Annotated in this window: 403 protein-coding genes, 5 tRNA genes, 16 pseudogenes and 2 riboswitches (1 of these 426 only partly in view); of the genes and pseudogenes, 257 read left to right on the forward strand and 167 right to left on the reverse strand. The window is 70.9% G+C overall.

All coding sequences use genetic code 11. The features are described from left to right. The first annotated feature begins 19 nt into the window (after positions 1–19). Positions 20–1,849: an acyltransferase family protein gene (locus ACQEVC_RS11930; RefSeq protein ID WP_432876257.1), complete on the forward strand. Its 1,830-nt coding sequence runs from the start codon at positions 20–22 to the stop codon at positions 1,847–1,849. A gap of 37 nt (positions 1,850–1,886) precedes the next feature. Here the strand turns inward: ACQEVC_RS11930 and ACQEVC_RS11935 are convergent, their stop codons facing one another. Then, entirely contained in the window at positions 1,887–2,714 is an 828-nt protein-coding gene (locus tag ACQEVC_RS11935; RefSeq protein WP_432876259.1) for an FkbM family methyltransferase, read from the reverse strand. A 620-nt stretch (positions 2,715–3,334) separates the two neighbouring features. Between ACQEVC_RS11935 and ACQEVC_RS11940 the strand changes: the two genes are divergently transcribed. Beyond that, complete coding sequence (locus ACQEVC_RS11940; protein ID WP_432876261.1) at positions 3,335–4,306, forward strand: quinone oxidoreductase family protein; 972 nt, start codon at positions 3,335–3,337, stop codon at positions 4,304–4,306. 119 nt (positions 4,307–4,425) lie between these two features. Next, entirely contained in the window at positions 4,426–5,205 is a 780-nt protein-coding gene (locus tag ACQEVC_RS11945) for a methylenetetrahydrofolate reductase (RefSeq protein ID WP_432876263.1), read from the forward strand. Between the two features lie 3 nt (positions 5,206–5,208). Here ACQEVC_RS11945 and ACQEVC_RS11950 read toward each other — a convergent pair whose 3' ends face one another. The 3 genes and pseudogenes from ACQEVC_RS11950 to ACQEVC_RS11960 all read right to left on the reverse strand — a co-directional run bounded on the left by ACQEVC_RS11950 (position 5,209) and on the right by ACQEVC_RS11960 (position 7,419). After that, the gene (locus ACQEVC_RS11950) at positions 5,209–5,580 is read right to left on the reverse strand and encodes an Mth938-like domain-containing protein (RefSeq protein ID WP_432891326.1); all 372 of its coding nucleotides are present in this window, start codon (positions 5,578–5,580) and stop codon (positions 5,209–5,211) included. Next, a pseudogene (locus ACQEVC_RS11955) lies at positions 5,557–6,213 on the reverse strand (HAD family hydrolase); the annotation flags it as partial. The pseudogene ACQEVC_RS11955 and the gene ACQEVC_RS11950, both read right to left, overlap by 24 nt. Before the next feature lie 69 nt (positions 6,214–6,282). Further along, positions 6,283–7,419 carry a glutathione-independent formaldehyde dehydrogenase gene (locus tag ACQEVC_RS11960; RefSeq protein ID WP_432876265.1) on the reverse strand — a complete coding sequence of 379 codons (1,137 nt, stop codon included), beginning with the start codon at positions 7,417–7,419 and terminating at the stop codon, positions 6,283–6,285. Positions 7,420–7,862: 443 nt separating this feature from the next. On the opposite strand from ACQEVC_RS11960, the gene ACQEVC_RS11965 reads away from it, so the two are divergent. Continuing rightward, entirely contained in the window at positions 7,863–8,795 is a 933-nt protein-coding gene (locus ACQEVC_RS11965) for a DUF5995 family protein (protein WP_432876267.1), read from the forward strand. Positions 8,796–8,927: 132 nt separating this feature from the next. Beyond that, positions 8,928–9,962, forward strand: coding sequence for a mechanosensitive ion channel family protein (locus ACQEVC_RS11970; RefSeq protein ID WP_432876269.1), 1,035 nt, complete (start codon positions 8,928–8,930; stop codon positions 9,960–9,962). Positions 9,963–9,983: 21 nt separating this feature from the next. Here ACQEVC_RS11970 and ACQEVC_RS11975 read toward each other — a convergent pair whose 3' ends face one another. Further along, on the reverse strand, positions 9,984–11,006 hold the full coding sequence (locus tag ACQEVC_RS11975) for a Ku protein (protein ID WP_432876271.1): 1,023 nt from the start codon (positions 11,004–11,006) through the stop codon (positions 9,984–9,986). Between the two features lie 165 nt (positions 11,007–11,171). Between ACQEVC_RS11975 and ligD (ACQEVC_RS11980) the strand changes: the two genes are divergently transcribed. From ligD (ACQEVC_RS11980) to ACQEVC_RS12015, 8 genes are all read left to right on the forward strand, one after another. Continuing rightward, positions 11,172–12,125 carry a non-homologous end-joining DNA ligase gene (gene ligD, locus ACQEVC_RS11980; RefSeq protein ID WP_432876273.1) on the forward strand — a complete coding sequence of 318 codons (954 nt, stop codon included), beginning with the start codon at positions 11,172–11,174 and terminating at the stop codon, positions 12,123–12,125. Further along, positions 12,115–13,032, forward strand: a complete 918-nt coding sequence (ligD, locus tag ACQEVC_RS11985; RefSeq protein ID WP_432876275.1) for a non-homologous end-joining DNA ligase — start codon at positions 12,115–12,117, stop codon at positions 13,030–13,032. The genes ligD (ACQEVC_RS11980) and ligD (ACQEVC_RS11985) overlap by 11 nt, the downstream gene beginning before the upstream one ends. A 92-nt stretch (positions 13,033–13,124) precedes the next feature. Continuing rightward, positions 13,125–13,427 (forward strand): type VII secretion target, encoded by a 303-nt coding sequence (locus ACQEVC_RS11990; RefSeq protein ID WP_432876277.1) that lies wholly within the window; start codon positions 13,125–13,127, stop codon positions 13,425–13,427. 29 nt (positions 13,428–13,456) lie between these two features. Then, positions 13,457–14,212: a WXG100 family type VII secretion target gene (locus ACQEVC_RS11995; protein WP_432876279.1), complete on the forward strand. Its 756-nt coding sequence runs from the start codon at positions 13,457–13,459 to the stop codon at positions 14,210–14,212. A 13-nt stretch (positions 14,213–14,225) separates the two neighbouring features. After that, positions 14,226–14,594 carry a hypothetical protein gene (locus ACQEVC_RS12000; protein ID WP_432876281.1) on the forward strand — a complete coding sequence of 123 codons (369 nt, stop codon included), beginning with the start codon at positions 14,226–14,228 and terminating at the stop codon, positions 14,592–14,594. A gap of 920 nt (positions 14,595–15,514) precedes the next feature. Continuing rightward, positions 15,515–16,300 carry a helix-turn-helix domain-containing protein gene (locus tag ACQEVC_RS12005; protein ID WP_432876283.1) on the forward strand — a complete coding sequence of 262 codons (786 nt, stop codon included), beginning with the start codon at positions 15,515–15,517 and terminating at the stop codon, positions 16,298–16,300. Beyond that, positions 16,297–16,482 (forward strand): DUF397 domain-containing protein, encoded by a 186-nt coding sequence (locus tag ACQEVC_RS12010; protein ID WP_432876284.1) that lies wholly within the window; start codon positions 16,297–16,299, stop codon positions 16,480–16,482. The genes ACQEVC_RS12005 and ACQEVC_RS12010 overlap by 4 nt, the downstream gene beginning before the upstream one ends. Positions 16,483–16,651: 169 nt before the next feature. Beyond that, entirely contained in the window at positions 16,652–16,873 is a 222-nt protein-coding gene (locus tag ACQEVC_RS12015) for a hypothetical protein (protein ID WP_432876286.1), read from the forward strand. A gap of 751 nt (positions 16,874–17,624) precedes the next feature. Here the strand turns inward: ACQEVC_RS12015 and ACQEVC_RS12020 are convergent. Next, positions 17,625–17,993 carry a hypothetical protein gene (locus ACQEVC_RS12020; RefSeq protein WP_432876288.1) on the reverse strand — a complete coding sequence of 123 codons (369 nt, stop codon included), beginning with the start codon at positions 17,991–17,993 and terminating at the stop codon, positions 17,625–17,627. A 227-nt stretch (positions 17,994–18,220) separates the two neighbouring features. After that, positions 18,221–19,900, reverse strand: coding sequence for a DNA repair helicase XPB (locus ACQEVC_RS12025; RefSeq protein ID WP_432876290.1), 1,680 nt, complete (start codon positions 19,898–19,900; stop codon positions 18,221–18,223). Positions 19,901–20,050: 150 nt separating this feature from the next. On the opposite strand from ACQEVC_RS12025, the gene ACQEVC_RS12030 reads away from it, so the two are divergent. Beyond that, positions 20,051–20,932, forward strand: coding sequence for a L,D-transpeptidase family protein (locus tag ACQEVC_RS12030; RefSeq protein ID WP_432876292.1), 882 nt, complete (start codon positions 20,051–20,053; stop codon positions 20,930–20,932). 88 nt (positions 20,933–21,020) lie between these two features. Further along, positions 21,021–21,278 carry a hypothetical protein gene (locus ACQEVC_RS12035; protein WP_432876294.1) on the forward strand — a complete coding sequence of 86 codons (258 nt, stop codon included), beginning with the start codon at positions 21,021–21,023 and terminating at the stop codon, positions 21,276–21,278. Positions 21,279–21,293: 15 nt separating this feature from the next. Here the strand turns inward: ACQEVC_RS12035 and ACQEVC_RS12040 are convergent, their stop codons facing one another. Continuing rightward, the gene (locus ACQEVC_RS12040) at positions 21,294–23,753 is read right to left on the reverse strand and encodes a helicase-associated domain-containing protein (protein ID WP_432876296.1); all 2,460 of its coding nucleotides are present in this window, start codon (positions 23,751–23,753) and stop codon (positions 21,294–21,296) included. Between the two features lie 128 nt (positions 23,754–23,881). On the opposite strand from ACQEVC_RS12040, the gene ACQEVC_RS12045 reads away from it, so the two are divergent. Together ACQEVC_RS12045 and ACQEVC_RS12050 are read left to right on the forward strand one after the other, a co-directional pair. Next, on the forward strand, positions 23,882–24,466 hold the full coding sequence (locus ACQEVC_RS12045; protein ID WP_432891329.1) for an HAD family hydrolase: 585 nt from the start codon (positions 23,882–23,884) through the stop codon (positions 24,464–24,466). 36 nt (positions 24,467–24,502) lie between these two features. Further along, positions 24,503–24,889, forward strand: a complete 387-nt coding sequence (locus tag ACQEVC_RS12050; protein WP_101368382.1) for a cold-shock protein — start codon at positions 24,503–24,505, stop codon at positions 24,887–24,889. On the opposite strand, the gene ACQEVC_RS12055 is transcribed toward ACQEVC_RS12050, so the two are convergent. Continuing rightward, positions 24,850–25,689 carry a 1,4-dihydroxy-6-naphthoate synthase gene (locus ACQEVC_RS12055; RefSeq protein ID WP_432876298.1) on the reverse strand — a complete coding sequence of 280 codons (840 nt, stop codon included), beginning with the start codon at positions 25,687–25,689 and terminating at the stop codon, positions 24,850–24,852. The two genes, ACQEVC_RS12050 and ACQEVC_RS12055, sit on opposite strands and share 40 nt — an antisense overlap. A 572-nt stretch (positions 25,690–26,261) precedes the next feature. Here ACQEVC_RS12055 and ACQEVC_RS12060 point away from each other — a divergent pair. After that, positions 26,262–27,065 carry a GNAT family N-acetyltransferase gene (locus ACQEVC_RS12060; protein WP_432876300.1) on the forward strand — a complete coding sequence of 268 codons (804 nt, stop codon included), beginning with the start codon at positions 26,262–26,264 and terminating at the stop codon, positions 27,063–27,065. 43 nt (positions 27,066–27,108) lie between these two features. On the opposite strand, the gene ACQEVC_RS12065 is transcribed toward ACQEVC_RS12060, so the two are convergent. Then, a complete protein-coding gene (locus tag ACQEVC_RS12065; protein WP_432876303.1) occupies positions 27,109–27,753 on the reverse strand; it encodes a futalosine hydrolase in 645 nt (214 codons plus the stop codon). Next, positions 27,753–29,399, reverse strand: coding sequence for an MFS transporter (locus ACQEVC_RS12070; protein WP_432876305.1), 1,647 nt, complete (start codon positions 29,397–29,399; stop codon positions 27,753–27,755). Before ACQEVC_RS12070 ends, ACQEVC_RS12065 begins: the two co-directional genes overlap by 1 nt. Before the next feature lie 118 nt (positions 29,400–29,517). On the opposite strand from ACQEVC_RS12070, the gene ACQEVC_RS12075 reads away from it, so the two are divergent. Continuing rightward, on the forward strand, positions 29,518–30,339 hold the full coding sequence (locus ACQEVC_RS12075) for a DUF3027 domain-containing protein (RefSeq protein WP_432876307.1): 822 nt from the start codon (positions 29,518–29,520) through the stop codon (positions 30,337–30,339). A gap of 27 nt (positions 30,340–30,366) precedes the next feature. On the opposite strand, the gene ACQEVC_RS12080 is transcribed toward ACQEVC_RS12075, so the two are convergent. After that, positions 30,367–30,570 carry a DUF2530 domain-containing protein gene (locus ACQEVC_RS12080; RefSeq protein ID WP_432891332.1) on the reverse strand — a complete coding sequence of 68 codons (204 nt, stop codon included), beginning with the start codon at positions 30,568–30,570 and terminating at the stop codon, positions 30,367–30,369. A 171-nt stretch (positions 30,571–30,741) separates the two neighbouring features. Between ACQEVC_RS12080 and ACQEVC_RS12085 the strand changes: the two genes are divergently transcribed. The 6 genes from ACQEVC_RS12085 (at position 30,742) to ACQEVC_RS12110 (ending at position 36,472) form a co-directional block, all read left to right on the forward strand. Next, positions 30,742–32,211, forward strand: coding sequence for an NCS2 family permease (locus tag ACQEVC_RS12085; protein ID WP_432891334.1), 1,470 nt, complete (start codon positions 30,742–30,744; stop codon positions 32,209–32,211). Between the two features lie 86 nt (positions 32,212–32,297). Then, complete coding sequence (locus ACQEVC_RS12090; protein WP_318398805.1) at positions 32,298–32,747, forward strand: MarR family winged helix-turn-helix transcriptional regulator; 450 nt, start codon at positions 32,298–32,300, stop codon at positions 32,745–32,747. Between the two features lie 104 nt (positions 32,748–32,851). Further along, on the forward strand, positions 32,852–34,138 hold the full coding sequence (locus ACQEVC_RS12095) for an MFS transporter (RefSeq protein ID WP_432876309.1): 1,287 nt from the start codon (positions 32,852–32,854) through the stop codon (positions 34,136–34,138). A 105-nt stretch (positions 34,139–34,243) separates the two neighbouring features. Continuing rightward, a complete protein-coding gene (locus ACQEVC_RS12100; protein WP_432876311.1) occupies positions 34,244–35,116 on the forward strand; it encodes a maleylpyruvate isomerase N-terminal domain-containing protein in 873 nt (290 codons plus the stop codon). A gap of 180 nt (positions 35,117–35,296) precedes the next feature. After that, entirely contained in the window at positions 35,297–35,806 is a 510-nt protein-coding gene (locus ACQEVC_RS12105) for a hypothetical protein (RefSeq protein ID WP_432876313.1), read from the forward strand. A 39-nt stretch (positions 35,807–35,845) separates the two neighbouring features. Next, entirely contained in the window at positions 35,846–36,472 is a 627-nt protein-coding gene (locus ACQEVC_RS12110) for a 2'-5' RNA ligase family protein (protein WP_432876315.1), read from the forward strand. 98 nt (positions 36,473–36,570) lie between these two features. On the opposite strand, the gene sepH is transcribed toward ACQEVC_RS12110, so the two are convergent. From sepH to ACQEVC_RS12125, 3 genes are all read right to left on the reverse strand, one after another. Further along, positions 36,571–37,644 carry a septation protein SepH gene (sepH, locus tag ACQEVC_RS12115; RefSeq protein WP_432876317.1) on the reverse strand — a complete coding sequence of 358 codons (1,074 nt, stop codon included), beginning with the start codon at positions 37,642–37,644 and terminating at the stop codon, positions 36,571–36,573. 189 nt (positions 37,645–37,833) lie between these two features. Further along, positions 37,834–38,961 (reverse strand): phosphoserine transaminase, encoded by a 1,128-nt coding sequence (gene serC, locus ACQEVC_RS12120; protein ID WP_432876319.1) that lies wholly within the window; start codon positions 38,959–38,961, stop codon positions 37,834–37,836. A 224-nt stretch (positions 38,962–39,185) separates the two neighbouring features. Beyond that, on the reverse strand, positions 39,186–40,292 hold the full coding sequence (locus tag ACQEVC_RS12125) for a citrate synthase 2 (RefSeq protein ID WP_318398798.1): 1,107 nt from the start codon (positions 40,290–40,292) through the stop codon (positions 39,186–39,188). Between the two features lie 245 nt (positions 40,293–40,537). Here ACQEVC_RS12125 and pdxH point away from each other — a divergent pair, with 245 nt between their 5' ends. From pdxH to ACQEVC_RS12155, 6 genes and pseudogenes are all read left to right on the forward strand, one after another. Further along, complete coding sequence (gene pdxH, locus ACQEVC_RS12130) at positions 40,538–41,191, forward strand: pyridoxamine 5'-phosphate oxidase (RefSeq protein WP_432876321.1); 654 nt, start codon at positions 40,538–40,540, stop codon at positions 41,189–41,191. Between the two features lie 152 nt (positions 41,192–41,343). After that, positions 41,344–42,588, forward strand: a pseudogene (locus tag ACQEVC_RS12135) (MFS transporter); the annotation flags it as partial. 127 nt (positions 42,589–42,715) lie between these two features. Beyond that, positions 42,716–43,654, forward strand: a complete 939-nt coding sequence (locus tag ACQEVC_RS12140; protein ID WP_432876323.1) for an aldose 1-epimerase family protein — start codon at positions 42,716–42,718, stop codon at positions 43,652–43,654. A gap of 30 nt (positions 43,655–43,684) precedes the next feature. After that, positions 43,685–44,308 (forward strand): nitroreductase family protein, encoded by a 624-nt coding sequence (locus tag ACQEVC_RS12145; protein WP_432876325.1) that lies wholly within the window; start codon positions 43,685–43,687, stop codon positions 44,306–44,308. 193 nt (positions 44,309–44,501) lie between these two features. Further along, positions 44,502–44,801 (forward strand): type II toxin-antitoxin system VapB family antitoxin, encoded by a 300-nt coding sequence (locus tag ACQEVC_RS12150; RefSeq protein ID WP_130461735.1) that lies wholly within the window; start codon positions 44,502–44,504, stop codon positions 44,799–44,801. A 40-nt stretch (positions 44,802–44,841) separates the two neighbouring features. Then, positions 44,842–46,032: an acyl-CoA dehydrogenase family protein gene (locus ACQEVC_RS12155; RefSeq protein WP_432876327.1), complete on the forward strand. Its 1,191-nt coding sequence runs from the start codon at positions 44,842–44,844 to the stop codon at positions 46,030–46,032. Between the two features lie 17 nt (positions 46,033–46,049). Here the strand turns inward: ACQEVC_RS12155 and ACQEVC_RS12160 are convergent, their stop codons facing one another. Further along, positions 46,050–47,069, reverse strand: a complete 1,020-nt coding sequence (locus ACQEVC_RS12160) for an ABC transporter substrate-binding protein (RefSeq protein ID WP_432876329.1) — start codon at positions 47,067–47,069, stop codon at positions 46,050–46,052. 177 nt (positions 47,070–47,246) lie between these two features. Between ACQEVC_RS12160 and ACQEVC_RS12165 the strand changes: the two genes are divergently transcribed. Genes ACQEVC_RS12165 through ACQEVC_RS12185 form a run of 5 tightly spaced genes read left to right on the forward strand, consistent with a single transcriptional unit; the run spans position 47,247 to position 51,368 of the window. Then, on the forward strand, positions 47,247–49,046 hold the full coding sequence (locus ACQEVC_RS12165; RefSeq protein ID WP_432876331.1) for a glycoside hydrolase family 15 protein: 1,800 nt from the start codon (positions 47,247–47,249) through the stop codon (positions 49,044–49,046). Then, the gene (locus ACQEVC_RS12170) at positions 49,046–49,825 is read left to right on the forward strand and encodes a glucose 1-dehydrogenase (RefSeq protein ID WP_432876333.1); all 780 of its coding nucleotides are present in this window, start codon (positions 49,046–49,048) and stop codon (positions 49,823–49,825) included. Before ACQEVC_RS12165 ends, ACQEVC_RS12170 begins: the two co-directional genes overlap by 1 nt. Before the next feature lie 28 nt (positions 49,826–49,853). Beyond that, positions 49,854–50,624, forward strand: coding sequence for a DUF427 domain-containing protein (locus ACQEVC_RS12175; RefSeq protein WP_432876335.1), 771 nt, complete (start codon positions 49,854–49,856; stop codon positions 50,622–50,624). Between the two features lie 13 nt (positions 50,625–50,637). Next, entirely contained in the window at positions 50,638–51,036 is a 399-nt protein-coding gene (locus tag ACQEVC_RS12180) for a DUF1622 domain-containing protein (RefSeq protein WP_432876337.1), read from the forward strand. Further along, on the forward strand, positions 51,033–51,368 hold the full coding sequence (locus ACQEVC_RS12185) for a hypothetical protein (RefSeq protein WP_432876339.1): 336 nt from the start codon (positions 51,033–51,035) through the stop codon (positions 51,366–51,368). The genes ACQEVC_RS12180 and ACQEVC_RS12185 overlap by 4 nt, the downstream gene beginning before the upstream one ends. Here ACQEVC_RS12185 and ACQEVC_RS12190 read toward each other — a convergent pair. From ACQEVC_RS12190 to ACQEVC_RS12205, 4 genes are all read right to left on the reverse strand, one after another. After that, positions 51,365–52,525: an endo-1,4-beta-xylanase gene (locus ACQEVC_RS12190; RefSeq protein ID WP_432876341.1), complete on the reverse strand. Its 1,161-nt coding sequence runs from the start codon at positions 52,523–52,525 to the stop codon at positions 51,365–51,367. The two genes, ACQEVC_RS12185 and ACQEVC_RS12190, sit on opposite strands and share 4 nt — an antisense overlap. Positions 52,526–52,767: 242 nt before the next feature. Beyond that, a complete protein-coding gene (locus tag ACQEVC_RS12195; RefSeq protein WP_432876343.1) occupies positions 52,768–54,213 on the reverse strand; it encodes an extracellular solute-binding protein in 1,446 nt (481 codons plus the stop codon). Beyond that, entirely contained in the window at positions 54,206–54,709 is a 504-nt protein-coding gene (locus tag ACQEVC_RS12200) for an RNA polymerase sigma factor (protein ID WP_432876345.1), read from the reverse strand. Before ACQEVC_RS12200 ends, ACQEVC_RS12195 begins: the two co-directional genes overlap by 8 nt. A gap of 57 nt (positions 54,710–54,766) precedes the next feature. Further along, the gene (locus ACQEVC_RS12205) at positions 54,767–55,690 is read right to left on the reverse strand and encodes a bifunctional 5,10-methylenetetrahydrofolate dehydrogenase/5,10-methenyltetrahydrofolate cyclohydrolase (RefSeq protein ID WP_432876347.1); all 924 of its coding nucleotides are present in this window, start codon (positions 55,688–55,690) and stop codon (positions 54,767–54,769) included. Positions 55,691–55,716: 26 nt separating this feature from the next. Next, positions 55,717–55,804, reverse strand: a riboswitch (ZMP/ZTP riboswitch). 157 nt (positions 55,805–55,961) lie between these two features. Here ACQEVC_RS12205 and ACQEVC_RS12210 point away from each other — a divergent pair. After that, positions 55,962–56,780, forward strand: coding sequence for a DUF4230 domain-containing protein (locus tag ACQEVC_RS12210; RefSeq protein ID WP_432876349.1), 819 nt, complete (start codon positions 55,962–55,964; stop codon positions 56,778–56,780). Further along, positions 56,777–57,670, forward strand: coding sequence for a hypothetical protein (locus ACQEVC_RS12215; RefSeq protein ID WP_432876351.1), 894 nt, complete (start codon positions 56,777–56,779; stop codon positions 57,668–57,670). Before ACQEVC_RS12210 ends, ACQEVC_RS12215 begins: the two co-directional genes overlap by 4 nt. Positions 57,671–57,720: 50 nt before the next feature. Here ACQEVC_RS12215 and ACQEVC_RS12220 read toward each other — a convergent pair whose 3' ends face one another. Continuing rightward, entirely contained in the window at positions 57,721–57,927 is a 207-nt protein-coding gene (locus tag ACQEVC_RS12220) for a PspC domain-containing protein (protein ID WP_318398782.1), read from the reverse strand. A gap of 363 nt (positions 57,928–58,290) precedes the next feature. On the opposite strand from ACQEVC_RS12220, the gene ACQEVC_RS12225 reads away from it, so the two are divergent. The 5 genes from ACQEVC_RS12225 to ACQEVC_RS12245 all read left to right on the forward strand — a co-directional run bounded on the left by ACQEVC_RS12225 (position 58,291) and on the right by ACQEVC_RS12245 (position 65,959). Then, entirely contained in the window at positions 58,291–59,661 is a 1,371-nt protein-coding gene (locus ACQEVC_RS12225; protein WP_318398781.1) for an L-serine ammonia-lyase, read from the forward strand. A 225-nt stretch (positions 59,662–59,886) separates the two neighbouring features. Beyond that, a complete protein-coding gene (locus tag ACQEVC_RS12230) occupies positions 59,887–60,714 on the forward strand; it encodes an ABC transporter permease (RefSeq protein ID WP_432876354.1) in 828 nt (275 codons plus the stop codon). Between the two features lie 80 nt (positions 60,715–60,794). Further along, positions 60,795–61,460 carry an ABC transporter ATP-binding protein gene (locus tag ACQEVC_RS12235; protein WP_432891337.1) on the forward strand — a complete coding sequence of 222 codons (666 nt, stop codon included), beginning with the start codon at positions 60,795–60,797 and terminating at the stop codon, positions 61,458–61,460. Next, positions 61,460–63,571: a DUF5941 domain-containing protein gene (locus ACQEVC_RS12240; RefSeq protein ID WP_432891339.1), complete on the forward strand. Its 2,112-nt coding sequence runs from the start codon at positions 61,460–61,462 to the stop codon at positions 63,569–63,571. Before ACQEVC_RS12235 ends, ACQEVC_RS12240 begins: the two co-directional genes overlap by 1 nt. Before the next feature lie 84 nt (positions 63,572–63,655). Further along, the gene (locus ACQEVC_RS12245; RefSeq protein WP_432876356.1) at positions 63,656–65,959 is read left to right on the forward strand and encodes a bifunctional glycosyltransferase/CDP-glycerol:glycerophosphate glycerophosphotransferase; all 2,304 of its coding nucleotides are present in this window, start codon (positions 63,656–63,658) and stop codon (positions 65,957–65,959) included. A 16-nt stretch (positions 65,960–65,975) separates the two neighbouring features. On the opposite strand, the gene ACQEVC_RS12250 is transcribed toward ACQEVC_RS12245, so the two are convergent. Further along, the gene (locus tag ACQEVC_RS12250; protein ID WP_432876358.1) at positions 65,976–66,341 is read right to left on the reverse strand and encodes a winged helix-turn-helix transcriptional regulator; all 366 of its coding nucleotides are present in this window, start codon (positions 66,339–66,341) and stop codon (positions 65,976–65,978) included. An 87-nt stretch (positions 66,342–66,428) separates the two neighbouring features. On the opposite strand from ACQEVC_RS12250, the gene ACQEVC_RS12255 reads away from it, so the two are divergent. Continuing rightward, positions 66,429–67,532: an NAD(P)/FAD-dependent oxidoreductase gene (locus tag ACQEVC_RS12255; protein ID WP_432876360.1), complete on the forward strand. Its 1,104-nt coding sequence runs from the start codon at positions 66,429–66,431 to the stop codon at positions 67,530–67,532. A gap of 69 nt (positions 67,533–67,601) precedes the next feature. Here ACQEVC_RS12255 and ACQEVC_RS12260 read toward each other — a convergent pair whose 3' ends face one another. Then, complete coding sequence (locus tag ACQEVC_RS12260; RefSeq protein WP_432876362.1) at positions 67,602–69,257, reverse strand: glycosyltransferase; 1,656 nt, start codon at positions 69,255–69,257, stop codon at positions 67,602–67,604. A gap of 155 nt (positions 69,258–69,412) precedes the next feature. Here ACQEVC_RS12260 and ACQEVC_RS12265 point away from each other — a divergent pair, with 155 nt between their 5' ends. The 7 genes from ACQEVC_RS12265 to ACQEVC_RS12295 all read left to right on the forward strand — a co-directional run bounded on the left by ACQEVC_RS12265 (position 69,413) and on the right by ACQEVC_RS12295 (position 79,633). Next, complete coding sequence (locus ACQEVC_RS12265; protein ID WP_432876364.1) at positions 69,413–71,431, forward strand: glycosyltransferase; 2,019 nt, start codon at positions 69,413–69,415, stop codon at positions 71,429–71,431. Positions 71,432–71,537: 106 nt separating this feature from the next. Continuing rightward, the gene (locus ACQEVC_RS12270; protein WP_432876366.1) at positions 71,538–72,854 is read left to right on the forward strand and encodes an ABC transporter ATP-binding protein; all 1,317 of its coding nucleotides are present in this window, start codon (positions 71,538–71,540) and stop codon (positions 72,852–72,854) included. A 66-nt stretch (positions 72,855–72,920) separates the two neighbouring features. Beyond that, the gene (locus ACQEVC_RS12275) at positions 72,921–74,024 is read left to right on the forward strand and encodes a hypothetical protein (protein WP_432876368.1); all 1,104 of its coding nucleotides are present in this window, start codon (positions 72,921–72,923) and stop codon (positions 74,022–74,024) included. Between the two features lie 50 nt (positions 74,025–74,074). Next, positions 74,075–74,539, forward strand: coding sequence for a DUF4442 domain-containing protein (locus ACQEVC_RS12280; RefSeq protein ID WP_432876370.1), 465 nt, complete (start codon positions 74,075–74,077; stop codon positions 74,537–74,539). Positions 74,540–74,734: 195 nt separating this feature from the next. Beyond that, a complete protein-coding gene (locus ACQEVC_RS12285) occupies positions 74,735–76,270 on the forward strand; it encodes a multicopper oxidase family protein (RefSeq protein WP_432876372.1) in 1,536 nt (511 codons plus the stop codon). Positions 76,271–76,413: 143 nt separating this feature from the next. Then, on the forward strand, positions 76,414–77,241 hold the full coding sequence (locus ACQEVC_RS12290) for an HAD family hydrolase (protein WP_432876374.1): 828 nt from the start codon (positions 76,414–76,416) through the stop codon (positions 77,239–77,241). 16 nt (positions 77,242–77,257) lie between these two features. Continuing rightward, positions 77,258–79,633 (forward strand): glycoside hydrolase family 65 protein, encoded by a 2,376-nt coding sequence (locus tag ACQEVC_RS12295; RefSeq protein ID WP_432876376.1) that lies wholly within the window; start codon positions 77,258–77,260, stop codon positions 79,631–79,633. Positions 79,634–79,713: 80 nt separating this feature from the next. Here the strand turns inward: ACQEVC_RS12295 and ACQEVC_RS12300 are convergent, their stop codons facing one another. After that, the gene (locus tag ACQEVC_RS12300) at positions 79,714–80,742 is read right to left on the reverse strand and encodes a coiled-coil domain-containing protein (protein ID WP_432876379.1); all 1,029 of its coding nucleotides are present in this window, start codon (positions 80,740–80,742) and stop codon (positions 79,714–79,716) included. 3 nt (positions 80,743–80,745) lie between these two features. Continuing rightward, a riboswitch (cyclic di-AMP (ydaO/yuaA leader) is annotated at positions 80,746–80,877 on the reverse strand. Between the two features lie 140 nt (positions 80,878–81,017). Continuing rightward, positions 81,018–81,221: a hypothetical protein gene (locus ACQEVC_RS12305; RefSeq protein ID WP_432876381.1), complete on the reverse strand. Its 204-nt coding sequence runs from the start codon at positions 81,219–81,221 to the stop codon at positions 81,018–81,020. A gap of 213 nt (positions 81,222–81,434) precedes the next feature. On the opposite strand from ACQEVC_RS12305, the gene ACQEVC_RS12310 reads away from it, so the two are divergent. Together ACQEVC_RS12310 and ACQEVC_RS12315 are read left to right on the forward strand one after the other, a co-directional pair. Beyond that, positions 81,435–82,088: a dienelactone hydrolase family protein gene (locus tag ACQEVC_RS12310; RefSeq protein WP_432876382.1), complete on the forward strand. Its 654-nt coding sequence runs from the start codon at positions 81,435–81,437 to the stop codon at positions 82,086–82,088. A gap of 60 nt (positions 82,089–82,148) precedes the next feature. Further along, positions 82,149–82,877, forward strand: a pseudogene (locus tag ACQEVC_RS12315) (TIGR04222 domain-containing membrane protein); the annotation flags it as partial. An 11-nt stretch (positions 82,878–82,888) separates the two neighbouring features. On the opposite strand, the gene ACQEVC_RS12320 reads toward ACQEVC_RS12315, so the two are convergent. The 4 genes from ACQEVC_RS12320 to ACQEVC_RS12335 all read right to left on the reverse strand — a co-directional run bounded on the left by ACQEVC_RS12320 (position 82,889) and on the right by ACQEVC_RS12335 (position 86,935). Continuing rightward, positions 82,889–83,716, reverse strand: a complete 828-nt coding sequence (locus ACQEVC_RS12320) for an FAD:protein FMN transferase (RefSeq protein ID WP_432876384.1) — start codon at positions 83,714–83,716, stop codon at positions 82,889–82,891. A 5-nt stretch (positions 83,717–83,721) separates the two neighbouring features. Then, positions 83,722–84,228, reverse strand: coding sequence for an FMN-binding protein (locus ACQEVC_RS12325; RefSeq protein ID WP_346257193.1), 507 nt, complete (start codon positions 84,226–84,228; stop codon positions 83,722–83,724). Positions 84,229–84,263: 35 nt separating this feature from the next. After that, complete coding sequence (locus ACQEVC_RS12330) at positions 84,264–85,907, reverse strand: ferredoxin reductase family protein (RefSeq protein WP_432876387.1); 1,644 nt, start codon at positions 85,905–85,907, stop codon at positions 84,264–84,266. Positions 85,908–86,161: 254 nt separating this feature from the next. Beyond that, on the reverse strand, positions 86,162–86,935 hold the full coding sequence (locus ACQEVC_RS12335) for an LppU/SCO3897 family protein (protein WP_432876389.1): 774 nt from the start codon (positions 86,933–86,935) through the stop codon (positions 86,162–86,164). 402 nt (positions 86,936–87,337) lie between these two features. On the opposite strand from ACQEVC_RS12335, the gene ACQEVC_RS12340 reads away from it, so the two are divergent. The 4 genes from ACQEVC_RS12340 to ACQEVC_RS12355 all read left to right on the forward strand — a co-directional run bounded on the left by ACQEVC_RS12340 (position 87,338) and on the right by ACQEVC_RS12355 (position 92,685). After that, on the forward strand, positions 87,338–90,457 hold the full coding sequence (locus ACQEVC_RS12340; protein ID WP_432876391.1) for a BTAD domain-containing putative transcriptional regulator: 3,120 nt from the start codon (positions 87,338–87,340) through the stop codon (positions 90,455–90,457). Positions 90,458–90,550: 93 nt separating this feature from the next. After that, on the forward strand, positions 90,551–91,306 hold the full coding sequence (locus ACQEVC_RS12345; protein WP_432876394.1) for a helix-turn-helix transcriptional regulator: 756 nt from the start codon (positions 90,551–90,553) through the stop codon (positions 91,304–91,306). 95 nt (positions 91,307–91,401) lie between these two features. Next, positions 91,402–91,857 carry a nuclear transport factor 2 family protein gene (locus tag ACQEVC_RS12350; protein ID WP_432876396.1) on the forward strand — a complete coding sequence of 152 codons (456 nt, stop codon included), beginning with the start codon at positions 91,402–91,404 and terminating at the stop codon, positions 91,855–91,857. A gap of 201 nt (positions 91,858–92,058) precedes the next feature. Then, positions 92,059–92,685, forward strand: a complete 627-nt coding sequence (locus ACQEVC_RS12355) for an NADPH-dependent F420 reductase (protein WP_432876398.1) — start codon at positions 92,059–92,061, stop codon at positions 92,683–92,685. Between the two features lie 67 nt (positions 92,686–92,752). Here the strand turns inward: ACQEVC_RS12355 and ACQEVC_RS12360 are convergent, their stop codons facing one another. The 6 genes from ACQEVC_RS12360 to ACQEVC_RS12385 all read right to left on the reverse strand — a co-directional run bounded on the left by ACQEVC_RS12360 (position 92,753) and on the right by ACQEVC_RS12385 (position 99,661). After that, a complete protein-coding gene (locus ACQEVC_RS12360; protein WP_432876400.1) occupies positions 92,753–93,931 on the reverse strand; it encodes an AI-2E family transporter in 1,179 nt (392 codons plus the stop codon). Between the two features lie 115 nt (positions 93,932–94,046). Then, positions 94,047–94,979, reverse strand: coding sequence for a hypothetical protein (locus ACQEVC_RS12365; RefSeq protein ID WP_432876402.1), 933 nt, complete (start codon positions 94,977–94,979; stop codon positions 94,047–94,049). 318 nt (positions 94,980–95,297) lie between these two features. Then, entirely contained in the window at positions 95,298–95,984 is a 687-nt protein-coding gene (locus tag ACQEVC_RS12370; protein WP_318398755.1) for a response regulator transcription factor, read from the reverse strand. Further along, on the reverse strand, positions 95,954–97,108 hold the full coding sequence (locus tag ACQEVC_RS12375) for a hypothetical protein (protein ID WP_432876405.1): 1,155 nt from the start codon (positions 97,106–97,108) through the stop codon (positions 95,954–95,956). The genes ACQEVC_RS12370 and ACQEVC_RS12375 overlap by 31 nt, the downstream gene beginning before the upstream one ends. Beyond that, entirely contained in the window at positions 97,098–98,330 is a 1,233-nt protein-coding gene (locus ACQEVC_RS12380) for a sensor histidine kinase (RefSeq protein WP_432876407.1), read from the reverse strand. The genes ACQEVC_RS12375 and ACQEVC_RS12380 overlap by 11 nt, the downstream gene beginning before the upstream one ends. A 284-nt stretch (positions 98,331–98,614) precedes the next feature. Next, positions 98,615–99,661, reverse strand: coding sequence for an SMP-30/gluconolactonase/LRE family protein (locus ACQEVC_RS12385; protein WP_432876409.1), 1,047 nt, complete (start codon positions 99,659–99,661; stop codon positions 98,615–98,617). A gap of 358 nt (positions 99,662–100,019) precedes the next feature. Here ACQEVC_RS12385 and ACQEVC_RS12390 point away from each other — a divergent pair, with 358 nt between their 5' ends. Then, positions 100,020–100,643: a DedA family protein gene (locus tag ACQEVC_RS12390; RefSeq protein ID WP_432876411.1), complete on the forward strand. Its 624-nt coding sequence runs from the start codon at positions 100,020–100,022 to the stop codon at positions 100,641–100,643. Positions 100,644–100,663: 20 nt separating this feature from the next. Here the strand turns inward: ACQEVC_RS12390 and ACQEVC_RS12395 are convergent, their stop codons facing one another. The 6 genes from ACQEVC_RS12395 to ACQEVC_RS12420 form a co-directional block, all read right to left on the reverse strand. Further along, on the reverse strand, positions 100,664–100,891 hold the full coding sequence (locus tag ACQEVC_RS12395) for a hypothetical protein (RefSeq protein ID WP_318398750.1): 228 nt from the start codon (positions 100,889–100,891) through the stop codon (positions 100,664–100,666). 84 nt (positions 100,892–100,975) lie between these two features. Beyond that, on the reverse strand, positions 100,976–101,437 hold the full coding sequence (locus ACQEVC_RS12400; RefSeq protein WP_432876414.1) for a hypothetical protein: 462 nt from the start codon (positions 101,435–101,437) through the stop codon (positions 100,976–100,978). A 115-nt stretch (positions 101,438–101,552) separates the two neighbouring features. Beyond that, on the reverse strand, positions 101,553–102,182 hold the full coding sequence (locus ACQEVC_RS12405; RefSeq protein ID WP_432876416.1) for a LysE family translocator: 630 nt from the start codon (positions 102,180–102,182) through the stop codon (positions 101,553–101,555). A 226-nt stretch (positions 102,183–102,408) separates the two neighbouring features. Then, on the reverse strand, positions 102,409–102,930 hold the full coding sequence (locus ACQEVC_RS12410) for a GNAT family N-acetyltransferase (protein WP_432876418.1): 522 nt from the start codon (positions 102,928–102,930) through the stop codon (positions 102,409–102,411). Between the two features lie 9 nt (positions 102,931–102,939). Beyond that, positions 102,940–103,170 carry a hypothetical protein gene (locus tag ACQEVC_RS12415; RefSeq protein ID WP_432876420.1) on the reverse strand — a complete coding sequence of 77 codons (231 nt, stop codon included), beginning with the start codon at positions 103,168–103,170 and terminating at the stop codon, positions 102,940–102,942. Between the two features lie 2 nt (positions 103,171–103,172). After that, positions 103,173–103,793 (reverse strand): GntR family transcriptional regulator, encoded by a 621-nt coding sequence (locus ACQEVC_RS12420; RefSeq protein WP_432891342.1) that lies wholly within the window; start codon positions 103,791–103,793, stop codon positions 103,173–103,175. Positions 103,794–104,226: 433 nt separating this feature from the next. Between ACQEVC_RS12420 and ACQEVC_RS12425 the strand changes: the two genes are divergently transcribed. From ACQEVC_RS12425 to ACQEVC_RS12435, 3 genes are read left to right on the forward strand one after another with little or no spacing between them, the layout of a single operon-like run. Then, positions 104,227–104,358, forward strand: coding sequence for a hypothetical protein (locus ACQEVC_RS12425; RefSeq protein WP_432876422.1), 132 nt, complete (start codon positions 104,227–104,229; stop codon positions 104,356–104,358). After that, positions 104,355–104,597, forward strand: a complete 243-nt coding sequence (locus ACQEVC_RS12430) for a hypothetical protein (RefSeq protein ID WP_432876424.1) — start codon at positions 104,355–104,357, stop codon at positions 104,595–104,597. The genes ACQEVC_RS12425 and ACQEVC_RS12430 overlap by 4 nt, the downstream gene beginning before the upstream one ends. After that, positions 104,594–104,815, forward strand: coding sequence for a hypothetical protein (locus ACQEVC_RS12435; RefSeq protein ID WP_432876426.1), 222 nt, complete (start codon positions 104,594–104,596; stop codon positions 104,813–104,815). Before ACQEVC_RS12430 ends, ACQEVC_RS12435 begins: the two co-directional genes overlap by 4 nt. Before the next feature lie 179 nt (positions 104,816–104,994). On the opposite strand, the gene ACQEVC_RS12440 is transcribed toward ACQEVC_RS12435, so the two are convergent. The 4 genes from ACQEVC_RS12440 to ACQEVC_RS12455 all read right to left on the reverse strand — a co-directional run bounded on the left by ACQEVC_RS12440 (position 104,995) and on the right by ACQEVC_RS12455 (position 109,447). Continuing rightward, positions 104,995–106,416: an endo-1,4-beta-xylanase gene (locus tag ACQEVC_RS12440; protein WP_432876428.1), complete on the reverse strand. Its 1,422-nt coding sequence runs from the start codon at positions 106,414–106,416 to the stop codon at positions 104,995–104,997. 718 nt (positions 106,417–107,134) lie between these two features. Further along, on the reverse strand, positions 107,135–107,689 hold the full coding sequence (locus tag ACQEVC_RS12445; protein WP_432876430.1) for a GNAT family N-acetyltransferase: 555 nt from the start codon (positions 107,687–107,689) through the stop codon (positions 107,135–107,137). 41 nt (positions 107,690–107,730) lie between these two features. Beyond that, a complete protein-coding gene (locus tag ACQEVC_RS12450; RefSeq protein WP_432876432.1) occupies positions 107,731–109,035 on the reverse strand; it encodes an RNA polymerase sigma factor in 1,305 nt (434 codons plus the stop codon). Between the two features lie 55 nt (positions 109,036–109,090). Then, positions 109,091–109,447 (reverse strand): YciI family protein, encoded by a 357-nt coding sequence (locus ACQEVC_RS12455; protein WP_432876434.1) that lies wholly within the window; start codon positions 109,445–109,447, stop codon positions 109,091–109,093. A 272-nt stretch (positions 109,448–109,719) separates the two neighbouring features. On the opposite strand from ACQEVC_RS12455, the gene ACQEVC_RS12460 reads away from it, so the two are divergent. The 7 genes from ACQEVC_RS12460 (at position 109,720) to ACQEVC_RS12490 (ending at position 116,191) form a co-directional block, all read left to right on the forward strand. Then, positions 109,720–110,550, forward strand: coding sequence for an NAD-dependent epimerase/dehydratase family protein (locus tag ACQEVC_RS12460; protein ID WP_432876436.1), 831 nt, complete (start codon positions 109,720–109,722; stop codon positions 110,548–110,550). Between the two features lie 96 nt (positions 110,551–110,646). Continuing rightward, the gene (locus ACQEVC_RS12465) at positions 110,647–111,255 is read left to right on the forward strand and encodes an ArsR/SmtB family transcription factor (protein ID WP_432876439.1); all 609 of its coding nucleotides are present in this window, start codon (positions 110,647–110,649) and stop codon (positions 111,253–111,255) included. 215 nt (positions 111,256–111,470) lie between these two features. Continuing rightward, positions 111,471–112,229: an SRPBCC family protein gene (locus ACQEVC_RS12470; RefSeq protein ID WP_432876441.1), complete on the forward strand. Its 759-nt coding sequence runs from the start codon at positions 111,471–111,473 to the stop codon at positions 112,227–112,229. 145 nt (positions 112,230–112,374) lie between these two features. Further along, positions 112,375–112,581, forward strand: coding sequence for a hypothetical protein (locus ACQEVC_RS12475; RefSeq protein ID WP_432876443.1), 207 nt, complete (start codon positions 112,375–112,377; stop codon positions 112,579–112,581). After that, entirely contained in the window at positions 112,578–114,158 is a 1,581-nt protein-coding gene (locus ACQEVC_RS12480) for a multicopper oxidase family protein (protein WP_432876445.1), read from the forward strand. The genes ACQEVC_RS12475 and ACQEVC_RS12480 overlap by 4 nt, the downstream gene beginning before the upstream one ends. A gap of 6 nt (positions 114,159–114,164) precedes the next feature. Next, complete coding sequence (locus ACQEVC_RS12485; RefSeq protein WP_432876447.1) at positions 114,165–115,520, forward strand: sensor histidine kinase; 1,356 nt, start codon at positions 114,165–114,167, stop codon at positions 115,518–115,520. Next, on the forward strand, positions 115,517–116,191 hold the full coding sequence (locus tag ACQEVC_RS12490) for a response regulator (protein ID WP_432876450.1): 675 nt from the start codon (positions 115,517–115,519) through the stop codon (positions 116,189–116,191). The genes ACQEVC_RS12485 and ACQEVC_RS12490 overlap by 4 nt, the downstream gene beginning before the upstream one ends. Before the next feature lie 42 nt (positions 116,192–116,233). On the opposite strand, the gene ACQEVC_RS12495 is transcribed toward ACQEVC_RS12490, so the two are convergent. Next, positions 116,234–116,692: a MerR family transcriptional regulator gene (locus tag ACQEVC_RS12495; protein ID WP_432876452.1), complete on the reverse strand. Its 459-nt coding sequence runs from the start codon at positions 116,690–116,692 to the stop codon at positions 116,234–116,236. Between the two features lie 56 nt (positions 116,693–116,748). Between ACQEVC_RS12495 and ACQEVC_RS12500 the strand changes: the two genes are divergently transcribed. Continuing rightward, positions 116,749–117,726 (forward strand): SDR family NAD(P)-dependent oxidoreductase, encoded by a 978-nt coding sequence (locus ACQEVC_RS12500; protein ID WP_432876454.1) that lies wholly within the window; start codon positions 116,749–116,751, stop codon positions 117,724–117,726. Between the two features lie 302 nt (positions 117,727–118,028). On the opposite strand, the gene ACQEVC_RS12505 is transcribed toward ACQEVC_RS12500, so the two are convergent. Next, positions 118,029–119,561: a vWA domain-containing protein gene (locus tag ACQEVC_RS12505; RefSeq protein ID WP_432876456.1), complete on the reverse strand. Its 1,533-nt coding sequence runs from the start codon at positions 119,559–119,561 to the stop codon at positions 118,029–118,031. Positions 119,562–119,648: 87 nt separating this feature from the next. Here ACQEVC_RS12505 and ACQEVC_RS12510 point away from each other — a divergent pair, with 87 nt between their 5' ends. Then, positions 119,649–122,585 (forward strand): CHAT domain-containing protein, encoded by a 2,937-nt coding sequence (locus ACQEVC_RS12510; RefSeq protein WP_432876458.1) that lies wholly within the window; start codon positions 119,649–119,651, stop codon positions 122,583–122,585. A gap of 426 nt (positions 122,586–123,011) precedes the next feature. Continuing rightward, a complete protein-coding gene (locus tag ACQEVC_RS12515) occupies positions 123,012–124,127 on the forward strand; it encodes a hypothetical protein (RefSeq protein WP_432876460.1) in 1,116 nt (371 codons plus the stop codon). Between the two features lie 568 nt (positions 124,128–124,695). On the opposite strand, the gene ACQEVC_RS12520 is transcribed toward ACQEVC_RS12515, so the two are convergent. From ACQEVC_RS12520 to ACQEVC_RS12540, 5 genes and pseudogenes are all read right to left on the reverse strand, one after another. Beyond that, positions 124,696–125,223, reverse strand: coding sequence for a DUF6244 family protein (locus ACQEVC_RS12520; protein WP_432876462.1), 528 nt, complete (start codon positions 125,221–125,223; stop codon positions 124,696–124,698). Positions 125,224–125,468: 245 nt separating this feature from the next. Next, entirely contained in the window at positions 125,469–125,879 is a 411-nt protein-coding gene (locus ACQEVC_RS12525) for a hypothetical protein (RefSeq protein ID WP_432876464.1), read from the reverse strand. 409 nt (positions 125,880–126,288) lie between these two features. Next, positions 126,289–126,753 carry a SitI3 family protein gene (locus tag ACQEVC_RS12530; RefSeq protein WP_432876466.1) on the reverse strand — a complete coding sequence of 155 codons (465 nt, stop codon included), beginning with the start codon at positions 126,751–126,753 and terminating at the stop codon, positions 126,289–126,291. A 3-nt stretch (positions 126,754–126,756) separates the two neighbouring features. Then, positions 126,757–127,260, reverse strand: a pseudogene (locus tag ACQEVC_RS12535) (hypothetical protein). 164 nt (positions 127,261–127,424) lie between these two features. After that, positions 127,425–127,952: a DUF6244 family protein gene (locus ACQEVC_RS12540; protein WP_432876468.1), complete on the reverse strand. Its 528-nt coding sequence runs from the start codon at positions 127,950–127,952 to the stop codon at positions 127,425–127,427. Positions 127,953–129,110: 1,158 nt separating this feature from the next. Between ACQEVC_RS12540 and ACQEVC_RS12545 the strand changes: the two genes are divergently transcribed. Beyond that, positions 129,111–129,932: a transposase family protein gene (locus tag ACQEVC_RS12545; protein ID WP_432876470.1), complete on the forward strand. Its 822-nt coding sequence runs from the start codon at positions 129,111–129,113 to the stop codon at positions 129,930–129,932. On the opposite strand, the gene ACQEVC_RS12550 is transcribed toward ACQEVC_RS12545, so the two are convergent. From ACQEVC_RS12550 to ACQEVC_RS12565, 4 genes are all read right to left on the reverse strand, one after another. Then, positions 129,933–130,382: a Mov34/MPN/PAD-1 family protein gene (locus ACQEVC_RS12550; protein ID WP_432876472.1), complete on the reverse strand. Its 450-nt coding sequence runs from the start codon at positions 130,380–130,382 to the stop codon at positions 129,933–129,935. Between the two features lie 17 nt (positions 130,383–130,399). After that, on the reverse strand, positions 130,400–131,974 hold the full coding sequence (locus ACQEVC_RS12555) for a ThiF family adenylyltransferase (protein WP_432876474.1): 1,575 nt from the start codon (positions 131,972–131,974) through the stop codon (positions 130,400–130,402). Then, entirely contained in the window at positions 131,971–132,987 is a 1,017-nt protein-coding gene (locus ACQEVC_RS12560) for an SMODS domain-containing nucleotidyltransferase (RefSeq protein ID WP_432876476.1), read from the reverse strand. The genes ACQEVC_RS12555 and ACQEVC_RS12560 overlap by 4 nt, the downstream gene beginning before the upstream one ends. 204 nt (positions 132,988–133,191) lie before the next feature. Next, entirely contained in the window at positions 133,192–134,274 is a 1,083-nt protein-coding gene (locus tag ACQEVC_RS12565; RefSeq protein WP_432876478.1) for an SAVED domain-containing protein, read from the reverse strand. 164 nt (positions 134,275–134,438) lie between these two features. On the opposite strand from ACQEVC_RS12565, the gene ACQEVC_RS12570 reads away from it, so the two are divergent. Then, complete coding sequence (locus ACQEVC_RS12570) at positions 134,439–137,537, forward strand: hypothetical protein (protein WP_432876480.1); 3,099 nt, start codon at positions 134,439–134,441, stop codon at positions 137,535–137,537. Between the two features lie 231 nt (positions 137,538–137,768). Then, positions 137,769–138,869, forward strand: coding sequence for a hypothetical protein (locus tag ACQEVC_RS12575; protein WP_432876482.1), 1,101 nt, complete (start codon positions 137,769–137,771; stop codon positions 138,867–138,869). On the opposite strand, the gene ACQEVC_RS12580 is transcribed toward ACQEVC_RS12575, so the two are convergent. Next, the gene (locus ACQEVC_RS12580; protein WP_432876484.1) at positions 138,866–139,882 is read right to left on the reverse strand and encodes a hypothetical protein; all 1,017 of its coding nucleotides are present in this window, start codon (positions 139,880–139,882) and stop codon (positions 138,866–138,868) included. The two genes, ACQEVC_RS12575 and ACQEVC_RS12580, sit on opposite strands and share 4 nt — an antisense overlap. 252 nt (positions 139,883–140,134) lie before the next feature. Between ACQEVC_RS12580 and ACQEVC_RS12585 the strand changes: the two are divergent. Further along, positions 140,135–140,918: pseudogene (locus tag ACQEVC_RS12585) on the forward strand (transposase family protein). Positions 140,919–141,042: 124 nt separating this feature from the next. Here the strand turns inward: ACQEVC_RS12585 and ACQEVC_RS12590 are convergent. After that, positions 141,043–141,393 carry a hypothetical protein gene (locus ACQEVC_RS12590; RefSeq protein WP_432876486.1) on the reverse strand — a complete coding sequence of 117 codons (351 nt, stop codon included), beginning with the start codon at positions 141,391–141,393 and terminating at the stop codon, positions 141,043–141,045. A gap of 551 nt (positions 141,394–141,944) precedes the next feature. On the opposite strand from ACQEVC_RS12590, the gene ACQEVC_RS12595 reads away from it, so the two are divergent. From ACQEVC_RS12595 to ACQEVC_RS12605, 3 genes are read left to right on the forward strand one after another with little or no spacing between them, the layout of a single operon-like run. Further along, entirely contained in the window at positions 141,945–143,564 is a 1,620-nt protein-coding gene (locus tag ACQEVC_RS12595) for a hypothetical protein (RefSeq protein ID WP_432876488.1), read from the forward strand. After that, positions 143,561–145,078: a hypothetical protein gene (locus ACQEVC_RS12600; protein ID WP_432876490.1), complete on the forward strand. Its 1,518-nt coding sequence runs from the start codon at positions 143,561–143,563 to the stop codon at positions 145,076–145,078. The genes ACQEVC_RS12595 and ACQEVC_RS12600 overlap by 4 nt, the downstream gene beginning before the upstream one ends. Next, positions 145,075–149,772, forward strand: coding sequence for an ATP-binding protein (locus tag ACQEVC_RS12605; RefSeq protein WP_432876492.1), 4,698 nt, complete (start codon positions 145,075–145,077; stop codon positions 149,770–149,772). Before ACQEVC_RS12600 ends, ACQEVC_RS12605 begins: the two co-directional genes overlap by 4 nt. 4 nt (positions 149,773–149,776) lie before the next feature. On the opposite strand, the gene ACQEVC_RS12610 is transcribed toward ACQEVC_RS12605, so the two are convergent. Together ACQEVC_RS12610 and ACQEVC_RS12615 are read right to left on the reverse strand one after the other, a co-directional pair. Continuing rightward, on the reverse strand, positions 149,777–151,759 hold the full coding sequence (locus ACQEVC_RS12610; RefSeq protein ID WP_432876494.1) for a Druantia anti-phage system protein DruA: 1,983 nt from the start codon (positions 151,757–151,759) through the stop codon (positions 149,777–149,779). A gap of 1 nt (position 151,760) precedes the next feature. After that, entirely contained in the window at positions 151,761–153,284 is a 1,524-nt protein-coding gene (locus ACQEVC_RS12615; RefSeq protein ID WP_432876496.1) for an ATP-binding protein, read from the reverse strand. 126 nt (positions 153,285–153,410) lie between these two features. Here ACQEVC_RS12615 and ACQEVC_RS12620 point away from each other — a divergent pair, with 126 nt between their 5' ends. Then, a complete protein-coding gene (locus ACQEVC_RS12620; protein ID WP_432876498.1) occupies positions 153,411–153,743 on the forward strand; it encodes a hypothetical protein in 333 nt (110 codons plus the stop codon). Between the two features lie 71 nt (positions 153,744–153,814). Here ACQEVC_RS12620 and ACQEVC_RS12625 read toward each other — a convergent pair whose 3' ends face one another. The 6 genes and pseudogenes from ACQEVC_RS12625 to ACQEVC_RS12650 form a co-directional block, all read right to left on the reverse strand. Beyond that, positions 153,815–155,353 carry a tyrosine-type recombinase/integrase gene (locus tag ACQEVC_RS12625; RefSeq protein ID WP_432876500.1) on the reverse strand — a complete coding sequence of 513 codons (1,539 nt, stop codon included), beginning with the start codon at positions 155,351–155,353 and terminating at the stop codon, positions 153,815–153,817. A 276-nt stretch (positions 155,354–155,629) separates the two neighbouring features. Beyond that, the gene (locus tag ACQEVC_RS12630; protein WP_432892100.1) at positions 155,630–155,983 is read right to left on the reverse strand and encodes a hypothetical protein; all 354 of its coding nucleotides are present in this window, start codon (positions 155,981–155,983) and stop codon (positions 155,630–155,632) included. A 29-nt stretch (positions 155,984–156,012) separates the two neighbouring features. Continuing rightward, positions 156,013–156,249, reverse strand: a pseudogene (locus tag ACQEVC_RS12635) (hypothetical protein); the annotation flags it as partial. After that, the gene (locus ACQEVC_RS12640) at positions 156,246–156,446 is read right to left on the reverse strand and encodes a hypothetical protein (RefSeq protein WP_432876502.1); all 201 of its coding nucleotides are present in this window, start codon (positions 156,444–156,446) and stop codon (positions 156,246–156,248) included. The gene ACQEVC_RS12640 and the pseudogene ACQEVC_RS12635, both read right to left, overlap by 4 nt. Before the next feature lie 191 nt (positions 156,447–156,637). Further along, positions 156,638–156,928 carry a DNA-binding protein gene (locus ACQEVC_RS12645; protein ID WP_432876504.1) on the reverse strand — a complete coding sequence of 97 codons (291 nt, stop codon included), beginning with the start codon at positions 156,926–156,928 and terminating at the stop codon, positions 156,638–156,640. 127 nt (positions 156,929–157,055) lie between these two features. Continuing rightward, positions 157,056–157,967: a replication-relaxation family protein gene (locus ACQEVC_RS12650; protein WP_432876506.1), complete on the reverse strand. Its 912-nt coding sequence runs from the start codon at positions 157,965–157,967 to the stop codon at positions 157,056–157,058. Between the two features lie 1,506 nt (positions 157,968–159,473). Between ACQEVC_RS12650 and ACQEVC_RS12655 the strand changes: the two genes are divergently transcribed. Next, positions 159,474–159,662, forward strand: coding sequence for a hypothetical protein (locus ACQEVC_RS12655; RefSeq protein WP_432876508.1), 189 nt, complete (start codon positions 159,474–159,476; stop codon positions 159,660–159,662). A 672-nt stretch (positions 159,663–160,334) separates the two neighbouring features. Here ACQEVC_RS12655 and ACQEVC_RS12660 read toward each other — a convergent pair. After that, entirely contained in the window at positions 160,335–160,517 is a 183-nt protein-coding gene (locus ACQEVC_RS12660) for a hypothetical protein (protein ID WP_432876510.1), read from the reverse strand. A gap of 830 nt (positions 160,518–161,347) precedes the next feature. Between ACQEVC_RS12660 and ACQEVC_RS12665 the strand changes: the two genes are divergently transcribed. The 3 genes from ACQEVC_RS12665 to ACQEVC_RS12675 all read left to right on the forward strand — a co-directional run bounded on the left by ACQEVC_RS12665 (position 161,348) and on the right by ACQEVC_RS12675 (position 164,390). Then, positions 161,348–162,808 (forward strand): helix-turn-helix domain-containing protein, encoded by a 1,461-nt coding sequence (locus ACQEVC_RS12665; RefSeq protein WP_432876512.1) that lies wholly within the window; start codon positions 161,348–161,350, stop codon positions 162,806–162,808. Between the two features lie 62 nt (positions 162,809–162,870). Beyond that, positions 162,871–163,896, forward strand: coding sequence for an asparaginase (locus ACQEVC_RS12670; RefSeq protein ID WP_432876514.1), 1,026 nt, complete (start codon positions 162,871–162,873; stop codon positions 163,894–163,896). Positions 163,897–163,898: 2 nt separating this feature from the next. Beyond that, positions 163,899–164,390 carry a PPC domain-containing DNA-binding protein gene (locus tag ACQEVC_RS12675; RefSeq protein WP_432876516.1) on the forward strand — a complete coding sequence of 164 codons (492 nt, stop codon included), beginning with the start codon at positions 163,899–163,901 and terminating at the stop codon, positions 164,388–164,390. 26 nt (positions 164,391–164,416) lie between these two features. On the opposite strand, the gene ACQEVC_RS12680 is transcribed toward ACQEVC_RS12675, so the two are convergent. The 9 genes from ACQEVC_RS12680 to ACQEVC_RS12720 form a co-directional block, all read right to left on the reverse strand. Further along, complete coding sequence (locus ACQEVC_RS12680) at positions 164,417–165,013, reverse strand: L-threonylcarbamoyladenylate synthase (RefSeq protein ID WP_432876518.1); 597 nt, start codon at positions 165,011–165,013, stop codon at positions 164,417–164,419. A gap of 265 nt (positions 165,014–165,278) precedes the next feature. Beyond that, a complete protein-coding gene (locus ACQEVC_RS12685; protein WP_432876520.1) occupies positions 165,279–166,031 on the reverse strand; it encodes a phytanoyl-CoA dioxygenase family protein in 753 nt (250 codons plus the stop codon). Between the two features lie 16 nt (positions 166,032–166,047). After that, on the reverse strand, positions 166,048–166,845 hold the full coding sequence (locus ACQEVC_RS12690) for a creatininase family protein (protein ID WP_432876522.1): 798 nt from the start codon (positions 166,843–166,845) through the stop codon (positions 166,048–166,050). Beyond that, positions 166,842–167,633, reverse strand: coding sequence for a class I SAM-dependent methyltransferase (locus ACQEVC_RS12695; RefSeq protein ID WP_432876524.1), 792 nt, complete (start codon positions 167,631–167,633; stop codon positions 166,842–166,844). The genes ACQEVC_RS12690 and ACQEVC_RS12695 overlap by 4 nt, the downstream gene beginning before the upstream one ends. Further along, a complete protein-coding gene (locus tag ACQEVC_RS12700) occupies positions 167,630–168,265 on the reverse strand; it encodes an HAD family hydrolase (RefSeq protein WP_432876526.1) in 636 nt (211 codons plus the stop codon). The genes ACQEVC_RS12695 and ACQEVC_RS12700 overlap by 4 nt, the downstream gene beginning before the upstream one ends. 19 nt (positions 168,266–168,284) lie before the next feature. After that, complete coding sequence (locus tag ACQEVC_RS12705; protein WP_432876528.1) at positions 168,285–168,779, reverse strand: hypothetical protein; 495 nt, start codon at positions 168,777–168,779, stop codon at positions 168,285–168,287. Further along, positions 168,779–169,831 carry an enolase C-terminal domain-like protein gene (locus ACQEVC_RS12710; RefSeq protein WP_432876530.1) on the reverse strand — a complete coding sequence of 351 codons (1,053 nt, stop codon included), beginning with the start codon at positions 169,829–169,831 and terminating at the stop codon, positions 168,779–168,781. Before ACQEVC_RS12710 ends, ACQEVC_RS12705 begins: the two co-directional genes overlap by 1 nt. Continuing rightward, the gene (locus tag ACQEVC_RS12715) at positions 169,828–171,972 is read right to left on the reverse strand and encodes a hypothetical protein (RefSeq protein WP_432876532.1); all 2,145 of its coding nucleotides are present in this window, start codon (positions 171,970–171,972) and stop codon (positions 169,828–169,830) included. Before ACQEVC_RS12715 ends, ACQEVC_RS12710 begins: the two co-directional genes overlap by 4 nt. After that, on the reverse strand, positions 171,972–173,090 hold the full coding sequence (locus tag ACQEVC_RS12720; protein WP_432876534.1) for a radical SAM protein: 1,119 nt from the start codon (positions 173,088–173,090) through the stop codon (positions 171,972–171,974). The genes ACQEVC_RS12715 and ACQEVC_RS12720 overlap by 1 nt, the downstream gene beginning before the upstream one ends. A 261-nt stretch (positions 173,091–173,351) precedes the next feature. On the opposite strand from ACQEVC_RS12720, the gene ACQEVC_RS12725 reads away from it, so the two are divergent. The 6 genes from ACQEVC_RS12725 (at position 173,352) to ACQEVC_RS12750 (ending at position 180,228) form a co-directional block, all read left to right on the forward strand. Further along, a complete protein-coding gene (locus ACQEVC_RS12725; RefSeq protein ID WP_432876536.1) occupies positions 173,352–173,585 on the forward strand; it encodes a helix-turn-helix transcriptional regulator in 234 nt (77 codons plus the stop codon). Between the two features lie 563 nt (positions 173,586–174,148). Next, positions 174,149–174,778: a GOLPH3/VPS74 family protein gene (locus ACQEVC_RS12730; RefSeq protein ID WP_432876538.1), complete on the forward strand. Its 630-nt coding sequence runs from the start codon at positions 174,149–174,151 to the stop codon at positions 174,776–174,778. Between the two features lie 45 nt (positions 174,779–174,823). After that, complete coding sequence (locus tag ACQEVC_RS12735; RefSeq protein ID WP_432876540.1) at positions 174,824–176,344, forward strand: APC family permease; 1,521 nt, start codon at positions 174,824–174,826, stop codon at positions 176,342–176,344. Next, positions 176,341–176,952, forward strand: a complete 612-nt coding sequence (locus tag ACQEVC_RS12740; protein ID WP_432876542.1) for a GNAT family N-acetyltransferase — start codon at positions 176,341–176,343, stop codon at positions 176,950–176,952. The genes ACQEVC_RS12735 and ACQEVC_RS12740 overlap by 4 nt, the downstream gene beginning before the upstream one ends. Positions 176,953–177,624: 672 nt before the next feature. Beyond that, entirely contained in the window at positions 177,625–178,152 is a 528-nt protein-coding gene (locus ACQEVC_RS12745) for a DUF6244 family protein (protein WP_432876544.1), read from the forward strand. Between the two features lie 267 nt (positions 178,153–178,419). Further along, positions 178,420–180,228 (forward strand): prolyl oligopeptidase family serine peptidase, encoded by a 1,809-nt coding sequence (locus ACQEVC_RS12750; protein WP_432876546.1) that lies wholly within the window; start codon positions 178,420–178,422, stop codon positions 180,226–180,228. Here the strand turns inward: ACQEVC_RS12750 and ACQEVC_RS12755 are convergent. Beyond that, the gene (locus ACQEVC_RS12755; protein WP_432876548.1) at positions 180,215–181,492 is read right to left on the reverse strand and encodes a helix-turn-helix domain-containing protein; all 1,278 of its coding nucleotides are present in this window, start codon (positions 181,490–181,492) and stop codon (positions 180,215–180,217) included. The two genes, ACQEVC_RS12750 and ACQEVC_RS12755, sit on opposite strands and share 14 nt — an antisense overlap. A 605-nt stretch (positions 181,493–182,097) precedes the next feature. On the opposite strand from ACQEVC_RS12755, the pseudogene ACQEVC_RS12760 reads away from it, so the two are divergent. The 6 genes and pseudogenes from ACQEVC_RS12760 to ACQEVC_RS12785 form a co-directional block, all read left to right on the forward strand. Then, positions 182,098–182,580 (forward strand): annotated as a pseudogene (locus ACQEVC_RS12760) (GOLPH3/VPS74 family protein); the annotation flags it as partial. Between the two features lie 195 nt (positions 182,581–182,775). Next, a pseudogene (locus tag ACQEVC_RS12765) lies at positions 182,776–183,000 on the forward strand (amino acid permease); the annotation flags it as partial. Between the two features lie 125 nt (positions 183,001–183,125). Continuing rightward, positions 183,126–183,509: a GNAT family N-acetyltransferase gene (locus ACQEVC_RS12770; RefSeq protein WP_432876550.1), complete on the forward strand. Its 384-nt coding sequence runs from the start codon at positions 183,126–183,128 to the stop codon at positions 183,507–183,509. Between the two features lie 387 nt (positions 183,510–183,896). Then, positions 183,897–184,562 (forward strand): topology modulation protein, encoded by a 666-nt coding sequence (locus ACQEVC_RS12775; RefSeq protein ID WP_432876552.1) that lies wholly within the window; start codon positions 183,897–183,899, stop codon positions 184,560–184,562. Positions 184,563–184,639: 77 nt separating this feature from the next. Beyond that, positions 184,640–187,348 carry a hypothetical protein gene (locus ACQEVC_RS12780; protein ID WP_432876554.1) on the forward strand — a complete coding sequence of 903 codons (2,709 nt, stop codon included), beginning with the start codon at positions 184,640–184,642 and terminating at the stop codon, positions 187,346–187,348. Positions 187,349–187,593: 245 nt separating this feature from the next. Further along, entirely contained in the window at positions 187,594–188,553 is a 960-nt protein-coding gene (locus ACQEVC_RS12785; RefSeq protein WP_432876556.1) for an FAD-dependent oxidoreductase, read from the forward strand. A 328-nt stretch (positions 188,554–188,881) separates the two neighbouring features. Here the strand turns inward: ACQEVC_RS12785 and ACQEVC_RS12790 are convergent, their stop codons facing one another. From ACQEVC_RS12790 to ACQEVC_RS12800, 3 genes are all read right to left on the reverse strand, one after another. Next, a complete protein-coding gene (locus ACQEVC_RS12790) occupies positions 188,882–189,340 on the reverse strand; it encodes a SitI3 family protein (protein ID WP_432876558.1) in 459 nt (152 codons plus the stop codon). A 14-nt stretch (positions 189,341–189,354) separates the two neighbouring features. Continuing rightward, complete coding sequence (locus ACQEVC_RS12795; protein WP_130461808.1) at positions 189,355–189,753, reverse strand: hypothetical protein; 399 nt, start codon at positions 189,751–189,753, stop codon at positions 189,355–189,357. Positions 189,754–189,932: 179 nt separating this feature from the next. Continuing rightward, positions 189,933–190,460 carry a DUF6244 family protein gene (locus ACQEVC_RS12800; RefSeq protein ID WP_432876561.1) on the reverse strand — a complete coding sequence of 176 codons (528 nt, stop codon included), beginning with the start codon at positions 190,458–190,460 and terminating at the stop codon, positions 189,933–189,935. A gap of 503 nt (positions 190,461–190,963) precedes the next feature. Here ACQEVC_RS12800 and ACQEVC_RS12805 point away from each other — a divergent pair. After that, positions 190,964–191,039: transfer RNA gene (locus tag ACQEVC_RS12805), tRNA-Arg, on the forward strand. A gap of 805 nt (positions 191,040–191,844) precedes the next feature. On the opposite strand, the pseudogene ACQEVC_RS12810 reads toward ACQEVC_RS12805, so the two are convergent. Next, positions 191,845–192,063: pseudogene (locus tag ACQEVC_RS12810) on the reverse strand (recombinase family protein); the annotation flags it as partial. Positions 192,064–192,113: 50 nt separating this feature from the next. On the opposite strand from ACQEVC_RS12810, the gene ACQEVC_RS12815 reads away from it, so the two are divergent. Beyond that, a complete protein-coding gene (locus ACQEVC_RS12815) occupies positions 192,114–192,272 on the forward strand; it encodes a hypothetical protein (protein ID WP_432876563.1) in 159 nt (52 codons plus the stop codon). Between the two features lie 94 nt (positions 192,273–192,366). Here the strand turns inward: ACQEVC_RS12815 and ACQEVC_RS12820 are convergent, their stop codons facing one another. After that, positions 192,367–193,119, reverse strand: coding sequence for an SDR family NAD(P)-dependent oxidoreductase (locus tag ACQEVC_RS12820; protein WP_432876566.1), 753 nt, complete (start codon positions 193,117–193,119; stop codon positions 192,367–192,369). Between the two features lie 93 nt (positions 193,120–193,212). On the opposite strand from ACQEVC_RS12820, the gene ACQEVC_RS12825 reads away from it, so the two are divergent. The 3 genes from ACQEVC_RS12825 (at position 193,213) to ACQEVC_RS12835 (ending at position 196,528) form a co-directional block, all read left to right on the forward strand. Continuing rightward, the gene (locus tag ACQEVC_RS12825) at positions 193,213–193,821 is read left to right on the forward strand and encodes a TetR/AcrR family transcriptional regulator (protein WP_432876568.1); all 609 of its coding nucleotides are present in this window, start codon (positions 193,213–193,215) and stop codon (positions 193,819–193,821) included. A 392-nt stretch (positions 193,822–194,213) separates the two neighbouring features. Beyond that, a complete protein-coding gene (locus ACQEVC_RS12830; RefSeq protein ID WP_432876570.1) occupies positions 194,214–195,287 on the forward strand; it encodes a tyrosine-type recombinase/integrase in 1,074 nt (357 codons plus the stop codon). Then, the gene (locus ACQEVC_RS12835; protein WP_432876572.1) at positions 195,284–196,528 is read left to right on the forward strand and encodes a tyrosine-type recombinase/integrase; all 1,245 of its coding nucleotides are present in this window, start codon (positions 195,284–195,286) and stop codon (positions 196,526–196,528) included. The genes ACQEVC_RS12830 and ACQEVC_RS12835 overlap by 4 nt, the downstream gene beginning before the upstream one ends. Positions 196,529–196,611: 83 nt before the next feature. Here ACQEVC_RS12835 and ACQEVC_RS12840 read toward each other — a convergent pair whose 3' ends face one another. Continuing rightward, positions 196,612–197,607, reverse strand: coding sequence for a GlxA family transcriptional regulator (locus ACQEVC_RS12840; protein ID WP_432876574.1), 996 nt, complete (start codon positions 197,605–197,607; stop codon positions 196,612–196,614). Between the two features lie 71 nt (positions 197,608–197,678). Here ACQEVC_RS12840 and ACQEVC_RS12845 point away from each other — a divergent pair, with 71 nt between their 5' ends. Next, a complete protein-coding gene (locus tag ACQEVC_RS12845; protein ID WP_432876577.1) occupies positions 197,679–198,443 on the forward strand; it encodes an NAD(P)H-dependent oxidoreductase in 765 nt (254 codons plus the stop codon). A gap of 710 nt (positions 198,444–199,153) precedes the next feature. Here ACQEVC_RS12845 and ACQEVC_RS12850 read toward each other — a convergent pair. After that, positions 199,154–199,573, reverse strand: coding sequence for a peptidase inhibitor family I36 protein (locus ACQEVC_RS12850; protein WP_432876579.1), 420 nt, complete (start codon positions 199,571–199,573; stop codon positions 199,154–199,156). A gap of 360 nt (positions 199,574–199,933) precedes the next feature. Between ACQEVC_RS12850 and ACQEVC_RS12855 the strand changes: the two genes are divergently transcribed. Further along, positions 199,934–202,771, forward strand: a complete 2,838-nt coding sequence (locus ACQEVC_RS12855; protein ID WP_432876581.1) for an AAA family ATPase — start codon at positions 199,934–199,936, stop codon at positions 202,769–202,771. 557 nt (positions 202,772–203,328) lie between these two features. On the opposite strand, the gene ACQEVC_RS12860 is transcribed toward ACQEVC_RS12855, so the two are convergent. The 3 genes from ACQEVC_RS12860 to ACQEVC_RS12870 form a co-directional block, all read right to left on the reverse strand. Beyond that, positions 203,329–204,540 carry an alpha/beta fold hydrolase gene (locus ACQEVC_RS12860; protein ID WP_432876583.1) on the reverse strand — a complete coding sequence of 404 codons (1,212 nt, stop codon included), beginning with the start codon at positions 204,538–204,540 and terminating at the stop codon, positions 203,329–203,331. After that, the gene (locus ACQEVC_RS12865; RefSeq protein ID WP_432876585.1) at positions 204,537–204,758 is read right to left on the reverse strand and encodes a hypothetical protein; all 222 of its coding nucleotides are present in this window, start codon (positions 204,756–204,758) and stop codon (positions 204,537–204,539) included. Before ACQEVC_RS12865 ends, ACQEVC_RS12860 begins: the two co-directional genes overlap by 4 nt. Before the next feature lie 466 nt (positions 204,759–205,224). Next, positions 205,225–205,929 carry a hypothetical protein gene (locus ACQEVC_RS12870; RefSeq protein WP_432876587.1) on the reverse strand — a complete coding sequence of 235 codons (705 nt, stop codon included), beginning with the start codon at positions 205,927–205,929 and terminating at the stop codon, positions 205,225–205,227. A 732-nt stretch (positions 205,930–206,661) separates the two neighbouring features. Here ACQEVC_RS12870 and ACQEVC_RS12875 point away from each other — a divergent pair. The 5 genes from ACQEVC_RS12875 (at position 206,662) to ACQEVC_RS12895 (ending at position 213,027) form a co-directional block, all read left to right on the forward strand. After that, the gene (locus ACQEVC_RS12875; RefSeq protein WP_432876589.1) at positions 206,662–207,183 is read left to right on the forward strand and encodes a SigE family RNA polymerase sigma factor; all 522 of its coding nucleotides are present in this window, start codon (positions 206,662–206,664) and stop codon (positions 207,181–207,183) included. Beyond that, on the forward strand, positions 207,180–208,385 hold the full coding sequence (locus ACQEVC_RS12880) for a TolB family protein (protein WP_432876591.1): 1,206 nt from the start codon (positions 207,180–207,182) through the stop codon (positions 208,383–208,385). Before ACQEVC_RS12875 ends, ACQEVC_RS12880 begins: the two co-directional genes overlap by 4 nt. Positions 208,386–208,507: 122 nt before the next feature. Continuing rightward, positions 208,508–209,467 (forward strand): hypothetical protein, encoded by a 960-nt coding sequence (locus ACQEVC_RS12885; protein ID WP_432876593.1) that lies wholly within the window; start codon positions 208,508–208,510, stop codon positions 209,465–209,467. A 1,054-nt stretch (positions 209,468–210,521) separates the two neighbouring features. Next, a complete protein-coding gene (locus ACQEVC_RS12890) occupies positions 210,522–212,078 on the forward strand; it encodes a serine hydrolase domain-containing protein (protein ID WP_432876595.1) in 1,557 nt (518 codons plus the stop codon). Between the two features lie 163 nt (positions 212,079–212,241). Beyond that, positions 212,242–213,027 (forward strand): MerR family transcriptional regulator, encoded by a 786-nt coding sequence (locus ACQEVC_RS12895; protein ID WP_432876597.1) that lies wholly within the window; start codon positions 212,242–212,244, stop codon positions 213,025–213,027. 275 nt (positions 213,028–213,302) lie between these two features. On the opposite strand, the gene ACQEVC_RS12900 is transcribed toward ACQEVC_RS12895, so the two are convergent. From ACQEVC_RS12900 to ACQEVC_RS12915, 4 genes are all read right to left on the reverse strand, one after another. Next, positions 213,303–213,686, reverse strand: coding sequence for a DUF6355 family natural product biosynthesis protein (locus tag ACQEVC_RS12900; protein ID WP_432876599.1), 384 nt, complete (start codon positions 213,684–213,686; stop codon positions 213,303–213,305). 925 nt (positions 213,687–214,611) lie between these two features. Next, positions 214,612–214,917 carry a hypothetical protein gene (locus ACQEVC_RS12905; RefSeq protein ID WP_432876601.1) on the reverse strand — a complete coding sequence of 102 codons (306 nt, stop codon included), beginning with the start codon at positions 214,915–214,917 and terminating at the stop codon, positions 214,612–214,614. Then, positions 214,914–215,255 (reverse strand): hypothetical protein, encoded by a 342-nt coding sequence (locus tag ACQEVC_RS12910; RefSeq protein WP_432876603.1) that lies wholly within the window; start codon positions 215,253–215,255, stop codon positions 214,914–214,916. Before ACQEVC_RS12910 ends, ACQEVC_RS12905 begins: the two co-directional genes overlap by 4 nt. Positions 215,256–215,290: 35 nt before the next feature. Next, positions 215,291–215,581 (reverse strand): hypothetical protein, encoded by a 291-nt coding sequence (locus ACQEVC_RS12915; protein ID WP_432876605.1) that lies wholly within the window; start codon positions 215,579–215,581, stop codon positions 215,291–215,293. 200 nt (positions 215,582–215,781) lie between these two features. On the opposite strand from ACQEVC_RS12915, the gene ACQEVC_RS12920 reads away from it, so the two are divergent. From ACQEVC_RS12920 to ACQEVC_RS12930, 3 genes are all read left to right on the forward strand, one after another. Continuing rightward, positions 215,782–216,300: a hypothetical protein gene (locus ACQEVC_RS12920; RefSeq protein ID WP_432876607.1), complete on the forward strand. Its 519-nt coding sequence runs from the start codon at positions 215,782–215,784 to the stop codon at positions 216,298–216,300. 180 nt (positions 216,301–216,480) lie between these two features. Then, on the forward strand, positions 216,481–216,930 hold the full coding sequence (locus ACQEVC_RS12925; RefSeq protein ID WP_432876609.1) for an effector-associated constant component EACC1: 450 nt from the start codon (positions 216,481–216,483) through the stop codon (positions 216,928–216,930). Further along, a complete protein-coding gene (locus ACQEVC_RS12930) occupies positions 216,927–221,420 on the forward strand; it encodes a caspase, EACC1-associated type (protein ID WP_432876611.1) in 4,494 nt (1,497 codons plus the stop codon). Before ACQEVC_RS12925 ends, ACQEVC_RS12930 begins: the two co-directional genes overlap by 4 nt. On the opposite strand, the gene lepB is transcribed toward ACQEVC_RS12930, so the two are convergent. From lepB to ACQEVC_RS12950, 4 genes are all read right to left on the reverse strand, one after another. Continuing rightward, entirely contained in the window at positions 221,335–222,903 is a 1,569-nt protein-coding gene (gene lepB, locus ACQEVC_RS12935; protein ID WP_432876613.1) for a signal peptidase I, read from the reverse strand. The genes ACQEVC_RS12930 and lepB overlap by 86 nt on opposite strands. A 1,113-nt stretch (positions 222,904–224,016) precedes the next feature. Further along, positions 224,017–224,697 (reverse strand): GOLPH3/VPS74 family protein, encoded by a 681-nt coding sequence (locus ACQEVC_RS12940; RefSeq protein WP_432876615.1) that lies wholly within the window; start codon positions 224,695–224,697, stop codon positions 224,017–224,019. Then, positions 224,694–225,413, reverse strand: a complete 720-nt coding sequence (locus ACQEVC_RS12945) for an ABC transporter permease (protein ID WP_432876617.1) — start codon at positions 225,411–225,413, stop codon at positions 224,694–224,696. The genes ACQEVC_RS12940 and ACQEVC_RS12945 overlap by 4 nt, the downstream gene beginning before the upstream one ends. 28 nt (positions 225,414–225,441) lie before the next feature. Next, complete coding sequence (locus ACQEVC_RS12950) at positions 225,442–226,323, reverse strand: ABC transporter ATP-binding protein (RefSeq protein WP_432876619.1); 882 nt, start codon at positions 226,321–226,323, stop codon at positions 225,442–225,444. A 107-nt stretch (positions 226,324–226,430) separates the two neighbouring features. On the opposite strand from ACQEVC_RS12950, the gene ACQEVC_RS12955 reads away from it, so the two are divergent. The 5 genes and pseudogenes from ACQEVC_RS12955 to ACQEVC_RS12975 all read left to right on the forward strand — a co-directional run bounded on the left by ACQEVC_RS12955 (position 226,431) and on the right by ACQEVC_RS12975 (position 230,462). Continuing rightward, the gene (locus tag ACQEVC_RS12955) at positions 226,431–227,585 is read left to right on the forward strand and encodes a sensor histidine kinase (RefSeq protein WP_432876621.1); all 1,155 of its coding nucleotides are present in this window, start codon (positions 226,431–226,433) and stop codon (positions 227,583–227,585) included. Then, positions 227,582–228,184 carry a response regulator gene (locus ACQEVC_RS12960; protein ID WP_121655180.1) on the forward strand — a complete coding sequence of 201 codons (603 nt, stop codon included), beginning with the start codon at positions 227,582–227,584 and terminating at the stop codon, positions 228,182–228,184. The genes ACQEVC_RS12955 and ACQEVC_RS12960 overlap by 4 nt, the downstream gene beginning before the upstream one ends. A gap of 219 nt (positions 228,185–228,403) precedes the next feature. After that, the gene (locus ACQEVC_RS12965; protein ID WP_432876624.1) at positions 228,404–228,592 is read left to right on the forward strand and encodes a hypothetical protein; all 189 of its coding nucleotides are present in this window, start codon (positions 228,404–228,406) and stop codon (positions 228,590–228,592) included. 358 nt (positions 228,593–228,950) lie between these two features. Continuing rightward, positions 228,951–229,420: pseudogene (locus tag ACQEVC_RS12970) on the forward strand (glycosyl transferase); the annotation flags it as partial. Between the two features lie 217 nt (positions 229,421–229,637). Then, positions 229,638–230,462 (forward strand): CPBP family intramembrane glutamic endopeptidase, encoded by an 825-nt coding sequence (locus ACQEVC_RS12975; protein ID WP_432876626.1) that lies wholly within the window; start codon positions 229,638–229,640, stop codon positions 230,460–230,462. 289 nt (positions 230,463–230,751) lie between these two features. On the opposite strand, the gene ACQEVC_RS12980 is transcribed toward ACQEVC_RS12975, so the two are convergent. The 3 genes from ACQEVC_RS12980 to ACQEVC_RS12990 all read right to left on the reverse strand — a co-directional run bounded on the left by ACQEVC_RS12980 (position 230,752) and on the right by ACQEVC_RS12990 (position 233,386). Continuing rightward, a complete protein-coding gene (locus ACQEVC_RS12980; RefSeq protein ID WP_432876628.1) occupies positions 230,752–231,414 on the reverse strand; it encodes an HAD family hydrolase in 663 nt (220 codons plus the stop codon). Positions 231,415–231,535: 121 nt separating this feature from the next. After that, on the reverse strand, positions 231,536–232,024 hold the full coding sequence (locus ACQEVC_RS12985) for a hypothetical protein (protein WP_432876630.1): 489 nt from the start codon (positions 232,022–232,024) through the stop codon (positions 231,536–231,538). A gap of 447 nt (positions 232,025–232,471) precedes the next feature. Further along, on the reverse strand, positions 232,472–233,386 hold the full coding sequence (locus tag ACQEVC_RS12990; protein ID WP_432876632.1) for a phosphotransferase family protein: 915 nt from the start codon (positions 233,384–233,386) through the stop codon (positions 232,472–232,474). A gap of 126 nt (positions 233,387–233,512) precedes the next feature. Between ACQEVC_RS12990 and ACQEVC_RS12995 the strand changes: the two genes are divergently transcribed. Further along, on the forward strand, positions 233,513–235,861 hold the full coding sequence (locus ACQEVC_RS12995; RefSeq protein ID WP_432876634.1) for a glycosyl hydrolase family 95 catalytic domain-containing protein: 2,349 nt from the start codon (positions 233,513–233,515) through the stop codon (positions 235,859–235,861). A gap of 38 nt (positions 235,862–235,899) precedes the next feature. Here the strand turns inward: ACQEVC_RS12995 and ACQEVC_RS13000 are convergent, their stop codons facing one another. Then, a complete protein-coding gene (locus tag ACQEVC_RS13000) occupies positions 235,900–236,217 on the reverse strand; it encodes a VOC family protein (protein WP_432876637.1) in 318 nt (105 codons plus the stop codon). A gap of 250 nt (positions 236,218–236,467) precedes the next feature. Between ACQEVC_RS13000 and ACQEVC_RS13005 the strand changes: the two genes are divergently transcribed. Beyond that, the gene (locus ACQEVC_RS13005) at positions 236,468–236,944 is read left to right on the forward strand and encodes a GNAT family N-acetyltransferase (protein WP_432876639.1); all 477 of its coding nucleotides are present in this window, start codon (positions 236,468–236,470) and stop codon (positions 236,942–236,944) included. Between the two features lie 99 nt (positions 236,945–237,043). Here ACQEVC_RS13005 and ACQEVC_RS13010 read toward each other — a convergent pair whose 3' ends face one another. Further along, on the reverse strand, positions 237,044–237,592 hold the full coding sequence (locus ACQEVC_RS13010; RefSeq protein WP_432876641.1) for a M15 family metallopeptidase: 549 nt from the start codon (positions 237,590–237,592) through the stop codon (positions 237,044–237,046). A gap of 87 nt (positions 237,593–237,679) precedes the next feature. Between ACQEVC_RS13010 and ACQEVC_RS13015 the strand changes: the two genes are divergently transcribed. Both ACQEVC_RS13015 and ACQEVC_RS13020 read left to right on the forward strand, forming a co-directional pair. Further along, positions 237,680–238,375: a response regulator transcription factor gene (locus ACQEVC_RS13015; protein WP_432876643.1), complete on the forward strand. Its 696-nt coding sequence runs from the start codon at positions 237,680–237,682 to the stop codon at positions 238,373–238,375. Between the two features lie 10 nt (positions 238,376–238,385). Continuing rightward, positions 238,386–239,459 (forward strand): sensor histidine kinase, encoded by a 1,074-nt coding sequence (locus ACQEVC_RS13020; RefSeq protein WP_432876645.1) that lies wholly within the window; start codon positions 238,386–238,388, stop codon positions 239,457–239,459. Positions 239,460–239,975: 516 nt separating this feature from the next. Here the strand turns inward: ACQEVC_RS13020 and vanX are convergent. From vanX to vanH, 3 genes are read right to left on the reverse strand one after another with little or no spacing between them, the layout of a single operon-like run. Then, complete coding sequence (gene vanX, locus ACQEVC_RS13025; RefSeq protein ID WP_432876647.1) at positions 239,976–240,647, reverse strand: D-Ala-D-Ala dipeptidase VanX; 672 nt, start codon at positions 240,645–240,647, stop codon at positions 239,976–239,978. Continuing rightward, on the reverse strand, positions 240,644–241,684 hold the full coding sequence (vanA-Sc, locus tag ACQEVC_RS13030; protein WP_432876649.1) for a D-alanine--(R)-lactate ligase VanA-Sc: 1,041 nt from the start codon (positions 241,682–241,684) through the stop codon (positions 240,644–240,646). The genes vanX and vanA-Sc overlap by 4 nt, the downstream gene beginning before the upstream one ends. Continuing rightward, positions 241,677–242,630 carry a D-lactate dehydrogenase VanH gene (gene vanH, locus ACQEVC_RS13035; protein ID WP_432891345.1) on the reverse strand — a complete coding sequence of 318 codons (954 nt, stop codon included), beginning with the start codon at positions 242,628–242,630 and terminating at the stop codon, positions 241,677–241,679. The genes vanA-Sc and vanH overlap by 8 nt, the downstream gene beginning before the upstream one ends. Before the next feature lie 993 nt (positions 242,631–243,623). On the opposite strand from vanH, the gene ACQEVC_RS13040 reads away from it, so the two are divergent. Continuing rightward, complete coding sequence (locus tag ACQEVC_RS13040) at positions 243,624–244,451, forward strand: DUF72 domain-containing protein (protein ID WP_432891348.1); 828 nt, start codon at positions 243,624–243,626, stop codon at positions 244,449–244,451. A gap of 266 nt (positions 244,452–244,717) precedes the next feature. On the opposite strand, the gene ACQEVC_RS13045 is transcribed toward ACQEVC_RS13040, so the two are convergent. From ACQEVC_RS13045 to ACQEVC_RS13080, 8 genes are all read right to left on the reverse strand, one after another. Next, positions 244,718–247,072: a discoidin domain-containing protein gene (locus ACQEVC_RS13045; RefSeq protein WP_432876651.1), complete on the reverse strand. Its 2,355-nt coding sequence runs from the start codon at positions 247,070–247,072 to the stop codon at positions 244,718–244,720. Further along, positions 247,069–248,130 carry a hypothetical protein gene (locus ACQEVC_RS13050; protein WP_432876653.1) on the reverse strand — a complete coding sequence of 354 codons (1,062 nt, stop codon included), beginning with the start codon at positions 248,128–248,130 and terminating at the stop codon, positions 247,069–247,071. Before ACQEVC_RS13050 ends, ACQEVC_RS13045 begins: the two co-directional genes overlap by 4 nt. Then, positions 248,127–249,554, reverse strand: coding sequence for an alpha-L-fucosidase (locus ACQEVC_RS13055; RefSeq protein WP_432876655.1), 1,428 nt, complete (start codon positions 249,552–249,554; stop codon positions 248,127–248,129). Before ACQEVC_RS13055 ends, ACQEVC_RS13050 begins: the two co-directional genes overlap by 4 nt. Further along, a complete protein-coding gene (locus ACQEVC_RS13060) occupies positions 249,551–249,730 on the reverse strand; it encodes a DUF6903 family protein (RefSeq protein ID WP_432876657.1) in 180 nt (59 codons plus the stop codon). The genes ACQEVC_RS13055 and ACQEVC_RS13060 overlap by 4 nt, the downstream gene beginning before the upstream one ends. A gap of 36 nt (positions 249,731–249,766) precedes the next feature. Continuing rightward, complete coding sequence (locus ACQEVC_RS13065; protein ID WP_432876659.1) at positions 249,767–250,660, reverse strand: carbohydrate ABC transporter permease; 894 nt, start codon at positions 250,658–250,660, stop codon at positions 249,767–249,769. Positions 250,661–250,671: 11 nt separating this feature from the next. After that, positions 250,672–251,655: a carbohydrate ABC transporter permease gene (locus tag ACQEVC_RS13070; RefSeq protein ID WP_432876661.1), complete on the reverse strand. Its 984-nt coding sequence runs from the start codon at positions 251,653–251,655 to the stop codon at positions 250,672–250,674. 109 nt (positions 251,656–251,764) lie between these two features. Further along, positions 251,765–253,087, reverse strand: coding sequence for a carbohydrate ABC transporter substrate-binding protein (locus ACQEVC_RS13075; RefSeq protein ID WP_432876663.1), 1,323 nt, complete (start codon positions 253,085–253,087; stop codon positions 251,765–251,767). 180 nt (positions 253,088–253,267) lie between these two features. After that, positions 253,268–254,290, reverse strand: coding sequence for a LacI family DNA-binding transcriptional regulator (locus tag ACQEVC_RS13080; RefSeq protein ID WP_432876665.1), 1,023 nt, complete (start codon positions 254,288–254,290; stop codon positions 253,268–253,270). Between the two features lie 90 nt (positions 254,291–254,380). Between ACQEVC_RS13080 and ACQEVC_RS13085 the strand changes: the two genes are divergently transcribed. Further along, positions 254,381–256,231, forward strand: a complete 1,851-nt coding sequence (locus ACQEVC_RS13085) for a glycoside hydrolase family 35 protein (RefSeq protein ID WP_432876667.1) — start codon at positions 254,381–254,383, stop codon at positions 256,229–256,231. Between the two features lie 149 nt (positions 256,232–256,380). Here ACQEVC_RS13085 and ACQEVC_RS13090 read toward each other — a convergent pair whose 3' ends face one another. The 3 genes from ACQEVC_RS13090 to ACQEVC_RS13100 form a co-directional block, all read right to left on the reverse strand. Then, positions 256,381–258,294, reverse strand: coding sequence for an Hsp70 family protein (locus tag ACQEVC_RS13090; protein ID WP_432876669.1), 1,914 nt, complete (start codon positions 258,292–258,294; stop codon positions 256,381–256,383). Between the two features lie 80 nt (positions 258,295–258,374). Further along, positions 258,375–258,980: a response regulator transcription factor gene (locus ACQEVC_RS13095; protein WP_432876671.1), complete on the reverse strand. Its 606-nt coding sequence runs from the start codon at positions 258,978–258,980 to the stop codon at positions 258,375–258,377. Between the two features lie 42 nt (positions 258,981–259,022). After that, positions 259,023–260,384 carry a histidine kinase gene (locus ACQEVC_RS13100; protein WP_432876673.1) on the reverse strand — a complete coding sequence of 454 codons (1,362 nt, stop codon included), beginning with the start codon at positions 260,382–260,384 and terminating at the stop codon, positions 259,023–259,025. Positions 260,385–260,990: 606 nt separating this feature from the next. Here ACQEVC_RS13100 and ACQEVC_RS13105 point away from each other — a divergent pair. The 7 genes and pseudogenes from ACQEVC_RS13105 to ACQEVC_RS13135 form a co-directional block, all read left to right on the forward strand. Continuing rightward, on the forward strand, positions 260,991–262,349 hold the full coding sequence (locus tag ACQEVC_RS13105) for a glycoside hydrolase family 5 protein (RefSeq protein ID WP_432876675.1): 1,359 nt from the start codon (positions 260,991–260,993) through the stop codon (positions 262,347–262,349). A 4-nt stretch (positions 262,350–262,353) separates the two neighbouring features. Next, complete coding sequence (locus ACQEVC_RS13110; protein WP_432876677.1) at positions 262,354–264,510, forward strand: 3-dehydroquinate synthase family protein; 2,157 nt, start codon at positions 262,354–262,356, stop codon at positions 264,508–264,510. Then, the gene (locus tag ACQEVC_RS13115; protein ID WP_432876679.1) at positions 264,507–266,963 is read left to right on the forward strand and encodes an ROK family protein; all 2,457 of its coding nucleotides are present in this window, start codon (positions 264,507–264,509) and stop codon (positions 266,961–266,963) included. The genes ACQEVC_RS13110 and ACQEVC_RS13115 overlap by 4 nt, the downstream gene beginning before the upstream one ends. Then, positions 266,960–268,408 (forward strand): hypothetical protein, encoded by a 1,449-nt coding sequence (locus ACQEVC_RS13120; RefSeq protein ID WP_432876681.1) that lies wholly within the window; start codon positions 266,960–266,962, stop codon positions 268,406–268,408. The genes ACQEVC_RS13115 and ACQEVC_RS13120 overlap by 4 nt, the downstream gene beginning before the upstream one ends. Further along, positions 268,405–269,412 (forward strand): Gfo/Idh/MocA family protein, encoded by a 1,008-nt coding sequence (locus ACQEVC_RS13125; protein ID WP_432876683.1) that lies wholly within the window; start codon positions 268,405–268,407, stop codon positions 269,410–269,412. Before ACQEVC_RS13120 ends, ACQEVC_RS13125 begins: the two co-directional genes overlap by 4 nt. Continuing rightward, positions 269,412–270,332: a sugar phosphate isomerase/epimerase family protein gene (locus tag ACQEVC_RS13130; RefSeq protein WP_432876685.1), complete on the forward strand. Its 921-nt coding sequence runs from the start codon at positions 269,412–269,414 to the stop codon at positions 270,330–270,332. The genes ACQEVC_RS13125 and ACQEVC_RS13130 overlap by 1 nt, the downstream gene beginning before the upstream one ends. Before the next feature lie 26 nt (positions 270,333–270,358). Further along, positions 270,359–271,318: pseudogene (locus ACQEVC_RS13135) on the forward strand (Gfo/Idh/MocA family protein); the annotation flags it as partial. A 69-nt stretch (positions 271,319–271,387) separates the two neighbouring features. Here ACQEVC_RS13135 and ACQEVC_RS13140 read toward each other — a convergent pair. The 4 genes from ACQEVC_RS13140 to ACQEVC_RS13155 all read right to left on the reverse strand — a co-directional run bounded on the left by ACQEVC_RS13140 (position 271,388) and on the right by ACQEVC_RS13155 (position 275,454). Then, on the reverse strand, positions 271,388–272,332 hold the full coding sequence (locus ACQEVC_RS13140) for a glycosyltransferase family 2 protein (protein ID WP_432876687.1): 945 nt from the start codon (positions 272,330–272,332) through the stop codon (positions 271,388–271,390). Next, on the reverse strand, positions 272,329–273,093 hold the full coding sequence (locus ACQEVC_RS13145; protein WP_432876689.1) for a DUF6071 family protein: 765 nt from the start codon (positions 273,091–273,093) through the stop codon (positions 272,329–272,331). The genes ACQEVC_RS13140 and ACQEVC_RS13145 overlap by 4 nt, the downstream gene beginning before the upstream one ends. Positions 273,094–273,334: 241 nt before the next feature. Continuing rightward, positions 273,335–274,621, reverse strand: a complete 1,287-nt coding sequence (locus ACQEVC_RS13150; RefSeq protein WP_432876691.1) for an MFS transporter — start codon at positions 274,619–274,621, stop codon at positions 273,335–273,337. Between the two features lie 44 nt (positions 274,622–274,665). After that, positions 274,666–275,454, reverse strand: a complete 789-nt coding sequence (locus ACQEVC_RS13155; protein WP_432876693.1) for a TetR/AcrR family transcriptional regulator — start codon at positions 275,452–275,454, stop codon at positions 274,666–274,668. Positions 275,455–275,472: 18 nt separating this feature from the next. Here ACQEVC_RS13155 and ACQEVC_RS13160 point away from each other — a divergent pair, with 18 nt between their 5' ends. Then, the gene (locus ACQEVC_RS13160) at positions 275,473–276,441 is read left to right on the forward strand and encodes an alpha/beta hydrolase (protein WP_432876695.1); all 969 of its coding nucleotides are present in this window, start codon (positions 275,473–275,475) and stop codon (positions 276,439–276,441) included. Between the two features lie 52 nt (positions 276,442–276,493). Here ACQEVC_RS13160 and ACQEVC_RS13165 read toward each other — a convergent pair whose 3' ends face one another. The 5 genes and pseudogenes from ACQEVC_RS13165 to ACQEVC_RS13185 form a co-directional block, all read right to left on the reverse strand. Beyond that, positions 276,494–276,781 carry a YciI family protein gene (locus tag ACQEVC_RS13165; protein ID WP_432876697.1) on the reverse strand — a complete coding sequence of 96 codons (288 nt, stop codon included), beginning with the start codon at positions 276,779–276,781 and terminating at the stop codon, positions 276,494–276,496. Positions 276,782–276,885: 104 nt separating this feature from the next. Further along, positions 276,886–277,818 carry an NADP-dependent oxidoreductase gene (locus ACQEVC_RS13170; protein WP_432876699.1) on the reverse strand — a complete coding sequence of 311 codons (933 nt, stop codon included), beginning with the start codon at positions 277,816–277,818 and terminating at the stop codon, positions 276,886–276,888. Between the two features lie 123 nt (positions 277,819–277,941). Then, on the reverse strand, positions 277,942–278,664 hold the full coding sequence (locus tag ACQEVC_RS13175) for a methyltransferase domain-containing protein (RefSeq protein WP_432876701.1): 723 nt from the start codon (positions 278,662–278,664) through the stop codon (positions 277,942–277,944). Between the two features lie 156 nt (positions 278,665–278,820). Next, positions 278,821–279,069: pseudogene (locus ACQEVC_RS13180) on the reverse strand (hypothetical protein); the annotation flags it as partial. A 59-nt stretch (positions 279,070–279,128) separates the two neighbouring features. After that, positions 279,129–280,766, reverse strand: coding sequence for an ABC-F family ATP-binding cassette domain-containing protein (locus ACQEVC_RS13185; protein WP_432876703.1), 1,638 nt, complete (start codon positions 280,764–280,766; stop codon positions 279,129–279,131). Between the two features lie 64 nt (positions 280,767–280,830). Here ACQEVC_RS13185 and ACQEVC_RS13190 point away from each other — a divergent pair, with 64 nt between their 5' ends. The 4 genes from ACQEVC_RS13190 (at position 280,831) to ACQEVC_RS13205 (ending at position 283,203) form a co-directional block, all read left to right on the forward strand. Then, positions 280,831–281,589, forward strand: a complete 759-nt coding sequence (locus tag ACQEVC_RS13190; protein WP_432876705.1) for an ROK family protein — start codon at positions 280,831–280,833, stop codon at positions 281,587–281,589. 217 nt (positions 281,590–281,806) lie between these two features. Next, positions 281,807–282,175, forward strand: coding sequence for a tetratricopeptide repeat protein (locus tag ACQEVC_RS13195; protein WP_432876707.1), 369 nt, complete (start codon positions 281,807–281,809; stop codon positions 282,173–282,175). 64 nt (positions 282,176–282,239) lie between these two features. Further along, complete coding sequence (locus ACQEVC_RS13200) at positions 282,240–282,494, forward strand: Smr/MutS family protein (protein ID WP_331205943.1); 255 nt, start codon at positions 282,240–282,242, stop codon at positions 282,492–282,494. Between the two features lie 139 nt (positions 282,495–282,633). Beyond that, on the forward strand, positions 282,634–283,203 hold the full coding sequence (locus tag ACQEVC_RS13205; protein ID WP_432876709.1) for a dihydrofolate reductase family protein: 570 nt from the start codon (positions 282,634–282,636) through the stop codon (positions 283,201–283,203). Positions 283,204–283,218: 15 nt separating this feature from the next. Here ACQEVC_RS13205 and ACQEVC_RS13210 read toward each other — a convergent pair whose 3' ends face one another. The 5 genes from ACQEVC_RS13210 to ACQEVC_RS13230 form a co-directional block, all read right to left on the reverse strand. Then, positions 283,219–286,431 (reverse strand): BTAD domain-containing putative transcriptional regulator, encoded by a 3,213-nt coding sequence (locus ACQEVC_RS13210; RefSeq protein ID WP_432876711.1) that lies wholly within the window; start codon positions 286,429–286,431, stop codon positions 283,219–283,221. A gap of 104 nt (positions 286,432–286,535) precedes the next feature. Further along, positions 286,536–287,138: an HNH endonuclease family protein gene (locus ACQEVC_RS13215; RefSeq protein ID WP_432891351.1), complete on the reverse strand. Its 603-nt coding sequence runs from the start codon at positions 287,136–287,138 to the stop codon at positions 286,536–286,538. Positions 287,139–287,368: 230 nt separating this feature from the next. Next, positions 287,369–287,752 (reverse strand): hypothetical protein, encoded by a 384-nt coding sequence (locus ACQEVC_RS13220; RefSeq protein WP_432876713.1) that lies wholly within the window; start codon positions 287,750–287,752, stop codon positions 287,369–287,371. Between the two features lie 95 nt (positions 287,753–287,847). Beyond that, positions 287,848–288,723 carry a hypothetical protein gene (locus tag ACQEVC_RS13225; RefSeq protein WP_432876715.1) on the reverse strand — a complete coding sequence of 292 codons (876 nt, stop codon included), beginning with the start codon at positions 288,721–288,723 and terminating at the stop codon, positions 287,848–287,850. Between the two features lie 175 nt (positions 288,724–288,898). Next, positions 288,899–289,849 carry an FAD-dependent oxidoreductase gene (locus ACQEVC_RS13230; protein WP_432876717.1) on the reverse strand — a complete coding sequence of 317 codons (951 nt, stop codon included), beginning with the start codon at positions 289,847–289,849 and terminating at the stop codon, positions 288,899–288,901. Between the two features lie 579 nt (positions 289,850–290,428). Between ACQEVC_RS13230 and ACQEVC_RS13235 the strand changes: the two genes are divergently transcribed. Next, positions 290,429–292,714 carry a glycoside hydrolase family 9 protein gene (locus ACQEVC_RS13235; protein WP_432876719.1) on the forward strand — a complete coding sequence of 762 codons (2,286 nt, stop codon included), beginning with the start codon at positions 290,429–290,431 and terminating at the stop codon, positions 292,712–292,714. A 135-nt stretch (positions 292,715–292,849) separates the two neighbouring features. Here the strand turns inward: ACQEVC_RS13235 and ACQEVC_RS13240 are convergent, their stop codons facing one another. The 3 genes from ACQEVC_RS13240 to ACQEVC_RS13250 are packed head-to-tail and all read right to left on the reverse strand — an operon-like array spanning position 292,850 to position 298,156. Further along, positions 292,850–295,081 (reverse strand): bifunctional polysaccharide deacetylase/glycosyltransferase family 2 protein, encoded by a 2,232-nt coding sequence (locus tag ACQEVC_RS13240; RefSeq protein ID WP_432876721.1) that lies wholly within the window; start codon positions 295,079–295,081, stop codon positions 292,850–292,852. Positions 295,082–295,084: 3 nt separating this feature from the next. Beyond that, positions 295,085–295,726 (reverse strand): hypothetical protein, encoded by a 642-nt coding sequence (locus ACQEVC_RS13245; RefSeq protein WP_432876723.1) that lies wholly within the window; start codon positions 295,724–295,726, stop codon positions 295,085–295,087. Positions 295,727–295,786: 60 nt separating this feature from the next. After that, positions 295,787–298,156 carry a M28 family peptidase gene (locus ACQEVC_RS13250; RefSeq protein WP_432876725.1) on the reverse strand — a complete coding sequence of 790 codons (2,370 nt, stop codon included), beginning with the start codon at positions 298,154–298,156 and terminating at the stop codon, positions 295,787–295,789. Positions 298,157–298,315: 159 nt separating this feature from the next. On the opposite strand from ACQEVC_RS13250, the gene ACQEVC_RS13255 reads away from it, so the two are divergent. The 13 genes from ACQEVC_RS13255 to ACQEVC_RS13315 all read left to right on the forward strand — a co-directional run bounded on the left by ACQEVC_RS13255 (position 298,316) and on the right by ACQEVC_RS13315 (position 313,095). Beyond that, positions 298,316–298,678: a hypothetical protein gene (locus ACQEVC_RS13255; RefSeq protein WP_432876727.1), complete on the forward strand. Its 363-nt coding sequence runs from the start codon at positions 298,316–298,318 to the stop codon at positions 298,676–298,678. A 177-nt stretch (positions 298,679–298,855) separates the two neighbouring features. After that, a complete protein-coding gene (locus tag ACQEVC_RS13260; RefSeq protein ID WP_432876729.1) occupies positions 298,856–300,100 on the forward strand; it encodes a PP2C family protein-serine/threonine phosphatase in 1,245 nt (414 codons plus the stop codon). Beyond that, positions 300,097–301,806, forward strand: a complete 1,710-nt coding sequence (locus ACQEVC_RS13265; protein ID WP_432876731.1) for a sensor histidine kinase — start codon at positions 300,097–300,099, stop codon at positions 301,804–301,806. The genes ACQEVC_RS13260 and ACQEVC_RS13265 overlap by 4 nt, the downstream gene beginning before the upstream one ends. A gap of 28 nt (positions 301,807–301,834) precedes the next feature. Further along, entirely contained in the window at positions 301,835–302,287 is a 453-nt protein-coding gene (locus ACQEVC_RS13270) for a response regulator (protein ID WP_331206112.1), read from the forward strand. Continuing rightward, complete coding sequence (locus ACQEVC_RS13275) at positions 302,280–303,101, forward strand: inositol monophosphatase family protein (RefSeq protein WP_432876734.1); 822 nt, start codon at positions 302,280–302,282, stop codon at positions 303,099–303,101. The genes ACQEVC_RS13270 and ACQEVC_RS13275 overlap by 8 nt, the downstream gene beginning before the upstream one ends. A 406-nt stretch (positions 303,102–303,507) precedes the next feature. After that, positions 303,508–304,476: a coiled-coil domain-containing protein gene (locus ACQEVC_RS13280; RefSeq protein ID WP_432891354.1), complete on the forward strand. Its 969-nt coding sequence runs from the start codon at positions 303,508–303,510 to the stop codon at positions 304,474–304,476. 36 nt (positions 304,477–304,512) lie between these two features. Beyond that, positions 304,513–306,078: a fused MFS/spermidine synthase gene (locus ACQEVC_RS13285; protein ID WP_432876735.1), complete on the forward strand. Its 1,566-nt coding sequence runs from the start codon at positions 304,513–304,515 to the stop codon at positions 306,076–306,078. 114 nt (positions 306,079–306,192) lie between these two features. Continuing rightward, on the forward strand, positions 306,193–307,920 hold the full coding sequence (locus ACQEVC_RS13290) for a protein kinase domain-containing protein (RefSeq protein ID WP_432876737.1): 1,728 nt from the start codon (positions 306,193–306,195) through the stop codon (positions 307,918–307,920). Positions 307,921–308,092: 172 nt separating this feature from the next. Then, complete coding sequence (locus ACQEVC_RS13295) at positions 308,093–309,298, forward strand: substrate-binding domain-containing protein (protein WP_432876739.1); 1,206 nt, start codon at positions 308,093–308,095, stop codon at positions 309,296–309,298. Between the two features lie 3 nt (positions 309,299–309,301). Next, entirely contained in the window at positions 309,302–310,045 is a 744-nt protein-coding gene (locus ACQEVC_RS13300) for an ABC transporter ATP-binding protein (protein WP_432876741.1), read from the forward strand. Between the two features lie 76 nt (positions 310,046–310,121). Next, entirely contained in the window at positions 310,122–310,886 is a 765-nt protein-coding gene (locus tag ACQEVC_RS13305; protein WP_432876743.1) for an ABC transporter ATP-binding protein, read from the forward strand. Continuing rightward, positions 310,883–311,773 carry a branched-chain amino acid ABC transporter permease gene (locus ACQEVC_RS13310; RefSeq protein ID WP_432876745.1) on the forward strand — a complete coding sequence of 297 codons (891 nt, stop codon included), beginning with the start codon at positions 310,883–310,885 and terminating at the stop codon, positions 311,771–311,773. The genes ACQEVC_RS13305 and ACQEVC_RS13310 overlap by 4 nt, the downstream gene beginning before the upstream one ends. Positions 311,774–312,042: 269 nt before the next feature. Continuing rightward, positions 312,043–313,095, forward strand: a complete 1,053-nt coding sequence (locus tag ACQEVC_RS13315) for a branched-chain amino acid ABC transporter permease (RefSeq protein ID WP_432891357.1) — start codon at positions 312,043–312,045, stop codon at positions 313,093–313,095. 73 nt (positions 313,096–313,168) lie between these two features. On the opposite strand, the gene ACQEVC_RS13320 is transcribed toward ACQEVC_RS13315, so the two are convergent. Then, positions 313,169–314,587 (reverse strand): DHA2 family efflux MFS transporter permease subunit, encoded by a 1,419-nt coding sequence (locus ACQEVC_RS13320; RefSeq protein ID WP_432876747.1) that lies wholly within the window; start codon positions 314,585–314,587, stop codon positions 313,169–313,171. A gap of 122 nt (positions 314,588–314,709) precedes the next feature. On the opposite strand from ACQEVC_RS13320, the gene ACQEVC_RS13325 reads away from it, so the two are divergent. Further along, entirely contained in the window at positions 314,710–315,279 is a 570-nt protein-coding gene (locus tag ACQEVC_RS13325) for a TetR/AcrR family transcriptional regulator (protein ID WP_432876756.1), read from the forward strand. Between the two features lie 112 nt (positions 315,280–315,391). Beyond that, positions 315,392–316,138 carry an SDR family NAD(P)-dependent oxidoreductase gene (locus ACQEVC_RS13330; RefSeq protein WP_432876758.1) on the forward strand — a complete coding sequence of 249 codons (747 nt, stop codon included), beginning with the start codon at positions 315,392–315,394 and terminating at the stop codon, positions 316,136–316,138. A 222-nt stretch (positions 316,139–316,360) separates the two neighbouring features. Here ACQEVC_RS13330 and ACQEVC_RS13335 read toward each other — a convergent pair whose 3' ends face one another. Then, complete coding sequence (locus ACQEVC_RS13335; RefSeq protein WP_432876760.1) at positions 316,361–317,158, reverse strand: hypothetical protein; 798 nt, start codon at positions 317,156–317,158, stop codon at positions 316,361–316,363. A 176-nt stretch (positions 317,159–317,334) separates the two neighbouring features. Here ACQEVC_RS13335 and ACQEVC_RS13340 point away from each other — a divergent pair, with 176 nt between their 5' ends. Continuing rightward, positions 317,335–319,272, forward strand: a complete 1,938-nt coding sequence (locus ACQEVC_RS13340; RefSeq protein ID WP_432876762.1) for a BTAD domain-containing putative transcriptional regulator — start codon at positions 317,335–317,337, stop codon at positions 319,270–319,272. 60 nt (positions 319,273–319,332) lie between these two features. Here ACQEVC_RS13340 and ACQEVC_RS13345 read toward each other — a convergent pair whose 3' ends face one another. Continuing rightward, the gene (locus tag ACQEVC_RS13345) at positions 319,333–322,050 is read right to left on the reverse strand and encodes a hypothetical protein (protein WP_432876764.1); all 2,718 of its coding nucleotides are present in this window, start codon (positions 322,048–322,050) and stop codon (positions 319,333–319,335) included. A gap of 132 nt (positions 322,051–322,182) precedes the next feature. On the opposite strand from ACQEVC_RS13345, the gene ACQEVC_RS13350 reads away from it, so the two are divergent. Continuing rightward, on the forward strand, positions 322,183–324,417 hold the full coding sequence (locus tag ACQEVC_RS13350; protein ID WP_432876766.1) for a DEAD/DEAH box helicase: 2,235 nt from the start codon (positions 322,183–322,185) through the stop codon (positions 324,415–324,417). Between the two features lie 23 nt (positions 324,418–324,440). Here ACQEVC_RS13350 and ACQEVC_RS13355 read toward each other — a convergent pair whose 3' ends face one another. Further along, a complete protein-coding gene (locus ACQEVC_RS13355; RefSeq protein ID WP_432876768.1) occupies positions 324,441–325,355 on the reverse strand; it encodes an NlpC/P60 family protein in 915 nt (304 codons plus the stop codon). A gap of 139 nt (positions 325,356–325,494) precedes the next feature. On the opposite strand from ACQEVC_RS13355, the gene ACQEVC_RS13360 reads away from it, so the two are divergent. Continuing rightward, positions 325,495–326,622: a hypothetical protein gene (locus ACQEVC_RS13360; protein ID WP_432876770.1), complete on the forward strand. Its 1,128-nt coding sequence runs from the start codon at positions 325,495–325,497 to the stop codon at positions 326,620–326,622. A 64-nt stretch (positions 326,623–326,686) separates the two neighbouring features. Here the strand turns inward: ACQEVC_RS13360 and ACQEVC_RS13365 are convergent, their stop codons facing one another. The 3 genes from ACQEVC_RS13365 to ACQEVC_RS13375 all read right to left on the reverse strand — a co-directional run bounded on the left by ACQEVC_RS13365 (position 326,687) and on the right by ACQEVC_RS13375 (position 330,386). Continuing rightward, positions 326,687–327,109, reverse strand: coding sequence for a helix-turn-helix domain-containing protein (locus tag ACQEVC_RS13365; RefSeq protein ID WP_318396105.1), 423 nt, complete (start codon positions 327,107–327,109; stop codon positions 326,687–326,689). 430 nt (positions 327,110–327,539) lie between these two features. Continuing rightward, positions 327,540–328,685, reverse strand: coding sequence for a class I SAM-dependent methyltransferase (locus ACQEVC_RS13370; RefSeq protein WP_432876772.1), 1,146 nt, complete (start codon positions 328,683–328,685; stop codon positions 327,540–327,542). After that, entirely contained in the window at positions 328,686–330,386 is a 1,701-nt protein-coding gene (locus tag ACQEVC_RS13375; protein ID WP_432876774.1) for a DEAD/DEAH box helicase, read from the reverse strand. It lies immediately after the preceding gene. Between the two features lie 396 nt (positions 330,387–330,782). Between ACQEVC_RS13375 and ACQEVC_RS13380 the strand changes: the two genes are divergently transcribed. Beyond that, the gene (locus ACQEVC_RS13380) at positions 330,783–331,487 is read left to right on the forward strand and encodes a ferritin-like fold-containing protein (protein WP_432876776.1); all 705 of its coding nucleotides are present in this window, start codon (positions 330,783–330,785) and stop codon (positions 331,485–331,487) included. A gap of 200 nt (positions 331,488–331,687) precedes the next feature. Here the strand turns inward: ACQEVC_RS13380 and ACQEVC_RS13385 are convergent, their stop codons facing one another. Next, positions 331,688–331,915 (reverse strand): DUF3107 domain-containing protein, encoded by a 228-nt coding sequence (locus ACQEVC_RS13385; RefSeq protein WP_318396012.1) that lies wholly within the window; start codon positions 331,913–331,915, stop codon positions 331,688–331,690. A gap of 91 nt (positions 331,916–332,006) precedes the next feature. Next, entirely contained in the window at positions 332,007–332,645 is a 639-nt protein-coding gene (locus tag ACQEVC_RS13390) for a TetR/AcrR family transcriptional regulator (RefSeq protein ID WP_432876779.1), read from the reverse strand. Between the two features lie 147 nt (positions 332,646–332,792). Between ACQEVC_RS13390 and ACQEVC_RS13395 the strand changes: the two genes are divergently transcribed. From ACQEVC_RS13395 to ACQEVC_RS13430, 8 genes are all read left to right on the forward strand, one after another. Next, positions 332,793–335,657 (forward strand): hypothetical protein, encoded by a 2,865-nt coding sequence (locus tag ACQEVC_RS13395; protein WP_432876781.1) that lies wholly within the window; start codon positions 332,793–332,795, stop codon positions 335,655–335,657. Positions 335,658–335,786: 129 nt separating this feature from the next. Beyond that, a complete protein-coding gene (locus tag ACQEVC_RS13400; protein ID WP_432876783.1) occupies positions 335,787–336,752 on the forward strand; it encodes an alpha/beta fold hydrolase in 966 nt (321 codons plus the stop codon). Positions 336,753–336,961: 209 nt separating this feature from the next. Next, positions 336,962–337,741, forward strand: a complete 780-nt coding sequence (locus ACQEVC_RS13405) for a DUF3152 domain-containing protein (protein ID WP_432891360.1) — start codon at positions 336,962–336,964, stop codon at positions 337,739–337,741. A gap of 141 nt (positions 337,742–337,882) precedes the next feature. Further along, positions 337,883–338,737, forward strand: coding sequence for a DUF3152 domain-containing protein (locus tag ACQEVC_RS13410; RefSeq protein WP_432876785.1), 855 nt, complete (start codon positions 337,883–337,885; stop codon positions 338,735–338,737). Positions 338,738–338,864: 127 nt separating this feature from the next. Next, positions 338,865–340,067 carry an adenylyltransferase/sulfurtransferase MoeZ gene (gene moeZ / locus ACQEVC_RS13415; protein ID WP_318396103.1) on the forward strand — a complete coding sequence of 401 codons (1,203 nt, stop codon included), beginning with the start codon at positions 338,865–338,867 and terminating at the stop codon, positions 340,065–340,067. A gap of 154 nt (positions 340,068–340,221) precedes the next feature. Next, positions 340,222–341,193, forward strand: a complete 972-nt coding sequence (locus ACQEVC_RS13420) for an ABC transporter ATP-binding protein (protein WP_432876787.1) — start codon at positions 340,222–340,224, stop codon at positions 341,191–341,193. Continuing rightward, positions 341,190–342,041: an ABC transporter permease gene (locus ACQEVC_RS13425; protein ID WP_432876789.1), complete on the forward strand. Its 852-nt coding sequence runs from the start codon at positions 341,190–341,192 to the stop codon at positions 342,039–342,041. Before ACQEVC_RS13420 ends, ACQEVC_RS13425 begins: the two co-directional genes overlap by 4 nt. Then, positions 342,041–342,283 carry a helix-turn-helix transcriptional regulator gene (locus ACQEVC_RS13430; protein ID WP_318396006.1) on the forward strand — a complete coding sequence of 81 codons (243 nt, stop codon included), beginning with the start codon at positions 342,041–342,043 and terminating at the stop codon, positions 342,281–342,283. Before ACQEVC_RS13425 ends, ACQEVC_RS13430 begins: the two co-directional genes overlap by 1 nt. Positions 342,284–342,313: 30 nt before the next feature. On the opposite strand, the pseudogene proB reads toward ACQEVC_RS13430, so the two are convergent. Beyond that, positions 342,314–343,288, reverse strand: a pseudogene (proB, locus tag ACQEVC_RS13435) (glutamate 5-kinase); the annotation flags it as partial. 117 nt (positions 343,289–343,405) lie between these two features. After that, positions 343,406–343,543, reverse strand: a pseudogene (locus tag ACQEVC_RS13440) (glutamate 5-kinase); the annotation flags it as partial. A gap of 71 nt (positions 343,544–343,614) precedes the next feature. Between ACQEVC_RS13440 and ACQEVC_RS13445 the strand changes: the two are divergent. Further along, on the forward strand, positions 343,615–343,923 hold the full coding sequence (locus ACQEVC_RS13445) for an MGMT family protein (RefSeq protein ID WP_318396004.1): 309 nt from the start codon (positions 343,615–343,617) through the stop codon (positions 343,921–343,923). A 124-nt stretch (positions 343,924–344,047) separates the two neighbouring features. Here ACQEVC_RS13445 and ACQEVC_RS13450 read toward each other — a convergent pair whose 3' ends face one another. After that, entirely contained in the window at positions 344,048–344,695 is a 648-nt protein-coding gene (locus tag ACQEVC_RS13450; RefSeq protein ID WP_432876793.1) for a hypothetical protein, read from the reverse strand. Positions 344,696–344,829: 134 nt separating this feature from the next. Between ACQEVC_RS13450 and ACQEVC_RS13455 the strand changes: the two genes are divergently transcribed. After that, positions 344,830–345,810 (forward strand): TAXI family TRAP transporter solute-binding subunit, encoded by a 981-nt coding sequence (locus ACQEVC_RS13455; RefSeq protein WP_432876796.1) that lies wholly within the window; start codon positions 344,830–344,832, stop codon positions 345,808–345,810. A 9-nt stretch (positions 345,811–345,819) separates the two neighbouring features. Here ACQEVC_RS13455 and ACQEVC_RS13460 read toward each other — a convergent pair whose 3' ends face one another. Next, the gene (locus tag ACQEVC_RS13460) at positions 345,820–347,196 is read right to left on the reverse strand and encodes an ATP-binding protein (RefSeq protein ID WP_432876800.1); all 1,377 of its coding nucleotides are present in this window, start codon (positions 347,194–347,196) and stop codon (positions 345,820–345,822) included. Positions 347,197–347,209: 13 nt separating this feature from the next. After that, positions 347,210–347,866, reverse strand: coding sequence for a response regulator transcription factor (locus tag ACQEVC_RS13465; RefSeq protein WP_432876803.1), 657 nt, complete (start codon positions 347,864–347,866; stop codon positions 347,210–347,212). Between the two features lie 224 nt (positions 347,867–348,090). Here ACQEVC_RS13465 and ACQEVC_RS13470 point away from each other — a divergent pair, with 224 nt between their 5' ends. The 3 genes from ACQEVC_RS13470 (at position 348,091) to ACQEVC_RS13480 (ending at position 353,921) form a co-directional block, all read left to right on the forward strand. Beyond that, on the forward strand, positions 348,091–350,685 hold the full coding sequence (locus tag ACQEVC_RS13470) for a M14 family zinc carboxypeptidase (protein ID WP_432876806.1): 2,595 nt from the start codon (positions 348,091–348,093) through the stop codon (positions 350,683–350,685). A gap of 70 nt (positions 350,686–350,755) precedes the next feature. Further along, on the forward strand, positions 350,756–352,165 hold the full coding sequence (locus ACQEVC_RS13475; protein ID WP_432876809.1) for an MFS transporter: 1,410 nt from the start codon (positions 350,756–350,758) through the stop codon (positions 352,163–352,165). Between the two features lie 286 nt (positions 352,166–352,451). Next, the gene (locus ACQEVC_RS13480; RefSeq protein ID WP_432876812.1) at positions 352,452–353,921 is read left to right on the forward strand and encodes a pyridoxal phosphate-dependent decarboxylase family protein; all 1,470 of its coding nucleotides are present in this window, start codon (positions 352,452–352,454) and stop codon (positions 353,919–353,921) included. A gap of 31 nt (positions 353,922–353,952) precedes the next feature. Here the strand turns inward: ACQEVC_RS13480 and ACQEVC_RS13485 are convergent, their stop codons facing one another. From ACQEVC_RS13485 to ACQEVC_RS13495, 3 genes are all read right to left on the reverse strand, one after another. Beyond that, positions 353,953–354,822: a hypothetical protein gene (locus tag ACQEVC_RS13485; protein ID WP_432876815.1), complete on the reverse strand. Its 870-nt coding sequence runs from the start codon at positions 354,820–354,822 to the stop codon at positions 353,953–353,955. Position 354,823: 1 nt separating this feature from the next. Beyond that, positions 354,824–355,378, reverse strand: coding sequence for a SigE family RNA polymerase sigma factor (locus tag ACQEVC_RS13490; RefSeq protein ID WP_432876818.1), 555 nt, complete (start codon positions 355,376–355,378; stop codon positions 354,824–354,826). A 112-nt stretch (positions 355,379–355,490) separates the two neighbouring features. Next, positions 355,491–356,444, reverse strand: a complete 954-nt coding sequence (locus ACQEVC_RS13495; RefSeq protein ID WP_432876821.1) for a hypothetical protein — start codon at positions 356,442–356,444, stop codon at positions 355,491–355,493. Positions 356,445–356,768: 324 nt separating this feature from the next. Between ACQEVC_RS13495 and ACQEVC_RS13500 the strand changes: the two genes are divergently transcribed. From ACQEVC_RS13500 to ACQEVC_RS13520, 5 genes are all read left to right on the forward strand, one after another. Beyond that, positions 356,769–357,515, forward strand: coding sequence for a lytic polysaccharide monooxygenase (locus ACQEVC_RS13500; RefSeq protein ID WP_432876824.1), 747 nt, complete (start codon positions 356,769–356,771; stop codon positions 357,513–357,515). Between the two features lie 103 nt (positions 357,516–357,618). Continuing rightward, positions 357,619–358,236, forward strand: a complete 618-nt coding sequence (locus tag ACQEVC_RS13505) for a DUF305 domain-containing protein (protein ID WP_432876827.1) — start codon at positions 357,619–357,621, stop codon at positions 358,234–358,236. A 117-nt stretch (positions 358,237–358,353) separates the two neighbouring features. After that, positions 358,354–358,932, forward strand: coding sequence for an NADH-quinone oxidoreductase subunit B (locus ACQEVC_RS13510; RefSeq protein WP_318395992.1), 579 nt, complete (start codon positions 358,354–358,356; stop codon positions 358,930–358,932). A gap of 95 nt (positions 358,933–359,027) precedes the next feature. Continuing rightward, a complete protein-coding gene (locus ACQEVC_RS13515; protein WP_432876831.1) occupies positions 359,028–360,344 on the forward strand; it encodes a DUF2252 domain-containing protein in 1,317 nt (438 codons plus the stop codon). Positions 360,345–360,434: 90 nt separating this feature from the next. Next, complete coding sequence (locus ACQEVC_RS13520; RefSeq protein WP_432876834.1) at positions 360,435–362,582, forward strand: HEAT repeat domain-containing protein; 2,148 nt, start codon at positions 360,435–360,437, stop codon at positions 362,580–362,582. Between the two features lie 15 nt (positions 362,583–362,597). Here ACQEVC_RS13520 and ACQEVC_RS13525 read toward each other — a convergent pair whose 3' ends face one another. After that, entirely contained in the window at positions 362,598–363,644 is a 1,047-nt protein-coding gene (locus ACQEVC_RS13525; RefSeq protein WP_432876837.1) for a glucose 1-dehydrogenase, read from the reverse strand. Positions 363,645–363,746: 102 nt separating this feature from the next. Between ACQEVC_RS13525 and ACQEVC_RS13530 the strand changes: the two genes are divergently transcribed. Both ACQEVC_RS13530 and nuoH read left to right on the forward strand, forming a co-directional pair. Then, positions 363,747–364,580 (forward strand): NADH-quinone oxidoreductase subunit C, encoded by an 834-nt coding sequence (locus ACQEVC_RS13530; RefSeq protein WP_432876840.1) that lies wholly within the window; start codon positions 363,747–363,749, stop codon positions 364,578–364,580. After that, positions 364,580–365,545: an NADH-quinone oxidoreductase subunit NuoH gene (nuoH, locus tag ACQEVC_RS13535; RefSeq protein ID WP_203868146.1), complete on the forward strand. Its 966-nt coding sequence runs from the start codon at positions 364,580–364,582 to the stop codon at positions 365,543–365,545. Before ACQEVC_RS13530 ends, nuoH begins: the two co-directional genes overlap by 1 nt. A 126-nt stretch (positions 365,546–365,671) precedes the next feature. On the opposite strand, the gene ACQEVC_RS13540 is transcribed toward nuoH, so the two are convergent. Next, positions 365,672–365,938: a hypothetical protein gene (locus ACQEVC_RS13540; RefSeq protein ID WP_432876843.1), complete on the reverse strand. Its 267-nt coding sequence runs from the start codon at positions 365,936–365,938 to the stop codon at positions 365,672–365,674. A 661-nt stretch (positions 365,939–366,599) separates the two neighbouring features. Here ACQEVC_RS13540 and ACQEVC_RS13545 point away from each other — a divergent pair. From ACQEVC_RS13545 to htpX, 7 genes are all read left to right on the forward strand, one after another. Beyond that, complete coding sequence (locus ACQEVC_RS13545; protein WP_432876846.1) at positions 366,600–367,274, forward strand: NuoI/complex I 23 kDa subunit family protein; 675 nt, start codon at positions 366,600–366,602, stop codon at positions 367,272–367,274. After that, positions 367,271–367,774 carry an NADH-quinone oxidoreductase subunit J family protein gene (locus ACQEVC_RS13550; RefSeq protein WP_432876849.1) on the forward strand — a complete coding sequence of 168 codons (504 nt, stop codon included), beginning with the start codon at positions 367,271–367,273 and terminating at the stop codon, positions 367,772–367,774. The genes ACQEVC_RS13545 and ACQEVC_RS13550 overlap by 4 nt, the downstream gene beginning before the upstream one ends. Continuing rightward, positions 367,771–368,238, forward strand: a complete 468-nt coding sequence (gene nuoK / locus ACQEVC_RS13555) for an NADH-quinone oxidoreductase subunit NuoK (RefSeq protein WP_432876852.1) — start codon at positions 367,771–367,773, stop codon at positions 368,236–368,238. Before ACQEVC_RS13550 ends, nuoK begins: the two co-directional genes overlap by 4 nt. After that, complete coding sequence (locus ACQEVC_RS13560; protein WP_432876854.1) at positions 368,235–370,169, forward strand: NADH-quinone oxidoreductase subunit 5 family protein; 1,935 nt, start codon at positions 368,235–368,237, stop codon at positions 370,167–370,169. Before nuoK ends, ACQEVC_RS13560 begins: the two co-directional genes overlap by 4 nt. Then, on the forward strand, positions 370,166–371,689 hold the full coding sequence (locus ACQEVC_RS13565) for a complex I subunit 4 family protein (protein ID WP_432876858.1): 1,524 nt from the start codon (positions 370,166–370,168) through the stop codon (positions 371,687–371,689). The genes ACQEVC_RS13560 and ACQEVC_RS13565 overlap by 4 nt, the downstream gene beginning before the upstream one ends. 28 nt (positions 371,690–371,717) lie before the next feature. Beyond that, complete coding sequence (locus ACQEVC_RS13570; RefSeq protein ID WP_432876861.1) at positions 371,718–373,313, forward strand: NADH-quinone oxidoreductase subunit N; 1,596 nt, start codon at positions 371,718–371,720, stop codon at positions 373,311–373,313. Positions 373,314–373,535: 222 nt separating this feature from the next. After that, positions 373,536–374,420: a zinc metalloprotease HtpX gene (htpX, locus tag ACQEVC_RS13575; protein ID WP_432876864.1), complete on the forward strand. Its 885-nt coding sequence runs from the start codon at positions 373,536–373,538 to the stop codon at positions 374,418–374,420. 71 nt (positions 374,421–374,491) lie between these two features. Here htpX and ACQEVC_RS13580 read toward each other — a convergent pair whose 3' ends face one another. Continuing rightward, positions 374,492–375,682, reverse strand: a complete 1,191-nt coding sequence (locus ACQEVC_RS13580) for a hypothetical protein (RefSeq protein ID WP_432876867.1) — start codon at positions 375,680–375,682, stop codon at positions 374,492–374,494. 355 nt (positions 375,683–376,037) lie between these two features. Here ACQEVC_RS13580 and ACQEVC_RS13585 point away from each other — a divergent pair, with 355 nt between their 5' ends. Continuing rightward, a complete protein-coding gene (locus tag ACQEVC_RS13585) occupies positions 376,038–376,562 on the forward strand; it encodes a hypothetical protein (RefSeq protein WP_432876870.1) in 525 nt (174 codons plus the stop codon). A 141-nt stretch (positions 376,563–376,703) separates the two neighbouring features. Here ACQEVC_RS13585 and ACQEVC_RS13590 read toward each other — a convergent pair whose 3' ends face one another. From ACQEVC_RS13590 to eccCa, 3 genes are all read right to left on the reverse strand, one after another. Further along, a complete protein-coding gene (locus ACQEVC_RS13590; RefSeq protein ID WP_432876873.1) occupies positions 376,704–378,107 on the reverse strand; it encodes a hypothetical protein in 1,404 nt (467 codons plus the stop codon). Positions 378,108–378,119: 12 nt separating this feature from the next. Then, on the reverse strand, positions 378,120–378,524 hold the full coding sequence (locus ACQEVC_RS13595) for a hypothetical protein (protein WP_432876875.1): 405 nt from the start codon (positions 378,522–378,524) through the stop codon (positions 378,120–378,122). Positions 378,525–378,628: 104 nt separating this feature from the next. Continuing rightward, on the reverse strand, positions 378,629–382,693 hold the full coding sequence (gene eccCa / locus ACQEVC_RS13600; RefSeq protein ID WP_432876878.1) for a type VII secretion protein EccCa: 4,065 nt from the start codon (positions 382,691–382,693) through the stop codon (positions 378,629–378,631). 91 nt (positions 382,694–382,784) lie between these two features. On the opposite strand from eccCa, the gene eccD reads away from it, so the two are divergent. The 4 genes from eccD to ACQEVC_RS13620 all read left to right on the forward strand — a co-directional run bounded on the left by eccD (position 382,785) and on the right by ACQEVC_RS13620 (position 386,426). Next, positions 382,785–384,182, forward strand: coding sequence for a type VII secretion integral membrane protein EccD (eccD, locus tag ACQEVC_RS13605; RefSeq protein ID WP_432876881.1), 1,398 nt, complete (start codon positions 382,785–382,787; stop codon positions 384,180–384,182). Between the two features lie 88 nt (positions 384,183–384,270). Then, positions 384,271–385,659 carry a type VII secretion protein EccB gene (gene eccB / locus ACQEVC_RS13610; RefSeq protein ID WP_432876885.1) on the forward strand — a complete coding sequence of 463 codons (1,389 nt, stop codon included), beginning with the start codon at positions 384,271–384,273 and terminating at the stop codon, positions 385,657–385,659. 72 nt (positions 385,660–385,731) lie between these two features. Beyond that, the gene (locus ACQEVC_RS13615) at positions 385,732–386,115 is read left to right on the forward strand and encodes a WXG100 family type VII secretion target (RefSeq protein ID WP_432876888.1); all 384 of its coding nucleotides are present in this window, start codon (positions 385,732–385,734) and stop codon (positions 386,113–386,115) included. A 14-nt stretch (positions 386,116–386,129) separates the two neighbouring features. After that, complete coding sequence (locus ACQEVC_RS13620; RefSeq protein ID WP_346258346.1) at positions 386,130–386,426, forward strand: WXG100 family type VII secretion target; 297 nt, start codon at positions 386,130–386,132, stop codon at positions 386,424–386,426. Between the two features lie 254 nt (positions 386,427–386,680). Here ACQEVC_RS13620 and ACQEVC_RS13625 read toward each other — a convergent pair whose 3' ends face one another. Together ACQEVC_RS13625 and ACQEVC_RS13630 are read right to left on the reverse strand one after the other, a co-directional pair. Beyond that, a complete protein-coding gene (locus tag ACQEVC_RS13625; protein ID WP_432876893.1) occupies positions 386,681–387,433 on the reverse strand; it encodes an SUKH-3 domain-containing protein in 753 nt (250 codons plus the stop codon). After that, on the reverse strand, positions 387,394–388,512 hold the full coding sequence (locus ACQEVC_RS13630) for a S8 family serine peptidase (protein WP_432876896.1): 1,119 nt from the start codon (positions 388,510–388,512) through the stop codon (positions 387,394–387,396). Before ACQEVC_RS13630 ends, ACQEVC_RS13625 begins: the two co-directional genes overlap by 40 nt. Before the next feature lie 47 nt (positions 388,513–388,559). Here ACQEVC_RS13630 and ACQEVC_RS13635 point away from each other — a divergent pair, with 47 nt between their 5' ends. From ACQEVC_RS13635 to ACQEVC_RS13655, 5 genes are read left to right on the forward strand one after another with little or no spacing between them, the layout of a single operon-like run. After that, a complete protein-coding gene (locus ACQEVC_RS13635) occupies positions 388,560–388,970 on the forward strand; it encodes a YbaB/EbfC family nucleoid-associated protein (protein WP_432876899.1) in 411 nt (136 codons plus the stop codon). After that, positions 388,967–389,311, forward strand: coding sequence for a hypothetical protein (locus tag ACQEVC_RS13640; RefSeq protein WP_432876902.1), 345 nt, complete (start codon positions 388,967–388,969; stop codon positions 389,309–389,311). Before ACQEVC_RS13635 ends, ACQEVC_RS13640 begins: the two co-directional genes overlap by 4 nt. Next, positions 389,292–398,789: a toxin glutamine deamidase domain-containing protein gene (locus tag ACQEVC_RS13645; RefSeq protein ID WP_432876905.1), complete on the forward strand. Its 9,498-nt coding sequence runs from the start codon at positions 389,292–389,294 to the stop codon at positions 398,787–398,789. Before ACQEVC_RS13640 ends, ACQEVC_RS13645 begins: the two co-directional genes overlap by 20 nt. 1 nt (position 398,790) lies before the next feature. Beyond that, positions 398,791–400,293 carry a hypothetical protein gene (locus ACQEVC_RS13650; protein ID WP_432876908.1) on the forward strand — a complete coding sequence of 501 codons (1,503 nt, stop codon included), beginning with the start codon at positions 398,791–398,793 and terminating at the stop codon, positions 400,291–400,293. A 1-nt stretch (position 400,294) separates the two neighbouring features. Then, on the forward strand, positions 400,295–400,717 hold the full coding sequence (locus ACQEVC_RS13655) for a hypothetical protein (protein ID WP_432876911.1): 423 nt from the start codon (positions 400,295–400,297) through the stop codon (positions 400,715–400,717). A gap of 27 nt (positions 400,718–400,744) precedes the next feature. Here ACQEVC_RS13655 and ACQEVC_RS13660 read toward each other — a convergent pair whose 3' ends face one another. Next, positions 400,745–402,418, reverse strand: coding sequence for a right-handed parallel beta-helix repeat-containing protein (locus tag ACQEVC_RS13660; protein ID WP_432876914.1), 1,674 nt, complete (start codon positions 402,416–402,418; stop codon positions 400,745–400,747). 240 nt (positions 402,419–402,658) lie between these two features. On the opposite strand from ACQEVC_RS13660, the gene ACQEVC_RS13665 reads away from it, so the two are divergent. From ACQEVC_RS13665 to ACQEVC_RS13675, 3 genes and pseudogenes are all read left to right on the forward strand, one after another. Then, positions 402,659–403,924 (forward strand): MFS transporter, encoded by a 1,266-nt coding sequence (locus ACQEVC_RS13665; protein WP_432876917.1) that lies wholly within the window; start codon positions 402,659–402,661, stop codon positions 403,922–403,924. 44 nt (positions 403,925–403,968) lie between these two features. After that, positions 403,969–404,263 (forward strand): annotated as a pseudogene (locus ACQEVC_RS13670) (helix-turn-helix domain-containing protein); the annotation flags it as partial. Continuing rightward, positions 404,205–404,432 (forward strand): hypothetical protein, encoded by a 228-nt coding sequence (locus ACQEVC_RS13675; protein WP_432892103.1) that lies wholly within the window; start codon positions 404,205–404,207, stop codon positions 404,430–404,432. The pseudogene ACQEVC_RS13670 and the gene ACQEVC_RS13675, both read left to right, overlap by 59 nt. Positions 404,433–404,559: 127 nt before the next feature. On the opposite strand, the gene ACQEVC_RS13680 is transcribed toward ACQEVC_RS13675, so the two are convergent. Continuing rightward, positions 404,560–405,054 carry a YajQ family cyclic di-GMP-binding protein gene (locus tag ACQEVC_RS13680; RefSeq protein WP_107269378.1) on the reverse strand — a complete coding sequence of 165 codons (495 nt, stop codon included), beginning with the start codon at positions 405,052–405,054 and terminating at the stop codon, positions 404,560–404,562. Positions 405,055–405,199: 145 nt separating this feature from the next. On the opposite strand from ACQEVC_RS13680, the gene ACQEVC_RS13685 reads away from it, so the two are divergent. Together ACQEVC_RS13685 and ACQEVC_RS13690 are read left to right on the forward strand one after the other, a co-directional pair. Beyond that, a tRNA-Tyr gene (locus tag ACQEVC_RS13685) sits at positions 405,200–405,283 on the forward strand. A gap of 751 nt (positions 405,284–406,034) precedes the next feature. Beyond that, entirely contained in the window at positions 406,035–406,280 is a 246-nt protein-coding gene (locus tag ACQEVC_RS13690; RefSeq protein WP_432876920.1) for a hypothetical protein, read from the forward strand. A gap of 238 nt (positions 406,281–406,518) precedes the next feature. On the opposite strand, the gene ACQEVC_RS13695 is transcribed toward ACQEVC_RS13690, so the two are convergent. Further along, entirely contained in the window at positions 406,519–406,932 is a 414-nt protein-coding gene (locus ACQEVC_RS13695; protein WP_432876923.1) for a DUF3592 domain-containing protein, read from the reverse strand. Positions 406,933–407,323: 391 nt separating this feature from the next. On the opposite strand from ACQEVC_RS13695, the gene ACQEVC_RS13700 reads away from it, so the two are divergent. Both ACQEVC_RS13700 and ACQEVC_RS13705 read left to right on the forward strand, forming a co-directional pair. Beyond that, complete coding sequence (locus ACQEVC_RS13700; RefSeq protein ID WP_432876925.1) at positions 407,324–407,755, forward strand: hypothetical protein; 432 nt, start codon at positions 407,324–407,326, stop codon at positions 407,753–407,755. 105 nt (positions 407,756–407,860) lie between these two features. Beyond that, complete coding sequence (locus ACQEVC_RS13705; RefSeq protein ID WP_432876928.1) at positions 407,861–408,328, forward strand: hypothetical protein; 468 nt, start codon at positions 407,861–407,863, stop codon at positions 408,326–408,328. Positions 408,329–408,784: 456 nt separating this feature from the next. Here ACQEVC_RS13705 and ACQEVC_RS13710 read toward each other — a convergent pair whose 3' ends face one another. Beyond that, complete coding sequence (locus ACQEVC_RS13710) at positions 408,785–409,210, reverse strand: hypothetical protein (protein WP_432892106.1); 426 nt, start codon at positions 409,208–409,210, stop codon at positions 408,785–408,787. A gap of 315 nt (positions 409,211–409,525) precedes the next feature. Beyond that, positions 409,526–409,978, reverse strand: coding sequence for a hypothetical protein (locus ACQEVC_RS13715; RefSeq protein WP_318395975.1), 453 nt, complete (start codon positions 409,976–409,978; stop codon positions 409,526–409,528). Positions 409,979–410,267: 289 nt separating this feature from the next. Here ACQEVC_RS13715 and ACQEVC_RS13720 point away from each other — a divergent pair, with 289 nt between their 5' ends. Then, on the forward strand, positions 410,268–411,149 hold the full coding sequence (locus tag ACQEVC_RS13720) for a hypothetical protein (RefSeq protein ID WP_432876931.1): 882 nt from the start codon (positions 410,268–410,270) through the stop codon (positions 411,147–411,149). Positions 411,150–411,197: 48 nt separating this feature from the next. Here the strand turns inward: ACQEVC_RS13720 and ACQEVC_RS13725 are convergent, their stop codons facing one another. After that, complete coding sequence (locus tag ACQEVC_RS13725) at positions 411,198–411,665, reverse strand: hypothetical protein (RefSeq protein WP_432876934.1); 468 nt, start codon at positions 411,663–411,665, stop codon at positions 411,198–411,200. Between the two features lie 100 nt (positions 411,666–411,765). Between ACQEVC_RS13725 and ACQEVC_RS13730 the strand changes: the two genes are divergently transcribed. Next, positions 411,766–412,374 (forward strand): cadmium resistance transporter, encoded by a 609-nt coding sequence (locus tag ACQEVC_RS13730; RefSeq protein WP_432876937.1) that lies wholly within the window; start codon positions 411,766–411,768, stop codon positions 412,372–412,374. Between the two features lie 416 nt (positions 412,375–412,790). On the opposite strand, the gene ACQEVC_RS13735 is transcribed toward ACQEVC_RS13730, so the two are convergent. Beyond that, entirely contained in the window at positions 412,791–413,447 is a 657-nt protein-coding gene (locus ACQEVC_RS13735) for a class I SAM-dependent methyltransferase (RefSeq protein ID WP_432876939.1), read from the reverse strand. A 254-nt stretch (positions 413,448–413,701) separates the two neighbouring features. Here ACQEVC_RS13735 and ACQEVC_RS13740 point away from each other — a divergent pair, with 254 nt between their 5' ends. Next, the gene (locus tag ACQEVC_RS13740) at positions 413,702–413,860 is read left to right on the forward strand and encodes a hypothetical protein (RefSeq protein WP_318395971.1); all 159 of its coding nucleotides are present in this window, start codon (positions 413,702–413,704) and stop codon (positions 413,858–413,860) included. A 27-nt stretch (positions 413,861–413,887) separates the two neighbouring features. On the opposite strand, the gene ACQEVC_RS13745 is transcribed toward ACQEVC_RS13740, so the two are convergent. Further along, positions 413,888–414,784 (reverse strand): Vgb family protein, encoded by an 897-nt coding sequence (locus ACQEVC_RS13745; RefSeq protein WP_432876942.1) that lies wholly within the window; start codon positions 414,782–414,784, stop codon positions 413,888–413,890. 74 nt (positions 414,785–414,858) lie between these two features. Beyond that, positions 414,859–415,305, reverse strand: a complete 447-nt coding sequence (locus tag ACQEVC_RS13750) for an ATP-binding cassette domain-containing protein (RefSeq protein WP_432876943.1) — start codon at positions 415,303–415,305, stop codon at positions 414,859–414,861. Between the two features lie 128 nt (positions 415,306–415,433). Here ACQEVC_RS13750 and ACQEVC_RS13755 point away from each other — a divergent pair, with 128 nt between their 5' ends. From ACQEVC_RS13755 to ACQEVC_RS13845, 19 genes and pseudogenes are all read left to right on the forward strand, one after another. Continuing rightward, a complete protein-coding gene (locus ACQEVC_RS13755; protein ID WP_432876946.1) occupies positions 415,434–416,123 on the forward strand; it encodes a TetR/AcrR family transcriptional regulator in 690 nt (229 codons plus the stop codon). 626 nt (positions 416,124–416,749) lie between these two features. Next, positions 416,750–419,278: pseudogene (locus ACQEVC_RS13760) on the forward strand (putative bifunctional diguanylate cyclase/phosphodiesterase). Between the two features lie 117 nt (positions 419,279–419,395). Continuing rightward, positions 419,396–419,468: transfer RNA gene (locus ACQEVC_RS13765), tRNA-Thr, on the forward strand. 25 nt (positions 419,469–419,493) lie between these two features. Further along, a tRNA-Met gene (locus ACQEVC_RS13770) sits at positions 419,494–419,566 on the forward strand. Positions 419,567–419,698: 132 nt separating this feature from the next. After that, entirely contained in the window at positions 419,699–419,866 is a 168-nt protein-coding gene (gene rpmG / locus ACQEVC_RS13775; RefSeq protein WP_013288652.1) for a 50S ribosomal protein L33, read from the forward strand. A gap of 227 nt (positions 419,867–420,093) precedes the next feature. Further along, positions 420,094–420,540: a MaoC family dehydratase N-terminal domain-containing protein gene (locus tag ACQEVC_RS13780; RefSeq protein ID WP_318395966.1), complete on the forward strand. Its 447-nt coding sequence runs from the start codon at positions 420,094–420,096 to the stop codon at positions 420,538–420,540. Between the two features lies 1 nt (position 420,541). Continuing rightward, positions 420,542–420,934, forward strand: coding sequence for a MaoC family dehydratase (locus ACQEVC_RS13785; protein WP_432876950.1), 393 nt, complete (start codon positions 420,542–420,544; stop codon positions 420,932–420,934). Between the two features lie 139 nt (positions 420,935–421,073). Beyond that, positions 421,074–421,146, forward strand: a tRNA-Trp gene (locus tag ACQEVC_RS13790). A gap of 277 nt (positions 421,147–421,423) precedes the next feature. Then, positions 421,424–421,813 (forward strand): preprotein translocase subunit SecE, encoded by a 390-nt coding sequence (gene secE / locus ACQEVC_RS13795; protein ID WP_432876953.1) that lies wholly within the window; start codon positions 421,424–421,426, stop codon positions 421,811–421,813. A gap of 38 nt (positions 421,814–421,851) precedes the next feature. Then, on the forward strand, positions 421,852–422,571 hold the full coding sequence (gene nusG / locus ACQEVC_RS13800; RefSeq protein WP_107260922.1) for a transcription termination/antitermination protein NusG: 720 nt from the start codon (positions 421,852–421,854) through the stop codon (positions 422,569–422,571). A gap of 188 nt (positions 422,572–422,759) precedes the next feature. After that, complete coding sequence (gene rplK, locus ACQEVC_RS13805; protein WP_318395963.1) at positions 422,760–423,191, forward strand: 50S ribosomal protein L11; 432 nt, start codon at positions 422,760–422,762, stop codon at positions 423,189–423,191. 90 nt (positions 423,192–423,281) lie between these two features. Further along, on the forward strand, positions 423,282–423,995 hold the full coding sequence (rplA, locus tag ACQEVC_RS13810; protein WP_318395962.1) for a 50S ribosomal protein L1: 714 nt from the start codon (positions 423,282–423,284) through the stop codon (positions 423,993–423,995). A 170-nt stretch (positions 423,996–424,165) separates the two neighbouring features. Further along, on the forward strand, positions 424,166–425,266 hold the full coding sequence (locus tag ACQEVC_RS13815; RefSeq protein ID WP_432876958.1) for an ATP-binding cassette domain-containing protein: 1,101 nt from the start codon (positions 424,166–424,168) through the stop codon (positions 425,264–425,266). Beyond that, positions 425,263–425,952, forward strand: coding sequence for a hypothetical protein (locus ACQEVC_RS13820; protein WP_432876960.1), 690 nt, complete (start codon positions 425,263–425,265; stop codon positions 425,950–425,952). Before ACQEVC_RS13815 ends, ACQEVC_RS13820 begins: the two co-directional genes overlap by 4 nt. 364 nt (positions 425,953–426,316) lie before the next feature. Beyond that, a complete protein-coding gene (gene rplJ / locus ACQEVC_RS13825; protein WP_432876962.1) occupies positions 426,317–426,856 on the forward strand; it encodes a 50S ribosomal protein L10 in 540 nt (179 codons plus the stop codon). A gap of 62 nt (positions 426,857–426,918) precedes the next feature. Continuing rightward, positions 426,919–427,302 (forward strand): 50S ribosomal protein L7/L12, encoded by a 384-nt coding sequence (rplL, locus tag ACQEVC_RS13830; RefSeq protein ID WP_318395959.1) that lies wholly within the window; start codon positions 426,919–426,921, stop codon positions 427,300–427,302. Between the two features lie 661 nt (positions 427,303–427,963). Beyond that, complete coding sequence (locus tag ACQEVC_RS13835) at positions 427,964–431,395, forward strand: DNA-directed RNA polymerase subunit beta (protein WP_432876966.1); 3,432 nt, start codon at positions 427,964–427,966, stop codon at positions 431,393–431,395. A gap of 92 nt (positions 431,396–431,487) precedes the next feature. Beyond that, on the forward strand, positions 431,488–435,375 hold the full coding sequence (locus tag ACQEVC_RS13840; protein ID WP_432876968.1) for a DNA-directed RNA polymerase subunit beta': 3,888 nt from the start codon (positions 431,488–431,490) through the stop codon (positions 435,373–435,375). 98 nt (positions 435,376–435,473) lie between these two features. Further along, positions 435,474–435,821 (forward strand): hypothetical protein, encoded by a 348-nt coding sequence (locus tag ACQEVC_RS13845; protein ID WP_432891364.1) that lies wholly within the window; start codon positions 435,474–435,476, stop codon positions 435,819–435,821. 261 nt (positions 435,822–436,082) lie between these two features. Here ACQEVC_RS13845 and ACQEVC_RS13850 read toward each other — a convergent pair whose 3' ends face one another. After that, positions 436,083–436,472, reverse strand: coding sequence for a hypothetical protein (locus ACQEVC_RS13850; RefSeq protein WP_432876971.1), 390 nt, complete (start codon positions 436,470–436,472; stop codon positions 436,083–436,085). On the opposite strand from ACQEVC_RS13850, the gene ACQEVC_RS13855 reads away from it, so the two are divergent. From ACQEVC_RS13855 to truA, 38 genes are all read left to right on the forward strand, one after another. Beyond that, on the forward strand, positions 436,471–437,007 hold the full coding sequence (locus ACQEVC_RS13855; RefSeq protein ID WP_432876973.1) for a hypothetical protein: 537 nt from the start codon (positions 436,471–436,473) through the stop codon (positions 437,005–437,007). The genes ACQEVC_RS13850 and ACQEVC_RS13855 overlap by 2 nt on opposite strands. Before the next feature lie 491 nt (positions 437,008–437,498). After that, positions 437,499–437,873, forward strand: a complete 375-nt coding sequence (gene rpsL / locus ACQEVC_RS13860; protein WP_101368150.1) for a 30S ribosomal protein S12 — start codon at positions 437,499–437,501, stop codon at positions 437,871–437,873. A gap of 1 nt (position 437,874) precedes the next feature. After that, positions 437,875–438,345: a 30S ribosomal protein S7 gene (gene rpsG, locus ACQEVC_RS13865; RefSeq protein ID WP_101368149.1), complete on the forward strand. Its 471-nt coding sequence runs from the start codon at positions 437,875–437,877 to the stop codon at positions 438,343–438,345. Between the two features lie 99 nt (positions 438,346–438,444). After that, on the forward strand, positions 438,445–440,541 hold the full coding sequence (fusA, locus tag ACQEVC_RS13870; RefSeq protein ID WP_432876978.1) for an elongation factor G: 2,097 nt from the start codon (positions 438,445–438,447) through the stop codon (positions 440,539–440,541). A gap of 235 nt (positions 440,542–440,776) precedes the next feature. Continuing rightward, positions 440,777–441,970 (forward strand): elongation factor Tu, encoded by a 1,194-nt coding sequence (gene tuf / locus ACQEVC_RS13875; RefSeq protein ID WP_318395954.1) that lies wholly within the window; start codon positions 440,777–440,779, stop codon positions 441,968–441,970. Positions 441,971–442,328: 358 nt separating this feature from the next. Then, positions 442,329–442,637 (forward strand): 30S ribosomal protein S10, encoded by a 309-nt coding sequence (rpsJ, locus tag ACQEVC_RS13880; protein ID WP_007073037.1) that lies wholly within the window; start codon positions 442,329–442,331, stop codon positions 442,635–442,637. 11 nt (positions 442,638–442,648) lie between these two features. After that, complete coding sequence (gene rplC / locus ACQEVC_RS13885) at positions 442,649–443,311, forward strand: 50S ribosomal protein L3 (RefSeq protein ID WP_318395953.1); 663 nt, start codon at positions 442,649–442,651, stop codon at positions 443,309–443,311. A gap of 52 nt (positions 443,312–443,363) precedes the next feature. Next, positions 443,364–444,017: a 50S ribosomal protein L4 gene (rplD, locus tag ACQEVC_RS13890; protein WP_318395952.1), complete on the forward strand. Its 654-nt coding sequence runs from the start codon at positions 443,364–443,366 to the stop codon at positions 444,015–444,017. Beyond that, positions 444,014–444,316, forward strand: a complete 303-nt coding sequence (rplW, locus tag ACQEVC_RS13895; RefSeq protein ID WP_101368144.1) for a 50S ribosomal protein L23 — start codon at positions 444,014–444,016, stop codon at positions 444,314–444,316. Before rplD ends, rplW begins: the two co-directional genes overlap by 4 nt. Positions 444,317–444,328: 12 nt before the next feature. Then, on the forward strand, positions 444,329–445,168 hold the full coding sequence (gene rplB, locus ACQEVC_RS13900) for a 50S ribosomal protein L2 (protein ID WP_346258311.1): 840 nt from the start codon (positions 444,329–444,331) through the stop codon (positions 445,166–445,168). A 15-nt stretch (positions 445,169–445,183) separates the two neighbouring features. Further along, positions 445,184–445,465 (forward strand): 30S ribosomal protein S19, encoded by a 282-nt coding sequence (gene rpsS, locus ACQEVC_RS13905; protein ID WP_101368142.1) that lies wholly within the window; start codon positions 445,184–445,186, stop codon positions 445,463–445,465. Positions 445,466–445,502: 37 nt separating this feature from the next. Beyond that, positions 445,503–445,991 carry a 50S ribosomal protein L22 gene (gene rplV / locus ACQEVC_RS13910; protein WP_318395951.1) on the forward strand — a complete coding sequence of 163 codons (489 nt, stop codon included), beginning with the start codon at positions 445,503–445,505 and terminating at the stop codon, positions 445,989–445,991. Further along, positions 445,991–446,869, forward strand: coding sequence for a 30S ribosomal protein S3 (gene rpsC / locus ACQEVC_RS13915; RefSeq protein ID WP_432876988.1), 879 nt, complete (start codon positions 445,991–445,993; stop codon positions 446,867–446,869). Before rplV ends, rpsC begins: the two co-directional genes overlap by 1 nt. A gap of 3 nt (positions 446,870–446,872) precedes the next feature. Continuing rightward, entirely contained in the window at positions 446,873–447,298 is a 426-nt protein-coding gene (gene rplP, locus ACQEVC_RS13920; protein WP_192765393.1) for a 50S ribosomal protein L16, read from the forward strand. Continuing rightward, positions 447,298–447,534: a 50S ribosomal protein L29 gene (rpmC, locus tag ACQEVC_RS13925; RefSeq protein ID WP_101368138.1), complete on the forward strand. Its 237-nt coding sequence runs from the start codon at positions 447,298–447,300 to the stop codon at positions 447,532–447,534. The genes rplP and rpmC overlap by 1 nt, the downstream gene beginning before the upstream one ends. Next, positions 447,531–447,809, forward strand: coding sequence for a 30S ribosomal protein S17 (rpsQ, locus tag ACQEVC_RS13930; protein WP_318395949.1), 279 nt, complete (start codon positions 447,531–447,533; stop codon positions 447,807–447,809). Before rpmC ends, rpsQ begins: the two co-directional genes overlap by 4 nt. Before the next feature lie 113 nt (positions 447,810–447,922). Next, the gene (gene rplN, locus ACQEVC_RS13935; protein WP_007073026.1) at positions 447,923–448,291 is read left to right on the forward strand and encodes a 50S ribosomal protein L14; all 369 of its coding nucleotides are present in this window, start codon (positions 447,923–447,925) and stop codon (positions 448,289–448,291) included. Between the two features lie 82 nt (positions 448,292–448,373). Next, a complete protein-coding gene (rplX, locus tag ACQEVC_RS13940) occupies positions 448,374–448,688 on the forward strand; it encodes a 50S ribosomal protein L24 (RefSeq protein ID WP_203868110.1) in 315 nt (104 codons plus the stop codon). Beyond that, the gene (rplE, locus tag ACQEVC_RS13945; protein ID WP_432876994.1) at positions 448,685–449,254 is read left to right on the forward strand and encodes a 50S ribosomal protein L5; all 570 of its coding nucleotides are present in this window, start codon (positions 448,685–448,687) and stop codon (positions 449,252–449,254) included. The genes rplX and rplE overlap by 4 nt, the downstream gene beginning before the upstream one ends. A 1-nt stretch (position 449,255) precedes the next feature. After that, positions 449,256–449,441: a type Z 30S ribosomal protein S14 gene (locus tag ACQEVC_RS13950; RefSeq protein ID WP_007073023.1), complete on the forward strand. Its 186-nt coding sequence runs from the start codon at positions 449,256–449,258 to the stop codon at positions 449,439–449,441. Positions 449,442–449,595: 154 nt separating this feature from the next. Further along, complete coding sequence (gene rpsH, locus ACQEVC_RS13955) at positions 449,596–450,003, forward strand: 30S ribosomal protein S8 (RefSeq protein ID WP_107260889.1); 408 nt, start codon at positions 449,596–449,598, stop codon at positions 450,001–450,003. 16 nt (positions 450,004–450,019) lie between these two features. Next, positions 450,020–450,562 (forward strand): 50S ribosomal protein L6, encoded by a 543-nt coding sequence (gene rplF, locus ACQEVC_RS13960; protein WP_318395947.1) that lies wholly within the window; start codon positions 450,020–450,022, stop codon positions 450,560–450,562. After that, complete coding sequence (rplR, locus tag ACQEVC_RS13965; RefSeq protein ID WP_432876999.1) at positions 450,559–450,948, forward strand: 50S ribosomal protein L18; 390 nt, start codon at positions 450,559–450,561, stop codon at positions 450,946–450,948. The genes rplF and rplR overlap by 4 nt, the downstream gene beginning before the upstream one ends. Before the next feature lie 30 nt (positions 450,949–450,978). Continuing rightward, positions 450,979–451,593 carry a 30S ribosomal protein S5 gene (gene rpsE, locus ACQEVC_RS13970; RefSeq protein WP_101368132.1) on the forward strand — a complete coding sequence of 205 codons (615 nt, stop codon included), beginning with the start codon at positions 450,979–450,981 and terminating at the stop codon, positions 451,591–451,593. Further along, positions 451,593–451,775, forward strand: a complete 183-nt coding sequence (gene rpmD / locus ACQEVC_RS13975) for a 50S ribosomal protein L30 (RefSeq protein ID WP_013735939.1) — start codon at positions 451,593–451,595, stop codon at positions 451,773–451,775. Before rpsE ends, rpmD begins: the two co-directional genes overlap by 1 nt. Beyond that, positions 451,775–452,218, forward strand: coding sequence for a 50S ribosomal protein L15 (gene rplO / locus ACQEVC_RS13980; protein WP_101368131.1), 444 nt, complete (start codon positions 451,775–451,777; stop codon positions 452,216–452,218). The genes rpmD and rplO overlap by 1 nt, the downstream gene beginning before the upstream one ends. A 235-nt stretch (positions 452,219–452,453) precedes the next feature. Continuing rightward, the gene (gene secY, locus ACQEVC_RS13985; RefSeq protein ID WP_432877004.1) at positions 452,454–453,785 is read left to right on the forward strand and encodes a preprotein translocase subunit SecY; all 1,332 of its coding nucleotides are present in this window, start codon (positions 452,454–452,456) and stop codon (positions 453,783–453,785) included. After that, a complete protein-coding gene (locus ACQEVC_RS13990; protein WP_432877007.1) occupies positions 453,786–454,436 on the forward strand; it encodes an adenylate kinase in 651 nt (216 codons plus the stop codon). A gap of 10 nt (positions 454,437–454,446) precedes the next feature. Beyond that, positions 454,447–455,298 (forward strand): type I methionyl aminopeptidase, encoded by an 852-nt coding sequence (gene map, locus ACQEVC_RS13995; protein ID WP_432877010.1) that lies wholly within the window; start codon positions 454,447–454,449, stop codon positions 455,296–455,298. A gap of 61 nt (positions 455,299–455,359) precedes the next feature. Next, a complete protein-coding gene (locus tag ACQEVC_RS14000) occupies positions 455,360–455,947 on the forward strand; it encodes a DUF1707 SHOCT-like domain-containing protein (protein ID WP_432877013.1) in 588 nt (195 codons plus the stop codon). A gap of 214 nt (positions 455,948–456,161) precedes the next feature. Next, complete coding sequence (infA, locus tag ACQEVC_RS14005; RefSeq protein ID WP_007073013.1) at positions 456,162–456,383, forward strand: translation initiation factor IF-1; 222 nt, start codon at positions 456,162–456,164, stop codon at positions 456,381–456,383. A 127-nt stretch (positions 456,384–456,510) separates the two neighbouring features. Continuing rightward, positions 456,511–456,624, forward strand: a complete 114-nt coding sequence (gene rpmJ, locus ACQEVC_RS14010) for a 50S ribosomal protein L36 (RefSeq protein ID WP_012184307.1) — start codon at positions 456,511–456,513, stop codon at positions 456,622–456,624. 223 nt (positions 456,625–456,847) lie between these two features. Next, positions 456,848–457,228, forward strand: a complete 381-nt coding sequence (gene rpsM / locus ACQEVC_RS14015) for a 30S ribosomal protein S13 (RefSeq protein WP_107260877.1) — start codon at positions 456,848–456,850, stop codon at positions 457,226–457,228. Positions 457,229–457,434: 206 nt separating this feature from the next. Beyond that, a complete protein-coding gene (gene rpsK / locus ACQEVC_RS14020) occupies positions 457,435–457,842 on the forward strand; it encodes a 30S ribosomal protein S11 (RefSeq protein WP_030329919.1) in 408 nt (135 codons plus the stop codon). Between the two features lie 16 nt (positions 457,843–457,858). After that, positions 457,859–458,485, forward strand: coding sequence for a 30S ribosomal protein S4 (gene rpsD, locus ACQEVC_RS14025; RefSeq protein WP_203868102.1), 627 nt, complete (start codon positions 457,859–457,861; stop codon positions 458,483–458,485). 112 nt (positions 458,486–458,597) lie between these two features. Beyond that, positions 458,598–459,620 (forward strand): DNA-directed RNA polymerase subunit alpha, encoded by a 1,023-nt coding sequence (locus ACQEVC_RS14030; RefSeq protein ID WP_101368124.1) that lies wholly within the window; start codon positions 458,598–458,600, stop codon positions 459,618–459,620. A gap of 68 nt (positions 459,621–459,688) precedes the next feature. Next, complete coding sequence (gene rplQ / locus ACQEVC_RS14035) at positions 459,689–460,246, forward strand: 50S ribosomal protein L17 (RefSeq protein WP_432877022.1); 558 nt, start codon at positions 459,689–459,691, stop codon at positions 460,244–460,246. A gap of 81 nt (positions 460,247–460,327) precedes the next feature. Beyond that, positions 460,328–461,161, forward strand: a complete 834-nt coding sequence (truA, locus tag ACQEVC_RS14040; protein WP_432877024.1) for a tRNA pseudouridine(38-40) synthase TruA — start codon at positions 460,328–460,330, stop codon at positions 461,159–461,161. Between the two features lie 57 nt (positions 461,162–461,218). On the opposite strand, the gene ACQEVC_RS14045 is transcribed toward truA, so the two are convergent. Then, positions 461,219–461,373, reverse strand: the 3' portion of a protein-coding gene (locus ACQEVC_RS14045; protein WP_432877027.1) for a hypothetical protein. The gene runs 616 nt beyond the window's last position; 155 of the gene's 771 nt are visible here — the last part of the coding sequence; the start codon falls outside the window, past its right edge; the stop codon is at positions 461,219–461,221.

Raw genomic sequence — 461,373 nt, forward strand, 5'->3', positions numbered from 1 at the left:
CGGAGACGTGGAGACGCCGATGGGAACCTCAGCCGAGCCCGCGGTGCCGGCTGCGGTCGTACCGGTGGCCGGGCCGGCGGACGGCTCGCCGGGTGTTCGGGCCGGCGGCTCGCCGGGTGTTCGGGCCGGCGGCTCGTCGGGCGGTCGGGACCGGTACCTGGACCTGTGGCGGGCGGCCGCGCTGGTCCGGGTGGTGACGTACCACGTACTCGGCTGGATCTGGCTGACCGTGCTGTTCCCGGCGATGGGGCTGATGTTCGCGCTCGCCGGCTCGCTGATGGCCGGCTCGCTGGACCGTACCGGCCCGGGTGCGGTCGGGCGGCGGCTGCGCCGGTTGCTGCCCCCGCTGTGGGGGTTCGGGGTGGTGGCGGTCACGCTGCTGCTGGTCACCGGTTGGCGTACGGCACCGACCGCGGCACTCGGCTGGGGCGAGATGGTCTGGTGGGTCTTCCCCGCCCGTACCCCGCCGGTCGGCGACCAGTCGTGGGCCTGGGCCTACAACGTGGTGCTCTGGTACATCGTCACCTATCTGTGGCTGGTGCTGCTCTCGCCGGCCCTGCTCGCCGCGTTCCGCCGCTGGCCCTGGCACAGCCTGGCGCTGGCGGTGGCCCTGCCGATCGCGTTCCGGTTCAACATCGTCAACGTCGGCGGGTACTTCAACGAGCAGGCGACCAACGTCAGCACGTACCTGGCCTGCTGGCTGCTCGGTTTCGCGCACCACGACGGGCTGCTGCGCCGGATCCCCGCCCGGCGGTACGCGCTCGCCGTCGGGCTGCTCGCGCTCACCGGGGCCGGTTGGGTGCTGGCGGTCGGCTGGTCGACCGGCAACTACGACCTGAACCGGATCGCGGGCGGCAACACCCTGTGGTCGATGGCGTTCGTCGCGGCGGTGCTCCGGTTCCGGCCCCGACTCGACTGGCTGGGCCGGCTCCGCCTGCTGGACCGCCTCGTGGAGCTGTTGAACGCCCGGGCGGTCACCGTCTATCTGTGGCACCTGCCGCTGGGGGTGCTGGCCGGGGCGCTGATCGCCCCGCTGGCCGTCTCCGGCTGGGTGCAGACCGTCACCCTCCGGCTGGCCGCCGTCTGGCTGCTGGTGGCCGTGGCGGTGGTGTTGTTCGGCTGGATCGAGGACCTGGCCGCCCGCCGCCGGCCGGCGCTGGTGCCGGCCCGGGTCAGCCCGTCCCGGCGCGGGACCGCCCGTACCGCGCCGTCGGGTCGGGGCGCCGGAGCCGGGGTACCGGCGGTCGCCGTTCCGGTCGCTCCGGCCGGGCCGCTCCCGACGCCCGCGACACCGACGGGGTCGCCCGGGGCGGCGGCGCGGCGCTGGCACCGGGCGATGGCCTCGACCGTCGCGGTGCTGGCCGTCAGCCTGGGGGTGATGGCGCTCAACCTGTGGCCCGGGGTGACGACACGCAGTCAGGCCCAGCCGTCCCCGGCCGAGGTCACCTACTACCTCTCCGACCTGCCGATGCTGCTGGACGGCAGTTCGGAGCGGCCCTCGCCGACCCCGGCCACCGGGTCGTCCCCCGGTTCCGTCACCGTGCACGGCCAGGTCTATCCGCGCGCGGTGCTCACCGCCGCGCCCAGCCGGGTCCGGGTGCAGCCGCCCGCTGGCTGCGAACGGCTCCGGGCCGTGATCGACGTCGGCGCCGACGACGTCGAGGTCGCCTTCGCGGTACGCGCGGACGACGTGACCGTCTTCGAGTCGGGCGTACGCAGCCGGGCGGACAGTGCCGAGCAGATCGACGTGGCGATCGCCCGTGCCAGCTTCGTCGACCTGGTGACCAGCAGTCCGTCCGGTGGCGCGGTCGGGGTCTGGGCCGACCCCCAGTTCGTCTGCGTCCCGTAGCCGTTGCGGCCCGCGGGGGCAGCGACGCCCGTCGGGGTCAGCGCGACCGGAGCACCACGTCCTTGCTGAGATCGCCCCAGCCGGTCTCCCGGGCCCGGGCGACGGTGTCGCGCAACTGCGACTCGTCCACCGGCTGCTCCCGGCCGGCCTGTTGCAGGGCGACCGCGAAGTTGGCGCAGAGGTACTTCAGCAGGTCGTCGTCGGCGTGCAGTATCTCGCAGATTCCGGCGGCCCGTCGGCGGTGGAAGAGCCCGGCCATCCCCGCCAGGGCGGCCTGCTCGTGACCCTCGACGTCGATCTTGAACAGCAGCGAGTCGTCGTCGCCGAGCTGGATCCGCTCGTCGAGCCGGAAGCACTCCACCTCGACGCCCCGGTCGTTCTGCACCCGCAGGGAGGCGACGCCGGTGTGTTCGTGCAGATAGAGCCGGGCAGTGCCGGACCGGTCGCTGGCGGCACCCGCATGCAGCACGGTGCCCGGGTAGTCGCCGGCGGCCGCCGCGATCGTCTTGCGCAGCCAGGGGAGTACGGCTGGGTTCGGTTCGACGAGATGCAGTTCGCGCAGGCCGTAGTAGCAGGTCGAGAAGGCCACCTCGCCGTAGTTGGCGCCGACGTCGATCGCCACCGTGGGCCGGATCTCGGAGACCAGGCGCCGCCAGGCGGCAACCGCCTTCCGGTCGAGGTTTCCCTTGTAGACGGCGAGTTCGGTGCCCCTGATGTCGGTGTGGTCGGCGTGCAGTACGACGCCGATCTCGTTCCGGAACGCCCCTGCCCGGGTACGGAGGGCGATCCGGTGGGCGGCCCGGCGGACGTGGTGGGCACCGGACTGGTGGTAGGCGCGGCGCAGCGTCGATCGAAAAGTTGGCATACCGTTGACCGTTCTCGCTGATCGTTGGGGGTTGTCGCAGGTCCGGTGGCCCGCCGGTGCTCCCCGGACTTCGCCGGCGGCGGTGCCGGCCGTTTCGTAGCGGTACGGGCGGTGCCGGCCGTGCCGGTGCAGCCGTCCCGCGCCTCGCCCTCCAGCGACCTCCTTCAGTAGGGCCTGCTCCTCGGGCATGTTACGCAGACAATCACCTAGAGCAACAGTCCCGATACCCAGCGAAGTAGTACGTGGATCCATCTCGCGTTTTCCCTGGTAGTGACCGGATGAGGGACACTCCCGGCGCACCCGCCCGTACGCCGCACAAACCCCGTTGTCAGGCGCCGTTTCGCCGGGGCCTGTGATCCGCCCGGGGGTCCCCGCCGGGCGCGGTTGCCGGGCGGAGCCGTCCCGCCCACCCACCGATCCGGTCGGAAAGCCGACACCGGTCGCGGGTGAGCGCGTCCGTGGCGGGTGGTGCGGCCGGTCGGCCACCACCCGGGTCCGGGTCCGGCCCGGGCGCCCGGGCGGGTGACAGCCGGGCCGGACGCGCCGACGACACGCCAGAGCCTCCCGCCGATCGCGGCGATCCGGGGGTGCCACGGCGGCGCACGGGAGACGATGACCGCATGCGGGCGGTGCTGATGCGGCGACACGGCGGACCGGAGGTCCTGGAGATCGTGGACGCACCGGCGCCGCAGCTCGGCGCCGGTCAGCTCCTCGTCGACGTCGCCGCCGTCGGGGTCAACTTCACCGACGTCTACCAGCGGCAGGGCGTCCAGCCGTACGCGGGGGAGCTGCCGGCGGTGCCGGGGCAGGAGGGCGCCGGCACGGTCGCGGCGCTCGGGCCCGGGGTCGAGGGTTTCGCCGTGGGCGACCGGGTGGCCTGGGTGAGCCTGCCCGGCGGGTACGCCGAGCAGGTCGCGATCCCGGCCGAGCGGGCGGTGCCGGTACCCGAGCACGTCGACTTCCCGGTCGCGGCGGCGGCGATGATGCAGGGACTCACCGCGCACTACCTGTCGCACACCACCCACCTGGTGACGGCCGGCGATCCGGTCGTGGTGCACGCGGCGGCCGGCGGGGTCGGGCTGCTGCTCACCCAACTCGTCAAGCTGGGCGGTGGCGTCGTGGTGGGCACCACCTCGACGGACGAGAAGGCCGAACTGGCCCGTCAGGCGGGCGCGGACCACGTCGCCCGGTACGACACCTTCCTCGACACCGTCCGTGAGGTGACCGGTGGTGCCGGTGCGGCGGTGGTCTACGACGGGGTGGGCCGGACCACCTTCGACGACAGCCTGGCCGCGCTGCGTCGCCGTGGCCTGCTGGTCGCGTACGGCAGCAGCAGCGGGCCGGTACCGCCGTTGCAGACCGAGCGGCTGGCCGCCGGAGGCTCGCTCTATCTGACCCGGCCGACCCTGCCGCAGCACATCGAGAGCCGCGCCGAGTTGCTCGGTCGGGCCGCCGACCTGTTCGGCTGGATCGGCGCGGGGCGGCTGTCGATCCGGATCGGCGCGACGTACCCGCTCACCGACGCGCCCCGGGCACACGCCGACCTGGAGGGCCGGCGTACCAGTGGCAAGTCCCTGCTGCTGCCCGGCTGACGCTGACCGCGTCGGTCCGGCCAGCGTGATCCGGTGCAGAGCCGCAGAGCTGGGTGCACCGGTCCGGGCGCCCGCGCGGCGCCGGGCCGGCTGGACGAGTCCCGCGTACGCTGCTCCAGGTGAACTCGCCGAACTTCGACCTGATCTGCGAGATCGAGCCGCCGACCCGTCCCGACCTGCGGCACGTACGCCACCAGATCGGGGTACTGGCGCCGGTCGCGCACTCGTTCCTGATTCCCGACAACCACATCGGCCGGGCCACGGTGTCGAGCATCGCGGTAGCGCACGAGGTGGCCGCGATGGGTGGCCGGAGCATCGCCTGTCTGAACTCGCGGGACCGCAACCGGCTCGGGTTCCAGCGGGACATGCTGACCGCCGCCGCGTACGGGGTGCGGGAGTTCCTCTTCGTCTACGGCGACAAGCCGACGGTCGGGGACCGCAGCGGTGAGCTGACCGTGCGCGCGATGATCGACGAGGCCCGGACGGCCGGGGAGAGTCCGGCGTTCGCCGGGCTGCCGCCGTTCCGGGTCGGCGTGGCCGCCGGCTTGCGCCGGCTGCCGAACTGGAAGCGCACCGCCGACTTCGTGTTCGCGCAGGTCAGCTTCTCGGTCGACGCGCTGCTGCGCTGGCGGGAGTCGGTCGCGCTGGACGTGCCGGTGTACGCCGGGGTGATGGTGCTGGCCAGCCCGACGATGGCGCGCACGCTGGCGGCGAGCATCCCGGACATCGAGATCCCGGCCGACCTGGTCGAGCGGGTGGAGCGGGACCGGCAGGCCGGGGTCGACGCGGCCTGCGAGCAGATCGAGCGGCTGCGCGACAGCGGCGCGTTCGACGGCGTACACCTGGTACCGGTGGCCCGCTACCGGGAGATGGCGCTGCGGCTGGAGGGCCGGGGATAGCACTCAGCAGGTGGAGTGGAAGAGGCCGCCCACCGGCTCCCGGGCGGCGAGGTTGTTGTAGAGCTCGACGGCCTCGTCGGTCCGGGCCACGTGCACCTCGGCCGCCCGCTCGTGGAGGAACCGCAGCGTCGCCGGGTCGACCCGGAGCCGCCCGTCGAAGCCCTCGGAGAGCACCACCCGGGTCGCCCCGTTGTCGAGCAGTTCCTCGACGTCCGCCGGCTGGATCCCGGGCTCGTGCCGGGTGCCGGTCTCGGTCCAGTCCCAGGGCCGGCCACCACCGGGATAGAGCTTGAAGTCCTTGCCCTCGCCGAGCCCGTCGACCACCATCCGGCCCCAGGAGATCTCCTGGATCCGTGGCGACCGGGCCGGCGGCACCGTCTCCTCGGTGAGGTCGGTGACGTGCGGCAGGACCACCGCGGCGAGCTGTTCGGCGTCCGGGTCGAGCGGGTACGACCCGTGCGGGATCGCCACCACCCGCATCCCGGCGGCGGCCGCCGAGCGTACCCCGTTGCTGGAGTCCTCGACCGCGACGCAGCGGTCGGCCGGCACGCCGAGGCGCTGCGCGACCGCGAGGTAGGCGTCCGGGGCCGGCTTGCCCCGGGCCACCTCCTCGGTGGAGAGCGTCGCCCGGAACTGGTCGGTCAGCCCCATGGCCTCCAGCGCCACGTCGATCAGCCGGCGCGGGGACGAACTGGCCAGCCCGAGCGGCCAGTGCCGGGCGATCCGGCGGACCACCTCGGGCGCGCCGTCGATGACCGGCAGGTGGCTCTGGTATTCCCGGGCCATCTCGTCGACCACGTCGGTCGCGATCTGCTCGGGGCTGCCGGGTACGCCGAGTTCGCCGAGGTAGCGGGCCCACTCGCCGGTGCTCATCCCCATCAGCCGGCGCTGCGTGTCGGGCTGCCACCGGCCGCCGGAGGTGTCGACGTGGCGTCGACGGACCCGCTCCCAGACCGGTTCCGAGTCCACCAGTACGCCGTCCAGGTCGAAGACCACCGCATCCACCACGGCTCCATCCTGCCCCAGTCGGGCGCCGCCGGCCGACCGGACACCCGCCGGTCCGCTCTGCCGAGCGGATCACGCGGCGGGCTTGAGCACCACCTTGGAGTAGCCCTCGTCGCGCTTGTCGAACCGGTCGTAGCCCTCCGGCGCCGCGTCGAGCGGCAACTCCTTGCTGACCACGAAGCTCGGCCGGGCCCGCCCGGCGACGATCAGATCACGCAGGTACCGGTTGTACGCCTTGACGTTGGTCTGCCCGCTGCCCATCCGGAGCGCCTTCTCGAAGAACGTGCCGACCCGGAACAGCAGTTCGCCGTTGCGGGAGTGTTCGTCGGGCGCCCCGGGGTCGTGCGGTACGTAGAGTCCCACCACCCCGATCCGACCGGTGGCCCGGACGATCTCGACCAGGCTGTTCAGTACCCCCGCCGGCTGCTCCTCGCCGCCCCTGCCGGTCCCCTGGTAGCCGACCGCGTCCACTCCCTTGTCCGTTCCGTCGCCGTCGGTCTGGTCCCGGATCTGCTCGACCGGGTCGCCCTTGCCGAAGTCGATCGGGATCGCGCCGATCGACTCCGCGAGGCGCAGCCGCGAGGGCACCCGGTCGACCAGGAACACCTTGGCCGCGCCGATCAGCAGCGCCGAGTACGCCGCCATCAGCCCGACCGGGCCGCCACCCATCACCGTGATGGTCTCGCCGGGGCGCAGCTCGGTCATCGCCACCCCGTGGTAGCCGGTGGGGAAGATGTCGGCGAGCATCGCGAAGTCGTTCTCGTGCTCGTTGCCGGGCGGCAGTTTCAGGCAGTTGAAGTCGGCGAACGGCACCCGCAGGTATTCGGCCTGGCCGCCCCGGTACGGGCCCATGTTGACGTACCCGTAGGCGGCGCCGGCGAAGCCGGGGTTCGCGGTGAGACAGTAGCCGGTGTAGCCGGCCAGGCAGTTCCTGCAGAACCCGCAGGCGACGTTGAACGGCATCGACACCCGGTCGCCCCGCTTGACGTGCACCACGCCGGGGCCCACGTCGACCACGATGCCCATGTTCTCGTGCCCGAAGACGATGCCCGGCTCGGCGCCGGTACGCCCCTCGTACATGTGCAGGTCGGAGCCGCAGATCGCGCTGCTGGTCACCTGCACGACCACGTCGTTGGGGTCCTGGATCCGGGCGTCCTCCACGTGCTCCACCGCGACCTCGCGCGGCCCGTGGTAGACCACTGCCTTCATGCCTGCTTCCCTCCGGCCGTATGCGCGGCGCGGCCACCTCCGGGATCCAGCCTAGGCGGACGATCTTCAGATAACGGGCGAATGGCCTCCTGGCAGGTTTTCCCGCGCTCCGGGAGGGGGCCGGTACGTCCGGGGCGCCGTCACCGACCTGCCCGAGGTGCCGTACGCCCGGGCCGGGCTGGCGGAGGTGGCGGTGCTGGGCAACCGCTGAAAGGTTCGATGCCCCGGCCGGCCCGCGCCGCCCTGACCCGCCCGCGCCGGCCGGGGCTCTCCCGGCACCGCGTCACAACGGTGAACGACCGCAGCCGGATTGGCCGCCAGGATAGCGGCTAATCCGGCTCTTTTGGCTGGTCGAGTCGGGTATCGGACCAATGTTCCTGACTGGTCACTCAGATTCGGAATGATGTCTGGCATTGACGTCGATCATCCTCTGGGGGGCTGGCATGGGACGGTGGGCGACGACGCGGACTCTGCTGGCGGCCGCGCTGGGCGTGACCGGAGTGCTGCCGCCCGCCCCACCGGCCGGCGCCGCACCGCCGCCGTACCGGCCGGACGGGGCGGCGGTGCGGGCCGCCGTCCCGGACACCTGCCCGGACGGCGGGGCCGGATGCGTGGACGACACGATCGCCCGGCTGCGGGAGCGGTTCGCCGCGCTCGGCCGGTCCTGCGACCACCACGCCACCTTCACGCTCGCCTACCTGCGGACCACTCAGGGCTTCAAGTGGGGGCGGGACCAGCACGGGTACTTCGCCGACAACGCCTGGGTCAACCGGGAGGGCGCGCTCTTCGCCGAGTACTACTACCGGGCGTACGACGACTGGGCCGCCGGGCGGCGCTCCGCCGTACCGGGAGCCTGGCTGGCCGCCCTGGACGCGGCCCGGTCCCGCCGGCTCAGCGGGGCCGGTGACCTGATGCTCGGGATGAACGCGCACATCAACCGGGACCTGCCGTACGTGCTCGAACGGGTCGGACTGACCGCGCCGGACGGCAGCAGCCGCAAACCCGACCACGACAAGGTCAACGAGATCCTCGCCGCCGTGATCGACCCGCTGCTCGCCGAACTGATCGCCCGGCTCGACCGGGAGGGCTTCGACACCGGCATCCCGACCAGCGCCGCCCTCGGGCTGCTGGTCAGTTGGCGGGAGCAGGCGTGGCGCAACGCCGTACGACTGGCGGGCGCCCGTACCCCCTTCGCCCGGACCCTGGTCGAGCTCGACATCGAGTCCAGCGCGGTGGCGATCGCCACCGGGCTCGCGACCCTGACCAGCTACGTCCCGCCGTTCACCGGGCCGGGGCCCCGGGCCGCCTACTGCGCCGAGCGGAACGGCACCGCACCGCCGGTGGCGTACCCGTTCGGCGTGCCGCCGGCGTACTGAGCGCCCGGTGCCGCGCCCGGGTCGCCCGGGCACACCCGACGAGCCCCGGTTTAAGTAGCGCGCCCCAGGCAAACCGCCGACCGGGGATCGGAGGGGGTAGCCGGTGACGGGGATCGGGCGGGCAGTCCGGCAGTGGGCCGGGCGGCGGTGACCACCCGGGCGGTGTTCATCCTGGTCACGGCGGCCGGTGGTGCCTTCCTGCTGAGCCTGCTGCTCGGCCGCGCGCTGCGGCCGATCGGCCGGGGGCGTCGGCTCCGGAGTTTCCTCCAGATGGCTCAGGTACACGGCCAGCGGGCGTTCAGCGTGCTGTCAGTGGCGCTGGCGTTGTATTACGCGTTGCCGGCGACCGGACTGCCGCCGGAGACCCTGGAGCACCTGCGGCACTGGGACCTCCTGGTGGCGATCGGCACGGCCGGCTGGCTCGCCACCAAGGTTCTGCACGTCGCCGAGGAGTGGATTTACAAGCGTCACCCGCGTACTCCCACCGACGAACGCGCCCGGCGGATGCACACCCAGGTCCGGGTGGTCCGGCGGGCGACCGTGGCGCTCGTCGTCCTGCTGACCATCGGCACGATGCTGCTCACCTTCCGCCCGGTCCGGGTCCTCGGCCTCTCCCTGCTCGCCTCCGCGGGAGTCTTCGGCCTCGTCATCGGGGTCGCCACCCGGCCCATGATCTCGGCGGCCATGGCGAGCATCCAGATGGCCTTCACCGATGCGTTGCACATCGACGACGTCGTGGTGGTGGACGGGCAGTGGGGACAGGTGGAGGAGGTCCAGTTGACGCACGTGGTGATCCGCACCTGGGACGAGCGTCAGCTCCTCCTGCCCAGCACCTACTTCGTCAGCAAGCCCTTCGAGAACTGGACCCGGTTCGGCGCCAGGGTGGCAGCCGCGGTGGACCTGGTGCTGGACTACACGGCCGATCTCGACGAGCTGCGGGTGGAGGTGGGGTGTCGGCTCGCGGCTTCCTCGCTGTGGGACCGCGCCGGCTGGGGACTCCAGATGACGGACATGACCGAGCAGCACGTGACCGTCCGGATCACCGTTACGGCCGAGGACGGCCCGAGCGCGTGGAACCTGCGGTGCGAACTCCGGGAGGGGCTGGTGGGGTACCTCCGGGACCACCACCCGCAGTGGATGCCACGCCGCCCGCACTACGAGGCGTGACCGGGAGCACGAGGAATCGGCTCAGGCGGTCTTGCGGGGAGCCTTCTTCGGGGCGGCCTTCTTCGGCGCGGCCTTCTTGGCCGTACCCGACTTGGTCGCCGCCTTCTTGGCCCCGGCCGTCTTCTTCGCCCCGGTGGACCTCTCCGCCGCCTTCTTGGCCGCCTTCTTCGCGGCCGGGGTGGCCTTCTTCGCCGCGGCCGCCTTCGCGGACTTGGCGGCGGAGATCGGGGTGGGCTGCCCGGCGCCGGCCCCGGCCGGCTCCTCGCCCCGGGCGGCCCGGGCCCGGTCCACCGACGCGCGCAGCGCCGCCATCAGGTCGACCGCCGCCGCCGGCGCCTCCTCGACCTCCTCCGGCTGCACCACCTCCCGGCCCTCGACCTTGGCGTCGATCACCTCCTGGAGGGCGGCCCGGTAGTCGTCGGTGAAGATGTCCGGCTCGAACTCGCCGGCCATCGAGTCGATCAGCGAACTCGCCATCGCCAGCTCCGGCGGGCGCACCTTGATGTCCTCGTCCAGGAAGCCGAAGTCGGGGCGGCGGATCTCGTCCGGCCAGAGCATGGTGTTGAGCAGCAGTACGCCCTCCCGGACCCGCAGGGTGGCGAGCTGTTCCCGCTGCCGCAGCGCCACCTTCACGATGGCCACCCGCTCCGAGTCGGTCAGCGCGTCCCGGAGCAGCACGTACGGTTTGGCCGCCGCACCGTCCGGCTCCAGGAAGTAGGCCTTGTTGTAGAGGATCGGGTCGACCTGCTCGGCCGGGACGAACTCCAGCACGTCGATCGCGTGCGAGGTGCTCAGCGGCAGCTCGGCGAAGTCCTCGTCGGTGAGGATGACCATCTCGCCGCCGCCGATGTCGTACCCCTTGGCGATGTCGTCGTAGCTGACCTCCTCGCCGTCGATCGAGCAGACCCGCTTGTAGCGGATCCGGCCCCCGTCGGTGCGGTGCACCTGGTGGAACCGGATGTCCTTCTCCTCGGTCGCCGAGTAGACCCGTACCCCGATGGAGACCAGCCCGAACGAGACGGCGCCGCGCCAGATAGCCCGCATGATCCCGTACCTTCCCCCATCCGGGCGGATATTCACCCCGTCAGGTGAAGTGTCCCCTGAGCAGCCGGTACCCGGCCCTTGCCGGTGTGCACGACCGGTTCGATCCAGGATCGCACCGGATCGAACCGGACGCGAGTGTTTCGGCGCGGACCTAGAGTGAGGATCGTGCCCGGCACCCCGGTCAAGCCGATGCTCGCGGTCACCGGGGAGCTGCCCGCAGGCCCCGGCTGGGTGCATGAGTTCAAGTGGGACGGGGTACGGGCGGTCTCCGAGTTCGCCGCCGGCGAGCTGCGGCTCTACGCCCGCTCCGGAGTGCAGATCACCGCCGCCTATCCGGAGCTTGCCGCGCTCCGCGCCCAGCTCGCCGAACGAGGGCTGGCCGAAGCGGTGCTGGACGGCGAGGTGGTGGTGCTGACCGAGCAGGGGCAGCCGTCGTTCACCGCGCTCGCCGAGCGGATGCACGTCCGGGAGCCGGCTCGGGCAGCCCGGCTGGCGGCGAGCCTGCCGGTGACGTACATGATCTTCGACCTGTTGCGCCGGGACGGGACGGACCTGACCGGGTGGCCGTACCGGCGTCGCCGGGAGGCGCTGGAGGCGCTCGGCCTGGCCGGGCCGCGCTGGGCGGTGCCGCCGGTCTTCCCAGACGGCCGGGCGACCTACCAGGCGGCCGGCGAGCACGGGCTGGAGGGCGTGGTGTCGAAACGGGTCGACGCGGTCTACCGGCCCGGGGTCCGGTCCCCGGACTGGGTGAAGGTGAAACTGGAGGTCACCGACGACTTCGTGGTCGGCGGCTGGCGGCCCGGCGTACGCCGGATCGGCGGGCTGCTGGTCGGAGTGCCGGCCCCGGGCGGCGGGCTGGTCTACCGGGGCCGGGTCGGCGGCGGCATCGGCGCGGCGATCGAGCGGGAGCTGCTGGCCGTGCTGGAGCCGCTGCGCACCGGCGTCTCGCCGTTCGTGACCCCGGTGCCCCGGGAGGATGCCCGGGGCGCGATCTGGGTAACTCCCCAGATCGTGGTGGAGGTGAAGTACGGCCAGCGCACGCCGGACGGCCGGCTGCGGTTCCCCCGGATCCGCCGGCTGCGCACCGACAAGACTGTGGCGGACGTCGATGGCGCGTGAACAGCGGGTACGGGTCGAGGTCGAGGGCCGGAGCCTTGAGCTGTCCAATCTGGACAAAGTGCTCTATCCGGCGTCCGGGTTCACCAAGGGTGAGGTGATCGACTACTACACCCGGATCTCCGAGGCGTTGCTGCCGCACCTGCGCAACCGGCCGCTGACCCGGATCCGCTACCCGAACGGCGTCGACGGCGCGTTCTTCTTCGAGAAGAACGCCCCGGCCAGCACCCCGGAGTGGGTACGCCTGGAGCGGCTGCCGTCACCCGGCTCGTCCAAGGACCGGGAGGAGTTGGACTACGTCGTCTGCGACGACCTGCCGACACTGGTCTGGCTGGCCAACCTCGCCGCCCTGGAGCTGCACACCCCACAGTGGAAGGTCGACGCCGACCCGGACCTGATGGTGATGGATCTCGACCCGGGTGCGCCGGCCGGGCTCGCCGAGTGCTGCGGCGTCGCTCTGCTGATCCGCGAGCGGCTGGCCGCCGACGGCGTCGAGAGCTACCCGAAGACCTCCGGCCGCAAGGGCATGCAGCTACTCTGCCCGATCTCGGGCCGGCAGTCCGCCGACACCGTCTCCGGGTACGCCCGGCGGGTCGCCGACGAGTTGGCCCGGGAGGCGCCGAAGTCGGTCACGGCGCAGATGGCTAAGCGGCTCCGCCCCGGCAAGGTCTTCATCGACTGGAGCCAGAACAACGCGGCGAAGACGACCGTGGCGCCGTACTCGCTGCGGGCCCAGCCGGTGCCGTCCGCCTCCACCCCGCTGCACTGGGCCGAGGTCGAGGCCGCCGCCGAGGGCGAGCCGGGCGCCGTCCGCCAGTTTCCCGCCGCCGAGGTGCTGGACCGGATCGAGGAGTACGGCGACCTGCTGATCGAGCTGCTGGACGGCGGCCCGGAGCTGCCGGTCCGGTGACGCCAGTGGCCGGCGGCCGGTGAAGCCCATCTGAAGCCGGTGCCTGGCACCCTCGACGGGATTGTGCCGCACAGCTCTGTACGGGGGGAAACGTGTCGTCCTTCAAGGCCGATCCGGCGGTCATCCGCGAGTTCGGCGCCACGATCACCGGCCTGGTCAACGACTCGGTGGGCGCACAGCAGTACAACGACAAATGGCTGGAGATCAGCGGCTCGTCCGGACCGCTGTTCCAGACGGTGTTCGACGCCGTCACCAGGATCAAGAACCAGTTGTACCTCTCCTACGCCCAGCTCGAAAACGTCCTGCGACTCTCCGCCGAGGAGGTCGAGCGGGCCGCGCAGTACTACGAGACCACGGACGCGGCGGCGGCCGAACAGCTCGACCGGACCTACTGAGCGTCGGCGGGGAGAAAGGACAACCTGGCATGGCCGATCCGCTGGACGAACTGATCGATCCTAAGGTCGAGGACCCGATCCCGGACAGTCTGGAGAACTACCTCGGCGTTTCCCAGTACATCAGCCCGTCGTACTGGCTGGGCGAGGCGATGAACCTCGTCATCGGCACCAACCCTTTCCAGTGGGCCGCCGAGCAGTTCACCGGCGACTGGCAGGCGGTGCAGACGGCCGGCAAGGCGGTGCAGACGCTGGCCGCCTTCAACGAGGCGTGTGCCGGCGCCCTCAACTCCGCGGTCGCCACCGTCGGCTACGGCTGGGAGGGCAACGCCCGGGACGCCGCCGACGAGTACTTCAGCGGCGTCGGGCAGGTGCTCAGGGACCAGATCAGCGTTCTCGTCCAGCTCGGTTGGCAGTTGGACGTGACGGCGTTCAGCGTCTACGAGACGGCCGGCGCCCTGAAGGGTCTGTTGGAAGGGCTCGTGGATCTGCTGATCGCGATCGGCATCGAGATGGCCGCGACGGCGGCATCGGCGCCCACCGTCATCGGCCCGATCCTCGGCGGGGCCAGCATCGCGTTCACCGCCAGTCAGGCCGTCGCGAAGTGGAATCAGATTCTGAGCCTGCACAGCACCATCTGGAACGCCGTGCAGGCGTTCAGCGGGGTGGTCGCCGGCCTGCTCGGCCAGGTGAGCGACACCAGCCTGCCGCTCCTGCCGTCCAGGGAGTACGACCACCCTGCGGTACGGCCGCCGGCCGAACCGCCCGTTTCCCACCACCGCGACTGAGCCGGAGTACCAGATGAGACCACCGAAGGACGACGAACCACTGCTCGACGTCGCCGGGGGCGACCCGGCGCTCTCCCGCCACCTGCGCGACTCGCTGAAGACTCTCAGCGAACGCACCGACGACCCGGAGTTCCGTCGGCTGGTGGCCGACGTGCTGGAGGGCCGGCGCGGACTGCGCGAGGTGGCCACCTCGCCGGTCTTCACCTCGGCGCTCAACCCCCGGATGGAGCAGTTCGCGCAGCGCTGGGCGGAAACCTCCGAGCAGGAGCGGGCCGAGCTGGCGGCCCAGGGCGAGCGGGAGTTCGCCGCGCTGCGGGAGCGGTTGGAGCGGGAGCGCCGCGACCGCGAACGGTGGTGGCGCGACCACCCCGACGGGTACTGATCAATCACCTCCCTCAGATTTGGTACGCCCGGCGCGCGGGAACGCGTTCCGGATCGCCGCCGCGTCGGGGGCGGAGGTGGCGGGGTCATCGGGATGGCGATCACCGGCCGCGCCTCGGTGCGTAGTACCCGCAGTACCCGCACGTCTCCGGCCGCCGTGGTCACCCGCAGTCCGGAAGGGTGGTCCATGGCCGTGAGAACGGTCTCCACCCGCAGGATCTCCGGTCGCTGCGCTCGGTGCAGCAGGCCCGCCACGAAATCGAGGACCTGCACCACGTCGGCCGTCGCCTCGCTACGCCCGGGAGGGGTGAGGACCAGGTACGTCGTGCCGCCGCCCGCGTGAGCTATCCGGATGCCGGGCGTGTCCATGTCGCCGCCGAACGGCACCGCCGCAACGATGTCCGGGTTTCCGGACGCGCGGATGGTCTCGGCGACGAGCCGCGTCAGCTCGGTCTCACTGAACCATTTTCAACCTCCCCTTGCGGTCCGGCGGACCGCAAGGTCGGACGCGGTGCGTGCGCGCCGCGCGGTTCAGGTTGAAAAAGGTTCACTCATGCGCTGTCCGCCTTTCCTGTTTCCTCGGTACCCGGGGGACCGGTTTACCTCCACCCCGGCCCGCGCGACATGGCAGCGAGCCGGACCGGGCTCCAGTCCTCCCGGGACCGTCGGAGGCCCCGCCCGATCCCGTCCCCGCCTCACCCTCTGCCTGGTGAGGCCGACCGGGCGGGGCCATACGCCGCACGACGACCGGTGCGCGGTGCAACCCGCCGTGCCGTGTCGGGTGCGATCCTTCTGCCGAACGCGCCCGAATCGCCGTGCTTGTCATCCATGCTGGACCGCGCGACCGAAGGGTCGGAAGATGGAAGACGTTCATGGATGGGTCAGTGTGCATACACGCGCGAACGGCAGGTGACGATAATCGTGAGTGACCATCGGGATTTGCGATCCCGGCTCCGACAACTGCGCGTTGGCCGGAAGCTGTCACAGGAGAAAGTCGCAGCGGCGCTCCACGTGTCGAAGTCCCTGATCCAGCAGTTCGAGAGCGGAAAGCTGACTCCGCAGGACGACACGGCGGAGCGCCTGGACGAGTTTTTCGGTACGGGCGACGAGATCCGCAAACTCGCCAAGATCGAGCGCAAAGATCGGCAACCCTGGCTGCGATCGTTGGTCGAGCATGAGCGTCGCGCCCTGCTGCTCCGCACCTGGGAGCCGCTGGTAATACCGGGGCTGCTGCAATGCGAGGCGTACATGCGCGAGATCTTCTCGGCGGTGCCCCGGAATGCCGGCCGGATAGACGAACTGATCGCCACAAGACGTGAGCGCCAGGCGAACACGATCCTCCGGGACAACCCTGTCGCGCTGTCCGTCATCATCGGTGAGATCGCGTTGCGCCGTGGGCCGGCTGATGTCCTGAAAGAGCAGTGGGGCTACCTGGTCGACGCGGGACACCGGCCGCATGTCAAGATCCGGGTCGTCCCTGCCGAGGCGGAGGGGATCCACGTCGGGCTGTCCGGACCGTTCAGCATCGCGGCCATGCCGGACGGGCGCCGGTTCGGCCACCTGGACGACCAGTTGATCGGGCATCCCGTGACCAACCATGGCGACCTGGGGCACCTGGACCTAGCATGGGAAGAGATCGACGCGCTGGCACTTCCCGTGCTCCAGACCCGAGACCTGATCTTGCAAATGCTAGAGGATGCGAAATGAACACTCAGCCACGCTGGCGGACCTCGACGCGCAGCAACGGCACCGGCAATTGCGTGGAAGTGGCCGACAACCTCCCCGGTCGGGTGCTGGTCCGGGACAGCAAGGACCGGCAGGGGCCGGCGCTCACGTTCGGCCCGGCTGCCTGGCGGGCCTTCGTCCGGCTGGCCCGCGAGACCGCCTGAAGCCGCTCACTTCTGGCGCTATTGATGTTGGCCGTCGACGCCGGGCGCCGAGGTCGTCCGACGACCCGTCAAGCAGGAACTGGGCCGTTCGCCCGGACGATCCTGGCGACTACACCGCCAACTGTCGATGCATCTGACGCCGAGAACGCTCGACCAGTGGCGCCCGATCATGCTACGCAACCTTGACCGGCTGCGCGGCACCGTGCGCGGAGATCCCCACCTGCGCAACGTCGACCGCTGGCAGCGACTCATCGAGGACGGCGACCCGTCTGAACTCCGCCGGGTCATGATCGGGTTGGACACCGACTCGGTGCAGATGCGCGAGGTCTCCCCTATGGGCGGCCTCCTTCCACAGCACGAGCGCACCGAGGTACTGCGAAAGGCAAGTTGATGCGACACGATCAGCTGAACGGCCGGCAGGAGTAGCCTCACTCGGCGTCCCGATGGCCGGCTGCCTCGACGGCTGTGAATGTGACCAAGCACCTGGGACCCGGCCGTGGCGGCCTGGCAGAACTGAGCCTCAGCCCTGATCCCTGATCGTCGCGTGAAGCTGATCTGAAGCCTCCTTGAAGCTTCTGACTGCTTCAATAGGCGCAACCAAGAGGCACCGACGACCGCCGATACTTGGCGGCGGCCGTCACGTGTCGTGATCCCCAACAAGGGAGTAACAAAATGCCGAAACGGGTAACGGCCACTCTGGCCATGGTGGCGGCGCTCGTTGCCGCAATCGCATTCAGTCCCGCTGCGCAGGCTTCTCCTGCCCCGGCGACGGTCGCCTCTGCGCAGACCGTCGAACCGCTCATCGATGAGCGGACGTGTAATGCTAGTCAGCTCCCGCGCCAAATCTGGCTGACCTACACATCGCGTCCGACACGGTGCTTTGGCGGCACCGTCGGTAGCTTCAACCTGGGCAACAATCCCGCGACTCCTGTCCAATGGCTCTCATCAGGGGATTACCACGGCACCATTTACTGCGTTGGCCTGACCCTGCCGTTCGGCCCAGCGACTGATGCACTGTTGAACAGGACATGCACTCGCCTCGACATCCGTCCTGCAAGCTGAGGCAGCCGTAACACTCACAGTTGGTGGTGGCGCGGGGTGTGTCACCGGCTGTCCACTCCGCCCACCACCCATGGTCGCCTCTACTTGCGGAACAGGAGAACGCCTCCGTTGTACTGCTCGCAGAACGACTCGAAACCCTTTTCCGTGGTGTCGTACCAAACGGAGACGTCATCTTCCTCCTCAGGTGCCACCCAGAACCCGTCGTCGTGCAGCAGTCCGGATCGCCATTCCGGCGGTACCGGTGCGGCGTCGTTCTGCGGCAGCCCTCGAAACTGGTAGAGGTCGACAAGGCTTTTTGCCAGCAGAGACTCCAAGATGCTCCGGGCTGTGTCGCGTGCCACGTCGAGCGAGGGGAGACTTTCGGCGGCTTGCACCATGAAGGCGGCATCCCAGAGTCCTGTGAAATCTTCGATCCCTGACCACAGGAGATCCTTCACCAAATCGGCCATGTGCCGTTATCTGCCCTTCACGACGATGCGTGTCCACGCGGACGGTTCGCGTCTGCTGGCGAGGATATTCGGCAGCGTCCGGTTCTGCCGCGATCCGGGTGCGTACCTCCGCTATGCGATAACCGAACGTAGCAAGTTCAGAACATGTGTCCTGGCGCTGATGGCAGCCCTCAAGGCGACGAACGTCGATAAGACAGCATGTGGATTTCTGCTGAGCGGGAGACAGCTCACTCCACGCTGGGCAGCGGCGGGCCGAGTACGTCGTCGGCGTCGACGATCGTGTACGCGTACCCCTGCTCGGCGAGGAAGCGCTGCCGGTGCGCGGCGTACTCGGTGTCGATGGTGTCCCGGGAGACCACCGTGTAGAAGTGCGCCTGCCGCCGGTCCGCCTTCGGCCGGAGTACCCGGCCGAGCCGCTGCGCCTCCTCCTGCCGCGACCCGAAGGTGCCGGAGACCTGGATCGCCACCGCCGCCTCGGGCAGGTCGATGGAGAAGTTGCCGACCTTGGAGATGACCAGGGTGGAGACCTCACCGGCCCGGAACGCGTCGAAGAGCCGTTCGCGTTCCTTGTTGGTGGTCGAGCCCTGCACGATCGGCGCGTCCAGCGCCTCGCCCAGCTCGTGGAGCTGGTCGATGTAGCCGCCGATCACCAGCACCTGGTCGGAGGAGTGCCGGTCGACCAGGGCCTTCACCACCGGGAGCTTGGTGCGGGCGGTCGCCGCCACCCGGTAGCGCTCCTCCGGCTCGGCGACCGCGTACGCCATCCGCTCGGCGTCGGTCAGCGTGACGCGTACCTCGGTGCAGTCGGCCGGGGCGATCCAGCCCTGCGCCTCGATGTCCTTCCACGGCGCGTCGTACCGCTTCGGGCCGATCAGCGAGAAGACGTCGCCCTCCCGGCCGTCCTCCCGGACCAGGGTGGCGGTCAGGCCGAGCCGCCGCCGGGCCTGGAGGTCGGCGGTGAACCGGAAGATCGGCGCCGGCAGCAGGTGCACCTCGTCGTAGATCACCAGACCCCAGTCCCGGGCACCGAACAGGTCCAGGTGGGTGAAGGCACCGCCGCGCCGCGCGGTCAGCACCTGGTACGTCGCGATGGTGACCGCCCGGATCTCCTTGCGCTCGCCGGAGTATTCCCCGATTTCCTCCTCGGTCAGCGAGGTGCGGGCGATCAGTTCCCGCTTCCACTGCCGGCCGGCCACGGTATTGGTGACCAGGATCAGCGTGGTCGCTTTCGCCTCGGCCATCGCGGCAGCCCCGACCAGGGTCTTGCCGGCGCCGCAGGGCAGCACCACCACGCCCGAGCCGCCGGCCCAGAAGGTCTGCACCGCCTCCCGCTGGTACGACCGCAGCTCCCAGGCCGGCTTGCCGTCGGTGCCCTCGGTGGCCAGCTCGATCGGGTGTGCCTCGCCGTCCACGTAGCCGGCCAGGTCCTCGGCCGGCCAGCCGAGCTTGAGCAGTGCCTGCTTGAGCCGGCCCCGCTCGGACGGGTGCACGATCATGGTGTCGTCGTCCACCTTCGCGCCGAGCATGCCGGCAAGCTTCTTGCTCTTGGCGACCTCGATCAGCACCATCCGGTCGACGGCCCGCAGCACCAGGCCGTGCGTGGGGTGCGCGACGAGTTGCAGCCGGCCGTACCGGTCCATCGTCTCGGCGACGTCGACCAGCAGCGCGTGCGGCACCGGATAGCGGGAGAACCGCAGCAGCGCGTCGACCACGCCCTCGGCATCGTGCCCGGCCGCCCGGGCGTTCCACAGGCCCAGCGGGGTCAGCCGGTAGGTGTGCACGTGCTCCGGCGAGCGCTCCAGCTCGGCGAAGGGCGCGATCGCCATCCGGCAGGCCAGCGCGTCCGGGTGGTCGACCTCCAGCAGCAGGGTCTTGTCCGACTGCACGATCAGTGGTCCGCCGCTCACGCTGCACGCCCTCCCGTTCCAGGTCGGGCGTCCCACGCGCCGACCCTCCAGTCTTGCACGATGGATAACGAACCGGAAAAATTCTTCACCTGGCGCAACCGAAGCAGTACTCCCGTGCGTCTAGCTGTCGACGGCTTCTGGGGAGGGCAGATGGTACTGACGCGTCTCGGCACCGGTCTGATCACTCTAGTGGCAGTCGCCCTGTTCGGCGCCGGTGCGTGCGCGTTTGATCCGCAGTCGGACCAGTCGGGAGCCGCCGGGGGGCTCACGCCGGTCGGGGCGGAGGACGCAACGGGGGCGAGCGCGCCGCCCGCGCCGGATCAGGGAGCAGTCACCCCCAGCCCGCGTACCACCCGGGGCAAGCCCACGCCGACGAAGTCGCCGAGCACGAAGGCGCCGACGAAGAAGCCGGCCCGCAGCGGCTCGCCGAAGCCGCCGGCCGGCTGCCCGCAGGGGGAGCGGCAGCGCGAGGTCGAGGGCCACCTGGCCCGGCTGGGCGGATTCGGCACGGTCACCGTCGACGGCCGGCAGTCGGCCGCCGACTGCGCCGCCATCAAGAAGTTCCAGCGGCGCTACGACATCCGGCCGGCCGAGGGCCGGGCCGGCCCGACCACCGCCGACGTGGCCCGGCGGCTGGCCAGCACCGACACCGGCAGGTGCAGGACCGGCAGCGGTACGACCTTCTGCGTCGACCTGACCCTGCAAACCGTCTGGGCGATGCGCGGCAGGACGGTGGTGATGGCGCCCACCGTCACCCGCACCGGCATGTCGGGGTACGCCACGCCGGCCGGCACCTACAGCATCAACTTCCGGAACACGAAGGAGTGGTCGAACCCGTACGAGGTGTGGCTGCCGTACTGGCAGCGCTTCGTCGGCGGGATCGGCTTCCACGAGACGACGACGTACCTGCACAACAAGGCGATCGGCTCGCACGGCTGCGTCAACCTGCTGCCGGGTGACGCCCGCCGGATGTGGCAACTCGGCAAGGTGGGGACCCGGGTGCACGTGATGGGCCGCCGCCCCGGCACCTGACGCGACTTGGCGTCGGTGAACCTGTCATAACTGCCGGCCAGATGCGAGTCTGGACTCTCGGGCAGGCCGCGTGGTGGGAGGTTCACAGATGACGGTCGACGGTGAGGTGAGGTCCGAAACAGACCCCCCGGCCGCCCCTCCTCCACCCGTCCCGGCGCCCGTCTCCCGGGCCACCGTGCTGGCGTACGCCACCGTGGCGGTGTTGCTGGCAAGCTGGGTGCTCTTCGGCTGGCTGGTGCAGCAACAGGGCCTCGTCGACTCGCTCGGCGAGGGGCTCGGCGCCGCCTTCACCCTGCTGCTGATCGTCTCCGTGGTCGGCTCGGTCCGGCAGCACCGCCGCGACTGAGTCACCCCGGACGGGTCACTCGTCCAGCACCGCCGCCGTGATCCGGTGCAGCGCGAAGGTGTGCAGCATCTCGGTGCGCTCGTCCTCGGCGCGCAGGTAGCCGGCGCCGATCGAGACCGGCCGGACCAGCCGGGACGCGGTCGCGCCGTGCGCGTCCACGTACCCCACCCAGACCAGCGCCTTGTCCCGGACCGCCTGCTGGAGTACGGCCAGCGCCTGGGTGTGCGCGTGCGTGGTCGGCATCCCCGGACCGGCCCCGCCCGGCTGCCCGGCGCCCCGGACCGTGCTCGGCGCCCGGCGGGCCGCCCGGGCCGCGGCGTCACCCCGGCGGATCTGCTCCACGATGCCGAGCAGCCGGGGTGCGCTCAGCCTCGGCGTGACCAGTGGATCGGCGACCCGGCTGGCGACCGAGCCCCGGGCCGGCGCCCGGCGTACCTTCGGCCGGGTCAGCACCGTCGCGCCGGTGGCGTCCTCGGAGACCGGCGCGTACCCGGCCTCGCGCAGCGCGGCGAGCAGCCGCCCCACCAGGTGCGGGGTGGTGAGTACGGTCGGCGCCAGCCGGCGCAGCGACATCGGGGCGAGCCGGCGGTCGGCGAGTACCTCGGTCAGCAGCGCCTCGTCGTCACTGCGCAGGTACGCCCCGGCCGAGCCGACCCGGAGCCCGCCGTGCTTGCGGGCCACGTCGTCGATCAGGTACGTCAGCCCCTGCGGTACCGGCGTCCGGGACCGGCGGGTGAAGAGCGTGTGCAGGTCCTCGGCCGCGTACCCGGCGTCCAGCGCCCGGCGCACGCTCGCCCCGGTGACCCGGTAGACGCTGGCCCCGCCGGCCGACTCGTGCTCGGCCACCGTCGCCAGTTCGGCCGCGACGGTCGGCTCCGGCGGCCCCGGCACCACCACGGTCAGGTCGGCCTGCACCAGGAAGTGGTCGACCGGCGCCGGCAGCAGCGCGTCCAGGGCCCGTACCGCGGCGGAACCGCCCCCGGCCGCACCGTCCGCGTCCGGCCGCACGCCGAGCGGATCGTCGCCGGGCTCGCCGGGCCGGGTTTCCCCGGCGGTCCACTGCGCCAGCAGCAGCCGGCCGTACGTGGTGAGCGCGCCGAGCCCGGTGACGCCGAGCAGCGCCGCCTCGGCCAGTACCTCCCGCTGCCCGGCCTCCCGGCCCAGGCTGCGCCGGGGTGAGCGCCAGGCGAGCAGGTCGACCACCTCGTCGACGCTCGGCGCCGCCCCGGGTTCGAGGTCACCGAGTACGCCCAGGACGTCCCGGCGCACCGCCGGCACCCCGGCCCGCTCCGCCTCGGCGGAGAGTACGGTGATCGGCCGGTCCCGGTCGTCGCGCTGGCCGACCAGCCCCACCTGGCGGGTCATGGTGAGCCAGGCCCGGGCCAGGTGCTCCCAGCGGTGTGCCAGCGAGCCGTCCCGCCAGCCCTCGTAGCCGGCGGCCGGCAGCATCTGCTGGTCCGCGCCGTTGCGGGTGGTGGCACCGGGCAGGTCCAGTTCGCCGAGCAGGCCCGCCGCGTACGCCACCTCCAGCAGCAGCGCGGCGGTCGACTCGTCCAGCCCGCTGGCCCGGGCCAGCCGGCGCAGGTCGCGTACCCCGAGCCCACCGGAGCGGAGCACTGGGGCGGGTTCGGTGGCGAGCTGTTCGAGCAGCGCCTCGGTATGCCGTACCGCCTCCATCGCCTGGCCGGCCCCGGCGGAGTCGGCGGCCTTCGGTTCCCGGGCCGCCCCGGCCACCGTCGGCGGGGTGGGACGGAGCGGGCCGAGCGGGCCGGACTCGCGGCGCAGCAGCAGGCCGATCTCCCGGGGCAGTTCGACGGCGGTCGGCTTGCCGGCCAGGCCGCTGGGCTCGGTGACCGGCACCAGCAGGCGGTTGTCGACCAGCCAGGAGACCGGTGCGGCGGCGCCCCCGCCGGGCGGTGCGGCGGCCGGCAGCGTGCCCACCGGGGGCCCGGCGGCGAGCCGGTCCAGGATCGCCCGGGCCGGCGGCGGCGCGGCCAGCAGGGTCCGGCGCAGTCGGGCCGGGTCCGCGACCAGCGCCGCCGTCTCCGGGTCCAGCTCCGCCGCTGGCCGGCCCAGCCCCGCCGGGTACGGCGAGCAGACCTCGTCCACGCCCGGCACGATCCGCAGGGACTCCTCCGGCCCGAACAGCAGGAAGAGCGCCCGGAGCCGGTCGACGGCCGACCGGACCCCGGCCCGGTCCACCCGGCGGCCGGTCCCGGCGGCCAGGGTGAGGATCGTCTCCGTGGAGGTCTCGCCATGATCTGTGTCACGGCTGAGCCGGGCCGCGTCCAGGATCCGCAGGGTGAACTCGTCGAGCCCGTCCAGGGCCCGGGCCACCGACACCCGGGACTGGGCGCGGACCGCCAGGGCGGACAGATCGGTCGGTACCGGCACGACGAGGTCCGGACGCAGCCGGAACAGGGCGGCCAGCGCCTCGTCGGGCAGCGCCCGCAGATGGTCGGCGAGTGTGGTCATCGTCTTTCCACGCTATCCGGCCAGGCGCCGGTCGTGCGCGTCGGTCGCCCAGCGGAACCGGTGGTGGTTTCCGCCGGCCGTGCGATCATGGCGGCGTGACTGCCCCAGCGGTCGGGTTCGACCTCGACATGACCCTGATCGACACCCGGCCCGGGATCGCCGCCGCCTACCGGGCGCTCACCGCCGCCACCGGGGTGTACGTCGACGCCGACGCCGTGGTCTCCCGGCTCGGCCCGCCGCTCCGCACCGAAATGCGGAACTGGTTTCCGGCGGAGCGGCTGGAGGAGGCCGTCGAGCTCTACCGGTCGCTCTATCCCGAGTACGCGATCACGATGTCCCAGCCGCTGCCCGGCGCCGCCGAGGCGCTGGCCGAGGTACGGGCGGTGGGCCTGCGGGTGGTGGTGGTCACCGGCAAGTACGGCCCGCTGGCCCGGCTGCACCTGGAACACCTCGGCATGCGGGTCGACGAGCTGGTCGGTGAACTCTTCGCGGCGGAGAAGGCGACCGCGCTGACCACGCACGGCGCGGAACTCTACGTCGGTGACCACGTCGCGGACATGCTGGCCGCGCGGACCGCCGGCATCCCCGGACTCGGTGTCACCACCGGCTCGCACGGCGGCGACGAGCTACGGGCGGCCGGCGCCGACCTGGTGCTCGCGGACCTTACCGGATTCCCGCAGGCGCTTCGGCGGTTGATGCGGCTAGCCTTGTGAGGACAGCAATCTCATCAGGGGAGTCGAGGTCTTCAGGTGCCGACGGGTCGAGTGAAGTGGTACGACGCGGCCAAGGGATACGGGTTCGTCACCAGTGACGAGGGTGGCGACGTGTTCCTGCCGAAGGGCGCGCTGCCGGCTGGTGTCACCGACCTGAAGGGCGGCCAGCGGGTCGAGTTCGGCGTCGTGGACAGCCGCCGGGGCGCACAGGCGCTCGGGGTGAAGCTGCTGGACGCGCCACCGTCCATGGCGGAGCTTCGCCGCCGGCCGGCGGAGGAGCTGCACGGCCTGGTCGAAGACATGATCAAGGTACTGGAGGCGAAGGTCCAGCCGGACCTGCGCCGGGGCCGGTTCCCCGACCGGAAGACCGCGCAGACGGTGGCTCAGCTCGTCCACGCGGTCGCCCGCGAACTGGAGATCTGAGGAGTCAGCCCGGCGGCCGACGCGCGGCCGAGCAGGGCGTCGACCGCGGCCTGGCCCTCGGCGCCCAGCTCGGCGGTGAACTCGTTGACGTAGAGCGCGATGTGCCGGTCGACCACGTCGCGCTCCATCTCCTGGGCGTGCGCGAGCACGTAGTCGTCCGTGCCGGCCGGGTCGGCCCAGGCCCGGCGTACCGAGTCGCGGATCCAGCCGGTCGCCTCGGCCGGGTCGACGGCACCCCTGCGGGCCAGGATCGCGCCGAGCGGGATCGGCAGGCCGGTGTCGGCCTCCCACCACTCGCCGAGGTCGACCAGGGCGGTCAACCCGTGCCGGGGGTACGTGAACCGCGCCTCGTGGATGACCAGCCCGGCGTCGTACCGGCCGGCCGCCACGCCCGGCATGATCTCGTGGAACGGGACCACCTCGATCCGCGCCGGAGGCCGCTGCGCCGACCAGAGCCGGAACAGCAGGTACGCCGTGGTCCGGTCGCCGGGCACCGCCACGGTCGCCCCGGTCAGGTCGGCGTTGCCGGCCCGGTCGTCGCGGGTCAGCACCAGCGGTCCGCAGCCCCGGCCCAACGCCCCGCCGCAGGGCAGCAGGTGGTAGTCGTCGAGCAGCCAGGGCAACGCCGCGTAACTCACCTTGACCAGGTCGTACGCCCCGCGTTCGGCGGCGGTGTTGGTGACGTCCACGTCGGCGTAGGTCACGTCGACCGCCGGGGCGCCGGGCACCAGCCCGTGCACCAGGGCGTGGAACACGAAGGTGTCGTTGGGACAGGGCGAGATCGCCAGGGAGAGCGCCACGGGTCCACGCTAACCCCGGCCGCTTCCGTCGCCATCCCGCCGTCCGCGACCGGTTGACTAGCTCACGTCCGCCGCAACCCCTGAGCACCCTCGCCCGGAGGCTGTCGAGCTGGGTGCGTAAGCGGGGCGGTGGGGTGTGGGGTCGTGGTGGGTGGTCGGTGTGGGGAGTGTCGAGCTGGGTGCGTAAGCGGGGCGGTGGGGTGTGGGGTCGTGGTGGGTGGTCGGTGTGCAGACTGTCGAGCTGGGTGCACAGACGGGGCGGGTGGTGCTCGGTGGAATCAGCGGTGGTCGGCGCGGCAACAGACTCAAAGCACCACCACAGACCCCAGCACCACCACGGCCAGGTCCGATCCGGGCACCAGGGTGCACAGGCGGGGCAGCTCGACAGTCTGCGGACGACACAGCACTGCAGCGTGGCAGCCTTCGTCAGGCTACGTCGGCGGAGTTTCTGGTCCGCGCCTGAGTCCGGATCACACCGCTGTCAGGGAGGTTATCCACAGCCTGACGCCGTTATCCACAGGCCGAGGATGCGGGCTGGCGGACTCGTCCGGGGGCCGGAATCATCGGTGCCCATGACGGGGCAGGGTGACCCGGTCGACCTGGGCGGGCTGCTCCGGAGGCTCCGCCGGCAGGCCGATCTCAGCCAGCGTGAGCTGGCGGTCCTGGCGGGTGTGCCGAAGAGCACCATCTCGCGGATCGAGGCGGGACGGGCTCGTGATCCCAAGTTCCGCACGGTCGAGCGGCTGGTGCTGGCCGCCGGGGGCGCGTTCGGGCTGGACGGCCTGCCTCCGCATCCGCACGAGCACCGCCGCGACCAGGGTGGCCGGCGCTATCCCGCCCACCTCGACGTGCGGGAGGTGTACGGGCCGAAGGACTGGCCGGGAGCCTGGTGGGCGCACTGGTACACGCTGCCGCCCGAGCGGTGGCCGCTCAGGGTGCCGGAGGCGACTTTCGACCTGTGCCGGGATCGGCGTGACCGGCGACGCTGGCGCGAGGAGGTACGCCGTCGGGTGCGGCTGCGTGCGGTGACCGCGGGCCTCCCGCCCGCTGGCTGGCAGTGGGTCGCCGAGTTGCCCGACGGCGGGCTGGTCGGTGAGCTGCGGGCGCACCTGCGCGGGCGGCATCCGGTCGAGCTCTGCTCCCTGGCCGAGCCTGACCGGGAGGTGGTGCTGGACGGGGTAGTGGTCGTCGCGGAGTGCCGGGGGCTGGGCATCGGGCGTCGACTTGTCACCGAACTGCTGACCGAGATGGATCGGACCGGGATCCGGGTGGCCCAGGCCATCACGGAGTTCGACGGCGTGGAGTTCCTGGTCCGCTGCGGGTTTCGGCCCGAGCCGAGCCGGCCGGTGCGGCTGACCCTGCACCGCCCTGACTGACGGGGAGCCTCGGCGCACCGTCCAGCCCGGGACGGCAATCGGCTCAGAGCTTCGGGCCGACCGTGGCGAAGGCGGCGGTCAGGGCGGCGAAGGCGTCGCCGATCCGCCACCCGGAGCGGTCCCGGGGCCCGATCGGGTTGGAGATCGTACGCAGCTCGGCGAAGGGGAGTCCGGCGGTGACGGCGGCTGTCGCCACCCCGTACCCCTCCATCGCCTCGGCGACCGCGTCCGGGTGCCGGGCCAGCAGGGCGGCGGTGGTCGCGGTGGTGCCGGTCACGGTGTTCAGGGTGAGGACCGCGCCGGTGACCGCCTGCGGCAGCCCGGACCGGAGCACCTCCAGCAGGGCCGGGTCGGCAGGCAGGGTGGTGGTGCCGAAACCCAGCTCGTCGAGGGTGAGGAAACCGTCCGGCGATTCGGCGCCGAGGTCGGCCGCGACGGTGCGGGTCGCGACCACGATCCCGCCGACCGGAGCCCGGCCGGGGAAGCCGCCGCCGATGCCGGCGCTGAGTACTCCCCGGTACGGTCTCCCGGCCGCCTCGGCCAGCGCGATCAGCCGGGCGGTGCCGGCGGCGGCCGCGGCCGGACCAACCCCCACCGGCTCGACGGTGACCGCGTCGGCGCTCAGGCCGGCACGTACCGCCTCGGCCTCGGCCGCGACGGCCGTGACCACGAGTATCGCGTCGCCCACTACTTCCCCCGGGTTTCCCGGCGCGAGCCCTCCTCGCCCGGCCCGGAGCCGGGTACCGCGGACGACGGCCGGTAGATGTGGTAGCCGGGGGGCGCGAGCTGCGAGTCCTCGTCGCTCTCCGCCGTTGCGTCGCCGGCCGGCTCGTCGCCTTCCCGGCGGTGGGACACGGGGGCCGGGGAGGTGGGCGCCGGGTCGTCGCCGGTGGGCGCCGGGTCCTCGCCGGATCGCCGGTCGCCGGGGCCTTCGCCCTCGGCCATCGCCCGCCCGGACAGCCGCTCGCCGCGCAGCCGGGTGGCGACGACGAACGCCCAGACGGTACCGACGGCGGCGAGGCCGGTGAGCAGGCCGACCCCGAGCCGGCCGTCCAGCGGTACCAGACCGAGCCCGCCGCCGGCCACGAAGGCCAGCATCAACACCGTCTCGGAGTGCGCGAACCCGGTGGCCCGGAGCCGCTCCGGGACCCGTTCCTGGATCGAGGCGTCGACGGCCAGCTTCGCGATGCCGCTGGTCACGGCGGTGACCAGGCAGAGCAGGGCGACCAGCAGCAGGGAGAACCGGAGTGTGGCCAGTACCCCGACCCCGGTCACCAGCACCAGGCCGGCGGCCTGGAGCGCGACCGGGCGGTGGATGCGCAGCCGGGTACCGAGGGCGGTGGCCAGGAACGTGCCGATGCCGAGGGCGGCGCCGACCGCCCCGAGCGCGATCTCCGCGCCGTGCTGGCGGCCGAAGAGTTCGGTGTCCAGGTCGCCGGCCTTGATCGCGAAGGCGAGGAAGAGCAGCAGGAAGCCGTAGACGCCGCGCAGGACGGCGCTGCCGACCAGGGCACTGATCACCAGCCGGCCGCCGGGGCCGCTGCGGCTGAGTGCCCGTTCCCGCCCGTTCCGGCCGGGGCGAAGCGCCTGGAAGGCCCTCGGCACCGTCTCCGGCGGGTCGGAGTCGGCCCGGGGTGGCAGGCGCAACGCGATCACCATGCCGACCAGGAAGATCACCGAGGCGACCCGGAGCGGCCACTGTGGACCGAACCAGAACGCGGCCAATCCGATCGGCAGGACCAGGCCGCCGGCGATCGACCCGTACACGCTGGCCCGGGCGCCGGCCTGGGAGAGTCCGATCCCCTCCGGCAGCAGCCGGGGTACCGCCGCCGACCGGGCCACCCCGTACGCCCGGGACAGCGCCAGTACGCCGAAGGCGGCCGGATAGAGGCCGAAGCCGTGGATGTAGTCCGAGATCAGCCAGGCCAGGAAGGCCCGCCCGAGCATGGTGGCGGCCAGGGCGTAGCGGCGCCCGTGCCGGAAGTGGTCGAGCAGCGGCCCCACCACCGGGGCGAGCAGCGCGAACGGCACCATGGTGATCAACAGGTAGAGCGCGACCTTGCTCCGCGCCTCGCCCAGCGGGGCGTTGAAGAAGATCGTCCCGGCCAGGCCGATCGTGATCAGCGTGTCGCCGGCACACGAGGCGGCGTGCAGGTCGAAGAGCCGGACCATCCCGGTCTCGCCGCCGGCGCCCTTGGCGCGTACCCGGGCGACCCGGCGGGTCGTCCAGCGGGCGCTGCCGAGCGAACCCCGGAAGAGCAGCCTCACGGCCCGGATCGCCGTACCGACGACACGCCCGGGGACCGATCGCCCAGAGCGGGTGAACAGCGGCATGAACATCATCCTCGCCCATCCGGTCGACGACCGTCGGATCTGTGCCGAGATATCTCTGCGGTGAAAAGTGCCGGGGAGTGCCGCCGACCCGCCGTCAAGGATAGGCAAGAATGGGTGAGTGACCAGGAGCACCACGGCCAGAGCCGTCCGTCTCGACCAGGTCTGCGCCAGTGCCGTCGACGTGGCGCGGGAGGGCATAACCGAGGTCGACCCGGCCGACGTCGGCGACCACCAGGGGGCGATCGCCGAGGGCGACCGCCTCGTGACGCATCTCTTCGAGTGCAAGATGGCCGGCTACCAGGGCTGGCAGTGGGCGGTGACGGTGACCCGGGTGCCCCGCAGCCGGCACGTCACGATCTGCGAGACGTTCCTGCTGCCCGGCCCGGACGCGTTGCTGGCGCCGAGCTGGCTGCCCTGGCAGGAGCGGCTCCAGCCGGGCGACCTCGGGGTCGGTGACCTGCTGCCCACCCCGCCGGACGACGAACGGCTCGCCCCCGGCTACCTGCTCTCGGACGATCCGGCGGTGGAGGAGACGGCCTGGGAACTGGGCCTCGGGCGGCCCCGGGTGATGTCCCGGGAGGGCCGGATCGAGACCGCCCAGCGGTGGTACGACGGCGATCACGGGCCGAGCGCGCCGATCGCGGTCGCCGCCCCGCGTGCCGCCCGCTGCGGTACCTGTGGCTTCTACCTCCCGCTGGCCGGCGCGCTGCGCCAGTCCTTCGGCGTCTGCGGAAACTTCTTCGCGCCGGACGACGGCCGGGCGGTCAGCGCCGACCACGGCTGTGGAGCCCACTCCGAGACGCTGGTCGAGTCGGCCGAGACGCCGGTCGACGAGTTGCCGACCATCTACGACGACAGTGAGGTCGAGGCGGTCGCGGTCAGCCGGGCACCCGGCTCGGTCGAGGCCGCCGAGCCTCCGGAGCCGTACGGGCACGGCTGACCGAGGACTCCCGCGACCGGGGCTCCGTCAACCGCCGGCCCGACGGCGACGGCGGTTGGCGTCGTGCCGGAGCATCACGGCCAGCCCGGGGAAGCCCGCGAGAAAACCGGCCAGGCAGGTCCACAGCCAGTGCTCGCGGCCGGTGTCGGCGAGCCAGTCCCGGAAGAAGACCAGTAGCACCAGCCCGACGACCGCCCAGAGCACGATCCCGGCGACGGCGAACGGGACCATCGGCGGGTCGAGCGGCTCGATCCGCAGCTCCTCGTCGGGCACCGCTCCAGCGTACGGCCGTGCTGGTGGGGGTTGGTAACCGGGAAGGACTTTGCCGGTAACCCGTGATCTGGGACGATGCCCCGATCAACGATGCCCCGATCACTCTCGTACACCCCCTGCGAGGATCCGATGGACAACGCCCCGACGAAGCCGGCCGGCCGGTCCGGCGCCGGTAACGCCTTCGACCGGTACTTCGAGATCACGGCGCGCGGCTCGACGCTGGGCCGGGAGGTGCGCGGTGGGCTCGCCACGTTCTTCACGATGGCCTACATCGTGGTGCTCAACCCGCTGATCCTGGGCAACGCGGTCGACTCCGACGGCGCCAGGCTGGCCATCCCGGCGCTGGCCGCCGCGACCGCCCTGGTGGCCGGGGTGATGACGATCCTGATGGGTGTGGTCGGCCGGTTCCCGCTGGCCCTGGCCGCCGGGCTCGGCGTCAACGCGCTGGTGGCGTTCGAGATCGCCCCGCAGATGACCTGGGCCGACGCGATGGGCCTGGTGGTGATCGAGGGTCTGATCATCGCCGTCCTGGTGCTGACCGGGCTGCGCACCGCCGTGTTCCGGGCGGTGCCGACCCAGCTCAAGACCGCGATCGGGGTGGGCATCGGGCTGTTCCTGACGATCATCGGGCTGGTCGACGCCGGGTTCGTCCGGCGGATCCCGGACGCCGCCAACACCACCGTGCCGGTCGGGCTCGGCATCGGCGGCAAGCTGGTCACCTGGCCGGCGCTGGTCTTCGTACTCGGGCTGCTGGTCACGCTGGTGCTGGTGGTACGTCGGGTCAAGGGCGCGATCCTGATCGGCATCCTCACCTCGACCGTGCTGGCGATCGTGGTGGAGGCGATCGCCAAGGTCGGCCCGTCGGTGCTGGACGGGAAGCCCAATCCGGCCGGCTGGTCGCTGAACGTGCCGGCGTTGCCGGAGCGGGTGGTGGACACCCCGGACCTTTCCCTGCTGGGTCACTTCGACCTGCTCGGCTCCTGGCAGCGGGCCGGCGTACTGGTCGCGCTGATGTTCGTCTTCACGCTGCTGATCACGGACTTCTTCGACACCATGGGCACGATGGTGGCGGTCGGTCAGGAGGGCGGGCTGCTCGACGAGCAGAAGATGCCGCCGCGTACCCGGGAGATCCTGCTGGTGGACTCGGTGGCCGCGGCGGCCGGCGGTGCGGCGAGTACGTCGAGCAACACGTCGTACATCGAGAGTGCCGCCGGGGTCGCGGAGGGCGCCCGGACCGGGGCGGCCAACCTGGTCACCGGCGGGTTGTTCCTGCTGGCGATGTTCCTGGCCCCGCTGGTCGTGGTGGTGCCCTTCGAGGCCGCCTCCGTGGCGCTGGTGATCGTCGGGTTCCTGATGATGACCGCGGTGCGGACCATCGACTGGAACGACTACGAGATCGCCATCCCGGCGTTCCTCACCATCGTGCTGATGCCGTTCACCTACTCGATCTCGAACGGCATCGGGGCCGGCGTGATCACCTTCGTGCTGGTCAAGCTGGCCCGGGGCAAGGCCCGGGAGGTGCACCCGCTGCTCTACGGGGTGGCCGCGCTCTTCGTGGTCTACTTCCTGCGCGGCCCGATCGAGACCGTGCTGTTCTAGCCTCTGGAACAGCACGGCGCCGGGTCTCGGTGACAGTGGTCATAATCGGTGGTCGTTAGCCTAGCTTATTAGTTAGGCTAACGACCGTGACGGAGTGGACGGTGATGGCGAAGCGCATGCCACCGGCGCAGCTTGCGACGTTGCTGCGCGACGCGATCACCAGACTCAACCGACGGGTACGGCAGACCCGGCCGGTCGGCGACCTCACGGGGACCCAGCTCTCCGCCCTGACCAGCCTGGAGCTGGCCGGTGCGCTGACGCCCCGCGAGCTGGCCGACACCGAACGGGTCCAGCCGCCGACGATGACCAAGATCGTCGCGAAGCTGGAGGAGCGCGGCCTCGTGCAGCGCACCCCCCATCCGACCGACGGCCGACAGGTCATCCTCTCGGCCACCGACACCGGCCGCGCGATGCTGGCCCAGTTCGACCGGGCCCGCAACGAGTGGCTGGCCGGCCGGCTCGCCGAGCTGACCCCGGAGGACCGCGACGCGCTCCAGCGTGCCGCGGAGATCCTGCAGAAGGTGGCGCGCGACTGACCGCCGCTGAGGACCGGGTCCGCTTCGTCCGCTAGGACCTTCCGGCCGCAATGTCGAGGCCGGAGGTCGGGATGACGCGTACGACCCGAGGAGGCGCACCCCGAGTGCGGGCAAAGCTGAGCACCACCTTCCAGTCCCTGACGGTTCGCAACTACCGGCTCTTCGCCACCGGTCAGTTCATCAAGCTGATCGGCGTGTGGATGATGTTCACCACACAGGACTGGCTCGTCCTGGATCTCTCGGACAACTCGGCCTCCGCGCTCGGCGTGGTCATCGCCCTTCAGTTCACCCCGGTACTCCTGCTCACCCTGCTCTCCGGCCGCCTCGCCGACCGGTACGACAAGCGCGTACTCCTGTTCGTCGCCAACTGCACCTGGAGCCTCCTGGCGCTCGGCATGAGCGTGCTGGTGATCACCGGTGTCGTGCAGCTCTGGCACGTCTTCGTCTTCGCCGGCCTGCTCGGGGTGGCGAACGCGGTCGAGACCCCGGTACGCCAGTCCTTCGTCTCCGAACTCGTCGGCACCCCGCTGCTGCCCAACGCGCTGGCGCTCTCCGCCGCCACCTTCAACTCGGCCCGGATCATCGGCCCGGCGGTGGCCGGCGTGGCGATCGCGCTCTTCGACGTCGGCCCGGTCTTCCTGGTCAGCGCGTTGAGTTCGATCGCCCCGGTGGTCTTCGTGGTGCTGATGCGCTCGGCCGAGCTGCACCGCGACGAGTTGCCGCCGCTCGCCGAGCGCGGCTCCGCCCGGGTGATCGACGGACTCCGGTACGTCGCCCGCCGGTCCGACCTGGTGCTGCCGATGGTGCTGATGTCGGTGATGGGGCTGGCCCTGTTCAACTTCCAGCTCACCCTCTCGGCGCTGGCCAAGACCACCTTCAACACCGGGGCCGCCTCGTTCGGCCTGTTCACCACCGCGCTCGCGGTGGGCGCCCTGGCCGGGGCGCTGGCCGGCAGCGGCCGGCGCAGCCGGCCGTCGGTCTGGGTGGTGCTGGGCGCCGCCGTGGCGACCGGCGCCTGCGGCACCCTGGTCGGGCTCGCCCCGACGTACTGGCTGGTGGTGGCGTTGCTGCCGCTGACCGGGTTCTTCATGGTCTTCTTCGCCCAGGCGTCCAACCAGCGGGTGCAGCTCGGTGTCGACGCGGCGTTCCGGGGCCGGGTGATGTCGCTCTGGGTACTGGTGTTCCTCGGCACCAACCCGGTCGGCGCGCCGATCATCGGCTGGATCGCCGAGCGCTTCGGCGCCGGCGCCAGCATCTGGATCGGCGGCCTGATCTCGCTGGCCACCGCCGGTACGGCGCTGATCTGGCAGTTGCACCGCACCGGTACCCGGCTCCGGCTGCGCATCCTCCCGTTGCCCCGCTTCTACGTGGTGCATCCGGCCGACATGTGAGGCACCCGGCGGAGGTGTCCGGCACGCCGGGGCCACGCCGTCGACTGTCGGGCGTCGGTGGCGCGGCACCCTGCGGGCGTCGGACCCCTCTGGTTAGCTGACCTCATGCTGCGTGTGCGACTACTGGAGTGCCTGGCCGCCGACCAGGCCCGGCTGCGGCAGGTCGCGTCCGCCGATCTGGGCGCGGCCGTGCCGAGCTGTCCGGACTGGACCGTCGCCGACCTGGTCCGGCACGTCGCGGTGGTCTACCTGCACAAGGTGGAGTGCATGCGGACCGGGCGGATCCCGCCGTCGTGGCCGCCGGAGCTGTCCGCGGAGGAGCCGTTGGCGCTGCTCGACCGGGCCTGCCTCGCGCTGCGTGCCGAGTTCGACAGCCGGGATCCGGCCGCGCTCGCACCCACCTGGTACGACCCGGACCAGACCGTCGGCTTCTGGCTGCGGCGGATGGCGCAGGAGACGGTCATCCACCGGGTGGACGCGGAGCTGGCGACCGCCCAGCCCGTCGCGGAGATCCCCGCCGACCTCGCCGCCGACGGCATCGACGAGCTGTTGCGGATCCTCCTGGGATACGGCACGCGGCGGTGGCCCGAGGACTTCACCGACGTACTCCCCGATCCCGCGATCCAGGTCCTGGCCACCGCCGGGCCGGCGAGCTGGCTGGTCCGGCTCGGCCCGGACGGTGCGACGGTCGCGTCCGACCGGGCATCGGTCGCCCGGGCCGGAGCGGCGGTGCCGGTGCAGAACGGCCGGCCGGACGCGGCACCGGTCCGGAAGCCGGCCGGCGCGGCCGGCGGCAGGGCCTCCGGGGCGGGAGACGGCCCGCCGGCCGAGGTCGGGCCGGCGGCGACCATCAGCGCGAGTCCGGAGCGGTTGCTGCTCTGGCTCTGGCGGCGCTCGGCCGACCACGCCGTCAGTTGGGCCGGCGACCGGGCGGCGATCGAGCGGCTGCGCCTGGCGCTCGCCCCGGCGACCCGATGAGAACCTTCTCCACCTGAACAGCGCGGCGCCTTGACTCTCCGCTTCGGTCACGGCGGACCGCAAAGGGAGGTCGACCAGCTTCGGTCACGGCGGACCGCAAGGGAGGTCGACAAAGGTTCAATATTCGTTGATGGCAAAACCGGTGGCGGGCCGGGTTGCCGCCGGTTAGCGTCGGAGGATGTGGCCATCGTGCATGCTTTCGCGCTGCCGCTGGCCCTGCTCGCCGTAGCCTGCCTGCCGGTCGCCGTGGCCGCGCTGATCTGCGCCGACGAGCTGATCGACCGGCTCGCCTGCTGGTTCGCCGGCCACCGGGACAGTCGCCGGTCGCGTCGGGTGATAGACCGCCTCGACCGGTCGTTCGAAGTGGACGCGCTCGCCCGCGAGGTCGACCTCACCGAGTTCGACCGGGTGGACCACCCGGCGATCGAGCGGATCGCCGCCGACCTGCGCCGGCTGGGCGACCAGCGGCTGAGCATCGCCGGACGCTCCCGGCTCTGGCAGGACGCGGTGCTGGAGGCGTACGACGACCGGCTGCGCCTGGCCAGCCGGTGCCTGGGCGTGGCCGAGCACCTCGGCGATCTCGACGGCGTCGACCTGGAGATCGAGCGGGTACGCGTCGAGGGCGAGTTACAGGCCGCCGGCCTGATCCTGCCGTCCCCGCACGCCGGGCCGCGCCAGGGCAGCGGTTGACCCGCCGGTCGGCGACCCGCTGCCGGAAGCGGCGCTGAGATGCGACTCTTCGTGGCCGTCTATCCGCCGCCGGAGGCGCTGGACGACATCGTCGCGCAGACGCACCGGCTCCGGATCGGCGCGGCGGCCGACGCCGGGACCAACGTACGGCTGACCGCCCGGTCGAGCCTGCACGTGACCGTCGCGTTCCTCGGCGAGGTGCCGGACGACCGGCTGCACACAGTGGAGGAGGCGCTCTCCCGGGCCGTCGAGCTGTGGCGGCACCCGCCGGTCCGGCGCCGACGCGCGGCCGCCGGGCGCGTCGAACCGGAGGCCGGGCGGACGGCGCCCCGGCTCCAGCTCGGCGGCGGTGGGCGGTTCGGGCGGGGGCGGTTCACGGTGCTCTGGGTCGGGCTGCTCGGCGAGGTCGACGCGCTGCGCCGGCTGGCCGCGACGGTCCGGCGGGAGTTGCGCCGGTCCAGGCTCCCGTTCGACTTCCGGCCGTTGCGACCGCACCTCACCCTGGCCCGCCCCGGTGACCGGCTGGACCGGGAGAGCCTCGACGAGGACCTGCGTACCCTCGACGGATATCTGGGGCCGTCCTGGCCGGCGACCGAGCTGGTGCTGGTACGCAGCCATCTCGGCCCCCGGCCGACGTACGACCGGCTGGCGACCTGGCCGCTGTAGCGGCTCCGGCTCCCGTAGGTGCGCCCAGGCTTGTCCCTTTCGGGCCAGTCCGCATGGCCGCGACGGTACCGCAGACCCCCGCGGGAACGACCAGGTCGTCAGGAGGTTTCGCGGGCGGCGGGGCCGCTGCCGAAGAGGACGTCGTCCCAGCTCGGCAGGCGCTTGCGCGGCTTGCCGGAGGCGTCACCGGAGTCACCGGAGCCCGGCCCGGTGGCGGCGCGGCGCGGCCGGAGCACCGCCAGCGACGGCACCGCCGGGACCTCCTTCGGTGCGTCGGCGTCGTCGTCGAACGCGGAGCCGGAGCCGCCGCCGAGCAGCGCGGCGGCACCACCGGAGACCGGACGCTGCCGGGGCGCGTCCGGCGACGCCATCGACGCGGCCGGGTCGAGCCCGCGCCCGGCGGTCGAGCCGAGCGGCCGGTCGAGCCCGGCGAGCAGCGCGTCCCGGCCGGCGCGGATCGGATCCCGGCCGGGCCGGGCGTGGTCGCCGGCCGCCGCCGGCAGGCCGTGCCCGCCACGACTCGGCTCCACCCTGGACGGACCGGGCAGGGCGTGGCCGCCGCGTTCCGGCGCGGGCTCCTGGCCGAGCAGTGGCGCGGGGCGCTCGGCGCAGAGGTATTGCGCCATGTCGTCGTGCGGCGTCACCGCCTGGCGCGCCTTGTCGAGATCCCAGATCGCCTGGGCGGTGGCCTTGCCGGAAGGCCAGGTCGCGACGATCCGCCAGGTGCCGTCGTCGCGCCGGTAGGCGTCCCAGGAGATCTTCTCGGTGTCGATGCCGTGCTGGGAGAGCCGGCCGTCGACGATCTCGGCGAGCGGCGCCTGGTTTTCCGCGTTCCTCAGCCGGGTCCGCCGGGCGTGCTGGGCGAGCATCGCCCGCTCCTGGAGCACCGGGCCGGCGTAGCGCAGCACCCGGTCGACCGGAACCCCGGCGATCCGGGCCACGTCCTCGGCGGACTCGCCGGAACGGATCCGGGCCTGGATGTCCCGTGGTGACAGCGAGGGCGCCGGCTCGGTGCCGGGACCGACCGCAGCCAGTGGTGCGCTGCCGGGCTCGTTGTGCAGGACGGTCGCGACCCGTTCGTCGATCGGCAGCGCGAGAAGACGGCCCACCTCGTCGGTGAGCACCATGGCCTGGCCGTCCTCGGAGAGGGCGACGAAGCGTACTGGCCGCATCGCGTTGCCTCCGTCCCGCCTCGCTGGCCCCACGCCACAGGTCAGACACCCGGGCGTCCTCGTCACACGGTACGCTGCTCCGTCACCCGTTGGGGAGAGGCGCGCCCGCATGTCGCGGGTGAGCTGCACGAATTGATCACTCGGGTCGGGCGGTCCGGCCGACCGGCCCGACCCGAGGGACGGTTCGACTCAGAGCCGGTCGACCACGTAGTCGACGCAGGTGGTCAGCGCCTCCACGTCGGCGGGCTCGACGGCCGGGAAGAGCGCGATCCGGAGCTGGTTGCGGCCGAGCTTGCGGTACGGCTCGGTGTCGACGATCCCGTTCGCCCGCAGCGCCTTGGCGATCGCGGTCGCGTCGACACCGTCGGCGAAGTCGACCGTGGCCACCACATTGGAGCGCAGTGCCGGATCGGTCACGAAGGGCGTCGTCACGGCGGAGCGCTCGGCCCAGCCGTACACGATGGCGGCACTCTCGGCGGTGCGCTTGGCCGCCCAGGCCAGCCCGCCCTGCGCGTTCATCCAGTCGGTCTGCTCGGCGGCCAGGAAGATCGTCGCCAGCGCCGGGGTGTTGTACGTCTGCTCCAGCCGCGAGTTGTCGATCGCCGTGACCAGGTCGAGGAAGGCCGGGATGTAGCGCCCCGAGGACTTGATCTCGGTCGCCCGGGCCAGCGCGGCCGGCGACATCAGGGCGAGGAAGATCCCGCCGTCGGAGCCGAAGCACTTCTGCGGGGCGAAGTAGTAGACGTCGGTCTCCCGGACGTCCACCTCCAGGCCGCCCGCCCCGGAGGTCGCGTCGACCAGCAGCAGCGCGTCGTCGTCGGCACCGGCCACCCGGCGGATCGGCACCGCGACACCGGTCGAGGTCTCGTTGTGCGGGGTGGCGTAGACGTCGACGCCGGCCTCGGCGACCAGCGACGGCGCGGTGCCCGGGTCGGACTTGCGCACGGTGGGCTCGCCGAGGAACGGCGCATCCTTGACCGACTTGGCGAACTTGGCGCCGAACTCGCCGAAGCTGGCGAACTGGGCCCGGTCCCGCACCAGCCCGAAGGTGGCCACCTCCCAGAAGGCGGTGGTGCCGCCGTTGCCGAGCACCACCTCGTAGCCCTCGGGCAGGGAGAAGAACTCGGCGATGCCCCGGCGCAGCCGGGCGACCTGGTCGCGCACGGTCTTCTGCCGGTGCGAGGTGCCGAGGTACGTCGTGGCGACGTCGGCCAGCGCGGAGACCGCCGCCGGACGCACCTTGGAAGGGCCGCAGCCGAACCGGCCGTCAGCGGGTTTGATCTCGTCGGGAATCCGAATGGTCGATACGTCAGCCACGGTTACGAAGGTCCTTCCGGTGGGCCGAGAGGCCCGTGAGCCGAGCGGTTGATCCGGCGACGCTGCCGCCACCCCATCCTCGCACCTCGGCCGCGCGGCCCGGGGGACGATCCCACCGCGGCGACTGAGGTCTGCCCCACATCCGTCCCGGCGTCGGACCCGGACACGCCGAAGGACCCCTCCCCGGTCCGCGGCAGCGGTCGGAGTGGGGCCCTTCGCGCAGCTCAGGCGTCGTGCGGGACGGCGTCCCAGCCCTCCACCTCGGTGGGCAGGCGCTGCCCGGGGCCGGTGTACCGGGCGGCCGGCCGGACCAGCCGCTTCAGCTTCTTCTGCTCCAGGATGTGCGCGCTCCAGCCGCCCATCCGGGCACAGGTGAACATCGAGGTGAACATGTGCGCCGGTACCTCGGCGAAGTCGAGCACCACGGCCGACCAGAACTCGACGTTGGTGGCGAGTACCCGGTCCGGCTTGCGGTTGTGCAGCTCCTCCAGGGCGGCCTTCTCCAGCGCCTCGGCGATCTCGAAACGGGGCGCGCCCAGCTCCTTGGCGGTACGCCGGAGCACCCGGGCGCGCGGGTCCTCGGCCCGGTAGATCCGGTGGCCGAAGCCCATCAGCCGCTCGCCCCGGTCGAGTACGCCCTTGACGTACCCCTCGGCGTCGCCGCTGCGCTCCACCGCCTCGATCATGTGCAGTACCCGGGACGGTGCGCCGCCGTGCAGCGGGCCGGAGAGGGCGCCGATGCCCGACGAGATGCAGGCGGCGGCGTCCGCACCGGTCGAGGCGACGATCCGGGCGGTGAAGGTGGAGGCGTTCAGACCGTGCTCGGCGGCGGAGATGAAGTAGGCGTCGACGGCCTTGACATGCCGTGGGTCGGGTTCGCCCCGCCAGCGCTTCATGAACCGCTCGACGATGGTCTCCGCCTTGTCGATCTCCTTCTGTGGTACGGCCGGCAGGCCGAGCCCGCGCGCCGACTGGGCGACGAAGGAGAGCGCGGTCACCGAGACCCGGGCCAGGTCCTCCCGGGCCTGCTCGTCGGAGATGTCGAGGAACTGGGACAGCCCCCAGTACGGCGCCAGCATCGCCACCGCGGACTGCACGTCGACCCGGATGTCGCCGGAGTGCACCGGCACCGGGAACGGTTCGGCCGGGGGCAGGCCGGGACCGAACCGGCCGTCCACGAGCAGGGCCCAGACGTTGCCGAAGGAGACCTGGCCGATCAGGTCCTCGATGTCGACCCCGCGATAGCGCAGCGCCCCTCCTTCCTTGTCAGGCTCGGCGATGGCGGTCTCGAAGGCGATCACGCCTTCCAGCCCCGGTTTGAAGTCGGACATGCGCGCTCCTGGATGGGTCGTCCGTGCATTCAGGGCCCACCCGGCGGTACCCGGCGCGAACCCTTGGCGAACTCAGCGATGTATTCGTGCCATCTTGCCTGCTGGGTAACTAACTTTGCGAGAGGTCACGGTTGTGCTACGCGCGACACGACGCGGCAAGGACGGGCCGGCACCGGGGTCGCCCGCCGGCTGAGCGGGTCGGTGCCGGTCCTCCGCTTTCGATCGACGAACAGGGATGTGACGTGATGCGGGACACACCGCCGGCCGAGCTGCGCCGGGAGTACGGGTCGGCCGACGGGCTCGCCGAGGCGGACCTGGCGCCCGACTGGTGGACACAGTTCCACCGCTGGTTCCTCGACGCGGTCGCGGCCGGGCTCCCCGAGCCGAACGCGATGGTGGTGGCCACCGCCGACGCGCAGGGCCGGCCCAGCACCCGGACCGTCCTGCTGAAGGGGTACGACGGGCGCGGGCTGGTGTTCTACACCAACTACGGGTCGCGCAAGGGCTCCGAGGCGCGGGTCAACCCGTACGCCAGCCTGCTGCTGCCGTGGTATCCGATCCAGCGCCAGGTGGTGATCTGCGGCACGATCGGGCCGGTCGACCGGGCCGAGACGGAGGCGTACTTCGCCGCCCGGCCGCGCGGGTCGCAGCTCGGGGCCTGGGCGAGCCCGCAGTCGGAGGTGCTTTCCGACCGGGCCGCGCTGGATGACCGGTTCCGGGCCGCCGCCGAGCGGTTTCCCGACGGCGTACCGGTGCCGGCACCGCCACACTGGGGTGGCCTGCGGGTGGTGCCGGCGACGGTGGAGTTCTGGCAGGGACGGGCCAGCAGGCTGCACGATCGACTGCGCTACCGTCTGACCGGTGCGGACGATTGGATCATTGAGCGGCTGGCGCCTTGACCGACGTTGACCCCGACGCCGACCGGGTCGGCGGCGACCCGGCGCCGGACGGCGGGACGGTCGTCGACTCCCCCGCACCGGGGCCGGGCGAGACCGCCGAGCCGGCCGCCGTCGGGAAGGCGCGGTCCGGGGGCCGGTTCGCCCGGTGGGCGATGGACGTACGTCCGTTGCGGGTGCCGGCGTACCGGCGGCTCTGGATCGGCAATGGCGTCTCGATGTTCGGCTTCCAGCTCACCGCGGTCGCGGTACCGGTGGAGATGTTCGCGCTGACCGAGAAGTCGTTCTGGGTCGGCCTGCTGGGCATCGCCGGATTCGTCCCGTTGCTGGTCTTCGGCCTCTGGGGTGGTGCCGTCGCCGACGCGGTGGACCGGCGCAAACTGCTGCTGGCCAGCTCGGTGCTGATGTGGATCTCCACGCTCGGGCTGCTGCTCCAGGCGCTGTTCCGGGTCGGCAGCCCGGTCCTGCTGCTGGTGCTGGTGGCGGTGCAGACGACCGCGTTCGCGATCAGCTCGCCGGCCCGACAGGCGATCATCGCCCGGCTGGTACCCACCTCGCTGGTGCCGGCCGCGAACACGCTCGGCTACACCACCTCCACCGCCGGTGGGGTACTCGGTCCGCTCGCCGCCGGCCTGGTCTTCTCGGTCGGACCGGTCGAGGCGGTGCTGCCGGTGGCGTACGGGGTGGACGCGGTGCTCTTCACCGTCTCGCTCTGGGCCACCTACCGGCTCCCCTCGATGCCGCCGCTGGACGACGGCGGACCGCCCCGGCGGGCCGGCCTGGCCAGCGTGGTGGACGGGTTCCGTTACCTGGCCACCACTCCGGTGCTGCTGCTCTCCTTCGCCGTCGACATCATCGCGATGGTGCTGGCGATGCCCCGGGCGCTCTTCCCCGAGGTGGCGCAGGAGCGGTTCGGCGGCGGTTCGGCGGTCGGCTGGCTGTTCAGCGCGATCGCGATCGGGTCGGTGCTCGGCGGGCTCACCTCGGGCTGGATCAGCCGGGTACGCCGGCAGGGGCTGGCCCTGGTCTGTGCGGTGGTCGGCTGGGGGCTGGCGATCGCCGTCGCCGGGCTGGCCCGGCAGCTCTGGCTGGCCGTCCTGCTGCTCGCGGTGGCCGGGGCGGCCGACCTGGTCAGTGCGGTCTTCCGGCAGTCGATGTTGCAGGTCTACGCCCCGGACCGGCTGCGCGGCCGGTTGCAGGGCGTGAACATCACGGTGGTCGCGGGTGGCCCCCGGCTGGGTGACCTGCGCGCCGGAACCACCGCCGCCGCCTTCGGGGTCGGCTTCGCCTGGGTCGGCGGCGGGGTGGTCGCGGCCATCCTCGCGCTGCTGCTGGGGATCTTCTTCCCGGCGCTGGTGCGGTACCGGGCGCCGCAGCCGGGCGACGAGGATGCCGAGCCGGGCGCACCCGCCGGTGCCGGGTCCGCCGGTTCCGGGCCGGCCGGTGCGGCCGCCGGTTCCGGCTCCGGCGGCGGCGCGGCGTCCGGCCAGCCGGGCGCCGCCGCCGGGTAACGGCTATCGTCCCGGCATGGACAACGTCAAGGCGGCCCGGCCGCTCTCCGGTGCACAGTGGACCATTTCGGCCGCCGGCCAGGAGGCCGTGGTGGTCGAGGTCGGTGGTGGGCTGCGGGCGTACCGGGCGAACGGCGTCGACTACCTCGACGGGTACCCGGAGGACGAACTGCCGGCCGGCAGCGCGGGTCAGGTGCTCGCCCCGTGGCCGAACCGGATCCGCGACGGCCAGTACACCTTCGCCGGCCAGGAGTTGCAGCTTCCGCTGACCGAGCCGCAGCGGCACACCGCGATCCACGGTCTGGTCAACTGGCTGCCCTGGCGGCTGGTCGAGCAGCGCCCGGACGCGGTGGTGGTGGGCTGCGAGATGCCGGCCCAGGTCGGCTACCCGTGGCCGCTGTCGCTGCGCGCGCAGTGGCGGGTCGGCGCCGACGGGCTGCGGGTACGCCACGAGGCGACCAACGTCGGCAAGGCGCCCTGCCCGTTCGGCTTCTCGGTGCACCCCTACCTGCGGCTGCCCGGGGTCGCCGTGGACGACCTGTGGCTGCGGGTACCGGGGCGCAGCCGGCTGCTGCTGGACGGCCGGCTGCTGCCGATCGGCGCGGCCAAGGTGACCGGCGGGGAGTACGACTTCACCGAGCCGCGCCGGATCGGCCGGGCCGTCCTCGACCTGGCCTTCGGCGACCTCGACCCGGCGCTGACGCACGACTGGGGTTCCAGCGTCACGCTCTCCGGCCCGGATCCGGAGGCGGCGGTGAGCATCTGGGCCGACCCGTCGTTCGGCTGGTGGCAGGTCTTCACCGGGGACACCCTGCTCGGCGACCGCTACCGGCGGTCGGTGGCGGTCGAGCCGATGACCTGCCCGCCGGACGCGTTCCGCTCCGGCCGGGACGTGATCGTCCTCGAACCGGGACAGACCTGGCAGGGGAGCTGGGGCATCCGGCCCGGCGCCTGACGCCTCGGCGAGAGCGTGGAGGGGCGCGCGATGGAGTTCTCGACGGTCGTCCGGCGGCGGCGGATGGTGCGCAACTACGACCCGGACCGGCCGGTACCGCCGGAGTTGGTGGACCGGTTGCTGGAGCACGCCGTCCGGGCCCCGTCGGCCGGGTTCTCCCAGGGTTGGGCGTTCCTGGTGCTGACCGAGCCGGCGGACCGCGAGCTGTTCTGGACGGCGACCACCCCGGAGGGCGCCCGGCGCGACCCGGCCGCCGAGGGGCAGAGCCGGTGGCTGACCGGGATGCGGCGGGCACCGCTGATCGTCGTACCGCTGGCGGACCGTTCCGCCTACCTCGACCGGTACGCCGAGCCGGACAAGGGGTGGACGGACCGCGACGAGGCCCGCTGGCCGGTGCCGTACTGGTACGTCGACACCGGCTTCGCCGCACTGCTGATGCTGTTGACCGCGGTGGACTCCGGGCTCGGCGCCTGCTTCTTCGGCATTCCGCCGGAGCGGATCGGCCCGTTCCGGGAGGCGTTCGGAGTGCCGGAGGGCCTCACCCCGATCGGCGCGCTCAGCATCGGTTATCCGGCGCCGGATCATCGATCGTCGTCGTTGCGACGTGGTCGCCGGCCGGTGGAGCAGGTGGTGCACCGAGGACGGTGGGGCTGACATCCTGACCGACGCGGGTCAGGATGTCACCGGAGGTAGTAACGAAACTGACATCCGTGGACAAACCAAGAGCTCGTCGGAGGTCGCTAGGCTGACGGGCGTCATCGGTACGGTGCGGCTCGCGCAGGTGGCGGGCCGCCGGAGTAGCAGCAAGGGGTCGGGCCAGCACGGCCATGGGGAGGAGCGTGCCGTCGTGATCTTCAAAGCGGTTCGGGACGGGCGTCCCTACCCGGACCACGGGCTCACGTTGAAGCAGTGGGCAGAGATCCCGCCACGCCCGCTGCGCCTCGACCAGCTCATCACGACCAAGCGGGAACTCGCGCTGGACAAGCTGCTCGCCGAGGACTCCACCTTCTACGGCGACCTCTTCCCGCACGTCGTGCAGTGGGGCGGCGGTCTCTATCTGGAGGACGGACTGCACCGCGCACTGCGCGCCGCGCTCCAGCAGCGCAACCAGATCCACGCCCGGGTCCTGGTGCTGCCGGCCTCCTGACCCCGAGGACGCCCGCTGGCCGGCCGTTAGGGTGGCGGTCATGACCGAGGCTCCCAGTCGGGGCGGGACACCCCCGCTCGACCTGCTCGACCTGGACGGTTCGCTGACCGAGGAGGACCGGCAGATCCGGTCCGTGGTGGGCCAGCTCGTGGCGACCCGGGTACGCCCGCACGTCGCCGGCTGGTACGAGGCCGGCCAGGCCCCGGTGCGGGAACTGGCCGTCGAGTTCGGCAAGGTCGGCCTGCTCGGCATGCACCTGACCGGGTACGGCTGCGCCGGCGCCTCGGCCGTCGCGTACGGGCTGGCCTGCCTGGAGCTGGAGGCCGGCGACTCCGGAGTGCGGTCCCTGGTGTCCGTGCAGGGATCGCTGGCCATGTACGCCATCTGGCGGTACGGATCCGAGGAGCAGAAGCAGCACTGGCTGCCCCGGATGGCGGCCGGCGAGCTGATCGGCTGCTTCGGGCTGACCGAGCCGGACCACGGCTCCGACCCCGCCTCGATGACGACCCGGGCCCGCCGGGACGGCTCCGACTGGGTGCTGAGCGGCGGCAAGATGTGGATCACCAATGCGCCGGTCGCCGATCTCGCCGTCGTCTGGGCGCGTACCGACGAGGGGGTGCGGGGTTTTGTCGTACCCATCCGGACGCCCGGGGTGACGGCGCGGGAGATCCGGCGCAAGATGTCGCTGCGCGCCTCCTCGACCGGGGAGATCGTGCTCGACGAGGTCCGGTTGCCGGCCGACGCCCAACTGCCGGCCGCGACCGGGCTGCGGGCCCCGCTGAGCTGCCTGACCGAGGCGCGGTACGGCATCGTCTGGGGTGCGCTCGGCGCCGCCCGGGACTGCCTGCACGCCGCGATCGACTACGCCACCAGCCGGGAGCAGTTCGGCCGGCCGATCGCCGGCTTCCAGCTCACCCAGGCCAAGCTGGCCGACATGGCGGTCGAGTTGCAGAAGGGCTATCTGCTGGCCCTGCACCTGGGCCGGCTGGCCGACGCCGGCCGGCTCCGGCCGGAGCAGGTCAGCGTCGGCAAGCTGAACAACGTCCGGGAGGCGATCGCCATCGCCCGGCAGTGCCGGACCATCCTCGGCGCGAACGGCATCAGCGGCGAATATCCGGTGCTCCGGCACGCCAACAACCTGGAGAGCGTGCTGACCTACGAGGGCACCTCGGAGATCCACCAGTTGGTGATCGGGCAGCGGCTCACCGGGCTGTCCGCGTTCGCCGGCTGACCCGGCACCCCGCCGCCTCAGGCGACCCTGCGGGCGGAGCGGAGCGCGCTGGCCAGCGTCTCCAGGGCGGCGGCACTGCCGGCGTACGAGAACCGGGGCTCGCTGTTCCAGCCGACGATCTGGTTGGCCTTCACCGCCGGGAGCTGGCTCCAGGTCGGCTTCCTGGTCAGGTCCTTGGGCTGGAGCGTGGAGCTGCGGTTGTCCAGCAGCAGCAGGTCGGCCGGGTACTTGTCGGCGTTCTCCCAGCTCAGGCTCTCGAAGTAGCCGCCGTCGTCGAGCTTGCCCGGCACCACGACGTCCACGCCCAGGGACTTGTAGTAGAGGATGTCGGAGTTGACGCCCGGGTTGGAGGCGTAGAAGAGCTCCTCGGCGGCGGAACAGGCGAGCACCCGGATTCCCGGGTTGGCCGCGACCGCCGCCCGGATGCTGGCGGCGGCGGCCTCGAACCGGGCCTTGGCCTCGGTGACCTTCGACGCGTTCAGGTCGGCACCGAGCGCGGCGGCGAGGTCGGCGTGCCGGCCGATCACCCTGTCCAGCGGGGCCCGCGAGGCGACCAGGGCCACGGTGGGAGCCAACGGGACGATCTTGTCCTTGCTCTCGTCCGGTACGTACCAGAGCGAGTTCTTCTCGTACTCGTGCGTGACCAGCAGTTCGGGCTTGACCGAGGCGTACGCCTCGATGTTGAACTCGCCCCAGGTGTTGCCGATGACGGTCAGCCCGGCCACCGGCAGCTCGCCGGCCTGCACGTCCGGGCTGCCGTCGGCGCGCTTGGTCGGGCCGAACACCCCGACGAGCGCTTCGGTGACGCCGAAGTCGTACAGCGCGGCGGCGGTGCCGACGAACGCGACGACCCGGTTCGGCCGGCTCGCGGCGGACGCGGTCTGGCCCCGGTCGTCGGTGAAGCTCCACGCGCCCCCGGTGCCGGTGTCCGTACCGGGATCGTCGTCCTGGCCGCAGGCGCCGAGCAGGGCGGTGAGGCCGAGCGCGCCGGCCGCGCCGAGCAGGTTGCGGCGGGTGAACTGACGGGGGTGCGGCATGTCGTGGTGCTCCTTGGTGACCGCTGCGCAGAGCGGGTCTGTCGGTCGATACGGGCGATCGGTGCGCCCGGTGCAGTAGGTTAGCCTGACCTAAGTTCCTGTTGTCAAGTCGCGGGTACCCCGCCCGTCCCGGCTGACCTGCGGGATTAGAGCCGCCGCCCGGGGGTAGCCCGCCGCGTGGGGGCCGGAGGAATCGCCGAGTACGGGTTGCTGGCCGACGGGCGCAGCGCCGCGCTGGTCGACCGCTCCGGCTCGGTCAACTGGTGGTGCCCGGAGCGGTTCGACGCGCCCTCGGTCTTCTGCCGGTTGCTGGACGTCAACGGTGGGCACTGGTGGATCCGGCCGGCCGAGCGCTTCGAGGTCCGCCGGAACTACCTGCCCGACACGCTGGTGCTGCGTACGGTGTTCCGGACCGAGCACGGCGAGGTGTCGCTGACCGACGGGCTGCTGCTGGAGTCGGGTGCCCGGGGACACGGAATCGGGCGTCGGTCCCCCGGAATCCTGGTCCGGGTGGTGGAGGGCCTCTCCGGGACCGTTCCGATGGAGCTGTCCTACTGCCCCCGGTTCGAGTACGGCCGGCGGACCGCGTACCTGGTGTGGCGGGACGGCGAACTGACCGCGACCTCCGGGCCGACGACGTTGGCGCTGACCGCCCCGGTGCCGCTGACCGTGCAGGGCGCCGAGGCGACGGCCCGGCTCACCGTCGATGCCGGGCAGCGGGAGACCTTCGTCCTCGCCTACCGGCCGACCTTCCACGAGATGGCGCCGCATCCGGTGGACGAGACGGACGCGTTCGGCGACACGGTCGAGGGGTGGCGGTCCTGGGCGGCGCACCACGACTACCAGGGCCGCTATCCGGAACTGGTCCGGCGCAACGCCCTGGTGTTGCAGGGGCTCACCTACGTGCCGAGCGGCGCGGTGGTGGCCGCCGCCACCACCTCGCTGCCCGAGGAACTCGGCGGTGACCGCAACTACGACTACCGGTACGCCTGGCTGCGCGACTTCAGCCTGACGCTGCGGGCGCTCTGGGTCGCGGCCTGCCCGACGGAGGCGAACCGGCTCTTCGGCTGGGTCGCCTCGGCGGTCGGCCGGATCGACGGGGAGCCGGTGCCGATCATGTTCGGCGTGGAGGGGGAGCGGGACCTGACCGAGCGCCGCATCGAGACGTTGCGCGGCTACGCCAACAGCTCACCGGTCTGGGTCGGCAACGAGGCGTGGCGGCAGCACCAGCTCGACGTGCCGGGCGAGGTGCTGGACGCGGCCTGGTGGCTGCGGGACTACCTCGACCCGATGCGCGCGGAGGTCCGCGACCTGCTGCGCAGCCTCGCCGACCAGGCGGTGACCAGGTGGCGGGAGCCGGATGCCGGGATGTGGGAGGCCAGGGACGCCGCCCGGCACTACGTGTCGTCGAAGGTGGGCTGCTGGGTGGCGCTGGACCGGGCGGTGCGGTTCGGCGACCGGCTGGGCGACCCCGACGACCTGGCCCGCTGGGTGGCGGTCCGGGACGAGATCCGGGAGACGGTACTCCGGGAGGGCTGGAACGCGCAGGTCGGTGCCTACACCGGCGCCTTCGGCTCGGACCAGCTCGACGCCAGCGTGCTGCTCATGCCGCTTGCCGGCTTCCTGCCCGCCACCGACGGCCGGATGCGGGAGACCATCCGGCTGATCGAGGAGCGGCTCTCCCGGGGTGGCCTGGTCCGGCGCTGGGCGGGCGACCCGGCGGCGTTCACGATCTGCTCCTTCTGGCTGGTGCAGTGTCTGGTGCTGGCCGGCGAACGGGACCGGGCGGCGGCGATGTTCGAGAACGTGGCGGGCGTCGCCAACGACCTCGGGCTGCTCGCCGAGCAGGTCGACCCGCACACCGGGGAGCAGCTCGGGAACTTCCCGCAGGCGTTCTCGCACATCGGACTGATCAGCGCGGCCTGGGAACTCACCACCGCCTCGGACGAGGCGGTGCCGACAGGGGGAGGAAGCTGATGACTGGACGGCTCGAAGGAACGACGGCGCTGATCACTGGTTCGGATTCCGGAATCGGTCAGGCCACCGCGATCGAGTTCGCCAAGGAGGGTGCCGACGTGGTGGTGCACTACCTGCACGACCACGACGGCGCACAGCACACCCGGCAGCAGGTGGAGCAGGCCGGCCGGCGGGCCGTGGTGGTGCGCGGCGACATCAGCGAAGAGGACCAGGTGGAGGCGATGTTCGACACCGCGCTGGCCGAGTTCGGCGAGCTGAACGTGCTGATCAACGACGCCGGGGTGGACGCCTCGGGCATCCCGGTGATCGACCTGGACACCGAGACCTGGGACAGGTCGATCCGGATCAACGTCTACGGCGCCTTCTTCTGCTCGCGGCGGTTCGCCCGGCACCGCCGGGACCAGGGCGGCAAGGGCAAGATCATCAACATCACCTCGATCCACCAGGAGGTGGCCCGGGCCGGCGGCTCGGACTACGACACCAGCAAGGGCGCGCTGCTCAACCTCGCCAAGAGCATGGCGCTGGAACTGGCGCCGATGGGGATCAACGTCAACAACATCGGGCCGGGCATGGTGCTCACCCCGTTCAACCAGCGGGCCATCGACGACCCGAAGTACCTGGAGGAGCAGGTGCAGAGCATCCCGTTCAAGCGGGCCGCGGAGCCGGTCGAGATCGGTCGGGTGGCGGTCTTCCTGGCCAGCTCCGACGCCGACTACGTCACCGGCTCGACGTACTTCGTGGACGGTGGCCTGATGCAGAACCAGGGCCAGGGGGCCTGACCAGACCCCGAACCGCGGAGGAGAAGCCATGTCCCTCTATCCACGCACGATCGTACCGACCGACCACGTCGAACCCTGCGCCCGGCGGATCCGCGGCCTGCTCAACGGCGAGTGGGTCTTCGACACCACCGGCGCCCGGTACGTCTGGGAGGCGCAGCACTACCCGCACTACTACATCCCGCTCCGGGACATCCGCCAGGACCTGCTGGTCGACGAGCACGACATGGAGCAGTACAGCGTCGGTACGGCCCGGCAGTACGGGATCCGGGTGGGCGACACCTACCACTCGGGCTGCGTCCGGGTGCACACCGAGAAGTCGGTCGAGGGGCTGGCCGACATGGTGCGCTTCGAGTGGGACACCCTGGACACCTGGTTCGAGGAGGACGAGGAGGTCTTCGTGCACCCGCGTGACCCGTACGCCCGGGTGGACGCGCTGCGGTCGACCCGGCGGGTCCGGGTCGAGATCGACGGCGAGGTGCTGGCCGAGACGGGCTCGCCGGTGCTGGTCTTCGAGACCGGCGTGCCCACCCGGTACTACCTGAACCGGGCCGAGGTGGACCTCAGCCGGCTGATTCCCACCGGGACGGAGACCGCCTGCCCGTACAAGGGCCGGACCAGCAACTACTGGTCGGTCCGGGTCGCCGACACCACGCACCACGACGTGGCCTGGTCGTACGACTTCCCCACCCACCTGATACAGCCGATCGCCGGGATGGTGGCGTTCTTCAACGAGAAGGTCGACCTGTTCGTCGACGGTGAGCGAGTGCCCCGGCCGGACACCCGCTGGTCGCCGGAGTAAGGGTCGCGGCGGCTTGCCCGAGGAACTGCTGGCTCGCGTCGTCCAGGTGCTGGTCACCGTCGTCGAGGCGGTGGGCGCGGCGGTGATCTTCGTCGGCGCGGTCTGGACCGCCGGCCGGTTCGTGGTGGCCGGGATCCGGCTCCGGTCGGCCGCCGTCTTCACCCCGATCCGGCTGTCGCTGGGCCGGTTCCTCACCCTGGGGCTGGAGTTCCAGCTCGCCGCAGACATCCTGCGTACCGCGGTCTCGCCGACCTTCGGCCAGCTCGGCCGGCTGGCCGCGATCGCCACCATCCGGACGGCGCTGAACTACTTCCTCGGCCGGGAGATCCGGCAGGAGCAGCGCCAGCTCGGCACCCCGGACGGCGGTGCCCCGGCGGACCGGGCCGGGTCGGCCGGGACGGGGCGACGGTGAGGGGACTCGGTACCCTGCTCACCGCGCTCGCCCTGGCGGTGGCGGCGGTGACCCTGCTGACCACCGGCTCGTGGCGTACGGCGCTGCGGGTGCTGCTCGACCTGCTGGTGGCGGCCAGCCTGGTCCGGCTGGCCACCCTGGAGAGCTGGACCGATCTCGCCGGCGCCGCGATCGTCGTCGCGCTTCGCCAGCTCGTCTCGGCGGCCCTGCTCGGCTCCGGCCGGTCCGGCGGTGGGGCCGGACCGGCCGGAGACCGGGTGGTGGGGAGATGGTCGAGGGTGAGGTGGCCGGGAACGGGCACGGGCCGGACCCGTTCCCGACCGACCTCCTAGAAGCCGCGCCTGCTGTTCGGGTCGGAGGCGACGGCGAGTACCTGCTGGAGGCCCCGGTAGGCGGCCTTCGGCTGGAGGTTCTCGTCCAGCGGGGTGGCCGAGCCCTGGCCGTCGAAGAAGCCGGGCACCCAGGAGTACTTGTCGGTGAAGCCCCACACGGTGAACATCACACAGCGCGGGGTGAGCAGGCAGGCGGTCAGCAGGGTGTTGAAGCTACCCACCTGCCCGGCCTCCTTGTAGGTGTCGACGGGCAGGAAGAACCGCACGTCGACCTCGGTGAACGCGGTCTCCAGGCCGAGCCTGTCGAAGCGGGCCAGGTTCTGCGGGGCGTCGATCGGCAGCGGGTACTGGAGGTCCAGATGGCCCTGGAAACCCATGCCGTGCAGCGGCACCCGCTGCTTGCGGAGCTGCTTGGCCAGCTCGTAGTAGGCGGTGCTCTTCGGGTTGATGTTGTCGATCGCGTAGTCGTTGAGGAAGAGCTTGGCCCGCGGGTCGGCCGCGTGCGCCCAGCGCAGCGCGTCGGCGATGTAGTCCGGGCCGAGGTGCTGGCGGAAGATGGTGTCCCGGAGCACCGGGGCGTCGCCGTCGGTGAACGCCTCGTTGACCACGTCCCAGGCCCGTACCTTGCCCCGGAAGTGCTTCATCACCGTGGTGATGTGGTTGCGCACGATGTCGCGCAGCTCCGCGGAGTCGATCGATCCGTCGGCGACGCCGTCGGTCAGCCAGGCGGGGAGCTGGCTGTGCCAGAGCAGGGTGTGGCCGTGCACCTTCTGCCCGTTGCGCCGGGCGAACTCGATCAGCTCGTCGGCCGGGCCCCAGTTGTACTCGCCCCGGGTCGGCTCCAGCTCCGACCACTTCATCACGTTCTCGGCGGTGACCGCGGAGAACTCCCGGGCCGCCCGCTCCCGGTACGGTGCGTCGGTCTCCAGCGCGTTCATGTCGATCGCGGTACCGATGCCGAGGTCGTGCCACCTGGCCAGTACCCGCAGCGGAAGGTCCGTGGCCGTCCCGCCGGGTACGTGTGCGGCGGAGCCGCCCTTGGCCTGCGCGACACCGAGCGGCGCGTGGGTCGGGGCCGCGGTGGCGGTCGACGGCCCGACCGGGTAGAGCGCGCCGGCCGCGAGCACGCCGACCAGGGCTATCCGAAGTTTTCTCATCGAGACAAGGCCTCCAGGGTGTGGTTCGACATCAGCCGCCGGCCGGAACCGGCGGGGGCCGGCGCGCGGGGACGGATGCGCGTCGATCCCTACCGGAACGCGAGCCGGACCCGGGTTTGCTGCCGGGCCAACTGTCAGAGATCCGACACTTTGTGACGGCCGGATCGTTCTTCCCGGAAGTCGCGGGAGATGCTATGTGGATCGGAGGCTGTGGTACGCCAGCACCTTCTGGCTCGGGTTGCTCAGCCGGCCTCCGCCATCGCCGCCACGAACTGCTCCGGAGTGAGTTCCCCCTGGAACAGCCGGCGCAGGCTGTCGAGGAGTGCCGTGGCGGCCGCCGGCGCCAACGCCTGGTCCCAGGCCAGCCCGTACGACGGGGCCCGGGTGACCAGTTCGTGCACCGAGGTGCCGAACCCGCCGTGCTTCGTACCACGCAGCCGGTCGGCCGCGTCGCTCACCGGCGGCACCTCGCCGTCGGCGACCAGGTCGTCCAGGTAGTCGTCCGACGCGACCGCCCGGACGAACTCCAGCGCCGCCTCCCGATGCCGGCCGCCGGCCACCATCGAGAAGTAGTGGGTCGGCACCCCGACCAGGTCGGCCGGGTCCCCGGCCCCGCCGGAGACCGCCGGAAACGGCACGAAGCCGAGGTCGCCATCGGCCACGAAGTCCGGGTTCCGGGCGAGCTGGGTCGGATATTCCCAGGTCCCCATCAGCTGCATGGCGGCCCGGCCACTGGCCAGCTCCCCGGAGGCGGCACCGTCGTCGTAGCCGGTCGAGGCGAAGTCGGTACCGAAGGCGCCCCGCACGGCGAGTGCCTGCGCCTCCCGCAGCGCCTGCACCACCGCCGGCTTCGACCAGGCACCGGGACGGCCGGCGACGATGTCGGCGGTGGTACCCGGGCCGCCGATCCGCTCGGCCAGATACATCACCCACATCAGCTCGGTCCACCCGTGGGCGCCGCCTAGGGCGACCGGGGTGATCCTCCGGGCCTTGAACGTCTCCACCAGGGAGAGCAGCTCGGCGTAGCTGCGCGGCGGCCGCACGCCGGCGTCGGCGAAGACGCCCTTGTGGTAGAAGAGCACCACCGGGTGGGTACCGCTCATCGGGATGCCGTACTGCCGGCCGTCCACCACGCCGCCGGCGAGCGCGCTGGGCAGGAACCGGCCGGCGATCGCGGGCTCGTCCCGCAGTGGGGTCAGGTCGGCGAGCAGCCCGTCCCGGGCCAGCCCGGTCAGGTTCGCACCACCCCAACTGGCGAAGACGTCCGGGCCCTCCGGCGAGCCGACCTCCCGCAGCTTCTCCTTGTACTCCTCGTTGCCGAAGGTGCTGAGATCCACGTCGACCTCGGCGCTCCGGTTGTACCGGTTCACCAGCTTCCACAGCGCGGGCTCGGCGCCCGGTTGGGTGATCGCCCAGACCCGGATCGTCCCCCGCGCCCCCTCGCCGACCGGTGGCTCCGACGGCACTCCCCGGGTCAGTTCCGCCCCGGTCAGGGTCACCGCCAGCACCAGGACCGCCACCGCCAGGCTGGCCAGCCCGGCCCGCTGCCGCTGTTTCCGCCGGTAGCGCCGGCGGATCGCGGCGACCGCCCCGGGAGCGGCCGCCGGCAGGGCGTCCTGTGCCTGGGTCAGGGTGGCGGCCAGCTCCTGGGCGAGCCGGTCGTCCACCGGGCCTTCCTCGTCAACCACGTCCGCTCCGAATCGTCGACTGTGCGGGGGCCAGGTGCGCCCGCAGCGCACGCTTGGCTCTCGCGTACCGGCTGGAAACCGTGCCCGGAGGTTCGTCGCAGATGCCGGCGATCTCGCTGAACGTGTACCGGTACAGCACGTGCAGCACCACGACCGTCCGTTCCGCCTCGCCGAGCTGCTGCAACGCCTGCCACAGCGCGCCGTTGCCCACCGCGGTCGCGGCCGGATCGTCCGGCCGGTGCTCGACGTCGTCGGTCAGCACCTCCCGGCGCCGCCGCCGCCACCGGCTCACGTTGCGGGTCACGATCACCTGCCGGGCGTACGCCTCGGGGTTCTGGCCGGCCTTCGGCCACCGCTGCCAGACCTCGACCACCGCGATCTGGGCCAGGTCGTCCGCCTCGGCCGCGCTGCCACTGATCAGGTACGCGAACCGCCGCAAAGCGTCCAGCCGCGCCCGAGCGAACTCCTCGGCGTCGCTGAACGCACCGTGGGCCACAGGGTCCTCCTCCGGGCTCCTAAACGCCGGCCGCCGTCGATTCGCTGCACCGCGAACCTATCGGTCGAGGTGTTCCGGGTCACCCGTCGAAGCGGTGGACTGCCGCTCGGCCAGTTCGACGGCGTTGCGGAACAGCATCGCCACGGTGGTCGGGCCGACCCCGCCGACCCGGGGCGTGATCGCCCCGGCGACCGACGCGCACGCCTCGTCGAGGTCGGGCAACAGCCGCCGTCCCTGGTAGCGGACCCCGCCGCCGATCGCGACCGCGCCGGGCCGCAGGTGCTCCGGCCGCACGATTCCGGGTACGCCCACCGCGGCGACCACGATGTCGGCCCGCCGGGTGTGCCGCGCCCAGTCGGGTACCCCGGAGTGCACCACGGTCACCGCCGCGTCGGCGGTGGGTCGCTTCTGGCCGAGCAGCAGCGACAACGGGCGGCCCAGGGTCGTACCGCGGCCGAGGACCACCACGTCGCGGCCGGCGACCGGGATCTGGTGGAAGGCGAGCAGCGCCTCGATCCCGGCCGGGGTGCACGGGACCGGGCCGGGCAGCCCGGCGGCGAGCCGGCCCAGGCTCTCCGGGTGCAGCCCGTCGACGTCCTTGGCCGGGTCGATCGTGAGGATCGCCGCCGGGTAGTCCAGGTGGGCCGGAGTGGGGTGCTGCACCAGGATGGCGTGCACCTGCGGGTCCTCGTTGAACTCGCGGATCGCCCGGACCAGGTCGGCCTGGCCGGCGGTGCCGGGCAGGTGGATGTGCGGTGAGGCGAAGCCGAGGTCGGCGGCGCGCCGCTGCTTCATCCGGATGTAGCCGGCGCTGGCGGAGTCGTCGCCGACCAGGATCGTCGCCAGGCTCGGCACGACACCGGTCCGGCGCAGCGCGGCGACCCGGGCGGTGACCTCGGCGAAGACCGCCTCGGCGACGGGACCACCCGGCAGCGGCCGGGCGGTGTGGACCTCGGGGGTACGGGTCTCGGACACGGTCACGGGGCTTTTCCTCTCGACGTGGAAAGCCCCGGCGCCCAGGCGTACGGCGACGGAGTCGAGCCCGGCGCCCGCTTCCCGGTGGTGCTCCACCCGACGCCAGTCACGACCGCCACGGCGAGCCTACCTCCGGCTGTCCCACCACCGCCGGTGATGCCGTCCTGAGCTGGGTAAACGTGAGACCGAGCCGGGTCGGTCGGGCTCGACTCGCGGGTGTCGTACCGGGGCCGTACCGTTTTCCCTAGGTGCTCCTCGACAAGGACGGTGAGGGCGGATGTCCCCAGAAGGCGATGTCAACCAGCCCACGCGTGAGTTCCCCGGCTATGCGAAAGGGCAGGCCACGCCGCCCGGCCCGGCCGACCCCTGGTCCGACGGCGCGGCGGACGGCACCCGCCCGCCCGACACCGACGAGGCCCGACCGGACCGGTCCGAACTGGAGCCGACCGGCGGCAGCCGATGGGGCCGTGGCCTGTTCGTCCTGGTCGGCGTCATCGGCGTGGTCGCCGTGCTGGTGCTCGGCGTGCAGGTCAGCGGGATCCTGCCGGACTGGCGCAACCCGTTCGCCAAGGAGGAGACCGACCGCAGCCAGCCGCCGCTGCTGAAGTCGATCCAGGACCTCAGCCGATACGTCGCGGCCGAGGGCAACTTTGAGGTCGTCGTCGACCTGGAGCAGAACCGCAAGTACGTTCCGGAGTTCCTGCTCGGCGAGCGCACCCTCTTCGTCGGGGCCGGCACCGTCGACGCGTACGTCGACTTCGGTCAGCTCCGCGACGACGCGGTGGTGGCCTCCGCCGACCGGAAGTCGGTGGAGATCAAGCTGCCGGCACCGCAGCTCGGCCAGGTCAACCTCGACCTGGAGCGCAGCTACGTCTTCGCCGAGAAGCGCGGCATCCTCAACCAGCTCGGCGAGGTCTTCGGCAGCGACCCGAACCGGCAGCGCGAGGTCTACCTCAAGGCCGAGCAGAAGATCGCCGACTCGGCCCGGAGCAGCGGGCTCGGCGAGCGCGCCCAGGAGAACACCCGGAAGATGCTGGACCAGATGCTCCGCTCGCTCGGCTACGAGCAGGTCACCATCACCTACGTCCAGCCGTGACCGGCGCGGCCCTGAGCGTGCTGGCGGCACCGTCGGCCGACGAGCCACCACTGCTGTTCGGGGCCGCGATCTGGTCCATCCTGGTCATGGCGGTCGTCCTCGTCGCCAACCTGGTCGTACACCTGCTGCGGAACTGGTTCGGTCCGCTCGACCGGCTGGTCGAGGGGGCCCGGCAGGACGTCTACCTCACCCACGTCCGGGGCCCGGCCGCCGCCGTGATCGTCGCGGCCACCAGCGGGTACGGCATCAACATCGTCACCGGGGACGGTGACTCCCTGCTGGCGTACCTGGGCCTGCTGATGGCGCTGCCGCTGCCGCTGGCCATGGTCATCTGGGCCGGTGTCCGGGCCGTACGCCAGGCCGATTTCGCGCAGGTGTGGCCGCCGGAGTCGATACCGGTCGACGACCGGGTGAAGGTCCGCTACGTACTCCGGCGGGTGCGTGCCGAGGCGGAACGGCTTGCCGGGATGCCGGCCGGGGAACGGGACCGGCTCGGCGCGCTGTTGACGAAACTCACCGACGAGACGGTGCCGGCGCTGCACGCCCGACGCGACCGCGGGCTGCGGCGATGGCTGCGCGACCATCTGGTGATCTCTGCCGGACTCGGCGTGTGGAGCGTGCTCACCGTCGTCGCCGTCGCGGTCGCCCTGGCATCCGACCACGCCGGACCGGGGCGGACCGCCGCGGTCGTCGCCGGGTTCGCGGTCGTGGTCCTCGGCATCCAGGCCGGGCTGTTGACCGTGCTACGCCGGCGGAGCCGGTACCGGTCCGCCCTGCTCGCCGACGAGGTCGAGGCGACCGCCGGTGGCATCCGGCGACGCATCACGGAACAGCGCCTCGGCCTGGGCGGCGGTCCGGCCGACCTGCCCGGGCAGCGTCGGCGGGGCTGACCGCCCGGCCGGCAGCATCGGCGCGGCCGAGCCGGGCCGGTGTGGTCGGGTCAGTGCGCCGCGACGTAGTGGCGGTCCTCGTTCGGCATGATGATCCAGAGCGCCAGGTAGACCACCACCTGCGTGCCGGGCAGCAGCAGCGAGAGGATGAAGAGCAGCCGCATCATTCCGGCGGACATGCCGAAGCGGCGGGCCAGGCCGGCGCAGACACCGGCGATCATGCGGTTGTCCCGGGGGCGGGTGAGCTTGCGGCTCATCGACGTCTCCTCTGATAACGGTGGAACGGGCGGCTGATTCCACGGTAGGAACGGGTGGCTGCGCCGCCCTCGGCCTCCAGACGGATCCGGACACCACGTACCCGTAGGTACTTACCCGGGCGGGGCCGGGCGGACACCCCGGCCCGGTGCCGGCGGCCGGGGCGGGAGTTCTCCGCCGGCCGTCCCGCCCGCCGGCCCCGGGTGACCCAATCAGCCGTGCCCGCCGTATCCCGGTCAGCCACGCGGCCCGGGCCGGCGCCGGGTAGGCTCGCGGACCGGCAGCTCAGGGGCATGCTTGGGGGAACAGCGGCGACCGCCCGGGGGCCAGGGGCCGGCAACGGGGCCGGCCCGGGAGGAGTTTCGATGATCAGCGCTTTCGACCTGTTCACGGTCGGGATCGGGCCGTCCAGTTCGCACACCGTCGGTCCGATGCGGGCCGCCCGGACCTTCGCGGCCGGGCTCAAGGCCGACGGACTGCTCGCGGAGACCGCCCGGGTACGTGCCGAACTCTTCGGCTCGCTCGGCGCCACCGGGCACGGGCACGGCAGTGGGCCGGCCGTACTGCTGGGGCTGCTCGGGGAGGCGCCGGAGACGGTCGACCCGGATCGGGTCGCCGAGACCGTTGCCGGGATCCGGGCCAGCGGCCGGCTGGGCGTACTCGGCGCGCACGAGGTGGACTTCGACGCCGACCGGGACCTGGTGCTGCACCGCCGCCGGTCGTTGCCGTTCCATCCGAACGGGATGACCTTCACCGCGTACGACCCGGCGGGTGGACCGCTGCGGGCCCGGACCTACTACTCCGTGGGCGGCGGGTTCGTGGTGGACGAGACCGCGACCGGCGCGGACCGGATCAAGCCGGACAGCACCCGGGTTCGGCACCCCTTCGGCACCGGGGCCGAGCTGTTGGCCCTGACCGCCGAGACCGGGCTGCCGATCAGCGGGATCATGCTCGCCAACGAACGGTCGTGGCGGAGCGAGTCGGAGATCCGCGCCGGCCTGCTGGAGATCTGGCGGGTGATGCGGGAGTGCGTCGACCGGGGCAGCCGGCGGGACGGGACGCTGCCGGGCGGGCTGCGGGTCCGGCGCCGCGCCGCCGAGCTGCGGCGGAGTCTGGAGGCGGACCCCGGGTCGGCCGACCCGCTGCGGGTGATGGACTGGGTGACGCTCTTCGCGCTCGCGGTCAACGAGGAGAACGCGGCCGGCGGCCGGGTGGTGACCGCCCCGACGAACGGCGCGGCCGGGATCATCCCGGCGGTGCTGCACTACTACACCCGGTTCGTGCCGGGGGCGTCCGAGGAGGGCGTACTGCGTTTCCTGCTCGCCGCCGCCGCGATCGGCGTGCTGTTCAAGGAGAACGCCTCGATCTCCGGTGCCGAGGTCGGCTGCCAGGGCGAGGTCGGGTCCGCCTGCTCGATGGCGGCGGCCGGGCTGGCCGAGGCGCTGGGCGGTACGCCGGCCCAGGTGGAGAACGCCGCCGAGATCGGTATGGAGCACAACCTGGGGCTGACCTGTGATCCGGTCGGTGGCCTGGTGCAGATCCCCTGCATCGAGCGGAACGCGGTGGCCAGCATCAAGGCGATCACGGCGGCCCGGCTGGCGCTGCGCGGCGACGGGAAGCACGCCGTCTCGCTGGACAAGGTGATCAAGACGATGCGGGAGACCGGCGCCGACATGAAGGTCAAGTACAAGGAGACCGCCCGGGGCGGGCTCGCGGTCAACGTCATCGAGTGCTGAGTCGCCGGCTGACCGGCTTTCGGGTGACTGATCGGCCGCCGGGCTGGTAGCCGGCCGTCCGGTGTACGGCGGGCGTCTCCGAGGTGGCGTGCGGACGGCCGTCGGGTAGCGTTGGCACGTTGTCCGGGACGATGCCGTGGCCCGGTCGATCCTTATTTGGGCGATTTTCCCGACTGCTACCCTATGTCGGGCTCGACTGGTCGGACCGTGACGCGGGAGGCGGCTGTGACGTCTGGCGTGCTGGCGGTGTGGTCGCACCGCAACACGCTGCGGCTGCTCGTCCGGCGGGACCTGGCGGTGAAATACCAGCAGTCGGTGCTGGGCTACCTCTGGTCGCTGATCGAGCCGCTCGGCATGGGCGTCATCTACTTCTTCGTCTTCGGGGTGCTCTACCGGTCGGCCACCGACCGGCACCTCGGTGACGCCGCCGACTCGTACCCGCTCTTCCTGATCACCGGCATCTTCGCCTGGATGTGGACCAGTTCGGCGATCGGCGAGGCGACCGCCGCGCTCACCGGGCAGGCCCGGTTGATCACCACGATGAACCTGCCCCGGGAGGTCTTCCCGATCGGCCGGGTCGCCGGCCGGTTCGCCGAGTACCTCGCCGGACTGCCGATCCTGGTCGGCGTCGCGATCGTCTACGCCTCGCTCGACAGGATCGAGCTCGGCTGGTCGCTGCTGGCGCTGCCGCTGGCGGTGCTGATCCAGGCGACCCTGCTGGTCGGGATCGCGCTGCTGCTCTCCTCGCTCAACGTGCTGATGCGGGACATCGAGCGGCTGATGCGGCTGGTCACCCGGGTGCTCTTCTACGCCACCCCGATCATCTATCCGCTCACCCTGGTCCGGGACTCCTCGCTGCCGGACTGGGTCAAGATCGTGTACGAGCTGAACCCGCTGGTCGGGATCTTCCAGCTCCACCACGCGGTCTGGTACCCGGACGAGTTCCCCGACGCCCGGCTGCTCGGGGTGGCGGTCGGCGGCAGCCTGCTCGTGCTGCTCGCCGGCTGGTGGGTGTTCCGCCGGCTCGAACCCGCCGTCCTGAAGGAGCTGTAGTGGCCGGGACGATGGTGCAGGCGGAGGACCTGGGGATCCGGTTCGTCCGGAACCGGCGGCGCAACCTGCGGCTGCGGGAGATGTTCATCCACCGGGGCGGCCGGCAGCCCGCCTCCGGGGTCTTCTGGCCGCTGCGCAACGTCTCGTTCTCGGTCGCGCCCGGCGACACCGTCGGGATCATCGGCCGCAACGGCACCGGCAAGAGCACCCTGCTCCGGCTGATCGCCGGCGTGCTGATCCCCGACGAGGGGCGGATCCGGGTCGGTGGCGCGGTCGCGCCGCTGCTGGAACTCTCCGCCGGCTTCTCCAACGACCTGACCGGGCGGGAGAACGTCCACCTGGTCGGCTCGCTGCACGGACTCAGCCCGAGCTTCCTGCGCCGGCACTTCGACGAGATCATCGAGTTCGCCGGTGAACAGATCGCGAAGGCCATCGACACCCCGGTCCGGCACTACTCGTCCGGGATGAAGGTGCGGCTGGGCTTCTCGGTGATCGCCCAGCTCCAGCATCCGGTGCTGCTGATGGACGAGGTGACGGCGGTCGGTGACGCCGACTTCCGGAAGAAGTGCTACGACACCATCGACCGGCTGATCGCCGAGGGTCGTACCGTGATGCTGGTCTCGCACAACGAAAACGATCTCACCCGGTTCTGTAGCCGGGGACTCTACTTCGACGGAGGACGATTGCGGGTGGACGGCACCATACGCGAGGCTCTTGACGCATACCACGACGTGGTCAGGCCGTGATGCTGGCGATCCTGCTCACCCCCACCCGGCCGGGCGCGCCGCTGACCCGCCCCGACGGGATGCCGCTGGCCGCCGCACTCCGGGAGCAGTTGCGCGCGGCCGGCGCCCGGGACGTCGTCAGCACCGACGATCCGGGCGAGGTCGCCGTGCTGGCCGGCACCGCCCGGGAGCCGGTACTGCTCTGCTCCGGCGACCTGGTCGCGCACACCGCCGTACTCCGGCACCTGGCCAGCAGTCCGATGCCCGGCACGGTCGCCCTGGTGCTGCCCGAGCCGGGCGCCGGCCCGGTCGGCGTGGTCGAGGACCGTAACCAGGTGGTCGCCGCCGGCCCGGCCGGGGAGGCCGGCACCGCCGGGACGCTGACCGCCGCGCCGACCGGTGCCTCCGGCGGAGCGGTACGCGTCGGCGTGTCCGACCTGCCCGCCCTGGTCGCCGCGGCCCGGACCGTCGCCGAGGCGCCCCCCGACCCGACCCCGCTGCTGGACCGGCTACTCGCCGCGCTGACCCGGCCCGGACCGGCATCCGGCACCGGCATCACGATCTTCGCCCACCGGGTACGCCTGCTCGTCGCCCGCCGGGTCGCCGACCAGGCGGCGCTGGCCGAGGCGGAGGCGGCGGTGGCGGCGGTCGACTCCGACCGGGCCGAACTGCGGCTCTCGGTCAAGGAGAAGGACGACTTCTTCACCACGTACTTCGTCAGCACCTGGTCGCCGAAGGTGACCAAGCTCTGCGCCCGGCTCCGGCTGACCCCGACCGGGGTCACCGCGATCTCGGTCGCCTTCGCGCTGGCGGCGGCGGTGCTCTTCGCCGTCGGTGGCCGGCCGGCCCTGGTCGGCGGGGCGATCCTGCTCTACCTCGGCTTCGTGCTCGACTGCGTGGACGGGCAGTTGGCCCGGTACACCCGGCACTTCAGCCCGTGGGGCGGCTGGCTGGACACCATCGCCGACCGGGCCAAGGAATACCTGGTCTACGCCGGCCTCGGCATCGGGGTCGAACGGGCCGGCGGCCCCGGCTGGGCGCTGGCGATCGCCGCGATCACCCTGCAGACCGTCCGGCACATGACCGACACCTGGTACGGCGCGCTGCACGACGAGGCGGCCAAGCGCCCCAAGCAGGTTGGCTCGGGCGGGCTCGGCGACCGGCTCAGCCAGGCGTCGAACCGGGTGCAGGCCGACACCGGCTCGCTGACGTACTGGGCGAAGCGCACCGTGGTCTTTCCGATCGGCGAGCGGTGGGCTCTGATCGCGCTGACCGTGGCGATCTTCGATCCGCTGGTCAGCCTGGTCGCGGTACTGGTCTGGGGCGGGCTGGCGGCGGCGTACACGCTGGCGCTGCGTACCCTGCGGGCCCGGTCGATGCGGGTGGCGGTGCTGACCGGGGTCGACACCACGCTGCACCGCGACGACGGCCCAGCGGTCCGCTGGCTCGCCGCGCTCGGCCGTGGCGCCGGGTTGCCGGGGCCGCTGCCGCTGGCCCTGCTCGGGGCGCTGGCCGGGCTGGCCCTGCTCGGTGCCGGTCTGGCCGGGCTCGGCACCGGGCCGGCGCGCTGGCTGGTGCCGCTCGCGGTGCTGGTGGTGCTGATCGCCGGGCTGCCGGCGGCGACACCGCACGGCGGCGCGCTGGACTGGCTGGTGCCGGCCGCGCTGCGGGCCGCCGAATACCTGCTGGTGATCGGGGCCGGACTGCTGGTCGACGCGGACGGTGCGGTGATCTTCGCGCTGCTCTTCGTGCTGGCGCTGCGGCACTACGACCTCACCGCCCGGCTGGAGAAGCGGGAGCGGGCGCCGCTGATGCACGCGCTCGGCCTGGGCTGGGACGGCCGGCTGCTCCTGCTCGCCGTCGCCGTACTCGTCGGCCCGGTCGCCGGCCGGGGGGCGCTGCTGGTGCTCACCGGCTATCTATCGGCGATTTTCGTAGTGAACGCGCTCCGTGGCTGGGTACCCAGGGACATTCCCGCGCCACGACAGCCGGCCGACGCCGCCGTCGGGTCCGGCGGCCATCCCGCCGCCTCCGACGCGTTCGCGACCGCCGGGGCGGGGGAGGGCCACGCCGCGACCCCGGGGCGACCGGACCGGACCGGGACGCCGGAGCGGCGGGAGTGGGACGGATGACGCCGCCGGCGGGATGACCGGGCACCTGCACGGGCGGCGAGGCGGAAAGGGACGGATGACGCTGCCAGCGGGGGTACGGCGCCGATGGCGCTGATCAGTTTTGTCGTACCGGTCTACCGGGTGCAGGGCTACCTGCGGGAGTGCCTCGACTCGATCCTGGGCCAGCCGGTGGCCGACGTCGAGGTGGTGGTGGTCGACGACTGCTCGCCGGACAGTTGCGGCGAGATCATCGCCGAGTACGCCGCCCGGGACGACCGGATCCGGGTGGTGACCCTGGACCGGAACGTCGGGCTGGGCGAGGCCCGCAACATCGGCCTCGACCTGGCCACCGGCGAGTACGTCTGGTTCCTGGACAGCGACGACTGGCTGGTCGACGGCTGCCTGCCGGCGGTGGCGGAACGGCTGCGCCGAATCGGGCCGGAGGTGCTGCTCGTCGACCACGTCCGGGCGTACTGGGACCACCGGACGCTCGGCAGCGGCCTGGACCGGACGGTGCCGGACTCCGGTGCCGAGGTCTTCGCCGTCCGGGACCGGCCGGAGGTGCTCGGCCTGCTGCACACCGCCTGGAACAAGGTGGTACGCCGCCGCTTCCTGGTCGACTCCGACCTGCGGTTCGGCCCCGGCTGGTACGAGGACGTGTCGTTCAGCTATCCGGTGCTGCTCGCCGCCGGCCGGATCAGCGTTCTGGACGCGGTCTGCGTCAACTACCGGCAGCGGCGTTCCGGCGCCATCACCCGGACCCGGGACGACCGGCACTTCGAGGTGTTTCCGCACTGGCACCGGGTCTTCGAGCTGATGGCGCGCTGGGGACCCGAGTACGACGACCTCCGGCCGCTGATCTTCGAGCGGATGGTCTGGCACTACCTGATCGTGCTGGGCAACGGGCGGCGGCTCTCCCCGGAGCTGCGCCGCAGCTTCTTCGACCAGGTGGTGGCGGACTACCGGCGCTGGCTGCCGCCGGGCGGCTACCGGGTGCCGGGCGGGGTCGACGGGCTGAAGCACCGGCTGGTGGCCGGCGGTCACTGGCGGACGTACGCCGTCCTGCGCGCGCTGCACCACTCCCGGGGCGGGGTCCGGCGACTGGCCCACCGGTCGCTGCCGGAGCTGCCGTCGTCGCGCTCGCGCCGTCCGGCGTCCCCGGCCGCGTTGGCCCGGCTGCCGGCCGTGCTCTCCGGGGCCGCCCGGCTGCCCCGGGACGGGCTGCTCCGCGCGTACTACCACGCGCAGTTGCGCCGTCCGCTCGATCCGGCGCTGGCGCTCTACGCCGCGTACTGGTACCGCGGCTACGCCTGCAATCCGGCGGCGGTCTACGAGAAGGCCCGCGAGCTGGCCCCGTGGATCCGGGGCGTCTGGGTGGTACGCCGGGACCTGGTCTCCAGCCTGCCGCCCGGGGTGCCGTACGTGGTGGCCGGCACCCGGCCGTACTTCCGGGCGCTGGCCCGGGCGAGGTGGCTGGTCAACAACGTGAACTTCCCGGACTACGTGGTCAAGCGGCCCGGCTCCGTGCACCTGCAGACCCACCACGGCACCCCGGTGAAGGTGATGGGGCTGGACCAGCAGCGCTATCCGCGCGGCGCGGCCGGGCTGGACTTCCCCGGACTGCTGCGCCGGATCGACCGCTGGGACTACAGCCTCAGCGCCAACACCTTTTCCACCCAGATGTGGGAACGGGCCTATCCGGCGGAGTACCGGTCCCTGGAGGTCGGGTATCCGCGCAACGACCGGCTGGTGAACGCCGGCCCGGCCGAGGTCGAGACCGTCCGGCGCCGGCTCGGCATCGGCCCCGGCGAGCGGGTGGTGCTGTACGCGCCGACCCACCGGGAGCACCGGCCCGGGTACTCGGCACCGTTCGACCCCGGTGCGCTGCTTGAGGTACTCGGTCCGGCGGGCCGGTTGCTGGTCCGGGGCCACTATCTCGACCCGGACGCCCGCCCCGCCCCGGAGTCTCCGGCCGCCGTCGGCGCGCTGACCGGTGCGGCGGCACTCCCGACCGGCGGCCCTACGACGCCAGCCGGTCCGGACCGGGTACGGGACGTCACGGACCACCCCTCGGTGGAGGACCTCTACCTCGCCGCCGACGTACTGGTCACCGACTACTCGTCCGCGATGTTCGACTACGCCACGCTGGACCGGCCGATCGTGGTGTACGCACCGGACTGGGCCGAGTACCGGGGCGAGCGCGGGGTCTATCTCGACGTGCTCGCCGAGGCACCGGGGGTGGCGGTGACGGGGTTTCCGGAGCTGCTGACGGCGTTCCGGGCGGGTGCGGTGGACGGCGTGCCGGCCACCCTGGCCCGGGAACGTTTCCGGCGCCGCTTCTGCGCGCTGGACGACGGCCGGGCGGCAGAGCGGGTGGTCCGGCGGGTCTTCCTCGGCGAGCCCGACTGAACTGGCCGAGGCGAGGCTAGGACTTCTCGCCGCCGGGCAGGTGCTCGGTGGCCCAGCGGGAGATCTGCTCCAGGGCGGGCATCAACGCCTGACCCCGCTCGGTCAACTGGTAGGAGACCGCGATCGGCGGCCCCTCCCGGACGGTTCGGACGATCAGGCCGTGTTCGGTCAGTTCGGCCAGCCGGTCGGAGAGCACCGAGTCGCTGACCTTGCCGACGGCCCGGGAGACCTCGCGGAAGCCGGCCGGGCCGGCGCGCAGGCTGCCGAGCACCGGGGCGGTCCACCGCTTGCCGAGCACCGCGAAGGCCCTGGCCAGCGAGGCGTCCGCCCGGGCGCAGCCCTCCGGGCCGGGGACCTCGGGGGTCGGCCTGGTCAGCGGCATACCGGAATACTATCGCTTCCGATGGCGCTAGCATTTCAGAAGCGGCTAGCATATGCCGCGCAACTTCTAACTTTTGCTGGGAGCACAATGAGCGAGCAGACCGACCCGCGGCCGAGCGTGCTGGTGGTGGGTGGCGGATATGGCGGGATCAACGCGGCGAAGGCGCTGGACGACGTCGCCGAGGTGACCCTGGTCGACCCGACCGAGGCGTTCACGCACAACGTGGCGGCCTGGCGGGCGCTGGTCGAACCGGAATGGCTGGACCGGATCTTCTTTCCCTACGAGCACCTGCTCAAGCGCGGGCGCTTCGTCCGGGACCGGGTGGTGGCGGCCGACGGCCGGGAGGTCACCCTCGGCTCCGGCGAGCGCCTCACCCCGGACTACCTGGTGCTGGCGACCGGATCGTCGTACCCGTTCCCGGCGAAGGTGGACGAACCCGACCTGGCCACCACGCGGGACCGGATCCGGAACGCGCACGCCGTGCTGCGCGACGCCGAGCGGGTGCTGCTGGTCGGTGCCGGCCCGTCCGGGCTGGAGCTGGCCGGCGAGATCAAGGCGTACTTCCCGGAGAAGCACGTGACCGTCGCGGACGTCGCCTCCGACATCCTGCCCGGCCCGTACGCGCCGGAACTCCGCGAGGAGCTGCACCGCCAACTCGACAAACTCGGCGTCGAGCTGCGGCTCGGCAGCCCGCTGGACCTACCGACCGCCGAACCGGCCACCCGGGCCGCGATCTCGGTCCGCACCGGGGACGGCGACGAACTGACCGCCGACGTCTGGTACCGCTGCTTCGGGGTCAGCCCGGCCACCGGCTACCTGCGCGGGGCGCTCGCCCAGGCCCGCGACGAGCGGGGCTACCTCCGGGTCGACGGCCAGTTGCGGGTCGACGGCCAGGACCGGGTCTTCGCGATCGGCGACATGGCCGACGCCGACCTCAACATGGCCGGTCGGGCGGGCATGCAGGGCAAGCTGATCGGGGCGAACATCCGCGCCATGATCACCGGGGAGGGCGAGCCCGCCGACTACCAGCCGATGCCGCCGGTGATCGTCGTGCCGCTCGGCCCCGAGGGTGGCGCCGGGCAGATGCCCGACGGCGTCAAGGGCCCGGAGGCGGCTGCCGGGATCAAGGGCCGGAGCATGCTGGTCGAGATGTACTCGGCGCTCTTCGACGCCGCTCCCGCACAGGGCTGAGCGGACCGCCGGCAGTCGTACACACGTTCTATCCACAGGCTGTGGATAGAACGTGTGTACGACGGAGGATCATCGGTCGACCGGGGCGGACGGGCGGCGTACCCGCTGCCGGACCCGGTCGGCGGCGAGTCCGGCGTACCGGCCGGCGACGAACCGGGTGGCGGAGGCGAGCGACCGGATGCCGCCGACCGGGATCGTCTCCACCCCGGCCAGTGCCGCCCGCCGGGCCCGCTTGTCCGGCCGGACCACCAGCCGGGGCCGGGGCGAGGACCACTTGTTCTCCGGCAGCAGCCGCAGGTCGATCACCCCGAAGTCGTCGCCGCTGACCCAGCGCCGCCCGGCCACCTCGGCGACCGCCTCGTCGAGGGCCTCGTCGGGCCGGCGTACCCGGAAGGCGCGGCTGAGCGCGGAGGTACGCCAGAGCGACACCCCGTCGTCCGGTGCCGTCGCCCCGATCGGCAGCAGCCGGACCAGACCGACCTGCCACTGGTCGGCGACCGCCACCAGCCGGCGTACGGTGTCGGCGTCCACCCCCAGGTGCGACCCGAGTTCCAGCAGGTACGGCGCCGGGTACGCGGTCGCCGGCGGTTGCCCGGCCAACTCCACCCGGGGCTCCGAGCGGTACGTCGCGGCGAGCAGCCGCAGGTCCAGCAGTGGGTCGGCGAGTACCGAGCGCCGGTCGTCGGTCAGTTCGGCCCAGTCCGCCACCAGCACCACCCGCAGGTCGGTCTGGTCGCCGGCGAGCAGCCGGTCGACGCAGGTGCGGACCATCTCGTACGGCCCGTCGGCCCGGACCACCGCCACCACCAGCGGTACGGCCCAGCTCCGGTGCGCGGCGGAGCGCAGGTAGCGGGGCTGTGGCATCAGGTCGGCCAGGAACGGCCGGTTGTACCGGCGCAGCGCCTCGCCCCGGGCCATCATGTGCGACCGCCCGAGGTGCCAGCTCCGGGCCCGCGGCTCGGGCACGAACACCGCACCCGCCTGGGCCAGCCGGTAGCCGAACTCGGTGTCCTCGCCGAGCCGCAGTTCGGGGTTGAGCCCGCCGGTCTCGGAGTAGAGGCTGCGGGCCAGTGCGGCGGTGGCGCCGACGTGCGCCCGGAAGTTCAGGTGGTCGCCGCCGCGGAGCTGGTCGGTGTCGTCGATGAGGCGTTCGACGTACTCGTGCGGCTCGGAGTCGTCGAGCCGGAAGAGTCGGTCGGCGCCGCCGGCCGCGCAGCTCTCGGCGACCTGTTCCGGGGTGGGCCAGTCGGCGTCGACGAAGCGCTTGTAGCCGAGGGTGACCACCTCGTCGCTGACGTGCTGCCAGCGGGCCTGCGCCGCCACATGTTCGGGAAAGACGACCATGTCGGCGTCGAGCCAGTGCAGGATCTCGCCCTCGCTGCGCTCCGCGCCCACGTGCAGCGCGGTCGACCGGCCCCAGCCGCCCGCGTGGTCGGCGACCCGGAGCAGCCGGCAGTTGTCGGGGCGGATCCGGGGCAGGACCAGCGGCGGGTCGCTGCCGTCGTCGACCACCACCACCTCCAGCAACCCCGACGGGTACGTCTGGGCGCGCAACCCGGCCAGGGTGAGGTCGAGGGAGGGTTGGCAGTCGTGGGCCGGGATGATCAGCGAAACCGACCGGGTCGGCTGCCAGCCGTCCAGCTCGGGTGGGGTGAGTCGACTCCAGTCGTTCCGGAACAACCGGACCGGGGGATGGGCCGTGGTGGCCCGGGCAGGGCTGGACACGCGGCACAGTGTAACTATCCGGTCGCCGAGAGCTGATATCTGCGCGCCGCGTGGCGGGTTTCGGTCGAGATCGGCCGGTCGGTCGACTACCGTAAGTGCCTTCGCGATAGCGCCACGTAGGTTGGCGTCGGTGGTCGGCCGACGAAGGGATCGGCGTGCCAGGCAGGGACGACCCGGAGAAGTACCTCCGCTGGCGGGTTGCCGTCGGCGAACCCGACGGCCGGCGACGGTGGCCGCTGGTCACGCTCGGCTCCCGACTGACCGAGATACCCGGCCCGCCCGGGCCGAACCGGGTGCCCCGGCAGGGCCCGGCGGCGGACCGGGCGGCCGGTGCCGGACCGGCCTGGCACCGGATGTTCGTCGGCCGGATGGCCGTCGCCGCCCGGTCCGTGAACTGGCTGCGGCACCTGCTCGACCACCCGGTCGGGTTGACCCGGGTACGCCGGGTCAGCGTCGTCGTGCAGGACTGGGAGATCCCGCAGCGCGGCTGGTCCGGCCGGCTGGGGCCGGTGCCGCACCTGCTCGCCCAGCGGATCACGCTGCCCCGGCACGACCGGGGCAGGGCGGCGGCCGAGATCGAGCTGCGCTGGTCCGTACCGCTCCGCTCGGTGCTGGCCGCCGTGCTGCCGCTGCTCACCCCGATCCGTCCACTGCCGACTCCGGGCAGCCCGGAGGTGACCGCCCAGGACGTCTTCCCCGGCTGGTTGGGCGCCGGACCCAACCTCGCCGTCGTCGCGGGGGAACTGCCCGGCAACCCGGCCGTCCGGCCGTACGACCTGGTGCTCCGGCCGGACGGCGCCAGCCCGTCGGTGGCCGGGGACCCGGCCGGTACGGCGTACCGGTCCCGGCTGACCGTCGACCGGTTGGGCGTGCCGGACACCGAGGACGGCGGCCGGACCGGGCCGGTACTGCTCGACGCCGAACACGCCGTCCCGGTCGGCCGGTACGGGCCGTTCGGGCCGGACGCGCCCCGGGCCGAGCTGAGCTTCTCCCCGGGCCCGGACGGCGGGAGCTGGCGGATCCGGGGACCGGACGGGCTGGACTGTCAGGGTCGGCTCGACCGGCCGTGGCTGACCGAGCGGACCTGGGCGGCGCTGGCCGGGATCGGGCTGCTCGACTGCGCGGTGCCCGGGCTGCGGCCCCGGGCCGAGGCCGCCCTGCTGCTGCACCTCGCGCTGACCGGCGTACTGGTGCGGGCGCCCGGCCTGCCGGTCTCCTGCCGGGCGCAGTTGGCCGACGAGGTGGTCGAGCTGTTCCGTGCCCCGCTGCCGGCCCGCCCGACCGACCGGCCCGACCCGCAGACCGAGCTGGAGTGGGAGGCCCGGGCGGTACGCCAGCGCCGGGCGGTGCTGCGCCGGCACGCCCGGGGCTTCGCACTGCCCCGGTTGGCGGCGGCCACCTTTGCCGGCCTCGGCGCGTTGCCGCCGGTCTCGGTGCTGCTGGTGACCCGTCGGCTGGAGCACGTCCTCGACGCGGTCGCGACGGTCGCGGCGCAGAGCTATCCGGAGCTGGAGATCGTGCTCTGCCTGCACGGCGTGGGGCTGCCGGTCGGGCTGCGCCAGCGGCTGGCCGACTGCGGGCGGCCGGTCGAGGTCGTCGAGGTGCCGGCCGGGCAGAGCTTCGGCGAGGCGCTGGTCGCGGCCACCGCCCGGGCCCGGGGCACCCTGGTGACGAAGTTCGACGACGACGACACGTACGGGCCGGAGCACGTCTGGGACCTGGTCCTCGCCCGGCACCACTCCGGCGCGACGATGGTCGGCAAGGCGGCCGAGTTCGTCTATCTCGGTGCGCTGGACACCACCGTACGGCGGGACGCGGGGGCGCCGGAGAGCTTCGCCCCGGTCGTCGCCGGCGGCACGATCCTGATCGGCCGGGGCGACCTGGCCGAGGTCGGTGGTTGGCGCCCGGTGCCGAGTTCGGTCGACCGGGGGCTGATCGATCGGGTCCGCCGGGCCGGTGGGTTGGTCTACCGGACCCATCCACTCGGCTACGTCTATCAGCGCCGGCCAGCCGGACACACCTGGGACCCCGGACTGGAGTACTTCCTGCGGGACAGCGGCGTGCAGTGGACCGGGCTGCCCCGGCACGGTGAATTCGGCACCTCCGGCACCGAGCCGGTGCCGTCGACCGGCCGGTGGAAGTTGCATCAACAGAGGTCAAATCGAGTCTGGTAACCGTCATGTCACAACGTGAACATGGCACGTTTACCCGATGGGCTTCTGTGATGATCCTCGTCACAGTCATTCCCGGGGCCGGCCATAACGCTGCGGGGAGGTGACGGTGACTACCGTCGCGCTCAAAGACGTCACGAAGGTATTCCCGGATGGGACAGTGGCGGTCGACAACGTCAGTCTCGACGTCAACGACGGCGAGTTCATGGTGCTGCTCGGGCCTTCGGGCTGCGGAAAGTCCACCGTGCTCAGGATGGTCGCCGGTTTGGAGGACCCGAGCACCGGCGCCGTGCTGCTCGACGGCGAGCTGGCGAACGACCTGCCACCGCGGGACCGCGGAATTGCCATGGTCTTCCAGGATTTTGCGCTCTATCCGCATATGTCGGTAGGAGCGAACATTGCCTTCCCGCTCCGGCTCTCCGGCGTGGAGGAAGGACCGCGCGGTGAGCGGGTGGCCGACGTGGCGAGTGCGCTCGGCATCGCCGACGTACTCGGCCGCAAGCCCAGCCAACTCTCCGGCGGGCAGCGGCAGCGGGTGGCGATGGGCCGGGCCATCGTCCGGCGTCCCGGGCTGTTCCTGATGGACGAGCCGCTTTCCAACCTGGACAGCGGCCTGCGGGCCGAGCTGCGGGCCGAGATCTCCGGACTGGTCCGCGAACTCGGGGTGAGCACCATCTACGTCACCCACGACCAGGCCGAGGCGCTGACCATGGCCGACCGGGTGGCGATCATGCGCAAGGGGGTCCTCCAGGACGTCGGGACCCCGACCCAGGTCTACGGCCGGCCGGCCACCCTCTACGTCGCCGCGTTCCTGGGCAGCCCCCGGATGAACCTGCTGGAGGCGACCGTCTACGTGCACCTCGACCGGTACGTCACGCTCAACCTCGGCGAGCAGGCGCTCTATCTGCCCTGGGACGACATCCGGGCCCGGGCGGTGGCGCACTACCACGGCGAGCGGATCGTGGTCGGGATGCGGGCCGAGGCGCTGACCCCGGTGGCTCCGGACTCTCCCGGCGACGTGTTGCAGGGGCGGATCCGATACCTGGAGCACCACGGGCACGAGTCGCTGGCGTTTCTCGACATCGGGGCGACCGCGATCGTCGTCGACGACCTGGGCGGCCCGGTGACCGACGAGCGTCCGGCCGGAGGGGGCCGAGGGCTCCGGCGGCTCGGCCAGGTGATGCAGCGGCTGACCGGGCGCGCCGTCGGGTCGGGTCAGCCCGCCCCGGAGGCCCGGGGCACCCGGGGCACCCGGGACAGCGTGCTGGACCCGGGTCGGCACCACCGGCGCCCCGCCGAGCTGGCGGTACGGCTGGCGCCGTACCCGGCGGTCACCTCCGGCCACCCGATGGCCGTCTCGGTACGCATGGACGCGGTGCACTTCTTCGACGAGCGCGGCGACCGGATCGACGTGGGGTGGCGCTGACCGCCCTCCGTCCCTTAGCGTCTGTCGATTCCTCCATCCGTGGTGGTCCCGTTAGGAGAGCCGCTCGTGTCACAGGAACGACCCAACCTGCTCGTGATCGAGCGGATCCTCCGTGACCGGCACAGCGTCTGGCAGCAGATCGTCGAAGAGCGCGACCTGGGCGCGCTCACCGGCCAGATGCTGGCCAGTTCGGCGATCGCGCTGGCCTGCTACGGCGCCGTGCTCGGTGCCTTCCACAGCGTGCTGATGGCGCTGACCTCGGCGGTGAAGCTGCCGCTGCTGTTCCTCGTCACGCTGGCCATCTGCCTGCCGACGCTGTACCTGTTCAACCTGGTCTTCGGGGCCCGGCTGTCGGTGCGGCAGGCCATCTCGATGGTGATGGTGGCGATCACGGTCATCTCGATGCTGGCGGTGGCGTTCGCGCCGATCAGCCTCTTCTTCCTGATCACCGCACCGGATTACGCCTTCTTCAAGCTGCTCAACGTGGCGATCCTGTCCCTGTCTGCCCTGGTCGGGCTGCGCTTCCTGACCGGTGGCATGCAGGTACTCAACGCACACGGCCTGCTCGCCCCCACCGCCGCCACCACCCTCGGCGCGACCGCCGTCGGCCAGCCGGCCGCCGCCATCAGCGCCGGCCAGCCGCTGGTGACCGCCCCCGCCCAGGGCAGCGCCTGGGCGGCGCCCCAGCCGGTGACGGCGCCGCAGCAGGTGCCGGTCGCGGTCGGCGCGGTGAACGGCGAGACGCCAGCCCCGGCGACCACGGCCAACGGGGACGGGCAGGCCACACCCGTCCAGCCGGCTCCGGCCACGCCCGCCCAGCCGGCGGTCGCCACGCCGGCTCCGGCTGCCGTGCCGGCGGCTCCGGTGCAGATGGTGCCCGCTCCGGCCCAGCCGGTCCCGGGGCAGTTTCCGGCGCAGTACGGCTACCGCGCGGCGAACCCGTATCCGATCGGCGGGCCGGGTGCGCCGCAGCCCCCGTCCGGCGGCCCCCGCCCGGCGAGCATGACCCTGCTCTACATCTGGATCCTGCTCTTCGGGTTCGTCGGCACCCAGTTGGCGTGGACGCTGCGGCCGTTCTTCGGCGACCCGGAGCAGCCGTTCGCGTTCTTCCGCAGCATCGACGGCAACTTCTACGCGGAGATCCTGCGTAGCCTGGGCAGCCTCTTCTGAGGCCGCCCGGGGCCTTGCCGACACAAGTTACCAACGAGTAGCGTACGGCCATGTCTCCCGACGTACGGCAGATCGCCGCCGGCCTGCTCGAGGCCGTACCGTTCGCCCGGACTCTCGGCTTCGAACTGGTCGAGGTGACGCCGGACGGGGATGGCGGGATCGGTGCCGTCGTCCGGCTGCCCGACTCGCCGCCGACGCACAACCACGTCGGCGGCCCGCACGCCGGTGCGCTGTTCACGCTCGGCGAGACCGCCTCCGGTGCGGTGGTGCTCGCCGCCTTCGGCCAGCTCTTCGAGCGGGCGGTGCCGTTGGCGACCCAGGCGGAGATCCGCTACCGGCGGCTGGCGATGGGCGCGGTCCGGGCGACCGCGCGGCTGGGCCGCCCGGTCGCCGAGGTGGTGGCCGAGTTCGAGGCCGGTACCCGGCCGGAGTTCCCGGTGTCGGTCGTGGTCAGCACCGAGGACGGCGTACCGACCACCGAGATGACCGTGCACTGGACGCTCAAGCCGCGCTGACCGCGCGGCTCCCGTCGGGGCGGGTTGACCAGTCCCGACAGCCGATCTGTCGCTCCGTCCGGCCGGGTCCCGGCTCCCCGAGGAATCCGTCCGGGTCTCCCTGAACCGTCCCTGACTTCCGGCGCCCGGCATGGACGACGCCCCGATATGAAGGAAGGCTACATGTAGCCAACTGAGATATTGGGAGGTATCGCAATGGCCGGCGAGGGATCGCGGCGGTGGCTCCGGGTACTGCTCGGAGTCTTCTCGGTCGTACTGCTGCTCTGCGGAATCGGCACGGCGGTCGGCACCTGGGTCTGGACCCGGGGCGTCGTCGACACCCGGGGAGAGGTGGACTTCGTCAACCGGCTCGCCGTACCGCCGCTGGCGCAGTCGCGGATCGACGGCCAGGGGCGCCGGGTCTTCGACCTGCGGGCCCAACCCGGCCAGCGCGACTTCGGCCAGGGCGGTCCGACCGCCACCTGGGGCTTCAACGGCGACTACCTCGGTCCGACCCTGCGAGCCAAGCGCGGCGAGCAGGTGGTGGTCAACGTGGTCAACGGGATCGGCCGGCCGACCAGCGTGCACTGGCACGGCATGCACCTGCCGGCGGTGATGGACGGCGGCCCGCACCAGATGGTCCGGCCCGGCGCGACCTGGTCGCCGCAGTGGAAGGTCGACCAGCCCGCCGCCACGCTCTGGTACCACCCGCACCCGCACGGCGAGACCGCCGAGCAGGTCTACCGGGGACTGTCCGGGATGTTCGTCCTGGACGACGAGCCGTCGGCCGCGCTGGCGCTGCCCCGCCGGTACGGCGTCGACGACATCCCGGTGATCGTGCAGGACCGCAAGTTCACCTCCGACGGGCGGCTCGACGAGGGGAACGCCAGCCTCGGCGGGATCGGCATCCTCGGCGACACCCTGCTGGTCAACGGGACCGTCGGGCCGTACCTGGACGTCAGCACCGAACGGGTCCGGCTGCGGCTGCTCAACGGCTCCAACGCCCGGACGTACGACTTCGGGTTCGCCGACAACCGCGCCTTCGACCTGATCGGCACCGACGGCGGCCTGCTGGAACGTCCGCACCGGACCGGCCGGATCCGGCTCTCGCCCGGCGAGCGGGCCGAGGTGGTGGTGTCGATGCGGCCGGCGGAGCGGGTGGTGCTGCGCAGCTACCCGCCGAACCACGGCGTCGAGTTCTTCGGTGGCCGCTTCACCGGCGGTGACGACACCTTCGACGTACTCGAACTGCGGGCCGCCGGCAGCCTCGCGGCGGCACCTGAGGTGCCGGACCGGCTGGTACCGGTCGAGCGGCTCGACCCGGCCTCGGCCGCGCAGACCCGCCGGTTCCGGCTGAACGGACGCAAGATCAACGGTCGGGACATGGACCTGGACCGGATCGACTTCGCGGTCACCCGGGGCAGCACCGAGATCTGGGACATCGAGAAGCAGGACGCCACGCCGCACAGCTTCCACGTGCACGACGTGCAGTTCCAGGTGCTCTCGGTGGACGGTCGGGAACCACCGCCGGAGCTGGCCGGCTGGAAGGACACCGTGCTGGTCAGCACCGTCGACTCGCTACGGATCATCGCCCGGTTCGCCGACTACGCCGACCCGAACATGCCGTACATGTTCCACTGTCACCTGCTCCAACACGAGGACCAGGGCATGATGGGGCAGTTCGTGGTGGTCGAGCCGGGCCAGCGACCGGGGCGACCACCGGGTGGGCACGGGCACGCCCAGCACCGGTGAGCGATCGGGCTCCCCCGGATGGCGCGAGTCGCCGGGCGGAGCCCGTCGGCCCGGCGTCCTCGCCGGGCGGAGCCCCTCGGCGCATCGGCGTGGCCGAACCGGAAACCGTGCCGCGCGATGCCTTCCCGGTTAGGTTGTTAGGCGTGTTGGGCCTACCCGCGCACGTGACCGCCTGTCTCTTCGACCTCGACGGCGTGCTGACCCAGACCGCCCGGGTGCACAACGCGGCCTGGGCGGAGACCTTCGACGAGTTCCTCCGGCGGTGGTCCGAGGCGACCGGCGAGCCGTTCCGGCCGTACGACCCCGGCGACGACTACAACCGGTACGTCGACGGCCGTCCCCGGGCCGACGGGGTACGGACGTTCCTCGCCTCCCGGCAGATCACCCTGCCGGAGGGCGAGCCGGACGACCCGCCGACCGTCGACACCGTCAACGGGGTCGGCAACCGCAAGAACGTCGTCCTGCTCCAGCGGATCCACGACGACGGTGTGCTGGCGTACCAGGGATCGGTGGACTACCTGCACGCCGCGCGGGCCGCCGGGCTGCGCCGCGCCGTCGTCTCGGCCAGTGCCAACGCCAGGGACGTGGTCGCGGCGGCCGGCCTCGAACCGCTGATCGAGGCCCGGGTGGACGGCGTCGTCGCCCGGCAGCGCGGGCTGCGCGGCAAGCCCCATCCGGACACCTTCCTGGCCGGCGCCGAACTGCTCGGGGTCCGCCCCGACCAGGCTGCGGTCTTCGAGGACGCGCTGGCCGGGGTGGCGGCGGGCCGGGCCGGCAACTTCGGCCTGGTGGTCGGGGTCGACCGGGTCGGCCAGGCCGACGCGTTACGCGAACACGGCGCCGACATCGTGGTGCGTGACCTCTCCGAACTACTTCCCGGCGGACAGACCCGGCCGGGACGGGCCGATCCGACGGACGCCGGCCTCGGCGGTGCCGGAACGGCGGACGCCGGGCCGGAGGTGGTCCGGTGACTGCGAGGAGGCGCCGATGATCCGGGAACGGGCCTATCCCGTCGAGCCGTGGCACGTCCGGGAGACCCGGCTCGACCTGGACGTGCTCGCCCAGTCCGAGTCGGTGTTCGCGCTCTCGAACGGGCACATCGGGCTGCGCGGCAACCTGGACGAGGGCGAGCCGCACGGCCTGCCGGGGACGTACCTGAACTCCTTCTACGAGCTGCGGCCGCTGCCGTACGCGGAGGCGGGCTACGGCTTCCCCGAATCCGGCCAGACGATCGTCAACGTCACCAACGGCAAGCCGATCCGGCTGCTCGTCGACGACGAGCCCTTCGACGTCCGGTACGGCGAACTGCTCAGCCACGAGCGGGTGCTCGACCTGCGCGGCGGCACCCTGCAACGGTCGGTCGAGTGGCGCTCCCCGGCCGGGCGTACGGTGCGGATCTGCTCGACCCGCCTGGTCTCGTTCACCCAGCGCTCGGTGGCGGCGATCGAATACCGGGTGGAGCCGGTCGACGGCCCGATGCGGCTGATCATCCAGTCCGAACTGGTCGCCAACGAGCAGTTGCCGGCGCAGAGCCGGGATCCCCGGGTGGCGGCGGTGCTGGAGTCGCCGTTGCAGTCCGAGGAGCAGTTGGTGCACGGCGACGGGGCGCTGCTGATCCATCGCACCAAGGCGAGCGGGCTGCGGGTGGCCGTCTCGATGAGCCACGAGGTGCACGGACCGGAACGCAAGCTGGTCGGCACCGAGGCGTACGAGGACTGGGCCCGGACAACCGTCACCTCGGTGATCAAGCCGGGTGAGGAGCTCCGGCTGGTCAAGTTCGTCGCGTACGGCTGGTCGAGCCGCCGGTCCCGCCCGGCGCTGCGCGACCAGGTGGCGGCGGCGCTGGCCGGCGCGAAGTTCTCCGGCTGGGACGGGCTCTGCACCGAGCAGCGCGGCTATCTCGACACCTTCTGGGACGACTCCGACGTGCGGGTCGAGGGCGACCCGGAGGTGCAGCAGGCGGTCCGGTTCGGACTCTTCCACGTGCTTCAGGCCGGCGCCCGGGCCGAACTGCGGCCGATCGCCGCCAAGGGGCTGACCGGGCCGGGCTACGACGGGCACGCGTTCTGGGACACCGAGACCTTCGTGCTGCCGGTGCTGACCTACGCCCTGCCGTCGGCGGTCGCCTCCGCGCTGCGCTGGCGGCACTCCACCCTGCACCTGGCCCAGGAGCGGGCCCGGACGCTGGGGCTGCGCGGCGCCGCGTTCCCGTGGCGGACCATCCGGGGCCAGGAGACCTCGGCGTACTGGCCGGCCGGCACCGCCGGGTTCCACATCGCGGCCGACATCGCCGACGCGGTACGCCGGTACGTGCAGGCGACCGAGGACGAGCAGTTCGAACGCGAGGTCGGGCTGGAACTGCTGGTGGAGACGGCCCGACTCTGGCGCTCGCTCGGGCACCACGACCGGGACGGCCGGTTCCACCTGGACGGGGTGACCGGGCCGGACGAGTACACGGCGGTGAAGAACGACAACGTCTACACCAACCTGATGGCCCAGCGGAACCTGCTGGCCGCCGCCGACGCCGCCGCCCGGCACGGCGAGGAGGCCTGGAAGCTGGGCGTCGACGACGAGGAGACGGCCGCCTGGCGGGACGCCGCGCACGACATGCACATCCCGTACGACCCGGAGCTGGGCGTGCACCCGCAGGTGGAGGGCTTCACCCGCCACCAGGAGTGGGACTTCGCGAACACGCCGCCGGAGCAGTACCCGCTGCTGCTCAACTATCCCTACTTCGACCTGTACCGGAAGCAGGTGATCAAGCAGGCCGACCTGGTGCTGGCGATGCACTGGCGCGGCGACGCGTTCAGCGACGAGGAGAAGGCGGCCAACTTCGCCTACTACGAGCGGCGTACCGTCCGCGACTCGTCGCTGTCGGCCTGCACCCAGGCGGTGCTGGCCGCCGAGACCGGGCACCTCGAACTCGCGCACGACTATCTGGGCGAGGCGGCCCTGATGGACCTGCACGACCTCAACCAGAACACCCGGGACGGCGTGCACGTCGCCTCGCTGGCCGGGGCCTGGATCGCCCTGGTGGCCGGGTTCGGCGGGATGCGCGACCACACCGCGACGCTCTCCTTCACACCCCGGCTGCCGAGCCGGATCGACCGGTTGGAGTTCTCGCTCCGCTACCGGGGCGTGCACCTGCGGGTCGACGTCCGGCCGCGCGAGGCGACGTACGCGCTGCGCGACGGCGAGCCGGACGACGCACTGGAGCTGCTGCACCATGGCGAGAAGGTCCGGATCACCTGCCTGGAGTCGGTGACCCGGCCGATCCCGCCGGCCCGCCCGACGGGTCCGCAACCGGCCCAGCCGGCCGGCCGGGCCCCCGCCCGCCGTGCCCCCGAAGGCGAGCCCACCTGACCACCGGGCCGGAAACCGGAGATCTTGACGACTTCTTGCCGCCCCCACCGCAAGAAGTCGTCAAGATCTGATCGGCACCCCTAGACCAGTGACAGGTGTACGTGGTTGGTGTGGTCGCTCGACGGGTCGCCGTGTGCACCGCTGTACGACTTCCACCCGGTCGTCGGCAACCAGATCTGCCGGTACCAGATCACGTACAGCACGCCGATCCGGTCGGCGTTGCGGACGAAGAACGCGGCGAGGTTGTTGCCGTAGGTCCGGTTGGCGCCCGTGGCGGCACCCCGGAAGCCGCCCGCCTCGGCGGAGAAGTCGCAGGCCCGCCCCTTCGGGTGCTCGTAGGGGCCGCCGGAGCGGTAGCACCCGGTGAACCGGGTGAAGCCGGCCCGGCGCGCCTCGTTGAAGGCGTGCAGGGTGCGCGGCGTGACGCAGCCCGTGGTGGTCGGGTCGGGCCGGCTGCACGACTGCGGCGGCCAGGAGCCGTCGGCAGCGCGTGGCGCGGGCCGGGCCACCGGTGACCTGGCGTTGACGAAGCCTCCGGTGGATGCGCCGCCGACCTGGGCCAGCGCCCGCTCGGCGGCCTGCTTCTGCCGCAGCATGATGGCGAGCTGCCGGCGCTCCTCGATCACCTCGGCGTCCAGCGCCTGTTTCGCCCGGGTGGCCCGCTCCCGGGCCTGCCCCAGCGCGCGTAGCGCGTCGTTGTCCCGCAGGGCCACCACCTCCAGGCCGCGGGCGCGCTCCAGGAGTTCCTCCGCCGAGCCGCTGTGCAGCAGTACCAGCACCGGGCCGATCCGGCCGGTCTGGTACGCCGTCCGGGCCACCTGCTCCACCCGGGGGCGCAGCTCGGCGATCCGTCCCTCCACCCGGCGTAGCTCGGCGGCGATCTTCGCCTGCCGAGCCTGGGTGTTAACCAGCGCGTTCTTGGCCTGTAGGTAACCTCGGCCGGTCGATTCGAGTACGTCGCGCAGGAGCGGCGTGTCGCCTTCGTCGCCGAGAACGGCGGGGCTGTTCGCCTCCGCCACGCCGGGCCGGAGCGCTGCGCCGGCGAGCGCGCCGAACGTGGCGAGCAGGGCCAGGGCCAGCGGTAACCGCCGACGTGTGGATCCCGTCATGCATGTCCCTCCGTCGCCCGCCTACCGAGTTAGCTGACGGGTTCGGGACGGAACAAGCCCCTACCGCGGTTGCGGACTCACCCCACCTACCTGGGTCCCCGGCTCACCTCGTTGGTGATTCGGCGGCGGTCACGCCGGCGCGGAGGGGTGCGCCACCGGGCGAAACCGGGGTCAGCCTACCGGACCAACCGGGCCGACCTCGGGAATTCCGGGATGATCCGCCGTGGAAAATTCACCCGGCTACCGATCATGAGTCGCGCCGGTACGACCTCGACCTAGCGGTCGCGCGGATCCTCCGAGTACCGCTCGCCGCTGGACGGCATGCCCACGGCGTCACGCGGCGGCGTGCGGCGCGGATCGTCGAGCGACCTCGCCTTGGCCGCCTCGTCCGCCCATTCGCTCCGGTCGGGATTCTGCTGCCCCGGCTCGTCGGTGCGGGCCGGGCCGGACTTCGCCTTGCCGGATTTCTGGCGGGCCATAACGTCCCTCACGTTCGTCTGCCGGTCGGCACGTCGGCCGTCCCGGTGCCTGGTCGGACGTTCCGGCCTTCCCCGACTGCGCACCGGCAAACCCGGGCGCCGGTCGGCTGGCGGCGTGTGGTTGAGCCCGGCGCCGCCGGGTAAGACCGACAGGACGGCGGTCGGCGTCACACCCGCGACTCTCCGCCGGGAAGAGGCATGGGAGGCAGTCGAATGGACACCCGGACCACCGAGACCACGATTCCGGCCGGAGACGTACGACTGACCGGCGACCTGGTCGTCCCCGCCGACGCACGCGGGATCGTCCTGTTCGCACACGGCAGCGGCAGTTCCCGGCACAGCCCGCGCAACCGGATGGTGGCCGAGGCGCTGAACCGCCATGCCCTGGCCACCGTGCTGGTCGACCTGCTGACCCGGGACGAGGAGGCGCTCGACGACCGGACCGGGGAGTTGCGCTTCGACATCGGCCTGCTCACCGGCCGGCTCGTCGGCATCGTCGACTGGCTGGCGACCGGCGAACCGGCTGGGCGGCTCCCGATCGGACTCTTCGGGGCCAGCACCGGCGCCGCCGCCGCGCTCTCGGCCGCCGCGCAGCGCCCCGACCGGGTGTACGCGGTCGTCTCCCGCGGCGGTCGCCCGGACCTGGCCGGCGCCGACCTGCCCCGGGTACGCGCCGGGACGCTGCTGCTGGTCGGCGGGCTCGACGACGAGGTGCTGCGACTCAACAACCAGGCGCTGGCCGAGCTCGACGCCGGGGCGGAGTTGCGGGTGGTGCCCGGCGCCACCCACCTGTTCGAGGAGCCCGGCGCCCTGGACCAGGTGGCCCGGGAGGCGGCGGAGTGGTTCGCCGGCCACCTGCCCGGCTGACCGCCCGCCCGGCGTTGGTTCGACCGGACAGCCCGGGACGGACGTGCGCGGGTTCTCCATACTCGAAGAATGACGGCGTTGTCCCGCGACCTGAGCACGACGGACCTCGGCTATCTCACCGGTGGTGCCTGGGGTGCCGTCCGGACCGCACTGGTGATGCTGCACGGCCGGGGCGGTGTGACGGTCGCCCGACCCGGCGGACTCAGCCGGACCGGCAGCATGCCGGCGTACGCGGAACCGCTGGAACGTGCCCTGTTCGGTGCGCTGTACGGCTCGATGTCACCCCGTGAGGTGGCCAACCAGCGGCGGGTCCGACAGGCCCTGGCCGAGCAGCGGGAGGGCCTGATCGGGCTGGGACTGCTCCGCCCGGCCTGGCGCCGGTTCCTGTTGCCGGCCATGCTGGTGCTCGTGCTGCCGATGGTGGTCGCCCGGCTGGTCGCGGTCGACCTGCTCGGCGTCGGCGTCGGCCTGCTGGTGGTGTTGGCGTTCGTCGGGATGGCCGGCTGGTTCCTGCCCCGCCGTACCCTCTCCGGCGGACGTACGCTGCGCGACGCCCGGCGCCGGCATCCTCTTCCGGTCGGCCCGGACGGCGTTCCGGCCGCGCACCCCGCCGGACTCGAACCGGGGCTGGCGATGGCGCTGTACGGCACCGCAGGGCTGCTGCCGGCGGTGCGCCGGTTCGTCCGGGACGGCGGACTGCTCGACGGCGGACCCTGGTCCCGTTTCCTCGGCGACTCCCCGCTGGACAGCTCCTCGATGCCGGCGGGCGGGGCCACCGGGCACGTCTGAGCCCCGGCCGGTCAGCCCAGCCGGGGTGCGGGCTGGCCGGGCAGCTCGGAGCGGGTCGGGGCGGGCCGCTGGGCCGGCTCGGTGGGCAGCACCGGGAACCCGTCGGTGCGGTAGCACAGCTCGTCGGAGGTGACGATGCCGACCTCGTGGTCCGGCAGGTCGGCCAGCCAGCGCAGCCCGGCCTGACCCATCGCCACCCCGGCGGTCGCGTACGCGTCGGTGCGGCCGAGGTCGGTGCCGACCACGGTGACCGAGGTCAGGTCGGTGGCCGGGGCACCCCGGTACGGGTCGATCACGTGGAAACCGCGCTCGTACGTGCCGGAAGTGGCGATCGCGAAGTCGTCGCCGCCGAGCACCCAGCAGATCTTGTCCTGCTGCCACGGGTGCCGGATGCCGATCCGCCACTGCTCGCCGGGTCGCGGCCCGCCCCGGGCGCGGATGTCCCCGCCCGCGTTGATCCAGTGCGAGCCGCAGCCGGCCGCCAGCAGCCGGTCCGAGGCCACCTGCACCGACCAGCCCTTGACGTAGCCGGACGGGTCGAACCGGCCGGTCGCGTACGCGTCGAAGTAGCCGTCGGTCTCCCGCCACAGGTCGGCGCAGGCCTCGACCACCAGCCGCAGGTCGGCGGAACAGTCCTGGATAGACAGTTCGCCCCGGCCGAACCGGTTGACCTCGCTCTGCTCCTTGTAGGTGCTGAACCGCTCGTCGACCTCGCGGAACCAGTCGAACGTCTGCTCGGCCAGCGCCTCCAGGCGCCGGGCCGGCAGCGGGTCGGTGAGCTGCACACTGATCGGCGTACCCATGATCTGCTCGACCCGGCGCAGCCCCGCGGTACCCATCGGACTCAGGCCTTCGCCTTGTCGAGCGCGGACTGGAGCGACGCCTTGTACGCCGCACTGGTCAGGCTCGCCCCAGAGACCGTGTTCACCTTGCTGGCGCTGGTGGCGGCGAGCGCCTGCTGGCGCAGCTTCGGGATCGCGTTCTCGTTGATCCCGGCGCTGGTCGGGTCCTCGTCCGGATAGGTCGCGTCGGCGTCGGTGACCTTGCCACCGGCGACCGTGATGGTCACCTTGATGGCGCCGTAGTCGTAGTTGGCGGTCGCACCGACGAAGGTGCCGTCCTTCAGCCCGCCCGCCGGGGCCTTGGCCGGGGGCTTCTTGGCCGGCGGCGCGGTGGTCTTCTTCCCGGCCGGAGCTTTGCCGGACGGCGTCGGGCTCGCGGCCGCGTCGCCGGTCTCCTCCTCCAGCGCCACCTGGGTGCCGGGGTCGTCGGTCGAGGTGCCGAGCTTGGCACCGATCAGCAGGCTGGCGCCGATGGCGGTACCGAGGACGGCGAAGGCGGCGCGACGCACGGGATGTACCTCCGTAGGGGGTGGTGTGCGGGGGATCAGAATTCGAACGGGTCGAGGTGGATCTGCCGGCGCGGCACCCGGAGCTTGCGCATCGTCCGCATCGAGACGTCGACCAGCCCGGGCGGCCCGCAGAGGTAGACGTCCCGGCGGCGTACGTCCGGCACCAGCTCGCGCATGCCCTTGGCGGTGAACAGGTGCCGGGGTGCCGGGTCCTCCCGGGAACCGATGACGTACCAGACCTGGGCGTTGCGGGACCGGGCCAGGAAGTCCAGCTCGTCGCGGAAGAGCAGCTCCTCCTCGCTGCGGGAGCGGTAGATCACCACCGTCTGCTCGGGCAGATCCTCCAGCAGCGCACGGATCGGCGCGATGCCGCTGCCGCCGGCGATGAGCAGGGCCCGGGGCCGGATCGCCCGGTCGGCGGTGAAGACCCCGGAGGGCCCCTCGGCGAAGATCCGGGTACCCGGCTCCAGGTATTGCAGGGACTCGGTGTGGTCACCGACCACCTTGACGGTCAGCCGCAGCCACTGCTCGTTCGGCGCGGCCGAGAGCGAGAACGGGTGCGCCTGCCACCAGCAGCCCTTGGTGAGGAACCGCCACCGGAAGTACTGCCCGGCCCGGGCGTCCAGCTCGTCGAGGCGGTTGCCGGAAATGTAGATCGACACCATCTCGAACGCCTCCGGCACCACGTCCTCGACCCGCAGCCGGTGCCGGAGGTTGAACGCGATCGGGGAGATGATCCGTCCCCAGAGGACACAGGCGACGACGAAGACGTAGAGCCCGGCCCAGAAGTACTGCCCGAAGCCGGGCTTGGACAGCTCCTGGCCGGTGGCGAACTGGTGGCCGTAGCTGAACAGCAGCACCAGGTAGGTGCTCAGGTGCAGGTAGTACCAGAGTTCGTAGTTCATCATCCGGCGGATCGCCCGGATGGCGAGCAGCGCGATGCCGACCAGGATGCCGGTGGCCACCGTCGCGCTGATCATGTCCTCGTACGTGCTCAGCAGTGTCCAGGTGCCCTCGACGATCGGGGTGTTGGTGAGCTTGCTGTAGCCGACCGCGATCAGTCCGGCGTGCGCCAGGATGGCGAGCAGCAGGAAGGCGCCCAGCTCCCGGTGCCAGATCAGCAGCGAGTGCGCGCCGATCCAGCGTTCCAGCCAGCGCACCCGGCTCATCAGCAGCACCTGGGCGAGCAGCAGGAACCCGCCGACCATGCCGGTGAGCCGGCCACCCGCGATCAGGATGTCGGCGGTGGTCCGGATCGAGCCGGCCGGAGTGTTCAGCCACCACAGCTCGACGCTGGTGGCCAGCGCCGACCAGAAGACGATGTGGAAGAAGAGCCGGCCACTGCGGTCGTACGGCTCGACCTCGGCGGTTTCCCGGTGCCGGGCCGCCTCCACCGCCCCGCTGATCGGGTTGGGCCGGTGCGCGGGTGCCTCCTCGGCGTACGACCAGGGCTCGCGGCCACGCGCCGGAGCCGGCTCGCGGCCACGTGACGGATTCGACCAGCCACCCTCCGCGCGCGCCGGCTCGGCCGGGGCGTAGCGCTCGAACTCGTCGTACGGTTCGCGCTCCCGCCCCCGGGGCGGCCGGTCGTAGGGGTCCTCGGACGGCACCCGGGGCAGCAGGCCGGTCACCCATTCGGTGAGCGGCTCGGCCGTTTCGACATCCCGACGACGAGTCACGAAGAATATGTACCGGTTGGCAGTGTCGGAAACCAGTCCGGACGGCCGGCTTAGTTCAGTCTTAAGAATCGCTTGGTTGGGGGCTAAGGAAGCGACCGTGCGGTGGCCCGGACGCTCCCCGCCCCGGACCACCGCACCCCCCGTTGGTCGGCTTCCGTCGATCCACCGCTCCGGGCGGCCGACCGCACCCGCTCACCCCTGCCGGCCCGCCCCCTCACGGGCCGCGAGGGGGCGGCTCACGCACGGCGTCGCCGTCAGCGGGCCGGACCGACGCACAGGATGAAGTCCTGGAGCGTGCCGATCGTGCCGTCCTGGTAGAGGTACCGCGTGTAGTCGGTGGACGAGCAGGCGGACTCGCTGATGGTGCCGTCCTTGCGCAGCAGCACCTTGAGCGCGCCCCTGCTGCCGCAACTCGCCTCCTCGACCTCGCTGGTCGCCTCGTCGATGGTGAGGCAGTCGCCCTTCTTGAACTGGTCGAGGTTGCCCTCGATCGACTCCTCCTCCGGAGTCGGCGAGGCCTTGCCCCTCGGCGGCGTCGTCTTCGTGCTCGGCTTCGGGCTCGGGGTCTGCTCGCCAGCGGCGACGTCCGACGGGTCGGCCCCGTCGTCGCCGGCCCAGAGGTACGCCGCGGTACTGCCGCCGCAGCAGAGCAGCACGACGCCGAGGACGATGCCGACGATCAGCGGCGCCTTGCTCTTCTTCGGCGGGACCGGCGTACCGAACTGCGGTGCCGGCCCGGCCGGCGAGGAGGGTGCCGACGGGTCCGCGCCCGACGACGGGTAACCGGACGCCTGCGGGTACGACTCGGGCGACTGCGGGTACGGGCCGGACGACGAGGGTGGCGGGTAGGAGCCCGCGGAGGACTGCGGGTACGAGCCGGAGGCGGGCGGGTAGGAGCCCGAGGAGGGTGGTGGGTAGCCGGAACCGCCGCCCGCCGGACCGCCGTACCCGCCGGGCTGGCCGGAGTATCGCGGGTCGTGGGACGGCTCACCAGGGCCGTAGCCCGGTGGTGGATATGTGGACATCATTGCCTTTCGCCAGAAAACTGCATCGTCGCGGCCGTCCGAGGCCGGATGGCCGTGGCCACCCGGGGCGCACCGGTCGGACCAGCGGCGGGAACGGCCCGCCCGGTTCGGCCAGCGTGCCCAGACCTGCGGCGGACGGCCGCGGTACACATCGGATGGTCGGGTGCCCGGCGCTCGATCCGGTGTCAGGGACATCTCCCCGCACCCGAGTCCCCCCGAACGCCGACCCCCGTGACCGGCCCGCCCCCCGCGGGCCTCTAGCAGCTTGGGGATGCCCGCCACACAACTGCCACACGATTGCCACACGCCACGCGGGCACCGCCCCGGTACACCGCCACATCCTGGGCAGACACCGTAGTACGGTTTCATGTCCGTGATTTGCCTGCGGTTCTCAGGAGACGGCGAGTGAAGTTCGGGGTGCTCGGGCCGCTGCGAGTCTGCACGGACTCCGGCGCCGAGGTGGTGCTGCGCAGCCGGCACCAGCGCACCGTGCTGGGCGCGCTGCTGGTCGGCGCCGGCCAACTCGTCACCGTCGACCGGCTGGTGGAGACGCTCTGGGGTGACCGCCCACCGGCCTCGTACGCCTCCAACCTGCAAACCTACGTTTCGCGCCTGCGGGAGCGGCTGCCCGGGCTGAGCATCGAGCACCGCAGCGACGGCTACCTGCTGCGGGTGGAGACCGACGACGTCGACGTACTGGTGTTCCGGCGGGAGGTCGCCACCGGCCGGGCGGCACTGGCCGCGGGCGACCCGGGGCTGGCGGCCGACCGGTTCCGGCGCGGGCTGCGGCAGTGGCGGGGGCGTCCCCTGGCCGACCTGACGGTGCCGACGCTGGAGCCCGAACTCGCACAGTGGGAACTCGAACGGGTCGGCGCGCAGGAGGATTGCGTCGACGCCGACCTCGGCGCCGACGGCGACCTCGCCACCGTCCTCGCCGAGCTGCACCGACTGGTGACCGAGCATCCGATGCGGGAGCGGCCGTACGGCCAGTTGATGGTGGCGCTCTACCGCGCCGGGCGCCGGGCGGACGCGCTGGCCGCGTACCAGCGGGCCCGGGAGACCTTCGTCACCGAGCTGGGCGTCGAGCCCGGTCCCGAACTGCGCCGGCTGCATCAGGCGATCCTGCGCGGCGAGGAGCCTTCGGTGGGCCGGTCCGGCAACCGGCCGGAGGTTGCGCCCCGGTCGCCGTTCCCGGTCTGCCAGCTTCCGCCGGCCCTGCCGGGATTCGTCGGCCGGGCCGGCAGCATCGACCGGATCGAGCGGATGCTGGACTCGGCGGCCGGCGGGGTGCCGGTGGTGGCGGTCTCCGGCCAGCCGGGCGTGGGCAAGAGCGCGCTGGCGGTGACGGTGGCACACCGGATCCGGGATCGGTTTCCGGACGGGCAGCTCTTCGTACACCTGGCCGGTGCCTCGGCCGCGCCCCGCGATCCGGCCGCGGTCCTGGCCGACCTGCTCCGGGTGCTGGGCGTGCCCGGCTCGGCGTTGCCGCAGAACCTCTCCGCGCTGGCCGCCGCCTACCGGGCCCGGCTCGCGGACCGGCGGGTGCTGGTCGTGCTCGACGACGCCGCCACCGCCGCCCAGGTCCGGCCGCTGCTTCCGGGTACCCCCGGCAGCGCCGTGCTGACCACCAGCCGGCGCCGGCTCAGCGGGCTGATCGACGCCCGGCACCTGCCGGTCGGTCCGCTCACCGACGACGAGGCCCGGGCGCTGCTGGCCGACGTGGTGGGCCCGGAGCGGGTGGCGGAGGAGCCCGGCCAGGCGGCCCGGATCGCCGCGGCCTGCGGCAATCTGCCGCTGGCGGTCAGGATCGCGGGTACCCGGCTCGCCACCCGGTCGTGGCCGCTGGCGATCCTCGCCGACCGGCTCGACGACGAGCGGCAGCGCCTCGACGAACTGGCCGCCGGAGACCTCCAGGTCCGGGCCAGCCTGGCGCTGAGCGTGCAGGCGCTCTCCCCGCCGACCCGGGAGGCGTTCGGCCTGCTCGGCTCGCTCGGCCCGGTCAGCTTCGCGCCGTGGGCGGTGGCCGAGTTGCTGGACAGCGCCGACGCCGACCGGGTACTCGACGAGCTGGTCGAGGCGAGCCTGCTGGAGGTGACCCGGCCGGCCGACGGCGGCGAACCGCGCTACCGCCTGCACGACCTGCTCCGGGTCTACGCCGAGGAACTCGCGGCCGCCACCGGCCGTCCACTTCCGACAGCGGGGAGCGTCGGCGGGGTGGGAGCCCCGGCGGGTTCCCCCGCCGTCCCGGCCGGGCAGCCGGGGCGGCGGGCGGGAGCGCAGCGCCGGCTGGTGGCGGCCGCCGCCGCGCTCGCCGGCAGCGCCGCTCGCCGGCTGCCCCGGACCCTGACCTGGGCCCGCCTGGCGGAACCGGCCGATCGGGTACGCCCGCCGCGCGCCGCCGAGCGGATCGCCGCCGATCCGCTGGGCTGGTTCACCGCCGAACTCGACTTCCTCATCGGCCTGCTCGGACTCGCCATGGAGTGCGGCGCCGAGCGGGCCGCGATCGACCTCGCCGAGCGGCTCGCCCCGTTCTGCTGGGTACACGGGCACTGGACGGAACTCCAGGCGGTGCAACGGCTGGCCGGGCAGGCCGCCGAGCGGATCGGCGACGACCGGACGATCGCCCGCACCGACTTCGTCATCGGCCTGCTCCAACTGGCCCGGGGTGACCTGGCGGGCGCGGCCGAGCGGCTGCGCGACGGTCGGGACCGGTACGAGCGGCTCGCCGACCGGCACGGCCTGGCCTGCCTGCTCAGCGACGAGGCGGTGCTCTACGACTACCAGAACCGCGCCGAGGACGCCGCGTCGACCGCCGAGCGGGCGGTGGCGCTGTTCCGGGCCGAGGGGGACCCGCTGGGGGCCCTGCTGGCCGCGCCGGTGCTCTCCGCCGCGTACCGGGGGCTGGGGCGGCTGGACGAGGCGCTGGCGGTCGACGAGGCGGCGGTGGCCGAGGCAGACGAGCTGGGTGCCGCCGAGATCGTCACCGCCCGGTGCCTGAACGCGCTCGCGGTGACCCGGTTGCTCCGCGACGAGCCGGCGCTGGCGTACGCCGCCGCGGAGCGGGCCGTGGCGCTGCTGCGTACGGTCAACGACCGGTACGTGCTGCTGGCCGCCCTGCGGCACCTCGCCTCGGCGGCGGTCTGTCTCGGCCGCCGGGACGAGGCGGTGCACCGGCTCCAGCAGAGCCACGACCTGGCGGTGCAGTTGGGTGACCGGCCCTGGGCCACCGGCCTGGCCCGGGACCTGGCGGTGAGCTGGATCGGCGAGGGGCGGGCCGGCGCGGCGGTCGGGGTACTGCGCCGCTGCGTCCGGACGTTCGAGGAGATGAGCATGCCGTCGGCCCAGGCGGCCACGCTGAACATGCTGGCCCGGGCGTACGACGAGACCGGCGACCGGGACGCGGCCCGGGACGCGCGGTTCTGGGCCGGCATCCTCAGCGATCCCCGGGACACCCGCACTCCGGCGCTGGCCGGCATCGTACTGCGGTTGGCCGACGCGCCCGGGCTGGTGACCAGCGGCCCCTGACCCGCCGCCCAGGTCGGTGAGCGGCGGCTCCTGACCGGCCCGTCCGGTGCACGAGCCGCCGGAAACGTCGTACCTGATCGGTAGTTTTGGCAGGTGAACCGTACCGATCGGCTTTATGCCCTGGTGGAGGAGTTGCGCGCGGTCGCACCCCGACCGCGCAGCGCACGCTGGCTCGCCGACCGATTCGAGGTCGACGCGCGCACGATCAGGCGGGACATCGGCGCCCTACAGGAGTCCGGCGTGCCCATCTACCCCGAGTTGGGCCGGGGCGGCGGCTACGTGCTGGACCGGGCCTACACGCTGCCGCCGGTGAACATCACCCCGCGCGAGGCGATCGCCGCCGCCGTCGCGCTGGAGACGATGGCCGACACCCCGTTCCTCGACGCGGCGCGCTCGGTGCTGCACAAGATCCTCGCGGTGATGCCACCCTCCGGGGTGGAGGCGGTGGCCGAGCTGGCCGGCCGGATCAGGCTGGCGGAGCTGGAGCCGGCGCCGACGGGGGCGCCTGCCCGGCAGGTGCTCCGGACCGCCGGTGACGCGTTGCTCAGCCGCACCGTGCTGGCGATCGAATACGTGGACCGCAACGGTGCCACCTCGCACCGGTTGATCGAGCCGGTGGAGCTGCTCGGCGCCGGCCGGCAGTGGTATCTGGTCGGTTGGTGCCGGCTGCGGCAGGAGGTGCGCGGGTTCCGGTTGGACCGGATGCGCCGCGCGGCGCCGACCAACGAGACCGCGCCGCCCCGGTCGATCGAGCCCGCCTGGCGGGGCGGGCTGGACGTGCCGGCGACCCGGCTGCAACTGCCCGGACGAGCGGATTCGTCGAGAAAAGCGGACAGGATGCTGTCCTGACCAGCGCCGAGAATGGTGGGTGACGAGGCCGGCGCGGTGCCGCCGACGCGATCGGCGGACCGGGCCGGATCACCGCCCACGGGAGGACTCTCGCGATGACCATCAACACCAACCACAGCTCGGCCGTGGTCCCCGTCGACTCCCGGCCGATGCTCTGGCAGAACTGGATGGCGCTGCGCAACGGCGACCGGTCGCTCGTCGAGGAGATCCTCGCGCCCACGGTTCTCGCCCACCTGCCGGTGCCCGGCGGGTCGCCGGAGCAGGTCCGGGGCCGCCAGGCGCTGCTGACCTGGGTCTCCGGCCGGCACGCCGGCTGCCCGGACGCGCGGCTCACCGTCGAGGTCGGCCCGATCATCGGGCCCGACCTGATCGCCGGTCGCTGGAACCTCACCCGGGCCGGCGACGACCCGGGCAGCCTCTGTCCACACCGGATCATCGTGGCCTGCTCCGGCGTCGACATCCTGCGGGTCGACGGCGACCGGATCGTCGAGTACTGGAGCCACGACGACAGCGTCCAGTTGGACCGCTGCCTGACCTACAGCGCCGCGTAGTAACGGCCCGGTGGCGGGACGGGACGGTTTATCCCCGCCCGCCACCGGCCCTCCCCAAACTCCGACCTCGGCTTGGTCGTCATCTGCCACCTCTCTCGGGCGGTCTGGCCAGCCTGTGCCCGCCGCTCCGGGCGCGGGAACGGGCGTTTGCCGGGTGGCCGGTCGGGTAGCCCCGCCCAGGCGGTGGAAAGGGGGAGGACCGTGCGGATCGGCATCGTCGGCACCGGGCACGTCGGTGGCACCCTGGCCCGGTTGTTCACCAAGGCGGGCCACGAGGTGGCGGTGGCCAACTCACGGGGGCCCGACACGCTCCGTGGGCTCGCCGACGAGCTGGGCGAGCGGGTGCATCCGGCGACCGTGGCAGAGGCGGCCCGGTTCGGCGACGTGGTGGTGGTCTCGGTACCCGTCGGCCGGTACGCCGAACTGCCCGCCGAGCCGATGAGCGGCAAGACGGTGATCGACACCGGAAACTACTACCCGGAGCGGGACGGCCACCTGCCCGAGCTCGACCAGGACCGGACCACCTCCAGCGAGCTGCTCCAGCGGCACCTGCCGGACGCGCACGTGGTGAAGGCGTTCAACACGATGCGCTGGGAACACCTGCGCGAGTACGGGCGGCAGTCGTCGGCGCAGCGCCGTTACGGCATTCCGGTCTCCGGCGACGACGTCGGCGCGAAACGGCGGGTCTCCGACCTGATCGAGCAGGTCGGGTACGAGCCGGTGGACGCCGGCCGGCTGGCCGAGGGGCGCCGGCACCAGCCCGGTACCCCGGTCTACCTCGCCGACCTGGACGGCGCCGAACTGCACAGCCAGCTCGGCGCGCCGTAGCTGCGGCACACCCGTCCCGGCGGGCCGCCCAGGGGCGGTCGGGCCACCTGCGGGGAGAGTGGCGGGGTCAGTTCTCGGGCGGGTTCCGGCCGGCGTCGCCGGCTGCCGGGCCCGGCTCGTTCGCCTCGCCGGCCGGCTCGCCCCGGTCGTCGTTGTTGCCGGCCCGGGCACGCCGGTCCGTCGCCACGGTGTTGACCACGTTGTAGAGCACCGCGGCGATCGGCACCGCGACGAAGGCGCCGACGATGCCGCCGAGCAGTGTGCCGGCGGTGACCACCAGCAGCACCACCACCGGATGCAGTCGTACCTGCCGCTTCATGATCAGCGGTTCGAGCAGGTTCCCCTCCGTCTGCTGCACGGCGATCACCGCCGCCAGCACCAGTAGCGCGGTGGTCGGCCCCTTCGCGGCCAGCGCGACGAGTACCGCGACGCTCCCGGCGACGGTGGCGCCGATGATCGGTACGAAGCCGCCGAGGAACGTGATCACCGCCAGCGGCAGCGCCAGCGGAACGCGGAGGATCACCAGGGCGGTCCCGATGCCGATCGCGTCGATCGCGGCGATCATCATCGTGCCCCGGGTGTACGCGCCCAACGTGTGCCAGCCGGCCCGACCGGCCGCGGCCGTCCGGGCCCGGGACCGCTCGGCGATTCGGTCCAGCACCCACCGCCACATCGGGCGGCCATCCTTCAACAGGAAGAACAGCAGCACCAGGACCAGCAGCAGGCCGCCGACCGCCTCGGCCACGGTGGCCGCGCCGCTGACCGGGTCGGGCGCCGACTTCTGGATCCCGGTCACGGCCTGCCGGGTCCACTCGTCGAGCTGCTGCTCGCTGATCGGCAACGCGCCGGTGAGGAAGTCCCGGGTACGCTCCAGCCCCTGGTCGAGCTGCTCGGCCAGGTCGGAGAACTGGTCGGCGGTCAGCCGCCAGATCAGCAGTACGGCGCCGCCGAGCAGCCCCAGCAGCAGCAGTACGGCGGTCAGCGCGGCCAGCGCGGGCGGGAAGCGGTGCCGCCGCAGCCGGCTGGCCACCGGATCGAGCAACGCGGCCAGGAACAGGGTGGCCGCGAGTGCGATGCTCAGCGGTGCGAGCCGGGTGGCGATCTGCGCCAGGACGTACGCCCCGGCGGTGATGACGAGCAGGCAGGCGCTGGCCAGCACCGCCCAGCGCACCAACCAGGGGAGACGGTCCAGTAGCTGGCTGGGGCGCCCACCGTACCCGTTCGACCGGTCGGCCGCGTTGCCCATGTCCGCCTCCTGTCGACCTCGGCGTCACGGGTACCCGCCCGATGCCCGGGCGACACCTGCCGCTGTGGGTCGATCTGTTCGGTTCCGGGGGCGTTGGGCCGGCCGACCGGTCCGGTCAGGAGGCGGAACCCGGCTGCCGTTCCGACCAGCGGGCCGGTGGGCCCCCGGGCAACCGGCCCGGTGCCCCCGAGTTCCGGCCCGACGGCGGCAGGTTCCGACCGGGCGCCGGCGAACCCGCGCCCGGTGTCGACGAGTTGCCGGTCGGCGGGGCGGAACTCCGGCTCGGCGTCGGCGCGTTCCGGCGGCGCAGCGAGCGACGGTAGTAGTCGTCCCGGTGCGCGAACTCGACCGGCAGCGAGCCGGGCAGGTCGACGCCGCGCCGGGGATCGGCGAGGGCGTCGGCGTGCAGCGCCAGCCCGGCGCGGGCGAGCAGCGCGTCCCACTCCGGCGGAGCCAGTTCCACCATGGCCGGGTTGGCGAGCCGGAACCTGGCCACCGCCCGCCGGAGCACGGTGGCCAACCGCCGTACGCTCTGCGGCGAGTCGAGCGGGCCGCCGGAGAGGGCGAGCGCCGGTCGACCGGTGGCACGTACCGCGTCGCAGACCACGAGCAGGCGTTCGGCGGTGGCGTCCGGATCGGTGTCCGGGCCGGTGCCGGCGGAGAGGATACGTAGCCCGGCAGGCCACTGCCAGCGGATCTGCCCGGTCACCACCCGACTGCTGAGCGGTCCGGTCCGGCGCCGGTGCCGCGGATCGGCCTGGAGCCCGGGCGCCGGTCCAATGTGGCAGTCCACGCAGACGTACGTCAGCCGCCGGTCGGTGACGGTCACCTCGGCCGGCCGGGGCAGCGACCAGGCCAACTCGTCCGGCCCGGTGCCGGGGTCGAGCAGGTATCCGGCGACCTCGACCCGGTCGCGCCACAGCACCCGCTCGTCGGTGTCCAGCACCAGCCGGCGGTGCCAGTCGAGCCGGGGGAAGTAGGTGTCGTCCTGGTCCGGGTCGTCGAAGCGGTGCGGCCGGATGAAGAACGGGGACGCGTTCTCGGTCATGGGGGAGGGCCTCCCGGGTACGGGACGTCGTACCTCCTAGGCTGGCGGACTTCCGACCCGCTGTCACGACGGTTGTTGGGGGGTCGGACGCTCGGCTGACCCGGGCACGGCCGTTGGGCGGCGGACGTTGGATCTACGGCCCCTGCGGCGGCCGGAGAGTCAGGGCAGGGACCGGGAAACTGCCGCTCCGGCGCGGCGAGCAGCCGGGGCCGCCAGGTGCGGCGAGCAGCCGGGCGGCCAGGGTGTGGCGAGCAGCCGGGCGGCCAGGGTGCGGCGAGCAGCCGGGCGGCCAGGGTGCGGCGAGCGGACCGGGGCCGGTCAGTTACCGATCTCGTCGGCCCGGACGAGGCCGTCCTCGATGGCCCGGGCGAGCAGTGCGGCCTTGGTCGCGGCGGGCCGGCCGGCCCGGGCGTACTTGATCCGAGCCCGGTCCACGTACTGCTTGACGGTGTGCTCGCTGATGTTCATCCGGCGGGCCACCGACGCCTTCGACATCGACTGGAACCAGAGCAGCAGCGCCTCGCGTTCCTTGTCGGACAGCACGGGCCGGCCGGTACGCCGGTCACCGACGATCGCACCGGCCAGCGCCGGCGGCACGTACGGCCGGTCGCTCGCCGCCGCCAGCACGGTGTCCACACAGTGCTCCCGACCCTCCTGCTTGGCCAGGAAGGCGACCGCGCCGGCGTCCAGTACGGCCAGGATGGTGTCGGAGTCGCTGTGTTCGGAGTAGACCACCACCCGGCGGCCGGCGCCGCTCAGCTCGGCCACCTTGTCGATCGCCATCCGGCCGCGCAGCCGCAGGTCGAGCAGGATCACGTCGGCCGGCGGCTGGTCGGCGGCGAGTACCCGGTCCGGGTCCTCACCGGTCGCCACCACCGCCAACCGTGGCTCGGCGGCCAGCCACGAGCGGATCCCCTCGATGACCACCGGGTGGTCGTCGACGATCGCGACCGTGATCCGCGATCCTTCCGGGGTCACGCCGCCCGCCACCGGGTCTGCACCCATACCAGTTCCTCGTTCTCCTCGTAGACGTACTCGACCTCGCCGCCGGGGAGGTCGTCGCCGGCCCTCCCGATGGTGTCACCGGGGCCGGCTGGCTCAGATGTGATCATCGACGTGCCGGGTGTGGTCAGGCTCACCACGACCTCGTCGGGCTGGCCGACCACGGTCAGCCGGGCCCACCGGGTCGCGGCGGCCAGGGTCGTGGTCAGCGGTTCGGCGAGCTGCCGGCGGATCTCCACCGGCAGCGGTGGCAGCGTGCCGACGGCCACGAAGTCGACCGGCAGGCCGTTGCGTTCCACCACGTCGACACAGGCGCGCAACTCGTGCAGCAGCGGATCCGGCACGTCGTCCGACTCGGCGATCAGCCGGCGCAGCCGGGACGCCTCAAGGGCGCACCGGCGCTGCACGGCCGGATCCGCCGGATCGGCCCGCCCCTGGGCGAGGTCGGTCAGGATGGCCCCGGCGGTCCGGTCCAGCGCGGCGAGCCGGTCCCGGCGGGTCTGGTGCATCCGGCCGGCGACGGCCCGCTCGGTCTCGATCGCCGTCCGGGCCGCCGCGGCCCGGGCGGTGCTGCCGGCAAGGGTGCCGAGCAGGTTGACCGCGATCATCATCGCGATCGGCAGCGTCGCGTTGCCGTAGACGGCCATCGCGTACCGGCTCAGGTCCGCGGCGCCGCCGCCGTGCAGCGCGAGTACCCCGACCAGGGCGATCGCCGCGCCGACCGCCAGCACCGCGACCAGGGCCGGGATCCGCCGACCCCAGAGCAGGAGTACGACGAACCAGCCCAGCGTCGCCCAGCCGAAGTTGCCGGAGTCGAAGACCAGCGATCCCGGTACGCAGGCGAAGACCGCCACGTCGACCAGGAGCAGTACCCCGACCAGCGGCCAGGTCGGCGAGGGTGCGCCGCGCAGCAGGTTGACCGCGGCGATCACACCCACCACGCTGAAGACCAGCCAGCCGGCGCCGACGACCCAGGGCAGCCGGTATTGCTGCCAACTGCCGAGCACCGCCGGCAGGTTGATGGCGAGGTGCCAGCCGAACGCGATCACCACCGCCGCGATCCGGGGACCCCGCTCGACGGTGGCGGTGACGGTGCCCGCCGCACCGCCGGCCAGGTCAGTGGACATCCGACCACTCCAGCCGGATCCGGGTACCCCGACCGGGCGAGGACGAGACCTCGGCCCGGCCACCGACCGTCGCCATCCGGCCGTGCACGGACTCCCGCAGGCCGTACCGGTGCCGGGGGACCGCGTCCGGGTCGAAGCCGGGGCCGTCGTCGACCACCTCGACCGCGACGGTGTCGCCGCTGCGGCACAGCCGCACCGAGGCGCTGGCCCCGGGAGCGTGTCGGAGCACATTGGACAGTGCCTCGCCGGTGCTGTGGGTGACCGCCTCGGCGACCGGGGCCGGCACCGCGCACGGCTCCAGCGCCGCGCTGGCCCGCAACTCCGGCAGCCGGCCGAGCAGCGTGCGCAGCCGCTCGTCGAGGGCGATCAGCCGGACCTCGCCGGCCGGCTCCATGCCGACCGCCGGAGGACCGCCGGCCAGGCCGGCCAGGGTACGCAGGTCGGTGGCGGCCCGCTCGCGCAGCAGCGGCGACCGCCCGGTGACCGCGCCGAGGCCGACCACGGTGAGGGTGGAGAGCACGGTGTCGTGCAGGTCGCGGTTCTGTTGCCGCTCCGCGGCCCGGGCGGCCCGCGCGGTCAGGGCGGCCCGGGCGGTCTCCTGGTAGGCCGCGAAGGCGGCGTCGGCGAGCCGGCTGCTGCGCCGGGCCACTCCGGCGAGGGCGGCCGCGGAGCCGGTCTGCACGGCGAGGGTGATGGTGTGCCCGACCGCCTCGGTGTCGTCGCCGGCCAGGTGCGCGCCGATCCCGTACGCGGCGGCCACCAGCAGCCCGGCCGGGACCGAGCGGGTGGCCGGCAGGATGAACTGGGCGACGATCACCGAGGTGCTGGCCTGGATCGCCACCCAGCTCACCTCGCCGGGCAGTACCTCGGCGGCGACCAGGTCCCGGATCAGCAGGCAGGTGCCGACGGTGAGCAGGATGTCGCCGGCCATCGCGGGCGCCGACCGGTGCCACCGGACCACCAGGGCCGCGAAGAGCACCGACCAGACGGTCAGCAGGCTCACCACGACGACGAGCAGCGGGGTGGAGACCGGCGGGGTACGCACCGCGAGCGCCGGCACCGCACAGGCGATCCCGCAGGTGAGCCGGAGCAGGGCCGGAAAGAGCGTGTAGACCCAGCTCAGCGCGCTGGCCGCCGGCATCTCGGTGACGGTCGGCGCCGGGTCGACCGGACCGGTGGGCCCGACCGGGGAGGAGCCGGCGGTGGCGGGGGAGACAGACATGTGTGCCCGACCTCCCGTCGATCCGCCGCCGCGGCAGCACGCCCGAACCGGACCGCACCCCTACGTATCGAAGGCGAACAATAGCAGAGGCATAACGGCTGGTTTGTCCCAGATCGCAGTTGGGGTTATCGGCCGCCTCCACCCGAGGGGCCGTCGGACCGCCCGGCACGACCCGACCACCGAACGGGGGTCACGGTGACGGCCGGACGGGGGTCAGTGTGACAGCCGTACGGGGGTCAGCGCGACCCGTACCGGGGGCCGGGCCCACCGTACGGGTCGCGGGATCAGGCGTGGTCGTTGGCGGGTGGTACCGCGTCGACCGGCATCCGGTAGATCCACACCGGGTAGTCGACGCTGGAGGCGCCACCGGCAAGTCCCGGAGTGCGGTTGAGCTGGGCCGCCGGGATCCAGAGCCGGCCGGTACCGTCGAGCCAGAGCGCGTCGCCCCAGACCAGCCGGGGGTCGGCGACCAGGGTCTCGATCCGGCGATCGAGATCGATCGCCAGGATGCGTCGCCGGTCCACGTCGCTCAGATAGATCACCCCGGCCGCGTCGATCGCGGTGCCGCCGGTGGTCGGGGTGTCCACCCACGGCTCGACCTGCCGGGCGACGATCTCCGGTGGGATCTCCGGGTCGTCGAGGCAGCGCGTCTCGATCCGGTGCAGCGGCCCGGAGGCGGGCTGGTAGTAGAGGTAGCGCCCGTCCGGCGACACCTCCAACTGGTCGGCGTGGATCCGCAGTTCCCGGCCGTGCGCGTCGCGGAGCATCTCCCCGTCGGCCCGCAGCGGGCGGCGCGCGACGGTGCTGGCGTGCCCGTCGAGTACCCGGCGGCACGCCCCGGTCGCCAGGTCCAGCACGATCAGCCCGGGGGCACCCGCGTCGGTCAGGTAGCCCATCCGGCCGTTGAACCGGACGTCGTCGACGTAGCTGTTCGGCCGCAGCGCCGGGCCGAGGTCGTAGCTCCGGATCACCGTTGCGGAGTCCAGCTCCACGACGATCAGCCGTGGACCTCCGGGTACGACCGGCAGCCCGATGCCGGGGCTTCCCGAGTCGACGATCCAGAGGTTGCCGTCCGGTCCGATCCGCAGCCCGTTCACGTGCACGAAGGCGCCCTCGGGATCGAGGTCGTCGCGTACCTCGTTCCAGGCGGTGTCGGGATAGGGGACGACCCGGCCGTCCGAGACCACCTCACCGACCTGCATCCCGGGTCCGTCGGCGGACGGGAAGCTCACGAAGACCCGGCCCTCGCCGGTGGTGGTCACGCCGGTCCAGACCCGGTCGGTGGCGGCCACCGGGCGCAGCCGGGGATTCTCCTGGATGGTGGGGCGCACGCCGCCGAGCCTATCGCCGGACAAGCCCCGGAAAGTCCCTTTCGTTGTAGCTCAGTGCGGTCCGGCGAGGCCGGCTGCCCGAGTTCGGTGCAGCTCGGTGCGGTCCGGCGATGCCGGCTGCCCGAGGCCCCGGGTCGTGGCAGTCGGGGAGCCGGCCGCGCTGGTCGGGGTATTTACCGCGTTTCGGGTCATCTCCTCGGGCACGATGGCCGGGTGGAGTTCGCCCCGGCCGAAACGCCCGCCCGCCGCCGGCCCATCGGTGCGGTGGGGTGCGGGGTACTCCGCCACCTGCCCGGGGGCGACCGATGCCGTGACGCCGGCCGGTCGGCTGCCGGTACCGGCTGACGGGCGGCCCGGGGTGGACAGCGTCATCGACACCCTCAGCGCACTCTCCGGCTGGGCGGCGCTGTTGGTGGTCGGTGGGCTCGCCTTCGGCGAGTCCGCCGCCTTCGTCGGGCTGTTCCTGCCCGGCGAGACCGCGCTGCTGCTGGGTGGAGCGCTCGCCGCGACCGGCCGGGTGAGCCTGCCGGCGATGGTCGTGGTCTCCACCGTCGCCGCCATCGCCGGGGACAGCGTCGGATACGAGATCGGTCGCTGGACCGGCCCGCCGCTGCGTCGCAGCCGTCCCGGGCGCTGGGTCGGCGAGGAGCGCTGGGGCCGCGCCGAGCGGTTCGTCGACCGGCACGGACCGCTGGCCGTGATGCTGGGACGGTGGGTCGGCGTGCTCCGGACCCTGGTGCCGGCGCTGGCCGGAATGAACCGGATGCCGTACCGCCGGTTCCTGCTCTTCAACGCCCTCGGCGGCGCGGCCTGGGCGACCGCCGTGGTGATGGTCGGCTATCTGGCCGGCGCCTCCTGGCGGCGGATCGAGAACCACCTCGGCGAGGCCGGTGCCGGCCTCGCCGCGCTGGTGGTGCTCTGCCTGGCGGCGTGGTGGCTGATCCGGCGACGGCGCCGCGCGCGGCGCGGAACCCGGCCGTGACCGGGCGGGCGTCGCCGCGGTCAGCGGGCTCCGACGGGCACGTCGATGATGCTGGCCAGCAACTCCTGGGCCCGGCGGGCCCGGTCCATGTCCTCCCGCTGGATGCGGTCGATGAACTGCCGGATGTCGTCGTGTCCCTCGGCGTCGCTCTTGTACTGCTCGTAGACCTGACCGCCCTTGAGGGCGTGGTACTGGATCGACACGAGGTCGTAGACGATGTTGTCGGCGTGACCGTGCACCTTACCCATTGCGGTCTCCCTCCCTCGGCTACGGTGTCGGCTACCCGGTTACCGGCCGTTGATTCCGCCGACCGGTGCCTCCGGGCGGGCGGGTCAGTCGGCGTGCGGCCAGGGTGACGCCGCCACCACGGCGCCGTAGAGCAGGTGGTCGGCGAGCAGCGCGAACCGTTCCCGTCCGCCGTGCCGGCGCTGGTCGACGCCGAGCAGGGGGGCGAGGCCCGCCTCGAACACCGTCCAGAAGGCGAAGCCGTACGCCGGCCCGGTCCAGCCCTGCCGCCGCAGCGATCGGGGCAGCAGCCCGAAGAGCATCCCGCCGCCGGCACCGTAGGCCCAGTGGATCAGCTCGATCAGCGCCTGCCGGCGGTCCACCGGGATCCGCCGGAACAGGCTGGGCGCGGTCTGCACCAGCACCTCCTCGGGCGGGACGCGCTGGACCAGCCCGAGGCCGGTGGTCACCTGCCGGACGCCCGACATCGCCATCGCGGCGACCGCTCCCCGGGCGGCGCCCCGCACTGCCGCCGCCGAGGCCGCGCGCAATCGGTGTGGATCCGTCACCTGGGCTCCTCTCCGTGCCGGGCGAGGTGCCGGGCGAGCCGTACACCGCCTCGCTGCTACCCGGCGGCGGCTCCGGGAAACCCGAAACCACGGTCGGAACTTCACGGACGGCCGCTCACCGCTCGACGGCGAGCCGTACCCCGAGACCGATGAAGATGCCGCCGGTCGCGGCGTCGATCCGGCGGCGTACGGCGGCCCGCCGGCGCAGCCAGCCGCCGATCCGTCCGGCGAACACCCCGACGGCACCGTCGACCAGGAACTCCAGGCCGATCAGGATGGTGCCGAGGATCGCGAACTGCAGCCAGACCCGCCCCAGCTCCGGATTGACGAACTGGGGGAGGAACGCGATCGTGAAGGTGACCATCTTCGGGTTGAGCAGGTTCGTCAGCAGCCCACTCAGGTACGCCTTCCGGCCAGACAGCCCGCCGCCGGTCGGCAGCTCGGCCCGGGCGTCCCGGCGCCGCCGGATCAACTGCACCCCGAGATAGATCAGGTAGCCGGCGCCGATTATCCGGACCACCGCGAACGCGGTCGGCGCCGCCGCGAAGAGGGCGACGAGCCCGGCCGCTGCCACGGCCACGTGCACCGCCTCGCTGGTCGCCACCCCGGCGGTGGCGAGCAGTCCGGCGCGGGACCCGCCGCGCATTCCGCAGCCCAGCACGAAGAGCATGTCCGGCCCGGGCGTGATCATGGCGACGATCGTGGTCAGGGTGAACGCCAGCAGCAGGTGTTGGTCGATCGGCATCCGGTGATCGTCGCAGCCGTGCCACGGCGACGTCGCCGGGTTTTCGCCGCTGTGCCCTCCGGCCCGGCGACAACACCGGAGTCGACGGCGCGGCGCCCTGCGTCCGGCGCGCGTCCCGCCCGCCCTTCAACAATCAGTGAACCTTTTTCAACCTGAACCGCGCGGCGCTCACGCACCGCGTCCGACCTTGCGGTCCGCCGGACCGCAAGGGGAGGTTGAAAAAGGTTCAGTGGATCGGTAACGGCAGCACGAGTAGATCCATGGCGGGGCCCCGGGGCAGATGTGAGGTGTCGACCTTCCGCCAGCCGGCCCGTTCGTAGAGGCGTCGGGCAAGGGAGCGTGGGTCGGATGCGAGGGTTGCCCACGTCTCGGGGCGGTCAGCGAGGAGTCGACGCATCAGCTCGGCCCCGATGCCCTGCCGGCGGCGGTCGGGGTGGACGATCCATTCCATGACCGCAAGCTTGGCCGCCGCCAGCACCTCCGGAGCTGCGGCGTCGGCACGCGACCACCACACGCCGGCCGGCATAGTCCAGCCATAGGCGGCACCGATCAGATCCGGACCGTCCTCGGCGGCAACCAGGGTGAAGCCGGGCCGCGCGGACTCCTCAGGAAGCTTTGCCGCGAATCCGGCCACCTCGTCCGGTCCCTCCTCGTACGGCGGCTCCGCGTACACGACGCCGTACAGCTCGACGAGGTCCGGGAACAACGGCACAGCGGACGGGCCGTCGAGACGGCGGTACGTGACCACCGTCGAAGGCTACGTCCGGATGGTCGGGATGCGGGCTTCGTGCTCGGCGACATCCGAGCGGGCGGTCCCCGACGGCACCACGGCGACCACCTGGTGGGCAACCTCGTGCAGCAGTTCGTTGTGTTGATCGGCGGGCAGGGCATCGAGCAGCTCGGCGGCGTGTCGTAGCCCGTCGGAGACGTGCCCGGACTGGATCAGGCATGAGGCGCGTCGCGATTCACTGGCTGTGAGGCCGCGCATCACTAGGCGAAGGTCAAGACAGTCCGTTCGGCGCTGAGGATCTGTGACCGGCCACCGATGGTAACGATCAGGACGGGTACGCCCTCGGGAATGTCGAGGGAGGCTCGCTCCTCCGGGCTCGGCATCCGGGCGACGACCTGCGATCCACGTTGCACCCGGACCGGCTCCCGTTCGACCTGCTCGCGTACCTGCGTGCCGCGTCCCGGCGCGGCGTCGATGAGGCCCTCCCGACGGAGTTCTGCCACCGCGCGGCGGACGGTGCCTCTTCCGACTCCGTATTCGTGGCTGAGCCTGGCCTCGGGCGGAAGCGGCGTCCCGGGCAACCACTCGCCGGACGTGATCCGTGCTCGCAGCTCGGCAGCGAGCTGGCGATGGCGCGGAACGCCGGAGTGGGGATCGAGCACAGACCGGACGCTACGAGCAACGGAACGAACATCCGCTGGTGCGGTTAATCGAATGTACGAACAATACTTCTTGACGTTGGCGGACGAGGAGTGGTGCGGGCCCGTTGGACCCGGATGCCGACGCCGGGTCCATGTAGAGGATCGCAAGATCGGCGATCTTGAGAACGGTGTGACCATGTGGTCACACCGTTCGTGTTTCTGCCCACTTACGGCCGTCATGGACGCGGCGGACACCGATCTCCGTCAGCACTCTCCGGTCCGGTTGCGCGCCGCGTCCGCCAGCCGGGCGCCGCCCGCCCCAGTAGCCCCGGGCGGCGCCCACCAGGCGGGTGTGGCGGTCGGTGCCGGGGAGGGCCCGGCCGTCACCCCTCAGGGCACGAGGGAGGCCCACATTGTTCAGGTGGTGGACGCGGTGGCATGGCCGGCGGGCGGAACGCCGCGCCGCCCCGCAGATCTTGGCCGCCGCCCGACTTGACGACGCGGCCGAGCAGCGGGCGGCCCGAGAACGGGTTTTGAGGCTGGTCAGTGCCTACTACGACGAGCGCGGCCAGGCTGTCCGTGAACGGGCCCGAGCTGCCTGGGCTAATGAGACCCGTTGGGACGGACAGCCCATCATCACGAGGGGTCAGCGACGGCAGTACCGGTGGCTGCCGTGAACGTCGTTTTCCGGCTTGTCGACCTCGTCCTCGACGTCCTAGCGTGGCTGGTCGAGCAGTTGCACGGGGTGCGTGACTACCGGCGGGAGGACGGCCGCTGGCGCCGAGTGGACGGGCCGGACCGGTGAGCGGCGGGATCGCTGGGGACTGGAGCCCGGCCTTGGCGTACGCCACCGCACGGACCGTGCGTCAGGTGCACGGTCGGGGCGGCCGTTGCCTGAACTGCACCCGGCGTGGCTGCCCGGTCGACGTCTGGGCGGCTGAGGTGCTGCGACGCGAGGTAGTGGTCCGGATTCTGCTCTCCGGTCTGCTGCCGGATGACGCGACGATCGACGACATCCGGGCCGCCTTGGAGCACATCGGATGACCGCCGACCTGATGGTGGACCCCTCGGCGGTCTGTATGCCGTGCTGGCTCGCGGCCCGGCCGCCGGTGACCGTCGGCCCGCATGGCTGCCCCGGCTCTGTGATCGTCGCCTACGGCGGCGTGCCGTCCGTGAAGCCGTGTACCTGCCTGGTGTGCTGGCCCGACGGGTCGCCGCCGGCACCCGAGACACCCTTCCGGTTGGCCTTTCCGGAAGGGTGAGGTGCCGCCGTTGCAGCGGCGCCCCCGGTCCGGACGGCAATCCGGGCCGGGGCGACTGCAACGTCTCCGCCGTTACAACGACGAACTCCCGCGTGGGCGGAGCCGAACGAGAGACGGCCGGACGCGCCGGTACGGAGGACCGGGCGGTCCTCCGTACCGACGGTGTCGTACCGGGTCGGTTAGCTGGCGCTACAGGTGGGTGACATTCCTGAGCCGCTACCCGATCCCTGGAAGCCGAACTCGGTCGACTGTCCGGCGGCTATCCGACCGTTGTAGCTCACGTTGGTGAACGTGACCGCGCCGCTGCTGCCGCTGCGGTTCGCGTTCCAGGAGTTGGTGACACTCGCGCCGGACGGCAGGTTCACCCCTACCGACCAGCCGTTGGTGCCGGACGAGCCGGCGGTGACCCGTACCGTTGCCACGAAGCCACCGGTCCAGGAGTTCAGCGACACCGTCGCGGAACAGCCGCCCGGTCCCTGCGTCGGCGGGGTCGTCGGCGGGTTGGTGGGGCCGCCGGTCGGCGGCGTGGTCGGCGGGTTGGTCGGGGTGACGCCGTCGTTCAGCGCGCTGAGCGTCGCGTCGTACGCCGGCTTCTTGTTGCCGTTGCAGTCGAACAGCAGCGGCGTGCCGCCGCTACGCCACGAGTCGCAGTCCCGCACGCCCCAGACGGTGATGCCGGTGCAGCGGGAAACGGCGAGGCAGTCGTTCACCACGTTGCGGTAGGTGTTCGCCTGGGTGGTGCCGGAACCCTCGATGTCCAGCTCGGTGATCTGGACGTCGACGCCGAGCGCCGCGAAGCTGGAGAGCGTGGTGCGGTAGTTGCTCGGGTACGGCGAGCCGCTGTTGAAGTGCGACTGGAGGCCGACGCAGTCGATCGGTACGCCGCGCTGTTTGAAGTCCTGCACCATCCGGTAGACGGCCTGGGTCTTGTCCCAGGTCCAGTTGTCGGTGTTGTAGTCGTTGTAGCAGAGCTTGGCGTTCGGGTCCGCCGCGTCGGCGGCCCGGAAGGCGGCCTCGATCCAGTCGTTGCCGGTGCGCTGGAGGTTGGAGTCGCGACGGGCGCCGCCGTTGCCGTCGGCGAACGCCTCGTTCACCACGTCCCAGGAGTCGATCTTGCCGGCGTAGTAGCTGGCCACCCGGGTGACGTGGTTGAGCATCGCCTGCCGCAGTGCGGTGCCGGACATGTTCTGCATCCAGCCGGGCTGCTGCTGGTGCCAGGCCAGGGTGTGGCCCCGGACCTTCCAGCCCCGGCTGATCGCGTGGTTGACGATCCGGTCCGCGTTGGTGAAGGTGAACTGGTTCTGCTGCGGCTCGGTCGCGTCGATCTTCATTTCGTTCTCGGGCGTGGCCTGGTTGAACTCGCGGTTCAGCACCGTGCTGTAGGTGCTGTCGCTGAGTTTGTTCGCCGCCACGGCCGCGCCGAAGTAGCGGCCGCCCCGCTCCGCCGCCGACGCGCCGAGCGTCGTCGCGGCGTTGGCGGAGCCGGCGAAGGTGAGGGCCGCGCCGGCGGCGAGGACGCCGACGGCGAGTGAGACCAGTGCGGCGCGCGGGCCGGGTCTCGCCATCAGGCGTCTGGGGTCAGGGACGGTCTTGTCGCTCATGGCTTGTTGCCTCTCGGGTCCGGAAGGGGATGGTGGTGGTGTGTCGCCGATGCACCGGTCCGCTGCGGTGCCGGCTCGACGGACGGTGTCGTGGGGATGAGCGACCCCGGGCGCCCTTGCCCGGACGACCTCGGCGAGCCCGGCGCAGAGATCGGCATGGTGACTTGTGCCGTGGTCGTCGAGCGATGACCACGGCACTCGGCGCCAGCAGGGCACTAGCCCGTCTCACGGGCATGGGACTCCGTTCAGGGGGCGGTCACCCTTACGCTGTATCGACGGGATTCGATTTTAGGAGGTTAACGGAAGGATTCCGAAACTTCAATCGGCCCCACTCTAATCGCATTGACACAGATAAGGATATGGATAGCTTCCACTCGTCTTCCGGAGGTCGCTCGATCCGGGTCTAATCCCTGGTCAAAAGCATCTGGTTGAACGATGTCCCGTGGAGTTGGCCGAGGACTGGGCGACCGAAACTTTTCGAGACGGGTGCATCGCCGGCATCGTCCGCAGTGAGTGGTATTCGCCGATAGCGATGGATGGTGCCGGATCGTGTTGTTCTCACCGGCCTGGATGGCGGTGGTACTCGCGGACCGGCGGGAGCCGCGGCGACAGCGGCCCATCGACCGGCCGTTGCGACAGCGGCCCATCGGCCGGCCGTGGCGACAGCGGCTCATCGGTCGGCCGTGGCGACAGCGGCCCATCGGTCGGCCGTGGCGGGTCAGCGCCGGAGTTCGTCGGCGAGCGCCGCGTAGACGTACTCGCTGCCCCAGCGTCCCGCGTAGAAGTCGTTCTCCACCAGGTGCGCCTCGCGGCGCATCCCGAGGCGCTCGCAGACCCGGACCGATCCGGTGTTCTCGGTGTCGAGCCGGGCGAAGAGCCGGTGTGCGCCCAGCCGCTCGAAGGCCACCGCCGCCAGGCGCCGGGCCGCCTCGGTGGCGTAGCCCCGCCCCTCGTGTGCCGGATGCAGGATCCAGCCGATCTCGGCCTGCGCCGCACCCGGGTTGTCGAGGGTGAGGACCACCTCGCCGACGATGCCCGGTGCCCCGCGCCGGCACACCGCCAGGACGATCCGGTCGCCCTTCCGTTCCCACCGGGTGGCGTCGGCGACCTGGGCGATGATCCGGGCGCACTGCTTCCGGTCGCGCGGCGGCCGGTAGAGGTAGCGCGCCACGCTCGGCAGCCCCTGGTAGGCGTACATCTCGTCCACGTCGTCCGGGGTGAACAACCGCAGTACGAGGCGGTCCGTGCGCAGCGGCAGCGGTTCGAGCGGCATGGGTACTCCGGACGGCGGGACGACGAAGGTCCGACCCTACGTCACCGCCGGTCCGGCTCGTCGGAGTCTTCCGGGTCGGTGTCCCCCAGGCCCTCGCCGGCGACCTCCGCGAGCCGCCGCCGCAGGAACGCCCGCTCCGGCTCGTTGCCGACCAGCTCCAGCGCCCGGCGGTACGCCGTCGCGGCCTCCCCGGTGCGACCCAGTCGACGCAGCAGGTCCGCCCTTGCGGCGGGCAGCAGGTGGTAGCCGGCCAGCCGCCCGTCCGCGTCGAGCGTGTCGAGCAGCGACAACCCGGCGGCCGGACCGTCCCGCAGCGCGACCGCCACGGCCCGGTTCAGTTCCACCAGCGGCGACGGCGCCACCCGGGCCAGTACGTCGTAGAGCGCGACCACCTGCGGCCAGTCCGTACCGGCCACGTCGGGTGCCTCGCCGTGCAGCGCGGCGATCGCGGCCTGCACCGCGTACGGGCCGGGGCGGCCGGTCAGCGCCCCGGGCACGAGTCGACGGCCCTCCGCGATCCGGTCGTGGTCCCACAGCGTGCGGTCCTGTTCGTCGAGGAGGACCAGGTCGCCCCCGGCGGTGCACCGGGCGGCCCGGCGCGCGTCGACCAGGAGCAGCAGGGCGAGTAGCCCGGTGACCTCCGGTTCCCGGGGCAGCAGCCGGTGCAGGATCCGGGCCAGCCGGATCGCCTCGTCCGCCAGGTCGGCCCGGACGAGCTGCGGACCGCTGCTCGCCGCGTACCCCTCGGTGAAGATCAGGTAGATCACCCGGAGTACCCCGGGGAGCCGGGCCGGCAGCTCGGCGACGTCCGGTACCCGGAACGGGATCCGGGCGGCCCGGATCTTCTTCTTCGCCCGCCCGATCCGCTGGGCCATCGTCGTTACCGGCACCAGGAACGCCCGGGCCACCTCGGCGGTGCTGAGCCCGGCCAGGCAGCGCAGGGTCAACGCGATCTGCGCCTCGGCGGGCAGCGCGGGATGGCAGCAGGTGAAGAAGAGTCGGAGTCGATCGTCCGGCAGGTCACCGTCGCCGTCCGGGGCGGGCGCGGCAGGCTCGTCCCGGACGGCCTCGGCCTGGAGTACGGCCAGCCGGGCCGCGTAGGCGCGGTCCCGGCGGAGCCGGTCGACGGCCCGGTGCCGGGCGGTGGTGAGCAGCCAGGCCGCCGGACGGGTCGGCACACCCTGCACCGGCCAGTGCAGCAGGGCCGCCTCGATCGCGTCCGAGGCGACCTCCTCGGCCAGGTCCAGGTCGCCGAAGTGCCGGACCAGGCTGGCGAGCAGCCGGCCGCGCTCCTCCCGGAACACCCGCTCCACGGTGTCGACGGTCGGCTGCTCACCACCGGACACGGCTACCCGCCCCCGGTCACGCCTCGGCAGGGTCCCGGCCGGTCGCCGCCCCCGGTCACGGTTGCTCGAACTCCATGATCGGCCGGATCTCGATCTTGCCGCGCAGCGCTCCCGGGCAGCGGGCGGCCCAGCCGATGGCGGCGTCCAGGTCCGGCAGGTCGACCAGGTAGTAGCCGCCGAGGATCTCCCGGGTCTCCGCGAACGGCCCGTCCGTGACGGTGTGCCCGCCGTCCCCGCCGACCTGCACCGTCGTGGCGGTCTCGGTACCCTGCAACGCCTGGCTGTCGAGCAGGGCGCCCGCGTCGGCGAGCAGTTTGTCGTACCCCCAGTACGCGTCGATCTCCGCCTGGATCGCCTCCGGCTCGGTCGGGTCCCGGGTCGGGTCGCCGTAGATCAGGAACAGGTACTTCACGCCGATCTCCTCCGTCTTCGTTCCGCCGGCGTCCGGCTGCGGGTGTCGCCGGCTTCCTCCGGATCGTCGCGCAGCGCACTGCTGCACAGCATGACGACGAACGGCCCCGGCCGGGAACGACAGCCGGAGCCAACTTCCTCCGACCTGCTTCGGGGCGTACTCGGGCGGAGAATGAACCTTTTTCAACCTGAACCGCGCGGCGCTCACGCACCGCGTCCGACCCTGCGGTTCGTCCGACCGCAAGGGGAGGTTGAAAAGGGTTCAATGGCGGGATGCGCATTGCGGTGACCGGTGGCGCCGGTACGGTCGGGCGGTCGGTGGTCGGCCACGCGCTGGCCGAGGGGCACACGGTGGTGGAGATCGACCGGCCGTCGGCCCCGGGCGCCGGCACCGAGGCGCCGGCCGGGCCGGTACGCCGACCGGCCGACGTGACCGACTATCCGGCACTGCTCCGGGCGCTGGACGGCTGCGAGGCGCTGGTGCACCTGGCGGCGTATCCGAAGCCGTGGGACGAGCCCGACCACGTGGTGCACAACCACAACGTCACCGCCAGCTACAACGCGCTGCGGGCCGCCGCCGAACTCGGGATCGCCCGGATCTGCCTCGCCTCCAGCGTCAACGCCGTCGGCGGCGGTTACAGCCGGAAGCCGCGCTTCGACTACTTCCCGCTGGACGAGCGGCACCCGAGCTACAACGAGGACCCGTACAGCCTGTCGAAGTGGCTCGGCGAGGTCCAGGCGGACAGCTTCGCCCGCCGGTACGGGAACCTGACCATCGCCAGCCTGCGGCTGCACGCGGTGACGCCGGCCGGGCCGGCCGGCCCGGGCGAATGGCGGGACTCGGACCTCGCCGTGCGGGACCTGTGGGGGTACACCCTGGCCCGGCCGGCGGCCCGGGCCTGCCTGCTGGCTCTCACCGCCGACTTCGCCGGCCACCAGGTCTGCTACGTGGTCGCCCCGAAGACCACCTCCGGCATCCCCAGCGAGGAGCTGCGCCGCGCGCACTACCCGGAGGTGCCGGTCCGCGGCGAGCTGCGGGGCAACCAGGGGTTCTTCGACTGCACAAAGGCGGAGCGGCTGCTCGGCTGGCGCCACGACGAGTAGCGCTCGCATGGACCTGCCTCCGGGCCGTCCGGCGAGGCCTCTGCCGACAGCTCGGTTTTCCTTGACAAGAAGAGTTGTCGGTGGCAGGCTTGCCTCATGTTCGACATCGCAGTGATCGAGGATCCGGCGGCGGCCGAGGCGTCGCTCGACCCGATCCGGGCGCGGCTGCTGGCCGAGCTGGCCGAGCCGGCGTCCGCCACGATGCTCGCGGCCCGGGTCGGCCTGGCCCGGCAGAAGGTCAACTACCACCTCCGGGCGCTCGAGCAGCACAGGCTGATCGAGCTGGTCGAGGAACGCCGCAAGGGCAACGTCACCGAGCGGGTGATGCGGGCCACCGCGGCGTCCTACGTGATCTCTCCGTTGGCGCTCTCCGCCGTGCGGCCGAACCCGGGCCAGTCCCCGGACCGGCTGTCGGCGCGGTGGCTGCTGGCGGTTGCCGCCCGGCTCGTCCAGGACGTCGGTGCGCTGATCACCGGCGCGGACCGGGCCGAGAAGCGGGTCGCGACGTTCGCGATCGACGCCCAGGTGCGGTTCGGGTCGGCGGCCGACCGGGCCGCGTTCGCCGAGGAACTGGCCGGTGCGGTCAGCAGGCTGGTCGGCAGGTACCACGACGAGTCCGCGCCCGGCGGCCGTGACCACCGCGTGGTGGTCGCGCTGCACCCGCACGTCCCGCCGGACCAGGAGAGCACCGGCACGACCGGCTAGCCGAGGCTGCCCGGACGCTCCACAAGGGCCGCCCGACCGGCCCGTTCCACCATGCCGCACCGCCATCGAACCGTTTTCAACCTGAACGGCGCGGGGCACCCGCGCTCGGCTTCCACCTTCGGTCAGGACGGACCGCAAGGCGAGGTTGAAAGGTCCGTCCGCACGGCCGGCAGGGCCGGCCCGTTCCGCACGTCAGCGAATTGGAGAGTTCTACCGTGGGACACGAATTCGAGCTGCGCAAGGAGATCGAACTGGCCGCGACGCCGGAGCAGGTCTGGGCGGCGATCGCCACCGGCCCCGGCGTCGACTCCTGGTTCATGGGCCACACGGAGGTGGACCCCAGCGAGGGCGGACGGAACACCTTCACCATGGCCGGGCAGACCGAGGAGTCGACGGTGACCGCCTGGGAGCCCGGCAAGCGGTTCGGGTACGGCACCGAGCCCGGCCCGGACGGCACCTTCATGGCGATCGAATACCTGATCGAGGGGCGCGACCAGGGCAGCACGGTGCTGCACCTGGTGCAGAGCGGGGTGCTCGGCGACAACTGGGAGAGCGAGTACGAGGCGATGCAGGCCGGCTGGGACATGTACCTGGGCACCCTGGCCGCGTACGTGCGGCACTTCCCGGGCCGGCACGGCAGCACGGTCGCCGCGTTCCGGCCCGGTGCCGGCGAGCCGGACCAGGTCTGGGCGGCCGTGGCGGGGGCGTTCGGCATCTCCGGCCAGATCACCGAGGGCGCGCCGGCCCGGCTCACCCTCGACGGCCTGCCGCCGGTCGAAGGCGTCGTCGACCTCACCGGGCTGCCCACCTACCTCGGGGTACGCACCGACGACGCCCTCTACCGGTTCCTGCACTCCGGCACCGACCGGGGCAGCGTGCTGGTCCTCGGCCACCACCTCTTCGGCGCCGACGTGGACCAGGCCCGGGCCGAGCGGGCCTGGCAGGACTGGGTCGCCCAGCTTCCCATCGGCTGACCGGGTCGGCAGGGGTCCCGACACCGGGGCCGCTGCCGGCACCCCGATCCCCTACGCCGGGTCGGGGTCGTACAGCGGGTGGAGTACGGATTTCGACTCCGCTCGGCAGACGCCCGCCGGTACCCCGGCTACCTAGCGTCGGGGCATGGCTGAACGACGTCTGCTCTGGGTCGGCTTGGTGGTGGCGCTTGTCGGGCTCACCTTCAATCTCGGCTGGTTCTTCGTCCCGCCGCACGTCTGGTTCGACGACCCCGGCCTGGTACCGATGCCCGAGGCACTGCTCGGCTGGTGGGTGATCGCCATCGGGGTCGTACTCGTGCTCTGGAGCCTGCGACCCCGGAGCCGGCGGTGACCACCCGGCGCAGGGTGCTCGGCTGGCTCGGCGCCGGCACCGGTCTGATCGTCGCCCCGGCCGCCGGATTCGCCGGCTACCTCTGGGCGGAGTCCGGCCGGAGCAATGTCGGCACGCTGTCGTTCCGCAACCGGCTGCCGATCCCACCGCTGCTGTCGCCCACCGTCGACGCCGACCGGCGCAAGCGGTTCCGCCTCACCCTCGCACCGGGCCGCACCGAACTGCTCCCCGGCACCAGCACCACCACCTGGGGCGCGAACGGGCCGATCCTCGGGCCGACGCTGCGGGCCCGGCGCGGCGACCGGGTCGCGGTCGACGTGAGCAACAACCTGCCCGAGACCACCTCGCTGCACTGGCACGGCATGCACCTGCCGGCGGTGATGGACGGCGGCCCGCACCAGCCGATCGCGCCGGGCCGGACCTGGCAGCCGTACTGGACGGTCGAGCAGCGGACGGCGACCCTCTGGTACCACCCGCACCTGCACCGGCGCACCGCGGCGCACGTCTATCGCGGGGTGGCCGGCCTGTTCCTGGTCGACGACGACGAGGCCGACGCGCTGCCGCTGCCCCGCCGGTACGGCGTGGACGACATCCCGCTGATCCTCCAGGACCGCAAGCTGGCCGACGACGGCACGCTCGACGAGTCCGGCCTGGAGTTCGGCGGGTTCTCCGTCACCGGCCTGCTCGGCGACCGGATCCTGGTCAACGGCGGCTACGACCCGCACCTGGAGGTCGGCGACGAACTGGTCCGGTTCCGGCTGCTGAACGGCGCGAACGCCCGGGTCTTCTCCGTCGGGTTCGGCGACGACCGGGAGTTCTCGCTGGTCGCCACCGACCTGGGGCTGCGGGACGCGCCGCTGCCGCTGCGCCGGCTGATGCTCTCGCCGGGCGAACGTGCCGAGATCGTCGTGCGGTTCCGGCCCGGCGAGCAGGTGCTGCTGCGCGGCTTCCCGGCACCGATGGGCGGCAACCTGCTGATCCGGCGACTGGCCGGCGGCGCCGACACCTTCGACCTGGTGAAGATCGTCGCGGCCCCGGCGCTGCGGCCGTCGCCCGCGTTGCCGTCCCGGCTGGCCACCGCGCCACCGGTGCCCGGGCCCACCGGTGCCGGGCCGACCGGGGGCGAGCCGGCGGGGACCGAGCCGAGCGGCGCCGGGCCCTACCGGATGACGATGGGGGACTTCCGGTTCGACGAGCGGGTGATGGACCCGACCCGGATCGACCGGGTGGTCCGGGCCGGCTCGGTGGAGACCTGGGAGATCGGCAACACCGGAGGCATCCCGCACAACTTCCACCTGCACGGCGCGGCGTTCCACCTGCTCGACGTGGACGGGCGGCCGCCGGCACCGCATCTGGCCGGCGAGAAGGACACCGTGTACGTGCCGCCGGGCGGCCGGGTCCGGCTCGCCGTGCGGTTCCTGGCGCACTCGGACGTGCGGGTGCCGTACATGTTCCACTGCCACCTGCTCGCCCACGAGGACGCCGGCATGATGGGACAATTCATTGCCGTCTCGGCCCGGGACGAACCCCGGGTGCCGGCCGACCTCGCCGGCGCGCATCCGGGGCACGGGAAGTGAGGTCCGATGGGCCGGTTGGACGTGCTGCTCGCACTGGTCAGCGCGGTCGCCATCACGGTGGCGACCGAGGTGGCCGGCGAGCCGTCGAGCCGGGACTCCACCGTCGCCGCGGCCGCCCTCGGCGTCGTGACCGGCACCCTGCTGCTGTTCCGCCGCCGGCACCCGGTGCTGGTACTGGTGCTGTCGCTGGTCGCCATCATGGGCTACAACCTGACCGACTTCCCCAGCGTCTCGCCGATCTGGCCGCTGCTGGTCCCGCTCTACACGGTCGCCCGGGCGGGTCAGCCGCTGATCGGGGCGGCGGTCGGTGCCTCGACCCTGCTGGTCTCCACCGGCTGGGTGCTGAACGCCGGCGTCGAACCGCTCCGGATGCTCGACGGGGCGCTCCGCGAGGCCGCGATGCTGGCCCTGGCCCTGGTGGCCGGCACCGCCTTCCGCACCGCCGAGCTGTACGCCCGGGAGGCCGAGGCCCGGCTTGCCGCCGAGCAGGCGGAGCAGGCCCGGGAGTCCGCCCGGCTGGTCCTCGCCGAACGGATCCGGATCGCCCGCGAACTGCACGACGTCACCGCGCACACCGTCGCGGTGGTGGGGATCCAGCTCAACCTGGCCCGGGAACTCGTCGGGCGGGACCCGGACGCGGCACGGGAGCTGCTGGACGGCGCCCGGCAGGTCAACGTGGACGCGATCGACGAGCTGAGCCGAGCGGTACGCCTGCTGCGCGAGCCCGGCGCCGCGGCAGGGCCGGAGCTGCGCTCCCCGCCGGACGAGACGCAGCTCGGCACGCTGCTTGACCGGGCGGCCGAGGCCGGCCTGCGGACGAGGTTCGACCGCGAGGGCGAGCCCCGGCCGCTGCCGCCCACCGTCGGGCTGACCCTGTACCGGATCGCCCAGGAGTCCGTCACCAACGTGCTGCGGCACGCGCACGCCCGGTCGATCACGCTGACCCTCCGGTACGCCCCGGACGGCGTCGGCCTCGACGTCCGCGACGACGGCACGGGCGGCGGTTCCGGGCCGGCGGCCGGCGGCCACGGCCTGACCGGGATGCGGGAACGGGCCACCGGACTCGGCGGAACGCTGCACGCCGGCCCGCTGCCCGGCGGCGGGTACGCCGTCGGCGCCTGGCTGCCCAACACGGTCGACGGCGCAGGTGGGCTCGTGTCGGGCGATGCGGCGGCGACGGTCGACGGGACAGGTGGGCTCGTGTCGGGCGACGGCGCAGGTGGGCTCGTGTCGGGCGATGCGGCGGCGACGGGCGACGTGGCTGCCGGGACCGTGCCGGCCGATGGGATCGACCGGAGGCGGACGGTCGACGCCGACCGCGTCGCGGAGGCGAGCACCGAGCCGGGCGGGGGAGGCCGATGACCATCCGGGTGCTGCTCGCCGACGACCAGCCGCTCGTCCGGGCCGGGCTGCGTGGCCTGCTGGGGCTGGACGGCGACATCGAGGTGGTCGCGGAGGCGGCCGACGGCGCGGAGGCGCTGCGGCTGGTCCGGCAGGCCCGGCCCGACGTCGCACTGCTGGACATCCGCATGCCGGGGCTGGACGGCCTGACGGCCACCGGGCGGATCACCACCGATCCGGCCACCGCCGGGGTACGGATCATCGTGCTGACCACGTACGAGATCGACGAGTACATCTTCGCGGCGTTGCTGGCCGGGGCGAGCGGCTTCCTGGCCAAGACCGTTAGCCGCGAGGAGCTGTGTCACGCGGTCCGGGTCGTCGCGGCCGGCGACGCGCTGCTCAGCCCGAGCGTGACCCGGCGGGTGATCGAGGAGTTCGGCCGGCGACCCGGGCCGGCGCAGGGCTCGGTGGAGCGGCTCGCCGGGCTGACCACCCGGGAACGCGAGGTGCTGGCGCTGGTGGCGGGCGGGCTGAGCAACGCCGAGATCGGCCGGGCACTGCGGATGAGCCCGCTGACCGCGAAGACCCACGTCAGCCGGATCATCACCAAACTCGGTGTCCGGGACCGTGCCCAGTTGGTGATGCTGGCGTACGAGACGGGGCTGGTCACGCCCGGCGGGTCCGGCTGCTGACTGCCGTCACCGGATTGGCCGAGCGCCGCCCGGGCGGCCTGGTCACCGGCGCTCGTCGGCCTCCGGGTTCGGGTCGGTGCCGGGCCCCGTCGACGGGGTGCTCCAGAGCCGGTCCGCGGTGCCCTGCCGGACGGCTTCCTCGTAGGCGGTGACCTTGCTGCTGATCAGGTCGAGGCAGTCGTGGAGTTCGGCGATCCGGTCCAGCACCCGCTGCCGGTGCGCCCGGAGCAGTTCGAGACGTTCGGCCTCGTTGCCCGGGCCCTCGCCGACCAGCTCGGCGAGTCGGCGGATCGTGGCCAGCGGCATTCCGGAGGCCCGGAACTTCGTGCAGTTGTCGAGCCACTGCACGTCCCACTCGCCGTAGACGCGACGGCCCCCGCTGCTGCGGCGCAGCCGGCCGGTCAGCAGCCCTTCCCGCTCGTACAGCCGCAGGGTGTGCACGCTCAGGCCGGTGCGTTCGGCCACCTGCCCGATGCTGAATTCCGCCGGAGTGTCGAGCATGGCCGGAGCATACGCGCGTTGACCTAGAGCGCGGTCTAGCACCTAGCTTCGCCCACATGGCAGTGACAGCAGACAATTCGGGTACCGGATCCGGCGTGCGCAGGCCAGCCGGTTCCGGCACCGGGGAGCCGGGCGTGTTCGGCGCCTGGAGTACCGCCGACGAGGTGTTGCGGGGAATCGATCTCTCCGGCCGGCTCGCGCTCGTCACCGGCGGATACTCCGGACTCGGCCGGGAGGCCACGGTGGCGCTCGCCCGGGCCGGCGCCCGGGTGGTCGTACCCGCACGGCGACCGGCGGTGGCCCGTACGGCGTTGACCGGGATCGACGGGGTCGAGGTGGACCAACTCGACCTGGCCGAGCTGGACAGCGTACGGGCCTTCGCGGAGCGGTTCCTGGCCTCGGGCAGGGGCATCGACATCATGATGAACAACGCCGGCCTCATGGCGTGCCCGCAGACCCGGGTCGGCCCGGGCTGGGAGGCGCAGTTCGGCGTCAACCACCTCGGGCACTACGCGCTGGTCAACCTCTTGTGGCCGGCGATCAGGCGGGGCCGGGGAGCCCGAGTCGTGGTGCTCACCTCCCGCGCCCAGCACGGGGCGGCGATCCGCTGGTCCGATCCGCACTTCTCGCACGGGTACGACAAGTGGCAGGCGTACGCCCAGGCGAAGCGGGCGAACGTGCTGTTCGCCGAGCGGCTCGACGTACTCGGCCGGGAGGTGGGGGTGCGGGCGTTCTCGGTGCACCCCGGTTACATCCTCACCCCGCTCCAGCGGCACCTCACTCGGGACGAGATGGTCGCCGCCGGGTGGGTGGACGCGGACGGCAACCTGGTGAACGCCGAGTTCAAGACCCCGCAGCAGGGAGCGGCGACCCAGGTCTGGGCGGCCGCCTCGCCCCGGCTCGCCGGGCTGGGCGGCCGGTACTGCGAGGACTGTGCCGTCGTCGACCACCCGACGGACCCGGACGGGGCGGCGCGGCTGTGGGCGCTGTCGGCCGAGCTGACCGGGATCGACGCGTTCGCCGGGCCTGCCTGACCCGGACCCCTGCCGCCCGGGTGCCCCGGCACGCCGGTCAACCCGGCCCGCCGGTCTATTAGCGATTCGTCGTGAGCACCTGCTCGCTCTATTGGCATGTGCGCGGTTTCGCTATGACCAGGCCCGGCCCGACCGGCGACGACCCGGCCCGCGGCGCCAGTTGCCCGGCCGTCGAACCGTCCGTCCCCGCCGCCGATTAGTCCCTATTCCACTCCAATGAACCTTCCTGGGAGTCCTGTCCCGGGAAAGCTCCCCATCGACGGTTGACGGTCCCCGGACAGCGGCAGGACCGGCGTCCCCGGTCAGTCCGGCCGGTGCTCGAAGGCGACACCGCCGATCAGCACCGTGCCGCGGGAGGGCAGGCTGTTCGTGTGGGTGCGGTCCAGTTGTCGGTACCTGATGCGGTACTCCACCCCGTCCGCGTTGTCGAACCCTCGTGGGACCCGGCGGGCCACGATCAGCCCCTCGCCCGGCAGGTGTTGGCCGGCCACCCGCGTCGTACGGCCGCGCAGCCGGAACGCGGCCAACTCCTCGCCGGTGATCGGCGACACCGCGACCAGCGTTCCGGACTGGACGGCCCGGCGCCGCAGGTACGTCATGACGATGACGAAACCGAGCAGCAGGAGGGCGACCGCCGTGACGCCAACCTGGGCCCGCCAGGTGCCGACCCGCGAGGTGGTGACGACTGCGGGGCCACCGGCCGGCAGGGCGCCGGGGGTGGCGAGGGCGATGTCCGGGGCGAGCGCCGACGCCCAGGGCGAGGACACCACCCCGGTGACGGTGGGCCGGTCGGTCACCGTGACGGAGTCGTGGAACGGGATGACCCACGCCGCACGGTGCCAGTGCAGCCGGAGTGAAAACGACAGGGTCTCGCCGGGCTTGAGCTCGACGCGGTCGGGCAGGTCTCCGACGAGGGTCGGCCCACCGTCGAATCCGGCCGCCCGCAGTCCGGTAACCGTCAGCGGCGTCCGGCTTGTCTCGGCGCGAAGGGTGAGCCATACGGGTACGTCGGCCGTGCTGAGATCCGCCTCGATCGGCATGTCCCAGTTCACCGTCACGCCCTTGCCGATGTCGCCGGCCAGGGCGATCCTGGCCTTCTCGAGCCGGGCGGCCGCCTTGCTACGACCGAGGTACGCGCCGAGTTGAGCCACCGTCGACGGGTCCAGCGTCTCGGTCTGCCGGATGACAGACCTGAGCAGCCCGGCTCCGGTCGCACCGTCCCGCAGCGGTAGCGCGTAGCCGGTGACCGACTTCGCCGGCAGTCGGCGAGCCCGGTCGGCGAGGACCTGCCAACGAGGCCCGGTCGACCTCGGGTAGTCCGATCCGGACGCCGGAGTGTGCTCGGCATCGGTGAGCAGCACGATCGATGCGATGTCGGCCGCGCCGGGGCGCTCCAACTCGCCGACCGCCCGCTCGATCACCGCACCGATGTCGGTACTACCGCCCTCGGGAGCGCGCGGCACCTTGGCGAGCATCCGGTCAGGCGATCCGGCGGGGCCGAGGTATCGGGGCGTCGCCGTGGAGTTGAAGGTATAGACCGCCACGTAGTCACTGGCGGAGAGGCTGCCGAGGAACCGGTGCAGGCTCGCCCGCACGCCGGCGTACACGTTGTCCTCCCACATCGAGTTCGACGTGTCGACCAGGACGACGTAGTCGGCCCTGACCCGGTCGACGTCGAGCTGGCGGGAGGTCGGCCACCCGGGACGTCCGACATGCGGCGCTCCGCCGAACGTACGGAACGGTCGACTGTCGGGAAGCCGGCAGGCCCGGCCGGAGTTCCTGCCCGGCCGGGCCTGCCGGCACTGCCCGTCGCCGATCCGGTGCCCCGAGATCACCGTCGGTGTGCCCCGGCATCGGCGGTTCGCCGCCGGTCCGTCAGTACGGCAGCAGGAAGAACATAGTTCCAGGCAGGGGGACCGGCGATGACTGACGTACCCACCCCGGACACGCTGCGGACGGTGCTGGACCAGACGTCAGCCGCGATCGCGGCGGTCGGTGTGCCGGACCGTGGGTCGTGGTTGTTCGCCCGGTGTTGGATCCGGCTGATCCGGTTCGAGTACCACGGACGGGCGGACAGCGACCTGCAGGCGGCGCTGGCCGACTTCGACAGCCTGCCGGTCGCGGTACCCGGCCGGGCGAAGCTGGCGTCGGTGCTGGCCACCGCCATGGTGCGCACGGGACACCTGCGCGACGCGGAGACCGTACGCCGGGCGGCGGTGCTGGCGGCGGTGGCCGCCCAGGATCCCCACCCACTGCCGGACTGGCCATCGGTACAGGCGGTGATCCGGGCCCGGGTCATCCTGCAGGAGGCACAGCACGGCGCCCCCGGTGCCACGCTCCGGGCGGGCCTCACCGAGTTGGACGGACTCGCTCGTAGCGTCGGTGGTCGCCGGCCGTACGCCGACATCATTGAGGGGGTGCGGACCGCCCTCACCATGCTGCACAGCGCTGCCGGGAACGACCTGGCGGCGATGGGTCGGATAGCTGACGAGGCGAAGCGGTACGGTGAGCGGCTACAGGCCGACGGTGTGGGCACGGCGCACCTGCGCCCATCGGTGGAAGCGCTGGCCGCTGTGGCGGAGGTGAATGCGGCGGTAGCGCGCGGCGACGTGACCGCCGGGATGGCGGCGATGCGGCGCCTGGTCCGACTGGTGGAACCACTGCCCGCCAATCACGACCTGCGTCGGCGGGTCGAGCAGCTCCGCGACACGGTGGGCCCGCTCTTCGACCTGCTGCAACCGGACGATCTGGGACCGCGTTTCGGTGTCGGCGCTACGGGACCGGCGGCCGCTCACGCCGGGAGCGACGGTGCCGGCCCAGCGTTGCGTGCCCAACTCGACCGCCTGCGGTCACTCGCCGAGGAAGCGGGTCTGTCGGCGCAGGAGAAGGCGTTGCGCCTGCACAACCTGGGATCGCTGGAATTCGGTGCCGGGGTCGACTCGCCGCCACTGATGGACGCTGCGGTGACGCACTTGGGGCAGGCGGCCGGCAGCGCCCCCGAACACGACCCGCGCCGTGTCCACTACCTGATGATGTCGGGCACGGCGCATCTCCGCCGCCGGGAGCTGACCGGCCGGCGCGAGGATCTTGACCGAAGCATCGCACTGCTCGAGCAGGCCCGGGAGCTGGCTGGGTCCGACCTGCACACCACTTGGACGATGCTGTCGAATCCGTTGGCCCACGCCTATCGGCTCGCCGGCCGACGGGAGCGCGGTCGGGAGGTGGCGCTCGCCGGGTTGCGGGGGCACGCGTGGAACGTCCTGCTACAGGCGAACACGGCGGACGTGCAGGCGGCGGCGCGGCACGCTGGCGGGGACGCGGTGGATGTCGCCCGCTGGTGCCTGGATGATGGTGATCCGGAATCCGCGGTGCAGGCCCTCGACGCGGGACGGGCACTCATCCTGTACGCCGCGACCGAGACTCGTGACCTCACCACTCGACTAGCCGACGCCGACCGGCCGGATCTGGCCGTCCGCTGGTCGCGGGCGATAGCCGCCGCCGGCGTCGAAGGGGTGTCGGGCGAGCTGCGCCGCGAGGTGATCGGCGTACTGGCCGGGGTCCCGCTTGGCGGGGACATCGGCGTGCCGGCCGGATCGACCGGGGCATCGGCGCGCCTGCTGGCGCCGCCGGACCTCAACGAGATCCGTGCGGCACTGTCCAGCCTCGGCGTGGACGCCCTGGTCTACCTCGTCCCCGGTCAGGAACGGCCCGGTGCCGCAGTGGTCGTGCCTGCGGATGACGTGCCAAGTCTGCTGCTGCTACCCGGGCTGGGCACGGGGTGGGGTACCCGTTTCGACGACTTCCTCAAGGTGGTGTCCCGGGAGGCACGCGGCATCGCCGGTCGGCGCGACGCCGGGCCGGACGAGGATCTCCTTGCCGGCGGCGACAACTGGTCGGTGGTGGCGTCAACAGCCCGCGAGAGCCTTGACGAGCTGTGCGAATCGGCCTGGGAGATGGCAGTCGGACCACTGCTGGAGCATTGCTCCCGGCCGTCGGACCGGCCGCTGCGCATCGTGCTCGTGCCGATGGGGAAGCTGGCACGGGTGCCGTGGCACGCCGCCCGCCAGCGCACCGGCGGCCGGCTGCGGTTCGCGATCGAAGACGCCGTCTTCTCGTACGCCCCGTCGGCCCGTCTGCTGTGTGACCTGGCCTGGCGTGGCGCCGTACCGCTCACCGAAGCCGGACTCGTGGTGGGCGATCCGGACACCCATGGGGCGGCGGCGGAGTTGCGCGCCGCACGTACGGAGGCGCTGTCCGTTCGGGACGTGTTCTACCCGCTGGCCTGTTATGTCGGGCGTTTGCCGGACGGCCGGTCCGGTGCAGACGGCCCTGGAAGCCGCACCGACCTGCTCGACTGGTTGGGTGATGCCGGTGCGGGAACGATGATGCACCTGGCGTGCCATGGCATGGTCGAGCCGGGTACTGGCACGGCTGCTACGTCGTACCTGCTCCTGGCGAACGGTGAGCGGCTGTCGGCGGAAGAACTCGTACGCTCGTCGGCGGGGCGACCGGTCGCCCTGGCCGTACTGGCCGCGTGCAGTAGTGGCGTGTGTGGGCGAGGCGATGACGAGGCGTTCAGCATCAGCACGACGCTGCTGGCCAACAACGTTCGTACGGTTGTCGCCGCCCAGTGGAGCGTGCCGGATGCGGCCACCTCGGTCTTGATGTTCATGTTCCACCACTTCCTCCGGGTACGGGGCCGGAGACCGGCGGACGCGCTGCGCGAGGCTCAGCTGTGGATGCTGTCGGAGCACCGCGAGGTGCCGGCGGAAATGCCGCCGGCGCTGCGCGACGCCCTGGTCAAGGTCGGCCCCGCAGACACCGTCGAGTGGGGAGCCTTCATCCATTCCGGGCGGTGATCAGGCGTGCCGGACGCCGTTTCCCGTGTCGACCGGTCGGCACCGGCGTGGTGGCCCGACTCCATCGGGTGGGCTGGCGGTGGCGACGTTGCCGCCGCTCACTCGTTCCGACAAAAGGTGGATGACCCCCGAACGGCTTAAGCCGGAAGGGCGCCCGGGATCGCCGGTCGGGGCGAGCGGGTCGTGGGAACGGCGACCGGGTACGGCCGAACCGGAACCGCGGCCGACCTGACCCGGCTGGTCGGGTTACCGGCCCGGCACTGTAAGCAACAATTCGGCCAGAAAGCCGCTGCGGACCCTCGCCAGCCGTCATTCCGCGCCGCGATACTCCTTCCGGGTTGGCGTCTCCACATGTCGTACGGCCCGAACTCCGCCTGCTTCGACCAGCGGCGAGGAACTGTCGCGGGAACCGTGGGAAGGGGAACAGTGACCAGCGCAGCTCAGCTTCCGTCGACCTTCGCGAACCTCCGGGGCCCGCTCGACCCCGGTGCGGACCGGGGCGGGCCGCGGGCCGATCGGCCCGGGGCGGCAGCGAGAGCCACCGATCCCGGTCCGGTCGGCGAGTCGGTCCTGCGCGACCTGGCTCGCCGTGGGACGCTCGCCGCCGAGGCCGCTGGCGCCCCGCCGGACAAGTACGCACGACTGGCCGGTACGGCGTATGCCCTCGCCTGGCCCGTGGTTTTCAACCGGGTTACCCGCCCCGTGGAGCGGCGGCGTGGTCACTGGACCTGCTCGATCGATGTCCTTCGGCTCGCCGACGAGTGCCTCGACGGCTTCCACGACGACGTCGAAGCGGTCGTCAGCGACCTCCTGGTCAACGCAAAGACGCCGATCCGCAACATCGAGGGATGGATGAGTGGACGGGTGACCGCGGTCACCATCGACGGCCACCGGAGGCGGCGGGGACAGCGGGGCGCGCTGCAGCGCCCGCGCGTACCCGAATGGCTCGCCGCAGAACTCGGTCGCGACGCCTGGCTGACGCAGGTCGCGCTCGAGATCCTCAATTGGGTCGGCGTGCCCGCCACCGCCGGGGCCGGTGTCTGGCCGCTGGAAAGCTGGGCCCGACGCCGGGCGGCGGTCACCGGGGACTGGACCGGCAGCGACCCGGACGCGGTGGCCCGAGAGGTCGAGGTCGTACTGGCTGCCATGCGACGCCGCCCGAAGTGGTACCTGGATTACGTTGAGCGACCCCTCGGGCGCAAGACCGCGCCGGTGGCACCCTCGACCGGCGATGGAGCGGGCGGCTCTCGCCCGTTGCTCTCCGTCGCTGAGCACGAGGTCGACGAAGCCCGGTTGGCACGCCTTGCGTCCGCCGCGGTGGACGCCCTCGCCTTGGGGCTGTCCGGCGGTGGCGACCTGACCGAGACGGTGGTGCGGGTCATCGGCACCGTGTTCGGCTCGGGTACCGGCGGCGACGAACTGGATCGGATGCCAGGAAGCGGGTCTGCCCTCGACGAGCGGGTTTCAGCGCTGCTCGCCGACCCCCGGGCCGTCGCTCGGATCGTCGCCTCGGTCCGGGCGATCGTCGTCGACGTCCGGTGACAACCCGACAGCCCGGCAACGCTCGTCGACCAATTGGGCGAGTGCCTCGGGCGTCGCGCCCTCCGACACCGCCGCCCGCCAGGCGGCGCGAAGCTCCTCCTGCAACAGTTGCCGGAGAAGTTCTCGCTGCTCGGGTCGGAGGCTCACCTCGACTACCAACTGGTCGGCTGGATGATCACAACTCATTCTGCCTGGTGGAGACCCCGGTTAGGCAAGTCCGTTGGCCCCGGCGATCCTCGCCGACCTGGGCCGGTACCGACGGGCCAATCGAGGTCCAGAGGTGTTCGCCCGCCGTCGGCGCGCAGGACGTCGTACCCGGCTCGGCCGGCCGGACATCCCGCTGCATGTTCGTCATCTGTGCCTCCGGACCTGCGCCTCGCCGGCACCTGCCGGATACATATTCCTGACGGACCGAGGACCGCCCCTCGGCTACCCGGGCTGCTGGTCCAGTAGGGACCCCGTTGGACGAGGCGCGGACGGGATCCGAAAGGTACGCCCGGTCACCCTGTAGCGGGCTGTCAACGCCGCCTCAATCGTGACCACCGGGGTCCGCCGCCGCCAGCCCTGGTCAGCTTCCCGAGCTGCCCGTCCGGCGAGCGTCGGTCACGGCCGAGGCGAGTGAGTGTTTGACCGCACCGCCATGCTGCGCCACCAGCAAGAGGATCTCCTTGATGGTTCCAAGCATGGAGAGCAGCGGCCCGGGATCGCCACCCTGCAGGACCCTGGCGACGAGAGCACGGGCCTCGTCAACGTTGCTGAGTGACGAACCGACTCCGCCGTGCGCGGTACCCACCCTGTCCGCTGCGCGGTTCAATGCCTCGACCACCTCCGCTGGCGAGGCCTCTTTGGGTACCGCCACGAGAGAGCTGGAAGCCTCATTGACGGCCCCGTCGACGTTGCCCAGGCCAGCCTCGATGTTCCTGATCGCCTCCCGCACCTGGGACATGCCGGCGACGATTCCACTGAATCCCGCAGCCGCTGCCCTCGTTGCCACCTGTTCGGCTTCCTGCCCGGTAGCGGATGCGGTCGACCTGGCCCGGTCAATGCCGGCCCGCATCGACCGCAGCTCGCCACTGATGGCGTCGGTTTGCGACATGTTCGCAGAGTCCTCCGTCGAAGGGATTGGGGTCACGGTGTCGAGCCGCTGCCGGCACCGTAGCCGGCGGCAGCCGCCGCAGGACGCATGCCGCTGCCATCGTACGAATCCGATTGGTAGCCGGTTGCACGGCGTGGGGGTACACCCGCGCGCAGACAAACACCCTCGCGAGCCGCTCGGCGGCAGATGCGGATGCGATTCCGGCCGCGCGGCGAGGCTGGGCCGGGGTCGCAAGTTGCCAGGTGCTATTCGCCTTCCAGCCGGCCAGAGTTGCCGCGGAATGGCCGTCCTCCGTCGGTCGTCGGTAAGGCTGCGATTCTCGCAGTCCAGCGGTCGACGTAGGTCTTCATCCCGTCGGCATTGCGCGGATTGCTCAACCAGTCCCAGGCGGCGTCGCGAATCTCCCGTTGGGCGATCATTTCGGTGCCATCGTCGTAGTGGAACGGGTAGCCGTCGACGATGTCCGACAAGTCCGCGTAGATGCTGTACAGCCCGCCGACATTCCCCACGTTGTCCCTGAGAAGCAGGTCGACCAGCGCACACTTCAGCTCCTCGACGACCCCCACCGGATCTTCTCTGCCCTTCAGCACTCGATGCATGTGTCCATCGATGAGGTCGATCACAGCGGTCAAGGAAGGCGATACGGCATCGGTCACCCTCCCATGGTCGCTTACTGGGTCACCCGGGCCGCTCCTGACCTCGGCAGCGCGCAACGTTCCAGGGCCACGATGCCGCGAAGAGACCAGAAGATCGAGCGCACTCTCGTCGGCAGTTTCCGGGGCCCGCCCGTGCCCAGGCCGTGAACATCTACCTCAACGCCCAACTGCCGGCCAGCGGAAGTGTGCTCCCGGCAGCGATGCCCGACGACCCGCTCGTGCGCGGCAGAGGTGCGCTCAAAAATTCTCCAAGGTTAGCGGGTGTGGGCTCGGCAAGCATCATCGAGCGGGGCGGCGAACTCTTGTGGTGCTCAACCACAGGTGATTCGTCCGGTGTCGTCCCACCGGTCGGAGAGACGATGGGCGGGATCGCGGTTGTGGGCTCCGGTGGCAGCGGCGACAGGTTGGTTTATTCATCTGTGACGAGGATGCTGTCGGTGAGGCCGTAGTGGTCCCACCACAACGCCCGGCGGTGCTTGCGGAGTACCCCATCGAACCGGGTCAACAGCAGCACGTCGCCGTTGAGGATCAGCGCGGCGTCCTCCGGCCGGCAGCTGAGTACGCGGGATGCGACCGCCAGCATGTTGGAAACGCCCTTGTCGACGGGGCTTTCCTTGGCCATCCGGAACGTGATGTTGACATAGCTGTCCGGCTCCCATACCCACGTCGTGCCGTCGTCGTCCTCGGCCTCGTAGTACCCGTCGTGGCCGGGCCGCACGATAAGGGTGAACCCCTGCTGATCGTGTAGGTCGGCGGTGAGTAGCCCCGGTGTCTCGGTCGGCATCGGCCGCTCGGCGGGGTCAGGTACCGCGCACTCGACCAACTGGTCGACAGGGGCGTCCCCGGCAACCGTCAACCGGTATTCGATAGCCATCTGTCAGCCTTTCGTGTCAGGGCGCGCCACGATTTTCACGAGCTTACCGGTCGGTGTCAGCGCCACCAGTTCCTTGAGCTTGTCCACGGGCCAGTCGTCGAACTGCTTCCGTAGGGCGTCGAGGTCGCCCCGCCAGTCGGCGAGGTTGAGCACGACCCGCTCGGTCTGCCCGTCCTCGACCTTGTCCCGGACGCCGCTCCAGACACCCCGTACCGACTTCGTCTCTCCCGGCGCGTAGCAGTCGAAAACGTGCCCCTCGACCAGATAATCAGGGTCCTTGCCCGGATTTCCGCGATCACTGAACCTTTTTCAACCTGAACCGCGCGGCGCTCACGCACCGCGTCCGACCTTGCGGTCCGCCGGACCGCAAGGGGAGGTTGAAAAAGGTTCACTGGTTCGTGTCCGCGCCTCGGCCACCTCGCGCGGGTTTGGATTCTGGTGTACGCGGTAGCCACGGTTGGCCAGCACATCCGCGCACTCGTTCTCCCGCTCCAGGGAACGACGCACACTGGCGTCCTGCCGCCCACCGATCCTGGTACGCAAGCCCGTTGGTTGCCCGCCGGGTCGGCCGGTCGGCCGCCTGTTCCAGGTGAGATCGTTGCTGTCCGGTCCAGCGGAAGCATCAGGTGAGACCGGCGTCGGGCTGGTCGGCGAGTTGCCGCCAGCCCGGCCTAGTTTCCCGAGTTGCCCGTCCGGCGCGCGTCGTTGACAGCCGAGGCGAGTGACTGCTTGACCGCGCCGCCCTGCTGTGCCACCAGCAACAGGATCTCCTTGATGGTTCCGAGCATGGAGAGCAGCGGCCCGGGATCACCGCCCTGCAGCACCCTGAGAACGAGAGTCCGGGCCTCGTCGACGCTGCTGATGGACGAGCCGACTCCATCGTGCGCGGTGCTCACCCTGTCCGCCGCACGGTTCAACGCCTCGATCACCTCGGCGGGGGAGCCTTCTTTGGGTACCGCCACGACAGAGGTCGAAGCCTGATCAATAGCCCCGTCGACGTTGCCCAGACCAGCTTGGATGCTCCTGATCGCTTCTCGTACCTGGGACATGCCGGCGACGATCCCGCTGAAGCCTGCGGCGGCGGCCCTCGTTGCCACCTGCTCGGCCTCCTGCGCGGTGGCGGAAGCGGTCGATCTGGCCCGGTCAACGCCGGCACGCATCGACCGCAGCTCGCCACTGATGGCGTCGATTTGCGACATGTTTCGCAGAGTCCTCCGTCGAAGGGGCAGGAGATCACCATGCCGGTCTGCTCCCGGCAACCTGGTCGGCGAGCGACCGCCGCAGAGCGAAGTCCGCTGTCAATCGTACGAATCCCCGCAAGACCCCCAGGCCGTCTTCACCTGCCTGTCGGGCATCCAATGCTCACTACCCGTGTCACCACTGCGGATGCCGGCAACTGGCGTCGGTTCCGGCGGCGCTGACGTCGGATGGCCTGCACACCGCCCGCACGGCTCCGCCCCGCTCCCAGAGCCACATCGCCCCAGTTATGCCCGTCCGGCCATCATCGATGATCTTCATGCGTGTGCACGATGTGTGCTCCGGTGCGATGATCGACACTGAGTGACGATGAGCGATCATGCTTGCCCGTGACGGTCGATCGGGCGAAACCCCTGATCACGTGCGGTCGATGTGCGATCCGCTGGTGACGACGCCAGCGCTGACCACCCCTGCGGCTCCCTGCGGTACGCTGACAGCCGCCGCCAGCTAGCCTGGATCATGGCGCCCTCGTAGCTCAGGGGATAGAGCAACGGTTTCCTAAGACGATGCTCTATCTGTACCCGAAGGCTGTCTACCTGCGGGTTCCTATTTTGTTTTCGTGTTAGTGGGTCGCACACGCGCGTTGCTGTGCTCGCTTGCCGAAGATCAGCAGAACGGGCGTAAGTCCTGCTCAGGCCGTGCTTCGGTCGGTTCGACGCGTCCTTATCAGATCCGGCAAAGTTGCCGCGCCGCGTCAGTCTACGGTGCTGCGAGAGCGTGGGCCAGCAGCGTGGCGAGTTTGGTTGCGGGTGCCGGGTGGTGATGACCGACCCAGAGAACTCGGCCGATGAGGTATTGAGCAAACTTGGGGTGGCCCGGCCCGGCTCTGGCCGGCGAGGCCGGTGCGGGTGGCGTTGTGGAGGATGGCGCGGAGCTGGTCGTATTCGTTGCGGGGTGCGGCGGGGTGGTGGTTCTGGCGATGGGGAAAGCTTCAGGCAGTGAACCCTTCCGTGCAATGTCTCGAGTGCGGAGCGTGGTGTCCACGATGAGGGGACACGGGTGGGAATCGCCTGGCTGGGCGGGCGTGGGAGATAGGAGCGCGGAACTCCGTGACGAAGTGTTCCTCTCACAGACCACTGCCATCGGAGTTCCGCGCCGCTATGAGTATCACCTACACCGCGACCCTCGGTGTCCGCGAGGAGACCGTGCTGTTCCTGTCCGGCCTGCTGCACGCCGAACGGCAACGACGCGGCACCCGTCGGGGAACCCGTACGTTGAGCTGCTTCAAGCAGGCGGTGCTCGTCCTGCGGTGGCTGCTCGACGGCACTCGGATGGCGCAGCTGGCCCGGGACAACGAGATCAGCCGCTCGACCGGCTACACCTATCTGCACGAGGGCATCGCCGTCCTCGCCGCCCGAGCGCCGGGACTGCATGGCGCGCTGCTGGCGGCGAAGGTCGCCGGCTACGACTACGTCCTGCTTGACGGCACGCTGATCGAGACCGACCGGATCGCCACACCCGGTCCCGCCGCCGGGGTGGACCTGTGGTGGTTTAAGAAACACGCGAGCCACGGCGGCAACATCCAGGTCCTGGCCGCCCCGGACGGCTGGCCGTTGTGGACCTCGCGGGTGCGACCCGGCCGGGAACACGACACCACCTGCCTGCGGACCCACCCCGGGCTGCTCGACACTCTCACCGCCGTCCGCCCCGACCTGCGCACCCTGGCCGACCTCGGCTACGAAGGCGAAGCCGACACCGTCGTCGTCGCCTTCAAGAAGCCCAGGAACAAGCGACTCGGCGGCATCCAGCAGCAGTTCAACCGCGCCCACAACCGGCTCCGGGCGATCGTGGAACGCGGAAACAGTCTGCTCAAGACCACTTTCCGAGCGCTACGCAACATCAGCCTCTGCCCGTGGAAGATCGGTGACATCGTCGCGGCAGCCCTGGTCATCCTTCACATCGACCACCAGCGAACCACCTGATCACTGAACGCTACGACCCGTTACGCGGAAAGGCTCAGTGACCTCGAGGACCGTCTGCGACCTGCCACGACGAGCCGCTCGTATGTCGAGGACGCCGCCGGAGCGGTGCACGATGAGCAGCAGCGGCTGGGGGTAGGCACGGGAGGCGCTGCGGATGGATTCGAGGTCCTGCGCGCTTGCCTCACAGGGCGCCGGATGGCTGTGCCAATCACCGACATAACCCATCCAGGGGTGCCCGAGAGTGGCGATCGCCCGGTCGAGGGCCTGCTGGGCAAGGTTCTCGCGCCGGATCCACGAGGTGCCGGAGGCGGCCGGATCCACTACCTCGACGGCAGAACGGACGATCACCCTGTCGCTGTCCCACCACCCAAGAAGCAGACCGCCGGCCTCCAGCGGTGTGGCACGTCCGGCCGCTTCGTTGATGGTCTGACGAGCGTCGGAGTGAATCACCACTGGAACTGGGCCGGTCACAACGCCACCGGGACGGAAACGGCATTTGGTGTGAGCAGACCGAGCCGGTCGAAGGGCGGATCAGGCTGGGGCCGGCGCACGTCGGCCATAGTCGCCGGCAGGGCGCGTTGGTGGGTCGCCTCGTCGATGACCATCCGGCACGCGAGCTCGGCGGCGGCGATGACCGCCGCTGGTGGCGTCCGCGAGACAGGTTCACCGCACCCGGCCTCCCGTACTCCTGCGCGGACTGGTTCGCCGGCCAGGGCCGGTAGGTGTTGCTCTGCGCCGCGCAGGGGGAAACGGTCAGCCCTGATGATGTCGCCCTCGCGCTGCACACAGGCGGAGATGACCGTGTGACCGGTCCAGGCGCCGACGATGTCAGCGGCCGTCGCGAGCAGGCTGCTGGCACCGGCGTGGGCGGTGGCGTCGAGCACCACGTTGTGGGTCTTGACCAGTTCGACGGCGTCGCCCAGCCGGGTGAGGTCCCGGCGCCGCCGCTCCACCTCGCCGACGTCGAACCCCGTGGCCGCCAGCCGGTCCATGACCGCGGTGACCTTGTACTTTCCGACGTCGTTACTGCCGGCGAGGTGACGCACGAGGTTGCCGGGACGCAGACGCTCACCGTCGATCAGGGTGAGACGGCGGACGCCGGAGCGGAACAGGATGTCGGCGGCGAAAGACCCGAGCGCGCCAGCACCGACCACGGCGATCCGGACATCAGCCAGTTCCACCGCGGTGTTACCCGCGCGTATCGACCGGGTGGACAGGCTGGTGTCGGCGCTTTCGCACGCGGTGATCGACGGAACGGGGCCGCCGCGCTGCACGGCAACAGCCAGGGCCGCGCGGTGGCCGTTGCGGGAGTACCACAGCAGGAGACAGCCGACGGCACCGAGCGCGATCAGACGAGTGACTTCATCGGCACGTCCAAGAGCCTGCGCGAGGTCGGCCCATTCCCGAGGCGGGGAATTGACCTCCCCGAGATCATCGACCCACGCGAGTCCACGGTCCTTCGGGTGTAACTGCTGAGGTCCTCGCAGCGCGATGACCCCCGGCCGCCGGTTGCCGGTCACCTCGATGGTGCATGGTGTGGGCCCCGGTGCCGTCTTAAAAAGCCCGACTTTTCCGGTGAGCACGTCGGCGTCGTAAAGCACGAAAGTGTCGGCGTCCTGCACCAGGTACCGCTCAAGGTCGCAGACATCATCGTCCGGCCAGCCGACGGCCGTCTGTTCCAGCCAGTTCCGCACCCGATCCAGCAGAACCTGGGGTTCGCGCCATGGCGCGGCGTCGACCGGATGGGCACTGCCGTCCCAGAGGCAAAGGTTGCCGTGAAGCCCCGGCAGAGCAGGCCGGTCAATGTGGAAGGTCAGCTCCATCGTTGTTCCGGAATCGAGCACCCGAACCGCTGGCGCGGCGAACGGAAACCGATCGGTCAGCTCCACCTCGATGCGGGCATGGACAAGGCCGTGGACCGGGTGCTGCCACGACAGGTCGCCGCGTAGCCGATCCCCGTCGTCGCCGAAGCCGAGTTCCCCGAGGCGCGCACGCCAGGAGTCGGCTTCGGCGACGAGGTCGCTCTGCCAGGAACTGCTCATGCGTAGCGGCCGCTCCCGGCCGGAACGGTGGACGCGCCCCGGGTCACCGCCGACGCCTGCTTCCTGGTGCCATCGGCGTTGCAGTACTCCGGCAGCGGGAAGACGTACTCCTCGGCCGTGGTGTTCTTGGTCGTGCCAAGCAACTCGCGCCACTTCACCGCGGCCGGGCAGTCCTCCGCATCCAGGGCGTCTTCGGCCAGCGTCGCCGCCTCGGCGATCCGCTCGGCCGCGGCAGCCAACTGCTCCGCCGTGGCCTTGGTCTTGATCTTCTTGCCGTCCAGCGTCGGGTCGTCGAGGCCCTCGTCGGCGACGTCCACGAGCAGGTCGGCGATCTCGCGGAGCACGACGGTCAGGTACCCGGCGTACGTCGTCTCGTCCGGCTTGACGTTGCTGAACGCGTGATACGTGAGAACCTCGAAGAAGTAGCCGCCGGGCTGGTCATCGACCCAGACCCGGCGGATCTGACGGACGAGCTTGACCACGGGAACGTAGACCCCGCTTCCGGGATCGTCGTCGTAAAGCAGGTAGTCCTTGTTCGCCTGCGTCGTCAGCTCGGCCATCTTGGTGGGGTTGGTCTCGACCCACCGGGCATTCCCGTCGTCCTCGATCTTCTCCGGGATCTCCCAGTGATCCCCGCACGGCCGGGCGATGACCACATCGACGGACAGATCGTAGTCCGGGAAGTCCACCATCACGGACCGGTGCTGGCGCGTGACCCGGCCGGGGAACGCCGCCTCCAGAACAGCCTCGACGTGGTCGAGGATCTTGCCGGGGCGCAGGTCTTTACCGGCCTTGCTCAGCCGGGCGAACACGTCGACGTCCTTGACCCGGCGAATCGACACGTGCCGGCCGTAGGAGCCGATCAGCAACGGATCGACCCCGAGCTTCACCAGGAGGTCGTCCGCCTCCAACGCCGCCGTGACCTCGGCATGCGCCGACTGGGCGTTCTTGGCGTCTTCGGTCGGCTCGATGTTGCTCAGTGCCGTCTTGAAGTGGGTGGCCAGCGTGGCCATGTGCTCTCCGTTCCCTGGGCTGGCAGGTGCGCCTGGTACGGCCGCCGAGGGGGTGAGGTCACGGCCAGCTTCTACGACGCTTTGGGCGGCACCCGCATTCCCGAAAGAGCCGAGCACCGACGAGACGGTACGGCGCGGGTACGACAACCTCGCCCCGCCAGGAGGACCGGCCGCCAGCCTTGGGCGTACCGGCGGAACGCCACGTCAGCCGTTCGGGGGAGCAGGGAACGGCTCGCACACGTTCGCAACAGGGTTGAAGGTGTACGCCGTCCACTGCCCGGGGGTCGGCGCAGCCAACCGGGCACCGAGCGCCACAGCGATCGCCACCGGCCCGCTCAGGAAGATCGCGTGGTGACCCGTCCGCGCCTCGGCCGGCAACGGCGCGACATCCCACGCGTTGCACGTCTGCGAGATGACCCCGTTGAACGTCTTCATGACCTGCTTCAGCAGCCGGTTCTCGTTGCGAAGCAGCAGCAGCCACCCGATGCCGCGCTCACGACACGTCTTGACCACCGCGTCCCGGAACTGATCTCCGCGATTCTGCAGATCGAGCGCGAGCGCCACCTTCGTCATGTCGCCGCCATCGACCGCCTCCAGCCGCTCCACCGTGAGCGGGGCGGCTTTCACGTCCACCGCCCGCAGCGACGTCGCCGCGAAGAACGCCGGAGACCCCGTGTCCTGCCGAAGCTCATGCACGGCGACATGCTGGGCGTGCGTGTACCCCAGCCGCGCACCCAACCAGAACGCCACGTTCAGCGGCATCGTGGGGATCACATTGACGTGGGCCGCGTCCGGAGCGAGCCGCTCCGCGATCGTCGTGGCCCGTAGCGTCTCCTCCGCCAGCAGATCAACCAGCTCACGATCACGAACGGGATCACCCGACAACTCGATCTCCGCCTTCAGCGTCACCGCCGCTGAACCCTGGCTGAACCGCTCCGCCTGTTGATTCCGCTGCTCGGCACGGGCCCGACCGCGATGGACATCCACTGCGTTCACGATGATCCCCACCCGCAGCCCCATCCGAGCCCGGTGTCGCAGCCAGAAGCCGACCGCCATGACGATCAGACCCACGACGACGGCCACCACGAACCCCAGCCGGCCCGGCTTCTCACCGGTCATCAGCGACTTGCCCGCCTCCGTCAGAAACGTTCCGGCGACCAGGCCCCCCACCGCGATGACAGCCGATCCATCGGCCACCAACGCACGCAAGCCCTGCGCACCGACGGGCTGCTCGCCCGCGCCCACCACCGTCAAACGCGGTGTATCGGAACGCTCCACGGTTGTCACGAGGCCACCACCGTCACGAAGAGAAGGGCCCGTCCAAATCTTGACCGACGCGTCGGACCAGACCGGGCAGTGCCTCGAAGCGTAGGACATGGGACTGCCTCGTTCGACCTGTGCAATGTCCACCGGGGACGGCACGCGCCCCGGCTCAGGTTCATCATAGTTTTGTGGCATACGAGCTGAGCAGACTCGACGAGCGGCGATTCGAGGAGTTGTGTAGGGCGCTCGCGATGCGAGTGCTGGGCCCGGCGGTCCAGGCCTTTGGCGCGGGACCGGACGGTGGCCGCGAGGCCACCTTCGACGGCGAGGTGTCGTTTCGGCCTGATTGGTGCGGCTACGGCGTCCTCCAGGCGAAGTGCCGCCGGACCGCTGGCGGTGTCGCCGATGCTCAATGGTTGTGCCAGACCCTCACGAGCGAGCTGGACCAGTGGCTTGATCCGCGACGGCGGCGCGTCACCGACGGCCGGATCCCGCAGTACTTGATCGTTGCCACGAACGTCCGCCTTTCCAGCGTCGCGGGGCGCGGCGGCATCGACCGCGTCAACGACCTACTCAGCGCATACGGGCAGCGCCTCGGCCTCAAGGGCTGGGCCTTGTGGGACGCCAATCAGTTGTCCGCCTACCTGGACGCCTATCCCGAGATCAGCCGACGTTTCGCGGAATTCCTCACGCCCGGTGATGTCCTGGCTCAGGCCATGGACACCATCAATGATGTCAACGAAGCCCTGCGTGAGCGGCGGAGCGCGGCCGGAGCGCCGAAGCGCCGGGTAGTCGACTGGGAGCCCTTCGACCTGGGCGTGCACCGCTCGATCAGCCCGGCGGAGCAGGTCGCGACGACGCTGCCGGACTACGTTGGTCGAAGCCATGACGCGAACCTTCGCCGGCTGCTGCACCCCATGCCCATTAACGGCGTGTTCATCGTCCTCGTCGGTGGCTCCTCGACCGGGAAGACGCGCACCGCATACGAGGCGGTCCTGACGTGCCTGCCGGACTGGGCGCTGGAGTTCCCCACTACCGCGCTCGCCTTGGGGGAGCGGCCAGCGAGTCCACCCTCAGTCATCTGGCTCGACGAGGCGCAGCGATATTTCAGCTCCCCCCACGGCGAGGCGGCGGCCGTCGCCCTGATGGAGATACTGCGATCGAACGCGCCTGTGGTCGTGATCGGCACCCTGTGGCCGCAGTACTGGCAACGCTTCACCACGCAGCCGAACCCGGGCGACGCCGATCCGCACCATGAAGTTCGAACACTGCTGGCCCGAGCCGTCCGCATCGACGTACCGCCGACATTTCTGCCCGCCGATGTCGAACTGGCCCGGTCGCGCTCCGATCCACGCCTCCGCGACGCCATCGCGACCGCCGGATCCTCGAACCGGATCACCCAGGCACTGGCAGCCGGCCCGGACCTCATCGCCGCCTACCGGGATGCCGATCCGTACGCCCGAGCGCTCATGCTTGCCGCAGCCGATGCCCGCGCCGCCGGTCGCGCCGCCCCGCTGTCTGCGACCATGCTCGAACACGCGGCGGCAGGTTATCTGGACGAACAGCAACGGGCCCGCACCGAACCTTGGTTCGCCGCGGCCCTTGCCTACGTCACCCGCATGGTCAAGGGCGTCATCGCTCCGCTGACGCCGGTGCGGTCTCAGCCCGACCTCGGCGAGCCCGACGGCTACGTGCTCGCCGACTACCTCCTTCAGCACCTGCGTCCAGAGCAACACATGTATCCGCTGCCCCCACAGTTGTGGACCGTCCTGCTCGCCGATCCAGGCCCGATCGAGGACCAGCTACGCCTGGCCAGGGAAGCCGAGGAACGCCACCTCTACCGCGACGCGGTCACACTCTGCGCGTCGCCGGCCAATCAGGGCTCACCCGGTGCGGCCATGGCCATCGGCGTGCTTCTCAGTAGACTCGGCCGGCACGACGAGAGCGACCCCTGGGTAAGACGAGCGGCCGAACTCGGCCATGAGGGCGCCATTCAATCGCTCGCACAGCGGTACGTGTGGGACGCGACCTCGGGTCAGGAGGTGCACGAAGACCCGGCTGACGCCGAGCGACACCTGCGACAACTCGTCGCGAACCCTGACGATCTTGACTCTCTTGTTCGGCTCGTGGACCTGCTCACCGACAGCGGACGCAGCGACGAGGCCCACCGCTTGCTGACGAGCCGCGCCGAACAAGGCGACCCCCCCGCACTGGTCGTGCTGGCAAATGTGCTGTACGAGCAAGACCAGCAAGGCGATCTGGAACCCCTGCTGCACCAGCAGACCGCCAAGGGCAGCCCGATCGCCGCGATCCTGCTCGCCGGCCTCATGGATGAACTCGGCCGCGCAGAGGAGAGCCAGACACTACGCTCGACCATTGTCCAGAGGATCCCCGCGGATGCCCTCCAGCACTGCATCGAACTACTGATCGAGGCCGACCAGTGGCGCGGAGTGGACGACTTGTTGCGACACGCGGCCGAAGAGGGCCATGCCTGGGCCATGCAGCGGCTCGCCGGACTGCTCATCGAGGACGGCATCGAACTCGACGACGATCCCGAGCTCTTCGAAGAAGGCGAAAGCTGGCTGCGGCGGGCCGCCGACGCCGGCGACAAGCACGCGAACCTGCTGCTGCCCAACCTGCTAGACCGCCTAGGCAAGACCGAGGATGCGGCGGATGTCCTACAGCAGCGGGCGGCCACCGACGACCAGGAAGTCCTCCTCGACGTTGCCGACCAATTCATGCACCTCGGGCATCACGACGAGGCGAACGAGGTGCTTCGGCGGTTGACTGCCGCTGGGAAACCCCAGGCGCCGGTTCGGCTCGCGCACGTCCTGCGGCAAGCCGGTCAGCTCGAGCAGGCCGAGGCGCTCCTTCGGCTGACAGCCGCCGAGGACCTGCACGCGCTCGTCGAACTGGCCCGCATGCTCGCCGAAACCGGGCGCACTGCTGAGGCGGAACAACTAATGCGTGGCGTGGCGCAACCAACGACGGAAGTATTGTCGGCGCTGGCCGATGTACTCGAAAAGGACGGGCGCGCAAAGGAGGCCGATCGGGTGCTTCGTGACGCGTGCCTGGCAGGTGCTGACCTCATCGAACTCGAATTCAGCTTACAAGGGACCGAGGTGGAGCAATTGCGCCGCTACGGGCTAGAGCCTGATGGGCGAACCGCAGCGCCGTGGCGCGCCCCTGAGCCCACCCCCAAGGTGCGCACGGCAGTCAACGAAAATCTACCGTTCGCGGAGTGGTTCGGTCTGCCCTATCCCCGTTATTCCGAACAAGGGCCGTAGGCCCGGCGGCCGCTGTTCGCGTGGCGAGCGCAGACGAAGCCTCCAAGCATCAGCCCCAGCCAGCTGGCGACGATGCCCAGCGGCACCACCGGCTCTGGCAAGTCAATCGACGAGGTCATCGAGGAACTCGGCCATGCCCGTGCCTGAGCATCCGGAGGCGAAGTCGCCGCGGCAATTTGGCCAGCATGAACGCTGTCCCGCACAGCGAGTGGGATCGTTAAGGAGGAGACGGTGATGGAGGTGACACCGGAGCTGGTGCTCGACCGGGCGAGAGCGGCGCATGGCCGGCTCAAGCTGGAGGGCTTGGACGAGGAATCCCTGGCCGCGTGGCGACACGCGGCGAAGGTGGCCAAGCTGCGGTTGCTGCGAGCCGATCCGCACCGGCTGCGCAGCTGGTCGTTTCCGGGTGGCATGTCGCTGCTGCTTGTGGAGGTCGACCGCCGGGGCGTCGAGTCGCCCGCGTTGGCGCCACCGGATCAGCCAACCCGGCAGTGGGTTTCGCCTCCGCGTCCACGGCCCCGCACGCAGGAGTTCCTCGGCCGGATCGTCCCGGTCCCTTCGACGGTGCGCCGCCCACACCTGATCGTGCAGGACCTCACCGAGGCGCTGGACTTCCCCGAGCGGATAATCTACCAGCACCGGCCCTACCTGATGCCGAACAAGCACCGGCCCTTGCAGCGGATGCGCCAGATCTGGCAGGCCATCATCACCGAGGCCGAGTTCCGCGGGTACGAGACGCTGTTTCGGCACAACCGACGGGACCACTACGACAGCGGCCAGCTGATCTTGCGCATCGACCGGGACGAGTTCCCGCTCCAGCTCTACGGGGAGCGCGGCAAGCCGCTACAGCTGACGATCAAGGAAGTGCACCCGGCGCGGCGCCGCGGCTACGACACCTGGACCGACAGCCCCGACCAACCCCTGCACAGGCAACTCGGCGAGGTCTTCACCCACATCGAGCAGTGGGCCGATCTCCTGATCGCGCGCCGCGAAGCCGAGGAGCGCCGCGAACAGCAGCGCCGACGGGAACGACAGCGGCGGGAAGATGAGGCCCGACGTCAGTTCACCGAGGACCACCGTCGCCAGACCATCCAGGCGCGCGTCGGCGAGCGGCAGTTCGCCGACGACGCCCGCGCCTACGCGGCAGGGCTAGCGGCAGTCGCTTACGACTTGGAGCCCGACCGTGCGCAGGAGGTGCGGGCCTGGGCGACGTGGATCCTGCAGCATGCCGACCACGTTGATCCCCGGCTCAGCCGGGAGGGCATGCCGAAGACGCCGGCACCCGAGAGGGACGACCTGCGGCCGTACCTGCCTCCGGGGCACTGGTACTAGCCGTGGTACCAGCGGCGGTTCGGGTGCCACGGCTGGTAGGGCGGCGGCGTAGAAGCAGTCTTCTCGGCGTGCTGCTGTCTCGGTGCGGGCACGGCCTCCGATGGCGGTGGATCGTCGGGGCTGCCGGGCGGGTCGGCCAGCGGGTCAAGGTCATCGGCGTAGGTGTGTGCCCATGCCAACCACGGGTCGTCGATCCGCATGCCGGCGGTGACGAGATCCGTGCAGTAGGAGCGGATGTCCTCGGCCAGCAGCCACGCAGCTACCTGCTGTCGCAGGATCTGGTCGCGGTGCGCCGTCACCGCCCGGTCGCGTTCCTGCTGCAGCCGCGCCTGCTCGGCCCGTTCTGCTGCTTCCGCGGCGGTCACGTAGTCCCGGCCTCGCTGGCGCAGGTCCGTCAGGATGGCGAACAACTCGTCCTCAAGGCGCTTGCGGGCGTAGTCCTTCCACTCCGCCACGCCAGCGTCTGCGTCGGTGACCGTGAGCACCAGGCGCAGCGTCCAGCGGGCTCCCTGGTCCTCTCGTGGTCGCACCTCGAGAGGCTGTTCGTCGACGACCACGCTCAGCAGCGCGTCCGTACCCCACCTGACGGCCCATGCCCGTTTCTCCGCCTCCACACAGAGCGCTTGCAGGAGCATGAGCGTCCGGGAGCGGCTTTCGTCGGACTCCGGTAGGCGGCTGGGCTGCTCACGCAACCGGTCGATGACCGGATGAGGATCCACCAGGAACTCGGGGACCGGCACCGATGAGCGATTTACCGGCTGGTACTGCTTGCTCGGGTGGCGGCCCCGCCGTAGCTCGATAACCAGGTCACCGGTGTTGCGGCCGCGGTGAACCAGATGCCAGCCTTTGGGCACATGTCCGCCAGACCGCAAAGCATGGATCAGTCGACGCCAGGCCGCCCTCGCCTGTGCTGGCGGGTCCAGAACCTGCACAGATCCTTCCGCCTTCTCGAGCAGGTCCAACAACCCCTGCACGGAGGCGGGCGGCCTCGTGGAGCCGGGTAGGGCGTCCATGCAACGATGCTTGCACACCTGTGTGCGGCGATGAGGGAGGCTGGCGGCTGCTTCGCGACGATCTCTGGTCGGGTAGGGCAGACAGGAAGAGGAAGCGGCCGGACGCACGTCATCGGCTGGGCTGTGGAACCTTGAGCCATTTCCAACCTGACGGTGCAGGTCAGCGGCGTGGAGGAGGTCGGTAGCGGGGCGAGGTGAGGCTCCCGGTAAGACAGCAATCGACCAAGAAAGATGCCCCTACCGGGAGCCTCGTTGCTGTCTTACCCTGCCTCGATCCCGCTGTCCACCCGGTCGCTGAACCACGTCGCCGACCTGATCCGTACTCATCGCCGCCAGCGACGATCCCGGTGGCGCCGCCTTGACCCCGGCCGTCAGGCACTGCTCGTCCTGGCCCACCTGCGCAACGGCGACACCCTCGCCCGGCTGGCCGCCGGATTCGCCGTCGGAGTGGCCACCGCCTGGCGCTATGTCCGCGAGGCGATCACTCTGCTCGCCACGACCGCCGACGACCTGCACCAGGCGATGAGCAAAGTCCGCCTGCTGGCCTACACCATCCTCGACGGCACCCTGATCCCGATCGACCGCGTGCACCACCAGAAGCCGTACTACTCCGGGAAACACCGGCGGCATGGGATGAACGTGCAGGTCATCGCCGATCCGGCCGGACGCCTCGTCTGGGCGTCGGCGGCGCTGCCCGGCTCGACGCACGATCTGACCGCCGCCCGCACCCACGACATCGTCGCGGCGTTGACCAGCGCGAACGTCATGACTCTCGCGGACAAGGCATACCAGGGCGCCGGCGGCCCAGTCCGTACCCCGTTCAAGCGTCATCGCTACCGGCCGAGGCTGTCATGCCGACAGAAGGCCGTGAACAAGGCCCACGCCCGAATCCGCGCCCTCGGCGAACGCGCCGTCGCCACCCCTCAAGACTCTGGAAAGTCCTGGCCAAGCTCCGCTGCTGCCCGTCCAGGACGACCCCGATCGTGCAGGCCATCCTGGTCCTCACCACGTCGAGAACCCGACCTACCGAGGATGAAAAACGCTCCTTGACGCTCATCTCCCGACCCCGACCGCTGCAGGCGGGTACCGAGAAGGCCGACAGGGACCTTCTGATCTGCAGTGCTGGCGTGCGTGGTGTTTCGGCTGGCATGGAGTTGTGGTCAGCGACGACGCACGGCAAACGTGATTCGCTTCGTCTTCGCCGGCTCCCTGAAATCAAATCCGGTGCCGTCTTCGAAGGTCATTCGTCCGGTCGGCATAGGTGTCCCGGCGGCCGGACTCCATGCGGCGGCCTCGCGCAACGCCGCCATTTTTCCGGTCCGCTCAAGCTCGACGGCTATGACGTGATCACGGCAAACCACATCGACCCGCCGAGCATCGTCTTGGGCGACCAGGTCCACGACCTGGTCGCCGACGAGGTCGTCGAGCGCAGGCGCCAAGGTCTTCAACGAGTTGACGCCGTACACCCGGAAAGACTCGATCTTCTTACCCGCGACCCACTCGCGCGCCATGTTGACTTCTTGTGAATCTAGCGCTCTTCCCACGGGCGTTCTCCGATCTTGAGCCTGACGATCGCCAGACCACAGCCTACGGGCCCTGTCTCCCCTGGTGCTGGGGGCTGATGTCATCCGGCCCAACACTGCGGCACCGAGGCCGTCTGCTGGGGTCGCGTTGGGGCATCGGTCACGAGAAGTATAGCTAAAGCCGCAAAAGCACCGGTTCTACTAAAACCAGCCTTATCAAATCTAATTGACTTGTTCCACGCCCAATATGTAGATCCGCTGACCGATCCCAGGGGCATCTGGATCGCTTGCACCGAATGTCAGACGTGGGCGATACCGTGTCAGGTACTACTCTGTCGGGGTGTGCTGGTCGCGGTTGCGCGGTCGACCCCTCGTTCGTCAGCCCTCTGTAGCAGCGAGAAGCTTATGGTGGTGACCTCGATGCCCCGTCCGCATGAGCCTGTGCCTCAGCAGCGGTTGGCCGACCTCTCAGCATGCACCCGGGAACGGGCGGTTACTGAGTGACACCGAGCGGTGAGAGTGCGCCAGTTTCCGGCGGCATGGACGCCACCGGGTCCCCCGGAAGCTCGCGGGTCTCTCTTCACACCAGTGAGTTCGTGGAACGCCTGTACCGCAGCACCAACAGCTATGCGGACCGCTTGACCGCCGAAGAACTCGCTTGGATCGATGTGGACCTCGGTCTCAACGATCATGTTCTGGGTCTGGCTCGCGCCCACCATCAGATCATCATCACGGGTAACCCCGGTGACGGAAAGACGCACCTCATCGAGCGACTCAGGCCAGCGTTAGAGGCGGCCGGGGCGGTTGTTCTTACCGATGCCAACGAATTGTCCGACGACAGCATCCTCTCTCGCTGGCGCGACTGTGACCTCGACCAGCGAGCCATGGTGCTAGCTATCAATGAGTGGCCGCTTTTCGTACTGCGGCGCCACCCTTTGGCTGTCGACTTCGAGCCACTCAAGGCAGCGCTTCGGCAGGTGCAGCAGGCGGTGTCCTATGGCCGGGAGCCTGTGAAGGAGGTTGAGGGTCCCGTTCGTGTCCTCGACCTTAGCCTGCGAAATGTGCTTGCTGCGCCCATCACACTCGAGGTCATCGCCCGTCTAACCGATGATCGTTTTTACGCCAGCTTGTCGCCAACAGACCCGGCCGTCGTCAACCGCGAGGCACTGCGCCATCCTCAGGTTCGAGAGCGGATCGCCCTGATGCTTGCGGAGGTTGCACGGCGAGGCCACCACGCAACAATGCGGCAGTTGGTCGGCTTCGTGGCGTTCCTGATCGCCGGAGGGGCAACGGCCGCGGTCCGACTCGCGAGCCAGGGTTCGCACCGATACCACTACGCGCAGCTTGCCTTCGAAGGCGGCGTCGGACCGCTGTTCGATGCTGTCCGGGAGGTTTTCGACCCCGCTGCCGTAACGCACCCCCGGCGCGACACAGAGCTCTGGCAGGGGACCACTAAGGCAGAAGAGTGGATCGACGGGCTCCGCCCGTCTGCCATACAGCCGATGCCGGCGGATGAGCGAGATAACGAGTACCGCGCGCTCAAGCGGCGGTTCTTCTTTGAGCACCGTGACGGTCGGTCGCTTCTCGACCTCTTGCCTAGCGACGAACGCAGCTTCGAGAGGCTGGTCACGGACGGCAACGGAGCAGGCGGAGGCGTTGTCCGACAACTGCTTCTAGCAATCAACAGGTTCTACGAGCCGGACTGCCCCGATAGCGACCGCGAACGCCTCGTCCTGTGGCAAAGCCACCGCTTCGACGTCAGGGCCCCAAGCACGTTCCTCTCCCTGCACGAGGTCCATCATGGCCGGTTTGAGGTAGATCCACCCAAGCTGGCTCCGTGGGTCGACGAGTGGTTGCCGGATGAGCAGCGTCTCGTCCGGACCTTCGCCCTAACCGCTACAGACGAGTACGGCGTGGCGGTCGCCAGTCTCTTGGTCGATCGCGCGTTGTACCTAACGCTTACCGAGGCCAGGTGGGGTCTCGGGCGAACGAGTTGGTCGCGTAGCGCAACTCGGCGCATCACACGATTTGTCGACAGCGTGCATAATTCCGTGGGGCCGAGCAAGACAGAAGTTGTCGATGTGCGAATCCGCAACGTAGAGAAGAACATCGAAGCGAGGTTCGAAATTCAACGTCATCCGGCGAGGTACCGACTGTGACAACGGACCTGAAGGCGTTCCTGAATGACCTCTACATCGCCGAGTTCGGACTTGTTCCCACCAACAACTCGATCAAACCTGTGCATGTAGCCAACGGCCTCGGAAGGGCGTTGACGGGACGCGTATATGACTCGGACGCACTAGCCGAATTTCTTCGGCCATCAATCCTGAACCAGAAGACACGTGAGAAAGTCGAGCGCAATCCAAATAGCGCAATCCTTGAGCGTTACGGCGAGGCGATCACCGGTCGCGATGGCGAAGTCATCGATCGAGAGTCACTTAGCATGTTGCGGAACCTTGCCGAAGGCGTGCTGGGGACAGACAAGGCCGTATTCGGCGAAGCGGCACGCTCCTCATACACCCTGTCCAACGAAACACTCCTCACCCGTGACCCATCGGATCATCGCTGCGGAATCTTTCTGGCGCGTTTACTGACGGCTGGGCATGAAGCGGATGCCGCCATCCACATCCGTGCATTGCTGTCAACTGACGACGACCCGTGGTCGATGCTGGCAATGCCGATGACGAAGCTCGCTAAACCGCAGGACGTTGACACCGCAACCGAAGCTGCAATGCAACACGCCTATGCGCCCATGATCCCAGCTGATGCAGGCACGCCCACTGCACCTACTCTCGCTTCACCTACCCTCACCAATCTACGCCGCGCCTTTGACCGTCTCGCCCGTTTCGAGCAAACCAGCGGTTCGAAGTTGAATTCTCTTCGAAGGCTGGTGACATTCGCCTGCTTCGCCGTACATGTGCATCTGATCTCCCGTTACTCCGAGGCTGTGGAAGGCGCTCCGCGCTCCCCGATCCTGCTCGACATTTTCGATGGCTCCCGCACATCCCTGCGTAATGCATCGCGAGCATCTTTTCGGGCTGCAGGCGACACGATCGAGGCGTTGATGCTGCTTCGTATTCGAGAAAGGCTTCAGCCGCAGGTCAGCGCCCTCGGGGCCGAACAAGTGATCGCAGGCCTCCCCACCAAGGTTCAGGACCGGGTCCGGCAGGGCTTCGATGCGTACCGTCACGACGACCAGGTGTCCGAGTTGGAAGCCGTCGCCGAGGCGTTCTGGCAAGTTGCCGCGGAAGAGAAGAACCATCCGCGAGGCTTCCTGGCCGACCTTGGGCGCCGCGCTGGTTACCTCACTCCTTGGTCCGTCGCCGGCCGTGGCGGCAAGCAGCAAAAGCGCTATGGGATCAACGCCGAATTCCTCGAAACGCTCGTTGCAGCCACCGTCGATCCAGAAAGGCCGCTCGACTTTCCTGAGTTTCTCGACGAAATTCGCACGAACTATGGAATCGTAGTCGGCCAGCGCTCCGATGACCAGATCGTGCGATGCAACAACCTGGCGCAGAAGCCGTTCGGGACGCCAACTTCCGTGAGCGAGGAGGAGTTGCGGCTCAACGTCGAGGCATTGCGCAGGGCAATGCTTGAGGCTGGCTACGCGAAGGCGTTCGCCGACGGGCAGACCGTCATCACTACCGACCCAAAGAGTTTGGCGCTGCTATGACGACGATCGACCCTCGGGAACAGCTAGTCGGCGAGCTGCTGTGCCGCAAGGTGATTGAGCTGTACGGATCGGTGGGCGTCCTTGTTCGGGACATACCGCATTTCGACGCACGCACCGCGCTAGCCCGGCTGAGCGGGATCCTAGACAGGTCCGACTTGCGGGTTGCGTTGCTGTCGAGCGATGCCTTGGCTCTGGCCGCCGAGGTCGGCATGCCGGCAGACAAGTTCACCAACAACGTCCAGCAAGCCGAGCAGTGGCGTAATGACAGAAGCCTTGAGGCGACGATCGTAGTGATCGCGGCCGGAGATCAGGCACGCCTTTCATCGCTGCAAGATTTCGCTCCCATCGGCCCGGTCGAGCTCAAGGGCCTACTTATCAGGCAAGCACAGCAGCAACTCGCCGGCGCCAACGATGTACTCATCAGTTGGTGGAAACGGCTCGGCGGCGACCGCAACATCTCTTTCGGCCAACTTCTCGACTACTACACCTCATTACCAGACGGGCCTGACCGGGCGATGGAGTTCAAACTGAAGTCGAGCCGGGAACTTCCGCGCTTGGGCCTGCTGGCAGACCCGAAGCTGTTTGACGACGCGAGCGACCGGGCAGTCGCCAGTCGCATTCAGAGAAACCGCGATCTGGTCGGTCGGCTCCAAACGCTGACGGAAAAGGACCGGCGCGCAATCGCCGAGAACATCGCTAAGGAGACCGATCAGAACCGGCGCGCTGCTCTTCGGCGCAGTCTTCGCCTCCTTCGGCAGCTACGTCGCGGCGAGTCGGCGGATCAGCTCACCGTCGCTGACGCCGAAGATCTCTTCTCGGTCCGCCGGTGGCAACCCCCGCCCCTGCCAGCAGACCATGACGCGGAACCGCAAACTGGTCCCATCACACCGCCAGATACCGGCACTCAAGACTCTCAACCCTCGGGCGGCGTCGCGGATGATGGGAGCGGCAATCGGCCGCTCGACACGCCGGTTTCGGCCTCGACTGTCGCCGCGGACGCATTGCTTTCCGGTGAGGCGTCTCTTCAGGATGATCTCGACGCCGCCGTGGAGTCGGCTGCAGGGGTCAGCGAATTCGACAGCGGGGGAACTCCCGTCGGCACGGAGCGATGGGAGGAAGAGCTTCCCTCCGGGATCATCGTCCAAGGGCAGGTCTCCGGCGAAGTCGTCGACATCGTGACCCGGCTCGTCGGCGTAGGTCGTTACGGGGGCTGGATCGACGGGAACGACGGCGACATCTGGGAGAGAATCCGCGGCTACCGGGGTGAAGATGACCTTAAGGAAGAGTGGACCAGCCAGCAGATCCTTGAGTTCCTCGACAGCCTCGACGACGACGCTGGCCGGGAACTACGTGCGCGATTCGAGTTGTTCGACAAGGCTCGAGACAAGATCGCGGGGTATGCGGGTCGACTGACAGTCGAGCCCCTTGCGGTGGCGGCGGCACGGAATTCAAGGGTCGCGATCCGCGACTACGTCGAGCGGTATCACGACCTATTAAAGTGCATCGGCAACACGTACGGGAAGCTGTTTGCGGAGTACACCCAGGATGTCAATCAGGTTATCTCCCAGATCTTGAAGCTCGACACCATTGCCTTTGGGTCTGGCCTGACTGCGGTCGCGATGCTCACGCCGCTGCATCCCTTGTACCTGTGGCGGTACTCTGAATTCGCGCGCATCGTTGTCGCTCAGCGTGATCGGCTAAGCGCACGTGACCTCCAACTGGTGAGGGACTCGGCGGGAAAGCTGCCTAACTTTCTGACCAGTCTTTGCCTCCCAGATCTGACGCCTGACACGCCACAGGTTCTGCCTCACGTCAGCGACATCGGGCATCTTCCGTACTTCGCGGTTAAGCAGGAACGAAGTGTGGGGCAAGACGGCTATGCGCAGATTCGTCGCATCGTCGAGGCGTTCCTTGAAGCACACCCTCCAGCGCGCCACGGGCTCCGCCTGGCGTTGCTGGACCCACCCGGCCCAGGGCCGTACCTGAAGCTGTTGACCGACCTGGCATACAGCGAGAAGATCCAGGGCGCTCACCTCACCGTGCTCTACAAGGGCCGCAACGCTGGAATCCAGTCGCTCGAACTTGATGACGACGACGAGGCGCGGGTAGCGCAACTTTTTCACGCAACCGCAGAGGATCGGCGCTTCAGTTTCGAAGTGCGCGCGCTGCCGGCCGACACGGTGAAGCCGCCGGCAGGCATGCTTGCGCACGTCCTGGTGGCTTTCGACCAATCGGCGGGTATGCAGGATGCGCTCAGCTTCATAGAGCAGCCGGTCCAGCCCCTCGCGATGCCTCAGCGACTTAAGTACCGCGTGTTTGCCAAGACTGTGGACCTGGAACCGGCGCCGGGTGGGCCCTTCGCTGCCTATTTCACGGTTGCCCAACTGATTGCCAAGCAGGCACCCGCGTCACGCCTCGCCGTGCGACAGGATGGCGACGTGCGGGAACGCCTCAAGGCCGTAGCCGCAACGGCACCGTGGTTCGTCCTGGCCGATCGGCACGTCGACCGAGACCTTATGCTCGGAAAGCTTCAGGTCTTCAGCGGTCGCGATCGCACCCGTGAGGTAGTTGCATTCGCCGACGCCACCGACCCGTTCCGGCGAGCGCTGCGCGAGGTTGTCCGTCAGTACAACACTGCCGTCAGTGATGCTGACCTTGACGGTCTCCTGCAGGAGCTAACAGAACTTCTCGACGTTGGTGCCTTGACACTCACGCCTGACCTCGAACGCCAAGTTGACCAGAACCGGACCAAGGGTTTGCTTGGAACGCTCATCGTGGCGCGGTGGTATAAGAAGAACCGGCCCGCAGATCGCAAGCGTCTGCTCATCAGCCTTGATGATGACATGGCCCGTATGTGGCTGCACCTTCACGAAGACGCCCGAAGAGCCGACCTGCTCGGCATCGAGTACAGCGAAGAAGGGTGCATCATCACCGTCTTCGAGGTGAAGACGATGCAGGACACGTCGGCTGAGTTTCATATTGATGGTGACACTGCTACGGGGCCGGCGGTCAACCAGGCCCTGTCCACCGGCATGCTGCTTCGTGACGTGTTCAATCCCGACCGGGCGGATGAGCTCATCACTACGCCAGCTCGCCGGGAGATCCTTCGAGCGCACGTGTATCGCGAACTCGCGAAACGCGGCCACGACACCGACGAACGACGGGCCTGGGCAAGTGCCTCGCAACGGCTGTTCGAAGGCGAGGTGCCTTTCGCCATCGAGCTGCATCTCGTCGAGGTCTCCATCGGTGTGGACACAGAGTCACTACGACCGCCCAAGCGTGTGAGCGCCCAGGCCACCAAAGGTCACACGTTCCCGCTCACCGTGACGCAACTGAACGAATCCGGCGTAGGCGCGCTTCAGCAGGCCGTCCCGCCCGTACGTGAGGTGCCCAGTCGGCCGGCACACGAGACGTCCCCAAGAGTGGAAACTGACGGCCCTTCGCCTCCTGACGGAGGGCGATCAGTCTCTGCTCCCGTCGAAACAACCCGCGCAAGGTTGGCGTCTAACGGAGTTGCACCACCTGACGCCTCGGTAGCAACGTCGTCGTCGGCTGACCGGCCGCGCGCGTTTCTTGGTGAAGCTGCCGGGCAGTACGGCAGGCCGGTTGAGATCTGGTACGACCCGCAGCGTCCCGACCGTCCGCTGGCCAACGGCCACATTGCAATCACTGGTGAGACCGGCAGTGGCAAGACTCAAGCCACCAAAGCGATCCTGCGCGAACTCATGGCGGCGCCGAACGGTCTGCCGGCCCTGATTCTCGACTTTAAAGATGACTACGCGGGCGCCGAATATACGGGTACCGAGCAGTTGTCCATGTTCGACGCCAGTATTGGGGGGCTGCCCTTCAATCCGTTGGTACCGCCGACCGATCCCACCTCAGGCCGGGCAAACCCGATGTCGCACGTGCATCAACTCGTCGGCATCCTCAAGCGGATCTATCGCCTTGGGGATCAGCAGGCATACCACCTGCGCGAAGCAATGAAAGAGACCTATACGATCCTGGGGCTCGACGGTAGAGCCTTCACGCCGGCATCGGACCAGACCTATCTACCGTTTGACGCCATCCGTGAGGTGCTCGAACGTGAAGGCCACGATGCGCTCATCGGGCGCCTGTCGCCCATCTTTGATCTTGGGTTGTTCGCTGGCGATGGGGACGGCGCTACGCTCGAGCAGCTGCTCGACGGGCGTTCCGTGGTCCGCCTCAGCCAACTGCCCGGCGAGGAGGTCAAGAATGCGGTGGCGGAGTTCCTGTTGATGGCCCTCTACAACCAGCTCATCCGACGGCCACAGCCGCGGGTGCTGAAGCGGCTTGTCGTGCTGGACGAGGCATGGCGTCTCGTCCAATCACCCTTCCTGGAACCTCTCATGCGAGAGGGCCGGGCGTTCGGCGCGGGTGTCGTCATTGCCACGCAGTACCCGAAGGATCTGCCCGATGCAGTGTCTGGTGCTACGGCGACGAGGCTGTTTTTCAGCCAGACCCAGGTCGACCAGGTCCGTGCGGTCCAGAAAGCCCTGGTCGGAAAGACCAGCGGTCCTGAAGCCGAACGCTTGGCCGAGGCAGTAAGAACGATGGCTCCCCTTACCTGCTTTGTGCAGAACGCCCACCAGACGCCGTATACACGAACCTCAGTTCGTCCCTACTACGAGCGCATCATCGATGTTGACCCGGTACCACACGATCGCCTCTTCTAGGCAGTCAGTACAGCTCCAACTGCTCATGTTCACTGGCGGCCAGTGGCAAATTGGGCAGTGTGACGCGTGCACCGTGCCTGACCGGTCTGGTTAGGCGGTGCTCCGCGACCGCCTCCAGCACCGCCGGCGACTTGCTGCGTGGGTGGCACCACCGACGCATCCACCATGCGGAAATGGCTTCCACGTCCGCAGTGCTCTTACGACGGCGGAACTTGTAGCTCGGCTCCGCGTCGCTACCGAGTAGGTAGGGCAGAAGGTTGTCCACCAAGCTGATGCCGTAGATGATGCGTTGACGCCCATGCTGCAGCAGGGTGTCCGACGGCCACTGCAGGAGGTCGAAGCCGTGACGGACCTTGCGGAACTTCGGGTTCACCCCTTCGCCAAAGATGCTGTTGACCCGCGCGCCGTGTGCCGTCTGCTCCGCAAGACGCACCAACGCTCGCACCGATTCGGCCGATAGGTGCGACGTGCCGAACGACTTCGACCGGCCGAGCTGGCGGAACTCGATAGGAGAGAGCCCGCCGAGGACCTCGGGCGGGATCCGGATCCGGTTGTACTGGCTGGCGCCCGAGCCGTAGAGCGAGGTCGTTCCGACGAAAACGAGGTTTGACCGCCGACGGATCGGTCGACCGGCCATCGACGACGCGATCTCACTGGCGTAGGTCGAATAGCGCCGGTGGTAGGCCTTGACGACCGTTGGGCTGACCGCCAGCATGCTGACGAGCTTGCCCCCCAGCAGAGCGTTATAGGGAGCGACAGCGCCGCATACGGTGAGATCGGCAATCTCGGTTCCTACTGCATCAGCTTTCGCCCGACGCAGTACGGACATGATTGCCCGCCGGGCCTTCGGGCTGCCGAGCGCGTCTGATAGCCCGGTGCGGCTTGCCTTCGGATATAGGTAGGGCGCGAGCGCTTGCCGAGCGCTGAGAAGATCGGCCAGCGCCAGGCAACGCTTGCTGCGGAAGAGGTCGGATTCGGCACGTCGACGCCAGCTTTTGACATCGTCGGCGTCGTGAACCTTCTTGAAGTCCGTCGCCTTGACGAACCGGTGATGATCTCGGCGGCGAGTTTCCGCCTCCTTCAGCAATCGCTCGATTGCATCGCTGGCAGGGCTTTCCCACAGCGACGGCCAGTACAAGCCGTCCTTGACCAAGTCATCGACATACAGTTCTTCCAACGCTGTCTGCAGCCGGGCGGTAATCCACCGAGCCATCCGCAGAGTCGGGGCGGCGAGCAGGTTTTCTAGGAACACCGCCGGTTGCCAGCCGATCCAGTCATCGCGCTCCGCTAGTTGTACGACAGCGCTGCCAAGTGCGGCGATCCCAATTACTGGGTGGAATGAGGCTGCGCGGTCCCGAATCAGAATCATCATGGTGCGGCCGGGAGTGCTGGTGTACTGATTGGACCAGGTATGACGGAAGTATCGCCATATGTCCATAAGCCTGAACCCGGTCTGCGGGCAGCGCTCATTACTGGACACTACCTGTACGTACGGGTCGATCACTCCGCGTAGCCGGGCGAGATCCGCGTCGCCGTCGATCTCGAGGGTCTGAAGAGCCGTCGAAAGTTCCTTGCCATCTCTCATGAGGCTGAAGATCGATACGAACTTACCCTCGAACTCCCGCGGCTTCTCCATGGCGGCGATGAAACGACGCACCGACGGGTTGGACAGCTGCTCATCTCGTTTGATGAGTTCCTGTCGCCGTACTCGACTCTTCTCCTCGACCGGATCGGCGACTCCAAGTGGCGGAGCGATGGCCATCTCGTGGTCATCGACCCGTACGTTCCAGCCTTGGCCAACAAGATCAATCAGAACGTGGGTAGCGGCTGTGAGCGCGGCGTTGTCCTTGGCGAGGCAACGTTCCCGTGCGGCCTGACGTGCCGAAGCGTCATCGGTTGCCAGCGCGTCGCCAAGCGCCGCAAAGGCCCGCCGCTCAGCGGGTTGACACCCTGGCGGGCAGGGGAGTGAGTACCACATCTCGATCATGCTAGGCATTCATGAAGGTGGCGAGTACGTCGGCCCACGCCTGGCGCAGGGTCTGTGCATGCCACCGCTCGGCACCGCGCCGCAGCGTTGCCTCGGCGCGGGCGGAGGCCAGAAGAGTCAGAGCAACCTGACGAGCAAGATCGCGGTCTCTGCCTAGGTCGCTCATCGCGAGCGGACCATATAGATCGCGATACCAGGGATGCTTCGTGTTGAGTAACACGATGATCTGCCGATCTCGCACGACGACCTCAAACGCGCCCATCGTTGGCAATTCTGCGGCTGCAATCTGGTACGGCGCCTCGTGTCGGCTCAGGCCATCGACCAATTCTTTGAGTTCGTCAGGGATTGGCCGGCGCCCGCGCGGCAAAGATGGCAGTGAGGCTTCAGCGCGTGCTGCCTGCCGTTCCGCCGCGCTCAGCGGCTCTGTCGCCTTGACGAGCATGAATCGGTTTCGGGCTCGGCCGTTCAGTGCGCGAGCGATCGTCTCCAGATCTGGTGAGATAATCTCCAGCACTTCCGGTCGCGGTGAGATTGCCTGCTTGGCGTGGGTGATCCCAAAAAGTTCGTCGAGGACTGGGTCGAACCTGATCTCGCACCGCCACCAGTCATCGTAGTTCTCGCGACGTTTACCGCCCATGAAGAACCACCCGCGATCGATCTCGCGGCCCGCCCGGACGATAGAGACCGGCGGGCCAGCTGTAACGCCCATTACCCGCTTCTCCTCCGTCGATAACCCGTGCCAGCGATCGATCGGAAGTTCACTAAAAGTAACCGATATGATGCCGGTCCTGGAATCTACTGGGATTTCATAGAGGAGATCGTCGCCAAACCGTCTGCCGCCGGTGATCTTCGACATAGGTTGCAGACACAGGGGATCGTTTGCTGCCACAAGTTGCCCGTTCACCTGCAGGCTCAAGCCTTCGGCAAGGAAGTGTCGGTAGATTCGCCCTAGATCGTCCTTGAGCCTCCGGGCGAGTGCAGAAGAACGCTTGTATTCCACCCTGTCGCAGCGCGTCAGCCGTACCACCGTACCGGAGCCGGTGCTGGGCACAAACGCCGGCCGGTCGATGTGCTCGACGGGAGGCAGCGTAGCATCACCAGAGTGGGCCAATTCGTCGATGTCTAGCCTCGACCAGAGGACGCCGACACCAGGTCGCCACGTGTAGACCTCAACGCGCCGGCTTCGGCTGAGGGCACCGTTCGGCAGCCCCATGCCGTAGCGTCCCAGCGACCTCCGGTCGTTGAACCGGCTCGTCCCGCCGAAGGTCAGCGCCTCCGTGAGTGTCTCAGCATCCATGCCCACGCCGTCGTCAACGACCATGATTTCGATTTGCTGATCGGGGCTCCGCTTGGCAGCCACCTCAACCGCGACCTGCCGCGCTCCAGCCTGCAGGGAGTTATCGATCAGCTCCGCGATCGCCAGGCCGGTCGTCTTATAGCCAGTGTCGCGGGTTGCGAAGAGGAAGTTGGCGGGGTTCACGAGCCGAGGCCGAAAGACCGGACCGTTGTCGACCTGCGTCGCCATCAGTAACGCCACCTCCTGCCGGCCCATTCGCCGGATGTCTGATCGTACATTGCCAAGTCAAAATGTGGTAGAGATGTTTAGACCCGCGTCTTGGCGATAGACTACCTCGATGTGCGGAGCAGGTACATGACCACGCGGCGACAAATCAGCGTCGACATGACGCTGCCTGAGTGGTCTGAGAAACGCATCGGCCTTTCCTTGCCGGCTCCCATCAACGATCGACTTGACGATCTCGTGACGCTCGTTGAGAAGATTGGCGAACCAACAAGCTGCAAAGAACCCGTGGCTTCGCTCATCTTTGGTGCGCCGCCGGCAGGTGAGGATCTGGCGTGGCTGCTGCACGCCAACAGGCGGGCCAAGGCCTGGGCTGCGCGGCTCAGTAGCAGCAGCGTCGGCGGCGCTACTGTCCCGATCCAATCCCACCGTCCCGGACCGCGCCCGCGTCGCCGACTCTGCTGAGCCCTTGTGCACCTGGCCAGGAGCGCACGCCGGTAATCGGTGCAGGAATCCCCGTAGATCCAAGTGCCTCTTCAGGCGGTTCTGCGTCGCTTCTCGTTGATTCTCTCGGCGACTGCGTCGGCGGCGTTGTGGTGGAGTTCTTTGGTGACGCTCTGGTAGGTGTCGCGGGTGAGCGTGGTGGTGGTATGGCCGAGTTGTTCGGAGACGACTTTGATGTCGATGCCGGCGTCGAGGGCGATGGTCGCGGCGCCGTGGCGGAGGTCGTGGAGGCGGATGGGTGGTAGTCCGGTTCGTCGGACGAGTTTGTTGAAGCGTTGGGTGACGAGGTTGGGGTGCCAGGGGTGTCCGTTGGGGCGGACGAAGAAGAGTCCGGTGTCGGGCCAGGCGGGTCCGGCTTTGAGGCGTTGGGCGGCGCGGCGGGCGCGGTAGGCGGTGAGGACGGCGGCGGTGTCGGCGTCGATGGTGAGGTCGCGGTTGCCGGCTTTGCTCTTGGGCGGCTTCTGCCGCATCCGGTGGCCGTGGGTGGCGATCTGGTTGTTGATGGTGACCTCTCGTTTGTCGAGGCGGACTTCGGAGTCGCGTAGGCCGCAGGCTTCGCCGCGGCGGGGTCCGCGGTAGGCCATGAAGTGGTAGAGCGGGTGTAGGTCGGGGTCGTGCTCGGCGGCGTGGTCGAGGAACTGGGCGAGGAGTTCGTCGGTCCAGACCATGACCGGGCCAGGGATCTCGCCGGTGGTTTTCCAGTGTTCGACGCGTTCGGGTTCCCAGACGATGGGGTGTGGGCGGTCGCCTCGGGTTTTGACGAGGGTGGCAGGGTTGGTGATGCCGACGATGATCTCTTCGGCGAGGGCGTCGTTGATGGCTTTGCGCAGCGTGGCGCGGATGCGTTGGCGTGTGGCGGGGCCGCAGGGCCGGATGCCCTTGACGGTGGCCCGGACCTTCGGGTCGGGGCTTGTCTTGGCGGCGTGGACTTCGGCTGTGCGTTGTTCGATGGCGGCGAACATGTTCTTGATGTGGTGGGGGCGGAGTTTGTCGAGGGGGATGGTCCCGAGGTGGGGGATGAGGTGGTTACGGACGTGGGATTCGTAGCTGAGGATCGTGTTCTCGTCGATCTGGAGGCCGGTGAGCCAGGTGGTGAGGTGTTCGGCGACGGTGGGGGCGTCGGCGAGTGGCCCTCCGGTGCGTAGCCGTCGGCGGGTCTCGTCGGGGTCGGGTAGGGGGCTGCGGGTGTGGGCGACGTGTTGGAGCATGTCGCCGATCTCGACGCTGCGGGCGCGGTCGCGTCGGGCGAGGGTGAGCAGGGAGCGGGCTTGGTCGAGTTCGTCGGCGGCTTCGGTGCGGGCGTTGAAGCCGCCTCGGCGGAGTTGACGTCGGCGGCCGTCGGCGGTTTTGGGGAGTTCGAGTTGGTAGTGCCAGTGGCCGTGGTCGGAACTCCAGGAGCCGTTGGCGCGGCGGAGTTTGGGGCATTGGTTGCCGATCAGCTTGCCGGTTTCGGTGTCGCGGCAGCTGCATCGTTTGAAGATTGATCCGTCAGGCATGGGATCGGGAAGCTCCTTGGTTAGGGGTTGCTGGTTGTGGTGCTCGGGGTGAGCAGCGGATTCGTCGATGGACATGGACGCGTGCCTTTCGGGTGAGATCAAGTCGTCACCCTTGGCGTCGTCGTGTCTGCTGTCCGCTGGCGCCTGCCTGACCGGCCCGGCGATGGGCCGGGGCGGTCAGGGAGGCGGGTCTGGTTGTCAGCGGTGTGGCTGGTAGCTGTAGTCGCCGTCGGCGATGGCTTCGTCGCCGGGTCGGTTGGGGGGCGTGGATGGGATGCGGGGCGAGTGGCTCGACGTCGCTGCAGATCGGGTCGTTGGGTGGCCACAGTTGCGAGGTGTGTGGGAGTTCAGTCAGGGCCAGCCGGTGGTTTCTGCGCCGGTCGGCTGCCACACCGGGTCAGCCGGGTGGTCCTGTTCCGGGTTGCTGGTGGCGATGGTGAGTTGTCGCAGGTTGCGGCGGTCGAGGTGCCACCGCAGTTCGTCTTCGCGTTGGGGGTCGGGGGCCTGGAACAGCGGGGTCGACAGGCCGGTGCGTTCCGCCAGCGGTGGGTAGGCGTGGACCCGGTCAGCGAGGGCGGCGATGCCGATCCCGCCAGGATCGGGTTCGAACCAGAAGCCGTGCCGCCTGCGGCTGTGGATGTACTCGCCGTGCCAGGTGGGACGCCGCCCCGGCCTGGTGGCATGGCGCAGGTACGCGGTGACCACCAGGTACGCAGGTCGGTGCCGGGCTGGGTGCGGGCGCGTGCGGCGAGGTCGACGAAGAACTGGTTGGTGTGGAGCAGGCTGAGCAGGCTCTGGTGGACCCACAGTCGGTCGCGGGCGCGGTACACCTGGGCTGGTGTGATGCGGCCGGCGCCGTCCGGTTGGGTGATCTCGGCGCCGAGCGGGCCGAGGCACCACCAAGTCTCGAGGGCGTTGAGGTGGACGTTGGGCGGGAGGCGGTCGATCCAGCCGCGGCGGGCCAGGATCATGAGCCGCCGGGCGCCGACGCCGGGGTGTCGGCGAAGCCGAGAGCGGTGAGTTGGGCGGTGGTCAGGGTCCGGTGTTCGGCGAGCATCTGGACGGCCCACCGGTCGCGGGGGTAGAGGCGGGTGATTTCGGCGAGGAACAGTTCCGCCGGGATCGGCCTGGTGGACGGGACGGTGAACTGAGGGTGTGGGGTCTTCACGACTGGTACCTCCGGTAGGTGTGCCGCGGTTCGCGGCGAGGGTTTGGGACAGGGATCCCGCCGGGGGACGTCGCTGTCGTTCGGCGGGCGGAAACGGGTCCGCCGCCCGGCGCGGTGCGCGGGCGGCGGAGGCGGACAGGGTTGGGCCGGCGGCCGGTGTCGACACCACCGGGCGGGCGTGGGGTTCCGGGCTACGGCGGTGGGCCGTCGGCCCGGTTGGGTGCTGTCGGTGTGAGGCCGAGGGCGGTGAGGATCGGGGCGACGGGTACCCGGTAGTGGGCGCCGGCGCGGATGACGGGTACGGGGAACGCGTCGCGCTTGACCAGCCGGTAGGCGGTGGCCAGGGAGAAGTTGAAGATCTGGGCGGCGGTTGCGAGGTCGGTGCTGACGCCGAGGGCGTGAATCGTCTCGGCGTCCCAGACCGAGCCGCCGCCATCAGTTCCGCCGCAAGGGCGGGTACGGCTTGTTCGTCGGGTAGTCACAGGAAGCTCCATAGGAGAACGGGTGAGCGGTGGGTGCGCTGCGGGTCGTGTGATGTGGCGAGGCCTCCCTCCGGTCGCGAAGGCGGCGGTCAACGACGGCGGAACGTGCGCCGATGATGTTGACCGGTCAGATTGAGCTCGATGGGGACACGATCGCGTCGGGCCCGTACGCTGGCTGTCCGAGGTACGGGAGCGCGTCGGCGAGGCCGGCCAGGGTGACGAGGCCGTGGTGGCGGTGGAGCCACCACAGCGGTCCGGCGGGGCTGCTACCCGCACGGGTGGCGTGGTCACGGCTCGCGGTCGCGACCGGCACCAACAGGGTCTCGTCGGCTAGGCGCTGGTGGAGGTGGTGGGCGCGCTCGGCGGAGTGGAGCCAGAACAGCACCGGCCAGCGGGGGCCACGGTATTCGGCCATCCGGTGGTAGGCGGCGAGTTTGCGGACGAGTTCGGTCAGTGGCTCGGTGCCGGTGTCGTACTCGAGGAAGAACGGCACCCGGTGGTTGTCGGCGTGCCAGACGCCGTGCCCGTCGGGCTGGATGGGCGCGGGGTGGCCGCGTAGTTCGATCAGGGCGTCGGGGCCGGCGAGGGCGCCGGGTTTGCGGCACCGGGTTTCCGACCACCACCGTTGCAGTTCGTGGTCGGGGTGGGTGCGGGCGTGGCCGGCGAGGTCGGTGAAGAACTGGTTGACGCCGAGTCGGTGGGCCAAGACGCGGGCGACGGTCCAGCGGCGGCGTCGGGCTCTCGTCTGGCTGGGGCGGGGCGGTGGCTGGTCGCGTTGGGCGGCGACGATCTCGGCGCCGAGTTGGTCGAGGACGTAGTGGTACGGGTAGGTGCCGCCGTCGGTCTTGAGCGGCCGGAACCGGTCGACAACGCCGACGTTTCGTAGCCGGCGGAGCCGGCGTTGGGCGAAGTCCAGCGACGGGAACAGGGCGTGGGCGATCTGGGGCGTGGTCAGTACGCCGTGGTCGGCCAGCCAGTCCAGGAGTAGGTAGTCGCGGGCGATCAGCGTGGACTGCACACGTAGAACCTGGTCAGACACTGTTTTCTCTTTCTGCATAGATACGGGGGGAGAGGAGAGACCGGAAGGTCTCTCTGAGTCGAGGCGGGATCTGTCACCGGCGCGGCGTGCTGGGACGACAGGCACAGCCGCGGTCCGTGTGGGGGTCAGGTTCAAGAGCGACCCAGGAACGTGGACAGACACCGACGGGAACACCGACCGCGGAACCGTCCCGACACCGCCCAACCTGCAGCAAGGCCAGGGCGAGCCGGTATCGCTGGGATGCCGGCACAGTGAGACGCTGCGGCCCGAGAGGCGCGATCGGACCTGGCCAGCGTGGGAGATCCGCCGACGGTCGCCGTGATGTCGCCCGCCTGGCGGTGACGGCGGCGTGGTGGATGAATCCCGGGATGCCGGCGGACGGAATCGGCAGTCGCAGACCCAAGGGCTGGACGGTCCCGGGCCTGTCTGACCGTGCACCTTGTGGCCGTCCGCCGCCGTGGGGTGCTTGGCTGGGTCGACGTCGCTGCCACGCCCTCATACCCAAACCGGTGTTTGTGTGCTCTGGCGAACACATGCCGATCTCACAGGCGCTCACAGCCGCTCACAGAGAACGCCGTCCGCGTGGTCGGCCTGCTGTGAGAATTACCCTCCGTGTCCGTCACGTTCTTCCCTGGCCTGTGAGCGAGGCAGGGGTACGGACGCGATGCTGATCGACCGGGCGGCTGACACGGTGGACGCCACTCCGCGTCCGTCCCCAACCGGTCCGGGCCGTCTGCCCCTGCCACCACCCGCTCTCCGCATCGGGGGCCGGTACCCGTCACTCCGAACAACACTGTTGATCAGAAGGGGACACCCGCGGCGTGAGGATGGCGGACACGGCGATGTCCGTCGTCTGTCCGGAGCTGAGGACAACCACCCTTGACATCGAAGATCGCGCCTGGACATGACATGACACCGATGTTCGTGACATCAGTGGACACCGATGTTCGTGACATCGATTGACGTCGGTGTCACAGGTTGTCCGACTGAGGTCGTGTCATCGACGCCTGTCTCCTGACATCGGATCCCCTGGTGCTTGTCGACGGCGATGACATCGATGCTCGACCGGCGTGGCGCCGACGCCCGGACGCGTTGACCGCCGGTGCCGAGCGCCGGTCTCCGAGGGGTCTGCCAGGCTGCGTCCCCTGACTCGGCGGGAGCGGCGGCGAGCCGGAGGACGATCCGTCGGTGCAGCTCACGGCTGTCCCTGTCGCCACCGGCTTTGGGTGGGGTGGGCGCCATCGACGCGCCGCCGTACGCCTCGATGGATGCGTGGCCAACGCGCACCGCAGCCTTCGTGATGTGTCTCAGGATCGCTGACAACTGTCATCGCCCGACCCGTGACAGTCACTGATGTCGATGACATCCGGGCGTCGCCGACAGTTCTGACATCGACCAGTAACTATTGACGCCCGGTGGGACGCGAGTCCTGTGACATCGACGCCGACCGTTGACATGAGGCGCTGTCAAAGGCGTCCAGAGGACCGGATGCCCCCGGGGGGCCGAATGACCGACGTCGCGACGGCCGTACCGGCCCGCCACCCGATGCCACCGACCTTGCATGCCTGCGCCTGCCTCGGCGCCTCGGCGGCCCCGGTCGAGCTCCGCGACGACCGACATCCGACCGCGCTGCTCCGCGTCTCCCGCATCTACCAATCGGGCTTTGTCAGACGTAGCGAACACTTGCCGATCTGACACCATCTGACAACGCTGAGGACTCATCTGCTCGGGCCGCCACTGACAGATGCGCAGCGTAACCGCAGGCGGCGTATACGGTCTGTCAGACCAGGTCAGGTGCCCGACTCGGACGTGGCCGCCTGCCGCATCGGCTACCGAGAGTGGTTCTCCTGGTGCCTGCCCGCAGGCGCCGCCGGTCACACCGGCCTGCCGGGTTCTTCCGTGCTGACAGCGCGGGCCCGCCGCCTTGTCGGAACGCTGTGAGCGCCCTGTCAGATGCCACCGGCCCGCCCGCAGGTAAGCCCTACGTGGCCGCTGTGATCTCTGACAGGACAGCTCAAACATATCGATTGATTCGGGGTCGTCAATCTAAAGATCAACTCCTGTGAGGGTGGTGTGGTATGAGCCTCGCGGGCGGTTGCCGCTGTGAGACCCGTGTCAGATCGCCAAGTGTTCGCTACGTCTGACAAACCCCGTTTGGGAGGTAGGGGCGACGACATCGGGCCGAGCGCTCCGGACGACTTGATCCCCGGCGAGAGGTGAGCGTGGATCGTCCTGGCCGGCGTCGAAGCCTGGCCGCAGTCCTGCCGATGCGGCCTCGACGACGGCCCTGCGGATGTCGTCGACGCGAGGAGATCGAACATGACCGCCGGGAACACCGCCCTGGGTTTCGGGAGCACCACCTACGATTCAGGTCAGAGCGTCCCGCAGGACGTCGCGGACGTACTGCTCTGGCGTATGGCCGCCAGAGTCATCGCCGTCCATCAGCCCCAGCAGGGACAGCCGACCCGATGCGCGAGCCTGCTCTGCGCCGGACAGCACTACCCGTGCCCGCCGGTACGCGCCGCCCACCGCGCCCAGCAGATCAGCCACCGCGTGCCGGCGGCAGCGGCGAGACCCGAGCTGCCGGCTGCACGTCAGGTGCGGGTGTCCGGTCGACCGGCCGAGCACTCGGCACGCCGCAGGTTCGCTGACTGGTACGCCGCCACCCGCTCCATGATTAATCCGCCGCGGATGAGGGGGTGGCCGTCCATGCCGCTCTCCGGTCACGCGCCGTTGACCGTACTCGCGATGACAAATCCCGTTCCCGTCCGTGGCCCGTCGACCGGTTGACGACCTGATCGACCACACCGGCCGTCTGCTCAGGGTCATGACCTGGTGCAACGGCATGGGCATAACCCTCGAGCACTACCCACCGGCCCGACTCGTCCTCGCCGCACACGCCGAGCACCTCCCCTGCAAACCCCGGACCTGCACCGGTACCTCGACGCTGCGGTCATCGCCGACGACCTGGTGCAGCACCCACCGGAGCAGTCCGGATGCACCGACGACCAACGGCAACAGATCCTCGACCGGTACCTCGAGGTCCGCGACCGCGACGAGTGGCGCGCCGCAGTCCAACCCGCACTGAACTCCGACGACGACTACTGCGCCTGGTTCGTCGACACGGTGGCTGCACGACTGCGACTGCGCGCGTTCACAACGACGTATAACCCGACAAGGTGCGGTGGGGTGACCGAGCAGTCCCCCACCCGCGTGGGGTCAGATGAGACGAAAGCAGCGCCGGAGCTCACACCAACGTGAAGTGGGCAGGGCCTGATGGGCACAGACTGGACCACCGAATGATTGCGGCGACCGACCCTAACTACCGGTATGTTCGGTGCCTGACCGGTCACGCATCGCGATGACGAAGGGTGATGGCGATGGCGCAGGTGGCGAGGCCGCTGACGCCGGAGGCTTCAGCGCGCCATCGGTTCGGCGCGGAGCTTCGGCGTTGGCGGCTGCGACGTGAGCTTTCTCAGGACGCCTTGGGGCGGCTGATTCACGCCAGTGGCGACCTCATCGCCAAGATCGAAAAGGCACAGCGGTGGCCAAGCGCCGACTTCGCCAGGCGTTGTGATGTCGTGCTGGACACGAACGAAGCTCTGATCACCCTCATGCCGCTTCTTGAGAGAGAACGACGGCGCGATCGATTTCTTGTGCAACCACCGACGACTCAGCCGGACAAGCACCAGCTCGTGGACTTGGTGGCTTCCACATTTCCCGCCGATCGGCAATCGTCCAGGGCGGAGATCCAAGGGGATCCTTGGACGCTCCGCTTGCCCGCCGGCCGCATGTTCGCCGCGACGTCGCTGAATGCCTGGCTAACGGAACCGGTGGCGCGCAGGCCGGATCATCTGACCGCGGCGACGCCGCCGAGCGTTGCCGCACGTCCCGGGGACCTGCTGGTTGCACAGGATCTCGACGGCGATCAGCCGCGTTTCTACGCCGTCGACGCGCGCCGGAGGTCACGAGCCGAGGGCGGCGTCGCTATCCCGCTCGCGTACCTGCTCGACGACTTCACCATCGGCATCCTGTGGGCCTCCCGGACCCTGGACGACGCACTTCTGAATGATGACCAACTCTTGGCCGAGACGTTGGACAGGTTCAGGCCCAGCGGGGCCGCTCGCGGTGCCGATGCCCTGCCCACGGATGATCTGACCCAGATCGCCCAGGCCTGGCTTGGCTCGTACGCGTGCGCCAGGTTCATCAGCGCCCACGTCGGCGCCCCACCCGGCCCGCCACTGTTCTGGACCCGTGAGCAGCGTGGCGAGGAGGCCGCGACGTGGTTGCTGTTCGGTCACAAGATCGACTACCTGCGTACGCTCCGGGCCCGGTACAAGGACCGTACCGGGCCGATGGGTCGGGTTTTCTGCTTGCCTGAGGCCACCGCGGTCACCGGTCCGCGCGCCGAACGAGTGCTGCTCTTGCTGGCCGCAGCGCTTATGGAGGCGATGGGTGTAGCTGTGCACGTCTGCACCGAACCCGATTACTCCGCAGTCGAAGGCTTCGTCCTGACGCCCGACGGCACCGTGATCGTCGCCAACTGGCTGCGCGCCGACCGCGTTTGGCACGCCACCGTCATCGCTGGCCGTCCCGCAGTCGGCTCCTACCGCGACGCTCTTCGCTTCGGCCAGGCGGCCAGCATCATCTCGGCGGACGCGCCGACTGACCGGCTACAACGCCTGGCCGACTACCTGAGCCTCGACTGGACATGGCTAACGGCGCGAGCAGCACAGATCTCCGCCGCCGGTGTCACCGGTCTGATCCGGCCGCGCAGCCGACTGCTGTCCCACACCGGCATTGAGACGGCGTGCCGCTTCCTCGCCGTCCAGCCGAGGTAGCGGCCCGGCCGAGCCACCGGCCGCGTAGGGTGCGTGTCAATTCGCTGTGGGGAGGTTGACGGGTGAACCAGCGCGCTGACCGCCGAGTGGCCGTGTTCTCGCTGGGCGGCACGATCGCCATGACCAGCGGTAAGAACGGCGGCGTCGTGCCCGCGTTGAACGCCGCAGACCTGGTGGCCGCCGTCCCCGGCCTGGCCGACACCGGCATAACCGTCCAGGTGCACGACTTCCGCAAGTTGCCCGGCGCCTCGCTGGGCTTCGACGACCTCATCGCCCTGGCCTCCGCCGCCAAGGGCGCTGTAGACGACGGCATCGACGGGGTGGTCGTGACACAGGGCACGGACACCATCGAGGAAACCTCATTCGTGCTGGACCTGCTGTGGGCCTGCGACGCGCCGCTGGTGATCACGGGCGCTATGCGTAACCCGACGATGGCTGGCGCGGACGGGCCAGCGAACCTACTGGCGGCGGTGACCGTCGCCGCCGCCCCGGCCCTGCGGCGGCTGGGCTGCCTGGTCGTGCTGGGCGACGAGATCCACGCGGCCCGGTGGGTCCGCAAGACCCACACCACCAGCCCGGCGGCATTCGCCTCGCCCGACACCGGCCCGGTCGGCCTGGTCGCCGAAGGCCAACCGCGCGTTCTCGCTCGGCCCGCACGGCACCCGCTCGCGCTGAACATGCCACAACCGAAGGCGGTACGCACCGCGGTGCTGCCGGTCGTCCTCGGAGACGACGGCGAAACGCTGCACCATGCGGCTGCCGGTTTGGACGGGCTTGTCGTGGCCGGTTTCGGCGTGGGTCACGTACCAGCCGCCACGGTGCCGGTACTGACCGAGTTGGCCGACACGATGCCCGTCGTGCTGGCCTCCCGCACCGGCGCCGGGCCTGTGCTCACCAGCACCTACGGCTTTGCTGGTTCCGAGTCGGATCTACTCGCCCGCGGGCTGATCAGCGCTGGCACCCTGGACTGCTACAAGGCGCGGGTGCTCCTGCACCTACTGCTGGCTGCCAGCGCCGACCGAGGCGAGGTCGCAAAGGCGTTCGAGACAATCGGTGCCGGCGAGGCACCCGTCGGCGAGGTGGGGTGAGGATGGCTCGAACGGCGGCATTGCGGACTGGGAGGACCATCGGCGTTGCCTTCGATCACGGCGAGGACTTCTTCCCCACCCTCGAGCAGGTTTGCCGTACCGAGGGCATCCGGTACGGCTACATTCCGATGTTCCTCGCCGGTTTTCGCGAGGTCGACATCGTCGGTAGCTGCCAAAGGCTGGAGAACCCGGACGCGCCGGTCTGGTCGAAGGTACAGCTGACCAACGTCGAGGCGATGGGCTGCGGCACCCTGGCCTACGATCCGGACGAGAATCGGATCCTGCCGCACATTCATGTCTCGGCAGGCCTCAAGGAGCATTCGGCCACGGCGCACACCAGCCACCTGCTGGCCGCCCGGGTCCAGTTCCTGACCGAGATGCTCCTGGTCGAGGTTCTCGACCCGCCGATCACCCGGCCTCGCGAGCCTGACCTGTACGACGTCCCGCTGCTCACGTTCGGCCCACCGTCCCAACCACTTACGACGCGACAGTGATAGGCGCGAGGTAGCGAGACGCCTCCTCAAGCCTGGGCAGGGCGGTGTAGGGCGGCCATGACCGCACGGGTGTGCACGACACCCTCACGGACCAGTTCCGTTCGATCGTCTGCGCAGCGCACTATTGTCAGATGGTTGGCCGTGGGGCAAATCCCTCCGTCGACCGCAACCGACACACCAGCCCCGGACTTCGCGATGAACTCCCGGACTTCGGCAAGGTTGATGGACGGTCCGGGGGCGTCCATGACGGAGAGGTTGGCCGTCGTGGCGGCGATCAGACACGATGCCCTCGCCGCCAGTTCGCCCAGCAGGCCAGGGGCATAGGTAACCAGGGCCCAGGGTGTACCAACCATGCAGTATCGCGATCCGTCTGATGCGTCGCGCCATGGAAGCAGCAACGCCATATCCCCTGGCCAAAGTGCATCAGCCAGAAGCTCCGCCTCCGCGGTCAGGCGGAAGTGCTGCCGTACGGCGTCCATCGACGGGGCGACCAGGACCATCGACTTCGCGATTGGCCGCTGCTTGGCGGCGAAGATCCGGGCACAGGCATCCGCATCGCCCGCGTCACAGCAGATCATGTACCACCGACTCGTCGGCATGATGACCAGCTCGCCGGCCTCCACGGCCCGCCTCGCGAGGTCAAGTTCGGGTGGGGATACAACACGCATTCGGATCTCCGGTCAGCCGAATTCCATGATCGGGATAAGCTGCCGTCACCGGTCGCCAGCACATGGACGCCGCAGCCGGTCCAGCGGGCCGGCTCCCTCGTACGGTCGCTGCCATCCCGTCGAGGGCAGCGAGTTGCGCTCCGGCCGGCCCAGAGCCGATCACCGTAGGGCGATCTGAGCCCCGAGAAGCAAGTACAGAAGAGGATTCTGGTCGGCGAGGTCAGGTCGCGAGTGGCTGCAGCGGTGTGTACTCCAGCCACGGGTCGCGCAGCGCCTCGAGTCGCTGGTGAGCGTGGCGGGCGTGCGCTACCCGGAAGTACGCCATCACGCGCGGCGTCGTTGACGTGTTGCGGCCGACAGCGTGCGGGACAAGGTGGTGCATCAGCAGTACGTCCCCCGGCTGTCCGAGCAACGGTGTGCCTTCTTCGTCGTCGATGTTCGGCGGAACCTGGTCAGTCATGCCGACTGACCACTCCGTACGGAACCACTCCGCCATGCGCAGGTGTCCACCTGGCACGTAGCGCAGTGCGCCGCTGTCTCGGTCCGTGATCTCGGACAACACGACCCCGACCAGGAGCGTGAAGGTACGCAGTTCGGCCGGATCGAGATGGGGGCAGGCCACCCCGTCTACATGCATAGCCTTCGGCGACTGGGTTGCACCGTGGATGTCGGGGATACGGATCTGAATCTGGGTCGTCGAGACCGGCTGCGTTTCCGCAACGAGCGAGGCCACCAAGTCGGAGATGCCGGATCTGTGAAACAGGGCAAGTACGTCTGGGTGCGTCCCCAGCTCGGGCGCGAACGTCCGCTGCGTATATGACTCGATAAGGTCTGACTGCATCTTGCCGTGGTACCAGCCATCAATCATCCTCCGAGCCCGGTTAATGAGTTCGGAAGCCACGAAGTTTCGCCGAATCACGATGCCTTCTCGGACGAATTGAGTCATTTCCTGTGGGGTGATGGCGGCGGACATGGAAGCCTCCAAGGGGTCACGATACTGGCGGCAACGGGTTTGCCTTGGTCAGGCGCAGGATGACATCGGAGCACCGATCGAGGGCCCTGGAGATTATCTGCTCACCGAGTTCGGCGGACGCCTGCCGGGCGTCTCCGCCAATAATCCCGAGCTGGCTCATTGAGGGATCGTCCGAGTCCCAGGGCCAGGTGCACCCGCGGTCGAGGACGAGCCGGCGGATGTCAGCAGCGTGGTTCGGGTCGGGAACGTAGTCTCCTGGCAGCCGAGCCAGGCGCACGTCCTGCGGGGACAACGCCAGCATCATCGAGGTTTCTCGCAGCCCCGCGTGGATATCCGGCGATTCTCCGCCGGCCCGGACGATTGCCATCGAGCTGGGGTGTAGGACGCAGACGTTGACCCGGTGGCGCTGACGCAGTTCGTAGACGACGGCCTCGAGAATTCCCCGGTTTCCGCCATGTCCGTTGACCATGAGAAGGTTGCGAACATTCGTGGAACGAGCATATTCGGCGCAGACCGCGTCCAGAAGGTTCGTGAAGACCGAGACTGGCAGGGTGATCGTGCCGGGTGCCCAGGTGTGCTCGGGTGAGAGTCCGTAAGGGATAGCCGGCAGCGCCCACAGGTCATGGCTCTCGCCGTACCGGCGGACCAGCCTGTTGGTGAACTGCTCCGCGATCACGGTGTCGGTGGACAGGGGGAGGTGCGGTCCATGCTGCTCGTAGGAGCCGATGGGCAGGCAGAGCACCGATGTCTCCGTCAGCGCGGAGCGGATCTCATCGGTAGCGAGCCGTCCGACCTCGCGATTTTGCGTGGTCATTGCCGGCTCCGGCGGCCGATGCGGATAAGAAACTCGTTGTTCTCGTCAAAGGTGTCGTCGTCGCTGAACCTGGCCAGCGTGCGATGGACGGCGGCCTCGAACTCCGGAAGGCGGTCACCAAACAGGTGGGGCGCGGCAAATGAGGTGGAGTAGAGGTAGCCCAGGATGCTCTCCGCCGACCAAACTCGATGGACCGCCACGCGTATCTCTTGGACGTCGTTGAAGGTTGATTCCTGCATGATTTCGCTGTAGGGCCGGTCGTGGTGACGGAATACCCCAGCGCCAGCGCGGCGCTCCTCGCCCAGGAAGTCCTGGATGACCTCACGGATCGCAGACTTCCAGGGACTGCCCGCTGCCCAGAAGCTGTTGTCTCCGAAGATCGCAACAGCGCCCTCTGGAGCCACTTGGTCGTCCAGTCGCCGTAGTACCCCAGCCTGGTCAAGCCAGTGGAAGGCGCGACAGATGGTCACAAGGTCGGCGCGCCAGTCGTCTGGCGGCGTGAACTCTTCAGCGGCACAGCGTTGCAGGACCATCCGGGTTCCGCTCGGCACCTGCGGCCTGAGCGCCGTTTCGGCCGCGGCCAACATGTCGGCGTCGGTGTCGATGGCGAGGATGTCGTCGAAGTGAGGGAGCAACGCCTCGACGACCAAGCCCGTGCCGGTCCCCAAGTCCAGCAGGCGTCGCAGGCGACGCTTCGGCACCGCTGCGGCCAGGACGTCGGCGACATCTGCTGGGATCCCGGGGCGGTACCTGCGGTAATGCTCCACGGTTCCGGCGAACGTACTCATCGAGGCCTCCTCATACACAGGTCACGCACGTGTTCCGCAGCAGCACCAAGATCGGCTGCCACCAGCACGTTCGACCTAACGAGCCGGTTTGCTTCGGGCAGTGCACGGCCTCTGGAAATCCAGATGGCGCGCGCCCCAGCGTGGACAGCACCGAGAATGTCACACTCCCAGTGATCCCCGATATGCACCATTTGACGCGTGTGCAGGCCCCACTGAGATGCGACTACCTGGAAGGCGCGACGGTCGGGTTTGGCATAGCCGATACGACAAGACGGGAAGTGATCGGTCACCCACGGCGACAACATCGATTTCAATCGGTCCGACTCTGCCTCGATGCAGGTGACGTTCGACAGGGTCACCACCGGGCGAACGGCGCTGATCCGTTCGAGCGCCTGCGGCACCTCAGCGAATAGACGGAGTGGGGCGGCGGCGGTGTCGCGGGGAAATTCAGTAGGTGGTATGCGGAGAGCCCGGCATATCTCGTTAACAAGCTGGTCAGTGATTGCCGGCGCGGTGTGCAGCCGCTGCCGCAGCAGGCGGACGGCGTCACGGGCGCCCAGCGGGGACGCGGCCACGAGCGCGGCGGTAATCCCGGGGCGCTCAGCGATGCCCAGGGTGCCACCGACGTCCATGGTGACGAGTGCTGGTGAGTCAGCCGACATTTGCGGACCCCTGCCTCGATCGTGCCGCTTCGTCAGTCGCCTGCCCAGCCCGCGCATCCACAGGGATCGCGGCGACGATCGCATCGATGCGGGCCTGCCGGATATGACTCGTGGTTGCCTCTTCGAGGAACGTCAGCGCGTAGCGAAGTTCAGCGTCGTCGAGGTGATCGAGCGCCCGCTGATGCCGGGATGCTGCCGCTGCCAGATCGGCGGGTATCGCGCGCCGTCGGCTGCCATGCGGTAGGTGCAGTACCCCAGAGCAGGTTGCCGCCAGGTCGGCGAACGTCTCCGGGGCAACCGGACGCAGTACCGTCACGTCGTCGAGCGTGATGATCCGTACGGCGACCCGCCGATCACCGAGTTGGAGTACGCCCGTGAGGAAGGTGTCGTGGCCGCCGAGCCGCTCGGCGAGCACGAGCTGCGACCTACCCTCGGCGTGACTGACCCATCCGGCAATGGCCACGTTGGTAGCGCTCGCTGGCATCAATGCCTCCTGGGTATGAGACCAAGGCCCGGCGCCTCGGGTACGAGGAGTCGACCGGCGTCGTACCGGATTGGATCGGTGAACAGGAGTTGCCGCCGCGGTTCCCACTGCATCTGGTACTCAACCGCCACCACGTTGTCAGGGAACGCGGCGGCCAGATGCACGGCCGGAACGAGGGACCGCCCGTGCGGGTACACCGGTACGCCGGCGGCGATCGCCTGCCTCAGCAAGGACAACGCTGCGGTGAGACCACCACAGCCGACCACGTCGAGCGTGAACGCGCTCAGCGCCCTCAGGCCCAATAACGGGGTTGGGTCGTCGCCCAAGCGCAAGCGCTCACCCAGCGCCAGCGGCGGAGGCGAGGCAGCCAGGAGCCCGTAGCCCTCCATGTCATACGTGTCCAGCGGTTCCTCCAGCCAGACCAACCAGGCGGGGTCTACCAACTCGCTAAAACGCAGCATCAGCGCCTCATCCCATGCCCAGAGCGCATCGAAGGCAACCGGCGCGCCTGCGGCCTCGCTGACCTGTTGGACGACTAGCGCCAACCGCTTGGCGTCGGCCTCGACATCCAGTTGCGGGTCCGGTCGAAGGCTCCACTTGGTCGACCGCCATCCCTGGTTGGCGACGCGCCGAACCAGACGCGCGGTGGACCCGACACTGACATCGAGGCGTAACCACGAGGCGTACGCCGGTACCGCAGCCCGGTCGCCGGACGCCCCGAGGAGCACCGAGACGGGCCTTCCTTCCAATCGGCCATGAAGATCCCAAACCGCGCAGTCCAGCGCACCTATCGCCCATGAGGCCACGGCTCCGAGCGGTGCACCCAGGCCGCGCTGTAACCGGGCCGACAGACCGTCATGGTCAACAACGGAAGCACCGATCGCCGATGACGCGACGCAGGTATCAAGCAGCGCTGCGGCTGGGCCGCTCACCGGCCCGTACCAGCCGGCATGTCCGTCGGCATGCACCGCGACGAGGTACGCGTCATCGCCCGACCCCACCAGATCCGAGTAGTCGATGATTTCGATGTTCTCGATTCGAGGCTGGTTCATGCGGAGATTCCGTCCACAGGCTCGGCCGGTGCAGGGGTGGTTGTTCGCGCCTTACGGGTGTGTCCGTCCGCTGCCAGGGCTCGTCGGTCTTCCCTGGCCCAGCTTGCCGTCAGCAGGCGTTCCGCCGCCGCGGATAGTCCGGCCACGTCCATTCCGGCGGCCTCCGCCAGCCGGTGCTGCGACATTGGCCCAGCCGGTTCACACCACCCAATCACCCTCACCGGTCGGCGCAGTCGGTCCTCAATCAGACCCCAAACTGCCGCAGAGTGGCCGAGCGTCGCGATGACAAGTGGCGCGGTAGCACCGAAGTAGTGCCGCATCTCGGCACCTGACAGCCCAGATGGCCAGATCGCCGGGTCTCCGAGGGTGGTCAAGTCCTGCACGCCGACGACCCGGACCCGGAGGTCCCCGCGTCGCCCAAGGGCCACTGCCGCCGGGCGGACGATCGTTGCGGGCAGGTCGCCAGCAGCGAGAAAAACAAGGTCCGGCTCGCCGTCGTCGCTGATGTGCGGCCAGACCGCCAGACCGCGAGCGCACTCCTGCTCGACGGTTTCCAGCGGTTGCTCGTCGGTGGGGTGCTTGCCCGCGAGAATGACGTTTACCTGACCGACCGAGTAGAGCGCGCGGTCGAGGACCAGTGCGAGCCGACTCGGATCTGCGGGGGTCAGCACCCGTACTGCCGGGTCTTGTGTCGCCAGCAGGGCTGTCGTCAACGACGGGTCGCCGTGGGTGTAGGTGTTGTGCCACCCGTACGAGGTGAGCAACAGGTTCAGGCTCGGTCTCTTCTCCGATGCCGCCATGACCCGGTACTGCTTGAGCAGTTGGACGAGTCCGGTCAGCAGCAGTGGGGCGAAAGCTTCGTACGACACGAGCAAACCGCGGCGGCCTGTGGCGGTCCAGCCAGCGAGCCAGCTCAGCAGGACCTCCTCCGCGAGCACCTCGGTAGCCCAAGGCTCCTCGGCAAGGTCGCCCAGTCGGTTCGATGCCAGTTCGTCGGGACTGAATAGATGGAAGTCTCCGTCGCTGGCGTGCTTCCGGAGTACAGCGGTCACCGCGTCGGCGAAGCTGCCGTATCGGACAGGTGCCGGAGGCTCACCGGCTGAGGAGTGTCGCGCCGTGCGGTGTGATCGCACACGACCCTTTACGACCTGGACGGCCTCGGCCAGTGCACCCGTCGCGGTCCCGCTGGCGGTGAAGAGCTCCGCCGGGCGGTACGAGGCAAGCCACTGCCGAAGCGTGGCCAGCTGGTCCGGGTGTCGCCGGGGGTCCGTGAGGGGCGTCTTGTGGGTGAGTGGGGTGCCCAGGAGCGGGCGCGCCGCCAGTTCCGTCGGGCCGCTCCATCCCTTGGTGCACCGGAGGAATATCGCTGTCGGAAGCTGCTCCCGGGTCGCGGCGACCGCTGCGACGAGCGCCGCGCGAAAGCTCTGGTGTTCCCCGAAGTCCGCCGCGTTGAGGTGGACGACGCTCGACCGCCAACCCACCCCAGTGGCGTACCCACGCAGTGCGTCATCGTCCATCGCTCCGAGGAGCGACCGGCTCCCCATGCGAAAGCCGTTGACCTGGATGATGGGCATCAGCCGGGTACGATCGGCCAGCGCGCGGCCGGTCAGCCATGCTGCCGCCGTTGCCGGCGTCTCGCACTCGCCGTCGCCGAGCACCGGGACCAGGATCCGATCGGGGGCGTCGAGCGCCGCGCCCTGAGCGAAGGCGAGCGCGCCGCCGATCTGTCCGCCGAGGTACCAGCCGCCTGGTAACGACGGGGACACCTCGGCACCGAGTCCGTCGAGGTCGGGAAATGCGGCGGCGAGCCGGGAAAGACCCTCGGCGTCCGCGCTGAAGCGGGGCCGTACCCTGGCAAGATCGCCGGTGAGCCAGGCCATCGCGACTTGGGCGACGCCGGCGTGGCCAGCACCGATTATTGGCACGAGTTCGTCATCGATGCTCGCTCCTGCCAGCATCACGTGGCTCAGGACGAACGCGACGCCCGGCACCGTGCCCCAGTGTCCCGACGGACGGTTCTTGACCTGTTCGGGGACCAGCGGTTCGGTCAGCAACGGGTTCGACTCCAGGTGGAGCTGAGCCACGCTTACATATGTGACAGCGCGCCAGAGGGCGTCGGCCAGCTGTGCGAAATCCGTCATCACGCCGCCCCCGGAGCCGAGGCGTCGAGTAGCGCCTCGCCGTTGAAGGTGAAATACCACAGCGGCCGGTAGCACTCCCACGCCGCCGGTCGGAGACCTGTCGGCCCGATGACTGCCTCTATGGCACGCCGGGCCTCCAGATAGAACTCCAGGTCGGTCGCTCCCGGCGACCGCAAGCCGGCCATGATCGAGTTATGTGCCTGGTACACCTGAAAGTTCGGAAAGTCTGTGATGTACCGGGTAAGCTCGGTGATCCCAGCGACCAGGTCGGTCAGCGGATCGAGACCGACGATATAGGTGTACGACGCATCCAAGCCGGCCTGGCGCGCTCGGGCGAGAACGCCAGGCATCTCGGCCCTGGACACTTCGGCCTTGCTCGCCTTGAGCAGCAAGTCGCGCCGGGTGAAACACTCCGCCGTCAGTCGAAGCACGAATGGCGCCACGCCAGCGGCCAACTCCTGGAAGGCATCGAAGCTGCGGATGACCGACGTCAAGAGCCCGATCCGAGCCGAGATTCCGTGTCGGGCAAGCGCGGCCCGCAGCCCGAGCAGATGCCGCACCGCGGCAGGTTCGCGTTCGAAGCAGCCGGTCGAAACCGTTACCTCCCGCAGCTCTGTGAGGTCTCGACGGGGGTGCTGCTCGACCAGTGCCGCGAGTAGTTCGTCCAGCCCTCGGTCCTCGGCCAGCCGGGGATCGGCCGCCGCCTCTAAGGTGTTGGGGCAGAACGCGCACCCGGTGCAGCGGCTACGGGCGTTCGGGTTCAGGGTCGCGGCGCGCCCACCCCGGCGGAAGTAACCGCCCACCGCCTCGTCCGCGTCAATCCGCTCGACGCGAGCAACGAGCTTTCCCTGTAGCGTGAGGTCCCCGTCGTGCAGCTTGAACGGCGACACGTCGGCGTTGAGCGGCACGATCACCTGCCACGACACCTGCGGCTGCCTCGTGAGCCGGACGGAGAGCCGAGCGCGATGCCGATCCTGGTCGGACGAGATCCCGTACAGGTTGACGGCCATCAGGAGCGCGTCCTCGACGGGCACGGAGTGCCGCATCGCGCATCGTTCGAGCTGTTCAACGGTGATGAGTGCGCCATCGGCCAGTGTGGGGTTGGGGGTGACCGACACGATCGCTCCTTTGTCCGCACGTTGAGCCGGGAGGTCCCTGCGGCTCTCTGTGGAGCAGTACAGGTGCATCAATTCATTCGGACTACGGCGCCACGCACAACGCTCCGCATGCGGACAGCTACCTTGTCCGCATGCCATAAACGGCGCGGACCCGTGTCCGATGATCGAATGGCTGTCCAAAGAATTACTCGGGCTGCTACTACTCAGATCTATCGACGGCTACCCAATGCGCCCCGGTAGCTTGGCCGGTGGGAGGCGCTTGTGGGACAGAAGCCCCGCCCGTTGCAGCCGCACCTGTCGGCCGCGTACCTGTTTGGCGCCCGGCTCCGCCAGTACCGGGTTGAGCGAGCGCTATTCCAACAATCGCTCGGCCGGCTGGTTCATGTCAGCGGCGACCTGATCGGAAAGATTGAGAAGGGCGAACGCAAGGTCAACCGAGACCTCGCCCAGCGATGTGGCACCGTCCTCGGCGTATGGAACTCGGATCGGCGATAGACAAGGGCTTCAACAGCGGCACGAGCGCTGTCGAGCGAGACGACTGTCACGTCGCACCTTCCGGCGCCGCGTCGGGTGCTGGACGCGTACGATCTTCCCGAAGACGGCCCCGTACCCGACCTGAACGCCGTACGACGGGGCGTCGCGCAGATCGTGCGGATGCGGCTGAACTCTGAGTATCTGGGACTTGGACAAGCCGGCTCCATCGGCTACTCCACTCTGCCCATTCGCCATCTGGTTACCACCGCGATCAGATCGTCGGGCTCCGCATCCAGCCTCAAGGCGCCGGCAAGGTGACGCTCAGACCTGACAACCAGCGCCTGGCGCGCTGCGCCAGGCGCCGCTACGGCTTGTTGGCCACACGCCAGCGGCCACGGATGGTGCGGACAACCCGACTGTCCGCATGCACAGTCTCGACCCTCACCGCTGCACGCGCGATCGTCGATGACGTTCGGAACGCATGCGGGCGTTCTGAAGAAGTACCCACGCTCTGCGGCCTCACCCGAAGAGCTGCTGGCTGTCGAGGTTCGACTGCGTCTGCCTGTCGATGGAGGTGACATCCCGTGCAACTCGCTGACGACTTCTGGCGCCTCGCCCATGACGACGTGTCGGGAAAGTCGCGATTGAACGGGCGGGCGGCCGGTCTCGGTCTGGCGGCGGCTCTACTCGCCGAGCTGGCCTGGGCGGGGAAGATCAACGCGAGCGACGGACGACTCTGGGTCGTAAACAAGGCTCCGCCGGCCGATGTCCTGGGACACACCGTCCTCGAGCAGCTTGTTGCCCAGCCGCAGCACACCACCGTACGGATCTGGCTCGATTTCCTCGCACATGACGCGGTGGACCAGGTGGCGCAGCGGTTGTGGCGTGCAGGGCACGTCCGGCGGAAGGAGTCGCGGCGGCTACTTCGCCCGAACGGCGTGCGGTGGGTACCGGTCGACTGGAACCAAGCCCACTGGCCCGCCGCACGACTGTCGCTCCAGCTGCGGGATCAGGCGCCGATGAGTCAGGCGGACGCCTTCCTCGCGGGCTTGGCTGCCGCGACGGGTCTTGATGAAGACCTGTTGCTGGACGCCCCCACCGCCAGTCGCGGCTACCTGCGGCATCTGATCGCCACCACCGCGCCGCCCCTGCGTGAACTGCTCACGCAGGCCCAAGCCGCCGTTGGCGAATCAGTGCTGGCCTACCGCACCTGATCCGTCCCGGCAGTACCTGTGACCCCTCAAGATCTGGAGCCTTCGATGCCCTTGTCCGCCCCGCCGGGCCGTACCAGTCCGGTGACGGCCACCCTGGCCGCTGACCGCCTCGGCGTGCCCGCCGTGGTCTTCTTCGTCATGAGCGCGGCGACGCCGCTCACCGTGGTCGCCGGGGTCATCACCACCGGCTACGCCACCACCGGCTTGACCGGGATTCCCCTCGCCTTCCTTATCGTCGGGCTCGTCCTGGGCCTGTTCTCCATCGGCTACGTCACCATGGCCCGACACCTGGCCAACGCGGGAGCCTTCTACTCCTACATCGCTCAGGGCCTCGGCCGGCCGATCGGTGTCGGCGCCGCCTGGGTCGCCCTGCTGGCCTACAACGCGCTGCAGGTCGGCCTGTACGGGGCCATCGGCGCGGCCACCCAACCCCTGCTCGACCAATGGTTCGGCATCACGCCGCCGTGGTGGACCATCGCCCTGGCCGTCTGGGCAATCACCGCCGCCCTCGGCGTACGGCGCATCGACCTCAACGGCCGCGTGCTCGCTGTGCTCTTGCTCGCCGAGGTCGCCATCATCATGATCTACAACATCGGCAGCCTGGTCCACCCCGCCGGCGGCCAGTTGAGCGTGGAGACCCTCTCGTTGGGGAACCTGTTCGCCCCCGGTGTCGGCGCGATCCTCGCCCTGGCCGTGCTCGGGTTTATCGGTTTCGAAGCCGCGGTGGTCTTCTCCGAGGAGTCCCGCGACCCGCACCGCACGGTACGGACCGCCACCTACCTGTCCGTCGCCGGGATCGCGGTCCTCTACGCCCTGTCCGCCTGGGCGATGAGCGTCGCCACCGGTCCGGACCGCATCGTCGAGGTGGCCCGCGCCGAAGGCACCGAGGTCATCTTCCATCAAGCGGCCACCCACCTCGGCCCCACCTTGGTGGACATCGGACACGCCCTGTTCGTCACGAGCATCGCCGCCGCGATGATCTCCTTCCACAACACCACCGCGCGCTACATGTTCGCCCTCGGCCGCGAACGGGTCCTGCCCGCCGCGTTCGGTCGCGTCTCCCGACGCAGCGGCGCGCCCCGCACCGCCTCGCTGTGGCAAAGCGCCATAGGCGTCACCGTGATTGCCATCTACGCGATCGCCGGCTGGGATCCGCTCATCCACCTGTTCTTCTGGGCCGGCACGTCGGGCGGGCTCGGCGTGCTGCTCCTCATCACCGCCACGAGCATCGCCGTGGTCGCCTTCTTCGTCCGCCACCCGTACGACGAACCCGTGTGCCTGCGCCTCATCGCCCCCACCGCCGCCACCCTCACCCTGACCGTGGTCGTCGTGCTGGCCATCGGCAACTTGCCCACCCTGCTCGGCGTCCCCGACGGGCACATCCTCGCCTGGGCCGTCCCGACCGGCTACCTCACCGCCGCCGCCCTCGGCACCGCCTGGGGACTCATCCTCCAGCACACCCGCCCCGACGTGTACGCCACCATCGGCCTCGGCGCCCGCGCCGCCACCGCGTCGACCACGACGGGGCGGCACCTCGCCATCTCCGGCCAGGAGGTCACCCGGTGACCACCCTCCCGCTGGTCAGGCGCGCCACGTACCGCGAAGGCGACGCCATCGCCGCACTCATCGCTCAGGCGTTCCAGCACCTCGATCCCGTCGCCTGGCTCGTCCCCGACCCAGAACAGCGGCACAGCGTACTCACGGCGAACTTCCGCATCCTGGTCGAACATGCCTTCTTCTACGGCGAGGTCCACGTCCTCGACGACCGCAGCGCCGCTGCGGTGTGGTTCGACCGCTCCGCCCTGATACCCCCACCCGCCGAGTACGACCGCCGCCTCGCCGCAGCCTGCGGCCCGTACACCGAACGATTCACCACCCTCGACAAGCTGTTCGACGCCCACCATCCCACCGAACCGCACCACCACCTGGCGTTCCTGGCCGTCACACCAGACAAGCAGTGCACCGGTCGCGGAACCGCACTCCTGCGACACCACCACGCCCGGCTCGACCGCATCGGCATGCCCGCCTACCTCGAAGCCAGCAGCACCGGCAGCCGCGACCTCTACGCCAGACAGGGGTACATCGAACGCGAGCGCTTCCTGCTCCCCAACTACAGCGCCTTCTACTCGATGTGGCGACCCGCCCGACTCACTGGTACCGAACCCGCAAGTTGAATCGGAGGACCCGAACAGCCAGATCAGGGGGTGTCTATCAACCACCACGTACACACCGCGGCCACAACGTGCTCGGGGTTCGCCACGGTCGCTACCTGTAGTGCGCCGTAACAATCGATTGTGTCCCACCACCCGACAAGCACGCCGGTCGCGAGAGCACTGGACTGCCCCCGGCGACGTACACCACCTACAGAACCTTCCGACGAGGAAAGGCAACCTCCGATGATGACTATCTCGGTCACCGCACCGACAAGCCGCCACGAGGTACGCAAGGAGTTCCCAGAACACGAGGAAACGCCTGCAGACTCCGCCAACGCTCGTGAACCGTTCATGGCACAGGTCTTCAAAGTCTCCGCCATCCACACAGCCAGTGCTGACGGAACCTGCATCGGCTGCATGAACCTGTGGCATCGATGGGTATGGTACCCGTGTACCCACGCCGAGTGGGCCGGCGCAGTCTGGACCGCTCGCACTCCACGGCTACATCAGTAATTGGGTATGCAGCTCGAAGCACCGAACGGCGACACCGATACCGGTCGCCGTGACCCGCCATCCGCCCCGTCAACGCCAATGCCGCCGTTGGCTACGCATCCCACCAAGCCTGGTGGTGCCACGGTGCGCCCGGTAGTTTCACCCTGCACCGACATCGCTATCGATTGAGGACTCGGCTACGTGTCAAACATCGAGAAAATCGCCGGCGAACTGCGTGCCCTGTCGGCAGGCGTCGAGCGGGCCCAGGGCCAAGCAGCCGCCGCCGACAATCACGCCCGAGAGATAGCCATGCGGGCCGCTGGCTCCGGCTTCGTCGCCGTCGGTGCGGGCATGTCCCGGGTACGGAACGCGATTGCGGGAGTCCAGGCTCGTCTGGGCGAACTCGACGGGCTGATGGGCGAAGCGGTGAAGGCGGCCACGGCCGTCCCGCAAGGGGTATCCCCTGCGGAGACGATCGCCGGGCTGACGCCCGTACAGAGTACGGTGGCCGGAGCCCGGGACACGATAGCTGGAATCATCGCCCAGGTCGCGGAGGCACAGCAACTTGTCACGGTGGCCCTCCAGGGCGGGGAGCCCGGACCGATGCTGTCGGCACTGGAAAGCATCAAACAGGTTCTGGCACAGGTGGGTCAGCGGACCGCTATGGCCCGGCAGTTCGTCGATGAGGCGATCGTTGAGGCGCGGCAGCTGGGGTCATTGGGAAACTGACCAGGGCTGGCGGTCTAACACCGGCCAGCCCCACCTCTACCGTCACCGGCGATCCGGCCTCGACAGTCCCTGCCGCAGGTAACGCCGCGTCCGTTGGCAACGGTAGTTGGTCGTTGACCACCTACTCGTCAACCTCGTGGTGCTTCGGTCCTCGCCAGGTGGGAGCGGCGACACCTGCGGGCGCGTCGCATCCCGGGCAGCGGACTCGGCCAATCGGGCGAGGAGATCGTTCTGCCCTTCCAAGCCATACTGTGCTCTGATCGAGGGGTGCGCGATACGGGTGATTCGGCGTTCGAGGGAGTCGAGGCCGAGGCGGTACCTATTCATCCAGAGTCGGCGGAAGCTGACGCCGGCTTTGACTGGTTGGCGAGCACCGGCGCCAGGTTGAGTTGGGTTGAAACCCAGCCGTCGACGGGTCGAAGCGTCGCGATGCTCTCGGACGCCGGCCGACTTGCCGGCTACACCGTGCGGGATCAGAGCGTGGGCAGTTCCCTGCACGCATACGGCGGGATGCCGTACGTGTTCACGCCCTCGGGAACTCTGGTGGCGGTGAGCGCCACCACTGGCCAGCTCATTGCTCCATTCGGAAGTACCGATGACGAGTTCACGTACGGTGACCTTGCCGGCTGCGACGATCAGGTGCTCGTCGTCCGCGAACATGATCGTGGCGATCAACTCGTCGTCCTTGACCCGACTTCAGGCGAGCTGCGAGTGCTGCTGGCCACGGACGGCTTCGTCGCATCACCCCGCTACCACGACGGCCGCCTGGGGTGGACGCAATGGGCCAACGACGTCATGCCGTGGGACTCCTGCGAGATCTGGGTGGCCGACTACACCCCTGGTCAGGGTCTCCGCGAGTCAAAGCGCGTAGCCGGAGGTCCCGCAGAGTCCGTGGTCCAACCGTCCTGGGACACCGACGGCACCCTGTACTTCATGTCGGATCGCTCAGGCTGGTGGAATCTGTACCGGTGGCGTAACGGCCTCGTCGAAGCGGTGGCACCGATGCCAGCCGAGTGCGCTACGGCGCCCTGGGAGTCCAGCTACGCCAACTTCGTCCTACTACCAGCAGGACGAATCGCCATGACAGTGCAGTCCGGACCGGAGCAGCAGTTGACGATTGTTGAGCTCGATGGCAGCAGCCGAGCCATCCGAGTGCCGTACACATCGATCAAACCCTATCTGACGGCATGTGCTGGCAGGGTCGCCTTGATCGGCGCGTCACCGACACGGGCACCAGAGATCGCGTTGGTGACGACGGACGGCAGTGACAAGATCGAGGTGGTCAGACGCCCAACCGCCCAGGTCGAAGAGCCTGTGGTGTCGGCTCCCGAACGGCTCCGGGTTACAGCCGACGGAGCCACAACGATCACGGTGCTGTTCTATCCTCCTGCGTCCGCTCATGGTGCGACACCACCGTTGGTGGTGCGGCCGCACGCCGGCCCGACGTATCACAACGAGCTGCGGCTGGATCGTGAGGTGCAGTTCTTCACCAGCCGCGGGTTCGCGGTCGCCGAGGTCGATTACCGGGGCAGCACTGGCTATGGCCGAGCGTTCCGCAAGGCACTCGACGGGAACTGGGGCCGCTTCGACGTGGAGGACTGCCGCAACGCCGCCCTGCATCTCATCGCGTCCGGGCGGGTCCGCCCGGACGCGGTCTTCATCGCAGGGGCAAGCGCAGGTGGCTACACCGCTCTCAAAGCGGTGTGTGATGATGGCCCGTTCGCGCTTGCGGTCGCCCGTTCGGCCATCGTTGATCCGCAGCGGTGGCGGACGACTGCACCGCGGTTTCAACGCCCGCATGCGACGATCCTCGCCTCGGCGACGTCGCGCGTGGTCGCGGAGCAGGTGCGGCGGCCTGTCCTGCTGGTGCACGGGGCCGCCGACCAGGTGGCGCCGGTCGGCGACGCTGATGGGCTGGCGGCGGCCTTACGGCGACGCGGCCTATTGGCTGACCTGGTGCGGCTCGACGGGGTGGGCCACTATCTGCCGGCATCCGTGCAGCAGATCGCCCTTGATGCAGAGCTAGCCGCTTACCGGACGGTGCTTCTGGAGATGGGGATTGCTATGCCGGCGTAACGAGCGGCTGCAGGGTTGCGCAGGCGTAGTCGGCGACCTCGCGCACCTCGGGCAGATTGGCGTGCGGCTGCAGTTCAGCGAGCATGAGCACGATGCGATGAGTGGTACGGAAAGATGCCAGCCCGGCGGCGTGGTCGATCGCGTGGCGAGCGGTCACGCATGCTTGATCGAGCCGGCCGGCGCGGGTGAGTGCCGCAGCCTGCAGGGCGGTGTCGATGCTGATGCGTCGCACCCGATCCGGTGGCAGCAGGTGCAGGGCCATGTTGGTCTCGCGGTATGCAAGGTCGTACATCCCCAGATCGAAGAAGCAGTGGGCCTTTTCGTCGGCTAGGTCAGCCTCGCCGAAGTAGGTGATCCACTCAGGTTCGTCGCCCGGCCGGCTACGTGCGAGATCGGCCTCGACATGCAGCAGTGCGGCGGCACAGGCGGCTTCGTCGCCGAGGCGGGCGTGAGCGCGGGCAAGCACTGTGCGGAGCGCGGCCCGCACGGCGGGTGTGGCGTGTCCCTCCGTGCCCTGAAGGCCGGCGGTTGCCAGTCGTAATGCCTGGCGCGGGTCGCCACAGTGCAATGCCAGGTGGGCCAGACTGACCGCCACGAGGTACCCGCCGTAGAGCCGATTCCCGAACCGCGTCATGAGATCGAGTGCGTGCAGGTAGTGCCGCTGCGCAAGACCGTCGGCGCCCAGGTCCACCGCCTCGTACCCAGCCAGTTCGAGCATGCCGGTAGCGACGTGCGGCGCCGTGGTGGCGAGGCTTGGCAGCCGCCCGTGCAGCGTTGCTGCCAACATGGGATAGGTGGCACCGGCCCCGCGTACGTGGTCCTGGCTGCGTAGTTGCTCCAGCGTGGCAGCAGCCCTCGTTACAGCGTCATCCTCAACGGGTGGGCATCGGCCGCTCGACGGCGTGGCGAGCAACCAGTCGAGTACCGGGCGATCCATGGCGGCACTACGGAACACGGTCGACTGCGGCTCACCGTTGCGACCCGACCGCAGCAGTCGTTCCCGTTCGATCACCGGCAGCAGCCGGAGCAGGGAACCACCGCCGTTGAGCACTTGATCGCAGCGCTCAACCAACTCGCGCGACGGTAGCCGCTCGGCGGTCTCGATCCTGCGGACGAGATCGCGGTGGACGAAGATCCGTGCGCCGAGTTCGGCCTGCGACAGACCACACCTGGTCCGCAGGTAACGGATATGAGCGCCGACGTAGTCGAGCACCGACCGTGTCGGCAACAGCGGCTTCGGAGCCTGTCCCACCTGGATGGCCATTCTCGTGACATCGCGCACAGCGACCGAGCAAGTGCTGATTGTCGCCGATCCTGCCATCACGCGCAACATTGATGCCCATACCCGCCCGATCTCATCGGCACACCGCCGCCTGGAGGACATCCACCTCGGCACTGCGGCTGACCGGTGGCAGCGTCGAAAATGCCATCGTCGTAACGGCGCCTCGGCCGGACATGACACGCGACTCCGTACGGCCGGGAAGCGCTCCGCAGGTGGGTGAACTGGCCGTCGCTCACTCAGCACCGCGCCCTCCTCGCTCATCACATCGAGGGTGCGCCAATCCTTGCCGGTTGGCGTCCCGGGACAGGCGAGCATGAGTGCCTACCGGCAACACCCTGCGCGGCTTCGCCGCGCCGCCGCCGCTGTTCGCCGTGCGGAGTAGAGCACCGTTTCACGACGGATCGTGCGGACAAGTCGACTGTCCGCACGTACGGTCTCGACCCCTGCGGTTTCACCAGCGATCGTCGATTAGGTGCGACGTCGGATGCCAGGCGCCCGGAGGAGACATACGTCCTGCGTCAGCCGCACGGCAGACGGCTGTCAGAGCTCGACCTGATCTACCGAGTTCAGTTGATGGGGGGACACTCGTGCAACTCGCTGACGACTTCTGGCGTCTCGCCCACGATGACGTCTCCGGAAATCCTCGGTTGAACGGGCGCGGCGCTGGGCTCGGCCTGGCGGCGGCGCTGCTGGCCGAGCTGATGTGGATCGGAAAAGTCGACGCAGACCGCGGGCAACTCTGGGTGGTGGACAAGGGTCCCCCCAAGGATGTCCTGGCGCATACCATCCTGGAACAACTCGTTGCCCAGCCGCAGCACACCACCGTGGGAATCTGGCTCGATTTCCTCTCGCGCGACGCCTTAGACCAGGTCGTGCAGCGGTTGTGGCGTGCCGGACACGTCCGGCGGGAGGAGTCTCGGCGGCTGCTTCGCCCGAACGGTGTGCGTTGGGTGCCAGTCGACTGGAACAACGCACACTGGCCCGCCGCCCGACTGTCGATCCGGCTTCGGGAGCAGGCGTCGATGAGCCATGCGGACGCGTTCCTTGCTGGCCTCGCTGCGGCGACTGGTCTGGATGAGGAACTGCTGCGCGACGCTCCGACCTCCAGCCGTCACTACCTACGGCGTCTTACCGGCACCCTGCCGCTACCGCTGCGTGAGCTTCTCACGCACACACAGGTCGCACGTGGGGAGGCCATCTTTCCTACCGCACCTGACGCCTGCCCTCCCGTCTCATCTGCCGCCCTCGCAACCGGAGGCTTCTCGATGCCCCTGTCCACTCCGCCGGGTCATACCAGTCCGGTGACGGCCACCCTGGCGGCAAACCGACTCGGCGTGCCCGCCGTGATCTTCTTCGTAATGAGCGCGGCGACTCCGCTCACCGTGGTCGCCGGGGTCATCACCACCGGCTACGCGACCACCGGCCTGACCGGGATCCCCCTTGCCTTTCTCGTGCTCGGCCTGTTCTCGATCGGTTATGTCACCATGGCGTCGCCTGGCTTGTTCCCGATTCCGAGCAGCGCAAGACCATCCTCGCCGCGAACTTCCGCATCCTGCTCGAGCATGCCTTCTTCTTCGGCGAGGTCCAGATTCTCGAAGATGGCAGCGCCGTCGCGGTGTGGTTCGACCGATCCAGTCCAATACCCCCACCCGGCGACTACGAACGACGGCTCACCGCCGCCTGCGGCCCGTGCACGGAGCGGTTCGCCACGCTCGACAAGCTGTTCGACACCCACCACCCCACCGAGGCGCACCATCACCTGGCGTTCCTCGCCGTCACACCCGATAAACAGTGCACGGGACGCGGAACCGCTCTGCTGCAGCATTACCACGCCCGGCTGGACCGCATCGGCATGCCGGCCTATCTCGAAGCAAGCAGCAGCGGCAGCCGCGATCTCTACGCCCGACTGGGCTACGTCGGACGAGAGGCCTTCCAACTGCCAAATGGCAGTAAGTTCTACCCGATGTGGCGTCCTCCCACCGCATCCAATTGCCCCTGAACGATTTGCCGGTTTACGCGCCAGATCAGTCAGGAAGACGCCCGAAGACCTACCCCGCGCCCACTGCACGGTGACGGCGAACCGTCGCGGTGCGGCGTACGGGGCCGGCCAGCTGCCGACGGAGCCCGGTAGCCGGACCGGCGCCGCGTGGTCGGCGGCGGCATCCCCCCGCCGCCGCCGACCACACCATCCGCGATCAGCAAACTGACCAGGACGGGAGCGAACGCCATGACCAGTGAGGACACGAGCTGTTCGGCCCGGTCGCGCGGGCCTACGTCGTTGCGACCGCCACCATGCCGTAGCCGAACTGCTGCCTGGGTTGGGAACGCGCTCGAGCCAACCAGCCGTTGATGCACCGGAGAGGTGCGCTTGAGACTTTCCAAGGGGATGACGGTGCCGATGAGGAAATTGTCAGCAGACGGGTCAGTCGACCCCCAGGGTGTTGAACCAGAGGCGAAGCAGCCCGATACTGTCCTCTCGGGCGGGTCGAGGACCATGAAGAGAATCGCCGTTGTCGGCTGCGGCGGCAGCGGCAAGTCAACTCTCGCTCGACGCTTGTCCGGCATCCTCATTTTACCCCTGACCCATCTTGATGGGATCTACTACGACGGTCGGTGGAATCCGTTGTCCCAGCAGGAGTTCGTCGCCCAGCAGGAGAGGCTCACCGCTGCCGAGCGGTGGGTAATCGAGGGCAATTACGCCGGCACCCTGCCTATCCGGCTGGCCGCTGCCGACACGGTAATCTTCCTCGACCTGCCCGCTGTGACCTGCCTACGTGGCGTCCTCCAACGGCGTTGGCGTTACCGGGGCGGCCAACACCGGACGGAGGGCGTCTACGACCGGATCACCTGGAACTTCATCCGGTACGTCCTCGGTTACCGCCGGACGATGAGGCCCAGGGTCGGTGACTTGATCCAGGAGCACGGGTCGCACGCACAGCTGATTACGCTCACCAGCCGTCGGCAGGCCAATAAGTTGATCGACCACATGCGGCGAGCAGAGTGTTGTCGCCAGATGCTGCCTCGGGTGCCAGCCGTGCGGTGGTGTGGATGAGCCGGCAAGGTGTTCGGGTGGCGGCCCTTCGGACGCTGGCGGGACTGTGGCCGAGATGGCTTCAGCCTCCCCTGGTCATGGCCCTGCTGCGCCGGTCCAGCGGTGCGACGTTCCGCGGCCGTACCCGGGAGGCTGAGGCCGCCGCGGCTGAGGCGGTCGGAGTGGCACGCCGATTGCACACGTCGACCGGCGGTCACGGCCTGCTGTATGCGCGGGCGCTGGCCCGCCATGCGGCATGCCGGTACGACCTTGGCGCCTACGAGTTGGCGCTGACCGACATAACCGAGGCGATCGGCCGGTTCGAGCGCTGCGACCCGACCACGTCGCCGCAGTCGAGAGTAGGTCTGGCCGGTGCTCGGGTGGTCCTGGCGCTGGTGCTTGAACAGCTTGGCCGAGACGGAGAGGCGCTTTGCGCCGCACAGGCGGGGGTAGCCGATTGGCGCCATCACCTGCCGGGCAAGCCAGTCGAATATCGTGCCGGTCTGGCTCATGCGCTCAATTGCCTTGCCGGTCGCCTGAGCGTGCTGGGCCGTCACGAGGAGGCTGTGGCTGCCGGCTTGGAGGCGGTAGACCTCTACCAGAAGCTTCCGTTCTCCACGCGGGCTCGTCGATCGGTCGAGATCACCAATGCCCGGATCCGGCTCGCCGACGAACTGTGGTTGATCGCCCGGTACGAAGAGGCCATCGAGGTTCTTGAGGGTGCCAGTTCCTGGGCGGAGGCGGCGGCCTGGCTCCATCCCGCCACGTACCGGCCGACACTGGCGTGGATGCGTCACGTCGAGGCGCTTGTCGCCGCTGGCCTCGGCTCTCACAGCCGGGCAGCAGACGCGGCTCAAGCTGCGGTCACCCTGTACCGGTGGTTGGCGGACCAGGACGAGGCCACCCACGAGCCACACCTCGCCGCCGCACTGCGTTGCTGGGCCGACGCCTGTGCGGCCGCAGGCCATCCGGAGGACGCGGTCACGGCGCTGGAGGAAGTCACAGCAATTCGTGTTCGCCTGGCGAGGACCGAGGCTGACGGCCAGGCGGTGGCACTCGCCGGCGACCTGGCTGCATGGTCCGACGGGTTGTGGGCGCTCGGCCAACGCGGCCAGGCCAGCACGGTGGCCAGACGGGCCGTCGATGCGTACCGGCGCATCGTCGAGAAGGAACCGAGCTACGAATCCACGCTCGTGTCGGCCCTCACGACGTCTGCGGCCCGGTCGAGGGCGGTTGACCGACTCGAAGATGCGCTCGCCGACGCGCGAGAGGCAGCTACTGTGGCACGGCGGCTTGCCGACGATGATCCCGGCACCTTCGCGGTGCTGCTCGCCAACAGCCTCGATTTCCTGGCAACCATTCTGAGCGGGGCCGACCAGGGGCCAGAGGCGGTGGACATCGCCGAGGAGTGTGTGGCCATCCGCCGCCGGCTGGCCGAGGCCCAGCCGGCCGTGTACCGGGCGGACCTTGGCAACGGTCTCACCCACCTGGGCAACCGGCTGATCGAGACTGACCTCGACGGCGAGGCAATCGCCGCGTACAGGGAGGCCGCCGCGATCCATCGCGACAACGTCACCGACCCCAAACACCGAGCAGCGCTCGCACTCGCGCTGGCCAATCTCGCCGTTCCGTTAGCCGCTGAACGCTTGGACGAACCTCTCGGGCATCTCGACGAAGCCATTGCCATCCGCACCCTACTGGTCGACGAGGACGCCGATGCGAATCGGGAGGGCCTGGCCATTGCGTTACGCCGGCGTGGCACCTATCTGGCCGATGCCGGCCGTGACGACGAGGCGATGCCCGACCTGTACACCGCCACAGATATCTACCGTGCTCTGGCCGCCGTCGACCCCGCTGCCCACGGGGAAGATCTGGCGCTGTGCCTGGGAGTTGTCGCGCTACAGCACGCCCGGCTGGGGCGCCACCGCGAAGCCGCAGAAACGCTGCACCAGCTTCGCGACCTTGTCGAACAGGACGGGACACCGCCGCTACGCGAGCTGTACCTCGAGGCGGTCGCTGAGGCGCGGGAAGAAGGCCCATCCGTACTGGAAGACGTCATGACGCCATCACCGGACCAGGCAGCCGCAGTGAACAAACAACAAATCGAGGACGCCGGCCAGGTGTCCACTGAGAGCTCTCCAGTGATCATGGTCGATGCGGCGACTGCCGAACGTCTCGGCTGGCAGACGCGAGCTGCTGCAGCCTCAGCCCGACGCGCGTTTGAGCGTACCGTCGAGACACTGAGCGTGCGCCACCTCGTCGGGGGTGGCGTCGCAGGCCGGATCGACCTCGCTGCCCAATACCTCGCCGAGTGTGCAGAACTACTCACGGCGCCTCGCCACGGGCAGCTGGCCGCTGTCAAAGCTGCTGAGATGTCGGGTGTTGCTGTAGCCCTTGCCTTTGCCGTGCATCGGCGCTGGGAGCCCGTAGCCACTGCCCTTGTGCTCATCGTCGGCTACGCGTGTGGGCAACTGCTCGCGACCGCCTTACGGACCGGCCTTGAGCGCCTCGACCAGAGCCGCGCAGCGTCGATCGACAACCCAGGGGCGGATGCCGATCAGCGTCTCGCCCCGGCTGGCACAATCGCCTCGCTCAAGGCCGATGTGCAACGAGCGCGCGCTGAACTTGCCGCCGCTCGCACCCACCTCGCCCCTGTCACCCAGGCCCTCCCTACGCAGTCGAGCACGATCGCGATTCGTCGGCGCCAGCAACGACGGCAGGCGCGCGCTGCGCGGTTGGCACACGACGCGGAAGCCCTGCTGATCCACGCCGACAGCCGGCTCGACGAGTACGTGAGCCGACTGTGACGTCGAAGCCGGCGGCGTGACGGATCTGGTCTCGCTGTCGACGTAGTCGAACGGTTCGATTGCAAGGCCAGTCTGAAGTAGATGGATGTATTTGACAGTTTCTGTTCCACCGGTCGTCACTTGTCCTGACCAGGGTTTGACGTTCGGGGTCCGGCCCTGCCGATGCCGGGGCGGCGTTAGGTGTACTGCTGCCCGAGCTGGCAGGCGTGCTCGCGCGCCAATCGGCCTGATACTACGGTCGAGCGATGAATCCCCGAGGTCTCGACGCCCTGGTAATCGGTGCTGGTGTATCCGGCCTCACCACGGCCGTCTACCTCGCGGAGGCAGGGATGCGGGTGACGATCTGGGCGGCCGAGCCACCGGATCGAACCACGTCGTACGCCGCCGGAGCGATGTGGGGGTCGTATCACGTCGAGCCCATCGACCGGGTACGTGTCTGGGGCGCCCGGACCCTCGAGGTACTGAGGCAACTCGCCATCGACCCACGGACCGGGGTACGACTTGTCTCCGGCATCGAGGCGTCCCGCAAAGCCGTTGATCCACCGGAGTGGGGAAGCCAGCTTGACGGATTTCGGATGTGTGAGGCCGATGAACTGCCCGAGGGCTTCACCGCCGGGTGGCGATACACGGCGCCGATTCTCGACATGCCGGTCTACCTCGGCTACCTCAGACGGCGACTGGAGGCAGCCGGCGGCAACGTCGAGGTCCGGAGGATCGATTCGCTCGACGAGGCCGCCGGCCTCGCTTCGGTTGTCGTCAACTGCACTGGCTTGGGCGCACGGGATCTCGTCCCCGATCCAGACCTGACACCGATCCGCGGGCAGCTTGTCGTGGTGGAGAACCCCGGCATCACCGAGTTCTTCTCCGAAGACACCGGTGACTCGCCGAGCTTGCTGCACTTCTACCCGCAAGGCCAGACCGTCGTTCTCGGCGGCACGGCTGAGCCGGGCGAGTGGAGCCGAGAGGCCGATCCGGACATCGCGGAGGCGATCGTCGCCCGCTGTGCCGAGATTGAGCCCCGCCTCCGTGGTGCCCGGGTCATCGAGCATCGAGTCGGTCTACGCCCGACGCGGCCGTATGTTCGGCTGGAGGAGCAGGAGTTCGCTGGCGCACGCATGATCCATAATTACGGCCACGGCGGTGCAGGAGTATCTCTTTCCGTTGGTTGCGCGGCAGAGGTGCACCGAAAAATTCTCCAAGGTTAGCCGGTGTTGACTAGGCAATCATCATCAAGGGGGCAGTCTCTTGTGCTGCTCATGCAAAGGTGATCTACCGGGGCGTTGTGTAGCCACTGATGTCCGTCCCAGTTGACGAAGCGCATTGCGGATGTCATGAAGCTTGATGATCCGCAGGAACACGTCGCCCGGCCAGTTGTCACCTCCCGACTGTCGGTGCTCGTGCTCCGGCGTGCCAATGTCCTGAAGGTCGGTGTTAAGTCCCTCGTTTACTGGTATGGCTCACCGGGTGCAGACCGTGGTTCGCAGCGCCGCGCATCTTCATCGGCCGTGCAAACACCAGCCCAACAGTGCGACTCTACTCGGCTGATTGAGGGATGAGGTCGTTGACGTTGTAGGTATCCCACCACTTCCGTCTGGATTTGCGGATCTTTCCGTTCACGCGCGCCAGCAGCAGCCAGTTGCCATTCAACACCAAGGCCGCGTCTTCTTCCCGCCCGGCCAGTACTCGCGCGACGACCGCGATCATGTTCCGTGTTCCTTCATCGGATGTTTCGTTCTTCGCCATGCGGAAGCTGACGTTGAGGTATGTTTCCGGCTCCCACTCCCACTGCGAGTCGTCGTCTTCGGCATCGTAGTAGCCATCGCGGCCCGCGTGGATGCTGATCACGTAGCCGCACCGCTCGTGCAGGTCTGCGACAAGCAATCGTGGAGATCGTTGTAGCGGTGGTGCCTCAGTGGCTTCCGGCGCGGCGAGGTCAGCCACCTGCTCCAGTGGGATGTCGCCGGCGAGGGTCAATCGGTATTCGATAGCCATCTTTGGCACCTTCCTTAATCGCGCCGTACGATCTGAATGGTCGCCCCACTTGGTGTGACCGCTGCCACTTCTTTAAGATTCGGTATCGGCCAGTCGTCGAACTGCTTCTGCAGGGTCCCAACGTCCCCGCGCCAGTCTTTGAGGTTCAGTACAACCCGTTGGGTCTGCTGGCTCGTCACCTTATCGCGAACCTCGGTCCAGACGCCACGCACAGCCTTCCCTGGCGAGGGGGAGTAGCAATCGAAGACGTGACCCTCGACCAGATAATCGGGGTCCTTCCGGGGGTCGCCGCGATCACCGGTGCGTTCCCGCGACTCGGCCACCTCAGGCCGAGTCGGGTTCTGGTGTACGCGGTAGCCGCCGGCGGCCAGAATATCGGCACACTCGTTCTCTCGTTCTAACGATCGACGCACATCGGGATCTTCTCGCTCGCGGATCCTGGTTCGTGGACCGGTCGGCGATCCGCCGGTGTGGCCGGTCGGCTGTCTCTCCCAGGCCGAGTCAGCGCGGCCGTCGGTTGTCTGAGGAGGAGCGCCAGGGACGGTGCTCGGGACCGGAGACGGGCTGGCCGGCAAGGCGCCGCCAGCCCCGGTCAGTTTCCCGAGCTGCCCGTCCGGCGAGCATCGGTCACAGCAGACGCGAGCGAGTGTTTGACCGCGCCGGCATGCTGCGCCACCAACAAGAGGATCTCCTTGATGGTTCCAAGCATGGAAAGCAGCGGTCCGGGATCGCCGCCCTGCAGGACTCTGGCGACGAGAGTACGGGCCTCGTCAACGTTGCTCAGCGACGAACCAACTCCGTCGTGCGCGGTGCTCACCCTGTCCGCCGCGCGGTTCAACGCCTCGATCACCTCCGCTGGCGAGGCCTCTTTGGGTACCGCGACGAGAGAGCTGGAAGCATCGTTAACGGCCCCGCCGACGTTGCTCAGGCCAGCCTGGATGTTCCTGATCGCCTCCCGCACCTGAGACATGCCGGCGACGATTCCACTAAATCCGGCAGCCGCCGCCCTCGTTGCCACCTGTTCGGCTTCCTGCCCGGTAGCGGACGCGGTCGACCTGACGCGGTCGATACCTGCCTGCATCGACCGCAACTGGTTACCGATGGCGTCGGTTTGCGACATGATTCGCAGAGCCCTCCGTCGAAGGGATTAGAGTCACGGCGTCGACCCGCTGCCGGCGCCGTAGCTGGCGGCAACCGCCGCAATACACATGCCGCTGCCATCGTACGAATCCGGGCAACCCCCAAGGACCCGGCCGCACCACGCCAGATGTCCACCACGCACGGCCCTGACATGACAGGGCTACGGAGCTGACCTCGGCGTTGGAGGCGCTGCAGAGAGGCCGTCCACTCCCGCTGCCGCCCCCTGTTCCCGGCTCACCTCTCAACGACCGCCCTCAAGGCCATCCCAATCGACGATCTTCGTGTGTGCCCGGGACGTGCTCCGGTGCGATGACCAGCAGTGAGTGACGTCGAGAGGTCGTGCCCGCCGGTGGCAGTCAGTAGAGCGGAACCCTGATCACGTGCGGTCGGTGTGCGATCCGCTGGTGGCGGTGCCAGCGCTGACCACCCCGGTGGCTCCCTGCGGTACGCTGACAGCCGCCGCCAGCTAGCCTGGATCATGACGCCCTCGTAGCTCAGGGGATAGAGCAACGGTTTCCTAAACCGTGTGTCGCAGGTTCGAATCCTGCCGGGGGCACCAAACGGATATGCGACGCCGGTTGCGGTAGGTCGGCGGGCGCTGGTAGCGGAAGTTCTAGCCCCGGCGCGTCGGCCAAGGTGATCTCTACGTCAGCGACTCGATCCTCTGGGTGGTACCGCACCTGGACGTTCAACGCCTCGTATAGCGCGTGGAGATCCTCGGGCGGCCGACCGATGAGGGTGTCGGCCAGTTCGGGAAGCCGGTTTAGCGCTGCCGTGATTTCGTCGAGGTCGGGTGGCGCGGCTGCGATCTCGGCTTCGGCCTGATCGGCCTCGGCCTGCCGGCGAGCGATCATGTCTTCGAGTTCGCCGATGCGGGTGGCGATTTGGCGTCTCGCCGCAGGCGTGATGTCGTCGGCTTCCAGGTTGAGTACCTGGCGGCGGAATCGCCGGTTGAGGTCGGCGATGTCGTTGTTGATCTCTGCTAGTCGAGTGGCTGCCGGGGCGCGGCCGTTGTTCTGGTCGTCGTCGGCTGCGTCGAAGCATTCGCGCCAGTAGGTGAGGCGGTCCTTACCGAAGATCGTGTAGGTCAGCCATGTGGCGATGGCTTCGTGGAGGGGTTCCTCTGCCAGGTAGATGGTGGGTGGATGTTCGGCGGGGATGTTGGTCGAGCGTGTCTTGCCGGGGTAGCAGAAGCAGTAGCGGCGGCCGGAGCGGCGGCGGATGTTGCCGGTCATGCGGAGGTCGCAGATGCCGCAGCGCAGCCGGCCTCGGTAGAGGTAGTCGGCGCGGGGCTTTCGTTGCTGGGACTGTTCTTCGCCGCTGAGTGCTGGGCGGCGAGAGCCTTCGTTGGCCGCCGCGCGAGCGGCCACGGCGTGGTACTCGTCCTTGCTCACGATCGGTTCGTGGGTCGGCTCGGGGGACCAGATCCACTCGCTGGGCGGGTTGAGCCGGTTTCCCGCGCTCTTCCGGCCGCGTCGGTTCCACACCATGTAGCCGGTGTACTTGGGGTTGCGAAGGATCTCCCACACGCTGGAGATCGACCACCTGCCGAGAGCCCGCTTGGGATCGGGCGGCGTCGGGATCGCCTACGACCACTGACCAGGATTCGGAACTACTCGTCTAGACCTGGCTCATGGTCGAAGGGGATGTGTCCGTCGTCGGCGCCAACGAGGCGTCCTGCGGCGAGCTGAATGTCGGTTCCCGGAACACGTTTCTGGGGGCCAGGTCCCGCGAGGTGAGTCGCCCGACCACCCGCTGGGTCGTGATGCGGCTCGACCTGGCCGACGCCTAGCGACGTCGTTCGTCAACCGGAGGTCTACGCCCGGCTTCTGCCCGTCCGGCCGGGCCTCCACACGCGGGATGCCCGGCCGGGGTCAGGGAGGGGGTCAGATTTGGTTGAGTCCGCCGTCCACGTAGAGGCTGGAGCCGGTGATGAAGCTGCTCTGATCGGAGGCGAGGAAGGCCACGGCGGCGGCAATCTCCTCCGGGCGGCCCAGCCTGCCCAGCGGCACCTCCGTGGCCAGGTGTTGCCGCAGGCCTGCGGCCTGTGCCGGGTCGGGAGCGAGCCCGGACAGGCCCGGGGTGTCGGTCGGGCCGGGCGTGACGGTGTTGACCCGGATGCCTCGCCCCTTGAACTCGTTGGCCCAGGTCCGGGCGAACGAACGGATCGCGGCCTTGGTCGCCGCGTAGACGCCGAATGCCTCGGTGCCGACGTCCACGTTGGTAGACCCGTTCAGGATCACCGATGCACCGTCGTTGAGTAGCGGCAGGGCCTTCTGCACGGTGAAGAGGGTGCCGCGGACGTTGATCCCGAAGAGGGTGTCGAAGTGCTCCTCTGTGATCTGGCTGAGCGGCACGAACTCGGCGACGGCGGCGTTGGCGAACAGGACGTCCAGTCCCCACCCCCGGCCGCGGACGACATCGTAGAGCCGATCGAGGTCGGTCAGGTTCGCGACGTCCCCGGCCACCGCGGTGGACTTCGCGGAGCCGATGGTTTCGACGGCCTCGTCCAGTTCGGTCTTGCGCCGGCCGGTGATGAACACGTGTGCACCCTCGGCCGCCAGGCGTACGGCGCTGGCCAGGCCGATGCCGGTGCTGCCGCCGGTGACCAAGGCGGTCTTGCCCTCAAGTAGTCCCACGCTCGTTACCTCTCCAAGGTTCTGTAGCGTTCACTGCAGAATAGGACGGTACCACTTCAGTAGCGATCGCTGCAGAAGCGGTAGGCTGCGGAGGTGGGGAACAAACGCAACGGCCCGATCGGCCGGCCGCGCGGCTTCGATGTCGACGAGGCTCTCGAACGCGCGATGCTGGTCTTCTGGGAACACGGCTATGAAGGGGCGAGCCTGACCGCCCTGACCGGGGCGATGGGCATCTCCACGACCAGCATGTACGCGGCCTTCGGCAACAAGGAGGAGCTGTTCCGCAAGGCACTGGAACGCTACACCGAGGGCCCGGGCGGCTACCTGTCCCGGGCACTCGAGGAGCCCACCGCGCTCTGCGTCGCCACCGCGATCCTGACCGGCACCGTTCGCACCACCACCCGTCCAGCCCACCCCCCGGGCTGCCTCGGCGTACAGGGAGCACTAGTCACCGGCGACGCCGGGCAGACGGTCCGGGACCTACTCGCAGCCTGGCGCACGAACGGCTGCGCCTCCGTCCGGCAACGGTTCCAACAGGCGGTTGACCAGGGTGACCTGTCGCCCGATGCTGACCCCGGACTACTGGCCCGCTACGTCACCACCCTGGCGTTCGGCATCGCCGTCCAGGCTGCGAGCGGCATCGGCCGCGACGAACTTCAGGCGACGGCCGACGCCGCCCTGCGCAACTGGCCACTCACCTGAATGACGGCCGTCACCGGCCCGCGTCCGCCCGGCCCACAGCCTGCCCGGCAACTCGTTATCGCCGACCCGTCCGTTCCTGCCTACACTGGAGCCAGCGGCGGGCGGTGCTGACGAACTCATTGATCGACCAGCCCGTGGTCTGCTCGACCCACCGGGACACGGCCACGGCGGCGAGTCACAGCCTGGAGCAGCCCGGTTAGTGCGCAGTTTTCCGCCACTTCGGCGAGAAAACGGCAGGTCAACCGCCAACACCCACCCCATGATTAGTGATCTTGAGCCAAGACGGGTGGCACCCAGCCAGCCTGGCCGGCGCACGCTCTTGCTTGATATGCAGGTAATCGTCGTTGACCCATTGCCGGTGTTGGTGGTGGGTTCGATGGAGAGGTTCCTGCATGTCCGTCTGGGTCGATCTTGTGCTGAGGCGGTCGAGGACCGCGGCTGGTGATCTTGTTGTCCGGTTCGGCATGCCGTTGCTGGACGCCTATCTGGAGTTCCTGTCGGTGCGGTCGCGGCCGAACACTGTGGTCGCGGTCGCGTATGACCTGAAGGTGTTCTTCACCGTGGTCGGTAAGGCGCCGGGTCGGGTCGTCGCGGCCGACGTTCTGGCGTTCGTAACCGCGCAGTATGCCGGCGGCCCGGCACGGCGGTTGCAGGCCGCCGGTGACGGCGCTGGCGTGTCGGCCCGGACGGTCCGGCGGCGGCTGTCAAGCGTGTCCGGGTTGTTCGCGTTCCTGCAGGCCCGCGGTGATGTCGAGGCGAACCCGGTGCCCCGAGGCCTGCCGACACGCCGCGAACGGCAGCGACCCCGTCAGGGCGTGCCGCTGGTACGCACGCCACGCACCCTGCCGCGGATTCTGTCTCCGGTTCAGGTGGATGCGCTGCTGGCGGCGTTGCGCACGCATCGGGACCGGGCCATGTGTGAGGCGATGGTGCTGGGTGGACTGCGCCGCTGTGAGGTCCTCGGTCTACGGCTGGACGATCTGCAGGTCGCTGCCCGGCGGGTGTTCATCGCCGAGGGCAAGGGCGGCCATCAGCGGCAGATCCCGGTCTCCGGCCGGTTCTTCACCTCCGTGGCCGCCTACCTGCACCACGAACGCCCGCCCGGCATCGCCACCGACCGGCTGTTCGTGGTGCTGAAAGGCCCTCGCCGGGGCCGGCCACTGTCACCGGCTGGGCTGGATCAGATCCTGGACTCGGCCCGGCAGCGGGCCGGGCTGGACACGGTGACCTGCCATCAGCTGCGGCACACCTGCCTGACCCGGCTGCGGGAGGCCGGGATGGCCTTGGAGGCGGTCCAGGCCCAGGCCGGGCACGCCTCGATCGAGTCCACCCGCATCTACCTGCACCTGGCCGACGACTGGCTGGCCTCGCAATACCGGCGGGCCGCCGAGGTGATCGACGCGCAACTGTTCTCCGGAAAACCGTTGCCCCGCAACGGCGTCAGCCTGATCGAGGGGGGACGGTGAGCAGCCCTCGGCAGCTCCCCGGCTGGGACCAGCTCGCCACCGAGATCCCTGACATGGTGACACCGATGCGCCGCTACCTCGACCAACTGACCTGCATCCTGCGGCCGGGCAGCGTGAAAAGCGCCGACCTGGCCCTGCGATCCTTGGCCGCGTTCCTGGTCGAGCAGGCACCCGAGGTCCGCCACGTCGCCGACATCCACCGCCGGCACATCGAGGGCTTCCGCACCTGGCTCACCGCCAGAACCGGCTACCGCACCGACAAGCTCACCCCGGCGACCCTCGCGCACCGGCTCGGCACCCTGCGCATCTTCTTCGTCCGCATCAGCGACTGGGACTGGCCCGAAGCTCCCGCCCGGATCCCGATCATCCCCGCCGACCTGCCGCGACAGGACCACCCCCTGCCAAAGGCCCTCGACGACGCGTCCGCGGCGAAACTGCTACGAGCCGCCCAAACCCAGCCCCGCGTGCTCACCCGTGTCGTGGTCGAAGTGCTGCTGCGCACCGGGCTACGCGTCGGCGAGTTCACCGCCCTGCAAGCCGACGCGATCGTGCTCATCGGCGCCGCGCACTGGCTGCACGTCCCGGTCGGCAAACTCCACGAGGACCGCTACCTGCCCCTGCATCCGCACCTGGTCACCCTGATCGGTGACTACCGCAACGTCCACGTCCACGCCGACAACCCGCTACTGCTGCCCCGCGAGAACGGCCGCCCGCTCGACCGGCACACCGTCACCCGGCTGATCAACAAAGCCGGCACCGCAGCCGGTCTCACCCACATCCACCCGCACCAACTCCGGCACACTCTGGCCACCCAGGCCATCAACCGCGGCATGACCCTCGAAGCCATCGCCGCCCTCCTCGGACACCGCAGCCTCGACATGACCCTGCGCTACGCCAAAATCGCCAACCGCACCGTCGCCGACGAATACTTCGCCGTCACCGAAAAGGTCGAATCCCTTTACCAGCAAGGAAAACCCCTACCCGCCGACACCATCGGGCCCCGCATGGCCCAACTTCGCCGCGAACACCACCGCCTGCTCGGCAACGGCTACTGCACCCGCCCACCCGAACTCGACTGCGCCTTCGAAGCCATCTGCGAGACCTGCACCTTCTTCCAAACCAGCATCGAGTTCCGGCCCACCCTGCAACGCCAGCACGACCACGCCGCCGCCAACAACCAGACCCACCGCGCCGACCTGTTCACCCGGCTCCTCGATGGCCTCGACCAACAAGCATCATGATCAACTTGACAAGGATTACCTGCATAATGCCGATGTGAGTGCATTCGATTACGCGAAGCAGGAGTGTTGTGCTCGGTGCAGATTCAGTCGGCCGGCCGGTTGCGTCCGCGGAATGTGGTCCGGTAGGCGCTGGGTGAGACTCCCAGTTCGGCTTGGAGGTGTAATCGCATCGATCCGGCGGTGCCGAATCCGGCGGCGACGGCGATGTCGTCGACGGGCATGTCGGTGCGCTCCAGGAGAGCGCACGCCCGCTCTACACGCTGCTGTATGAGCCACCGCCCTGGCGAGGTGCCGATTTCGTCACGGAAACGGCGGGTGAACGTCCGCGTGCTGGTTGACTCCTGGGCTGCCAGTTCCCGGAGCGTGACGGGCCGGTGCAGGTTCGCGAGCGCCCATTCGCGCGCGCGGCTGGTCGAGGAGATTCGAGGATCCGGTATCGGCCGATTGACGTACTGCGCCTGCCCGCCCTCGCGGTGCGGCGGAACGACGGTGCCGCGGGCCACGTCATTGGCGACCGCGGCGCCATGGTCGGTGCGGATCATGTGCAGGCACAAGTCGATGCCCGCTGCCGCACCGGCCGAGGTGAGGACACCGTCGTCATCGGTGTAGAGGACATCGAGGTCGAACACGACGCCCGGGAAACGACCCCGGGCCTGCGCGGGCGAGCGCCAATGTGTGGTCGCCCTCCGGCCGGTGAGCATTCCCGCCGCGGCCAGCACGAACGATCCCGTGCAAATCGAGGCGATTCGTGTCCCGGGTCGAATCTGCGCCAGCGCGGCCGCGAGCGCTGGTTCGAGTGGCCCGTCCTGGGGTTCGTAGTCGGTCTCCGAGCCTGGGATGACGACAGTGTCGGCCTCGGCCAGCGCCTCTGGGCCGTGAGTCACGGTGACGGTGAAATCGGCGTCCGTACGAATTTCGCCGGGCACAAGCGTGCAGGTCACGACCTCGTACAGCGCGGCGCCGACCGCCGTGCGGGCCTGGCCAAAGATCCGGTGGACGATGCTGAGCTCGAAGGGCAGCACCCCGTCGCGGACCAGGACGGCCACGCGGTGACGGCCGTCGTCCGCTAAAACGGTCATGGCCCGATCTTCGCACATGTTGTCCATCAGGCCGGTCGTCCCGGCGGCCCCGCCCTTCCATGATCGATGTCATGAAGGTTTTCTGGATATCAGCTCACCCCGAACCCCGCTCACTGAATGGTTTTCTCACGGCAGAGGGCCAGCGCGCACTCCGCGCCGAAGGTCACGAGGTCGAGGTGTCGGACCTCTACGCGATGGGCTGGCATCCCGTGGTCGATGCCGCGGGCTACGCCCACGACCCGGCGGAGCGATTCCAGGTCGCTTCCGCCGCGAAGCACGCCTACGAAAGCGGCGCGCTGAGCGCCGATATCCGCGCCGAGCAGGAGAAGATCAACCGGGCGGACACGCTCGTCATTCAGTTCCCGATGTGGTGGTTCGGGATGCCCGCCATCCTCAAGGGCTGGTTCGACAGGGTCTGGCACCAGGGCTATGCGTACGGCTTTCGCGGCCCGGGCGGCGAGTGGATCGGTTACGGAGACGGGTTCCTCGCGGGCAAGCGCGCGCTGGCCGTGGTGACCATGGGCGGGCCGTCGTGGTTCTACGGCGAGCGGGGCATTCACGGAGCCGTCGACGAGTTGCTGTTCCCGCTGCAGCACGGCACGTTGTTCTACGCGGGCGCGAAGGTGCTCCCCCCGGTGCTGATCTCGGGCGCCGACCGGTTCACACCCGAGGACGGCCAGAACGCGGCCAAGGAACTGTGCGAGCGCCTACTCGCAATGCCGACGACCGAGCCGATCCCGTACCGAACCCAGAACGGCGGAGATTATGACGAGAATCTCGTGCTGCAACCGTATGTGGCGCCAGGCCTGACCGGACTGGGCGTCCACCTGGCCTGAGGCCGGTCGAGTCTTGAGTTTCGGCACCCACCTCGGCGGTCACCGCCTCGCTGACGTGGGTGCCCGAACAGCAGTTGTGTCCCGGCACTTCCCGAGCCACAGCGCGACGGTCGCGGCACGGGTCGCCGCATGTGAACGATTTCCGACGGCGCCATCGTCAATCGTCGCTTCCGTCAGCATCACGGCCGCGGACCCGACACACCGAGAGTTCGACGCACTCTTCTGCCGCTGACCGAGTGCGCCAGGCTGCCCGAAGCCGTCACGCTTCATGGCCAGCGTTCGGCGCCGGTAGGGCGCGCGGAACTGCCGAGATGAGGGTGCGACACGAGGTCGCACGTGTCGAGTGAGTACGTCGATTGGAGGTCGGGTGTAGATGCCCGAGGCATGGCTCGCGGTCAGTATCCGAGATCGGTGGTGAGTAACCGTCGGGCGCGAAGTTCAGGAGAAGCCCAAGGTCACCCATTCCGGCTGGGTGCCATAGGCCTCGCGCACTTGCCTTCGGGGCGGTTCAACGCCGATGATGCCTGACGTCCTGCGCCGTGATCGTCCACAATCTCACCCGCGCCGCCGAGATCTCCCCGCCCCGGCCTACGCCGCTGTCGGCCTGCCAGATCCATCGAGGCCCGGGGTAGGAGTTCAATGAGGTGCGGGACCGGCGCCGGACGGAGATCCGGCGCCGGTCGGTGCTTGCTAAGAGCGTTCTCGGACACTCAGAGGAATCGGTGTGAGGCGTTGTCGAGGTAGGTGTTGCTCAGGTTTCGCGATGTGCCGGCAGCCACGTTGTCGTACGGACCACCGTAGTTGCTGTTGTAGTAGACACGGACGGGCCGGGAACTGCGATTCCACGCCGATGTGGCATTGTTCTTAATACATTCGCCCTGCCCTATCCCAGACGACCGAAACTCGTAGCAGCTGGGCTGGGTGGACCCGTAGTTTGCGAGTGATGCCGTGAAGTCAGAAAGCGACCCCGTCAGGTTGTGTCCCCAGTAGAAGCAGATTTCGCCGGATTCGCATATACCGTTCCTGGGGGTGGCCGCCGAGGCGGCGGACGGAGCCAGCGCCGCGAAAAGCGACGCGGATCCGAGAACGAGGATCATTGCGCGTGCGATGGTCATCCTGGTTTTGGTCATCTCTTTCCTTTCGATCCTGACACCTTCGCTGTATGGGTGCGTAGGTGGCCTGGATGCTCGTCCAAGCCGGGTGGGTCGGATCTTCTGTCCGACCATGCCGCCGTACCACCTCCTCGAATTCTCCGTACACGCGGCGGAAGTCGATGGCAGCCGCGTTCGGCTTGTTCGATCAACACCGCCAATTGATCCACTTTGGATCGGCGTTGCCGTCGGCTAGCCTTCGGTGCCATGACTCCAGGATCTACGCAAGAGCGCCGAGGTGGCATCACGGTACCCACCGAAGGATTTGCCCACAGTCGAGCGATTGACGTTGCCGGCCCGGCTCGATGTGCGCAGATTTCCGATTGGTTCGCCTGACCCATGACGCTTTTGGAACGTGATCAAGAGCAGGTGCGGATTCAGGAACTTGTCGCTGGTCTCGGCTCGGGGAGCGGCGCCGTCGTGCTTGTCGAGGGTGCACCTGGGATCGGCAAGTCGGCGCTACTGGCGAGTGTGTGTGGGAACGCCCGCCGGCGGCAGGTCATGGTGCTCGCGGCGCGCTGCGGTGAGCTTGAACGGGACATGCCGTTCGGAGTCGTACGGCAGCTGTTCGAGCCGACTCTGCTTACTGGCACTGCGGCTGACCGGGCGGACCTCCTCGCCGGTGCGGCCCGACTCGCCTCGGTGGTGTTCGAGAGTCGCCCCGCTGCTTCTGACCTACCGGTTGGCGATGTTGCGCATGCTCTCTACTGGTTGTGTTCCAACCTCGCGGAGCGCGGATCGCTGCTGCTGGCGGTCGATGATGTCCACTGGGCTGACGAGGCGTCGCTGCGGTTCCTCTCCCACCTGGCCCGACGGGTCACGCATCTGCCGGTACTGCTGCTGCTTGCCACGCGCCCGGCCTGGCGGAAGGGCCGGTCACCGGCAGCCCGGGTACTAAGCGGCGTCACATCGCACTTCATGCCCCTGGCTCCGCTGACCGGTGAGGCCGTTGCGGTGTTGGTTCGTGACTCCCTGTCGGCGGACGCGGAGGAGGAATTCTGCGAGGCGTGCACCTCGGCCAGCGGCGGCAATCCCTTCCTGCTCACCGAGGCAGTCAACACGCTTCGCGCCATGGGTGTCACCGCCAGAGCAAGCGAGGTGCACCACCTGGGAGCCCTGCGGTCCGATTTCATCACGAGATCCGTGCTGGAGCGCATCAATTCGGTGGGACCCCAGGCCCTGCATCTGGCCCGAGCGGTGGCGGTGCTCGGTGGCTCGGCAACTCTGCACCGGGCCGCGACACTCTCCGGCACCGCTGCTGACATGGTAGGGCCCGGCTCAGAGGAGATGGGTTCCAACCAGGCCGCGAAGATCATCGACCTACTCGTACGGGAGGGTGTTCTTGCCCCGGGGCTACCCCTCGACTTTGTACATCCGTTGGTCCGTACCGCTGTCTACACCGATATCAGCGCGTCGGTTCGCTCCCACACGCACAAGGCGGCGGCCCTGATGCTGGCGGACGAACACTTGGCGCCTGAGCACATCGCGCCCCACCTCCTCGCCTGCGAACCAACGGGTGACCCGTGGGTCGCCGATGCCCTGCATGCCGCAGGGCGCGCGGCTCTCGGCCGCAGCGCGATCGAGAGCGCCATCGGCTTCCTGGAACGGGCGCTGGTCGAGCCGCCCGAACCATCCGTCCATACGTCGATGCTCGTCGACCTGATCCGGGCACTGGTGCTGTCGAACCGGCTCGACGACGCCGCGGACCGGCTGCAAACGCTCCTGTACACCCCCGGCACCACTAACCTCCCCGCCGAGACCGCAGTGGAACTCGGCACGCTGCTGGTGATCGCCGGGCAGCGCTATCACGGCGGCCACCTGCTGCGGTACGCGCGGAACGTGGCGGGCAGCAGCCCGGAGATCGCCACCCGGGTCCTCGCGGCAGCCGCCTTTGGCGGTCTCACCGCCATGGATCCACCCCACATCTGGATCCGCCAACTGGAACAGGCAGTGCCCAACCTATCCGGCACCGCAGACGCAGACCGCATGGTGTACGCGACCCTCGCGTTCCTTGCCGGCGCTACCGGCGACCGCCCGGCGGACGAAGTCGCCCGGCTGGCCTCTGTCGCCGCGACCGGTCCCTTACCGGCCAGGAACTTCGGCATGCTAGCCAATCTGGCCGGCGCGGCCTTCGCCATCTGCGGAGACGGTGACCAGGCGCTTCAGTTGCTCAGCAAGGGAATCGACACGGCCCGCCAGAGCGGGGACATCGCCACATTGGGCTATCTCCTGGTTCTCCGGTCACACGCCGCGATCGAAGTCGGGCAGCTCATGGAGGCCGAAGCCGACGGCCAAACGGCGATCGAGATCTACCAGGAACGCCCCGAGGAGCGCCCGCTCGCCGCCGCGGTGCTCGTTGACGCGCTCGTCGCCCGTGGCGAGACCGCCGCCGCCCAGCACGTACTCACCACGCTGGGCCTCGAAACACACCTGCCGCTGAACTGGCTGATCGCCCACTTCTTCCACCTGGCCAGAGCCCGGCTCCGTCTCCAGCAGCGCCGCCCCGCAGATGCGCTCGCCGACCTGGCCGTCTGCGGTGACGCGCTCACCGCCGCCGGATACACCAATCCGGCCTTCGCCAATTGGCGCTCCGAGACGGTTCACGCGCACCTCGCCATGGGCGACACCGCCAAGGCCCAGGCCCTGGCCGCAGAGCAACTCGAACTGGCCCGACGGTTCAGCTCCCCACGCTCAATCGGCATCGCCCTGCACACGGCAGGCATGGTCGCGAAGGGCGCGGAAAGCGTCGCCTTACTCCGCGAGGCCGTAACCACCCTCGAAGGCACCTCCGCGACGCTCCACCACGCACACGCCCTCGCCGAGTACGGCGCCGCGCTGCGCCGCAACGGCGACCGCATCGCAGCCCAGGACCCGCTGCGCCAAGCCCTGCACCACGCGACCCGCTGCGGGGCACAATCACTGACCAGCCGGACGATCGACGAACTGCTAGCCGCTGGCGCCCGCCCCCGCCGCGCCACCCTGTCCGGACCCGACGCGTTGACCGCCCAGGAACTCCGCGTCGCCCGTTTAGCCGCGCAGGGCGCCACCAACCGCGACATCGCCCAGCAACTCTTCGTCACCCGCCGCACCATCGAGATCCACCTCAGCAATGCCTACCGCAAACTCAACATCACCTCCCGCCAGCAGCTTCCAGCGGCACTCGCATCAACCAAATGAATCCAAGAACCGTTGCGGTGGGACTGTAAAACGAACGGCTCTGTCGCACATTCGGCTCTGGCTCACATTCGGTGGTAACGGTCGGTAGCGGCGCCGCCGAGCCGTGCTCGCGAGCCTCCGGCGCTGACTCTTCAAGGCTGGTCGGCTTCGAGGGAGAAGACTCAACCATGATCCGCAGGAAGCTTTATGTCGTTTCGTCCAATTTGGTCACGATCGTCGCTCCCGCGAGCGATACGCTACAGGCTGCTACCACCGAATGTGAGCCAGAGCCAAGTTCTTGACACTCCCGTCGCTGCCTGCCTACGACAACTCGATAGTGTTCTTCGCCTCGCTGGAGACAGAGCTGCATCGGGTACCCACTGACCCGGCGGTTCGAGTCGCAACGCGACGCCACGTTCGCTGTCTTCGAGCACATCGAGGTCTTCATAGCCGGCAGGGCCGAGATTCCGCCATCGACGGCGCGTCGCCGGTTACCCTCGATGCCCGTCACGCTGAGAAGGTCAGTCTGGCAGCCTGATCGTCAGAAACCTGTGTCCGCCGAAGTGGGTCGGCACCAGCTACCTTGCGCCGTTGGCCTGATCACGGTGTTGTTCGGCCGAAGCGGCGGCCAGAAAGTCCAAGAGTTCACGGTAGAGGATCGAGTGGGTGCCGGCGCTGGCGAGCATGGCGACGTGCCCGCCCGGGCATTCCACCACTCGGGGCGGGCGGCGCAGGCGATCGCTGAGCGCGTAGCTGGCTGGCGCCGGCACGATGTGGTCACGCGCGGCGACCGCGAGCATGACGGGCACGTTGAGGCTTTCGAGGCGTGCTGGCCGGCCGTACACGGTCCAGCGGCCGTCGCGGAGAGCGTTGCTGCGGGCGTAGTCGACGAGGTCGAACAGTAACGCGCCGGGGATGGGTGTCTGCTCCCAGACCCAGCGGGCCAGCGGCCCGGCTGTGGCTCGCCAGGTCGGATCCCGTCGGCTCCGCCAGGTCACGAGCGCCGTGCGTAGCGCGATGGGGCGGAGCCAGTGGAAGCTCTCCCGGATGAGCGGGGCGGGCACCAGGCCGTGCCCGTCGAGAGCGAGAACGGGTGGCAGGCGCGGTGAGCGGAGCAACCTGCCCAGGCGGCCCGCGACTGCCGTGTCGATGGATGGGGCAATCGCAGTGAGGGATGCCAACCCGGCGTCGCCGAGTGCCGCGTGCGTGGCCAGAGTCAGCGTGCCGCCCAGGCAGTAGCCGACCAGATGCAGCTCCGGCTGACCGCTGTGCTCACGGACTGCCTGCTCGGCCAGCATCAAGGTGGCGACGTAAGTGTCGAACCCGCAACCTGCCTCGGCAGGTCCCGGGACACCCCAGTCGAGCAGGTACACGTCATGACCCGCGTTGAGAAGCGCGGCGACCAGGCTGCGGCCCGGCGCCAGGTCAAGCACCCAGGAGCGGGTAACCAGCGAAGGCACCACGAGGACGGGTGGGCCAGGTGCATGGCGTTCGCTCGGGTAGCGCCGGAGCACTGCCGGACCGGACCGCCATAACACCGAGGAGGGAGTCGCCGGCACACTCGCCCGGGGTAGCCCAGCCGCAATTTCGACGACGTGGGGCCAGGCGGCCACCGTTGCCAGCAGGCGCGCACAACCCGCTCGAAACCACCGACCTGCGCGCACGATCCGGTTGGCTCGCAGCAGACTCCGGTCTGTGGAGGTGATATGCCGCCAATAGATCCGTGACCAGGCGGCCAGCGTCGTCGCGACGACCATCGCCGCGACGATAATGCCGAACCAGCCAGTCATCGCTTGACCTGGGTAGTGGTGGTGCCGTCGAGCATCGCCACCACGCCATGGCCACCCACGCCAGTTGCGGCGGCCATGCCTGCGGCGCGAAGCCGCTCGGCGACCAGTGCCGATGTACGCCGCTCATCCCCGGCAGGCTCAGGATGCATATGGATGTCGCGGCGCGAACCGATCAGCTCAGCGTCTATCTCGGCCGCAGGCACAGCGAACAAGTTCATGCGACTACCGCCCCCACTCACGAGATCATCGCTAACGCTAATCGCTGTACCGATCTTCCTCAACAGGACGCTTGCGCCACGCGACTCCTTCGAAGCCGCCCCCGCCCCACACACGCCAGATGCCCGGTAGCGAATCCTCAACAGGACACCCTCCGACATCCACTTATCAAGCAGAAGCGGAAGCCGAACCGCCCGTCGTTGGATCGACGCTCGTTACGCAAAGTCACCAACCGGAACCGTCAGCTGGTCCCATGGGCGTCAAGGTAGCCAATCAGTGGGAGGCCGGCCGACCCCGATGCAGCTTTGTACGTCAAGCCGTACCTGTCTCTGCGCCGCAGCCAGTGCGCCGACACCTCTTCGCTCTGCCGCCTATCAGGGCAGCGCAGCAGCAGTGGGAGCGGCTCCACCACGCTCCGCAGTCCAACGACAGGTTACGCGGCGCAACTCATCGTTACGCTGGAATGGCTCACCGGCCGGTGACGTCCTCGGCATGGTGCATCCTGGAGAACTGGACACTATTCCAGCCCTGAATCTTCGAGCGCCACACCGACCGACCGCTGCGCAGCCGTTTTCGCTTCAGCCGCCACGCCTGCGTCTCCAGCAACGCCCTGCGGCCCGTCACGAGGCCCAACAGCAGCAGCAGCTGCGCGCCGACCGGAATCCAAATGAACCAGAGCGCTGGCGCGCCGAGGTCCTCGTACGCCGTCTCCTCCGACGTGGACGCATCGAGCCACCAGATCATCGGCCACACCACGCACACGGTGCCGAGCATCAAGATGAGCCCGGCGACGAGGAACCGGAGCACCCCCCGATCTCGGCGTAGCATCGTGTACGCGATGCCGTGCCAGAGACCCTGACCGAGCACCGCCAGCATCAGAATGACGACGACCGTCGCGACGTATATGCCCACCTCCGTGAGCCGCAACGTCCCAGCGGACAACTTGAAATACGCCGCCAGCTCCAACGCGATGACGGCGCTGAATGGCATGATGTAGCGAAGCACGACGTAGCGTGTGGCGCACCAACCGCAGATGGCGGCACCTTCGGATGTGATGCCCTCATACCCGTAGGTGACCTGGTTGTAGCCTGGCTGAGCGGTGACGAGCGTGCCGTAATGAAACTGATACCAGGACCGGGTGCGTCGTCGGTGACATCTGTCGCAAATGTCCACTCGCCAAGTTTAATGCAACCGGCGCGTCACCGAAATGTGCCCGTTCAGGATCGTGGCGACCGCGAGGTCGAGGGGTGCTGGGCGATCTGGGGGTCCGAGACCGTCACCGTGGCGTTCAGAAGTCCACGGGCGGCCGGCTCACCCTGATCCAGCAGCAGCAAGGCCCACCCGGGGCGAGTCGGAAGGGAACGCCGTCGCGGCACTCGTCATTCCTCACATCAACCATGCCCGACCACATGACAACCTTGAGTAATCAACAGCTTGCGCGGAATAACTTGGTGTCATACCGGTCATCGCGTGGCTGTTCGAGAAAGGCGAACTCGGCCAGGTCGTGAAGTTCGGCAGCCCCAACCACCTAGCGGGCCAGGGAGGATGGCACCTCGAAGGCGGAGCGCTTCTGGTAGTCACGGGCACCATAGCGGTGGCCTCCGCATACTGAACCTTTTTCAACCTCCCCTTGCGGTGGGGAGGACCGCAAGGTTGGACGCGGTGCGTGCGCGCCGCGCGGTTCAGGTTGAAAAAGGTTCACTGGACCGGGGAGCCCGCAGGCTAGGCGGGTCTGCTGCTCGTACCGCTCGGAGTGTGGGCGTGGGCGGCGGGGCTCCGGTCGGACCGGCGCAAGGAGATGCTCGTCCGAGGCCGGGCGGTGTTGGGCGGCAGTTGTGTTGGCCGGCGAAGCAGCAGTCACCCCGGGCCTGGCGTTGTTTGTAGGTATGAAGGATAGGTACGTACGTGGACGCTGACCTCGAACGGGAGTTCAGCGATTTCATCGCGGCCCGCTCGCACGCACTGTTCCGGACCGCGCTCGCCCTGACCGGGCGCCGTCAGCAGGCCGAGGATCTACTCCAGACGGTACTGGCCAAGGGCGCTCGACACTGGGGGCGGATCCGGGCCGGAAACCCCGAGGCGTACCTGCGCACCGCGCTGTACCGCCAGCAGACGAGTTGGTGGCGCAGCCTCCGGTGGGGGCGCGAGGTGAGCGCTGAACTCTTGCCGGAGGCGGCGACGGCCGACGCCACCGCCACCGTCGACCTCAACCTGGCGCTCAGACAGGCGTTGACGCAGCTCGCGCCCAAACACCGGGCGGTGCTTGTGCTGCGCTACTTCGAAGACCGGCCGGACAGCGAGATCGCCGAGATTCTGGGCTGCACCCAATCCACGGTACGTAGCCAGGCCGTGCGTGCTCTCGCCCGGCTGCGTGAACTCTGTCCGAGGCTCGACATCCTCGCCACGAAGGAGACGGCTGACCGATGACCCCGCACCTCGCCGGAGCGCTCCGGACCGCATTCGAAGAACTGGCCGAGACCGCGCCCGCGCCGGTCGGGCTGGCCCAGACCGCGCTGGTCACCGCCCGCCGGCAACGGGTCGCCCGGCTGGCCGTCGGCGGGGGCTTCGCCGCCGCGATCTGCGTCGCGCTGATCGGGGTGGTCGCCGTCATCGCTCCGGTCACCGGTACGGACGGCGACCAGTTCGCCGATAGCGGGTTGAGGCCACTCGTGGTGACCGCCTACAGCGGAATCCGCGATCCGAAAGTCGATGATCCGAGCCCGAACTTCCAGTACTCGCTCCTACTGAACGTGAAGACCGGCCGGTACGACCGGGTGCCGTACCGGTATGCCATGCCGTCCCCAGACGGCGGCCAGGTGTTGGTCGCGACGGGTGACAACAGTCTGCGCTATCCCACCCGGGTAGGCGTACTGGACCGGGCTACCGGAAACGTACGGTGGATCACCGATTCCAGCGGCACCAGCGACGCCCGCTTCCCGGGCTATTCGAGCGACGGGCGCTGGTCCCCGGACGGGCAGCGCATCCTCCTCACCTACATGCCGCGCACGGGTACGCCGGGCTTCCTGCTGGTGGATTCGGAGACGCTCACGACAACGTTCGTCCCGTTGCCCGACCTGGCCGCGCAGAATGAGCAGGTCACCGGCCTGCTCTGGACCCCGGACAGTAACGGGCTCGCGCTGACCCTCTCCATGTCTGTCGATGATCCCACGGTGGCCGGGATCCGCTTCTATGACCTGGCCGGCAGGGTCGTGCGTACCGTTCCCGCCGGCGGCGGCCCGCTGGACGAGGGCAGCTTCTTCCCCGACGGCAGGCAACTGGCGCTCGCGTCGGACCCCGACGGGGTCCGGCAGACCTCCGTCACGGTGATCGACCCGGTCACCGGGTCGATCAAGCACAGCTTCACGGTGCCCCTTTCCGGCGACCTGATCGGCTGGAGGGACCACCAACACCTGCTGATCCGCGTCTTCCACGACCAGGGCGGGATACCGGCATCTGACCAGCCCGCCCCAGTCCTCGGACCAGGCGACGACGAGTACGACCGACTGCTCGTGGTCGACCTGACCGGCCGGGTGACCCACTCGATGCACCTACCGGCCGAGCGCGCCGAGCACCTCTTCACCGGCTCCTCCGCCGGCCTGGCGGGCAGCGCCGCGAAGATCACCTTCTAGCCATGATCGACCTCGCCATTGTCGACGAAGTAGGCCAGACCAGCTGACACCGGTACGGGCCGGGTCGTCGCGGCTCGGCCCGTACCCATCTGCAACGCCTCCCCTTGGAGAGTCCGCCCCCTATGCGCCCTCGCCTGATCATGGTGCTCGCTGTCGCGGCGATCATTTCCGGCGGTGTCCTGCTGGTCCCCGCCACGTACGCCAAACTCGCCACCATCCCCGGACCGACCGACTCCGCATCTGCCACCCCCGCCACCCAGCGACCCGCGCTGACTCCACCGCCGCCGACCCTGGCCGCCGCGCCGGTATCGGTGCCGGTGGACGGCTCCGTCGCGTGGGCATTGCTGGACCGCGAGAGCGGGCGGATCGCCGGTTCGGCCAACAGTGCCACGTCGACCAACTCCACCGAATCGATGATCAAGGTTTGGATCGTCGCGGATTTCCTGCGCCGAACGGCGGAGGCGAACAAAAAGCCCTCGGACGAACGCCTGGAACAGGCCAGCCAAGCGATCCGCTACAGCTCCAACGACCCGGCCGAAGCGCTCTACAACGCTGGCGGCCGCACAGCGGTGATCAGACGGATGATCGTCCAGTGCCGGTTGACCGGAACGAGGCTGGGCACCGTACCTGGCTACGCGGGCTGGTGGAGCTTCACCGAGATGACCGCCCAAGACGCGGTACGAATGGGCGAGTGTGTCAAGAACGGCAGGGCCGCAGGTCCCAAGTGGACCGGGTGGCTGCTCAACGAGATGCGCAACGTCTGGGGCACCACCGCCAAAGAAGATCAGCGGGAGACGAGAGAGGGCGGCCGGTGGGGCATCATCGACGGCTTACCGAAGGAGATTCTCGACAGGGAACCGGTCAGCATCAAGAACGGCTGGACCTCGCTCGTCTATGACGTCAACTGGCACGTCAACTGTCTGGCCATCACCAGCAACTGGGTACTCGCGGTGCAGGTGCGCTACCCGGACAAGCGAGGTCTCGACTACGGCGCGGGCGTCTGCGCGAGCGTCGCCGCCCAACTGGTGACCCCGCAGCCGGGTGCCGCGCTGAAGGTGCCCCGGCCGCTGACCGGAGGCTGACTCGACCGGCTGAGGCCGACGAGGTCTCGAACCACGCATCGACGTGGGGTGGGGACGGACAGCCCATCGAGTACAAGCGGGTCGAGGCCAGCTTCGTCCCACCACCGCGACCGGCCGACGGCGCGACGTCATCTGAAACCGCACCACCTTCGTACAGGAACGCATCCGCGAGGCCCAACGGCCGGAGAGCGTCCTCGAAGACGCCGGGAAAAGACTCCCGACCGTGGCGTCACACCCTCGGCGTCTCTGCGGGGACAATCGACGCGTTGATCGTCGGCGAGGGCCAGCACGAGCCCGCCCGTACGGATCGCGGCGTGACGAGCGGGTCGGGCGGTTTCCGTCCGGAATCGCCCTGGGTCTCGCGGTGTTGGGCACCCTCAACCTGACCGGAAGGACGCCGGTCGGATCCTGACCTGGATCCTTCAGCCGATTCTGCTCGTCGGGGCGGCCTCACCACCGCCGCCGGGGTGAGGCCGTGCCGGTCGAACGGCTTGGCATCTGGTGGCCTTGTGCGCTGGTTGACGGCGAGCCGACCCGGACGCTCAAGTCCTGCCCCGCATGTCGGGGGGGGGGGGGGGGGGGGGGGGGGGGATCGGTCGGCGCGGGTTGGGCTTCGCGGGCAGCATTACGCGGCGCCGGTCGTAGTCCCCTCTGCGCGACGCGGCGTCAGCTGTCTACCGGTCCCCGGAGTAGGAAACCCGCTTTGACAGCTGGGTGGGCCGGTAGTGGTGACGTGGTTGAGGAGGTCCTGGAACGGCTGACCGTGGCCGGCCTCGTCAACGCCCGGTGGGAACGGAAGTACCCAGACGGGAACAAGCCTCGGCTACGTTCTACCGCCTGACCGCCGCCCGCGAGCCCCGGCGTTGCACGCCGAACGCCGTCCCGCGACGGCGAGCCGGCGTCCGCGACCTTGAGTCCGGACGGAATCTCGTCCGGGCACACCGGCCATCCTGTGAGCTGGATCATTATTGAGGTTGACCTTGGGTCAGGGTGGAAGCTCGTCGCAGCGGCACGACGCCGACCGGACACAGCAGTTTTGAAGAGGCAGATCACCATGTCCATTGCCCTTTCCGACCAGGCCAAGAGCACCCTGCGGACCGCAGCGTACGGCGCCGTGTCGCTGATGGCCGCCGCCACCGGCTCGCCGCAGAAGGCTGCCGCGAATGCCTCCACCGCCCTGACGTCGGCGACCGGTCCGGTCGGGTACGTGCTCGCCGCGAACGCCGAGGACATCGAACTGAAGGGCAAGAGCGTCGCCGAACTCGCCGACCGGGTCCTGCCGGCCCTGACCGCAGCCATGAAGCTGCTCGCCCAGCAAGCCCCGGCAGAAGCCGACAACTTCCGCAGCACCATCCTCCTCGCCACCGAAGCCGCCCAGAGGCATCTGGACAGGCCCAGCACCACCACGGCCGAGATGGCCCGCAAGATCAGAGCCGCCCTCGACGTCGCCGGCGCAGCCACCGCGGACAGCGGGGCTGCGCCTGCGGCTGCTGCCGGGCTGAATCGCCCGGAACTACGGAAGGCGATCGAGGAGATCGTCGATTCCGGTTTCGTAGGGGTGTCGCTGCGGGTGCACGACGAGCGGGGCGAGTGGGTCGGCAGCGCCGGGACGGCCGAACTGGGCGGGACCGCCAAGCCGCCGACGAACGGGTATGTCCGGATCGGCAGCAACGCTAAGACCTTCACCGCGACCCTGGTGCTGCGACTGGTGGCCGAGGGCAAGGTCGGGCTGGACACTCCGGTGAATGGCTACCTGCCCGGCTTCGGGCTGGACGAGCGGATCACGGTGCGGATGTTGTTGCAGCACACCAGCGGGTTGTTCAACTTCAGCGGCGAGGTCTACGACGACGGGACGATCGCGTTGGGGATCCCGATCCCCTACAGCACCACCGGCAAAGAGTGGCTGGACAACCGGTTCAAGGCCTACCGGCCGCGGGAGCTGGTGGAGCTGGCGTTGTCCAGGCCGGCGCGGTTCGAGCCGGGGACGGGCTGGAGCTACTCCAACACCAACTACGCGCTGGCCCGGCTGCTGATCGAGAAGGTCTCCGGCCGCTCGTTCACCCAGGAAATGCAGCGGCTGATCCTGGGGCCGCTCGGGCTGTCGGACACCGTGGTGCCGGACGGCGCGGAGATCCCCGAGCCGCACGCCCATGCCTACTACCGGTACGAGGACGCCGGTGAGCAGAAGACAATCGACATCACCCGCCAGGACCCCTCCTGGGTCTCCAGCGGCGGGGACATGATCTCGACCACCCAGGACCTGGCCAGGTTCATCTCCGCTCTGCTGGGCGGCAAGCTCCTGCCAGCCCCGCTGCTGGCCGAGATGTGCACCCCGCACCCGACGGGCATCCCGAACATGGACTACGGCCTCGGAGTGTTCGTGCTGACCACGGACGACGGCGGCACCGTCATCACCCACAACGGCGCCTCCGTGGGCCACGCGGCGCTGATGTACAGCACACCCGACGGCAGCAAGACCCTGACCGCCGCGCTGAACTGCGTGGACGACGCCAACCTGTCCATCGCGGCGGCATTCCAGAACGCCCAACAAAGGCTCCTCAACGAGGTGTTCGGCGGCGGGCCGGCTGATCCGGCTCAGCCGACGGACTGAACACCTGGGACCCGCACGCCTCGAATGGCGATCCCTTCCCGTCGTGCATCAGGTCGAACCCGAACCGGGGCCACGCCGAACTCGTCGAGTTCGGTGTGGTCCGGCTCATGCTCGGCCGTGACGTGCGTCGTCGCCGAGCTCAAGTACAAGGCAGGCTGGGCATATGAAGAACGGAGTCACGATCGGGCAGGCGGCGGCCTTCGTCGGCGTCACGGTCAAAACCGTGCGGCACTACCACAAGCTCGGTCTGGTCGAGGAGCCGGAACGCGACAGCTCCGGCTACCGACGGTACGGATCGGCCGACCTGTCGCGGCTGGTGCAGATCCGGACACTGGCCGCCGCCGGCGTGCCGCTGGCCGAGATCGGACCCCTGCTCGACACCGATGCCGAGCGGTTCGTCGCCGCGCTCGCCGACGTCGAGCGGCAGCTCACCGAACGGATCGAGGAGTTGATCGCGCGGCGTGACACGCTGCATCGGCTCGCCGATGGTGACCGGGCTCTGCTGCCCGACCGCGCTGTGGCGCTGCTGGAACGGATGTCCGGGCTTGGCTTCACCGCGGATGAGGTGGCGGCCACCAGGGAGGGCTGGGTGCTGGCCAAGGCCCTGGTCCCAGAAGGCTTCGACGACTACCTCACCCATTTCGAGCACGCCCTCGAAGACACCCAACTCGTTGCCCTGAACAAACGCGCAGCCGAAGCGGCAGCCTGGGACCCGGACGACCCCCGCATCGCCGAGCTCGCCACCGCCGCCGCCGACCACTACCTCGCCAACCCGGCACTGCTGAAGACCGTGACCGGCCTGCAAGCCCGCACCGAGGCGGCGACCCGGTACACCCTGATCGCCCACCACGGTGAAGAGCAGACCCCGGCCGCGGCACGGCTGACCGCGCTTTTCGAGACCAAGCTCCGCGCCGCCGGCATCTATATCCCCAGACCAGAATCCCACTGAGCCGCTGTGCCCTCCGGCCCTTCTGCCTGGCGAGTCACGGTGCCTCTGGCGATTTGCCCGCGCCCTACACACCCGCGCCCCGACGATTGCTCCGCTGGCCCGCCCGCGACCTGCACGACACTCCGGACGACGTGGTCACAGCCGTCCGCGACGAACTCGACCGGCGCGTCCTGCTCCTCTTGGCCGACCGCGATCGGATCGGTGCGCCCGGCCGGCCACAGGACCGTCTGGGCGCACCGCCGCCGCAACCCCGGTATCGCCCGGTGCGTGCCGGGTCAGCCGGCGTTACAGGTTCTCCCGACATAGACCGCGTACCGGATGTCGTAGGTCCGTCCCAGGTAGGTCAGGCCCGGCTTCACGCACAGCTCATAGTCGGGGGCGAAAATGGTGTCGACGTTGATGACCACATCGGTCCGAGGCGGCGAGTCGCAGTGGTTGTAGTAGGCGTGGAAGCCGTCGGCCGTCGTAACGTAACCGCAGGGAGTCGCTGCAGCACCAGCCTCAGTCGATCCTTGACCAGCCGGTGCCGCCGAGGCCGCGGACGGCGCGACGCCGAGACCGAGCGCGAGCGCAAGGACTGCGCCCGCACCGATGGAGGCGAGCCTGAGCACCTTCGCACGCTCCCGTACTCGCGCTGGGACAGTTGGGCCGTTGGTCATGATTCCTCCTTGGACGACCGGTGGTCGTACCACGACGCGGATGCCACCTGCGGCGAACGATCCTCAGCAGCCTTCTGCGTCTGGTGTTCGAGTACGAAAAAAGCTAACGCTGCCCGGATTCAGATTGGCTTCACCGAGTTCGTGAGCCTCAGCGCGATCCGGCTGACTCCGCGGGCGCAAGCGGGCAGGCGGCGGACGCGCATCCCTGTCACCGCGTGGAGGCGGCCGCAGATGTCAACCTGCCGTCACCGTACTCCCGTAGCAGTCACTGGAGAGCTCGACTCGCGTAGGCGGGCGCGACAGCCATGCGAAAGGCGAGCCACGAGAACGCCCGGCGAACACATGCGGGGTAGATGGCGGTTGGTGCCGGCATGGGCCGGCCTTGGTCGACACCAGCAGTGAGAGTGTTGAATACACTGATGATCTGCCTGCGGCCAGTAGCCCGGTCCGGCCGGCTTGCCCGCATCCTGCTGTCCGCGATCGCGCTCACGGCCCTCACGTCGTGCTCCTCGAACGAGCCGGCCGTTGACGGCTCGTCCACGTCGACGCCGGTTCCGCCCAGCGCCTCCACCACTGCCTCGAAGAGCGAAACCAGTTCCCCAACCAGCAGCTCGGCGACTGAGCCCGTCCCGTTCCATCAAAGCGGGGGGAACTCAAGGGAACTGTAACGGTGCAGGAAACCTGGTTTCGCAGCGACGACGCGACCTGTTGTCCGTCCGGCACCGCTACAACAGTCTGGCGGCTTTCCTCGGGACGCCTATCCGCGGACGCGCCAAGGATCACCGGTTGAAGGCCGGGCAGTCCCCTAGCTGTGGTCACGACGGGGGGCAGTAGGCCCAACCGGGCCATCGTTAACAAGGGACGCGACACCGCAAGACACGCCATCAACCCAACTTGCCGTGCTCGAAGCGAGCCGAACGAGCAGCTACCTGCGCCGGAGCCAGGACCGCCACCCCGACGGCTGCTGCTCGTCCGAACCGAGCGAGCCCTGCACCGCATCCTGCATGTAGGCCAGCGTCTTCCCGATGGTTATCAGCGCCTCAGCCTTCGCCATCTCCACCCACACGCGGGCCATAGCAGCGTCGGCTTGGGTCAGCTCTGCGTACAACCCCACCTCGGCTGGGTTTGAGCGGTTGAGCGCCCCACGGCGGTCGCTGGCCGCAGCCGCCAATCCCCACGCGTCGGCGATCTTCCGCTCGGCCCTGTCCACCCAGTCATCGTTGATGATCACAGCGCCCCCTCCGGGTCGAAGACCGGCAGCGGCCCGAGCCGGTCCGGATGCACAAGGCAGTAGCGGACCTTGTCGACCGTAGTGTCAGGAACCAGGTAGCCGGCCGTCTTCAAAGACTCGACCATCTCCACCAACGGCGGGTCGTCCGGGTGCGGTCGTCGCTGGTCGACGGGCCGAATGACCCGGCCGAGCGGGAAGCTGGCCAGGAAGACCAAGAGCCCTTGCTCAGCGAACGTGATCTCCTCGTCTTCGATCCAGGCGTTCGGGACGTACGTGTTTCCGTCCTCTTGGTGCAGGTCCACGTCGCAGACGATGTCGGGCATTTCGGAGTCGGTCATGGGACAGGTCTCCAATCCGGGTGGGGGAGGGGAGGTTAGCCGGACTCGGTGTGCCCGACAGGCGGATCCTCGAACCACGCATGAGCAAAACCCAGCGCTTCATCGCGAGAGGAACCCAAGAACCACGGGGGACGCGCGTCCTCAACCCACACCTGACCGTCGTTGGCCTCGTGGAAAGCCACGACGGGGCGGATCTTGTTGGTGGCGTTCTCCTCGCCGAGGTTGACCGGTACGTACCAGTCGATCACCCGGCCGCTGATGATCGAGTCTCGGTCCGACTCGTTGACGATCTGAGCGAGCCACAGCTCGTAGCCCTGAGGGGTCATCTGGCTCCGGGTCATGGGATGGAGTCGTCGGAAGCGGTGAGCAGCGGGGCTGCTGCGACCGTCGTTGACCTGCCACAACGTCAACCCGATGGCTGGTGTCTCCAGTTGGTGCTAGTCGATCACACTGCCACGGTGACGATCCGACATCGGTTGGTCACGATGGGAAGCTACCAGTTGCAGGCGAGCCGAGTGAGGGGTAGATGGGCTTCTTCGACGGCAAGAAACCAGCAGCGATCCTGAAGCACGCCATCATGGACCAGTACGTTGACCCCTTCGTGGGGAAGACTGGGAAGTACTCGCCTGACCGACGAGTAGGCATCATCGACGGGTACGCAGGGGAGGGCCGGTACGAGTCGGGAGACGAGGCGTCACCCGCACTACTGATCCGCAAAGCCCGAACACTCCTCAACATCGATCGTCGCCTGGAGAGCTACTTCGTGGCGAGCGAGCCGAACTCGCTGGCCAGGTTGCAGCAGGTCGTCAACGCGGAAGCCGCCGGTCTGCCGGTACATGTGTTCTCCGGCAGCATTGAGGAGCACTTGGACCACCCGTTGACTCGCCCTTCTCAACCAGGTATGCCACCAGACGCTCCCGGGCCTCGACCCTCGATCGTGGATCGGGCTGCGAACACCGTGTCGGCGCTGGCGGAGCTCACGAGCGTGACAGTCGGGGGCGGGGTCAGCCTCCACCTGGTCTCCGGCGTGGCGCTGCCGAGGTAGCTAGCGTGCTCAACCGCAGGAGCAGGACGCCGCGTGGCGCGGCTGTCAACAACCCGATGGACCGGGGTGGCCGCGCCGCCGCCCCGTTTCCAGCGGCCCTGGAGGTTGTGTGCGGTGTGTTAACGTGCCGAACTGTGCGTAGCTGGTAGCGACCCTCTTCCTGCTGGATTGGAGTCCTGGATGGATCTACGGGTCTGCCTGACGGGGTCGGATGACGATGAGTTCGCCGGCCTCGACGCCCTGCGGGACCTTCAACTGGAATTGGCCGACGATCCCGCCTTCCGTGGTCGGGTCATCCTGGTAGAGCGGCCGGCGGATCCCGGCACCCTCGGACCGGTCCTGGAAGGGCTCCGGATTCTGCTCGAACCGCAGACCCTTACACCGCTGCTAGCTGCCCTGGTCACCTATCTGCGGATCCGTTCGCGGGACCGCACCAGCGACCTAGAGCTGACCGTACGGAGGACGGACGACTCCACCGAGATCAAGCTGTCCGGCCAGCGGATCCGGCAGCTGGACGCCGTGGCGCTGGCGGCCGAGCTGGAGCGCCACGCGGAGCGTCTGGACGGTGGAGCCCAGCGCTTGGAAGGCGGAGCCGAGCGTCCGGACGGTACCGACGCCCCGGCGACGTGACGTCACTTGGGTCGCCGGCCACCAGGGTGGTGGTCGTCGGCACGGCACACCACCGCGATCCGGGCAGGCTGCCTGATGTCGAGGCGGTCGCCACGTCCATCGCGGACCTGGAGCGCTGCCTGCTCGATCCGGAGATCTGCGGGGTACGGCCGGAGAGTCTCCGCGTACTGCTGGATCCGCCGGATCCCGGCGCGCTGGACGACGTCATCCGGCAGGCGGCCGTCGAGGCGGAGGATGTGTTCCTGCTGTACTACCTGGGGCACGGGCTCGTATCCGAGAACGCGCTGTACCTTGCCACCCAGGCGACGGCTGACATCTCCCGGACCCGGGCGTCGACGGAGGCGCTGGAGTTCGCCGCCGTCACCGGAGCGCTGCGGCACTGCCGCGCCGCGACGATCGTCGTGGTGCTCGACTGCTGCGACGCGGGCCGGGCCCACCTCGGCGGCCTTCGTGGGGACTGGCTGCTCCTCGCCTCCACCCGCCGGTCCGTACAGGCTCTCGCCCCCGAGGGGGCCCGGCACACCCTGTTCACCGGTGAGCTGCTGAGCATCCTGACCGAGGGTGATCCGCAGGGGCCGCCACAGCTCACGCTGGCCCGGGTGACCGATCTCCTCCGCGGCCGACTCCAGCCGGCTGGCCAGGCGCCGGTGGCCCGGTACGAGGGCGGCGCGGGCCGGCTCGTACTGGCACCGAACCGCGCGTACCGGCCACCGCGCCTCGACAACCCGCCGCCGGAGGATCTCGACGGCGCCGAGGAGGTCTGCCCGTACCTGGGGTTGAACGGATACGACACGGCGGACGAGCGGCTCTTCTTCGGCCGCCGCGAGATTACGGAGACGCTGCTGCGAGCCGCCTCCACGCGTGTTTTCGGTGCGGATCCGCTGATCGTGGTCGGCGCCTCCGGGGTGGGCAAGTCCTCCCTGCTCCGGGCCGGACTCCTGCCCGAGATCAAGAAGGGGGCACTGGGAGTCCCAGGCTCGGCGGGCTGGGTCCACGTCGTCATGACGCTGGGCGCCGGCCCGGGACGCGCCGACCCGATGGACCTGCTGGCCGAGCAGCTCGCCACGCTGACCGGGCGGGACGATCCGGACGACGACCTGCGGGTACGGCACGCGCTGGCGACCGATCCGCGGCGCGAGGTCGGCCGGCTCCTCGACGGACGGAAGCTCGTGCTCGTCCTCGACCAGTTCGAGGATCTGTTCATCCAGCATCCGAACCGGGCGGCGGAGTTCGTCGCCACGGTGACCGGGTTGATCGGCCCGGACGAGTCCGCGCCGGTCGCCCTCGTCGCGCTCGGCGTCCGCGCCGACCATCTCGGCCACTGTCTGGAACTTCCCGAGATCGCCGGCGCGGCGCGCAACGCGCTGACCGTACCGCCGATGGCGCCGGACGAGCTTCGCGAGGTGATCACCGGTCCGGCGCGGGTGGCCGGGCTCGCCGTCGACGACGAACTGACCCGGGTCGTCCTGCGCGACCTCGACCTCCACCCACGGTCCGAGCGCCGGGCCGCGGTGCTTCCGCACCTCTCGTACGCGCTCCTCGCGACCTGGCAGAAGCGCACCGGCCGGCGGTTGACCGCGAACGACTACCTGGCGGCCGGCGGCATCGACAGCGCGATCGCCCTCCGGGCCGACGCCATCTACCGCGAGTTGGACGAGCCGGGGCAGCGGGCGGCGCGAAACATCTTCCTACAGATGGTCCTCACCTCCGAGGACGGCGAGGACACCACCCGGATCGCCGCCGTGCAGGAGTTGGTCCTGGACGGAGTGGGCGCGACCGTGCTGGACGCGTTCGTCCGGGCCCGGCTGGTGACGGTGCACGGTGAGTCCGTCTACGTCCACGAGGCCCTGTTGAAGGCGTGGCCGAGGCTCCGGGAGTGGATCGACGACGACCGGGAAACGCTCCGGGCCCGGGCGCGCTTGCGGCAGGCGGTCCGCGAGTGGGAGCGCGACGGAGCGGACCGCTCGCTCCTCTTCGGAGGCGCCCGGCTGGAGGCCGCTCTTCCGTGGCTTACCGACGACAACGTCCGGCTGACTGATCCGGAACGGGCGTTCCTCACCGCGAGCAAGAACTGGCGGCGAGCCGAGGTGCGCCGGCTCTACCAGGTGATCGCGTTCCTGACCGTCCTGCTCATCCTGGCCGTCGTCGCGAGCGGTTACGCGTTCGACCAGCGCGGCAGGGCGGACGCCAACGCCAGGGAGGCGACGGTACGGCAGCTCCTCGCCGTGGCCGACACGATCAGGGACAGCGATCCGCAGGCCGCGCTGACCTTCGACCTCGCCGCACTGCGCCTGGCCCGGACCGCCGAGAACCGGTCCAATCTCGTCACCGCCCTCGCCGGCGCGCACTACGGCGGAACGGCGCGTACCCCCGGCGTCGACTCCAGCTACTCCGACGTCGTCGCGACCGCCTTCAGCCGGGACGGCGCGATGCTCGCGATGGCCCACGATGACGACACGGTGTCCGTCTGGCCCATCGCGGGCCGCCACGTCCTCGACCCGCACCTGGCGAAGTTCAGGACGAACGGCGCGAACCACCTCCGGTTCAGCGACGACGGTCGGTCGCTGGCTGTGGTGGGCGACCGCGCCGACCGGGACAACGTCACCGACGCTCTGGTGTGGTGGGACATCTCAGACCCGAAGCGCCCGTACCGGGCGCGTACCGTCGTCGGGGGCCGGCTCCTCGCGCTCGCTCCGGACGGCAGGACCGGGGTCCGCGCCGGCGCCGCCGCCGGCGGTCCGGTCCTGGTCAGGGTGGACGGGGCCCGCCTGGTCGACACCGCTCCGCTCGGCCGGGGCATCGGCAAGGTCGCGGGAATCAGCCAGGACGGCAGGCTGATGGTGACCGAGGGGACGTACGGCGGGCACACGATCTGGGACATCGCCGACCCGTCCCGGCCGGTACGCCTGGCCGACTTCCAGCAGAGCCTGCCCCAGCGTGAGATCACCATGGTGAGCAACAGCCCGTGGCAGAGCGCCTCGTTCAGCGCGGACAACACACTGGTCGCCATCGCGTCGAACCTCGGACCGGCCGTGCTGGTGGACATCTCGAATCCGCGCCGGCCGAGGCAGGTGAGCGACCTGGCCAACCCCGCCGTCGTCTCCACCGTGTCGACGGTGGCGTTCAGCCGCTGGGGTCGTACGGCCGCGGTCGGCAGCATCGGTCAGGTCGTGCGGCTCTGGGACGTCAGCGACCCGGCACATCCACGGGCCACCGCGACCCTCGGCGGTGCGGGTGGCGACGTCACCTCCCTGGCATTCTCTCCGGACGGTCGCTCGATCGCCTCCGGCGGCATGCACGGCGGGACGGACCTGTGGAATCTCGGACCGGCCGATCCCGCTCCGGTGAGCTACGAGGCCGGTGGCGTCGGCGTGACCGCCGGGTTGGGCGCCGACGGCCGTACCCTGGTCACTGGCGGACTAGCCGTGCACACCACCGTCCGAGACATCGCCGCCCCGGCCCGGACGGCTGTCTCGACCACCGTGCCCGCCAGCCGGGTGGGAGTCGTGGGGGTGGCGATCAGCCCCAACGGCCGCACCGTCGCCGAACGGAATCTCGACGGCACCACCACGCTGTGGGACACCGCCCGGCGGGGCCACCCGCGACTCCTCCGGACCCTTCTGACCCGCGGCGCCTCCGACCTGTTTCCCGAGACCCGGCGGCTGGTCCGGTTCAGCCCGGACGGTCGTACGCTCGCGGTCAACGACCCGGTCTCGGATCCGGAGAATCCCGTCTTCGAGATGTGGGACGTCACCGACCCGCGGCAGCCGCGCCCGCTGACGAGCATCGCCGGCACCACCAACGAGGAGTCGTTCACCGCTCCCGCGGCGGCGTTCTCCCCGGACAGTCGGCTCTTCGTGACCGAGCGCAAGGGCAAGGTTACGCTCTGGGATATCGCCGACCGGCTCCGTCCCCGGATGGCCGGTACGCTGCCCACGCCCGGTGGGGCTATGACGTTCGGCGGCGACGGACGCCTCCTCGCCGTCGTCACCGGCGAGGGCACCGAGGTCTGGGACGTCGGCGATCCGGCGCACCCCCGCATGGTGTCCAGCGCGCCGTACGGCGGCAAGACGGTCGCCTTCAGCCCGGATGGCCGGGTCCTGGCTACCGGCGCCGGACGGACCGTCGTGCTGATGTCGGTCGCGGAGCCCGGCCAGGCAGGCGGGGTCGTTCCGCTGCACGGGCATAGCAGGGAGGTCTTCGCCGTCACCTTCACGCCCGGTGGACACCTTGTCTCGGTGGACATCGAGGGCGGGCTGAGACTCTGGAACGCCGACGGGTTGCTGACCATCCTGGCCGAGCCGGAGTGGGCGGCGTGCGCGCTGGTCGATCCGGGCATCGGGCCCGAACGGTGGCAGAGATATGTGCCGAACCAACCGTTCGAGAACGTGTGCCCCGAGCGGTTCAGCCGGGTCTGCGAGCGGTTTGGGATGCACGAGACCTGTTGGGTCGAGCAGGTGCCTCCGACGGGCCGCCGGCGGCCGGGGTAGCCGTCGCCGTCGCCGCCTCGACCGCCATCGCTCTCAGCCAGCGCCGTGCCCGTCGCACCAGGACGATCGCACCGAATGCCAGCAGGCCGACGATCCCGATCATGGTGAGGCAGGCCAGCACGACGGGAGTGGCGATCCGCTCGCCGCGCGGCGCCAGGCCGGCCGCCTGGTAGGCGTTCGGCGTACCGATGAACTGCGGCCTCGCCTCGTCGGCCAGGACGGCGAAGACCCGGCCCGAGATCCCGTCGGCCGCCACCAACAACAGTTCTCGGCCGTTGTCGCTAGCAACCAGCACCCGGTCGGCGGGTACGACGACGTTCCGGGGCGCGCGTTCGGCGGCCGAGGCGGTGACGTACCGCTCGTGGAACGGCCATCCGTTGATGTTCAGGCGTTGCCGCTCGTCGCAGCAGCTCACCCGGTCGCCGGGCAAAGCGATCACCCGCATGACGTGTGACGGACGAGCCGCCTGCGACCCGCTCAACCGTCCGCCGAGCGCGGCCCGGATCGCCGAAGCGCGGATCAGCACGACGTCCCCGCGTCGCGGCGACGCCACCCGGTCGGCGAGGATACGATCGCCCGGCCGAAGGGTAGGGGCCATGTTCTCCTCTAACCCATCCAGTTCGGCGTAGCTGCCGGTGAGCGGGGTGCCGACCAGCCCGCCCAGGCACAGCGCCGCAGCGACGAGGACCAGCCAGAACGTCCACCCGCGCCGCGCGTACGTCCGGAGGCGCAGGAGGCGCGGCCAACCGGTCCGACGCCGACCCGACGCGTCCCCGACCTGCTCGCTCGCGCGATGCCGACGTCGCACGGACCGGACCGCACCGGTCACGGCCACACCCAGCAGGCCGGACAGGCCGGCCGCCGCGACGGCCGCCCATATCGTCGGCGCGGGGATCCGCCGGTCGGCGCGTGCCAGCTTCGGGTCCCGAAACGCGTCGGGGGTACCCGGAAATCGGGGTCTCCACCGCGGGTCGACGACCATGAACGCGCGACCCACGACTCCCTCCGCCCCGGTCGCACGGAGCAGGCCGCGGCCGTCGTCGAGCAGCACCACCATCCCCTCCTGTAGCGGGTAGGGGACGGAGAAGCCCAGGCAGCTCTGCGCGATGTACGCGGCGTCCGGATCCCGTTCGGCGCTCGGCGGCCCCCCGGCGGAGTCCCGGACGACCACGCCGTTGACCCGGACCCGCTGGTGCCCGTCGCAGGTCACCTGGTCGCCGGCCTCGGCGATGAGCCGCGAGATTATCAACCAGTCGCGCGAGTCGGCGGTGTACCGGACCACGACGAGGTCTCCGGGCCGCACCGGCGATGCCGCGTCCACGACGAGATGGTCACCCGAGCGCAGGGCCGGCTCCATGGCAGGTCCGGCGACATAACTGAACTGGGTGGTGGCGAAGACGCCGGCCAGACCACCGAGCAGACCGCCCAGGCACAGCGGCACGGCGCCCCAGACCAGCCAGAAGAATCCGCTCTTCCGCGACAACCTTGCCGTAATGACCCGAAACATTGCGGTCAGGCCGGTCCGTGACACGAACAGACTCTACGCCCGAAGCAGCCCGTTCTCGCAGAGCCGCCCGTCCGACCTTATCCGCCGCGGCCGGTCCGGCGTCTCGTCGCGGCCTTCTGGCATCCTGGCGACGCGAGGGGACCTCAACGTGTCCACCTCGCTCGTCGATGACGAAGGCGTCGACCTGGTCTTCCATCGGCGCGGATCCACGGCAACGCTCGCCGTACAGGTCAAGGCTCGAATGTCCGACAGCAAGCGCATCCAGTCCGAAGGCTTCGTTGCCTTCGTCCGGTCCCAGACTTTCGTTGCCCGAGACGACCTGGACATGCTCTTCGGATCCGAACGGCGTCGCCGTGGCCCGGCTCCACAGGGCGGGCCTGCGGAAGGTGGTCGCGGACCACGCCACGGTCGTGCTGCGGATGCTGAGCGACCGTCGAGACGAACTCGGCCTGCGCGAGCGCTTCACGGGCGTCCAATCTTCATTACCGCAGGCCCACGAGTCCTGAAGCGATCCTCTTTCGGAGGCAGGCTGTAGCGACAGAAGATCTCCATCGGGGTTTGTTTGCCCAGGTCAGCAATTGTCGCGGATGCTCTGCGTGTCATCCCGGGGGCACCGATACGAGGCCCTGACCAGCAAAAGCCAGCCAGAGACTCGACATCTATCTATGTAATTTTGAATCGCCCCCGAAACCCCCCACTAACGGTCTGGGCGATCGAATCTGAACCGGCCCGCCACCACGGGCTGTCGGCCCTGTGCCTATGGCGCCACCGCTGTCGCGGGGCGCGATGCCAGCATGCGATTCGGGAGGCGGGGACGTCACACGGGCCTCCTTTCCGGTGAACCATTTTCAACCTCCCCTTGCGGTCCGTCTGAGGGCGAGGTCGGACGCGGTGTGTGAGCGCCGCGCGGTTCAGGTTGAAAAAGGTTCAGTGCGGAGACCGCGTCATACGGATGTCGTCGCGGGGAGACGTGGTTGGGCGTACGCCGGACAGGTGAGTAGCCGTCGCCGCCGGCGTAGTAGGTGCCCTGGTCGGCGACCGCCAGCGGGAGGTCCGCCCGGACCCGCTCGACGAGGGCTCACCTACGTCCTAGCTTCGAGGAAGCACGGTGATGGCCACGATGGCGCTGTTGACGACCGTGGCCGTCACGGTGCGGGTCACGGCTGCCGCCGCGGCGTCGGCACCCCAGTCGCCGCGCTCGAGTTCCTTGGCCCGCGTGATCACCGCTGACGTCCATGGGATCTCGCGGTGGAACTGCGGGAGTGTCCCGCTCGCCGAGAGCAGCGCCGCGAGCGCGGCGACACGGGCTTGCGGCTCCGCACCGTCCACGAGAACCTGCCGAACGTCGGCGAGCAGACGAGCCCGTCGTTCGGTCCTGCCGTCGCGCAGGGCCGTCGTCCGGAACAGGCCGAGCACCTTGCGGGGCTCCTGGTCGATGTCGCCTCGCGCGATGAGCCGCTCCAACACCGGCTTGCGCAGGGTGGGACCGATCGCCGCCAGTGCCGTCTGCACCCCCCTCGGTTTCTCGGCGAGGTAGTCCCACACCGGGCGGAGGAGGTCGTCCGACGGTGGGTGACCTGCCACGCTGCTGACCCGCCCCTGGGCCGCCGTGGTCAGGTGATCGCCGAGTGCGAGGTCCGCGAGGACCGCTCCACCGAGTACGTAGAAGAGGGTGTTCTCACCCGCGATGGTCCCGGAACTGGGTTGGAACAGAAGCAGTAGGAGATCTTCCACGAGGGTCGGCATGTCCGACCGGGGTTCGGTGGTCATCGGCGGGGCTCCCAGCGGAAGAGTCGGGTGGCGAGGGCGACGGCGACGACGACCCAGCCGAGCGTGGGCGCGAGCAGGAGCAGGGAGTCGGTCACGGCGACGCCGCCGTTCCAGGCGTTCATGGTCAGTTCGGTGGCCGCGCCGCCGGGCAGCAGCCGCTTGAGCCAGGCGAGGTTCTCCATGCCGGAGATGCCCACCCAGCTGGCCATGGCGATCACACCGAGGGTAACGGGCAGGGTGGTGACCTGCGCGTGTTCGGGGGAGTTCGTCAGCCCGGCCGTGGCCAGGGCCAGGCCGATCATCATGGCCAGGGTCGCGAGGACCGCCACGACCAGCAGAGCGACGTTGGCCGGTTCGCCGGCGACCACGGCCAGGGCGGTCAGGATCGCGGTCACCTGCACCACGGCGAGGACGAGTACGGGCAGCAGTAGGCCGGCGAGGATGCCCGCGTCGCCTTCGGCGGTGGAGCGCAGCCGCTTGAGGAAGAGATTCTGTCGCCGGGAGGCCAGGGTGGTGACGGCCGTGGCGTAGAGCCCAAACGCGGCCACGGTGAACAGTACGATCGCGGCGATGTAGCCGAGGCTCCCGATGGCGGCGTAGGTCTCGTGCTGGCGGACGAAGTACGCACAGACCGCGACCGGGATGATGAGGCTGGTGATCAGCACCAGCCGGTTGCGGAAGATCTGGATCAGTTCGCTGGACGCGATGGAAAGCACGGTGACGCTCCTGTCGGGGAAGAACGAATCAACTGTTGATGGCGCGGAAGACGTCGTCGAGCCGGGTCGGCCCCGCCGTCAGGTCCCGCAGCTCCACGGCGTGGTCCTGCGCCCAGCCGAGCAGGAGGTGCAGGTCCTTCTGTAGCTCGAAGGTCTCGACCGTGACCTTCCCGTCCGCGTCGGCGGCGGCCCGCACCGGCAGCGTCGGCGCCGGTGCCGGGAGGGAGAAGCGGATGACCGCCGGCAGGGTGCGGGTCAGCTCGGCGACGGTGCCCTCCCGGTGGAAGGCGCCCTCGTGCATCAGCCCGATCCGGTCCGCGCGCTGTTGTGCCTCCTCCAGGTAGTGCGTGGTGAGTACGATGGTCGCGCCGTTCTCCCGCAGCCGGTCCACCGTCGTCCAGACGGCGTCGCGGGACTGGATGTCGAGGCCGGTGGTCGGCTCGTCCAGGAAGATCAGCTCCGGGGTGCCGTAGACGGCGGTGGCAAAGTCCAGCCGCCGCTTCTCCCCGCCGGACAGCTGCGACACCTTGCGGCCGGCTCGGCCGGTGAGGTCGACCAGGTCGAGCACCCGGTCGACGTCGTCGGTGCGCCGGGTGAGCCGGCCAACCAGACCGACGGACTCACGGACGGTGAGGTCCGGGGAGAACCCGCTCTCCTGGAGCATGACACCCATTCGGGGACGTACCGCTCGCCGGTCGGCGGGGCTGTGCCCGAAGACGCGTACCGTGCCCGAGGTCGGCCTCCGGTGTCCCTCGACAACTTCCAGGGTCGAGGTCTTCCCGGCTCCGTTGGTACCCAGCAGCGCGTAGAGCTCTCCGGGCCGTACCTCGAAGGAGAGGTCCTTCACGGCGTGGAAGTCGCCGTAGGTGAGGTTCAGCCGTTCGACTTCGATGACTGGTGTGGTGGACATGTACCCATGACAGCGCGGGCGCGGCCGACCCGTTAGTGGCAGCACGTCACCACCGTATGTGACGTGGTGTCACTGGTCGTGGCCCCTGGCTGCCGGATACTGGTGTGGTGGCCGCGAGATCGCCCCGCTTCACGGAGTCGACGCAGGGAAGGCTGCGCCGGCTCAACCTCGCCACGTCACTGCCGCCGGTGGTGTTCGCCGCGGTGGTGCTGCTCTACACCGACGCGCGTACCTGGTGGCACGTCGTCGTCCTGGGGCCGGGGGCGGTGGCGGCCGTGGTGGCCTTCGAACGGTGGACGGCCAACGACCTGGCACGGGTGGCGCTGCCGTGCGTGATCGTCGGGGGAGCGGTGTGGCCACTGGGGGTCCTGGTGACCGGCAGCCCCAACGCCTACTGGGGGTTCTGCGCCGTGGGCTCCCTCGCCCTGCGCGAGGTCCGGCGACACCGGCGGCTGGCGGTGGCCGGGCTGTTCTCCTACGTCGCCGCCGTCGGCGCGGCGCGGCTGCTGGTGCAGCGGGACGACATCGGTCACGTCCTGGTCACCTACGTCCTCATCCCGACCGCCCTCACCGCCGTCGTGACGGTCTTCACGATGGTGAGCGAGCGGTTCTACGATCTCATCCGGGAGCTTGAACAGACCCGGGAACGCGAGGCGGAGCTGGCCGTGGTCCGGGAGCGCGTGCGGTTCGCCAGCGACCTGCACGACATCCAGGGCCACACCCTGCACGTGGTCAAGCTGAAGATCGCCCTGGCCCAGCGACTGCTGCTGCGCGACACCGCTCGGGCGGAGAAGGAGCTGCGGGAGACGTACGCGCTGGTCAGCGACACCATCGCGCAGACCAAGGAGCTCGCCTACGCGCAACGGCGGCTCAACCTCACCGCCGAGATCGAGAACGCGAAGAACCTGTTCGAGGCCGCCGGCATCCGCGTCCGGGTGACCCGGGAGGCCGAGGTCGACTCCCGCGCCAGCGAACTGCTCGGGCAGGTGCTGCGGGAGACCACCACCAACATCCTGCGCCACGCCCAGGCCACCCAGGTGCAGATCACGCTCGCCGAATCGGGCATCACCATCGTCAACGACGGCGCGACCGCCGACACGCTCCCCGAGCTCAGGGGACTGGCGGCACTCAGGCAACGGGTCGCGGGCGACGGAGGTGAGCTGACCGTGGAACAGAAGGACGGGCGTTTCCTGACCGCAGCGGTCTTCCCACCCGCTCGGGCCGACGCGGCCCCGACGGTTGGCGGGAAGGACGGCCGATGACCACCATCGTGCTCGCCGACGACGAGGCGCTGCTGCGCACGGCCCTCGCCGCACTGCTGCCGATGGAGGGCGACATCACGGTCCTCGCCGAGGCGCAGGACGGCCGGACGGCGATCGCCGCCACCCTGCGGCACCGGCCCGACGTCCTGGTCATCGACCTGGAGATGCCGGGCGTGGACGGCCTCGACGCGGTCGCGCAGATCCGCCGCGAGCGACCCGAGCAGGTGATCCTCATGCTGACCCGGCACGCCCGCCCCGGCGTGCTACGTAAGGCGCTGCGGCTCGGCGTCCAGGGCTTCGTCAGCAAATCCGCCGAGCCGGCCCACATCACCTCGGTCATCGCCACCCTGCACGCGGGCAAACGCTGGATCGACCCGGACGTGTCCGCGCTCGCCGTCACCGAGGACTGCCCCCTCACCGACCGTGAGGCCGACGTGCTGCGGGTCACCGGCGAGGGCTACTCGGTCGCCGACATCGCCGCCCGGCTCCACCTCGCGCCAGGCACCGTACGCAACTACCTCTCCAACGCCATGCGCAAGACCCAGACCCGGACCCGCCACGAAGCGGCCCGCTACGCCCGCGAACACGACTGGCTGTAACAGCGGTCCGGCGCCACGACCTGTTCGGTTGGCGAACTACCCACCCGGCACCACGGGCCTGACCTCGAGCAGGAGCTGCCCGCACAGCGGCGGCGATGCCCGGTCGGCATGGACACCGCTGCTTCCGTCTTCGACCGCATGCCGGATCGCTGTCAGGGTCGAGTCCTGCCCGACCGGCGCTGTCCGGCGCCGGGCCCACGGCACCCACAAGGAGCGATCATGGTTCTTCCGACACACCGCCTGGTGACCGCAGTGGCAGCGGTGTCCCTCGCCGCATGCGGCCCAACCGGTGCCGCCGAACAGTCGACGCCGGACTGTCCGATGACGGCCAGCCGCGACCGGAAGGACGCCGGTTACGACAACGCCCTGATCGCCCGGGCGGCCGGGGTCGTGATCGCCACGTTGTGACGGTGTGCCGGCCCACCCGGGATCGCACCGCCAGCTGGCTGCACCGTGTGGATCGAGGTCGACCAGAATGTGTAAGCGTGATCACGGATTCCTGACCAACCGTGTCGCTGCTCGCCTGTGGCCTGCTGGCCGGCGTGGTGGTCGCGGCGGCCGCTGTTCCCCCGGTGGCCATGTCCGGCTTGGGGGCAAAGGCCGGCGCGGAGGCGTTCGGCGCGTTGCCGAGCGAGTTGACGGTGGCCCGGGCGCCGCAGATCAGTTACCTGTTCGCCGCCGACGGCAGGACCCCGCTGGCCACCATGTACGACGAGAACCGCCGCGACGTGAAACTGGCCGACGTGGCGCCGGTGACGCGCAAAGCGATCCCCGCCGCCGAGGACCACGAATCGCCCAGCCCCGCTGCGAGAACGGATCGGCACCGGGGTGGCCCGCGCCGCCGTCGACGCCGCCCGCTGCCCCGTCGGCGACGACTCCGCCACCAGCCGGTGCGGCGGTAGCCGTACGGCCGCGCAGGTGAAGGCCGTCGTCGACGCTTCGGTCGCCGGCAGGACCGGCACCACCGACGCGGAGAACTACGCCTCCCTGGTCGCGATGACGACGCAGTACGCGGTGGCCGGCATCCTGACCGACCCGGATTGGCCGCAGACCACCGTGAAGATGCGGCACCAGCAGCGCGACGGCATCAATCCGCCGGTCTACGAGAGCCTGGCGGCGGCGATGCGCGGCAAGCCACGCCTCGACTTCCCGCCCGCACCGGCGGAACTCACCCGGTACCGACGTCGAGCGGGTCTCCGCGTCATGTCTGTTCGTGGAATGTCACGGTGCAGTGGTGACGTGGTGGCACTGCCAGGAGGGCGCGGTGAGCGCTGCAATGGGGATGCCACGAGCTCGAGAGGAACCTTCCCCGATGAACGCACCAAGCTCCGACGGACCCTGGGAGACGACGAGTCACCCGAGCCCTTCCCAGGCAGGACCTTCACGAATCCTGACGCCGGAGCGTTCCCGGCCAGCCGTCGACAGCTCCCGACCGTTCGGCGCCCACCTCCGCATGAGCTGGTGGAAGCCGCTCCTGGTCGTCCTCGTGCCGCCGCTGGTGATGCTGGTTCTCCAGGTGTTGCTCTACCAGGTCGTGGGCGTCATCGAGGGCAGCGGCGACCCGATGTCCGCCACCTTCACACCGTTGAAGTTCCTGGCCGTCAACCTGAGCATCGGCGTGGCCGGCGTCCTGGCGATCCTGCTCCTGGTGTGGACGGCCAGGGTGCCGTGGCGCAGCCTGCTCAGCTTTCCACGAGCCTTCGACGCACGCCGCCTGACGCACTACCTCGTCGGCGCGGCGCTGCTGGTCGGCGCGGGGATCGGTGTCGTGGCGCTGGTCGCACCCGACTCGCCGGGCTGGACGGCCTTCGGTGTCACCGGCACGACGATCGGCATGCTGGCGGTCGTTCTGCTGAGCACCCCGGTGCAGGCCGTCGGCGAGGAGCTGATGTTCCGAAGCGCCGCGCTACCCGCCGCCGCGTCCTGGGTGCGTGCGGTCCGTCCGGCCCTGGCCGTCGGGCTGGTGATCTCCAGCCTCGGCTTCGCCGTGGTCCACGGGTCGACCGACCCCTGGCTGTTCGGCTACTACGTCGTGGTCGCCGTCAGCACCGGCCTGATGGCGATCATCAGCCGCGGCGTCGAGGCGCCGGTCGCCTTCCACATCGCCAACAACGTCCTGTGGACGACCACCAACACGGTGATGGCGGACGGCGAGGCTTTCGCGATCGACCGGTCCACCGATTCCGGCGACGCGTCCCTGCTGATCCTCGTGGCCGTCAACGTCGTCATGGTGGCGCTGGTCTGGCTGCGCGAGCGGCGGGCCCAGGCCACCGACTGACTAACTCCACCAGGGCAGGGTGCCCGTCCGCAGGTGGTCGTGCAGGGAGCGGGCGACCTGTGTCATCGTCGCCTCACTCCCGGGTTGCTCGACGGCGCGACGAGGACTTCGAACGCGACGCCAATTCCGTGTTGTCCGACCTCGTCAGGCTCAAGCGCAAGATGGAGCGGCCATAGCGCTTGGGCAGCCGTTGTTCGGAATCGTGGCGGGCGTTCGGTGGTGGCGCCCTGTCGTGAGCTCAGACCGTCCGGATCGGCGGACACTGCACGGGTGGAACGGACCGGCGGTCTCACCGTGAGTTGAGGAGCGCCTCGACAGCTTCGGTGACGGAGTTGACGGTGACGTCTGGCGCTGGGCCGATGAACGACCACGGCCCGGTTCGAGGTCGGGGCTGGAGCCAGATCGTGCGGAGGCCGGCGGCGTGTCCACCGGCGACATCGAGGATGAGGTCGTCGCCGATCATCCACCCGCCGTGCTCGAGGGTCGTCCCGCATCGGGCGGCAACGATTCGGAAGATTTCCGGGTCGGGTTTGCGGCTGCCCACCTCGTCGGAGGTGGCCCACCCATCGACCAGGTCGCCTAATCCGGTGTTTCGGATCTTGGCTGACTGATTGTCGGTCATTCCGTTGGTGACGATTCCGATCAGCCACCCGGCTCGGCGCAGCCGCTGTAGCGCGCCACGGTCCGTCGCGTGGCAGGACACCAGCTCGGGCATGCGCCGGCGGTATTGCTTCCACAACTGGTCCGGCGGCTCGCTGAGGTCGAAGGTCGCGCAGAGCATGATGAAGAAGCTGTCCATCGGGCCGGAATGGTGCGCGCCTGCCATGACCACGAAGGTGAGGGCCTGGTCGTCGAGCTGATGGGCAGCGGCGAACTCTTCCGCCCAGGCGTTGAAGGCCGCCCGGCGGTCGATGAGCGTGTTGTCGAGGTCGAACAGTGCCAGTGGCCGCATGCCGGCACGATATGACGCCGGGCGGGCGCCTTTGCCGCCCTCCCCGCCACCCTCCTGCGCAGCCGTCAGCGGGTGGTGTTGGTGCGCAGCATGAGTTCGCGGTTGGCGGCGCGGGCGACGATCAGGTCGTCGCCGCGTTCGTCCAGCTGCAGGCGCAGGTCGGCGGCCTGCTGTTCGAGGTGGGTGACGCGTTGCTTGAGCGCGTCGATGTCGTCGGGCGCGCCGAGCCCCGGCTGGCGCCAGGCGTGCTCGCCGAGCAGCTCGGAGAGGCGTTTCTCGAGTTGGTGGACGCGGGCGGCCTGGCGGGCAGCGCGTTCGTGGGCGGCGAGCAGATCGGCGTGCAGGGAGGCGCGGTTGACTGTCGGCCCGGTCCCGCCGTCTTGGGAGGCGGTATTTCCGATGCGTGGAGTTGTTCGAGCAGGTCGCGGTGGCGGCAGGGGAAGCTGCGGTCGACCGCAGCGGCGCGGGCGATGCCGGCGACGCTGATCCCGGCGCCGTCGCTGCTGGCCTGGTTGAGCGCTTTGATGACGCGTTGCCGGTGGCGGGCGGAGTCGGCCTTGCGGCCCTCGACCGCCGCTGTGGTGCGCCGGGCGGCGGGTGTGCGGCTCATGCGGGGCGCTCCGGTCGGATGCCGGGCAACGGCTGGCGGACCTTGGGCAGGCCGAGCAGGATGCCGCGGTGCCGGCGGACGGTGGCGACGGCTTGTTCGACCTGGGTACGTCCCGCCCGGGGTTACGCGTAGCCGCGTTCTGTCCGTCCTTTCGCCCCTACGCGCGCTTCCGCTATCGGGACGCGAGCTCTGCGGTGACGTGCGCCTTCACCTGCTCCAGCAGAACCTCTGCTTGCTTCGGCGTTGATGCGGTGACCCGCTCGAAGTCCCCGCCGAACCGGACGCCGGCGTAGGTCCGGTCGAGTCGTGCGCCGGCTTCCGACGTCGCCGACCGGCTGCCCGGGATCTTCGAGGACCATGACCTCCGTCGGTCCGGAAGGCGAGCTTCAGGAGATGGCCCGCTCGATGCGGCAGAACGGCACTCGTAGCCGTCGGGCTCGTGCAGCCTCACAGCGGGGATCTCAGCACGGCGACCTCGGGGAACTCGTCCGGGGAGCCGTAGCCGTGCTCGGCCAGCCAGCGGACGTTGGTCAGGCATCGCAACGACCACCATGCGTGGATGAGGTCGCGGTCGACGTCGGTGCCGTAGCCGGCGACGACGTCGCCAAGGTGCTCCTTGTGTCCGAGCGTGAGGGTGGCGAGGTCGAAGAGCGCGTCGCCCTGCGACGCCTCGGACCAGTCGACGACGCCGGTGACCTCGTCACCGGCGACGAAGACGTGGTCGACCTGCAGGTCGCCGTGGATGAACACCGGTGTCCACGGCCGGAGCGCGGTCTCGGCGAGCCGGCGGTTGCGTGTGACCACGTCAGCGGGAAGGACGTCGTTGGCGACGAGCCACTCGCACTCGCCGGCGAGGCGCGATGCGAGCTCGTCGAGGCTCCGACCGGGCCATGGCGGCAGCGGCGCGTCGTGCAGCGTCCGGGCGGCGGCACCCGCCGCGGCCCAGGCCGCGGGCGACGCGGTCGATGGCTTGCCGAGGTGGCCGAGTGCCGTTCCTGGGAGGGCGGCGAGCGCGAGCACGGGCGGCTTGCGCCACACGATCTCCGGAGTCGGGATCGGCGCCATAGCCATCGCCTCGACCTCGACGTCGGTGCGGGTCTGATCAGCGTCGATCTTCAGGTACACGTCACCGACGCGCAGGGTCGCGCGCTCGTTGTGGGCGACGACGACCTCGACCTTCTCCACGTCGGCCATTGTCGCGGGGATGATCACCGACGTCACCGGGTTTATCGCCTGCGGCTGCGCGGTTGACGGCGTACCGCTGCCCGGCGGCCTCGTGTAGCGCCACCGTGGATGGTGGGCCGGGTCGACCCGGCCCACCATCCACGGTGGTCGCGCCGGCATCGACGCGGCTGTTGACATTCCCGAAACACTGATCATATTTTATGGAAACATCGGGTCTCTCGATGGTCAAAGTGCCGGCTGCCGCATGTCCGGATCCCGAAGGCCCGCGAAAGGCCCGATGAATCCGGCAGGAAGGGAACGATCATGTTCGCATCATCCCGCCGTGACTTCCTCCGCCTCACCGGCGCGACCGGAGCCGGTCTCGCCCTGGCCGGGACCAGCCCTGCGGCGCACGCCGCTCCGGCCCGGCCCGCCGAGCCGGCCCTGGTGCCCGAGGCCGACGCGACCGCGCTCTGGTGGCGCACGCCGGCTCGGGAGGACCAGATCATCCGGGAGGGCCTGCCGATCGGCAACGGCCGCCTCGGCGCGCTGGTCTCCGGGGATCCGATCGACGACGCCCTCTATCTCACCGACGGCTCGTTCTGGACCGGCGGACGCAACGACACGCTGACCAGTGACGGGCAGCTTCCGTACGACGCGAACGGGTTCGGCAGCTTCGGGGTGCTCGCGCAGGTGCGGGTCGCGCTGACCGGGCAGGAGGCGTACACGGACTATCGCCGCCGGCTGGACCTCAGCAACGGAGTGGTGTCGGCGAGCTACCAGGTCGGCGGGGCGCGCTACCGGCGGGAGGTCTACGCCAGCCACCCGGACGACGTGGTCGTGCTGCGGCTCACCCAGACCGGCGGGGGCCGCCACTCCGGCGCGGTGTCGCTCGTGGGTACACACGGCGAGACCACGACCGCGAGCGGCGGCCAGGCCGGCTTTGCTGGCACGCTCGTCAACGGGCTGACGTACGGGGCGGCCGTCACCGTGGTCGGTACCGGGGGACGGGTCCGCGCCGACGGCGGCAAGGTCGCCTTCGACGGCTGCCGGGAAGTGCTGGTGGTCGTCTGCGCGGGCACGAACTACTCGCCCGATGCGGCGAAGGACTTCCGCGACCCGGCGATCGATCCGCTCGCGCTCGCTCGTACGAAAGTCGCCGCCGCCGCCCGGGTTTCCGGCGCACGGCTTCTCGCCACGCACGTGGCCGACTACCGCCGGCTGTACGACCGGATGACGATCGACCTCGGCACCTCGTCGGCGGTGCAGCGCGCGCTCGACTCCTGGTCGCGGATTGCCGTCCGGCACACCGACCCGACCACCGTGGACCCGGAACTCGAGGCGGCGTACGTGCAGTACGGCCGCTACCTGACGATCACCGGTTCGCGCGACGGGCTGCCGATGAACCTCCAAGGGCTGTGGATCCACAACAACACCCCGGACTGGTTCGCCGACTACCACACCGACATCAACGTGCAGATGAACTACTGGCTGGCCGACCTCGCAGGGCTCGGCGAGTGCGCGGACGCGCTGGCCGACTACTGCGTGTCCCAGCTGCCGGTGTGGACCGACGTGACCGGCCGGCTGTTCAACCACCCGAGCAACCGCTTCCGCAACAGCAGCGGGAAGGTGGCCGGCTGGGCGGTAGCGTTCTCCACCAACATCTACGGAGGCAGCGGCTGGGCCTGGCACCCGTCCGGCAACGCGTGGCTGTGCAACTCGCTGTGGCGGCACTACGAGTACAGCCAGGACCGGGCGTACCTGGAGAAGATCTATCCGGTGCTCAAGGGTGCCGCCGAGTTCTGGCAGGCGCGGCTGATCACGACCACGGTCGACGGGCACGAGGTGCTGATCGATGACACGGCCTGGTCGCCGGAGCACGGACCGGACGCCAAGGGCACGACGTACGCCCAGGAACTGGCCTGGGACCTGTTCCAACAGACGCAGGTCGCGAGCGCCGTGCTCGGCCGGGACGCGGAGTTCGCGGCCGCGCTCAAGGACCTGCAGTCGCGGCTCTACCTGCCGCGGGTCAGCCCCAAGACCGGCTGGCTCGAGGAGTGGATGAGCCCCGACAATCTCGGTGAGACCACGCACCGGCACCTGTCGCCGCTGATCGGCTTCTACCCCGGCGACCGGATCGCCGCCGACACGAGTTCGGCTGAGCTGCTCGACGGCGTACGCAATCTGCTGCTGGCCCGGGGGATGGACAGTTACGGGTGGGCCTGCGCGTGGCGGTCGCTGTGCTGGTCGCGGCTCAAGGACGCGGAGCGGGCGTACCAGCTCTACCTCACGGTGCTGCGGCCGTCGATGAACAACGGCAACGGCACCGCGGCGAACCTCTTCGACATGTACAGCCAGGGCAGCTACACGATCTTCCAGATCGACGCCAACCTCGGCGGTGCCGCCGCAGCCCTGGAAATGCTGCTCTACTCCCGGCCCGGCGTGATCGAATTGCTGCCCGCGCTGCCTCTCGCCTGGGCCGCCCGCGGCTCGGTCACCGGCGTCGGAGCGCGCGGCGGCTTCGAGGTCGACCTCACCTGGCGCGACGGGAAGGCGACCCGGGCAGTGATCCACAGCGTCGGCGGCACCACGACCGAGGTCCGCGCGGGTACCTGGCGGCGCCGCATCACGCTACGGCCAGGCGAAACGGTGACGCTCACGCCGGGACGCTGACCACCCGAAGGACCGGGAGAAGGCGACGCCACCGATCGTCACGGAACCGACGGGGCGCCGACCCTCCGCTGGTTCGTTGTGGGCGGCGGCCAGCAAAGGCAGAACGGGTGACCAGCGGGATCGGCATAGACCTGGACGCCCCGACCCGCGGCGCGATCGTCGGCCGCCTTCAACAAGCGCGGCCCCAGCGCGATCGCCTGCTCGTGCGCGGTGTCGAAGTCATCGACGTAGAGGTCGAGATGGACTTGCTGTGGAGTGCCGTCAGGCCAATCGGGCGGAACAAGGACTTCGCTGAACGGGCGCGCCGAGGACGATGCTGACTGAACCCTTTTCAACCTGAACCGCGCGGCGCTCACACACCGCGTCCGACCTCGCCCTCCGACGGACTGCAAGGGGAGGTTGAAAAAGGTTCACTGGTAGACGAGGTTTCCGATGACCGCAGGGGTGACGACGACCGGGGCCGACGGCGGTGGTCCTGATAGCCCTGCGGGTCCTGCTCGTGCTGATGCCGTTTGACCCATGCTGCCAGTCAAGGCGGCCTGGTGCTGCCAGCGCGTATGCCGTTCTCGGTACGCCGACGATATGGTCCGGTTCGTAGGGTGGGGCATGCAGATACGACCAGCGCGCAGCGCTGACGCCGGAGCCATCAACGAGTTGCTCGACCAGCTGGGCTATCCCCAGGATGGTCAGGCGACGACGGTGGCCCGGCTCCAGACCTGGATCGACGATCCGGCCAGCGCGGCCTACGTGGCTGACGCCCAGGGCGATCTCCACGGCGTCATCGCCGTCCATATCTGTCCGTTCTTCGAAAGCGACGGTGCCTGGGGCCGAATCGTGGCCCTGGTCGTCTCCGACCGAGTACGCGGACGAGGTGTCGGCTCCCGACTTGTTGCGGCCGCCGAATCCTTCGCCGCCAGCCACGGATGCCTCAGGATGGAAGTCACCAGCGGAGACCGACGGCCAGTTGCGCACAAGTTCTACCAGCGCCGGGGGTACGCCGACCAAGCAGGAAGATCGTCCCGCTTCCTGCGGGAGCTACCCGCCTCCAACAACAAGCAGGATCTACTCCTGCCAGAAATTTGACTCAAGACATCACCCCACAGTCGATCGCCTCGGGGATCATCTGCAGCCCGGCGGTAGGAGGTGGACGGGTCTGGGCTGGGGATATGCCGACGGTGCTGGTCACTGCCGCATCCTTGGATCGTGGGTAGGGTCGGCGTACACGGGCGGGCAGCCGTGATCGATGGCTTCGGGGCGCAGTTCGTAGTGCCAGGGTTCGTTGCTGTAGATCTGGCAGAGCCCGTACTCGGCGCCGTGCTTGGAGAGCCACGCCGTGGCGTCGGAGTGTCCGATGTCGATCGCGTGCCCCGACACGTGAGGAGACGTGTCGGGGGTGGCGACCCATCGGGCGGCTTCCTTTTCTGAGCCGTACTTCGCGACCGCCCCATGGAGTAGGTGTTCTTGGTACTCCGGTGAGCGCCAGCCGCCGTTGACGTAGAACTGGACCCCGTCGTCTGCGGCATCAGTCGCAGCCTGGCGCAGAGCACCGAGCAGATCGGGGTCGAGGTTGGTCACGGCCGGAATTTGGTCATCGAAGACCGTCACGCCATCAGGGACGGCGCCGTCTGCCTCGCCGAGTGCATCGAGGCGAGCGGATGCGGCCGAGTGGGACGAGGACGCGAGCGATCTGGTGCGGCGGGCTGCTGCTCGTGCTGGTTCGCTGTAGGTCATGCCTGCAGTCAAGGCAGCCTGATGTTGTCAGCACGTATGTGGATTTTAATATGCCGACGATATGCTATGGCTCGTAGCATCGACTGTATGCGTGTGTTGATCGTCGAGGATGAGCCCTATCTGGCAGAGGCGATCCGTGATGGGCTGCGCCTGGAAGCGATCGCGGCGGACATCGCCGGTGACGGTGACACCGCTCTGGAGTTGTTGAGCATCAACGCCTACGACATCGCCGTTCTCGACCGCGACATTCCCAGGCCCTCCGGGGACGAGATCGCCGAACGCATCGTCGCTTCCGGCAGCGGCATGCCGATTCTGATGCTTACCGCTGCCGACCGTCTCGACGACAAGGCCTCCGGGTTCGAGCTCGGCGCCGACGACTACCTCACGAAGCCGTTCGAGCTCCGAGAACTCGTGCTCAGGCTCAGAGCGCTCGACCGCAGGCGCCCGCACAACAGGCCGCCTGTGCGGGAGGTCGCAGGTCTGCGTCTGGATCCGTTCCGCCGAGAGGTCTACCGCGACGGTCGGTATGTCGCGCTGACCAGGAAGCAGTTCGCCGTACTCGAGGTCCTCGTCGCGGCCGAAGGCGGTGTCGTCAGCGCCGAAGAACTCTTAGAGCGAGCGTGGGACGAGAATGCCGACCCCTTCACCAATGCCGTGCGCATTACTGTCTCGGCATTGCGTAAACGCCTCGGCGAACCCGGGATCATCGCCACCGTGGCCGGCGTCGGCTACCGCATCGGCACAGCATCCGGCGTCGAGCGTGACGGAGGGGACCGTGGATAGGGCGCCCGGCTTGAGCGTTCGACTCAAACTCACCCTCAGCTACGCGGGGTTCCTCATGCTGGCAGGGGCCTTGCTGCTCGCCGCGGTGTGGGTGTTCCTGCTGCGTTACGTACCCGAGGCGATCTACACCCGCGGCGGGATTCGAACCCTCAAGCTCGACCTGGTGCACGCCTTCTTCCCGAAGGCTGCCGCAGTGCTGGCCTTCCTGCTGATGTTCGGCCTCCTGGGAGGATGGATCCTCGCCGGCCGGATGCTCGCCCCCCTGACTCGCATCACAAATGCCACACGTCAGGCCGCCAACGGATCACTCTCCCACCGGATCCAGTTGGAAGGCCGCAAAGACGAGTTCCGCGAACTCGCCGACGCCTTCGATACCATGCTCGCGCGGCTCGAAGCACACGTCGCCGAGCAGCAGAGGTTCGCAGCCAACGCCTCGCACGAGCTGCGCACCCCGCTGGCGATCACGCAGACACTTCTCGACGTGGCCCGCAACGACCTGGACCGCGACACCGGCGAACTTGTCGACCGCCTCCACTTCGTCAACACCCGGGCGATCCACCTCACTGAGGCATTGCTCCTACTCAGCCGCGCCGACCAACGGTCCTTCACACGAGAACACGTCGACCTGTCTCTCGTGGCGGAAGAGGCCACTGAAACGCTTCTCCCGCTCGCAGAAAAACGCGGTCTCACCATCGAGACCTCCGGCGACTTCGCCCCCACCATTGGCTCCCACGCGCTCCTGCTGCAGGTGACCACGAACCTCGTGCACAACGCGATTGTCCACAACCTGGCTGAACACGGCACCGTGTGGGTCACGACCAGCGTTCACCCCAGGACCGTGGTGCTCGCCGTCGAGAACACCGGCGAGAAGCTCTCCCCACAGCTGGTTTCCACGATTGTCGAGCCGTTTCAGCGTGGCACTGGACGGATACGCGACGGCCACCTAGGTGTCGGCCTCGGCCTGGCGATCGTCAAGAGCATCACCCTTGCCCACGGCGGAACCCTCACCCTCACCCCCCGTCGTGACGGGGGGCTCTGCGTCACGGTGCAACTACCCGCAGCGCCACCGCAGATCGGCAGATGACGATCAGCGGAATTGCCGCACGGGATAGTCAAGTCCTGTGGATCAGCGTGTCATGCGGGGTGAGGGTCACTGAACCTTTTTCAACCTCCCTTGCGGTCCGTCGGAGCGCGAGGTCGGACGCGGTGTGTGAGCGCCGCGCGGTTCAGGTTGAAAAAGGTTCACTGTGTGCTGATTGGTCGGGTCGTTGGACGAGGACTCCGTTGGCGAAGGACGGTTTCAGGCCGCACGCCTGCGGCACGATCACCAGCAGCGAGGTCGTCGAGCCCTGCCGCGGGTGCCGGCTACCGTGTCGCACCAGCGGCCTTCCAGCGCGGCGGCCCGGCGCAGGACCAGCTTGCCGCTCTCCGGCGCGGCGACGAGCTCCTCGTGCCGGGGTAGCTGGCGGCACGGCGACGTAGCCGCCGAAGTCCACCGCATATAGATTGAACCTTTTTCAACCTGAACCGCGCGGCGCTCACACACCGCGTCCGACCCTCGCCCTCCGACGGACCGCAAGGGGAGGTTGAAAAAGGTTCATTATTCCGCCAAAATATTAGCTGCTATCAGTGCCTTCTGTGCCTTGCCGATCTCTTTTGCCGGCTCAGCTATCGGAAAATCAAAATAGGTGTCCGGGTAAGGTTCGTCCTTCAGTGTGTAATGCCACCACTCGCAATTGTATGAGCTGAAACCGCAGGCTTCCATGATGGAACAAAGAGTTTGACGGTTTCTCGCCTCGGCTTGTGTGATTCCTTCTGCTCCATGATGTGAGATTGAATCCATCAGATCGTGGCCACCGCCCATCGGAGCGAGCTCGCCGGTAGCCAGGTAATAGAGCGTCAAGTCAACCGTACTGCCCCGGCTGTGGCCCGACCTGGCGGCCACATATCCTTTCTCGAACATCTCGGCTCTGTCGATGTTCGGATAGTGCCGCGGCTTCGTCCGGCCATCCTCCGGCTGTGCTGACCACCGCAGGAAACAATCGACGGCCCGTTGCGGGCGGTAACCATCCCAAAGAAGCAGGCCGAAGCCGAGAGATCCGGCCTTTTCTCTCGCTCTTTCCAGGGCCGAGCACAAAGCCCTCGTACCGACAATTCGATTTGCCAGGTAACCGTCCACCGGTTTGCCGGTGAAGTTGTCCCACGTGGCGTACTTCGCATCCCAACGTATTCCGGGTACCAGCTCGTCCACAAAGACAAAGTCATCCTTCATCGGACTTTGCCTGTCAATGTCAACGACACCACCCGGTCGATCACTTCGGCAAGCGGCAACCCTGCGGCTTCCATCATTCTCGGATAACGACTGTAGGAGGTCATGCCAGGCAAAGTGTTAACCTCGTTGAGGACTACCTTTCCATCTTCCTTGAGGAACATGTCCACCCGCGACAGTCCCCTGCATCCCAGGGCGCGGTATACAGCCTTTGCTGTCTCCTGGACGAGTGAGCGTGACTCTGTCGAAATATCCGCAGGAACGATTGCCGTTGAGTTTTCGGAACCGCTTTCAGGCTCACTTTCCTGATGGATTCTGAAGAAGCCGTGAGATAGCGCAATTCGATCTACCTCGCCTGCGATCAGATCCAGATCGTTCCCCAATACCGCACATCCGACCTCGCTGCCGACGACAGCCTCCTCGATCAACACCTTCGAGTCGTACTGTCTTGCGACTTCCACCGCACTCAGTAATTCTTCCTTTCGGGACACCTTGCTGACGCCGAAAGATGAACCCGAACGGGCCGGCTTCACAAAGACGGGATAGGTTAGCCGGTCGGGGTCGACATTCTCGTTCGCCGTGACAGTCCAAAAATCCGGCGTAGCAATTCCCGCGCTTCTGGCGACGATGTAGGCGAGGGATTTGTCCATACACAGAGCAGAACTTTGGACATCGCAGCCGGCGTAGGGGATGCCGGAGAGTTCCAACAAACCCTGCATCGCACCGTCCTCGCCGAGTTTGCCGTGCAGAACGGGCAGCACCAGGTCCAGACTGATCGTCTCGTACTGCCCGTGCCCCAGAACAAGCAATCCGTGTACGCTCCTGTCCGGTGACAGCACGGCCGGACGGCAACTGCCGTTTTCCCAATCTGCGTCAGGGTCGTCACAAAGCTTCCAGGCACCGCTCGTCGTAATCCCTATGTAGAACGGTTCGTACTTTTCGGTGTCGAGGTTCCTTGCGACCTCCCGCGCGGATTTGACGGAGATGGGGTGCTCCTCGGAACAGCCCCCGAATATGATCCCGATTTTCAACCTATCCATGCTGATCCCCGCTCTCGAATTTCAGGCAATTTATGATGGAGTTTTCAACAGTGTCGCTCAGGGCGTGGTCCGTGTAGTAGGCGGTGTGCGGGGTAATAAGTACGTTCGACAGCTCTTGCAGTCGCAACAACGATATGCTCTCAATGGCCTTGTTTCTGCAGTCGGCGTAGAAAATCCCTTCCTCCCCTTCGAGGACATCCAGCGCCGCACCGCCCAATCTGCCGCTCTCCAACGCCGAAATGAGAGCCTCGGTGTCAACAAGTGACCCGCGTCCAGTATTGATGATGAAGGCGCCGTGCTTCAGATGCGCGAGACGTTGACGATTCAGGAGATGATGTGTGTCCGCGTTGAGCGGTGTATGGAGCGTTACAATGTCGCTCCGCCGCAGCAATTCATCGAGGGGAAGGTAATCGGCAGAGGTCTTGGGGTGGCTGTCATAGGCCAATATTCGGCTGCCGAAGCCCCGCAGCCTGTCCATGACCGCTGCGCCAATGCGCCCGGTCCCAATCACCCCGATGGTGAGGTCGCGGAGCTCTTTCCCGCGTACATCATTCAGCCTGTAATCATGGATGTCCGCGCGGCGGATGATGGATTTTGCATTCCGCACCGCCATCAGCATCAGCATCAGCGTGTAGTCAGCCACGCTGTCGGGCGAATAGGCGACATTTCCAACGGAGATGCCGACGCTCTCCGCATATCTTACATCGATATGATCGTATCCAATGCTCCTGGTGGAGATATACGCCACGCCGACACGCCTAAGTGCCAGAATAGTGGCGTTTGTGATCTGCGTTTTATGGCCGACGCTGATGCATCGGTTTCCGAATGCCAGTTCGGTATTGGCTTCGGATACGGCCGCCTCCGTGATGGTCGGCATTATGCCAAAGCGAGGTGCCATCTCTCGGAACAAAACTGCCTCGTCCTGCCCGCATCCATAAATCGTGATTCCCGCTGTCGGGACGGTCGAGGAGGACGAGGGCGCCGGCGACCGGGTGCGGCGGGCCGCTGCTCGCGCTGGTTCGCTGTAGGTCACGCCTCCAGTCAAGGCGGCGCGGTGTTGCGAGTACGTATGCGCTTTCCGATATGCCGACGATATGCTACCGGCAGGTAATATGACGGAGCATGCCTATGTCGGTCGTCGAAGCGAACCCTCGACCCACAGACCCGCACCGGGGCACCCGGAACATCGGCCGAACGGCGTCCAGCGGGTGAAACGTCCAACGATCAGCGCGAACTGGGACGAGGTCATACCGGGCCCAGCGCCGCAGGTCAGGCTCGTCCTTCGATCACGTAACAGGCGGTGCCGATGATGTCGACCAACCCGGTACGTACCGGCGCGAACTGCTGATCAGGCAGCACGAGCCGAAGCCGGTGCGATCGGCCGAGACCAGGCTGCTACGGCGTGCCCTGTCGCCGCTGGACGAGGGCGGCGTGCAGCCGGTCGTAGCTCGGGGCCAGTCCGCGGAGTGCGGCTGCCGCCGCCGGAAAGTCGCGGACCACCATCGGATGCTGCATCGAGCCCACCAGTCGGGCCTGGGTCGCGGCGATCTCCGCTGCCGCGGGATATCCCCGCCAGCAGCAGGCAGTCGGCGGTGTCGCTGAGCCGTCGCGCACCGACCCGGATCGCGAAGTAGACCAGGTGCTCCCGGCGGTAGGTCGACGGCGCCCGTATACCGTTGCCGCTGAGCGACGGACGATCTGACGCGATCCCGGGGCCGGGATTCCGGGAAAGGCCGGTCCGGACGCACTCCCTCCGGCGGGAGGGAGCCGACCGGCGGGACGGATTCGGGATGATCCGGCGGGAGGGAGCCGACCGGCGGGACGGATTCGGGACGATCCGGCGGGACGGATTCGGCAGATGGAGGGATCCGGGATGCGGGAGGGATCCGGGATGGTGCGGCGGGAGGGGTCCGGGATGCGGCTGTCCGTGGGGTGCGCGATGTGGACGCACAAGTCCTGGCAGGGGCGGTTCCTGGCGCATCCGCTGCCGGCCTCCGAGCGGCTGCGCTTCTATGCGAGCTGGTGCGACGCGGTGGAGGGGAACACCACCTTCTACGCGACTCCGACCCGGGAGACCGTGGCGTCCTGGGCGCAGCAGACCGACCCGGGCTTCCGCTTCGTGATCAAGATACCCAAGCTCATCACGCACGAACATCGGCTCACCGACGTCGACGAGCCGCTCCGGATCTTCCTGAACGCGATCGAGCCGCTCGGCCCCCGGGCGCACGCCCTCTGGATCCAGTTGCCGGGGTCGTTCGCCCCCGACGACGTCGCCGTGCTCGCCCGCTTCCTGCGCCGGCTGCCCGCCTCCCACCGGTACGCCGTCGAGGTCCGCGACCCCGCGTTCTTCGCCGACCCGCGCGCGACGCGGCTGCTGGAAGGGGTACTCGCCGACGCGGCCGCCGAGTGGATCCCGTTCGACACCACCGCGTTCTTCCAGGCTCCGCCGAGCAGTGACGCGGAACGGGACGCCTGGACCAGGAAACCCCGGATGCCGCTCCGGACGGTCGCGCTGACCGACCGGCCGATCGTCCGGTACCTCGGTCGCGACGATCCCGCCCGGACCGTCGAGGGCTGGCGGCACTGGGTCGACGTCACCGTCGGCTGGCTGCGCGAGGGCCGCTCGCCGACGGTCTTCGTGCACACCCCGGACAACGCCGACGCGCCGATGCTCGCCCGCCGCTTCCACGACGAGGTGCGGGCCCGGGTACCCGAACTCGACGCGCTGCCGGAGCCGACCCCGGCCGAGCCGCTGACCCTCTTCTGACCCGCGCGACCCGGCCCGGGATCCGCAGGCGTCAACCGGTTCTTCGCCGGCCTCACCGCCGGACGGCTGCTCAGGCACGGGCAGTGGGCGCTGATGTGCGACCTCATCCCGCTGCGCGACGGCAGCGGCGAGCCGGCCGGCGGGCGTGACCCTGCCGGTCGACGGCGCGGAGAGCTGTGAACGAGTCCGTACGCTGACAGCCGTACGGCGGGTGGAGGCCACGACCTTCACCCGCCGTACGGCTGTCGTCCCCGTCCGGGCCTGGCCTATTCGCCGGTGTGGTACGCGGTGATCTCGGTCAGCGTCGGGGTGTACTGCTCCGTCGCGATCTGCCCGGTGAGCGCCACCCGGAGCCGGGAGGTCGTGACGCTGCCGAAGCCGGTCACGGCCAGGTCGTGCCCGATACCGTCGGTACGGCTCGCGAATGTCACCCAGCCGCCGGTCCCGACGTCCCAGCGTTGGAGTTCGAACGTCTGGACCCGCGGATTGGTGCCGGAGTCGGTGTACTCGTCCAGGTACACCTCGTCAAAGGTGGTGTCCGCGCCGAAGTCGATGTCGAGCGTGATCGGGTACGTGGCATCGTCGGCTGCCGCCCAGCGGGTTGCCGGGTCCCCGTCGGTCAGGTTCACCGCACCCAGCGTGCCGTTCGCGCCGGGGTGGGTAGAACTCGCGGTGGCCGGCTTGTCGAGGGCGAGGTTGGTCCGGTCGTCGCCCGGCTCGTCCTCGATCGGGTTGTCGTCGACCGGGTTGGTGACCTTCCTACCGATCCGGTTCTCCGCGATACCGATCTCCGGCGCGTCGCCGTAGTAGATGTGTGTGCCGAGGAAGTCCTCGGTACCCAGGTGCGGGTTGTACCGGCCAGCGTCGATGAGTGGCGAGTCCTCGCGGAGCGCGAAGTGTGCCGCAGCCGCCCGGATCCGGTCCACGCCCACCCCGGTGACGTACTCCGCCGGGTCACCCACGAACCTCGGATCGACCCGTGGCCCGGCCGGGTCGACCGGCTCCTGGCCGGAGTGGGTGCCGCTCGCCTCGTAGTAGGCGTTGTTCGAGAAGACCGCGTGGCGTAGCGCGCCGGTCCGGCGGTACCACGGCGTCGACTCCGTCGTCGAGGTGTTGTAGAAAATGTTGTTCAGGAAGTAGACGGTGCTCAGGAACGTCTCGTCGTGGACGTAGTCGAGGTCCGCGCCGTCGTACACGAAGGTGTTGTTCGTGAAGTAGGTCGGCGAGTAGTTCGTCGACAGCATGTTCTTCACGAGTACACCGTTGTCGTTGACGCTCAGGTTGTAGCGGGCGACCGAGTTTGAGCTGTTGCCCATGTACGCCATCCAGCCCGCCGCGTTGTCATGCGAGTAGTTGAACTGGTAAGTGACGTTGAAGTTCGTGTACTCCAGGTCCCAGGGGGTGCCGTCGTACTCGTTGTCCGGGCCGCCGTAGACCTCGTTGAACTGCATGACCGAGTCGGCGCCGGCCCACAGGTAGAGCCCGCAGGAAACCGCGTCGTAGCGCTGGAGGTACCCGTTGACCTCGTTGTATTCGACCGTCATGGCCTTGGTGTTGGCGAGCTGGATCGCGCCCTGGCCGACGCTCTCGGCGTAGTTGTGTCCGATGTAGACGTCCCGGCTGTACAGGTCGCGGGTACGCACCCAGAGCTGTTCCCAGCCCTCGTGGAACTTCCCGCTCTCATCGTACTGGCCGGCGTCGGCGCCGTCGGCGTTGAACCAGTTGAACGCGAACTGTACGGCGTGCAGTTCGACGTTGGAGAAGGTGTTGTCCTCGATCCGTACGCCCTTGAAGTAGTAGCCGCCGGTACCGTACTCCCGGTAACCGCGGCCGCCGAAGACCTGGAAGTTGACGCCGCCGTAGTGGATCCTCTGCCAGGTGCTCGGGCCGTCGAGGTGGTGGACGTACACGTCGGAAATGCGGAAGTGGTCCATGATGCTGTCCGCGCCGGTTGGCAGGAGGTCGGCGTTGATCGAGACCATGATGCCGTCGCGGACGTACGACCCGGTGGTGATGTCGGTCGCGAAGTCGTCGTCGTTGGACAGCTCGACGTTGTTGATTTCGAAGTACTGCTGGTTGCGCAGCACGATCGCACCGGTCAGTCCGACCGTCGCCGGGTTCTTCGTGCCATCGGCCCGGAACGGGCTCGGCACGTTGCCGTTCGTCGCGATGTACGGCCGGCCGGCACGTCGGTCGCCGTACGCCGAGATCGTGATCGGCCGGCCCGCGCTGCCCGAGCCCTTCGGCCACAGTTGCTCGTCATGCCACTGCTCGCCGGCCTTGAGCAGGATCCGGTCGCCCGGACGGAACGTCGTCGCGTTCGCCTTGGCCAGGCTGCGCCAGGCGGTCGTCGGCGACGTTCCGGCCGCGTCGTCGCGACCGTCGGTGGCGTCGATGAAGTAGTCCGTGCCGCCGGTCCGGTTCGGCGTGTTTCCCGGCCAGTTCGGTGTGGCGGGGGTGCGGTCCGGGGCCGCGGCGGCGGGCCCGGCAGGAACGAGCGATCCGGCGAGCAGCGCCGCGAGCAGGACGGTGAGGCCGCGACGGAGCGTCCGCGCGGCGGGCCGCTGGCAGGTCGACGCCACCGCGTCGGCCGGGGGTGGTGCGGTACCGCCAGGTTTCATTGCTTCACATCCTCTGGGTTGATGGAGCCGATCGCCGCGGTGTCGACCTCGATGTCGCTGTCGTCGACCTGCCGCTGGAGGAACTGGTCGAACTTCTGCTCGACGAGGGACTGCCGGATTCGCCGGGAGTACTCGGCGAACGCCCCGGCCTCGTCGACGGTCCTGCCGTCGAGCTCGTAGTAGGTCACCTGGCCCGGCCCCGGAACCGGGGCGGAGATCTGGCCCGGTGCGAGCTTGCCGAGCACCGCCACGAGTTCCTGGTCGTGGGCGTTCGGTCCGGTCGGGGCGGCGCCGCCGAAGGTGGCGGTCGTCAGCCTGGCACCAGGCTCCCGCCTCGCGACCTCCGCCAGCCGGTCCGCGGCGTCCACCCGCCGCTGGAGGCCGGCCGGGTAGTCCGGCGCGGCGCCGTCGGGTACCGGCACGACGAGCTTTGAGTACGTGTATGTGGTCGCGTTGGCGCTCCAGGCGTCCCGGTCGGCGTCGAACGCGCGCCGCACGTCGGCGTCGGTGACCCGGAGCGGGTCGCCCGGAGCCGCGCTGAGCCGTTTCGTCAGGCTCGTCCTGAGCTCGGTGAGCCGGTGCGAGTAGTACTCCTCGGCCGAGAACTCCGCGATGCCGTAGACCGTCTCGCCGGCGGCGACGGCCTTGGCGCGCCGTTCGTTCTCGTCGGCCAGCTCGGCGAGGAAGTCCGCATGGTCGACGGAGTCGACCAGCCCCTGCTCCTTCGCCAGGATGAGCGTGGTCTTGTCCCGCCAGATCTCGTCGAGCGCCCGGGTCGCGAGCCGCTGGAGCGCCGTCCTGTCGCCGGCCTTCGCGGTCCAGTCGATCGCGCCCCGCAGGTGGTACTCGTTGCGTAGCTCGTTCTGCACCGTCGGCGCGAGCCGCCGCATGTGGAAGAGCAGCTCGTCGCGAGTCACGGTGTGCCCGTCGATCGCGGCGACCCCGTCGGTGCGGTGGGCGAGCGTCACACCGGTGACCACCAGCGCGGCGACGACGCCCCAGATGCCGACGAACAGGACGACGGCCCGGCGCGACGGCCTGCTCGCGGTGCCCTTCACGAGGCCGCCCCGATCGCGGCGGCGTGGGCGACGACGGGGGTGTCCCGGGTGTGGGGTATCTCGACCACGACGGTGTCGACCTCTGCCGGCGGGAACGTCAGGATGCGCTGGTAACCCACCGCGTTCGCCTCGGCGAGTGTGGTCCACCGGCCGTGCCGGCGGCCCCGGACGACGACATGCTCGATGCGCTGCCCCTGCGTGATGTCCTCGCCCACCACGACCGCCTCGACCGGGCGGGGCCCGCCGAACGCGAGTGTCACCCGGGGCAGGGGATCCCGATCGTCCGGTCGCCACGGCGTACGCCCCCGGCCGGGCCACGCCGTCGCGACGTCGCCCGGGGTCCCGGACGACACCGTCGCGGTCGTCGCGATGCGCCGCGCCCGGAAGTCCTCGATGCGTCGCCCGAGCCGCGCCAGCACCGCCACGTCGGTGTCCCGGATCCGCCCGTCCCGGGCCGGCGGGATGTTGAGCAGGAAGCAGGAGTTGCCGCCGACGGCGCGCAGGTAGATGGTGAACAGCTCGTCCACGGAGCGGACCGCGGCGTCCTCGGCCGGGTGGTGGAACCATCCGGGACGGATCGAGGTGTTCACCTCGGCCGGGTACCAGACCAGATCGTCGGAGTGCCCCGCCAGGGCGGCGCGGCTGCCGAGGTCGCGGTCGTCGCTGCGGACGAGCCGGGCGAAGGTGCCGTCGTCCGCCTTCTGCGAGCGGTCCGCGACCCGCTCGGCGTCCCGCAGCGCCCGCGGTACGACGCTCCACTCGTCGGGTCGGGTGTCTCCGGCCTCGTTACCGCACCAGCGGACGTCGGGGCCGCACACGGTGATGACCGCGTCCGGCTGCAGTTCCCGGACCACCGCGTAGTACCGCTCCCAGTCGTACACCTGGCGCTTGCCGTTCGGGCCCTCGCCGTTCGCGCCGTCCAGCCACACCGAGAACACCGGCCCGTACCGGCTGAGCAGCTCGGTGAGCTGGGCGACGTAGAAGTCGTCGTACGCGGTGCCGGAGCCGTAGGACGCCTCGGTGCGGTCCCAGGGCGACAGGTAGATCCCGAACCGCAGGCCGTGGCGGCGGGCCGCGTCGGCGACCTCCGCGACCACGTCGCCCCGGCCGTCGCGCCAGGGTGACGAGGCGACCGTGTACGTCGTGACGTCGCTCGGCCACAGGCAGAATCCGTCGTGGTGCTTGCAGGTGAGGATCACGCCGGTCATCCCGGCGCTCTTGAGCGCCGTGACCCACTGGTCGGCGTCGAGCCCGGCCGGGTCGAAGGCGGCCGGGTCTTCGTGCCCCTCGCCCCACTCCCGGTTCGTCATCGTGTTCATGCCGAAGTGGATGAACCCGTAGAATTCCATCGCCTGCCACCCGAGCTGGCGCTCGCTCGGCCGGATCGCGGCCAACTCCGGCCCGGACGGCGGGGCCGCGGTCACCGGAACCGCCGGTTGTACGAGCCGAGCACGGCCAGCAGCCCGGCAAACGCCAGGAGCATGATCGCGAGACTGCCCCAGCCGACCGTCGGCCGTGCGGTGACGACGACCGCGACGCAGACGACCACGACGAGCGTCCGGGCGACGACGAGCAGCGTGCCGCGCGTCGATTCCTTCATCACGTTTCCTTCCCGGGAGGTTGCCGCACGGCCCGGTCAGCCCTTCACGCCGCCGGATGCCATTCCCTCGATGAGCCGACGCTGGATCAGCGCGTAGACGATGAGTACGGGGACGATGACCAGGACCATGCCGGCGTAGAGGCGCCCGTAGTCGGCCGCCGCCTTCTGCGCGGTCATCAGGTTGAGCAGGCCGACCTGGAGCGTCTTGCCGTCGCCGGGGAGCAGCGTGAGCGCGATGATGAAGTCGTTCCAGTAGGCCAGGAAGTTGAACAGGACCACGGTGGTGACCGCCGGGCGGGCCATCGGCAGCATCACCCTGGTCATGATCCGGAAGCGGGACGCCCCGTCCAGGGCGGCGGCCTCCTCGTAGTCGGTCGGGATCGACCGGAAGTACGCGGCGAGCAGGTAGATGGTGAACGGGATCGACGTGGCCGCGTAGACGAGCGAGAGGACCCCGGGGTTGTCGATGAAGAAGCCGCCGGGGAGCGCGTCGGCCAGCGCGCGGTCCCAGCCGACGAGCATGAGGAAGATCGGCACGACTATGTAGTTGACGTTGACGAACAATCCGGCCAGCAGCGCGACCTCCACGACGCCACGCCCACGGAACTCGTATCGGGCGATGACGTAGGCCGCCGGGACGGAGACCGCGAGGACGAGCGCCAGTCCGAGAAGTGTGACGAGGACCGAGGTGAGGAAGTACTGCCCCATCCGCGCGGTGACGAACGCGTCCACGTAGTTCTGGACGTGCAGGCCCGACGGCAACGCCCAGGGGCTGCCGTAGAACTCGCTCTTGCGTTTGAACGAGGCGAGCAGCACCCAGGCGATCGGCACCGCGATGGCGAGGGCGATCGCGATGACGACGACGTAGGTCAGGACCCGGCCGGTACCGGGCCGCCTGTCGCGGGTCCGGGGCACGTTGACTGTGGTCATGGTGGCTGTCCTCAGAACTGGAGGGGCTCGCGTCGGGTCGCGCGGCTCACCAGGAGCGACACGAGGAACGAGAAGGCGAAGATGACGACCCCGATGGCCATGCCGTACCCGTACGACGAGTTCGTGTACGCCTGCTGGTACATGTAACTCAGCAGGACCTCGGAGGAGCCGTCGGGCCCGCCGCCGGTCATCGCGTGCACGAGGACGAAGCTGAGGTTGACGGCGCTCATGACGAAGAACGTCAGCGTCGTGCGGAGGTTCTGCCAGATGAGCGGCAGCGTGACGGCGAAGAACTGCCGGCCGGCGGAGGCGCCGTCGAGCCCGGACGCCTCGTAGAGCTCCTCCGGGATGCCCGCCATGCTCGACATGTAGAGGACCATGTAGTAGCCGAGCGACTGCCAGACCATCGCGATCGCGACGGACCAGAGCACGATCCCCTGGTTGCCGAGCCAGACCTGCTGCAGGCCGTCGAGCGCCAGCAGCCGGAGCGTGCCGTTGAGTAGACCGTTCTCCTGGTCGTAGACGGCGGAGAAGATCGCCGCGATCACGACCACGGAGAGCACGTTCGGGATGTAGAGGACGAACCGGTAGAGGTTCCGCCCGCGCAGCCGCTGCCGGGTCATGATCGCGGCGAGGAACAGGCCCATGCCCATCGTCACGATGGTCACGACGACCAGCAGCGCGACCGTGTTCTGGAACGCGCGCACGAACTGCTCGTCGTCGAGGAGCCGGCCGAAGTTGTCGAGCCCCACGAAGCGCATGTCCGGGGAGAACCCGCTCCAGGTGTAGAGGGACATCCGGAACACGTTCACGGTCGGCACGACCATGAACACCGCGAAGAGCACCAGCGCCGGCAGCAGGCAGGCGAGTACGAAGCCGACGTCGCCGCGTCGGCGGGCCGGGCTCCGGGCGCCGCCTCGGGCGCGTCCGACGGACGGCGCCGGTACGGATGTGCGGTCCGCCGGGCCTGGAGGTGGGGTGGGGATGGTCGTCACCGTGCCGGTCCTTGGATCGCTCGGGGAGGTCGGGGGATGAACAGCGGCGCCTCTGCCGAGCCGGAGCGGCGCCGGCGGCGGCTCGGTCGGAACTCCGCCGCCGGGCACGTCAGCCGCCCGCCTGGCGCAGCTTCTCGCTGGCCTCGTTCAGCGCGGCCTGCCACTGGTCCTCGGTCTTGTCTCCGCTGATGATGCTGTTGGCCGTGTCGAAGAGCGTGCCCTTGATGTCGACACCCGGGACCGGCGCGGTGCTCGCGAACCCGCCGACGAGTGCGGCGACCGCCGGGTCCTCGTAGACCTTGTAGAACTCGGTGTTCTCCCCGGACAGGCTGCTCGCGATGCCCTCGATCGGCTGGATCGCGTTCGACTTGGCGAAGATCTTCGCCGCCTCGTCCGAGTAGAGGTAGGCGATGAAGTCCTTCGCCGCGTCCTTGTGCTTGGCAGCGCTGGGGACCCAGACCGACTCGACCGACGTCGTGATGTAACGCTTGCCGCCCGGGGTGACCGCCGGCAGCGGCGTCAGACCCCACTGGAAGCCGTCGGCGCGCGGGGCGTCCTTCATCTCACCGACGATCCAGGTGCCGTTCGGCATGAACAGGGCCTTGTTGTCGAGGATCGACTGCTGGTTCTTGGTGAAGTCCTGCTCGTTGGCGTACCCGACGGTGGTCGGCGCGGCATAGCTCAGCAGCCGGGTGGTGATGTCGAGAACCTGCCGGGCCTGCGGCGTCTGCCAGACACCCTGCTTGTACGTCATGACGTCGGTGTAGAACTGCTCCCCGCCGACGTCGGCGAGCAGTGCGAAGAAGAACGAGTCGAGGTACCCGGCGGTCGGGTAGGTGAACAGCGAGATCCCCTGCGCCTTGGCCGTGTCGCCGAGCGCGAACATCGCGTCCCAGGTCGTCGGGACCTGCCAGCCCCGCTGGGTGAACAGCCCCTTGTTGTAGAAGAGCCCGGTCGGCGCGTAGTACATCGGCAGTAGGTACGTCTGGTCCGTACCGTAGGGGTTGGTGTTGAGATTGCCGACGATGCCGTCGGTGAGCTTGTCCCCGACGGTCCTGTCCTCGCCGGGGACCTTCGTCTTCAGGACCGGCGTGAGGTCCTCGATGGCCTTGTCCTTGATGAGGGTCTCGGTGAGGGCGGCCTTACGGCCCTGGCCGAGCACCACGACGTCGGGGAACCGCCCCGCCTTCATGTTCGGGGTGATCTCGTCCTCGATGCTCTTCGAGATCTGTAGTTGCACGTCGACGTCTGGGTGCGAGGCCTTGTACGCCTCGATGACCTCGGTGTACATGTCTCGGCCGTAGCCGCCTTCGAGGGCGGCGACGCTGAGTGTCGTCTTGCCGGAGTCCGGGCCGTCGCCGTCGGCCGAGCAGCCGGCGAGCAGTCCGAGCACCGTGACCGCGGCGCCCGCCAGGACGATTGATCTCCTCATGTTTATCGGGTCCTTCCCGTGGACGTCTGCCCACCTGGGTGCGAGCGGAGGAACGAGTTCCGGCCTTCCGGATCGGGGGTCGGGCCGCGCTCGCCACGCCGCTGGGTGGCGCTCTGAAGCATTCGGCCGATCCGGACCTTGTTACGGTGGCACCGATAACATGCCAGCGCAAGAGGCAGCTCAGGAGGAGCGCGGCGGCGCGGTCGAGTCGCGTACTGACAGTGATGGAGGGGTGACGGAATGGTCGTCGCCGGCCTCGTCACCCTTCAGCAGCAGGGCGACGGCCGCCACCCCCGAACGGTAGAAGTCCTGTCGCACGGTGGTCAGTGGCGGGGAACAGTAGGCCGCCAGGGCGATGTCGTCGACGCTCACGATGGAGACGTCGCCGGGCACCGACCGGCCGCGCTCGCGCAGTGCGCGGATCACCCCGAAGGCCATCTCGTCGCTGGCGGCGAAGACGGCGGTCACGTCCGGGATCATCGCGAGGATCTGCCCCTGCTGGTACCCGGAGTCGGGCGACCAGTCCCCCTCCAGCGGAGGCGGCGCCTCGATCCCGGCTGCCGCCAGGCACTCCTGCCAGCCCTGTCGCCGTCGACGTGCCTCGATCCACTCGTCCGGGCCGGAAACGTGCCAGACCTGGCGATGTCCGAGGTCGAGCAGGTGCTGGGTGGCGATGCGACCCGCCTCCCGCTGGTCGATCCCGAGCACCCGCGCGCTCGCCGTGCGGGAGCCGTCGAGCGTCACAGTGGGGATGTCCCGGGTGATGTCCTCCATCTTCTGCGTCACGGAGATGAGCGGCACCGCGATGACGATGCCGTCCACGCCCTGGTCGGCGAGCTTGGACAGCGATCGCTCCATCAGGCCGGTGTCGAGCCTGGCGATGGTCGCGATACTCACCGCGTACCCGGTCTCACCCGCGGCCGCCTCGACGCCGGCGGTCACCGCCGAACGCGAGTAGTAGCCACCGGACTGCAACAGCACGAGCCCGATGGTGTGGCTGCGCCCGGAGGAGAGTTCCCGGGCGGCGTTGTTGAACCGGTAGCCGAGCTGTTCGACGGCGGCGAGCACCCGCCGCCTGGTCTCGGGGCTGACGTTCGGTGAGTCGCGGAGCGCGCGGGAAACCGTCTGTGCCGACACCCCGGCGGTCCGGGCCACGTCGGCCATGCTCGGCTGCCTCGTTGGCCGCGTGGTGCCCTCGGTCATGGTGCTCCTCTCCCGCGGCCGGACCGCGAAACGTCCCCCGGATCATATCCGTCTTTGTTACATATGGCATCGATAACATAGGCTCGCGCCGTGATCCAGCTGCCCGCGCCGGATATCCCTCCGGCCCCGACGACGACCACGACCGACGCGGCGGCGACCGACGCCACTACCGCCGCGCTCAACTGGCGGGGACGCCGTCTGTACCGGCACGGCGTCCCCCACCGCATCCTGTCCGGGGCGCTGCACTATTTCCGCGTCCACCCCGAACTCTGGCGGGACCGGGTCCGTCGGCTCGCCGACCTCGGGCTCAACACGGTCGACACCTACGTCGCGTGGAACTTCCATCAACCCCGGGCCGACGAGGCGGCACGCTTCGACGGCTGGCGGGACATCGAACGGTTCATCCGCACGGTGGGCGAGGAGGGCCTCGACGTCGTCGTCCGGCCCGGCCCCTACATCTGCGCGGAGTGGTCGAACGGCGGCCTGCCGAGCTGGCTCACCGGCCGCGACATCGCAATCCGCAGCTCCGATCCGGTATTCACCTCCGCCGTCGGCCGCTGGTTCGACGAATTGGTCCCGCGCATCGCCGCCCTGCAGACCGCCGAGGGCGGACCCGTCGTGGCGGTGCAGGTGGAGAACGAGTTCGGCAGCTACGGCGACGACCACGCCTACCTGCGCTGGAATCGCGATGCGCTGACCACCCGGGGCATCCGGGAGCTGTTGTTCACCGCCGACGGTCCCACCGAACTCATGCTGGACGGCGGCACCCTGCCCGGAACCCTGACGGCCGTCACCCTGGGCTCGAAGCCCGCCGCCGCCCGGCAACTCCTCGCGGTACGGCGACCGGACGAACCGTTCGTCGTCGCCGAGTTCTGGAACGGCTGGTTCGACCACTGGGGCGAGCGACACCACGTCCGCGGGGTCGAGAGCGTCGTGTCCACACTTGACGGGATCATCGCCGACGGCGGCAGCGTGAGCATCTACATGGCCCACGGCGGGACCAACTTCGGGCTCTGGGCCGGTGCCAACGAGGACCAGGGCCGGTTGCAGCCCACCGTGACCAGCTACGACTCGGACGCGCCGGTCGCCGAGGACGGCACGCTCACCGCCAAGTTCTTCGCCGTGCGTGCGGCACTCGGCGCGCGAGGACCCGTACGGATGCCCGTACGGATGCCGACCCTGCCGCCGGCACGCGTACCGCTCGTCCACCGCGCCGACCTGCTCGCCGGCCTCCGCGCCGTACCGGCAGCCACCTCGTCCGGCCCTCGTCCGGCCTCGTTCGAGCAACTCGGGCTCGACGCGGGGATGGTCCTGCACACGGCGTATCCCCGTATCCCGGCGGGCGAACACCGGCTCGTACTCACCGACGTACGCGACCGGGCCCTGGTCTTCGGCGACGGCACGGTTCTCGGAGTCGCCGAACCCGCCGCCCCGGCACTGCCGGTACGGGGTACCGGCGACGTCGTACGCCTGGAGGTCCTGGTCGAGAACCTCGGCCGGGTGAACTACGGTCCGGGCATCGGCCGGCACAAGGGCCTGCTCGGTCCCGTCCTCGTCGACCGGCGGATCGTGCAGGGTTGGGACAGCACGCCGATCGCGCTGCAGGAGTGGTCCGCCGCGGAGTTGGCCCGCGCCGTCGCCGCCGGCCCGGCGACCACGCGCGCCGGCTTCGCCGTGGCGGTGGTACACGTCGACACACCTGCGGACACCTTCCTCGCCCTGCCCGGATCAGGCCGTGGCCTGGTCTGGGTCAACGGCTTCCTGCTCGGCCGCTACTGGGAGATCGGGCCGCAGGTGACGCTCTACTGTCCGGCACCGCTGTTGCAGGTGGGAGAGAACACCGTGACGGTCCTCGAACTCGACCGGCTCGGCGGAATCCTGGAGCTGCGGGACCGCCCCGAGCTGGGACCGCTGGAGGAGTACGTCGAGGAGTTCGGCTGACCCACCGCCCCGCCGGCCGCTACTCGGGGCGCTCCATGACGAGGCGGGCCGGGCACCCGAACTCGACGCGCTGCCGGAGCCGATCCCGGCCGAGCCGCCGACCCTCTGCTGATCCGCGCGACGCCGGCCCGCCCGCCGAGGCGGCGCGGTCAGCGGACCCGGACCCACTCGCTGGGGCCGTTGCCGAAGAACCGCATCGTGTCACCGGTGCAGATGTATTCGGTCGGCTCCAGCAGCAGCGACAGCGGCACGCTGGCGTTACGACTGCTGCCACGGTAGAGCACGATGGTCCCCTTGGCCCGTACGCCGCTGACGTACTCGACGCCGTTGCGGTGGTAGACGTTGGCCGAGGCGGTGCCCCGGGTCCGCTCCCGCCATTTGACTCCACGGTAGGTCGCGGTCTTGTCCGTGGTCTTGTTGAAGTTCAGCGTCACCTTGCCGTCCGCCGTGTAGGTCTGTACGGTCCCGGCCCCGCCGCTGAACTGGATGCTCTGATTGTCGATCTTCTTGTCCGACTGGCCGCCGAGACTGCGCCAGGTGCCGACCATGCAGGCGTCCACCCCGGCGGCGGTCACCGTCGGCGTGACGGAGGGGCGCGGCGACCCGCTGGCGCTGGGCGTCGCCGGGGCGCTGGCCGGGGCGGCGCCGGCCGACCCCGTACCCCGGTTCGGGTCGCCGCCTCCGGCGACGGCGGCGGCGACGGTGGCCGTGGCCAGTACGGCGGCGACCGCCACGGCCGCACCCGCCACCTGTACCCGCCGGGACCGGGACAGCGCCGCCCACCGGTCGAACCTCCCGCCCGGCGCACCGGCGCCCGTTCCGGCGGTCGCGGGCTCGGCGGTCGGCGGCGCCGCCGACGTGCCGGCGGTGGCGGGCTCGCCCGAGCCGACCGGGATCCGCAGGCTCCCCTCGGCGACCACCAGTTCCGGCTGCTCCACCACGCTCGGGGCGATGTCCAGCGCCCGGTGCAGCGCGGTGGCGACCGCCGGCATCCGGCTGGACCCGCCGGAGAGGAAGACCGCCGCCACCGCAGACTCCCCGTCGTCCAGCCGGCCGAGCAGGGCGCGGGTGGTCGTGACGGTACGGGCGACGACCGGGGCGGCCAGCTCCTCCAGCTCCTCCCGGCCGAGCGGCAGGTCCACGTCGAAGAGTGGTACGTGGACCAGCGTCGTGGTGCTCCGGGTCAGCATCTCCTTGCCGGACCGCGCGTTCGCCCAGAGCTGCTGGCTGGCCCGCCGGTCGGAGGTGGTGTCCGGGCTGGTCAGCCGGGCCCACAGGCGCTCGTCCCGGCTGCCGATCGCGGTACCGATCCGCGCCACGATGGCGGCGTCGATGTCGAGCCCGCCGCAGTCGGCGAGCCCCTCGGTCGCCAGCACCTCGAACCCGTCGGGGTTGCGGCGTACCACGGTCACGTCGAAGGTTCCGGCGCCGAAGTCGTAGACCACCGCGCACCGCCCGACCGGCAGGTCCCGGCCGGCCACCTCGACGAAGAAGTTGGCGGCGGCGACCGGCTCGGCGACCAGGCGGACGGTCGGCAACACCTTGTTGGCCGCGGCCAGCAGGGTGCCGCGACGGTGCGTACCCCAGGCGGCCGGATAGGTCAGCACCGCCTCGGTGACCGGCTCGGTGGTGATCAGGCGTACCTCGCTGGCCACCCGGCGCAGCGGCGCGGCGAACAGCTCCTCGACCGACATCTCCCGGCCGCCGAGCAGCACCGTGCCCTCGTCGACGCAGCGTTTCGGATAGGGCTCGTAGGACTGTGGCAGCGAGAGCGCGGTGTGCAGCGCGTCCTGGCCGACCAGCAGCCGCTCCCCGGTGTCGGCGCAGACCGCCGAGCGCAGCAGCGGCGACCCGTCGAAGAGCAGCGGCCGGGGTTCCCGGCCCGGCAGGGCCAGCACCGCGACCGTGTTGTAGGTGCCGAAGTCGATGCCGAGTCTCGCGCCCGCGCCACGCACAGCCAACACGGTACGGGAGCCGTACCCCGCCATGGTCGCCCGCTCGGTCGCTTCCTCGCCGGAGCCGACAGCGCGGACCCGACCGGGGATCCGGCCGGAACGCGCCACCCGGGATAACGTGAGTCGACCGGCTAAATTCCCGCCCGGGTCGGTTTCCTCCCGACGACGGTTCCACCGGTGGTGGCCGGTCAGAGCCAGCCGTTGTCTGCGGCGATCCGGTACGCCTCCGCCCGGCTGGCGACCCCGAGCTTGCCGACGGCGGCAGCCAGGTGGTTGCGTACCGTGCCCTGCGACAGGGAGGTACGCCGGGCGATGGCCGAGACGGTCGCGTCGGTACCGGCCAGCCGGAGTACCTCCAACTCGCGCGGGGTCAGCGGGCACTCGGGCGCGATCAGCGCCTCGGCCGCCAGCGTCGGATCGACGTACCGTGCCCCGCCGTGCACCCGCCGGACGACGTCGGCCAACGCGCTGCCCGGGGCGCCCTTGGCCAGGAAGCCCCGGGCGCCGGTGGTGAGTGCCCGGCGCAGGTGCGCGGGCCGGCCACGACCGGTCAGGATGACCACCGCGCAGGACGGCAGCGCCCTGGCCAGTTCGGCGGCGACGCCCAGCCCGTCCAGTGCCGGCATCTCCAGGTCGACCACCGCGACATCCGGCCGGTGTGCCAGCGCGGCCTGCACCGCCGACCGGCCATCGCCGGCCTGCGCCACCACCTCTACGTCGGGTTCCAGGTCGAGCAGGGCGGCGACCGCCACCCGGATCAGCTCCTCGTCGTCGGCGAGCAGTACCCGGATCATGCCCGCCCCCGCCCCGTCCGTACCGGCGCCGCCGCGCGCCGGTCACCAGTCACGCCCACCACCGCCGCCACGTCCACCGCCACTGCCACGTCCACCGCCGTCATCCCCCGTCCGTGATCTCGGAACCTGCGGCTGCACCCCGCCGGGGGCCGCCCCGTCCAGCGCATCCGGGGCCGGCCCGTCCGGCTCCGTCCCGCCCGGCGCATGCGGCTCCGTCCCGCCTGGCGCGTCCCGCTCCGCCGCGTCGGGTGTGTCCGGGGCCGGCACGACGGCCTCGACGGTGAAGACGCCGTCGCGGTGCTCGGTCCGGAGCGTCCCGCCGGCGTCGGCCAGCCGGTCGGCGAGGCCGCGCAGTCCCGAACTGTGCCGGTCCGGCGCGGCCGGCCCCGCCCCGTCGTTGGCGACGGTCAGCCGGAACCGGTCGACGTCCCGCCCGACCTCGATCCTGCACCAGGTGGCCCGGCTGTGCCGCAGCAGGTTGGTGCTCGCCTCGCGCAACACCGGAGCCAGTTGGGCGGCGACCTCCGCCGGTACCGCACCGGTCGGCTGTTCGACCGTGCAGCGTACGCCGGAGGAGCGGAGTACCTCGGCGGTTGCCGCCAGTTGTTCGCGCAGGTCGACCACGCGGTAGCCGTGCACCGCCTCGCGTACCTCGGCCAGGGCCGAGACGGCCAGCCGCTGCACCTCGGCCGCCTCCCGCCCGGCCCGTTCCGGGTCGACCGAGGCGAGCCGGGCCGTGAGTTCGGCCTTCAGCGCGATCACCGAGAGGTGGTGGCCGAGCAGGTCGTGCACGTCCCGGGCGAACCGGAGCCGTTCCTGGGTGGCGGCCAGCCGGGCCTGGGCGCTCCGGCCCTGCTGCGCCTGTACCAGCAGGTCCCAGAACCACACCTGGAACCAGCCGATCCCCGCGACGGAGAGCCCGATGCCGCCGGTGATCAGCAGGTGGTCCGCCACCTCGCCGCCGGTCGACCGGGCCACCACGACCGACACGGCGACGGTCGTCGCCACCACCAGGGTCGCGGTCCGGCGGCCGAGCAGCAGCGGCGCGGTGCCGACGATCGAGGCGCCCAGCCAGGCCCAGGTCGGCCAGTGCCCGGCCGCGACCGGGCCGACCAGCGGTACGGAGGCGAGGGCCGTTCCGGCGTACCCGGCCAGTGCCCGGCGCCGGGCCGACGTGGTCAGCCAGGGTGTGAGCAGGACGTACAGCGCCACGATCTGGGCGGTGGCGACGGCGACGATGCCGACCGAGCCGAGTACCGTCCACACCGGATCCGGCTCGCGGGCCAGTCCGATCCCCGGCATCATCAGCGCGGTCAGCAGCGTGCTGACCAGCGCGACCAGGGTGGCGATCCGGGGCCGGCGCAGCCGTGGATCACGCCCCGGCGGGTCGGAAGGGCTCGCCATCCGGCCGATGTTATGCCCCCGGGCCCGCTCGATGCCGGCTGCCCGCCTCCGTCCGTGCCGGGGCGGCTGATTCCCGATTCGCGTCGTACCTCACTTGTAGAGAAACGGGTCACGACGGTTGCGCCGACGACGGCGCCTCATCAGGCGCCGTACGGCGGATAGGACTGACCTCAACGCTTGCGGCCAAACCATTTTCCCCCCGAGGGGTGTGCGGCGGGGACCGGTAGGTGGGATCGCTAACATCCCCGCGCAAAATATCGTCCCGGATCGCGCCCGGCAACACCCTGGAGCGGTTGGCCCCGCTGACTCCTCTGGCTCACGTTGCAACGCTCCGGGCTCGACAGGTACGCCGTGGGAGCGCGTCCATTTGATCATGCTCGGCCTCTTGACGATTGTGGTTCCATCGTATTGAGTCAATATCGATCCGAACGGGCAATGCACCCGACGACGGGAAAGGCAGGGGGTGGCATGTCCGTGTCCCGGTTTGCTTTGGCATGCCCCGGAGGATTTCTCCGGACCAATGGCGATCAAATAGTTGACGGCGACGGACAGCCGGTTATCTGGCGGGGGATTGGCCTCGCCGGTTGGCTCAACTTCGAGAACTGGATGACCGGTTTCCCGGCGTACGAGCAGGGCATGCGGGCCGCCGTGCGGGACGTGCTCGGCCCGGAGCGGGCGGCGTTCTTCTTCGACCGGTTCCTGGAGCACTTCTTCACCGCCGACGACGCCCGGTTCATCGCCGAACTCGGCTGCAACGTGGTCCGGATCCCGGTCAACTACCGGCACCTGGAGGACGACCGGCGACCGTTCGAGATCGTGGAGTCCGGCTTCGGACACCTGGACCGGGCCATCGAACTGCTCGCCGCGTGCGGCGTACGCACCATCATCGACCTGCACGCGCTGCCCGGCTGGCAGAACCAGGACTGGCACAGCGACAACCCCACCCACGTGGCCCAGTTCTGGCAGCACCCGCACTTCCAGGACCGGGTCGTACACCTCTGGCGGGAGATCGCCGGCCGTTACCGGGACGAGCCGTGGGTGGCCGCGTACAACCCGGTCAACGAGCCGGCGGACCCGAGCGGGGAGGTGATCGGTCCGTACTCCCGCCGGCTGGTCGAGGCGATCCGCGAGGTCGACCCGGAGCACATCGTGATCCTGGAGGGCAACCGCTACTCCAACGACTTCGACGTGTACGGCGAACCGCTGCCCAACGTCATCTACTCGCACCACGACTACGCGCCGCCCGGCTACGTCCCGGACGGTCGCTACCCCGGGGTGGCGCACCTGACGCACGTCTGGGAGTCCCCGGACGGCATCGGGTACGAGCACGGCATCCTGCTGCCGGACCAGTCCCGCGACCAGTACTTCGACGCGGGCGTGCTGGAGCGGACGTACCTCAAACGCAGCGAGTACATGCTGCGCACCGGCACCCCGGTCTACGTCGGCGAGTTCAACGCGGTCTTCACCGGTGAGCCGGAACGGGACCGGATGCGGCTCGACCTGCTCGCCGACCAGTTCGAGATCTACACCCGGCACCGGGCCAACTGGGCGTTCTGGCCGTACAAGGACATCGGGGTGGCGGCGCCGCTGACAGTGGATCCGGAGAGTCCGTGGATGCGCCGGATCCGGCCGGTACTGGAGAAGAAGGCCCGGCTCGGCGTCGACCTGTGGGGCGGCCGGCACGACCAGATCCAGCAGGTGATGCGCCCGCTCACGGAACTCTTCGCCCGGGAGTTCCCGGACTACCTGCCGTTTCCGTTCGGCAGCGAGTTCCTGATCGGCCGGCTGGTGCCGCAGATCCTCTTCGCCGAGGCACTGCTGCCGGAGTTCGGCGAGCTGTTCCGGGGCATGGGCGAGTCGGCGATCGACGAGATGATGGCCTCGTTCCGGTTCGACCGGTGCCGGCCGCGCCAGCCGTTGGTCGAACTGCTGCGCCGGGCCTGCGCCCGGCAGACGCCGGTGTGAGGCGATGTCGTCGACCACCGGGGCTCCGGCCCTGGCCCGGCCCCGCGACCTGCCCAGGCCGGCGGCGTCCCCGCCCGGGCGCAAGGACACGTTCCGGGCCGAGCTGATCGACACCTTCGAGCTGCGGATGCGGCGGAACCTGTGGCGCCCCGGCGACGTCACGCTGCTGCGGGCACTCGGCGGCGCGCGCCGGATCCTCGCCGTCTGCGACCGGCCGGAGCAGGGCCGCCGGCTCGACGCCTACCTCGGCTACTGGCGGGAACGCGGTGCGCTCGACCAGCACCGGACGGTCGACGCCGGCGACCTCGCCGCGCCGGGCAACCCCGATCCGGTACCCGCGGTGGTGCGGGCCGCGGTCGCGACCGGGCTCGGCCGGCGGGACGCCTTCGTCTCCCTCGCCGGGCCGCCGGCAACCGCCACCACCGCACTGGCCGCCGCGATGTACCGCCGGTACGCCCACGTGGTCCGGATGCACGACGAGTTGCCGTCGCTGCTCGCCTCGCTGCACTGGAGCGCCCGGGTGGTGGCCGGCGAACCGGCGCTCGCCGCCGAGACCCGGGATCCCGTACTGCTGGTCGACGTGGACACCCTGCTCGCCGATCCCACCCCGGTACGCCCGGACGAGGAGTCGGCGATCCGCCACCTCGCCGGCTACGACGACGTACTCGCCGACCAGCTCGACCGGGTCGCGGAGCCGGCCCTGATCCGGCAGGTGGCGCTGGCTGCGGTGGCCCGGCTGCTGCACCGGCACGGCCTCGCCGACGGGCGGATCTGGCCACCACCCCCACCGGCATCCGGCGCACCGCCGGTGCCCTCGGCATCCGCAGCCGGGATGGTGCCCTCGGCATCCGCCGTGCCGGGGCCGCCTTCGGTGTCGGGTGCACCGGTGTCGGGCGCGCGGGCGTCGGGGGTGTCGGTGTTGGGCGCGCGGGCGGTGTCGGTGTCGGAGCCGGGAACGGGGTGGTCGCCGGTGCCGGCACCGATCCGGGCGCACCGGATCCGGGAGCTGGGCTACCGGGTCGCCTTCACCGCCGGGGTCCTCGCCCCGGACAACCCGGTGCTCTCCGGCTACCTGCCGGCCGGTGCCCGGGTGCTGGCGGTGGTGGACGACTACTCGCCGACCGTCACCGCCGCCGTCCGGGACACGCTCGCCCGGCGGTACCGGCAGGGTCGGCTCGCCGGCTGCACGGTGCTGCCGGTGCGTAGCTCGCACCGGGGCAAGACCTACGACGCCGCCGGCCGGCTGCTGCGGCGGGTCCGCCGGCTCGGCCTGGGGCCCGCCGACCGGATCCTGGCGATCGGCGGCGGGACAGTGCTCGACCTGGTCGGCTACGTCGCGGCCTGCCATCCCGGCGGTACGCCGTACCTGCGCGTCCCGACCACCCTGGTCGGGCTGGTCGACGCGGGGGTCGGGCTGAAGGTCGGCGTCGACCTGGACGGCCGGAAGAACCTGCTCGGGGCGTACCATCCGCCGCTGGCCTGCCTCTGCGACGCCGGGTTCCTGGCGACCCTGCCGGAGGCCGAGTTCCGGTGCGGGCTGGCCGAGATCGTCAAGATCGCACTGGTCCGGGACGCCCGCCTCTTCACCCTGGTGGAGGAGCACCACGCCGTGCTGCGCGACCCAGGCGCCGCCCCGGTACTCGACGAGGTGCTCCGGCGCGCGGTCGCCGCGATGCTGGTCGAGCTGGAGGAGAACCCCTGGGAGCGGCGGCTGCGCCGGCTGGCCGACTTCGGCCACGAGTTCGGGCACGTGCTGGAGGAGCGGTCCGGCTACCGGCTCCGGCACGGCGAGGCGGTGGCGGTCGGGATGGCGCTCTCCTGCCGGCTGGGCGTGGCCGCCGGGCGGCTGTCGTACCGCGTCGCCGACCGCGCCGAGACGCTGCTGCGCCGGATCGGGCTGCCGACGTACGACGACTGCTGCGACGCCGCCGAGCTGTGGCGGGCGCTGCGCACCCACGTACTGCCGCACAAGGGTGGCGAGCTGCACCTGGCCGTACCGGTCGGGATCGGGGTCGGCGGGTTCGTCGACTCGATCGACGAGATCGGCGCGGCGGACCTGCACCGGGCCTGGTCGGCGCTGCGAGCCCGGGCCGGTACGCCGACCCCGACCACCGGAGCCGGCGAGCCTGCGGCACCGGCCCGGGCGTGGAGCGGCTCGTGACCGGACGCATGGAGCAGGACGGGCAGCCGCACGTGCCGGAGCAGGACGGGCAGGCGCACGTGCCGGAGCAGGACGGGTGGCCGGGCGGGACGGCGGGGACGGAGCAGCGGCGGTGGCCGGGTGGCACGGCGGGGACGGAGCAGGATGGGTGGCCGGATGCTGCCGCGACGGCGGAGCGGGGCGTGGTGGTCGACGTCGGCGGCACCTGGACCCGGCTGGCGCTGGCCGAGGCGGGACGGCTGGTCGGCGAGGTGGTCCGGTTCGCCACCCCGAACCGGCGCGGCCGGCCGGGCGTTCCGCTGGCCGCCGTCCGCGACGAGCTGCTGGACCGGATCGCGGAGGAGGCCGACCGGCTGCACCGGGCCGCCGAGCCCGCCGGCCGGCGGCAGGTCGGAGTCGCCTTCGGTGCGGTGGTCACCGCCGAGGGGGTGGTCCGGGACGCCAGCGTGCTCTGGCAGGCGCAGTCGGCCGGCTACGACGTACGGGCGGCGCTGCGGGCACGGCTGCCGTGGGCCCGGGTGACCGTACTCAACGACGTGGCGGCAGCGGCCTGGCACTACCGGCGGCTCGGCCGGTTCGCCCTGCTTACCGTCAGCACCGGCGTGGCGGTCAAGGTCTTCGACGACCGGCTTCCCGGCACCGCGAAGGTGCTCGTCGACCCGGCCGGGCTGGGCGGGGAGATCGGGCACGTGCCGGTGGAGCCGAGCCGGCTCAACGCGGTACCCGGTGGGCCGGCCGGCGCCACCCGGCTCGGCCGGGCCGCCGCCGGCGGGGACCGGGCCGCCCGGGAGCAACTGGCCGGGCTGGACCTGCCGTGGTGCGACTGCGGCGCGGTGGCCGACCTCTGCGCGTACAGCTCAGGGCCGGCGGTGGTGCGGGCGGCGGTCCGGCGGGCCCGGCGGGACCCGGCCGACTTCGCCGGTTCGGTACTGCACCGGCTGGTCGGCGGCGATCCGGACCGGATCGACGCGCGGGCACTCGCCGACGCCGCCCGCACCGGCGACGCGTTCGTCACCGACCTGCTGCACGCGGCGACCCGGCACCTCGCGGTGGCGCTGTTGCAGGTCTGCGCCCAGCTCGGGCTCTGCCGCGTGGTGGTGGTCGGCGGCTTCGCACACGGCGTCGGCGCACCCTGGTTCACCGCGCTGCGCGAGTGGCTGGCGAGGCTCTGGGTCGACGCCGGCTGGTTCTCCGGCTGGACGGCCGCCGAGCGGGACGGGCTGCTGCACGTACCCGACGACGCCGGGTCCGCCACTCTGGCCGGGATGGCCGGCTACCTCGCCGCGCGACAGGCCGAGACCCGCGAGGTGGTCAAGCCGGTCGGCGAGTCGCGGCTGGTCCTGACCGCCGGCACCCGGCCGCGCTGCGGTCGCGAGCAACTGCTGCTCAAGCCCAGGTACGCCGGCCTCTGCGCCACCGACCTGCAGATCCTGCGCGGTGAACGGGGCCTGGAGCCGGGGGTGCTCGGGCACGAGTGCGTGGCCGAGGTGGTCGAGGTGGGCGCTTCGGTCTCCGGCCCGTGCCCCGGTGACCTGGTGACGCTCAACCCCAACCACCCGACCGACGACTACCTCAAGCTCGGTCACAACGTGCCCGGAGTGTTCCGGGACCTCCTCGTCAGCGACCTCGGTGCGCTGGCCCAGGGGCAACTCGTCGGGGTGCCGCCGGGCTGCGGCCCGGAGTGGGTGCTGCTGGAACCGCTGGCGGCGGTGCTGCGCGCGCACCGGGCACTCGCCGGGGACTGGGCCGGCCGGGACGTCCTCGTCGTCGGTGCCGGCGTACTCGGCCTGCTGCACGTCGCCGTCGCCCGCGCCCGCGGCGCCCGTACGGTGACCGTGGCCGCCCGGACCGACCGGCGGCTCCGGGCAGCCGTCCAGCGTGGCCTGCCGGCCCCGGACGCGGTGCTGCCGCTCGCCCCCGGACTCGCCGCCGGGGTCCGCTCGGCCACCTGCGGCCGGGGCGCCGAGCTGGCCGTGCTGGCGGTGGCCGGTGACGGCGGGCCGGCGGCGGCCGAACTGAGCTGGCCGGCGCTGGCCGACGGGGCCGGCCTGCACCTGTTCGGCGGTTTCCGGCCCGGCCGGCTGCTCCGGGTCGGTGGCGGCACGGCGCTGGACCCGGGGCCGGTGCGGTCCGGCGGCGGGCGCTGGGTGGTGCGGAACCCGGCCGGTGGCCGGTGCACCGTGGTCGGCTCCCGGGGCGGTCGCCCCGGCGACTTCGCCGCCGCCCGTGAGCTGCTCACCGGCGGCACCTCCCCGGCCGCCCCCGCGCTCGACCTGGCGCCGCTGGTCAGCCACCTCGTCTCGCTGTCCGCGCTGCCGGGCGTGGCGACCGAACTGCTCGACCACGGTACGGTCGCCGGCGGCTCGGCGCTGCGGGTCGTGGTCGACTTCCGGCTCGACGGCACGGTGGTGGCCCCGGCTCGCCCGGTACCGACCCGACGGGGTACGCCGTGACCGCCCGGCACTGGGGAGCCGAGCCGAGCGGCGCCGGACTGTGGGCGTACGTGCGGGCGGCCGCCAGCGGTGAACGGCACGGGCCGGCCGGTACGGTCGCCGCGCTGGCCAGCCTCGCCGGAGTGCCCCGGCTCGGCTGGGTACACCCGCCCTCCTGGCCCCGGGTCTCCCGGCTCACCGCCGAACGGGGCGGCGGTACGCTGCTGCGCGGCTGCCGCCGGGCGGTCTTCGCCGGCACCGGGGGCTGGGCCTTCGGGCTGCGGGCGATCTGCGAGGCGGTGCCCGGGCAGTCCGTGATCCGGGTGCTGGACTCCCTCGACCCGGCGACGGTGCACCGGACACTCGGCGAGTGGGGCGGGCGGGGCGCCGTCGCCGGGTTCGCGGTCAGCGCCTCCGGGCGTACCCGGGAAACCCGGCTGCTGGCCGCCACCCTCGCGCTGGCCCGGCACCGGACCGGCGGGGCGGCCCCGGCCTGGCTCTGCGAGCGTGGCGGCACCCTCTCGGTGGGCGGCGGGCCCGACCAGGTGGCCCTCTACCACGCCCCGCTCTCGGTGCCGGCGCTGCTCGCGGCGCGGATGCTGAGCTGGCCGCACTTCGACGACGCCTACCGGGCGTTCGCCGGTGCGGCCCGGACGATCGGCGAGTGGGCCGGCGAGGAGTCCGCCCGGTTGCCGGCGGCCGGCCGCCCCCGGGTGCTGTTCCGGCTGCCCTCCGGCGCCGGCCCGGGACTGCGGCTCTGGACGCTCCAGGCCGCCCGGCAGGGTTGGGGCGGCAAGTCCGAGCGGTTCCGGCCGTGGCCGGACGTGGCGGCCGAGCCGGCCTCCGGTGCGCTGACGGTCGACGTCGCGGCGGGCATCTCCGGGCTGTCCCGGCCCGGTGGACCGGCCGGCGCGGTCGCCGCCGCGATGGCCGCCTGTTACGCCGTCGCCGCCCTGGTCGCCTGCGTCGCGGTGCGGCACGGGCTGCGGTTCGCCACCCACGACGCGGTGCAGCACTACAAGCGGCTGCTGCCGCTGACGCCGACCGCCGCCGACCGGCCCGCCGGGGCCGGCGTGGCCAGCGGTGACGAACTGGCCCGGGTACTCGCCGGCTGGCTGGCGCAGCGGCCCGACCTCACCGCCGTGCACGTCGTCGGCTACGGCGCCCGCTCGGCCGGTGCGGTCGGGGCGGAGCGGCTGGCGCAGCGGCTCGGCCGCCCCGTCGAGGTGCACGAGGGCAGCGGCTGGAACCACCACTCCTACCAACTGGTCTGGCACACCCGCTCGGTCGGGGTGGCGGTGCTGCTCGACCCGGCCCGGCCGGTCGGCACCGGTGATCCGGCGCTGGACGGTGCGCTCACGGCCCAACGGCACACCCTGGACGCGATCGCCGGTGCCACCCACCGTTCGCTCGCCCCGCGCAGCCTGCTGCTGGACTGGCACGGCGTACCGGAGCGGGTCCGATGACGTTCCGGATCGGCATCGTCGGCGCCGGGTTCCTGACCCGCCGGGCGCTGCTGCCGGCGATCGCGGCCGCCGACGACCTGCGCCTGGTCGCCGTACTGGACTGCGACGAGGCGGCGCTGCGGGCGGTGGCCGCCGAGGCGCCGGGGATCTGGTCCGGGACGGACGTCCGGGACTTCCTGCGTACGCCGCTGGACGGGGTGCACGTGGCCACGCCCAACCGGCGGCACGCCGAGTACGCCTGCCGGGCGCTGGCCCGGGGCATCCCGACCCTGGTGGAGAAGCCGCTCGCCGACACCGTCGCAGGTGGACAGTGGATTTTGCGCGCCGCGACGGCCTCCGGCGCACCGGCGATGGTCGGCTACATGTCCCGGTACAACGCCTACAACCGGGCGGTGGTCGAGCTGGTCCGCTCCGGGCGGCTCGGCGCGCCCCGGTCGATCTCCGCCTGCCACCTGGGGCACCGGCAGGGGGACTGGCGCAACCGGCGGGCCGAGAGCGGCCTCGGCTGCCTCGGCGACCTGGCCGTCTATCCGCTGCTGACCGCGGCCGACGTCTTCGACGCGGCCCCGACCGCCTGCCGGGCCACCGGCTATCCGGCCGGTGACCGGGAGCAGACCGAGATCTTCGTCGAGGCGACCGTGTGGTTCGGCGAGGAGCGGCGGCTCCAGGTCGAGTCGTCCTTCACCGAGCCGCCGCAGACCGGCGTGTCGCGCTACACCGTCGTCTGCGAGCGGGGCCTGCTGGTGGTCCGGAACTCGTGGGCGATGGACTCCGGCGGCTCGGTGCTGGTCTGTGACGACGGCGGGCGGCGCTGGCTGCGCCCCGAGCCGGTGGATCCGTACCTCTCCCAGTACCGGGCGTTCGCCGCCAGCGCGGCGGGGCAGCCGGTACCGGCCGAGGTGGGTGTCGCCCGCGGGCTGCGGGACCTGCGGGTGCTGCACGCACTCGAACGAAGCGTCGCCAACGGCGGAGTGCGGTTGGCGTTGACCGGAGGGCAGAACTGATGAAGCTCGTCCTGCACAGCTACACCTTCCGCCGGTACCCCCTGCGGCACGTCTTCGCGGTCGCCGCCCGGCACGGCTGGGACGGCGTCGAGCTGGTGCACTTCCACTTCGATCCGGCCCGGGTCGAGACCGAGGTCGCGGCTGCGGCGGCGCTCGGCCGGCGCTACGGGGTGGGTGTGCACTGCGTCGGCTACACCGGTGACTTCGTCGGCGACGACCCGGCGGCCCGGGCCGCCTCGCTGGCCCTGGTCGAGCGGACCGTCTCCGCCGCGGCCGAGCAGGGGATCGAGCTGGTCAACGGCTGGTCCGGGACGCTGGAACGGGATCCGGACGACTGGCGGGTCAACGGCAGCGCCCTGGCCGAACAGGTGCACTACGAACGGGCCGCCGAGGGCTACCGCCGGCTCGGCGAGTACGCGGCCCGGCACGGGGTACGGGTGGGGGTGGAGGTGTATCCCGGCTCGGTGCACGACACGGTGGCCGGCACCGCGAAGCTGCTGGCGATGGTGGACCATCCCGCCGTGGTCGCCACGGCGGACCCGGGCAACGCCTACGTGGTCAGCCCGGCCGACCGGGATCCGGCGGTGCTCGACCAACTCGCCGGCCGGCTCGGCTACTTCCACCTGAAGAACCTGCGCCCGGACGGCGGGCGGGCCGACTTCAACGTGGACACCGCCGACGGGGTGCTGGACAACTACGCCTGGATCACCAAGGCGGACTCGCTCGGCGTACCGGCGATCTGCGTCGAGTACTGCGGGGACGGTGATCCGCATCCGCCGATCGCCCGGGCCGGCGACTACGTACGCGACTGCCTGGCGCTCCGCGCCGACCTCGCGCGCCGGCACGCGGCGGCCGAGACGGCCGGGGAACTGGCGACCGGGACGGCGGCACTGGCCGCGGCGGCGGGGTCCGGTCGGTGAGCGCGCCGGAGGCACCCGTCCGGCCGGTGCGGTGGGGGGTGCTCGGCACCGGCTGGATGGCCGGCCGGTTCGTCGAGGACCTGCTGCGGCTGCCGGACGCCGAGGTGGTGGCGGTCGGTTCCCGTACCGGGGAGGCGGCCGAACGGTTCGCCACCCGGTACGCGATCCCGCGCGCCCACGGCAGTTGGGCCGGGCTCGCCGCCGACGACCGGGTCGACGTCGTCTACGTGGCGACCCCGCACGCCAGCCACCACGCCGCCACCGCGCTCTGCCTGGACGCCGGGCGGCCGGTGCTCTGCGAGAAGCCGTTCACCCTCAACGCCGGCCAGGCCGTCGACCTGGTGGCCCGGGCCCGTTCCGCCGGCCTCTTCCTGATGGAGGCGATGTGGATGCGCTGCGTACCGGCGATCCGCCGGCTGGTCACCCTGGTCCGGGACGGCGCGGTCGGGGTGCCCCGGCTGGTGCAGGCGGACTTCGGCCTGGTGGGGCCGGTCGACCCCGGCCACCGGCTGCGTGACCCGGCGCTCGGTGGCGGTGCCCTGCTGGACCTCGGGGTCTATCCGGTGACCCTGGCCCACCTGCTGCTCGGGGCGCCCGACTCGGTCACCGGGCTCGCCACGCTGAGCCCGTACGGCGTCGACGAGACCACCGCGCTGGTGCTGGGCTATCCGGACGGGGCGCTGGCCAGTCTCTCCTGCTCGATCGTCGCCGACACGCCGTGGACGGCCACGGTCTGCGGCAGCGCCGGCCGGATCGAACTGGACCGGGGGTTCTTCCGGCCCGGCCGGCTGACCCTGCACTCCGGCGACGGTGAGCCGCGGATCGTCGAGGTGCCCTACCAGGGGGAGGGGTTCGTGCACGAGGCGGTCGAGGTGATGCGCTGCCTGCGGGCCGGGCTGACCGAGAGCCCGCTCGCCACCCTGGCCGACACCGTGGCGGTGCTGCGGATCCTGGACGAGGTCCGGGCCCGCACCGGAGTGCGCTACCCGGCCGACGACGACTGGCCGGCGGTGCTGGACCGTCGGCCGGCCGGGGCGGAGGGCTGGCCGTCCAGGTCACGGGAAGACGACCCGGTTGCGCAGGCTGCCGACGATCCGGCCGCAGCGCATCGCGCACCGGGTCACCCAGACGGCCCGGGACGTGCGGGACCGGACCAGGTCGGGCAGGTGGCCGAGGAGCCAGCGCCACTCCCGGGCGGCCGGCCGGACCGAGCGGGGTAGCCCGGCGGCGGCGAAGTCCCGGTACAGCCGGGGGTGGCTCAGGCCGTACGAGTAGTACTGCCGGGCCATCTCCCGGAGCCGGCGACGCAGTCGGTAGTGCACCACCGCGTCCGGCAGCGCCCCGATCGGGTACCCGGCGAGCTGGGCCCGCCAGAAGAAGCTCACCTCGTCCGAGCCGTACCGGTAGGCGGGGTCGAAGCCGCCCAGCTCGTCGAAGACGGCTCGGCGTACCCCGCAGTTGGCGCCGAGCGCGTACGGGAGGAAGTCGAATCCCGACTGGAGCGATCCGGCCGGTTTCTCGGGGCGGGTGGCCAGCGAGACGTCGTCGTTGAGCAGCCGGCGTTCGACGTGGCCGCCGACGGCCGGGAACTCGGCGAGTCCGCGTACCATCTCGGCCACCCACCCGGGCGCGACCACGTCGTCCTGGTCGCAGAAGAGCAGCAGTTCGCCCCGGCTCACCCGGCAGCCCTCGTTGCGGGCGTAGCTGGTGCCGGCCCGGGCGCCCGCCCGGTGCAGTCGGAGCCCGGGCAGCCGGCAGGCGTTGGCGGCGACCAGTTCGGGCGTACCGTCGGTGGAGCCGTTGTCGACCACGACGAGTTCCCAGCGTCCGGAGTAGGTCTGCCGGGCCAGCGCCGCCAGTTGCGCACCGATCGTCGCGGCGCCGTTGCGGGCCGGCATGATCACCGACACCAGCCCGGGGCCGGCCCGCCCGTCCGGATCCGCCACCGTGCCGGACCCGGCCGCGGTCATCGGCCGTGCGGTCATCGGTTGTACGGTCATCGGCCGCTCCGTCCGCTCAGTGGAAAGCGCAGCCGCTCGTCACCGTCGAGCCAGCGCAACATCGCGGCGGCGAAGTGCTGGTGCCCCTCCCGGAGCGGATGGTCCCAGTCGCCGAACGGCACCCGGCCGAAGACCATCTCCCGGAACGTCTCCTCCGGTCGGGGCGGCAGCGCTCCGAAGACCAGGTCGGCGCGGAGCGCGCGCATCACCGGTACCGCCTCGGCCGGGATCGGGTCGGGCAGGATCTCCCAGGCGAACGCGAACCGGCTCGGCACCCCGCGACCGGTGAGGTGGTGCTCCAGCAACAGCCAGTCCACGAAGAAGTTGACCGTCTCGCCGGTGGTGCTGAACAGGTGCCGGAGGTACGCCTTCGACGGCTTGTCCCCCTCGGCGGCCTTCCAGTCGGCCACCCGCTGCCAGTGCAGCTCGCCGGGGAGCGCCGGGCGTACCCCGAGGTCGGCGCGGACCGGCCCGTCCTCGATTCCGCTGTCGTGGTATTCGTTGCGGCTCAACGCGGTCCACATGTTGACGAAGAGGAGCTGGTCGTACCCGATCCCGTGCGCCGCCCGGATCGACTCCAGGTGCTGCACCGTGGTCCGGACGGCCCGCCGGTTGGAGCCGCCGTCGCAGGCCAGGTTGACCACGCCGATGCCGAGTTCCCGGCCGAGTACGGCCGGCCAGGCGTCCCGCTCCGGCTCGGCCAGTTCGGCGCCCCGGGCAAAGCTGCAGCCGTTCACCACGAGCAGCCGGATCGTGCTCATGCCGCCGACCTCACCCCGTCCGTGCTCGCTGGCCCACCGTCCTGGGAACGCTCCCACACGACGATGAAGGTAAATATATCCAGTGCTGCCGGGGCGGGCAACGGGGGCGCTGACCCGGCCGATTCGCCGCGCTCCGGCCCGGGAAGGCAGTGCGCCCGCCCCAGGTCGCAGTCCCCCGGGAGCTGTCGGGCGTCTCGATATCTGCCGCGTTGCCTGGCCGGCGAGGAGTACCGGCCGGAGGTCAGGACTGTGGGTCCGAGCTGACCGGTTCGGCGGGGTGCGGCCGTCCCGGCCGGGGGCGGACCGCTCCGGCGGCGAGCGCGACGAAGAGCGCGAGCAGGGCGGGCAGCGCCAGGGCGCGGGGCAGCCCGATCAGTTCGGCGGCGCCGCCGATCACCACCGGCCCGACGAGGAAGCCCAGATAGCCCAGGCCGGCGACCCGGGCCAGCGCCCGGCCGGCCTGGCTCGGGTTCCGGTTACCGGCGGCCGAGAAGACCTGCGGCGCGATGCAGGAGAGGCCGGCGCCGAGGCAGCCGAACCCGAGCAGCCCGGCGACCGGGTGGTCGACCAGCAGCGCGCCGCCGAGCCCGACGGCGGCGAGGATCCCGCAGCCGCGTACCAGGACCACCGGCCCGAGGGCGGCGGCCAGTCGGTCGCCGACGAGCCGACCCGCGGTCATCATGATCGAGAAGGCCGCGAACGCGGCCGCGGCGAAGCCCGGGCCGCTGCCCAGGCTGTCCCGAAGGTAGACCGTGCTCCAGTCGGCGGCGGCGCCCTCGCCGACCAGGCAGCAGAACGCCAGTACACCGAGGAACAGCACGCCCGGCGGCTCCCGCCGCTCCCCGGAGCGCCGCGCGCCGGCCGGTTCCGGTACACCGGCGGGAGGCGCGGTGATCGTCGGCGCGGCGGCCGGAGGTGGTGGTGCGGCCGGCGATGTCGCGGCGTGCCCGGCCTGCGGCAGGGCCCAACGGGCGGCCCAGGCGGCGAGACCCAGCGCGACCAGTGCGGTCGTCCAGAAGGTGGTGGGGACATCTGCGTCGGCGTGGGCGAAGAGACCGCCGATTGCCGCACCGAGGAAGCCGCCGATGCTGTAGACCGCGTGGCACGACGAGAGCATCGGGCGGCGCCGCGCCCGCTCCACCTCGACCGCGTTGGCGTTCATCGCGATGTTCAGGGTGCCGTGCACCGTACCGAAGACGAAGAGTGCCACGGCCAGCGTGGCGAGGTTGACGGCGTAGCCGGGCAGCAGCAGGCAACCGCCCTCGGCGAAGGCGACCGGCAGCATCACCCGGGCGCTGCCGTACCGGTCGACCAGGCGCCCGGTGAGCTGCATGCCGGTGATGGCGCCGGCGGCGAGCCCGAGCAGGCCCACGCTGAGCTGACCGTCGGTCAGTCCCAGTTCCTCCTTGACCGCGGGGATCCGGGCCGTCCAGGTGCCGATGGCCATCCCGAAGAGCAGGAACAGCAGCGACACCGCGACCCGGCCACGGCGCAGCGCGGCGGGGTCGTCGAGGGACGGCGGCGGCACGGAGACCCCCCAACGGAACCGGAAGGGATCTCAGCCAACACCCGTCACGGTCGCTCGGCAAGCCCCTGCCGGGCGGCCCGGGCCCGCACGAACGCCTCGATGCCGTCCAGCACCCGTTGCAGCCCGAACTCGAACGAACGGGCCGGGTCGGCCGGGGCGTTGTGCTCGGCACCGGCCGCCGCGCCGACCCGGGCCGCCACGGGGTACCGCTCGGGATCGAACACCTGCTCCAGCAGGGGTGCGAAGCGCTCCCACCACTCCTGGACGGTCATCCCGGTGCGCTGCTGCATCTGGGCGGCCTCCACGGCGCCGCGTACCGCGCCGTGCACGTAGTCGGCGACCAGGCCGACCAGGAGATCCATCTCGATGTCGGTCAGGCCGAGCCCGGCGACGGCGGTGAGTTCGCGGTCGTACTTGGCCACCGAGTTGGGGCCGAGCACCGGAAGGCTGGTCGCGACCTGGAGCAGCCAGGGGTGCCGGCGGTAGCGGTTCCAGTTCTCCCGGGCCAGCCGTTCCAGCCGGCTCCGCCAGTCGCCCTGGTCGTCGTCCGGTCGGGCGGTCCGGGCGTGCACGGTGTCGAGCATCACGTCGAGCAGCTCGGCCTTGCCCGGCACGTACGTGTAGAGGGACATCGCGGTGACGCCGAGTTCGTCGGCGACCCGTCGCATGGACAGGCCCGCCAGCCCCTCGCGGTCGGCGATCTCGATGGCCGCCCGGACTATCCGGTCCACCGTGAGCCTGGGTTTCGGGCCCCGCCGGGGACGATCGGGTACGCCCCAGAGCAGCTCCATGCTCCGCTTCGGGTCGCCACTGCCGCTGTACTCCGTCGTCACCTCGTCATTCTCCCCGGCGTGAACTCCTTACAGCGTACGCTGAAGTCCGCCCGGTTGCCGCAGCCGGTCAGGGGTATCCGACGGCAGGCCCGGAAGTGGCTGCCCAGCACGCCGGAAGAGAACATCACGCCGGAAGAGGAGATCATGCCCCTCCTACCCGTTGAACCGACCCGACCCGACACCATCGTGCTGATCCACGGCCTGTGGCTGACCTCCCGAAGTTGGGAGCACTGGGCCGGCCGGTACCGGAATGCCGGGTTCGAGGTGCTGACGCCGGCCTGGCCCGGCATGGACTCCGACGTCGAGGCGTTGCGCCGCGACTCCGGATCGATCGCGGAGCTGACCTCGGGTCGGATCGTCGACCACTACGAACGGATCATCCGCGACCTGCCCACCCCGCCGATCATCATGGGGCACTCGTTCGGCGGCGCGTTCGCCCAGATGCTGCTGGACCGTGGATTGGGCGCGGCCGGAGTGGCGATCGACCCGGCGGCGGTCAAGGGGGTGGTCCGGCTCCCGCTCTCCACCCTCCGTGCCAGCCTGCCGGTGCTGCGCAACCCGGCGAACCGGCACCGGGCCGTACCGCTGAGCCTCGACGAGTTCCACTACGCCTTCACCAACACGATGTCCCGGGCCGAGGCGGAGCGGGTCTACCGGCGCTACCACGTACCGGCCGCCGGGCACGTGCTGTTCGAGGCGGCGCTGGCGAACCTGAACCCCCGGGCCGCGCTGCGGGTGGACTTCGGCAACGAGCGCCGGGCACCGCTGCTGCTGATCGCCGGCGGCGCCGACCACGTGGTGCCGCCGTCGGTGACGAAGGCGACCGCCGGGCGGTACCGGAAGTCGAGCGCGGTCACCGGATACAAGGAGTTTCCCGGCCGGCCGCACTACACGGTGGGCCAGCCCGGTTGGGAGGAGGTCGCCGACTACGCGCTCAACTGGGCCGTACAGGCGGCGAAGTCCGGGCAGCCGCAGCCCGGCCGGTAGCGGGCGGACCGGTGCCGGCCGCGCGGCCCGCAGCGGTACCGGACGGCGCGGTTCAGGCCGTGCCGCCAGCCGTCGCCGGGCCGCCGACCACCGGTGTCCAGGGCCGTACCGCGACCACGCTGACCCCGGGCGTCCGGTAGTAGGGGTCGACGTCGAGGGCCCGCCGTACCGCCGACTCGTCCGCGTCGAAGAGCAGCAGCGCGCCCGAGTCGTCCGCCCACGGACCGGCCGCCAGCAGAGCGCCGTCGGCGTGCAGTCGGGCCAGGAGTTCCCGGTGGGCCGGCCGGGCGGCCAGCCGGGGCGCGGGGTCGCCGGTGAAGCGCAGTTCCACAACGATCATGTGCAGACCCTACGACCTGTCCCGGGGCCTTCGCGGTAACCGCTGATACAGCCGCGTCGCGGTCGACATCGTCGGTGACGACGCCGTTCCGCCGCGTCGCGCCGCTACCCGGCCGAGCCGATCGCCACGGCGAGCTTGCCGACGGTACCGCTGTTGTTGAAGTCGGCGAACGCCTGCGGGACCTCGTCCAACAGGTAGGTGCGGGCGATGGACGGGCGCAGCCGGTCGGCGGCGGCCTCGGTGGCGATGTGGTCGAGCACGAGCCGGTCCGGGATCGCGTCGACCGCCGTGACGTTCAACGCCCGGTCGCCGAGCTGTTCCGGGTCCACCCCGAGGGTGGAGGAGAACCGGCCGCCGGGAGTGATCAGGTCGGCGATCAGCTCCGGGTCGCCGGCCAGATGCACCGCGCTGTCCACCCCGTCCGGGGCGAGCTGCCGGACCTGTGCGGCCAGATCGGCCCGGTGGTCCACGGTGTGCGCGGCGCCGAGTTCGTGCAGCAGGTCGACGGCGGGTCCGGCCTCGGCGGTGGCGATCACCGTCGCGCCCCGCGCGGCGGCGAGCTGGACGGCGTAGTGGCCGACCCCGCCGGTGGCTCCCGAGATCAGCAGCGTCTCGCCGTGTACCGGGGCGACCGCGTCCACGCTGGCCAGCGCGGCGACCCCGGCCAGGCCGAGTACGCCGGCGGCCCGGTAGTCGAGCCCGGCCGGCAGCGGCGCGAGGCCGATCTCCTCCGGCACGACCACGTACTCGCCGAACGAGCCGTCGCCGAGCCCGGGCTTGGTCACCACCCCGAAGACCTTCTCGCCGGGCATGAAGCCGCTGACGCCCCGCCCGACCTCGGTCACGATGCCGGCGAAGTCCCGGCCGAGCACCACCGGGAACTGGTGTTCGATCTCGCCGGCCAGAAAGCCTCCGGCCAGTTTGGCGTCGAAGCCGTTCAGGGAGGAGGCCTGTACCTCGATCTTCACCTCGCCGTCACCGGGCGTCGGCTCCGGCATCTCCCGGACCTCCGGCATCGCCCCAAACGACTCAGACATGACGGCACGCATCTACCGGCCCTCCCCGAACGCTCGCCCGATCCGACATCGGTGCATTCCCGCCGGGCTCCGCTACATGCCTTCCAGCTCGGCGGGTACCCCAATTTCCCGGACCGGTCCGGCTCAGTCGAAGAACCGGGCCAGGTGGCTGGGGTCCGGGCCGGGGTCGTCCGGGCCCAGCGGGGTGATGTCGGCGAAGATCGACGCGCCGTCGCAGCCGGCGTGCAGCGGGTACCACCGGGGCGCGCCGGGATGGCGCTGACAGATGTGCTTGATCGTCTGCACGTCGAGCAGGCGTACGTGGGTCGGGTCGGCGACCGCGTTGACATGCCCCCACCAGGGGCTCATCACGTGCAGTACGCCGCCGGGCCGGAGTACCCGGTGGCACTCGTCGACCAGGGTCAGGAAGTCGATCAGGTGCTCCAGGATGTGCACCGTGAAGATCACGTCGACCGAGTCGCCGGCCAGCGGCAGCGGGCCGGAGAGGTCGGCCTGGGCGTCCACCCCCGGTGCCACCCGCAGGTCGAGGCCGAGGTTGCCGGGGTACTGCTTGGCGGCGCCGCAGCCGAGATCCATCACCACCGGGTCGCGCCCAGCCACCCGTACCCGGGACCAGACGGCCAGTACGCCGTCGAGCCGGCCGACGAGTCGCCGGACCAGCGCCAACTCGTCCCGGTCGGCCACCTCGCCGGTCAGGTGCGCCACGCCCCGGTCGAACCGTACCTCCACCGCCGTGCCACGCAGCCGGTCGTCGTGCTTGACGAGGTCGGCGTACGCCATGCCGAGGAACTCGTCGATCGCCCGCAACCGTTCGCCGGAGGGCGCCCTCTGCAGTTGCGCGACCATCACCACCTCCCGGCCGGGGCTACCCGGAATCGGCCGGTCTACGCCTGGCCCGGGCCTGCCTCCGGCGATCGGTGCGGCCGAGGCCGGGGGTCAGCCGGTGGCGGCGCGTCGGCCGGCGCGCAGGTTGCGCAGCCTCGGTCGGGACGCGACCGGGCGGAGTACCCGTTTCAGGTGGTAGCGGTGCAGTTCGGCGCTGCCCTGCTGGCTGCCGTCCTCGGTCACCGAGACCAGCTCCCAACCCTGGGCCCCGGCCCGGTTGAGGTGGGCGAGTGCGGTGTCCCCGTACGGGGACACGTCGAGCACGGCACCGTCCGGGCCGTACCAGGTGTAGGCGAGTTCCCAGCCGGTGTCGTCCAACCGGGGCTGGCGCCGGCGCACCAACAGGGCGTACTCCCATCTGAGCATGGGGTAGTTCTTGCCCCGCCGGGCGGCGGAAGAAACAGCCGTCGATGCCGGCGGGGCGCTCAGGACTCGGTGACCCGGCCGGCGTCGACCCGGACGTGCCGGGTGGCCCGGAGCGTCTCCAGCATCCGGCGGTCGTGGGTGACCAGCAGCAGCGTTCCCGGGTACGACTCCAGTGCCGATTCGAGCTGCTCGATCGCCGGCAGGTCGAGGTGGTTGGTCGGCTCGTCCAGGACCAGCAGGTTTACGCCCCGGGCCTGGAGCAGGGCCAGTGCCGCCCGGGTCCGCTCACCCGGCGAGAGGGTGTCGGCGGGCCGCAGTACGTGCGCCGCGCGCAGCCCGAACTTGGCCAGCAGGGTCCGCACGTCGGCCGGGGCCAGGTCCGGTACGGCGGCGCCGAAGGCGTCCAGCAAGGGCTGCCCGCCGACGAAGAGTCCCCGGGCCTGGTCGACCTCGCCGACCACCACCCCGGGGCCGAGCGAGGCGTGCCCGGTGTCCAGCGGCAGCCGACCCAGCAGGGCCGCCAGCAGAGTCGACTTCCCCGAGCCGTTGGCGCCGGTGATCACCATTCGGTCGGCCCAGTCCACCTGGAGGTCGACCGGGCCGAGGGTGAAGTCGCCGCGCCGGACGACCGCACCGCGCAGCGCCGCCACCACCGCGCCGGCTCGGGGTGCGGCGGCGATCTCCATCTTGAGTTGCCACTCCTTGCGCGGCTCCTCGACCACGTCCAGCCGTTCGATCAGCCGTTCGGTCTGCCGGGCCTTGGCCGCCTGCTTCTCGGTCGCCTCGGTGCGGAACTTCCGGCCGATCTTGTCGTTGTCGGTCGCCTTCCGCCGGGCGTTCTTGACACCCTTCTCCATCCAGGCCCGCTGGGACCGGGCCCGCGCCTCCAACGCGGCGCGGGTGTCGGCGTACTCCTCGTAGTCGGCGCGGGCGTGCCGGCGGGCCACCTCGCGCTCTTCCAGATAGGCCGCGTAGCCGCCGCCGTAGTGCCGCACCTGCTGCTGGTGCAGGTCGAGTTCGAGGACCCGGGTCACCGTCCGGGTCAGGAACTCGCGGTCGTGGCTGACCAGCACCGTGCCGGCGCGCAGTCCGGTGACGAACTCCTCCAGCCGGTCCAGCCCAGCCAGGTCGAGATCGTTGGTCGGCTCGTCCAGCAGGAAGATGTCGTAGCGGCTGAGCAGCAGCGACGCCAGCCCGGCCCGGGCCGCCTGGCCGCCGGAGAGCGCCGTCATCGGCTGCTCCAGGTCGACCGCGAGGCCCAGCTCGGCGGCGATCTGGTCGGCCCGCTCGGCCAGATCGGCGCCGCCGAGGGCGAGCCAGCGCTCCAGCGCGGTCGCGTACCGGTCGTCGGCGCCCGCGACGCCGTCGGTCAGCGCCTCGGTCGCCGCGTCGAGTTCGGTCTGCGCGGCGGTCACCCCGGTGCGCCGGCCGAGGAACGCCCGGACCGTCTCGCCGGGCCGTCGTTCGGGCTCCTGCGGCAGGTGGCCGACGGTCGCCGACGGCGGGTTGAGGGCCAGGGTGCCGTGTTCGAGCGGTTGCAGCCCGGCCAGGGTACGCAGCAGCGTGGACTTGCCCGCGCCGTTGGCCCCGACCACTCCGACCACGTCACCGGGGGCGACGACGAGTTCGAGGTCGGCGAAGAGGACCCGGTCGCCGTGTCCGGCGGCGAGGTCCTTGGCGATCAGTGTGGCGCTCATGGGACCTCAGATGCTATCCGCCCGTCCGGGTGCGGCCGGGCGGTGGAGGAGCAGACTGATCCCTGTGATGACCACGTTGGCGATCGACTGCGGCGGCGGTGGGATCAAGGCGTCCGTACTCGACGACGCCGGCACGATGCGCACCCGGCCGCTCCGGGTGCCGACCCCGTACCCGTTGCCGACCGCGCTCTTCGTCAAGACGCTGCTCGCGCTCGCCGGCCGGCTGCCGGCGGCCGACCGGGTCACCGTGGGGATGCCCGGGATGCTCCGGCACGGCGTCGTGGTGGCCACCCCGCACTACGTCACCCGGGCCGGGCCGCGCACCAGGCCGGACCCGGACCTGGTCGCCGAGTGGTCCGGCTTCGACGTGCGCAGCGCGCTCACCGACGCGTTCGGGCTGCCGACGCTGGTGCTCAACGACGCCGAGGTGCACGGCGCCGGGGTGGTCGCCGGGACCGGCCTGGAACTGGTGCTGACCCTCGGCACCGGGCTGGGCTGCGCGCTCTTCGACGGCGGGCTGCTCGCCCCGCACCTGGAGCTGTCCCAGGCGCCGGTCCGGTGGGGGATGAGCTACGACACCTACATCGGCGAGCACGAGCGGCGCCGGCTCGGCGACGCGTTCTGGTCGCGTCGGGTCCGGGGGGTGGTGGACGGGCTGCGCCCGGTCTTCCTCTGGGACCGGCTCTATCTGGGCGGCGGCAACTCGCGGCTGGTCCGTCCGGAGCAGTTGGCCCGGATGGGCGACGACGTGGTGGTGGTGCCGAACAGTGCCGGCATCCTCGGCGGGGTACGCGCCTGGGAGCTGGGCAGCCGCCGGGGCTGACCGCACGTTCGCGCGCCCGCTTCCAGCCGCTACGGACCTGGACACCAGAGGCGTTATCCGACAGAGGTAGCGGAGCCGGCGTCCAGGTCGGCGGCGGCGGACCTCCGCGCCAGGGTGGCATCTGCCGTGACGATCTCGTCGATCGGAACAGTCGCGGTACTGGCGGTGTTGTGCCAGCGTCGGGGGGAAGTAGTCGAGACACGAGGAGGTGGGTCTAGTGGATCTTCTGGCCGAGTACCGGCGGGCGACCCTGTACTTCGAGACCGGGGACCCGTCCGGAGCTGCCCGGTTGCTGGAGCCCATCGTCGAGGCCGAGCCCGACAACGCTTCCGTGCGGCAGTTGCTCGCCCGCGCGTACTTCCAGTCGGCGCAGCTCGCCCGGGCCGAGGAGCAGTTGCGCACGCTGGTGCACCGCGACCCGAGCGACCACTACGCGCACCACGTGCTGGGCCGCACCCTGGAACGGGTCGGCCGCCCGGAGGAGGCCCTCCGGCACCTCCGGATCGCCGCCGCGATGTACGCGGAGAACGACGACTACCGGATCGCCCTGGAGCGCGTCGAGACCCGGGTCGGCGGTCGGCGGTGACCGCCGACCGGCCGCTCCGCCTACCATCGGGTGCCATGGACGCTGCCCGGCCGGTGACCCGCCGATGAAGCTCAAGCTCGACCTGCACGACATCTTCAACCGTGGCCAGGACATCGACCGGGCGCTGCGCGGGATCATGGACGAGGCGGTGGCCAAGAAGGCCACCATGGTCGAGATCATCCCGGGCAAGGGGTCCGGGCAGCTCAAGAAGCGGGTACTGCGCTTCCTCGACCAGAAGGAGATCAAGCAGCTCTACCACCGGGTCGAGAAGGACTCCAAGAACTTCGGCCGGCTCTTCGTACACTTCCGTTGGAAATAGACGGTCATCGACCCTGTTGCCTGGCCGGCGGGCCACCGTAGGGGCGCCGGAAGGAAACCGTAAGGCGTGGGCGGCAGAGTGTGGTCATCAGGCGGGCGGCAACGAGGAGCGCCGGCAGAGACCACAGGGAGCAGAGACCATGCGCAAGCTCATCGAGTCGACCTTCGTTTCGCTGGACGGCATCATCGACGACACCCGTCCGTCCACGGCATCCCGGGCGGAGCCGCAGCACTGGGGCCAGCCGTACTGGGACGGCGACCACGCCGGCTACGCCCAGAAGCTGATGGACTCGGCGGACGCCCTGCTGCTGGGCCGGGTGACGTACCAGGGATTCGTCGAGGCGTGGTCGGCCCGGGCCGGTGACCCGGGCGCCGACGTGATGAACGCGATGCCGAAGTACGTCGCCTCGCGCACCCTGACCGAGACCACCTGGAACGCCTCGCTGATCAAGGGTGACGTGGCCGAGGAGGTCGCGAAGCTGAAGGAGCAGCCGGGCCGGAACATCCTGAAGTGGGGCACCGGCGAGCTGGACCGCACGCTGGTGCAGCACGGCCTGGTCGACGAGTTCCACTTCTGGTACTTCCCGGTGATCGTCGGTGCCGGCAAGCACCTCTTCGAGGGCGCCGGCTTCGACACCACGCACCTGAAGCTCGCCGACGTCGACCGGTTCGACTCCGGGATCGTGGTGCACATCTACGTACCCAAGTAGGCCCGCGGCCGCCGCTCAGGCCCGGTCCCCGTCCACCAGGGACCGGGCCTGAACCGTGCCGAGGGCACCGCCGCGGGCGAACAGGGCGGCGAAGTCCGGCCCGGCGGCGGCCCGGACCGCCGCCGTGAGCCGGTCCAGCTCGGCCCGGTCGAAGTCGGAGATCTGGTAGTCGGACTCCCGCCGGGCGGCGTCGGCCGCGCCGAGCAGTTGCCCGGCCAGGTCGGCCCGCCCGTCCCGGAGCAGCACGTCGGCCATGCCCTCCAGCGCCGACGCCATCTCCGGCACCGACTCCTGGTCCCGGGCCACGTCGAACGCCTCCCGGTGCCAGGCCAGTGCCGCCGCAGGCTCGCCCCGCTGCCCGGCCAGCCGGCCCAGCTCGGTCAGCACCATCGCCAGGTACGGCGGGTGCGCGTCCCCGGTCTGCTGCTGCCGGCCCGAGGCGAGCAGCCAGCGCAGGTGCTCGTCGGCCAGGTCGAGCCGGCCGTGCCGGCGCGCGGCGAAGGCCAGTGTGATGGTGGCGAAGACCTCGCCGGGGCGCTGCCCCTGCTCGGCGGCGAGCCGTCGCGCCTGTTCCGCGTGCTCCAGCGCGCCCGGGTAGTCGCCGAGCTGCACCGAAATCCAGCCCAGCCAGGCCAGCCGCCCGGCCACCTCGGACCAGAGTCCCAGCTCCTCGGCGATCCGCAGGCCCTCCTGGCTCAGCCGGGCAGCCTCGGCCCGGTCGCCGGTCAGGTCCGCCAGGCCGATCAGCCAGTCGTTCGCCAGGAGCACTCCCCAGTCGTCGCCCAGCTCGGTGAAGAGTTCGGCGCCGCGCCGGGCGTCGGCTTCCAACGCGGCCGAGTCGGACCGCATGTGCGCGAGCATCGCCCGGATGCTCAGCACCGCGGCCTCGCCCCAGCGGTCCCCGGTCGACCGGAACGTCTCCAGCGCCCGCGCCAGCAACTCCCCGGTGGCGGCCGCGTCACCGAAGTCGATCGTCGAGCTGGCCAGGAACCACTCGGCGCGGGCCCGGCCGAGCGGGTCCGCCACCTTGTCGTAGCCGCGCAGCGCCTCCGCCGCCAGCTCCGGACCGGCCTGGCCCTGCCGGATCGTCAGGCCGGCGTGCCAGGCAACGGCTGCGGCCCGGACCGCGTCCGGCGCCGCACCGGGTACGGCCAGCGCGCCGGCCAGGGCCCGGCGGGCCTCGGTGAGCCGCCCGCGCAGGAACCGGTACCAGACCAGGGCGGTGGCCAGCCGCAACGCCGGCTCGGCCGCACCCTCGCGCCGGTACGTCTCCAGCGCGGCCCGCAGGTTCGCGCCCTCGTCGTCCAGCCGGCGCAGCCACTCCCGCTGGCCGGGCCCGCGCAGTTCCGGGTCGGCCCGCTCGGCGAGTGCCAGGTGGTGGTCGGCGTGCCGGCGCCGCAGCGCCCCCTCTTCGCCAGCCTCCCGCAGCCGGTCCAGGCAGTACGCGGAGACCGACTCCAGCAGCCGGAACCGCGGCCCGGCACCGCCGGTCGGCCCGGTGGCGCGTACCACCAGGGACCGGTCGACCAGCCCGGCCAGCAGGTCCAGCACCTCACCGGTCGCCACCCCGTCCCCGGCGCAGACCGCCTCGGCGGCGGCCAGCGTGCAGCCGCCGGAGTGCACCGCCAGCCGGCGCAGTACCGCCCGCTCCGGCTCGGTCAGCAGCCGCCAGCTCCAGTCGATCACGGCGGCCAGGGTGCGCTGCCGGGCTGGCGCGTCACGCGGCCCGGTGGCCAGCAGCCCGAACCGGTCCTGCGGCACCCGCAACCGGGCCGCCAGCTCGGCCACGCCCAGCACCGGTACCCGGGTCGCGGCCAGCTCCAGCGCCAGCGGGATGCCGTCCAACCGCCGGCACACCTCCGCCACCCCGGCGACGGTCTCCGGTGTCGCCGGCAACCCGGCTCGGGCCAGGAACAGTCGTACGGCGGACGACCGGGCCAGCCGGTCCGGGTCGTCGGTGTCGGGGAGGTCCAGTGGCGGCAGCTCCCAGCGGGCCTCGCCACGCAGCCGCAGCGGTTCCCGGCTGGTGGCCAGCACCGCCAGCCCGGGTGCGGCCGGCAGCAGGTCGCCGACCAGCCCGGCGACCGGCTCGACGACGTGCTCGCAGTTGTCCAGCACCAGCAGGGTCCGCCGCTCCCGCAGCACGGCCGCGAGCCGTTCGCCCGCCGGCTCGGCGCCACCCGGGGCGTCCGGAATGGACAGTACGGAGAGGACCAGCTCGGCCGGGTCGCCCAGCCCGTCCCAGGTGGTCAGGTCGACCAGCCAGACCCCGTCCGGGTACGCCTCGACCACCGCCCGCGCGACCGCGAGCGCCACGGTCGTCTTGCCCACCCCGCCCGGCCCGGTCAGCGTGACCAGCCGGCCGGCGGCCAGCAGCTCCCGGGCCCGCCGTACGGCATGGTCCCGGCCGATCAGCTCGGTCACCGGTGCCGGCAGGGCCACCCCGGCCCGCAGCCGCCGCCGGGCCGGTGCACGCGGCTCCTCGGCCGGGTCACCGGCCAGGATCGCCCGGTGCAGCGACGCCAACTCCGGTCCCGGATCGAGGCCCAGTTCGTCGGCGAGGCTGCGCCGCAGCTCCTGGAAGCTGTCCAGCGCCTCGCCCGTCCGGCCGGACCGGTGCAGGGCCCGAAGGTGGGCCGCCCGCAGCCGCTCCCGGTACGGGTGCCGGGCCACCTGCTCGGCCAGCTCGCCGATGAGTTGACCGTGTTCGCCCAGCTCCAGCCGCGCCTCCGCGTACGCCTCCACGGCGGTCAGCCGCTGCTCCTCCCAGCGCGCCACGGCAGTACGGGCGAACTCCTCGTCGGCGAAGTCGGCCAGGGCGTCCCCCCGCCACAGCGCCAGCGCGTCGGCGAGCAGCCCGGCCCGGGTACGCGGGTCGTCGGCCGCCTGTGCCTGCCCGACCAGCGCCGCGAAGGTCCCCGCGTCCACCGCGTCGGGGTCGGCCCGCAGCTCGTACCCGGGCGCCTGCGAGACCACCAGGTCCCGGGCGTCCGGCTCGGCCCCGGCCAGTGCCCGGCGCAGTTGCGAGACCCGTACGTGCAGCGCGGCGGTGGGGTCGGCCGGCGCCGCCGTCCCCCACAGGTCCTCGACCAGCCGGTCCACCGAGACCGGGCGGCCCGGCGAGATCAGCAGGTCGGCCAGGAGGGCTCGGACCTTCCGGCCCGGGATCGTGACCGGCTCACCGTGGTCGGTCCAGACGGCCAGCGGCCCCAACACCCCGAATCGCACCGACCCAGGCTACGGATGACAGCCGGCGGCAAGCCTGACGGGGCCGAAGCCGGCCGGTCCCGAGCGGAGTGCGCGGGACCGGCCGGCTCGGCTGGGATGTCGGATCAGGAGGAGCAGGTGTTCAGCATCGTCTGCAACGCGCTCTTCTCCGCCGACTGCAACCGGAGACCCCAGTTGTACTTGGTCCGGATCCACATCTTGGCGTACGTGCAGTGGTAGGCGGTGCGGCTCGGCTTCCAGGTCGACGGGTCCTGGTCGCCCTTGGCCTGGTTGACGTTGTCGGTCACCGCGATCAACTGCGGCCCGCTGAGGTCGTTGGCGAACGACTGCCGGCGGCTGGTCGCCCAGGAACTGGCCCCGGAGCGCCACGCCTCGGCGAGCGGCACGATGTGGTCGATGTCGACGTCGGCCGGGTTGGTCCAGGTCGCCCCGTCGTACGGGCTGTACCAGCTTCCCGAGGTCGGGTAGCAGGAGCTGTCCACGTCCACTCCGCTGCCGTCCCGCCGCAGCACCGTCTCCCGGGTGTTGCAGGCGCCGCTGATGGTGATCCAGTGCGGGAACAGGTCGCGGCTGTAGCCGGTCATCGAACCCTGGGCGGCGACGGTCAGCGCGTTCAGGTTCGACTGGGCGGTGGCCTTGGACGGGATGCCGGGCGGAGTGGCGCCGGCCGGGGACGCGACCAGCAGGGACGCGGCGATCGCCGCGATGGCGGCGGTGGCGGTGAGGGTCAGCCGGATACGGCGACGTCGGATGTGCGGCACGGATGCCTCCCGAGGCTCTGGGGGTACGGGAGGGATCAACGTAACTGATCATCGTGACCGGACCGCCACGGTCACGTGACCGGCCATCGACGCGCGCCGTAATCCCGGGCGCCCGATGCCGGGCGGCGGGCCCGTCCGGTCCGGGACGGGCCGCGCCCGGCGCCGATCCTGGTCGGTCAGGCCGGCTGGCTCGTGGTGGGGGTGGGCTGGCGGGGCGTCGCGTTGCTGGTCCCGTTGCTGGAGACCGCCGGAGCCGCACCGACGCCGAGTACGGTCAGCGCGGCCAGCAGCAGCGCGATCCACTCGTTCGAGTCGAGTCCACCGAGGATCACCGTGGCGAGCACCTGGAGCACGCTCAGCACCACGGCGACGGCGGTCTTGGCCCACCGGTACTGCGGAGTCAGCGGCACCAGGTAGACACCGATCGCGGTCGCGGCGGCGATCGCGATCTGCACCGCCTCGTCCGGCTCGATGCGCTGGTCCCCGGAGAGCGCGCCGTACGCGACCGTGAGCGCCGCCCCGGCGACGGCGGCGAGGGCCTTGCCGTACTTGCGGATCATGTTCATCTCCTTGCGCCTTCCCCGCGACCGATCGACCGGACACAATACCTAACCATCTGTCCTGTCCAGATGCTGTATCAGCGGGTCCGCACCTGTCAGTCGGACATCTGCGGTTTTGCGGTCGGATCTCCGGCTGGTACCGCCGGGGACAGCGGCGCCGCCAGGTCGACCGACCGCTCTGGCCGTACGCCTGGCCCGAATTCCGCTGTCCCGGCCGGGTCCGGCGGATTATGGCCGACCGACGGGAAGATGTGGTGACCGGCCAGGAACGACCGCTCCCAGATATCGTCGAGGACCCGGCCGTCCTCGTCGTTCACGTCCTGATCGGTCGACGGCACCAGGGCGCTGGTGCTCCAGATGCACCGGGTCACCATGTCCTCGCCGTCCCAGGAGCGCAGCAGCGCGAATCCGGGCCGGACCCGCCGGAACACCTCGGTGAAGAACGGGGTGATCGCGACGATGGGTCCTTCGGTGCTGCCCTCCTCCGGCGACTCGACCAGGATCAGCCGGTCGCCCCGGATGGCCGCTTCGCTCCGGTACCGCTGGTCGCCGTTCGGATCGGCGTCGGCGATGTTGAGCACGATGGAGCCGGGTGTACCGGTCTGCTCGAAGTGGTAGTCGGTGTGCCGCCAGCGGAACCGGCCGCCCCGCTTCGTCAGGTGGTAGTAGTGCCAGTGTCGCCGGATCGGGGACAGGGCCGCCTCCGTCGAGCGCAGTCGCACGTCGAGCGAGTGGGCGAGCATCTCGCGGACCGCGAGCAACGTGTCGCGGCCGTCGCCCGAGGCGACGTAGAGACTGGTTGCGGCGCCGACGATGGCGCCGCCGAACGCGGCGAGCGCGCCGGCGATGATCTGAAAGATCTGCTCCTTGCCGCTGGTCTGGAGATAGACCCCGAATGCGGTGGTGGCGAGGCCGAGCGCGGTGAGGAGCCAGAGTGGAGTACTGCCGAGAGAGCGTCTTCTGCTGGTCACACGACCTCCCGTCGAATGGTCTCGAATCTCCCCTGGCGGGCTGCCGGCAGATGGCGGGGGACCCGGGGTGCGGGAAACGCGAAGCCGTCGGCGGTGACGGGTGCGACGAACTTTCAGAATAGCTTGGGTGGTCTCGAAGGCCGTCCGGCTCGGAGCCGGGGCCGGGCGTCTCCGGTCAGACCAACCCGCTCAACGCCAGCACCTCGTCGGCACATCCCCAGGAAAGGGCGAGCCCCGAGCCGCCGTGGCCGTAGTTGTGGATGAGGACGTTGCCGTCGACATGATCGCGTTCGATCCGTACGCTCGGCCGGCTCGGTCGCAGTCCGACCAGGACGCGCCGGATCTGGGCGGAGCGGAGCAGCGGCTCGACGGCGGCACAGCGTTCGACGATCGCCGCTGCCCGGACGGGGTCCGGCGTGAGGTCCTCCGAGCCGGGCGTCGCGCTGCCGCCGAGTACGACGTGACTGCCGTGCGGCAGGATGTAGGTCATGTCCTCGTGTTCGGCCCAGTCCTGGAAGAACGTTTCTATTCCGGGATTGTCGACCACCACCAGTTGGCCCCGGGTGGGGAAGACCTGGTCGTCCGGGACCAGATAGCGGGCACCGAGTCCGGTGCAATTCACCAGTACGTCGGCGGCGCCGACGAGTTCCTTGAAAGAGCCGACAGTGCCGATTTCTATAGTGCCGCCCTGGTCGATCAGGCGCCCGGTGAGGTATTCCAGATAGGCCGGCATGTTCACCAGTGGACTGGTGTAACGCCAGCCGCTGACATAGCCGGGCGGTAGCTGGGCGGCGGGGCAGAGTTCGAAGTCGCTCAGGTCGCGGACGCAGGCCGGCGGCTCCAGTGGAAAGGGCGCCACCTCCAGGCCACGGACGAGCCGGACGCCGGACGACGGGTCCTCGGCGATCTTTTCCAGAGTCAGTCGGGTCTGTTCACTCCAGTGCAGGACCCGTTCGTCGGTCAACTCGTAGGGCCCCCAACTCGCCCCGGCGGAGGCGGAGGTGGTCTCCTGCGGCGGCCGGGCGGCCCGGATCCGGACCGAGAGCCCCGCCTCGGCGAGCCGGACCGCGGTGGACAGTCCGATGACGCCCGCACCGATAACCAGAACGTCGGGTCGTCGGGACATCGCCATTAGGCCATATTAACGGAGGTCTTACCCGTCCAGTGGTCGCCTCCTGCCGGATGCCCGGTTGCGGCGGTGCGGGTCGGCACGTCGACACATCAATATGGATTCGCGGACGCCGGCGCCGGCTGGAAATTGCAGCGGTGAATTACCGTCGGTGGTGGAACTCCCCGTCACCCGACCAGTCGAATTCGCGAAGACCAGGGAGTTCATTCGACCCTGACCTGCGATGGCTACCATCCGTGACCGCAGGGCTTCGGGCGGTTGCCGGAGCCGGCCGTTCCGGGCCGGCGTGCCCGCGTGCCGGTACGCGCCGGCCGAAGGGGTGCCGGTCGGTGGGCCGCCCGGTCGGCCGATCGGTCCGTCGTCCGGGGTGGACGGAGCCGGACTGTCCCGCTTCGGTGGGATTTATCGTCGCCATCCGTCGCCCTGCTCCCGGGGGCCGGTTGACAGCCAAGAAACTCGATGTCAATCTCCCGGTATTCCCGGACTGGGAGCGCTTCCATAGATCTTGGTTCACGCCGTACCACCCCTGCCCGGCGGTGCCGGCCACCGGTCACCGCGCCCACCGGAAGGAATGACGTGCTCAGACCCCGCTCGCCGCATGCCGCTCCACTCGCCGCCGCCGCGGTCGCGGCCCTGGCCGCCACCGTGCTGACCGCACCCGGCGCCGCGTCCGCCGCCGACGAGGCACCGGAACAGATCGTCAACGGCACCTTCGACAACGGCCACGCCCCCTGGTGGGGCACTGCCAACCTCACCCTCGACTCCAGCACCGGGCAGCTCTGCACCGAGGTGCCCGGCGGCACGGTCAACCCCTGGGACGTGATCATCGGCCAGGACAACGTCGCGCTGGTCGCCGGTGAGTCGTACGAGTTCCGGTTCTTCGGCCGGGCCACCCCGAACAAGGTCGGCCGGGCACTGGTGCAGTTGCCGGTCGACCCGTACACGCAGTACCTGTCGGCCAGCCCCGAGCTGAGCGTCTCCGGCAACGAGTACCGCTACACCTTCACCTCCCCGGTCGACCTGCCGAACGCCCAGGTCGCCTTCCAACTCGGCGGCAGCGCCGAACCCTGGACGGTCTGCCTGGACGACATCTCGCTGACCGGCGGCGCCGAGCCGGACGTCTACGTCCCGGACACCGGCCCGCGGGTCCGGGTCAACCAGGTCGGCTACCTGCCGAAGGGGCCGAAGAACGCCACCGTGGTCACCGAGGCGACCGATCCGCTGCCGTTCCAGCTCCGCGACGGTGCCGGCCGGCTCGTCAAGCAGGGCCGGACGACGCCGCGCGGCCTGGACCGCTCCTCCGGGCAGCACGTGCACACCATCGACTTCGGGCACTTCACCCGCCCCGGCACCGGCTACACGCTGACCGCCGACGGCGAGACCAGCCGGCCGTTCGACATCGGCGCCGACTTCTACGAGCAGCTCCGCACCGACGCGCTGAAGTTCTACTACACCCAGCGCAGCGGCACCGAGATCTCCGACGCGCTCCGCCCCGGCTACGGCCGCCCGGCCGGACACGTCGGGGTGGCGCCCAACCAGGGCGACACGGCGGTGCCCTGCCAGCCCGGCGTCTGCGACTACACCCTGGACGTCTCGGGCGGCTGGTACGACGCCGGCGACCACGGCAAGTACGTGGTCAACGGCGGCATCTCGGTGCACCAGCTGATGAGCGAGTACGAGCGCTCGATCCGGGCCGGCACCGGTGAGCCGTGGCGGCTCGGCGACCGGACCCTGGCGCTGCCGGAGAGCGGCAACCGGGTGCCGGACATCCTCGACGAGGCGCGTTGGGAGCAGGAGTTCCTGCTCAGCATGCAGGTGCCGGCCGGAAAGCCGCTGGCCGGGATGGCCCACCACAAGATCCACGACGACTCGTGGACCGGGCTGCCGCTGTTGCCACACCTGGACGACAAGCGGCGCGAACTGCACCCGCCGTCCACCGCCGCCACGCTCAACCTGGCCGCCACCGCCGCACAGGCGGCGCGGGTCTTCAAGCCGTACGACCGCAGGTTCGCCGAGCAGAACCTGACCGCCGCGAAGACGGCCTGGGCCGCAGCCAAGGCCAATCCCGAGCGGTACGCCGACCCGGCCGACGCCAACGGCGGCGGCGCGTACAACGACGCCGACGTCACCGACGAGTTCTACTGGGCCGCCGCGGAGCTCTACCTGAGTACCGGGGCGAAGGAGTACCGCGACTTCGTGCTCGCCTCGCCGCACCACACCGGCGACGTCTGGCGGGAGCGGGGGATGGACTGGGGCAACACCGCCGCGCTCGGCCGGCTGCAACTGGCGACGGTGCCGAACAACCTGCCGGACCGGGCCCGGGTACGCGGCTCGGTCGCCCAGGGCGCGGACCGCTACCTGGCCACCCTCCAGGCGCACCCGTACGGCATCCCGTACAACCCGTCGGACAACCTCTTCGACTGGGGCTCCAACAACCTCATCGTCAACAACGCCATCGTGCTGGCCACCGCGTTCGACCTGACCGGCAAGGACCGCTACCGGGACGGGGTGTTGCAGACGATGGACTACATCCTCGGTCGCAACGCCCTGAACCAGTCGTACGTGACCGGCTACGGCGAGGTGGCATCGCGCAACCAGCACAGCCGCTGGTACGCCCGCCAGCTCAACCCCGAGCTGCCCAACCCGCCCCGGGGGACCCTCTCCGGCGGCCCGAACTCGGCCATCCAGGACCCGGTCGCCCAGCAGAAGCTGCGCGGCTGCGCGCCGCAGTTCTGCTACATCGACGACATCGAGTCCTGGGCGACGAACGAGCTGACCATCAACTGGAACGCACCGCTGTCCTGGATCGCCGCCTTCATCGCCGACCAGGACAACGGCGACGCCCGCAACCACCGGCACTGACCGCCCGACGAGATCTGACGGAGGGCCCGGCATACCCGGGCCCTCCGCCCGGCCGGGCGAAGCCCCCGGTCGGCGGATCACCGCCGGCCGGGGGCCCGCCCCACCGCACCTGGCCCGTTGTGGGTCGGTGGGTCCTCAACCCGGCCGGCCGGCGCCCACCCGCCGGGTCGACCGGTAGCCGTTCGGGTTTCCCGGCCAGCCCACCGACCGGTCGGCGGTGCCGGGGTCGACCAACGCCGCCGCCTCGCCGGTCCGGACCATCCGGTGCCAGCGCAGCCGGCTGCCGAGCAGCGCGGTGACCGCCGACTGGACGACCACCAGATACATCAACTGCCGGTAGACGAGCTGCTGCAACGGCAGGCTCCAGAGCGGACCCAGCCGCTCACCGTCCAGCCGCAGCGCGTACGCCGCCGTCCCCGCCTGGACCAGCAGCAGGCCGAGCCAGGCGAGCACGAGATGGCTCCACGGCAGGAAGAAGAGCCCGTAGAGCGCGAACGCGTCGACCGCCGGACCGGCCAGCGGCAGCAGCACCTGGAAGACGGCGAGGTACGGCAGGGCGCGGCGCCCCAGCCGCCCACCCGGGCCGCGTTCCACCAGGGCGTGCCGGTGCTTCCACATCGCCTGCATGGTCCCGTAGCACCAGCGGTAGCGCTGCCGCCACAGTTGGCGCAGCGACCCGGGCGCCTCGGTCCAGGCGATGGCCCGCCCCTCGTACGGGACCCGCCAGCCGGCGCGCAGCACCGCCATGGTCAGGTCGGTGTCCTCGGCCAGGGTGTCCGCCGGAACGCCGCCCGCGTCCAGCAGGGCCTTCCGGCGGAAGGCACCGATCGCGCCCGGGATGGTGGGCATGCAGCGCAGCACGTCGTACATCCGGCGGTCCAGGTTGAACCCGATGACGTACTCCAGGTGCTGCCAGCGGCCGAGCAGCCGGCGCCGGTTGGCCACCCGGGTGTTGCCGGAGATCGCCCCGACGGAGGGATCGGCGAAGCCCTGGACGAGCCGGTACACCGTGTCGGGCTGGAACACCGTGTCCCCGTCCACCAGCACCAGCAGGTCGGCCCGGGCGTGCCGGATGCCGGTGTTCAACGCCGCCGGCTTGCCGGCGTTGACCTGCCGGACCACTCGTACCCCGGGCAGCCGCATCCGTTCCACCACCCCGGCCGTGTCGTCGGTGGAGCCGTCGTCCACCACGATCACCTCGATCGCCGGGTAGTCGCTGTTCACCAGGGACCACACCGTCGCGCCGATGTTGGCGGCCTCGTTGTACGCCGGCACGATCACCGTCACCGGGGCGAGGAACCGGCCGGCCGGCCGGGCCCGGGACCGGGCGCGGATCCGCCGCCGGTGCAGCTCGGCGCAGACCACCTGGACCACCAGCCGGGCCAGGCCGAGCGCCAGCGCCACGGCGAGCAGCCAGCTCATCGCGGTGGCCAGCCAGCCGGCACCGGTCTGGGCGTACCGCAGGGCGGTGCCACGCAGCCGGTCCCCGGTCGAGGCGGCGACGTCCGAGCGGGGCGTGCCGAGTCCTTGCGACACGGTGCTGAACCGGTAGCCCCGGGCGGTCAGCTCCGGTAGCAGCCGGTCGAGCGCGGCGACGGTCTGGGACCGGTCCCCACCCCCGTCGTGCAGCAGCACGACCGCGCCCCGGCCGTCCGCCGTCCGTCGCTGCGGACCGGCCTGGCCGGCCGGGCCACCCTCGGCGGCGGCGACGATGCGGTCGACACCCGGCCGGCGCCAGTCGACGGTGTCCCGGTCGGCGAGTACGGCGACGTGGCCGGCCCGGGCCGCCGCCCGCAGTGCCCTGGCGTCGCTCGCCGTCAGGCTGCCCGGCCCGGACGAGTACGGCGGCCGGAAGAGGATCGGGGACCGGCCGGTGGCTCCGGCGACGGCGCTGCGGGTGAGCTGGAGTTCCAGCTCGCGCCGCCAGTCCGGCAGGGCCGCCACGTCCGCGTGGGTGAAGGTGTGCGAGCCCAGTTCGTGGCCCTCGGCGAGGATCCGCCGGACCAGTTCCGGGTGCTCGTTCACCCGGGCGCCCACCACGAAGAACGTGGCGTGTGCCCGGTGCCGGCGCAGCACGTCCAGGATCTCGGGGGTCCACCGCGGGTCCGGGCCGTCGTCGAAGGTCAGCGCGATCGTGCCGGCCGGCATCGAGCGGCTGACCGGGGTGGGACCGTCGAGCCGGAGGACCGGGCCGGCCCGGGTCAGCTCGTCGGGGGCCGGCGCCGGCTCCGGCGTGGCCCGCCCGGAACCGCCCCCGGCGATCGCGACGTAACCGTTGAACGACAGCGCGGCGAGCAGCACCACGAGGCCGAGTACCAGCAGGAGCCAGTGTGCCCGGGGATCCCGCCGCGCCACGTGCAGGGCCATCGGTCAGCCCACCGCTGCCGGCGACCGGCGGGATTTGCCCGGCTTATCGGTACCGGCCGGATTGCCCGGTGACGGGTTGCGGTGCAGGTCACCCTGTCCGGGGCGATCGGTGGCCGTCGGCGCCCCGGGTGGCGAGGCCGGGCGGGCGGTCGGGTTCGCCGGACGGGCCGTACCGGCCGGTGCCGGGGCTGTCCGCGCCGGTCCGCCGGTCGGGGTGGCCGGTGCGCCGGTCCCGGACCGGCCTGGCCCGGCCTCGTCCCGGAGGTGTCCGCCGCCGGTGTCCGGCCAACCCGGCACCGCGACCGACCCGCCGGTCAGCAGCCCGACCGCGAGCAGCCCGAGGCTGACCAGCAGACCGGCGCCGAGGGCGACACCGGCGAGCACGGCGACCCGGCGCCGTCGACCGGTCCGGTCCACGAAGACCGGCCGGACCCGGGACGCCAGGTGGCTCGGGGCGCTCGACCGACCCGGGTCGGCCGGCTGGACGGGGGTGGCCTGGCCGGGATTCCAGGTGGCGGCTCCACCGGCCGCCGTGCCGAGCCGACGGTGCAACGGGTCCGGGTTCGACGGCGGCGGAACCCGCCCGTCGCGGGGCAGGCGTTCGGCGACGGGCGGGTCGAGCCGGCCGGGATTCTGATTTCTCATCTCGTGCACTAGAGCGTCTGGTCCGCCCCCGGTGTCACACCCCCCGAACCGGAGATCGGCTCAGAGCGGGTAGGTCCGGGCCACCGCGACCAGTTCGGAGCTGTGCGATCCGACGATGCCGACGCCGGGCGGGCGCGGGCGGAAGCCGGGCAGTCCGGCGAGGCCGTCGCTGGCATCCATCGCCCGCAGCCGTACCGGGCCGCCCCCGGCCGGGCGGAGCCGCAACTCGATCTCGATCCCCTCGGCCGGCGGGGCGTGGAAGACCACACCGAACGGCTCCCGGCCGTCGACCCGGACCTCCCGGCCGTCGACCCGGGCCGAGACGACGGCGGCGGTCGCCGGGTCGACGTGCAGCGCGGCGAACCGCACCGGGCGCTGTGGGACCAGCCGGACACGCAGCGTACGGACGCCGGATCCGGTGACATCGGAGAGCGGGTCGAGCCGGGGCGGGGGCAGGGCGGCCGGTTCGGCCGGGCCGGTGCGCAGTTCCTCGTCGCCGAAGACCGGGAAGGTGTCGCCGATCCGGGTCGGGCCGTCGACGTACCGGTCGGTCCAGGGCTGCGGGTCGGTCTCCTCGCTGAGCCAGCGGGCGGTGCCGGTGTCGGCGTCCAGCGCGTACATCAGGTGGGTAGGCACCGGATGCGCGGCGTCGAACCGGTCGACCACCAGGCCGGTACCGGCGCACAGCACGGCGCCGAGCAGCGCGGCCAGCGCGGGCAGCGCGCCGCGCCGCCGGGCCCGGAGCGCGGCCATCCCGCGCTGGCCGCCGGCCACCGGGTGCAGCAGGTCCACCACGGGCAGCGCGGCCAGCCCGAGCAGCATCGTGAAGAGCGCGCCGACTCCGCCCATCGCCATGCCGAGCGCCGGAAAGAGCAGTACGACGGTGGGGAGCAGCACGAGTATTCCGACCGCCGCGCCGGCGGTCACCGCGACCACCGCCCACGGGCCGTCCCGGCGTACGGCCAGGGCCACCAGTCCGGTCAGCACGCCGGCCAGGGCCGGCAGGGTGGTCAGGTACGCCCCGCCGGGGGCCACGGCGGCGAGCAGCACCCCGAGTACGGCCAGCCAGCCCAGCCCGCCGACGGCGAGTGCCGCCGGCCCGGTACGCCGACGGGTCAGCGCGTACCAGCCGAACAGCACCGCGGCGGCGAGCGCCACCACCGCCAGCCGATACCACAGTGGACGGTACGGGTCGAGCAGCGTCGCGTAGCCCGGCCGGATCGCGGTGATCGCGGCCCAGAGCAGTTGCGCCCCGACCGGGGCGACCACGATCGGCAGCAGCGCCAGCCCGAACCCGGCGGCGAGCCGGGGCCACGACGCGCGCCCGCGCCGCCGGACGGCCCAGCCGAGTACGCCGACCCCGGCCAGCGCCAGCAGCGCGAGCGGCAGGGTGAGCCAGCCGGGATACCGGGCCAGCCCGCCCGGCACCGGGAAGTACGTGGCGTCCCCGTCGGCGGCCAGCCGGGTCAGGTCGACCGCGCCGAACTCCCGGGCCAGCCCGAGCGCGTTCGCACCGTGCTGTTGCAGGCTGCCCCGGTCGACGCTGGCCGGAGTGTCCAGCGGGGTGTGGTAGAGCGCCGCGCCGTCGATGTAGGCGGCGTTCAGCCCGGTGAAGCCGTGGTCGAGGAAGGCGGTGAAGTCGGTGTCGTTGGGCAGCAGCCGGTAGACCTCGACCGCGAACGAGGTACCCACCGGGTACGGCGCGGCCCGGCCGAAGACCTCCACCAGGCCGGCGTTGCGCAGCGAGGTCTCGAACATGATCACCGGACCGGTGCTGCCCCGCGCCTCCAGGTTGAGCACCACGCCGCCGCCGGCGGCCAGCGGATGGTCGGCGGCGAACGCCGAGGCGCCGCAGAGGCAGGCCTCCTCGGCGTCGGTGAAGACCAGCACGACGTCGTTGCGCGGGCGTTCGCCCGAGGTCAGCGCGCGGGCCACCTCCAGCAGCGCCGAGGTGCCGGCCCCGTCGTCGTTGCCGCCCGGGCCGACCTGCACCGAGTCGTAGTGGGCGACCAGGAAGACCCGGCCGGTGGGGTCGGTGCCGGGAATCCGGGCGACCACGTTGCGTACCCGGGCCAGCGTCGCACCGCCCGCGCCGCCGCTGAGCTGCCCCGCCTCCTCGGCGACGGTGTCCTGCAGTTCGGGAGTGAGACCGAGACCACGCAGGGTGCTCTCCAGGTGACTGCGTACCCGCTCCGCGGCCGGGCTGCCGGCGGCGTGCGGCTCGGCCGCGACCGTCCGGAGGTGCTGGTACGCCCGCTCCGCGCTGAACTCGTCGGCCGGCGCGTCGAGGCCGGCCGGGCGCGGCGTACCCACGCCGAGCACGGTGACCACACCGACCGCCGCCAGCGCGGCCAGGGCCGCCAGCGCGGCCGGCAACCGGCGCCGGGGTCGGGCCAGCGCCCGATCGGAGGCGGGCAGGAGGGTGGTCACGGAGGGTGTGTCGGGCGGCGGCGGATCGGCGGGGGAGTGGTGGTCAGGGGCGGGCACGGGTGCCTCCAGGGGTCGGCAGCGAATGCCATCATCGCGGCTCACCCGTTCCCCGCCCGGCCGGGTCACCCTGCTGGCAGCCGGTCGCATAGCGTGATACGCATGTCCACGTACCGAGTGACCGATCCCGTCGCCGTGCTGCGCGATTTCGTCGCGCGGGTGGCGCCGTACGACCCCGAGCCGGATGCCGCCCCGGTCGGCGTCGTCGATGTCCGGTCCGCCGGGGAGGCCGGGACGGTTCCGCTCACCCCGCACCTGGCCCGGGCCCTGGCCGAGGCGCTGGCCGGCTACCGGGACCCGGCCGACCGGGGCCGCTGCGCGGGTTGCGGTGGCCGACGGCTGGACGAGAACCTGCACTGCCTCGACTGCGGGCGGCTGCACGGGGTGCTCGGTGAGGTGCTCGCGCACCAGGCGGAACAGGTGCGGCTGCGGGACCGGGCCGGCTCGGCGGAAGCCCCGCGGTGACGCCGTGCCGCCGTGTCGGCGCGACCTGTGTTGTGTGGCAGCGTTGGGTGGTACAGGATCGGCGCGGATCGTCGTCGTGGGCGCGGGCCGGACACGACCGGACGCGCACGGAGGGCCCGCTGACGGGGCGGTTCGGTCGTGACGGTGAGGGACGGAGCGAGGAGGCGTCGTGACCGGATGGAGGGGGACGGACCGGTGACCGGATCGTCCGTCGTACCCGCGCCGGCGTACCCGCACGGCGGGCTCGGGCGGCACGCCAAGCTGCCGCCCCGGGAGCGGATGCGGGTGTTGCTGATCGAGGACGATGACGCCGACGCCTTCCTCGTCGGCGAGTTGCTCGCCGAGACGGGCGACGGCATCGACCTGCTCGTCGCGAACAGCCTGAACGCCGCCCGGGCGCAGATCCGGGGTGTCGACTGCGTGCTGCTGGACCTCGGCCTGCCGGACGCGCAGGGCCTGGACGGGCTCCGCCAGGTGCTCGCGATGTCCAGCGGTGCCGCCGTCTGCGTGCTGACCGGCCGCTCGGACGAGCACCTCGGCATCGGCGCGGTCGCCGAGGGCGCCCAGGACTACCTGGTCAAGGGCCAGGTCGACGGAGTGCTGCTGGCTCGGGCCCTGCGCTACGCGGTGGAGCGGAAGCGGGCCGACGAGAACGCCCGGCGGCTGCGCGAGGTGGAGTTGCGCCAGGCCGAGTCCGCCCGGTTGGAGCGCGGCCTGCTGCCCCAGCCGTTGATCGACACCGACCTGGTGCAGGTGCATCCCTTCTATCGCCCCGGCCGGCACGAGGCGCTGATCGGCGGCGACTTCTACGACGTGGTGCAGACCAGCCCGGACCGGATCGACCTGATCGTCGGCGACGTCTGCGGGCACGGGGTGGACGAGGCCGCGCTCGGCGTCGAACTCCGGGTCGCCTGGCGGGCGCTGGTGCTCGCCGGAGTGCCCGACGAGCAGGTGCTGCCGGCGCTGGAGCAGGTGCTGATGAGCGAGCGGTCGAAACGGGAGATCTTCGCGACGGTCGCCGCGGTCCGGCTGGACCTGTCCGGCAACCGGGCCACCGTCCGGCTCGCCGGGCATCCGCCGCCGCTGCTGCTCGCCGGGGGCCGGGTGGTGCCGGTGCCGGCGCCGCACGGGCTGTTGCTCGGGGTACGGCCACGGCCGCCGGTCGCCCACGAGCTGCGCTTCGACACCGAGGACTGGTCACTGCTGATGTACACGGACGGGCTCATCGAGGGCCGGATCGGCGACGGCGACGAGCGGCTGGACGTACCCGGGCTGAGCGGGCTGGTGGCCGATCCGCGGGCCCGTGGGGTGGGCCTGCCGGAGCTGCCCGGCTGGCTGGTCGAGCAGGCCGAGGAGCGCAACGGCGGGCCGTTCTCCGACGACGTGGCGATGCTGCTGGTCAGCCGGGGGGAGGGGCGGTGAGATCACCAGTCCGGTGGACGCTGCGTCGCCGGGTCACCGCGCTGTGCGTGATCGTCGGCGTGGTACTCGGCATGCTGGCGGTCAGCGCCACGGTCGTCGCCACCAGCAACCGGCAACACCTGGACACCCTGCTGACCAAGACCGGCCCGCTGCGCACCGACGGTCAGGCGCTGCTCAGTGCCCTGGTCGACCAGCAGACCGGGGTACGCGGCTACGCCGTCACCGCCAACGACGCCGACCTCGCGCCGTACCGGGAGGGCCTGCAACGCGAGACGGCGCTGATCGCCTCGATGGACGCGCTCCTGCACGACCAGCCGGAGATCCGCCGCGAGCTGCACACGGTGCGGGACCACGCCGAGCAGTGGCGGGAGGTGGTGGCCGAGCCGGCGATCGAGCTGACCGTGCGGAGCGGGCCGGAGGCCGCACAGGCGTACCTGACCGCTCAGCCCGGTGACCCTTTCACCGAACTGCGCGGCGAGGTGGAGGCGTTGCAGCGGTCGATCCTCGAGCTGCGCAACACCGTCGCGCAGAACGCGCGGGGGACCGGTAACACCCTGGTGCTGCTGCTGATTCTGGCCGCGATCGTGGTGGTGCTGGCCGGTCTTGCCCTGCTGACCTCGCTGAACCGGCTGGTGATCGGTCCGGTCACCACGCTGGCCGGTCAGGTGCGGGAGGTGGCCGGCGGGGCGTACCAGCGGGAGATCGAGCAGGTCGGGCCGCCGGAGCTGGCCGCGCTGGCCGGCGACATCGACGGGATGCGCCGCCGGATCGCCGCCGACCTGGACGAGGTGCGGCAGGCCCGGGAACGGATCGAGTGGGTCAACAGCCAACTGGAGAGGCAGGCCGAGGAACTGGTCCGGTCCAACCGTGACCTGGAGCAGTTCGCCTACGTCGCCTCGCACGACCTCCAGGAGCCGCTGCGCAAGGTGGCCAGCTTCTGCCAGCTTCTGCAACGCCGGTACGCGGGCAAGCTCGACGAGCGCGCCGACCAGTACATCGCGTTCGCGGTCGACGGGGCGCAGCGGATGCAGCGGCTGATCAACGACCTGCTGGCGTTCTCCCGGATCGGCCGGCTCACCACCGGCTTCACGGACGTGGATCTGAACGCGGTGATGGCCGAGGTAGCCGGCCAGACCGAGCCCACCCGGCGGTACGTCGGCGGCGAGCTCACCTGGTCGGACCTGCCGGTCATCCGGGGCGAGGAGACCCTGCTGGCCAACCTGCTGGCCAACCTGGTGGGCAACTCGCTCAAGTTCCGCCGGCCGGACGTGGCGCCGAAGGTGCACGTCTCGGCCCGGCGGCTGGGCGACGAGTGGGAGATCAGTTGCCAGGACAACGGGATCGGCATCGAACCCGAGTTCACCGACAAGATCTTCGTGATCTTCCAGCGGCTGCACGCCAAGGACGCCTATCCGGGTACCGGCATCGGGCTGGCCATCGTGAAGAAGATCGTCGAGTACCACGGCGGCCGGGTCTGGGTGGACCCCGACGCGGTGGCCGAGGGCACGATGATCCGGTTCACCCTGCCGGTACCGCCGGAGCTGCGGGAGCCGGTCGAGCCGTCCGAGGCCCCCGGCGCGGACGGCGAGGGGGACGGCTCGACCGTGCCCGCACCGGCCGGCGGGTCGCCGACCGCGAGCGAGGCCGACGCCACACCGCCGGGTGAGTCGGCCCGGCCGGCCGGCGACATGAAGCAGACTGTGTGACGGACGAGTGGATCGACGAGGAGGGCCGATGACGGCACCGGCGGACGGCAAGAGCCCGATCGAGGTGCTGCTGGTCGAGGACGACCCGGGTGACGTGCTGATGACGCAGGAGGCGTTCGAGGAGCACAAGCTGCGCAACCGGCTCACCGTGGTCTCCGACGGCGCGGCGGCCCTGGCCTACCTGCGCCGGGAGGGCGAGTACGCCGACGCCGTACCTCCGGATCTGATCCTGCTCGACCTCAACCTGCCCCGCCGGGACGGCCGGGAGGTGCTGGCCGAGATCAAGCGGGACGAACAGCTCTGCCGGATCCCGGTGGTGGTGCTGACCACCTCACAGGCCGACGAGGACATCCTGCGCAGCTACCAGTTGCACGCGAACGCGTACGTGACGAAGCCGGTCGACTTCGACCGGTTCATCTCGGTGGTACGGCAGATCGACGAGTTCTTCGTCAGCGTCGTGAAGCTTCCGCCGCGTGGCTGATCCCGAGGCGCGGCTCGTCGAGGAGGTCGGGGCGCTGCTCCGCCGGGCCGCCGCCGAGGCAATCCTGCCGATGTTCCGGCACCTGGCCGACTCCGACGTCTCGGAGAAGGCACCGGGCGAGGTGGTGACGGTGGCCGACCGCCGGGCCGAGGAGATCATCGCCACCGAGCTGCGCCGGCTCCGGCCGGAATCCGAGGTGGTCGGCGAGGAGGGGGTGGCCGCCGATCCGGCGGTGCTGGATCTGCTCGCCGGGCCGGGAGAGGTGTGGCTGGTCGACCCGCTGGACGGTACGGCGAACTTCGCGGCCGGGCGGCAGCCGTTCGCGGTGATGGCGGCGCTGCGCCGGGGCGGGCGTACCGAGGCGGCCTGGATCCTGGACCCGATGGCGGACCGCCTGCTGCTGGCCCGGGCCGCGGACGGGGCGTACCGGGACGGGGACGCGGTGCGCACGACCATCGAGCCGCTCCCGGCCGGTGCGCTGCGCGGCGTGGTGGCGACCCGGTTCCTGCCCGCGGAACTTCGGGAGCGGGTGTTGGCCGGGGCCGGGCGGATCGGCGCGGTACTGCCCGGACAACACTGCGCTGGTCAGGAATATGCGGATATTGTGGACGGCCGGCAGCACTTCGCGATCTTCTGGCGGACGCTGCCCTGGGACCACGCACCGGGAGCGCTGCTGATCGAGGCGGCCGGCGGGGTGGTCCGGCGGCTCGACGGCAGCCCGTACGACCCGGCCGACGGGCGGGCCGGGCTACTGGCCGCCGCCAACGAGTCGATCTGGCACACGGTGCACGCCGCCCTGCTGGCCACGTCCTGACCGGACGACCCGGGCACGGGACGGCAGCAGAGACAAAAAGCGTGTTTGTCTGCTGTATGGCCTATCTCGTGGTATTGCGGCCGCTCAAGGCGGGCCGACAGCACGGCCGGCTTCCGGTAGGCTGACCGGCGGTCTCCGCCAGGTGGCACCGTCGAGGGTGCCGGTGGCGACCGCCGCCGAATGAACCTTTTTCCACCTGCACCGCGCGGCGCCCACGCACCGCGTCCGGCCTTGCGGTCCGCCGGACCGCAAGGGGAGGTGGAAGAAGGTCCAATGGTCAGTGTGGACCCTCCGGGGTCGGCGGCCTACGAAAGGAACGGCTTTCGTGCGCACAACGGCCATCGCCCGGCTGCACCGCCCACGCCGGTTCACGGTGCTGCTCGTCGCCGCCGCGGTCCTCGCCGGGATGCCCGCGGCCCTGGTCGGTACGGCCGCCGCTCCGGCGACCGCCGCGCCCAGTTCGCCCGGCGACGAGGGCGGCACCAAGAAGCTCCGGGACGCCCTGGAGTCCGCCTCCAAGGGGCACATCGAGGCGACCGCCAAGCTGACCAACTCCAAGAAGCGGCAGAGTCAGCTCGGCGCCCAGCTCAAGCAGGTGGAGACCCGGATCGCCGCACTCACCCAGGAGGTGGGGGTGATCGCCGCCGAGACGTACCGCCGGGGCCGGCTCACCCCGATCTCGGCCCTGCTGAACAGCGCCTCGCCGCAGTCGTTCGTGGAGCGGGCCGCCGGGCTCGAAGTGATCGCCCAGCGCGACGACCGGAAGCTCCGCGAACTCGCCGAGTCGCTGGACCAGGCGGCCAAGGCGAAGAAGGCGATCGACGCCGAGGTCCGCGAGCAGCAGCGGCAGGTCGAGGTGATCGCCCGGAAGAAGAAGGACGCCGAACGCGCCCTGGCCGCCGTCGGTGGCAACCCGACCGGCGGGCTGATCAGCGCCAACTCGCCGCTGGCCAAGGCCGCCCCGCGCAACTCCGACGGCTCCTGGCCCAAGGAGTCCTGCAGCATCGACGACCCGACCACCGGCGGGTGCATCACGCCGCGCACCCTGCACGCGCTCAACCAGGCCAAGGCCAACGGCTTCAAGCGGCACACCTCCTGCCACCGCAGCGGCGGCGGGGGCGAGCATCCCAAGGGACGCGCCTGCGACTTCTCGGCCGCGGCCGGCGGGTTCGAGAACGTCGACGCGAGCGGCGGCGACCGCACGTACGGCAACAACGTGGCCGCGTTCTACGTCAAGAACGCGAGCCGGCTCGGGGTGCTCTACGTGATCTGGTACCGGCAGATCTGGATGCCCGGCAACGGGTGGCGGGCGTACAACGGCAACGGCGATCCGGCCTCCGACCACACGAACCACGTTCATCTGTCGATGTTGTAGCCCGGAGCCGGCGGTGGGATGCGTACCATCGCTGCGATGGACTCTTCACCACCTGAAGTGGCGGGCGCGACCACCGTCGCGGACGAGCCGCCCGGGTCACCGGCCCGGGCCCTGCCGACCGGACTGGCCGCCACCCTGGTCTTCGTCGCCAGCGGTGCCGTACTCGTGCTGGAGACGGCGTCGCTGCGGCTCGTCGGCCCGTACGTCGGGGTCACCCTCCAGGTCACCAGCTCGGTGATCGGGGTGGCGCTGGCCGCGATCGCGTACGGCGCCTGGATCGGCGGCTGGCTCGCCGACCGCCGGGACCCGCGTCGGCTGCTCGCCCCGGCGCTGGTGCTCGCCGGCATCTGCACCGCACTGACCCTGCCGATCGTCCGGTACGCGGGCGAGGTGCTGCGCGGCGGTGCCGCCGTCGGCATCCTGCTGCTCACCGCGCTGGCGATCTTCCTGCCGGCGGCCCTGCTCGCCGCGATCACCCCGCTGGTGGTGAAGCTGCAACTCGGTGACCTGCGGCAGACCGGGCAGGTGGTCGGACGGCTCTCCAGCATCGGCACGCTCGGCGCGATCACCGCGACGCTGGGCACCGGTTTCGTGCTGGTCGCCGCCCTGCCGAGTACCGCGATCATCATCAGCCTGGCGGTGCTGCTCGGGGTGACGGGCCTGGTGCTCGCGGTCTATCTGCGCCGGCAGCCCGGGGACACGCTGCCGAAGCCGTCCCGGATCACCGCCGCCGTGGCCGTGCTCGGCCTGGTCGGCGCCTCGCTCAGCGCCGTCGCGCCGAACCCGTGCGACGTGGAGACGGCGTACCACTGCGCCTCGGTCGAGCCGGACCCGGACAACTCCACCGGGCGGCTGCTGGTGCTCAACTCGGCCTGGCACTCCTATGTCGACCTGGCCGACCCGGGGCACCTGGAGTTCGAGTACACGAAGTGGATCGGGGCGGTCGCCGACGTGATGGCGTCGCCCCGGGCACCGCTAGCGGCCGTACACCTCGGGGGTGGCGGCTTCACCATGCCGCGCTACCTGACCGCGACCCGGCCCGGCACCCGCAACGAGGTCTACGAGATCGACGGTGAGCTCGTCGAGCTGGGCCGCCGCGAGCTGGACGTGCGGACCGGTCCGGAGTTGCGCGCCCGGGTCGGCGACGCCCGGATGCTGATCGGTGAGCGTGCCACGCACAGCGCCGACCTGGTGGTCGGGGACGCGTTCGGGCACCTGGTGGTGCCCTGGCACCTGGCTACCCGGGAGATGGCCGCCGAGGTTCGCCGGGTGGTCCGCCCCGGCGGCATCTACGCGCAGAACGTGATCGACCATCCGCCGCTGCGCTTCATCCGGGCCGAGGTGGCCACCGTGGCGGCCGAGTTTCCGCACATCGCCCTGGTCGCGCCACCGGCCGCGCTGGCCGGCACGAACGGCGCGAACTTCGTGATCCTCGCCTCCGACCGGCCGCTGCCGGTCGAGGAGGTACGGGAACGCCTGATCACCTCGACGGACCAGCCGGTCACCGTGCTCTCCGGCCCCGCGCTCGACGAGTTCGTCGACGACGCCATGGTGCTGACCGACGAGTACGCCCCGGTCGACCAACTCCTCGCCACCGCCTGAGCCTTCGCCGCGCGGGTCGATCGGGCGCCGGTAACCCGCGCCCGCCGACCACCGCTGGACCCGAATCAGTGCCGGTAGGTGTAGCCGGGCCCGGTCCGGGCAAGAGAGATCTGTATGACCGGGTGGGGCTGGTGGGGCGGAGCACAGCGGTACGGCACGGAGCTGGTCGGTGACCGTTACCGGCTGATCGAGGAACTTGGCGAAGGCGGCATGTCGGTGGTCTGGCGTGGCCACGACGAGGTGCTGGGCCGGCCGGTGGCGGTGAAGATGCTCGCCCCGAAGCTGGCCACCGACCGGGCGTTCCGGCACCGGCTCCGGACCGAGGCCCGGGCCGCCGCCCGGCTCTGCCATCCGCACATCACCGGCGTCTACGACTACGGCGAGTCGGTCCGGTACGGCCGGACCGTGCCGTACGTGGTGATGGAGCTGGTCGACGGCGAGCCGCTGGCGAGCTGGCTCGACCGCGAGGGACCGCTGCCCTGGTGGGACGGAGTGGTGCTCGGCGCCCAGGTCGCCGCCGCGCTGGCCACCGCACACACCCGGGGAGTGGTGCACCGCGACATAACTCCCGGCAACGTCATGCTCACCGCCATGGGTGCCAAGGTCGTCGACTTCGGGATCTCGGCGCTGGTCGGCGAGCGGGACGGTGACGGCGAGGGCGGGCTGTACGGCACGCCCGCGTACGTGGCTCCGGAGCGGCTCAACCAGGACGAGGTCTGTCCGGCCACCGACGTGTACGCCCTCGGCCTGCTGCTCTACCGGGCGCTGACCGGCCGGATGCCGTGGCGGGCGTCGACCCGTACCCAGACGCTGCGCGCGCACCTGTACGCCGAGCCGGCGCCGATGCCACCGGTACCCGGGCTGCCGGCCGAGGTGGAGGCGGTCATCACCCGCTGCCTGGCCAAGACACCGGGGGAGCGGCCGGAGAGCGCCGAGCTGGCTCGTACCCTGGCCGGGGCCGCCGGGGTGGTGCTGCCGGTGGCGGCCGGTCCGACGCCCGCCGCGCCGCCCCGCCGGGCCGCCCCGGCGCCGGGGGAACACCGGCCGTCGGCGCACTCGGACACCGCGATGCTGCCCCGGTCGGCGACCGACCCGCTGCCGCGGCCAACCCGCCCTGGCTGGTCGTCGGTGCGGCTCGGCAACCGGGCCCGGGTCGCGGCGGTCGGGGTGGGCCTGCTCGCGGTGAGCGGCGCGGTCTGGGCGGGCGGCGCCGGCGGCTCGGCGCCGGTCGGCGGGGCCGGCACGGCGACGAACCTGGCGATGGGCGGTACCGTCCCGTGCCGGGTCGACTACGTGCTGCGCGCGGACACCGGCCGGTCGTTCCAGGCCGAGGTAACGGTCACCAACCTCGGCGCCTCGGCGGTGCGGGACTGGACGCTGCGCTTCGCGTTCCCCGGCGAGCAGGTGCTCACCCGGACCCCGTCACCGGAGTCCGGCCAGCAGGGCCGGGAGGTGCTGCTCCGGCCCGCCGCCGGCCCCGAGGCGACCCTGCCGGCCGGCGGGGCCGTCCGGTTCGGGCTGGCCGGCAGCCACGCCGGCAGCAATCCGTTGCCCGTCGAGTTCCGGCTCGGCGAGACCGCCTGTGCGGCCCGGGTCTCCGGCGTGCCGGGCCAGACCGGCGGTGCCGCGGCCGGCGGCGCGGTCGGGGCGGTACCGCCACAGCCGCTGCCGGACCGGTCCGCGGGCCGGCCCGGCCCCGCCGCCGACTCGAAGGGCACCGGGTCGACGGGCGGCGAGTCGAAGGGCAAGGGCCCGGGGAAGTCGAAGGGCAAGGAGCCGAAGCAGGACCGCGACTCCGACTCCGACTCCGACTCGGGCGACGACGCCGACGGCGAGGACTGAGCCAGCCGGTATCGCAGGCCGGGCCGGACCTCCGGAACATCGCCGGGTGCCTGGCTGCGCCGGCCATCCCTTGGCGGTTACTTGTGGGTTTCAGCCACATAGCACGTGCGTGACGTCACCCCTACCGTGGGCCGACGATGCTTCTCCAACTTCACCCTCATGTGGAGCGATGATGACGGTCCGGACGACGCGGCGGGTACTGGTCACCGCCGCCACGCTGCTGGTAGGGGCGATCGCCACGAGTGCCTGCGGCAGCCCGCAGGACACCGCGAACGGCGGCGGCGACAGCGCCGCACCGGTCAAGGTCGGTCTGGTCTACTCCCAGTCGGGGGCATTGGCCAGCTACGGCAAGCAGTACATCGAAGGGTTCCGGGCCGGGCTGGCGTACGCCACCGACGGCACCAACAAGATCGGTGACCGTACGGTCGAGGTGACCGAGGTCGACGACGCGGGCGACCCCGCCAAGGCGGTCTCGGCGGCGAAGGACCTGATCGGCAAGGGTTACAAGATCCTCGCCGGGTCGACGGCCTCCGGCGTCGCCCTCCAGGTCGCGCCGATCGCCGCGCAGAACAAGGTGCTCTTCATCTCCGGGCCGGCCGCCACCGACGGCGCGACCGGGGTCAACAAGTACACCTTCCGCTCCGGCCGGCAGTCGTACCAGGACGTGCTGACCGCGAAGTCGTTCATCGGCGACGCGGCCGGCAAGAAGGTCGTGGTCTTCGCCCAGGACAGCGCGTTCGGCAAGAGCAACGAGGCGGCGGTCAAGGCGGTCATCGGCGGTGCCGGTGCCACCGTGAGCAGCGTGCTCGCCCCGGCCAGCGCCACCGACTTCACCCCGTTCGCCAGCCAGTTGACGGCGGCCAAGCCGGACCTGCTCTTCGTGGCCTGGGCCGGAACCACCGCCCCGGCGATGTGGCAGACCCTGGACCAGCAGGGCGTACTCGGCTCCACCACCGTGGTCACCGGGCTGGACATCCGGGCCTCCTGGCCGACCTTCGGGGCGGCCGGCACCAAGATCTCCTTCCTGTCGCACTTCTTCGACGGCGCCGCCGACAACCCGGCCGCGCAGGCGGCCAAGGCGGCCGTACCGGGCGGGGTGCTGGACCTGTTCCACCCGGACGGCTTCACCGCAGCCCAGATGATCGTGCGGTCGGTCCAGGAGGGCGGCGACGACGTCGACAGGATGGTCACCGCGCTGGAGGGCTGGAGCTTCGACGGGATCAAGGGCAAGATGACGGTCCGTGCCGAGGACCACGCGCTGCTCCAGCCGATGTTCCAGGCCAAACTGAGCGGCACCGGCGACGCGATGAAGGCGGAGTCGCAGAAGGTGCTCACCCCGGACGAGACGGCGCCGCCGGCCGTGGCGATGAAGGGCTGAGGTGTGCTCGCCACCCGCGACCTGAGCTGGCGGATCGGCGAGGTCGCCATCGTCGACGGCGTCGACCTGGAGTTGGCGCCCGGGGAGTTCCTCGGGGTGATCGGCCCCAACGGCGCCGGCAAGACCTCGCTGTTCAACCTGGTCTCCGGCCTGCGCCGGCCCACCGCGGGCCAGGTGCTGCTGGACGGTACCGACATCAGCGCGCTGCCGCCGCACCGGCGGGCCCGGCTCGGGCTGGGCCGGACGTTCCAGGCGTCCTCGGTCTTCGGCTCGCTGAGCGTGCGGGAGAACGTCCGGCTGGCCGTGCAGGCGCACCGGGGTGGCTCGATGAAGCTGTGGCGGCGGGCGGCGGCCGACCGGGAGGTGGTCGCCGCCGCCGACGCGGCACTGGACCGGGTCGGCCTGGCACACCGGGCCGACGCGCTGGCCGGCACGCTCGCGCACGGGGAGAAGCGGAAACTGGAGATCGCGCTGCTGCTGGCCGGCGAGCCGAGGGTGATGCTGCTCGACGAGCCAATGGCCGGGGTGAGCGCCGAGGACGTACCCGAGCTGGTCGGGGTGATCCGGTCGTTGACCGGCGACAGCGGCCGGGCCGTACTCATGGTGGAACACCACATGGACGTGATCCTCGGGCTCGCCGACCGGATCGCGGTGATGCACCACGGCGCGCTGCTCGCCTGCGACGTCCCGGCGACCGTGATGGCCAACCCGGTGGTACAGGAGGCGTACCTAGGTGAGTCGCTATGAGCGAGCGTAGCGAGCGAATCAGCCAGCTCGGTGTCGATGTGCCTCGTGACGGCACGGAGCGCAGCGGGGTGCCGGCATGAGTGAGAACCCGATCCTCGCGATCGCCGACCTGTCGGTACGGATCGCCGGGCTGCACATCCTGCAGGGCGTCTCCTTCACCGTGGCCCCGAGCGGGGTGACCGTGCTGCTCGGGCGCAACGGGGTCGGCAAGACCACCACGCTGCGGGCGATCCTCGGGCTGACCCCGCGCGGCGGCGAGGTACGCGGCACCGTGCGGATGGGCGATCGCTCGCTGGCCGGTGAGCCGACCCACCGGCTGGTCCGGGACGGCCTCGGCTACGTACCCGAGGACCGCTGTGTCTTCGCCGGCCTCACCGTCACCGAGAACCTGCGGCTCGCCGAGCGGCGCGGCGGCGCTCCGGCGTACGACCGGGTCTTCGAACTGTTCCCGGAGCTGAAGCGGCGCGGCCGGCAACGGGCCGGCTCGCTCTCCGGCGGCCAGCAGCAGATGTTGGCGATCGGCCGGGTGCTGCTCAACGACAACCGGCTGCTGCTGGTCGACGAGCCGACCAAGGGGCTGGCGCCGAAGGTGGTCACCGAAGTGGCCGAGGTGCTGGAGCGGGTCGCGGTCGCCGTGCCGGTGCTGCTGGTCGAACAGAACCTCGCGGTGGTACGCCGGCTGGCCAGCGACGCGGTGGTGCTCGCCGCCGGCCGGGTCGCCTGGTCCGGTGCCGCCGACGAACTGCTGCGGGAGGCGGAGTTGACCAGATCCCTGCTCGGGGTCGGCGTGGCCGGCGAGCATGCGGCGGTCGAGACCACCCGGGAGGTGCCGGCCGGATGAGCACGATCGTGCTGCTGACGCTGACCGGGCTGGGCCTGGCCGCGCTCTACTTCCTGGTCGCCTCCGGGCTCTCCCTGGTGTTCGGGCTGGCCGACGTGCTCAACTTCGCGCACGGGCTGTTCCTCTCCGTCGGGGCGTACGCCACCTGGTGGGCGGCCGGGAACCTGCCCGGTGCCGGCCCGTCCGGGTTCGGGTTCGTGCTCGCGGTCGCGTTCGGTGTCGTCGCCGGTGCCGTGGTCGGGATGGCCGTCGAACTGGTGATGATCCGTCCGCTCTACTCCCGCACCATCGAACAGGTGCTGGTCACGGTCGGGCTCTCGCTGGCCGGGGTGGCGCTGCTCCAGGCCACTTGGGGTGCGGACCCGCGCCCGTTCCCGCGCCCGGACTGGACCCAGCGGGTCACCCCGATCCTCGGTGCCAAGGTGCCGAACTCCGGCATCCTGCTGATCCTCGCCGCCGCGCTGGTACTGGCCGCGCTGCTCGGTTTCCTCCGCTACACCCGGTACGGGCTGGTGATCCGGGCCGGGGTGGAGAACCGGGAGATGGTCACCGCGCTCGGCATCGACGTACGGAAGGCGTTCACCCTGGTCTTCGCGATCGGCGGAGCCGCCGCGGCGCTGGCCGGGGCGCTCGGCGGGGTCTACTTCGGCTCGGTCTCGCCGAGCCAGGGCGGTTCACTACTGATCTTCGCCTTCATCGTGGTGGTGATCGGTGGGATGGGTTCGGTCGTCGGGTCCGCGTACGCCGCCGTCGCGGTGGGCCTGCTCCAGCAGTTCGTCAACTACTACGGCGTCTCCGGTGCCGGAGACATCTGCGTGGTCGCGCTGCTGGCGATCGTGCTGCTGCTCCGCCCGCAAGGCATCGCCGGAAGGGCGGCGAGCACGTGACCCGGGAGGGCGGCGAGCACGTGACCCGGGAGGGCGGCGAGCACGTGACCCGGGAGGGCGGCGAGCACGTGACCCGGGAGGGCGGCGAGCACGTGACCGAGCGGAGCGAAGGAACGGGCCGGCCCGCTTCGGCGGGTTCCGGCGTCGACGGGGGGAGCGGGAGGGCCGGCGTGACGACCGGGTTGAAGACAGCGGTGGCGGCCAACCCGTCCGCCGCACCGCCGACCGCCGGTCCCGCGCCGGCACCCCGCCGGGACTGGCGGTCGGCCCTGCGAGCCTGGTCACCGCTGCTGGTGTTGCTGGTCTTCGCGGTGCTGCCGTACTCGACGGTCTCCGTACCGGGGGTCTTCGACGGGCCGCTCAACGGGCCGGGGACGCTGCAACTGCTCGCCATCTGTCTGGTCTTCGGTGGGCTGGCCGCCGGCTACGACCTGCTCTTCGGCCGCACCGGCATGCTCTCCTTCGGGCACGCGCTCTATTTCGCGGCCGGCGTCTACGGCACCGACATCCTGGTCACCAAGGCCGGGCTGCCGCTCTGGCAGGCGGCGCTGCTGACCCTGGTCGGTGGCACCACCCTGGCCGGGCTGCTCGGGGCGATCGCGTTGCGTACCGCCGGAATCGCGTTCGCCATGGTGACGCTGGCGTTCGCACAGCTCGGCGCGATCCTGGTGGCCCGGGACTTCGGCGGGCTCACCGGCGGCGAGGAGGGACTGTCGCTGGACGTGTCGGGACTGCCGGCGATGCTGGTCGGGGTGGGCAACACCGTCAACCTGTACTGGCTGGCACTGGCCTACCTGGCCCTGGTCGTCTTCGTGGTGCACCGGGTGGCCGGCTCGCCCACCGGTCGGGTACTCGCCGGGCTGCGCGACGACGAGCGGCGGATCGGGGTACTCGGGCTCGACCCGTACCGGTTCAAGCTGCTCGCGTTCACCCTGGCCGGCGGGCTCGCCACCGCCGGTGGGGCGATCTACTGCCTGCTGGTCGGCGGCGCCTCGCCGCACGTGACCTCGTCCGAGTTGACCCTCTCGCTGCTGGTCATGGTGGTGCTGGGTGGGCCGGGTACCCGCTGGGGCCCGGTGCTCGGCGGCATGCTCTACATGTACCTGGACCACCGGCTGACCGCGTTCGGCACCTCGTCGGCGGTGGACTCGCTCCCCGGCGTGCTGAGCGCGCCGCTGTCCCAGCCGCTCTTCGTGCTCGGCACGGTCTTCATCCTGGCGGTCTACTTCTTCCCCGGCGGCCTGGCCAGCCTCTCCACCCGCCTAACCCCCTTCCGCCGGCTCCTCCCCTCCCACCCCCACCGCCGCTCTTCGGCCGGTTAGCCGGATCGGATCGTGTTCTCCCACTACCCCTCGGCGGGTAGCGGAAGAACACGATCCGATCCCGGTCGTGTTCTCAGCGGCGGGGGAGGCGGAGGGCGATGAGGGCGCCGACGGCGACCACGGCCGCGCCGACGAGTACGGCCGGGCCGAGACCGTCCACGAAGGAGGTACGGCTGGCGTAGTCGCCGTTGGCGGCGAAGATCGAGGCCAGCGCGGCCACCCCGACGGCCACCCCGAGTTCCCGGATGCTGTTGTTGGTGCCGGAGGCGACTCCCCTGGACTCCTCGGGCACGCTCGACATCGTGGCGGTGCTCATCGGGGCGAAGGTCAGCCCCATGCCGACCCCGGCCAACGCCAGTGGGACGGCCAGCACCGGGTAGTCGACGTCGGCGGTGCTGATCAGGGCGAGCCAGCCCAGCGCGACGGCCAGCATCGCCTGCCCGGCGACGATCAGGGTACGCACGCCGAGCCGGCCCACCAGCAGCCCGGCCAGCGGGGCGACCACCATCGGCGCCATGGTCCACGGCATCGTCCGGATCCCGGCGTCGAGCGGGCTGTGCCCCTGCACCACCTGGAAGAACTGGGCGAGCAGGAAGACCGAGCCGAAGACGCCGACCGAGAAGGTGAAGGCCACCACGTTCACCACGCTGAAGCTGCGGGACCGGAAGAGTCGCAGCGGGAGCATCGGTACCGGGGTCCGGGTCTCCCAGCCGAGGAAGGCGCCGACCAGTACGCCACCGCCGATCAGGGCGGTCAGCACCCGGGCGGAGGTCCAGCCGTGGTCCTGGCCGTGCACCACTGCCCAGACCAGCGCGAGTACGCCGGTGGTGGAGAGGACCAGCCCGACCGGGTCGAGCCGGGCCGCCGGGCCGTGCGACTCCCGCAGCACGGTCGCGGCGAGCAGCAGGGCGAGCAGCCCGACCGGCACGTTCAGCCAGAAGATCCAGGTCCAGTCGAGTCCCTCGACCACCGCCCCGCCGACCACCGGGCCGACCGCGACGCCGAGGCCGCTGATTCCGCCCCAGATCCCGATGGCGGCGTCGCGGAGCCGGTCGGGTACGGCGGCGGCGAGCAGGGTGAGCGACAGCGGCATCACGGCCGCGCCGGCCATGCCCTGTACCGCCCGGGCGGCGGTGAGCATCCACGGTTCGGTGGCGAGGGCGCAGGCCGCCGAGGCGACGGTGAACAGCGCGATGCCGGCGAGGAACAGCCGTCGCCGGCCGATCCGGTCGCCGAGGGCGGCGGCGGTGAGCAGCAGCGCGGCGAAGGGCAGCGTGTAGGCGTTGACGAACCATTGCAGGTCGGTCAGGGAGGCGCCGAGTTCGGTCCGGATCACCGGCAGCGCCGTCGTCACCACCAGGTTGTCCAGGGTGACCATGAACATCGGTACGCCGACCGCCACGAGTACGGCGGCCAGTGGTCGGGCGGCGGGTCCGGCCGGCCGTCCCGGAGCGGGGGGCGCGGCACCGCCGAGGACGGGTGCGCTCGTCACGATCACTCCTTAGTTGTTATCCACTGATAACTAGGCTTCCCCCAAAGTAGTTATCGGCTGATAACATGTCAACGTCCGACGTGGGAAGCGTCCGACGTACGGGGGCGGAAGGAGGGGCGACGATGCCCAGGACCCGACTGACCGCCGCCGAGCGCGGCGAGCAACTCGCCGGCGCCGCCGTGCAGGCGTTCGCCGTCTCCGGGTACGCCGGCACCTCCACCGACGACGTGGCCCGGCTGGCCGGGGTCTCCCAGCCGTACGTCATCCGGCTGTTCGGCTCCAAGCAACGGCTCTTCGTCGCCGCGGTCCAGCACGCCGCCGCCCGGATCGAGCAGGTGTTCCGGGACGCCGCCGAGCGCTCGGCCGACCTGGAGACCCTCGGCGAGGCGTACGACGAACTGCTGGCCGAACGGGACCTGCTCGCCGTACTCCTGCACGGCTTCGCGGCCAGCTCCGACCCGGTGATCGGCAGCGCCGTACGCGACTGTTTCGGCCGGATCTACCGGCTGATCCGGGAACTGACCGGAGCGAGCGCCGAGGAGACCCGGGACTTCCTGGGCACCGGGATGCTGCTCACCGTGCTGGCCGCGATGCAGGTGGTCGGGCCCGGCGCGGTGCCGGCCCAACCGTGGATGGCGGAGATCGCCGGATCGATCCACGACACCTGTACGGAGCCGGAACCCGGCGGGTAGCCTGGCTCGCCGGCCCGGCCGACGGCTCCGGGCCGTGGCGGTCCGCGCCGGCTCGGTGGAAGATCTCGGGCCCGGCCGGCGCCGCAGGCGCGACGGGAAGCGGGGAGAGCGGATGCCGGAAAGACTGGCGGTGGTCAGCGGTGGCGCGACCGGGATCGGCGCGGCCATCGCGGAGGGCCTGGCCGAGGACGGGTACGACGTCATCGTGGTCGGCCGCCGGGCCGAGTTGCTGGCGAAGGCCGCCGCCCGGATCGGGGCGCAGGTCGGACGACCGGGCTCGGCCGAGGCGGTGCAGGCGGACCTGGCCGACCCGGCGCAACTGGGCCGCGTCACCGAGGCGGTCGGCGGGCGCACCGTCGACGTGGTGGTCAACAACGCGGGCGGTTACCTGGGCGGCGACTCGTCCACCCTGGACGGTGTGGCGGCGCAGTGGCGGGCCAACCTCGACAGCAACGTGCTCACCGCCGTACTGCTGACCGAGGCGCTCCGGCCGGCACTGCGCCGGCCCGGTGGACGGGTGGTGCTGCTCAGCTCGATCGCCGCGCTGCGGGGCGGCGGCGGACCGTACTCGGCGGCGAAGGCGGCGCTGCACGGCTGGGCGTACCACCTCGCCCAGGAACTCGGACCGGAACAGATCACGGTCAACGTGGTGAGCCCGGGCTACGTCGTCGACACCGAATTCTTCGGTGACCGGATGACGCCGGAGGGGCACCGGCGGCGGGTCGACGCGACGCTGGTGAAACGGGCCGGCGAGCCGGCCGAGATCGCGGCGGCGGTCCGATACCTGGCCAGCCCGGCCGCCGGGTACGTGACCGGCCAGGTGCTCGGGGTGAACGGCGGATCGGTCTTCGGTCGCTGACCCGCGCCGGCGAGCCGATCGCGAGGCCGGTCCACGAGCCGATCACGAGGCCGGTCCACGAGCCGATCACGAGGCCGATCCACGAGCCGATCACGAGGCCGGTCCACGAGCCGTCCGACCGGGCCGAACGGGCCGGAGACACGCGAACCGGGCGGAGACACCCGAACGGGCCGGGTGGCGGTCCCCCGTGGCCACCACCCGGCCCGCAGGCCCCTACTGCGCTCAGCCGTTGAGCAACTCGTACGCCAGGGCCGGCGCGTTCTGGGCCTGCGCGCCCGCCGGTGCGGCGAGCTTCGGCGCGCTGCCGAAGTCCCGGTACTGCACGACGTACTGGAACGCCTTGGCGCTGCCGGCCGCCGGCACGTCGAGGGTGAGCGAGGTCAGGTGCTCGCCGTCGACCGTCGCGGTGAACGGCACCTGCTTCGCCGCCTCGCCGAGCGCCGTCATCCGCTCCGCCTCCAGCACCTTCGCCGCCTCGCCGGAGGTGAGGTCGATGCTGCCGGAGTACTTCCCGTTGCCGGCCTCGGTGACGGAGGTGGCGGCCTGGAGCAGCGGGCCGGCGTTGCCCGGGTCGGTCCCCTCGTACTTCGGCACGCTCTCCGCGTCGGTGAGCTTCGCGGGGTCCAGCTTCAGCCACTTGTTCGGGAGCTTGGGCAGCCCGGTCAGCCCCTCGGTCCCGGTGAAGGAGATCTTCGTCCAGATGTCCTCGCCGAGCACCCGGAACGCAATGGTGGTGGTGAAGCCGTGCTCCGGATCCTTGATCGCGGTGGAGAGTTCCAGCCCCTTCGCCGCCGGGTCCACCGAACCGGAGACGTCGTCCGTACCGTCCTTGCCGCTGAACCGGAACGGTCCCTCGCTGCCGTCCGGCACCGTGTCCAGCAGGGTCTGCTTGGCAGTGACGGCGGCCACTTCCTCCTTCAGCTTCCCGCAGCCGCCCAGCAGGACCGTCACGCCGAGCAGTGCGGCCAGCGGGCCGGCGGTGTGCCGGGCCCAGCGTGCTGCGCGGATATCTCTGTTCATTGCTTTCCCTTCTCACCGGTGTCGTGGTTCGACGCCGGAAATGCTGCCGACCGGGACTGCCGTCGTACTGACCTGTCACTGCGTACCTGCGCTCGGCCACTGCCGTTATGCTGCCGTCGGACTGCCGTGCGCTGGTCCGCGAGCAGCCGGGGGGTGATGGGCGCATGGTGGAGGCGGTGCGCTTCGAGCTCCTCGGGCCGTTGCGCGCCTGGCACGCCGACCGCGAACTGGAACTCGGGCCGGGCAAGCAACGGGCCGTACTGACCGTGTTGCTGCTGCAGGCGGGGCGGCCGGTACCGACGGGTCGGATCGTCGACGCGGTCTGGGCCGAGGATCCCCCGGCGAACGGCCCCAACGTGGTGCAGAAGTACGTCGCCGGGCTCCGCCGGGTGCTGGAACCGGACCGGTCGCCGCGTACCCCGGGGCAGGTGTTGAGCCTGACCGACGCCGGTTACCTGTTGCGGGTCGGCCGGGACGACGTCGACGCACTGCGGTTCGAGCGGGCGACCCGACAGGCGGTGGCGACCCGGGACGCCGGCCGCTGGCCGGAGGCGGCGGCCGGACTACGCGCCGCGCTCGACCTCTGGCGGGGCGAGCCGTTTCCCGGCCTGACCGGGCCGTTCTTCGACTCCGCCCGGCACCGGCTGGTGGAGATGCGTACCGCCGCCCTGGAGAGCTGGGCCGAACTCGAGTTGCGGCTCGGCCACCACCACGAGGTGGTCGGCGAGCTGGCCCGGCTGGTCGCCCAGTTCCCGGTACGCGAGCGGCTGCGCGGCCTGCTGATGCTGGCGCTGTATCGCGAGGGACGGCAGGCGGAGGCGCTCAACACGTTCCGCGAGGTACGCACGCTGCTCCGGGACGAGCACGGGCTGGAGCCCGGTGAGCAGCTTCAGGAGCTGCATCGCCGGATCCTGCGCTCCGACCCGACGCTGGCCGTTCCCGACCGGTCCGGGAGTCCCACGCCTGCGCAGGTCACCGGGGCGGCGGTCGGGCGAACCACGGCCGGCGAGCCACCGGTCCGCGCCACGCTGCCGGGCGGTCAGCCCTCGACACCCGAGACCTCGCCCCGGCCGTCCGAGCCGATGACACCTGCCCCGGCCACTCTCGCCGAGCCCACCGCGCTGGTCGAGCCCACCGCGCTGGTCGAGCCCACCGCGCTGGTCGAGCCCACCGCGCTGGTCGAGCCCACCGCGCCGGTTCAGCCCACCGCGCCGGTTCAGCCCACCGCGCCGGTCGAGCCCGCTGCGCAGGACGGGCGGGTCGGGCCGGCCGTGTGGGCGGTGCCGGCGGTGCCGGTCGAGTCCGGGCCGGCGTTGCCGTCTGCCGGAGCGCCGACGGCAGCCGTGTCACTGCCGCCGCCGCTGTTGCCGATCGCGCCGCCGCCGGGTGCCGGCCGGCAGGACAGTGGCGGCAGGCACTGGACCGGCACCCTCGGCACGGTACTCGGGGCGGTCGGCGTCCTGCTCACCTTCGGACTCCTCACCTGGCTGGTCGTCTTCGTCTACGCCTGGCGACGTCGCAGCAGGTGGCTGGTGGCGGCCGGCGTCGGGTATCTCGCGATGGTGGTCGGATTCGTCCTCGGGATGGAGAGCGGTGATCCCGACCCGGCGGCTCCGGCGAGCACCGGCCAGGTGTTCGCGATCCTCGGACTCTTCCTGGTGAACTGGCTCGGCGGCATGCTGCACGTCATCCTGCTCAACCGTGGGGTGCAGCGGGTACTCGGCGGCGGGCGGCGCCAGCGCGCACCGGCCGCCCCGCGCAGCGCCGCCGACCAGCGGGTACGCCGGGAGCACGCCCGGTACCTGCTCTACCACTATCCGACGGCCCGCACCGAGTTGCGGATCGGTCGGCCGGACCTGCCGCGCAACTTCGACGACGGTGGCCTGATCGACATCAACGCCGTCGGTGAACACGTGGTGCTGGGGCTGCCCGGACCGTCACCGGAGCAGAGCCGGCACATCCTGGTGGACCGCCTGGTACGCGGGCCGTACGCCTCGATGGAGGAACTGGTCGCCCGCTGTCTGCTGCCGATGGAGGTGGCCGACTCGCTCCGCGAGGTGCTCGTCTTCCTGCCCCCGCTCGGCCGGCCCGCCAGCGCCGAGCGGGACGGGTGAGCAGGTCGGGCCTGCGGGGTCAGGCCGGTCCGGTCGGGTGAGCAGGTCGGGCCTGCGGGGTCAGGCCGGTCCGGTCGGGCCGGACTGCGCTGGTCGGCAGCGCTGCTCGGCGGGGTCGTCGGCCGAGCCGCAGTGGAAGACCTCGACCGGTTCGGTGTTGATGTCATTCACCCGGTCGACCCGGACCAGGGAGAGCCGCTTCGCCACCGGCTCGCCCGAGTCGGCCGCGAACCGGATCAGGCCGCTGACCCCCGGATAGCCGTTCTCGGCGTTCTGCCGCAGTACCTCGGTGTGCACCCCGGCCGGGTTGACGGCCCGGGGATCCCACGCCTCGCGCGGACTGCCGTGCCGCAGCCGGGCGGCGAGGCTCTCCACCGCGCGTACCACCATGGTGGCGGCGTCGTAGGCGAGACTGACCCGCTCCCCGACCTGGGCGCTCGGGCCGTCGTCCCGGCAGCGCGGCCAGTCGAGCAGGTCGTCGGCCTGGATCCAGGAGAGGAAACTGCCGCGCACGTCGTCGCGCTGGTCCCGGGCGGTACGCAGCGAGGCGCAGGTGGCCAGGGCCGCCTTCGAGACGTACGTGACCGGGAGGTTGCCGGGCGCGCTGGCCCGTAGACCGGGATTGGCCATGTACCGGTTGACCGAGTCGTCGCCGACCAGGTGCCGGGGCGGGTTCGGGCCGCACTCCTTGAGCGCCCGGAGGAAGCCGTCGAACTCGGACCACCGTCCGGCGAAGATCAGCACGCCGGTGTAGCCGCACTCCTGGGTCATCCGCTGGCCGGTACGCCACTCCTCCACCCGGGTCAGCCGGTTGCCGAACCGCTGGCGCAGATCGTTGACCAGCGTGCCGACGTACAGGTCCTCGGTCAGGGAGCTGTTCTCCCCGGTGGTGTAGTAGACGTGCGCCCCGCTGACCCGGAGCACCTGCCGGGCGTACTCGTCCATCAGCGCGGCCTGGTCGCGGTTGGGTGCGGAGATCTGGAGGTAGAGCTTGGAGTTCTCGTGCATGCCGTCGGCGGAGAGCGTCGGGGCCAGGGCCGGCAGGCCGATCCGGTTGAGTTCCCGCAGCGCCGCCGCGGTGCTGGTCCGGCTCTCCACCAGCCCGACCACGCCGAGCACGGTCGGGTCGTCCCGGACCAGCCCTTCGAGCATCGCCACCGCCCGGCCGGCGTGCCGCATCTGCTGTCCGGCGTTCGCGACCACCACCCGGAGCAGCGCGGCACCGTCGGCACCGGCCGACTCGCGCAGCAGCGCGTACTGGGCGGTGGCCATGCCCTCCAGTTCCTCCCGTTCGGAGACGTACGACTCCTCGTCGGCCCGGGTCCGGTTGCCGGTCAGCGTGCCGAGGTAGACCAGGGTGACCAGCGGACGGCGCTGCGCGCTGCGCTGCCAGACCTGCTCGGCGGCGGCGTTCTGGGCGAAGATGCGGCGCTGGACGGCGCGGAGCCGGTCCTGCCCCGGGTCGCGGTTGAAGACATGCCCGGCCGTGTCGCTGTAGCCGATGCACTCGCCGCCGACCCGTGCCACCGAGACCGCGCCGTCGAACGGCCGGGGATGGCAGTCCAGGCTCCAGCGCGAGTTCACCCAGACCCCCACGACGGCGACCAGCAGCAGGACGAGCGCGGTGGGGAGGAACCGGCGACTCCACCACGGCGGGCCCGGCGGGGTGAAGTTGAGCAGCCCGCCCCTCGGCTCCGAGCCCGCGCTCGGGTCGCCGAGCAGCAGGGCGATCAGCCAGGCGGCCGGCCGGCGCAGCCGCCGGGTCTCCGGCAGCACGTCCACCCATTCGTCGTACGCCTCCTCGGCGTCGACCAGGGCGTACGGCTCGGGTAGCTCCGGCGGTGGCTCGGCGCCGGCCGCGACCACCAGGAGCGGGTCGTTGCGGCCGGTCTCGTTGCGGACGTCGTTGACCAGCCGGACCAGGGTGTGCCCCGGATCGCCGGCCGTCACGTTGTTCAACAGCAACACCGGGTACGCCGTGCGCCGCCAGCTCGACGGCCGCCAGAGCCGGCGCCGGTACGCCTGCCGGAGGTCCTCCAGGAAGGCGTGCACGAGCAGCTTGTTCACCTGGTCCGGCTGTTCCCCGTCCCGCCAGCCGGCGGTGAGCCGTTCGGCGAACCCGAGGAAGGTCACCGACTGCCGGGGCGCCAGATACTGCTGCCGCATGAACCACCGGTAGTGCGGCCCGAGCAGCGGCACCCGACCGGAGACCGCGACCCGGAAAACCGCGCTCGGGATCGCCCGCCGGACCAGCCAGAAGACGAGCTGGTAGACGGTGGAGAAGAGGTCGCCGTCGCCGTCGCCGCCACCGGCCGGGTCACTGCCCGGCCGGGTGCCGCGCCGGTCCCGGAGCTGCCGGGCCAGGGCGGGGCGGCGGTCCTCGCCCGCCTCCGCCGACTCCGGTACGGGCTGGTGCAGCAGCCAGTCGGCCAGCGGATAGTGCCGGAATCGGAACCGCTCGCCCCCGAACGCCTCCAGGGAGAGCTGCCGGTGCACCTCCCGCAGCTCAGCGGCGATGTCGGTGGCGGTCAGCTCGGTCAGGTCGAGGACCGCGTGCGGGATCCGTCGTCGCTGGCCCCGGCCGAGTACCCGGCGCAGCAGGGCGATCAGGTCCGGTGAGGCGGGCGAGCGGACCAGCCAGATCAGCGGCAGCCGCCGGTCTCCCCGGCGCGGCCGGCGCAGCAGCCGGGCCAGCAGGGCGAGGAACTCCGAACCGCCGGACGGCAGGCGTTCCCGTCCCGAGGTCGGCTGCCCCTGGGTCGTCGCCGCTCCTGGCATGCCCACCTCCGGCAGTTGCTATGCGTGTTGCACAGATCACCACAGTGTCGTAGGTGGGGACAAGGCCGGACGGGCCTCACCCGGGTAACGGTGCGCCGGGGGTCCGTCGTGGTGTCCTGGTAGAAAGGCCGGATGGACGCAGACCGGACGCCCGACGACCACGAGCCGATCGGCGGGCCGCCCGACGACCACGAGCCGACCGGCGGGCAGCTCGACGATCGGGGGCCGGCCGGCGCGGAGCCGGGGTCGGTACGCGAGCGGGCCGAGGGCGTACTGCGCCGGTTGGCCGGCGAGCACGCCCGGCTCCGGGACGACCAGTGGCGGGCCATCGAGGCGCTGGTGGTGCAGCGGCGCCGGGTGCTCTGCGTGCAGCGGACCGGCTGGGGCAAGTCCGCCGTCTACTTCGTCGCGACCGCCCTGCTCCGACAGTCCGCCGAGGCGGGGGCGGGGCGTACCGGGCCGACCGTGATCGTCTCGCCGCTGCTGGCGCTGATGCGCAACCAGGTGGAGGCGGCGGCCCGGGCCGGGATCCGGGCCCGCACCATCAACTCGGCCAACCTCGACGAGTGGGACGAGATCGTCGCCGAGATCGAGGACGGCACGGTCGACGTACTGCTGATCAGCCCGGAACGGTTGAACAACCCGGATTTCCGGGACGGCGTACTGCCCCGGCTCGCCGCCACCACCGGGCTGCTGGTGGTCGACGAGGCGCACTGCGTCTCCGACTGGGGGCACGACTTCCGTCCCGACTACCGGCGGCTGCGTACCTTCCTGGCCGGGTTGCCGGCCGGCACGCCGGTACTGGCCACCACCGCCACCGCCAACAGCCGGGTCACCGACGACGTGGCCGAGCAGCTCGGCGACGCACTGGTGCTGCGCGGACCGCTGGACCGCGAGTCGCTGCGGCTGGCCGTACTCGACCTGCCGAGCCCGGCGCACCGGCTCGGCTGGCTGGCCGACCAGCTCGACCGGCTGCCCGGCTCGGGGATCATCTACACCCTGACCGTGGCGGCGGCCGGCGAGACCGCCGAGTTCCTGCGCGGCCGGGGCTACGCCGTCGCGTCGTACACCGGCCAGGCGGACGACGCCGACCGCCGCGCCGCCGAGCAGGACCTGCTCGACAACAAGATCAAGGCGCTGGTCGCCACCTCGGCGCTGGGCATGGGATTCGACAAGCCGGACCTGGGTTTCGTGGTGCACCTGGGTGCGCCGCCGTCGCCGATCGCCTACTACCAGCAGGTCGGCCGGGCCGGCCGGGCCGTCGGAGCGGCCGACGTGCTGCTGCTGCCCGGTGCCGAGGACCAGGCCATCTGGCGGTACTTCGCCTCGCTGGCCTTTCCGCCCGAGGAGCAGGTCCGGGCCGTCCTCGCCGCCCTGCACCCGGACCGTCCGCTCTCCACACCGGCCCTGGAGCCGATCGTCGACCTGCGCCGGACCCGGCTGGAGCTGATGCTCAAGGTGCTCGACGTCGACGGCGCGGTACGCCGGGTCCGGGGCGGCTGGCTGGCCACCGGTGAGCCGTGGCACTACGACGCGGCCCGGCTGCGCCGGGTGGCGGAGGCCCGCACCGCCGAGCAGCAGGCCATGCGGGAGTACGCCTCGACCGCCGGCTGCCGGATGGAGTTCCTCCGCCGCTGCCTGGACGACCCGGCGGCGACCGCCTGCGGGCGCTGCGACCGCTGCACCGGGGCCCGGTTCGACGCCGGCGTGTCGGCACCGGCGCTCGCCGCCGCGCAGGCGTTCCTCGGCCGCCCCGGGGTGCAGATCCCGGCGAAGAAGCTCTGGCCGACCGGGCTGGAGGCGGTCGGGGTACCGCTGCGCGGCAAGATCGGGCCGGCCGAGCAGGCGTACCCGGGGCGGGCGGTCGGGCGGCTCTCCGATCTCGGCTGGGGTGGCCGGCTGCGCGCGTTGACCGGGCCGCAGGCGCCGGACGCGGAGTTGCCGGAGGACGTGGCGACCGCCGTGGTCGAGGTGCTGAAGGCGTGGGCGCACGGCGACGACCCGTGGCCGGCCCGGCCGGTCGCCGTACTCGCGGTCGGTTCGCGGCGGCGACCCCGGCTGGTGCACGGACTGGCCGACCGGATCGCCCGGGTCGGCCGGCTGCCGCTGCTCGGCGAGGTGCCGGCCCGGGACGGCGGACCCGCCGGTGCCGGCCCGCGCGGCAACAGCGCCCAGCGGGTACGCGCGCTGCACGGCGCCTTCCCGCTACCCGAATCACTGGTCGGGGCGTTGGCCGGGCTGACCGGCCCGGTCCTGCTGGTCGACGATCTCGTCGACTCGGGCTGGACCATGACGGTCGTCGCCCGCCTGCTGCGTCAGGCCGGTGCCCCGGGTGTGCTCCCGTTCGCGCTCGCCGTCGCCGGCTGACCGATCCGAGTGCGGGGTGGGGCTCAGCGAGGTCGGCCGTATCCGACGATCGGCTGGTAGTCGACCCGGTCGATCCGGATCCGGGTGCCGGTACGCGGCGCGTGGATGATCTTCCCGTCGCCGACGTAGATGGCGACGTGGTGCAGGTCGCGGTAGTAGAAGACCAGGTCACCGGCTTGCCGGGCGGCGCGGCTGACCCGGGTCACCGCCCGGTACTGCCGAGCCGCGTTGTGCGGCAGCCGGACGCCGGCAGCCGCCCAGGCGGCCGAGGTGAGCCCGGAGCAGTCGTACCCGTCCGGACCGTCCCCGGCCCACCGGTACGGCTTGCCGAGCTGGGCGTACGCGAACCGGACGGCCTTGCCGGCGGCTCCGGCCGGCGGCTCGGGCAGCCGGGGCGCGGCTCCGGCGGGCGGCTCGTCGGGGCCGGGCAGTCGGGCGAGCCGGGCCAGTTCGGTCTCGATCGCCAGCTTCCGCGCGGCGAGCTGCCGCTCCTGGCTCCGCTGCCGGGCGGCGAGCGCCTCGACGGTGCGCCGCGCCCTGGCCAGCCGGTCGTGCGCCTCGGTCAGCGCCGCGATCATCCGGTGCTGCTCCCGGCTCAGCCGGTCGAGCAGGAGCAGCGGGTCCATCAGGTTCTCCGGGGTGGCGGCGCCCAGCAGGCTGCCCACCACTCCCAGCGCGTGGGTGTCGCCGGTGCGGTACGCCCGGGCGGCGATCAGGCTGACCTCGGTACGGTGCGCCTCGATCGCGCGCTCCAGCGGCCCCATCTCGGCGTGCAGGGCCGCGCTGCGCGCCCGGGTCTCCCGCAGCGTCTCCCGCAGGTCGTTGTACTGCTCGACGACGATCTCCAACTGCTCCGCCGCGTCCGCGATCCGCTCGGCGGGGTCGGTGGGCGGTGCGGCCCGGCCCGGTGCGGGGACGAGCGACAACGCCACGGTCATCCCGACGGCGAGTGCAGCGGCGCGACGTGGCAATGCGGTGGTCGGCACGATCTATCTAACGATCGATGCCGACCGGAGGCCACGCATCGAAGCTATTCGCTTTCGTGCCGTGATGCCTGTCGCTGGCTCCGGATCACCGGTGACCGGCCTCGCAGCGCCGCCGGCCCGGGACGGTGACCCGCCGGACCGGGACGGTAACCTGCCGGTCGTGACGCGTGAGCAGCCAGCGGCGCCGGAGACCGGCCGGACCGGGCCGGCGTCGGGCGCTGCCCGGCGGGCGGCGGACGGCCCTTCCCGGGACCGTCGACCGGCCGGCGACCCCGCCGGATCCGCCGAGTCGGCCGTGCCGGACCGGGGCACGGTACGCCTCGCGCTCACCGTGGGTGGCCTGGTGCTCGCCCTGCTCGCCGGGTTCGGACTCGGCCGGATGAACGGCGGCGGCACTCCGGCGGCCGGCGGTGGCGGGCAGCCGGCGGCCAGCGCCACCGACCACAGCCATCCGCCGGGGACGGGGCCGCACGAGCATCCCACCGGGGCGCCCGGCGGTCCGGCCGGCGGTGCCGAGCCGGGCGGCCTGAGCGTGAGCGCGAGCGGCTACACCCTGGTGCCGGCCGGCACGACCCTGGCCGCCGGCCGGGCCCAGGACTTCCGGTTCCAGGTACGCGGCCCGGACCGCCAGCCGGTGACCGGGTACGCGGTGGTGCACGAGAAGCCGCTGCACATGATCGTGGCCCGTCGGGATCTCAGCGGCTACCAGCACCTGCATCCGACGATGGCGATGGACGGCACCTGGAGCGTGCCGCTGACCCTGCCCACCCCGGGCGTCTGGCGGGCGTACGCCGACTTCACCGCGCTCGACGGCAGCGGCGGGCAGCTCCCGCTGACTCTCGGGGTGGACCTGGTGGTCGCGGGTGACTACGCTCCCCGACCACTGCCGGCGGCGGCCCGGGAGGCGACGGTCGACGGGTTCACCGTCACCTACGAGGGGACTCCGCAGGTCGGGGCCAGCCAGCCGGTGCTGTTCCGGGTCTTCTCCGGCGGCAACCCGGTCACCGCGTTGGAGCCCTACCTCGGCGCGTACGGGCACCTGGTGGTGTTGCGGGAGGGCGACCTGGGCTACGTGCACGTCCACCCGGAGCCCGAGTTGGTGGGCGGGGCGGTGAAGTTCTGGCTCGCCGCGCCGAGTTCCGGGCGGTACCGGATGTACTTCGACTTCCAGGTGGCCGGCGCGGTGCACACGGCCGAGTTCACCCTGACGGTGCCCTGAGCGCGGAAGCCCGGCCCGAGACCCTGCCGTCCGGGAACCTGTCCAGGGGCGATGACACCTCCGGTCAGCCGGCGCGGCGGACCGGCCGGTGGGCCAGATAACGCAACATGTCCCGGATCAGCTTCTTCTCCTCCGGCGGTACGCCGGGGTCGGCGAGCCGACTCATGATCACCCGGAGGTCGGCGTCCACCGGCGACTCGATCCGGTCCCGCCGGGGCGGGCCGGGCTGCTCGCCGTCGGGCAGGCCGAGCGCCCGGAAGGCCACCCCGACCGGTACGTCCAGGGCGGTGCAGAATCCGCGTACCTTGGCCAGCTCCGGATAGTCCTGCCAGTCCCCGGCGAGCCAGCGGAACAGGGTGGAGCGGCCCACACCGGTGTGCGCGGCGACGTCGCTGACGGTCCAGCCGCGCTCGCTCTTGGCGTCGTCGATGGCCCGCCGGACGAAGCGGGCGAAGGCCGCCTGCGGCGATTCCTGTGCGGCACCGATGCTCAGCGGAAAACCCTTTCGCCCGGACTTCGGGTGGTCTTTCGAGAGTAATCCGGAAGCGTGGCCGGCAAAGCCGACTGATCGCACCCACCCCGCCCGTACCAACGGTCGGCCGGCATCGGCCCCGGCTACCCGATCGTCCGAAGAGTTCCGCCGGTACGGCCGATGAACCGCCGGTCGGCGGCCCGGCCCCGGCGCCGCGACTCGGCCTCGGGCGCCGCGACTCGGCCTCGGGCGCCGCGACTCGGCCTCGGGCGCCGCGACCCGGACCCGGAGGCGGCCGTGCGGGCAGCCCGAGCGGCCGGCGGTACGGGTCAGCCCGGGTGGCCGCCCCGGCCCGGGCGGTCGTCGGACATCCCCTTCAACCGCTCGGTTGACGGGGCCACCGGTCCCCGCCGGTCCCGGACCGCTGCCGGGCGGATGGTGCGGGTCAGGCCGAACCGAGCAGGGTCTGCAACCGTGGGGTGAGCTGCCAGTCGCCGGCCAGCTCCCGGTAGTCGTCGCGCTGCTGCCCGGTCGGCTCGGCGCCGGTGTGCCGGGCCCGGAGCAGCAGGTTTCGCGGGGTGTGCTGGGAGTCGACGAACTCCACCACCTCGACCCGGTAGCCGTGCAGCCGGAGCAGCGCCGCCCGCAGCGCGTCGGTGAGTACGTCGGCGAAGCGCTCCCGCAGGATGCCCTGCCGGACCAGCAGGTCGTACGGGCCCGGGGCCGGGTGCTCCCGCAGCTGCGCGGCGAGGTCGTGGTGGCAGCACGGGGCGGCGAGGATCCACCGGGCCCCCCAGCGCACCGCCCGGGCCAGCGCCTCGTCGGTCGCGGTGTCGCAGGCGTGCAGCGCCAGTACCAGGTCGGGAGCGGGTTCGACCGTCGCCTCCAGGATGGTGCCGGCGACGAAGCGTACCCGGTCGGCGTAGCCGAGCTGCTCGGCGAGCGCGGTGTTGCGGCGTCGCTGGTCCTCGCGTACGTCCACGCCGACCAGTTCCACCTCGATGCCCCGCCCGGCCAGGTAGCGGTACGCCGCGAAGCTCAGGTACGCGTTGCCGCAGCCGAGGTCCACCACCCGCAGCGGGCCGGTCAGCTCCTCCGGCAGGGTGGCCGCGAGGGCGCGCAGGAACGCGTCGACCTGCCGGCGCTTGGCCGCGCTGCCACCGATCGCGGCGAACAGCGGGTCACCGGGGTCGAGCAGGTGCTCCCGGGCCCGGTCGTGCGAGGTGGCCGGTGTCGCGGGCCGCTCCGCGGCGACCTGGTGCAACTGCGCCTCGCCCCGCTTGGTGACCCGCAGTTGCAGGGTGGCGGTCGCGGTCTCGACGTGCCAGTTGCCGAACGGCTCGGCCAGCAGCGCGTCGACCGCCGCGTCCGCCTCGGGGCCGGGTGCCACGTTCCGGGTGAACGGCCGGGCGCCGTCGTCGGTGACGATCTGGAGCCGGGCGCCCGACTTGAGGGCGACCGGGCGCAGTTCGGCGCGTACCACGGTGGGGAGTTGTCCACGCCGCCGCCCGGCGGCGACGGCGCGGGTCAACCCGGGATCGAGCAGCAGCGCCCGCACCTGCGCGAGCGCTGCGTCAAGCTGTTGCGGCATCTACTCGCCGGTGGCGGCGTCGCCACCGGTACCCCGGCGACTGCGGCGGCGCCGGCGGCGCGGCTTGGCGGACCCGTCGGCCTCGACTGCGGTCGACGCGCCGCCACCGCTGCCGGCCTCGGTCGCCTCGGTCCTGGTCGCCTCGGCCCTGGTCGCACCGGCCTCGGCCGGCTCGGGCGCGCCCTGCGTGCCGGCGACGACCTCGCCCGCCCGGCGCCGGCGGCGCTGCCGGCGGCGCGGCTCGTCCTCGCCGGTCACCTCGGCCTCGGGAACCACCGGGTCGGCCGTGCCGGCGCTGCGGCTACCGCCGGCGCGCCGGTCGCGGGACCGGCCCGCGCCGTCGCCGCGACCCGGCCCGCGCCGGCCACCGGTGCTCCGGGACCGGCCGCCGAGGTCCTCCTCGACCTCGGCCGACAGCCCGGCCCGGGTCCGCTCGGCGGACGGCAGGGTACCGGCGACATCGGTCGGGATGTCCAGGTCCGTGTAGAGGTGCGCGGAGGTGTGGTACGTCTCCGGCGGCTCCGGCATCTCCAGCCCGAGGGTCTTGTCGATGATCCGCCAGCGGGGCATGTCGTCCCAGTCGACGAAGGTCACCGCGACCCCGGTGGCGCCGGCCCGACCGGTGCGGCCGATCCGGTGCGTGTAGGTGTCCTGGTCCTCCGGGCAGTCGTAGTTGACCACGTGGGTGACCCCGGTGACGTCCAGCCCCCGGGCCGCCACGTCGGTGGCGACCAGGATGTCGATCTTGCCGGCCCGGAACGCCCGCAGCGCCCGCTCCCGGGCGCCCTGACCCAGGTCACCGTGTACGGCCGCGACCGCGAACCCACGGAAGTCGAGGTCTTCGGCGACCCGGTCGGCGGCCCGCTTGGTACGGGTGAAGATCATCGTCAGTCCGCGCCCGCGCGCCTGCATGATCCGGGCGACGATCTCGATCTTGTTCATCGAGTGGGTGCGGTAGACCAGTTGCTCGGTCAGCGGCGACGGCCCGGTCTCGGCGGTGTGCCCGGCGTGGATGTTCACCGGGTGCCGGAGGAACCGGCGGGACAGCGCGACGATCGGCTCCGGCATGGTGGCCGAGAAGAGCATGGTCTGCCGGTCCTCCGGCAGCATCGCCAGGATCTTCTCGACGTCGTCCAGGAAGCCCAGGTCGAGCATCCGGTCCGCCTCGTCCAGGACGAGCGCGTGCACCCGGTCCAGCCGGATCTGCTTCTGCTTGGCCAGGTCGAGCAGCCGGCCCGGCGTACCGACCAGGATCTCGACGCCCTTGCGCAGCGCCTCGACCTGCGGCTCGTACGCCACGCCGCCGTAGATCGGCAGCACCCGTACGCCCCGGGTCTTGCCCGCCGCGGCGAGGTCCTTCGCGACCTGGAGCCCCAGCTCCCGGGTCGGTACGACGACCAGGGCCTGCGGCAGCCCGTCACTGCCCTCGCCGGGCGCGAAGAGCCGCTCCAGCAGCGGTACGCCGAAGCCGAGCGTCTTGCCGGTACCGGTCGGCGCCTGGCCGATCAGGTCGGTGCCGCGCAGCGCGATCGGCACGGCGTATTCCTGGATGGCGAACGCCCGGGTGATGCCCACCGCTTCGAGCGCGGCCACGGTCTCCTGACGGGCGCCGAGTTCGGCGAAGGTGGGCGCCTCGGGTCGGACCGGTGCGTCGGCGGCCAGCGCCTGGCCGGCCATGATGTTTTCGATGTGATCGCTCATGTGGTTGTGGGGGTGCCCTCTCGTGGTGCGCCCCGTTCGTCCGTAGGGCGCGATGTCGGTATGGCGCGGGCCACACGGTCGACGGCTGAACGCCGAGTAGAAGACCGGGCCGCACGCGCGCGCCGTAGGACAGGATTTCCGGAAACGATTGAGGTCTTCCGGGCCTCTGCCTCCTTCGGCAACTGATCCATGCTACCTGAGCCCGGCAAACGACGTCTCCGGTCCCGGGAGGCGCCCGTCGACCGGGGTCCGGCGATGTGACGTGCGTTACATATCTGCTCCGGCGGGTGGCCCACGTACCCGGCGACTGTCGGGCCGGCGGGGCGGTGCCGTTCGGTGCGGCGGGTCCTTTGCCGGCGGGGCCCGGCCCGGGCGGCCGAGCGGTACCCTGCGGGCGTGTCCGCCCCCGCAGAGCCCGCCCCGATCCCGTCCCGCATCCCCGCCGAGCCGGCCGGCCCGACCGTCCCCGGCGCCGTCGTCGACCTGCTGGGCCTGGTCGCGTACGGCGAACTGGTGGCTTTCGACCGGATGGCCGCCGACGCCCGGTTGGCCCCTGATCTGGCTCGACGTGCCGTACTGAGCGAAATGGCCGCCGTCGAGATCGCCAACTACCGGCGGCTCGCCGACCGGCTGACCGAACTCGGCGTACCGCCCGGCGAGGCGATGGCCCCGTTCGTGCCGGCGCTCCAGTCGTACCACGACTCGACCGAGCCGAAGGACTGGCTGGAGGCGCTGACCAAGGCGTACGTCGGGGACGCCGTCGCCGACGACTTCCTCCGGGAGATGGCGGGGTTCCTGGCCGAGCCCGACCGGCAGCTCGTGCTCGACGTGCTGCACGGCTCCCGGTACGACGAGTTCGCCGGTCAGGAGATCCGGCTCGCCATCCAGGCCGACCCGAAGGTCGCGAACCGGCTCTCGATGTGGGCCCGGCGGCTGGTCGGCGAGGGGCTATCCCAGGCGGGACGGACCGCCGGCGAGCGGGTGGCGCTGACCGCCCTGATCGCGACCGGCTTCGACGACCAGTCGGGCGTGCAGACGCTGTTCAAGCGACTGACCGCCGCGCACACCGCGAGGATGTCGGCGGTCGGGCTGAACAACTGAGCCCGGTCGGTGCGAACGACTCCCGTCCCGGGTTGGCCGCGACCGCCGCCCGGATGCTGTGCCCCGGTGCCCGCAGCCGCAGGTCGTGCACGGCGACCCGGCTCCGGTGCTGCCGGTGGTGGCGACCAGGCTGCCGGTGGTGGCGACCAGGCGGTGCCCCGCCCCGACGGTGCCGGGGCGGGCGCGGGTCCGGGTCCGGGTCAGCGGGCGACGAAGCCGACCGCCCGGGGCGATGCCTCGGCGATCTCGACGTAGGCCACCTTGCTGACCGGCACGATGACCCGACGGCCCTTCTCGTCCGTCAGCGACAGCGTGCCGTCGTTGCTGCTGAGGGCGTCGGTCACGATCTGCTCGATCTCGGCCGGCGTCTGCGCGCTCTCCAGGACCAGCTCGCGCGGCGCGTACTGCACGCCGATCTTGACCTCCACGTGGCCTCCTCGTTCGGGGCGAAAGATCCGCCGTCGGAAAGGCTATCCGATCCGCGCCGGTTACGTTCAGGCTGACTCGCCCTGCAACCGTTCAGGCTGACTCGCCCTGCAACGGAAAGCTCGCGATTCCGCGCCAGGACAGCCCGGTGAGCAGCGCCTCGGCCTCGGCCTTCGGCACCTGCCGCCCGCCGGCGAGCCAGAACTGGGCCGCGGTCTCGGCCGCGCCGACCAGCCCGGAGGCGAGCAGTTCGGCCCGGGACCGGCTCACCCCGGTGTCCGAGATGATGGCGTCGGTGATGGCGGCGATGCAGCCCTGCTCCACCCGTTCGACCCGCTCGCGTACGGCCGGCTCGTTGCGCAGGTCCGACTCGAACACCAGCCGGAACGCGCCGCTCTCGTGGTCGACGAAGTCGAAGTACGCCCGGACGGCCCCGCTGACCCGTTCCTTGTTGTCGGTGGTCGCCGCCATCGCCTCCCGGACCTTGGCCACGATCGCGTCGCAGTGCGTGTCCAGCAGCGCCAGATAGAGCTCCAGCTTTCCGGGGAAGTGCTGGTAGAGAACGGGCTTGGAGACCCCGGCCCGCTCGGCGATGTCGTCCATCGCGGCCGAGTGGTATCCCTGGGCGACGAACACATCCTGGGCCGCCGCCAGCAGTTGCTTACGCCGTGCCGAGCGCGGCAGCCGCGTTGGGCGGCCGGCCGTCTGCGCGCCGTTTCCCACCTGGGTCATGGTCACCTCCGCTTCACCTCGCACGCCGTCGACTCGTTCCGACCGGAGCAGGGATCCATCACTCGACTGCCGAATTAGCCCGCCGCTGTAACTTATCGGCACTGCCACCACACGGTAGCCTCAGCGGGGGCGACCAAGGAGCGCACGGTGGACGAAACAGGGCAACCCGGAGCCCCCACACCGGGAGAACACGGTAACGGGGCAGGTCCGCAGGGTGACCCGGCCCGTCCCGCCAACGGCTGGGCGGCCGACGCGGGCTGGTCCGGCGCCGAGGTCGGCGTCGATCCGAACGGACGGCAGTGGCACCAGCCGGTCGAGCCGGCGGTGAGCCGCGGCTGGGCCGACCACTCGGCCTACAGCCCCCGCCCGCTGCCGGTCTCGCCCAGCATCCCGATCCGCGAGCTTCGGCAACCGGTCAACGGCGTGCACCTGGGCGAGGTGCCCGAGCCGGAGCGGGGCTGGCGCGGCGGACCGGGCTATCCGTACGAGGTGGAGGGGGCCGATCCGGTCGGTCGGCCGGGAGCCGGGCCGGAGCTGCCGGGCGTCGCCGTCACGGACTATCCCGGGCAGCCGGGGCAACTCCCGCCGGGCGAGCCGGATCAGTCCGGTGCCGCCCGGCACGCCTTCGGCGAACCCGGCTACGCAGAGCCGGAACGCGCCGGCATCGGACCGACCGGCCACCCGCCGCGCTGGGGGGAGCCGTCGGCACCGGCCTACCCCGGACCGACCTCCGGACCGCCGGCCGCGGTCTCGGGGCCGCCCAGCGCCGCGCCGGCACCGCCGGTGGTGACGTCGGGCCCGCCGGCCGCCATCTCCGGACCGCCGGCCGTGACCTCCGGGCCGCCGTTTGCGCCGCCCGGGCAGCTGGGCGGCGGGGCGCAGCCCGAGCACCTGGTCGCGGCGGACTTCGAGCGCGGCCGCGGTTTCCGGCCACCGTCCGAGCACGACCATCCGCCGGTGACCGAGATGACCGCGCTGATGCCCGCCGTGCCCCGCCAGCCCGACCGTTCCCCGGCCCTGCCGCCCGTTCCGGAGCAGGCCGGGCCGGCGGGACCGGGCTGGGGTCCGGCCGAAGGCGACGAGCGCGGACCGGCGCCGGTCCATCCGGCCGACGTCCGTGCTCAGGAGCCGGCGAACTGGTCATCCGGCTGGGCCCCGCCATGGGCCCCGGCCGGCGTACCCCCGGAGCAGGAGGGCGGCCGGCAGCCGGAGAGCCAGCACGCCGCAGAGGCCGTCGCGCAGCCCGAGCCGGCCCACGAGCCGGAGGTCCCCGGCGGGCGGGAGCAGCACTGGTCGCCGAGCTGGGCCGACCAGCCGGCGCAGCGGGTACCCGAATCGCCGACCGGGCCGATCCCCCGAGAGGGGCACGCCCTGCCGCCGTCGGCCAACACGGGCTTCGCGAACCCCGCGGCTGCCCGGCACGTCCCGGCGGCGCCGGAGACTGCGGGCCGGCGGTCCGCGCCGAACGAGCCCGGCGGCTATCCCGGGCCGCCCTCGCCCGGGCCGGAGGCGCCGGGCTACCTGCCGGGTCCCGGCGGGCTGTCCGGCCCGACCGGGCCGGAGTCGCCCCGCTACCTGCCCGGCCCGGCCGGGCTGGCCCCCTCGACGCCGGGCGCGGAGCCGTCGGGCCCACCAGGCCCGCCCCCGGGGCCCGCCCCGGGTGCGGAGTCGGCGGGCCATCCGTCGCCCGGGCCCGCCCCCGCTGCCGAGCATTCCGGTTATCCGTCCGGGCCGACCGGCCCGCCGCCGGGTGCCGAACCAGCCGGCTATCCGCCGGTAGGGCAGGCGCCCGGATATCCGTACCGGCGGGAGGCCCTGGCGTTGCCGACCGGGCCGAGCTACCCCGGCGCGCCGTACCGCTATCCGGAGTCGGCCCCGGCGGAGCCCGCGCCCGCCGCGCGGCCGGCGGACCCCGGTGACGTGTTGCCGCAACGCGTCCCGGCCGAGCCAGACGTGCCCACCGTGCCGGAGCCACCCGCCGTGGAGCCGCCCGCCGAGACGCCCGAGCTGGCCCGGATCGCCACCCATCTGCGTCGGGAGGACGGAGCGGCACAGCTGCGCGAGCGACCGGACGGCTTCGACGTCAACGCGATCCTGGACGCGGTCCGGGGAGTCGCCGGGGTACGCGACGCCTCGCTGCGTACCACCCCGGCCGGGGCGCACAGCCTGCGCCTGGACCTCGCCGACGGCGCCGATCCCGCCGAGGTGAGCCGGCACGTGGCACGGCTGCTCCAGGAACGGATGGGACTGGCCGCCGCCCCGCAGAACCTGCCCGGCGCGCCGGCACCGGCACCGACCCCGCCCGGCTTCACCGGGACCGCCGCGCCGACCCGGCCCGGTCCGGGGCAGCCCCGGCACGCGCCGCCGGCCGAGCCGGAGCCCCGGGCCGAGCCGGTGACCGAGGAGCCGCGTCGCCGGCACCAGGCACCGGGTCACCGCGGTCGGGCCACCGTCGGCGAGCCGCCGACGGCGCCGCCCGGAGAGGCCGGCCGGAGCGCTCCACCGCTCGGCGCCAACCCCAGCACCGTCGGCAGCTCCTACTCCGGAAGCCCGGTGACCACCACCGAGACCGCGCCGTCCCGGCCGCTGAACCCGGGTTCGCCGCCCGGACCCCGGGTGATCATCGACCACGTGCAGGTGAGCACCTTCGGCCTGGACGCCACCGTCGAGGTACGGCTGGCCGCCGGAAGGCAGCCGGCGGCCGGGCTGGCCACCGGTCCCGCCGTCGACGGGTACGTGCTGCGGCTCTGCGCCGTGGCGGCGGCCGCGGCCATCGACGAGCTGCTCAGCGCCTCCACCCGGGTCACCGAGCGGGGCCGCTGCTTCGTCGAGCACGCGGCGGTGGTGCCGTTCGGCAGTTGCGAGGTCGCCACCGTGGTGGTGCTGCTGGTCTGCGACGGTTGGGTCGAGCAGCTCGCCGGCTCGGCGCTGGTCTCCGGCGACCCGCGGCAGGCCGTGGTCCGGGCCACCCTGGCAGCGGTGAACCGCCGGCTTGAGGCGTTGCTCACCTGACCCGACCGGCGGGGCAAACGGAACGAACCGGGGCGGAGGCATCCAGACGGGCCTCCGCCCCGGACCCGTTCCCGGCCCGGCCTGGTCCGGCCCGCCGCGTGATCTCCGTACGGCCGGCACACTTGACTGATGAAGCGTGCGCTGCTGGCGGCGGACGAGTCGATCGCCCGGGACGAGGTGCCGCCACCCTGGCCCGGCCGGGGCGTACGGGTCGACGGCTCGATCACCTACGTCCGGGAGACCCCGGCCACCCGGTCGGACGGCGAGCCGGCGCTCTACGTGCACGGGCTGGGCGGCTCGGCCCAGAACTGGACCGACCTCGCCGGTCTGCTCGCCGACCGGCTCGACGGGCACGCCATTGACCTGCCCGGCTTCGGGCGGAGCGACCCGGCCCGGAAATACACCATCCCGGCCTTCGCCGACCGGGTGATCCGGTACATCGAGCACTCCGGTCGGGGGCCGGTGCACCTGTTCGGCAACTCGCTCGGCGGTGCGGTCTCGGTACGCGTCGCCGGTCTCCGCCCCGACCTGGTCCGTACGCTCACCCTGGTCTCACCGGCGATGCCGTTCCTGGACCCGCGCCGGTCCCTCCAGGGTCGGGTACTGCCACTGCTGGCGGTGCCCATGGCGGAGCGGTTCGCCTCGCGCTGGCTGACCCAGTTGCCGCCGGAGGAGCTGGCCCGGCAGGTGATGGAGGCGTGTGTCGCCGACACGACCCGAATCTGCGACCAGCGCCGGCTGGAGGCGATCGAGGAGATCCGGATCCGGTACACGACGGAGCACTACGCGGCGGCCTACCTGCGTACGCTGCGCGGCCTGGTCGGCAGTTTCGTCCGGGCGTACCTGCCGGGGTCCGGCTCGCTCTGGCGGATCGCCACCATGATCACCGCCCCGACGCTGGTGATCGGCGGCGGACAGGACCGGCTGGTCGACGTCCGGGTACCGGCGCAGGTTGCCCGGGCCATTCCGGACAGCCGACTGCTGCTGCTGACCGGCGTCGGGCACGTCGCGCAGCTCGAGGTGCCCCGGACGGTCGCCCGGGCGGCGCTGGCGCTGCTGGACGAGACCAGCCCGCTGCCGACCGCCCCCCGCTGACCGCCGTCCGGTGACCGCCGCCGGCCGACTCCGGCGGGTGATCTGGAGTTACGGGTGCAACCAACCGGGCAGGCCGGGCGTACTAAGTAACTGTGTGGAAGAGAGAGCGTCGCCAACCCCCGGCACCGGGTGCCGTACCGCCGGCTTCCGACTCGCCGCATCGGGACCGGGCCCGGCGGTTCCGGCGCGGCCGGAGGCTGGTGGTGCTCATGCTGGCTGTGGCCGGCGCGGTCGGGGTGGTCGGGGTCCTGGTGCCACCGGCCGACCGGTTGGCCGGGGACGAGCCGCAGGCCGTCGCCCAGCCGGCCGTACCGGCGACGACGCCGGCCGCCGTCGCGACCGCCACCCCGACGCCCACACCGAGCCGGCCGCCCGCGCCGGTGCTGCGGCTCACCGACCCGGTGCCGTCGACCGGGCCGGGCAGTTTCAGCTATGCCACCGGCCGGGGCGAGCTGCTGGGCCGGGCCGGGGCGGTGCGGCGCTACCGGGTGGCGGTGGAGCGGAACGTCGATGAGCGCGTCGCGGAGTTCGCCGCGAAGGTGGACGCCTCGCTGGCCGACCCGCGCAGCTGGATCGGCAGCGGGCGGCTGCGGTTGCAGCGGGTACCGGACAAGGCCGGGCACGACTTCACGGTGTACCTGGTCACCGCCGGTACGGCCCGGCAGATGTGCGCCGCGTCCGGAGTGGACATCCGGGTCGGCGGCAAGCCGTACACCTCCTGCCGGGGCACCGGACGGGTCATCATCAACCTGGACCGCTGGATGCGCTCCGTCCCGCACTACGTGTCGGCCAGGGTGCCGCTGGACCGGTACCGGACGTACGTGGTCAACCACGAGGTCGGGCACGAACTGGGGCACGGGCACGAGCGCTGTCCCCGCCGGGGTCGGGCCGCCCCGGTGATGATGCAGCAGACGCTCTTCCTCGACGGCTGCGTGCCGAACCCGTGGCCGTACCTGGAGGGCGAACGGTACGCCGGTCCCTCGCTGTAGGCGGTGGGAAAGCGACCTGGACGCTGACCCGCCGGCATGGAGAAAGCGCTGACCCGCCGGCATGAAGAAAGCGCTGACCCGCCGGTATGGAGAAAGCGACCCTGGACGCTGACCCGCCGGCATGGAAGGCTGAGGCCCGCCATGACGAATCCGGCAAACCCTCCCGACCATGGCCGTTTTCCCGCGCGCTCCGGCGGCCGGCTCGAACGGCAGCGGGTCGCCGCCGCTCAGGCCCGTCGACGGCGCCGCCGTACCGTCGCGCTCGCACTGCTGGCGGTCGCCGCCGGCCTGCTCACGGTCGGTTTGGTGCACACCCGGCCGGGCGGGTTCGGTTCGACCGTGGCCGCGGCCGGCCGGGGCGGGGTGGTCGCCGGGGCGGCGAGCACGGCGGCCGGGCGGAGCGGTCCGACCACCGACCCCGGCGCCGGCTATCCGACCACCGGGCCGGGCACCTTCGGGTACGCCTCCGCCGGCCGGGTGCTCGGCAAGGCGGGTACGCTGCGTCGCTACCACGTCGCCGTGGAGCAGGGCATGGGGCAGGACGTGGCCACCTTCGCCGCCGCCGTCGACGCGGTGCTCGGCGACCCACGGGGCTGGACGGCGTCCGGGAAGCTCCGGCTCCAGCGGGTGGCCAAGGCGACGAAGGCCCAGTTCACCGTCTTCCTGGCCACTCCGGGGACCTCGGAGCGGATGTGCGGCACCGCCGGCCTGCACACCGAGCGGTACGGCTCGTGCCGGCTGCCGGGGCAGGTGGTGCTGAACGTCGGGCGCTGGCTGACCGCAGTGCCCGACTACGGTGCGTCACTTGAGGTCTACCAGGCATTCGCCGTGAACCACGAGGTCGGGCACGAACTCGGCGAGGAGCACCAGGGCTGTCCCCGGCCCGGTGCACCGGCGCCGGTGATGCTCCAGCAGACGTACGGGCTGCGCGGCTGCGCGCCGAACGGCTGGCCGTACGTGGACGGGCAGCGGTACGTCGGTCCGCCGATCCCCTGACCGGCGGTCGTATTCCCCGCTCCCGGATTTCGGGCAGGTGTTTCAGCTCATGGTCTATTCGCGCCTCGGCGAGGAACAATGGCCGGACATGCCACTGTCGATGCGCTCAGCCGCCGGCTGAGCGAGGATCCGAACCGGGGAGTCCACCGTGTCACTGCCCCCGCTCGTCGAGCCCGCCGCCGAGCTGACCGTTGACGAGATCCGCCGCTACTCGCGCCACCTGATCATCCCGGACGTCGGGGTCGAGGGGCAGAAGCGGCTGAAAAACGCCCGGGTGCTCTGCGTCGGTGCCGGCGGCCTCGGCTCGCCCGCCCTGATGTACCTGGCCGCGGCCGGGGTCGGCACGCTCGGCATCATCGACTTCGACACCGTCGACGAGTCGAACCTCCAGCGGCAGATCATCCACGGTCAGTCGGACGTCGGCCGGTCGAAGGCCGAGTCCGCGGCGGCGAGCATCCGCGAGATCAACCCGCTGGTGCAGGTCGAGATCCACAACACCGCACTGGACCGGGACAACGTGCTGGAGATCTTCGGCCAGTACGACCTGATCGTCGACGGTACGGACAACTTCGCCACCCGCTACATGGTCAACGACGCGGCGGTACTGCTCGGCAAGCCGTACGTCTGGGGGTCGATCTACCGGTTCGACGGGCAGGCGTCGGTGTTCTGGGCCGAGCACGGCCCCTGCTACCGCTGCCTCTACCCGGAGCCGCCGCCGCCCGGCATGGTGCCGTCCTGCGCCGAGGGCGGGGTGCTCGGCGTGCTCTGCGCCTCGATCGGCTCGATCCAGGTCACCGAGGCGATCAAGCTGCTGACCGGGATCGGCGAGCCGCTGGTCGGCCGGCTGACGGTCTACGACGCGCTGGAGATGTCGTACCGGAAGATCAAGGTCCGCAAGGACCCGAACTGCGCGCTCTGCGGGGAGAACCCGACCGTCACCGAGCTGCTGGAGGACTACGAGGACTTCTGCGGCGCGGTCTCGCCGGAGGCCGAGGAGGCGGTGGCCGACTCGACCATCACGGCCCGGGAGCTGAAGGAGTGGCAGGACGCCGGCAAGGACATCTTCCTGGTCGACGTCCGGGAGCCGGCGGAATACGAGATCGTCCGTATCCCCGGCGCGACGCTGATCCCGAAGGGCGACATCCTCTCCGGTACGGCGCTGGCCACGCTGCCGCAGGACAAGCAGATCGTGCTGCACTGCAAGTCCGGCGTACGCTCCGCGGAGGCGCTGGCCGCGGTGAAGGCCGCCGGTTTCCGCGACGCGGTGCACGTGCAGGGCGGGGTGCTCTCCTGGATCAAGCAGATCGACCCGTCGCTGCCCGCCTACTGAACCTTTCGATCTCGCGCCGGGCCTGGCCCGGTACCCCGATGCGGGGCAGCTCCCTCCCGGAGCTGCCCCGCATCGCGTTGGCAATACTCTTGCTCAGTTGTGTAGTAGATGTACTATCTCCTCGCGTAGAGGTTGGACGAGGGGGTGTAGATCTATGACCATCGCCGAGACTCCGGGCCGGACCTCCGAGCCCGCCGGGTCGCCGGTCGAGCAGCCCGTGCTGGACGTCCGTGATCTGCGGATGCGCTACGGCAGCACCGACGTGCTGACCGGCGTCACGTTCACGGCCCGGCCCGGCGAGGTGCTGGCGCTGCTCGGCCCCAACGGTGCCGGCAAGACGACGACCATCGAGATCCTGGAGGGGTTCCGGATGCGGTCGGCCGGCGAGGTCGCCGTGGTCGGCGTGGACCCGGCACACGGGGACGAGCGGTGGCGGGCCCGGCTGGGCGTGGTGCTCCAGTCCTGGCGCGACCACGCCAAGTGGCGGGTGCGTGAGCTGCTCGGCCACCTCGGCTCGTACTACCTGCCCTACTCGACCGACCAGATCCGGCGGCCGTGGGACGTCGACGACCTGATCGACGCCGTCGGGCTCAACCCGCACGCCACCAAGCGGGTCGGCCAGCTCTCCGGGGGGCAGCGGCGGCGGCTGGACGTCGCGATCGGCATCGTCGGCCGTCCCGAGCTGCTCTTCCTCGACGAGCCCACGGCCGGATTCGACCCGGAGGCCCGGCGCGAGTTCCACGACCTGGTGCACCGGCTCACCGACCTGGAGCAGACCACGATCCTGCTCACCACGCACGACCTGGACGAGGCCGAGAAGCTGGCCGACCGGATCCTGATCCTGGCCGGCGGCTCGATCATCGCCGACGGCTCGGCAGACCAACTCTCCCGGCGGATGTCCTCGGAGGCCGAGGTCAAGTGGAGCCGGGACGGGCAGCGGTTCGTGCACGCCACCACCGATGCCACCACGTTCGTCCGGGAGTTGTTCCAGCAGTACGGCGACGGCGTCGCCGATCTGGAGGTCCGGCGAGCGAGCCTGGAGGACACCTACATGGCACTGGTCCGGGAGTTCGAGTCCGGCCGGAGCCTCGCCACGCTGCGCGAGTTCGAGGAGGCGGGCCGGTGAACCCGACGGTGATCGCCCTCCGGGCCGGGGTACGGCGCGGCGGGATCGAGGTGCGGCAGAGCCTGGTGAGCGTGCAGGACCTGTGGAACTACTTCTTCCCCAACCTGGCGTTCCTGGTCGTCATGTTCTTCATGCGGGACGCCACGGTGCCCGGCACGAACTTCTCGCTCGGCGCCCGTACGCTGCCCAGCGTGCTCGGCGGCGGGCTGGCGTTCGGGGCGCTGGTGACGATGATGATGGCCCTCACCGTCGAACGGGAGGACGGCACCCTGCTGCGGGCCAAGGCGATTCCGAACGGCATGCTCGGCTATCTGGTCGGCAAGGTGGTGCAGGTCTCCGGGATGACGCTGATCAGCTCCGTCATCCTGGTGATTCCCGGAGTGTTGCTGGTGGACGGGGTGGAACTGCGCGGCCCGGGCGCCTGGCTGACCCTGCTCGGGGTACTCGTACTCGGCCTGGTCGCCTGCCTGCCACTCGGTGCGATCCTCGGCTCACTCTTCGCCAACCCCCGCAACGTCGGCGTCATCATGCTGCCTATCATGGGCCTCGTCGCGACCTCCGGGATCTTCTATCCGATCACCAACTTCCCGGTCTGGTTGCAGTGGATCGGCCAGGCGTTCCCGGTCTACTGGCTGGGCCTGGGCACGCGTTCGGCCCTGCTGCCGCCCGAACTGGCGGCGGTGGAGATCGGTGGGTCCTGGCGACACCTGGAGACGTTCGGCATGCTCGCCGGCTGGGCCGTGCTGGGCCTGGTGGTGGCGCCGATCGTATTGCGCCGGATGGCCCGGCGGGAATCCGGTTCGAGCGTCGCCGCTCGGAAGGAGAAGGCGATGCAGAGGATCAACTGATGAGCGAGGCGATCTACAACCGCATCGCGGTGCTCCGGGCCGAACGCGGGATCTCCCGACGGGATCTCGCCGACGCGCTCGGGGTGCACTACCAGACGATCGGTTACCTGGAACGCGGCGAATACAACCCGAGCCTGCACCTGGCGCTGCGGATCGCGCAGTACTTCGAGGTCTCGGTGGAGGTGGTCTTCTCCACCGAGCCCTTCCCCCGGATCGGCGCCGCCGAACGGGCCACGGCCTGAGCCTGCGGCGGGCCCCCGCCGATCGGTACCTCAGACCAGCAGCACCAGGTCGTCGCGGTGCACGACCTCGCGCTCGTAGCCGGGGCCGAGGGCGGCGGCGAGTTCCGAGGTGGAGCGGCCGAGCAGGCCGGGCAACTCCACCGCGTCGTAGTTGACCAGTCCACGGGCGACCGCCGCTCCCGCGTCGTCCACCAGGTCGACCGGATCACCGGCGGTGAAGGTGCCGTCGACCGCCGTGATCCCGGCCGGGAGCAGGGACTTGCGCCGGGCCACCACCGCCTGCACCGCACCGGGGTCCAGATGCAGCCGCCCCCGGGGCGAGGTCGCGTGGGCCAGCCAGAAGAGCCGGGCCGCCGGGCGTTGGCGTACCCGGTGGAAGAAGGTGCCGACCGGCTCGCCGGCCAGCGCCGCGGGCGCCAGCGGCGCGGCGGTCAGCACCACCGGGATACCGAAGCCGGTCGCGATCCGGGCCGCCTCCACCTTGGTCACCATGCCGCCGGTACCGACCCCGGCCCGGCCGGCCCGGCCGATCGCCACGTCGGCGAGATCCTGCTCGTCGCGGACCTCCTCGATGCGTACCGTGCCGGGACGGGCCGGGTCGCCGGTGTAGAGCGCGTCCACGTCGGAGAGCAGCACCAGCAGGTCGGCGTGGACCAGTGCGGCCACCAGCGCCGCCAACCGGTCGTTGTCGCCGAACCGGATCTCGTCGGTCGCCACGGTGTCGTTCTCGTTGACGATCGGCACCGCGCCGAGGTCGAGCAGTTTGCGCAGCGTGCGATAGGCGTTGCGGTAGTGCGCTCGCCGGGTCACGTCGTCGACGGTGAGCAGCACCTGGCCGACCGTACGGGCGTGCCGGGCGAAACCGGCCGAGTAGCGGCCGATCAGCAGGCCCTGCCCGACGCTGGCCGCGGCCTGCTGGGTGGCCAGGTCACGGGGGCGGGCGGCCAGCCCGAGCGGGGCCAGGCCGGCGGCGATCGCCCCGGACGAGACCAGCACCAGCTCCCGCCGGTCCGCCGGGCCGACCCGCTTGCGGCCCGGCCCGGCCGGTCGGGTACCGGACTCCGGGGCCGGTGCGCCGGAGTCCGGTACCCGCCCGGCCTCCGGGGCCGGTGCGCCGGCCGAACCGTCGGCCAGCCAGCCGGCGAGTACGTCGGCCAGCGCGTCGATCCGCGCCGCGTCCAGGCCACCGGCGGCGGTGGTCAGCGAGGACGAGCCGACCTTGACCACGATCCGGCGCGCTGTGGTAACTGCTTCCCGCACCCGCCCATTCTGCGGTGCCCGGGTCGGCCCGCCCCGCCGGCCCGTCCCGTACTCCCATATCGTGGCAGCTCATGACGCCCGAGGAGTACGTCGAAGAGGTGCTCACGCTGGTCGAGCGGATCCCGCCCGGCCGGGTGATGTCGTACGGCGCCATCGCCGACCACCTGGCCGAGCGGTCCGGCCGGGCGTCGGCCCGGCTGGTCGGCTCGATCATGGCTCGGCACGGTGGCGGAGTGCCGTGGCACCGGGTGGTCAACTCGGCCGGCCGGTTGCCACCCGGGCACGAGCGTGAGGCCCGGGCCCGGCTGCGCGCCGAGGGGACACCGCTGCGCGGCGCCGGAGTCGACATGTCGGCGGCCGACTGGCAGCCGACCGACTGAGGGGGCCGCGACCGGCCGCCGATCCGGTCCCCGCCCCGGTGTGCGGCGACGACGACCGGCACCGGGTGCGCGGCGACGACCGGCACCGGGTGCGCGGCGACGACCGGCACCGGGTGCGCGGCGGTCAGCCCGCCAGGGGGACCGACTGGGCGCTGCGGCGCAGGATGCGTTCCTTGTCCGGGCCGCCCGGCACCGTCACCAGCAGGCAACCCGAGCGGGGCGCGACCGAGGCCGGCGAGCCGAGCAGTTGGGCGCTGCGTACCAGCACCGCGGCGAGTTCGGTGTCGCAGATGCGTACCCCGAGGATGGTGGTCCGGACGTGCCGGCCGGCGGCCAGCAGCGCGGCGCGCCAGGCGGCGGCGGCCAGCGCCTGCCGGCGGGCGTTCCGGGGCGCGGACGCGCCGACGGCGGCCGGGTCGAGCAGGGCCGTCCGCCCCTGCCGCCAGCCCATCGACAGTACGGCGGGCTGCCCGGGATCGGTGAGGTGCAGCCGGTGCAGTTCGTAGCGGCGGCGGACGCCCGCGGTGATCCGCTCCGACCGGGCCGGTGTGCCGAGCCGGGCCAGCAGTTCGCCGAGACGAGTGGCGGCAGCCTCCGAGCTGAACTCGGCCACCATTGTGGTCGGCTGCCGCACCCCCTCCACCCGGATGCACCTGACCAGGCACGCCGCCTCGAAGGCGTCCGCCAGCGAAGCTCGGTCCAGCAGGCTGGTTCTGCCGGACGGCCGTAGGGGCGGCCGCGTTGAGGCGTACGCCCCGGTGCTCCAGACCATTCCTGTCGCCCCCCGTACTCGCGACGACCAACTACGTTCAACGGTGGCCGTTACCGCGCCGAGGCGGTAGACATCGGTTGAAGGCTTGAGCAAAATTTGCGCTGAGTGTCGATCATCGCCGGGGTGGTGGTGGGGTGGGCGGGGCACGGTGGCACCGACGCGTCGGCCGGGGACTGCCCGGCCGGCGGCTCGGCACGCTCGCCGTGACGCTGGCCGTGGTCACCATCGCGTTGCCGGCCACCGCCGGCTGCACCTCGCAGCCGGCCGAGCCGACCAGGCTGCGCATCGCGACCGGCAGTGCCACCGCGGTCTACTACGCCGTCGGTCAGTCCCTGGCCGGCATCCTCAACCGGGAGTTGCCGGACGTCACGGCGAGCGTGGTGGTGACCGCCGCATCGGCGGAGAACGTCTCGCTGGTCTCCACCGGTCGGGCCGAACTGGGCTTCACCCAGGCCGACATCCTGGCCACCGAGCCGGGCGAGGGCACCGGACTGAGTGCCGTTGCCCGGGTCTACGACGACCTGCTGCACCTGGTCACCCTGACCCAGGAGCCGATCCGGCAGTTGACGGACCTGAGCGGCAAGCGGGTGGCGATCGGCGCGCCGGGCTCCGGCACCGCGATCACCGCCGAACGCCTGCTCGACGTGGCCAGGGTCGGCGACAAGCTGGCCGAGAGGCTCCGGCTCGGCATCGACGACTCGGTCGCCGCGCTACGGGCCGGCAGGATCGACGCGTTCTTCTTCTCCGGCGGTCTGCCGGTGAAGGCGGTGGCGGACTTCGCCGCCCAGACCCGGGCCCGCTTCGTCGACCTCGGCCAGTGGGTCGAGCCGCTGCGCCAGTCCTACCGTGAGGTGTACGTCCAGCGGGACATCCCCGCCTCGGCGTACGGGTCGGCGCCGGTGACCACGGTGGCGGTGCCCAACTATCTGGTGGTGGCCACCAGCATGCCGGAGCAGCTCGTCTACGACGTGACCCGGCTACTGATGCAGCGCCGGGACGAGCTGAGCAGCGCCCATCCGGCCGCCGCCCGGCTGAACGTGCAGTCGGCGATCACCACCACCCCGCTGGCGCTGCACCCGGGTGCCGCCCGCTACTACCAGACGCACAAGCCCTGACCAGCGCGTTCACGCCTCGCCGGGCCGGAACCAGACGTCGGCGGTGAGCCCGGTCGGCTCGGCGGAACGCATGGTGAGGCGACCGCCGGAGGCGTCGACCAGTACCGCCACGATGGTCAGGCCGAGCCCCGCCCCGTCGATGTTCTGGGTGTCCGGGGCCCGCCAGAAGCGTTCCGTGGAGGATTCGAGCTGGGCGCCGGTCATCCCCGGTCCGTCGTCGGTGACCCGGACCACCACCCCGTCGTCGGCGCGGTGCACCGAGACCTCGACCCGGCCACCCGGGTGGCCGAACTTGACCGCGTTGTCGATCAGCGCGTCCAGCACCTGGTCGACGGCGGTACGCACGGCCCGGGCGGGGACCGGGCCGGTCACCGGGGCGAGAGTGAGGGTCATGCCCCGGTGGTTGGCCAGCGGTTGCCAGGCGGCGACCCGGGACGCGGCCACCGCCGCCGCGTCCACCACCACCATGGTGTGCTGGGCCCGTTCGGCGCGGGCCAGCGTGAGCAGCCCGTCGAGTACCTGGGCCAGCCGGTCGGTCTCCTCCAGCGCCAGCTTGTGCTCGTCGCGGCCGTACTCGTCGGTCAGGCTCGGCCCGAGTTCCTCGACCCGCAGCCGCAGCGCGGTCAGCGGGTTGCGGAGCTGGTGGCTGGCGTGCGCGACGAAGGCCCGCTGCCGTTCCAGGGCGTCGGCGACCGCGTCGGCCATCTCGTTGAAGCTGGTGGCGAGCCGGCGCAGCTCGGGCGGACCCTGCTGGGTCGGCACCCGGGCCAAGCCGTCGCCGGCCGCGATGTCGTGGGTCACCACGTCGAGTACGGTCACCGGGCGCAGCACCCAGCCGGCCAGCCGGAACGCCGTCATCACCCCGGCGGAGACCGCGAGCAGCCCGACCGCGGCCAGCGCCGCCCACCAGACGGTGACGGTCCGGCGTACCCGCTCGGTGGCGGAGACGGTGATGACGGCACCGATCACCTCACCGCCGTCGTTCACCGGTACGGCCACCACCAGTGGGCCGACCTGCCAGGGCCAGAGCACCTCCGGCACGGTCATCTGCCGGCCGGCGAGGGCGCCGAAGATCGCCGTGTCGGTCAGCTCGGTGTCCAGTCGCGGCCCCGCGGGGGCGGCCACCTGACGCCGTTCCCGGTCGATCACCGCGGCGCTGATCCCGTACAGCTCCTGGTAGCGCTGCAACTCGTCGTAGATCGCGCTGACCGCACCGGTACGCAGCGCGGTGGCGGAGAGCGAGGCGAACCGGTTGGCGTCGGCGAGCCGGTCCGCCCGGATCCGTTCGGTCTCCCGGTTGGCGAGGGTGATCGCCAGCGGGGTCTCCAGGGCGAGCAGTACCAGGATCATGAGCAGCGAGTAGCTGAAGACCAGACGGCGGCGCACGGAACGGCTCCGGTCACTCGGCCCGGAGCCGGTAGCCGACACCGCGCACAGTCTGCACCAGGTCGGGATCGCCGAGCTTGCCGCGCAGCGAGCCGACGTGCACCTCCACGGTGTGCCGGGCGGCGCCGGTGGTCGGCCAGACGTCCAGGACGATCCGCTCGTGCGGCACCACCACGCCCGGCTGCCGGGCCAGCGAGACCAGGATGTCGAACTCCTTGCGGGTCAGCGCCACCCCGGCGCTGCGTACCGTGACCAGCCGGGCGGCGACGTCGATCCAGATCGGGCCGACCTCGACGACCTCCGGTCGGGGCGCGCCGGCCCGGGCCCGCCGGAGCACCGCGACGATCCGGGCCTCCAGCTCGGCCATCGAGAACGGCTTCACCACGTAGTCGTCGGCGCCCATCCGCAGCCCGATCACCCGGTCGCGCTCCTCGCCGCGTGCGGTCACCGCGATGATGCCGAGCTGCGCGCTGCGCTGCCGAAGCGCCCGGCACACCTCCACCCCGTCGCCGTCCGGCAGGGTGAGGTCGAGCAGCACCAGGTCGCAGGGGGCGGCGGCGAGCGCGGCGGCGGCGGTGCCGGCCCGCTCCACGTCGTAGCCCCGCCGGGACAGGGCGGCGGCCATCGCGCCGGCCACCCGGGCGTCGTCCTCGACCAACAGGATGCGCATGCCGGCCGCTCCTCATCTGTCGTACCAGCCGCTGCGATCATCCCGCATCGACGCGGCTGAACACAGCTCGGCGGAATGCCGGCTCACTCAAGATTGGCTCAATTTCCCTGCCTCGATGTTCCCTGAGCTGCGGGGAGAAGCGTTAGATCAACATCATCCGAGTTGGCGCGGCCGCCCTGCCGGACCCTTTTCCGTCGTACATCGTCGTATGAAGGGGTTTGCTGGTGAACCGAAGACTCTCCGGAATTGCCATGCCGACCGCGGTCGCGGTGGCGTTGCTGGGCACGCCGTTGCTGACCACGGCGAACGCGGGCGGGGCCACCGCCGCAGGCCGGGTGCCCAAGCCGCAGTCGGTGCTCGGCTGGATGCCGTGCGCCGACTACAAGTTGGCCACCTACGAGCAGATCGCCGACTACTACCACAAGCTGGACCAGGCCAGCGACCGGATGAAGCTGGTCGAGATCGGCAAGACCAGCGAGGGCCGGCCGCAGCTCATGGCCATCGTCTCCTCCGAGGAGAACCTCAAGGCCGAGAACCTGGAGCGGTACCGGCAGACCTCGGTGCGGCTCTCCCAGGGCGACGGGCTCTCCGAGTCGGTGGCCCGGGGGCTGGCGCAGAGCGGCAAGGCGGTCGCCTGGGTCGACTTCGGCATCCACTCCACCGAGGTCGCCGGGCACCAGAGCGCGCCGCAGTTCGCGTACGACCTGGTGACCAGCGAGACGCCGGAGGCCCGGGAGATCCGGGACAACGTCGTCACGCTGCTGGTGCCGAACGTCAACCCGGACGGCGGCACCAAGGTCGCCGAGTGGTACCGGCAGAACCTCGGCGGTCCCTACCAGGACGCGGGCTACCCGGAGCTGTACCAGAAGTACGCCGGGCACGACAACAACCGTGACTGGTACATGTTCAACCTCCAGGAGACCCAGAACGTCGGCCGGCAGCTCTTCCACGAGTGGCTGCCGCAGATGATGCACAACGTGCACCAGACGGCGGTCTTCCCGGCCCGGATCAGCATCCCGCCGTTCGAGGACCCGCTGAACCCGAACATCCACCCGCAGGTGGTTCGGGGCGTCAACATCGTCGGCGACGCGATGGGGCAGCGGCTGGAGCGCGAGGACAAGGTCGGCGCGCTGGCCCGGCAGCAGTACGACATCTGGTGGAACGGCGGCGCCCGGACCTCGCCGTACTACCACAACCAGGTCGGCATCCTGACCGAGACAGCGCACGCCTCGGCGACCCCGAGGGTGTACGACCCGAAGGACTTCCCGGCGACGTTCGCCGACGGCACCTCGACCAGCAAGCCGTCGGTGTTCTACCCGAGCCCGTGGCAGGGTGGCGAGTGGCACCTGTCGCAGAGCTGCGACTACATCAAGACCGCCTCCTGGGCGATGCTCCGGCTGGCCAGCGACGACCGCGAGGGCTGGCTCTACGGCGCGTACCAGATGGCCCGGGACGGTGCCCGCGACGGCGCCGGCGTCACCTACGTGATCCCGGCCGACCAGGCGGACTTCCCGACCGCGACCAAGCTGGTCGACAAGCTGCGCTGGAACAACATCCGGGTCGAGCAGGCACTCAGTTCGTTCAAGGTGGGCAAGCGGACCTACCCGGCCGGCAGCTACCTGGTCCGGGAGGCGCAGCCCTACCGGGCGGCCGTGCTGGACCTGCTGAACCCGCAGGTCTACCCGGACCGCCGGCTCTACCCGGGCGGCCCGCTGGAGCCGCCGTACGACATCACCGGCTACACCCTGTCGTTCCAGATGGGCGTCACCGTCGACAAGCTCGACCGGAACGTCCGGGTCAGCACCACCGAGGTCGGCTGGCCGAAGGTACCGACCGGGGTGGTGGCCGGGGCGCCGAAGCACGCGTACGCGCTCGACCCGCGGGTCAACGACAGCGCGACCGCGGTGAACGCGCTGCTGGCGGCGGGGGAGAAGGTCTCCCGCAGCACCGGTGAGGTGACCACCCGCACCGGCAAGCTGCCGGCCGGCACCTTCCTGGTGCGCACCGGCCCGCAGACCGCCGAGCGGGTCGGCACGCTCGCCACCGAGCTGGGCCTGACCATCGCGGCGGTGGACGCCAAGCCGGCCGGTACGAAGGCACTGGCCGCGCCCCGGATCGGCGTGTACGACGGCTTCAACAACTACGACGAGGGCTGGACCCGGCTGATCCTGGACCAGTTCCGGTTCGGGTACTCGAAGCTGACCAACGCGCAGGTGCGCGCCGGTGACCTGCGGGCGAAGTACGACACCGTCGTGCTGCCCGACGCCACCTACAGCTCGATGCGCAACGGCCGGGCGGCCGGCTCGCTGCCGGAGGCGTACACCGGCGGGATGACCGACGCGGGCATCGCCAACCTCAAGGCGTTCGTGGAGGCCGGCGGCACGATCGTCACGCTGAACCGGGCCGCCCAGTTGCCGATCCAGGCGTTCGGGGTGCCGGTGAAGGACGTCACCGCCGGGGTCGAGGAGACCGAGCTGAACATCCCCGGCTCGGTGCTGAACCTGAACGTCGACGCGAGCGACCCGGTCGCGGCCGGCTTCGCCCCGACCGCCTCGGCGTTCGTGGCGGACGGCCCGGCGTTCGAGGTCACCGAGGGCGCCAAGGGCGTCTCGGTGGCGGCCACCTGGCCGACCAGCAACCTGCTCAAGAGCGGCTTCCTGCTCGGCGAGGACGTCATCGGCGGCAAGGCCGCCGTGGTGACGGCGAAGGTGGGCAAGGGCCAGGTGGTGCTGCTCGGCTTCAAGCCGCAGCACCGGGCCCAGTCGCACGGCACGTACCGGCTGCTGTTCAACGCGATGTACCTGGGCGGTCAGCGCTGACCTGACCCGGGTGGCCGGTGGCCGGTCGGCGGATACGTCGACCGGCCACCTTCGCGTACGTTCCCGGGCCATGGATGTCGTGCCCGGTACTCGCGCCGGTTCCACCGGAATCCCGTCCCGGGCCGCCCTGCCGCGCCGGGTGCACGCCGGGTACGCCCTCGGTTCGCTGGCCACCGGCGCCTTCGGTACGGTGCCCGGCCTGGTCCTGCTGCCGTACCTGACCGACACCCTGGGCGTGGCCGCCGGGCTGGCCGCCCTGCTGGTGCTGCTGCCGAAGGCCTGGGACGTGCTGGTGAACCCGGTCGCCGGGCGGATCTCCGACCGGACCCGGTCCCGCTGGGGCGCCCGCCGGCCGTACCTGCTGGGTGGCGGGCTCGGGCTGGCCGTGCTCTTCGCCGCCATTTTCGCGGCGCCGTTCCCGCCCGGCCCGGCCGCCGCCGGGTACGTCGCGCTGGCGTTCCTGCTCACCGCGACCGCGTTCGCCTTCTTCCAGGTCCCGTACGTCGCCATGCCGGCCGAGCTGACCGACGACTACACCGAGCGGACCCGGCTGATGACCTGGCGGGTGGCGGTACTGGCGCTGGCCATCCTGGTCTCCGGCGCACTTGCCCCGGTGGTGGTGACCGCGGGCGGCGACGGCGTACCCGGGCACCGCTGGTTGGGACTCTTCGTGGCGGTGCTGATCGCGGTCGGCGCGGTCGGCGCGTTCCTCGGCACCCGAGCCGCCCCGACCGGGGTGGCGGTGGCGAGCGAACCGAGCCTGCGGGCCCAGCTCGCGGTCGCCGCCGCCAACCGGCCGTTCCGGCTGCTGCTGGTCTGCTTCGTGGTCCAGGCGGCCGGCGTCGCGACCGTGCTGGCCGGGGTCAACTACTTCGCCGCGCACGTGCTGCGCGATCCGGAGACCGGCCCGACGCTGCTCTTCGGGTGTTTCGTCGGCCCGGCGCTGCTGGTGATGCCGCTGTGGAGCCGGGCGGGTGCCCGGCTGGGCAAGCCCCGGGCGTTCACCGTGGCGTCGCTGCTCTTCGCGGCCGGCGCGCTGGCCCTGGTCGCCGCCCCGGTGCTACCGGCCCCGGCGGTCTATCTGGTGGTCGCGGCGATCGGCTGCGGGTACGCCGGTCAGCAGGTGTTCGGGATGGCGATGCTGCCGGACTGCATCGCGTACGACACCGCGCGCACCGGCCGCCGCCAGGCCGGGGTCTTCACCGGGCTGTGGACGGCCGGCGAGACGTTCGGGCTGGCCCTCGGGCCGGGCATCTACGGTCTGGTACTGCAACTGACCGGCTACGTCTCCTCGTCGACCGGCCAGGCGGCGGCCCAGTCCGACACCGCCCGGGTCGGGGTGCTGGTCGGCTTCACCGTGCTGCCGGCCCTGCTGGTCGGGCTCGCCCTGCTCACGATGCGCGGCTACGACCTGACGCCGGAGCGGTTGGCGACCGCCTCCGACGCGAATCCCCACCGGCCACCCACCCACCCCACCTGAGCCCCCACCGCCTCCTCCCACCGGCAAGTGCGGACCCAAGCCAGATCTTGACGACTTCTTGTCGTCTCAACAGCAACAAGTCGTCAAGGTCTGCGCACCGGACCGCGGAGCGCGGCGGCGGGCGGGCGCCGACGGCGGGCGGGCGGTTCGGGGGAGGGTGCGGGGTTCGGGGGAGGGTGCGGGTTGGAGGGGTGGAACGAGGGGTGGAACCACGGCAGGAATCCGTGCCGTGGTCCGGGTGTCTGACGCGCTCACCTGCGCCGTTACAACTGTTACGGTGGCCGCCATGATCGAGGCGTTGCCGCCGGTGGGCGTACCCGCGGACAAGGTGCTGGCCGAACTCCGCGACCTGCGCGCCGCGGACCTGCCGACGCACGGCGGCCGGCTCTTCGCCTACGTCTACGACCCCGCCGTACCGGGGCTGGACGAGTTGGCGAACTCGGCGTACGCGCTGGCGGCGCACGTCAACGGGCTGGACCCGACCGCCTTTCCGTCCCTGCTGGCGCTGGAGAACGCACTCGTCGGCGCGGCCGCCCAACTGCTCGGCGGCGGGCCGGGCACGGCGGCACCCGAGGTTGTCGGCAGTGTCACCGGCGGCGGCACCGAGTCGCTGATCCTGGCCGTCAAGGCGGCCCGGGACGCCCGGCCCGAGGTGGCCCGGCCCCGGCTGGTGGTACCGACCAGCGGGCACGCCGCGTTCGCCAAAGCGGCGCACTACCTCGGGCTCACCCTCGACCAGGTGCCGGTCTCGGCGCGGACACTCCGCCCCCTGCCCGGGGACGTCGCCGCCGCGATCGGCCCGGACACCGTACTGGTCGCCTGCTCGGCGCCGTCGTATCCGTACGGGGTGGTGGATCCGGTGGCCGAGATCGCCGAGGTTGCCGGCGCGGCCGGGGTGCGCTGTCATGTGGACGCCTGCTTCGGCGGCTGGACCCTGCCCTATCTGCGCCGGCTGGGCGTACCGGTGCCGGTGTTCGACTTCGCGCTGCCCGGCGTCACCTCGATCTCGGTGGACCTGCACAAGTACGCCTACGCCCCGAAGGGCGTCTCCGTGCTGCTGCACCGCGATCCGGAACTGCGCCGGTCGCAGTACTTCGCCTTCGCCGGCTGGCCCGGCTACACGCTGGTCAACCCGGTGCTCTCGTCCACCCGCTCCGGCGGGCCGATCGCCGCCGCGTACGCCACCCTGCGGCACCTCGGTGACGCCGGCTACCTGACCCTGGCCGAGCGGACCCTGACGGCGGTACGCGGACTCGCCACTGCGGTCTCCGAAGTGGACGGTCTGCGGCTGGTGACCGAACCGGAGTCGACGGTGGTCTGCTTCACCAGCACCGATTCCGGGCTGGACCTGTTCGTCCTCGCCGACGAGCTGACCCGGCGCGGCTGGCACACCCAGCCCCAGCTCTCGTACGCCGGTCTGCCGGCCAACATCCACCTGTCGGTGACCGCCTCGGTGGCGCCCCGGGTGGCGGAGTTCGGCGCGGACCTGCGGGCCGCGGCGGTGGACGCCCGCGCGGCCGGTCCGGTGCGACTCCCCGGCGAACTGCTGGCGACGCTCGGCGCGCTGACCCCGGAGCAGCTCACCCCGGAACTTGTCGCCGGGGTGGCCGGCGGGTTGGGCCTGGACCCGGTCGCCGCCGGCCGGCCGCCGGAGCGGATGGCACCGGTGAACACCCTGCTGGACGCGGCGCCGGTTCCGGTCCGGGAACGGCTGCTCGCCGAGTTCCTCGGCCTGCTCCAGCGCCCCGACTGGTGACCGGTCCGGCAACTCAGCCGACCGTTGCGGCTCAGCCGCCGGTCAGGCGCAGCCGCACCGTGATGGTGTTGTTGCCGGGCGTCTCGTCGGTCAGGAACCTGCCGTTCAGGTTGCTACGAATGGTCAGCCGGTAGCCGTCGATCGTCCGGGTGCCGGGCGTCGGTGCCACGTCGACGGTGATCGCGAAGGTGCTGGTCTGGGAACCGCCGGACGGGACCTTGCTGAACCCGGTGCACTCCGAGGTGCGGGTCCGGGTGTCCTGGTCGGTGTAGAAGCAACCGCCGAACTCGCTGTCGAACTGAGTCTCCGCCTCCAGCGGCTGCACCAGAATCAGACCGTTCGCGTCGTACGGCTGCTCGCCCTGGTTGCGGATCACGAGCTGGAGGGTGCCGGCGTACCTGCCGTTCGACGGGGTGAGGGTGACCTCGGCCGGGCCGGTCAACACCAGGTCGGTCGGCCGCTCCGGCTCCTTCGGGCCGGGATCCGGGGCCTGACCCTGGTCGTCCGGCCGGGTCGGTGCCGGGCCGTCCGGGGTGCGGTGCGGTGCCGTCGGGCTGGGCGTACCGCTCGGCGTGGCGCTCGGCGACGGCGAACCCGACGGCGAGGCGGACGGCAAAGCGGACGGCGGGACGGTTTCCGGAGCGGCGGTGGGGCTGGGGGTGTTGGCGACCGGCCCGTCGGGCGGCTTGGCGCCGTTGGTGCCGAGGATCCCGACCACGCTGCCGGCCACCACGGCCACGGCGAGCGTCCCGACGGCGGTGACCCGGTTGCGAGTGCGCCGGTAGGCGATTCGTCGGGGCGTGTCCGGGTTGGGCGCGACGACCCGGTCGAGCGCGTCGTTGCGGAGGTCGGCGAAGGCCGCGTCGAGCCGGCGGGCCGCCGGCGGGTCCAGCTCGTCCACGTCAGATCACCTCCATCCGGCTGGTCGGCTCGGGCGGCTTCCGGACGGTGCCGCCGGGCGCTGCGGCATCGGGGCCAGTGTCACCCAGCCGAGCGGCCAATGCGATCCGAGCCCGGTGCAGCCAGGACTTGACGGTGCCGGGCGCGACCTCGCACTCCAGGGCGATCTCGTTGATCGACAGGTCGGCCATGTGGTGCAGCACCACGGCCCGGCGCTGGTTCGGCGGCAGGGTCGCCAGCGCCGCGGCCAGGGCCACCCGGTCCGGGCCGGGTCCGGGTACGTCCTCCGGCCGCTGCCGTTCCAGATACTTCCGGGCGGTACGCAGTCGGCGCCACCTGCTGGTGGCGGTGTTCCAAGCGACCCGGCGGACCCAGGCGACCGGGTCGTCGTACCGGGCGATCTTGTCCCATCGGGGCCAGGCGCGGCTGAACGCCTCCTGCACCAGGTCCTGCGCCTCGGTCATGTCCCCGACGTACGCGTAGAGCTGGACCACGAGAGTCTGGAAGTGGGCACGGTAGACGTCGTCGAACCGTGGCACCAGCTCCTCAGCCTGCACATCCGTCTCCCCGTGAGCGTTTCGCGTGCCCGCCGGGCGGGTGACCGGACGGATCACGACGGAGCCGCCCGGCCCCTGGAGCGCCAGGGGCCGGGCGTCGACGACCGTCATACTAGGCAGCGCCGTCAACGGCGGTGATGGTGAAACCGGCGGTGTTGTCGGACGGGTCCACATCGGATACGTCGGTGAAGTAGCTGGTGTGCAGCACCACGGAGCCGGTACCCAGGTCGCCGGCGGTGGTGCCGACCGGAGCGGTGAACACCAGCTGCACCGAACGCTCCTCGCCCTGCATGAACTCGCCGCCCGGGACCGTGCACCACGGGTAGGCGCAGACGTCCGACGGCTCGATGTGGTACAGCTGCACCCCGTCTGGCAGCACCGACTCGAGCTGGAGGGCGTCGTGCGGGGCGTCGCCGTCGTACCGGACGGTGACCGGGAGCCGGCCGAGATAGCTGCCGTCCGGCTGGCGTACCAGGGTGGCCGAGCCGGCGGTGACCGACGCGTCCGTCCGGGTGTCCTGCATGTACGGCCTCGGGTTGCGCAGCGAGCCGGTGGTGGACCGGAACAGCGTCTCGAAGCTCTTGGTCACGGTCGACGGGCGATCGTCGGTGGTCGTCACGGTGATCGCGCCGCCGATCGCCGACATGGCGTACGCCTGGGTCTCGGTCAGCACCTCGAACTCGACGGTGTGCGCGCGGTGGTCGCCGCCCTGGATCTGGTCCCAGCAGTCGATGTTCCGGCGCAGCTCCCCCGGCCGCTCGCCGTAGAAGCAGGGCATGCCGAAGTCGAAGTCCTCGAAGGCCCCGGCGACCGGCTCGACGATGCGCACCGACAGATCCGCCGTTTCGGTGCCCCGGTACGAGATCGTCAGCGGCATGCTGCCCCGGTAGCCCCGGTCGGTCGGTTCGAGCACCAGCCGGCCGACCGTGACCGAGGTGTCCCGCTGCTGCGGGATCAGGCCGTCCCGGGGCGCCGCCTGTGCGGCCGGCGTCATGGCGAGGATGGCGACGGCGGTCGCGGCACCGAGCACACCGGCGGTCAGCCGGCGGGTCCTGTTGACGTTCAAGACGGTCCTCCAACTCCACATTGGACGGGTGGTCGATCCCCCCGTTTTCTGTTGCGGCCAAGACACGTCGACCCCTGGGGGCCGGTTGCACCCCGGCTAGTGTCGGCTGGCCGACATCGTCCGCCGGGTCGGGACGGCGGATCGCCGCCTGCAGGAAGATCCGCAAGATCGGCGAGAAGGGTGGCGCTGTGCGCGCCGGTTCGCCGGGTCGGCGGGACCCGGCGTAGCCGGCAATCCATCGACGAATATCGCCGGCAGGTATTTACTGTTAACAATCCTTCCTTTATGTTGAGGAGACCTTCCCGATGAAGTAAGGAGCCCACGATGCGAAGAACCGTGGTCCTGGCGGTCACGACGGTGGCGGCCGTCGTCTCTGCCCTCCTCGTGGCCCCGCAGGCCGCCCAGGCGCACGGCTACATCTCCTCGCCACCGAGCCGGCAGGCGCTCTGCGCGCAGCGGGCGGTGTCGTTCGACTGCGGCCAGATCCAGTGGGAGCCGCAGAGCGTGGAGGGCCCGAAGGGGCTGCGCAACTGCCACGCCAACATCGGGCACTTCGCGGTGCTGAACGACGACAGCCGGCCCTGGCCGGCCACCTCGGTCGGGCAGACGGTGAACTTCAACTGGGTGCTGACCGCCCGGCACGCCACCAGCACCTGGGAGTACTACATCGGCGGCTCCCGGATCGCCGTCTTCGACGACGGCGGGCGGCAGCCCGGCGCCACCGTCTCGCACACCGTCAACATGGGCGGCCGGAGCGGCCGGCAGAAGCTGCTGGCGATCTGGAACATCGCCGACACCGCGAACGCCTTCTACGCCTGCGTCGACCTCCAGATCGGCGGCGGTGGAGGCAACCCCAACCCGAACCCCACCCCCACGCGTACCACCAACCCGCCCACCCCGCCGCCGACCACCGCACCGCCGCCGGCCGGCGGAACCTGGCGGGCCGGCACCGGATACCAGGTCGGCAGCCAGGTGACCTACGGCGGCGCGACGTACCGCTGCCTGCAGGCGCACACCGCGATCGCCGGCTGGGAACCGCCGAACGTACCGGCGCTCTGGCAGCGCGTCTGACGCCGTTCCGGCGGGACGCACCCGGCGCGGATACGGACCCGTACCCCCTGCGGGTCCGTATCCGCCGCAGGTCCGCTCCCGGGGCCGTACCTGGAGACGAGGCATGAACCACTTCCGCCGTACCCTGATCGTCGCGACGCTGTTGCTGCTCGGCGGCTGCGCCCCCGCACCGGCCCGGACCGGCGTCCCGGTCGGGGTCCCGGCGCCCGCCCCGACCGGCTCCGCCCCGGCCTCGGCCGCGCCCAGCGGGGCCTTCAACGACACCGACGTGATGTTCCTGCAGATGATGGTGACCTCGCACGGCCAGGGGCTGGCGTTGGTCCGGCTGGCCCCCGAGCGGGCGGAGCGGGAGGAACTGAAGATCCTGGCCGCCGCGATCGACGTCACCCAGGAGGCCGAACAGCGGACCATGCGGGACTGGCTGCGCGGCTGGGGCCGGAGCACCTCGGCGGACCCGGACGCGAACGCGCACGCCGAGCACGGCGGGCTGCCGGTACTCGGGCCGGCACAGCTCTCGGCGCTCTCCCGGACCAGCGGGGCCAGGTTCGAGACGGACTTCCTCAACCTGCTGATCGGGCACCAGCACAACGCCGTCGAGCTGGCCCGGATGGAGACGACGTCCGGCGTCCACCCCGAGGTACGCGAGCTGGCCCGGCGGATCGACCTGTCCCGGACCGCCCAGATCGACCAGATGCTGAAGATGCTGCGAAAGGCCGGATAGCGGGGCCGGGGCAGCCCGACCGGCCACGCCGGACGGGGATCGGCCCACCGCGTGCCGGCCGACCGGCGCCGGTCCTGTGGTTCACTGTCGGGTGGGCGACGGGGAAGGAGGCCGGCCGTGCAGTTACCCGCGGTGCTCGGTGAACCGATCCGGTTCGTGCTCAACTGGGGCCGGCGCTATTCGCTCTGGGTCTTCAACTTCGGGCTGGCCTGTTGCGCGATCGAGTTCATCGCGACCAGCATGGGCCGGCACGACTTCATCCGGCTCGGCGTGATCCCGTTCGCGCACGGCCCCCGCCAGGCCGACCTGATGGTGGTCTCCGGGACGGTCACCGACAAGATGGCCCCGGCGATCAAGCGGCTCTACGACCAGATGCCCGAGCCGAAGTACGTGATCTCGTTCGGTGCCTGCTCCAACTGCGGCGGGCCGTACTGGGACTCGTACTCGGTGACCAAGGGCGTGGACCAGATCATCCCGGTCGACGTCTACGTGCCGGGCTGCCCACCGCGCCCGGAGGCGCTGCTGCACGGGATCCTGCGGTTGCAGGACAAGATCGCTGCCGAGAACTCCGGCATCGGCGGGGTGGCCCGCCCCGACGAGCTGGCCTCGCCGGCCGACCGGGTCGGCCCGCCGGCCGGGCGGAGCGCCGAGTCGCTCACTGCGCCGCCGGTGCCACCGCCGGCCGCCAAGCACTGACCGGTGGGCGCCACGGCCCGGAGGTAGGCCCCGGCACCGCCCCCGGGTTGGCCGGACCACAGCCACGGGTGGCGAGGCGGAACTAGCCTGCGATCATGACTAGTACCCACGGTCGGCGGGCAGAGTGGCTGGTCGACGTCCTGATCGCCGAGTTCGGCGAGTCGATGGCCGTCGACCCGGCCGCGTTCCGGCGCAAGTTCCGGAAGATGGCCGCCTCGCCGTTCGCGTTCTATCGGGGCAGCGCCTCGGTCTTCTACGCCGACCTGGTCGGCGACTTCGCCGACGAGCGGTTCCTCGACGACTGGACCAGCCGGGTCTGGATCCACGGCGACCTGCACGCGGAGAACTTCGGCACCTACATGAACGGCTCCGGGCAGCTCGTCTTCAACGTCAACGACTTCGACGAGGCGTACGTCGGGCCGTTCTCCTGGGACCTGAAGCGCTTCTCGGCCAGCGTGGCGCTGCTCGGCTACGGCAAGGCGCTCTCCGACGCCGTGATCGGCGACCTGGTCACCCGGTTCGCCACCGCGTACCTGACCGAGCTGCGGGCGATCGCCCGGGGCGGCGACGACGCGATCGGCTCGATCCGGCTGGACAACGCCGACGGGGTGCTCCGGCGGGTGCTCCAGCAGGCCCGGCTGCGGACCAGGGTCGAGCTGCTGGCCCAGCAGACCACCATCGACCAGTACGAGCGGCGGTTCTCCCTCGGCGACGGGGTCTACCAGATCGACCGGGACGTCCGGACCGCCGTGGTGGCGGCGTTCGAGCGCTACCTGGGTACGCTGCCGCCGGCCACCGCCGAGCACCGTCCGGTGACCGCGCAGATCAAGGACGTGGTGCTCCGCAAGGGCGTGGGGATCGGGTCGGCCGGGCTGCCGTCGTACAACCTGCTGCTGGAGGGACACACCCAGGCGCTGGAGAACGACGTCGTGATCTACATGAAGCGCGCCCAGGTGCCGGCGGTGGCCCGGTACGTCACCGACGACGGGGTCCGGAGCTATTTCCGGCACCAGGGACACCGGACGGCCGAGTCGCAGCGGGCGTTGCAGGCGCACGCCGATCCGTGGCTGGGCTTCACCGAGCTGGACGGGCACGGCCAGCTCGTCGCCGAGGTCTCCCCGTACGCCGCCGACCTGGACTGGTCGGACGTGAACGAGCCGGAGGAACTTGCCGGGGTCCTCGGCGACCTGGGCCGGGCGGTGGCCCGGATGCACTCGGTCGCCGACGACGAGTCCAGCCACGACCTGGTCGACTTCTCCACCGAGGAGGCGATCGTCGCCGCGGTCGCCGCCGACGAGGCCGGGTTCGTCGGGCACCTGGTCGACTTCGCCCACGCGTACGGGGCCAGGGCGCGGCAGGACCACCAGATCTTCGTGGACCTGTTCCGCAACGGCGAGCTGCCGGGACTGTAGCGGGCCCTGTTCGCCTCGGGCGGGGCCGATAGGCTCCGGCCCGCGCCCCGGCGACGGTCGGCGGGGCGGTGACCGGCACCGGGAGGCGGCGTGTTCGCGGGACTGGACGAGATCGACTGGGCCGGCATGTCCCACGCGTACGGGCCGGCGACCGAGGTGCCCGAACTGCTCCGCGGACTGGTCTCCGCCGACCCCGCCACCCGGGAGATCGCCCTCGACGGCATGTACGGCGCCGTGCACCACCAGGGCGACGTCTACGCCTGCACGATCGCCTGCGTGCCGTACCTCTTCGAGGTGGTGACCCGGGCCGGCGGGGCGGGCCGGGGCCCGGTGGTGAGCCTGCTGGCCAGCATCGGCGGTGCCGAGGTCGACGACCCCGACGAACTGGTCCGGTCGGCCGAGGCGGGCCGCGACGAGGAGGATGACGACGACGTCGAGAGCTGGGCGGAGAACTACCGCCGGGCTGAGGCGGTGGTCGCCGCCGGGCTGCCGGTCTTCCTCGACCTGCTCACCGATCCCGATCCGGCGGTACGCCGAGCGGTGCCGGAGGCGCTGCTGGTGTGCCGGGCCGAGGCGCCCCGGGTGCTCGACACGCTGCGGCGCCGGCTGCCCGCCGAGCCGGACGCCGAGGCCCGGACCGCGCTGGTGGAGGCGGTCGGCAGCCTGGTACGCCGGGCCGCCGCCGGCCACCTGCCCAGCGTGCCCGAGTCGAGCCTGCGAGCCGCGACAACCTGGCTGCTGGAGCTGGTCGGCGACACCTCCGTCGCGCCGGCCCTGCGGCTGACCGCGCTCACCTCGGTCAGCGCGGGAGCGCGGACCATGCTGCCGGCCGACCTGGTACCCCGGGCCCTGACACTGCTGGACGGGGCGTACCAGGAGCCCGCGAGCGCACCCGAGCCGGCCGGCTTCACCACCGACACCCTGATCGGCGCCGTACGCGCCCTGCACGAGCAGGCCGACGCCGGCCGGCGGGGTGCACGGCTCGGGCCCGCCGTCGGCAGCCTGAGCCGGGCGCTCGGTGACCGGGTCGACGACCGGATCCGGCTGGTCAGCACGCTGCTGGACGGCTCCGACCGGGAACGCCGGCTAGACGCGCTGCCCGCCGCCGGTCAGCTCGTGGACGGCTGGCGGGGCGACTACCGGGAACTGGTCGGGCTGATCGGCCGGCAGTTGACGGACCCGCACCCGTCGCTCCCCCGGGCGGCCGCCCGGACCCTCGTACACCTCGGCGAGCTGAACCGGCCGGCGGCCGACGCGCTCGCCGAGGCGGTGGCCGGCGCGGCCCGGGAGGAGCCGCACAACAGTGCCGCCGGCCTGCCGGCCTGGGTGATGGTCTGGCCGAGCCACGGGCCAACCGTCGGCGGCACGCTGGTCGCGCTGGCCCGGCTCGGTGACGCTCGGGCGCTCCCGCCGCTGCGCTGGGCGCTGGAGCGCGACGAGCCGCCGAAGGACGCTGGCGCCGCGCTGAGCGGGCTCGGCCCGGCCGCCGTCGAGCTGCTGCCGCTGGTCCGGCGGCAGTTGCGGCGGCTCTCCCCGACGGACCGGGACTTCCAGGAGCGGCGCGGCGGGCTGGCCCGGGCGGTGGGCAGCCTCGGCCCGGCCGGCGTGCCGGCCCTGCCCGAGCTGCTGCCGCTGGCCACCGACGGGTGGGTGATCCGCCAACTCGGCCGGCTCGGCCCGGCCGCCCGGGACGCCGTACCGGTGCTGCGGCCGCTGCTCGACGCCCCGCAGCGCGGGCCGGCGCTCGCCGCCGCGGCCGCGCTGCACCGGATCACCGGTGACCCGGCCCCGCTGCTCCCGGTGCTCGGCCGGTTCCTCGACGGCGACCAGTTCGACGCCAGCGACGCGGCCCAGGAGATCGCCGAGATCGGACCGGCCGCCGCCGAATGGCTGCCCCGGCTCCGGGCCCTGCTCGGGCGGCCGGACCCGCACGGCTGGCTGCACCTGCGGGCGGCCGGAGCGGTGTGGCGGGTGGCCGGCGACGCCGAGACCGTGCTGCCGGTGCTGTCCCGGGTCTGGGAACGCAACGTGCACGCCCGGCGGGCGGTGGCGACCCTCTGGGCCGAGATCGGTACGCCGGCCGCCGCCGCGCTGCCGCTGCTCCGGGCCGAGCAGGAACGGGCGCGCCGGCACACCGCCCGGGACAACGGCTGGAGCAGCGCACAGGTCGGTGAGGACGAGGAACTGCTCCGGCTGATGGCCGCCGCCGTCACCGCGCTCGCCCCGGCCGAGAGCTGAACCGGACCCGGCCGGTCAGTGCGGGAACTCCAGGACCACCTTGATGTCGTCGGGCTGCGCGTCGTACGCCTCGGCGTACCGGTCGACCGGGACCCGCCGGGTGATCATCCTGGCCAGCCAGTCCTTGTCGGCGGCGGCGAGTGCCTCGGCGGCGAGTTCCCAGTGCCGCCGGTTCGCGTTGACCGTGCCGAAGACCACGTTGTTCTCCAGCACCAGTGCCCGGTTGAGCGCGCCCGCGTCGAAGTCGATCGTCCGGCCGCCCGAGGAGACCCCGGTCAGGCAGACGATCCCGTTCGGTGCCGCCTGGCACATCACGTCCAGCACCACCGTCGGGGCGCCGGTGCACTCCAGCACGATGTCGAACTCGACGCCCAGCTCGGGGACGGTACCGGTGTGGAACTCCCCGCCGAGCGCCTGCACCAGTCCGGGCTTCTCGCCGTTCGCCGACCGGTTCAACACGTGTAGCTCGTAGCCGCGCTGCGCGGCGAGCAGGGCGGCCAGCAGGCCGATCGGTCCCGCCCCGGCGACGAGTACCCGCTTCGGCTCCCAAGCGGACCGGGCGCCGATCCGCTCGATGTGCTCCCAGGCCTTCGCCACCACACTTGTCGGTTCGAGCAGCATGCCCAGCTCGGCCAGCTCCGGATCGAGGCGTACGGCGAACTTCGGCGGGATCCGCCAACGATCCCGAGCGAAGCCCTGTAGGCACTTGATGCCGTGCTCCGTGTAGAGACCGTTGCGGCACATGTCCCACTCGCCGACGGCACAGTTGGGGCACGGGACGGGGTCGGGATGGCGGACGATGCCGGCGACCAGGTCGCCCGGGGCGAGCGAGCCGCTCGGGTCCTCCAGCACCCGACCCAGTGACTCGTGCCCGAGCACCAACTCGGTCGCGCCGGGCGGAGGCTCGCCGTACTCGCCGTCGATGATCTCGCGATCGGTTCCGCAGATGCCGACCGCCACCGCCTCCACCAGCACCGCGCCCTCGTCGGGGCTCGGCTCCGGGAAGTCCTCGGCCAGCCTGAGCGAGTCGGCCCGACCCGGGGTCACGGTAATCGCGCGCACCTGGTCATTCTTCCCCGCCGAAGCGTCCGATAGTCCGAGAGTCGCCGAATAAGCGGTGCGCGACCCGGCGGCGCGGTCCGGGATGGCCCTAGGATCGCGGACATGACCCCGGAACAGGTCGGTGACCGGTTGGGTACGCTGCTCGCGGACGCGGAGGTGACCGTCGGGCAGTCCGGCGGCCAGGGGTACGCCCGGGCGACCGTGGACGTGCCGTCCGGCCGTTGGCGGGACGCCGTCCGGGCGGCCCGGGATGACACCGAGCTGGCCTGCGACTTCTTCGACTGGCTCTCCGCCGTTGACGAGCTGGCCGAGGGGTTCGACGTGGTGGCGCACCTCTGGTCGACCCGGCACCGGCACGGCGTACTGCTCCGGACCAGGGTGCCCCGGGACGCCGCGACCGTCGGGTCCGTGGTGGACCTCTTCCCGGGGGCGACCTGGCACGAGCGGGAGACGCACGAGATGTTCGGCGTCGACTTCGCCGGCCATCCTGACCTGGCGCCCCTGCTGCTGCCGCCCGAGTTCGAGGGACATCCGCTGCGCAAGGAGTTCGTGCTCGCCTCCCGGGTGGCCAAGGCCTGGCCGGGGGCGAAGGAGCCGGGCGAGTCCGAGGCCGGTACCGCCCGCCGGCAGGCGGTGCGCCCACCGGGCGTACCGGCGCCGGGCGAGTGGGGTGTGGCCGCCGCCGTACCCGTCTCCGCCGCCCCCGCCTCCGGCCCGCCGGGCCGCACCCGGCCTACCTCAGGTCCACCGGCCACGCCTACCTCAGGCCCACCGGCCGGGCCTGCTTCGGGTCCACCGGCCGGGCCTGCTTCGGGTCCACCGGCCGGGCCTGCTTCGGGTTCGCCGGCCAGGCCTGCCTCCGGAGCTGGGACCGAGGAGCGCCGGGCGGACGACCGGGGCGGGGCGGCGGACGACGGCAGCGAGGGGGGTGCGTGATGCCGCTCTGGCTGGAACTGCTGGTCCGGGTCGTCGGGGTGGTCGCGGCGTTCCTGGTCCTGCCGCTGGTCGTCGGACAGGCCGAGCACAAGGTGATGGCGCACATGCAGGGCCGGCTCGGCCCGATGTACGCGGGCGGCTTCCACGGCTGGGCGCAACTCATCGCCGACGGCGTCAAGTTCGTGCAGAAGGAGGACGTCACCCCGCGCGAGGCGGACCGGGCGGTGTTCCGGCTCGCCCCGGTGGTGGCACTGGTGCCGTACCTGCTGGCCCTGCTGGTCATCCCGCTCGGCCCGAACGACCTGGTCGGGCAACCGCTGGACATCGGGCTGTTCTTCGTGCTCGCGGTGGTCGGCGTCGGGGTGGTCGCGGTACTCATGTCGGCGTGGGCCTCGGCCAACAAGTACAGCCTGCTCGGCGGGATCCGGGGCGCGGCACAGCTGCTCGGCTACGAACTGCCGCTGGTGCTCGCGGCGGCGAGCGTGGCGATGGCGGCCGGCACGCTGAGCCTGCCCGGCATCGTCGAGGCGTGGCAGCCGTGGTGGCTGCTCTGGCAGGCCCCGGCGATGGTGGTCTTCTTCGTCGCCGGGCTCGCCGAGATCCGGCGCCCGCCGTTCGACATGCCGATCGCCGACTCGGAGCTGGTCTTCGGGTACATGACGGAGTACACCGGTCTCCGGTTCGCATTCTTCCTGCTCGCCGAGTACGTCGGCATCGTGGTGATCGCCGCGCTGACCACGGTGCTCTTCCTCGGTGGCTGGCAGGGGCCGTTCGGCGACGACTACCTCGGCTGGCTCTGGACCCTGATCAAGGTGTTCGCCGTCTCATTCGTGATCATCTGGTTCCGGGTGACGTACCCGCGGCTGCGCGAGGACCAGTTGCAGCGGCTCTGCTGGCTGGTACTGGTCCCGGTGGCGCTGGGCCAGCTCGTGCTGACCGCCGGAGTGAAGCTGGCGATCGCCTGACATCACCGCCCTCGCCGCCCCGGCCGGTCGGGTCCGGGGTCGTGGAGTCGGGCCGTCGTTGCCGCGACGGTCCGACTCCACGACCCCGGAAACCGGTCATCGGGAACCCGCCCCCCGACACGCCGATCAGGAACCGCCGGAAGTGGACTGATCGAGAAGCGTCATCGGGTTTTGCCGGCACCATTCCACCGCTATCGCGGCTTTGAAGCACCGGCCCTCCGTACCGGCCCGCTCGCCACACGCCTGACACAATCCGCCGATCATCCGATGCAGCCGGATTGTTTCGACCAGGCGTGTCCAGACGACCTCGTGGGGTAGCGGCGGACCGCTCGCCGCGACGTCCAGGTGGCCGCTGAGGATCAGTGCCTCTCGTGCGTCGAGTTCCACCGCCATCCCCTCATCTGCTCGTCGCGATGCGCCCACCGGTGACCGGGCGGAAGCACAGGGCTCCGCCCGTTCGTCGGTTCGACCGCGCCGCAGTCCGGATCGGGTACGCGTGGCGGATCGGCGCCCTCGACCACGTCGCCAGACGTCACCCGGACTCCTTCCGCAGTGCTCTCCCGAGCAGTGTGCGGCGGTCCGCAGCGCCCACCCCACCCTCGATGTCCGTCATCGGCGCTCGGCCCCCGCCGGAATGGATGGCGACTGATGGCGAAGCGGAGCCGGGCCGGCGTGGTCGCCGACCGGGATCGGAAACAGCGGCCCGGGCCGGAGCAGCCCGCCGGGAGACAGGGCGGGCCGGCAGCCACCGTACCGATTCAACTGGCCAGGGGTGGTCGCGCCGGAACCGCCGACACGGCAGGATGGGCCCATGAGCGAGCGCAGCGAGCGAATCGTGGGGCTCAGTGCGGAGGAGTCTCATGGTGGCACGGAGCGGAGCGGAGTGCCGGCATGAGCGAGCGTAGCGAGCGAATCGTGGGGCTCAGTGCGGAGGAGTCTCATGGTGGCACGGAGCGGAGCGGAGTGCCGGCATGAGCGAGCGTAGCGAGCGAATCGTGGGGCTCAGCGCCGACGAGTTTCATGGCGGCGGCACGGCACCCTGCGGAGTGCCGGCATGAGCATTCCGGGCGAGGGATTGGCGAAGGGGCTGGCCGTCACCTTCAAGACGATGACCCGCCGCTCGCACACCCAGCAGTACCCGGACGTCGCCCCCGAGCTGCCGCCGCGCTCCCGGGGCGTCATCGCGCTGCTGGAGGAGAACTGCACGGTCTGCATGCTCTGCGCCCGGGAGTGCCCGGACTGGTGCATCTACATCGACTCCCACAAGGAGGAGGTGGCGGTCCCCGGCGCGGCCCGACCGCGCCAGCGCAACGTCCTGGACCGCTTCGACATCGACTTCTCGCTCTGCATGTACTGCGGCATCTGCATCGAGGTCTGCCCGTTCGACGCGCTCTACTGGTCGCCGGAGTTCGAGTACGCCGAGTACGACATCCGGGACCTGCTGCACGACAAGGAGCACCTCGGGGAGTGGATGGCGACCGTGCCACCCCCGCCCGCGCACGACCCGAACGGTGAGCCGGCCAAGGAGGAGGCCGCCGCGCGCAAGGCCGCCGCCCCGGGCGGTGCCGGGGAGAGTCCGGCCGGTCCGGCGGTACGCACCCGCCGTCCGGCCCGCCCCGCGACCGCGCGACCGGCCTCTGCTCCGCCCGCCTCTGCTCCGCCCGCCTCTGCTCCGCCCGCAGCCGACCAGCCCAGCTCCGGCTCTCCGGCCGACGAGGAGCCGCCGTGAGCGCCGCCGACGTGCTGATGCTGGCCCTCGGTGCGGTGGCGGTCGGGTCCGGCGTACTCGTGGTCTCCACCCGGCATCTGGTCCGGGCCGGGCTCTACCTGGTGGTCTGCCTGGGCGCGGTCGCCGGGCTCTATCTGGTGCTCACCGCCGAGCTGGTGGCCTGGGTGCAGTTGCTGATCTACGTCGGCGCGGTGGTGGTGCTGCTGCTCTTCGCGGTGATGCTGACCCGGGCACCGATCGGGGCCGCCGACGACCTGGACCGGCCCGGCTGGCCGGCCGCGCTGATCGGCGGCGGGACCGGGCTGGGCCTGGCCGCCCTGCTCGTCGACGCGTACCGGTGGTCCACGGTGGAGCTGCCGGACCCCGGTACGGCCGAGCGGCTCGGCATCGAGATCTTCCGCACCTGGGTACTCCCGTTCGAGGTGCTCTCGGTGCTGCTCCTCTCCGCACTGGTCGGAGCGATCGCGATCAGCGTACGGATTCCCGGGCGGCGCCAGTGAGGCCCGCCATCCCGTACGTCGTCGCCGCCCTGCTCTTCGGGCTGGGCGTCTACGGCGTACTCCGCCGGCGCAACGCCGTACTGGTGCTGATGGCCGTCGAGCTGATGCTCAACGCGGTCAACCTGCTGCTGGTCACCGCCGACGCCGCCCCGCTGCACGCAGCCCTGGGGCACCCGTCCCCGGCCGCCGAGGGCGCCGCCCCGCTGCCGCTCACCGGGCAGGCGTTCACGCTCTTCGTCATCGTGATCGCCGCCGCCGAGGTGGGGGTGGGGCTGGCGATCGTGCTCCAGCTCTACCGGCTGCGCGGCACGGTCACCATCGACGACGTACGCCTCGACGAGCACACCCCGGACACCGGGCCGCAGGCCATCGTGGCGACTCCGGCGCTCACCGGGTCGGGGGCGACGACACCGGCAGCGAACACCGCACCGACGACGGGACACGCACCGGGAGCGGGCCGATGACCCACACGCTCGCCGCGCTGCTGCCGGCCGTACCCTTCGGACTGGCCCTGGTCGGGCTGCTGCTGCCGCAGCGGTCCCGGGCCGGTGCGGCGGCGCTCGGCATCGGTGGCGCGGCGGTGGCGCTGGCGGCGGCGATCGGGCTGGTCGTCGTCCTCGACGGCCGAGGCACCGAGGCGAGCGCCGAGTGGGTCGACTTCGGCGGGCTGTCGGTCACCCTCTCCCTCCGGCTGGACCCGGCCGCCGCCCTGGTCGCGGTCGCGGTGGCGACGGTGGCGCTGGCCGTGCAGGTCTACTCGGTCGGCTACCTGCACGACGACGACCGGTACGCCCCCTACGCCGCGCAGATCAGCCTCTTCACCGCCGCGATGCTGTTGGTGGTGGTCGCCGGTGACCTGATCATGCTGCTGGTCGGCTGGGAGGTGATGGGCATCTGCTCCTATCTCCTCATCGGCCACGACCGCCGGCTGCCGGAGGCGCCCGGCGCCGCCGTGAAGGCGTTCCTGGTGACCCGGGTCGGCGACGTCGGCTTCCTGCTCGGCATCGTGATTCTCGGCGTGCAGGCCGGCAGTTTCCGGATCTCCGACGTGCTGGCCCACGACTTCAGCCCCGGTACGCTGACCGCCGCCTGCCTGCTGCTGCTCGCCGGGGTGGCCGGCAAGAGCGCCCAGTTCCCGCTGCACACCTGGCTGCCGGACGCGATGGCCGGCCCGACCCCGATCTCCGCGCTGATCCATGCCGCGACCATGGTGGCGGCCGGGATCTACGCCGTGACCCGGCTCTTCCCGCTCTTCGCGCGGGCCCCGGCCGCGCTCGCCGTGCTCGGGGTGATGGCCGCGGTCACCCTGCTGCTCGGCGCGCTCGCCGCCACCGCCCAGGACGACATCAAACGGGTACTCGCCTGGTCGACGGTCTCGCAGCTCGGCTACATGGCCGGGGCGCTGGCGGTCGGCTCGCCACCGGCGGCGCTCTTCCACCTGCTCAGCCACGCCGCCTTCAAGGCGCTGCTCTTCCTGGCCGCCGGTGCGGTGATCCACGCCGTCGGCAGCAACCTGATGTCGGCGATGGGCGGGCTGCGCCGGCCGATGCCGGTCACCTTCTGGTGCACCGCGATCGGGCTCGCCGCGCTGGCCGGGGTGCCGCCGCTGGCCGGCTTCTGGAGCAAGGACGGCATCCTGGTCGTCGCCGAGCGGGCGGCCCGGCACCACACCGGCCCGACCGCCGCCTGGGTGGGCTGGCTGGTCTGGCTCGCCGGGCTGGTCGGGGTCGGGCTGACCGCCTGGTACGCCACCCGGCTGCTGCTGCGTACCTTCCTCGGCGTCTCCCGGGCCCAGACCCACCCGGTCGACACCCCGGCCGCGCACGCCAGCCCCGCGTCCGCGATCGACGCGCCGGCCGGGTCGCCGGCACACACCCCGCCCGGTCCGCCGCACGATCCGCCCGGGCTGCTCCGCTGGCCGGTGGTCCTGCTCGCGGTGCCGAGCGCGGCGCTCGGGCTGGCGGTCTTCGTCACCCCGTTCCGGGACGCGCTGGCGCTGGACGAGACGCACCTGGACAGCTTCGTGATCATCCCGGTGGTGCTGTTGGTGGCCGGCGCCGGGCTCGCCTGGTGGCGCTGGCGGGCCGACCCGGCCGCCGACCCGGCGACCGGACTGGGTCCGCTGCGTCCGGCCTTCGCCCGGGCCTTCTGGCTCGACGAGGTCCAGCATGCCCTCGTCGTACGTCCGGTGCGGGCGCTCGGCCGGCTGGCCCGGCGCGGCGACGAGGGGCTGGTGGACGGGGCGGTCGAGGGTACCGGCCGGGGGACCACCGGACTCGGCGGCGGGATGGAGTTGCTGCACCGGGCCGGGGTGCCCCGGGCGGTGGTGGCGGTACTCGGCGGTGCCCTGCTGCTCGGCCTGGCCGCCGTACTGGCTCTCGGGGGGACGACGTGACCCTCGGCGGGATCGGCCTGGTCGCCACGCTGGCGGTGCCGGCGGTCGGCGCGGCGCTGCTCGCCGTGCTGCCGGGCCGGTTCGACCGGGCCGCCCGGATCACCGGTACGGCCTTCGCGGCGGTGACCCTGGTGCTGGCCGCGCTGCTGGCGGTCGGCCCCACCGACACCTGGATCGGCTACCGGCTGGACTCCACCGAGGCACCCGGCATCCGCCTCTGGCACGCACTCGACCTGACCTGGGTGCCCGGACTCGACCTGCGGTTCCAGCTCGGGGTCGACGGGGTTTCCTATCCGCTGGTGGTGCTGACCGCGCTGCTGACGCTGCTCTGCTGCGCGTACACCTGGTGGCGGGTGCCGGCGCCGGGCCGGGGCCGCAGCCTCGTCGCGCTGCTGCTGGTGGTCGAGGTCGGCATCCTCGGCACCTTCCTCGCCCTCGACCTGGTGCTCTTCTTCCTCTTCTTCGAGGTCGTGCTCCTCCCGATGTACGCGATCATCGCGGTCTGGGGCGGCGAGGACCGGCAGCACGCGGCGCGGAAGTTCGCCCTCTACACCCTCTTCGGCTCGGTGCTGCTGCTGGTCGGCGTCTTCACCGTGGTGACCGCGGCCGGCACCGCCGACCTGATCGAGCTGACCGGCGGCGCGGGCCTGTCCCGGGGTACCCAGATCGCCGCGTTCATCCTGCTGGCGATCGCGTTCGCGGTGAAGAGCCCGCTCTGGCCGCTGCACTCCTGGCTGCCGGACGCGCACACCCAGGCGCCGACGGTCGGCAGCGTGATCCTGGCCGGCGTACTGCTGAAGATGGGCACGTACGGGCTGATCCGGGTGGCGGTCGGGGTGGCGCCGGAGGGCGCGAGGGAGGCCGCCGGAGTGCTCGGGGTGCTGGCGGTGGCGGCGATCATCGTCGGCTCGTTGGTCTGCCTGGCACAGAGCGAGCTGAAGCGGTTGATCGCCTATTCGAGCGTCGGGCACATGGGGTTCGTGCTGCTCGGCATCGCCACGCTGACCGGCACCGGCATCCAGGCCGCGCTGATCGGCAACATCGCGCACGGCGTCATCACCGGCCTGCTCTTCTTCCTCGCCGGGGCGGTCAAGGACCGGGCGCACACCGGGGCGCTGGCCGAGCTGGGCGGGCTGCGCGAGAGTACGCCCCGGCTCGCCGGGCTGCTCGGCTTCGCCGCGATCGCCTCGCTCGGGCTGCCCGGCCTGGCCGGCTTCTGGGGCGAATCCTTCGCGGTGGTGGCCGCCTGGCGGGTGGGAGGTCCACTCTGGACCACGCTGGCGGTGCTGGCCGCGCTGGGCGGGGCGCTGACGGCGGCGTACCTGCTGCGGCTGCTGCGCCGGGTCACACACGGGCCGGCCAGCCCGACGGTGCTGACCCTGACGCCGGGACTGCACGGTGCCGAGCTGCTCGCCTGGGGGCCGCTGGTGCTGCTCGCCCTCGCCATCGGGCTCGCCCCGACCCTGGTGCTCGGCTACGCCGAGGTGCCGGTCGGCGCACTGCTGGAGGCGATCCGATGAACCCTTCCGGGGCTGGGCGGTGGACGTCGTGATCCAGAGCGTGGACAACGTGGCGCTGCTGCCGGCGTACCTGGCGGCCGGCACCGCCGTACTCGTGCTGCTGGCCGACCTGCTGGTGGCTCGGCGCGGCGCGACGGTGGCGGTCTTCGCGGCCGGGGCCGCCGCCACCGCACTCGGCGCGGTACTGGTCGGTGCCGCCGGATCCCGGCGGACGTTCTGCGCCGGCCCCGACTGTTCCTATCTGGCGAACGGTCGGGCGGCGCTGGTCGGCTGCCTCTTCGCGCTGCTCACCCTCGGGGTGCTGGCGCTCTCCGCCCCGCTGCTGCGCTCCGGTCAGGTGCCGCCGGGGGAGTACTGCTTCCTGCTCGCCTGCTCGATGACCGGCGGCGTGGTACTCGGTGCGGCCGGCGACCTGATCACCCTGGTCGTGGCGCTGGAGACCCTGACCCTGCCGCTCTACGTGCTGGTCGGGCTGCGGCACCGCAGCGTCGCCGGTGCCGAGGCGGCGCTGACCTTCTTCGTGGTCAGCGTGGTGGCCACCGCGGTCACCCTGCTCGGCGCCGCGCTGCTCTACGCGGTCACCGGTGCGGTGCACCTGAGCCGGCTCGGCGCGATCTTCGAGGCGGAGGCGAACCGGCCGGTGGCGCTCGGCGGCGGCGACTTCCCGACCGGGCCGGCACTGCTGAGCCTGCCGCTGACCGTGGTCGCGGTGGCCCTGATCGTGCTCGGGTTGGCCTTCAAGGTGGCGGCGGTACCGTTCCACGCCTGGGCACCGGCCACCTACGACGGCGCGCCGGTGCCGGTGGCGGCGTACCTGTCGACCGCCTCCAAGCTCGGCGGGGTGGTGGCGCTGCTCGCGGTCACCGCGACCGCGCTGCCGGCCCGGATGACCGGCCCGCTGCTGGCGGCGGTGGCGGTGCTCACCATGACCGTCGGCAACCTGGTGGCGCTCCGGCAGCGCCGGATGGTCCGGCTGCTGGCCTGGTCGTCGGTGGCCCAGGCCGGCTACATCGTCGCCCCGCTCGGCGCGCTGGCACTGTCCTCCGGGCGGAGTGCGGAGGCGATCGACACGGCGGTCGCCGCCGCGGTGGCGTACACGGTCTTCTTCGTGGTGCTGGAACTGGCCGCGTTCGGGGCGGTGGTGGCGCTGCGCCCGGCGGTCGCCGACGGCGGCGAGATCGCGGACTACCGGGGTGCGGCCCGACGCCGGCCGTGGGTCGGCGCGGCGTTCGTGCTGGCCCTGGTCGGGCTGGCCGGGTTGCCGCCGGGCCTGGCCGGGCTGTTCGCCAAGGTCACCGTCGTACGGTCGCTGCTGGCCGGTGGCGCCGGCTGGCTCGCCGTGGTGGTGGCGCTGAACGCGGTGATCGGGCTCGCCTACTACGTACGGGTCGCCGCCACCCTCTACGCCCCGGAGCCGGCCGCCGACCGGGCCGGCGAGGCCGCGGCCGCGCCGGTCGTGCCCGCCGATCCCGGCGCACCCGCGGTACCCGCCGGCGCCCCGGTGCCGGCGGCCGAACCGGTCCGGCCGGCCTGGGCGGTTGTCGCCGCGTTGGCCCTGGCTACCGGAGTCGCGATCGTCGTCGGGTTCGCCCCGCAACTCATCCTGGACATCGCCGCACTGTGACTGAACCTTTTTCAACCTGAACAGCGCGGTGCCCTTACGTCCCGACTTCTGCCTGGCCGCGACGGGACCGCAAGGGGAGGTTGAAAAAGGTCCATTGGCCGCCCCCGGGCCCTGGTGAGGCCCTTTCCCAGGCAACTCTCAGTCATATCCGGATTGTTGACGGGGTAACCCGGTGTTGTACCGGTCAGCGGGTCCACCGGCCCGCGCACCGAAGGAGTTATCGTGCATAGCCATCACAACCGGCTCAAGACAGCCGCGCTTCTTGGCCTGCTCACCGCTCTGATCCTCGGCGTCGGCTACTGGTTCGGCGGCAGCGGCGGTCTGGTGATCGCCGTACTGGTCTCACTGGCCATGAACGCCGCCAGCTACTTCTGGTCGGACAAGCTCGCGTTGCGCGCGATGCGGGCCCAACCGGTCACCGAGGCCGAATTCCCGGCGCTCTACCAGATGGTCCGGGAGCTGGCGACCGAGGCGAAGCAGCCGATGCCCCGGCTCTACGTGAGCCCGACCATGCAGCCGAACGCGTTCGCCACCGGACGCAACCCGCAGAATGCGGCGGTCGCCGTGACCCAGGGCATTACGCAGATCCTGGACTACCGGGAGTTGCGGGGCGTCATCGGTCACGAGCTGTCCCACGTCTACAACCGGGACATCCTGATCTCCAGCGTGGCCGCCGGCCTGGCCGGCATCATCACCATGCTGGCCAACATCGCCTGGTTCATCCCGCTGGGCGGCGGGGACGACGAGGACTCGCCGAACCCGGCCGTACTGCTGCTGACGCTGATCCTCGGCCCGATCGCGGCCACCCTGATCCAGCTCGCCATCAGCCGTAACCGGGAGTTCCAGGCGGACGCCTCGGGTGCCGCGCTGACCCGCGACCCGCTGGCGCTGGCCAGCGCGCTTCGGAAGATCCACGCGGGTACGAAGGCGCTGCCGCTGCCGGCCGACAACCGGCTGACCAGCACCGCCCACCTGATGATCGACAACCCGTTCAAGGGTGGCGGCGTGGCGAGCCTCTTCTCCACCCACCCGAAGATGGAAGAGCGGGTACGCCGCTTGGAGCAGATGGCCAACGTCAACGTCGGCCCGGTCCAGTACCAGCGCTGACCCACCCCACGATCGACCTGCGCCCGCGCTCAGCGCGGGCGCAGGTCCGTGTGCCCCTGTTCGGCGGGAGGTTATCCGCAGGAGTACGTGTTCGACCCCGAGTCGGAAAGGGTCTTGCCGTCGCTCAACGTCGCGGTGACCGTCCAGGAGACGGACGACCCGCCGATGAACTCCCAGCCGCTGGTGTCCGGAATCTTGCGGTTGAACGACCGGCCGCTGAACTGGAGCGTGAGCGTGTCGGAGTTGCTCGCCGGCCCGGTCTCGTTGGAACTGTAGGAAACTCGGGCGCTGCGGATGGTCGCCGAGGTGTTGCTCACGCTGCCACTGATCGCGATGCCCCAGCCGCGATCGACGGGAGTGCACTCGATCCGGCCGCTGGCCGATATCCGGGCCTGTGGCGCCGGAGGCTTCGGCGGCGGAGCGGTGGTTCTGGCCGGTGGCTTCCGGCTCGGTGTCCGCTTCGGCACCGACGCCGGCCGGGCGGGCCGGGGCGGAGCCTTGCTGGCTTTCGGTGTCGGGGTGGCCTGCGGAAGCGGGCTCGGCGGGGCGACCGGCGCCGATGTCGGAATGACCGGCAACGGCGAGCCGAGCGCCAGCGCGGGTCCGGTCGGCACCGCCGCAGGCCGGGGTTCGCCGGAGGAGCCGCCGTTGTTGACCGCCAGGGCCACGCCGATCCCGACCAGCACGACGGTGGCCGCCGCCAGCGGCAACAGCAGCCGTCGGCCGGCCTGTGGCGCGTCGGGATCCGGGGACGGATCCGGTACGGCGCCGGTGCCCGCCGGTACGGCGCTCGGCTGCTTCACCGCACTGCCCCGGTCGGCTCCTGCCCGACCGGCGGGTCCCAGCTTGACCGGTGTGCCGGGTTGGGCCTTGACGGGCTGGGCGGGTTGGGTCTTGGCCGGCTGGGCGGGTTGGGCCTTGACGGGCTGGGCGGGTTGGGTCTTGGCCGGCTGGGCGGGTTGGGCCTTGACGGGCTGGGCGGGTTGGGTCTTGGCCGGCTGGGCGGGTTGGGCCTTGACGGGCTGGGCGGGTTGGGTCTTGGCCGGCTGGGCGGGTTGGGCCTTGACGGGCTGGGCGGGTTGGGTCTTGGCCGGCTGGGCGGGTTGGGCCTTGACGGGCTGAGTGGGTTGGGTCTTGGCCGGCTGAGTGGGTTGGGCCTTGGCCGGCTGAGTGGGCCGGGCCTTGGCCGGCGCAGGCTCCGCCGGTGGCGACGCGGGTGCCGACGTTGGTGACGCCCCTTCACCGGCAGGCCGAGCCTTCACCGATCCGGACGGACCGATCCCGGTGACCTCGTTGGTGGGGGAAGGGACCCCGACCTCGCCCGGATCGGCCGGTCCGCCTGGTACGGCGGCAGGCGTTGCCGCCAGCGGCTTGGCGCCCCGTCTGCCGATCCTGGCCAGTCTGCCCAACGTGCCTCGGAAGCCGGTGCCGGCAGGCTTGCCGGGACCACCGGGCTCGGTCGTCGGTATCACCGTCTCGGGCTGGGAGGTCCCCGCCGGAACGGGCTCAGTCGGGCCCTCGCCGTCCGGGGCGGGCGCTCTTGCCGCCTCCGGCGCTCCGGTCGGGGCGGCCAGCCCATCAACTGTTGCCGCGGCCGGCCGGGTCTCCTCGGCGGTGGTGGCCTTCGCCTTTTTGGCGGTCGTGGCTGCCGGAACCTTGTCGCCCGGTGTCGCCGGTGTGGCCTTCTCGACCGCAGCCTTCTCGACCGGTGTGGCCTTCTCGACCGTGGCCTTCTCGACCGGTGTGGGTTTCGCAACCGGTGGAGCCTGCTCGACCGGTGCGGTCGGCTTGGCTGAAGTGGCTGGTGTGGTCGTCTCGGTTGAGCCAGCTCGTCCGGCCGAGTCTGCGGGTACGCCGGATTTCGCGGGTCTGGCCGACCTGGCGGCTCTGGCTGCCTTTGTCGGTCTGGCCGACCTCGCCGGTCTGGCCGACTTCGTGACTCGGACCGCCTTCACCGGTCTGGTCACCTCGGGCGACGCCACCGATGCCGGTGCTCCGGTCGGCACGGCGGAGTTGCCGACCGCAGTGGTGGGTTCGGCGGGAACGGCCGGTTCGGCCGGGTCGGCGCCCGCCGCCTGCTCCGGTGGCTGCTCGGGCCGGAGCACCACCAAGAGGGCCCCGCAGCCCGGGTTCAGGCAGTAGACCGAGTCGTCCTCGTCCGGTTCCCCACAGGCAGGGCAGATGATCACAGGCACCAGATGCTCACCGTTTCAGACATTCGGGTTCGGTCAGTAGGGCCGTACGCCCGACAGGTCATCGCGTTCTCGGCAGAGCGGATCAGAATCACGCGCCGTAAGTCACCGCCGACTGCCGCTCGGTTTCCTGCTGCCGTGGCGGCGGCGCCTTCTTCTTGTCCACCTGACGACCGCTGATCGACTGGGGCGCGGCGACGGGTTCCTGGCCGACGACGCGAGGCGCGCCACCGCTTCGCGCGGTACGCCGGGTCTGGCGGCCGGACAGTGCGCCAGCATTCCCGCCTCCGGGGGCGACCGGCGGGATCATCGGCGGGATCATCGGGGCGCCGCCACCGGCAGGGGTGCCGACCGGGGGGCGGGCCGCGCCGAGAAGGCCGCCTCCGCCGCCCTCGGTGCCAGCGAGCCGCCCGAGCAGGTCATTCGAGGCGGTGGGTACACCCGCCCCGCCCCGCCCCGCGCCGACGCCACCCAGGCCGCCTCCGCCGCCGTCCGAACCGAGGCCGCTGGAACCGAGGCCGCTTGAACCGCGACCACCGGAACCACCGCCGACGCCACCGGGCACGAACGGGACGATGGGCACGCCACCCGGTACGCCCCCGGGTACCCCGCCCGGCAGCGTCGGTGGCGGCGTTACGTCGGAGCCCGGCGATTGGCCCGGCGCGGGCGGCTCGCCGACCTGCGGTACGTCGGTCTGCGGCGCTGAGACCTGCTGCTGGTTGGGCGGCTGGCTGACGTTGTTCTCCTGTGGACCGGTCTGCGGGTTGCCGTTCTGGCGGGGATCGGCAACCGGCTCGTCCGTGCGAATCAGCTGGTGCAGCGGTCCCGGCGGAGGATTGACCGGCTGCTGCTCGTTCTGACCGGTGGTGCCGTTCGGGGCGCCGTTCGGGGCGCCGTTCGGAGGGCCGGTGCCGGGCGGGTCGGGAGTACCGTTCGGACCCAGGTTGGGGGTGGGAACCGTGCGTTGGACGTCGCGTAGCCCGACGTAGGGCCCGGGAGATTTCCAGGGGGTCAACGCGCTGATCTCGGCGGCTGCCTGGGTGGCCACCGTCCGGGCCAGCTCGTTGTACTTGTTGACGATCTGGCCCTCCAACGCCCCGGACATGTCGTGGAAGGGAATCCGTTCCTTGTCCGCCTGGAGTTGGTCCAACTCCTGCTGGCGCTGCGCCTTGAGGCGCTCAAGCTCGCCCTGTGCCCAGCTGACCGCCATGCCGACCAGTTCGATGTGGTCGCCGCGGACGGGGGCCTCGGACCCCCACCGGGTCATCCGGTCGACCGCCTGGCCGGCGCTGTCGGTGAACGCGCTGGCAGCCCTGCTCTTCCAACTCCCGGCAAGGCTCCGGGTCTCGTCGGCCAGCGTCTTTCCGCCGTTACTGATCGCCGCGCCGATCGCACGCCAGCGCCCGGCGTGTTCGTTGAGGCTCCCGACGTTGACCGACATGAAGATGCTCAGAATCTTGTCGAGATCGTACTGTTCCCAGTTCGTAGCGGCCATGATCGCCGACCGTCAGGCAGCCGTGGCGTTTCGCGAAGCGGACCCCGCCTGCTCGGTGGCCTTCATCGCGTCGCGGACGTCCTGCAACGAGAGCCGGGCCTGGTCGTCGCCCCAACCGTACTTGTTGAAACTGACGATCGCGGCGCTGCCGTACGACATCAGGCCGTTCGCGGCGTCGGCCGTGAACCGGTTTGCTTCCACCGTGTCGTCGGTGATCTTTTTGGCGAATTCCACCATCTCGACGAACTCCGGAGCCGGTACCTCGAAGCTGGAGTTCCCGGCCTTGATCACCTCGGCGCTGAACGCGTTGGCCGCGTTCCACATCTTCTCGCCAAAGGTCTTGAGGTGCTCCGTCTCGACGTCGAGGTCGAGGCCGGCGGGAGCGCCGGCAGCCTCCTGGTTGTCAGTGGCAGCCATCTCTGTCCTCCTCGTCGCGGGCACAGCGTGGCAATGATCAGCGATCCTAATCGGATATCGCCAACCGTGGCAGACCCATGTATCCGATCGTCCGGTGAGGATCGTCAGTCCACGTCGAGCCATCCGAACTGGATCAGCCGGGCACCGTCCCGCCGGGTGGACAACCAGCCGCGGCCGGGAGGCAGCGGACCGGGCCGGCGTACGCCGCTGAGCAGCGGCCCCTCCACCGGATCGCAGGACATGAGAATGCCCGGTGAGCCAAGGTCCCGGATCCGGGCGAGCAGCGGGTCGTAGAAGGCCCGGCTCGCGCCGCCGCTGCGCCGCGCCACCACCACGTGCAGCCCGACCTCCCTCGACTGCGGCAGCAACTCGTGGAGTACGCCGAGCGGGTTCCGGTCTCCGGCCACCAGGTCGTAGTCGTCCACCAGGACGTACAGTTCCGGGCCGCTCCACCAGTCCCGGGCGCGCAACCGCTCCGGAGTGATCTCCGGCCCCGGGAGTCGTTCCCGGAGCGCGCCGGCCGCGTCGCGGAGCAGTTCGGTTGCCTGGTTGACCGAGCTGCCGTAGCCGAGGAGGTGTTCCTCGGGAAGCGCGCCGAGCAGGCCGCGCCGGTAGTCGATCGCGATGATCCGGGCCTGCCCGGGCGTCTGCCGGTCGGCGACCGCCCGGGCCAGCATGCGCAGGAACGACGACTTGCCGCACTCGACGTCGCCGATCAGGAAGCAGTGTGGGTCGGCGTTCAGGTCCAGGTGGACCGGGCCGAGGTCGAGCTCGGCGAGGCCGACCGCCGGCCCTGGTCCGTCGGTCGCGGCGGGCAGCAGCTCGTACGGGACCATCGGCGGGAGCAGCCGTACCCGGGGCGCCGGGTCACCGGTCCAGCCGTCGCGGACCTTGACGACCAGCTCGGTCAGTGCCGGCGGCAGGTCTGCCACGTCGGAGCCACCGTCCAGCCGAGGCAGTGCGGCCAGGAACTGGTGCCGGCCTGGCGTGATGCCCCGGCCGGGCGCGTGCACCGGAACGTTGGCCGCCGCCCGCCGGTCGATGCTGGAGTCGGACGGATCGCCCAGCCGCAGTTCCAGACGGGTGCCGAAGGCGTCCCGCAGCGCCGACCGGAGGTCGAGCCAGCGTCCGGCCGTCGCGGCGATGTGCACGCCGTACGACAGGCCGCGGCCGGCCAGCGCGATGATCCGTTCGGCCAGGTCCTCGAACTCGTCCCGGACCGTGACCCAGCCGTCCACCACGAGGAAGACGTCGCCGAACCGCTCTTCGGGCAGCTCACCGGCGGCCCGCATCCGCCGGAAGGTGGCGATCGAGTCGATGCCGCGTTCGGTGAAGAGCTGCTCGCGGGTGGCGACGATGGTCTCCACCTCCGCGATCGTCCGCCGGATCTGGTTGGCGTCCCGGCGGGCCGCGACCCCGCCGACGTGCGGCAGGTCCCGGACGGAGGCGAGCACGCCGCCGCCGAAGTCCAGGCAGTAGATCTGCACCTCGCGCGGGGTGTGGGTGAGGGCGAGGCTGACGATCAGCGTACGCAGCAGGCTGCTCTTGCCCGACTGTGGCGCGCCCACCACGATGACGTGGCCGCCGGCGCCGGACAGGTCCAGCCGGAGTGGGTCGCGCCGCTGCTCGAACGGGCGGTCCACCACGCCGACCAGCACCCGCAGCGGTTCCGGCTCCTCGCCGTCCAGCAACTCGCCGAGGCTCGGCGGAGTGGACAGCGGTGGTAGCCACACCTGGTGCGCCGGTACACCCCGACCGGTCAGCCGCCCGGTGAGGATCTCCAGCAGCGTCTCGTCGCCCGGCTCGACCTCGACCCCGTCCGGCTCGACCCCGTCCGGCTCGACCTCGACCGGCTCGTTCGGCCCGGTCAGCTTCGCGGCCCGGGCGGTTACCGAAGCCCCGGTGGTATCCGTACCGGTCCGGCCGGCGCCGGTACCCCCACCGGCCACGGAGACCGCGCCGGCAGCGCCGGAATCCTCGCCGGTAGTGCCGGCGAGGTCGTCCGGCGCGACGTATCCGGAGGTGTAGACCTGGACCCGGTCGTCGCCACCGGCCGGCTCGGCCGCGCCCGCCCGGCGGTACGCGCCCGAAACGTACGCGGCGCGGAACCGGACCAGCGCCTCGGTGCCGAACTTCAGGAAGCCGTGCCCCGGGGCGCGGGGCAGTTCGTAGGCGTCGTTGACGCCGAGCACCGTGCGGCTCTCCACCGGTGAGAAGGTCCGCAACCCGACCCGGTACGACAGGTGCGTGTCGAGGCCGCGCAGCCGGCCCTCCTCCAGGCGCTGGCTGGCCAGTAGCAGGTGGACGCCGAGTGACCGGCCGAGTCGTCCTATCTGGACGAACATGTCGATGAAGTCCGGCTTGGCGGAGAGCAGCTCGCTGAACTCGTCACAGACCACGACGAGGGTCGGCAGCGGTGCCAGCGGTACGCCGGCCGCCCGGGCCCGCTCGTAGTCACGCTGCGACACGTAGTTGCCGGAGCGGCGCAGCAACTCCTGACGGCGGATCAGCTCACCGTTGATGGCGTCGGTCATCCGGTCGACCAGCGGCAGCTCGTCGGCGAGGTTCGTGATCACGGCGCTGGTGTGCGGCAGCCGGTCCAGGGTGGCGAAGGTGGCGCCGCCCTTGAAGTCGATCAGCACGAAGTTGAGCGTTTCCGGGGAGTTCTGCACCGCCAGCGCCAGTACCAGGGTGCGGAGCAGTTCCGACTTGCCGGAGCCGGTCGCGCCGATCAGCAGGCCGTGCGGGCCCATCCCGTCCTGGGCGGACTCCTTCAGGTCCAGCTCCACCTTGGCGCCGTCCGGCCCGATCCCGATCGGCACCCGCAGCCGCTCGCGGTGCGGCCGGGGCGCCCAGCCGAGCGCGGCGTCGTACTCGTACGGGTCGCCGAGCCCGAGCAGCTCGGCCAGGCCGTGCTCGGCGTTCATCGCCCGGTCCTGCCCGCCGCCGCCGGACAGCCGTAGCGGCGCGAGTTGCCGCGCCAGCGACTCCGCGGCGACCAGGCTGAACGCGTCCGCCCGGCCCAGCCGCTGCCCGCCCGCGTAGGTGGTCGCCCGGAGGTCCCCGTCGGCGCCGACGTCGAAGACGACGGTGGCCCGGTCGAGGTTGCGGGGCGGCTCGCCGCTGAGGTCGAGCACGGTGGCACCTTCGACGCCGCCGTCGATCAGCAGGTGGTCCGAGCCGGCCGGGTCGCCATCGTCGATCACGACGAGCAGGTGTGCCCCGTCGAACTGCGCCTCGGCGGCCGTCGGGTCGAATCTCGGCCGATCCGCGACCAGGTCCTCCAGCATCGCCTCCAGGGCGACGACGGAGGGTGCGATCAGGCGTACCGGACCGAGCGCGTCGGTCGACGTGGGGTGCAGGGTGTGCGGCAGCCATTTCGCCCACTCCCACTGGGCCCGCGCCGAACGACCGACGCAGGCCGCGACGACGAGGTCCTCCGGGGCGTGCCAGACGGCGGCCTGGGCGATGAGTGCCCGGACCAGCGCCCGTACCCGGCGCCGGTCGCCGCGCAGATAGACCCGGGCGAACCCGCCCAGGGCCAGCACCGTCGGCAGCTCCGGCACCTGCCGGTACGCCTCGACGAAGCGGTGTACCGCCAGCGCGCTCACCGGCTCGGCCTTCTCCGCCGGCACCGGTGGCGGTACGACGAGCGTGGCGGCGAGGTCGCGTGGCCCGAGCCCGATCCGGACCTGTCCGAAGTCGGCGTCGGAGTATCGCCGTTCCCACAGCCGGGCGCTGTCCACAAGCGACCACAGCGCGTCCGGATCGGGGTGGGCGTAGTATTCGGCGGCCCGCTGCCGCTGGATCGTCTGCCGTACGGCGCGCCGTTGCTGGTTCAGCTCGAAGAGGTATTCGCGCCGCTGCTCCTGCATCTCCTGCTTGCTCGCCCCGCCGGAGAAGGAGGCGAACTGCACCGCGACGATGCCGAGCATCGAGACCCCGAACAGCGCGCCGGTCAACCACCGGAACGGGTTGTTGCCACTGCCCCCGGCGAACATCAGCGCGATGGCCGCGGCACCCGCGAGCATGGGCAGCATGATGAGCAGCCGGCTCCACGAGCGCCCGCCCGGAGTGGGTATCTCCGGCACCGGCTCCAGGGCCACCTCGCCCTGCGGGTAGGGCGGAGCCAACCGACGCGCGGGCCGCTTGCGTACTACTGTGCCCATGCAGACGCTCCCACCCGGGCATCGTAGGGGATACGGGGTCACGGCGAGGGCGTCCAGTCCAGATTGCCGACAGGCCGTTGAGAGGCTGCTTATGGCGACGCCGACCACGATCGGTCTCACCCGCATCGTCCTGATGACGCCGAGGCGACGCGTGGACATGGCGCTACCGGACCACCTGCCGCTGACGTACCTGCAACCGGCGTTGCTCCGGCACGGTGGCGACGGGCTCGCCGAGGACGGCGTACCGCGTGGCGGCTGGGTGGTCCGGCGGCTCGACGGGAGTGTGCTGGAGCCGGTGCAGTCGCTGTCCGGGCTGGGCATCCGGGACGGCGACGTACTGCTGCTCGCCCCGCGTGACCAGCACTGGCCGGAGCCCGGTTACGACGACCTCGCCGGCGGCGTGGCGGAGACGGCGGCGCGCCAGGGCCGGGTGTGGGGCGGCACCTCGACGTACCACGCCGGCCTGGTCACCGTCGCCGCGGTCCTCGGCGGCGCGGTCCTGCTGCTCCTGCTGGCCGGGCCGCCCCTGGTCCGTGCGGGCCAGGTGGCGCTGGCGGTCGCCGCGGTGCTGGTCGGTGCGGGCGCGGCGGTCGCCCGGTGGCGCCGGGAACCCGGCCTGGCCACCCTGCTCGGGGTGTACGCCATGGTCTACGCGGGTGTGGGAGGCGCCCTGCTGCCCGGCCCTGCCGACCTCGGTGCCGTGCTGCATGCCTGGCCGCTGCTCGTCGGATCCGCCGGGCTGATGCTGGCCGCCTCCCTCGCCCTGGCCGGGCTCGACGTGCACCGGCCGGTCTTCCACACGGGTCTCACGATCGGGCTGCTCGGCGCGATCTGGGCGCTGGTCGCCACCGAGGTAGGCCCGGTCGCCGCGGCCGCCGGGCTGGCCGGCGCGCTGGTTCTGCTGGCCCCGCTGCTGCCTCGACTCGCCACGGCACACGGCGGCCTGCCGAGCCCGGAGGTGCCTCGGCCGGGGGAGGACGTCTCGAAGGTCGCGTCCCTCCCGTCGCTGGCCAGGCTGACCGTGCTGGTCCGGCGGGCGGACGAGTTGCTGACCGGGGTGCTGGCCGGGAGTTGCGTGATTCTGCTGCTCTGCGTGGGGGTGCTTGCCCGGGCCGCCGACGTCAGCGCGTCGCTGCTGGCCGTCCTGGTGGTATTGATCTGCGCCCTCCGGATGCGCACCTTCGCGGCGGTACGTCACCGGGTGCCGCCCGGCTTCACCGCGCTGCTCGGCGCGCTGCTGCTGGTCGGTGCCGGCTGGCTGGCGATGGACACCACGACCCGAGTCGACCTGATCGTTCCGGTACTGGCCGGGATGCTCGCGGTCGCAGCCGGGGCGTACGGGGTGGCCGCCGCCGCGGCCCGCCGTCCGCTCCCGCCCAACCTGGGCCGGATCGGCGACATCGTCGAGATCGTCTGCGTGGTCGTCGCCCCCCTGCTCGCCTGTGCGGTGCTGGGTCTGTTCGGCCTCGCCCGGGGGCTGTTCGGTTGAACCGCATCCACCGGAGGAGAGCGACGCCGGCAACGTCAGCCCGGGCAGCGATGCTGGCAGTGTCGGGTGCGGCAGCGGGGGCGGTCTCATGCTGACCCGTCGCGATCTGATCCACTCCCGACAGTTCCTACGTGGACGGCTCACCGCCGCCCTGCTCGCGCAGAAGCCCGATCCGCTGGACTGGCCTGGTCGGCGGTTGGCCGGGGCCTCGCTGGCGGCGGTGATGGTCACGGTGATCGCGCTCGCGGCGGTCGGCGTCTACGGCAAGTTCTTTCCCAGCGGCAACAGGCGCTGGCAGGCCTGCGACGCGGTGGTCATCGAGCGGGAGACCGGCACGAAGTACTACTGCCGCCCCGACCTGCGCACCCTGTACCCGGTGGCGAACTACGCCTCGGCCCGCCTGCTGCTGGACCGGCCGAAGGATCCGTACCTGGTCGCCCGGGCCTCGCTGACCTGGCCGAAGGGCCCCCGGGTGGGCATCGTCGGAGCCCCGGACAACCTGCCGGATCCGAAGAAGCTGCGCACCGACCCGTGGTCGATTTGCGGCGTGACTGCCCGGGACGCCGTCGGCTATCCGGTGCCACTCACCTACGTGTACGCGGGATGGCGGCCGGGCGGCGGGGACGGGCTCGGTTCGGCCGCGGTGTTGGTGGTGGACCCGAGTGGCGCCCGGCACCTGATCTGGCACGGCCGGCGGCACGCCATCCGGGACGACGCCATCGTCACCGACGCGCTGCGGGTCGCCCCGGCCCAGGCGCATCCGGTGACGCTCGCCTGGCTCGATGTGCTGCCCGCCGGCGCACCGCTGGGCGCCATAAAGGTCGCCAGCCGGGGCCGGGAGAGTAGCTGGCGCAAGGGCACCAAGGTCGGCGAGGTGCTGGTCGACCCGGCGACCCAGCAGCACTACGTGGTCAAGCCGAACAGCGTCGACCGGGTCACCGAGCTACAGGCCCGGATCCTGCTGGCCGACCCCGGCTATCCGGGTACGGCGGGTCCGACCCCGGTCGGCGGCACCCCGCTGACGGTCGACGGGAATCTGCCGACCGGTGGCATCCTGCCCGCCGAGCCCACCCCGACGGTCGTACCGGTCGTGTCGGGCACCGGGGTGTGCGTGCGGATCGGTGACGCCGGGGACGGACGCGTCGTCACGGTCGGCGTACCGGTCACCGGGGACCTCGACGCCGCCGCCCGGCCTCCCGCCACCGCCGCCGGGGTCCCGCTGGCCGACCACGTCGCGGTGGAACCGGGCCGGGGTGTGGTGGTACTGGCCAAGCCGGCGCCGCAGGCGACCGGAGGTACCTGGTTCCTCGTGACCGATCACGGAATCGCCTATCCCGTGCCGAGCCCGGAGGTGCTGGGCCAGCTCGGATACCAGCCGGAACGGGCCATCCCGCTGCCCACCGGGCTGATGGCCCGGGTGCCGCACGGCCCGGTGTTGGAGCCGACGGCGGCGGTCCGGGCGATTCCGCCGGGATAGTACGTCGCGATCATCCACAGTACTCTGACCCCAACTCGTCGGCCCGACGGGTTTCCAGTGGAGGGAGCGGCCGTGGCAGGTGGCACTGAGGAACTGGTACAGAACTACATCGAGGAAATGCGGGAGACCGCTGGTCAGGTGCGGACCCAGGCCACCCTGATCGAAAGCGAGGTCAAGGGCGCCATCCAGTCCGGCACCAGCCAGATGCCCGACGACTGGATGGGCGCCGGCGGTGCCATGTTCGGCGAGGTGAACGCCGGCTACCAGCAGCAGCTCAACCGGATCAAGGTGGCCCTGGACGGGCTCGCCGAGCTGCTGAACCGGGTCGCCGAAAAGCACGAGTTCACCGACTCGCAGATCCGGGCCTCGATGGTCGACCTCGGCGAGGGCATCCCCGGCACCGGCGGGACCGGTGTCGACACGTCCAGCGGTGTCTACGCCGCCCTGCGGGCCTGATTCGGAGGACTGTCATGCAGATTCGTATGGTCGGCGCGACGATGACCACCGGCGCGGCCGCTTACGGCCAAGCCATGGAGAACATGAACCAGCGCCTCACCTCGATCGAGAAGCACATCGAGTCGCTGATGGGGACCTGGCGGGGCAGCTCGGTGCAGGAGTACGAGCTGCTCCGCGCCGAGTGGCGCGACGCCGCCCGCGCCCTGGTCGAGATGGGCGGCCAGATCCAGGGAAAGATCAGCGGGTCGCACGCGCTCATGTCGGACGCGGAGAGCGAACTCGTCTCGATGATGCGGGCGCACCACATGTAGTGAGCCTTTCCACCTCCCCTGTGGTCCGGTGGATCGCAAGGTCGGTGCGGTGCGTGAGCGTCGCGCGTTCAGGTGGAAAGAGGTCCGATGACCGGTCGGGTCCGGGGAGGGGCGGCGCCGCGCCGTCCTCTCCCCAGACCAGGCAGGTGTTCAGCGCCTGTTCACTGAACCTTTTTCAACCTGAACCGCGCAGCGCTCGCACACCGCGTCCGACCTCGCCCTCCGACGGACCGCAAGGGGAGGTTGAAAAAGGTTCACTCGTCCTCCCGGCGGACCAGCCGGACGAGGGCGTCGTCGACGGTGGGGGCGTACGGCGCGTCGCCCGAGTGTTCGCGCCGGTGCACCGCGCCCGACTCGTCGACGACCAGCATCCGGCCGTCGCCGACCGCGATCTGCCACACCCGCATGCCGAGCCGGTCCGCGAGGTCGGGATGTGCCGCCGGGACGTGGTCGTCGGGGGTCGGGGTGAACCGGTACCCGGCGATGGTCAGGCCGCCGAAGTCGGCGGCCACCGCACGGGCCACCGGGAAGAGGACGGCATCGTCGATCTGATGCCGGCGGCACCAGGTCCGAAGCAGCGCCGCGCCGTCGCGCCCCGGTACCCAGCCAGCCAGTCGCAGCATCGTCCGGACGTCCTCGGGAAACCGCGTCGAGCCCGCGCGGTAGGCCAGGTAGAGCCGGATAACCTCGTCGATCGGCAGGGATGGCCAGCAGGACCAGTGTCCGGTGTCCCGGTCCAGCACACCTCGGGCGGCGCCGACCCGTGGTGGCGGCTGGCCGGCGTCGCCCAACGGCGTACCGGCACCGGGGGGTGTGGCAGCGGAGTCGGTCGGCGGCGGTCCCGGTGCGGTGGGCGGCCGGTCCCACACCACGTAGCCGGCCTCGAACTCGCGGAAGCCGGGATCCTCGCTACCCAGCTCGCGGCGGGCCCATTCCCGGGCCAACCGCGACGCCTCGGCCCGGTCGATCATCTGCCACCCGCCGTACGCCAGCGGGATCGCAGCCACAGCAGGGTCAGCACCAGCACCGCCCCGGCGCCGAGCAGTGCCGCCCAGGGACCGGCCCGGGCCGGCCAGGGCGACCCGGGGCGATCGGGCTGGCGCAGGTCCATCACCACCTGCGGTACCGGTGTCGGTGAGGCGAGCATGTCGCGCAGGGCGCGGTACGGGTCCACCGCCCCCGGCCCGTTCGCGATCGGGGTCGCCGTGTTCGTCAACCGGGCCCGGACCTCGTCCACAGTGGCTTTCGGGAGCGCCGCCCGGACCAGGGCGGCGGTGGCGCTCACCACGGGTGCGGCGGCGTCGGTCCCGGACCAGACGATGTGCCCGGCGCGGGGCGCCGCCGCGAGCACCTCGTCGCCGGGCGCCACCAGGTCCATCGTGGTGCTGATCCCGGCGACGTTGCCCGCCTCGTCCAGGGCGCCGACGGCGATGACCCCGGGGTACGCCGCCGGATATGACGTCGGGCTGGTCCGCGCGTCGCCCGTCGCCGCGACCACCACGACGCCCCGACGCAGCGCGTGCGCGACCGCGGCGCGGAGCCCGGAGTGGTTCTTCGGCACGGCGAGCGAGACGTTGACGACCCGGGCCCCGTGATCCGCCGCCCACCTGATGCCCTCCGCCAGGTGCGCCGGGTCCACGTCGCGGTCGAGGACCGTACGGGCACAGTCACTGACCCGGACCGGCAGGATCCGTACGCCCGGGGCGAGGCCCAGCAGCGCAACGTTCGGCATCGGCCTGGCGGCGATGATGCTGGCCACCGCCGTGCCGTGCCCGGTGTGGTCGACGGTGGCGCCGGCCCGGTCCCGGATCACGTCGTATCCGGCCAGCACCCTGCCGGCGAGCTGTGGATGCGTCACGTTCACCCCGGTGTCGACCACCGCGACGGTGATTCCCGCGCCGGTGTGCGGTGCGAGCCGGTCAGCGGCCAGCCAGTGGTGCGACCAGGTCGGTTCGCGGGCGACCGTCGAGGTGGCGTTCGCCGCGGTGGGGCAGCCGAGCGAGGTGGCCGGCGCCGCGGCCGCCGGCACCGCCGGAAGCACGGCCAGTACGCCGGCCACGGCGGCGATCGCGGAATGGCTGACCATGCCTCTGAGGGTAGCGGCTGGTGATCGAGGTCCAGTACCGTTGCGCCATGACTGTGGACGGTGAGCAGGTCGCCGAGCTGCGGGCTCGCGCCGAGCGACTCACCGCCCAGTTCCGTCAGGTCAGTTCGGCGCTCGACGAGGTCTCCGCCCGGGTCCGGGCGGTGGCGGTGACGGCCACCTCCGCGGACGGTTCGATCACTGCCACGGTCGGTCCGGAAGGCCGGTTGCAGCGGCTCGATCTCGGCCCGGAGGTCCTCGACTACGGCGACGCCCGCCGGTTGGCCGAGGAGATCGAGGCGACGATCGCGGTGGCGGCGGAGGAGGCGCAGCGTCAGGTCTTCGACGCCTGCCGCCCCTACGTGTCGGAGGAGTCCATGGCGGCCTATCGCAACCACGACTTCGACGAGGCGATCAGGCGGATGGTCGAGCGGCTGCCCGAGGAGGGGTCGATTCGATGACACAGCCCGGCGACGCGGGATACGTGGCACACGTACCAGATCCGGACGGTGCGGTCAGCGCCGCCGGGCGGCTCGCCGGGGCGGGTGAGCGACTGAGGGCCACGATGGCCAGCGCGGTCGCCGCGGTGAACGGGGTGGGCGACCCGTGGGGCAACGACGAGGTCGGGCAGACGTACCGGACGAGTTTCGCCGCCGCCGACGAGTTGAAGACGGCGCTGGGCCGGGTCGGCGAGTCGGTGACCGGGTTCGGCACCTTCGCGTTGACCAGTGTGGACACTCTTATCGAGACGGACCTGCGGACCAAGAGACTTCTCGGCGGGAATGACGCTCGGTCCGCCTGACTGGGGTGAGCCCTGGCAGCAGGTCTGGGATCTGCTGGTCTGGGTCTCCACGGGCGGCTCGGCCTGGCCGGAGGCGGACGAGGACCGGATCCGACAACTGGCCCAGGCCTGGCGGGACGCCGGTGCGAGCCTCAACCAGGCTCTCGTCGAGGCGAGCACCGAGCGGAACGCACTGGCGGAGTCCTGGGGTGGCCCGTCCGGCCTGGCCTTCCAGGCCGAGTTCAGCAAGGTCGTCGACCAGGCGTTGCCGAAGTTCGCCCAACTGGCCCAGCAGGTCGCGCAGGAGGCTGACCAGGCCGCGTTGGACATCGAGTACGAGAAGCTGACGGTCCTGATCGCCGTCATCACCTGCTGCCTAGAGATCTTCGCGATCATCGTGCTGTCGTTCTTCACCTTCGGCGCGGCGCTCGCTGCCGCGGCCGGACCGATCGGCATCGCCCGGATGGCCATCGCCGCGGCGTTGCGCATGCTGTTGAGCCGGGCCGCCGGCTCGTTGGGGCGGCTGGCGCTGCGCGAGGCGGTGCTCGAAGGGCTACAGGAGTTGGCGACCGATCTGACCGCGCAGGGGATCCAGGCCGGCATGGGGAACCGGTCCGACTGGGACGCCGACAGGACGCTGTGGTCGGCGGGAGCCGGTGCCGGGGCGGGTGCGCTAGCTGCCGGGACCGGCCCGCTCGCCAACATCCTGGGCCGCCGTACCCCGGACAATCCGCTCGGCTCGGCGATCCGTACCGGGATCGACGGCATCCACGAGGCCGGCGTGGAGACCGTGACGAACGCGACCGTGAACGGGCTGCGCACCGGTGACTGGAGCATCGACACGGACGGCTTCGCCAACTCCGCGCTCGCCGAGGGGGTCCGGGGACGGATCAGCGAGGGCCGGGACGACGCGCTGGAGCGGCTCGGGCAGCAGATTCCGGTGCTGCCCACGCCTACGCCCGTAACCGCGCCGGTGGCGCCAACCGGCCTGTCGCCGGCCGCGACGCCGACGACCGGCCCGGCACCGGAGCGCGATTCCGGCGGAACGGGGGCCGGTCCGGTCGGAGGCACGGCCCCGCCGGGCACTTCGGGTACGGGCCAGTCGGGCAGCCCACCCGGCACGGGGCAGCCGAGGTCCCCGTCCCCAGCACAGCCGGGCCCCTCGGGCACCGATCCGTCTCGACCGTCCGGGCCGGATCCGTCTCGACCGTCCGGGCCGGATCCGTCCGGCCTGCCGGGCTCGGAGCGGCCGGGTCAACCGGGCGTGCCGGACTCGGGCCAACCCGTCCCGGGGCAGCCGGGCGGTTCCGGGCCGGGACAGCCGGGCGGTTCCGGGCCGGGGCAGCCGGATGCCTCCGGCGTCGGCGGAGCCGGGCGGCCCGCCGCCCCGGAGCCGTCGGGACCGCCACCACCGCCACCCGATCCGGTCCCACCGGACCGTTCCGCCGAGCGAGTCGATCAGGGCCGCCCACACCAGCCGGCCCCGTCGGCCGGGCCGGGAGCCGGCTCCAGCACACCCACGTCCGGCTCCACCGGTACGGGGCACGGCGGGCTCACCGGCCCGGTCGGCTCCACACCGCCGGTCGCCACGTCCGGTTACCTCCCCCCGGCCGGTGTCGCGCCGGCTGCGGTGCACCCCACCGGGATCGCGGCACACGCCGGCAACCCCGGTGGGCACGTACCCACCGCCGGAAGCCCCAGCCTGCCGGGTTCGGGCGGCCCGGCCGGGGCGGGCCCGTCCTCCGGCGCGGGAACCCAGGGCGCCGGTACCACCGGATCCGCTCCCGGCCCGGCCACGACGGGGTCGGCAGCGGTTTCCCCACCCACGGGCCCGGCGAGCGGCAGCCCGTCCAGCGGCAGTCTGTCCAGCGGTGGCCCGTCGAGCAGCACCAGTCCGGGCGGCGGCAGTCCGGGCGGCGGCAGTCCGGGCGGCAGCGGACCGGTGGGCGGGCACAGCGGGACGTCGATGGCGCCGGCCGGCGCGGACGGCCGGCCGATCGGCGCGTCCGACCAGAGTTCTGCGGGGACCGGGTTCGGGCTGGCCGGGGTGGCCGCCGTACTGCGCCCAGCCGACCAGTCCGGGAGTCGTCGTGCGGGCGTGCCGAGCACCGACGGCCCGACCCGGCCGCGCCCCGGGGCCACGCAGAGTCCGGGTACCGGTGACGACGACCTCGATCCGGCCTCCGCCTGGGACGAGCGGGAGCTGAGCGGCCGGATCCCGGTCGACGAGCAGCGGAGCCCGGTGCTCCACCCGGATCCCCGGCACCCGTCACGCTGGGTCGGCTACCTGAACGACGGTGGCCCGGCCCGGCCCGGCCGGGCCACCAACTGCACCGACACGGTCCGCGCGTTCCTCTCCACCTGGTACGGCCGACCGAGCGTGGCCGGCGCGCTCAACCAGGACCTGTCGCGCGGCGTGCCGGATGGCACCGCCCGGATCCAACGATGGCTCGGCGCCGACTTCGTCCAGCAGGGCGCGGGAGCCGCCGGACTCGACGCCGTCGGGTCGCAGTTGCTGATCCAGGGCCACGGCGCGGCAGCGGTGATCATCAGTCAGTGGACCGACGGCGGCTCGCACATGTGGGTGGCGGTCAACCACACCGGCACCGTCGTCTGGGTCGAGCCGCAAACCGGCCGGATCTCCGACGAGATGCCGCTCTATCAGGGACAGACCGACCAGGTGTGGGCGTTGCCGCTGGACGCCAACGGCGAGCCGGTGTCGCCGTACCCGGACGGGGAGCTGGCGGCGCCGGCCCGCCCGGAACAGCCGGCGGTCGACCTCGCCGCGCTGGCGGCCCGGACCATCGACCGCGACGACGCCGCAGCCCGGGTACTGGTCCGGCTGATGGGGCGCTGGGCGGAGGGGATCACGCAGATCACCGCCGGAACGGGGTTCGCGGCGGCCATTCCCGACGACCAACGGCAACGGCTGGTCGAGGCCCTGGTCGACCACCGGCGTCGGCTGTACAAGTCGCTCCCGGCCGAACTGGGCGTACGGCTCTTCGGGGTGGGCAGCAGCAACCCGGACAGCGACATCGACCTGGAGGTACGTGGCCCGGACGCCGGTCGGCGGCTGCTCGCCGCGGAGCAGCACCTGACGAGGGTGGATCCACAGTGGCGTAGCCACTACCGGATGGGCGTACTGGTGCACAGCGAGCGGGTCGCGGGCAGCGTCGACGCGCTGGACCGGGCCCCGCCGGAACGCGCGGCGACGCTGCGACAGGAGCTGTTCCGGACGGCCGAGACGCTGGTCCTCGCCCGGCGGCTGCGCTTCGCGTCCGGCCCGGCGGAACGCGCGGCTCTGTTGACCGGCCTGTCGACCGACCTTCAGGAACAGGTACGGCAGCTCGCCGACTCCTCGGAAACCGAGCTCACGCGGCTGCGCACCCGGGCCCTGTACGAGGCCGACCGTCACCACCAGGCGGCGGTCGCCGCGAGCGATCCGTCGACCCGGGCGCGGCACCTGGTGGGGGCCGCCCGGGAACAGCTCGTCGCGGACTACGCCGACGACGAGGCGTACGTCTCCGTCGGTGGGAAGCGCCGGTTCGCCTTCGGCGCCCAGCTGGAACGGATCACCGAGCGGCGCCAGGCGGTGCTGGACCAGCTGATGCAGATCGCGCACGTCTTCCACGAGTCGTCCGGCGGCATCGACTCGCTGCGCAGGTACGAGACGTGGAAGTACGTCCTGCGGGTCGGCGACGTCCTCGACAGCAGCACCGCCCCGGGGTCCTGGCGGCACTTCGCGATCAGCGCCCGGGTAAAACTCCCGGACGGCCGGTACGGCGTCGATCTGGTTCCCGACGAGCTGCTGTCCGCCAGGTACGCCGAGTTCACCGCAGCGGTACGGCGGTACGCCGACTCGCTCCGCTCACCCCTGCCCGGCCGGCTCCCGAACCCGAACCTGCTGCTTGTCCCGCAGCCCGATACCGGGACGAGCGGCGACGGACCACCCGCCCGGCCGGACACCGAGCGGCCGGCCGTCCAGCCCGGCGGGGAACGGTCCGACGGGGAACGGTCCGACGGGGAACGGTCCGACGGGGAACGGTCCGACGGTGCCGGGCCGGCTCAGCCGGCCCGGCGGCGCCCGCCGGAGGTGCCGGGCCGGCAGCCCGGTCCGGGTGGTCCGGCACGACTGGTCGGGGGTGCCGAGGCGGTCCGGGCGGTGCGGGCCAACCTGCGTGCGATCCCGGCGGGGTTCGATCTGACGGGCGAGCGCCGGCACCGCCGGTGCGCCGACGCGCTGCGCCCCGAACCGGGCGTGGTCAAGATTGTCCTGCGTGGCCAGCGTGGCGGGGAGGTGGGCGTAGGCGATGTCCGGATGCTCGGAGGCGACTTCGTCCACGCGGTGACGGAGCTGGTCCAGTCCGGCGATCTGGACCTCGGTACCGACCGGGTCGTGCTGGTGGGAAGCTACTCCGGGCTGGCTCCCCAGGGTCGGCGCTCGCTTGCCTCCATGCTTGCCAGACGCCTGCTCGACCTGGGCCGGCGACACGAGGTGACCGGCGCCGACGCGAAGGTGTGGTCCTTCCTGGACGGTACTGCGGTGGTGGCCGAGCCAGATCCCCGCGACTCCAGCCAGCCGAAGCATCCACCGGACGGAGCCTGGCGCACCTTCGCACCGTCCGGCTTGCGGATCGGCTCCTCCCGCTCCGCCAGCCGCCCGACAGCGGCGCCCACCGGTCCGACGCCCACCGGTCCGACGGCCACCGGTCCGACGGCTACCGGTCCGACGCCCACCGGTCCGACGCCCACCGGTCCGACCCCCACGACTGGTCCGGCCGCCGCCGGCCCGAGCGCGGCCGCCGCCGGCCCGCCCGCCCGGCCGCTGCTGCCGCCGGACCTGCGCGACCACCGCCATCTCAGCGGCGATCTGTCGGGGACCTACCGGACTGACGACCGGCGACTGCACCGGTACGACGACCGGCCGTACACCTACCGCGACGACGAGACCGGCCGGCTGCACCACGAGCGGGACTCCGCCGGCACGTACCGGGACGAGGTCAGCTTCGCACTGAGGTCGGCGCGTACCGACGAGGTGGTTCGCGATCCGCTCCTCGCGCGGAGCCGGCCGGTCCCGCACCGGGCCGTCGCCGGTCCGCCGGGCCCGGCTCGTAGCCGTCCGGCCCGCGAGGTGGTACCGATGCTGGCGTTGCAGGGGATGCGGCTCGAACACCTCCGGCGGGGCAGGCTCAACCCGTTGATGACCGATCTGGGCATCGCGGACCTGAGTCAGCTTGCCGAGCCGAACGTCACGGCGACCTTCGCCGAGCTGCTCGCCCGGCCCGCCAACCCGCCGTCCCCAGCCCAGATGACGGAGCTGGCGGCGGTGGTCCGGCAACACCACCGGCTGGAGTCGGCGGTGCGACAAGCCCGCGCCGAGGCACCCCAGGCGGTGGCCCGGCGGATTCTCGCCGAGGACTTCGGCATCGACGGGAGCGCCGAGCTGACCGGTGGCCGTACCGGCCCACGCCCGCCGGGGGCGTTCGCGGTGGCCGGGTTCGATCCGGACAATCAGCGCCTGGTGGTGCTGGAGACCGGGCGGACCAGCGGCAGCCGCCACCTGCTACAGGACGGCAGTATCGCCGAACGGGGTACCCCGGCCTACGTCCGGGACGTCCTGGAGACCAGCCGGGAGCTGCACGAGCACCTGCGCCAGCATCCGGAGCTGCTCGACGCGCTACACCGGGCGCTGGCCCGTGGCGAGCTGACCGTGCAGGCGTACCGGGTCGAGGTGGACGTACCAGGTCATCAGCAGGTGTCGGTCCGGAGCACCCCGCTCGACCTGTCCGGGCTCGACCTGACGGGCGTGGCCGACCGGTTGCCGGCCAGGTCGTCAGCGGTGGACCCCGGACTCGGTCATCGGTTGCAGACGGCGGCCCAGCAGGTCGCCGGCCGGCTGACCGGTGCCCCCGGGATCCAGCACGTGGCGGTGCCCGACCCACAGGTGGTCGAGATCCGGCCACAGACCGGCGCGCCGTACCGGCTGAACCTGCGTACGGCACCGCACGGCCCGGGTGAGGAGGCGTTCGCGCTGCACGTCGGTCCGGACCGGGAGCACGACATCGAGTTCTTCCACGACCAGCTCGACGGCCTGGACCAGGCGAGCTTGAACCGGGTGTTGGCCGGGACGCTCCTGTACGCCCACACCAGGGTCATCGGGGCCGCGTCGGCAGGCGAGACGCACGCCCTGGTCGACCAGCCGGTCTCGGTCCGCCGGCTGCGGCTGACCGATCAGGACGCCGCGATCCTCGGCACATTCGAGGCGATGGCAGTACTGCTGCCGACGACGACCGGAGCCGAACGGACCAGGCTCCGGGCCGAGATCCGCGACTTCATCCAGCGGTACGGGCTGCGGGACGGTTTCCCGGGTGGCGACGAGCGCGTCGAGTTGGCGCGGGAGCGCCTCTCCACGTCGGCGTACCGTCTGCTCACCGAGGAACGGACCTGGACGCTCGACCCGGATCCGGCCGTGGCGGTCGCCCGGAAGGCCCTCTCAGGGACGCTGTTCGACCCCACGGTCGCGCTGATCACGCCGGTGCCGGCCGGACGGGGAAAGGTGTTCCGGGTGCTTCCGGCCGGCTGGGCCAAGCCAGGCCGGGTGGCGTTCACGGTCGAGCTGCGCTCCGGCGCCGTCCCGAACGGGCGGGGGATCGAGATCCGCAACACGGCCGAGAACCGGCATTTCGACCTGGTGGTCGATCCGGCCCTGCTCGACCATTCCGCCGGCGCGGCGCCGGCCTTGGCGCCGACCTGGGCACAATTCCGCAACCAACTGCGTGCGGTCATCCAGAAGAAGATCGCGGAGCAGGCCGCCCGGCCGCCCGAGGTGTCGCGGCGCTGGCGGGACCGGGTCATCGCGAGCGCACCCGCCGCCACCGGCGCGGCCACCATGGCCGCGGTCGCCGCCGCCCTCGGGGTGCCCGCGCTCGCGGTGAAGGGTGCCGTGGTGGCCGGTGCGGAGATGATCACGCAGGGCGGCGTCAACCGGCGGAGCAAGCTCGACAAGGCCGAGCGGGAGCAGGATCGGCGGCTGGCCCTGCGGACCGATCGGACCGGAATCGAGGACGGCGGGCTACAACGCCTGGTCGATCGCGGTTTCGTCGAGGCCGCCGAGTTGGCGAGGGGTACGGCGGGCAGGCCGGACCTGGTCGTCCCCGGGCCGCCCACCCCGGCGCCCCCGCCCGCGCCGTCATCGTCGCCCGCGATCGACGATGACGATGCCAGGGCACTCCGTCGCCGGGTGCGCGTGGCGATCGAGCAGATCGACCAGGACCGCAAGAAGAAGCCGGTCGAGCACCTGCTCCGGGCACGACACCTCGGCGAGGACCGGTACCGGCTGAGGATCAAGGGTGAGGGGAACGACGCGCGGGTACGGGTCGAGGTAGCCGACACCGCCGACCGGACCAAGATCGAGGTGAAGTTCGACGATCCCGCCATCACGTTCCGGGTTCCTCCGGACCTCGCCCGGTCCAGTCCGGACGACGTCGAGCAGGCCGTTCGGGCGGCGTTGAAGGAGGTGGCCGGACGCCAGGAGAAGGTGAGCCTGGCCGCGCCCGAGGTTGTCGGCCACCTGGAGAAGGGCGCCACCTCCACCGGAACCGGCGTACTGCCCAGTGTGCCGGTCGGGAACCTGGCGCTGAGCCACCTCGGGGAGGTACTCGGCGAATCGGCCGTCGCCCGGTCGATTGTCCAGGTCTTCGCCGACCGGGCCGCCGGCCGACGCGACGAGGTGCTGCGTGACCTGCGGGAACGGCACGACAGCGCCTACAGTACGCGGCTACCGGGTGGACAGCGGCGGCCGATGGCCAACCAGATTGTGGCGCTGGCCCGCGGTGGCGAATCGATCGCCCAGGCAATCGAGTCTGAACTCGCCGGGACTGCCCCCGCGACCACCGGGTCCGCGACCACCGGGACTGCCCCCGCGACCACCGGGACTGCCCCCGCGACCACCGGGTCCGCGACCACCGGGTCCGCGACCACCGGGTCCGCGACCACCGGGTCCGCGACCACCGGGTCCGCGACCGGCGGGTCCGCGACCGGCGGGGCGGGGCCCACGCCGGCCGGCACGGAGCAGGCCATCGATGCCGCCGCGCGGGCCATCCAGCGGGTCAACCGACGACACCGGCACCGCTTCGAGCGCGACCACGACGCGGAGCGCGACCCCGGCACCCGGGTGTTCCGGTCGGACCGGATCGGGATCAAGCGCGACGTGTCGCTCACCCTGACCTTCGGCACCGTCGAAGGCAACCGGACGGTCGTCCCGACGGCCCGTCGGCTGAAGCGCGGCCGTTTCGAGTTCACCGTCAATGTCGACGCCGCTCCGGACGAGATCCAGCGGACGATCGAGCATGTCTGCGACAACATTCTCTTCGACCGGGAGCATCCACTGCCACGCAAGCGTCGGCTGCTGGAGGACTACCTGCCCACCGGGGTCGGGCTGGCCGGCGCGGCGGCGATCGCCGCGTTGAGCGGACCGCTGTGGGGGCTGATGACCGGCGTCGGCGCGGTCGCGCACCTCGGGCAGCGGTGGAGCGCCCGCTTCCACCAGATACGGGTGAACGACATCGCGCTGCGGAAGGCGTTCGACACCGAGGAGGACGACGTGTGCCCGGCGGACCTGCGCCGGTCGCTCGACGAGCAGCACGCGGCGGTGCAGGGGCTGGAACAGCGGGTACGACAGCTGGAGGAGCGACTCGCCCAGGATCCTCGTACGGCTGCCCAGGTGGTGACGATGCGCGGCCAGTTGGGAGCGGTGCCGGAGCCCGACCTGCTCGCCGAGGTCGCCCGGGAGGTGGCGGCGGCACGTCAACTGCCGCGCGGCGGGCGCATCGAGCCGGTCGCGGGGGCCGAGCACACCTTCCGATTCCTCTTCCGAGGCGCCAAGGGGCGGCCGGAGAGCCTGACGTTCGAACTGGGCACCGGCCAGACCGACGGCGGGACGCTGATGGCGTACAGGGTGAACTCGGACGTCGCCCACATGCTGCGGGTCGACCCGACCGGCACACCGGGCGAGATCGTGGCCGGTGTGCACGCCTGGCTCCGCCAGGAGGTCGACCGGCTCAGCGCGATGCCGGTGGGGCTGCCGGGCGGGCGCAGCCGGTGGACGAAGTTCGGCGCGGACGCCACCGGTCAGAGCATCGGCACCGCTGCGAGCATCGTGGTCGGCGCGACGACCTCCAACCCTGCGGTCACGATCGGCCAGGTGTTGAGCTTCAGCGGGGCGAAGGAGGCCAGCAACATCTCCTTCGACAGCAACGAGGCCGTCCTGGCCCAGACCCGGACGGAACTGCGCAAGCGCTTCTTCGGCACCGCCCCGGAGGAGCAGTTGGCGGTCTTCACCTTCGACACCGAGCACCTGAGGAGGCGGACGGTGTCGATCTTCCACCGACTGCAGCAGTTGGAGCGGATCAGTGAGACGCTGCCCGAGCCGGAACGGCCGGCGCCGTTCCAGGACGGTCCGGTGACGCTGCCGGACCGGCCGGTACTGTTTGGTGACTGAGATGACCGAGGCACACCCGATGGCGGAGACAGCCGGCCGGCCCGAGGCACGCACTCTGGCCGAGGCGTACGCCTTCGTCGAGCTGAGCCTGCCGCCCGGCGAAGAGTGGGTGGATTTCGCCCGGTTCACCAGCCTGCACCGCTCCGGTGACACCTACCTGCTCCGCTTCGACGGTCCCTACCAGGGCAGGCAGCACACCATCGACGTGGTCGTACCGGTGCCCGACGCCAGCGCGTGGGACGAGTCGCGGTTGTCGTACGGCGAGGGGCGGTCGACCCTGATCGACGCCGGTCAGTGGTGCCTGTTGGAGCTGTCCAGCGCCGAGTTGGCCCGCGCCGGGCTGGCCCAGCTCGACAACGCGCCGCCGGACGACGAGACGTACCGGGCGATCCACGGCGCCTGGGACGCAGCCCGGGCGGCGGCGGACGAGGTGGCGAAGTTTCTGCCGTCACCGCCAGACGGATCACCACCCTCGTCCGTCGACGGACCGCCGGAGGACGACGTGGTGCCGGCGACGGCGTGCTGGACCAGGTTGGGGCAGCGGCTCCGGGTCGACCGGCCGGAGCTGTTCCGCCGGGCCCGGCTCGACGCGGCCCGGGCTGACTACCAGCGCCGGCTGGCCGACTTCGTGAGCCGCTACGCCCTGCCCGACCCGCTGGCGGAGCCACCGGGACCGGTAACCCGCCAGAACCCGCCCGGGCCGGTGGACGGTCTGCCGCCCGGGCCGGTGCCTACAGTGGAGGCGACCGGTCCGGTGCCGGCCGGAGCACCGGCAGCGGAGGCCGCGATTCCGGTGCGTACCTTCGCCGAGGCACACCTCTATCTCGACCTGCACCCGTGCGTGTGCGGGTCTGCGCTCTTCCCCCGGGGCCAGCTCGACGTTGTTCGGAGCGACGACGAGGAACTGCTGGTCCGCTACGCGGGACCGTGTGACGGATGTGGCCGGCACCGCGAGTTCGTTCTGCGGTTGCCCCAGCGGCCGGGTGTGCCGCCGGAGTCGCCGTACCAGTTCAGCTACCCGGAAGACGGGCCGTCCGAGGCGATCGACGCCGGACAGTGGCTGGGCGTCGCCGAGGGTTACCGGATGCTGCTGGACAGCCTCGGCATCCCACCCAGCTCGGACGAGCCGGACGAGCGGGATGAGCGAGGTGAGCGGGATGAGCGGGACGAGCCGGACGAGCGAGGCGAGCGGGATGAGCGGGATGAGCCGGGCGCGGACCGGTCCGGTCCCGGCTCCGGCGCCCGCGACGAGGCCGATCCATCCTGGCCAGTGGACCAGGAGGAGATCGTACGGCTGCTCGTCGGCGCCGCGAGCGCAATCGACGAGGCGTTGAGGTTTCTCCCGTCCGGCGCCGCGGCCGTCCCGGCCAGCGCGATCTGGACGGCGGACGGGCGGGAGCACCACCAACGGCGGCCGGATCAGTTCGTCCGGGACCGGCTGACCGCCGAACGCGACCGGCACCGGCGGCGGCTGGCCGACTTCCTGGCCCGTTATGGTCGTTGACATGCCGCCGCTCGCGCACAGCTCGCCCGCCGACGACGAGCCGCGATTCGCCGCCGTCCGGTTCGACCGGGACCGGGCGGGCCGGCCGGTGCCGCCGGCGCGGCGACTGGAGTACGCCGAACGGGCGGCGGTGGTCGCGTACCTCCGGGAGTCGCCCGTCGTGGTCGCGAACTGGGGCTACGATCCGGACCCGCTCGATCCGGAGCACACCGAGCTGGTGCCGGCGCACCTGCACACCGACGGCCGCTGGGTATGGTCGGAGTCGCTGGCCTACTTCGCCGAGCGGTACGGCGTGCCGCCCGAGCCCGAACTCCTCGCGCACATCGAGGAACGGCGCTACGAGTGGCCGGCCGAGGTGGACGACGAGATCCTGGACCGGATCGGTCGGCTGCTGCGCGACGGCCGTACGCCCCGGTCCGGCTGAACCCGCGCGGAGTCGGCGGCGGCCGGGTCAGGCCGGCTGGATGACCAGGGCGAGGTCTTCCAGGGTGATGAGTTGCAGTTCCTCGGCGTTCGGCACCCGCCGCAACTGGCGCAGCCGCTGGGCCTGCGCCTTGCGCATGCCCTCGAAGAGCTTGCGCGCGTCCCGGGCGTTGCCGAAGTCCTTGTCCTTGCGGACCGTCTGGAAGTGCGACCGGGCCGCGACCACGACATCCGGGGCCAGCGCGTACTCGTGGTTCTCGGCCATCCTGGTGAGGATTTCGGCGAGTTCGACGGCGGTGTAGTTCTCGAACTCGATCGTCCGGCTGAACCGCGAGGCGAGCCCGGGATTGGCGGCCAGGAAGCCGAGCATCTCGTCGGTGTAGCCGGCGACGATCACCACGATCTCGTGGCGGTGGTCCTCCATCAGTTTGACCAGCGTGTCGATCGCTTCTTGCCCGAAGTCACCGCCGGAACCGAAGGAGCGGGAGAGCGTGTACGCCTCGTCGATGAAGAGTACGCCGCCCAGCGCCGCCTCGAACGCGGCCGAGGTCTTCTCGGCGGTGTGGCCCAGGTACTGGCCGACCAGGTCCCGGCGGCTGACCTCGCGGAACCCGCCCTTCGGCAGTACGCCGAGCGCGGCGAGGAGCTGGCCGTAGATGCGGGCGACGGTGGTCTTGCCGGTGCCGGGCGCACCGGCGAAGATCAGGTGGTTGCTGCTCGGCGTGACGGAGAGCCCGCCACTGCGCCGCCACTCGTTGACCTGGATCTCGTCGATGATCGCCCGCACCTCGGCCTTGACCCCGGGCAGTCCCACCAGCCGGTCCAGTTCGCCGGTGAGTTCCTCGATCCGCCGGGGATCGCTTCGGGTCGTCGGGGCCTCGCCCGCGCCGACCGAGCGGGGCAGGCCGCGTTCGCTGGTGGTCACCTGGGCGGTCGCGCCCGGGCTGAGCTGGATGCCGGGGGCGGCGGTCCGTTCGGTGTGACAGTCTTCGATCAGTCCACCGCAGCCGGGACCGACCGTGATGCCGAGGCCCCGGACATCGTGCACGCGGCAGCGGCGCAGCGTCGGTGAACTCTCCTGGGCGACCGCGATGCCCAGCCCGGAACTGGCCACCTCGCAGTTCTCCAGCAGCGGGCGGGAGTAGTCGTAGACGTAGATGCCGCGGTAGCCGCACTCGGCGACCGTACAGTTGCGGATGGTCGGGTCGGCGGAGCGGATGAGCAGGCCGTCCTCCACCACGTTGGTGATCTCGCAGCCGACCGCCGTGCCGGCGCAGGTGTCCCAGAGGATGCCCCGTTGCGCGCCGGTGACGCGTACCCGGGTGAACTCGAACTCGCTGCGCGGACCGACCTGGATCGCGACCGCCCGACCGGCGGAGACCTCGGTGTCGACCACCCGGACCATACCGCCGAAGACTGCCAGGGCGGGGGCGTCTGCCGAGGCGAGGACGAGTTCGCGCAGCTCGACGGTGGCGTCCCGGCACTCCACGACGGGCTCGTCGGCCCGGCGGGCGCGGATGGTCACCGACCCGGGCTCACCGGTGACGCCGATGACCACGTTCGCCCGCTCGATGCGCAGGTGCTCCAGATATTCCCCGGGGGTCACCAGGATCGTGGCGCCGTCCGGCGCCCCGTCGAGTGCGTCCGCGATGGTGGGGTACGCGTCAGACTGGGTGGCCGAGACGAGCAGGGTGTGCGTCATCGCTCCGTGGGGGGATCAGGAACCGGACGGGGGCAGGGGACCGGCGGCGGGTCGATGCAGCCGATGCTGACCTTATCGCACCGGAACCCGGTCCAGACCGCGCTGGCCGCCGGGCCGAAGCCCAGCCCGGCGGCGACGGGGGTGACGTGGCCCTAATCAGGTTCAACGTGGCGGGGCATTCACGTTAGGGTCGGAAAGTCATTCACTCGTTACACCCGCGAGCCGAGGGGGTTCACGTCTGTGACCGCGCTGCGTCAGTACCTCGGAGTGTGGCGAATTCCGGGTGCGCCGATGCTGTTGATCGCCGGCATCGTCGGCCGGCTCGGTATCGGCATGACCCCGCTGGCGCTGCTGATGGTCGTCGAGCAGGTCACCGACCGGTACGCCCTGGCCGCCGTGGCCGGCGGGGTGTACGCGCTCGCCGGTGCCGCGCTCAGCCCGGTCGCCGGCCGGATCGCCGACCGGGTCGGGCCGAGCCCCGTGCTGCTGGTCACCGCGGTGGCCCACCCGGTGGCGCTGGTCGGGCTGCTGCTGGCCAGCCGCGCCGGCTCGGACGCCCTCGCACTGATCTTCACCGCCTCGGCGGTGGCCGGCGCGACGTACCCGCCGTTGACCGCCGCCATCCGGGGCGCCTGGAACGACCTCACCGACCCCGCCTCCGGCCGGTACGCCCTGCGCAACACCGCGCTCGCCGCCGAGACCACCCTCTTCGAGGTGGTCTTCGTGGTCGGCCCGCTGCTGGTCGCCGCCTTCGTGCTGCTGGCCGACGCCGCCGCCGCACTGCTCGGAGCCGCCGTGGTGACCCTGGTCGGCACCATGACCGTGGCGCTCGGCCGGGTGATGCGCGGCTGGCGGCCCCATCCCCGGGGCAGTCACGCCAAGGGACTCGGCCCGCTGCGGGTCGGTGGGTTCCCGGCGCTGCTGTTCTGCGTGGCCGGGCTCGGGATCGCGTTCGGCGCCGCCGGGGTGGCCGTGCCGGCGTACGCCTCCGCGCACGATCCGGTCAACGCGGAGAGCGTGGCCGGGGTACTGCTGGCGATGTGGGGGTCGGGCAGCGCCCTCGGCGGCCTCTGGTTCGGCACCCGCAAGCCGGCCCGGAACGCCGCCCGCCAGTTCGGGCAGCTCCTCGGCCTGCTCGCGGCGACCTTCGTGGTCTTCGCGGTGATGCCCGGCCCGATCGCGCTCGGTGTCGCGCTGGTGGTCGGCGGGGCCACCATCGCTCCCGCGCTGACCGTGGAGAACACCATGGTCGGCCGGATCTCCCCGGTGAGCATGCTGAACGAGTCGTACACCTGGGTGGTCACCGTGGCGGTGGGCGCCAGCGCGGCCGGCGGCGCGGTGGCCGGGGTACTGGCCGACCAGGTCGGCGTACCGTGGGCCTTCATCTTCGCCGGGGCGGCGGTGGCGGCCGCCGCGGTGGTCGCGGCGCTGCCCACCGGCTCGATCGCCCGCGCCGAGGCCCTGGCCGAGGTACGCCTGGAGCAGGCGCTCGCCACGGAGGGGTGAGGAACCGTGCGCGCATCCGCTACTGGCGCCTACGTCGTGGTGGCATGACGCAGACAGTCCTGGCCCGGCCGGCCGGCGCCTCGCAGTCCTACATCTCGCAGGTGGAAGCAGGTCGGAGGGTCATCGACCGGCGATCCACGCTGGTCAGCATCGCCGCCGCCCCTCAAGGTGACCGTCGCGGAGCTGCTCGGCCAGCCGGGTGATCCAACTGACCCGGCCAAGGCCGGCGCGGCCGGCGCGGTACCGGCGATCTGCGCAGCCTTGACGGAGATCGACGAAGGTGAGCGGCGAACGCCCGGCCGCCATGTTGACCAGCTCGCCACCGCCATCGAGCAAAGCGCCGTGCTGCGACTCCGCCCGGCACCAGTCGTACTGGTTGGACCTCGGCCGGGCCCTGGCGTACTCGGGGCGTGTCGACCAGGAGGCACTGGCGGCGTTCATCCGCGCCGAGCGGGCCGAGCTACGACAGATCACCGGTGCGGACCCGCCCAGCGCCCCCGAGCCATGATCACGAGCTGGCCCCTCAGGGACCCCGCTGGCTGTGGGTGGCGTGCTGGCCCGAGTCGGTCCCCGATCCGTGCCCGCGATCTCGGCGAAGTGCTTCGCCCTGGTCGCGGGCACAGATCGGGCGGGTGTCACCGGTAGTTCGTGAACTGGAGGGCGACGCCGAAGTCCTCGCTCTTGAGCAGGGAGATCACCGTCTGGAGGTCGTCCTTCTTCTTGCCGGTCACCCGGAGTTGGTCGCCCTGGATCTGCGCCTGTACGCCCTTCGGCCCCTCGTCGCGGATCTTCTTGCTGATCGCCTTGGCCTTGTCCGAGTCGATGCCCTGGATGATCTTGCAGTCGATCTTGTGGACCTTGCCCGACGGGCGCGCCTCACCGGCGTCCAGAGACTTCAGCGAGATGTTCCGCTTGACCAGCTTCTCCTTGAAGACCTCCAGGGCCGCCTTGACCCGCTCCTCCGTCTCGGCCTGGAGACTGACCCCCTCCTCGCCCGACCACGAGATGTCGGCGCCGGTGCCCCGGAAGTCGAACCGGGTGGAGAGCTCCTTCTCGGTCTGCCGGAGGGCGTTGTCGATCTCCTGCCGGTCGACCTTGCTGACGATGTCGAACGACGGGTTGGCTGCCATGATTCCGCTCCTGCTGTGGACGACATGAAGATGTACGGGCCCGCCGGGCGGCGGTACGACATGCCGACGGTACCCGCTTGCACGGCGGCCCGATGTAACCGCTATCCTTGCTTCCGCTGCCGCGTTGCGCGTGGCGGCACGCCCTGGCGGGTTGCCCGAGCGGCCAATGGGAGCGGACTGTAAATCCGTCGCGAAAGCTACAGAGGTTCGAATCCTCTACCCGCCACCAGGTGCGAAATCAGCCCCTGACCTGGGACAACCGGGTGAGGGGCTGATCTTCTTCGGTCCCGTCCCGTCCAGCCGAGCCCGGCCGTCCAGAGCAAGTTGTGGGCAGATGGTGGGAAGGTTGATCTTGGTCTCCCGGCGAACTGTCAGGGGCTCATCGTGCCTGTCTGGTGCGTCCTGGTGCGGCTGTCCTTTCTCCCGGGGTGGGGGGCGGGCTGGTTCGGGCGCAGCGACGCGTAGGCGTGGGTGTGGGTTCCCTGACGGCGTGACGGGGAGGACGTACACCGTTGACAACAAGCCAGTCCCGGGGTTGGACTGGCGCGGCGAGCCGGAAGCCGGGAGTTCGACGGGGCCAGCCCCGCAGGCTTCCGTACCGCCGCTTGCCGGCGTCGACCATGTCCAGGGCGAGGCGGTCGAACCCGTCCGGCCCGCCCGGCGCGGTCGACCCGATGACGAACTGCCGTGCGAGGCGCTGTACCTCTACGGGTTCAATCCGCGTCGCTGGTCGGAGGAACTGCCCCGAGATCATACGGTGGCCCTGACCTGGTTGGAGGGTGCGTCGCTGCCTGGATTCGACGGCGATGGTTCGCCGTGTGTTGGACAGTCTGTGCGTACGGCTGGACGGCAAGCCCCGCGGCGGCCTCCACCGTCCAGCGGAAGCGGGCCACCCTGTATAACGCGCTCGGCTACGCGATCGAGCTGGAGCTGATCGACTCCACAACCCCGTCGACCGGGTCCAGTGGCAGGCCCCCGAGGTGGCCCAGGCGATCGACCGTCGGGTGGTGGCTAGCCCGGCCCAGGTCGCCGCGCTGCTCGAAGCGGTGAAATCTCTCGGCAATCGGGCCGACCGGGTGACGGCGTTCTACGGCTGCCTCTACTACGCCGGTATGCGGCCGTCGGAAGCGGCCTACCTGCGCCAGAACGACTGCACGCCTCCGGGCCGGTGCCGTGCCGGGACCGTGGCGTCGAGCTGGCCGACGTACTCACGGTTAGGCCCTTGAACGCGGCGGCCACCTTCTGGCTGAACGCTGGCGTCCCGCCGACCGAGGTTGCTCGGCGCCTGGCACGGCGTGCCGTCCTGCTACGCGTCTCGGGCGAGCTCAACTCTCCCGGCGGCGCCTGGGAACTGCGCGAGCCTTGGCGCGAACTGCATCGACGGGGGAGAGGACACCGTCAACGACAAAGAAGCCGCTCGCCGCCCAGGGCCGTCCGCGGACTGGCGGACAGGGGCGTGCCGCGTCACGTCGTTCCTTCCGGGCCGAAGAGCAGGATCAGGACGAGGGCGAGGATGTTGCACAGCCCGAAACAGATCAACACTACGCCGACCCAGCCGCCGCGCATCGACGTACCTTCGATATAGGCAAGAGTGGGCTTTTTGGGGTCGTACAGAACTGTGACCGGGCTTCCCTCACGCAGGCGCCGCCGCCCGATGTCGCCGCCCTTGGTCGTGATCTCGCGCCCGCTTTGGGTGGTGAACTCGACGGTCGCGTCCCGGATGTGGTTCCCGTTCTCTACAAGAGTGACGTTGAGCTTGGTGATCCGTCCGGAGACGCGCACCGCGCGGGCACGGAACAGCCAGGATCTGACCAGCAGAACGATCCCGGCCAAGATGAGGCAGACCCCGAGGACCACCAAGAATGACAGCTCGTCCACAAAACCTCCCGGTCGCCAGCACGGCCCATCGACCGGACTGTCCGCGGCAGGCTACAGGGACCCTGCGAACTCCGGGATGCCGAGATCGTCTCCTGAACTCGCCTGACAAGTCCCGATCAGGGCACTCCGCGGTCGGCAAACCTTCCCGAACCGCACGGCCTTCTACCCACCCATCAGCGCAGCGTGACCGTTGGTGGCCAGGCAACTCCCCCACCGAGCGGCCGTCAGTGGGGGATCCCAACTTGTGGGGCGCACGGTGCCCGGGGTGGGTGCGGCGGCAAAGGCTGGCGGTGCGGGAGATCGGTGGCAAGCCAGTCCCGGGGTTGGACTGGCGGGGAGCCGGAAGCCATGAGTTCGACGGCGGCCAGCCGCGCCGGCTTCCCGTACCGCCGTGCCCGGCATCCTGGCCGTGCTCGGCATCCTGGCCGTGGTCGACGAGATGGCCGGCGTACATCGATCTCTCTGGCCTGGCGCGGGAGCGGCGTCCGTCGGAGGCCACCGGACGGCCTACCGCTCCCGCCCGCCGCGCAGGGCGCGGGGGCTTGATTCGCCGGCGATGGTCCGCCGAATGCTGGACAGTCTGTGCGTACGGCTGTACGGCAAGCCCGTCAGGACCGTGCCCGCGGTGCTGACCCGCTGCCGGCTCAACCGGCTCAGCCACATCTGGCCGGTGGAAACTCACCAGCAATCCCGCCCAACAGGCCCGGTCAGCAGCGGGACCAGCAATGACGCGCGTAAACCGTCAGGCATAAGCCGCCTTCGAGCTGGCGCGACGCCGACCAAGTTGCTGGCCGAAACGCAGAGAGTTTCCTTCGATCAGTGAACCTTTTTCAACCTGAACCGCGCGGCGCTCACGCACCGCGTCCGACCTTGCGGTCCGCCGGACCGCAAGGGGAGGTTGAAAAAGGTTCAGTAGTATTCCCTGCACATGACCTCTCCAAAGCCACTGCCCACCCGCGACAAGGTGTTCGTCTGGGCCGGGATCGCGTTCGTCCTGGTGCTGTCCTGCGGACTCAGCTCGTCCCTGATCGCCGAAGGCGTTGGCAGCCGCCGCGCTCTGGCACACGGCCCGGTAGGCACGTTCACCCCCAACGACAGGAAATGCGGCGACTCCTCCTGCGCTTGGGTGGGAACGTTCGCCAGCGCTGACGGCACGGTCACCGAGGAGGACGTGGTGCTGAAGGGCGAACGGGCCCGAAGCAGCGGCTCGATGCCGGCCACCATCGACGACGTGCGCCTGGACGACGAAGCCACCCGCCCGACCGCCTACGCCGCCGACTACAACTGGCTCGGTCCTGTGGCCAAGGGGAGCTTGCTCTCCCTCGTGGGGCTGGTAATAGCGGGCTTTCTGGTGGTGGTGCTGAAGCGGCACCGATCGGCCGCCGTTTCCTCGTGAGTCACGGCGCCGTGCGGGTGCGCTCGGGACGCTCGGGAAGATGGGGCAGAACGGTTCGTACAAACAGCAAGGGGTCCACCGGGACCCGGACTCGGGTCACAGGTCCTGCGGCCTGCCGGGCCCGCACCACAACAGGCTGTACTCACCGTGCGTCCTGACCTGATCGCCAGGGACTTCGCCACCGCGGCCGCTGGTACCGAAGGCCAGCTGTGCGTCACCGGACCGGCGGTGAACACCCGCTGGTGCGGAGATATCACCTACATCAACGCGCGGGAGGGCTGGCTGTGTCCGGCCACCGTCATCGACCTGGCCGCTCCCGCTCCGCCGCCCGCACGTCGATATTCACCTGGATCGAGGGCTGGTATGACACCCGATGCCGCCACTCGGCCGAACCCTGAGATACCCGACGCTGGCGTTCAGCTAAGGACCCACTCTCACCGTCTATCCGAGATGGATTCAGATAAAGCAGAAGTTCACGAAGCCGTATTGTCCGGTGCGGACGTTCCAGCCCTCGTACCAGTCATCGAGGTATTTGTCGTACTCGGGGCACCATACGGGATCGCCAGCCGCGGCCCAGAACGGCAGGAAGCAATCGCCTGGGCTGCCGTGCCCGACCACCGGAGCATCCAACTTCGGCTTCTGGTGCATGGGGACATCCGGCTGCGTGAAGTCCAGGAACTCGCAGTTCGCTTGAGGCGCTCCGACGACCCGGTGTGCCGGCTGGGACTCCGCAGATGCTGGACCCGCGAAGATGCTCAGCGCTGCCGTGATCGTTGCGGTCAGGACGATCAGTGTCCTCCGTATGTGGGTCATGATTCGAATATCCTTCCGCTCAAACGAAAAGCCGTCGTTGTCGTATGAGGTGCCTTCGGTGGATTGCAAGCACACGGATAGTTCGACTCCGTCGGAGTCGAGCGCCACAATCCGGGCCCGCACAAAGTGTCTGATCAGGTTCTATACTTCCTCAATACCGCGAGAATGCCGCGACGGCTCAGCGCCGCCCGTGTATGGCGCGCCCGACCGGCCACTGAGCGCCCAGAACTCACCAACCGCCACCAGGTGGGACCAGCGACCAGGAGGCCACCCGAGAGCAGCCCCAGCCGCCGGGCTCCACCACTACGGTCGCCGCCGACCCCGCCTCGCCACAGCAGGCCGACCGCCCATCACCAGGTTGACCAACCTCCCCGGGCAGTACGCCTAGTCGCAGTACCTCCACTGGGTCGTGGTGGTGCCGTAGATTCCTCCGCCGTAGATCGCCCCGATGGATCCCGTCCACCTGATGCACGTGCCGGCGGCGTAGCCGCTGGCCGCCGCATAGTGGGCGTAGTTCCCTTCGTCCCGGACAGTGCTCATGCCCTGACGCTCCAGGACGGCCTCTGTGTAGCTGGCGACGCCGTCTGCCCGGCCGACCCTGAGGGTGACGACACAGTTCTCCTGATAGCTGCCGTTCCACAACACATAGACCTCGCCCAAGGGCATGTTGTTCCGGTCGTCCCAGAGATCCTCCCTGGTGAGCTGCGTGTATTGGCCGTTCGGCCAACCGCACCCCTGCGCCGAAACGACGGCTTCGCGCAGGGTGTGGGCCGAGGCGGGCGAGGCCATGAACGTGATCGAGGCGAGTACAAGGCCAAGGGCCAAACCGATACGCACGAGGATGCGACGGTATGTTCGAGACATGACAATTCCTCCCTGGTATAGCTACATCCACTCCAGCAGGAACCGTCCGCGCACGTAGAGCCGCTCCTGTGCAGGAGCCGCCCTGCAAGGCGGAGATCGCCGGATGGACGTGGGCCGAATCCCCCGCCGGCCTGATTGTCAGTATGCGTGCGAGCGCGCACGTCGTCCTTGATGGAGCGTGCACAGATCCTTGGCGGCCAGTACCGGCCCGGACGGCAGGACGGCCCCCCGTCGTGACTCGTCTATGGAATGATCGCTGACCGTGCGCCCGACCCGTGTCCTGTTGATGGTCTTTGCCGCCGCCGGCACGCTGTCGGTCCTGGCGGTGGCGGTCTCCGCCGACCACGCCGTCGCACAGTGCGCTCTCGTCGCATCGGCCGCCCTGATCGGGTACGTCCTGCTCGCCGGCCCGGCAGCGCCCCGGGTACGACCGGCGCTGGCCGCCGGCATCGCCCTGCTCGCGCTCCCGACAGCGATGGAACTGTGGCGGGGCTCCGCAGCACCGGCCACTCGCCAGTCGCTCATCCCGATCTACACGCCGTCGGACGGTAGTGCCGCAGCAACGGGACGGACGGCGCTCCCACCGTCGATTCTCGACCAGTGGCGGCAGGCGCTCGACCAGGAACGGCTTGCCAGCGTAGGACTGCTGCTCGGCGTGCTCTGCCTAGCCGTGGCGGTGCTCGCCCTGCCGGCTCGGCAGCGGCCGAAGGCCACCGTACTGGCGGGAGTCGTCGCCGTACTCCTGCTCCTGATCGTCGGTGCGGACGTCTGGTCGCGGGTCGACGGCGAACCGTTGCTCGGCCTGCTCGGTACTGCCTGGCCGGCGCTGCTGGCCACCCTCGCGGCGGCGGGTGCGCTGGCGCTGTCGGCGTCGCGTGCCGACCGGGCCGCCCTCGTGCCGCTCGGGGCGCTGCTGGTCGCCGTCTCGGCGGCGGTCGCCTTCCACGATCTCACCCGCAGGTGGGTGGCCTGGTGGACGTTCTCGAATCCGGACGACGGGGTCCACCTGTCGGCCGGCGTCGCCGTGTCGCTGGCGAATGTGGTGGACGTGCCAGCGGCGCTGCTGGCCGCGGTGACGCTCACCGGGCCGGCGCTGCTCGCGGTCGGTACCCTGCGCGCCTCCCGAGCCGCCGACCCGACCTAGCCAGCGCCTCGAACCGCGTACCAACAAGAGACCGGCTACGACCCCAGCTCACGGATGCGCGTGGATGAGCCGGAGTTCGTGGCCCAAACCTGCCGACAGGGTCACCAGATCGTCGTCGGTCAGCTCGCGCTCCGGATTCCACAAGGTGAGCCGGAACCGGGAGAACCCGGCCGGCCAGTCGTAGTCGAGGTCGGCGAGGGAGACCAGCTCACCGCAGCACGGCACCGCCACGGTCAGGTCGTCGAACCCGTCCGGATTCGGCGAGTTGAGATCCGTCAACCCGTCGAACCACTCCACAGCGATCACACCGCCACAACGCGGGCACCCGATCCGCTCCAGGTTCTCGAACGGGTGGGCCACGGTGATCCGCGCGAAGAACTCCACTTCGATGCTGGGGTACACGTGCTCCGGAATGCCGGCGAGCCGCCGCGCCTCGGCGGCGGTGCGCTCGGCCGCGTCCCGGCTCGGCTGCCAGGTCAGGTCGGTCGGGATGAGGTACACGATGAAGTCGCCCACGCCGCGCATTGTGCACCCGAACCGTACGGAGTCGAGCCTCCGGCGGCGGGACCGGCCTGCCCTGCCCTGCCCGGTCCCCGCCGGCACGTACATTCCGTACGTGGGAGATCTTGTCGGGACCCTGGTCGCGGCGGTCGGAGTGTTCGTCGGTACGAACGTCGACGACATCATCGTGCTGACCGTGCTCTTCCTCTCCGCCCGGGCGGCCGGCAGGCCCCGGCCGGGGCAGATCTGGGCCGGTCAGTACGCCGGCATCGCAACCCTGGTCGCCATCTCCGCCGTGACCGCGCTCGGCCTGACGATCGTCCCCGACCAGTGGGTCGGGTTGCTGGGCCTGATCCCGTTCGGCCTCGGGGTGAGGGGACTCGTCGCGGCGATCCGGGCCCGTGGTGACGCTGAGCCACCGGGGCCCGTCGTCGCGACCGGGCTGTTCTCGGTGGCCGGGGTTACGGTGGCGAACGGTGCGGACAACATCTCCGTCTACACGCCGCTGTTCCGCACCGTCGGCGTGACGGACAGCCTGGTCACCGTGGCGGTCTTCGCCGTCGGGGTCGCGCTCTGGTGTCTGGCCGGGTCCTGGCTCGGCTCGCACCGAAGGGTCGTCGAGGTCGTTCAGCGCTTCGGGCACTGGATCGTGCCCGTCGTCTTCATGGCGATCGGCGTGGTGATCGTGGCCGAGTCCGGCGTACTCGGCCGGCTCGCCGGTTGAGCATCCACCTCGCTGCCCGAGCAGCCTCGCCGTAGGTGTCGGGATGAAGCGGGTGCTGCTGACCGGCATGTCGGGGGACCGGCAAGTCGGCGGCGGTCGAGGAACCGCATCGAACAGCTCCGGTCCACCGACGACGCCGCGGCGGTCGAGGAACCGCATCGAACAGCTCCGGTCCACCGACGACGCCGCCGACGACGACACCGGATGTCGCACCACCCCGACCACCTGCTCGCCTGGTCCGCGTACCAGGGGTTGGTGGGGACGCAGGCCAAGCTCATCAGCCGCGCCACTGCCACACTGACCCGCTCCAACGCCTGGGGTTCTTCGACTGGTTCGCCCCCGTTTCTCCGCACCGGGCACGGACTGTACCTCCGGGGCTGACTTGCGGCGGCGGGAGCGGTCACGGACAGCGGTGACTACCGGTGTGCCTGGTCAACCGGACGGACGGCTCGGCCGAGGATGTGCGGCGCGGCCGGATTGCCAGGTCCACTGTCCGGGAACCGGAACCGTCGCAACTCGCCGATCCGGAACCCTGCTCCGGTGATCGCGGCGGCGGTGTCGCGGCCCGTTCGACAGCCGGCGAACAGCCGTGGCCACACCGTGCGGTCCAGGACCCGTTGCGTCCGCCGCAGCAGGCCGGGTTCTTCGGCCGCTACGTGCTCGTAGAACCGCAGTTCCCCGCCGGGACGCAGCACCCGCCGGATCTCGGCCAGCGCGGCGGCCTGGTCCGGCACCGTACACAGCACCAGCGCCACCACCGCCGCATCGAACTCGCCGTCGGCGGCCGGCAGCGCGTCGGCGGTTCCGGCCACCACCCGGACGGGTACGCCGGCGGTCGTGGCGGCGGCGGTCGCGGTCGCCCGCAGCCGGGGCTCCGGTTCGACCGCCAGCACCTCGCTGACCGAGGTGGGATAGTGCGCGAACATGCGTCCGTTACCGGGCCCGATCTCGACGACCCTCCCCGCCAGTCCCGCCACCAGGGTCCGCCGGTGCTCCACGGCTCCGGCCCGGTCCATCAGTACGCTGACCCGCTCATAGAAACGGGCGAAGATCGGATGTGCCTTCCCTGCCATCCATCCTCCTCTCCCTGGCGTATGTCCCGCCGTCGACCGGAGCCGGGGGTAGCGCTGCCGGACAACTGGGCACCACCGGCGGGCCACGGCGGGTGGCGCATTCCCGCAGCACGCTCGCTCGACCATCTCACCCTGCGGCTCGCACCGACATCCCCGACGGGGCAGATTCCCGGGTACCGACGGGAGGGATGGCGGGGCTCTGGGGGCGGCCGCGCGGGGCGGCGACGGCGGTCCGGGTGCCCTAGCGTCGCTGCATGGCCTCCGACCAGATTCCCGAGCTGGTGTTCGTCCTGACGGTGTACGTCGCCCTGTCGGCTGTCATGCTCGCCCTGCTCTACTGGGTCGTCCGGCTGGCGGTACGCCACGCGATCGAGGACGCCGACCGCCGCCGCGCGAACCAGCGGCAGCGGTGACATCGGGTACGCCGGCGTGGCCGGCGTTCAGCACACCAGCCGGGCCACCGCACCGATCTCCAGGGCGACCCAGACCACCCCGTCCGGACCGACCGTGATCCCGTGCGGCTCCGATCCCGGGGTCGGCAGCTCGTACTCCCGGATCGTGCCGTCCGGGCCGAGCCGCCCGACCCGGTTGGCGCCCCACTCGGTGAACCAGTAGCTCCCGTCCGGCCCGGCGGCGATCGCGTGCGGCCGGGCGGTCCGGTCCGGCAGCGGGATCTCGGTGATCCGCCCGTCCGGGGTGATCCGGCCGAGCTGGCCGGCGGCGATCTCGACGAACCGGACTGCGCCGTCCGGGCCGGATGCGATGCCGACCGGTCCGGCGCCGGCCGCCGGCAGCGGGTACAGCGTGATCTTTCCGTCGAGATCGATCCGGCCGACCGCGTTCGCCTGGTTGAGCGTGAACCAGAGCGCCCCGTCGGCACCGGCGGTGATCATCGAGGGATAGCCACCCGCCTCGGGCAGCGGAAACTCCACCACCTCGCCATCAGTGCTGATCCGGCCGATCCGATCACTGTTCATCTCGGTGAACCAGAGCGCGCCGTCCCGCCCGGCGGTGATCCCGTACGGGCCGCCGGCCGGCGACGGGACCGGATAGGAGCTGACCTGCCCGGAGAGCGACACCCGGCCGATCCGGTGGTCCCGGAACCGGGTGAACCAGAGTGCGCCGTCCGGTCCCGTCGTGATGACGGAGGGTCCGCTCGCCGATTCGTCGAGTTGGTAACGCTGAACCTCCTCGTCGGCGGTCATTCGGATGATTTCCCCGGCATGCACCAGGGTGACCCATATTGCGCCGTCCGGTCCGATAGTGACGCCGTACGGGCCGGCGGTGGAATCGGCTATCCGAAACTCCCGGACCGACGGAGGACGTGGGGATGTCATTCAGTTTCCTTTCTTTAGTATTTCGAGCGGCGGCGACCTGCCCGAATCGCAAACCGGCGTCTGGCGCTTCGTAATCAGGCCGTGACGGAGACCGGTTCGGGGTCGAGTACCCCGGCGGTCATCACCCGGTGCTCGCCGCGCCACCGCTCGCGCGGCCGCCCGTACTCGGTCGGCCGCCGCTGGTCGCCGTCGCCGAGCAGCGGCTCCAGCTCTCGCGGCCGCGCCTCGATCCGGCGCAGCTCGGCGAGCGCGTCGTCGATCGCCTGCCGCACCGTCAGGTACCCCGGCGGCGGCGCGTCCTGCCCCAGGTAGCCGAGGCCACCGGCGGTGACGACGGTCACCCGCCCCTCGTCGGGCCGCTCCCGCCCGGCGAGCAGCCGGAGCGGGGTGGACTTGCCGGAGCCGTTCTCGCCGATGACCGCGGTGCGTTCGCCGGTGGCGACGGCGGAGCTGACCCCGTCGAGCACGGTCCGGTCGGCGTAGCGCTTGGTGACGTCGTGCAGGCTGAGTTGGGTAGGCATGGGAGCGACTCCGGTCGTCGGCGGATCAGTCACCGGTCGTGCGGCGGCTCGGGACGCGGGGTGACGCTCACCTGACCATCGGACGGGTACCTACCTTAAGTCTACGGATGTAGCAGTAAGATCCTGTCATGTCGCCGCCCCGACCGCCAACCGATTCCGCCGCCGGGCCGGTCCGCCGGCCGGGGGGCCGCAGTGCCGAGATCCGCCGCCGGGTTCTCGACGCGGTCCGGGCCCACCTCGTCGAGTACGGCTACGACGCGCTGGGCGTCGACGCCGTGGCGGACCGGTCGGGAGTGCACCGCACCACGGTCTACCGGCGCTGGCGCGACGTCGGCGGGCTGCTCGCCGACGTACTCGCCGAGGCCGCCGACGACGACTGGCGGGCACCCGACACCGGCTCGCTGGAGGGCGACCTGTGCGCCGTCAACTCCGAGGTGTACGCGGCGCTGACCGCCGAACCCCCGGTCACGATGGCGCTGATCGCCGCGTCGTTCCGCTCGGCGCCGGCCGCGGACGCCCTCCGCTCCTTCTGGGTCGACCGGTACGACCGCTGCGCCGTCATCGTCCACCGGGCCGTACGGCGTGGCGAGATCCCGCCCGGCTGCGATCCGCGCCGGTTGCTCGTCGCCGCCACCGCGCCGCTCTACCACGAGCTGGTGCTGCTGCGGACCTCGCCCGACCGGGAGTTCCCGGTCCAGGCGGCCCGGGCCGCCGTGGCGGCCGCCCGGGCCGGAGCCTTCCCGGCGGGTGCCCTCACGGACTGTGATCCTGCCGACGTCGGAGCTCCGGCCGTACGCCCTCCGGCCGGTGCTCGCTGAGTCTGCTGTGGACACCGGTCCGAGGTATCCCTAGTGTCCCGATGTCGACCTATTCTCTGGCGGCACTGCGTCCGTGATGGGCGGAGTTATGCGGTTGCAGCGGTTTAGCCGAAATCCGTCGACAACGGTATTTGGTACGGCTGATCGCGTACGGGTGGTGAGTCTTATTGAGCGGGGAGTGAATCATGTCGGGCATTTGCCGGCCGGTGGGGTTGCGGCCGGCCGGCGGACTTGTCCCTACCGAACGGTTAGACTTTGCCGATCCCCGGATGGTCGCTCTTCCGATGGCTTTGCGGGTTCCTCGGACTGTGGCACCATCATGGAACATCTACCTTCCACGACGCTACCTCGACGGGAGCAACCGATGCCTGCATGGAGGTTGGGCCGCCTCATAGGCTCCCTACTTCTGCTCGCGGCGCTCGCCGTCAGTGGCTTCGCCGCGGCGACCGCGGTGACCGATCTGGCTGTGCGGGACCGAAGCGGCCACACCTGGATCGCTGACTCGACCGACCCTCCAACCGAGGGTGACACGACCGGGCCGGACGACGGGCTCCAGGTTTTCGGCTGGGACTGGGCCTAGCGACCACCCGCGTCCGAGGGACGGACTCTCTTCCATCGGGAGTGGTATGGCTGGGCGCCCACCGTCACCACGTCGATCCCCTGAGCACGCCTGGCTGATCACCGGCCCACTGGCCATCTTCGCGGTCGTCCTGGCGGTGGTGCTCGGTGTCCTCGACGGTCCGCCCGACGAGTGGGCGTGAGCGGCCCTGGTGCTCGGGCTTGCGCTGCTGGGTGACACTCCGCTGCTGTTCTACGTCGTCCGGCGGCAGACCACGGTCATCACGTTCGTCGAGATTCCGCTGCTCTTCGGGCTCTACCTGCTGCCGCCGCTCACCGTCGTACTCGTCTTCACGCTCGGTTCGCTGATCACCCAGATCTACCGCCGGTTCGCGCCGGCGAAGTTGTGGTTCAACGTCGCCAAGTCCGCCGCGGCGGTGTCGCTGGCGAGTCTGGTCGTGCTGGCGCTGCCGGAGACGCAGGGCTTCGGGCCGAGCACCTGGGGTGTCCTCGTCGCCGCCGTGGCGACCCACGCGCTGGTGACGCTGGGTGCGGTCGCCGGAGTCTTCGCGATCATGCATGGAGCGCAGGCGGGCTGGGAGGTGTTCCGCACCTCCGGTCCCGGCCTGCTCACGGTGATGCTCAACGTGGCCATGGGCCTGGTCATCGTGATCTGCCTCCGGGTCACCCCGTGGTCCGCCCTGCTCCTGCTCGCGCTCGCCGCCGCGCTGGTCCTGCTCTACCGCGCGTACGCGCAGTTCTTCCGGCAGCACCGGACCCTGGCGGACGTCTACGAACTGACCAAGGCGATGAGCGAGCGCGGTCAGGACGGCACCCTGGCCGACTCGCTGCTGGGCCGGGTCCGGGCGCTGATGCAGGCCGAGTACGCCACCCTCTGGCTCCCCGCCCAGGGCCGGCACCCGGAGGTCCTGCTCACCGCCAGGGTCGACGACTCGGGGCTACTCGACTTCTCCCGGACCCCGCTGGTCGCCCGGGAGCGCGCCACCGGGGAGAGCCGGACCGTCGCCGCCGGCAGCCGGATGGCCGGCCATCCGGACGTACGGGAGGCGTTGCGGGAAGCGGGTCTGAAGGACATGATCGTCACGCCGCTCCGCTCCGGCCAGGCGGTGATCGGGTCGCTCGAGGTGGTGAACCGGCTCGGCGACATCGGGCACTTCACCCCCGCGGATGTGCCGATCTTCGAGACGATCGCCGCGCACGCCGCGGTCGCCCTGGAGAACTCCCGGCTGGTGGACCGGCTGCGGCACGACGCGTACCACGACGGGGTGACCAACCTGCCCAACCGGCGGCGGGTGACCGGGGCGCTGGAAGAGGCGGTCCGGGTACGCGCGCCGAACGAGGTCGTCGCACTGCTCCTCTTCGACGTGGCCGGGCTTCGCCAGGTCAACGAGTCCGTCGGGCACGCGGCCGGCGACCGGGTACTCGTCGAGGTGGCGACCCGGCTGCGCGCCTCGGCTCCCTCCGCCGCGCTGGTGGGCCGGGTCGGCAGTGACGAGTTCGTGGTGACGCTGCGGATGGAGAGCATCGACGCGGCGCTCGACCTCGCCGCCGAGCTGCGCGAGCAGATCCGCGACCGGATGGTCTTCGACGCGCTGGTCCTCGACGTCGACACCGTGGTCGGGGTCGCGGTGCATCCGGACCACGGTGACGACCCGGCGACCCTGCTCCAGCGCGCCGACCTCGCGGTGACCAGGGCCAAGTCGGCGCCGGACGGCATCCAGCTGTTCAGCCCCGGGCTGGAGTCCCGGTCGTCGCGCCGACTCGGCCTGGCCGGCGACCTGCGTCGCGCGCTCGGCCACGCCGAGGTGGAGGTCTACTACCAGCCGAAGGTCGCGCTGACCGACCGGCGGCTGGTCGGGGTGGAGTGCCTGGCCCGGTGGGTGCACCCGGCGCACGGCACGGTGGCCCCGGAGGACTTCGTGGCGGTGGCGGAGCACACCGGCCAACTTCCCGAGCTGACCAAGCTGGTACTCGGCGAGGCGCTGCGGCGCAGCCGCGACTGGACCAGCGGCGGCAACACTCTCGCCGTCTCGGTGAACATCTCTCCGCGTACGCTCGCCGACCAGCAGTTCCCCGCCCTGGTGCAGGGGATGCTCGCCGAGTACGGCGTCGCCCCGGAGCTGCTCACGTTGGAGATCAAGGAGGCCGGCGTACTGGACGGCACCGAACGTGCGGTGCCGGGGTTGCGCCGGCTGCGCGACATCGGGGTACGCCTCGCCGTCGACGACTTCGGCACCGGCCACTCCTCGCTCTCCTACCTGCGCCGGCTGCCGGTCAACGAGGTCAAGGTCGACCGCTCGTTCGTGCAGGGGATGGCGACCGACCCGGTGGACCTGGCGATCGTCAACGCGGTGGTGACGCTCTCCCAGCAGTTCGGCCTGGCGGTGGTGGCCGAGGGGGTGGAGAGCGAACTCACCCTGGAGCTGCTCCAGGACATCGGGTGCCAGATCGGGCAGGGGTTCCTGTTCAGCCGTCCGCTGCCGTACGAGCGCCTGGAGGCCTGGTTCGCGGCCCAGACGGAGTCCGACGCCCAGTCCGGCCCGGCCGACGTACGGCGGCTGCGGGCGGTGCCCTGAGCTGCGCCGGCGATCCGGGATCGATGCCCCGGTATGGCCATCGGGGATCTGATTTCACCTCGTGCCCGACGACGTGTACTCTTACCTCTGCGCGCCACCGGGAAAGATCGCGTGCGCGCCCCCTTAGCTCAGTCGGCAGAGCGTCTCCATGGTAAGGAGAAGGTCTACGGTTCGATTCCGTAAGGGGGCTCAGAGGGTTCAGCTGGACCCGCCTCGGCGGTGTAGCTCAGATGGCAGAGCAAGCGGCTCATAATCGCTGTGTCGCCGGTTCAAGTCCGGCCACCGCTACTCTCGGGCGCCGGGGCCGACCCGGAGACCGAAACGAGGGGGCGCCGTTGGCGCCCACTTTGCGTGTCCGCGTGGCAGGCGTCTACGCTGGTACGTCGTAGTTCAGTCCGCTAACGAGGAAGGCGCCCCGCCGTGGCCAAGGCGACCGATGTCCGTCCCAAGATCACTTTGGCGTGTGTGGAGTGCAAGGAGCGCAACTACATCACGCGTAAGAACCGCCGTAACGACCCGGACCGCATCGAGCTGAAGAAGTTCTGCCCCCGGGACGGCAAGCACACCGTTCACCGCGAGACCCGCTGATCCACCGCCGACGCGAGTCGGCCGGTCAGAGACCTCCAGCATCGCCGTTCCGACCCTGGCGAGCGCGCCTGCGAGCCCGCTCCCGCCGGGGCCGGGGCGGCGATTCTGCTGTCTGCGGCCGGCCCGGCGCCGGCGTGCGGCGGGACCGCTCCGGGCGTCCCGCGGGCGCGTTCCGGCCGCTGGGCGGTGACCACGGCGGCTCGCCCCGGCCGTGTAGGTTCGGCGGCATGTCCCTGGACCCGTCCTTCGTCGGTCGCAGCTATCCGCCGACCCCGCCCTACCAGGTGGGGCGCGAGAAGATCCGAGAGTTCGCCGCCGCGATCGGCGCTGCCGACCCGGCGCACCACGATCCGGATGCCGCCCGGGCGCTCGGGCACGCCGACGTGGTGGCCCCGCCGACGTACCCGTTCACGATCACCATGGCGGCCAACCGGCAGATCGTCGATGATCCGCAACTCGGGGTCGACTACAGCCGGGTGGTCCACGGCGACCAGCGGTTCCGGTACACCCGGCCGGTGGTGGCCGGCGACGAGCTGGTCTGCGTCAACACGATCGAGGAGATCGTCAACCGGGGCGCACACGCCTTCATGACCACCCGCACCGAGGTGAACACGACCGCCGGGGAACCGGTGGTCACCGTCTGGACCAAGCTCGTCGTACGCGGAGAGGGCTGAGATGGATCTGTCTCCCCGGACCTTCCGGATCACCCGCGCGGACCTGATCCGGTACGCGGGCGCCTCGGGTGACTTCAATCCGATCCACTGGAGCGACCGGTTCGCCACCAAGGTGGGACTGCCCGGGGTGATCGCGCACGGCATGTTCACCATGGCGCTGGTCGGGCGGGCGGTCACCGACTGGGCCGGCTCGCCGGACGCGGTGGTGGAATACAGCGTCCGGTTCACCCGGCCGGTCGTGGTCCCGGACGACGACGAGGGCACCGAGATCGAGGTGAGCGCCGCCGTGCGGGGCGAGCCCGAGGACGGACTCACCCGGCTCGACCTGACCGCCACCTGCCACGGGGAAAAAGTGCTGGCCCAGGCCAGGGCGGTGATCCGCACCCCGGCCTAGTCCGGCCCGGACCAGGTACGGCGGGCTCGCTGGGGCACACCGGTTGGGAAACTCGTGCCTCTACCCGTACACTGGTCCGCCGTGGGGCAAGTGGCCTCTACTCAGGCGTGCGTGCCTGAGTGGGTCCAGCTGCCCGCACAGGGGTGTAGCTCAATTGGCAGAGCAGCGGTCTCCAAAACCGCAGGCTGCAGGTTCAAGTCCTGTCACCCCTGCGCCTACGGCCTGACCGGTCCCGGGATCGGCGTCGCCACCACCTGTGGCGACCGGCTCGTGTTGGTGGCACCGGCGGGGTCGAGCCGGGGCGGTCAGTCCGCCCGGTCCGTCCCCTGACGGATCCGCCGGCCGCGGGCCGTTCCGGGGACGGTCGTCCGGAGGGTTCGGTCGAGGGCGGTCGGCGCCTGCGGCGGAGACTCCGGGTTCCGGCCGGCGTGAAAAGCGCAGCGCGCGCCCACCGGCGCGCGTACCAACCACCCGGCGACGGAGGGCGAAGTGGCCGAGAAGAATCGGCGCGACGAGGACGACAACGACCGTCTCGACGACGAGATGATCGACGACGTTGTCGACGATGACGCCGACGACGAGGCGGACGAGCCGGTCGGACGTGGTGGCACCGCCACCCGGGAGCGCACCAAGGCCGATTCGGCGGACAGCAGGCCCACCACCAAGACCGAGGGTCGGGTCGGAATATTCGGCCGGCTTGCCCGGTTCTTCCGCGAGGTCGTGGCAGAGCTGCGTAAGGTCATCTGGCCGACCCGTAAGGAGCTGCTGACCTACACCGCCGTGGTGGTCGTGTTCGTCGCCGTGGTGCTGACGATCGTGGCCGGGCTGGACTACGCCTTCGCCCGCGGCGTGCTGTGGGTCTTCGGCGGCTCCAGCTGACCACCTGCCCCACCTGATAGTGACGGAAGTGAGCGAGCGTGCCTGAGTACGACGAGACCGCCGAGACCCCGGACGAGCAGTCCGCGGTGGCGACGGCGAGCGGTACCGAGTCGGTCGAGGCCGCCAACGAGCCGGAGTTCGCCGCCGCCGAGGCGCCGGACGAGGACTACGACCCGGTCGCCGAGCTGCGGCAGAAGCTGCGCTACGCGCCCGGTGACTGGTTTGTGGTCCACTCGTACGCCGGTTACGAGAACAAGGTCAAGACGAACCTGGAGACCCGGATCACCAGCCTCGACATGGAGGAGTTCATCTACCAGGTCGAGGTGCCGACCCGGGAAGAGGTCGAGGTCAAGAACGGCAAGCGCCTCCAGGTCCAGAACAAGGTCTTCCCGGGCTACATCCTGGTCCGGATGGAGCTGACCCCGGAGTCGTACTCCTGCGTGCGCAACACCCCCGGGGTGACCGGCTTCGTCGGCGCGACCGACCGGGCCGACCGGCCGGCGCCGCTCTCGCTCGACGAGGTGCTCAAGTGGCTCGCCCCGGCGGTGGAGACCGAGACCAAGAAGGCGAAGCCGGAGGTCAAGGTGCTCGACTTCGAGGTCGGTGACTCGGTCACCGTGACCGACGGCGCCTTCGCGTCGCTGCCGGCCACGATCAGCGAGATCAACGCCGACCAGCAGAAGCTCAAGGTCCTGGTGTCGATCTTCGGTCGGGAGACTCCGGTCGAGCTCAACTTCAACCAGGTCGCCAAGATCTGATTGACGGGCGCCCGGCGGTCCGGGCCTCGTCAGGATCCGACCCGGCCGGCTTCGGCCGACCTCGGCGCCGCGCCCGCGAGGGCGCTGCGCTACTCTTGAACGTCGCCCGCCATGCAGGCGCGCTTGACCGTGCGCGTCAACGGGTGACCTCAGGTGCACGTTCCCCAGTTTCAAGCCCAGGAAGAGACATGCCTCCGAAGAAGAAGCTCGTCAAGACGTTCACGCTTCAGCTCCCGGCGGGCCAGGCCACCCCGGCGCCGCCGGTCGGTCCGGCGCTGGGTCAGCACGGCGTCAACATCATGGAGTTCTGCAAGTCCTACAACTCGCAGACCGAGTCGCAGCGCGGTGACATCGTGCCGGCCGAGATCAGCGTGTACGAGGACCGGACCTTCACCTTCGTGCTGAAGACCCCGCCCGCCGCCCGACTGCTGATCAAGGCTGCCGGCGTGCAGAAGGGCTCCGGCGTCCCGCAGAGCCAGAAGGTCGGCTCGGTCACCCGCGCCCAGCTGCGCGAGATCGCCGAGAAGAAGATGGCCGACCTGAACGCCAACGACCTCGACCAGGCCGAGAAGATCATCGCCGGCACCGCCCGGTCGATGGGCATCACGGTCAAGGAATAGGTCCTCCCTACCACCCCTGACCGGCACGACCAGTTCGTGGGAGGGCCGCGGCGCTCCGCAGCCCGCCAGACACCACAGGAGTAATCAGAGATGCAGCGCAGCAAGAGCTACCGCAAGGCCGCCGAGGCCATCGACCGGGACAAGCTCTACACCCCGATCGAGGCCGTCAAGCTGGCCAAGGGGAGCAGCACGGTCAAGTTCGACGCCACGGTCGAGGTCGCGATGCGCCTCGGCGTCGACCCCCGCAAGGCCGACCAGATGGTCCGGGGCACGGTCAACCTTCCGCACGGCACCGGCAAGACCGCCCGCGTGATCGTCTTCGCGGCCGGCGCCAAGGCCGAGGAGGCGACCGCCGCCGGAGCGGACGTGGTCGGCACCGACGAGCTGGTCGCCCGGATCCAGGAGGGCTGGCTGGACTTCGACGCGGCGATCGCCACACCGGACCAGATGGCCAAGATCGGCCGGATCGCGCGGATCCTGGGCCCGCGCGGTCTCATGCCGAACCCGAAGACCGGCACGGTGACCATGGACGTCACCAAGGCCGTCTCGGACATCAAGGGCGGCAAGATCACCTTCCGGGTGGACAAGCACTCCAACCTGCACCTGATCATCGGCAAGGCCTCGTTCTCCGAGGCCCAGCTGGTGGAGAACTACGCCGCGGTGCTCGACGAGGTCCTCCGGACCAAGCCGTCCGCGGCCAAGGGCAAGTACCTCAGGAAGGTCACCCTGACCACCACCATGGGCCCGGGCGTTCCGGTCGACCCGAACGTGGTGAAGAACCTGCGGGAGTCGGCCGAGGCCTGAGCCTCGACCGAACCGGTCAGTCCCGTCCGACGCGGGGCGCCCAGCGACGTTTCGCGGGCGCCCCGCATCGGCGTTTCCGGTGCCCGGGCGGGCTTCGCATCGGTGTCACCGCCATCCTCCGGCGCGCTGCGGCTCCGCGTTCCGGGCGGCGCTGTGGCACTCTGCTATCCGTGCGACTGGATCAGGTCTGGCTGCGGTACGGAGTCCGCGCCCCGTGGGTGCTGCGCGCGGTCGAGCTGGAGATCGGCCCCGGGCAGAGCGCCGTGGTGCTGGGCCGCAACGGCGTGGGCAAGTCGACGCTGCTCCAGGTGGCGGTGGGCGTACTGGACCCGACCCGGGGTGTGGTCCGGGACCGGCCCAGTGCGGTCGGCTGGGTGCCGGAGCGCTTTCCGGCGGACCAGCCGTACACCGTCGACCAGTACCTCACCGGGATGGGTCGGATCCGGGGGCTCTCGGCCGCGGCAGCCGCCCGTGCCGTGACCGGCTGGATCGAGCGCCTCGGGCTGGCGGCGTACCGCGACGTCCGGCTGCCGGCGCTCTCCAAGGGCACCGCCCAGAAGGTCGGGCTGGCCCAGGCCCTGCTCCGCCCGCCCGGACTGCTCGTCCTGGACGAACCGTGGGAGGGGCTGGACGCGGCCACCCGCGAACTGGTCCCCGAGCTGATCGGGGAGGTACTCGACGACGGCGGCGCCGTACTGGTCAGCGACCACCGTGGCGAGACGGTCCGGCTGCCGCACGCCGCGCAGTGGAGCGTGGCCGACGGGACCGTGAGCGTCCTGTCTCCGGGCTCCGGCGGCCAGCGGCCCGCCGGGGCCGAGACCTCTGCCGGGACTGCCTCCGCCGTGCCTCCGACCTTTGCCGGGGGTGTCTCCACCGGGCCTCCGATCGCCGGTGGCGGTGTCTCCGCCGTGCCTCCGGCCGGTGCCGACCAGCGGGCCGCCGGGGCCGGGACCTCCGTGGTGGAGATCGCGGTGCCGACCGAGCGGGCCCTGGAGACCGTCGCCGCGCTGCGCCGCGCCGGCCACCAGGTGCTAGGGGTACACCGCGCGGAGCCACCGCCCGCCGGACACGGTGACCTTGCGGCCGAAGTGCCCGCTCCGCCCCGCCGCCCAGCAGCCAGGGGCACCCGGACCGTCCCTGGTGCCCAGGCTGTTCCGGCTGTTCCGGCCGCTCCGGCTGTTCCGGCCGCTCCAGGCAAGGCGGTCGGGGCGGTCGACGGGGGTGGCGAGCAGCCGACCGAACCCGTCGCGGCCACCGGGGAGGCGTCGTGACCGCGCTGGCCCGGATGCGGTTGGCGGGATTCGTCCGGACCGCCCGGGCGCTGCCGCCGTTGATCGCCGGGCTGGTCGCACTCACCGTGCTGTACGGGGGCGGTGCCGCACAGGCCGCCGAGGCGTACGGTGTCTCCGCCGTGGTGCTCTTCCCGGTCCTGGCCTGGCAGACCAAGCTGCTGCTGGACACCGAGCCGGACACCCAGCGCCGGCTTGCCGTGGTCGCCGCCGGCCGCCGGGCGGAGCTGGCCGGCGGGATCCTCGCCGCCGGGCTGGCCGGGCTGGCCCTGGTCCCGGTCGCGCTGCTGCTGCCCTGGTTGGTGGGCGGGGTGACCGGGCCCCAACGGGACGGCGACCTGCCGCTCGCGCTGGGCCTGACGGTCGGGCTCTGGGCACACCTGCTGGTCCTGCCGGCGGCCGTCGGCCTGGGCGCGCTGGCCAGCCGGGCGGCGACCAACAGCCCGCTGTACGGGCTAGCCGCCATGGTCGGCGGGGTGGTCGGGGTGTACGTCTTCGGGTTGAAGGACTCCGTGCTGCCCTGGATCGCGCCCCCGGTACTCGCCACCGCCCGGGCCAGCACCGCCGGGCCGACCGGCTGGTCGGTGGCCCTGTTGACCGGGCACGCCCTGCTCTGGAGCGCTGCGGCGCTGGCCGGGTACGCCTGGCTGCGCCGCCGCCGGACCTGAGCCCGGGGACGGTGGCGCGTGAGCGGGGACGGGCCGGACGTGAGCCGGACCACCTCGGGTGATTTGGCCGTTACGGCAGGCATCCCGTACTCTGATAAGTCGGTCAGGCTAGCCTGGCCGACGTTCTAACCCAGAGACCGCTGGTCACCGTGCCCCGGCACGGTCGAAGGTCCCGCTCGACGGGCGGCCCGCGCAGGGGAGACGGTAGCGTGCCAGGTCGTGTCCGCATGACCTTCCCGCCCCGTGCGCCCTGCGCCGGGGCTTCTCTCGTTGTGGCGGAACTTCCGATCCGCACCCGGGCTCCGATCGCGCCCAGACGGCCGATCGGGCCGTGATCAGCCTGGAGCAACGAGAGAGGAGGGACATGGCGGACAAGCCGGTTCGGGCCGACAAGGCCACCGCCGTCGCCGAGCTCACCGAATACTTCCGCAACTCGGGAGCCACCGTGCTCACCGAGTACCGCGGCCTGACGGTTTCCCAGCTCACCCAGCTACGCCGCTCGCTCGGTCGGGACACGACCTACGAGGTGGCGAAGAACACGCTGGCCAAGCGTGCCGCGACGGACGCTGGCATTGCCGGCCTCGACGAGCTGTTCACCGGTCCTACCGCGCTGACCTTCGTCTCCGGCGACGTGGTCGAGGCGGCGAAGGGTCTGCGGGAGTTCGCGAAGGCCAACCCGAGGCTCGTCATCAAGGGTGGCGTCTTCGAGGGCCGGGCGATCACCGCGGACGAGGTCAACAAGCTCGCCGACCTCGAGTCCCGTGAGGTGCTGCTGGCCAAGATGGCCGGCGCGATGAAGGGCAGCCTGAGCAAGGCCGCTGCCCTGTTCCAGGCGCCGCTGGCGCAGACCGCCCGCCTGGCGGCTGCCCTGCAGGACAAGCGTGAGAAGGAGGGGCAGGCCTGAGCGGCCAGCCCTCCGGTACCCCCGATATTCGTGTAAGAGATTAGGAAAGGACGCCAGACACCATGGCGAAGCTCAGCACCGAAGAGCTGCTCGACGCGTTCAAGGAGATGACGCTGATCGAGCTCTCGGAGTTCGTGAAGCAGTTCGAGACCACCTTCGACGTGACCGCCGCCGCGCCGGTGGCCATCGCTGCCGGTGGCCCCGCGGCCCCGGCTGCCGAGGCCGAGCCGGAGCAGGACGAGTTCGACGTCATCCTGGAGGCCGACGGCGGCAAGAAGATCCAGGTCATCAAGGTCGTGCGTGAGCTGACCGGCCTGGGCCTGAAGGAGGCCAAGGACCTCGTCGAGGGCGCGCCGAAGCCGGTCCTGGAGAAGGCCAACAAGGAGGCCGCCGACAAGGCCAAGGCCAAGCTCGAGGCCGAGGGCGCGAAGGTCACCCTCAAGTAGTTCCGCACCGCGTCGCCCCCGGGCGCCCGTACCGACCAGCTCTCCGTTCCGCCGAGCGGGGGCCGCAGAGGTACGGGCCACCGGAGGCGGCTCGCGTCGGCTAGTGAGCTGACGCACAGCAATGTCGCCGACGGGCGGCGATCCGGCGCCGGATCGCCGCCCGTCTCCGTTCGTTGACAGGCTGCGACCGTCGATGATCAGGGCTTTGGCGCCTCGGACGGCCGTCGTCGGCCCGTCCGGCCGGTCAGGCTCGGATGGCGACCCGGGCAAAGACGTCGCCCGACCCGGTCATCAGCCCTTGACGCGGCAGGAACCGGCAGGCACGCTGACATCAGCAAGACCTTCCGCGCTTGCGACGGCCGACACCTGGGTAAGGGCCACGGAGCACCACGAGCCGCTGGTCCCTACGAGGCCTAGCGGGATGCGTGCGGGACGTGTGAGCGCGCTCGGCGCGCGCCAGCCGGCGGCTGGCGACACGTTCTGCAACGCCCTGCCGTGGTGGGCTGGACAGCGGTTAGCCGCTCGGCTACACTGCTAGTTTGCGCTGCCTTCCGACTTGACCCCTGCTCGGAATGTCCAGTTTTGGGCGTTTGGAGTGGGGCCATTGGAGTGCACGCGTGACAGCCGCATCTAGCAGCACCGGTCCTCGGAAGGACGCATCTTGGCAGCTTCCCGCCCTGCGAAGACCAGTCGTACGTCGAGCGCTTTCGCGCCCCGCCGAATCTCCTTCGGCAGGATTACCGAACACCTCGAGGTCCCCAACCTCCTCGCCATCCAGAACGAGTCGTTTGACTGGCTGGTCGGCAACGAGGCTTGGCAGGGCCGGTCGGCCGACGACCCGCACGCTCGATCGGGTCTCGCCGAGATCCTCGACGAGATCAGTCCCATTGAGGACTTCTCTGGCACTATGTCGCTTTCCTTCTCCGCGCCGCGCTTCGACGAGGTCAAGGCCTCGATCGAGGAGTGCAAGGAGAAGGACCTGACCTACTGCGCCCCGCTGTTCGTGACCGCGGAGTTCACCAACAACACCACTGGCGAGATCAAGAGCCAGACGGTGTTCATGGGTGACTTCCCGATGATGACGCCGAAGGGCACCTTCATCATCAACGGCACCGAGCGCGTGGTGGTCAGCCAGCTCGTCCGGTCCCCGGGCGTCTACTTCGACAAGCAGCCGGACAAGACCTCCGACCGCGATCTCTCCAGCGTCAAGGTCATCCCGAGTCGGGGTGCCTGGCTGGAGTTCGACATCGACAAGCGCGACACCGTGGGTGTCCGCATCGACCGTAAGCGCCGGCAGGCCGTCACCGTCCTGCTCAAGGCGATCGGCTGGACCAACGAGCAGATCCGCGAGCGGTTCGGCTGGTCCGAGCTGATGATGACCACCCTGGAGAAGGACCACATCGCCGGGGTGGACGAGGCGCTGCTCGACATCTACCGCAAGCTCCGGCCGGGCGAGCCTCCCACCCGGGAGAACGCCCAGACCCTGCTCGACAACCTCTTCTTCAACCCGAAGAGGTACGACGTCGCCAAGGTCGGCCGATACAAGTTCAACAAGAAGCTCGAGCTGGACGTGCCGATCAACACCGGCACGCTGACCGAGGACGACATCGTCGCCACCGTGGAGTACCTCTGCCGGCTGCACGCCGGTGAGGAGGGCTACGAGGCCGACGACATCGACCACTTCGGCAACCGCCGGCTCCGTACCGTGGGCGAGCTGATCCAGAACCAGGTTCGGGTCGGCCTCTCCCGGATGGAGCGGGTGGTCCGCGAGCGGATGACCACCCAGGACGTCGAGGCGATCACCCCGCAGACCCTGATCAACATCCGTCCGGTGGTGGCGGCGATCAAGGAGTTCTTCGGTACGTCGCAGCTGTCTCAGTTCATGGACCAGACCAACCCGCTGGCGGGCCTGACCCACCGGCGCCGGCTGAGCGCGCTCGGCCCGGGTGGTCTGTCCCGGGAGCGGGCCGGCTTCGAGGTCCGGGACGTGCACCCGTCGCACTACGGCCGGATGTGCCCGATCGAGACGCCGGAAGGCCCGAACATCGGCCTGATCGGCGCCCTGTCGACCTTCGGCCGGGTCAACCCGTTCGGCTTCATCGAGACGCCGTACCGGAAGGTGGTCGAGGGCCGGGTCACCGACCAGATCGACTACCTGACTGCCGACGAGGAGGACCGGTTCGTCAAGGCGCAGGCCAACACCGCGCTGCGTGCGGACGGCACCTTCGCCGAGGACCGGGTCCTGGTCCGCCGGAAGGGCGGTGAGGTCGACTACGTCGCTCCCACCGCGGTCGACTACATGGACGTGTCGCCGCGCCAGATGGTGTCGGTCGCCACCGCCATGATTCCGTTCCTCGAGCACGACGACGCCAACCGGGCACTGATGGGCGCGAACATGCAGCGCCAGGCGGTGCCGCTGGTCAAGGCCGAGTCGCCGCTGGTCGGTACCGGTATGGAATACCGGGCCGCGGTGGACGCCGGTGACGTGGTCGTCGCCGAGGTCGGCGGCGTGGTCGAGGACCTGTGCGCCGACTACGTGACGGTGCACCAGGACGACGGCCACCGGCGTACCTACCTGCTGCACAAGTTCCGCCGCTCCAACGCGGGCTCCTGCGTCAACCAGAAGCCGATCGTCTTCGAGGGCGACCGGGTGGAGGCGGGCCAGGTCATCGCGGACGGTCCGTGCACCGACGACGGCGAGATGGCGCTCGGCCGCAACCTGCTGGTCGCGTTCATGCCGTGGGAGGGCCACAACTACGAGGACGCGATCATCCTGTCGCAGCGCCTCGTCCAGCAGGATGCCCTCACCTCGATCCACATCGAGGAGCACGAGGTCGACGCCCGGGACACCAAGCTCGGTCCGGAGGAGATCACCCGCGACATCCCGAACGTCAGCGAGGAGATGCTCGCCGACCTCGACGAGCGCGGCATCATCCGGATCGGCGCCGAGGTCGTCACCGGCGACATCCTGGTCGGCAAGGTCACGCCCAAGGGCGAGACGGAGCTGACCCCGGAGGAGCGGCTGCTCCGCGCGATCTTCGGCGAGAAGGCGCGCGAGGTCCGGGACACCTCGCTGAAGGTGCCGCACGGCGAGACCGGCACGGTCATCGGCGTACGGACCTTCTCCCGGGAGGACGGCGACGAGCTGCCGCCGGGCGTCAACGAGCTGGTCCGGGTCTACGTGGCGCAGAAGCGGAAGATCCAGGACGGTGACAAGCTCGCCGGCCGGCACGGCAACAAGGGCGTCATCTCCAAGATCCTGCCGGTCGAGGACATGCCGTTCCTGGAGGACGGCACCCCGGTCGACATCGTGCTCAACCCGCTCGGCGTGCCGAGCCGGATGAACATCGGCCAGGTGCTGGAGACCCACCTCGGGTGGGTCGCCAAGACCGGCTGGCAGGTACAGGGTGAGGACGCGGACTGGAAGCGAGCGCTGCGGTCGATCGACGCGCACGAGTCCGAGCCGGACACCAACGTGGCGACGCCGGTCTTCGACGGCGCCAAGGAGGAGGAGATCTCCGGTCTGCTCTCGTCGACCCTGCCCAACCGGGACGGCAAGCAGCTGATCGGCGCGAGCGGCAAGGCGCAGCTCTTCGACGGACGTTCCGGCGAGCCGCTGCCCGACCCGATCGCGGTCGGCTACATCTACATCCTCAAGCTGAACCACCTGGTCGACGACAAGATCCACGCTCGGTCGACCGGCCCGTACTCGATGATCACGCAGCAGCCGCTGGGTGGTAAGGCGCAGTTCGGTGGCCAGCGGTTCGGCGAGATGGAGTGCTGGGCGATGCAGGCGTACGGCGCCGCGTACGCCCTGCAGGAGCTGCTGACGATCAAGTCCGACGACGTCCTCGGCCGGGTCAAGGTGTACGAGGCGATCGTCAAGGGCGAGAACATTCCCGAACCGGGCATCCCGGAGTCCTTCAAGGTGCTGCTCAAGGAGCTCCAGTCGCTGTGCCTCAACGTAGAGGTGCTCTCCAGCGACGGTGTGGCCCTGGAGATGCGCGAGACCGACGACGAGGTCTTCCGGGCCGCGGAGGAACTCGGCATCGACCTGTCCCGGCGTGAGCCGAGCTCGGTCGAAGAGGTGTAGGTGGGTGGTGGGTTCGGGGCGGCTCGCGCCACCCCGAACCCCAACCCCGGGTGCTAGCAACAGAAAACGACACGACACGAGGGACATATAACGTGCTCGACGTCAACTTCTTCGACGAGTTGCGGATTGGCCTGGCCACCGCTGACGACATCCGTCAGTGGTCGCACGGCGAGGTTAAGAAGCCTGAGACGATCAACTACCGCACCCTGAAGCCGGAAAAGGACGGGCTCTTCTGCGAGAAGATCTTCGGCCCGCAGCGGGACTGGGAGTGCTACTGCGGTAAGTACAAGCGGGTCCGGTTCAAGGGCATCATCTGTGAGCGCTGCGGTGTCGAGGTGACCCGCTCCAAGGTGCGGCGTGAGCGGATGGGCCACATCGAGCTGGCCGCCTCGGTGACGCACATCTGGTACTTCAAGGGTGTGCCGAGCCGGCTGGGCTACCTGCTCGACCTGGCGCCGAAGGACCTCGAAAAGATCATCTACTTCGCGTCGTACGTGGTGACCAGCGTCGACACGGAGGCGCGGCACCGCGACCTCGCCACGGTGGAGAACGAGATCCTGGCCGAGAAGCGGCAGGCCGAGAACAGCCGCGACTCGGAGATCGAGAAGCGGGCCGCCAAGCTCGAGGCCGACCTGGCCGAGCTGGAGGCCGAGGGTGCCAAGGCCGACGTGCGGCGCAAGGTCAAGGAGGGCGGAGAGCGCGAGATGCGCCAGATCCGCGACCGGGCGCAGCGCGAGATCGACCGCCTCGACGAGGTGCTGGACACCTTCCGCAAGCTGGAGCCGAAGCAGCTGGTCACCGACGAGTTGCTCTACCGCGAGCTGCGGGACCGGTTCGGCGAGTACTTCACCGGCGGGATGGGCGCCGAGGCGATCAAGGCGCTGGTCCAGAACATGGACCTGGACGCCGAGGCGGACAACCTCCGCGAGATCATCCGTAGCGGTAAGGGCCAGCGGAAGATCCGGGCGCTCAAGCGACTCAAGGTCGTGGCGGCGTTCCTGAACACCCGCAACTCGCCGCTCGGCATGGTGCTGGACTGCGTACCGGTGATCCCGCCGGACCTGCGCCCGATGGTGCAGCTCGACGGTGGCCGGTTCGCGACCTCGGACCTGAACGACCTCTACCGCCGCGTGATCAACCGGAACAACCGGCTCAAGCGACTGATCGACCTCGGCGCGCCCGAGATCATCGTCAACAACGAGAAGCGGATGCTCCAGGAGGCCGTGGACGCGCTGTTCGACAACGGACGGCGTGGTCGGCCGGTCACCGGCCCGGGTAACCGGCCGCTGAAGTCGCTGTCGGACATGCTCAAGGGCAAGCAGGGCCGGTTCCGGCAGAACCTGCTGGGCAAGCGGGTCGACTACTCCGGTCGTTCCGTGATCGTGGTCGGTCCGCAGCTCAAGCTGCACCAGTGCGGCCTGCCCAAGCAGATGGCGCTGGAGCTGTTCAAGCCGTTCGTGATGAAGCGGCTGGTCGACCTCAACCACGCACAGAACATCAAGTCCGCGAAGCGGATGGTCGAGCGGCAGCGGCCGGTCGTCTGGGACGTGCTGGAAGAGGTCATCGGCGAGCACCCGGTGCTGCTGAACCGGGCGCCGACCCTGCACCGGCTGGGCATCCAGGCGTTCGAGCCGCAGCTCGTCGAGGGCAAGGCGATCCAGATCCACCCGCTGGTCTGCACCGCGTTCAACGCGGACTTCGACGGTGACCAGATGGCGGTGCACGTACCGCTGTCCGCCGAGGCGCAGGCCGAGGCCCGGATCCTGATGCTCTCGTCCAACAACATCCTCAAGCCGGCGGACGGCAAGCCGGTCACCATGCCCACCCAGGACATGGTCATCGGCCTCTACCACCTGACCCACCTCACCCCCGGTGAGGTCGGCGAGGGCCGGGTGTTCAGCTCGGACGCCGAGGCGCGGATGGCCTTCGACAACGGTGAGCTGCACCTGCAGACCCCGGTGAAGATCCGGCTGCGCGGTGTGGTCGAGGTGGACAACGGCCCCGGTGCCTCGCGGTGGACCTCGCCGGAGGGCTGGGTCCCGGGTGAGCCGCTCACCGTGGAGACCACGCTGGGGCGGGTGCTCTTCAACGAGACCCTGCCGCAGGGCTACCGGTTCGTGAACTACGAGATCCGCAAGGGGCAGCTCTCCGCGATCGTCAACGATCTCGCCGAGCGGTTCCCGAAGGTGGCCCTGGCCGCGACGCTCGACGGGCTCAAGGAGGCCGGTTTCCACTGGGCCACCTGGTCCGGCGTGACGATCGGCATGGAGGACGTCATCGCGCCGCCGCGCAAGCGGGAGATCCTGGAGCGGTACGAGAAGGAAGCCGAGCGGATCGACAAGCAGTACCAGCGGGGTCTGATGACCGCCGAGGAACGTCGCGGCGAGCTCATCGAGATCTGGACCAAGGCGACCAACGAGGTCGCCAAGGAGATGGAGACCGCGCTGCCGCAGGAGAACCCGCTGTGGAAGATGATCAACTCGGGTGCCCGCGGTAACCTGCTCCAGCTCCGCCAGATCGCCGCGATCCGTGGTCTGGTGGCCAACCCGAAGGGTGAGATCATCCCGCGGCCGATCAAGGCCAGCTACCGGGAGGGTCTCTCCGTGCTGGAGTACTTCATCTCCACGCACGGTGCCCGGAAGGGTCTCGCCGACACGGCGCTGCGTACCGCCGACTCGGGTTACCTGACCCGTCGTCTGGTGGACGTCTCGCAGGACGTGATCATCCGCGAGGAGGACTGCGGCACCGACCGCGCCATCCCGATGCAGATCGCGACCCAGCTCGACGGCCGGCTGGTGGCACACGAGCACGTGGAGACCAGCGTGCACGCCCGTACCCTGGCCGACGACATCAAGGGCCCCGACGGCAACCTGGTCGCCGAGCGGGGTGCGGACATCAACACGATCCTGGTCGACAGGATCGTGGGGGCCGGGGTGGACACCGTACGGGTCCGCAGCGTGCTCACCTGCGAGTCCAAGCTCGGCGTCTGCGGGGCGTGCTACGGCCGCTCGCTGCCGACCGGCAAGACCGTGGACGTCGGCGAGGCGGTCGGCATCATCGCCGCCCAGTCGATCGGTGAGCCGGGTACGCAGCTCACGATGCGTACCTTCCACACCGGTGGTGTCGCGGGTGAGGACATCACCCAGGGTCTGCCCCGGGTCCAGGAGATCTTCGAGGCCCGGGTCCCGAAGGGCAAGGCGCCGATCGCCGACACCCCGGGCCGGATCCGGATCGAGGACGGCGAGCGGTCGCGCAAGATCATCGTGGTGCCGGACGACGGCAGCGACGAGATCGTGTACGACAAGATCTCCAAGCGGGTGCCGCTCCAGGCACACGACGGGGATCACGTCGACGTCGGCCAGAAGCTCACCAAGGGCACGATCGACCCGCACGAGCTGCTGCGGATCCTCGGCCCGCGGGCGGTGCAGGTCCACCTGACCCAGGAGGTCCAGGAGGTCTACCGGTCGCAGGGTGTGCTCATCCACGACAAGCACATCGAGATCATCATCCGCCAGATGCTCAAGCGGGTGACGGTGATCGACTCCGGCGCGACCGAGTTCCTGCCGGGTGTGCTGGTCGACCGGGCGCTGTTCGAGTCGGAGAACCGCCGACTCGTCTCCGAGGGCGGCGAGCCCGCGGCGGGCCGGCCGGTGCTGATGGGTATCACCAAGGCGTCGCTGGCCACCGACTCGTGGCTGTCGGCGGCGTCCTTCCAGGAGACCACCCGGGTGCTCACGGACGCGGCGATCCACGCCCGGAGCGACTCGCTGATCGGTCTCAAGGAGAACGTCATCATCGGTAAGCTCATCCCGGCCGGTACGGGCATCAGCAAGTACCGCAACATCCGGGTCGAGCCGACCGAGGAGGCGAAGGCCAAGGTCTACTCGATGACCGGCTACCCGGAGACCGACTACGGGTTCGGGCCGGCCAGCGGCCAGGCGGTGCCGTTGGACGACTTCGACTTCGGGTCGTACCGCTAAGGCGACACCCGAGGCGCCCCGCTCGTCGGTCGACGAGCGGGGCGCCTCGCTTTTCCGGCCGTGCACGCCGGGTTGGGTAGGCTGGCGGGGTGACCACGATGCCGGCCGCCAACCCGGGGACGCGGCATCCGCTCGACCCGGATCCGGTGCGCTCCACCAAGTCCCGGGCGGTCTTCGCCCTCGGCCTGGTGGCGCTGCTGACCGGTCCACTGGTCGGGGGCATCGTCCCGGCGACGCTGGCGATGGTGCTGGCCCGGCAGGCGCGCCGGGAGGCGTACGCCTCGGGGGGTTATCTGACGGGTGCCGCCTGGCTGCGTCGCGGTGAGCGGCTGGCCTGGGCCGGAGTCGCCCTCGCCGCGACCGCGCTGGTGGCGGCGACCGTGATCGGTGTGGTGAATCTGGCCGACGGCTCGGTCGGCCAGGACTTCGCGCCCGGGGTCGACTGAGCAGGCCGCCGGCGGAGGGTGGTTCGGCGGCAGGGCTACCGGACGTAACCGGGCCGGTGGCGGCTGGCCGCGCGGCGGTAACCTGACCTTGGCACGACGTGTCGGGCCCGGTCGACGGACTACTCCTCGGCCGGTCGGTTCCGCCGTGGTTGGCGGCTCGGTGGTGTGCAGGGGGATTTTCGTGACGGAGGAGGCGCAGCCACCCGGGGTGGAGCGCGCGGCGGACGAGACGCCGGGGCAGCCCGCCGGGCCCGAGCCTCGCTACCACGAACCCTCGTACACGCTGCCGCCGACTGCCGCGGCGTCGCCGACGAGCGCGCCGGGGGAGCCGGGCGGGTCGGCCAGCGAGTGGTCCCGCCCCGCGCCGACCGGGTCCGAGGCCGGGTCGGGGGTCTCCGGCACGGGCTGGGCAGGCGCCTCCACCGCCCCACTCCCGGCGAACCCGACCTGGGCGCCGAGCCCTGCCACGCCGCCGGCCCCGGCGGCCTCCACCTGGGGGCCCGGCCAGGATTCCGGCCCAGTGCCGGCGGTGCCGACCTCCGGCCCGGCCCCGGCGGGTGCGCCGGGGGCGCCCGGCGTCGCCGGGTACCCGGTGGCGGAGCCGCTCCGGGCCGCGCCGTCCGGCGGTGCGCCGACGGCGTACCCCGGCATGCCCGGTCCGGTCGGCGGAGCGGGCCCGGCCGGCGGCGGTGGACCGGCCGTGGTGCCGGCGCCGCCCCGGGAGTCGCTGCGGGCGCCCAGCCGGGTGGACGCGGTCCCGGGTACGCCGTTCGGCCTGGTACACCTCGAGGTGGCTCCGGTCACCTCGGGTCCGGCGGTGGCCTCGCTGGTGACCGGGGTCGGATCCGTGCTGGTCGCCTTCACCGCCGGCTGCCTGGGCCTCGCCGGCAGCAGCCCGGAGGACTGGGGCGGCTGGGTCGCGGGCGCCTTCGCGGTGCTCGCCGGGCTGCTCGGCCTGGCCGGCGTGCTGCTGGGCGAGCTGGGCCGCAGGCAGACCTCGCCCACCGGTCGGGCGCTCTGGCCCGGTCGCCGCCGCGTGACGCCCGCAGCCGCGCCGGGCTCCACGGCGCCGCCGGTCCGGTTCACCGGCCGGGGCCTGGCGATCGCCGGCATCAGCTGTGCCGGTGTGGGCCTCGCGCTGACGGTGCTCGCGCTGGCCGTGGCGGTGCTGCTGCAACTGGCCTGAGCGCCGTCGGCGGCCGGCCGGCCGGGGCGGACGGCTGTCGGGTTACCGGGCCGACGGGCCGATCGCGGGATCAGCCGGTACACTTGAAAACCGGCAGTGCTTCTCGGGAGCGACGCGGAGATCCGGGCCTGGCCGGGGGTTGCTCGACGACCTCCCGGAGTCCTGTTTTGACGTGCCCACTCACGGTAGGTACTCTTTCCTCTCGTGCCCGGGCATGCCCGGGCAACTCGTGCGTGTGCCCGAGTCCACGTGGTGGCAATCGAGCAACCCACGACAAAGTCGAAACAAGTCGGCTACGCCCCAGCGTGCCGACGAGCTGGAATCCGGCGTCGACGAGCGACGGCGGAAACCGCGAGCGGGCGACACGCCCGACCGCGGGTGCCGGGACCGTCCCGAGACGGCCCTGGTTGGAAGGTAAGAGAGCCACCCAGACGGGCGGCTAAGACACACGGCGCGGTCGCAGAGGGCGGCCGAAGGGAGCGGAAAACCCGGTGCCCACGATCCAGCAGTTGGTCCGCAAGGGCCGCCAGGCGAAAACGAGTAAGACCAAGACGCCGGCGCTGAAGGGGAGTCCTCAGCGGCGCGGCGTGTGCACGCGCGTGTACACCACCACCCCCAAGAAGCCGAACTCCGCGCTGCGCAAGGTCGCTCGGGTGAAGCTCAGCAGCCAGATCGAGGTGACCGCCTACATCCCGGGCGTCGGGCACAACCTCCAGGAGCACTCCCTCGTGCTGGTCCGTGGCGGCCGTGTGAAGGACCTTCCGGGCGTGCGTTACAAGATCGTCCGCGGTTCGCTGGACACCCAGGGCGTCCGCAACCGCAAGCAGGCCCGTAGCCGCTACGGCGCGAAGAAGGAGAAGAGCTGACATGCCGCGTAAGGGCCCTGCTCCGCGCCGGCCGCTGGTCGCGGACCCGGTGTACAACTCCCCGCTGGTCACCCAGCTGGTGAACAAGATCCTGCTCCGCGGCAAGCGTCAGCTCGCCGAGCGCATCGTCTACGAGGCCCTGGAGGGCTGCCGGGAGAAGTCCGGCACCGACCCCGTGGTCACGCTCAAGCGGGCGATGGACAACGTGAAGCCGACCCTGGAGGTCCGCAGCCGCCGGGTCGGTGGCGCGACCTACCAGGTGCCGGTCGAGGTCAAGCCGCAGCGTGCCACCACGCTCGGCCTGCGCTGGCTGGTCACCTACTCCCGCGCCCGCCGGGAGAAGACGATGGTCGAGCGGCTGATGAACGAGCTGCTGGACGCGAGCAACGGTCTTGGCGCCGCCGTGAAGCGGCGTGAGGACACCCACAAGATGGCCGAGTCCAACAAGGCCTTCGCGCACTACCGCTGGTAATGGCCAGCCGGGTTCCGGCGCGGTCCGCCGCGCCGGAGCCCGGGCAACGGTCGCGATCACACCGACGAGACGACGACGAGACGACAAGTAGGGATTGAAGTGGCCGCCGCAGACGCGCTCGCCAACGTACGCAACATCGGCATCATGGCGCACATCGATGCCGGTAAGACCACTACCACCGAGCGGATCCTGTTCTACACCGGCATCACCTACAAGATCGGTGAGGTCCACGAAGGCGCCGCCGTCATGGACTGGATGGAGCAGGAGCAGGAGCGGGGGATCACCATCACCTCCGCCGCCACCAAGTGTGAGTGGAAGGGCCACACGATCCAGATCATCGACACGCCCGGCCACGTCGACTTCACGGTCGAGGTCGAGCGGTCGCTGCGGGTGCTCGACGGTGCGGTCGCCGTCTACGACGGTGTCGCCGGTGTGGAGCCGCAGACGGAGAACGTCTGGCGTCAGGCCGACAAGTACAACGTCCCCCGGATGTGCTTCGTCAACAAGCTCGACCGGACCGGGGCGGACTTCTTCCGCTGCGTGCAGATGATGATCGACCGGCTCAACGCCACCCCGCTGGTGCTGCAGGTGCCGATCGGCCTGGAGGGCGACCACATCGGCGTCGTCGACCTGATCGGGATGCGGGCGCTGACCTGGCGCGGTGAGACCCAGAAGGGCGAGGACTACGCGGTCGAGGAGATCCCGGCCGACCTCGCGGAGATGGCCGCCGAGTGGCGCGAGAAGCTGATCGAGACCCTCGCCGACGTCGACGACTCGGTGATGGAGAAGTACCTCGAGGGCGAGGAACTCTCCGTCGACGCGATCAAGGCCGCCATCCGGCGGGCCACCATCGGCGGCAAGGCGAACCCGGTGCTCTGCGGTTCGGCCTTCAAGAACAAGGGCGTCCAGCCGATGCTCGACGCGGTGGTCGACTACCTGCCGTCGCCGCTGGACGTCCCGGCGATCGAGGGCACCGCCCCCGACGGCGAGACCCCGATGCTGCGCAAGCCGGACAAGAACGAGCCGTTCTCCGGGCTGGCCTTCAAGATCCAGACCGACAAGCACCTGGGCAAGCTGACCTACGTCCGCGTCTACTCGGGCACGGTGGAGTCCGGATCGCAGGTGATCAACTCCACCAAGGACCGCAAGGAGCGGATCGGCAAGATCTACCAGATGCACGCCAACAAGCGGGAAGAGCGCAGCTCGGCCCAGGCTGGCGACATCATCGCGGTGCAGGGTCTGAAGCAGACCACAACCGGCGACACCCTCTGCGACCCGGCCAACCCGGTCATCCTGGAGTCGATGACCTTCCCGGAGCCGGTCATCGAGGTCGCGATCGAGCCGAAGACAAAGGCCGACCAGGAGAAGCTGAGCACCGCTATCCAGCGGCTCGCCGAGGAGGACCCGACGTTCCGGGTCAAGCTCGACGAGGAGACCGGCCAGACCGTCATCTCCGGCATGGGCGAACTGCACCTGGACATCCTGGTGGACCGGATGCGCCGCGAGTTCAACGTCGAGGCGAACATCGGCAAGCCGCAGGTGGCGTACCGGGAGACCATCCGCCGCAAGGTGGAGAAGGTCGAGTACACCCACAAGAAGCAGACCGGTGGTTCGGGGCAGTACGCCCGGGTCATCGTCAGCCTCGAGCCGCTGCCGCTGGACAACGACTCGCCGACGTACGAGTTCGCGAACGCGGTCACCGGTGGGCGGATTCCGAGGGAGTTCATCCCCTCGGTGGACGCCGGTGCCCAGGACGCCATGCAGTACGGCATCCTCGCCGGGTTCCCGCTGGTCGGTCTGAAGCTGACCCTGCTCGACGGCCAGTACCACGAGGTCGACTCGTCGGAAATGGCCTTCAAGATCGCCGGTTCGATGGTGCTGAAGGAGGCGGCCCGCAAGGCCGACCCGGCACTGCTCGAGCCGATGATGTCCGTCGAGGTCACCACGCCCGAGGAGAACATGGGCGACGTGATCGGCGACCTCAACTCCCGGCGAGGCATCATCCAGGCGATGGAGGAGCGCAGCGGCGCTCGCATCGTCCGGGCTCTGGTGCCGCTGTCGGAGATGTTCGGCTATGTCGGCGACCTGCGGTCGAAGACCCAGGGCCGGGCTAGCTACAGCATGCAGTTCGACTCCTACGCCGAGGTTCCCGCGAGCGTGGCGAAGGAGATCATCGCGAAGGCGACGGGTGAGTGAGCGGAAACGCGCACTGACCCGTTGCCGGGCCGGTGATACCGCGAGTGCGGCGGGCGAGTAATCTCGCCCGCGGCGCCCACGGGCCGGGCTGCTAGACCGGGCCTGAAGGTTTCACCGCCGCAAGACCCACATGACTTCCCGGCCGGGAACCTCGGTCGGAAAGGCTGTCGACAGAGTCCTGAGCGCCGAATGGCGTGCCGGGCGTACGAACCAAGAAGTCCACAGGAGGACACCAGTGGCGAAGGCGAAGTTCGAGCGGACTAAGCCGCACGTCAACATCGGCACCATTGGTCACATCGACCACGGTAAGACGACGCTGACGGCGGCCATCACTAAGGTCCTGCACGACAAGATGCCGGACCTGAACCCGTACACGCCGTTCGACGAGATCGACAAGGCGCCGGAGGAGAAGGCCCGGGGCATCACGATCTCGATCGCACACGTCGAGTACCAGACCGAGGCGCGGCACTACGCACACGTCGACTGCCCCGGTCACGCCGACTACATCAAGAACATGATCACCGGTGCCGCGCAGATGGACGGCGCGATCCTGGTGGTCGCGGCGACCGACGGCCCGATGCCGCAGACCCGCGAGCACGTGCTGCTGGCCCGCCAGGTCGGCGTTCCCTACATCGTCGTGGCGCTGAACAAGAGCGACATGGTCGACGACGAGGAGCTGCTCGAGCTGGTCGAGCTCGAGGTCCGCGAGCTGCTGTCGGCGCAGGAGTACCCGGGTGACGACCTGCCGGTCGTCCGGGTGTCGGCGCTGAAGGCGCTCGAGGGCGACCCGGAGTGGACCGACAAGCTCATGGACCTGATGAGCGCCGTCGACACCGCCATTCCGCAGCCGGAGCGGGAGACCGAGAAGCCGTTCCTGATGCCGATCGAGGACGTCTTCACGATCACCGGTCGGGGCACCGTGGTCACCGGCCGCGCCGAGCGCGGCATCCTCAAGCCGAACGAGGAGGTGGAGCTCGTCGGTATCCGCGAGAAGTCGCAGAAGACGGTCTGCACCGGCATCGAGATGTTCCGCAAGCTGCTCGACGAGGCCCGCGCGGGTGAGAACGTCGGTCTGCTGCTCCGGGGCATCAAGCGCGAGGACGTCGAGCGCGGCATGGTGGTCGTCAAGCCCGGCACCACCACCCCGCACACGGAGTTCGAGGCGACCGTCTACATCCTCTCCAAGGAGGAGGGTGGCCGGCACACCCCGTTCTTCCAGAACTACCGTCCGCAGTTCTACTTCCGGACCACGGACGTTACCGGCGTCGTCACGCTGCCCGAGGGCACCGAGATGGTCATGCCGGGTGACAACACCACGATGTCGGTCAAGCTGATCCAGCCGATCGCGATGGAGGAAAACCTCAAGTTCGCGATCCGCGAGGGTGGCCGGACCGTCGGCGCCGGGTTCGTCACGAAGATCGTCAAGTAATCAAAGTAATTCAGGTAACCCCGATTAGCGTTGCCGTGCGGTAGTACGGCATACTGGTCAGGTTGCGTACCGGCGGGGTGGTTGGCTGCCCAGCAGTCAGCCACCCTTGCTGGGCGTCCGGGGATAGTTGATCTATCTCCGGCGCCCCGATACTTCCCGCACGGGCGGGACCGCCTCGGACTTTCCGGGGTGGAGTCCGGCCCCGGGGTGCGACACGCCCGACCGCGGGGGTCGGACAGCACGGGAACTGGGCAGCGCCCGAGCCCGGCATGGAACATCCCGCTCCCCCTCCGGGAGAGCGGCTCCGCTGGAGCGGGCGGGCGGGACGGACAAGGCGAGAGAAGGAACAGAGGCCACCATGGCGGGACAGAAGATCCGCATCCGGCTCAAGGCGTACGACCACGAGGTGGTCGACTCCTCGGCGCGCAAGATCGTTGAGACGGTGACGCGTACCGGGGCTCAGGTCGCGGGCCCGGTGCCGCTGCCCACGGAGATCAACCGTTTCTGCGTGATCCGTTCGCCGCACAAGTACAAGGACTCGCGTGAGCACTTCGAGATGCGCACGCACAAGCGTCTGATCGACATCATCGACCCGACCCCCAAGACGGTCGACTCGCTCATGCGCCTCGACCTGCCGGCTGGCGTCGACATCGAGATCAAGCTGTAGGGACCGGACTAATGGACAGGCAAGTGAAGGGCATCCTGGGCGCCAAGCTCGGCATGACCCAGGTCTGGGACAACAACAAGGTTGTCCCGGTGACCGTGGTGCAGGCCGGACCGTGTGTCGTGACCCAGGTCCGCACCGCTGACAAGGACGGCTACTCCGCGGTCCAGCTGGCGTACGGCGTGGTCGACCCGCGGAAGGTCAAGAAGCCGATCACCGGCCACTACGCCAAGGCGAACGTGGCGCCGCGCCGGCACATCGTCGAGCTGCGCACCACCGACGCCGCGGACTACGAGCTGGGGCAGGAGGTCAGCGTGGAGGCGTTCGCCGTCGGCACGCCGATCGACGTGACCGGCCGGACCAAGGGCAAGGGCTTCGCCGGTCCCATGAAGCGGCACGGCTTCCACGGTCTGCGCGCCAGCCACGGTGTCGAGCGCAAGCACCGCTCGCCCGGTTCGATCGGCGCCTGCGCCACCCCGGGCCGGGTCTTCAAGGGCACCCGGATGGCCGGCCGGATGGGTGGGGCGCGCTACACCGTGCAGAACCTCACCATCCAGGCGGTGGACCCGGAGAACAACCTGCTGCTGGTCCGCGGCGCCATCCCCGGCCCCAAGGGCGCGCTGGTGCTGGTCCGCTCGGCCGCCAAGGCCGTCGCGAAGAAGGGCGGTGCACAGTGAGCGCGAGGAGTGAGCTTGCGAGCCTCGCAGTCGCGAACGGAGGACGAGCGCTGTGACCACCGTTGACGTGCTGACCGCCGAGGGCACCGCGAGCGGCTCCGTCGAGCTGCCCGCCGAGGTCTTCGACGTGCAGGCGAACATCGCGCTGATGCACCAGGTCGTGGTCGCCCAGCTCGCCGCCGCGCGGCAGGGCACGCACAAGACCAAGACCCGGGGCGAGGTCGCCGGTGGCGGCAAGAAGCCGTACAAGCAGAAGGGCACCGGTCGGGCCCGGCAGGGTTCGATCCGCGCACCGCAGTTCGCCGGCGGTGGCGTCGTGCACGGGCCGGTCCCGCGCGACTACAGCCAGCGGACCCCGAAGAAGATGAAGGCGGCCGCACTGCGGGGCGCCCTCTCGGACCGGGCCCGCGGCGGCCAGGTGCACGTGGTCGAGACCTTCGTCACCGGCGACAAGCCGTCGACCAAGGGCGCCCTCGCCACGCTGCGCAAGGCGACCGAGGCCAAGCGGGTGCTGGTGGTGCTCAGCAGCACCGACGAGCTGAACTGGCTCTCGCTGCGCAACGAGCCCCGGGTGCACCTGCTGGAGGCCGGCCAGCTCAACACGTACGACGTGCTGGTGGCCGACGACGTGGTCTTCACCAAGGAGGCCCTGGACGAGTTCCTGGGTGTCCGCGGTGGGGCGCAGGGTGAGGAGAGCGACAAGTGAGCACCATCGCCGACCCGCGGGACATCATCTTCGCGCCGGTCGTCTCGGAGAAGAGCTACAGCGAGCTGAACAAGAACTGGTACACCTTCCTGGTGCACCCGGACGCCAACAAGACCGCCATCAAGATCGCGATTCAGCAGATCTTCGACGTGCGCGTCCTGACGGTGAACACGCTCAACCGCGAGGGCAAGCGCAAGCGCACCCGCACCGGGTACGGCAAGCGCAAGAACACCAAGCGGGCGATGGTGAAGCTGGCTGACGGTGACCGTATCGAGGCCTTCGGCGGCCCGGTCAGCTGAGGGGTATAGACAATGGCTATCCGTAAGTACAAGCCGACGACGCCGGGCCGGCGTGGCTCCAGCGTCGCCGACTTCGCCGAGATCACCCGGTCGACCCCGGAGAAGTCGCTGCTGGTTCCGCTGCCGAAGAAGGGCGGGCGTAACGCCCACGGCCGGATCACCACGCGGCACCACGGTGGTGGGCACAAGCGGCAGTACCGTCTGATCGACTTCAAGCGGGTCGACAAGGACGGCGTGCCGGCGAAGGTCGCGCACATCGAGTACGACCCGAACCGCACTGCGCGGATCGCGCTGCTGCACTACGCCGACGGCGAGAAGCGGTACATCATCGCGCCGAAGGACCTGAAGCAGGGCGACCGCGTCGAGTCCGGTCCGGGCGCCGACATCAAGCCGGGCAACAACCTGCCGCTGCGCAACATCCCGGTCGGTTCCACCATCCACGCGGTGGAGCTGCGTCCCGGCGGCGGCGCCAAGCTGGCCCGCTCGGCCGGCGTCGGCATCCAACTGCTGGGCCGGGAGGGTGCGTACGCCACGCTGCGGATGCCCTCCGGCGAGATCCGGCGGGTGGACGTGCGCTGCCGGGCCACCGTCGGCGAGATCGGCAACGCCGACCAGTCAAACATCAACTGGGGCAAGGCCGGCCGGATGCGCTGGAAGGGCCGCCGCCCGACCGTCCGTGGTGTGGCGATGAACCCGGTCGACCACCCGCACGGTGGTGGTGAGGGTAAGACCTCCGGTGGTCGTCACCCGGTGAACCCGCAGGGTAAGCCCGAGGGTCGTACCCGGCAGAAGGGCAAGGCGAGCGACCGCCTCATCGTCCGCCGCCGCTACGCCACCCGTAAGCGCGGCTAAGGGAGATAGGTAGACATGCCTCGCAGCCTGAAGAAGGGCCCGTTCATCGACGACCACCTGCTCAAGAAGGTGGAGACGCAGAACGAGAAGGGCTCGAAGAACGTCATCAAGACCTGGTCGCGCCGCTCGACGATCATCCCGGACATGCTCGGGCACACGATCGCCGTGCACGACGGGCGCAAGCACGTCCCGGTGTTCATCACCGAGGCGATGGTCGGGCACAAGCTCGGTGAGTTTGCGCTGACCCGCACGTTCAAGGGTCACGAGAAGGACGACCGGAAGAGCCGCCGGCGCTGAGCGCCGACCACGGATAAAGGATCAAGGGGTTTCAGCGATGCCAGTAAAGGGCGACGCTCCGGTGCTTCCGGGCGCGCGGGCGGTTGCGCGACACGTGCGCATCTCGCCGACCAAGGCGCGCCGGGTGGTCAACCTCGTCCGCGGTCTGCCCGCGAAGGAGGCGCTCACGGTGCTGCAGTTCGCGCCGCAGGCGGCGAGTGAGCAGGTTTACAAGGTGCTCGCGAGCGCGATCGCCAACGCGGAGAACAACGAGCGGCTGGACCCCGACGCGCTGCTCGTCAGCGAGGCGTTCGTGGACGAGGGCCCGACGATGAAGCGGTTCCAGCCGCGGGCGCAGGGCCGGGCGTACCGGATCCGCAAGCGGACCTGCCACATCACCATCGTGGTGGAGGCCGTCGCGCCGGCGGCGCCGGGCGGCCGGGGCGCGGCGAAGAAGGCCGCTCCGGCCAAGGCGACCGCGCCGGCCGAGGCCGAGCCGACGACCGAGGCAGCGGAGACGCAGAGCAAGACGGAGGGTGCCGAGTAATGGGTCAGAAGGTTCACCCGCACGGGTTCCGGCTCGGCATCTCGACCGACTGGAAGTCCCGCTGGTACGCGGACAAGCTCTACAAGGACTACATCGCCGAGGACGTCAAGATCCGGCGGATGATGTCCAAGGGCCTGGAGCGGGCCGGCATCTCCAAGGTCGACATCGAGCGGACCCGGGACCGGGTCCGGGTCGACATCCACACCGCCCGGCCGGGCATCGTCATCGGCCGCAAGGGCGCGGAGGCCGACCGGATCCGTGGCGAGCTGGAGAAGCTGACCGGCAAGCAGGTGCAGCTCAACATCCTCGAGGTGAAGAGCCCGGAGTCGGACGCACAGCTCGTCGCGCAGGGCGTGGCCGAGCAGCTCTCCAGCCGGGTCAGCTTCCGGCGGGCGATGCGTAAGGCCATGCAGTCCGCGATGAAGAACCCGATCGTGCGGGGCATCCGGGTGCAGGTCTCCGGCCGGCTCGGCGGCGCCGAGATGAGCCGTACCGAGTTCTACCGCGAGGGTCGGGTGCCGCTGCACACGCTGCGGGCCAACATCGAGTACGGCTTCTTCGAGGCCCGGACCACCTTCGGCCGGATCGGCGTGAAGGTCTGGATCTACAAGGGCGACGCCGTACCCGGTCGGGAGGCCCCGGCCGAGGCGGGTCCGGCACGTCCGCGCCGTGAGCGGGGCGACCGTCCCGACCGGCCGCGTCGTGGCCGCTCCGGCTCCTCCGGCACCACCGCCGGCGGCACCGAGGCGGGCCGGGCGGCGGCCGCGGAGATCTCCGGTACGCCCGCCGAGGCGACGAACGACAGCGCCGCGCCGGCTACCGCCGCGGCGACTCCGGCGGGTTCCGCCGGAACGGACAGCTCAGCGCAGGAGGGCTGACAGATGCTGATGCCGCGCAAGCCCCCGAAGGGCTTCCGCAAGCCGCACCACCCCGACCGCCATGGCGCGGCGAAGGGCGGCACCCGGGTGGTGTTCGGCGAGTTCGGAATCCAGGCGCTCGAGTCCGCGTACCTGACCAACCGGCAGATCGAAGCGGCGCGTATCGCGATGACCCGGCACATCAAGCGCGGTGGCAAGGTCTGGATCACGGTCTTCCCGGACCAGGCCCTGACCAAGAAGCCGGCCGAAACCCGGATGGGTTCCGGTAAGGGCTCGCCCGAGTGGTGGGTGGCCAACATCAAGCCGGGGCGGGTGCTCTTCGAGATGTCCTTCCCCAACGAGCAGATCGCGCGAGAGGCGATGCGTCGCGCGATCCACAAGCTCCCGATGAAGTGCCGCATTGTGACGCGTGAAGTGGGTGAAAGCTGATGGCCGCGGGCGTTAAAGCCGGCGAGCTGCGTGAGCTCTCCGAGGAGGAGCTGGTCAGCCGGCTCCGGGAGGCCAAGGCGGAGCTGTTCAACCTCCGCGTCCAGTCGGCGACCGGTCAGCTGGACAACAACCGCCGGCTCCAGGTCATCCGCCGGGAGATCGCCCGGATCTACACGATCATGCGTGAGCGTGAGCTTGGGCTTTCGGCCGCGCCGACTGAGGTGACTGCATCATGAGCGAAGAAACCACCACTGCCAAGGCGCGGGCCCAGCGCAAGGTCCGCGAGGGCCTCGTGGTCAGCGACAAGATGGAAAAGACCGTGGTCGTCGAGGTCGAGGACCGGGTCAAGCACGCGCTGTACGGCAAGGTCATGCGCCGCACCAGCAAGCTGAAGGCGCACGACGAGCAGAACGCGTGCGGCGTGGGCGACCGGGTGCTGCTCATGGAGACCCGTCCGCTGTCCGCCACCAAGCGGTGGCGGGTCGTGGAGATCCTCGAGAAGGCCAAGTAAGAGCCGTACCGCAGGCTCAGGGTTCCGCCAAGCTCAGCCGGCACGGGACTTCGGTCGACGAAGGCAGGCCGGATCCACCGCCGGCTGAGAACTGGCAGACATAGGAGATAGACGTGATTCAGCAGGAGTCGCGACTGCGCGTCGCCGACAACACGGGTGCCCGGGAGATCCTGTGCATCCGGGTGCTCGGTGGCTCCGGTCGGCGCTACGCGAGCATCGGCGACGTCATCGTGGCCACGGTCAAGGACGCCATCCCCGGTGCCGGTGTGAAGAAGGGCGACGTCGTCAAGGCCGTCGTCGTCCGCACCGCGAAGGAGAAGCGGCGGCCGGACGGCTCGTACATCCGATTCGACGAGAACGCGGCCGTGATCATCAAGGATGGTGGCGACCCGCGCGGTACCCGTATCTTTGGCCCGGTAGGCCGTGAGCTGCGGGACAAGCGGTTCATGAAGATCATCTCGCTCGCGCCGGAGGTGTTGTAACCGTGACCGAGCGCAGCGAGGGAACCAGCAGGCTCAGGCGGTGTGACCTTCAGGCACGCGCCGACCGGAGGGAGGTGCGGGCATGAAGGTCAAGAAGGGCGACACGGTCATCGTCATCGCCGGCAAGGACAAGGGTGCCAAGGGCAAGGTCATCGCGGCCTACCCGCGGCAGGACAAGGTCCTGGTCGAGGGCGTGAACCGGGTCAAGAAGCACACCCGCATCCGCACCACCCAGCGCGGTGCGAAGACCGGCGGCATCGTCACGCAGGAGGCCGCGATCCACGTCTCGAACGTGATGGTCCTGGACTCCGACGGCAACCCGACGCGGGTCGGGTACCGGTTCGACGAGGGTGGCCAGAAGGTCCGCATCGCGCGTAGCACCGGTAAGGACCTGTGATGACGGCAACCGAGACCAAGACGCTGCCCCGGCTCAAGCAGCGGTACCGCGAAGAGATCGCGGGCCAGCTCCGCGAGCAGTTCCAGTACGGCAACCCGATGCAGGTGCCCGGCCTGGTCAAGATCGTCGTCAACATGGGCGTCGGCGAGGCTGCCCGGGACGCGAAGCTGATCGACGGCGCCGTACGCGACCTGGCCACCATCTCCGGCCAGAAGCCGCAGGTCCGCCGGGCCCGCAAGTCCATCGCGCAGTTCAAGCTCCGCGAGGGCATGCCGATCGGCGCCAAGGTGACCCTGCGCGGCGACCGGATGTGGGAGTTCCTGGACCGGCTGCTCTCGATCGCGCTGCCCCGGATCCGGGACTTCCGTGGTCTGGACGGGCGCAAGCTCGACGGGCACGGCAACTACACGTTCGGCCTGACCGAGCAGTCGGTGTTCCACGAGATCGACCAGGACCGGATCGACCGCGTACGGGGCATGGACATCACGGTGGTGACCACCGCCAAGACCGACGACGAGGGCCGGGCGCTGCTCAAGCTCCTGGGCTTCCCGTTCAAGGAGAACTGAGATGGCGAAGAAGGCGCTGATCCTCAAGGCCGCCGCGAAGCCGAAGTTCTCGGTTCGCGCGTACACCCGCTGCCAGCGTTGCGGGCGGCCGAAGGCGGTCTACCGCAAGTTCGGCCTCTGCCGGGTCTGCATCCGGGAGATGGCCCACCGCGGTGAGCTGCCCGGCGTGTCGAAGGCTTCCTGGTGACACTGCGCCCCATCCGTGGGTGGCGGAGCGAGCACCGTGACGCCACCCGCTTTGGGCCCAGCCACGTCCCGACCGATATCCGGGGCGAGGATCGCAACGCCGTAGGCCCGGGCCACTGCCCCGGGAACCCCGGCGAGAAAGGCTGACGAGATCCATGACGATGACCGACCCGATCGCAGACATGCTGACGCGTCTGCGTAACGCCAACCAGGCGTACCACGACCGGGTGACGATGCCCTACTCGAAGATCAAGGCGAACATCGCCGAGGTCCTCAAGTCCGAGGGCTACATCGCCACCTGGGCCGTCGAGGAGCCCGAGGAGGGCGTCGTCGGCAAGCGACTGGTCGTCGAGCTTAAGTACGGCCAGAACCGGGAACGGAGCCTGGCCGGCATCAAGCGCGTGTCCAAGCCCGGCCTCCGGGTGTACGCCAAGTCGGACGGGCTCCCGCGGGTGCTCGGTGGACTGGGCGTGGCGATCATTTCGACGTCCCAGGGGCTGCTGACCGACCGGCAGGCCCGCAAGCGGAGCGTTGGCGGGGAAGTCCTCGCCTTCGTCTGGTAACGGGAGACAGAGAGAAATGTCGCGTATTGGACGTAAGTCGATCCCGGTGCCGTCCGGCGTCGAGGTGACCATCGACGGTTCGACCGTCAAGGTCAAGGGGCCGAAGGGCGAGCTGTCGCACAACCTGGCCGAGCCGATCACGGCGGAGCGGGGCGAGGACGGCCAGCTGCACGTCAACCGGCCGAACGACGAGCGCAAGGCCAAGGAGCTGCACGGCCTGAGCCGTACGCTGGTGGCGAACATGATCACCGGGGTGACCGAGGGCTACCGCAAGACCCTGGAGATCGCCGGTACCGGTTACCGGGTCACCGCCAAGGGCAGCGACCTGGAGTTCGCGCTCGGGTTCTCGCACCCGGTGCAGGTGAAGGCTCCGGCCGGGATCACCTTCACGGTCGAGCGGCCCACCCTGTTCCACGTGGCCGGCATCGACAAGCAGCAGGTCGGCGAGGTTGCCGCCAACATCCGGAAGATCCGTCCGCCGGAGCCGTACAAGGGCAAGGGCGTCAAGTACCAGGGCGAAGTGATTCGTCGCAAGGCCGGAAAGGCAGGTAAGAAGTGACCGCCACACTGCTCAAGCGCCGCCGCGGGGTTGCCGCCAAGCGCGCCATCGGGCGGGCGCGTCGGCACTTCCGGGTCCGCAAGACCGTCGTCGGCACCGCCGAGCGGCCGCGTCTCGTGGTCACCCGCTCGCTGCGGCACATCACCGCGCAGATCGTGGACGACGGCAAGGGCCACACGCTGGTCTACGCCTCGACCATGGACGACTCGATCCGGGGCACCGAGGGCGACAAGAGTGCCCTGGCCGGCAAGGTCGGCGCGCTCATCGCCGAGCGGGCCAAGGCGGCCGGGATCGCCAAGGTCGTCTTCGACCGCGGTGGCAACCAGTACGCGGGGCGGATCGCCGCGCTGGCCGACGCGGCCCGCGAAGCCGGGCTCGAGTTCTAACCCCGTCACGAGGAGAGAGGAAGGCTGCTGATGCCAGGTCAACAGCGCCGTGGCGGCGGGTCCGGTGGCAACGAGGGTGGTCGCCGCGACAACCGCCGTGAGGGCGGTCGCGGAAACGCGCCCGCCGAGAAGACGCCGCACCTTGAGCGGGTCGTCGCCATCAACCGGGTTGCCAAGGTCGTGAAGGGCGGTCGTCGCTTCAGCTTCACCGCCCTGGTGATCGTGGGCGACGGCGACGGCACGGTCGGTGTGGGCTACGGGAAGGCCAAGGAGGTGCCCGCGGCGATCGCCAAGGGCGTCGAGGAGGCCAAGAAGCACTTCTTCAAGGTGCCGCGGATCGGTGCCTCGATCCCGCACCCGGTGACCGGTGAGGACGCCGCCGGTGTGGTGCTGCTCAAGCCGGCCAGCGCCGGTACGGGCGTCATCGCCGGTGGTCCGGTCCGGGCCGTGCTGGAGTGCGCGGGCATCCACGACGTGCTCTCCAAGAGCCTCGGCTCGTCCAACCCGATCAACATCGTGCACGCCACGGTGGCGGCCCTGAAGGGGCTGGAGTCGCCGGAGGCGGTCGCGAAGCGTCGGGGCCTGCCGGTCGAGGACGTCGCCCCGGCCGCCATGCTGGCGGCCCAGGCGGGGGTGACGGCCTGATGGCACGCCTGAAGGTGACCCAGGTCCGGTCCGGCATCGGGACCAAGCACAACCAGCGCGAGTCGCTGCGGTCGCTCGGTCTCAAGCGGATCAACGACGTGGTGGTCAAGGAGGACCGTCCCGAGATTCGGGGCATGATCTTCACCGTGAGCCACCTCGTGAAGGTCGAGGAGGTCGAGTAATGACGATCAAGGTCCATCACCTGCGCCCGGCCCCCGGAGCCAAGACCGAGAAGACCCGGGTGGGTCGCGGTGAGGGTTCGAAGGGCAAGACCGCCGGTCGCGGTACCAAGGGTTCCAAGGCCCGGAAGAACATCTCGGCGGCCTTCGAGGGTGGGCAGATGCCCATCCACATGCGGCTGCCGAAGCTGAAGGGCTTCAAGAACAAGTTCAAGGTCGTGTTCCAGGTGGTCAACCTGGACCGGCTCGCCGAGTTGTTCCCGGAGGGCGGCCAGGTCGGTCCGCAGGAGCTGGTCCAGGCCGGCGCCGTCCGCAAGGGGCAGCCGGTGAAGGTTCTCGGTACCGGGGAGCTGGGCGGGGTCGCCCTCCAGGTGTCGGCGCACGCGTTCAGCGCGTCGGCCAAGGAGAAGATCACCGCTGCCGGCGGCTCGGTGACGGAGCTGTAGGACGTGGCGGTCGAGGCGCTCGCCCAGTTCACGGCAACTGGCGGGCGCCACGGCCTACTAGGGGGCCGTTGGTCCCGTTAACATCGGAAGCGGTGAATGTTCCCCGGGTGGATCTGCCCGGGAGCGCGCCGGACTGTTAGAGTCCGATCCCAGCTATGGGTATCGGGTCGATCGCCCGACAACCACCCCGTCCCGCCACGAACCACCGGCGGCCGCCTCGCGCAGGAGGAAGAAGTTGCTCTCCGCCTTTCTCAGTGCGTTCCGCACGCCTGACCTGCGCAAGAAGCTGCTGTTCACAGTAGGCATCATCGCGGTCTACCGGCTCGGTGCGACGCTGCCCAGCCCCGGCGTCTCCTACGGCAACGTGCAGAAGTGCATCGAAACCATGGAGGAGGGCGAGGGCAACGGCGTTTTCAACCTGCTCAACCTCTTCTCCGGCGGCGCGCTGCTCTCGCTGTCGGTCTTCGCGCTGGGCATCATGCCCTACATCACCGCCTCGATCATCCTGCAGCTGCTCACCGTGGTCATCCCGCGGCTGGAGCAGCTCCGCAAGGAGGGCCAGGCCGGTCAGGCGAAGATCACGCAGTACACCCGCTACCTCACCCTCGGCCTGGGCATCCTGCAGGCCTCGGCGTTCGTGGCGCTGGCCCGCTCCGGCCAGCTCTTCAACGGGATGTGCCAGGAGTTCCCGATCATCCCGGAGGGCACGGGCCTGCCGACCTGGCTGACCGTGACCGTGCTGGTGATCACGATGACCGCCGGTACGGGCGTGGTGATGTGGCTCGGCGAGCTGATCACCGACCGGGGCGTCGGCAACGGAATGTCGGTGCTGATCTTCACCTCGATCGCCGCCCGGCTGCCCAGCGAGGGTTGGACCATCAAGAACAACAAGGGCTGGGGGATGTTCGGCCTGGTGCTGGTCCTGGTCCTGGTGGTCATCACCGCGGTCGTCTTCATCGAGCAGGCGCAGCGCCGGATCCCGGTGCAGTACGCCAAGCGCATGATCGGCCGGCGGATGTACGGCGGCACCTCGACCTACATCCCGCTGAAGGTCAACCAGGCGGGTGTGATCCCGGTCATCTTCGGCTCGTCGCTGCTCTACCTGCCGTCGCTGCTGCTCCAGTTCTTCGATCAGAACAACCTCAACGGTTGGCAGACCTGGGTGCAGAACCACCTCGTGCAGCCGGACAGCCCGACCTACATCAGCGTGTACTTCCTGCTGATCATCTTCTTCACGTACTTCTACGTCTCGATCACGTTCAACCCGACCGAGGTCGCGGACAACATGAAGAAGTACGGCGGCTTCGTCCCGGGCATCCGGCCCGGCAAGCCGACCGCCGACTACCTCGACTTCATCCTGAGCCGGATCACCCTTCCCGGTGCGCTCTACCTGGGCCTGATCTCGATCCTGCCGAACTTCTTCTTCATCTGGCTGGACAACCAGCAGTTCCAGAACTTCCCGTTCGGCGGCACCGCGGTGCTGATCATGGTCGGCGTCGGGCTGGAGACCGTGAAGCAGATCGAGAGCCAGCTCATGCAGCGGAACTACGAAGGGTTCCTGCGGTAGATGCGACTCGTTCTGGTCGGTCCCCCCGGGGCGGGCAAGGGGACCCAGGCCGAGTTCATCGCCGCCCACCTCGCCGTGCCCAAGATCTCGACGGGGGACATCTTCCGGGCCAACGTGTCGCAGGGCACCCCACTCGGTGTCGAGGCGAAGCGCTACATGGATGCCGGCAAGCTGGTGCCGGACGAGGTGACCATCAACATGGTCCGGGATCGGCTCGCCGAACCGGACGCGGCCGAGGGGTTCCTGCTCGACGGTTTCCCGCGGACCACTCCGCAGGCCGCCGCGCTGGACAAGCTGCTGGCCGATCTCGGCACCGCGCTCGACCTGGTGATGGAGCTGGTGGTCGACGACGAGGTCATCCGGCGGCTCTCCGGCCGGCGTACCTGCCGGGGCTGCGGCAAGGTCTGGCACATCGAGTTCGACCCCTCCTCGGTCGAGGGGCTCTGTGACCGCTGCGGCGGGGAGCTGTTCCAGCGCGACGACGACAAGGCCGAGACGATCGCCGAGCGGCTGCGCGAGTACGCCAGCAAGACCGCGCCGCTGATCGACTACTACGGCGCGCAGGGCAAGCTCGTCGGCATCGACGCCACCGGGCCGGTGGAGGACGTCACCGTCCGGGCTATCGACGCCCTCCGGTCGTACGGCGGATAGGCTGGGCACCATGCGCCGTCCCCAGCTGGACATTCAGCTGAAGACCCCGGAGCAGATCGAGCTGATGCGCGCCGCCGGGCTCGTCGTCGCGGCGGCCCTGGAGCGGATGCGTGCGGCCGTGGCCCCCGGCGTCTCCACCGCCGACCTCGACGCGATCGCCGAGTCGGTGATCCGGGAGGCCGGCGGCACGCCCTCGTTCAAGGGCTACCACGGCTATCCGGCGTCGATCTGCTCCTCGGTCAACGAGCAGATCGTGCATGCCATCCCGGCGCCGACCCAGGTGCTCCGGGACGGCGACCTGATCTCGATCGACTGCGGTGCCATCCTCGACGGCTGGCACGGCGACGCCGCGATCACGGTCGGGGTCGGCGAGGTCCGCCCCGAACTGCTCCGGATGGCCGAGGTCGCCGAGGACGCGATGTGGGCGGGGATCCGGGCCGCGGCGCGCGGCATGCTCAACGGTCGCGGCCGGCTGACCGACATCTCGTACGCGGTCGAGCGCGCGGTCCGGGCCGCCGGCCGGTACGGCATCGTCGAGGGGTACGGCGGGCACGGCATCGGCACCGAGATGCACCAGGACCCACACGTGCTCAACCACGGCCGGCCCGGGCGTGGCCCCCGGCTGGTGCCCGGGATGGCGCTGGCGATCGAGCCGATGGTGACCATGGGGTCCCCCCGGACGGTGGAGCTGGACGACGGCTGGACGGTGATCAGCCGCGACGGGTCGATCGCGGCCCACGTCGAGCACACGATGGCGTTGCTGGAGGACGGTGTCTGGGTGCTGACCGCGCCGGACGGCGGCCGGGCCCGGCTCGGCGACCTGGTCACCGCCCGGGAACCGGCCAGGTCCTCCGCCGGCTGACGGCCGCCTCCGGTCCGTACGGGGTAGGCGGGGCTGGACCCGCAGTGGCATCCTCGTAGTCATGGACCGGCGGGACGAGATGCGTGCTGCGGACTCCGACCGAGCGGTCGTGGCCGACCAGCTCCTGCGGGCACTGAACGAGGGCCGTCTCGACCTGGGCGAGTACGACGACCGGCTCCAGCGGGCGTACGCCGCGAAGACGTACGGGGACCTCGACGGACTCCTCACCGACCTGCCGGGTACGGTGCCGGTCGACCAGGCCCAGTTGGTGCCGACCGGTGACCCGAAGCGGCCGGTGCTCCGCCCCGGACCCGACGGCCGCTATCCGGGCGCCACCCGGGCCTGGCTGGCCGACACCTGGGACGGCTACTTCGGCCTGGTCGGCATCGTCGTCGCGATCTGGGCGGTCACCTCGGTGCTGGCGACCGACTTCCTCTACTTCTGGCCGGGCTGGGTGGCCGGGCCGCTCGGCGCGCTGCTGCTGGTCGGTACCGTCACGGGGCTGGCGAAGGGGGAGCCGCAGCGGTGGGCCGCCAAGCAGGCGGCGAAGCAGGCGGCGAAGGAACGGGCGAAGATCGAGAAGCGGGCCCGGGCGGAGGAGCGGAAACGCCGGCGGGACGAGCAGGCCGGCCAGGAGGAACCCGCCTGATATAGTCGCCTTCGTCCGATCCGGCGACCCCCAGGGTCCCGGGTTGGCGCTGGCGTGCGGGCGCGCGTACACTGGCTGATCGGCGCACAGCGTCCACTCCGGCATGCCCACCAGCGCTTCGGTGGGGCCGGAGCCGCGGCTGGCTCGGATGTTCTCCGTCCGGGAAAGGCGTTGTGAGCCGTCCGGAGTAACCGACGTCAGGACAGCGGAGGACATGCCGAAAAAAGACGGAGCCATCGAGATCGAGGGCCGAGTGATCGAGCCACTCCCGAACGCCATGTTCCGGGTGGAACTCGCCAACGGCCACAAGGTGCTGGCTCACATCAGCGGCAAGATGCGGCAGCACTACATCCGCATCCTGCCCGAGGACCGGGTCGTCGTCGAACTGTCGCCGTACGACCTGACCCGAGGGCGCATCGTCTACCGCTACAAGTGAACGTCGCCGGGCCGGTTGCCGGTCCGGACCTCGTGAACTGCCTGACGACGGCCGGGTGTCCGTGTCCGTCCTCAAGACTCGACGGCGTCAGCGCGCTGCCGGGCACAGATGGGAAAGTAAGGCAACCGTGAAGGTCAAGCCGAGCGTCAAGAGGATCTGCAACAAGTGCCGGGTGATCCGCCGGCATGGCCGGGTCATGGTCATCTGCACCGACCCGCGCCACAAGCAGCGCCAGGGCTGATCCGCCAACGTCGACCGGTGACGAGCCGGCGGCGTCGACGGTGGGTCCTGGCCGCAGATCCCGTACAACAACACAAGCTCGTCCCAGCCGCGAGCCGCGAGATCGCCCAGCGAGAACGCAGTCGTGGCTGACCCCCGGTCGGAGGCCGGGGCCCGCAGGTTTGGGCAGGCGGGGTGGGACGGGTACAGACCTCCGCGAAGAAATCCGAGGAGTACGCCCGCACATGGCACGGCTAGCCGGCGTCGATCTCCCCCGCGAGAAGCGGCTGGAGATCGCGCTCACCTACATTTTCGGGGTCGGTCGGACCCGCGCGGTCGAGACGCTCGCCGCCACCGGTATCTCCCCCGACAAGCGCGCCAAGGACCTCACGGACGAGGAGCTGGTCCAGCTCCGGAACCACATCGAGGCCAACTACAAGGTAGAAGGCGACCTGCGCCGCGAGGTCGCCGCTGACATCCGCCGCAAGGTCGAGATCGGCTGCTACGCGGGCATCCGGCACCGCCGGGGTCTGCCCGTCCGTGGTCAGCGGACCCGCACCAACGCGCGGACCCGGAAGGGCCCGAAGCGGACCGTCGCCGGCAAGAAGAAGCCCGGCAAGAAGTAGAACTGAACCGGAATTCGGGTCGGCGTCCGCCGAGGTAGGCCGGACTCCCATCCGACCGGGAAGTTCACCGGAATCCGGGTCGGCGTCTGCCGAGCCAGGCCGGACTCCCACCCGACCGGGAAGTTCACCGGAGCCCGGGTCGGCGTCCGCCGAGGTAGGCCGGACTCCAGCCCGTACCGGAAAGTCAACTAGGAGCGCACAGACTTATGCCACCGAAGGCTCGCGCCGGGGCCGCCGTCAAGAAGGTCCGGCGCAAGGAACGCAAGAACGTCGCCCACGGGCAGGCGCACATCAAGAGCACGTTCAACAACACCATCGTCTCCATCACGGACCCGACCGGTGCCGTCATCTCCTGGGCCTCCGCCGGCCAGGTGGGCTTCAAGGGTTCTCGCAAGTCGACTCCGTTCGCCGCGCAGCTGGCCGCCGAGGCCGCCGCGCGTCGGGCCATGGAGCACGGCATGCGCAAGGTCGACGTGTTCGTCAAGGGCCCCGGCTCCGGCCGGGAGACCGCCATCCGTTCGCTGCAGGCCGTCGGGCTGGAGGTCGGCCAGATCGCCGACGTCACCCCGCAGCCGCACAACGGGTGCCGTCCGCCGAAGCGTCGTCGGGTCTGAGAGGTAGACGAAGAACATGGCTCGTTACACCGGTGCCGACTGCCGCCGTTGCCGTCGGGAGAAGATGAAGCTGTTCCTCAAGGGCAGCAAGTGCGATGGCCCGAAGTGCCCGTTCGAGTCCCGGCCGTTCCCGCCCGGGCAGCACGGCCGGGGCCGTACCAAGGAGACGGAATACCTGCTCCAGCTTCGTGAGAAGCAGAAGGCCCGCCGGGTGTACGGCGTGCTGGAGAAGCAGTTCCGGGGGTACTACGAGGAGGCCGTCGCCAAGAAGGGCAAGACCGGCGAGATCCTCCTGCAGATCCTGGAGTCGCGTCTCGACAACGTGGTCTACCGGGCCGGCCTGGCCAAGTCGCGCGACCACGCGCGGCAGCTCGTCAAGCACGGTCACCTGACGGTGAACGGCCGCAAGGTCGACATCCCGTCGTACCGGGTGAAGGAGCACGACATCGTCGAGGTCCGGGCCAAGTCCAAGGAGCTGACGCCGTTCATCGTGGCGCAGGCCGAGGCCGGCTCGAAGACGGTGCCGGCCTGGCTGGAGGCGATCCCCAGCCAGATGAAGGTGCTGATCCACTCGCTTCCGGCCCGGGGCGTCATCGACACCCAGGTCCAGGAGCAGCTGATCGTCGAGCTCTACTCGAAGTAGCGGTTCCTGGCGTTCCCGCACTGGCTCCCGGCATCGACCGGGAGCCGGCGCGGGGTGCCGGACATCAGTTTGGGCATCAAATAGCGGGTGCCCCGAACGAAAAGGAAACAACATGCTCATCACCCAGCGGCCGACCCTCACCGAGGAGTCGATCAGCGAGACCCGGTCCCGGTTCACCATCGAGCCGCTCGAGCCGGGCTTCGGGTACACCCTGGGCAACTCGCTCCGCCGGACCCTGCTCTCCTCCATCCCGGGCGCGGCGGTCACCTCGATCAAGGTCGACGGTGTGCTGCACGAGTTCACCACCATTCCGGGCGTCAAGGAGGACGTGGTCGAGCTCGTCATGAACGTGAAGGAGCTCTGCGTCAGCTCCGACCACGACGAGCCGGTCAGCATGTACCTGCGCAAGCAGGGCCCCGGCGACGTCACCGCCGGTGACATCCAGCCCCCGGCCGGTGTCTCCGTGCACAACGCCGACCTCAAGCTCGCCACCCTGAACGGCAAGGGCCGGCTCGACATGGAGCTGACCGTCGAGCGGGGCCGTGGCTACGTCACCGCCGCGCAGAACAAGCAGGCCGGCGCCGAGATCGGCCGGATTCCGGTCGACTCGATCTACTCGCCGGTGCTGAAGGTGACGTACCGCGTCGAGGCGACCCGGGTCGAGCAGCGTACCGACTTCGACCGGCTGATCATCGACGTCGAGACCAAGGCGTCGATCGGGCCGCGTACCGCGCTGGCCTCCGCCGGTTCCACCCTGGTCGAGCTCTTCGGGCTGGCCCGGGAGCTGGACGAGAGCGCCGAGGGCATCGACATCGGCCCGTCGCCGCAGGACGCGCAGCTCGCCGCCGACCTGGCGCTGCCGATCGAGGAGCTGGACCTCACCGTCCGGTCGTACAACTGCCTCAAGCGCGAGGGCATCAACACGGTTGGCGAGCTGATCGGGCGTACCGAGGCCGATCTGCTCGACATCCGGAACTTCGGGCAGAAGTCGATCGACGAGGTCAAGATGAAGCTCGCCGGCATGGGGCTGGGGCTGAAGGACTCCGCTCCCAACTTCGACCCGGCGCACGTCGTCGACTCCTTCGGCGAGGCCGACTACGACACCGACGACTACCGCGAGACCGAGCAGCTTTAGTCCGGGGCTAGCCGGAGATCCGGCCACCCACTGGAGATCCGGCCACCCACTATTGAGGAGCACCAAGAATGCCCACGCCCACCAAGGGCCCCCGCCTCGGCGGTAGCCCCGCGCACGAGCGGATGATCCTGGCCAACCTGGCCACCGCGCTGTTCCAGCACGGCCGCATCACGACCACCCAGACGAAGGCCAAGCGGCTCCGTCCGCTCGCGGAGCAGCTCATCACCAAGGCCAAGCGGGGGGACCTGGCGTCCCGCCGGCGGGTGCTGACCGTCGTACGGGACAAGGACGTGGTCTTCACCCTGTTCGACCAGATCGCTCCCCGATTCGCCAACCGCAACGGTGGCTACACCCGGATCGTGAAGACCGTCCCGCGCAAGGGCGACAACGCGCCGATGGCCATCATCGAGCTGGTCGAGGAGCTGGTCGTCGCCCCGGCGGCGCCGGCGAAGAAGACCACCGCCCGCAAGGCGGCGCAGCAGGACAAGGTCGAGGCGCTCGCCCCGGACGAGGAGAACCCGCGTTCGTCGTCGACGGAGGACGACCAGGACGCCGAGGCACCGGAGTCGCGCTCCGGTGACACCGGGGCGGCCCGGGAGGACACCGACGAGGCGGACACCAAGTAACGCCGACGAACGACGCCGGGCCCGGCATCCCCGCGGGGGTGTCGGGCTGCGGCATATCTGGAGCTGGTCGTGGAGCACGAGGTGGATGAGGAGCGGACCCGGGTACGCCTGGACGTCGCCTACGACGGCGGCGACTTCTCCGGCTGGGCCGCGCAGCCCGGTCGGCGTACCGTCGCCGGGGTGCTGGTCGAGGCGCTGACCAGGATCGTCGGGGCGGATCGGGTCAGTGGGCTGACCGTGGCGGGGCGGACCGACGCCGGTGTGCACGCCAGCGGGCAGGTCTGCCATCTCGACCTGCCCGGCGCGGTGTGGCGGCAGTGGGCGGAAACGCTGCTGCGCCGGCTCGCCGGAGTACTGCCGCCGGACGTCCGGGTCCGGGCCGTGACCCAGGTACCGGCCGAGTTCGACGCCCGGTTCTCGGCCACCTTCCGGCGTTACGAGTACCGGGTCACCGACGCCCCGTACGGCGCCGAGCCGCTGCGCCGGCACGAGGTGCTCGCCTGGCCCCGCCCGCTCGACCTGGCGGCGCTGAACCGGGCCGCCGCCGGGCTGGTCGGCGAGCACGACTTCGCGGCGTACTGCCGGCGCAAGGAGAACGCCACGACGGTGCGGGAACTGACCCGGCTGGACTGGCGGCGGGATCCGGACGGACTGCTGGTGGCCACCGTGCAGGCCGACGCGTTCTGCCAGTCGATGGTCCGCAGTCTGGTCGGGGCGATGCTGGTGGCCGGGGACGGGCGCCGCCCCGTCGACTGGCCGGGGGGGCTGCTCGGGCGGCGGGAGCGGGCCAGCGAGGTGAGCGTGGCGCCGCCGCACGGGCTGACCCTGGTCGCGGTCGGCTATCCCGAAGACCCTGCCGAGTACGCCAGCCGCGCGCTGCGTACCCGTCGGCTCCGGCTCACCGCCTCGGCCTGAACCCGGCCGGCGGGCCCGGCGGTGTCGCGCCGCCGGGCCGGTGCGGCGGGCCGGTGCTCAGTCGGACCCCGCCGGGCTCGCCGGCCCGGACGGGGCGAGGATCCGCTGGTCGAGCACCTTGCCGCGCAGGTACACCTCGATCATGTCGGAGAGGATCTGCCGGGCGAACAGGTCCTCGTCGCCGATGGTCTTGCCGTCGCTCTTGGCCACGA

Origin of the sequence: Plantactinospora sp. CA-294935, assembly GCF_050936445.1 — a bacterium.
Taxonomy (GTDB): Bacteria; Actinomycetota; Actinomycetes; order Mycobacteriales; family Micromonosporaceae; genus Plantactinospora.

Excerpts from the sequence above, each read along its gene's own strand:
- ACQEVC_RS11930 (WP_432876257.1), top strand. The coding sequence starts at position 20 with ATGGGAACCTCAGCCGAGCCCGCGGTGCCGGCTGCGGTCGTACCGGTG.
- ACQEVC_RS11935 (WP_432876259.1), bottom strand. The coding sequence starts at position 2,714 with ATGCCAACTTTTCGATCGACGCTGCGCCGCGCCTACCACCAGTCCGGT.
- ACQEVC_RS11940 (WP_432876261.1), top strand. The coding sequence starts at position 3,335 with ATGCGGGCGGTGCTGATGCGGCGACACGGCGGACCGGAGGTCCTGGAG.
- ACQEVC_RS11960 (WP_432876265.1), bottom strand. The coding sequence starts at position 7,419 with ATGAAGGCAGTGGTCTACCACGGGCCGCGCGAGGTCGCGGTGGAGCAC.
- ACQEVC_RS11965 (WP_432876267.1), top strand. The coding sequence starts at position 7,863 with ATGGGACGGTGGGCGACGACGCGGACTCTGCTGGCGGCCGCGCTGGGC.
- ACQEVC_RS11975 (WP_432876271.1), bottom strand. The coding sequence starts at position 11,006 with ATGCGGGCTATCTGGCGCGGCGCCGTCTCGTTCGGGCTGGTCTCCATC.
- ligD (WP_432876275.1), top strand. The coding sequence starts at position 12,115 with ATGGCGCGTGAACAGCGGGTACGGGTCGAGGTCGAGGGCCGGAGCCTT.
- ACQEVC_RS11995 (WP_432876279.1), top strand. The coding sequence starts at position 13,457 with ATGGCCGATCCGCTGGACGAACTGATCGATCCTAAGGTCGAGGACCCG.
- ACQEVC_RS12000 (WP_432876281.1), top strand. The coding sequence starts at position 14,226 with ATGAGACCACCGAAGGACGACGAACCACTGCTCGACGTCGCCGGGGGC.
- ACQEVC_RS12010 (WP_432876284.1), top strand. The coding sequence starts at position 16,297 with ATGAACACTCAGCCACGCTGGCGGACCTCGACGCGCAGCAACGGCACC.
- ACQEVC_RS12015 (WP_432876286.1), top strand. The coding sequence starts at position 16,652 with ATGCTACGCAACCTTGACCGGCTGCGCGGCACCGTGCGCGGAGATCCC.
- ACQEVC_RS12020 (WP_432876288.1), bottom strand. The coding sequence starts at position 17,993 with ATGGCCGATTTGGTGAAGGATCTCCTGTGGTCAGGGATCGAAGATTTC.
- ACQEVC_RS12030 (WP_432876292.1), top strand. The coding sequence starts at position 20,051 with ATGGTACTGACGCGTCTCGGCACCGGTCTGATCACTCTAGTGGCAGTC.
- ACQEVC_RS12035 (WP_432876294.1), top strand. The coding sequence starts at position 21,021 with ATGACGGTCGACGGTGAGGTGAGGTCCGAAACAGACCCCCCGGCCGCC.
- ACQEVC_RS12040 (WP_432876296.1), bottom strand. The coding sequence starts at position 23,753 with ATGACCACACTCGCCGACCATCTGCGGGCGCTGCCCGACGAGGCGCTG.
- ACQEVC_RS12045 (WP_432891329.1), top strand. The coding sequence starts at position 23,882 with ATGACCCTGATCGACACCCGGCCCGGGATCGCCGCCGCCTACCGGGCG.
- ACQEVC_RS12060 (WP_432876300.1), top strand. The coding sequence starts at position 26,262 with ATGACGGGGCAGGGTGACCCGGTCGACCTGGGCGGGCTGCTCCGGAGG.
- ACQEVC_RS12070 (WP_432876305.1), bottom strand. The coding sequence starts at position 29,399 with ATGCCGCTGTTCACCCGCTCTGGGCGATCGGTCCCCGGGCGTGTCGTC.
- ACQEVC_RS12080 (WP_432891332.1), bottom strand. The coding sequence starts at position 30,570 with ATGGTCCCGTTCGCCGTCGCCGGGATCGTGCTCTGGGCGGTCGTCGGG.
- ACQEVC_RS12085 (WP_432891334.1), top strand. The coding sequence starts at position 30,742 with ATGGACAACGCCCCGACGAAGCCGGCCGGCCGGTCCGGCGCCGGTAAC.
- ACQEVC_RS12100 (WP_432876311.1), top strand. The coding sequence starts at position 34,244 with ATGCTGCGTGTGCGACTACTGGAGTGCCTGGCCGCCGACCAGGCCCGG.
- ACQEVC_RS12110 (WP_432876315.1), top strand. The coding sequence starts at position 35,846 with ATGCGACTCTTCGTGGCCGTCTATCCGCCGCCGGAGGCGCTGGACGAC.
- sepH (WP_432876317.1), bottom strand. The coding sequence starts at position 37,644 with ATGCGGCCAGTACGCTTCGTCGCCCTCTCCGAGGACGGCCAGGCCATG.
- ACQEVC_RS12125 (WP_318398798.1), bottom strand. The coding sequence starts at position 40,292 with ATGTCCGACTTCAAACCGGGGCTGGAAGGCGTGATCGCCTTCGAGACC.
- pdxH (WP_432876321.1), top strand. The coding sequence starts at position 40,538 with ATGCGGGACACACCGCCGGCCGAGCTGCGCCGGGAGTACGGGTCGGCC.
- ACQEVC_RS12140 (WP_432876323.1), top strand. The coding sequence starts at position 42,716 with ATGGACAACGTCAAGGCGGCCCGGCCGCTCTCCGGTGCACAGTGGACC.
- ACQEVC_RS12145 (WP_432876325.1), top strand. The coding sequence starts at position 43,685 with ATGGAGTTCTCGACGGTCGTCCGGCGGCGGCGGATGGTGCGCAACTAC.
- ACQEVC_RS12155 (WP_432876327.1), top strand. The coding sequence starts at position 44,842 with ATGACCGAGGCTCCCAGTCGGGGCGGGACACCCCCGCTCGACCTGCTC.
- ACQEVC_RS12160 (WP_432876329.1), bottom strand. The coding sequence starts at position 47,069 with ATGCCGCACCCCCGTCAGTTCACCCGCCGCAACCTGCTCGGCGCGGCC.
- ACQEVC_RS12170 (WP_432876333.1), top strand. The coding sequence starts at position 49,046 with ATGACTGGACGGCTCGAAGGAACGACGGCGCTGATCACTGGTTCGGAT.
- ACQEVC_RS12175 (WP_432876335.1), top strand. The coding sequence starts at position 49,854 with ATGTCCCTCTATCCACGCACGATCGTACCGACCGACCACGTCGAACCC.
- ACQEVC_RS12190 (WP_432876341.1), bottom strand. The coding sequence starts at position 52,525 with ATGAGAAAACTTCGGATAGCCCTGGTCGGCGTGCTCGCGGCCGGCGCG.
- ACQEVC_RS12210 (WP_432876349.1), top strand. The coding sequence starts at position 55,962 with ATGTCCCCAGAAGGCGATGTCAACCAGCCCACGCGTGAGTTCCCCGGC.
- ACQEVC_RS12220 (WP_318398782.1), bottom strand. The coding sequence starts at position 57,927 with ATGAGCCGCAAGCTCACCCGCCCCCGGGACAACCGCATGATCGCCGGT.
- ACQEVC_RS12225 (WP_318398781.1), top strand. The coding sequence starts at position 58,291 with ATGATCAGCGCTTTCGACCTGTTCACGGTCGGGATCGGGCCGTCCAGT.
- ACQEVC_RS12235 (WP_432891337.1), top strand. The coding sequence starts at position 60,795 with ATGTTCATCCACCGGGGCGGCCGGCAGCCCGCCTCCGGGGTCTTCTGG.
- ACQEVC_RS12240 (WP_432891339.1), top strand. The coding sequence starts at position 61,460 with ATGCTGGCGATCCTGCTCACCCCCACCCGGCCGGGCGCGCCGCTGACC.
- ACQEVC_RS12245 (WP_432876356.1), top strand. The coding sequence starts at position 63,656 with ATGGCGCTGATCAGTTTTGTCGTACCGGTCTACCGGGTGCAGGGCTAC.
- ACQEVC_RS12250 (WP_432876358.1), bottom strand. The coding sequence starts at position 66,341 with ATGCCGCTGACCAGGCCGACCCCCGAGGTCCCCGGCCCGGAGGGCTGC.
- ACQEVC_RS12255 (WP_432876360.1), top strand. The coding sequence starts at position 66,429 with ATGAGCGAGCAGACCGACCCGCGGCCGAGCGTGCTGGTGGTGGGTGGC.
- ACQEVC_RS12280 (WP_432876370.1), top strand. The coding sequence starts at position 74,075 with ATGTCTCCCGACGTACGGCAGATCGCCGCCGGCCTGCTCGAGGCCGTA.
- ACQEVC_RS12285 (WP_432876372.1), top strand. The coding sequence starts at position 74,735 with ATGGCCGGCGAGGGATCGCGGCGGTGGCTCCGGGTACTGCTCGGAGTC.
- ACQEVC_RS12295 (WP_432876376.1), top strand. The coding sequence starts at position 77,258 with ATGATCCGGGAACGGGCCTATCCCGTCGAGCCGTGGCACGTCCGGGAG.
- ACQEVC_RS12300 (WP_432876379.1), bottom strand. The coding sequence starts at position 80,742 with ATGACGGGATCCACACGTCGGCGGTTACCGCTGGCCCTGGCCCTGCTC.
- ACQEVC_RS12305 (WP_432876381.1), bottom strand. The coding sequence starts at position 81,221 with ATGGCCCGCCAGAAATCCGGCAAGGCGAAGTCCGGCCCGGCCCGCACC.
- ACQEVC_RS12310 (WP_432876382.1), top strand. The coding sequence starts at position 81,435 with ATGGACACCCGGACCACCGAGACCACGATTCCGGCCGGAGACGTACGA.
- ACQEVC_RS12320 (WP_432876384.1), bottom strand. The coding sequence starts at position 83,716 with ATGGGTACCGCGGGGCTGCGCCGGGTCGAGCAGATCATGGGTACGCCG.
- ACQEVC_RS12335 (WP_432876389.1), bottom strand. The coding sequence starts at position 86,935 with ATGATGTCCACATATCCACCACCGGGCTACGGCCCTGGTGAGCCGTCC.
- ACQEVC_RS12350 (WP_432876396.1), top strand. The coding sequence starts at position 91,402 with ATGACCATCAACACCAACCACAGCTCGGCCGTGGTCCCCGTCGACTCC.
- ACQEVC_RS12360 (WP_432876400.1), bottom strand. The coding sequence starts at position 93,931 with ATGGGCAACGCGGCCGACCGGTCGAACGGGTACGGTGGGCGCCCCAGC.
- ACQEVC_RS12365 (WP_432876402.1), bottom strand. The coding sequence starts at position 94,979 with ATGACCGAGAACGCGTCCCCGTTCTTCATCCGGCCGCACCGCTTCGAC.
- ACQEVC_RS12370 (WP_318398755.1), bottom strand. The coding sequence starts at position 95,984 with ATGGGTGCAGACCCGGTGGCGGGCGGCGTGACCCCGGAAGGATCGCGG.
- ACQEVC_RS12375 (WP_432876405.1), bottom strand. The coding sequence starts at position 97,108 with ATGTCCACTGACCTGGCCGGCGGTGCGGCGGGCACCGTCACCGCCACC.
- ACQEVC_RS12380 (WP_432876407.1), bottom strand. The coding sequence starts at position 98,330 with ATGTCTGTCTCCCCCGCCACCGCCGGCTCCTCCCCGGTCGGGCCCACC.
- ACQEVC_RS12395 (WP_318398750.1), bottom strand. The coding sequence starts at position 100,891 with ATGGGTAAGGTGCACGGTCACGCCGACAACATCGTCTACGACCTCGTG.
- ACQEVC_RS12405 (WP_432876416.1), bottom strand. The coding sequence starts at position 102,182 with ATGCCGATCGACCAACACCTGCTGCTGGCGTTCACCCTGACCACGATC.
- ACQEVC_RS12415 (WP_432876420.1), bottom strand. The coding sequence starts at position 103,170 with ATGCGCGGCCTCACAGCCAGTGAATCGCGACGCGCCTCATGCCTGATC.
- ACQEVC_RS12420 (WP_432891342.1), bottom strand. The coding sequence starts at position 103,793 with ATGACGGCCGTAAGTGGGCAGAAACACGAACGGTGTGACCACATGGTC.
- ACQEVC_RS12435 (WP_432876426.1), top strand. The coding sequence starts at position 104,594 with ATGACCGCCGACCTGATGGTGGACCCCTCGGCGGTCTGTATGCCGTGC.
- ACQEVC_RS12440 (WP_432876428.1), bottom strand. The coding sequence starts at position 106,416 with ATGAGCGACAAGACCGTCCCTGACCCCAGACGCCTGATGGCGAGACCC.
- ACQEVC_RS12445 (WP_432876430.1), bottom strand. The coding sequence starts at position 107,689 with ATGCCGCTCGAACCGCTGCCGCTGCGCACGGACCGCCTCGTACTGCGG.
- ACQEVC_RS12460 (WP_432876436.1), top strand. The coding sequence starts at position 109,720 with ATGCGCATTGCGGTGACCGGTGGCGCCGGTACGGTCGGGCGGTCGGTG.
- ACQEVC_RS12465 (WP_432876439.1), top strand. The coding sequence starts at position 110,647 with ATGTTCGACATCGCAGTGATCGAGGATCCGGCGGCGGCCGAGGCGTCG.
- ACQEVC_RS12475 (WP_432876443.1), top strand. The coding sequence starts at position 112,375 with ATGGCTGAACGACGTCTGCTCTGGGTCGGCTTGGTGGTGGCGCTTGTC.
- ACQEVC_RS12485 (WP_432876447.1), top strand. The coding sequence starts at position 114,165 with ATGGGCCGGTTGGACGTGCTGCTCGCACTGGTCAGCGCGGTCGCCATC.
- ACQEVC_RS12490 (WP_432876450.1), top strand. The coding sequence starts at position 115,517 with ATGACCATCCGGGTGCTGCTCGCCGACGACCAGCCGCTCGTCCGGGCC.
- ACQEVC_RS12495 (WP_432876452.1), bottom strand. The coding sequence starts at position 116,692 with ATGCTCGACACTCCGGCGGAATTCAGCATCGGGCAGGTGGCCGAACGC.
- ACQEVC_RS12500 (WP_432876454.1), top strand. The coding sequence starts at position 116,749 with ATGGCAGTGACAGCAGACAATTCGGGTACCGGATCCGGCGTGCGCAGG.
- ACQEVC_RS12510 (WP_432876458.1), top strand. The coding sequence starts at position 119,649 with ATGACTGACGTACCCACCCCGGACACGCTGCGGACGGTGCTGGACCAG.
- ACQEVC_RS12520 (WP_432876462.1), bottom strand. The coding sequence starts at position 125,223 with ATGTCGCAAACCGACGCCATCAGTGGCGAGCTGCGGTCGATGCGGGCC.
- ACQEVC_RS12530 (WP_432876466.1), bottom strand. The coding sequence starts at position 126,753 with ATGGCTATCGAATACCGGTTGACGGTTGCCGGGGACGCCCCTGTCGAC.
- ACQEVC_RS12540 (WP_432876468.1), bottom strand. The coding sequence starts at position 127,952 with ATGTCGCAAATCGACGCCATCAGTGGCGAGCTGCGGTCGATGCGTGCC.
- ACQEVC_RS12545 (WP_432876470.1), top strand. The coding sequence starts at position 129,111 with ATGAGTATCACCTACACCGCGACCCTCGGTGTCCGCGAGGAGACCGTG.
- ACQEVC_RS12555 (WP_432876474.1), bottom strand. The coding sequence starts at position 131,974 with ATGAGCAGTTCCTGGCAGAGCGACCTCGTCGCCGAAGCCGACTCCTGG.
- ACQEVC_RS12560 (WP_432876476.1), bottom strand. The coding sequence starts at position 132,987 with ATGGCCACGCTGGCCACCCACTTCAAGACGGCACTGAGCAACATCGAG.
- ACQEVC_RS12580 (WP_432876484.1), bottom strand. The coding sequence starts at position 139,882 with ATGGACGCCCTACCCGGCTCCACGAGGCCGCCCGCCTCCGTGCAGGGG.
- ACQEVC_RS12590 (WP_432876486.1), bottom strand. The coding sequence starts at position 141,393 with ATGGCGCGCGAGTGGGTCGCGGGTAAGAAGATCGAGTCTTTCCGGGTG.
- ACQEVC_RS12595 (WP_432876488.1), top strand. The coding sequence starts at position 141,945 with ATGGACGCCACCGGGTCCCCCGGAAGCTCGCGGGTCTCTCTTCACACC.
- ACQEVC_RS12605 (WP_432876492.1), top strand. The coding sequence starts at position 145,075 with ATGACGACGATCGACCCTCGGGAACAGCTAGTCGGCGAGCTGCTGTGC.
- ACQEVC_RS12610 (WP_432876494.1), bottom strand. The coding sequence starts at position 151,759 with ATGATCGAGATGTGGTACTCACTCCCCTGCCCGCCAGGGTGTCAACCC.
- ACQEVC_RS12615 (WP_432876496.1), bottom strand. The coding sequence starts at position 153,284 with ATGGCGACGCAGGTCGACAACGGTCCGGTCTTTCGGCCTCGGCTCGTG.
- ACQEVC_RS12620 (WP_432876498.1), top strand. The coding sequence starts at position 153,411 with ATGACCACGCGGCGACAAATCAGCGTCGACATGACGCTGCCTGAGTGG.
- ACQEVC_RS12625 (WP_432876500.1), bottom strand. The coding sequence starts at position 155,353 with ATGTCCATCGACGAATCCGCTGCTCACCCCGAGCACCACAACCAGCAA.
- ACQEVC_RS12655 (WP_432876508.1), top strand. The coding sequence starts at position 159,474 with ATGACCGACGTCGCGACGGCCGTACCGGCCCGCCACCCGATGCCACCG.
- ACQEVC_RS12665 (WP_432876512.1), top strand. The coding sequence starts at position 161,348 with ATGGCGCAGGTGGCGAGGCCGCTGACGCCGGAGGCTTCAGCGCGCCAT.
- ACQEVC_RS12675 (WP_432876516.1), top strand. The coding sequence starts at position 163,899 with ATGGCTCGAACGGCGGCATTGCGGACTGGGAGGACCATCGGCGTTGCC.
- ACQEVC_RS12685 (WP_432876520.1), bottom strand. The coding sequence starts at position 166,031 with ATGTCCGCCGCCATCACCCCACAGGAAATGACTCAATTCGTCCGAGAA.
- ACQEVC_RS12690 (WP_432876522.1), bottom strand. The coding sequence starts at position 166,845 with ATGACCACGCAAAATCGCGAGGTCGGACGGCTCGCTACCGATGAGATC.
- ACQEVC_RS12695 (WP_432876524.1), bottom strand. The coding sequence starts at position 167,633 with ATGAGTACGTTCGCCGGAACCGTGGAGCATTACCGCAGGTACCGCCCC.
- ACQEVC_RS12700 (WP_432876526.1), bottom strand. The coding sequence starts at position 168,265 with ATGGACGTCGGTGGCACCCTGGGCATCGCTGAGCGCCCCGGGATTACC.
- ACQEVC_RS12705 (WP_432876528.1), bottom strand. The coding sequence starts at position 168,779 with ATGCCAGCGAGCGCTACCAACGTGGCCATTGCCGGATGGGTCAGTCAC.
- ACQEVC_RS12710 (WP_432876530.1), bottom strand. The coding sequence starts at position 169,831 with ATGAACCAGCCTCGAATCGAGAACATCGAAATCATCGACTACTCGGAT.
- ACQEVC_RS12715 (WP_432876532.1), bottom strand. The coding sequence starts at position 171,972 with ATGACGGATTTCGCACAGCTGGCCGACGCCCTCTGGCGCGCTGTCACA.
- ACQEVC_RS12735 (WP_432876540.1), top strand. The coding sequence starts at position 174,824 with ATGCCCTTGTCCGCCCCGCCGGGCCGTACCAGTCCGGTGACGGCCACC.
- ACQEVC_RS12755 (WP_432876548.1), bottom strand. The coding sequence starts at position 181,492 with ATGGCCATCCAGGTGGGACAGGCTCCGAAGCCGCTGTTGCCGACACGG.
- ACQEVC_RS12775 (WP_432876552.1), top strand. The coding sequence starts at position 183,897 with ATGACGGTGCCGATGAGGAAATTGTCAGCAGACGGGTCAGTCGACCCC.
- ACQEVC_RS12780 (WP_432876554.1), top strand. The coding sequence starts at position 184,640 with ATGGCCCTGCTGCGCCGGTCCAGCGGTGCGACGTTCCGCGGCCGTACC.
- ACQEVC_RS12785 (WP_432876556.1), top strand. The coding sequence starts at position 187,594 with ATGAATCCCCGAGGTCTCGACGCCCTGGTAATCGGTGCTGGTGTATCC.
- ACQEVC_RS12790 (WP_432876558.1), bottom strand. The coding sequence starts at position 189,340 with ATGGCTATCGAATACCGATTGACCCTCGCCGGCGACATCCCACTGGAG.
- ACQEVC_RS12800 (WP_432876561.1), bottom strand. The coding sequence starts at position 190,460 with ATGTCGCAAACCGACGCCATCGGTAACCAGTTGCGGTCGATGCAGGCA.
- ACQEVC_RS12815 (WP_432876563.1), top strand. The coding sequence starts at position 192,114 with ATGGTCGAAGGGGATGTGTCCGTCGTCGGCGCCAACGAGGCGTCCTGC.
- ACQEVC_RS12830 (WP_432876570.1), top strand. The coding sequence starts at position 194,214 with ATGTCCGTCTGGGTCGATCTTGTGCTGAGGCGGTCGAGGACCGCGGCT.
- ACQEVC_RS12840 (WP_432876574.1), bottom strand. The coding sequence starts at position 197,607 with ATGACCGTTTTAGCGGACGACGGCCGTCACCGCGTGGCCGTCCTGGTC.
- ACQEVC_RS12845 (WP_432876577.1), top strand. The coding sequence starts at position 197,679 with ATGAAGGTTTTCTGGATATCAGCTCACCCCGAACCCCGCTCACTGAAT.
- ACQEVC_RS12850 (WP_432876579.1), bottom strand. The coding sequence starts at position 199,573 with ATGACCAAAACCAGGATGACCATCGCACGCGCAATGATCCTCGTTCTC.
- ACQEVC_RS12855 (WP_432876581.1), top strand. The coding sequence starts at position 199,934 with ATGACGCTTTTGGAACGTGATCAAGAGCAGGTGCGGATTCAGGAACTT.
- ACQEVC_RS12860 (WP_432876583.1), bottom strand. The coding sequence starts at position 204,540 with ATGACTGGCTGGTTCGGCATTATCGTCGCGGCGATGGTCGTCGCGACG.
- ACQEVC_RS12865 (WP_432876585.1), bottom strand. The coding sequence starts at position 204,758 with ATGAACTTGTTCGCTGTGCCTGCGGCCGAGATAGACGCTGAGCTGATC.
- ACQEVC_RS12880 (WP_432876591.1), top strand. The coding sequence starts at position 207,180 with ATGACCCCGCACCTCGCCGGAGCGCTCCGGACCGCATTCGAAGAACTG.
- ACQEVC_RS12885 (WP_432876593.1), top strand. The coding sequence starts at position 208,508 with ATGCGCCCTCGCCTGATCATGGTGCTCGCTGTCGCGGCGATCATTTCC.
- ACQEVC_RS12890 (WP_432876595.1), top strand. The coding sequence starts at position 210,522 with ATGTCCATTGCCCTTTCCGACCAGGCCAAGAGCACCCTGCGGACCGCA.
- ACQEVC_RS12895 (WP_432876597.1), top strand. The coding sequence starts at position 212,242 with ATGAAGAACGGAGTCACGATCGGGCAGGCGGCGGCCTTCGTCGGCGTC.
- ACQEVC_RS12900 (WP_432876599.1), bottom strand. The coding sequence starts at position 213,686 with ATGACCAACGGCCCAACTGTCCCAGCGCGAGTACGGGAGCGTGCGAAG.
- ACQEVC_RS12910 (WP_432876603.1), bottom strand. The coding sequence starts at position 215,255 with ATGACCGACTCCGAAATGCCCGACATCGTCTGCGACGTGGACCTGCAC.
- ACQEVC_RS12915 (WP_432876605.1), bottom strand. The coding sequence starts at position 215,581 with ATGACCCCTCAGGGCTACGAGCTGTGGCTCGCTCAGATCGTCAACGAG.
- ACQEVC_RS12920 (WP_432876607.1), top strand. The coding sequence starts at position 215,782 with ATGGGCTTCTTCGACGGCAAGAAACCAGCAGCGATCCTGAAGCACGCC.
- ACQEVC_RS12925 (WP_432876609.1), top strand. The coding sequence starts at position 216,481 with ATGGATCTACGGGTCTGCCTGACGGGGTCGGATGACGATGAGTTCGCC.
- ACQEVC_RS12940 (WP_432876615.1), bottom strand. The coding sequence starts at position 224,697 with ATGACCACCGAACCCCGGTCGGACATGCCGACCCTCGTGGAAGATCTC.
- ACQEVC_RS12950 (WP_432876619.1), bottom strand. The coding sequence starts at position 226,323 with ATGTCCACCACACCAGTCATCGAAGTCGAACGGCTGAACCTCACCTAC.
- ACQEVC_RS12960 (WP_121655180.1), top strand. The coding sequence starts at position 227,582 with ATGACCACCATCGTGCTCGCCGACGACGAGGCGCTGCTGCGCACGGCC.
- ACQEVC_RS12965 (WP_432876624.1), top strand. The coding sequence starts at position 228,404 with ATGGTTCTTCCGACACACCGCCTGGTGACCGCAGTGGCAGCGGTGTCC.
- ACQEVC_RS12975 (WP_432876626.1), top strand. The coding sequence starts at position 229,638 with ATGAGCTGGTGGAAGCCGCTCCTGGTCGTCCTCGTGCCGCCGCTGGTG.
- ACQEVC_RS12980 (WP_432876628.1), bottom strand. The coding sequence starts at position 231,414 with ATGCGGCCACTGGCACTGTTCGACCTCGACAACACGCTCATCGACCGC.
- ACQEVC_RS12985 (WP_432876630.1), bottom strand. The coding sequence starts at position 232,024 with ATGAGCCGCACACCCGCCGCCCGGCGCACCACAGCGGCGGTCGAGGGC.
- ACQEVC_RS12990 (WP_432876632.1), bottom strand. The coding sequence starts at position 233,386 with ATGTCAACAGCCGCGTCGATGCCGGCGCGACCACCGTGGATGGTGGGC.
- ACQEVC_RS12995 (WP_432876634.1), top strand. The coding sequence starts at position 233,513 with ATGTTCGCATCATCCCGCCGTGACTTCCTCCGCCTCACCGGCGCGACC.
- ACQEVC_RS13005 (WP_432876639.1), top strand. The coding sequence starts at position 236,468 with ATGCAGATACGACCAGCGCGCAGCGCTGACGCCGGAGCCATCAACGAG.
- ACQEVC_RS13010 (WP_432876641.1), bottom strand. The coding sequence starts at position 237,592 with ATGACCTACAGCGAACCAGCACGAGCAGCAGCCCGCCGCACCAGATCG.
- ACQEVC_RS13015 (WP_432876643.1), top strand. The coding sequence starts at position 237,680 with ATGCGTGTGTTGATCGTCGAGGATGAGCCCTATCTGGCAGAGGCGATC.
- vanX (WP_432876647.1), bottom strand. The coding sequence starts at position 240,647 with ATGAAGGATGACTTTGTCTTTGTGGACGAGCTGGTACCCGGAATACGT.
- vanA-Sc (WP_432876649.1), bottom strand. The coding sequence starts at position 241,684 with ATGGATAGGTTGAAAATCGGGATCATATTCGGGGGCTGTTCCGAGGAG.
- ACQEVC_RS13040 (WP_432891348.1), top strand. The coding sequence starts at position 243,624 with ATGTGGACGCACAAGTCCTGGCAGGGGCGGTTCCTGGCGCATCCGCTG.
- ACQEVC_RS13045 (WP_432876651.1), bottom strand. The coding sequence starts at position 247,072 with ATGAAACCTGGCGGTACCGCACCACCCCCGGCCGACGCGGTGGCGTCG.
- ACQEVC_RS13060 (WP_432876657.1), bottom strand. The coding sequence starts at position 249,730 with ATGAAGGAATCGACGCGCGGCACGCTGCTCGTCGTCGCCCGGACGCTC.
- ACQEVC_RS13065 (WP_432876659.1), bottom strand. The coding sequence starts at position 250,660 with ATGACCACAGTCAACGTGCCCCGGACCCGCGACAGGCGGCCCGGTACC.
- ACQEVC_RS13075 (WP_432876663.1), bottom strand. The coding sequence starts at position 253,087 with ATGAGGAGATCAATCGTCCTGGCGGGCGCCGCGGTCACGGTGCTCGGA.
- ACQEVC_RS13080 (WP_432876665.1), bottom strand. The coding sequence starts at position 254,290 with ATGACCGAGGGCACCACGCGGCCAACGAGGCAGCCGAGCATGGCCGAC.
- ACQEVC_RS13095 (WP_432876671.1), bottom strand. The coding sequence starts at position 258,980 with ATGATCCGGGTACTGCTCGCCGACGACGAGGAGCTGATCCGGGTGGCG.
- ACQEVC_RS13100 (WP_432876673.1), bottom strand. The coding sequence starts at position 260,384 with ATGGCGAGCCCTTCCGACCCGCCGGGGCGTGATCCACGGCTGCGCCGG.
- ACQEVC_RS13105 (WP_432876675.1), top strand. The coding sequence starts at position 260,991 with ATGACCGGTTTCCCGGCGTACGAGCAGGGCATGCGGGCCGCCGTGCGG.
- ACQEVC_RS13110 (WP_432876677.1), top strand. The coding sequence starts at position 262,354 with ATGTCGTCGACCACCGGGGCTCCGGCCCTGGCCCGGCCCCGCGACCTG.
- ACQEVC_RS13125 (WP_432876683.1), top strand. The coding sequence starts at position 268,405 with ATGACGTTCCGGATCGGCATCGTCGGCGCCGGGTTCCTGACCCGCCGG.
- ACQEVC_RS13130 (WP_432876685.1), top strand. The coding sequence starts at position 269,412 with ATGAAGCTCGTCCTGCACAGCTACACCTTCCGCCGGTACCCCCTGCGG.
- ACQEVC_RS13140 (WP_432876687.1), bottom strand. The coding sequence starts at position 272,332 with ATGACCGTACAACCGATGACCGCACGGCCGATGACCGCGGCCGGGTCC.
- ACQEVC_RS13145 (WP_432876689.1), bottom strand. The coding sequence starts at position 273,093 with ATGAGCACGATCCGGCTGCTCGTGGTGAACGGCTGCAGCTTTGCCCGG.
- ACQEVC_RS13165 (WP_432876697.1), bottom strand. The coding sequence starts at position 276,781 with ATGATCGTTGTGGAACTGCGCTTCACCGGCGACCCCGCGCCCCGGCTG.
- ACQEVC_RS13170 (WP_432876699.1), bottom strand. The coding sequence starts at position 277,818 with ATGTCTGAGTCGTTTGGGGCGATGCCGGAGGTCCGGGAGATGCCGGAG.
- ACQEVC_RS13175 (WP_432876701.1), bottom strand. The coding sequence starts at position 278,664 with ATGGTCGCGCAACTGCAGAGGGCGCCCTCCGGCGAACGGTTGCGGGCG.
- ACQEVC_RS13185 (WP_432876703.1), bottom strand. The coding sequence starts at position 280,766 with ATGAGCGCCACACTGATCGCCAAGGACCTCGCCGCCGGACACGGCGAC.
- ACQEVC_RS13200 (WP_331205943.1), top strand. The coding sequence starts at position 282,240 with ATGAAGCTCAAGCTCGACCTGCACGACATCTTCAACCGTGGCCAGGAC.
- ACQEVC_RS13205 (WP_432876709.1), top strand. The coding sequence starts at position 282,634 with ATGCGCAAGCTCATCGAGTCGACCTTCGTTTCGCTGGACGGCATCATC.
- ACQEVC_RS13220 (WP_432876713.1), bottom strand. The coding sequence starts at position 287,752 with ATGATCCGCAAGTACGGCAAGGCCCTCGCCGCCGTCGCCGGGGCGGCG.
- ACQEVC_RS13230 (WP_432876717.1), bottom strand. The coding sequence starts at position 289,849 with ATGTCCCGACGACCCGACGTTCTGGTTATCGGTGCGGGCGTCATCGGA.
- ACQEVC_RS13240 (WP_432876721.1), bottom strand. The coding sequence starts at position 295,081 with ATGGCCCTGCACGTGGCGCGGCGGGATCCCCGGGCACACTGGCTCCTG.
- ACQEVC_RS13245 (WP_432876723.1), bottom strand. The coding sequence starts at position 295,726 with ATGAGAAATCAGAATCCCGGCCGGCTCGACCCGCCCGTCGCCGAACGC.
- ACQEVC_RS13255 (WP_432876727.1), top strand. The coding sequence starts at position 298,316 with ATGTCCACGTACCGAGTGACCGATCCCGTCGCCGTGCTGCGCGATTTC.
- ACQEVC_RS13260 (WP_432876729.1), top strand. The coding sequence starts at position 298,856 with ATGGAGGGGGACGGACCGGTGACCGGATCGTCCGTCGTACCCGCGCCG.
- ACQEVC_RS13270 (WP_331206112.1), top strand. The coding sequence starts at position 301,835 with ATGACGGCACCGGCGGACGGCAAGAGCCCGATCGAGGTGCTGCTGGTC.
- ACQEVC_RS13280 (WP_432891354.1), top strand. The coding sequence starts at position 303,508 with ATGCCCGCGGCCCTGGTCGGTACGGCCGCCGCTCCGGCGACCGCCGCG.
- ACQEVC_RS13285 (WP_432876735.1), top strand. The coding sequence starts at position 304,513 with ATGGACTCTTCACCACCTGAAGTGGCGGGCGCGACCACCGTCGCGGAC.
- ACQEVC_RS13290 (WP_432876737.1), top strand. The coding sequence starts at position 306,193 with ATGACCGGGTGGGGCTGGTGGGGCGGAGCACAGCGGTACGGCACGGAG.
- ACQEVC_RS13295 (WP_432876739.1), top strand. The coding sequence starts at position 308,093 with ATGACGGTCCGGACGACGCGGCGGGTACTGGTCACCGCCGCCACGCTG.
- ACQEVC_RS13305 (WP_432876743.1), top strand. The coding sequence starts at position 310,122 with ATGAGTGAGAACCCGATCCTCGCGATCGCCGACCTGTCGGTACGGATC.
- ACQEVC_RS13310 (WP_432876745.1), top strand. The coding sequence starts at position 310,883 with ATGAGCACGATCGTGCTGCTGACGCTGACCGGGCTGGGCCTGGCCGCG.
- ACQEVC_RS13325 (WP_432876756.1), top strand. The coding sequence starts at position 314,710 with ATGCCCAGGACCCGACTGACCGCCGCCGAGCGCGGCGAGCAACTCGCC.
- ACQEVC_RS13330 (WP_432876758.1), top strand. The coding sequence starts at position 315,392 with ATGCCGGAAAGACTGGCGGTGGTCAGCGGTGGCGCGACCGGGATCGGC.
- ACQEVC_RS13335 (WP_432876760.1), bottom strand. The coding sequence starts at position 317,158 with ATGAACAGAGATATCCGCGCAGCACGCTGGGCCCGGCACACCGCCGGC.
- ACQEVC_RS13345 (WP_432876764.1), bottom strand. The coding sequence starts at position 322,050 with ATGCCAGGAGCGGCGACGACCCAGGGGCAGCCGACCTCGGGACGGGAA.
- ACQEVC_RS13350 (WP_432876766.1), top strand. The coding sequence starts at position 322,183 with ATGGACGCAGACCGGACGCCCGACGACCACGAGCCGATCGGCGGGCCG.
- ACQEVC_RS13355 (WP_432876768.1), bottom strand. The coding sequence starts at position 325,355 with ATGACCGTGGCGTTGTCGCTCGTCCCCGCACCGGGCCGGGCCGCACCG.
- ACQEVC_RS13370 (WP_432876772.1), bottom strand. The coding sequence starts at position 328,685 with ATGCCGCAACAGCTTGACGCAGCGCTCGCGCAGGTGCGGGCGCTGCTG.
- ACQEVC_RS13375 (WP_432876774.1), bottom strand. The coding sequence starts at position 330,386 with ATGAGCGATCACATCGAAAACATCATGGCCGGCCAGGCGCTGGCCGCC.
- ACQEVC_RS13390 (WP_432876779.1), bottom strand. The coding sequence starts at position 332,645 with ATGACCCAGGTGGGAAACGGCGCGCAGACGGCCGGCCGCCCAACGCGG.
- ACQEVC_RS13400 (WP_432876783.1), top strand. The coding sequence starts at position 335,787 with ATGAAGCGTGCGCTGCTGGCGGCGGACGAGTCGATCGCCCGGGACGAG.
- ACQEVC_RS13405 (WP_432891360.1), top strand. The coding sequence starts at position 336,962 with ATGCTGGCTGTGGCCGGCGCGGTCGGGGTGGTCGGGGTCCTGGTGCCA.
- ACQEVC_RS13410 (WP_432876785.1), top strand. The coding sequence starts at position 337,883 with ATGACGAATCCGGCAAACCCTCCCGACCATGGCCGTTTTCCCGCGCGC.
- ACQEVC_RS13420 (WP_432876787.1), top strand. The coding sequence starts at position 340,222 with ATGACCATCGCCGAGACTCCGGGCCGGACCTCCGAGCCCGCCGGGTCG.
- ACQEVC_RS13430 (WP_318396006.1), top strand. The coding sequence starts at position 342,041 with ATGAGCGAGGCGATCTACAACCGCATCGCGGTGCTCCGGGCCGAACGC.
- ACQEVC_RS13445 (WP_318396004.1), top strand. The coding sequence starts at position 343,615 with ATGACGCCCGAGGAGTACGTCGAAGAGGTGCTCACGCTGGTCGAGCGG.
- ACQEVC_RS13450 (WP_432876793.1), bottom strand. The coding sequence starts at position 344,695 with ATGGTCTGGAGCACCGGGGCGTACGCCTCAACGCGGCCGCCCCTACGG.
- ACQEVC_RS13465 (WP_432876803.1), bottom strand. The coding sequence starts at position 347,866 with ATGCGCATCCTGTTGGTCGAGGACGACGCCCGGGTGGCCGGCGCGATG.
- ACQEVC_RS13475 (WP_432876809.1), top strand. The coding sequence starts at position 350,756 with ATGGATGTCGTGCCCGGTACTCGCGCCGGTTCCACCGGAATCCCGTCC.
- ACQEVC_RS13480 (WP_432876812.1), top strand. The coding sequence starts at position 352,452 with ATGATCGAGGCGTTGCCGCCGGTGGGCGTACCCGCGGACAAGGTGCTG.
- ACQEVC_RS13500 (WP_432876824.1), top strand. The coding sequence starts at position 356,769 with ATGCGAAGAACCGTGGTCCTGGCGGTCACGACGGTGGCGGCCGTCGTC.
- ACQEVC_RS13505 (WP_432876827.1), top strand. The coding sequence starts at position 357,619 with ATGAACCACTTCCGCCGTACCCTGATCGTCGCGACGCTGTTGCTGCTC.
- ACQEVC_RS13515 (WP_432876831.1), top strand. The coding sequence starts at position 359,028 with ATGACTAGTACCCACGGTCGGCGGGCAGAGTGGCTGGTCGACGTCCTG.
- ACQEVC_RS13530 (WP_432876840.1), top strand. The coding sequence starts at position 363,747 with ATGACCCCGGAACAGGTCGGTGACCGGTTGGGTACGCTGCTCGCGGAC.
- nuoH (WP_203868146.1), top strand. The coding sequence starts at position 364,580 with ATGCCGCTCTGGCTGGAACTGCTGGTCCGGGTCGTCGGGGTGGTCGCG.
- ACQEVC_RS13540 (WP_432876843.1), bottom strand. The coding sequence starts at position 365,938 with ATGGCGGTGGAACTCGACGCACGAGAGGCACTGATCCTCAGCGGCCAC.
- ACQEVC_RS13545 (WP_432876846.1), top strand. The coding sequence starts at position 366,600 with ATGAGCATTCCGGGCGAGGGATTGGCGAAGGGGCTGGCCGTCACCTTC.
- ACQEVC_RS13560 (WP_432876854.1), top strand. The coding sequence starts at position 368,235 with ATGACCCACACGCTCGCCGCGCTGCTGCCGGCCGTACCCTTCGGACTG.
- ACQEVC_RS13590 (WP_432876873.1), bottom strand. The coding sequence starts at position 378,107 with ATGGCCGCTACGAACTGGGAACAGTACGATCTCGACAAGATTCTGAGC.
- ACQEVC_RS13595 (WP_432876875.1), bottom strand. The coding sequence starts at position 378,524 with ATGGCTGCCACTGACAACCAGGAGGCTGCCGGCGCTCCCGCCGGCCTC.
- eccCa (WP_432876878.1), bottom strand. The coding sequence starts at position 382,693 with ATGGGCACAGTAGTACGCAAGCGGCCCGCGCGTCGGTTGGCTCCGCCC.
- eccD (WP_432876881.1), top strand. The coding sequence starts at position 382,785 with ATGGCGACGCCGACCACGATCGGTCTCACCCGCATCGTCCTGATGACG.
- eccB (WP_432876885.1), top strand. The coding sequence starts at position 384,271 with ATGCTGACCCGTCGCGATCTGATCCACTCCCGACAGTTCCTACGTGGA.
- ACQEVC_RS13620 (WP_346258346.1), top strand. The coding sequence starts at position 386,130 with ATGCAGATTCGTATGGTCGGCGCGACGATGACCACCGGCGCGGCCGCT.
- ACQEVC_RS13630 (WP_432876896.1), bottom strand. The coding sequence starts at position 388,512 with ATGGTCAGCCATTCCGCGATCGCCGCCGTGGCCGGCGTACTGGCCGTG.
- ACQEVC_RS13635 (WP_432876899.1), top strand. The coding sequence starts at position 388,560 with ATGACTGTGGACGGTGAGCAGGTCGCCGAGCTGCGGGCTCGCGCCGAG.
- ACQEVC_RS13640 (WP_432876902.1), top strand. The coding sequence starts at position 388,967 with ATGACACAGCCCGGCGACGCGGGATACGTGGCACACGTACCAGATCCG.
- ACQEVC_RS13645 (WP_432876905.1), top strand. The coding sequence starts at position 389,292 with ATGACGCTCGGTCCGCCTGACTGGGGTGAGCCCTGGCAGCAGGTCTGG.
- ACQEVC_RS13650 (WP_432876908.1), top strand. The coding sequence starts at position 398,791 with ATGACCGAGGCACACCCGATGGCGGAGACAGCCGGCCGGCCCGAGGCA.
- ACQEVC_RS13655 (WP_432876911.1), top strand. The coding sequence starts at position 400,295 with ATGCCGCCGCTCGCGCACAGCTCGCCCGCCGACGACGAGCCGCGATTC.
- ACQEVC_RS13660 (WP_432876914.1), bottom strand. The coding sequence starts at position 402,418 with ATGACGCACACCCTGCTCGTCTCGGCCACCCAGTCTGACGCGTACCCC.
- ACQEVC_RS13680 (WP_107269378.1), bottom strand. The coding sequence starts at position 405,054 with ATGGCAGCCAACCCGTCGTTCGACATCGTCAGCAAGGTCGACCGGCAG.
- ACQEVC_RS13705 (WP_432876928.1), top strand. The coding sequence starts at position 407,861 with ATGACCTCTCCAAAGCCACTGCCCACCCGCGACAAGGTGTTCGTCTGG.
- ACQEVC_RS13735 (WP_432876939.1), bottom strand. The coding sequence starts at position 413,447 with ATGGCAGGGAAGGCACATCCGATCTTCGCCCGTTTCTATGAGCGGGTC.
- ACQEVC_RS13740 (WP_318395971.1), top strand. The coding sequence starts at position 413,702 with ATGGCCTCCGACCAGATTCCCGAGCTGGTGTTCGTCCTGACGGTGTAC.
- ACQEVC_RS13745 (WP_432876942.1), bottom strand. The coding sequence starts at position 414,784 with ATGACATCCCCACGTCCTCCGTCGGTCCGGGAGTTTCGGATAGCCGAT.
- ACQEVC_RS13750 (WP_432876943.1), bottom strand. The coding sequence starts at position 415,305 with ATGCCTACCCAACTCAGCCTGCACGACGTCACCAAGCGCTACGCCGAC.
- ACQEVC_RS13755 (WP_432876946.1), top strand. The coding sequence starts at position 415,434 with ATGTCGCCGCCCCGACCGCCAACCGATTCCGCCGCCGGGCCGGTCCGC.
- ACQEVC_RS13780 (WP_318395966.1), top strand. The coding sequence starts at position 420,094 with ATGTCCCTGGACCCGTCCTTCGTCGGTCGCAGCTATCCGCCGACCCCG.
- ACQEVC_RS13785 (WP_432876950.1), top strand. The coding sequence starts at position 420,542 with ATGGATCTGTCTCCCCGGACCTTCCGGATCACCCGCGCGGACCTGATC.
- rplK (WP_318395963.1), top strand. The coding sequence starts at position 422,760 with ATGCCTCCGAAGAAGAAGCTCGTCAAGACGTTCACGCTTCAGCTCCCG.
- rplA (WP_318395962.1), top strand. The coding sequence starts at position 423,282 with ATGCAGCGCAGCAAGAGCTACCGCAAGGCCGCCGAGGCCATCGACCGG.
- rplJ (WP_432876962.1), top strand. The coding sequence starts at position 426,317 with ATGGCGGACAAGCCGGTTCGGGCCGACAAGGCCACCGCCGTCGCCGAG.
- rplL (WP_318395959.1), top strand. The coding sequence starts at position 426,919 with ATGGCGAAGCTCAGCACCGAAGAGCTGCTCGACGCGTTCAAGGAGATG.
- ACQEVC_RS13845 (WP_432891364.1), top strand. The coding sequence starts at position 435,474 with ATGCCGGCCGCCAACCCGGGGACGCGGCATCCGCTCGACCCGGATCCG.
- ACQEVC_RS13855 (WP_432876973.1), top strand. The coding sequence starts at position 436,471 with ATGCCCGGTCCGGTCGGCGGAGCGGGCCCGGCCGGCGGCGGTGGACCG.
- ACQEVC_RS13850 (WP_432876971.1), bottom strand. The coding sequence starts at position 436,472 with ATGCCGGGGTACGCCGTCGGCGCACCGCCGGACGGCGCGGCCCGGAGC.
- rpsG (WP_101368149.1), top strand. The coding sequence starts at position 437,875 with ATGCCGCGTAAGGGCCCTGCTCCGCGCCGGCCGCTGGTCGCGGACCCG.
- rpsJ (WP_007073037.1), top strand. The coding sequence starts at position 442,329 with ATGGCGGGACAGAAGATCCGCATCCGGCTCAAGGCGTACGACCACGAG.
- rplC (WP_318395953.1), top strand. The coding sequence starts at position 442,649 with ATGGACAGGCAAGTGAAGGGCATCCTGGGCGCCAAGCTCGGCATGACC.
- rplB (WP_346258311.1), top strand. The coding sequence starts at position 444,329 with ATGGCTATCCGTAAGTACAAGCCGACGACGCCGGGCCGGCGTGGCTCC.
- rpsS (WP_101368142.1), top strand. The coding sequence starts at position 445,184 with ATGCCTCGCAGCCTGAAGAAGGGCCCGTTCATCGACGACCACCTGCTC.
- rplV (WP_318395951.1), top strand. The coding sequence starts at position 445,503 with ATGCCAGTAAAGGGCGACGCTCCGGTGCTTCCGGGCGCGCGGGCGGTT.
- rpsC (WP_432876988.1), top strand. The coding sequence starts at position 445,991 with ATGGGTCAGAAGGTTCACCCGCACGGGTTCCGGCTCGGCATCTCGACC.
- rplP (WP_192765393.1), top strand. The coding sequence starts at position 446,873 with ATGCTGATGCCGCGCAAGCCCCCGAAGGGCTTCCGCAAGCCGCACCAC.
- rpmC (WP_101368138.1), top strand. The coding sequence starts at position 447,298 with ATGGCCGCGGGCGTTAAAGCCGGCGAGCTGCGTGAGCTCTCCGAGGAG.
- rpsQ (WP_318395949.1), top strand. The coding sequence starts at position 447,531 with ATGAGCGAAGAAACCACCACTGCCAAGGCGCGGGCCCAGCGCAAGGTC.
- rplX (WP_203868110.1), top strand. The coding sequence starts at position 448,374 with ATGAAGGTCAAGAAGGGCGACACGGTCATCGTCATCGCCGGCAAGGAC.
- ACQEVC_RS13950 (WP_007073023.1), top strand. The coding sequence starts at position 449,256 with ATGGCGAAGAAGGCGCTGATCCTCAAGGCCGCCGCGAAGCCGAAGTTC.
- rpsH (WP_107260889.1), top strand. The coding sequence starts at position 449,596 with ATGACGATGACCGACCCGATCGCAGACATGCTGACGCGTCTGCGTAAC.
- rplF (WP_318395947.1), top strand. The coding sequence starts at position 450,020 with ATGTCGCGTATTGGACGTAAGTCGATCCCGGTGCCGTCCGGCGTCGAG.
- rpsE (WP_101368132.1), top strand. The coding sequence starts at position 450,979 with ATGCCAGGTCAACAGCGCCGTGGCGGCGGGTCCGGTGGCAACGAGGGT.
- rpmD (WP_013735939.1), top strand. The coding sequence starts at position 451,593 with ATGGCACGCCTGAAGGTGACCCAGGTCCGGTCCGGCATCGGGACCAAG.
- rplO (WP_101368131.1), top strand. The coding sequence starts at position 451,775 with ATGACGATCAAGGTCCATCACCTGCGCCCGGCCCCCGGAGCCAAGACC.
- ACQEVC_RS13990 (WP_432877007.1), top strand. The coding sequence starts at position 453,786 with ATGCGACTCGTTCTGGTCGGTCCCCCCGGGGCGGGCAAGGGGACCCAG.
- map (WP_432877010.1), top strand. The coding sequence starts at position 454,447 with ATGCGCCGTCCCCAGCTGGACATTCAGCTGAAGACCCCGGAGCAGATC.
- ACQEVC_RS14000 (WP_432877013.1), top strand. The coding sequence starts at position 455,360 with ATGGACCGGCGGGACGAGATGCGTGCTGCGGACTCCGACCGAGCGGTC.
- infA (WP_007073013.1), top strand. The coding sequence starts at position 456,162 with ATGCCGAAAAAAGACGGAGCCATCGAGATCGAGGGCCGAGTGATCGAG.
- rpsM (WP_107260877.1), top strand. The coding sequence starts at position 456,848 with ATGGCACGGCTAGCCGGCGTCGATCTCCCCCGCGAGAAGCGGCTGGAG.
- rpsK (WP_030329919.1), top strand. The coding sequence starts at position 457,435 with ATGCCACCGAAGGCTCGCGCCGGGGCCGCCGTCAAGAAGGTCCGGCGC.
- rpsD (WP_203868102.1), top strand. The coding sequence starts at position 457,859 with ATGGCTCGTTACACCGGTGCCGACTGCCGCCGTTGCCGTCGGGAGAAG.
- ACQEVC_RS14030 (WP_101368124.1), top strand. The coding sequence starts at position 458,598 with ATGCTCATCACCCAGCGGCCGACCCTCACCGAGGAGTCGATCAGCGAG.
- rplQ (WP_432877022.1), top strand. The coding sequence starts at position 459,689 with ATGCCCACGCCCACCAAGGGCCCCCGCCTCGGCGGTAGCCCCGCGCAC.